363 protein-coding genes, 2 tRNA genes and 4 pseudogenes are annotated in these 385,172 nt (G+C 63.7%); 199 read left to right on the top strand and 170 right to left on the bottom strand.

All coding sequences use genetic code 11. The annotated features are described in order from the left end of the window. The 3 genes from LB533_RS17245 to LB533_RS17235 form a co-directional block, all read left to right on the top strand. Nucleotides 1–1,751: autotransporter domain-containing protein (locus LB533_RS17245; protein WP_224677804.1), on the top strand; the 1,751-nt coding region annotated here is incomplete at its 5' end. 238 nt (nucleotides 1,752–1,989) lie between these two features. Beyond that, nucleotides 1,990–2,592, top strand: coding sequence for an ANTAR domain-containing response regulator (locus LB533_RS17240; protein ID WP_140641498.1), 603 nt, complete (start codon nucleotides 1,990–1,992; stop codon nucleotides 2,590–2,592). A 2-nt stretch (nucleotides 2,593–2,594) separates the two neighbouring features. Next, entirely contained in the window at nucleotides 2,595–3,821 is a 1,227-nt protein-coding gene (locus tag LB533_RS17235) for a CmpA/NrtA family ABC transporter substrate-binding protein (protein WP_224677809.1), read from the top strand. A 108-nt stretch (nucleotides 3,822–3,929) separates the two neighbouring features. Here the strand turns inward: LB533_RS17235 and LB533_RS17230 are convergent, their stop codons facing one another. Continuing rightward, nucleotides 3,930–4,133 (bottom strand): hypothetical protein, encoded by a 204-nt coding sequence (locus LB533_RS17230; protein ID WP_140641502.1) that lies wholly within the window; start codon nucleotides 4,131–4,133, stop codon nucleotides 3,930–3,932. Between the two features lie 44 nt (nucleotides 4,134–4,177). Here LB533_RS17230 and LB533_RS17225 point away from each other — a divergent pair, with 44 nt between their 5' ends. From LB533_RS17225 to LB533_RS17200, 6 genes are all read left to right on the top strand, one after another. Then, nucleotides 4,178–4,357 carry a twin-arginine translocation signal domain-containing protein gene (locus LB533_RS17225; RefSeq protein ID WP_224677803.1) on the top strand — a complete coding sequence of 60 codons (180 nt, stop codon included), beginning with the start codon at nucleotides 4,178–4,180 and terminating at the stop codon, nucleotides 4,355–4,357. Between the two features lie 47 nt (nucleotides 4,358–4,404). Continuing rightward, on the top strand, nucleotides 4,405–5,700 hold the full coding sequence (locus LB533_RS17220) for an MFS transporter (protein WP_140641506.1): 1,296 nt from the start codon (nucleotides 4,405–4,407) through the stop codon (nucleotides 5,698–5,700). 19 nt (nucleotides 5,701–5,719) lie between these two features. Then, entirely contained in the window at nucleotides 5,720–8,170 is a 2,451-nt protein-coding gene (gene nirB / locus LB533_RS17215; RefSeq protein WP_224677802.1) for a nitrite reductase large subunit NirB, read from the top strand. A 4-nt stretch (nucleotides 8,171–8,174) separates the two neighbouring features. Next, on the top strand, nucleotides 8,175–8,498 hold the full coding sequence (gene nirD, locus LB533_RS17210) for a nitrite reductase small subunit NirD (protein WP_224677801.1): 324 nt from the start codon (nucleotides 8,175–8,177) through the stop codon (nucleotides 8,496–8,498). A gap of 2 nt (nucleotides 8,499–8,500) precedes the next feature. Beyond that, nucleotides 8,501–11,191: a nitrate reductase gene (locus LB533_RS17205; RefSeq protein ID WP_224677800.1), complete on the top strand. Its 2,691-nt coding sequence runs from the start codon at nucleotides 8,501–8,503 to the stop codon at nucleotides 11,189–11,191. A gap of 378 nt (nucleotides 11,192–11,569) precedes the next feature. After that, a complete protein-coding gene (locus LB533_RS17200) occupies nucleotides 11,570–12,424 on the top strand; it encodes a hypothetical protein (RefSeq protein ID WP_224677799.1) in 855 nt (284 codons plus the stop codon). 179 nt (nucleotides 12,425–12,603) lie between these two features. Here the strand turns inward: LB533_RS17200 and LB533_RS17195 are convergent, their stop codons facing one another. The 8 genes from LB533_RS17195 to LB533_RS17160 all read right to left on the bottom strand — a co-directional run bounded on the left by LB533_RS17195 (nucleotide 12,604) and on the right by LB533_RS17160 (nucleotide 25,334). Then, a complete protein-coding gene (locus tag LB533_RS17195) occupies nucleotides 12,604–14,118 on the bottom strand; it encodes an aldehyde dehydrogenase family protein (RefSeq protein ID WP_224677798.1) in 1,515 nt (504 codons plus the stop codon). A 171-nt stretch (nucleotides 14,119–14,289) separates the two neighbouring features. Further along, the gene (locus LB533_RS17190) at nucleotides 14,290–15,552 is read right to left on the bottom strand and encodes an RNA polymerase sigma factor (RefSeq protein ID WP_224677797.1); all 1,263 of its coding nucleotides are present in this window, start codon (nucleotides 15,550–15,552) and stop codon (nucleotides 14,290–14,292) included. Continuing rightward, nucleotides 15,549–15,923: a YciI family protein gene (locus LB533_RS17185; protein ID WP_140641520.1), complete on the bottom strand. Its 375-nt coding sequence runs from the start codon at nucleotides 15,921–15,923 to the stop codon at nucleotides 15,549–15,551. The genes LB533_RS17190 and LB533_RS17185 overlap by 4 nt, the downstream gene beginning before the upstream one ends. Nucleotides 15,924–16,007: 84 nt before the next feature. Further along, the gene (locus tag LB533_RS17180; protein WP_140641522.1) at nucleotides 16,008–17,111 is read right to left on the bottom strand and encodes a DNA topoisomerase IB; all 1,104 of its coding nucleotides are present in this window, start codon (nucleotides 17,109–17,111) and stop codon (nucleotides 16,008–16,010) included. Between the two features lie 130 nt (nucleotides 17,112–17,241). Then, the gene (locus LB533_RS17175; RefSeq protein ID WP_140641524.1) at nucleotides 17,242–18,126 is read right to left on the bottom strand and encodes a transglutaminase domain-containing protein; all 885 of its coding nucleotides are present in this window, start codon (nucleotides 18,124–18,126) and stop codon (nucleotides 17,242–17,244) included. 12 nt (nucleotides 18,127–18,138) lie between these two features. Then, nucleotides 18,139–20,550 carry a circularly permuted type 2 ATP-grasp protein gene (locus LB533_RS17170; protein ID WP_224677796.1) on the bottom strand — a complete coding sequence of 804 codons (2,412 nt, stop codon included), beginning with the start codon at nucleotides 20,548–20,550 and terminating at the stop codon, nucleotides 18,139–18,141. 6 nt (nucleotides 20,551–20,556) lie between these two features. Next, on the bottom strand, nucleotides 20,557–23,916 hold the full coding sequence (locus tag LB533_RS17165) for a DUF2126 domain-containing protein (protein ID WP_140641528.1): 3,360 nt from the start codon (nucleotides 23,914–23,916) through the stop codon (nucleotides 20,557–20,559). Between the two features lie 221 nt (nucleotides 23,917–24,137). Further along, nucleotides 24,138–25,334 carry an acyl-CoA dehydrogenase gene (locus LB533_RS17160; RefSeq protein ID WP_140641530.1) on the bottom strand — a complete coding sequence of 399 codons (1,197 nt, stop codon included), beginning with the start codon at nucleotides 25,332–25,334 and terminating at the stop codon, nucleotides 24,138–24,140. 105 nt (nucleotides 25,335–25,439) lie between these two features. Between LB533_RS17160 and LB533_RS17155 the strand changes: the two genes are divergently transcribed. Further along, nucleotides 25,440–26,351 (top strand): LysR family transcriptional regulator, encoded by a 912-nt coding sequence (locus LB533_RS17155; protein ID WP_224677795.1) that lies wholly within the window; start codon nucleotides 25,440–25,442, stop codon nucleotides 26,349–26,351. Here LB533_RS17155 and LB533_RS17150 read toward each other — a convergent pair whose 3' ends face one another. The 8 genes from LB533_RS17150 to LB533_RS17115 all read right to left on the bottom strand — a co-directional run bounded on the left by LB533_RS17150 (nucleotide 26,352) and on the right by LB533_RS17115 (nucleotide 36,964). Then, nucleotides 26,352–28,673: a Tex family protein gene (locus tag LB533_RS17150; RefSeq protein WP_140641754.1), complete on the bottom strand. Its 2,322-nt coding sequence runs from the start codon at nucleotides 28,671–28,673 to the stop codon at nucleotides 26,352–26,354. It lies immediately after the preceding gene. A gap of 121 nt (nucleotides 28,674–28,794) precedes the next feature. Beyond that, nucleotides 28,795–29,973, bottom strand: a complete 1,179-nt coding sequence (locus LB533_RS17145) for a serine hydrolase domain-containing protein (protein WP_224677794.1) — start codon at nucleotides 29,971–29,973, stop codon at nucleotides 28,795–28,797. 31 nt (nucleotides 29,974–30,004) lie between these two features. After that, complete coding sequence (locus LB533_RS17140) at nucleotides 30,005–31,201, bottom strand: serine hydrolase domain-containing protein (protein ID WP_140641536.1); 1,197 nt, start codon at nucleotides 31,199–31,201, stop codon at nucleotides 30,005–30,007. A gap of 64 nt (nucleotides 31,202–31,265) precedes the next feature. After that, nucleotides 31,266–32,300 carry an extracellular solute-binding protein gene (locus LB533_RS17135; protein ID WP_140641538.1) on the bottom strand — a complete coding sequence of 345 codons (1,035 nt, stop codon included), beginning with the start codon at nucleotides 32,298–32,300 and terminating at the stop codon, nucleotides 31,266–31,268. Between the two features lie 23 nt (nucleotides 32,301–32,323). After that, nucleotides 32,324–33,124 (bottom strand): ABC transporter permease, encoded by an 801-nt coding sequence (locus tag LB533_RS17130; protein ID WP_224677793.1) that lies wholly within the window; start codon nucleotides 33,122–33,124, stop codon nucleotides 32,324–32,326. After that, nucleotides 33,117–34,037 carry an ABC transporter permease gene (locus tag LB533_RS17125; RefSeq protein WP_140549687.1) on the bottom strand — a complete coding sequence of 307 codons (921 nt, stop codon included), beginning with the start codon at nucleotides 34,035–34,037 and terminating at the stop codon, nucleotides 33,117–33,119. Before LB533_RS17125 ends, LB533_RS17130 begins: the two co-directional genes overlap by 8 nt. Further along, the gene (locus tag LB533_RS17120; protein WP_140641544.1) at nucleotides 34,037–35,131 is read right to left on the bottom strand and encodes an ABC transporter ATP-binding protein; all 1,095 of its coding nucleotides are present in this window, start codon (nucleotides 35,129–35,131) and stop codon (nucleotides 34,037–34,039) included. The genes LB533_RS17125 and LB533_RS17120 overlap by 1 nt, the downstream gene beginning before the upstream one ends. 153 nt (nucleotides 35,132–35,284) lie before the next feature. Then, complete coding sequence (locus LB533_RS17115; RefSeq protein WP_140641546.1) at nucleotides 35,285–36,964, bottom strand: amidohydrolase; 1,680 nt, start codon at nucleotides 36,962–36,964, stop codon at nucleotides 35,285–35,287. Between the two features lie 243 nt (nucleotides 36,965–37,207). On the opposite strand from LB533_RS17115, the gene LB533_RS17110 reads away from it, so the two are divergent. From LB533_RS17110 to LB533_RS17095, 4 genes are all read left to right on the top strand, one after another. Then, the gene (locus LB533_RS17110; protein ID WP_140549684.1) at nucleotides 37,208–37,861 is read left to right on the top strand and encodes a TetR/AcrR family transcriptional regulator; all 654 of its coding nucleotides are present in this window, start codon (nucleotides 37,208–37,210) and stop codon (nucleotides 37,859–37,861) included. A gap of 22 nt (nucleotides 37,862–37,883) precedes the next feature. After that, nucleotides 37,884–38,915, top strand: coding sequence for a histone deacetylase family protein (locus LB533_RS17105; protein WP_224677792.1), 1,032 nt, complete (start codon nucleotides 37,884–37,886; stop codon nucleotides 38,913–38,915). Nucleotides 38,916–39,402: 487 nt separating this feature from the next. Then, entirely contained in the window at nucleotides 39,403–40,113 is a 711-nt protein-coding gene (locus tag LB533_RS17100) for a helix-turn-helix transcriptional regulator (RefSeq protein WP_140641550.1), read from the top strand. Then, a complete protein-coding gene (locus LB533_RS17095) occupies nucleotides 40,110–40,880 on the top strand; it encodes a helix-turn-helix transcriptional regulator (protein ID WP_140641552.1) in 771 nt (256 codons plus the stop codon). The genes LB533_RS17100 and LB533_RS17095 overlap by 4 nt, the downstream gene beginning before the upstream one ends. Here the strand turns inward: LB533_RS17095 and LB533_RS17090 are convergent, their stop codons facing one another. From LB533_RS17090 to motA, 6 genes are read right to left on the bottom strand one after another with little or no spacing between them, the layout of a single operon-like run. Further along, on the bottom strand, nucleotides 40,881–41,315 hold the full coding sequence (locus tag LB533_RS17090; RefSeq protein ID WP_140496202.1) for a hypothetical protein: 435 nt from the start codon (nucleotides 41,313–41,315) through the stop codon (nucleotides 40,881–40,883). It lies immediately after the preceding gene. Continuing rightward, on the bottom strand, nucleotides 41,312–42,394 hold the full coding sequence (gene flhB, locus LB533_RS17085; protein WP_140641554.1) for a flagellar biosynthesis protein FlhB: 1,083 nt from the start codon (nucleotides 42,392–42,394) through the stop codon (nucleotides 41,312–41,314). Before flhB ends, LB533_RS17090 begins: the two co-directional genes overlap by 4 nt. A 9-nt stretch (nucleotides 42,395–42,403) precedes the next feature. Further along, entirely contained in the window at nucleotides 42,404–43,417 is a 1,014-nt protein-coding gene (locus LB533_RS17080) for a flagellar motor switch protein FliG (RefSeq protein WP_224677791.1), read from the bottom strand. Between the two features lie 43 nt (nucleotides 43,418–43,460). Then, the gene (fliN, locus tag LB533_RS17075; RefSeq protein WP_140641558.1) at nucleotides 43,461–43,847 is read right to left on the bottom strand and encodes a flagellar motor switch protein FliN; all 387 of its coding nucleotides are present in this window, start codon (nucleotides 43,845–43,847) and stop codon (nucleotides 43,461–43,463) included. Nucleotides 43,848–43,864: 17 nt separating this feature from the next. Beyond that, the gene (locus LB533_RS17070) at nucleotides 43,865–44,812 is read right to left on the bottom strand and encodes a FliM/FliN family flagellar motor switch protein (protein WP_224677790.1); all 948 of its coding nucleotides are present in this window, start codon (nucleotides 44,810–44,812) and stop codon (nucleotides 43,865–43,867) included. Between the two features lie 32 nt (nucleotides 44,813–44,844). Beyond that, nucleotides 44,845–45,720 (bottom strand): flagellar motor stator protein MotA, encoded by an 876-nt coding sequence (gene motA / locus LB533_RS17065; RefSeq protein WP_140496207.1) that lies wholly within the window; start codon nucleotides 45,718–45,720, stop codon nucleotides 44,845–44,847. 157 nt (nucleotides 45,721–45,877) lie between these two features. Between motA and LB533_RS17060 the strand changes: the two genes are divergently transcribed. The 31 genes from LB533_RS17060 to LB533_RS16910 all read left to right on the top strand — a co-directional run bounded on the left by LB533_RS17060 (nucleotide 45,878) and on the right by LB533_RS16910 (nucleotide 74,466). Further along, nucleotides 45,878–47,689, top strand: a complete 1,812-nt coding sequence (locus tag LB533_RS17060; RefSeq protein WP_224677789.1) for a DUF1217 domain-containing protein — start codon at nucleotides 45,878–45,880, stop codon at nucleotides 47,687–47,689. Between the two features lie 2 nt (nucleotides 47,690–47,691). Beyond that, nucleotides 47,692–48,414 carry a flagellar basal-body rod protein FlgF gene (flgF, locus tag LB533_RS17055; RefSeq protein ID WP_140513633.1) on the top strand — a complete coding sequence of 241 codons (723 nt, stop codon included), beginning with the start codon at nucleotides 47,692–47,694 and terminating at the stop codon, nucleotides 48,412–48,414. Between the two features lies 1 nt (nucleotide 48,415). Next, nucleotides 48,416–49,813, top strand: coding sequence for a flagellar protein export ATPase FliI (fliI, locus tag LB533_RS17050; protein WP_224677788.1), 1,398 nt, complete (start codon nucleotides 48,416–48,418; stop codon nucleotides 49,811–49,813). Further along, on the top strand, nucleotides 49,794–50,453 hold the full coding sequence (locus tag LB533_RS17045; protein ID WP_140641566.1) for a hypothetical protein: 660 nt from the start codon (nucleotides 49,794–49,796) through the stop codon (nucleotides 50,451–50,453). The genes fliI and LB533_RS17045 overlap by 20 nt, the downstream gene beginning before the upstream one ends. Before the next feature lie 86 nt (nucleotides 50,454–50,539). After that, the gene (gene flgB, locus LB533_RS17040) at nucleotides 50,540–50,920 is read left to right on the top strand and encodes a flagellar basal body rod protein FlgB (protein WP_224677787.1); all 381 of its coding nucleotides are present in this window, start codon (nucleotides 50,540–50,542) and stop codon (nucleotides 50,918–50,920) included. Nucleotides 50,921–50,922: 2 nt separating this feature from the next. Beyond that, on the top strand, nucleotides 50,923–51,339 hold the full coding sequence (gene flgC, locus LB533_RS17035; protein WP_140496213.1) for a flagellar basal body rod protein FlgC: 417 nt from the start codon (nucleotides 50,923–50,925) through the stop codon (nucleotides 51,337–51,339). Further along, on the top strand, nucleotides 51,336–51,659 hold the full coding sequence (locus tag LB533_RS17030) for a flagellar hook-basal body complex protein FliE (RefSeq protein WP_181168599.1): 324 nt from the start codon (nucleotides 51,336–51,338) through the stop codon (nucleotides 51,657–51,659). The genes flgC and LB533_RS17030 overlap by 4 nt, the downstream gene beginning before the upstream one ends. 11 nt (nucleotides 51,660–51,670) lie before the next feature. Then, nucleotides 51,671–52,459 (top strand): flagellar basal-body rod protein FlgG, encoded by a 789-nt coding sequence (gene flgG / locus LB533_RS17025; protein ID WP_140513636.1) that lies wholly within the window; start codon nucleotides 51,671–51,673, stop codon nucleotides 52,457–52,459. 5 nt (nucleotides 52,460–52,464) lie between these two features. Then, a complete protein-coding gene (gene flgA / locus LB533_RS17020; protein WP_224677786.1) occupies nucleotides 52,465–52,989 on the top strand; it encodes a flagellar basal body P-ring formation chaperone FlgA in 525 nt (174 codons plus the stop codon). Then, nucleotides 52,986–54,227: a flagellar basal body P-ring protein FlgI gene (locus tag LB533_RS17015; protein ID WP_224677785.1), complete on the top strand. Its 1,242-nt coding sequence runs from the start codon at nucleotides 52,986–52,988 to the stop codon at nucleotides 54,225–54,227. Before flgA ends, LB533_RS17015 begins: the two co-directional genes overlap by 4 nt. Nucleotides 54,228–54,236: 9 nt before the next feature. Beyond that, the gene (locus tag LB533_RS17010) at nucleotides 54,237–54,809 is read left to right on the top strand and encodes a MotE family protein (protein ID WP_224677784.1); all 573 of its coding nucleotides are present in this window, start codon (nucleotides 54,237–54,239) and stop codon (nucleotides 54,807–54,809) included. Then, nucleotides 54,806–55,510: a flagellar basal body L-ring protein FlgH gene (flgH, locus tag LB533_RS17005; RefSeq protein WP_224677783.1), complete on the top strand. Its 705-nt coding sequence runs from the start codon at nucleotides 54,806–54,808 to the stop codon at nucleotides 55,508–55,510. The genes LB533_RS17010 and flgH overlap by 4 nt, the downstream gene beginning before the upstream one ends. Before the next feature lie 81 nt (nucleotides 55,511–55,591). Next, nucleotides 55,592–56,026 (top strand): flagellar basal body-associated FliL family protein, encoded by a 435-nt coding sequence (locus tag LB533_RS17000; protein WP_263487582.1) that lies wholly within the window; start codon nucleotides 55,592–55,594, stop codon nucleotides 56,024–56,026. After that, nucleotides 56,023–56,754, top strand: a complete 732-nt coding sequence (gene fliP, locus LB533_RS16995) for a flagellar type III secretion system pore protein FliP (RefSeq protein WP_140513640.1) — start codon at nucleotides 56,023–56,025, stop codon at nucleotides 56,752–56,754. Before LB533_RS17000 ends, fliP begins: the two co-directional genes overlap by 4 nt. A 212-nt stretch (nucleotides 56,755–56,966) precedes the next feature. After that, entirely contained in the window at nucleotides 56,967–57,965 is a 999-nt protein-coding gene (locus tag LB533_RS16990; protein ID WP_224677781.1) for a flagellin, read from the top strand. Nucleotides 57,966–58,228: 263 nt separating this feature from the next. Beyond that, nucleotides 58,229–59,293: a flagellin gene (locus LB533_RS16985; protein WP_140641582.1), complete on the top strand. Its 1,065-nt coding sequence runs from the start codon at nucleotides 58,229–58,231 to the stop codon at nucleotides 59,291–59,293. A gap of 124 nt (nucleotides 59,294–59,417) precedes the next feature. Further along, nucleotides 59,418–61,067, top strand: coding sequence for a flagellar basal-body MS-ring/collar protein FliF (gene fliF / locus LB533_RS16980; protein ID WP_140641584.1), 1,650 nt, complete (start codon nucleotides 59,418–59,420; stop codon nucleotides 61,065–61,067). Between the two features lie 3 nt (nucleotides 61,068–61,070). Continuing rightward, nucleotides 61,071–61,691, top strand: coding sequence for a hypothetical protein (locus LB533_RS16975; RefSeq protein ID WP_140641586.1), 621 nt, complete (start codon nucleotides 61,071–61,073; stop codon nucleotides 61,689–61,691). Next, complete coding sequence (locus LB533_RS16970) at nucleotides 61,688–63,028, top strand: MotB family protein (protein ID WP_140641588.1); 1,341 nt, start codon at nucleotides 61,688–61,690, stop codon at nucleotides 63,026–63,028. Before LB533_RS16975 ends, LB533_RS16970 begins: the two co-directional genes overlap by 4 nt. Beyond that, nucleotides 63,025–64,389, top strand: a complete 1,365-nt coding sequence (locus LB533_RS16965) for a chemotaxis protein MotC (RefSeq protein ID WP_224557038.1) — start codon at nucleotides 63,025–63,027, stop codon at nucleotides 64,387–64,389. Before LB533_RS16970 ends, LB533_RS16965 begins: the two co-directional genes overlap by 4 nt. Then, nucleotides 64,386–65,768: a flagellar hook-length control protein FliK gene (locus LB533_RS16960; protein WP_140641592.1), complete on the top strand. Its 1,383-nt coding sequence runs from the start codon at nucleotides 64,386–64,388 to the stop codon at nucleotides 65,766–65,768. The genes LB533_RS16965 and LB533_RS16960 overlap by 4 nt, the downstream gene beginning before the upstream one ends. Then, nucleotides 65,698–66,285: a transglycosylase SLT domain-containing protein gene (locus LB533_RS16955; protein WP_181169433.1), complete on the top strand. Its 588-nt coding sequence runs from the start codon at nucleotides 65,698–65,700 to the stop codon at nucleotides 66,283–66,285. Before LB533_RS16960 ends, LB533_RS16955 begins: the two co-directional genes overlap by 71 nt. A gap of 222 nt (nucleotides 66,286–66,507) precedes the next feature. After that, nucleotides 66,508–67,176 carry a response regulator transcription factor gene (locus tag LB533_RS16950; protein WP_140549660.1) on the top strand — a complete coding sequence of 223 codons (669 nt, stop codon included), beginning with the start codon at nucleotides 66,508–66,510 and terminating at the stop codon, nucleotides 67,174–67,176. Between the two features lie 79 nt (nucleotides 67,177–67,255). Continuing rightward, entirely contained in the window at nucleotides 67,256–68,512 is a 1,257-nt protein-coding gene (locus LB533_RS16945) for a flagellar hook protein FlgE (protein WP_140624290.1), read from the top strand. A gap of 28 nt (nucleotides 68,513–68,540) precedes the next feature. Continuing rightward, nucleotides 68,541–69,992, top strand: coding sequence for a flagellar hook-associated protein FlgK (flgK, locus tag LB533_RS16940; RefSeq protein WP_140641594.1), 1,452 nt, complete (start codon nucleotides 68,541–68,543; stop codon nucleotides 69,990–69,992). A gap of 3 nt (nucleotides 69,993–69,995) precedes the next feature. Further along, nucleotides 69,996–71,039, top strand: a complete 1,044-nt coding sequence (locus LB533_RS16935; protein ID WP_140496231.1) for a flagellar hook-associated family protein — start codon at nucleotides 69,996–69,998, stop codon at nucleotides 71,037–71,039. A 30-nt stretch (nucleotides 71,040–71,069) separates the two neighbouring features. Further along, nucleotides 71,070–71,417, top strand: coding sequence for a flagellar biosynthesis regulator FlaF (flaF, locus tag LB533_RS16930; RefSeq protein WP_140496232.1), 348 nt, complete (start codon nucleotides 71,070–71,072; stop codon nucleotides 71,415–71,417). Further along, nucleotides 71,414–71,854, top strand: coding sequence for a flagellar biosynthesis repressor FlbT (gene flbT / locus LB533_RS16925; protein ID WP_140496233.1), 441 nt, complete (start codon nucleotides 71,414–71,416; stop codon nucleotides 71,852–71,854). The genes flaF and flbT overlap by 4 nt, the downstream gene beginning before the upstream one ends. After that, nucleotides 71,854–72,261, top strand: a complete 408-nt coding sequence (gene flgD / locus LB533_RS16920; RefSeq protein ID WP_140496234.1) for a flagellar hook assembly protein FlgD — start codon at nucleotides 71,854–71,856, stop codon at nucleotides 72,259–72,261. The genes flbT and flgD overlap by 1 nt, the downstream gene beginning before the upstream one ends. Before the next feature lie 21 nt (nucleotides 72,262–72,282). Then, nucleotides 72,283–72,549, top strand: coding sequence for a flagellar biosynthesis protein FliQ (gene fliQ, locus LB533_RS16915; protein ID WP_140641596.1), 267 nt, complete (start codon nucleotides 72,283–72,285; stop codon nucleotides 72,547–72,549). Nucleotides 72,550–72,822: 273 nt separating this feature from the next. Continuing rightward, on the top strand, nucleotides 72,823–74,466 hold the full coding sequence (locus LB533_RS16910) for an MFS transporter (protein ID WP_140641598.1): 1,644 nt from the start codon (nucleotides 72,823–72,825) through the stop codon (nucleotides 74,464–74,466). A 178-nt stretch (nucleotides 74,467–74,644) separates the two neighbouring features. On the opposite strand, the gene LB533_RS16905 is transcribed toward LB533_RS16910, so the two are convergent. From LB533_RS16905 to LB533_RS16895, 3 genes are all read right to left on the bottom strand, one after another. Next, nucleotides 74,645–75,382 carry a DUF4336 domain-containing protein gene (locus tag LB533_RS16905; RefSeq protein WP_140641600.1) on the bottom strand — a complete coding sequence of 246 codons (738 nt, stop codon included), beginning with the start codon at nucleotides 75,380–75,382 and terminating at the stop codon, nucleotides 74,645–74,647. 96 nt (nucleotides 75,383–75,478) lie between these two features. Continuing rightward, entirely contained in the window at nucleotides 75,479–77,275 is a 1,797-nt protein-coding gene (locus LB533_RS16900) for a chloride channel protein (RefSeq protein ID WP_140641602.1), read from the bottom strand. 130 nt (nucleotides 77,276–77,405) lie between these two features. Continuing rightward, entirely contained in the window at nucleotides 77,406–77,705 is a 300-nt protein-coding gene (locus tag LB533_RS16895) for a putative quinol monooxygenase (RefSeq protein WP_140641604.1), read from the bottom strand. 115 nt (nucleotides 77,706–77,820) lie between these two features. Between LB533_RS16895 and flhA the strand changes: the two genes are divergently transcribed. The 3 genes from flhA to LB533_RS16880 are packed head-to-tail and all read left to right on the top strand — an operon-like array spanning nucleotide 77,821 to nucleotide 81,042. Then, on the top strand, nucleotides 77,821–79,908 hold the full coding sequence (gene flhA / locus LB533_RS16890; RefSeq protein WP_140641606.1) for a flagellar biosynthesis protein FlhA: 2,088 nt from the start codon (nucleotides 77,821–77,823) through the stop codon (nucleotides 79,906–79,908). Then, entirely contained in the window at nucleotides 79,905–80,657 is a 753-nt protein-coding gene (gene fliR, locus LB533_RS16885; RefSeq protein ID WP_224677780.1) for a flagellar biosynthetic protein FliR, read from the top strand. Before flhA ends, fliR begins: the two co-directional genes overlap by 4 nt. Before the next feature lies 1 nt (nucleotide 80,658). Next, nucleotides 80,659–81,042, top strand: a complete 384-nt coding sequence (locus LB533_RS16880) for a hypothetical protein (RefSeq protein WP_224557032.1) — start codon at nucleotides 80,659–80,661, stop codon at nucleotides 81,040–81,042. Between the two features lie 101 nt (nucleotides 81,043–81,143). Here LB533_RS16880 and LB533_RS16875 read toward each other — a convergent pair whose 3' ends face one another. Beyond that, nucleotides 81,144–82,040: an alpha/beta fold hydrolase gene (locus tag LB533_RS16875; protein ID WP_224677779.1), complete on the bottom strand. Its 897-nt coding sequence runs from the start codon at nucleotides 82,038–82,040 to the stop codon at nucleotides 81,144–81,146. 281 nt (nucleotides 82,041–82,321) lie between these two features. On the opposite strand from LB533_RS16875, the gene LB533_RS16870 reads away from it, so the two are divergent. From LB533_RS16870 to LB533_RS16855, 4 genes are all read left to right on the top strand, one after another. Continuing rightward, nucleotides 82,322–82,861 (top strand): rod-binding protein, encoded by a 540-nt coding sequence (locus tag LB533_RS16870; RefSeq protein WP_140641756.1) that lies wholly within the window; start codon nucleotides 82,322–82,324, stop codon nucleotides 82,859–82,861. Between the two features lie 13 nt (nucleotides 82,862–82,874). Then, nucleotides 82,875–83,300 (top strand): hypothetical protein, encoded by a 426-nt coding sequence (locus LB533_RS16865; RefSeq protein WP_140641612.1) that lies wholly within the window; start codon nucleotides 82,875–82,877, stop codon nucleotides 83,298–83,300. A gap of 30 nt (nucleotides 83,301–83,330) precedes the next feature. Continuing rightward, nucleotides 83,331–83,852 carry a hypothetical protein gene (locus LB533_RS16860; protein WP_140549633.1) on the top strand — a complete coding sequence of 174 codons (522 nt, stop codon included), beginning with the start codon at nucleotides 83,331–83,333 and terminating at the stop codon, nucleotides 83,850–83,852. 213 nt (nucleotides 83,853–84,065) lie between these two features. Further along, nucleotides 84,066–84,350, top strand: a complete 285-nt coding sequence (locus LB533_RS16855; RefSeq protein ID WP_140513660.1) for an SCP2 sterol-binding domain-containing protein — start codon at nucleotides 84,066–84,068, stop codon at nucleotides 84,348–84,350. An 83-nt stretch (nucleotides 84,351–84,433) separates the two neighbouring features. Here LB533_RS16855 and LB533_RS16850 read toward each other — a convergent pair whose 3' ends face one another. Then, complete coding sequence (locus tag LB533_RS16850; RefSeq protein ID WP_140641614.1) at nucleotides 84,434–85,033, bottom strand: GNAT family N-acetyltransferase; 600 nt, start codon at nucleotides 85,031–85,033, stop codon at nucleotides 84,434–84,436. A 96-nt stretch (nucleotides 85,034–85,129) separates the two neighbouring features. Continuing rightward, complete coding sequence (odc2, locus tag LB533_RS16845) at nucleotides 85,130–86,263, bottom strand: ornithine/lysine decarboxylase (protein ID WP_140513661.1); 1,134 nt, start codon at nucleotides 86,261–86,263, stop codon at nucleotides 85,130–85,132. 684 nt (nucleotides 86,264–86,947) lie between these two features. Between odc2 and LB533_RS16840 the strand changes: the two genes are divergently transcribed. The 3 genes from LB533_RS16840 to LB533_RS16830 all read left to right on the top strand — a co-directional run bounded on the left by LB533_RS16840 (nucleotide 86,948) and on the right by LB533_RS16830 (nucleotide 89,803). Then, a complete protein-coding gene (locus LB533_RS16840) occupies nucleotides 86,948–87,847 on the top strand; it encodes a LysR family transcriptional regulator (RefSeq protein WP_140641616.1) in 900 nt (299 codons plus the stop codon). A gap of 88 nt (nucleotides 87,848–87,935) precedes the next feature. Next, a complete protein-coding gene (locus tag LB533_RS16835) occupies nucleotides 87,936–88,604 on the top strand; it encodes a DUF1007 family protein (protein ID WP_140549629.1) in 669 nt (222 codons plus the stop codon). Next, nucleotides 88,601–89,803: a nickel/cobalt transporter gene (locus LB533_RS16830; RefSeq protein ID WP_140641618.1), complete on the top strand. Its 1,203-nt coding sequence runs from the start codon at nucleotides 88,601–88,603 to the stop codon at nucleotides 89,801–89,803. The genes LB533_RS16835 and LB533_RS16830 overlap by 4 nt, the downstream gene beginning before the upstream one ends. 149 nt (nucleotides 89,804–89,952) lie before the next feature. On the opposite strand, the gene denD is transcribed toward LB533_RS16830, so the two are convergent. Genes denD through LB533_RS16810 form a run of 4 tightly spaced genes read right to left on the bottom strand, consistent with a single transcriptional unit; the run spans nucleotide 89,953 to nucleotide 92,903 of the window. Beyond that, a complete protein-coding gene (gene denD / locus LB533_RS16825) occupies nucleotides 89,953–90,927 on the bottom strand; it encodes a D-erythronate dehydrogenase (protein ID WP_140641620.1) in 975 nt (324 codons plus the stop codon). 12 nt (nucleotides 90,928–90,939) lie between these two features. After that, the gene (locus tag LB533_RS16820; protein WP_140641622.1) at nucleotides 90,940–91,152 is read right to left on the bottom strand and encodes a SoxR reducing system RseC family protein; all 213 of its coding nucleotides are present in this window, start codon (nucleotides 91,150–91,152) and stop codon (nucleotides 90,940–90,942) included. A gap of 60 nt (nucleotides 91,153–91,212) precedes the next feature. Further along, nucleotides 91,213–92,205: a cation diffusion facilitator family transporter gene (locus tag LB533_RS16815; RefSeq protein ID WP_140641624.1), complete on the bottom strand. Its 993-nt coding sequence runs from the start codon at nucleotides 92,203–92,205 to the stop codon at nucleotides 91,213–91,215. Nucleotides 92,206–92,216: 11 nt separating this feature from the next. Next, the gene (locus LB533_RS16810; RefSeq protein ID WP_140641626.1) at nucleotides 92,217–92,903 is read right to left on the bottom strand and encodes a GNAT family N-acetyltransferase; all 687 of its coding nucleotides are present in this window, start codon (nucleotides 92,901–92,903) and stop codon (nucleotides 92,217–92,219) included. Between the two features lie 83 nt (nucleotides 92,904–92,986). Between LB533_RS16810 and LB533_RS16805 the strand changes: the two genes are divergently transcribed. Together LB533_RS16805 and LB533_RS16800 are read left to right on the top strand one after the other, a co-directional pair. After that, entirely contained in the window at nucleotides 92,987–94,171 is a 1,185-nt protein-coding gene (locus tag LB533_RS16805; protein ID WP_140641628.1) for a pyridoxal phosphate-dependent aminotransferase, read from the top strand. 165 nt (nucleotides 94,172–94,336) lie between these two features. Beyond that, complete coding sequence (locus LB533_RS16800; RefSeq protein WP_140641630.1) at nucleotides 94,337–94,711, top strand: YciI family protein; 375 nt, start codon at nucleotides 94,337–94,339, stop codon at nucleotides 94,709–94,711. On the opposite strand, the gene LB533_RS16795 is transcribed toward LB533_RS16800, so the two are convergent. The 3 genes from LB533_RS16795 to LB533_RS16785 form a co-directional block, all read right to left on the bottom strand. After that, on the bottom strand, nucleotides 94,712–95,464 hold the full coding sequence (locus LB533_RS16795) for an SDR family oxidoreductase (RefSeq protein WP_224677778.1): 753 nt from the start codon (nucleotides 95,462–95,464) through the stop codon (nucleotides 94,712–94,714). Nucleotides 95,465–95,943: 479 nt separating this feature from the next. After that, nucleotides 95,944–96,684 carry a tellurite resistance TerB family protein gene (locus LB533_RS16790; RefSeq protein ID WP_140549620.1) on the bottom strand — a complete coding sequence of 247 codons (741 nt, stop codon included), beginning with the start codon at nucleotides 96,682–96,684 and terminating at the stop codon, nucleotides 95,944–95,946. A gap of 114 nt (nucleotides 96,685–96,798) precedes the next feature. Then, nucleotides 96,799–97,728, bottom strand: coding sequence for a rhodanese-related sulfurtransferase (locus tag LB533_RS16785; protein WP_224677777.1), 930 nt, complete (start codon nucleotides 97,726–97,728; stop codon nucleotides 96,799–96,801). 187 nt (nucleotides 97,729–97,915) lie between these two features. On the opposite strand from LB533_RS16785, the gene LB533_RS16780 reads away from it, so the two are divergent. Continuing rightward, nucleotides 97,916–98,554: a 2-dehydro-3-deoxy-phosphogluconate aldolase gene (locus tag LB533_RS16780; RefSeq protein ID WP_140496266.1), complete on the top strand. Its 639-nt coding sequence runs from the start codon at nucleotides 97,916–97,918 to the stop codon at nucleotides 98,552–98,554. 12 nt (nucleotides 98,555–98,566) lie between these two features. Here the strand turns inward: LB533_RS16780 and LB533_RS16775 are convergent, their stop codons facing one another. Further along, entirely contained in the window at nucleotides 98,567–99,325 is a 759-nt protein-coding gene (locus LB533_RS16775; protein ID WP_224677776.1) for an SDR family oxidoreductase, read from the bottom strand. Between the two features lie 219 nt (nucleotides 99,326–99,544). On the opposite strand from LB533_RS16775, the gene LB533_RS16770 reads away from it, so the two are divergent. Next, nucleotides 99,545–100,438, top strand: a complete 894-nt coding sequence (locus tag LB533_RS16770; protein WP_224677775.1) for an AraC family transcriptional regulator — start codon at nucleotides 99,545–99,547, stop codon at nucleotides 100,436–100,438. An 80-nt stretch (nucleotides 100,439–100,518) separates the two neighbouring features. Here LB533_RS16770 and LB533_RS16765 read toward each other — a convergent pair whose 3' ends face one another. The 3 genes from LB533_RS16765 to LB533_RS16755 all read right to left on the bottom strand — a co-directional run bounded on the left by LB533_RS16765 (nucleotide 100,519) and on the right by LB533_RS16755 (nucleotide 104,720). After that, nucleotides 100,519–100,695, bottom strand: a complete 177-nt coding sequence (locus LB533_RS16765) for a hypothetical protein (RefSeq protein ID WP_140560312.1) — start codon at nucleotides 100,693–100,695, stop codon at nucleotides 100,519–100,521. Nucleotides 100,696–100,888: 193 nt separating this feature from the next. Then, nucleotides 100,889–102,715 (bottom strand): DUF882 domain-containing protein, encoded by a 1,827-nt coding sequence (locus LB533_RS16760; protein ID WP_224677774.1) that lies wholly within the window; start codon nucleotides 102,713–102,715, stop codon nucleotides 100,889–100,891. A gap of 469 nt (nucleotides 102,716–103,184) precedes the next feature. Next, nucleotides 103,185–104,720, bottom strand: coding sequence for a sigma-54-dependent transcriptional regulator (locus LB533_RS16755; protein WP_224677773.1), 1,536 nt, complete (start codon nucleotides 104,718–104,720; stop codon nucleotides 103,185–103,187). 162 nt (nucleotides 104,721–104,882) lie between these two features. On the opposite strand from LB533_RS16755, the gene LB533_RS16750 reads away from it, so the two are divergent. The 12 genes from LB533_RS16750 to LB533_RS16695 all read left to right on the top strand — a co-directional run bounded on the left by LB533_RS16750 (nucleotide 104,883) and on the right by LB533_RS16695 (nucleotide 119,075). Next, nucleotides 104,883–106,721, top strand: a complete 1,839-nt coding sequence (locus LB533_RS16750; protein ID WP_181169431.1) for a M3 family oligoendopeptidase — start codon at nucleotides 104,883–104,885, stop codon at nucleotides 106,719–106,721. A gap of 374 nt (nucleotides 106,722–107,095) precedes the next feature. Then, nucleotides 107,096–107,821, top strand: coding sequence for a proton-conducting membrane transporter (locus LB533_RS16745; RefSeq protein ID WP_224677772.1), 726 nt, complete (start codon nucleotides 107,096–107,098; stop codon nucleotides 107,819–107,821). Between the two features lie 188 nt (nucleotides 107,822–108,009). Next, nucleotides 108,010–109,173, top strand: a complete 1,164-nt coding sequence (locus LB533_RS16740; protein ID WP_411970894.1) for an aminodeoxychorismate synthase component I — start codon at nucleotides 108,010–108,012, stop codon at nucleotides 109,171–109,173. Beyond that, nucleotides 109,122–109,784 carry an aminotransferase class IV family protein gene (locus tag LB533_RS16735; RefSeq protein WP_224677771.1) on the top strand — a complete coding sequence of 221 codons (663 nt, stop codon included), beginning with the start codon at nucleotides 109,122–109,124 and terminating at the stop codon, nucleotides 109,782–109,784. Before LB533_RS16740 ends, LB533_RS16735 begins: the two co-directional genes overlap by 52 nt. A gap of 3 nt (nucleotides 109,785–109,787) precedes the next feature. Beyond that, nucleotides 109,788–110,711, top strand: coding sequence for a heme-dependent oxidative N-demethylase family protein (locus LB533_RS16730; RefSeq protein WP_224677770.1), 924 nt, complete (start codon nucleotides 109,788–109,790; stop codon nucleotides 110,709–110,711). 110 nt (nucleotides 110,712–110,821) lie between these two features. After that, a complete protein-coding gene (locus LB533_RS16725) occupies nucleotides 110,822–112,267 on the top strand; it encodes a homospermidine synthase (protein ID WP_140522394.1) in 1,446 nt (481 codons plus the stop codon). Nucleotides 112,268–112,452: 185 nt separating this feature from the next. Continuing rightward, on the top strand, nucleotides 112,453–112,830 hold the full coding sequence (locus LB533_RS16720) for a hypothetical protein (RefSeq protein ID WP_140641649.1): 378 nt from the start codon (nucleotides 112,453–112,455) through the stop codon (nucleotides 112,828–112,830). A 203-nt stretch (nucleotides 112,831–113,033) separates the two neighbouring features. After that, on the top strand, nucleotides 113,034–115,052 hold the full coding sequence (locus LB533_RS16715) for a bifunctional metallophosphatase/5'-nucleotidase (protein WP_224677769.1): 2,019 nt from the start codon (nucleotides 113,034–113,036) through the stop codon (nucleotides 115,050–115,052). Between the two features lie 132 nt (nucleotides 115,053–115,184). Further along, nucleotides 115,185–116,249, top strand: a complete 1,065-nt coding sequence (gene hemH, locus LB533_RS16710; RefSeq protein WP_224677768.1) for a ferrochelatase — start codon at nucleotides 115,185–115,187, stop codon at nucleotides 116,247–116,249. Nucleotides 116,250–116,304: 55 nt separating this feature from the next. Then, nucleotides 116,305–117,546 carry an NAD(P)/FAD-dependent oxidoreductase gene (locus LB533_RS16705; protein ID WP_224677767.1) on the top strand — a complete coding sequence of 414 codons (1,242 nt, stop codon included), beginning with the start codon at nucleotides 116,305–116,307 and terminating at the stop codon, nucleotides 117,544–117,546. Between the two features lie 89 nt (nucleotides 117,547–117,635). Further along, the gene (locus LB533_RS16700) at nucleotides 117,636–118,586 is read left to right on the top strand and encodes an SPFH domain-containing protein (protein ID WP_140641653.1); all 951 of its coding nucleotides are present in this window, start codon (nucleotides 117,636–117,638) and stop codon (nucleotides 118,584–118,586) included. A gap of 24 nt (nucleotides 118,587–118,610) precedes the next feature. After that, nucleotides 118,611–119,075 carry an NfeD family protein gene (locus LB533_RS16695; RefSeq protein WP_224677766.1) on the top strand — a complete coding sequence of 155 codons (465 nt, stop codon included), beginning with the start codon at nucleotides 118,611–118,613 and terminating at the stop codon, nucleotides 119,073–119,075. A gap of 18 nt (nucleotides 119,076–119,093) precedes the next feature. On the opposite strand, the gene LB533_RS16690 is transcribed toward LB533_RS16695, so the two are convergent. Further along, nucleotides 119,094–120,095, bottom strand: a complete 1,002-nt coding sequence (locus LB533_RS16690) for an SIS domain-containing protein (RefSeq protein WP_140641656.1) — start codon at nucleotides 120,093–120,095, stop codon at nucleotides 119,094–119,096. Between the two features lie 227 nt (nucleotides 120,096–120,322). Between LB533_RS16690 and LB533_RS16685 the strand changes: the two genes are divergently transcribed. Continuing rightward, nucleotides 120,323–122,110 (top strand): outer membrane beta-barrel protein, encoded by a 1,788-nt coding sequence (locus tag LB533_RS16685; RefSeq protein ID WP_224677807.1) that lies wholly within the window; start codon nucleotides 120,323–120,325, stop codon nucleotides 122,108–122,110. A gap of 53 nt (nucleotides 122,111–122,163) precedes the next feature. On the opposite strand, the gene galU is transcribed toward LB533_RS16685, so the two are convergent. Then, the gene (galU, locus tag LB533_RS16680) at nucleotides 122,164–123,078 is read right to left on the bottom strand and encodes a UTP--glucose-1-phosphate uridylyltransferase GalU (RefSeq protein WP_224659353.1); all 915 of its coding nucleotides are present in this window, start codon (nucleotides 123,076–123,078) and stop codon (nucleotides 122,164–122,166) included. Nucleotides 123,079–123,279: 201 nt separating this feature from the next. Here galU and LB533_RS16675 point away from each other — a divergent pair, with 201 nt between their 5' ends. Both LB533_RS16675 and LB533_RS16670 read left to right on the top strand, forming a co-directional pair. Next, nucleotides 123,280–124,503 (top strand): lytic murein transglycosylase, encoded by a 1,224-nt coding sequence (locus LB533_RS16675; RefSeq protein ID WP_140641658.1) that lies wholly within the window; start codon nucleotides 123,280–123,282, stop codon nucleotides 124,501–124,503. Nucleotides 124,504–124,593: 90 nt separating this feature from the next. Beyond that, nucleotides 124,594–125,814 carry a DUF459 domain-containing protein gene (locus LB533_RS16670; RefSeq protein WP_224677765.1) on the top strand — a complete coding sequence of 407 codons (1,221 nt, stop codon included), beginning with the start codon at nucleotides 124,594–124,596 and terminating at the stop codon, nucleotides 125,812–125,814. A gap of 140 nt (nucleotides 125,815–125,954) precedes the next feature. On the opposite strand, the gene LB533_RS16665 is transcribed toward LB533_RS16670, so the two are convergent. Continuing rightward, the gene (locus LB533_RS16665; protein ID WP_140522407.1) at nucleotides 125,955–127,409 is read right to left on the bottom strand and encodes a glutamate synthase subunit beta; all 1,455 of its coding nucleotides are present in this window, start codon (nucleotides 127,407–127,409) and stop codon (nucleotides 125,955–125,957) included. 142 nt (nucleotides 127,410–127,551) lie between these two features. Beyond that, the gene (gene gltB / locus LB533_RS16660) at nucleotides 127,552–132,276 is read right to left on the bottom strand and encodes a glutamate synthase large subunit (protein ID WP_224677764.1); all 4,725 of its coding nucleotides are present in this window, start codon (nucleotides 132,274–132,276) and stop codon (nucleotides 127,552–127,554) included. 473 nt (nucleotides 132,277–132,749) lie between these two features. Between gltB and LB533_RS16655 the strand changes: the two genes are divergently transcribed. Next, nucleotides 132,750–133,802, top strand: coding sequence for a threonine aldolase family protein (locus LB533_RS16655; RefSeq protein WP_224677763.1), 1,053 nt, complete (start codon nucleotides 132,750–132,752; stop codon nucleotides 133,800–133,802). Between the two features lie 73 nt (nucleotides 133,803–133,875). On the opposite strand, the gene LB533_RS16650 is transcribed toward LB533_RS16655, so the two are convergent. Continuing rightward, a complete protein-coding gene (locus LB533_RS16650; RefSeq protein WP_140496288.1) occupies nucleotides 133,876–134,343 on the bottom strand; it encodes an Hsp20 family protein in 468 nt (155 codons plus the stop codon). 470 nt (nucleotides 134,344–134,813) lie between these two features. Here LB533_RS16650 and LB533_RS16645 point away from each other — a divergent pair, with 470 nt between their 5' ends. After that, nucleotides 134,814–135,809, top strand: coding sequence for an alpha/beta fold hydrolase (locus LB533_RS16645; protein WP_224677762.1), 996 nt, complete (start codon nucleotides 134,814–134,816; stop codon nucleotides 135,807–135,809). 288 nt (nucleotides 135,810–136,097) lie between these two features. Then, complete coding sequence (locus LB533_RS16640) at nucleotides 136,098–136,541, top strand: hypothetical protein (RefSeq protein WP_140641664.1); 444 nt, start codon at nucleotides 136,098–136,100, stop codon at nucleotides 136,539–136,541. Nucleotides 136,542–136,575: 34 nt separating this feature from the next. Here LB533_RS16640 and hisN read toward each other — a convergent pair whose 3' ends face one another. Both hisN and LB533_RS16630 read right to left on the bottom strand, forming a co-directional pair. Beyond that, nucleotides 136,576–137,349: a histidinol-phosphatase gene (gene hisN, locus LB533_RS16635; RefSeq protein ID WP_140513691.1), complete on the bottom strand. Its 774-nt coding sequence runs from the start codon at nucleotides 137,347–137,349 to the stop codon at nucleotides 136,576–136,578. Between the two features lie 382 nt (nucleotides 137,350–137,731). Continuing rightward, nucleotides 137,732–138,673, bottom strand: a complete 942-nt coding sequence (locus tag LB533_RS16630) for an N-formylglutamate amidohydrolase (RefSeq protein WP_140641665.1) — start codon at nucleotides 138,671–138,673, stop codon at nucleotides 137,732–137,734. A 164-nt stretch (nucleotides 138,674–138,837) separates the two neighbouring features. Here LB533_RS16630 and cpdR point away from each other — a divergent pair, with 164 nt between their 5' ends. The 3 genes from cpdR to LB533_RS16615 all read left to right on the top strand — a co-directional run bounded on the left by cpdR (nucleotide 138,838) and on the right by LB533_RS16615 (nucleotide 139,787). After that, nucleotides 138,838–139,200 carry a cell cycle two-component system response regulator CpdR gene (gene cpdR, locus LB533_RS16625; protein WP_006199474.1) on the top strand — a complete coding sequence of 121 codons (363 nt, stop codon included), beginning with the start codon at nucleotides 138,838–138,840 and terminating at the stop codon, nucleotides 139,198–139,200. Between the two features lie 116 nt (nucleotides 139,201–139,316). Next, a tRNA-Val gene (locus LB533_RS16620) sits at nucleotides 139,317–139,391 on the top strand. A 147-nt stretch (nucleotides 139,392–139,538) separates the two neighbouring features. Next, complete coding sequence (locus LB533_RS16615) at nucleotides 139,539–139,787, top strand: hypothetical protein (protein ID WP_140641666.1); 249 nt, start codon at nucleotides 139,539–139,541, stop codon at nucleotides 139,785–139,787. 1,176 nt (nucleotides 139,788–140,963) lie between these two features. On the opposite strand, the gene LB533_RS16610 is transcribed toward LB533_RS16615, so the two are convergent. After that, nucleotides 140,964–141,290 (bottom strand): hypothetical protein, encoded by a 327-nt coding sequence (locus LB533_RS16610; RefSeq protein WP_224557028.1) that lies wholly within the window; start codon nucleotides 141,288–141,290, stop codon nucleotides 140,964–140,966. Nucleotides 141,291–141,493: 203 nt separating this feature from the next. Between LB533_RS16610 and LB533_RS16605 the strand changes: the two genes are divergently transcribed. Both LB533_RS16605 and LB533_RS16600 read left to right on the top strand, forming a co-directional pair. Next, nucleotides 141,494–141,781, top strand: coding sequence for a hypothetical protein (locus LB533_RS16605; RefSeq protein WP_210239909.1), 288 nt, complete (start codon nucleotides 141,494–141,496; stop codon nucleotides 141,779–141,781). Nucleotides 141,782–142,036: 255 nt separating this feature from the next. Further along, complete coding sequence (locus LB533_RS16600) at nucleotides 142,037–143,272, top strand: MFS transporter (protein WP_140641669.1); 1,236 nt, start codon at nucleotides 142,037–142,039, stop codon at nucleotides 143,270–143,272. Here LB533_RS16600 and LB533_RS16595 read toward each other — a convergent pair. From LB533_RS16595 to LB533_RS16530, 14 genes are all read right to left on the bottom strand, one after another. After that, nucleotides 143,259–144,104 carry an EamA family transporter gene (locus LB533_RS16595; protein ID WP_140641670.1) on the bottom strand — a complete coding sequence of 282 codons (846 nt, stop codon included), beginning with the start codon at nucleotides 144,102–144,104 and terminating at the stop codon, nucleotides 143,259–143,261. The genes LB533_RS16600 and LB533_RS16595 overlap by 14 nt on opposite strands. A 7-nt stretch (nucleotides 144,105–144,111) precedes the next feature. Beyond that, nucleotides 144,112–145,020, bottom strand: coding sequence for an endonuclease/exonuclease/phosphatase family protein (locus LB533_RS16590; protein WP_224677761.1), 909 nt, complete (start codon nucleotides 145,018–145,020; stop codon nucleotides 144,112–144,114). Nucleotides 145,021–145,123: 103 nt separating this feature from the next. Continuing rightward, on the bottom strand, nucleotides 145,124–146,674 hold the full coding sequence (locus LB533_RS16585) for a cation:proton antiporter (protein WP_224677760.1): 1,551 nt from the start codon (nucleotides 146,672–146,674) through the stop codon (nucleotides 145,124–145,126). Between the two features lie 128 nt (nucleotides 146,675–146,802). Continuing rightward, nucleotides 146,803–147,867, bottom strand: coding sequence for an ABC transporter ATP-binding protein (locus tag LB533_RS16580; protein WP_140496300.1), 1,065 nt, complete (start codon nucleotides 147,865–147,867; stop codon nucleotides 146,803–146,805). A 16-nt stretch (nucleotides 147,868–147,883) separates the two neighbouring features. Continuing rightward, entirely contained in the window at nucleotides 147,884–148,675 is a 792-nt protein-coding gene (locus tag LB533_RS16575; RefSeq protein WP_140496301.1) for an ABC transporter permease, read from the bottom strand. Continuing rightward, nucleotides 148,672–149,586, bottom strand: a complete 915-nt coding sequence (locus tag LB533_RS16570) for an ABC transporter permease (protein ID WP_140496302.1) — start codon at nucleotides 149,584–149,586, stop codon at nucleotides 148,672–148,674. The genes LB533_RS16575 and LB533_RS16570 overlap by 4 nt, the downstream gene beginning before the upstream one ends. Before the next feature lie 64 nt (nucleotides 149,587–149,650). Beyond that, on the bottom strand, nucleotides 149,651–150,757 hold the full coding sequence (locus tag LB533_RS16565; protein ID WP_224677759.1) for an ABC transporter substrate-binding protein: 1,107 nt from the start codon (nucleotides 150,755–150,757) through the stop codon (nucleotides 149,651–149,653). A gap of 240 nt (nucleotides 150,758–150,997) precedes the next feature. Then, on the bottom strand, nucleotides 150,998–152,170 hold the full coding sequence (locus LB533_RS16560; protein WP_224677758.1) for an iron-containing alcohol dehydrogenase: 1,173 nt from the start codon (nucleotides 152,168–152,170) through the stop codon (nucleotides 150,998–151,000). An 18-nt stretch (nucleotides 152,171–152,188) separates the two neighbouring features. Next, nucleotides 152,189–153,574, bottom strand: a complete 1,386-nt coding sequence (locus LB533_RS16555) for an aldehyde dehydrogenase family protein (protein ID WP_224677757.1) — start codon at nucleotides 153,572–153,574, stop codon at nucleotides 152,189–152,191. A 30-nt stretch (nucleotides 153,575–153,604) separates the two neighbouring features. Continuing rightward, on the bottom strand, nucleotides 153,605–154,009 hold the full coding sequence (locus LB533_RS16550; RefSeq protein WP_224518925.1) for a type II toxin-antitoxin system VapC family toxin: 405 nt from the start codon (nucleotides 154,007–154,009) through the stop codon (nucleotides 153,605–153,607). Nucleotides 154,010–154,017: 8 nt separating this feature from the next. Further along, nucleotides 154,018–154,470 carry a hypothetical protein gene (locus tag LB533_RS16545; protein WP_224677756.1) on the bottom strand — a complete coding sequence of 151 codons (453 nt, stop codon included), beginning with the start codon at nucleotides 154,468–154,470 and terminating at the stop codon, nucleotides 154,018–154,020. Between the two features lie 61 nt (nucleotides 154,471–154,531). Beyond that, nucleotides 154,532–155,902, bottom strand: coding sequence for a glutamine synthetase family protein (locus LB533_RS16540; protein WP_224677755.1), 1,371 nt, complete (start codon nucleotides 155,900–155,902; stop codon nucleotides 154,532–154,534). Between the two features lie 98 nt (nucleotides 155,903–156,000). Continuing rightward, nucleotides 156,001–157,557 carry an amino acid permease gene (locus LB533_RS16535; RefSeq protein ID WP_140496309.1) on the bottom strand — a complete coding sequence of 519 codons (1,557 nt, stop codon included), beginning with the start codon at nucleotides 157,555–157,557 and terminating at the stop codon, nucleotides 156,001–156,003. Nucleotides 157,558–157,576: 19 nt separating this feature from the next. Next, nucleotides 157,577–158,395: an N-formylglutamate amidohydrolase gene (locus tag LB533_RS16530; RefSeq protein ID WP_224677754.1), complete on the bottom strand. Its 819-nt coding sequence runs from the start codon at nucleotides 158,393–158,395 to the stop codon at nucleotides 157,577–157,579. A gap of 144 nt (nucleotides 158,396–158,539) precedes the next feature. Here LB533_RS16530 and LB533_RS16525 point away from each other — a divergent pair, with 144 nt between their 5' ends. From LB533_RS16525 to LB533_RS16515, 3 genes are all read left to right on the top strand, one after another. After that, nucleotides 158,540–159,364 (top strand): MurR/RpiR family transcriptional regulator, encoded by an 825-nt coding sequence (locus LB533_RS16525; protein WP_224677753.1) that lies wholly within the window; start codon nucleotides 158,540–158,542, stop codon nucleotides 159,362–159,364. A 279-nt stretch (nucleotides 159,365–159,643) separates the two neighbouring features. Next, nucleotides 159,644–160,801 (top strand): efflux RND transporter periplasmic adaptor subunit, encoded by a 1,158-nt coding sequence (locus LB533_RS16520; RefSeq protein WP_224677752.1) that lies wholly within the window; start codon nucleotides 159,644–159,646, stop codon nucleotides 160,799–160,801. Further along, nucleotides 160,798–163,929, top strand: coding sequence for an efflux RND transporter permease subunit (locus tag LB533_RS16515; protein ID WP_224677751.1), 3,132 nt, complete (start codon nucleotides 160,798–160,800; stop codon nucleotides 163,927–163,929). The genes LB533_RS16520 and LB533_RS16515 overlap by 4 nt, the downstream gene beginning before the upstream one ends. A 54-nt stretch (nucleotides 163,930–163,983) precedes the next feature. Here the strand turns inward: LB533_RS16515 and LB533_RS16510 are convergent, their stop codons facing one another. The 6 genes from LB533_RS16510 to LB533_RS16485 form a co-directional block, all read right to left on the bottom strand. Next, a complete protein-coding gene (locus LB533_RS16510; protein WP_140496314.1) occupies nucleotides 163,984–164,391 on the bottom strand; it encodes a GtrA family protein in 408 nt (135 codons plus the stop codon). Continuing rightward, nucleotides 164,388–165,209 carry a ChbG/HpnK family deacetylase gene (locus LB533_RS16505; protein ID WP_140641693.1) on the bottom strand — a complete coding sequence of 274 codons (822 nt, stop codon included), beginning with the start codon at nucleotides 165,207–165,209 and terminating at the stop codon, nucleotides 164,388–164,390. Before LB533_RS16505 ends, LB533_RS16510 begins: the two co-directional genes overlap by 4 nt. Beyond that, nucleotides 165,206–166,192: a glycosyltransferase family 2 protein gene (locus LB533_RS16500; protein ID WP_140641695.1), complete on the bottom strand. Its 987-nt coding sequence runs from the start codon at nucleotides 166,190–166,192 to the stop codon at nucleotides 165,206–165,208. The genes LB533_RS16505 and LB533_RS16500 overlap by 4 nt, the downstream gene beginning before the upstream one ends. Then, nucleotides 166,185–167,351 (bottom strand): glycosyltransferase family 87 protein, encoded by a 1,167-nt coding sequence (locus LB533_RS16495; protein WP_140641697.1) that lies wholly within the window; start codon nucleotides 167,349–167,351, stop codon nucleotides 166,185–166,187. Before LB533_RS16495 ends, LB533_RS16500 begins: the two co-directional genes overlap by 8 nt. Before the next feature lie 226 nt (nucleotides 167,352–167,577). Further along, nucleotides 167,578–168,615, bottom strand: coding sequence for a zinc-binding dehydrogenase (locus LB533_RS16490; RefSeq protein ID WP_224557024.1), 1,038 nt, complete (start codon nucleotides 168,613–168,615; stop codon nucleotides 167,578–167,580). A 30-nt stretch (nucleotides 168,616–168,645) separates the two neighbouring features. After that, a complete protein-coding gene (locus tag LB533_RS16485) occupies nucleotides 168,646–169,884 on the bottom strand; it encodes an acyl-CoA dehydrogenase family protein (RefSeq protein ID WP_140641701.1) in 1,239 nt (412 codons plus the stop codon). A gap of 120 nt (nucleotides 169,885–170,004) precedes the next feature. On the opposite strand from LB533_RS16485, the gene LB533_RS16480 reads away from it, so the two are divergent. Genes LB533_RS16480 through LB533_RS16470 form a run of 3 tightly spaced genes read left to right on the top strand, consistent with a single transcriptional unit; the run spans nucleotide 170,005 to nucleotide 172,373 of the window. Next, nucleotides 170,005–170,820 (top strand): SDR family oxidoreductase, encoded by an 816-nt coding sequence (locus tag LB533_RS16480; RefSeq protein WP_140641703.1) that lies wholly within the window; start codon nucleotides 170,005–170,007, stop codon nucleotides 170,818–170,820. A 24-nt stretch (nucleotides 170,821–170,844) separates the two neighbouring features. Further along, entirely contained in the window at nucleotides 170,845–171,345 is a 501-nt protein-coding gene (locus LB533_RS16475) for a MaoC family dehydratase (protein WP_263483366.1), read from the top strand. Next, nucleotides 171,342–172,373 (top strand): phosphotransferase family protein, encoded by a 1,032-nt coding sequence (locus tag LB533_RS16470; RefSeq protein ID WP_140641705.1) that lies wholly within the window; start codon nucleotides 171,342–171,344, stop codon nucleotides 172,371–172,373. Before LB533_RS16475 ends, LB533_RS16470 begins: the two co-directional genes overlap by 4 nt. A 115-nt stretch (nucleotides 172,374–172,488) precedes the next feature. Here the strand turns inward: LB533_RS16470 and LB533_RS16465 are convergent, their stop codons facing one another. Further along, nucleotides 172,489–173,190: a hypothetical protein gene (locus tag LB533_RS16465; RefSeq protein ID WP_140641707.1), complete on the bottom strand. Its 702-nt coding sequence runs from the start codon at nucleotides 173,188–173,190 to the stop codon at nucleotides 172,489–172,491. Nucleotides 173,191–173,413: 223 nt separating this feature from the next. On the opposite strand from LB533_RS16465, the gene LB533_RS16460 reads away from it, so the two are divergent. Together LB533_RS16460 and LB533_RS16455 are read left to right on the top strand one after the other, a co-directional pair. Then, nucleotides 173,414–174,058 (top strand): TetR/AcrR family transcriptional regulator, encoded by a 645-nt coding sequence (locus LB533_RS16460; protein ID WP_140641760.1) that lies wholly within the window; start codon nucleotides 173,414–173,416, stop codon nucleotides 174,056–174,058. Between the two features lie 195 nt (nucleotides 174,059–174,253). Further along, the gene (locus LB533_RS16455; protein ID WP_140641709.1) at nucleotides 174,254–174,502 is read left to right on the top strand and encodes a DUF680 domain-containing protein; all 249 of its coding nucleotides are present in this window, start codon (nucleotides 174,254–174,256) and stop codon (nucleotides 174,500–174,502) included. Nucleotides 174,503–174,547: 45 nt separating this feature from the next. Here LB533_RS16455 and LB533_RS16450 read toward each other — a convergent pair whose 3' ends face one another. The 7 genes from LB533_RS16450 to LB533_RS16420 all read right to left on the bottom strand — a co-directional run bounded on the left by LB533_RS16450 (nucleotide 174,548) and on the right by LB533_RS16420 (nucleotide 181,917). Continuing rightward, nucleotides 174,548–175,597 (bottom strand): Gfo/Idh/MocA family protein, encoded by a 1,050-nt coding sequence (locus LB533_RS16450; RefSeq protein ID WP_140641711.1) that lies wholly within the window; start codon nucleotides 175,595–175,597, stop codon nucleotides 174,548–174,550. A 13-nt stretch (nucleotides 175,598–175,610) separates the two neighbouring features. After that, entirely contained in the window at nucleotides 175,611–176,396 is a 786-nt protein-coding gene (locus LB533_RS16445; RefSeq protein ID WP_224677750.1) for a ThuA domain-containing protein, read from the bottom strand. Nucleotides 176,397–176,476: 80 nt separating this feature from the next. Beyond that, nucleotides 176,477–176,698: a hypothetical protein gene (locus tag LB533_RS16440; protein WP_140496327.1), complete on the bottom strand. Its 222-nt coding sequence runs from the start codon at nucleotides 176,696–176,698 to the stop codon at nucleotides 176,477–176,479. 57 nt (nucleotides 176,699–176,755) lie between these two features. Beyond that, nucleotides 176,756–177,340: a sarcosine oxidase subunit gamma gene (locus tag LB533_RS16435; protein WP_224677749.1), complete on the bottom strand. Its 585-nt coding sequence runs from the start codon at nucleotides 177,338–177,340 to the stop codon at nucleotides 176,756–176,758. Next, complete coding sequence (locus tag LB533_RS16430; RefSeq protein WP_224677748.1) at nucleotides 177,333–180,326, bottom strand: sarcosine oxidase subunit alpha; 2,994 nt, start codon at nucleotides 180,324–180,326, stop codon at nucleotides 177,333–177,335. The genes LB533_RS16435 and LB533_RS16430 overlap by 8 nt, the downstream gene beginning before the upstream one ends. Next, entirely contained in the window at nucleotides 180,323–180,634 is a 312-nt protein-coding gene (locus LB533_RS16425; RefSeq protein ID WP_224677747.1) for a sarcosine oxidase subunit delta, read from the bottom strand. The genes LB533_RS16430 and LB533_RS16425 overlap by 4 nt, the downstream gene beginning before the upstream one ends. Before the next feature lie 29 nt (nucleotides 180,635–180,663). Then, a complete protein-coding gene (locus tag LB533_RS16420; RefSeq protein WP_224677746.1) occupies nucleotides 180,664–181,917 on the bottom strand; it encodes a sarcosine oxidase subunit beta in 1,254 nt (417 codons plus the stop codon). A gap of 262 nt (nucleotides 181,918–182,179) precedes the next feature. On the opposite strand from LB533_RS16420, the gene LB533_RS16415 reads away from it, so the two are divergent. From LB533_RS16415 to LB533_RS16375, 9 genes are all read left to right on the top strand, one after another. After that, nucleotides 182,180–182,938: an SDR family oxidoreductase gene (locus tag LB533_RS16415; RefSeq protein WP_224677745.1), complete on the top strand. Its 759-nt coding sequence runs from the start codon at nucleotides 182,180–182,182 to the stop codon at nucleotides 182,936–182,938. A gap of 108 nt (nucleotides 182,939–183,046) precedes the next feature. Next, the gene (locus LB533_RS16410; protein WP_224677744.1) at nucleotides 183,047–183,433 is read left to right on the top strand and encodes an SET domain-containing protein; all 387 of its coding nucleotides are present in this window, start codon (nucleotides 183,047–183,049) and stop codon (nucleotides 183,431–183,433) included. A 179-nt stretch (nucleotides 183,434–183,612) separates the two neighbouring features. After that, a complete protein-coding gene (gene rpsU, locus LB533_RS16405) occupies nucleotides 183,613–183,879 on the top strand; it encodes a 30S ribosomal protein S21 (protein WP_010911429.1) in 267 nt (88 codons plus the stop codon). A 141-nt stretch (nucleotides 183,880–184,020) separates the two neighbouring features. Next, nucleotides 184,021–184,875, top strand: a complete 855-nt coding sequence (locus tag LB533_RS16400; protein WP_140641725.1) for a tetratricopeptide repeat protein — start codon at nucleotides 184,021–184,023, stop codon at nucleotides 184,873–184,875. A 209-nt stretch (nucleotides 184,876–185,084) separates the two neighbouring features. Further along, nucleotides 185,085–185,558 carry a DUF992 domain-containing protein gene (locus LB533_RS16395; protein ID WP_224677743.1) on the top strand — a complete coding sequence of 158 codons (474 nt, stop codon included), beginning with the start codon at nucleotides 185,085–185,087 and terminating at the stop codon, nucleotides 185,556–185,558. 407 nt (nucleotides 185,559–185,965) lie between these two features. After that, nucleotides 185,966–186,976 carry a hypothetical protein gene (locus tag LB533_RS16390; protein WP_224677742.1) on the top strand — a complete coding sequence of 337 codons (1,011 nt, stop codon included), beginning with the start codon at nucleotides 185,966–185,968 and terminating at the stop codon, nucleotides 186,974–186,976. A 9-nt stretch (nucleotides 186,977–186,985) separates the two neighbouring features. Then, entirely contained in the window at nucleotides 186,986–187,993 is a 1,008-nt protein-coding gene (locus LB533_RS16385) for a hypothetical protein (RefSeq protein WP_224677741.1), read from the top strand. Between the two features lie 95 nt (nucleotides 187,994–188,088). Further along, on the top strand, nucleotides 188,089–188,571 hold the full coding sequence (locus tag LB533_RS16380; RefSeq protein ID WP_224677740.1) for a DUF992 domain-containing protein: 483 nt from the start codon (nucleotides 188,089–188,091) through the stop codon (nucleotides 188,569–188,571). Between the two features lie 178 nt (nucleotides 188,572–188,749). Continuing rightward, nucleotides 188,750–190,186: an MFS transporter gene (locus LB533_RS16375; RefSeq protein WP_224677739.1), complete on the top strand. Its 1,437-nt coding sequence runs from the start codon at nucleotides 188,750–188,752 to the stop codon at nucleotides 190,184–190,186. A gap of 118 nt (nucleotides 190,187–190,304) precedes the next feature. On the opposite strand, the gene LB533_RS16370 is transcribed toward LB533_RS16375, so the two are convergent. The 8 genes from LB533_RS16370 to LB533_RS16335 form a co-directional block, all read right to left on the bottom strand. Then, complete coding sequence (locus LB533_RS16370; protein ID WP_140641735.1) at nucleotides 190,305–190,997, bottom strand: response regulator transcription factor; 693 nt, start codon at nucleotides 190,995–190,997, stop codon at nucleotides 190,305–190,307. Beyond that, complete coding sequence (locus LB533_RS16365) at nucleotides 190,994–193,720, bottom strand: sensor histidine kinase (RefSeq protein ID WP_224677738.1); 2,727 nt, start codon at nucleotides 193,718–193,720, stop codon at nucleotides 190,994–190,996. The genes LB533_RS16370 and LB533_RS16365 overlap by 4 nt, the downstream gene beginning before the upstream one ends. Nucleotides 193,721–193,773: 53 nt before the next feature. Then, nucleotides 193,774–194,343, bottom strand: coding sequence for a potassium-transporting ATPase subunit KdpC (kdpC, locus tag LB533_RS16360; protein WP_140641739.1), 570 nt, complete (start codon nucleotides 194,341–194,343; stop codon nucleotides 193,774–193,776). A 12-nt stretch (nucleotides 194,344–194,355) separates the two neighbouring features. After that, nucleotides 194,356–196,449 carry a potassium-transporting ATPase subunit KdpB gene (gene kdpB / locus LB533_RS16355; RefSeq protein ID WP_140641741.1) on the bottom strand — a complete coding sequence of 698 codons (2,094 nt, stop codon included), beginning with the start codon at nucleotides 196,447–196,449 and terminating at the stop codon, nucleotides 194,356–194,358. Continuing rightward, a complete protein-coding gene (locus tag LB533_RS16350) occupies nucleotides 196,446–196,676 on the bottom strand; it encodes a hypothetical protein (RefSeq protein ID WP_224557016.1) in 231 nt (76 codons plus the stop codon). Before LB533_RS16350 ends, kdpB begins: the two co-directional genes overlap by 4 nt. Before the next feature lie 12 nt (nucleotides 196,677–196,688). Further along, nucleotides 196,689–198,389, bottom strand: a complete 1,701-nt coding sequence (gene kdpA / locus LB533_RS16345) for a potassium-transporting ATPase subunit KdpA (RefSeq protein WP_140641743.1) — start codon at nucleotides 198,387–198,389, stop codon at nucleotides 196,689–196,691. A 22-nt stretch (nucleotides 198,390–198,411) separates the two neighbouring features. After that, nucleotides 198,412–198,501, bottom strand: coding sequence for a K(+)-transporting ATPase subunit F (gene kdpF, locus LB533_RS16340; RefSeq protein ID WP_140641745.1), 90 nt, complete (start codon nucleotides 198,499–198,501; stop codon nucleotides 198,412–198,414). Nucleotides 198,502–198,932: 431 nt separating this feature from the next. Then, entirely contained in the window at nucleotides 198,933–199,235 is a 303-nt protein-coding gene (locus tag LB533_RS16335; RefSeq protein WP_140641746.1) for a DUF982 domain-containing protein, read from the bottom strand. 354 nt (nucleotides 199,236–199,589) lie between these two features. On the opposite strand from LB533_RS16335, the gene LB533_RS16330 reads away from it, so the two are divergent. Continuing rightward, a complete protein-coding gene (locus LB533_RS16330; RefSeq protein ID WP_140641748.1) occupies nucleotides 199,590–199,757 on the top strand; it encodes an Arm DNA-binding domain-containing protein in 168 nt (55 codons plus the stop codon). Between the two features lie 276 nt (nucleotides 199,758–200,033). Here the strand turns inward: LB533_RS16330 and LB533_RS16325 are convergent. From LB533_RS16325 to LB533_RS16315, 3 genes and pseudogenes are all read right to left on the bottom strand, one after another. After that, nucleotides 200,034–200,387, bottom strand: a pseudogene (locus LB533_RS16325) (3-oxoadipyl-CoA thiolase); the annotation flags it as partial. A gap of 218 nt (nucleotides 200,388–200,605) precedes the next feature. After that, the gene (locus LB533_RS16320) at nucleotides 200,606–205,888 is read right to left on the bottom strand and encodes an autotransporter domain-containing protein (RefSeq protein WP_210239911.1); all 5,283 of its coding nucleotides are present in this window, start codon (nucleotides 205,886–205,888) and stop codon (nucleotides 200,606–200,608) included. Nucleotides 205,889–207,363: 1,475 nt separating this feature from the next. Next, a complete protein-coding gene (locus tag LB533_RS16315) occupies nucleotides 207,364–207,666 on the bottom strand; it encodes a DUF982 domain-containing protein (RefSeq protein WP_140640609.1) in 303 nt (100 codons plus the stop codon). Nucleotides 207,667–208,059: 393 nt separating this feature from the next. Here LB533_RS16315 and LB533_RS16310 point away from each other — a divergent pair, with 393 nt between their 5' ends. Further along, a complete protein-coding gene (locus LB533_RS16310) occupies nucleotides 208,060–209,391 on the top strand; it encodes a DUF6538 domain-containing protein (protein WP_224677737.1) in 1,332 nt (443 codons plus the stop codon). Here LB533_RS16310 and LB533_RS16305 read toward each other — a convergent pair. Both LB533_RS16305 and LB533_RS16300 read right to left on the bottom strand, forming a co-directional pair. Further along, nucleotides 209,383–210,444, bottom strand: coding sequence for a hypothetical protein (locus LB533_RS16305; protein ID WP_224677736.1), 1,062 nt, complete (start codon nucleotides 210,442–210,444; stop codon nucleotides 209,383–209,385). The two genes, LB533_RS16310 and LB533_RS16305, sit on opposite strands and share 9 nt — an antisense overlap. Continuing rightward, nucleotides 210,441–212,366 carry an AAA family ATPase gene (locus LB533_RS16300; RefSeq protein WP_224677735.1) on the bottom strand — a complete coding sequence of 642 codons (1,926 nt, stop codon included), beginning with the start codon at nucleotides 212,364–212,366 and terminating at the stop codon, nucleotides 210,441–210,443. The genes LB533_RS16305 and LB533_RS16300 overlap by 4 nt, the downstream gene beginning before the upstream one ends. 336 nt (nucleotides 212,367–212,702) lie before the next feature. Here LB533_RS16300 and LB533_RS16295 point away from each other — a divergent pair, with 336 nt between their 5' ends. Further along, on the top strand, nucleotides 212,703–213,269 hold the full coding sequence (locus tag LB533_RS16295; protein WP_224677734.1) for a recombinase family protein: 567 nt from the start codon (nucleotides 212,703–212,705) through the stop codon (nucleotides 213,267–213,269). 2 nt (nucleotides 213,270–213,271) lie between these two features. Here LB533_RS16295 and LB533_RS16290 read toward each other — a convergent pair whose 3' ends face one another. Further along, nucleotides 213,272–213,475: a hypothetical protein gene (locus tag LB533_RS16290; protein ID WP_224677733.1), complete on the bottom strand. Its 204-nt coding sequence runs from the start codon at nucleotides 213,473–213,475 to the stop codon at nucleotides 213,272–213,274. 96 nt (nucleotides 213,476–213,571) lie between these two features. On the opposite strand from LB533_RS16290, the gene LB533_RS16285 reads away from it, so the two are divergent. From LB533_RS16285 to LB533_RS16275, 3 genes are all read left to right on the top strand, one after another. Continuing rightward, complete coding sequence (locus LB533_RS16285) at nucleotides 213,572–213,934, top strand: KTSC domain-containing protein (protein ID WP_224677732.1); 363 nt, start codon at nucleotides 213,572–213,574, stop codon at nucleotides 213,932–213,934. A 608-nt stretch (nucleotides 213,935–214,542) separates the two neighbouring features. Beyond that, nucleotides 214,543–215,247 (top strand): SOS response-associated peptidase, encoded by a 705-nt coding sequence (locus tag LB533_RS16280; RefSeq protein ID WP_224677731.1) that lies wholly within the window; start codon nucleotides 214,543–214,545, stop codon nucleotides 215,245–215,247. A 1-nt stretch (nucleotide 215,248) separates the two neighbouring features. Further along, nucleotides 215,249–216,100 carry a HEPN domain-containing protein gene (locus LB533_RS16275; RefSeq protein ID WP_224677730.1) on the top strand — a complete coding sequence of 284 codons (852 nt, stop codon included), beginning with the start codon at nucleotides 215,249–215,251 and terminating at the stop codon, nucleotides 216,098–216,100. A gap of 4 nt (nucleotides 216,101–216,104) precedes the next feature. Here LB533_RS16275 and LB533_RS16270 read toward each other — a convergent pair whose 3' ends face one another. Continuing rightward, nucleotides 216,105–216,416 (bottom strand): hypothetical protein, encoded by a 312-nt coding sequence (locus LB533_RS16270; protein WP_224677729.1) that lies wholly within the window; start codon nucleotides 216,414–216,416, stop codon nucleotides 216,105–216,107. Between the two features lie 102 nt (nucleotides 216,417–216,518). Here LB533_RS16270 and LB533_RS16265 point away from each other — a divergent pair, with 102 nt between their 5' ends. The 3 genes from LB533_RS16265 (at nucleotide 216,519) to LB533_RS16255 (ending at nucleotide 217,492) form a co-directional block, all read left to right on the top strand. Continuing rightward, nucleotides 216,519–216,698 carry a hypothetical protein gene (locus tag LB533_RS16265; RefSeq protein WP_224677728.1) on the top strand — a complete coding sequence of 60 codons (180 nt, stop codon included), beginning with the start codon at nucleotides 216,519–216,521 and terminating at the stop codon, nucleotides 216,696–216,698. A gap of 220 nt (nucleotides 216,699–216,918) precedes the next feature. Continuing rightward, a complete protein-coding gene (locus LB533_RS16260) occupies nucleotides 216,919–217,239 on the top strand; it encodes a hypothetical protein (RefSeq protein ID WP_224677727.1) in 321 nt (106 codons plus the stop codon). After that, complete coding sequence (locus LB533_RS16255; protein WP_224677726.1) at nucleotides 217,229–217,492, top strand: hypothetical protein; 264 nt, start codon at nucleotides 217,229–217,231, stop codon at nucleotides 217,490–217,492. Before LB533_RS16260 ends, LB533_RS16255 begins: the two co-directional genes overlap by 11 nt. Nucleotide 217,493: 1 nt before the next feature. On the opposite strand, the gene LB533_RS16250 is transcribed toward LB533_RS16255, so the two are convergent. Next, nucleotides 217,494–218,042 (bottom strand): hypothetical protein, encoded by a 549-nt coding sequence (locus LB533_RS16250; RefSeq protein ID WP_224677725.1) that lies wholly within the window; start codon nucleotides 218,040–218,042, stop codon nucleotides 217,494–217,496. Nucleotides 218,043–218,515: 473 nt separating this feature from the next. Between LB533_RS16250 and LB533_RS16245 the strand changes: the two genes are divergently transcribed. The 7 genes from LB533_RS16245 to LB533_RS16215 all read left to right on the top strand — a co-directional run bounded on the left by LB533_RS16245 (nucleotide 218,516) and on the right by LB533_RS16215 (nucleotide 228,078). Next, nucleotides 218,516–219,028, top strand: a complete 513-nt coding sequence (locus LB533_RS16245) for a hypothetical protein (RefSeq protein WP_224677724.1) — start codon at nucleotides 218,516–218,518, stop codon at nucleotides 219,026–219,028. Between the two features lie 251 nt (nucleotides 219,029–219,279). Next, entirely contained in the window at nucleotides 219,280–219,771 is a 492-nt protein-coding gene (locus tag LB533_RS16240) for a hypothetical protein (protein ID WP_224677723.1), read from the top strand. 394 nt (nucleotides 219,772–220,165) lie between these two features. Continuing rightward, complete coding sequence (locus LB533_RS16235) at nucleotides 220,166–221,242, top strand: hypothetical protein (protein ID WP_224677722.1); 1,077 nt, start codon at nucleotides 220,166–220,168, stop codon at nucleotides 221,240–221,242. A 148-nt stretch (nucleotides 221,243–221,390) separates the two neighbouring features. Next, nucleotides 221,391–222,905, top strand: a complete 1,515-nt coding sequence (locus LB533_RS16230; RefSeq protein WP_224677721.1) for a type I restriction-modification system subunit M — start codon at nucleotides 221,391–221,393, stop codon at nucleotides 222,903–222,905. Further along, nucleotides 222,895–224,052: a restriction endonuclease subunit S gene (locus LB533_RS16225; RefSeq protein WP_224677720.1), complete on the top strand. Its 1,158-nt coding sequence runs from the start codon at nucleotides 222,895–222,897 to the stop codon at nucleotides 224,050–224,052. Before LB533_RS16230 ends, LB533_RS16225 begins: the two co-directional genes overlap by 11 nt. Next, nucleotides 224,049–227,348 carry a type I restriction endonuclease subunit R gene (locus LB533_RS16220; RefSeq protein WP_224677719.1) on the top strand — a complete coding sequence of 1,100 codons (3,300 nt, stop codon included), beginning with the start codon at nucleotides 224,049–224,051 and terminating at the stop codon, nucleotides 227,346–227,348. The genes LB533_RS16225 and LB533_RS16220 overlap by 4 nt, the downstream gene beginning before the upstream one ends. Then, the gene (locus LB533_RS16215; RefSeq protein WP_224677718.1) at nucleotides 227,335–228,078 is read left to right on the top strand and encodes a M48 family metallopeptidase; all 744 of its coding nucleotides are present in this window, start codon (nucleotides 227,335–227,337) and stop codon (nucleotides 228,076–228,078) included. Before LB533_RS16220 ends, LB533_RS16215 begins: the two co-directional genes overlap by 14 nt. Nucleotides 228,079–228,149: 71 nt before the next feature. Here the strand turns inward: LB533_RS16215 and LB533_RS16210 are convergent, their stop codons facing one another. Together LB533_RS16210 and LB533_RS16205 are read right to left on the bottom strand one after the other, a co-directional pair. Next, the gene (locus LB533_RS16210; RefSeq protein ID WP_224677717.1) at nucleotides 228,150–228,629 is read right to left on the bottom strand and encodes a hypothetical protein; all 480 of its coding nucleotides are present in this window, start codon (nucleotides 228,627–228,629) and stop codon (nucleotides 228,150–228,152) included. A 357-nt stretch (nucleotides 228,630–228,986) separates the two neighbouring features. Further along, nucleotides 228,987–229,076: transfer RNA gene (locus tag LB533_RS16205), tRNA-Ser, on the bottom strand. A gap of 370 nt (nucleotides 229,077–229,446) precedes the next feature. Between LB533_RS16205 and LB533_RS16200 the strand changes: the two genes are divergently transcribed. The 3 genes from LB533_RS16200 to LB533_RS16190 all read left to right on the top strand — a co-directional run bounded on the left by LB533_RS16200 (nucleotide 229,447) and on the right by LB533_RS16190 (nucleotide 231,822). Continuing rightward, entirely contained in the window at nucleotides 229,447–230,196 is a 750-nt protein-coding gene (locus LB533_RS16200) for a hypothetical protein (RefSeq protein ID WP_224677716.1), read from the top strand. Nucleotides 230,197–230,322: 126 nt separating this feature from the next. Then, nucleotides 230,323–230,640 carry a hypothetical protein gene (locus LB533_RS16195; protein WP_140513730.1) on the top strand — a complete coding sequence of 106 codons (318 nt, stop codon included), beginning with the start codon at nucleotides 230,323–230,325 and terminating at the stop codon, nucleotides 230,638–230,640. A gap of 192 nt (nucleotides 230,641–230,832) precedes the next feature. Next, nucleotides 230,833–231,822, top strand: coding sequence for a BMP family protein (locus LB533_RS16190; protein ID WP_140496350.1), 990 nt, complete (start codon nucleotides 230,833–230,835; stop codon nucleotides 231,820–231,822). A 123-nt stretch (nucleotides 231,823–231,945) separates the two neighbouring features. Here LB533_RS16190 and LB533_RS16185 read toward each other — a convergent pair whose 3' ends face one another. Beyond that, entirely contained in the window at nucleotides 231,946–232,353 is a 408-nt protein-coding gene (locus LB533_RS16185; RefSeq protein WP_140640607.1) for a hypothetical protein, read from the bottom strand. 18 nt (nucleotides 232,354–232,371) lie between these two features. Then, entirely contained in the window at nucleotides 232,372–232,581 is a 210-nt protein-coding gene (locus tag LB533_RS16180) for a SlyX family protein (protein ID WP_140513732.1), read from the bottom strand. Between the two features lie 215 nt (nucleotides 232,582–232,796). On the opposite strand from LB533_RS16180, the gene LB533_RS16175 reads away from it, so the two are divergent. The 6 genes from LB533_RS16175 (at nucleotide 232,797) to deoA (ending at nucleotide 239,020) form a co-directional block, all read left to right on the top strand. After that, nucleotides 232,797–234,329 carry an ABC transporter ATP-binding protein gene (locus LB533_RS16175; RefSeq protein ID WP_140640627.1) on the top strand — a complete coding sequence of 511 codons (1,533 nt, stop codon included), beginning with the start codon at nucleotides 232,797–232,799 and terminating at the stop codon, nucleotides 234,327–234,329. Next, the gene (locus LB533_RS16170; protein ID WP_140640605.1) at nucleotides 234,326–235,465 is read left to right on the top strand and encodes an ABC transporter permease; all 1,140 of its coding nucleotides are present in this window, start codon (nucleotides 234,326–234,328) and stop codon (nucleotides 235,463–235,465) included. Before LB533_RS16175 ends, LB533_RS16170 begins: the two co-directional genes overlap by 4 nt. Continuing rightward, nucleotides 235,465–236,436 carry an ABC transporter permease gene (locus LB533_RS16165; RefSeq protein ID WP_140640603.1) on the top strand — a complete coding sequence of 324 codons (972 nt, stop codon included), beginning with the start codon at nucleotides 235,465–235,467 and terminating at the stop codon, nucleotides 236,434–236,436. Before LB533_RS16170 ends, LB533_RS16165 begins: the two co-directional genes overlap by 1 nt. Before the next feature lie 69 nt (nucleotides 236,437–236,505). Continuing rightward, entirely contained in the window at nucleotides 236,506–236,898 is a 393-nt protein-coding gene (gene cdd, locus LB533_RS16160; RefSeq protein ID WP_140640601.1) for a cytidine deaminase, read from the top strand. Then, the gene (locus LB533_RS16155; protein ID WP_140640599.1) at nucleotides 236,895–237,701 is read left to right on the top strand and encodes a purine-nucleoside phosphorylase; all 807 of its coding nucleotides are present in this window, start codon (nucleotides 236,895–236,897) and stop codon (nucleotides 237,699–237,701) included. The genes cdd and LB533_RS16155 overlap by 4 nt, the downstream gene beginning before the upstream one ends. Then, the gene (gene deoA, locus LB533_RS16150; RefSeq protein WP_140640597.1) at nucleotides 237,701–239,020 is read left to right on the top strand and encodes a thymidine phosphorylase; all 1,320 of its coding nucleotides are present in this window, start codon (nucleotides 237,701–237,703) and stop codon (nucleotides 239,018–239,020) included. Before LB533_RS16155 ends, deoA begins: the two co-directional genes overlap by 1 nt. Before the next feature lie 45 nt (nucleotides 239,021–239,065). On the opposite strand, the gene LB533_RS16145 is transcribed toward deoA, so the two are convergent. From LB533_RS16145 to LB533_RS16135, 3 genes are all read right to left on the bottom strand, one after another. Continuing rightward, on the bottom strand, nucleotides 239,066–239,629 hold the full coding sequence (locus tag LB533_RS16145; RefSeq protein ID WP_140640595.1) for a TIGR02281 family clan AA aspartic protease: 564 nt from the start codon (nucleotides 239,627–239,629) through the stop codon (nucleotides 239,066–239,068). 187 nt (nucleotides 239,630–239,816) lie between these two features. Next, on the bottom strand, nucleotides 239,817–240,446 hold the full coding sequence (upp, locus tag LB533_RS16140) for a uracil phosphoribosyltransferase (protein ID WP_140496366.1): 630 nt from the start codon (nucleotides 240,444–240,446) through the stop codon (nucleotides 239,817–239,819). A gap of 130 nt (nucleotides 240,447–240,576) precedes the next feature. Further along, a complete protein-coding gene (locus LB533_RS16135) occupies nucleotides 240,577–241,551 on the bottom strand; it encodes an adenosine deaminase (protein ID WP_140640593.1) in 975 nt (324 codons plus the stop codon). Between the two features lie 133 nt (nucleotides 241,552–241,684). On the opposite strand from LB533_RS16135, the gene ubiE reads away from it, so the two are divergent. The 3 genes from ubiE to coaBC are packed head-to-tail and all read left to right on the top strand — an operon-like array spanning nucleotide 241,685 to nucleotide 245,584. After that, entirely contained in the window at nucleotides 241,685–242,461 is a 777-nt protein-coding gene (gene ubiE / locus LB533_RS16130) for a bifunctional demethylmenaquinone methyltransferase/2-methoxy-6-polyprenyl-1,4-benzoquinol methylase UbiE (RefSeq protein ID WP_224677715.1), read from the top strand. A 13-nt stretch (nucleotides 242,462–242,474) separates the two neighbouring features. Then, a complete protein-coding gene (gene ubiB, locus LB533_RS16125; RefSeq protein WP_224677714.1) occupies nucleotides 242,475–244,049 on the top strand; it encodes a 2-polyprenylphenol 6-hydroxylase in 1,575 nt (524 codons plus the stop codon). 56 nt (nucleotides 244,050–244,105) lie between these two features. After that, a complete protein-coding gene (coaBC, locus tag LB533_RS16120; RefSeq protein ID WP_224677713.1) occupies nucleotides 244,106–245,584 on the top strand; it encodes a bifunctional phosphopantothenoylcysteine decarboxylase/phosphopantothenate--cysteine ligase CoaBC in 1,479 nt (492 codons plus the stop codon). A 73-nt stretch (nucleotides 245,585–245,657) separates the two neighbouring features. On the opposite strand, the gene LB533_RS16115 is transcribed toward coaBC, so the two are convergent. Next, nucleotides 245,658–246,605 (bottom strand): invasion associated locus B family protein, encoded by a 948-nt coding sequence (locus LB533_RS16115; RefSeq protein WP_224677712.1) that lies wholly within the window; start codon nucleotides 246,603–246,605, stop codon nucleotides 245,658–245,660. Between LB533_RS16115 and LB533_RS16110 the strand changes: the two genes are divergently transcribed. Both LB533_RS16110 and LB533_RS16105 read left to right on the top strand, forming a co-directional pair. Then, the gene (locus tag LB533_RS16110; protein WP_224557047.1) at nucleotides 246,604–246,882 is read left to right on the top strand and encodes a hypothetical protein; all 279 of its coding nucleotides are present in this window, start codon (nucleotides 246,604–246,606) and stop codon (nucleotides 246,880–246,882) included. The two genes, LB533_RS16115 and LB533_RS16110, sit on opposite strands and share 2 nt — an antisense overlap. Before the next feature lie 123 nt (nucleotides 246,883–247,005). Further along, nucleotides 247,006–247,482, top strand: coding sequence for an NUDIX hydrolase (locus LB533_RS16105; protein ID WP_224677711.1), 477 nt, complete (start codon nucleotides 247,006–247,008; stop codon nucleotides 247,480–247,482). A gap of 5 nt (nucleotides 247,483–247,487) precedes the next feature. On the opposite strand, the gene LB533_RS16100 is transcribed toward LB533_RS16105, so the two are convergent. The 5 genes from LB533_RS16100 to LB533_RS16080 all read right to left on the bottom strand — a co-directional run bounded on the left by LB533_RS16100 (nucleotide 247,488) and on the right by LB533_RS16080 (nucleotide 252,707). After that, the gene (locus tag LB533_RS16100; RefSeq protein ID WP_224677710.1) at nucleotides 247,488–248,339 is read right to left on the bottom strand and encodes a citryl-CoA lyase; all 852 of its coding nucleotides are present in this window, start codon (nucleotides 248,337–248,339) and stop codon (nucleotides 247,488–247,490) included. After that, on the bottom strand, nucleotides 248,336–249,520 hold the full coding sequence (locus LB533_RS16095; protein ID WP_140640581.1) for a CaiB/BaiF CoA transferase family protein: 1,185 nt from the start codon (nucleotides 249,518–249,520) through the stop codon (nucleotides 248,336–248,338). The genes LB533_RS16100 and LB533_RS16095 overlap by 4 nt, the downstream gene beginning before the upstream one ends. 15 nt (nucleotides 249,521–249,535) lie before the next feature. Then, on the bottom strand, nucleotides 249,536–251,059 hold the full coding sequence (locus LB533_RS16090) for a tripartite tricarboxylate transporter permease (protein WP_224677709.1): 1,524 nt from the start codon (nucleotides 251,057–251,059) through the stop codon (nucleotides 249,536–249,538). Between the two features lie 4 nt (nucleotides 251,060–251,063). Next, nucleotides 251,064–251,600, bottom strand: coding sequence for a tripartite tricarboxylate transporter TctB family protein (locus LB533_RS16085; protein WP_224677708.1), 537 nt, complete (start codon nucleotides 251,598–251,600; stop codon nucleotides 251,064–251,066). A gap of 129 nt (nucleotides 251,601–251,729) precedes the next feature. Then, complete coding sequence (locus tag LB533_RS16080) at nucleotides 251,730–252,707, bottom strand: Bug family tripartite tricarboxylate transporter substrate binding protein (protein ID WP_140624402.1); 978 nt, start codon at nucleotides 252,705–252,707, stop codon at nucleotides 251,730–251,732. Nucleotides 252,708–252,890: 183 nt separating this feature from the next. Here LB533_RS16080 and LB533_RS16075 point away from each other — a divergent pair, with 183 nt between their 5' ends. Beyond that, nucleotides 252,891–253,739 carry an IclR family transcriptional regulator gene (locus LB533_RS16075; RefSeq protein WP_224677707.1) on the top strand — a complete coding sequence of 283 codons (849 nt, stop codon included), beginning with the start codon at nucleotides 252,891–252,893 and terminating at the stop codon, nucleotides 253,737–253,739. 112 nt (nucleotides 253,740–253,851) lie between these two features. Here the strand turns inward: LB533_RS16075 and LB533_RS16070 are convergent, their stop codons facing one another. Next, nucleotides 253,852–254,391, bottom strand: a complete 540-nt coding sequence (locus tag LB533_RS16070; protein ID WP_224677706.1) for a GNAT family N-acetyltransferase — start codon at nucleotides 254,389–254,391, stop codon at nucleotides 253,852–253,854. Nucleotides 254,392–254,699: 308 nt separating this feature from the next. On the opposite strand from LB533_RS16070, the gene LB533_RS16065 reads away from it, so the two are divergent. From LB533_RS16065 to LB533_RS16055, 3 genes are all read left to right on the top strand, one after another. Beyond that, nucleotides 254,700–255,677 (top strand): tripartite tricarboxylate transporter substrate-binding protein, encoded by a 978-nt coding sequence (locus LB533_RS16065; RefSeq protein ID WP_224677705.1) that lies wholly within the window; start codon nucleotides 254,700–254,702, stop codon nucleotides 255,675–255,677. 73 nt (nucleotides 255,678–255,750) lie between these two features. After that, nucleotides 255,751–256,224 carry a tripartite tricarboxylate transporter TctB family protein gene (locus tag LB533_RS16060; protein WP_224677704.1) on the top strand — a complete coding sequence of 158 codons (474 nt, stop codon included), beginning with the start codon at nucleotides 255,751–255,753 and terminating at the stop codon, nucleotides 256,222–256,224. Between the two features lie 10 nt (nucleotides 256,225–256,234). Next, complete coding sequence (locus tag LB533_RS16055; protein ID WP_140513750.1) at nucleotides 256,235–257,743, top strand: tripartite tricarboxylate transporter permease; 1,509 nt, start codon at nucleotides 256,235–256,237, stop codon at nucleotides 257,741–257,743. Between the two features lies 1 nt (nucleotide 257,744). On the opposite strand, the gene nth is transcribed toward LB533_RS16055, so the two are convergent. Beyond that, entirely contained in the window at nucleotides 257,745–258,548 is an 804-nt protein-coding gene (gene nth, locus LB533_RS16050; RefSeq protein WP_224677703.1) for an endonuclease III, read from the bottom strand. 22 nt (nucleotides 258,549–258,570) lie between these two features. Here nth and LB533_RS16045 point away from each other — a divergent pair, with 22 nt between their 5' ends. Beyond that, complete coding sequence (locus tag LB533_RS16045) at nucleotides 258,571–259,065, top strand: DUF2244 domain-containing protein (RefSeq protein ID WP_140640565.1); 495 nt, start codon at nucleotides 258,571–258,573, stop codon at nucleotides 259,063–259,065. 47 nt (nucleotides 259,066–259,112) lie between these two features. On the opposite strand, the gene LB533_RS16040 is transcribed toward LB533_RS16045, so the two are convergent. Beyond that, the gene (locus LB533_RS16040) at nucleotides 259,113–259,928 is read right to left on the bottom strand and encodes a class I SAM-dependent methyltransferase (RefSeq protein ID WP_140640563.1); all 816 of its coding nucleotides are present in this window, start codon (nucleotides 259,926–259,928) and stop codon (nucleotides 259,113–259,115) included. 113 nt (nucleotides 259,929–260,041) lie between these two features. Here LB533_RS16040 and LB533_RS16035 point away from each other — a divergent pair, with 113 nt between their 5' ends. From LB533_RS16035 to LB533_RS16020, 4 genes are all read left to right on the top strand, one after another. Then, the gene (locus tag LB533_RS16035) at nucleotides 260,042–260,920 is read left to right on the top strand and encodes a methylated-DNA--[protein]-cysteine S-methyltransferase (protein WP_140640561.1); all 879 of its coding nucleotides are present in this window, start codon (nucleotides 260,042–260,044) and stop codon (nucleotides 260,918–260,920) included. A 156-nt stretch (nucleotides 260,921–261,076) separates the two neighbouring features. Continuing rightward, nucleotides 261,077–261,982 carry a ribokinase gene (locus LB533_RS16030; RefSeq protein ID WP_140640560.1) on the top strand — a complete coding sequence of 302 codons (906 nt, stop codon included), beginning with the start codon at nucleotides 261,077–261,079 and terminating at the stop codon, nucleotides 261,980–261,982. Between the two features lie 10 nt (nucleotides 261,983–261,992). Then, nucleotides 261,993–263,438 carry an amidase gene (locus LB533_RS16025; protein ID WP_140640558.1) on the top strand — a complete coding sequence of 482 codons (1,446 nt, stop codon included), beginning with the start codon at nucleotides 261,993–261,995 and terminating at the stop codon, nucleotides 263,436–263,438. Nucleotides 263,439–263,549: 111 nt separating this feature from the next. Then, nucleotides 263,550–264,164 carry a LysE family translocator gene (locus tag LB533_RS16020; protein WP_140640556.1) on the top strand — a complete coding sequence of 205 codons (615 nt, stop codon included), beginning with the start codon at nucleotides 263,550–263,552 and terminating at the stop codon, nucleotides 264,162–264,164. Nucleotides 264,165–264,282: 118 nt separating this feature from the next. On the opposite strand, the gene LB533_RS16015 is transcribed toward LB533_RS16020, so the two are convergent. Next, complete coding sequence (locus LB533_RS16015; RefSeq protein ID WP_140640554.1) at nucleotides 264,283–265,224, bottom strand: nucleoside hydrolase; 942 nt, start codon at nucleotides 265,222–265,224, stop codon at nucleotides 264,283–264,285. A gap of 301 nt (nucleotides 265,225–265,525) precedes the next feature. Here LB533_RS16015 and LB533_RS16010 point away from each other — a divergent pair, with 301 nt between their 5' ends. Both LB533_RS16010 and LB533_RS16005 read left to right on the top strand, forming a co-directional pair. Then, nucleotides 265,526–265,951, top strand: a complete 426-nt coding sequence (locus LB533_RS16010; RefSeq protein ID WP_013893014.1) for an Hsp20 family protein — start codon at nucleotides 265,526–265,528, stop codon at nucleotides 265,949–265,951. A 76-nt stretch (nucleotides 265,952–266,027) separates the two neighbouring features. After that, complete coding sequence (locus tag LB533_RS16005) at nucleotides 266,028–266,297, top strand: DUF1150 family protein (protein WP_140500195.1); 270 nt, start codon at nucleotides 266,028–266,030, stop codon at nucleotides 266,295–266,297. 69 nt (nucleotides 266,298–266,366) lie between these two features. Here the strand turns inward: LB533_RS16005 and ptsN are convergent, their stop codons facing one another. The 6 genes from ptsN to lptC form a co-directional block, all read right to left on the bottom strand. After that, nucleotides 266,367–266,831 carry a PTS IIA-like nitrogen regulatory protein PtsN gene (gene ptsN / locus LB533_RS16000; protein WP_135898701.1) on the bottom strand — a complete coding sequence of 155 codons (465 nt, stop codon included), beginning with the start codon at nucleotides 266,829–266,831 and terminating at the stop codon, nucleotides 266,367–266,369. A gap of 80 nt (nucleotides 266,832–266,911) precedes the next feature. Continuing rightward, nucleotides 266,912–267,490 carry a ribosome hibernation-promoting factor, HPF/YfiA family gene (hpf, locus tag LB533_RS15995; RefSeq protein ID WP_140640552.1) on the bottom strand — a complete coding sequence of 193 codons (579 nt, stop codon included), beginning with the start codon at nucleotides 267,488–267,490 and terminating at the stop codon, nucleotides 266,912–266,914. 265 nt (nucleotides 267,491–267,755) lie between these two features. Beyond that, nucleotides 267,756–269,282 carry an RNA polymerase factor sigma-54 gene (gene rpoN, locus LB533_RS15990; protein ID WP_140640550.1) on the bottom strand — a complete coding sequence of 509 codons (1,527 nt, stop codon included), beginning with the start codon at nucleotides 269,280–269,282 and terminating at the stop codon, nucleotides 267,756–267,758. Between the two features lie 193 nt (nucleotides 269,283–269,475). Next, nucleotides 269,476–270,294: an LPS export ABC transporter ATP-binding protein gene (gene lptB / locus LB533_RS15985; protein ID WP_140500202.1), complete on the bottom strand. Its 819-nt coding sequence runs from the start codon at nucleotides 270,292–270,294 to the stop codon at nucleotides 269,476–269,478. Beyond that, nucleotides 270,294–270,878 (bottom strand): LptA/OstA family protein, encoded by a 585-nt coding sequence (locus LB533_RS15980; RefSeq protein WP_140566097.1) that lies wholly within the window; start codon nucleotides 270,876–270,878, stop codon nucleotides 270,294–270,296. The genes lptB and LB533_RS15980 overlap by 1 nt, the downstream gene beginning before the upstream one ends. Then, entirely contained in the window at nucleotides 270,865–271,578 is a 714-nt protein-coding gene (lptC, locus tag LB533_RS15975; protein ID WP_140640548.1) for an LPS export ABC transporter periplasmic protein LptC, read from the bottom strand. The genes LB533_RS15980 and lptC overlap by 14 nt, the downstream gene beginning before the upstream one ends. Nucleotides 271,579–271,961: 383 nt before the next feature. On the opposite strand from lptC, the gene sppA reads away from it, so the two are divergent. The 4 genes from sppA (at nucleotide 271,962) to LB533_RS15955 (ending at nucleotide 274,692) form a co-directional block, all read left to right on the top strand. Then, on the top strand, nucleotides 271,962–272,918 hold the full coding sequence (gene sppA / locus LB533_RS15970; protein WP_140640546.1) for a signal peptide peptidase SppA: 957 nt from the start codon (nucleotides 271,962–271,964) through the stop codon (nucleotides 272,916–272,918). An 80-nt stretch (nucleotides 272,919–272,998) separates the two neighbouring features. Beyond that, complete coding sequence (locus tag LB533_RS15965) at nucleotides 272,999–273,283, top strand: integration host factor subunit beta (RefSeq protein WP_006200394.1); 285 nt, start codon at nucleotides 272,999–273,001, stop codon at nucleotides 273,281–273,283. A 53-nt stretch (nucleotides 273,284–273,336) separates the two neighbouring features. Continuing rightward, entirely contained in the window at nucleotides 273,337–273,669 is a 333-nt protein-coding gene (locus LB533_RS15960) for a DUF1049 domain-containing protein (protein WP_224677702.1), read from the top strand. A gap of 57 nt (nucleotides 273,670–273,726) precedes the next feature. Then, a complete protein-coding gene (locus LB533_RS15955) occupies nucleotides 273,727–274,692 on the top strand; it encodes an ornithine cyclodeaminase family protein (protein WP_140640542.1) in 966 nt (321 codons plus the stop codon). Nucleotides 274,693–274,914: 222 nt separating this feature from the next. Here the strand turns inward: LB533_RS15955 and LB533_RS15945 are convergent. Next, nucleotides 274,915–275,226: pseudogene (locus LB533_RS15945) on the bottom strand (helix-turn-helix transcriptional regulator); the annotation flags it as partial. Between the two features lie 134 nt (nucleotides 275,227–275,360). Here LB533_RS15945 and LB533_RS15940 point away from each other — a divergent pair. The 6 genes from LB533_RS15940 (at nucleotide 275,361) to LB533_RS15915 (ending at nucleotide 282,316) form a co-directional block, all read left to right on the top strand. Next, the gene (locus LB533_RS15940; RefSeq protein ID WP_140640540.1) at nucleotides 275,361–276,434 is read left to right on the top strand and encodes a class I SAM-dependent rRNA methyltransferase; all 1,074 of its coding nucleotides are present in this window, start codon (nucleotides 275,361–275,363) and stop codon (nucleotides 276,432–276,434) included. Continuing rightward, nucleotides 276,434–277,294 carry a TrmH family RNA methyltransferase gene (locus LB533_RS15935; protein WP_140640538.1) on the top strand — a complete coding sequence of 287 codons (861 nt, stop codon included), beginning with the start codon at nucleotides 276,434–276,436 and terminating at the stop codon, nucleotides 277,292–277,294. Before LB533_RS15940 ends, LB533_RS15935 begins: the two co-directional genes overlap by 1 nt. A 13-nt stretch (nucleotides 277,295–277,307) precedes the next feature. Further along, complete coding sequence (gene lspA / locus LB533_RS15930; protein WP_140640536.1) at nucleotides 277,308–277,796, top strand: signal peptidase II; 489 nt, start codon at nucleotides 277,308–277,310, stop codon at nucleotides 277,794–277,796. A 62-nt stretch (nucleotides 277,797–277,858) separates the two neighbouring features. Then, complete coding sequence (locus tag LB533_RS15925) at nucleotides 277,859–278,851, top strand: MDR family oxidoreductase (protein ID WP_140640534.1); 993 nt, start codon at nucleotides 277,859–277,861, stop codon at nucleotides 278,849–278,851. 85 nt (nucleotides 278,852–278,936) lie between these two features. Beyond that, nucleotides 278,937–281,246, top strand: a complete 2,310-nt coding sequence (locus LB533_RS15920) for a PAS domain-containing hybrid sensor histidine kinase/response regulator (protein WP_140640532.1) — start codon at nucleotides 278,937–278,939, stop codon at nucleotides 281,244–281,246. A 182-nt stretch (nucleotides 281,247–281,428) separates the two neighbouring features. After that, a complete protein-coding gene (locus tag LB533_RS15915) occupies nucleotides 281,429–282,316 on the top strand; it encodes a GNAT family N-acetyltransferase (protein WP_140640530.1) in 888 nt (295 codons plus the stop codon). 97 nt (nucleotides 282,317–282,413) lie between these two features. Here the strand turns inward: LB533_RS15915 and LB533_RS15910 are convergent, their stop codons facing one another. Then, nucleotides 282,414–283,046, bottom strand: coding sequence for a trimeric intracellular cation channel family protein (locus LB533_RS15910; protein ID WP_140640528.1), 633 nt, complete (start codon nucleotides 283,044–283,046; stop codon nucleotides 282,414–282,416). 123 nt (nucleotides 283,047–283,169) lie between these two features. After that, on the bottom strand, nucleotides 283,170–283,805 hold the full coding sequence (gene grpE / locus LB533_RS15905; protein ID WP_140640526.1) for a nucleotide exchange factor GrpE: 636 nt from the start codon (nucleotides 283,803–283,805) through the stop codon (nucleotides 283,170–283,172). 310 nt (nucleotides 283,806–284,115) lie between these two features. On the opposite strand from grpE, the gene LB533_RS30010 reads away from it, so the two are divergent. Together LB533_RS30010 and LB533_RS15895 are read left to right on the top strand one after the other, a co-directional pair. Further along, nucleotides 284,116–284,241: a hypothetical protein gene (locus tag LB533_RS30010; RefSeq protein WP_318011226.1), complete on the top strand. Its 126-nt coding sequence runs from the start codon at nucleotides 284,116–284,118 to the stop codon at nucleotides 284,239–284,241. A gap of 132 nt (nucleotides 284,242–284,373) precedes the next feature. Then, nucleotides 284,374–285,396 (top strand): fatty acid desaturase, encoded by a 1,023-nt coding sequence (locus LB533_RS15895; protein WP_140640522.1) that lies wholly within the window; start codon nucleotides 284,374–284,376, stop codon nucleotides 285,394–285,396. 110 nt (nucleotides 285,397–285,506) lie between these two features. On the opposite strand, the gene LB533_RS15890 is transcribed toward LB533_RS15895, so the two are convergent. The 5 genes from LB533_RS15890 to cysG all read right to left on the bottom strand — a co-directional run bounded on the left by LB533_RS15890 (nucleotide 285,507) and on the right by cysG (nucleotide 290,397). Then, nucleotides 285,507–286,040, bottom strand: coding sequence for a DUF934 domain-containing protein (locus LB533_RS15890; RefSeq protein ID WP_140500236.1), 534 nt, complete (start codon nucleotides 286,038–286,040; stop codon nucleotides 285,507–285,509). A 163-nt stretch (nucleotides 286,041–286,203) separates the two neighbouring features. Continuing rightward, nucleotides 286,204–286,968, bottom strand: a complete 765-nt coding sequence (locus LB533_RS15885; RefSeq protein ID WP_140640520.1) for a phosphoadenylyl-sulfate reductase — start codon at nucleotides 286,966–286,968, stop codon at nucleotides 286,204–286,206. Continuing rightward, nucleotides 286,943–288,613 (bottom strand): nitrite/sulfite reductase, encoded by a 1,671-nt coding sequence (locus LB533_RS15880; protein ID WP_140640518.1) that lies wholly within the window; start codon nucleotides 288,611–288,613, stop codon nucleotides 286,943–286,945. The genes LB533_RS15885 and LB533_RS15880 overlap by 26 nt, the downstream gene beginning before the upstream one ends. Before the next feature lie 48 nt (nucleotides 288,614–288,661). Further along, nucleotides 288,662–288,955: a DUF2849 domain-containing protein gene (locus LB533_RS15875; protein WP_140640516.1), complete on the bottom strand. Its 294-nt coding sequence runs from the start codon at nucleotides 288,953–288,955 to the stop codon at nucleotides 288,662–288,664. After that, complete coding sequence (gene cysG, locus LB533_RS15870) at nucleotides 288,952–290,397, bottom strand: siroheme synthase CysG (RefSeq protein ID WP_140640514.1); 1,446 nt, start codon at nucleotides 290,395–290,397, stop codon at nucleotides 288,952–288,954. Before cysG ends, LB533_RS15875 begins: the two co-directional genes overlap by 4 nt. Nucleotides 290,398–290,829: 432 nt before the next feature. Here cysG and LB533_RS15865 point away from each other — a divergent pair, with 432 nt between their 5' ends. Together LB533_RS15865 and LB533_RS15860 are read left to right on the top strand one after the other, a co-directional pair. Next, nucleotides 290,830–291,279, top strand: coding sequence for a host attachment protein (locus tag LB533_RS15865; protein WP_140640512.1), 450 nt, complete (start codon nucleotides 290,830–290,832; stop codon nucleotides 291,277–291,279). A 214-nt stretch (nucleotides 291,280–291,493) separates the two neighbouring features. After that, on the top strand, nucleotides 291,494–293,278 hold the full coding sequence (locus LB533_RS15860) for a cation:proton antiporter (RefSeq protein ID WP_140640510.1): 1,785 nt from the start codon (nucleotides 291,494–291,496) through the stop codon (nucleotides 293,276–293,278). A 135-nt stretch (nucleotides 293,279–293,413) separates the two neighbouring features. Here the strand turns inward: LB533_RS15860 and LB533_RS15855 are convergent, their stop codons facing one another. Next, nucleotides 293,414–293,851 (bottom strand): VOC family protein, encoded by a 438-nt coding sequence (locus LB533_RS15855; RefSeq protein WP_140640508.1) that lies wholly within the window; start codon nucleotides 293,849–293,851, stop codon nucleotides 293,414–293,416. Nucleotides 293,852–293,941: 90 nt separating this feature from the next. Further along, nucleotides 293,942–294,751, bottom strand: coding sequence for an AraC family transcriptional regulator (locus LB533_RS15850; RefSeq protein ID WP_140640506.1), 810 nt, complete (start codon nucleotides 294,749–294,751; stop codon nucleotides 293,942–293,944). 140 nt (nucleotides 294,752–294,891) lie between these two features. Between LB533_RS15850 and LB533_RS15845 the strand changes: the two genes are divergently transcribed. Further along, nucleotides 294,892–295,812: a zinc-binding dehydrogenase gene (locus LB533_RS15845; RefSeq protein ID WP_140640504.1), complete on the top strand. Its 921-nt coding sequence runs from the start codon at nucleotides 294,892–294,894 to the stop codon at nucleotides 295,810–295,812. A gap of 27 nt (nucleotides 295,813–295,839) precedes the next feature. On the opposite strand, the gene LB533_RS15840 is transcribed toward LB533_RS15845, so the two are convergent. The 8 genes from LB533_RS15840 to LB533_RS15805 all read right to left on the bottom strand — a co-directional run bounded on the left by LB533_RS15840 (nucleotide 295,840) and on the right by LB533_RS15805 (nucleotide 303,348). Continuing rightward, complete coding sequence (locus LB533_RS15840) at nucleotides 295,840–296,592, bottom strand: SDR family NAD(P)-dependent oxidoreductase (protein ID WP_140500256.1); 753 nt, start codon at nucleotides 296,590–296,592, stop codon at nucleotides 295,840–295,842. Between the two features lie 50 nt (nucleotides 296,593–296,642). Beyond that, nucleotides 296,643–298,904, bottom strand: a complete 2,262-nt coding sequence (locus LB533_RS15835; RefSeq protein WP_140640502.1) for a transglycosylase domain-containing protein — start codon at nucleotides 298,902–298,904, stop codon at nucleotides 296,643–296,645. A gap of 217 nt (nucleotides 298,905–299,121) precedes the next feature. Further along, nucleotides 299,122–300,198, bottom strand: coding sequence for a type I restriction enzyme HsdR N-terminal domain-containing protein (locus LB533_RS15830; RefSeq protein ID WP_224677701.1), 1,077 nt, complete (start codon nucleotides 300,196–300,198; stop codon nucleotides 299,122–299,124). Between the two features lie 186 nt (nucleotides 300,199–300,384). Further along, nucleotides 300,385–300,531: a hypothetical protein gene (locus tag LB533_RS15825; protein ID WP_140640498.1), complete on the bottom strand. Its 147-nt coding sequence runs from the start codon at nucleotides 300,529–300,531 to the stop codon at nucleotides 300,385–300,387. A 23-nt stretch (nucleotides 300,532–300,554) separates the two neighbouring features. Next, entirely contained in the window at nucleotides 300,555–300,809 is a 255-nt protein-coding gene (locus LB533_RS15820; RefSeq protein WP_140549477.1) for a GlsB/YeaQ/YmgE family stress response membrane protein, read from the bottom strand. Between the two features lie 107 nt (nucleotides 300,810–300,916). After that, nucleotides 300,917–301,120, bottom strand: coding sequence for a hypothetical protein (locus LB533_RS15815; protein ID WP_140640496.1), 204 nt, complete (start codon nucleotides 301,118–301,120; stop codon nucleotides 300,917–300,919). 83 nt (nucleotides 301,121–301,203) lie between these two features. Then, nucleotides 301,204–301,824 (bottom strand): ribonuclease D, encoded by a 621-nt coding sequence (locus tag LB533_RS15810; RefSeq protein WP_140640494.1) that lies wholly within the window; start codon nucleotides 301,822–301,824, stop codon nucleotides 301,204–301,206. A gap of 141 nt (nucleotides 301,825–301,965) precedes the next feature. Continuing rightward, nucleotides 301,966–303,348 carry a M20/M25/M40 family metallo-hydrolase gene (locus LB533_RS15805; protein ID WP_140640492.1) on the bottom strand — a complete coding sequence of 461 codons (1,383 nt, stop codon included), beginning with the start codon at nucleotides 303,346–303,348 and terminating at the stop codon, nucleotides 301,966–301,968. 475 nt (nucleotides 303,349–303,823) lie between these two features. Between LB533_RS15805 and polA the strand changes: the two genes are divergently transcribed. Continuing rightward, nucleotides 303,824–306,775, top strand: coding sequence for a DNA polymerase I (gene polA, locus LB533_RS15800; protein WP_224677806.1), 2,952 nt, complete (start codon nucleotides 303,824–303,826; stop codon nucleotides 306,773–306,775). Nucleotides 306,776–306,823: 48 nt separating this feature from the next. Here polA and LB533_RS15795 read toward each other — a convergent pair whose 3' ends face one another. The 8 genes from LB533_RS15795 to LB533_RS15760 form a co-directional block, all read right to left on the bottom strand. After that, entirely contained in the window at nucleotides 306,824–307,228 is a 405-nt protein-coding gene (locus LB533_RS15795; protein WP_140549472.1) for a Fur family transcriptional regulator, read from the bottom strand. Between the two features lie 185 nt (nucleotides 307,229–307,413). Continuing rightward, nucleotides 307,414–308,460 (bottom strand): L-glyceraldehyde 3-phosphate reductase, encoded by a 1,047-nt coding sequence (mgrA, locus tag LB533_RS15790; protein ID WP_140640488.1) that lies wholly within the window; start codon nucleotides 308,458–308,460, stop codon nucleotides 307,414–307,416. A gap of 134 nt (nucleotides 308,461–308,594) precedes the next feature. Continuing rightward, nucleotides 308,595–309,737 carry a Gfo/Idh/MocA family protein gene (locus tag LB533_RS15785; RefSeq protein WP_224677700.1) on the bottom strand — a complete coding sequence of 381 codons (1,143 nt, stop codon included), beginning with the start codon at nucleotides 309,735–309,737 and terminating at the stop codon, nucleotides 308,595–308,597. 11 nt (nucleotides 309,738–309,748) lie between these two features. Continuing rightward, the gene (locus LB533_RS15780; RefSeq protein WP_224677699.1) at nucleotides 309,749–310,495 is read right to left on the bottom strand and encodes a sugar phosphate isomerase/epimerase family protein; all 747 of its coding nucleotides are present in this window, start codon (nucleotides 310,493–310,495) and stop codon (nucleotides 309,749–309,751) included. Between the two features lie 38 nt (nucleotides 310,496–310,533). After that, nucleotides 310,534–311,634 (bottom strand): ABC transporter ATP-binding protein, encoded by a 1,101-nt coding sequence (locus LB533_RS15775; RefSeq protein ID WP_181169394.1) that lies wholly within the window; start codon nucleotides 311,632–311,634, stop codon nucleotides 310,534–310,536. After that, the gene (locus LB533_RS15770; RefSeq protein WP_411970893.1) at nucleotides 311,634–312,569 is read right to left on the bottom strand and encodes a carbohydrate ABC transporter permease; all 936 of its coding nucleotides are present in this window, start codon (nucleotides 312,567–312,569) and stop codon (nucleotides 311,634–311,636) included. Before LB533_RS15770 ends, LB533_RS15775 begins: the two co-directional genes overlap by 1 nt. Beyond that, nucleotides 312,562–313,455 (bottom strand): carbohydrate ABC transporter permease, encoded by an 894-nt coding sequence (locus LB533_RS15765; protein ID WP_140500283.1) that lies wholly within the window; start codon nucleotides 313,453–313,455, stop codon nucleotides 312,562–312,564. Before LB533_RS15765 ends, LB533_RS15770 begins: the two co-directional genes overlap by 8 nt. Nucleotides 313,456–313,551: 96 nt before the next feature. Further along, on the bottom strand, nucleotides 313,552–314,790 hold the full coding sequence (locus tag LB533_RS15760) for an ABC transporter substrate-binding protein (protein WP_224557006.1): 1,239 nt from the start codon (nucleotides 314,788–314,790) through the stop codon (nucleotides 313,552–313,554). Between the two features lie 403 nt (nucleotides 314,791–315,193). On the opposite strand from LB533_RS15760, the gene LB533_RS15755 reads away from it, so the two are divergent. Next, nucleotides 315,194–316,237 carry a LacI family transcriptional regulator gene (locus LB533_RS15755; RefSeq protein ID WP_224677698.1) on the top strand — a complete coding sequence of 348 codons (1,044 nt, stop codon included), beginning with the start codon at nucleotides 315,194–315,196 and terminating at the stop codon, nucleotides 316,235–316,237. Between the two features lie 15 nt (nucleotides 316,238–316,252). Here LB533_RS15755 and gndA read toward each other — a convergent pair whose 3' ends face one another. From gndA to LB533_RS15725, 6 genes are all read right to left on the bottom strand, one after another. Then, nucleotides 316,253–317,701, bottom strand: a complete 1,449-nt coding sequence (gndA, locus tag LB533_RS15750; RefSeq protein WP_281407142.1) for an NADP-dependent phosphogluconate dehydrogenase — start codon at nucleotides 317,699–317,701, stop codon at nucleotides 316,253–316,255. A 115-nt stretch (nucleotides 317,702–317,816) separates the two neighbouring features. Continuing rightward, entirely contained in the window at nucleotides 317,817–319,454 is a 1,638-nt protein-coding gene (locus LB533_RS15745; RefSeq protein ID WP_224677697.1) for a copper resistance CopC/CopD family protein, read from the bottom strand. 52 nt (nucleotides 319,455–319,506) lie between these two features. Further along, the gene (locus LB533_RS15740) at nucleotides 319,507–320,025 is read right to left on the bottom strand and encodes a YcnI family protein (RefSeq protein WP_224677696.1); all 519 of its coding nucleotides are present in this window, start codon (nucleotides 320,023–320,025) and stop codon (nucleotides 319,507–319,509) included. A gap of 38 nt (nucleotides 320,026–320,063) precedes the next feature. Beyond that, nucleotides 320,064–320,606, bottom strand: a complete 543-nt coding sequence (locus LB533_RS15735; protein ID WP_224677695.1) for a copper chaperone PCu(A)C — start codon at nucleotides 320,604–320,606, stop codon at nucleotides 320,064–320,066. A 101-nt stretch (nucleotides 320,607–320,707) separates the two neighbouring features. Then, nucleotides 320,708–321,064, bottom strand: a complete 357-nt coding sequence (locus tag LB533_RS15730; protein ID WP_224677805.1) for a DUF2946 family protein — start codon at nucleotides 321,062–321,064, stop codon at nucleotides 320,708–320,710. A gap of 138 nt (nucleotides 321,065–321,202) precedes the next feature. Then, nucleotides 321,203–322,105: a GntR family transcriptional regulator gene (locus tag LB533_RS15725; protein WP_140500297.1), complete on the bottom strand. Its 903-nt coding sequence runs from the start codon at nucleotides 322,103–322,105 to the stop codon at nucleotides 321,203–321,205. Between the two features lie 255 nt (nucleotides 322,106–322,360). Between LB533_RS15725 and LB533_RS15720 the strand changes: the two genes are divergently transcribed. From LB533_RS15720 to LB533_RS15695, 6 genes and pseudogenes are all read left to right on the top strand, one after another. Continuing rightward, the gene (locus LB533_RS15720) at nucleotides 322,361–323,866 is read left to right on the top strand and encodes a UxaA family hydrolase (RefSeq protein WP_140558355.1); all 1,506 of its coding nucleotides are present in this window, start codon (nucleotides 322,361–322,363) and stop codon (nucleotides 323,864–323,866) included. A 112-nt stretch (nucleotides 323,867–323,978) separates the two neighbouring features. Beyond that, nucleotides 323,979–324,976 (top strand): annotated as a pseudogene (locus LB533_RS15715) (aldo/keto reductase). Nucleotides 324,977–325,310: 334 nt separating this feature from the next. Beyond that, nucleotides 325,311–326,306: an ABC transporter substrate-binding protein gene (locus LB533_RS15710; protein ID WP_224677694.1), complete on the top strand. Its 996-nt coding sequence runs from the start codon at nucleotides 325,311–325,313 to the stop codon at nucleotides 326,304–326,306. 63 nt (nucleotides 326,307–326,369) lie between these two features. Beyond that, complete coding sequence (locus tag LB533_RS15705; protein ID WP_140640469.1) at nucleotides 326,370–327,923, top strand: sugar ABC transporter ATP-binding protein; 1,554 nt, start codon at nucleotides 326,370–326,372, stop codon at nucleotides 327,921–327,923. Then, nucleotides 327,920–328,888 carry an ABC transporter permease gene (locus LB533_RS15700; protein WP_224557002.1) on the top strand — a complete coding sequence of 323 codons (969 nt, stop codon included), beginning with the start codon at nucleotides 327,920–327,922 and terminating at the stop codon, nucleotides 328,886–328,888. Before LB533_RS15705 ends, LB533_RS15700 begins: the two co-directional genes overlap by 4 nt. Before the next feature lie 63 nt (nucleotides 328,889–328,951). Then, nucleotides 328,952–329,968: a zinc-binding alcohol dehydrogenase family protein gene (locus tag LB533_RS15695; RefSeq protein WP_140640465.1), complete on the top strand. Its 1,017-nt coding sequence runs from the start codon at nucleotides 328,952–328,954 to the stop codon at nucleotides 329,966–329,968. A 16-nt stretch (nucleotides 329,969–329,984) separates the two neighbouring features. On the opposite strand, the gene phnF is transcribed toward LB533_RS15695, so the two are convergent. Then, nucleotides 329,985–330,734 carry a phosphonate metabolism transcriptional regulator PhnF gene (gene phnF / locus LB533_RS15690; RefSeq protein ID WP_140640463.1) on the bottom strand — a complete coding sequence of 250 codons (750 nt, stop codon included), beginning with the start codon at nucleotides 330,732–330,734 and terminating at the stop codon, nucleotides 329,985–329,987. Nucleotides 330,735–330,855: 121 nt separating this feature from the next. Between phnF and phnG the strand changes: the two genes are divergently transcribed. From phnG to phnE (LB533_RS15635), 11 genes are all read left to right on the top strand, one after another. After that, nucleotides 330,856–331,317 carry a phosphonate C-P lyase system protein PhnG gene (gene phnG, locus LB533_RS15685; RefSeq protein WP_140640461.1) on the top strand — a complete coding sequence of 154 codons (462 nt, stop codon included), beginning with the start codon at nucleotides 330,856–330,858 and terminating at the stop codon, nucleotides 331,315–331,317. After that, on the top strand, nucleotides 331,317–331,928 hold the full coding sequence (gene phnH / locus LB533_RS15680) for a phosphonate C-P lyase system protein PhnH (protein WP_140640459.1): 612 nt from the start codon (nucleotides 331,317–331,319) through the stop codon (nucleotides 331,926–331,928). The genes phnG and phnH overlap by 1 nt, the downstream gene beginning before the upstream one ends. A gap of 2 nt (nucleotides 331,929–331,930) precedes the next feature. Beyond that, on the top strand, nucleotides 331,931–333,043 hold the full coding sequence (locus tag LB533_RS15675; protein WP_224677693.1) for a carbon-phosphorus lyase complex subunit PhnI: 1,113 nt from the start codon (nucleotides 331,931–331,933) through the stop codon (nucleotides 333,041–333,043). Beyond that, nucleotides 333,040–333,933, top strand: coding sequence for an alpha-D-ribose 1-methylphosphonate 5-phosphate C-P-lyase PhnJ (locus tag LB533_RS15670; protein ID WP_140640455.1), 894 nt, complete (start codon nucleotides 333,040–333,042; stop codon nucleotides 333,931–333,933). Before LB533_RS15675 ends, LB533_RS15670 begins: the two co-directional genes overlap by 4 nt. Further along, nucleotides 333,930–334,706: a phosphonate C-P lyase system protein PhnK gene (phnK, locus tag LB533_RS15665; RefSeq protein WP_140640453.1), complete on the top strand. Its 777-nt coding sequence runs from the start codon at nucleotides 333,930–333,932 to the stop codon at nucleotides 334,704–334,706. The genes LB533_RS15670 and phnK overlap by 4 nt, the downstream gene beginning before the upstream one ends. Nucleotides 334,707–334,770: 64 nt before the next feature. Then, entirely contained in the window at nucleotides 334,771–335,478 is a 708-nt protein-coding gene (gene phnL, locus LB533_RS15660; protein ID WP_224677692.1) for a phosphonate C-P lyase system protein PhnL, read from the top strand. Further along, complete coding sequence (locus tag LB533_RS15655) at nucleotides 335,475–336,092, top strand: DapH/DapD/GlmU-related protein (RefSeq protein WP_224677691.1); 618 nt, start codon at nucleotides 335,475–335,477, stop codon at nucleotides 336,090–336,092. Before phnL ends, LB533_RS15655 begins: the two co-directional genes overlap by 4 nt. A gap of 255 nt (nucleotides 336,093–336,347) precedes the next feature. Continuing rightward, nucleotides 336,348–337,196 carry a phosphonate ABC transporter ATP-binding protein gene (gene phnC, locus LB533_RS15650; RefSeq protein WP_140640447.1) on the top strand — a complete coding sequence of 283 codons (849 nt, stop codon included), beginning with the start codon at nucleotides 336,348–336,350 and terminating at the stop codon, nucleotides 337,194–337,196. Between the two features lie 91 nt (nucleotides 337,197–337,287). Next, a complete protein-coding gene (phnD, locus tag LB533_RS15645; protein WP_224677690.1) occupies nucleotides 337,288–338,196 on the top strand; it encodes a phosphonate ABC transporter substrate-binding protein in 909 nt (302 codons plus the stop codon). Nucleotides 338,197–338,253: 57 nt separating this feature from the next. Then, nucleotides 338,254–339,210: a phosphonate ABC transporter, permease protein PhnE gene (phnE, locus tag LB533_RS15640; RefSeq protein ID WP_224677689.1), complete on the top strand. Its 957-nt coding sequence runs from the start codon at nucleotides 338,254–338,256 to the stop codon at nucleotides 339,208–339,210. Nucleotides 339,211–339,213: 3 nt separating this feature from the next. Continuing rightward, nucleotides 339,214–340,572 (top strand): phosphonate ABC transporter, permease protein PhnE, encoded by a 1,359-nt coding sequence (gene phnE / locus LB533_RS15635; RefSeq protein WP_224677688.1) that lies wholly within the window; start codon nucleotides 339,214–339,216, stop codon nucleotides 340,570–340,572. Nucleotides 340,573–340,813: 241 nt separating this feature from the next. Here phnE (LB533_RS15635) and LB533_RS15630 read toward each other — a convergent pair whose 3' ends face one another. The 3 genes from LB533_RS15630 to LB533_RS15620 are packed head-to-tail and all read right to left on the bottom strand — an operon-like array spanning nucleotide 340,814 to nucleotide 344,006. After that, on the bottom strand, nucleotides 340,814–341,665 hold the full coding sequence (locus tag LB533_RS15630; RefSeq protein ID WP_224677687.1) for a sugar phosphate isomerase/epimerase family protein: 852 nt from the start codon (nucleotides 341,663–341,665) through the stop codon (nucleotides 340,814–340,816). 40 nt (nucleotides 341,666–341,705) lie between these two features. Beyond that, nucleotides 341,706–342,893, bottom strand: a complete 1,188-nt coding sequence (locus tag LB533_RS15625) for a Gfo/Idh/MocA family protein (protein WP_224677686.1) — start codon at nucleotides 342,891–342,893, stop codon at nucleotides 341,706–341,708. Nucleotides 342,894–342,950: 57 nt separating this feature from the next. Beyond that, nucleotides 342,951–344,006: a sugar phosphate isomerase/epimerase family protein gene (locus LB533_RS15620; protein WP_224677685.1), complete on the bottom strand. Its 1,056-nt coding sequence runs from the start codon at nucleotides 344,004–344,006 to the stop codon at nucleotides 342,951–342,953. A 400-nt stretch (nucleotides 344,007–344,406) separates the two neighbouring features. Here LB533_RS15620 and LB533_RS15615 point away from each other — a divergent pair, with 400 nt between their 5' ends. Genes LB533_RS15615 through LB533_RS15595 form a run of 5 tightly spaced genes read left to right on the top strand, consistent with a single transcriptional unit; the run spans nucleotide 344,407 to nucleotide 348,665 of the window. Next, nucleotides 344,407–345,294, top strand: coding sequence for a sugar phosphate isomerase/epimerase family protein (locus LB533_RS15615; protein ID WP_140640433.1), 888 nt, complete (start codon nucleotides 344,407–344,409; stop codon nucleotides 345,292–345,294). Nucleotides 345,295–345,350: 56 nt separating this feature from the next. Continuing rightward, nucleotides 345,351–346,520, top strand: coding sequence for a mandelate racemase/muconate lactonizing enzyme family protein (locus LB533_RS15610; protein WP_140500381.1), 1,170 nt, complete (start codon nucleotides 345,351–345,353; stop codon nucleotides 346,518–346,520). Nucleotides 346,521–346,522: 2 nt separating this feature from the next. Continuing rightward, the gene (locus LB533_RS15605; protein WP_140640431.1) at nucleotides 346,523–347,239 is read left to right on the top strand and encodes a FadR/GntR family transcriptional regulator; all 717 of its coding nucleotides are present in this window, start codon (nucleotides 346,523–346,525) and stop codon (nucleotides 347,237–347,239) included. Between the two features lie 2 nt (nucleotides 347,240–347,241). Further along, the gene (locus LB533_RS15600) at nucleotides 347,242–348,234 is read left to right on the top strand and encodes a hydroxyacid dehydrogenase (protein WP_224677684.1); all 993 of its coding nucleotides are present in this window, start codon (nucleotides 347,242–347,244) and stop codon (nucleotides 348,232–348,234) included. Between the two features lie 41 nt (nucleotides 348,235–348,275). Further along, nucleotides 348,276–348,665, top strand: a complete 390-nt coding sequence (locus LB533_RS15595) for a hypothetical protein (protein WP_224677683.1) — start codon at nucleotides 348,276–348,278, stop codon at nucleotides 348,663–348,665. A gap of 18 nt (nucleotides 348,666–348,683) precedes the next feature. Here the strand turns inward: LB533_RS15595 and LB533_RS15590 are convergent, their stop codons facing one another. Further along, nucleotides 348,684–349,979, bottom strand: coding sequence for an amidase (locus LB533_RS15590; RefSeq protein ID WP_224677682.1), 1,296 nt, complete (start codon nucleotides 349,977–349,979; stop codon nucleotides 348,684–348,686). A 120-nt stretch (nucleotides 349,980–350,099) separates the two neighbouring features. Here LB533_RS15590 and LB533_RS15585 point away from each other — a divergent pair, with 120 nt between their 5' ends. Beyond that, the gene (locus LB533_RS15585; protein ID WP_224677681.1) at nucleotides 350,100–350,447 is read left to right on the top strand and encodes a GFA family protein; all 348 of its coding nucleotides are present in this window, start codon (nucleotides 350,100–350,102) and stop codon (nucleotides 350,445–350,447) included. 119 nt (nucleotides 350,448–350,566) lie between these two features. Here the strand turns inward: LB533_RS15585 and LB533_RS15580 are convergent, their stop codons facing one another. Further along, nucleotides 350,567–351,781, bottom strand: coding sequence for an MFS transporter (locus tag LB533_RS15580; RefSeq protein ID WP_140640421.1), 1,215 nt, complete (start codon nucleotides 351,779–351,781; stop codon nucleotides 350,567–350,569). Nucleotides 351,782–351,872: 91 nt separating this feature from the next. On the opposite strand from LB533_RS15580, the gene LB533_RS15575 reads away from it, so the two are divergent. The 3 genes from LB533_RS15575 (at nucleotide 351,873) to LB533_RS15565 (ending at nucleotide 354,523) form a co-directional block, all read left to right on the top strand. Next, nucleotides 351,873–352,859 (top strand): AraC family transcriptional regulator, encoded by a 987-nt coding sequence (locus LB533_RS15575; RefSeq protein ID WP_140640419.1) that lies wholly within the window; start codon nucleotides 351,873–351,875, stop codon nucleotides 352,857–352,859. 114 nt (nucleotides 352,860–352,973) lie between these two features. After that, nucleotides 352,974–353,945, top strand: coding sequence for an AraC family transcriptional regulator (locus LB533_RS15570; protein ID WP_224677680.1), 972 nt, complete (start codon nucleotides 352,974–352,976; stop codon nucleotides 353,943–353,945). Between the two features lie 146 nt (nucleotides 353,946–354,091). Then, entirely contained in the window at nucleotides 354,092–354,523 is a 432-nt protein-coding gene (locus tag LB533_RS15565) for a DUF4437 domain-containing protein (RefSeq protein ID WP_224677679.1), read from the top strand. Nucleotides 354,524–354,845: 322 nt separating this feature from the next. Here LB533_RS15565 and LB533_RS15560 read toward each other — a convergent pair whose 3' ends face one another. The 7 genes from LB533_RS15560 to LB533_RS15530 form a co-directional block, all read right to left on the bottom strand. Next, on the bottom strand, nucleotides 354,846–355,931 hold the full coding sequence (locus tag LB533_RS15560) for an ABC transporter ATP-binding protein (protein ID WP_140549435.1): 1,086 nt from the start codon (nucleotides 355,929–355,931) through the stop codon (nucleotides 354,846–354,848). After that, complete coding sequence (locus LB533_RS15555) at nucleotides 355,931–357,034, bottom strand: ABC transporter ATP-binding protein (protein ID WP_224677678.1); 1,104 nt, start codon at nucleotides 357,032–357,034, stop codon at nucleotides 355,931–355,933. The genes LB533_RS15560 and LB533_RS15555 overlap by 1 nt, the downstream gene beginning before the upstream one ends. Continuing rightward, entirely contained in the window at nucleotides 357,031–357,264 is a 234-nt protein-coding gene (locus LB533_RS15550; protein ID WP_224677677.1) for a hypothetical protein, read from the bottom strand. Before LB533_RS15550 ends, LB533_RS15555 begins: the two co-directional genes overlap by 4 nt. Beyond that, the gene (locus LB533_RS15545) at nucleotides 357,261–358,220 is read right to left on the bottom strand and encodes a carbohydrate ABC transporter permease (RefSeq protein ID WP_140500406.1); all 960 of its coding nucleotides are present in this window, start codon (nucleotides 358,218–358,220) and stop codon (nucleotides 357,261–357,263) included. The genes LB533_RS15550 and LB533_RS15545 overlap by 4 nt, the downstream gene beginning before the upstream one ends. A gap of 1 nt (nucleotide 358,221) precedes the next feature. Continuing rightward, nucleotides 358,222–359,127 (bottom strand): carbohydrate ABC transporter permease, encoded by a 906-nt coding sequence (locus LB533_RS15540; RefSeq protein WP_140500408.1) that lies wholly within the window; start codon nucleotides 359,125–359,127, stop codon nucleotides 358,222–358,224. A gap of 69 nt (nucleotides 359,128–359,196) precedes the next feature. Then, on the bottom strand, nucleotides 359,197–360,513 hold the full coding sequence (locus tag LB533_RS15535) for an ABC transporter substrate-binding protein (RefSeq protein WP_224677676.1): 1,317 nt from the start codon (nucleotides 360,511–360,513) through the stop codon (nucleotides 359,197–359,199). A gap of 357 nt (nucleotides 360,514–360,870) precedes the next feature. Beyond that, on the bottom strand, nucleotides 360,871–361,554 hold the full coding sequence (locus LB533_RS15530; protein ID WP_224677675.1) for a TetR/AcrR family transcriptional regulator: 684 nt from the start codon (nucleotides 361,552–361,554) through the stop codon (nucleotides 360,871–360,873). A 121-nt stretch (nucleotides 361,555–361,675) separates the two neighbouring features. Here LB533_RS15530 and LB533_RS15525 point away from each other — a divergent pair, with 121 nt between their 5' ends. The 4 genes from LB533_RS15525 to LB533_RS15510 are packed head-to-tail and all read left to right on the top strand — an operon-like array spanning nucleotide 361,676 to nucleotide 364,721. Further along, nucleotides 361,676–362,872 carry a Tm-1-like ATP-binding domain-containing protein gene (locus LB533_RS15525; protein ID WP_224677674.1) on the top strand — a complete coding sequence of 399 codons (1,197 nt, stop codon included), beginning with the start codon at nucleotides 361,676–361,678 and terminating at the stop codon, nucleotides 362,870–362,872. Nucleotides 362,873–362,882: 10 nt separating this feature from the next. Continuing rightward, nucleotides 362,883–363,752, top strand: coding sequence for a phosphoenolpyruvate hydrolase family protein (locus LB533_RS15520; protein WP_224677673.1), 870 nt, complete (start codon nucleotides 362,883–362,885; stop codon nucleotides 363,750–363,752). A gap of 2 nt (nucleotides 363,753–363,754) precedes the next feature. Beyond that, nucleotides 363,755–364,189, top strand: a complete 435-nt coding sequence (locus LB533_RS15515) for a cupin domain-containing protein (protein WP_224677672.1) — start codon at nucleotides 363,755–363,757, stop codon at nucleotides 364,187–364,189. Between the two features lie 19 nt (nucleotides 364,190–364,208). Then, nucleotides 364,209–364,721: a hypothetical protein gene (locus LB533_RS15510; RefSeq protein ID WP_224677671.1), complete on the top strand. Its 513-nt coding sequence runs from the start codon at nucleotides 364,209–364,211 to the stop codon at nucleotides 364,719–364,721. A gap of 123 nt (nucleotides 364,722–364,844) precedes the next feature. On the opposite strand, the gene LB533_RS15505 is transcribed toward LB533_RS15510, so the two are convergent. Further along, a complete protein-coding gene (locus tag LB533_RS15505) occupies nucleotides 364,845–366,032 on the bottom strand; it encodes a M24 family metallopeptidase (protein WP_224677670.1) in 1,188 nt (395 codons plus the stop codon). Between the two features lie 365 nt (nucleotides 366,033–366,397). On the opposite strand from LB533_RS15505, the gene LB533_RS15500 reads away from it, so the two are divergent. The 6 genes from LB533_RS15500 (at nucleotide 366,398) to LB533_RS15475 (ending at nucleotide 372,105) form a co-directional block, all read left to right on the top strand. Then, nucleotides 366,398–368,008, top strand: coding sequence for an ABC transporter substrate-binding protein (locus LB533_RS15500; RefSeq protein ID WP_224677669.1), 1,611 nt, complete (start codon nucleotides 366,398–366,400; stop codon nucleotides 368,006–368,008). Between the two features lie 138 nt (nucleotides 368,009–368,146). Beyond that, entirely contained in the window at nucleotides 368,147–369,133 is a 987-nt protein-coding gene (locus tag LB533_RS15495) for an ABC transporter permease (RefSeq protein ID WP_224677668.1), read from the top strand. After that, entirely contained in the window at nucleotides 369,130–369,960 is an 831-nt protein-coding gene (locus LB533_RS15490) for an ABC transporter permease (RefSeq protein ID WP_224677667.1), read from the top strand. The genes LB533_RS15495 and LB533_RS15490 overlap by 4 nt, the downstream gene beginning before the upstream one ends. Beyond that, complete coding sequence (locus tag LB533_RS15485) at nucleotides 369,957–370,814, top strand: ABC transporter ATP-binding protein (RefSeq protein WP_224677666.1); 858 nt, start codon at nucleotides 369,957–369,959, stop codon at nucleotides 370,812–370,814. Before LB533_RS15490 ends, LB533_RS15485 begins: the two co-directional genes overlap by 4 nt. After that, nucleotides 370,811–371,602, top strand: a complete 792-nt coding sequence (locus LB533_RS15480; protein ID WP_224677665.1) for an ATP-binding cassette domain-containing protein — start codon at nucleotides 370,811–370,813, stop codon at nucleotides 371,600–371,602. Before LB533_RS15485 ends, LB533_RS15480 begins: the two co-directional genes overlap by 4 nt. Further along, nucleotides 371,599–372,105: an L-2-amino-thiazoline-4-carboxylic acid hydrolase gene (locus LB533_RS15475; protein ID WP_224677664.1), complete on the top strand. Its 507-nt coding sequence runs from the start codon at nucleotides 371,599–371,601 to the stop codon at nucleotides 372,103–372,105. Before LB533_RS15480 ends, LB533_RS15475 begins: the two co-directional genes overlap by 4 nt. Before the next feature lie 12 nt (nucleotides 372,106–372,117). Here LB533_RS15475 and LB533_RS15470 read toward each other — a convergent pair whose 3' ends face one another. From LB533_RS15470 to LB533_RS15455, 4 genes are all read right to left on the bottom strand, one after another. After that, complete coding sequence (locus tag LB533_RS15470) at nucleotides 372,118–372,864, bottom strand: ATP-binding cassette domain-containing protein (RefSeq protein ID WP_140500435.1); 747 nt, start codon at nucleotides 372,862–372,864, stop codon at nucleotides 372,118–372,120. Next, nucleotides 372,857–373,918: an ABC transporter permease subunit gene (locus LB533_RS15465; RefSeq protein WP_224677663.1), complete on the bottom strand. Its 1,062-nt coding sequence runs from the start codon at nucleotides 373,916–373,918 to the stop codon at nucleotides 372,857–372,859. Before LB533_RS15465 ends, LB533_RS15470 begins: the two co-directional genes overlap by 8 nt. Nucleotides 373,919–374,018: 100 nt before the next feature. Next, entirely contained in the window at nucleotides 374,019–374,996 is a 978-nt protein-coding gene (locus LB533_RS15460; protein WP_224677662.1) for an ABC transporter substrate-binding protein, read from the bottom strand. 433 nt (nucleotides 374,997–375,429) lie between these two features. Continuing rightward, the gene (locus LB533_RS15455) at nucleotides 375,430–376,335 is read right to left on the bottom strand and encodes a sugar-binding transcriptional regulator (RefSeq protein WP_224677661.1); all 906 of its coding nucleotides are present in this window, start codon (nucleotides 376,333–376,335) and stop codon (nucleotides 375,430–375,432) included. A 284-nt stretch (nucleotides 376,336–376,619) separates the two neighbouring features. Between LB533_RS15455 and LB533_RS15450 the strand changes: the two genes are divergently transcribed. After that, the gene (locus tag LB533_RS15450) at nucleotides 376,620–377,528 is read left to right on the top strand and encodes a tagatose-bisphosphate aldolase (protein ID WP_224677660.1); all 909 of its coding nucleotides are present in this window, start codon (nucleotides 376,620–376,622) and stop codon (nucleotides 377,526–377,528) included. A 35-nt stretch (nucleotides 377,529–377,563) separates the two neighbouring features. After that, entirely contained in the window at nucleotides 377,564–379,018 is a 1,455-nt protein-coding gene (locus tag LB533_RS15445) for an ROK family protein (RefSeq protein ID WP_140640377.1), read from the top strand. Nucleotides 379,019–379,170: 152 nt separating this feature from the next. On the opposite strand, the gene LB533_RS15440 is transcribed toward LB533_RS15445, so the two are convergent. From LB533_RS15440 to LB533_RS15425, 4 genes are all read right to left on the bottom strand, one after another. Beyond that, nucleotides 379,171–379,467 (bottom strand): DUF982 domain-containing protein, encoded by a 297-nt coding sequence (locus LB533_RS15440; protein ID WP_140640375.1) that lies wholly within the window; start codon nucleotides 379,465–379,467, stop codon nucleotides 379,171–379,173. Between the two features lie 338 nt (nucleotides 379,468–379,805). Further along, entirely contained in the window at nucleotides 379,806–380,117 is a 312-nt protein-coding gene (locus LB533_RS15435) for a hypothetical protein (RefSeq protein ID WP_224677659.1), read from the bottom strand. Nucleotides 380,118–380,189: 72 nt separating this feature from the next. Next, nucleotides 380,190–381,821 (bottom strand): chaperonin GroEL, encoded by a 1,632-nt coding sequence (gene groL, locus LB533_RS15430; protein ID WP_140640373.1) that lies wholly within the window; start codon nucleotides 381,819–381,821, stop codon nucleotides 380,190–380,192. Nucleotides 381,822–381,877: 56 nt separating this feature from the next. Then, complete coding sequence (locus LB533_RS15425; RefSeq protein WP_140513826.1) at nucleotides 381,878–382,192, bottom strand: co-chaperone GroES; 315 nt, start codon at nucleotides 382,190–382,192, stop codon at nucleotides 381,878–381,880. 337 nt (nucleotides 382,193–382,529) lie between these two features. Between LB533_RS15425 and LB533_RS15420 the strand changes: the two genes are divergently transcribed. Together LB533_RS15420 and LB533_RS15415 are read left to right on the top strand one after the other, a co-directional pair. Continuing rightward, nucleotides 382,530–382,871, top strand: a complete 342-nt coding sequence (locus tag LB533_RS15420) for a hypothetical protein (protein ID WP_140640372.1) — start codon at nucleotides 382,530–382,532, stop codon at nucleotides 382,869–382,871. A gap of 23 nt (nucleotides 382,872–382,894) precedes the next feature. Then, nucleotides 382,895–383,152: pseudogene (locus tag LB533_RS15415) on the top strand (usg protein); the annotation flags it as partial. Between the two features lie 144 nt (nucleotides 383,153–383,296). Here the strand turns inward: LB533_RS15415 and LB533_RS15410 are convergent. Beyond that, on the bottom strand, nucleotides 383,297–383,614 hold the full coding sequence (locus LB533_RS15410; protein ID WP_140640370.1) for a DUF982 domain-containing protein: 318 nt from the start codon (nucleotides 383,612–383,614) through the stop codon (nucleotides 383,297–383,299). Between the two features lie 267 nt (nucleotides 383,615–383,881). Here LB533_RS15410 and LB533_RS15405 point away from each other — a divergent pair, with 267 nt between their 5' ends. Next, the gene (locus LB533_RS15405) at nucleotides 383,882–384,364 is read left to right on the top strand and encodes an Hsp20 family protein (RefSeq protein WP_140640368.1); all 483 of its coding nucleotides are present in this window, start codon (nucleotides 383,882–383,884) and stop codon (nucleotides 384,362–384,364) included. Nucleotides 384,365–384,442: 78 nt separating this feature from the next. Beyond that, nucleotides 384,443–384,949 carry an Hsp20/alpha crystallin family protein gene (locus LB533_RS15400; RefSeq protein WP_140640366.1) on the top strand — a complete coding sequence of 169 codons (507 nt, stop codon included), beginning with the start codon at nucleotides 384,443–384,445 and terminating at the stop codon, nucleotides 384,947–384,949. Nucleotides 384,950–385,172 lie beyond the last annotated feature (223 nt).

Here is a 385,172-nt window from a genome sequence, read left to right as displayed (position 1 = left end):
CCGGCACCTGCACCATCGACGCCGACCAGGCCGGCAACGCCGACTACCAGGCCGCCACCACGGTGTCGCGCAGCTTCGCCGTCACCCAGGGGACGAACGTCATCACGTTCAATACCTTGCCGAACCGGGCTCTCGGCAGCGGGAGCTTCAGCCTTTCAGCCACCGCAAGCTCGGGCCTGACCGTAACGTTCGTCTCCACGACGACGACGGTATGCAGTGTTTCCGGCGCGACGGTTTCGCTGCTTTCAGTCGGACAATGTACCGTCGAAGCTCGTCAGGCCGGCAATGGAAGCTACATGGCTGCGGTGCCTGTCGCCCAGAGTTTCTCGGTTGCCAAGGCCGCAACCACAGTCACGCTGCATGTTCCGGCGACCAATCTGTACGGCTATCCGCTAACCCTCAGCGCCACCGTCAACGGTGTCGCTCCGACTGGCTCCATTACTTTCCGTGACGGGGGTGCAACCCTTGCAACGGTTGTGCTGAGTGGCGGCACTGCCACATTCATCACGTCGGGCCTCTCTGCGGGGAGCCACGATCTCTCCGCCAGCTATAGCGGCGACGCAAGCAACCTGCCGACGATGTCCAGCGTCGTTTCGATCATGGTGAATTTGCGGCCCGACCCTTCCCAGGATCCTGATGTCATCGGGCTGATCAACGCCCAGGCTTCGGCCATGGAACGTTTCGGCCAGACGCAGATCGACAATATTCGGGATCGACTCACCAGATTGCACGGCGATGACGACGATAGCGGGCCAGTCGCTTTTGGCATGACCGTCAATCAGTCGGAGAGCAAGGCCGCCCAGCAATGGTTCGACGAGAACAAGGATGACGCGCAGGCCTATGCCGGGTCTCCGGACGAGACCAATGGCTCTGCTCAAGCGTTGGCCGTCATGCCCACAGGGTCGGTGCAGGAGTCGCCGCTTTTTCACCTGTGGACCACTGGCTCGGTGAGCTTCGGTTCCGTCACACCATCTGGAGGAACGGAGAATTCGTTCACGACTCCCGGCCTCACCGCCGGCATCGACACCCAGGTCATGAAACATCTGAAAGCCGGTATCGCCGTCGGTTACGCATCGGACAAGACCACGATCGGAGACGACGGCACCCGCAGCGACGGCAAGAGCATCTCGGTCGCGCTGTATGGCAGCTACAATTTCCTCCCGTCGACTTTCCTTGATGTCGTCGGCGGCTACGGCCACGCAAACTTTGATTCCGAGCGCTATTCGTCGGACGGCGACGTTTTGCTGAAAGGCGCGCGGGGCGGTGAGGAATGGTTTGGTTCCGCAGCGCTGTCCAGGGAATTCAAATCAGGCGCCTGGCTGGTCTCACCCTTCGGCCGTGTCGATGCCGTGCATTGGAAGCTGGACTCGTATGCCGAGACCGGGTCGTCAACCTGGGCGCTCAACTACGACAGCATGAACACGACTTCGGTTCGAACGGCACTCGGTCTGAACATGAGCTACGACGTACCGGTCGACTGGGGCAAGCTGTCGCTGGACGCCGATTTCGAAGATTCGTACCGGCTGTCCGGCGACTATAACCAGATCCTCAATTATGCCGATCTTACAACCGGACCCTTTTATTCGGTAACCGGCGAGGCGAACTCGACAAATCAGGTCACGACCGGACTTGGGTTGTCCGCGAAGGTGGGCACGGTCAATATGCGTGCGAAATATCAGCTTTCTTTCGGCAATGGCTGGAGGATCGAAAACCAGAACTTCATCGGCAGCGTTGGTTTCCCGCTCAACTGATCCTTGCCGCCGGCGGCGTTCTGAGCATTGTGTCACAAACTCCGAATTCTGGTTTGCATCAGCGTTCTGCGCACGGCTGAGCGGTCGAAAGGATTCCGGTCCTGCGAACCCGGTTGAACGCTTCGAAGTCGCGGGCGACAATATCCGCTGTGCAACTTGCGTTCCGACTCTCGGCGAATGTTGCGGTCGCCGGGCTATCCCGCATTGCACAATTCCTTCGCTTGGTCACAATGCGGACATGGTCCGAACCTCACTCGCCGTCCTGGTGATCGACGAAAATCGCATCCGCGCCTCGATCATCGAGGCGGGATTGCGCGAGGCCGGCCATGAGCGGGTCACCGTCATCCATGACGTGACCGGCATTGCGCGCCGCATCGCCCAGATCGAACCCGACGTCATCGTCATCGACCTCGAAAACCCCAATCGCGACATGCTGGAGAACATGTTCCAGCTGTCGCGCGCGGTGAAGCGGCCGATCGCCATGTTCGTCGACCGCTCGGACCAGGCCTCGATAGAGGCCGCGGTCGATGCCGGCGTGTCCGCCTATGTCGTCGATGGTCTCAGGCAGGAACGCGTCAAGCCGATCCTCGACATGGCCGTCAGCCGTTTCAACGCCTTTTCGCGCATGGCGCGCGAACTGGAGGAAGCGCGCAGCGAGCTCGAGAATCGCAAGGTCATCGACCGCGCCAAGGGCATATTGATGAAGTCGCGGGGTCTCAGCGAAGACGCGGCCTACACGCTGCTGCGCAAGACGGCGATGAACCAGAACCGCAAGATCAGCGACATCGCCCACAGCCTGGTAACGACCGCCGGACTGCTCGGGCCGCTGGAGGACGAATGAGCATGGCCGCTGCGCATCAGATCACCGCCGGCTTCATGCCCTTGTTCGACAGCGCGGTGCTGGTCGCGGCCGGCGAAATGGGTTTTGCCGCGCGCGAAGGCGTCGACCTCGTCCTCCACCGCGAGACCTCCTGGGCCAACATCCGCGACCGCATCGCGATCGGCCATTTCGACGTCGCGCATATGCTTGGGCCGATGCCGCTCGCCTGCAACCTCGGGCTCACGCCGCTGGCATCCGAGACGATCGTGCCCTTTTCGCTCGGTCTCGGCGGCAATTGCATCACCATGTCCAAAGCCGTCTGGGAAGGCATGGCCGCGCATGGCGCCGTATCGGATCTCGATCCGGCCCGCGCCGGCGCCGCACTTGGCGCGTTTATCCGCGAACGCGCGGCGGCCGGCCACGACCCGCTGCGCTTTGCCGTCGTGCATCCGCATTCCGGGCACAATTACGAACTGCGCTACTGGCTCGCCGCCTGCGGCATCGACCCCGACGGCGAGATCGAGATCGTCATCGTGCCGCCCCCCTTCATGGCCGACGCGCTGGCCGCCGGCCGCATTGACGGCTATTGCGTCGGCGAACCCTGGAACAGCGTCTCCGTCTCGGCCGGCACCGGCCACATCGTCACCGTCAAGGCGCTGCTGTGGCGCAACAGCCCCGAAAAGGTGATCGGCGCGCGCAAGGCCTGGGCCGAGGAAAACCCGGAGGCGCTGGCGGCGCTGCTGCGGGCCCTGCACCACTCCGCCCGCTGGTGCCAGGATCCGAAGAATCGGGGCGAACTGGCGGCGCTGATGGCGCAGCCCGGCTTCCTCGGCCAGAAGGCGGCTCTCCAGATGCCGGTCCTGACCGGACGTCTCCAGCTTGGCGGCGGCGCGGAAAGGAGCGTCGAAGACTTCTTCCTGCCTTTCGACAAGGCGGCCAACTTTCCCTGGAAGAGCCATGCGCTGTGGTTCTACACCCAGATGGTGCGCTGGGGCGATGTCGCGCACACGCCTGAAAACCTCACCGTTGCCCGCGACTGCTACCGGCCCGACCTCTATCGGGCGGCGCTGAAGCCGCTCGGCGTGGCGCTGCCCGGCGCCAATGCCAAGGTCGAGGGCGCGCTGAAGATCGCAACGCCCGTCGGCTCGGCGGGGGCAAGCCTGGTGCTCGGCCCCGACGGTTTCTTCGACAGCCGCATCTTCGACCCGGACCGGATCGACGCCTATATCGAGGCGCAGAAGCCGGCCTGATTATTTGCGCGCCATTCTTGTGCGTTGCACAAAAATTATGCGGAACGATCGCATAGCTGACCAATGTTTGACCTTATCGCTGGTCATCTGGATCTACGCATGATTCGGCTATTCAACTGAATTCATTCGAAATTCCTTTCCGAAGCGAAACTGGCACAGTTCCTGCTTTGAAATAAACGAGCCCTTCTCGGGCAACGAAACAGGCGTCCAATGGCGGGCGCCGCAGGCAAAGCTGCCGCTCAGGTTACGACGCGATCCGGATGCACCGGTCGCGCGGATCTGGCCGGCAGCTTTTTTGTTTTGGCCGAACACGCAATCGACGGCGCTCCTCCCAAAGCGCCCAACCGGAGACGACGATGACGAAACGGATCGGAACTGGAACAGCCCTCAAGGATTTCACGCGCCGCGACTTTCTTGCCAGCAGCGCGATGACGGCGGCGCTGTTCGTCGCCGCGCTCCTTCTGTTTCCCGCCAGCACCAAAACGGAAGGCAAGGGTCCGCAAATGATCCCGCCGGTCGCGACCTCGTCACGCTGACAGATGCCGCACCTCTGAACATCGCCACGAAAAAGGGCAGTCCCACCATGACCGCAAATCTCCCAGCCGCGCCCAGCCAGGATTCCCGGCAGGCGCTTGTGATGTCCACCATCGCCTTCACCGTCTGTTTCGCGGTGTGGACGATCTTTTCCATCATCGGCATCCGCATAAAGCAGGAGCTTGGGCTGAACGAGACGGAATTCGGCCTGCTCGTCGGCACGCCAATTCTCACCGGCTCGCTCGTGCGCATGGTGCTCGGCATCTGGACCGACCGCTATGGCGGCCGGCTGGTCTACACCGCGACCATGCTCGCGGCGGCGATCGCGACCTTCCTGCTCTCTTTTGCGCACACCTATGAGCAGATGCTGATCGCCGCGCTCGGCGTCGGGCTTGCCGGCGGCTCCTTTGCCGTCGGTGTCGCCTATGTCTCGCGCTTCTTCCCCGCCGGCAAGCAAGGGACGGCGCTCGGCATTTTCGGTGTCGGCAATGTCGGCGCCGCTGTCACCAAGTTCCTGGCGCCTTTCGTGCTCCTCTCCTGGGGCTGGCAGTCGGTCGCGCAGATCTGGGCGGCCGCGCTGGTCGTCATGGCCGTCGTTTTCTGGTTCACCACCGGCGACGATCCTGTCATCCGTGAGCGCCGCGCCGGCAAGGCAGCGCCCGCGAGAAGCTTCTGGCAGGAATTCGCGCCGCTCAAGAACCAGCAGGTCTGGCGCTTCGCCTTCTACTACTTCTTCGCCTTTGGTGCCTTCGTGGCGCTGTCGCTGTGGCTGCCGCGCTATCTGATCGGCGTCTATGGTTTCGGGCTTGCGACCGCCGGCATGATCGGCGCTGCCTATTCAATTCCCGCAAGCATCTTCCGTGCCTATGGCGGCATGCTCTCCGACCGGATCGGCGCCCGCACGGTGCTCTATTCGACCTTCGCCGTCAGTGCCGTCGCGACCCTCGTTCTGTCTCTCCCCTCGGCAGACTACGTCGTGCGCGGCATTAGCGGGCCGATCGCCTTCCATTTCGAGATCGGCCCGCTCGCCTTCATAGCCGTTGCCTGCGTGCTCGGCTTCTTCATGAGCCTCGGCAAGGCCGCGGTCTACAAGCACATCCCCGCCTATTATCCGCAGAATGTCGGTGCTGTCGGAGGCGTGGTGGGCATGATCGGCGGGCTCGGCGGCTTCATCCTTCCGATCGCCTTCGGCGCGCTCAACGACCTCACCGGCGTCTGGTCGAGCTGTTTCATGCTGCTCTTCCTGATCGTCGTCGCCTGCCTTGCTTGGATGCATGTCAGCGTCAGGCGCATGGGGCGCGCCGCATCGACCAAGGCGTCGATCCTTTCCTACGCCGCAGAGTGAGATTGGAGCGGATCAGGACATGACCGAGAAACTCGTCATCATCGGCAACGGCATGGCCCCCGGGCGCATGCTGGAGCACCTCCTGGAAAAGGCGCCCGGCCGCTACCAGGTCACCATCTTCAACGCCGAGCCCAGGGTCAATTACGACCGTATCATGCTGTCGCCGGTTCTCTCGGGCGAGAAGGCCTACGAGGAAATCATCATCCACGGCGACGGCTGGTACATCAAGCACGGCATCACCCTCTACAAGGGCCACAAGATCATCGCCATCGACCGGCAGGCGAAGACCGTCACCTCCGACCACGGCGTCATCGAGCCCTACGACAAGCTCGTCATCGCGACCGGCTCGGTGCCCTTCATCATTCCGGTGCCCGGCCACAATCTGCCCGGCGTGCTCACCTATCGCGACCTCGACGATGTCAGGGCGATGATGCTCGCGGCCCAGTCGCGCGCCAAGGCCGTGGTCATCGGCGGCGGCCTGCTCGGACTGGAGGCCGCCGCCGGCCTCAGCGCGCAGGGCATGGACGTGACCGTGCTGCATGTCATGCCGACATTGATGGAGCGCCAGCTCGATCCGGCCGCGGGCTACCTGCTGCAACGCGCCGTGGAGGAACGCGGCATCAAGGTCATCACCAAGGCCAACACCCAGGCGATATCAGGCAACGGCAAGGTCGAGCGGGTGGAACTCGCCGACGGCACCGTCATCCCGGCGACGCTGGTGGTCATGGCGGTGGGCATCCGGCCGAATGCGGCACTGGCCAAGGAAGCCGGCATTGCCGTCAACCGCGGCATCGTCGTCGACGCCGGCATGCGCAGCAACGATCCCGATATTTTCGCGCTTGGCGAATGCGCCGAGGTGAACGGCCAGGTCTACGGTCTGGTGGCGCCGCTCTACGAGATGGCCCGCGTCGCGGCCAGCCAGCTTGCCGGCGACGAGAGTGCCGCCTTCGTGCATTCGGACACACCGACCAAGCTCAAGGTCACCGGCATCGAGCTGTTCTCGCTCGGCGATTTCGCCGAGGGCGAGGACCGTCAGGAGATCGTGCTGCGCGACGCCGCCGCCGGCGTCTACAAGCGCCTGGTGCTCAAGGACGACCGCATCATCGGCACCGTGCTCTACGGCGAGACGGCGGACGGCGCCTGGTTCAACGACCTCAAGAAGAAGCAGACCGACATATCGCAAATGCGCGATACGTTGATCTTCGGCCAGTCCTACCAGGGGGGTGCCCCGCTGGACCCTATGGCGGCCGTTGCAGCCTTGCCGGATGATGCGGAAATCTGCGGCTGCAACGGCGTCTGCAAGGGCAAGATCACGGGCACGATCACGGCCAAGGGCCTGACCTCGCTCGACGAGGTGCGCGCCCACACCAAGGCGTCGGCCTCCTGCGGCTCCTGCACCGGCCTGGTCGAGAAGCTGATGGTGCTGACCATCGGCGACAAGTACAATCCCGCCGCCGTGCAGCCCATGTGCTCCTGCACCGCGCTCGCCCATGACGAGGTGCGCCGGCTGATCAAGGCCAAGGCGCTGAAGACCATTCCCGCCGTCATGCAGGAGCTGGAATGGAAGACCTCGTGCGGCTGCGCCAAATGCCGGCCGGCGCTCAACTACTATCTCGTCTGCGACTGGCCGGACGAATATGCGGACGATTATCAGTCGCGCTTCATCAACGAGCGCGTCCACGCCAACATCCAGAAGGACGGCACCTATTCGGTGGTGCCGCGCATGTGGGGCGGGGTGACCAATGCGGCCGAACTGCGCGCCATCGCAGATGTCGTCGACAAGTTCGAGATCCCCATGGTCAAGGTGACCGGCGGCCAGCGCATCGATATGCTCGGCATCCGCAAGGAGGACCTGCCGGCGGTATGGGCCGATCTCGGCCAGGCCGGCTTCGTCTCCGGCCATGCCTATGCCAAGGGACTGCGCACGGTGAAGACCTGTGTCGGTTCCGACTGGTGCCGTTTCGGCACGCAGGATTCGACGGGTCTCGGTGTCCGCATCGAGAAATTCATGTGGGGCTCGTGGACGCCGGCCAAGGTCAAGATGGCGGTGTCGGGCTGCCCCCGGAACTGCGCCGAGGCGACCTGCAAGGATGTCGGCGTGATCTGCGTCGATAGTGGCTACGAGATCCATTTCGCGGGTGCTGCCGGCCTCGACATCAAAGGGACCGAAGTGCTCGGCCTGGTCAGGACCGAGGACGAGGCGCTGGAGCATATCGTGGCACTGACGCAGATGTACCGCGAGCAGGCCCGCTATCTCGAACGCATCTACAAATGGGCCAAGCGCGTCGGCATCGCCGAGATCAAGCGCCAGATCATGGACGATGGCGACAAGCGCAAGGCCTTCTACGACCGCTTCGTCTTTTCCCAGAAATTCGCCCAGGTCGATCCGTGGTCGGAACGCGTGTCGGGCAAGGACAAGCACGAGTTCCGGCCGATGGCCTCGGTTGAGTTTGCACAGGCGGCGGAGTGACATCATGAACTGGATCGCCATCGGCACCATCTCCGACATCCCGCGCCGCGGCGCGCGTTGCGTCGCGACACCGCAAGGCAAGATCGCCGTCTTCCGCACCGCCGACGACCAGGTCTTCGCCATTGACGATCATTGCCCGCACAGAGGCGGGCCGCTGAGCCAGGGCATCGTGCACGGCGCGGCGGTCACCTGCCCCCTGCACAATTGGGTCATCTCGCTGGAAACCGGTAAGGCGCTCGGCGCCGACGAGGGCGCGGTGCGCACCATTCCGGTGAAGGTCGAGGGCGAGCGTTTGTTCATCGCGCTCGAAGCGCTGGCCGCCGCCTGACCATGGAGATCGACGAAGCGCGCGAGGTGAGGACCACCTGCCCCTATTGCGGGGTGGGCTGCGGCGTGCTGGCGAAGGTCGCCGCGGACGGCCAGGTGTCGGTCCGCGGCGATCCCGACCATCCGGCGAATTTCGGCCGGCTCTGCTCCAAAGGCTCTGCGCTGGCCGAGACCATCGGCCTCGACGGCAGGCTGCTCCAACCGGAAATCCACGGCCGCCGCGCCTCCTGGGACGAAGCGCTCGACCTCGTCGCCTCGACCTTCTCGCGCACCATCGCCGAGCATGGCCCCGATGCCGTCGCCTTCTACGTCTCGGGTCAGTTGCTGACCGAGGACTATTACGTCGCCAACAAGCTTATGAAGGGCTTCATCGGTTCGGCCAACATCGACACCAATTCGCGCCTCTGCATGGCCTCATCCGTCGCCGGCCACCGCCGTGCCTTCGGCTCCGACACCGTGCCGGGAACCTATGAGGATCTGGAACAGGCCGACCTCATCGTGCTGGTCGGCTCCAACCTCGCCTGGTGCCATCCGGTGCTTTACCAGCGCATCGCCGCCGCGCGGGAAAAGCGGCCGGAGATGAAGATCGTGCTGGTCGATCCGCGCCGCACCATGACCTCGGATATCGCCGACAAGCATCTGGCCATCGCGCCCGATGGCGACACCGCCCTGTTCACGGGTCTGCTCGCCTGGCTCGGCCAGCACAACGCACTGGACCGCGCCTACATCACGGCGCATACGACCGGCTTCGGACAAGCCCTTTTCGCCGCCTCGGCACCCGACCTTGCCGGCATCGCCGCCGCCACGGGCCTGAGCGAGGACGAGCTCAGCAGCTTCTACAGTCTGTTTGCGAGGACCGAAAAGACCGTCACCGTCTACAGCCAGGGCGTCAACCAGTCATCGTCGGGCACCGACAAGGTCAACGCCATCATCAACTGCCACCTCGCCACCGGCCGCATCGGCAAGCCGGGAGCAGGCCCGTTCTCGGTGACCGGCCAGCCCAACGCCATGGGCGGCCGCGAGGTCGGCGGCATGGCCAACATGCTGGCCGCCCACATGGAGATCGAAAACCCCAAGCATCGCGACCGCGTCCAGCGCTTCTGGCGCGCGCCTGACATCGCGCAAAAGCCCGGCCTGAAGGCGGTCGACATGTTCCGGGCGGTGGCTGACGGGCGCATCAAGGCACTGTGGATCATGGCCACCAATCCGGTCGATTCGATGCCGGATGCCGACGCCGTCGAAGCAGCGATCAAGGCCTGCCCGTTTGTGGTGGTGTCGGACGTGCAGGCCGACACAGACACGGTGCGCCATGCCCATGTCCGGCTGCCGGCAACGGCCTGGGGCGAGAAGGACGGCACCGTCACCAACTCCGAGCGCCGCATCTCGCGCCAGCGCGCGTTTCTGGCGGCGCCCGGCGAGGCGCGGCCGGATTGGTGGATCATTGCCGAGGTGGCCAGGCGCATGGGGTTTGCCGAGGCGTTCGCGTATGACGCGCCGGCCGGGATATTCACCGAGCATGCCGCGCTGTCTGGGTTCGAGAATGATGGCGAGCGGGATTTCGATATCGGTACTTACAGCGGGATTGATGCGGAGGATTATGAGGCGCTGGCGCCACTCCATTGGCCAGCGCCGAGCCCAGGCTTGGGCGTTCAGGCTGTCTATACCCAGCCAACCACCCGCTTCTTCGCAGACGGCAAATTTTACACCTCGGACCGGAAGGCCCGCTTCATCGCCATTCGCCCGACCGTGGAAACCCGCACCACCGCCGCCTTCCCGCTAATCCTCAACACCGGCCGTATCCGCGACCACTGGCACACCATGACGCGCACCGGCAAAAGCCCGCGTCTGTCGCAGCACATGGCCGAACCCTTCGTCGAAATCCACCCCGACGACGCAGCACGATACGGCATCGGCGACGCCGACATCGCGCGCGTTTCCAGCCCGCGCGGCGCCGTGCTCGTGCGCGCGCTGATCACGTCCCGCCAGCGCCGGGGCAGCATCTTCGCGCCGATGCACTGGACGGACCAGTTCACCGCCAAGGGCCGGCTCGACACGCTCACTGCGCCACTCACCGACCCGGTTTCCGGCCAGCCGGCACTGAAGCACGTTGCGGTACACATCGAGAAATTCGCCGCGATGGCGTTCGGCTTCGCCGTGACCCGACAAAGGCCCGAAGCGATAGCCGCCGATTATTGGGCCGTGGCCCGCTGCAGGGATGGCTGGCGGGTCGAGCTCGCCTTTGCCGGCGACGACATCGACTGGCCGGTTTTTGCCCAATCCCTGTTCGGCGCCTCGACCGATGCCGAAATACTCGCCTATCACGACCGCGATGCCGGCCAGCATCGCATCGCGGCCTTCAATGGCGCACAGCTCGCGGGCGCCCTGTTCGTCGCGCCCGGCCCGGTGGCCGTATCGCGCGGCTGGGCGACGCAGCAACTCGAAGAGGTCCATGCCAGCCAGCGCGACCGCTTCCGCATCGTCGCCGGCCGCTCCGGCGCCGAACGGCCCGATGCCGGCGCGACCGTCTGCTCCTGTTTCAACGTCGGAATCAACCAGATCACGGCGGCGGTGGCTTCCGGCTGCACGAACGTGGAAGCCATCGGTGCCGCGCTGAAGGCCGGCACCAATTGCGGCTCCTGCCGTTCAGAGATCCGCGCCATCATCCAGGCACATCGCGTTCAGGCGGCCGAGTAGGCGGCAGAACCCGCCATCGGCGCCTCCCGATGCGCATGCAGCCGGCGGACCCCGCGTCAGCCCATCATAGCCGGGCTGCAGGACGACACCCGGGCGTAGCTGCGGTTGTCCAGATCGCTGAACGCGCCGTGCTTGCCCGTGCGGGGTTGCCGCCGACGTCTTGCCGCCATCATTGGCTACAGAACTGGACTTTAGTCCGAGCCCCTCATCTGGACACAAATGCGCAAGGCTGAAAATGTCTAAATGCGTGTCGCCCAAAAGTGACCTCGGTTTTGGGAGAACGACATGCACAAAAAAAGCCAAAAGCGCGTCGCATGAATCCGCTTCGACGCGACCCGCTCTGGAGCGCGGGAATGTTGGCGAACCAGAAGGAGGTGGATGCTGGATATCGAGGACATAGCCGCTCATCCGGATCTGCACCGCCACGTCAAGGAGCAGTCGCTGGCGCTGATCCACATCTACGAAGCCAGCCCGCGGCTTGCTTCCATTTTTGCCACGCAGCAGCGCTGGCTGATGGGCCATGTCGGCCTTGCCATGCATTTCAGGCGCGACCCGGACGACCGCCGCAGCGCCTTGACGGTGTCGCGCTTCATCGAGTTCGTGCATCAGCACAAGGTCGCCAGCCGCAACACCGCCGACGCTTTCATCAAGGAGATGCTGCACTACCGCATCGCCGAATACGTAGCGGGCGGAGACGGGCGCACCCACCCGTTGCAGCCGACAGCGGACACGGTGCGGACATTCACCGGATGGGTGCACGCACATCTACGGACTCTTGACCGACTCGACGGCGCGGACCGGCTGGCGAAATACCTGGAGCGGCCCGATATGCTCGCCGCCCTGCAGCCCCTCGTGGCCGACGGCCTGCTTTCGTCCAAACCGGTGCGCGAACCCAACCAGACCTTTTCCCTGTTCATCTGGCTCAACAATGGCGGCATCGTCATGGATCGGCTCATGTCCGGCATCGACCCCGACCATGCCGGCCTAGACCGGATTCCGACCAGCGTGGTCTCGGTGGCGGAATTCGCCAGTTGGCTCAAACTGTCGCGCACCCACCTCGCCCGAAAACTACGCGATGCCGAGGCGCTCGGCAGCATCGGCTGGCTAGGCCAGCGCGGCAATTCCGTGATGTGGGTCTCGCACCGCTTCTTTCAGGAATACATGACCGTCCAGGCCGCCAAGCTGGCGATCGTGGATGCCGCCTTCGCAGCGTGTTTTTCCACCGACCACTGAGACTCGCCGCTGCCCAGACTATGAAGGCGGTCCGTGCCGCTGCGTATCCTCGAAACAAAAAAAGCCGCCTCGGCGGCGGGACGTCAGCACCATACGAAGAATGACAGCATAACTGCCTCAGCAGTGAACCACAGGTCGCAGAACGGCCCGGGTGCGCAAGGTCACCCGAGCCGGAACCCTCAGTCGATGTCGAAGGAGACACCCTGGGCGAGCGGCAGCGCCTTGGAATAATTCACCGTGTTGGTGGCGCGGCGCATATAGGCCTTCCACGCATCGGAGCCGCTCTCGCGGCCACCGCCGGTTTCCTTTTCACCGCCGAAGGCGCCGCCGATCTCGGCGCCCGACGTGCCGATATTGACATTGGCGATGCCGCAGTCCGATCCGTCGACGCCGAGAAAGCGCTCGGACTCCTGCAGGTCGCGGGTGAAGATCGACGACGACAGCCCCGCTCCCACCGCATTGTGCTCGTCGAGCACGGCGTCAAAATCGGAATACTTCATCACATAGAGGATCGGCGCGAACGTCTCTTCGGTCACCGGCGAGACTTGGCTGGGCATTTCGACCAGCGCCGGATGCACGTAATAGGCGTCCGGATGGCCATTCTCGACCCGCGTGCCGCCGGTCACCTTGCCGCCGTGGGCGGCAGCCTCCTTCAGCGCTTTCTGCATGGCCTCGTAGGCTGCCTTGTCGATCAGCGGCCCAACGAGGGCCGAGGTCTCCAGCGGATTGCCGACAGAGACGCTCTGATAGGCCTTCTTCAGCCGCGGTACCAAGGCGTCGTAGACGCTGTCATGCACGAACAGGCGCCGCAGCGTCGTGCAGCGCTGGCCCGCCGTGCCCATCGCACCAAAGGCAATTGCGCGCAACGCCATGTCGAGATCGGCGGTCGGGCAGACGATGCCGGCATTGTTGCCGCCGAGCTCCAGCACCGCGCGTGCAAAACGCTTGGCGAGGCGCGGCCCGACGTCGCGGCCCATGCGGGTCGAGCCGGTGGCGGAGACCAGCGGCACCTTGGGATGATCGACCAGTATCTCGCCGACGGCGCGGTCGCCGATCAGCACCGACGCGAGCCCTTCCGGCGCATCAGTGCCGAAGCGCTTGACGGCGCGCTTGAAGATCGCCTCGCAGGCAAGCGCCGTCAGCGGCGTCTTTTCGGAAGGTTTCCATACCACCGCGTCGCCGCAGACCAGCGCCAGCGCCGCATTCCACGACCACACCGCGACCGGGAAGTTGAAGGCGGAGATGACGCCGACCACGCCGAGCGGATGCCAGGTTTCCATCATGCGGTGTCCCGGACGCTCGGTGGCGATGGTCAGCCCGTACAATTGCCTGGAAAGACCGACGGCGAAGTCGCAAATGTCGATCATCTCCTGCACTTCGCCGAGCCCTTCCGAGGGGATCTTGCCGACCTCGATCGACACCAGCCGGCCAAGTTCGGCCTTGTGCGCGCGCAATTCCTCGCCGAGCAGCCGCACCAGCTCGCCGCGCTTCGGCCCCGGTACCAGGCGCCAGGCCTGGAACGCCTTGTGCGCGGCATCGATGGTCCTGGCCGCGTCGGCAGGCGAGATCGTGCTCAACGCCGCGATCTGCTCGCCCGTCACCGGGCTGCGCACGATCAGGTCGCCGCCGGCAAGCGCCTCCTTGGCAACACCCAGTTTCGCCAGAAGCTCGGCGGTTTCCTTCGCTATCGTCATGTCTGTCCCTTTCAGATCCCGCCATTCATGTGGCGTGGTCAAAGCATTGCGCCATGCGTTCCCTATGCGGTCAGGCGCAAGGAGGCGCTGTCTTGGCGTGCCAATAGCGGTTCCAGGGAAAAATCGCCACCCCGGCATGGTCCAAGCTCGGGCCAGACCATTGAACCAGGGTCAGCTTGCGGTGCGCGCTGCGCTGTCCTTCATCAGCCGGTCGATATGCATGCGTATATGGGCCGCTTCCGCCGCCGTGTTGGCAAGCGCGATGGCGCGGTCGAAGGCGACCCGCGCCTCCTCGCCCCGGTGGAGCTGCATCAAAAGCCCGCCCTTGAGGCCGAAGAAATGAAAATAGCCGGAAAGCCTCTGCTCCAGCGGCTCGATCATGGCAAGTGCCGCCTCCGGGCCACGCACCTTGGAGACTGCGACCGCACGGTTGAGGGTGACGATAGGCGACGGCTGCATCTGTTCGAGCAGGCCGTAGAGCAGGTCGATCTCCACCCAGTCCGTGTCCTCGGCCTTCTCGGCCCGCGCATGCAGCGCGGCAATCGCCGCCTGCACCTGGTAAGGGCCTGGCTTGCGGTGGCGCAGCGCCTTGTCGACCAGAGCCAGCCCTTCATCGATCATCTTGCGGCTCCACAGGCTACGGTCCTGGTCCTCGAGCAGAACGATCTCGCCGTCCGCATCGAAGCGGGCCGGTGCGCGCGCATGCTGGAGCAGCAGCAGCGCCGTCAGCCCCATGATCTCCGGCTCGGTCTGGAACAGCCTGAGCAGCAGCCGGGCCAGCCGGATCGCCTCTTCGCACAGCGGCGCGCGGGCCGGCGCCTCGCCGCTGTTGGTCGAATAGCCCTCGTTGAAGATCAGGTAGACCATGGCCGCGACCGCGGCGAGCCGCTCCGAGCGCTCCACCGCGCCCGGCGTCTCGAACGGCACGCCGGCGTCGGCGATACGTGCCTTGGCGCGGGTGATGCGCTGCTCCATGGCGCTTTCGCCGACCAGGAAGGCGCGTGCGATCTGCTTTACGGTGAGGCCCGAGACGATGCGCAGCGCCACCGCGATCTGCTGCGTTGCCGGCAGGTCGGGATGGCAGCAGATGAATAGCAGCCGCAATATGTCGTCGCGGTAGTGCGCGCCATCGAGCCGCTCGGCGATGTCGCTCTCTGCGTCCTCGAGATCGGAGATCTGGTCCTCTTCCGGCATCGGCGCCTGCTTGGCGCGCTTGCGCACCGCGTCGATGCCGCTGTTGCGTCCGACGAAGATCAGCCAGGCCGCCGGATCGCGCGGCGGACCGTTCTGCGGCCAGTTCTTCAGCGCCCTGAGGCAAGCGTCCTGGAAAGCTTCCTCCGCCGTATCGAGGTCGCGGAAATAGCGCAACAGCGCACCCATCGCCTGCGGGCGGGCGGCGCTGATCGCGGAGCTGATCCAGGCAAGTTCGGTCATACGGCGACCCTAGCGGGGTTGAAGATGGATACCGGCCGGATTTCGTAGGAGCCGCCGCTCGGATTGACCTCGGAAAGTTCGCGCGCGAACTCCACCGCCTCGTCGAGATCGGCGCATTCGAGCGTGTAGAAGCCGAGGAACTGTTCCTTGGTCTCGGCGAACGGCCCGTCGATGACGATCGATTCGCCCTTGACCTTCCTCAGCGTCGTCGCCGCCGTCGTCGGCAAAAGCCGCGCCACCGGGCCAAGCCGGCCGGCGTCCGCGTATTTCTGCTGGACATCGAGAATGTTGGCCATGACCTTGTCGTCCTGTTCCTTGCTCCAGGAGCAGACGACGTCTTCGGAAGCATAGCACAAGATCGCGTAGAGCATGGTTTGTCCTCTTCTGTGTCAAAGGACGAAACATTAGGACCGATCCCGACACGGCGTCGATAAAAAAATCGAGGCGCCGCGGATTCAGCGGCCGGTGGTCGCCGCGGGTCCGCTTTCGTGCGTCTTCAGCCATCGCAGCACGAGCGCTTCCTCATCATCGAGACCGTCTATCGACCGTTTGCGCTTGTTGGCTTCCGCCATCTCGGCAAGCAGCCGTCCCTGCAGCCAGGCTTCGAAGACTTGCGGATGGATATAGCATTGGCGGCAGACGGCGCGCGTGTTGCCCAGCCGCTCGGCGACCCTGTCGATGACGCTGTTCATCGCCCGTTTCTGCTGTGCCTGGCTGTCGGGCAGCACCGTTTGCGCAAACAGCGACGCGGCGTGGATGGTGCCGCCCCATGTACGGAAATGTTTCGAGCTGAATGCATCGCCGATGGCCTCCCTGATGTAGCGGTTGACGTCCTCGGAGCGCACCGGGTGTCTGCTGCCGTCCTCGTCGAGATACTGGAACAGCTTTTGGCCCGGCAGGTCCTGCGCGCCCCGCACGATTCGCGCGATGCGGCGATCGACCAGCTTCAATTTCCATTCCTTGCCCGATTTGCCCTTGAAGGCGAACCGCAGGCTCGATCCCTTGATGTCGACATGGCGGTCCCGCAATGTCGTCAGGCCGAAGCTCTTGTTGTCGCGGGCGTAAGCGGCGTTGCCCACGCGGATCATGGTGTTGTCGAGCAGCCAGACGATCGCGGCGACGACGCGTTCGAGCGGCAGGCCGTGGCGGCGCAGGTCGCTGTCGATCCTGTGCCGAAGCTCCGGCAGGCTTTCGGCGAAGGCGACAAGGCTCGAATATTTGGCGCTGTCGCGCTCCTCGGCCCAATGCGGATGGTAGCGATATTGCTTGCGCCCCCGCTGGTCCCTGCCGGTCGCCTGGATATGTCCGTCCGCCGCGGCCGAGATCCAAACATCCGTCCAGGCCGGCGGGATCACAATCGCCTCGATGCGCGCTCGGGTGGCATCCGAGACCGGCCCGCCATCAGGTCCCCTGTAGGAAAATCCCTTGCCCGATTTCAGCCGGCGGATACCGGGCTCGGTATCGCTGACATAAACCAGTGCGGCGTGCTCGGCAGAGATCTGAGCACCGTTCTTTGGTGCGGCGTCGCCGTCGATAGTCAATCCGGATTTCTGCAGCATGCTGGCCCCACGGAAACACCCGTAGATAAGCCTCTAGGCCGAGCACTGGTTCCACTCCTGTCCGAAAAGTCGGCGGCCACCCACGCCGGCGGCGGACCCTGCATGGGGCGTTGCGCAAGGAGGCCTGACGTCAGGCCTTCTCCAGCACCACCGAAATGACGTCGACGGCTTGCTCTCCGACCTGTCCGCCGGTGGTCTTGAGAACGCCGACGATCGGCGCGACATCCGAATAGTCGCGGCCATAGCCGACGGTGATGTGATCGTTGGAGGCCCGCATGCCGTTGGTCGGGTCGAACTCCTGCCAGCCGGCATCGCGCCCGCACCACACCTTGACCCATGCATGCATGGCGTCGGCGCCCTCCAGCCCGGGCTTGCCCTTGGGCGGAATGGTGCGCAGGAAGCCGCTGACGTAGCCGGCCGGTATGCCGAGCCCGCGCAGGCCGGCGATCATGATATGCGAGAAATCCTGGCACACGCCGCGCTTCAGCCGGAAGGCATCGCCTGCCCTGGTGCGGACGGTGGTCGCCTCGTTGTCATAGGTGAAATCGCGGTGGATGCGATTGCAGAGGTTCATCGCCGTACCGGCGGCCGAGCCGCCGACGCTGTCGCGCGCATAGGCGGTAATCGCCGCATCGATGCCGGCGTGACCGCTGGCGGCCAGGAAATGGTGGGGTGTATCAGGCGCCAGCGAGCGCACGGCGGCGATCTCCTGACGCAGCCGGCTAAGGTCGGGCGACACGTCGAGCCCAGGCTCGGGCCGCGACACCGCCACGCGCGCGCTCATCCTGATGTCGAGTGCGTCATGCGCGTCGCGGAAGGCGATCGACGTGACGTTGTTGCCGAAGAAATCGGAAAAATCCGAGCGTTCGTTGGGCGCCGGCGCGAAGGATAGCGACGCTGCGACGACGCGCTGCACGCCGTCGATGGTCGGCGGCAGCACGCGCACCTGGTGACGACCGCCGCCGGCGACGGCGGCGTAATCGTAATGAAGGTGAAGCCTGATGTCGTAGAGCATGCCGGAGTCGCCTTAACCGAAATAGGCCTTGGCGAGGCTGCTGTAGAGCCCGCCTATCTCGCCGGCGAGATCGTTCAGCGCCTTCACAGTCATGTCCGCCGGCTCCTTGATGGCGATGGCTGTGTTGAGCTGCAGGATCTCCTTGGCCGCAGGCGACATGTGCCCTTCGCCGCCGATCGCCGGCAGCAGTCCGATCTCGGCCTTCAGCCGTTCGAGCTGGAACAGGATGGAACGCGGATTGAGCGGATCGAGCGCCAGAAGGTCGATCACCGTGCGGCGGCCGGCTTGCACAGGGTACTGCCGCCGGTGCGTCATGACGCTGTCGCCGATCTCCAGCATCATGTCGAGCGAGCCGTCCGGCGCCTTGTCACTGGTCAGCCGGGCGAGCGTGCTGGCGATCTGTATGCCGCGCTCCAGCCGCCGGCCGATCTCAAGGAAGCGCCAGCCCGCAAAGCGGTACATGTTCTCGTGCAGCAGGCCGGAAAAACCGGCGAGCTTGCGCAGGATGACGGTCATGGCCCGTGTCGCATCATCCCCCGGCGCCACCGTCGTCGCGAACTGATGAATGGTCTTCGACAGGTCCTTGAGGGCCAACCAGCCATCCGGCGAGAAACGGTCGCGGATCTGGCCGGCGCTGTAGACGGCGCTGTCCAGCGTGCCGATCAGCCCCGATGGGATCGCTGTTTCGACATCGATGCCGAACGGTTCGAGATGATCCCTGATGTCGGCCAGCAACGGCATATCCGGATCGGAGGTTTCGGCGAGCCGCACATGATAGGCACGCAGGATGCGCACAGTGTCCTCGGAGCGTTCGATGTAGCGGCCGAGCCAGGTCAGGTTTTCCGCCGCGCGGCTGGGCAGGCTGCCCGGCTTGGTGCGGCTGAAGCTGTCGCCCTCTTGCGGCAGCAGCGTCTCGCGCTCCACCGGCCTGTCGCTCACCACCCAGACGTCGGCAGCCTGGCCGCCGCGCTGCATGGCGATCGCCGTCGGATCGAGCGACAGGCCGATGCGGGCGAACCCTCCCGGCATCACCGTCCAGCCCTCGGGCGTACGCGCCAGATAGACACGCAGGCTTGCTGGCCGCGGCTCCAGCCAGCCGCCGACATAGACGGGCGTCGTCGAAAGCGTTACCGCTTCCTGGCCAACGAAAGCGTCGCCGTCGCGTTCGATGCGCGCCACCAGTTCCGCCCGTTCTCCGGCCGACAGCGCCGCGCCGAGCTTGGTCTGGTCGTCGTCCTCGAAGGCCAGCCGCGTCGACAGCGCCGGCCCGATCACCATGCGGTCGATATTGGCGAGCACATGCGCTCGGTCGGAGGGCTGCCCACACCACCATGTCGCGACGGTGGGTAGCTTGAGTTCCTCGCCCCGCAATTCGCGCGCGATCTTGGGCAGGAAGGCAAGCAGCGCGCGCGTTTCCATCAGGCCCGAGCCGAGCGCATTGACGGTGGAGACGCTGCCTTGCCGGATCGCCTCGACCAGGCCCGGCGTGCCGATTTGCGACTCCGAGCGCAGTTCCAACGGATCGGCGAACGCCGCGTCCAGCCGCCGCCACAGCACGCTGATCGGCATCAGCCCGGAAACGGTGCGCACCATCAGCCGGCCCCCGGAAACGGTCAGGTCCTCGCCTTCGAGCAGCATGATGCCGAGATAGCGGGCGATATAGGCGTGTTCGTAATAGGTCTCGTTGAGCGGTCCAGGCGTCAATATGGCGACGCGGCCGTCGGCTTCCCTGGCCATACCGATCAGCGCATCGCGAAAGCGCCGGAAGAAGCCGGCAAGGCGATGCACATGCATCTCGCCATAGATATCGGACAGCGCGCGCGTCGTTGCGACCCGGTTCTCCAGCGCGAAACCGGCGCCGGATGGTGCCTGAGTGCGGTCGCCCAGCACCCACCAGCGGCCGTCCGGCCCGCGGCCGAGTTCGAAGGCGCAGAAATGCAGGAAATGACCGCCGGCCGGCATGGTGCCGACGACGGGCCGCAGATATTCGGGGCTCGCCGCGACCAGTCCGGCCGGCAGGATGCCTTTTTCCACCAGCCGGTTCGGCCCGTATATATCGGCGATTATCTCTTCGAACAGCTCGGCGCGCTGCACAAGGCCGGCGCTGATCGCCGCCCACTCGCCGTCCTCGATGAGCACCGGAACATGCGCCAGCGGCCATTCGCGCTCGTTGGCGCCGGCCTTGTCGTAGACGCGGTAGTAGACGCCGGCGTCGCGCAGATACTGGTCGGCGCGGGCAAAACGATGGGCGAGTTCTTCGGCGCCGAGATCGTCGAGCGCCTCGATGAAATGCTTCCAGGCCGGACGGGGATTGCCCGACGCGTCGACCATCTCGTCGACGACGCCGTCGATGGGCTGGTACTGCTCCAGCAGGCGATGGATCTGCGCCTTGCCTCGTACCTGCTTGTGATTCCCCTTTGCCATCGCTGATCAGAGTCTTGGCGGGCGCCGAAGGTCAAGCGTCATTGGGAAATCTTCCGTGGGTTGTTCTTCGCGCAGCACATAGGTCGACGGCGTGTGGCCGCGCGCCTCGAAGCGGGCCAGCCGGCGCGCCTCCGCCTCATTGCCGTTGACCGGGAAAGTGTCGTAGTTGCGCCCGCCGGGATGCGCGACATGGTAGACGCAGCCGCCGATCGCCCTGCCCGTCCAGCGGTCGTAGATGTCGAAAACCAGCGGCGTGTTGACCGGCAGCGCCGGATGCAGGCCCGAAGCCGGCTGCCAGGCCTTGAAGCGCACGCCGGCCACCGCGACCTCGCGGTTGTCCGTCACCTTCATCGGCACCATGCGGCCGTTGCAGACGATGGCATGGCGCTCCGGGTTGAGGCGCTCGGTCCTGACCTGCAGCCGCTCGACCGAGGAATCGACGAAGCGCACGGTGCCGCCGATGGCCCCCTGCTCGCCCATCACATGCCACGGCTCCAGCGCCTGCCGCAGTTCCAGCTTGACGCCCGCATATTGGACCTCGCCGCAGAAGGGAAAGCGGAATTCGAGCTGGGCGTCGAACCATTCGGGCCGGAACGAGAAACCGTTGAGCTTGAGGTCATCGAGAACGTCGAGAAAATCCGCCCAGACATGATGCGGCAGCATGAAGCGGTCGTGCAGCGACGTGCCCCAGCGCACGAAACGGCCGTCTAGTGGGTTCTTCCAGGCGCGAGCGATGATCGCCCTGACCAGCAGTTGCTGCGCCAGGCTCATGCGCGCATTGGGCGGCATCTCGAAGCCGCGGAATTCGACCAGCCCCAGCCGTCCGGTCGGTCCATCCGGGGAGAACAGCTTGTCGATGCAGATTTCGGAGCGGTGCGTGTTGCCGGTGACGTCGGTCAACAGGTTACGGAACAGTCGGTCGACCAACCACGGCAGGGGTGCATTGCCTTGGTCCGGATGCGTTACCTGTGCCATGGCGATTTCGAGCTCGTAAAGCGTATCGTGGCGCGCCTCGTCGAAGCGCGGCGCCTGGCTGGTCGGGCCGATGAACAGGCCTGAGAACAGGTAGGATAGCGAGGGGTGCCGCTGCCATTGCAGCACCAGGCTCTTCAGCAGGTCGGGCCGGCGTAGGAACGGGCTGTCATTGGGCGTCGCGCCGCCGACCACGACATGGTTGCCGCCGCCGGTCCCGGTGTGGCGGCCGTCGATCATGAACTTGTCGGCGCCAAGCCGGGTCTGCCGCGCTTCCTCGTAGATCGCGGTCGTCGTCGCCACGCAATCCTGCCAGTTCGAGGCGGGGTGGATATTCACCTCGATGACGCCGGGATCGGGCGCCACGCGGATGACGTTGAGGCGTGGATCGTGCGGCGGGCCGTAGCCTTCGATATGCACGGGCAAGCCGATCGCCCTTGCCGCGTTCTCGGCAGCGGCCACAAGTTCGAGATAGTCTTCTAGCGCCTCGACCGGCGGCATGAACACGCAGAGCCGCCCATCGCGCGGCTCCACCGAAAGCGCCGTGCGCACCGCGCCGCCGATCTCGGTGATCTCCTGCTCGACGCGGTCTTGCTGTGCGGTCGCCGCCGTGAACGACGCCGCCTGCTGCCGGCGCGCCATCTCGTCAGCGCCTTCCAGCTCGGCCGGAGCCGCACCCGGCACGATCGCGTCGCGCGTCGGCAGCGAACCGCGCGGCAGGGAGGGGTCAACTGGCACGATATAGGGAAACTGTTCTGGCGGCACATAGGGCAGCGTGCCCAGCGGCAGACGATAGCCGACCGGTGAATCGCCCGGCACCAGGAACAGGCGGCCGCGCCTCGTCTTCCACTTCTCCGAGCGCCAGCGCTGGCCCGACGCCTGGCTGTTCCAGCGCTGCACCGGCAGCACATAGCCCGACGGCTTGGTCAGCCCGCGTTCGAACACCGTCGCCATGCGGCTGCGCTCTTCGGGATCCTCCAGCCTCGAATTGGACGGATCGACATTCTCCGGCAGCTTGCCTTCCTTGAGCAGCCACTCGGCCGGATCCTCATAGGCTTCGCTGACCATGGACGTTTCGATGCCGAGCTCGCCGGCGATCGCGGTCAGCAGGCTCTCGGCCTGCTTCGGACCGATATCGGCTTCGCTCTTCTCCCGCGCGATCAGCGACGGGTCGCTCCACACCGGCTCCCCGTCGGTGCGCCAGTAAAGCGAGAAGGTCCAGCGCGGCAGGCTTTCGCCGGGATACCATTTGCCCTGGCCGTAATGCAGGAAGCCGCCCGGCGCGAAGCGCTCGCGCAAGCGGCGGATCAGTGCGTCCGCCTTTTCGCGCTTGGTTGGGCCGACGGCCGCCGTGTTCCATTCGGCGGACTCGAAATCGTCGATCGACACGAATGTCGGTTCGCCGCCCATGGTCAGCCGCACGTCGCCGGCATCGAGCGCGGCGTCGACGTTTTTGCCCAGCGCATCGAGCGCCTGCCAGCTTTCATCCGAGAACGGCTTGGTGATGCGCGGATGCTCCGCGATGCGGTCGACCCGCATCTCGAAGCCGAACTCGACATTGGCGAAGCTCGCCATGCCAGAAATAGGCGCCGCGTTGCGGAAATGCGGCGTGGCGGCAAGCGGCACATGGCTCTCGCCGGTGAGCAGGCCCGAAGTCGGGTCGAAACCGACCCAGCCGGCGCCGGGAAGATAGACCTCGCACCAGGCATGCAGGTCGGTGAAGTCCACTGATGTACCGGCCGGCCCATCGAGCGCGACGAGGTCGGGCTTAAGCTGGATCAGGTAGCCCGAGACGAAGCGTGCCGCGATGCCGAGATGCCTCAGGATCTGCACCAAGAGCCAGCTCGAATCGCGACAAGAGCCTTTGGCAGCGGCCAACGTTTCCTCGGGCGAGAACACGCCGGTCTCCATGCGCACGATATAGGCGATCTCGCGCTGCAGCCGGGCATTGAGGTCGACGAGAAAACTGACCGTGTTTTTCGGGCTGGTATCGATGGTTTTCAGGAACGCCGAGAGCAGCGGGCCCGCCGGTTCCGGTGTGCGATAGATGGCGAGGTCGTCGCGTGTCTCTTCCGGATATTCAAACGGGAAATTTTCCGCCGTCTCCTCGACGAAGAAATCGAACGGATTATAGACCGTCATGTCGGCGACGAGGTCGACCTCGATCTTCAATTCACTCACCGGCTCGGGAAAAACGAAACGGGCAAGGAAATTGCCGTAAGGGTCCTGCTGGAGATTGACGAAGTGGTTCGCCGGCTCGACCTTCAACGAATGGCTGAGCACCTTGGTGCGCGAATGCGGCGCCGGCTGCAACCTGATCACCTGCGGACCAAGCACCACCGGCCGGTCGTATTTGTAATGGGTCAGGTGATAGACGGCGGCCAGAATTGCCATGGAGCCCCGGAGATCGGCGTTTAGCTGGCCGAACCCTGACACATCTGGCCGTCATTCTCCAAGCGGATGTTGCGCTGCACCTAACTTAAATGGCTGTTGAACGGGGTCGACTGGGTCATTCGCTACCCTCCATTGGCGAAGCCTTCTTGTCCTTCGTCATCCTAGGGCGCAGCAAGGAGCGCAGCGACGCGGCGTAGACCCTAGGATGACGAAGCCGCGGATCAAAAGAACGCCTGGATCCCCGTCTGCGCCCGTCCGAGGATCAGCGCGTGCACGTCATGCGTGCCCTCATAGGTGTTGACCGTCTCCAGATTCTGCGCGTGGCGCATCACGTGATAGCCGATCTGGATACCGTTGCCGCCATGCATGTCGCGCGCCTGGCGGGCGATGTCGAGCGCCTTGCCGCAATTGTTGCGCTTGACGACCGAGATCATCTCCGGCGCCATCTTGCCTTCGTCGAGCAGCCGCCCGACGCGCAACGAGGCCTGCAGCCCAAGTGCGATCTCGGTCTGCATGTCGGCGAGCTTCTTTTGGTAGAGTTGCGTGCCGGCCAGCGGCTTGCCGAACTGCTTGCGGTCGAGGCCATACTGGCGCGCGCGATGCCAGCAATCTTCGGCCGCGCCCATCGAACCCCAGGAAATGCCGTAGCGGGCCCGGTTGAGGCAGCCGAACGGCCCCTTCAGCCCCGACACGTTGGGCAGCAGAGCATCCTCGCCGACCTCGACGCCTTCCATCACCACCTCGCCGGTGATCGACGCCCGCAGCGACAGCTTGCCGCCGATCTTCGGCGCCGAAAGCCCCTTCATGCCCTTTTCCAGCACGAAGCCACGGATCTCGTCCTTGCCGTTCTCGCCCTTCAGCTTCGCCCAGACGACGAACACGTCGGCGACGGGCGCATTGGAGATCCACATCTTGGAGCCGGTAAGCTTGTAGCCATTGGCGGTCTTCTCGGCGCGCGTCTTCATGCCGCCGGGGTCGGAACCGGCATCCGGCTCGGTCAGGCCGAAACAGCCGATCCACTCGCCGCTGGCGAGCTTGGGCAGGTACTTCCTGCGCTGTTCGTCCGAGCCGTAGGCGTAGATCGGGTACATGACCAGCGACGACTGCACCGACATCATCGAACGATAGCCGGAATCGACGCGCTCCACTTCGCGGGCGACCAGGCCGTAGGTGACATAGTTGGCGCCGAGGCCGCCGAATTCTTCCGGAATGTTGATGCCGAGCAGGCCGGCCTCGCCCATCTCCCGAAAAATCGCCGTGTCGAAGGTCTCGTTGAGATAGGCTTCCTCGATGCGCGGCGCGAGCTTGTCGGCGGCGAAGGCCGCCGCCCCGTCCCGGACCATGCGCTCGTCTTCCGAAAGCTGGTCCTCGATCAGGAACGGGTCTTCCCAGACGAATGCATTCTTGTCGGCGGCCATGGCGTCTCGATCCTCAAAAACGGGGTGAAGCCCGGCTTATCGGCCCACAGCCTGAAAAAATCAAACGAAATTGCTTCACCGATCAATGAGCGTTAGGAATGGATCATGAGTGTTCAACGCCGCCTTTTGCCCAACATCAGCGCGCTTGCCGCCTTCGAGGCGGTGGCCCGGCTTGGCAGTTTCACCGCCGCAGCCCAGGAGCTGGATTTGACCCAGGGCGCCGTTAGTCGGCAGATCAGGCTCCTTGAGGACCAGTTCGGCCGCCGGCTGTTCGAGCGCGACAGCCGCAATGTCCGGTTGTCGGCGGCGGGCGAAACCTACGCAGAAGCGGTGCGTTCGGCGCTTGGCCAATTGCGCGACGCAGCGCTTGGATTGATGAGCAATCGGCATAGCGGCATCCTGAACCTCGCAATCCTGCCGACCTTCGGCACGCGCTGGCTGATGCCGATGATCCCAGACTTCGTCGACAACAATCCCGACATCACCATCAACTTCGTCACCCGCGTCGGCCGCTTCGACTTCGCCAGAGAGCGGCTGGACGCCGCCATCCATTATGGTCTGCCGGACTGGCCCGAGGCAGACTCGACGCTGCTGGTGCGGGAGGTGGTGGCCCCGGTGGTGTCGCCCGAATTCCTCGCCGAGCGTTCCATCGCCACGCCGGCCGACATCGGCCGTCTGCCGCTGCTGCACATGGCGACGCGGCCTGGCGCCTGGACAGAATGGTTTGAGCATCAGGGCCTGAGCCCGCCGACCGGACCGGGTATGCAGTTCGAACAGTTCGGCACCGCCGTCCAGGCCTGCATGGCGGGTCTGGGCGTGGCTCTGCTGCCGCAAATCCTCATCTCAGGCGAGTTGCAGCGCGGCCAGCTGGTGCTCGCGCCCGGCCAGCCTATGCACAGCCGCAGCGCCTATTATCTCGTCGTCCCTCACGACAAGCGCGGCCATCCGCCGGTCGCGAGTTTTCGAGATTGGCTGACGAGCCAGGTTGAAAAGGACCCGGCTGTTCTGGCGTGGTAGCTACTTCCGCTTCAACGCATCCGCCAACGCCGCGCCGAACGCACCTTGCTGTGTCGGCCGCTCCGGCTGGCGCTGCGGCGCGGGCGAGCGTGGCGCCGGCTTGCCGCCGCCATTGTCGCGCGGGCCGCGCGATGCGCCGCCCTCGCTGCCATCCCTGCGCATGGAAAGCGCGATGCGCTTGCGCTTGATGTCGACGTCGACGACCCGCACCTTGACCACGTCGCCGGCCTTGACCACCTCATGCGCGTCCTTGATGAAACGGTCGGCCAGTTGCGAAACGTGCACCAGCCCGTCCTGGTGAACGCCGATGTCGACGAAGGCGCCGAAGGCGGCGACATTGGTGACGGTGCCTTCCAGCAGCATGCCGGGCTTCAGATCCTTGATGTCGTCGATGCCATCGGCGAAGGTTGCCGTCTTGAAGCCGGGGCGCGGATCGCGGCCGGGCTTTTCCAGCTCGGCCAAAATGTCGCGCACCGTCGGCAGGCCGAACCGCTCGTCCACGAAAACGCGCGGATCGAGCGCCTTCAGCGCCGCACTGTCGCCCATCAGCGAACGCACATCGCGCCCGCAGGCGGCGACGATCTTTTTGGCCACGCCGTAGGCTTCCGGATGCACGGCCGAGGCGTCGAGCGGCTCGGAGCCGTTCGGGATGCGCAGGAAGCCGGCGCATTGCTCGAACGCACGCGGCCCGAGGCGGGAGACCTTGAGCAAATCCTTGCGGCTGGCGAACGGGCCGGTGGCATCGCGATGCGCGACGATGGCGTCTGCGAGCGACGCCCCGAGCCCTGAAACCCGCGCCAGAAGCGGCGCCGAAGCCGTGTTGAGATCGACGCCAACCGCGTTGACGGCGTCCTCGACCACCGCCTCCAGCGAGCGGCCAAGCCGGTACTGGTCGACATCGTGCTGGTACTGGCCGACGCCGATCGATTTCGGTTCGATCTTGACCAGTTCGGCCAGCGGATCCTGCAGGCGGCGCGCGATCGACACAGCACCGCGCAATGACACGTCGAGGCCGAGGAATTCGGCCGCCGCCGTCGCCGAAGCCGAATAGACCGAAGCGCCGGCCTCGCTGACGATCACCTTGAGCGGCTTCGGCCCGCCGTCGGAAGGCATGTCGGACAGCATGTCGGCGACCAGCTTTTCCGTTTCGCGGCTGCCGGTGCCGTTGCCGATCGAGATCAGCTCGACCTTGTGCAGGCGAACGAGCTTGGTCAGCTCCGCCTGCGTGCCACGCACATCGTTCCTGGGCGGGAACGGATAGACCGTTGTCGTCGCCACCAGCTTGCCGGTGCCGTCGACCACCGCGACCTTGACGCCGGTGCGGATGCCAGGGTCGAGCCCCATCGTCGGCCGCGACCCGGCGGGGGCGGCGAGCAGCAGATCCTTCAAATTGCGGGCGAAGACGTGGATCGCCTCTTCCTCGGCCCGTTCGCGCAGGTCGCGCATCAGGTCAAGCGTCAGGTGCAGCGACAGTTTTATGCGCCAGGTCCAGCCCGCAACCTCCATCAGCCAGCGGTCGCCCGGCAGGCTGCCGCCGATCGCGTAGGCATTGGCGATCATCCGCTCTACCGGCTTCACCGGCGACGAGTCGTCCGCATCGACCTCGATATCGAGCGACAGCACCTCCTCGTTGCGGCCGCGCAGCATCGCCAGCGCGCGGTGGCTCGGCACGGTGGCCCAGCGCTCGACATGGTCGAAATAGTCGGAGAATTTCGCACCCGTCTCCTGCTTACCGTCGACCACCCTGGCGCGCATGAAAGCGTGCTCCTTCATGTAGGCGCGCAGCTTGCCGACCAGATCGGCATTCTCGGCGAACTGTTCCGACAGGATGTCGCGCGCGCCCTCAAGTGCCGCCTTGGCGTCCGCCACGTCCTCGGTCAGATAGGCCAGTGCGAGTTCCGCCGGCACCAGCGAGCGGTCGGCCAGGATGGCTTCCGCCAGTGGTCCCAGCCCACGCTCCCGGGCGATCTCCGCCTTGGTGCGGCGCTTGGGCTTGTAGGGCAGGTAGATGTCTTCCAGCTCGGCCTTGGTGACGGCGGCGGCGATCTTGGTTTCGAGCTCGTCGGTGAGCTTGCCCTGCTCCCGGATGGAGCCAAGGATTGTGTCGCGCCGGGCGTCTAGTTCGCGCAGATAGGCAAGACGCTCCGACAGCAGGCGCAGTTGCGTGTCGTCGAGCCCGCCTGTCACCTCCTTGCGGTAGCGCGCCACGAACGGCACGGTCGCGCCTTCATCGAGCAGCCCGATGGCAGCGGCAGCCTGTTCGGGCCGCGCTGTGATCTCGGTCGCGATAATGGCTGCGATGCGCTTGATGTCGGATGCCATGCCGTTCCTGCTCTTCTCGAAAAGAGCGGCGACCATAGGCGCAGATATCCGGTCCGCCAACCGTGACGTTTTCGCCGGCGACAGAGGTCCACAGGAAAGTGCGCACCGATGTTGCGGCCGCTCAGACCATCCGGCTCAGCGCTTCGAAGAACGCGACGATCTCGAGATCGAGCGGATCGTCGACCGGCTCGGGCTGCGACGACATCTTGGCGATCACCACTTCCTTTCGAGGATCGACATAGAGCCACTGGCCATGGATGCCGATGCCGCAATAGGCGCCGTTCTCATGTCCTGTCTGGTACCATTTGTTGCGGTAGCGGCCCTTGGGAAACAGCGGCAGCATGGCACCGCGCTGCCATGCTTCAGAGCTGCCGCCGGTTACCGTGGTGTCGCGCACCCAGACCTCTGGCACGATGCGGCGGCCATTCGCAGTGCCTCCTTGCCGCATCATCTCGCCGACGCGCGCCAGATCGCGCGGCGTCACCGAGATGCCGCCGGCGGTGCGCGCCGTGCCCTCCATGTCGACCGCCACCGAAGCTTCGCCGGCAGCACCCAGCGGCAGCCACAGTTTCTCGCGCATCAGGTCGGCGAAGCGCTGGCCGGACGCCCGTTCGAGCAGCAGGCCAAGCAGGTCGGAATTGGGCGACCGGTAGCGGAAGGTCTGGCCATGCGGCTCGGCGAGGCGCTGCAGGGTCAGGAGGAATTCACGCAGGCTTTCCGTGCCGCCGCCGGGGTTCCACAAGGTGGCCCGACGGTAACGAGCAAAGGCGCTTTCGGGATCGAGATAGGCTTCTTCGAAATCGAGGCTGACACTCATATCGAGCACATGCCGCACGGTAGCCTCCCCATAGGCCGAATCGCCGGCTTCCGGCATGTAGGCGGTCACCGGCGCTTCCGGATCGAACACGCCCTCGCCTTCCAATATGCCGGCGACGATCGCCGTCACCGACTTGCTGATCGAAAAGATGATGTGGCGGGCGCCGAAATCCATATGCGGCGCAAACCAGTCGCCGACGATCCTGCCGCCTTTCATGACGGTCAGCGCGTCCGTGTGCGAGCGGCTGAGAAAAGCCGCGACGGTTTCCGGCGTGCTCGCCAGCACGACCTTTTCATTGAGCAATCCGCCGAAATCCTCCGCCGGCGCCTCGTTGACCGGCAGGGCGGCGACGCGCGCGCTCGGCACCAGCTCGCCGACGTTCTGGAACGACCATCGGTTGAACGGGTTCTCGCGCCAATTGGCGAGCAGCACCTGGTTGCGGCGGAAGCCGTATTTGCCCTCGAACGTCGTCTTGCCGGTCATGGCATTTCCTTCCGGGTCGTTTCTTGGGGGTTCAGCTCAGCGCGGCGGCGATGGCATGCACGGCCTTCAGCGTCGCCATGGAGTAGGCGACATTGCTGAAATCCGGCCAGCTCGAAAGCTTGACCACGACCATCCGCGTATCCCAGTCGATGTGGATCATCTGCCCGAACACGCCCCGGCACATCAGCGCCTGCGAATGCGGATCCTCGATCCAGAACTGGTTGCGGTAGCTGCCCTCCGGCAGGCTCGGACTGAAGCCCGGCCCGTGGCTGCCGCTGCGCGTCGCCTCGATCCAGTCGGCCGGTATCACGCCGCCGCCATTGTCGAGGATCAGCTGGCCGAAGCGGGCATAATCGCGCAGAGTCGCGTTGAAGCCGCCATCGGCCAGCGCGTAGCCGGCGCTGTCGACGGTGAAGCAGGCGCTTTCATCGGCGCCGAGCTTTTGCCAGAGTTCTTCCGAAACCAACTGCGCCAGCCGCTTGCCGGTGACGCGCTCCATGATGAAGGCCAGCACATCGGTCTCGACCGAGCGGTACTCGAATGCCGCCCCATGTGGCCGGACAACGTCCTTCAAGCCCAGGATCAGCTCGAACATGTGCGTGGGCCAGCGAAAGTCCGGATCGCTCCCCGGCGGCACTGGCTTCCAGCCGGTGGCGACATCGACCTGGCCTATATCGGAATAGCGATCGGTGTACTCTTCGGAAAAACGCACCCCGCTCGTCATGTCGAGCACGTGCTGGACGTTGGCGCCGGCCCATCCGGTTGCCTTCAGCTCCGGCAGGTAGTCGGTGACCGGTTTTGCCGGATCGACCAGCCCGCGCCCGGCCAGTATGCCGAACACCGAGCCGGTGACCGACTTGGCCATGGACTGCGACAGATGCAGCGTGCGCTCGTCCATGCCGTTGAAGTAGCGCTCATAGGCGATCTTGCCGTCCTTGAGCACCAGGAAACCATCCGTATAGGTCTCGTCGAGGAGGCCCGCGAGCGTCGTCTTCCGTCCCGTGCTGTCCTCGACCGGCAGACCGTCGAGATCGACCTCGGCGCGTTCGAGGCGGTGACGATGGCCGCTGCCGCGCCAGACTTCGACGGTCGGCAGAATTTCCCTGATGTGCTGGAAGGCCCAGCGGTTCCAGGGCGGCCTGTCCCAGTCGAGCCTTGGTGGCACCTTGGCGGGCGGCGAGCCCTGCATGATCGGCGGCCGCAGATCGCTGTTGCGATAGGAGTCCATGAAAGCCATTCCCGGAAACGGAAAAGACCCGGCAGCATGTGCCGCCGGGTCCGTCACGCAGCGATTACTTCTGCAGTTCGGTCCAGATCTTGGTGTAAAGTTCCTGCGTCTCTGGTGCGCACATCTGCTGCAGTTCGCCAAGCGGCTTGGCGTCGGCCGGAATGACGACTTCCGGCGCGTCCTTCATGTCGGCAGGCATATACTTGTCCGAACCGGCGATGGCATTGGCGTAACGGTGGAAGGCCGAGAGGCCGGCCGCGTTTTCCGGATCCATGATGAAGTTCTGGAACAGCTTGGCGTTCTCGACGTTCTTGGCCTCTTTCAGGACGACGACGTTGTCGCTCCACAGGCCAAAGCCTTCCTTCGGATAATTGTAGTGAATGGCCGGGTTGGCGAGGCGCTGGCGCAAAGCCGAGCCGTTCCAGTCGCTGGTTGCCTTGAAGTCGCCGGCGCCCATCTTCTCGATGGTATTGTATTCCATCGCGATCCAGTTCGGCTTCGCCGCCACCAGGAGGTCGCGCACCTTCTTCAGGACCGCCTTGTCGTCGGTGCACTGCTGGCCCCCGACATATTTGATCGCGGCGAACATTACGTCGCCCATCTCCGGAACGACGTTGACCTTGCCCTTCAGCTCGTCCGGGGTGTTGAAGATGATGCCCCACGTGTTGGCCGGGCCCTTGTAGGCGTCGGTGTTGACGACGACGCCGATCGTGCCCCAGGCCCACGGAACCGTGTATTTGCGGCCCGGATCGAAGTCGGGATTGGCCCATTCCGGCGCCACGTTCTTGAAGTTCTCCATCTTGCCCGGATCGGTTTCCTGAACGAGGCCTTCCTTGATCCAGATCGGTACATAGGTCTGCGAAGGCACGGCAATGTCAAAACCGGTCCCGCCCTGGCGCACCTTGGCAAGCGCGGTATCGTTGGAATCGTAGTCGGTGATGGTCACCTTGACGTTGTATTTGGCTTCGAACTTCTTGATCACGTCGGGGCTGGTGTAGTTGCCCCAATTGTAGATGTTGAGCACGCCGTCGGCGCGGGCAAGGCCCGTCGAAGCGAGCAACGCCAACCCCATGGCGGACGCCGTTGTCTTCCAGTTCATCGTTTTAGCTCCCATTATCGGTTTCAGTCTCGTTTCCTGCTGACAAAGAAAAACAACGTGACGATCGCGACCGAAAGCAGCAGGAAGGCGGTCGATATCGCGTTGATCTCGGGTGTGATGCCACGGCGGATCTGGCCGAGCATGTAGGTGGGCAGCGTGTCCTGGCCGCCCGACTTGACGAATTCGGTGATGACGACGTCATCGAGCGAGATGACGAAAGCCAGCATCAGGCCAGCGAGGATGCCGGGCCACAAAAGCGGCAGCGTGATGCGGCGGAAGGTCTTCCACGGCGTCGCATAGAGGTCGGCGGCGGCGCGTTCCAGCGTCAGGTCCATATTCTCCAGCCGCGCCCGGATCGGCAGGTAGGCAAACGGGATGCAGAACGCCGTATGTGCGGCGATCAGGTAGCCAAGGCCGGAATAGCCGGTGAAGATCTTGATGCGCGAGAAGAAGATCAGCAGCGCCACACCGGTGACGATTTCGGGCACCATCAGCGGCTGGTTGATGGCCGCGTATTTGAAGGTCAGCCCGGGATAGGGCGGTGTGCGCGTGGTGGCGAGCGCGGCCATGGTGGCGAAGATGGTGGCAAGGGCCGCCGCTATGGCGCCGATCTGGAAGGAACGCAGCGTCGCATCGATGACCTGCGTGTTCTGCCAGGCCGACTGGAACCATTTGAGCGAAAACTCGCCCCATTCCGAGGTCGAGCTCGCCGCGTTGAACGCGTAGATGACCAGCACGATGATCGGCAGATAGAGCACGACGAAACAGGTCGCCGCGATCGCGGTGAAGCCCGGCTGGTGCTTGATCGAGAAATTGCTAGCCATGACGCACCCCCGACTTGCCGGCGTTGCGCACATAGGCCAGCAGCGCCACCATGACGATGATCATGACCGTGATCGACAGCGCCGAGCCAAGCGGCCAGTTGCGGCCCTGTCCGAACTGCAATTCGATCAGGTTGGACAGCATCATGTTCTTGCCGCCGCCAAGCACGCTCGGCGTCACATAGGCGCCAAGGGCCGGAATGAAGACCAGGATGGAGCCGGCGATGACCCCGGGTTTGACCAGCGGGAAAATGATCTTGCGCAGCACCTTGAAGCGCGTCGCGTAGAGATCGTAGCCAGCCTCGACCAGCCGGAAATCGAGTTTTTCCATGCTGGCATAGATCGGCAGCACCATCAGCGGCAGGTAGACATAGGCCATGCCGATCAGGATCGCCGTGTCGGTGTAGAGGATCTGGACCGGCGCCGAGACGATGCCGAGCTTTAGAAGAATGGTATTGACGATGCCTTCGTTGCGGATGATCTGCAGCACGGCGAAGGTACGGATCAGAAGGTTGGTCCAGAACGGAATGGTGATCAGGAACAGCCAGAGATCCCTGGTCTTCTCGCTGCGCGTCGCCATGAAATAGGCGGTCGGGAAGCCGAGCGCCAAAGTCGCCAGCGTCGTCACCACCGCGAGCTTGATCGAGCGCAGGAAAATGGTGACGTGGGCGGCCGCGAGCGACAGCGTGTCGTCGAAAATGTCGCGTTCCATGAACACCGACACCCAGGCTTCCGGCGAAAATTGCCACTTCACGTCGCCATAGGCGCCGGGCGTCAGGAACGAATAGACGAGCACGATCAGCAACGGGCCGGTCGCGGCGAGAAAAATGACCAGCAGCGCCGGCGCTGACAAAAGCCAGCGGTCGCGGACGTCGCGCCGCTCCGCTGCCTTGGCGACTTCTTCGGCGGTGGCCATCAGTCCCTCAGCACTTGCGCGGCGTCGTTGCCGATCAGGATGCCGACCTTGTCGCCGCGCTCGAAACCGCAGCCGGCGCTGCGCGTGTTCTGCTGGCGCACGGTGAAGGCCTCGCCGCTGTCGAGGCGGACATGGATGTGCGTGTCGGTGCCGAAATAGACGATGTTGTCGACCGTGCCCGACAGGTCGCCCTTGCTCTTGGTCAGCTTGGCATGCTCCGGCCTCACCACCACGGTGGCGTTGTCCTTCGGCTGGAAGCCTTCGGCGACGGTCGCCTCGATGGTGGTGCCGGATTTGAGCGTCGCGCGCGCCTTGCCGTTGCCGGTGCCCGATATGGCCGCGGTGAGAAAGTTGGTCTCGCCGATGAAGTCGGCGACGAAGCGTTCGGCAGGCTTGTCGTAGATATCCCAGGGCGAGCCGACTTGCAGGATCTTGCCCGACGACATCACCGCGATGCGGTCCGACATCGTCAGCGCCTCTTCCTGGTCATGGGTGACGAAGATGAAGGTGATTCCGGTCTCGTGCTGCAGCCGTTTCAACTCGATCTGCATCTCCTTGCGCAGCTTGTAGTCGAGCGCCGAGAGCGGCTCGTCGAGCAGCAGCACCTTCGGTTGCGGCGCGAGCGCCCGGGCCAGCGCCACGCGCTGCTGCTGGCCGCCGGAAATCTGGCCGGTGCGCCGGCCCGCCAGCGCCTCCATCTTGACCAGCTTCAGCATCTCGGCAACGCGCGCCTTGATCTGCGCCTTTGGCTTGCCCAGCATCTCCAGGCCGAAGCCGATATTGTCGGCCACCGTCATGTGAGGGAACAGCGCATAGGACTGGAAGACGGTGTTGACCGGTCGCTTGAAGGGCGGCAATGGCGCGATGTCCTGGCCGTAGAGCAGGATTTCACCGGCGGTTGGAAAGTCGAAGCCGGCGATCAGCCGCAGCAAGGTGGTCTTGCCGCAGCCGGATGGTCCCAGCAGTGTGAAGAACTCGTTCTCGCGGATGGATACCGAGACTGTGTCGAGGGCAGCGACCTGCCCCTCACCCGATCCGAAAATTTTGCTGACGTTTACTACTTCAATCGCATTCCGATCCGGTTTGTCCGGCACGATTACGCCTCACTGTTGACCCCGCTCTTGCTGGCGGAGCTTTTCCCCAGTTGGATGTGACCACACGGCCGGAGGGTTGGCAAGTCCGGCATTGAATCACAGTTCAGTCGGTCATTTCAGTCCGCCATTTCAGCAGGCAAGCCGCATGCCATGTCAGGCCTGGTAGGTGACTTTGCCGCCGCAGATCGTCGTTACCGGGCGCACCTTGTGCAGGTCGGCCGGCGCCGTTTTTTCGATGTCGGCCGACAAAACCACAAGATCGGCCATATAGCCTGGCTTCAGCGTGCCCTTGCGGTGCTCGGCGAATTCGGCATAGGCGCCCTCGACCGTGTAGGCGGCAAGCGATTCACGCAGCGAGAAGCTCTGGTCCGGATCGCTTGATGCCCATGGTTTGCGCATCACTGCCGCCTGGATGCCCAGGATCGGATCGATCGGCGACACCGGCCAGTCCGACGCGAAGACGACATGCGCGCCGGCATTCTTCAGGGTGCGCCAGGCATAGCTCAGCGGCCAGCGCGTCGGCCCGATGCGCGACACGGTCGGCTCCAGCGGAAAATCCATGGCGCCGGGCGGATGGGGCGGCTGCATCGAGGCGATGACGCCGAGTTCGGCGAAACGCGGCACATCAGATGCGGCGATGACCTCTATATGTTCGACACGATGCCGGCTGTCGCGCTTGCCATTGGCCTTTTGCGCCGCCTCGTAGCCGTCGAGCACGGCGCGCACGGCGCCATCGCCGATCGAGTGCACGGCGATCTGCAACCCGCGCCGGTCGATGGCAATGGCCAGATCGATGAACTGCTGCGGCGTGAACAGCGGCTCGCCGACCCAGTCGGGACGATCGGCATAGGGCTCGATCATGACAGCCGTCCAGGAATCGAGCACGCCGTCGTAGAAGACCTTGACCATGCCTGACGACAGCCATTCGCTGTTGTAGCGTTCAGCCATCGCGGACGCCTTGTCGAGCATGTCGAGCTTCATGAAATTCTTGTAGTGGAAGGGTATCTGCACCCGGCAGGGCAGCCCCTCCTCGGCCTCGATCTCGGCCAGCAGTTCGAGCTGGTAAAGATTGCCGTCCATGTTCTGGATCGAGGTGATGCCGTGGCGCGCGCACCAGGCGAGCCCGCGCCGCATGATGTCGCGGTCGGCGGCGCGTTCTTCCGCTGACGGCATCGGGTCCGGCTCGCCGCCCGTCGCCAGCCCGAGCCGCACCCGGCCCTCCCCGGCAAGATCGAGCACCGGGCCGAAAGCCTCGCCCTCGCGCAGTTCGCCATTGGCCAGGCCGTCGTCACCCATGACAATCTCGTTGCCCGGGCCAAGCGTGCGCCCACTCAGGATGCCTGCCATGTCCAGCGCCCTGGTGTTGGCCCACATCGTATGGTGATCGGGCGCGGCCATGACGAAGGGCCGGTCCGGCAGGATCGCATCGAGATGATGGCGCATCACTCGCTCGTCATCGAGCACGGTGTAGTCGACGCCCTGTCCCACCAGCATCTTGGCATCGGGGTGCGTCGATGCGTAGTCGCGGATCGCCCTTTGCAGCGCCTCAAAACCGTGGACGCCCGACAACTGGAGATGGGCAAGCTCGGCCGCGCCTGAAAACAGATGCATGTGGGCTTCGATGAAACCCGGGAGCACCGAACCGCCCCTGGCGTCGATGACCCTGGTGGCCGGGCCCTTGAACTCTTCGATGGAGGCACGGCTGCCGAGGGCGACGATGGCGCCGTTCTTGACGGCAACGGCGTCGGCGGCCGGGTTGTCATCGTCCATGGTCAACACACGACCATTGATGACGATCAGATCCGCCTTGTGACCCGCACCCGTGACAGACATCGCGACTCCGCGCTTTTGACTGAGACCGACAACCACTGCCCACGAGCTGCCGCTCCGCGGGAGGGGCGCTAGGAAAAGATGATGCCGGTGCGCTGTCTTCGAAATTCCCCTTGTTATCCCCAAGGCAGCGTGGATAAAAGAATGCGACTAATCATTCGCGTTTGTCAACATGCGGAATTTGCAATGTATTGTGGACAACACCCCGCCCCAATGTTGGGACCCGGGGAACGAGGACGTCAAGCCGTGAAGCGCAGTCTTGATCGCAAAACCAGGATAGCGCTCGAACCGCGCAAGCAGCCGCGGCAACAACGGTCGAGCAAGGTGGTAGACCGGATTCTCGACGCGGCGCTGACCTTGACACGCGAGCAAGGAACCAGGACGCCGACGACGCTCGCCATAGCGCAGCGCGCGGGCTTGTCCGTCGGTTCGGTCTACCAATACTTCCCCAACAAGGAAGCCATTCTCCTGGACCTCGCCCGGCGCTGGTTGTCATCCTTTCCCGAAGTGATCGCGAGACGCATCAGGGTCGACCCGCCCACCAACCGCGAGGAGTTTCGGCGGGAGGTACGCAAGCTTTTCACGGACACTTCCAGGCTTTATCTCGACAATGCCAGCCTGATGCCGGTGATCGAGGCGATTTCAGGTAACGCCGACCTGAGACCGATCCAGAACGAGTATGACGACCAGATCGTCGCACTCTACGCGGCATGGCTGCGGCACGTGAACCCGGCTCTCGAAGACAAGGTCGCCAGCCGGCTCGGCCTGCTGATGATGGAGGTCGGGCACGCTTGCCGTCTTGTCGGCCTGAAAAAGGATCGCCGGACATACGACCTTATCGAGGACGATGTCGAAAGCATGTGGCTCGCTCTGGTGACCCCCTATCTCAACCTTGACTGATTTCGCATTCGAGAGGAATTTCATGAAGACTGTCTATTCGCCGCTTCATGCCGGCCATGCCGGCCAGATGGAACTGGTCACATCGGCGATCGTGCCGGGGTTCGAAAAGCCCTCGCGAGCCGAATTCATCAAGGCGCGGGTCGAGAGCGAGAATCTCGGACCAATCATCGCGCCGGCCGAGCATGATCTTGCCGCCGCCAAGCGCATCCACAGGGCCGACTACGTCGATTTCCTGCCGACGGTCTGGCCGCAATGGATCGCCGAGGGCCACACAGGCACAGCCATGCCCTTCACCTGGCCGACGCGCGGCCTGCGCGGCGACGTGCCGCCCAAGCGAGTCGACGCCCTGCTCGGCTATTATTCCTTCGACGGCGGCGCCACCTTCGTCGAAGGCACATGGGCCGCGATCAAATCGTCCTACGACGTCGCGCTGACGGCAGCCGGCCTGGTCAAGGCCGGCGAAAGGTCTGCCTTCGCGCTCTGCCGTCCGCCCGGCCACCATGCCGGAGCCGGCTTCATGGGCGGCTATTGCTACATCAACAACGCGGCCGTTGCCGCGCAATGGTTCCGCGACCAGGGGGCCAGCCGCATCTCGATCCTCGATGTCGACTATCATCACGGCAACGGCACACAGGAGATTTTCTACGACCGCGCCGACGTGCAGGTCCTCAACCTGCACGGCGACCCGATGGTCGAATATCCGTTCTTCCTCGGCCATACCGATGAGCGTGGCGCCGGCGCGGGCGAAGGTTTCAACATCAACTATCCCATGCCGTTCGGCACCGGCTGGGACGCCTGGAGCGCCTCGCTGGAAGACGCCTGCGCCAGGCTCGCCGCCTACGCGCCAGACATCGTCATCGTCTCGCTCGGCGTCGACACGTTCGAGAAGGATCCGATCAGCCAGTTCAAGCTCAAGTCGTCGGACTATCCCATGATCGGCCGCCGCATCGCCAGGCTCGGCCTGCCGACGCTGTTCGTCATGGAAGGCGGCTACGCCGTCGAGGAAATCGGCATCAATGCCGTCGGCGTGCTGACCGGCTTCGAGGGCCGGTGACACCGGCTGCCCGAAGCGCGGCAGCTCTGAGGGAAACCACGAAAAAGGGCGGCGTCAGCCGCTCTTTGACATCCTCCAGCGACATCCGGCCCCTTGGTGGGCGCGACCGAAACAGCCCCGGCCGAGATGACCGGCTTGCACGGCTCGGGTATTTCCACGCACCGAAACGCGCGAAAATCGGCGCCTGAGTCGCGGCTTGAGTCCACTTGATTCGATTTTGTCAAATCGCGTTTGATGTCAGATTCATCTGGGGGTAGATTAGACCCGAATCAGCCGGTCCTCGGGGGGCGCGGCGACCACCCAAAGTCTCAAGTGCCGGAATTTTCTGGCGCCAGACGCGGACGGCTTCGCGTTCCCTGAATGGATTCCGTCTGATCGGGCGCGACCCCGCGCTTGTGTGTGTCTCGTAAATGTAACGCGTTTTCAGGTTCGGCGGCTGGCTCTCCAGCATCCGGACATCAGCATCGATTCCGGCCAAAAACAGCAAATGAGCAGTCCCGCCGCGCTTCTTCAATCCGACACATTGGGCTCGCGCCTGACGTCGCGCGGCGATCTCACCAGCTTTTTCATGGAGTTGACCGCCGAGATCGGTGCCGACAGTTATATGCTGGTCGCCATCGTCCACGATCAGGACCGCAACGACGCGCGCATCGTCTCGTCCAACTGGATTTTCGACGCCATCGAACTGATCGGCAAGCGGCTGATCGCTGGCCTTGCCCAAGGCGCGCTCACCGTTGCGCCGGGCATGCGTCCAAGGCCGCTAGTGTCGGCGCAGGCACCACAGGCCGAGGGGCTGGTCTCCGGCGAAGAGGCACGCCTGCTCGACGTGCTAGGCCATGCCGAGATCTATTCGCTCAGGCTGAATGTCGGCCGCCAACGCCTGTTCGCGCTGTTCTCGGCGGCAGCCGCCGGCCGGATCGACCAGCCGGCGCTGATGAAGGCGCAGTTGAAGTGCTGCTACGCGCTCTCGCATATTCCGCAACTGATCGCCGCCGCCGCCATGCAGGATCCGCTGTCGGACCGCGAGCGCGAATGCCTGTTCTGGGTCTCGGAAGGCAAGACCACGGACGAGGTTGCCCTCATCCTTGGCGTGTCCTCCAACACCGTCAACAGCTACATCACCCACGCCATCCAGAAATTCGCGGCCAGCAACCGCGCGATGGCTATCGCCACGGCGATCAGGAGCGGCATCATTTGAAACAGGCCGACGTCAAGCAGGCCGCCGAGGCCCTTTTCAACGACCAGCGCAATCCGTTCGGCGCCTTCTCGCTCGGCTCCGAAACGCATCACGCCGTGACCATTTCCGATGCTGTGCGGCGCTGCCGGTGGATCGCCGTCGACATCAATGCCTCGGCCTTCGGCCTGTTCTTCGTCAGCCCGTCGCTCGAGCGGGCGCGGCTGGTGCCGTGCTTCGATTCCGACTATCCCGGCATATCGGTGGCGACCAAGTTCATCTCGGGCGCCAATGGCGAGGAGATCGTGCGCCATAGCAGGATCTCGACCGAACCGCGCTGGTGGACGGATGACGGTGTGGCGGCCATGGGCGAGATGTTCGCCGGCCTTGCCTGGACCGAGCAGATGGCGCCGCTGGCGCCCGGCAGCAGCGGCATCGCCTTTCCCGTCCATGCCGATCGCGGCCAGTGCGGCCTCGTCGTCTTCCTCGGCTCGGAGATCGCCCTGCCGCAGGACGCGCTCTATGAAATCCACGCCCGTTGCTTTTCGCTGTTCGCCGCCGTCGCCCGCATGCGTCCGGGCGATGTCGGCAAGACGCGCGCGATCTCCAAGCGCGAGCTCGAATGCCTGAAACTGACCGCCAACGGCAACACCAGCGAGGAGATCGCGCGGCTCCTGAAACTGTCGGTGCATACCGCCAACCAGTATCTCACCCAGTCGACCCAGAAGCTCAACGCCGTCAACCGCAACCAGGCGGTCGCCAAGGCGCTGCGGCTCGGCCTGATCGAATAGTTAGAACGCCAGCGGCTCGACCTTGCGGATCCGCGCCTGTTCGACCACCGCCTCGAGCAGGGCGGTGTTGTGCTCGGGGTCCTCGCCGGGCTTTTCGAACGACACGTAGTTGACGGCGACCGAGGCGCCCTTTTCGCTCAGCGTCAGTTGGAAATAGACGGTGACGCCCGGTGGCCGAAGCTCGAGATCGAGCACGATGCGCGGGCTGCCGCTCCAGTCGACATGGGCCTCGCCGCCATGGCCGAGCCTCAGCGTGCCCGGCTTGAAGAACAGCTCCGCCGCGGAATCGACCAGATCCGACAGGCAGGCGAAATGCTCCAGCCGGATGAAGGCGATATAATCGGCGACATCGATCAGCCTGAGCTCCGCCACGACTTGCTCGATGGCGCTGGCGACGATGATCTCGCGGGAGTTGGCGTGCGGTTGGCGGTTCATGAAATCTGTCTGCGCTCAGCCTTTTTCGAATAGACGATCCGCACCAGTTCGGCGACGGCCTGGTAGAATTGCGACGGGATCACACTATCGACCGAAACTTGCTTGTACATGGAGCGGGCGAGCGCCACGTCCTCGAAGATCGGGATGTTGTGCTCGCGCGCGATTTCGCGGATCTTGAGCGCCACCAGATCCTGCCCCTTGGCCAGCACCAGCGGTGCCGAATCCTCGTCGCGCACATATTTAAGCGCGATCGAAAAGTGCGTCGGGTTGGCGATGATCAGCGTCGCGCGCGGCACCGCCGTCATCATCCGCTTGCGAGCGCGATCGCGCGCCAGCGAGCGCAGCCGCGACTTAACGATCGGGTCACCCTCGGACTGTTTGAACTCGTCCTTGACCTCCTGCTTGCTCATGCGCAGGTCCTGCTTCCAGTGGAAGCGCGACCAGACGATGTCGATCGCCGCGATCAGGCCCATGACGAAGACGATCGCCACCAGTATGTCGACCGCGATGCCCCGGATGACGAGGCCGAAGGCGACGGGATTGGTGATCATGCCGGCGAGCAGCTTGCGGTGATCCTCGGACAGCGTGAAGGCGAGCACGACGATGGCGAAGCCGACCTTGCCGAGCGCCTTCAGGAACTCGACCCAGCCCTGCACCCCGAACAGCCTGTTCCAGCCCTTGACCATCGAGATGCGCGACAGCTGCGGCCTGATGCGTTCGCCGACGAATTGCGGCATGTTCTGGAACACCGAGGCGCCGATGCCGGCGATGGTCAGGAGCACCAGCAGGCTGAGGACGGCACGGCCCACCTCCAGCATGACGATCTTGTAGAGCGCGATGACGTCGGTCTCGGTGTCCATCGGCCAGGCTTCCGGCTTCTCCAGGAACATCGACAGGAACATGCCGAGATCGACAATGGCATCCTTGGCGTAGAAGACGGTGAACACCAGTATGGCGACGAAGGAGGCCAGGAGCGCGGTCTCCCTCGAATGGGGCAGCTTGCCCTGTTCGATGGTGTCGCGGATCTTCTTTTCCGTCGCTTCTTCGGTTTTGGAATCCTTGTCGACCGCCTCTGCCATGATCCGGCCTTAGGCGGCGGCGTTCTGGGTCGCGGGAAGCTCGAACGCGCCTTCGCGCGCCAGCCGGATTGTCGTCGTCACGATCGTCTTGCGCGCCGCCATGATGTCGGCGAGGGGAACCCCGTCGGATCCTTGTCCGAGTTCGGCTTCGATCATGCGCCGCGAGCGCGCGCCGATCGCCGACAGCGCCGCTTCGGCAAGGATCGCCGAAGTGCCGCGCAGCGCCAGCGTGACCAGTTCGGTCGACAGCCCGTCGAATAGAAGCACGCGCGCTTTCTGGGTAAGCAGCGGCAAATCCTCGAAGGCGAACAGCCGAGCCCGGACGCCGTCGAGATCGGGCGTGCCGGCGGCCTCCAGATCCTGCATGACCTCCTCGAGCAGCGGCTTGTCCAATTCGTTGAGAACGCTGGCGACGCGCGCCTGTCCGGCCGATGTATCCTTGGTCGCGGTTTCCGCCAACACGCTGGTGCGCAGCCGGTTTTCGACGATCTTGCTGGCGGCGTCGGGAACATTGGCCATCGTCACCATGCGCTTGATGATCTCGCCGCGCGTCGGCTTGCTCAGCGTCAACAGCACGCTCGCCGCCGCCTGCGGCCCCAGCTTCGACAGCACCATGGCCGCAGTCTGCGGATGCTCACCGGCCAGGAAAGTACCAAGCCGCACCGGCTCGAGCTTCTCGAGCTCGGGCCAGATCGGCGGCGGACCTTCCGGCGCAACCTCGAATTTCTTGTCGCCCATGATCGCGCTCATCTCTTCGGGCGAGAGCGATTCGTTGAGGATGGTATCCATCCTGTCGGCGGAATCGAGCAGTCCCGCGCCTTCGGTGAACTCCGCCTCGAACTCGGCGACGATGCGCTCGAGATCGCCTTGAGGAATGGTCCTGAGCAGCCGGGCGCCTTCGATGAGCGCCTTCAATTCCTCCTGCTTGAAAAATTTCAAGAGGCGGCTGGCCGACGGCTTGCCCATCGCCACCAGTATCGCGGCCGCCTTCTGCGGACGCGTCAGGGAAAGGGACGTTGTCATGCCTTTCGCTCCCGCTGCCACCGGCAAGACCCGCGACGCATCTTCACGCGCCCTTCGTGCCGGCGATGATTTCGGTCAGCCTGATGCCGAAGCGCGACGGGTCGCTTTCGAGCACGGTGATCTCGCCGCGCGCTATTCTGCGGCCGTTGACCACCACGTCGACCGGTTCGCCGATGCGGCGGTTGAGTGCCACGGTGGAGCCCTTCTGCAGCCCCATCAGGTCGGACACCGGCATCTCGGTGCTGCCGAGGATGATCTGGACGTCGACGGGGATGTTCATGATGACGCTCGAATTGGCCGCGGACGCGGCCTTGAACGCGATATCGGGGCGCTGTTCCTCTTCATGCAGAACCCCGCGCAATTCCTCGATGGCGCGGTCGAGCTGCTCGTCCGGCTGGTCGATTTCGGCTTCTGCCTTGGTCTTGGCCATGCATCGTCTCCAAAAGCTCAGGCGTGCCCGGCACCAGCCGGCATGAGCCCGTCGATAAAATCCTGTCCGGCATCATAGGGATGCTTGATCCGGACGGTGTAATTCTGTCCCAGCTTGCCGAACTCGCATACGAACAGCGTCTTGCCGCGCGCGCCGAGACGCGCTTGCGACTGCGCCGTTTCCTCGAATTCGATGATCTGGCCAATTTCGAAATCGGCAAGATCGCCGAGCGTCAGTCGGGCCAGCGGCATGGTCGCCTCGAGCGCCACCGTGGAACGCATCACTTCTTCCGAAAAGCGCGCGCGCCAGTTGGCGCCCTGATCGTTCTCGCCGCCGGCGGCAGCGCTGTCCCGGCTGGCCAGCACGACACGCTGCGGCATCGTCACCGTAACGGTGCCGCTGTCGGCCGGCGTCGAGATGCCGAAGACGATGCGGATTGCAGCGCCATCGCGCAACACGTGCCGTTTGGCTTCGCTGCCCGATATCGCCCGCGGCACTGGCAGGCGCAGGTCGAGCGACCGTCGTCCCGATCCGTTCAATGCCTGCGCGACCTGCTGGAACACCATGGTCGAAACATCGATCTCGATCTGCGACAGATCACGCTCTATCGGCGATGCCGGCATCTCCGGGTCGCCGCCGAACAGCGTGCAAAGCGTGACCGCGATCGCCGGCGCATCGATCACCAGGGTCATGGCATCGGAGGACGTGGCTGACGCAACGATGGTCATGGCGAATGTCTCGCCGGCACGGGAGCGGGCCTCCGCGACGCGGCTGACGTCGACGCCCCTGAGATCGACGGTGACCGGAACTCCAAGCTCACTGGTCAGGCTCTTCTGCAGCAGCGGCGCGGCGCGTTCGGCCATCGCCCGACCGGTGCCGATGACCTGGGCGGCCTCGCCGCTGTCGCCGACCAGACGCTCGATGATCAGCGAGCGCGCTTGTGAGGGACTGCCGGGACTGGTCATGACAATGTCGGCACCGATCTGTCGCGCATCGCTCAGGCGGCCCTTTTCTCGGCGGAGCCGGTGTTCATCGTGCTCTGCTCGACGGCGTCGATGGTCGGCCGCTCATAGGACGAGATGGTCTTGCGGCCGAACTCGATCGCCACCTGCGGCAGGGCGCCGTTCATGTAGGCGAGCAACGTCTGCTTGACGATGATGTAGAGGCGGTTCTTCTTCTCGCGCACCGTCTTGATCTTGGTGGCGACGGGCCCGACCACCGCGTAAGACAGGAAGATGCCGAGGAAGGTGCCGACCAGCGCCGCGCCGATCAGGCCGCCAAGGATTTCCGGCGACTGGTCGAGCGCGCCCATCGCCTTGACCACGCCGAGCACGGCGGCGACGATGCCGAGCGCCGGCAAGCCGTCGCCGACCGCCACCAGCGCGTGGTAGGCTTTCATCTTGTCGGACTTGATGGTCTGGATTTCCTCATCCATCAGCGCCTCGATCTCGTGCGAACGGGCGTTGCCGATGATGATGATGCGGCAATAGTCGCAGATGAAATGCGTCAGGTCGTGGTTCTTCAGAACGGTGGGAAACGCCTGGAAGATCGCCGATTCCTCCGGATTGTCGATATGCGCCTCGACCTCGCTGCGCGACTTCGAGCGCAGTTCACGCATCAGGCTGTGCAGCACGCCGAGCGTTTCCAGATAATCCTGTTCCTTCGGCACGGCCTGCTTGAAGGCTTCGAGGATGCCCCTGCCGGTGTCCTTGACCGTCTTCATCGGATTGGCGACGAGGAAGGTGCCGAGCGCGGCGCCGCAGATGACCACCGCTTCCCAGGGCTGCATCAGCACATGCAGATGCCCGCCCATGGCCATGAAGCCGCCAAGGACGCAACCGAGCGTCACCACCAGTCCAATCAGAATGCCCACGAGAGGTCCTTCCGCATTTCAAGTCAGCTGCAAGGGATAGTCCCCGTGCCTTGTGTGAGGCTTGAATCGGAGCGGCATCGAGCCGATCGGCGCGATTCAGTTTCGCGCAAGGAAGTGAGTTTATTGTGCTGGCATAGCTTCGGCCGGAGGCGCGTCCTTGCTCAGTACCTATACCAGCTACCAGTTGATCACCAGGGACATCGACAAGTCGATCGACCGCATCGAAAAGCAGCCGACGGTCGATCGCGACACCAAATATTATCTGGACAACATCACCAAGGTGAAATCGATCGACGATTTCGTCAACAATGACCGTTTGTTCAAATATGCCATGAAGGCCTACGGCCTGGAGGACATGGCTTACGCCAAGGCGTTCATGGTCAAGGCGCTCAAGGAAGGCGTTTCCGACCCCGACAGTTTCGCCAACAAGCTGACCGACAAGCGCTACGCCGAATTTGTCAGCGCCTTCAACTTCGCCGCCAACGGCGCCAATACCACCGTTTACAACAAGGCGCAGCAGCTGGTGACCGGCAACTATGCGCTGCAAGTCCAGATCGGCGCCTCGCAGGCGGGCTTCTCTTACTATCAGAGCGAAACCGCCTATTATGTCACCAACATCTCCAAGGTTAAGTCGATCGACGACCTGATGGGCGACAGCCGTCTGCTGACATACGCGATGGCCGCATTCGGGCTCGACGCCGAAACCGAACCGGCCGCAACGGTCAGGGCGATGCTCGAAGGTGGCGTCAGCGATCCCAACAGTCCCGCCAACAAGCTGGCCGACAAGAGTTACGCCAACTTCGTCTCGGCGTTCGACTTCGTCCAGTATGGCGATCAGACGACCACGCGCGACAACGTCCAGCAGGCGGTGCCTAAGGGTTACATGGCCGGAGCCGGGCTGACGTTGGTCAAGCCGAGCGCGCAGTACGTCAAGGGCGAGGCCGATTACTACGCGGCAAACATTTCCAACGTGAAGTCGATTGACGATCTCATGGCGGACAAGCGCCTGCTTACATTCGCCATGGCGTCCTATGGACTGGATGCGTCGACCGAAACCCCGCGGCAGATCCGCGCCATGCTCGAGGGCGGCGTGAGCGATCCCAACAGCCCTGCAAACAAGCTGACCGATAAACGATACGCAAACTTCGTCACGGCCTTCGATTTTGCCCAATATGGCGATCAGACAACCACGCGCGACGCAGTGCTGAAAGATACGCCGAAAATCTACACGACAGGGTCGGCGCTTGGCCTGATCAAGCCGAATGCGGACTACATCAAGTCGGAGACCGCATATTACCTGGCCAACATCACGAACGTGAAGTCCATCGACGATCTGATGGCCAACAGCCGCTTGTACAATTATGCGCTCTCGGCCTACGCGCTCGATCCGGCGACAGAGAGCAAGGACCTCATCCGCAGCGTCCTGGCCGGTGGCGTCCGCGACCCCGACAGCGTCGCCAACAAGATGACCAACAAAGCCTATGCCGGGCTCGCCTCCGCCTTCAATTTCGAACAATACGGCGAAGCGGCCACCACGACCAATCCGGCACAGCAGCCGACCGTGGACAAATACATGCGCCAGACGCTGGAGGAGGATGCCGGCCAAACCAACGAGGGCGTACGGCTGGCGCTCTATTTCCAGCGCAAGGCGCCTGATATCACCAGCTGGTACGATGTGCTCGCCGACACCGCTCTTGCCAGCGTGGTGCGCACCGTGCTCGGCCTGCCGGATTCCTTCGCCACCGCCGACGTCGACAAGCAGGCGCAGCTGTTCGAGCAGAAGCTCGACATTTCTGATTTCTCCGACCCCGAAAAGCTCGGCAAGTTCCTGACCCGCTTCACCTCCATGTACGAGATCAACCACCCGACCTCGTCAGCCGTGTCGTCGATCAGCGTGCTCTTCGCCAAGCCGGTCACGGCGGGGATCTCCACCGACCTGATGATGGCCATGCAAAAGTTGAAGTTCTGACCATGCGGGACAGTCTCTACGTCGCCCTTTCCTCGCAGATCGCGCTCGAGCGCCGGCTCGACACGATCGCCGACAATGTCGCCAACGCCTCGACCGTCGGCTTTCGCGCCACCGGGGTGAAGTTCGAGGACGTGGTGTCCGGCACCGGGCCGAAATCCGTGTCCTTCGCCTCCTCGGGCAAGACCTATCTTTCCGGCGCCCATGGCTCCCTGACCGAGACCGGCAATCCGTTCGATTTCGCCATACAGGGCGACGCCTGGTTCGCCATCGAGACGCCGGTCGGCACCGTCATGACCCGCGATGGCCGCTTCTCGATGAACGAGAATGGTGAGCTGATGTCGGTCGAGGGCCATCCCGTGCTCGACGCCGGCGGCGCACCGATCCAGCTCGACCCCCGCAACGGCCCACCCAAGGCCGGAGCCGATGGCTCGTTGCGCCAGAATGATCAGCTGGTAGGCTCCATTGGCCTGTACAATTTCGATCCGGGCGAAAATTTCGTGCGCTACGGCAATTCCGGCATCGTGCCGGCGCGCACGCCCGAGCCGGTGACCGATCGCGCCGATATCGGCGTCGCCCAGGGCTTCGTCGAGGAATCCAACGTTAATCCGGTGCTGGAGATGACGCGGCTGATCATGGTCCAGCGCGCTTTCGAGAACACCGCCGCCCTGATGCGGCAGACCGATTCCTCTACCGACGAGGCGATCAAGACGCTCGGCTCGAAGTAGCATGTCTTTCGACCAGCCAACCCTGCGCGCACCCGAAAGACTGCCCCAGCCAACGCCGGAAGACCGGCTTGCCGCGCTGGAGCGGATATGGCGGCGCTTCAGCGATGCCGAGGGACTGCTCAAACGCGGCGGCCTCGTCAGCGAAGTCACATCGACGCATTACAAGGTGCGCGGCCTTTCGGATTTCGCCAGGCTGGGCGATCTTGTCGAACAGCGCGGCCATGCCGGCACGCGCCGCGGCGAGATCGTCAAGATCAGCCGCGACGAGATTGTCGTGGCCCCCTTCGAACGCAGTGCCGATGCCGGCATAGGCGACGCCGTTTTCCGTCGCGGTCCGCTCACCGTGGCGCCGCATGCCTCGTGGCGCGGCCGCACGATCGACGCACTCACCCGGGCGATCGACGGTGGCCCGCCATTGATCAGGGGCGACGGCATGTCCGGGGCCGCCACGCCCGGCGCCATGGCGCGCCAGCGCGTCGGCACCGCCTTCATGACCGGGGTCAAGGTCATCGACATTTTCACGCCGCTCTGTTTCGGCCAGCGCATGGGCGTCTTTGCCGGTTCCGGTGTCGGCAAGTCGACGCTGCTGGCCATGCTCGCCGGCGCAGACGCTTTCGACACCGTGGTCGTGGCGCTGATCGGCGAACGCGGCCGCGAGGTCCGCGAATTCCTCGAGGACACGATCGGCGACAGCATGGCCAAGACTGTCGCGGTTGTCGCCACCAGTGACGAAAGCGCCATGATGCGCCGGCGCGCGCCGGACACCGCGATGCACGTCGCCGAACATTTTCGCGACCAGGGCCACCGCGTGCTTCTGGTACTGGATTCGATCACCCGCTTTGCCCACGCCCTGCGCGAAGTAGCGACGGGAACGGGCGAGCCGCCGGTCGCGCGCGGCTATCCCGCTTCGGTTTTCACCGAGCTGCCCAAGCTGCTCGAACGCGCCGGGCCGGGAGTGGAGGGGAAAGGATCGATCACCGCGATCATTTCCGTGCTGGTCGACGGCGACGACCACAACGATCCGGTGGCCGATTCCGTGCGCGGCATCCTTGACGGCCATGTCGTGCTCGACCGCGCGATCGCCGAACAAGGCCGCTATCCGCCGGTCAATCCGCTGTCGTCCATATCACGCCTGGCCGGCAAGGCTTGGAGCGTCGAGCAGCGCGCGCTGGTGACGCGGCTGAAGTCGATGATCTCCCGCTTCGAGGACACGCGCGACATCCGCCTGCTCGGCGCCTACCAGGGCGGCGCCGACGCCGAACTCGACATGGCGGTGCGCCAGGTGCCCCTGATCTACGAGGCGCTGATGCAATCGCCGAAGGACCGCCCGTCCGCTGATCCATTCTCCGATCTCGCTCGCCATCTCAAGGGAAAGCAGAATGCCGAACAAGGGGACTGAGCTCCAGCATACCGAGCGCATCCTGCGTGAAATGATCGCGGAGGCGAAAGCCGAAGAAGAGATCGAAGCCAGCCGCAACTCGGCCATCGACGGGCTCTTCGCCGCGCCGCAATGGCCGCAGCCGCCCAAGGCCGCGTTTCCAAGGCTGGGCAAGAAGGCCGGCCGGCGCAGCGATTTCGTCATCGCCGCGCTCGGCATCACGCTCGGCCTGATCTGCGCGCTGTTCCCTTGGTATATCTTCTTCAATCAGGAACAGTTCGGCGTTCAGGCAATCAAGTTCGGCGGCACCGGCACCAATTCTGGACGCGAGGGCGGCGGCGTGGTTGCCGAGCGCAGCGCGCCGCTGACGGCCAAGGACGTTCCGAATGCCAATATCGACCTGCTTGCCACCGGAACCGTGCAGGATGATCCCAGCGCCGCCCCGGCGCCAGATGACCAGCCCTTTCCGGCCGACGTCACCAAATTCCGCATGGTCCACGTCGCCAATGGCCGCGCCATGATCGAGGACGACACCGGGCTGTGGATGGTCCAGCGTGGCTCGATCCTGCCGGATTCCAACAAGGTGTCGTCGATCGAGCAACGCAACGGCAAATGGGTGATGGTCACCAGCGCCAATCAGGTGATCGAGCTTTCCAGGTAAGTTCGCCGCGCATGCCGGTTGCGTCCGCCCGCAAGGTCCGCGCAAGACTGGCGGCCTAGTCTTTGGGCACACGCCCGGAGATTCCCATGGAGCCCGTTTCTCTTTTCGATCTCGCCGCCAAGCAAGCGCAATGGCTGGCCGTGCGTCAGTCGGCGGTCGCCGGCAACATCGCCAATGCCAACACGCCGGGCTATACGGCAAACGATGTCGAGCCGTTCGAGAAGGTGCTCGACCGCGCGGCGGTGTCGTTGCACACGACACAGGCCGGACACCTCGGCAGCGCCGCGACCAATGCCGGTTTCGCGATCAAGCCACAGGAAGACGACGGCGTCGTCATGCCGTCCAAGAACACCGTCGTGCTCGAGGACCAGCTTCTCAAGGCCGGTGAGGTGCGCCGCTCCTTCGAGCTCAACACGGCAATCGTCAAGGCATTCCATTCGATGATGATGATGGCGGTGAAGAGCTGACCATGGACGCGCTCACAGCAGCCCTCAAAGTAGCAGCCTCCGGCCTCGGCGCCCAGTCGGAGCGGCTGCGCGTGGTTTCCGAAAACCTCGCCAATGCCCAGTCGACCGGCACCACCCCCGGTTCCGACCCCTATCGCCGCAAGACCATCAGCTTCGTCTCCGAGCTCGACCGGACCACTGGCAGCTCAACGGTCGAAGTGAACTCGATCGACCGCGATCCCAGCGATTTTCCTGTGGAATTCCAGCCCGGCAACGAGGCCGCCGACGACAAGGGCTACGTCAAGATGCCCAACGTCAACGTGCTGATCGAAATGGCCGATATGACCGAGGCCAACCGCTCCTACGAGGCTAACCTGCAAGTCGTGAAGCAGGCGCGCGATCTCATTTCAATGACCATCGACCTGATGAGGAACCAATGATCGTGAACGGCATCGGCGCGCTCAACCTGAAGCCTGGACTTGGCGACACGGCGACTGAGCTGCTTCAGGGCGGCGTTGCGCCCGCGACCGCAGGCAACCTCGGCACCTCCTTCGCCGAAGCGCTAAGCCAGGCGGCCACAAAGACCGTCAACACGCTGCAGAACGCCGAGCAGGTTTCGGTCCAGGCGCTCAAGGGCGACGCCGACACCCGCCAGGTCGTCGATGCCGTGATGAGCGCCCAGCAGGCGCTGCAGACTGCCGTCGCCATCCGCGACAAGGTCGTCTCGGCCTATCTCGAAGTCAGCCGCATGGGCATCTGAGGAGTTCGGCCATGAAAGCACTCGCCATCGCCGCCACCGGCATGAACGCCCAGCAGACCAATCTGGAAGTCATCGCCAACAATATCGCCAACATCAACACCACCGGCTACAAGCGGGCGCGGGCCGAATTCTCCGACCTGCTCTACCAGGTCGACCGCACGCAAGGCGTGCCCAACCGCTCCAACGCTTCGCTGGTGCCGGAGGGCGTCTCGATCGGCCTCGGCGTCAAGACCACCGCCGTGCGCAACGTCCATACCCAGGGCGAACTGACCAGCACCGGCAACAGTTTCGACATGGCGCTCACCGGCAGGGGCTGGTTCCAGATCGAAGGCGCCGATGGCGGCACGCTCTACACCCGCGCCGGCGCCTTCAACACCAACGCCACAGGCCAGCTGGTGACGGTGGACGGCGCCAGCGTCATTCCAGCGATCAACGTCCCGGTCGACGCCGTCGAGGTCATTGTCAACAAGACGGGCCAGGTCTTCGCCCGCATCGACGGCCAGACCGACCTGCAGAATCTCGGCCAGCTCCAGATCGTCAACTTCGCCAACGAAGCGGGACTGGCGCCGCTCGGCGACAACCTGTTCCAGGAAACGACCGCTTCTGGCCCGGCCAATGCCGGCGTGCCCGGCGATCCAGGCTTCGCCACCATCCAGCAAGGCTATCTCGAGGCCTCCAACGTCGACCCGGTCAAGGAAATCACCGAACTGATCTCGGCGCAGCGTGCTTATGAGATGAACTCCAAGGTCATCCAGGCCGCCGACGACATGGCCTCGGTCGTCTCCAAGAACATCAGGTAACGACAATGGCCGCTCCGGTCTCCTGCTCCGCGTTCCGCCGCACCGCGCTCGTCCTTGCGCTGGTGACCGGCGGCATGCCGGCTTTCGCGCAGGACGCGGCCAACCGGTCGGCAACGCAGATCGCCAGCAGCCAGCCTGCCGGCGAGGTCGTGCTGATCCCAAACCGGGTCATTTATCCCGGCGAGACCATCGAGCTTGCGGCCCTCAAGCAGGTGACCCTCATCCCCGGCAAGCACAAGCCCGACGCGGTGGCGACCCTTGCCGAGGAACTCCAGGGCAAGATCGCCAAGCGCACGCTGCTGCCCGGCCGCTACATCCCCGCCGCCGCGATTCGCGACGCCTGGCTGGTCGAGCAGGGCGCTGCCGTGCAGGTTTTCTTCATCGCCGGCGGACTGACGATATCGGCCACCGCCGTGACCTTGCAGCCAGGCTCGGCCGGCGATCTCATCAAGGTTCGCAACAGCGACAGCGGCAAGATTCTCTCCGGCAGGGTGATGGCTGACGGAACCATCCAGGTCAGCGCTTCATGACGCGTCCGCTTATTCTCCTGCTTGCGGCCGCGCTCGGCCTGCAGCCTGCCTTGGCCGACGGCCTCACGCCCAAGGCCAAGCGCGAACTCGCCGCCAGGAATGGCGGCGTGTACGACGATCCTGAATATGATCCGGCCACCACCACGCGCATGTTCCGCGTCTCGCCCGGGCCAAGCTCGCTGCCGCCGGGCCAAGTCGCCTCGCGCATCAAGGACATCGCGCAGCTGCAGAGTTCGCGCGACAACCAGCTCGTCGGCTACGGCCTGGTCATCGGCCTCGCCGGATCGGGCGACAGCTTGCGCAACTCGCCGTTCACCGAACAGTCGATCCGCGCCATGCTGGAGAATCTCGGCATCGCCACCGAAGGCGGCAGCGCGCGTGCCAAGAACGTCGCCGCCGTCATCGTAACCGCCAACATGCCGCCCTACGTGCAGTCGGGCGCGCGCATCGACATCGACGTTTCCTCGATGGGTGACGCTACCTCGCTCGCCGGCGGCACGCTGATCATGACGCCGCTGAAGGCGGCGGACGGCGAAATCTATGCTGTCGGCCAGGGCGCGGTCATCGTGTCGGGCTTTACCGCCCAAGGTCAGGCCGAGCAGTTGACGCAAGGCGTCCCGACCGCGGGCCGCGTGCCGAACGGCGCCATCATCGAGCGTGCCGTGAAGGCCGAGTTCGATGACCAGCCGATACTGACGCTGCAGTTGCGCAATCCCGATTTCTCGACCGCCATTCGCATCGCCGACGCGATCAATGACTACACCAGCCAGCGCTTCGGCATGCGTGTGGCGGCCGAGCGCGATTCCCGCACCGTCCAGATCAGACGGCCGAAAAGCGTCTCGGCGGCCCGCTTCTACGCCGAGATCGAGAACCTCGTGGTCGAATCCGATACGCCGGCCCGCGTCGTCATCGACGAGCGCACCGGCACCATAGTCATCGGCAACGACGTCAAGATCTCACGCGTGGCCATCAGCCACGGCACGCTGACGGTGCGCATCACCGAAGCGCCGCGCGTCGTGCAGCCCGAACCCTTCTCCAAGGGCGAAACCGCCGTCGAGCCGTTCACCGCCATCGACGCCAGCCGGCCCGACGCGCGCGTCGCCGTGCTCGACGGCCCCGACCTGCAAACCCTTGTTTCCGGCCTCAACCGCCTCGGCGTGAAGCCCGACGGCATCATTGCCATCCTGCAAGGCATCAAGTCGGCCGGCGCCCTGCAAGCCGACCTGGTTCTCCAATAGGCGATGCAGATGATCTCCTTCCCCTCATTCCATCAAGGATGGCGCCCCGCCGCGATCCTGTTCGCGGCCTGCGCTCTGACGGCCTTTTCCAGCGGCGTGCATGCCGAAGAAGCCGTCCGCCAGGTCCTGCCGGGGGCGCCGCCCGCACCCGCGCCGCAGCTGTTGGCCCGGGAGAAGGCTCCCGACCAAAGCGAGATCGAGCGCTTCTGCTCTAACATAGCCGACGCCGCCCGCGACCGCCGCTACGTCTTGCAGGCGGAGGAGTTGAAACAGCTCCAGGCCGGCATCGACCAACGCATGAAGGCACTGGACGACAAGCGGGCCGAATACGAGACCTGGCTGAAGCGGCGCGAGGTGTTCCTGGCCCGGGCCGAGGACAGCGTCGTCAAGATCTATGCCGGCATGAAGCCCGACGCGGCGGCCGAGCGCCTGGCCATCGTCAATGCCGATCTCGCCGCGGCCATCCTGATGAAGCTCGATTCGCGCAAGGCCGGCGTCATCCTCAACGAAATGGACCAGAAGGCGGCGGCGACGCTCACCGGCATCATGGCCAGCGCAGCCCGAAGGGTAGATCCGTCATGATCCGCAGAACGCTTATCCTGTGCGCGGTCGCAGCTTTGTCCGGCTGCGGCACCAATCTCAAGGAGATCGGCAGGGAGCCTTCACTGTCGCCGGTCGGTTCCGGCATCGGCAATGAAGGAGCTTCGCCCTACAGCTATCCCGAGCCGCCTGCGGCGCCGGTCAAGAAATTCTCGCTGTGGGACGATCGCCAGAGCCGGCTGTTCACCGATCCCAGGGCGTTGCGCGAAGGCGACATTCTCACCGTCAGGATCAAGCTCAACGACAAGGCCAACTTCAAGAACCAGAACGACAGGAGCCGCACCGCCTCGCGCAAGCTGGGTTACGACGTCACGCTCGGATGGGAAGACAAGAGCACGAGCGGCAAGGGCGACGCCGGCCTGAACTCCAGCACCGAAACCAATGCGGACGGCGAGATCAAGCGCTCGGAGAACCTGGAACTCAACGTTGCTGCCGTCGTCACCGAAGTCCTGCCCAATGGCAATTTGATGATCAGGGGCTCGCAGGAAGTACGTGTCAATTATGAGCTCAGGGTGCTCACCATCGCCGGCATGGTGCGCCCCTCGGATATCGGCGCGGAAAACACCATCTCCTATGAACGCATCGCCGAGGCGCGCATCTCCTATGGCGGCCGTGGCCGCGTCAGCGAGGTCCAGCAGCCGGCCTACGGCCAGCAGATCCTCGACCAGGTTCTTCCGTTCTAGGGCATTGGAGACCGCAGCACCGTGGCCAGCGTCGAACAGGTTCCGTCTCGCAAGGGTCCTTCCCTTGCCGTCCAGGGCGCCATGCTGCTCCTGGTGACGGCTGCCGCCATCGGCATGGGCTGGTTGTCCGGCGGCTATCTCAAAGGTGTGGGGGCACCGGCATCGGTACCCGTCGCGCCGGAGAACGAGGGCAAGGTGCCCAAGGCCGCCGACGTGAAAGAGCCCGGCACGGGACCGTCACTCGTCGCGCTGGCGCCGATCACCACCAACATCGCCTCGCCCGCCGAGACCTGGATCAGGATGGAGGTGTCGGTGGTCTACGACGCGCCGCAGCCGCCGGCAATGTCGGATAAGATCCATCAGGATCTTCTGGCCTTCGTGCGCACCTTGAAGATGCACCAGATCGAAGGCGCCAGCGGCTATCAGCACCTGAAGGCCGATATCGAGGAGCGCGCCTCGATCCGCAGCCAGGGGCATGCCAAGCAGGTACTCATCAGGACGTTGCTGCTCGAATGAAGAAATTTCTTCTTGCCGCGGCGCTGCTCGGCGCCGCCACATCGATTGCAACGGCCCAGCAACTGGACCTCGGCGGCATCGGCAAGGCCGACGGCACCACCGTCGGCTACATCATCCAGATGTTCGGCCTGCTCACCGTGCTGTCGGTGGCGCCGGGCCTGCTGATCATGGTGACGAGCTTCACCCGTTTCGTCATCGCCTTCTCGATCCTGCGCGCCGGCATCGGCCTGCAGTCGACGCCGGCGAACCTTATCCTCATTTCGCTGTCGCTGTTCATGACCTTCTATGTCATGGCGCCGACCTTCGACCAGGCCTGGAATACCGGCGTCAAGCCGCTGATGGACAACCAGATCAGCCAAACCGAGGCCTTCGAGAAGATATCCGATCCCTTCCGCACCTTCATGCTGCACAATGTGCGCGACAAGGACTTCGACCTGTTCGCCGACCTCGCCCGCGAACGCGGCCAGACCGTTGCGAAGGAAACCGTCGACCTGCGCATCCTGGTGCCCGCCTTCATGATCTCCGAGATCAGGCGCGGCTTCGAGATCGGCTTCCTGATCGTGCTGCCGTTCCTGGTCATCGACCTGATCGTCGCCACCATCACCATGGCGATGGGCATGATGATGTTGCCGCCGACGGTGGTATCGTTGCCGTTCAAGATCCTGTTCTTCGTCCTGATCGACGGCTGGAACCTGCTTGTCGGCAGCCTGGTGCGCTCCTTCAACTGATCGCGCCGGCGCCGGCCGCACCCTCCCGTTTTTTTTCGACAATATTTTCGATTAACCGTCCGGTTTAGTCCTTTGGTAGGGACTTGCCGCCATATTCCCCGCAGATGGCGGGTGATCGGGTCTCAGACAGATCATTGGCATGATGCCGCTCCGTCATACCGGCCAATCCGGTATGTCAAAAAACACCTGTAAAAAGTAAGGTACGAGTAGACATGGCCAGTATCATGACCAATGCCTCGGCGCTGACCGCGCTGCAGAGCTTGAACGCCACCAACAAAAATCTCGAAACCACCCAGGCCCGCATCTCGACGGGCTATCGCGTTTCCCAGGCTTCGGACAACGCCGCTTACTGGTCGATCGCCACCACGATGCGTTCCGACAACCAGCAGATGTCGACCGTTTCGGACGCGCTCGGCCTCGGCGCCTCGAAGGTCGATACCGCTTACACCGGCATGAACAGCGCGATCGACACCATCAACCAGATCAAGACCAAGCTGACCGCCTCTTACGGCCAGACGGATGCCGACAAGGAAAAGACCCAGACCGAAATCGCCGCCCTTCAGAAGCAGCTGAAGGCCTATGCCGACGGCGCCAGCTTCTCCGGCACCAACATGCTGTCCGTGGACAGCGGCACGGGCACGTCCGTGGCGGACGTCAAGATCGTTTCGGCCTTCAACCGTGACGCTTCCGGCGCGGTATCGATCTCGACGATCGACGTCAACGTGGAAAGCACTAAGCTCTACGAGGCCGGCACCACCGCCGGCACGGCGAAGGGCATTCTCGATGCCGACCGTCTCGGTACCGACGGCAGCGTCGTCGCCACCGCGTCGAACCCTGTGGCGGGCGTCGCTTCCGCGGCCACCGACACCTATTCCGTCGCCACGCTGAAGGTTTTCGACTCGACCACCGGCAAGGGTTTCAGCGACTCGCAGATCGCCGACCAGATGAAGGTGGTTGACGCCGCGCTCAAGGACATGACGAACGCCGCCACCACGCTCGGCGCCGCCAAGAGCAGTATCGACCTGCAGAAGACCTTCACGCAGAGCCTGATGGACTCCATCGACCGCGGCGTCGGCCAGCTCGTCGATGCCGACATGAACAAGGAATCGACCCGCCTCCAGGCCCTGCAGGTTCAGCAGCAGCTCGGCATCCAGGCGCTGTCGATCGCCAACGGCTCGTCGCAGTCGATCCTGTCGCTCTTCCGCGGCTGATCGCCTTCACCATCCACGAACAGCACCAAAAATCGGGCCGCGCCAAAAGCGCGGCCCGATTTGCGTTTGCTCCAGCCCCGCGCAATCCTCGTTCCTTAACTGTCGAAAGCTGACTTTTAACAGGGCGTTAACCATATCGCGCTAGCTATGGTTAACCAATAGCTTACGACAGGTTGTCGAATCGGCCCGACCGGCACGATCGCAGCCGATGGGCAGGCCGACCAGGCCTGTGGGCATGCCGGCTTAGAGAAGGAGCGAGTTTCTTGGCGAGCATCATGACGAACGCTGCGGCGTTGACTGCACTTCAAAGCCTCAACGCCACCAACAAGTCGCTCGAGCAGACACAGGCCCGCGTCTCGACGGGCTATCGCGTCTCCGAGGCCTCCGACAACGCCGCCTACTGGTCGATCGCCACCACCATGCGATCCGACAACCAGGCGCTCTCGACCGTGCAGGATGCGCTCGGCCTCGGCGCCTCGAAGGTCGACACCGCCTATACCGGCATGAACAATGTGCTGGACACGATCGGCAAGATCAAAACCAAGCTGCTTTCGACCGTCGGCCAGACGGATGCCGCCAAGGCAAAGACGCAGACCGAAATCACGGCGCTTCAGGCGCAGATGAAATCCTTTGCCGACGCCGCCACCTTCTCCGGTTCGAATTTCCTGTCGGTGATCTCCAAGCAGGTGTCGGCCGCCAATGACGGCGTCCAGCCCGACTCCAAGATCGTGTCCTCGTTCAACCGCACCTCGTCCGGCGCCGTCCAACTCGGGACGATCGACATCGATGTCGAGAGCACCAAGCTTTTCGATTCCGGTCTCGCCGGCGACGTCAAGAACCAGGGCATTCTCGACCGCAAGACATCGGTCTATTCGACCGCGGCCGCGCAGACCCTGTATGACACCGCCTATGCGGCATCGATCGCGGGTGGATCAACGGATATCGCAGCCAACACCGCCGGCCAGACCGCGGCGGGGGCGGTTGCCAAGGTCGACAACATTTCCGCCTACAATCTCGACATCACTGCGGCGGGCGTAACCGACGACATCATCACCCAGATGATCACCAAGATCGACAACGTCATGAGCCAGCTGACCGATTCCGCCACCATCCTCGGTTCGGCCAAGAGCTCGATCGATCTCCAGAAGACCTTCACGCAGAGCCTGATGGACTCCATCGACCGCGGTGTCGGCCAGCTCGTCGACGCCGACATGAACAAGGAATCGACCCGCCTCCAGGCGCTCCAGGTGCAGCAGCAGCTCGGCATCCAGTCGCTGTCGATCGCCAACAGTTCCTCGCAGTCGATCCTGTCGCTGTTCAAGAGCTGACCGCCCGCTCGACGTCTTCACCTCAAGGTTGACGGGCCGCGCGCCGAGCGCGGCCCGATTTCATTTTCGCACAAGCTTCGAGGGCTATTGTTCCAGCGGACAGTCATGCTGGGAGTAGTCGACCGTGCCGGAACAGATCCAGAGCATCATCGCGAATCTCCGCGGGTTTGGCGTGAAGCGCCTCGCCATGCTGGCGGGCATCGCCGCATTGGTGATGAGCGTCATCGGTGTCGCTTCCGTCTATCTCAACCGTCCGGCCTACGACACGCTCTATGTCGGGCTCGACCGCGCCGACGTGAACCAGATCGGCCTCGTGCTGGGCGAGGCCGGCATCGGCTTCGACGTCGGCTCCGACGGGACCTCGGTCCTGGTCCCGGCCGGCACCACCGCGCAGGCGCGCATGCTCTTGGCCGAAAAGGGCCTGCCGACCAGCGCCAATGCCGGCTACGAACTGTTCGACAATGTCGGCTCGCTCGGCCTGACCTCCTTCATGCAGCAGATCACGCGTGTGCGCGCGCTGGAGGGCGAGATATCGCGCACCATCCAGTCGATCGCGGGCGTCAAGGCTGCGCGCGTCCATATCGTCATGTCCGAGCGTGCCAATTTCCGCCGCGACGAGCAGCAGCCCTCCGCGTCGGTCGTCATCCGTTACGCCGGCATCGACGCCGAGAAAAGCGCCATGTCGATCCGCCATCTCGTCGCCGCCGCCGTTCCCGGCCTGTCGGCCGACAAGGTGACGGTGCTCGATTCCAACGGCAATCTGCTGGCGGCGGGAGATGATCCCTCCAACACAAGTGCCGCCCGCACGCTTGGCGTCGAGCAGACCGTCGAGGCGCAGATCGGCGACAACATCCGGCGCGCCCTCACCCCTTATCTCGGCCCGGACAATTTCCGCGCCAGCGTCAAGGCCGACGTCAACACCGATACCCGCCAGACGGAGGAGACGATCTTCGATCCGGAGTCGCGCGTCGAGCGTTCGGTGCAGTCGGTGCGCGCCAACGAGAACAACAACCAGAAGCAGGCCTCCACTCCGGCGAGCGTCGAGCAGAACCTGCCCGAGACGCAGACGACCGCCACCGAGGGTCCGCAATCCTCCTCGCAGAACGACCGCAGGGAAGAGATCACCAACTACGAGATCAACTCCAAGAAGATCGCCACCGTCTCCAACGGCTACAGCGTCACCAAGATGTCTATCGCCGTGGTGGTCAACCAGGATCGGCTGAAGGCGATCCTGGGCAAGGACGCCACACCCGAACAGATCGCCAAGCGCGTCGCCGACATCCAGAAGATGGTGACCTCTGCCACCGGCTTCGACGACAAGCGCGGCGATGTCATCGACGTCTCGGCGGTCGAGTTCATCGACGGGCTCGACGGCGAGGCGGTCCCGCAGGCCGGAATGCTCGATTCCGTCGGCCAGCATGTCGGCACGCTGATCAATGCCGGCGCCTTCATCGTCGTGGTGTTCCTGGTGGCCTTCTTCGGCCTGCGCCCGATGGCGGCGGCCCTGACAGCAAAGGCGACGCCGGCCATAGCGGGTCCCAATTTCGACGAGGTCCAGCGCTCGCTGCCGACGCCGGAGGGCACGGCTTCCGCCGAAGCCGGTTCGGCGGTCGGCACCTTGCCGGGCGTGCGGGCCGGTTCCACGCCGCTCGACGACCTGCGCCAGAAGATCAGGCCCGCACCGCAGGAGCGGCTTGCCCGCATGGTCGACCTCAACGAGGAGCGCACAGCGCAGATCCTGCGCAAATGGGCGGCCCAGGAAGTTGCGGTGTAGTCCATGCCTTCCCTAGCCCTTTTCGATCTCCTGCCGGATTTCGGCACGCGCCCGCAACGTGTCAGCCAACCGAAGGCCGCCGCCGAGCACGAACCGGAAGCAGCCGCGCCGCAAGCCGATATCGGCACGCTGATCGCCGAAGCGGTCGCCCAGGCGGAGGTAGCGCTTGGCGAACGGCTTGCGGCTGCCCACGAAGCAGCGATGGACGCTGAACGCCGGGCGAATGCCGAGGAAGCGAAGGCCTTTCTCGAGAGCTTCGGCGGCGATGTCGGCGAGGCGGTCTCGCTGCGCATCGATGCCATGGAGGCGCGCGTGACGGACCTCGTCGCCGCCACGGTTGCCCGCATCATCGGCGGCATCGTCAGTGACGACCTGCAAAAGCGCTCGCTTGAAGCGCTTGCCGGTGCGGTCCGCGAAGCGGTCGGCGATGGCGAAGCGGTGCGCATAGTCGTTCGCGGACCGCTTTCCCTGTTCGAAGCGCTGAAGGCATCGCTCGGAGCGCGCGCCGCCAATCTCGACTTCATCGAAGCTCCCGGCTTCGATCTCACGGTCTCCATCGACGAAGCGGTGTTCGAGACGCGCATGGCCGAATGGGCGGCAACGCTCTCCCAGGTGTTGGCATGAGCGTCGCCGATGCCGATCAGGGCAGGCACGAGATCATCATCGTGCGTCGCGGCCATGACGACCACGAGGAAGGCCATCACGGTGGCGTCTGGAAGATCGCCTTCGCCGACTTCATGACGGCCATGATGTGCTTCTTCCTGGTCATGTGGCTGATCAACGCCGCCAACGAACAGACCAAGGCGGCGGTCGCCAGCTATTTCAACCCGGTGAAGCTGGTCGACCGCACGTCGAGCCGCAAGGGCCTGGAAGATCTCGGCGACGGTCCCCGCGCCATCGGGCTGACCGCCGACAATCCGGAAGAGGCGGCCACCAAGGCCGGACAGGACGGAACCGGCGGCGCGGGTTCATCCGATCCCAAAAAGGAAAAGCAGGAGCCACAGCAGTCGGAGCAGTCCGACGAACACCTGTTCGCGGATCCCTACGCGGTGCTTTCGGAAATCGCCACCAACACCGGCGTCATGCAGAACGTCAGCCAGAAGGGCGATGGCGGCGCGCAAAGTGCCGGCCCGGCAACGGGCGCTTCCGGCGGCGCCTCCTATCGCGATCCGTTCGAGCCTGATTTTTGGTCTCAGCAGGTCGCCTCGCCAGGCGCCGAGGCCAGCGCGCAGCGCGCCAGGATCGAAGGTGATCCGGTGAAACCCGGTGACAAGGCCGCCGAGGCGCAGGTCGCCAAGGTCAAGGCCGTGCCGCCTGCGCCGCCGGTCATCGCGGCGCCGCTTGAACCTCTGGCAAAGGACGGCAAACCCATATCGGCAATCGCCGAGGCGGGTGATGCGAAAGCCGGCGCTGCCGGGCTCGCGGACGCCAAGGTTGCCGCCGCCCAGGCCGCCCAGGCCGCCAAGCCCGACACCGGCGAAAAGGCGCCGGGTGCAGCCGCGCTCAAAGCTGCGGCCGATGTCAGGCAGCAACTGGCCGATGCCTTCAAACCTGGCGACAAGTTGCATGATGGGGTTTCCGTCGAAGCCACCGACAAGGGCGTCGTCATCTCGATCACCGACCAGCTCGACTTCGGTATGTTCGAGGTCGGCTCGGCGATGCCGCGCCGTGAACTGGTGCTGGCGATGGAAAAGATCGGCCGCATCGTCAACAGCCAGAAGGGCACGATCAGCATCAATGGCCACACCGACGCGCGGCCGTTCCGCAGCGCCGGCTACGACAATTGGCGGCTGTCGACGGCGCGCGCGCATTCGGCGTACTACATGCTGGTGCGCGGTGGCGTCGACGAACGCCGCATCACCGAGGTCGCCGGCTTCGCCGACCGCCAGCCGAAGGACCCCGCCGATCCGCTGTCGGCCGTGAACCGCCGCATCGAGATATTGATGGCGACCGGCGGATGAGGCGGGCGGTCTTCACCAGCCGCTTGATGGGCCTTTTGCTGTTGGCCGGCCAGCCTACGGCCGCCCTCGCCCAGGATCCGTTGCAGCCCTACCAGCTGGTGCGCTCGCTGCAGCTTATTCAAGACCGTATCGCCGTCGGCGACCACGCCGCGCTACCGATGCAGTCCAAGCTGCTGGAGATGATCGATACGCGCCTGCGCGAGGCGGACAAGGACGATTTCAAGGATCCGAAGAATTTTCGCGCGTTGCTGGTCTACGGCATGAGCGGCGGCAACCCGGTGACCGTCGAGGCGGCCGTATCGCGCGCCGCCGCCGATGCGCGGGACCTAGCCCTTGCCAGGGGCGTCATCGATTACCTGAACGGCCGCCCCGGCGAGGCCATCGAAGCCTTGAAGCCTGTCGATCCGATGGCGGAGCCCAGCGACCTGGGCGCCTTCCTTGCCCTGGTCAAGGGTTCGCTGCTCGCCGGCGACCAGCCGGCCGCGGCGCTGGTGTTGCTCGACGAGGCGAAACTGCTCGGCCCCGGGACGCTGGTCGAGGAGGCGGCATTGCGGCGCTCGGTCGGCATTGCGGTCGCGCAGCGCGACGCGGCGCGCTTTGCGCTTGCCTCCACACAATATGTCGAGCGCTATCTCTATTCGCCCTATGCCAGCCAGTTCGCCGACTCCTTCGTCTCGGGCGTGATTGAGCTGCACATGTCGATCAGCCAGGACAAATTGGCCGATATCACCTCGATGATGGATCCCGAGCGCGAGAAGGTCATTTATCTTCGCATCGCACGCCGCGCCGCGATCGATGGCCTGAACGAATTGTCCGCCTTCGCCTCGGCGCGGGCCGAGCAAGGCCGCGACGGCAACACCAATCAGGGCGATCCGCGTGCCCTGCTCTACTCAAGCCTGTCCACCGTGACATCGAGTACCATCGAGGACGTGCGCGCCAAGCTGGGCAAGATCGACCGCAGCCGGTTGTCGGACGGTGACCGCGCGCTGCTCGACGCCGCCGAGGCCATCGCCGGCGAAGTGGTGGCGCCGCCCGCTTCCCTTCCGACCGCCAGACCGGCGCCTGCCGAGGCCATGCCATCGCACGAGCCCGAGCCTGCCGCCGCGCAGGCCGCCGACGCCGCCGGATTGCCGCCCGTCGAGGGTGCTGTCTCCGAACAGCCGGCCGTCGCGCCATCCGGCGATGCAGTGGCAGCTGCGCCGAACGCGCCGGCTCCGGACGATGCGGCAACTGTCCTGCCGGCATCGGCGCCGGCGGCCGCGGCCAGCACCGACACGTCAGACCCGACCGATGCCGCCATGGTCAAAACTCGTCGACAGCTCGACCTGATCGACCAGATGCTTGGAGCCGCTCCGAAATGACCCCCAGCCTCGGTCCGGCGCTGCCGGGAATCACCACCGCGCGCACGACGGCGGAACAGCCGGCGGCGACCGGGAAGAATGACGACACGGATTTCGGCAAGATGCTGGACGACAAGGCCGGCCCGGCCCACCCGGACAAGCATCCGGCAGCCGGGGCCGGATCGCGCGATGAGCGCTGGAGCAGGCTTGCCGCCGGCACTGCCGGGCAGAAGGACGAGCCACTGCCGGCTGGCAAGGCAAGGATCCCATCCAGCGGAATGCCGGCCGCGAAAACAGCCAGGGACGACAAGACCGCCGAGCCGGACAAGGACACCGCGGACAAGGACGCCGATGGCGCAGCGGCCGAGACAGGTACGATGCGGCTCAAGGACCATCTGCCGTTGCTGATCGCGTTCCATGACCTGCGCCATTTCTCGACATCGGCCAGGCCGGCCGATACGAGCGAAACCGGGCAGGAACCGGCGCTCGACGGGCAGCTCCTGCCGAAAGCCGACCGGCCGAAATCCGCCGCCGGGCATGACGATCCCGAGCCGATGTCGAAGCCCGAGCGGGCATCGCTCGTCGATGGGTCACTGACCAAGCTCGATGGCCAGTCCATCCGCGAAGCCGCCGGCACGCCGAAACGCGACAATGCGATCGCGGCCGGGCCGCTGCCCGAGACAGCGCCGGCCGAAGTGCCGGACGTGGATCCGAAGCAGGCGGCACCACAGCTGAAGTCCATCGCCGATGTGCAGTCCTCCTTGCGGTCCGGGCCCGGAAAACAACTGTCGGCGGCAGGGCGCATCGACGTGGTCTCCGAGCGCAGCTTCCCTGCCCCGCCGCAGGCGCCGATGAGCCAGGCGGCCCTCAACGTGATTGGCGCCATAACAGCCGATGGCGGCCCGAAAACGGCACTTTCGACAAGCTCCGCAACCGCGCAACTGACAGGCCCTGTTGCCGCCGCGACACATGTGTTGAAGATCGAACTTCATCCGGCCGAGCTTGGCATGGTCACCGCCAATCTTCGCCTCTCCGGAGAACAACTTTCGATTGAGTTGAAGCCTCAAACACATGACGCCTACCACCGGCTGTCCTCGGATAGCGATGCCATCGTCAAGTCCCTGCGCGGACTCGGCTTTGAGGTTGACAAGGTCATGGTATTGCAACCTTCGGTAGCGGTCCCCGCAACGACCCGCACTGATGCAACCGCATCCTTGCAGACGGCAGTGGGCCGCGACCAGTCGTCCTTTCAACCCGGGAATTCCGGCGGCGGCAACAGCGGCGCCGGCGGCCAGCAACCGGGCCAGCAATCCGCGGGAAGGCACAATGATGACGCGCAAACACACGGCCGCCCCGCTTCGCCTTCTCGCGAGCGCGCTGGCGGCGATATCTTTATCTAGTCTCGCGGGTGCCGCCGCTGCCGCCACCAATGCTTGCGAACCGGAGATCCTACGCGCCGCCGACCGCTATGGCGTGCCGGCCGGCATCCTCTATGCCGTCGGCTTGACCGAGACCGGCAAGAAGGGCAGCTTGCAGCCGAACGCATTGAATATAGAAGGAAAAGCGGTCTTCCCGACAAGCCGCGCCGAAGCTCTTGCCGCTTTCGCCAATGCCCGACGCGAAGGCAAGATGCTGATCGATCTCGGCTGCATGCAAATCAATCACCACTACCACGGCGCGCATTTCCGCAGCGTCGAGGACATGCTCGATCCGCGTCAGAATGTCGATTATGCAGCGCGTTTCCTGGCCAGCCTTCATGCCCGTCACGTGACCTGGTCGATGGCCGTCGCCCGCTATCATGCCGGGCCCGACAACGACCCGGCGCAGAAGGTCTATGTCTGCCGCGTGATATCAAACATGGTGGCCACCGGCTTCGGCAAATGGACCGGCAACGCCCGCACGTTCTGCAACCCATGAGCGTATTCTTGCATCTCATGCAATCAGTCGCAAAGTCTCGGCGTTGCGCTTCGACTTGGCCGGGACTTGGAGCACGAAGCATATCTCACCCCACGCTAATGCAACCGATGCGATTCCGGACTCCCAAGAAACTAGTTACAAGAAATGATGGTTGTTCAGGATTCCTGCCAGCGGATACGGCTTTCCCCACGGGGCAGATGAGCTGATTCGGAGGCGGGGCCGATGATCGTTATCGTTGACGAGCGAGAGCTCGTGACAGACGGATACAATTCACTTTTTGACCGCGAGGGCATCGCCTGCGCCGGCTTCGCTTCCGGCGAATTCGGCGAGTGGGTGAACTCGGCCGCCGATGCCGATCTGCGCTCGGTCCGGGCCTTCCTCATCGGCGACTGCCGCGAAGGCGCGATCTCTCCGCGCCAGATCCGCGACCGCACCGGAGCCCCGGTGATTGCTCTCAGCGAGCAGCATTCGCTGGAAAACACGTTGCGGCTGTTCGAGAGCGGTGTCGATGACGTCATCCGCAAGCCGGTCCATATCCGCGAGATCCTGGCTCGCATAACAGCCATCCGCCGCCGCGCCAACGAGGATGCCGCCTTTACCGAGATCGGCGCCATGCGCATCTTCATGGATGGCCGCGACCCTGAAATCGATGGCCAGCCGCTTCCCTTGCCGCGCCGTGAGCGCCGCATCCTCGAATATCTGGCAAGCAATCGCGGCCGCCGCGTCACCAAGACCCAAGTATTCAACGCCATCTACGGCATCTTCGACGAAGAGGTCGAGGAGAACGTGGTGGAAAGTCACATCAGCAAGCTGCGCAAGAAGCTGCGCGAGAAGCTGGGCACCGATCCGATCGATTCCAAGCGCTTCCTCGGCTACCGGCTGGTGTTCTGATGCGCCGCCGCGCCAGCCTCGCGCAAGACAGGACGCGTAGCCTCGCTGCCAGTGGCATGGACATTGCGGAGACATTTCGATGAGCCTCTACGGGATGATGCGGACCGGCGTTTCCGGCATGAACGCGCAGGCCAACCGTCTGTCGACGACAGCCGACAACATCGCCAATTCCGATACCACCGGCTACAAGCGGTCCTCCGCCGAATTTTCAACGCTGGTCATGCCCTCGACGGGCGGCGCCTATAATTCCGGCGGCATCACCACCACGATCCGGCAGGCGGTCAGCGATCCCGGCGTGCTCCAATACACCACCTCTGTCTCCGATCTTGCCGTCAGCGGCGACGGCTTCTTTGTCGTCCAGGACCCGAGCGGTACGCCTTTCCTGACCCGCGCCGGCGCCTTCGTTCCCGATGGACAGGGCAGGCTGGTCAACTCGGCCGGCTTCCAGCTGATGGCCTACAGCTACGAAAATGGCGTGCCGGCGGCGACGGTGAACGGTTTTGAAGGATTGGTCCCGGTCGTCATCTCCGACCAGGGAATGACCGCGACCCCGAGCACCGAGGGTCTCTACAGCGGCAACCTGCCCGCAGGCGCGACGCCAGTCGCGGCCGGCAACCTGCCCACCACCAACGCCGCAGGCGCGCAGTACACCTCGAAGTCCTCGATGGTCGCCTATGACAATCTCGGCAACAAGAAGCTGCTCGACGTCTATTTCACCAACACCGGCGCCGGCACCTGGCAGGTGTCGGTCTTCGACCAGTCGAAGGCGACCGCCGGAACGTCATTCCCCTACGCCGGCGGCGCGCTGGGCTCGGCCAACCTGACCTTCGACACGACCACGGGCAAGCTCACCGGCGCCGTCGACAGCGTCTCGCTCACCGTGCCCAACGGCAGCGCCTTTTCGCTGGATCTGTCGGCATTGACCCAGCTCGGCACCGGCTTCACGGTTTCGGACGCCCAGGTCAACGGCAACGCGCCGAGCACCATCGACAAGGTGCAGATCAGCAAGGACGGCACCATCTACGCCCAGTACAAGGACGGCTCCACCAAGCCGCTCTACAAGATTCCGCTGGCCGATGTGCAGAGTCCCGACCAGCTCACCGCGCTGCCCGGCAATGTGTACTCGCAGGGCACCGAATCCGGCGCGGTCCGCGTCGGCTTTGCCAATGAAGGCAAGCTCGGCTCCATCATCTCCGGCGCGCTCGAGAATTCGAACGTCGATATCGCCGAGGAACTGACCAACATGATCGCGGCGCAACGCAGCTACACCGCCAATTCGAAAGTCTTCCAGACGGGTTCCGACCTGATGGACGTCCTTGTCAACCTGAAGAGATAAAACCGGGCAACGCCCGTGAAAGACCCGCATGTCGCTTTCCACCGCATTGAGCATCGCCCAATCCGCGCTTATGAACACCGCTCGGCAAACCAGCGTTGTCTCGCGCAACGTCGCCGACGCTTCCAATCCGGACTATACGCGCCGCATCGCCGTCGTCACCAGCACGGCGCCGGGCGCGCGCTCGGTTGATATCCAGCGCGTAGCCAACGACCTGCTCTTCCGCCAGAATCTCAGCGCCCTGTCGGCGTACAGCGGCCAGAACGCGCTCTATAGCGGCCTGGATCAGCTGGATGTTTCGGTCAATGGCGTCGACAATGCGTCCTCTCCCTCGACCGCGATCGGCAATTTGCAGCAGGCGCTGCAGCTCTATGCCACCTCGCCGTCCAACCAGAATCTCGGCTCCAGCGTTATCGACGCGGCCAAGCAGGTCGTGCGCTCCCTGAACGAAGGTTCGAGGGCCATTCAGGACTTTCGCACCCAGACCGACGGCCAGATCGCCACCGCGGTAGACGATCTCAACTCGCTGCTCAGCCAGTTCCAGGATGCCAACCAGGCTGTCATATCAGGCACGCGCTCCGGCACCGACGTTTCCGATGCGCTGGACCAGCGCGACGCGCTTTTGAAGAAGATCTCGGACTATGTTCCGGTCTCGACCTTCACGCGCGGCGACAATGACATGGTCATCACCACGGGTGACGGCACGACGCTGTTCGAAACCATCCCGCGCACGGTCAGCTTCGCCCCGTCCTCCGGCTACAGCGCCGGTACCGTCGGCAATGCCATCTACATCGATAACGTGCCGATCTCGGCGGGAACCGGCGGCAACACCAGCGCCAGCGGCAAGCTTGCCGGTTTGCTGCAATTGCGCGATGGCGTCGCCTCGACCATGCAGAGTCAGCTCGACGAGACCGCGCGCGGCCTGATCACGGCCTTTGCCGAGACCGCGCCGTCAATGCCCGACGCCGCCGGACTGTTTACCTGGTCAGGCGCGCCGGCGGTGCCGGCCGCTGGCACGCTGGTCAATGGCCTTGCCGGCACGATCAGCGTCAATGCCGCCATGGATCCAAGCGCCGGCGGCAATCCGGCACTGCTGCGCGACGGCGGCGCCAACGGCGCGGCTTATGTCGTCAACACTGGCGGGGCCTCTTATTCCAGCCTTCTGGTCGCCTATGGCGACCGGCTCGATCAGCCGATGACATTCGACCCCGCCGCCGGGATTTCGGCGACGTCGAGCGTTGCCGACTATGCCGCCAATTCGATCGGTTGGCTCCAAAGCGTGCGCCAGCAGGCTTCGACCGCAGCCGACGCCAAGCAAGCCCTGGCGTCGCGCAGCGCCGAGGCGCTGTCCAACGCGACCGGCGTCAATGTCGACCAGGAAATGTCGCTGCTTCTCGATCTCGAACACACCTATCAGGCATCGGCCCGAATGATGAAAACCGTCGACGACATGTTGGCGGCTCTGCTCAGCGCGGTGGGATAATCCATGACCTCAGTCTCTTCGGCCGCTCTCTCGAACGCCATGCGCTATCAGCAGATGCGCATGCAGGCCGAGCTCGTCAAAGCCACGAAGGAGTCCTCGACCGGCAGGGTCGCCGATGTCGGCCTGGCGCTGGGCGGACGCACCGCCCAGTCCGTCACCTTCTCGCGCGATCTCGACCGGCTCAATGTCATTATCGATTCCAACGGCCTGGTGGCCGCCCGGCTCTCCTCGACGCAGACCTCGCTCGGCCAGCTCTCCAGCGTCGCGCAGACCTTGCTGTCGAGCCTGACCACCTCAACGTCGGGCGATTCTTCCGCCAACCTCACCCAGTCGGCCGGCAAGACGGCCGTCCAGCAGCTCGCCTCGATCCTCAACACCAGCGTGAACGGCGAGTATCTGTTTGCCGGCACCAACACCGACGTCAAGCCGATCAACGATTTCACCGCGGCCGGATCGCCCGCCAAGGCCGCCTTCGACGCCTCCTTCGTCGCCAATTTCGGTTTCACGCCGGATGACCCCGCCGCGGCAAACATTACCGCGGCCCAGATGGACGATTTCATCACCAACGACGTCGAGCCGCAGTTCTTCGGTTCGGGCTGGCAGGCCAACTGGTCGAACGCCACCGACCAGCAGATCGTCAGCCGCATCGCGCTCAACGAAACCACCGCGACCTCGACCAGCGCCAACAGCGACGGCATCAAGAAGCTCGCCATGGCGGCGGCCATGGTCTCCAGCCTGATGTCGACCAACATCAGCCAGGCGGCGAAGGACACCATCGTCGGCCGCTCGCAGTCGCTGGTTGGCGAAGCGCTGAGCGGCATCGGCCAGGTTCAGTCCGAAACCGGCATCGTCCAGAAGCGCGTGTCCGACGCCGTCGACCGGATGAAGACGCAGGTCGACCTGTTCGAGCGCCACATCCTCGATCTCGAAGCGGTCGACCCGGCCGAAGCCGCGACCCGCGTCGCGGACCTGACGCAGCACATCGAGACCTCCTTCGCATTGACGGCGCGGCTCCAGCAGCTCAGCCTGTTGAATTACCTGACCTGACAACTCTGAACCGGAACGGTAGAGCCAACGATGTACCAATTCTCCTACGCCGACATCCAGAGCACCTCTGTCGCCGACGCGAAGGACCGTGAACGGGAGCTGCTGACCCGCTCGATCGACATGCTGGCGGCGGCCGCCGCCCTTGGCCCGGCTTCGATGGAGGCAGTGGAGGCGCTGCATTTCACCAACCGCGTCTGGACCGCCTTTGTCGAGGATCTCGGCTCCAACGACAACGCGCTTCCCAAGGAACTGCGCGCCAACCTGATTTCGATCGGCCTTTGGCTGCTGCGCGAGGCGGAAGACATCCGCCAGGGCCGCACCCAGAATTTCGAGGGACTGATCGAGGTATCCCAGATCATCCGCGACGGCATTCAATGACCAATACGCTGAAGATATCGCTGAAGCCGAACGAGAAGATCTACATCAACGGTGCGGTCATCCGCGTCGACCGCAAGGTCACCGTCGAACTGATGAACGACGTGCAGTTCCTGCTCGAAAGCCATGTGATCCAGGCCGATGACGCGTCGACGCCGCTCAAGCAGCTGTATTTCATCCTGCAGGTGATGCTGATGAATCCGGCTGGCGCCGGCGAGGCGCGCGAAATGTTCCGCCGCTCCCTGCCGCTGCTGCTTGCAAGTTTCGAGGACGCCGAGATCGGCAGTGCGCTGAAACAGATCGACCGCATGGTCGGCGAGGATCACATCTACGAGGCACTAAAGGCGATCCGGTCGCTCTATCCGCTCGAACGCCGCGCGCTTGGCGGCAATGACGACGTTCCGGGCGCCTCGCGTCCGCTGGCTGTGGGAGCACGCTGATGACCGTGGACATGACGACGACGATACCGGTTGGCGCCAATCAGGCCAGCCAGCAGACCTCCAAGACCGCTGTCGACTACCAGTCCTTCCTGAAGCTTCTGATCGCCGAGATGAAGAACCAGGATCCGACCAAGCCGATGGATTCGACACAGTACGTCGCCCAGCTCGCCACCTTCTCGCAGGTCGAGCAGTCTGTGCAGACCAATACCAAGCTGGACCAGATCATGCAGTCCTCGGCGCTGTCGCAGGCCGATGCGCTGATCGGGCGCTCGATAACGTCCGCCGACGGCAACACGACAGGCACCGTCGCGTCCGTGCGCCTTGCCAGCAGCGGCCTCATCGCCGTGCTGGGCAACGGCACCGAGATCGCGGTCGGCCCCGGCGTCTCGGTCAAGGCGGCAAGCTGACGGCTCCGGCGGGCCGATCCCATGAACGAGGCCGACGCGCTCGACATCGTCCAGTACGCGGTGTGGACAGTGCTGACCGCATCCGCGCCGGTGGTGCTGGTCGCCATGGCGGTGGGTATCGGCATCGCCTTGATCCAGGCCCTGACGCAGATCCAGGAGATCACCTTGACGTTCGTGCCGAAGATCGTCGCCATCATGCTCGTGGCGGCGCTGACCGGTCCCTTCATCGGCAGCCAGATATCGGCCTTCACCAACGTCGTCTTCGAGCGCATTGAAAACGGATTCTAGCCGCTGCTTGCGGCGAGCCGGCCCGTTCTGTCCCGACGACTTACCGGCAGCAGCCTGCTGTCGCCATGCGGACCGTGTACGGCATAGGGTTGCATCCGCGGCGCGGCGTCGAAGCAACGCCGCACGGCTGCGTGGTCCTCCTCTATCCCCTTGTTGGACCATGATCTTTTTTTCAAGACGTTCGCTCTTTGCGGCACGATGCCATAGTTTCGGCAAACCATCCGGGGAAACGGATCACCGCAACGATCGGCAAGCCATGGCAGGGCCTTTCCTATGATTGACGAAAAGCCGGAGAGCGAGAGCGTTTCGGCGCTGGCGCCGTTCCGGCACGGCATCTTCCGCGCCGTGTGGTCGGCCAGCCTCGTGTCGAATTTCGGCGGCCTCATCCAGGGCGTCGGCGCCGCCTGGATGATGACCACGATCGCCACCTCGCCCTATCAGGTCGCGCTGGTCCAGGCCTCGACCACCTTGCCGATCATGCTGTTCGCGCTCGTCGCCGGCGCCATCGCCGACAGCTTCGACCGGCGCAAGGTTATGCTGGTCGCCCAGATCTTCATGCTGGTCGTCTCGGTGCTTCTGACCCTATTCACCTATTCCGGCTTGATGACGCCGTGGACGCTGCTTGCCTTCACCTTCCTGATCGACAGCGGCACGGCGCTGAACAGCCCGTCCTGGCAAGCCTCCGTCGGTGACATCGTGCCCCGCAACAAAGTGCCGGCCGCCGTCGCACTGAACTCGATGGGCTTCAACCTGACCCGCAGCGTCGGTCCGGCGATCGGCGGCATCATCGTCGCCGCAGCCGGGGCGGCGGCCGCCTTCGCGGCCAACGCGGTGAGCTATATCGGTCTCATCGTCGTGCTGGCGCGCTGGAAGCCGCAGGTGCAGCCGTCGACGCTGCCACGCGAATCGCTTGGCGCGGCCATGGGCGCGGGCCTGCGCTATGTCGCCATGTCGCCCAATATCGGCAAGGTGCTGGTCAGGGGCTCCGCCTTCGGCTTCAGCGCCGGCGCCGTGCTGGCGCTCCTGCCGCTGGTGGCGCGCGACGTCGTCAAGGGCGATGCCTTGACCTATGGCATCATGCTGGGCGCGTTCGGCATCGGCGCGGTCGGCGGCGCGCTGATCAGCGTGCGGCTGCGCCAGCTTTTGTCCAGCGAGACCATGGTGCGCTCGGCCTTCGCCGGCTTCGCCGTCTGCGCCTTCAATGCCGCCGTCAGCCACAATGCCTGGCAGACATCGCTCGGCCTGCTGGTCGGCGGCGCGTGCTGGGTGATCGCGCTTTCGCACTTCAACGTCACCGTGCAGATGGCAACGCCCCGCTGGGTCGTCGGCCGGGTGCTGTCGGTCTATCAGACCGCGACCTTCGGCGGCATCGCGCTCGGCAGCTGGATCTGGGGCATCGTCGCCGACGCGCATGGCGCCGGGACAGCGCTGATCGCGGCGGCCATCGCCATGCTGGCTGGCGGCGCGATCGGCCTCGTGCTGCCGTTGCCGCAGCAGCAGGTGCTGAACCTCGATCCGCTCAACCGCTTCAAGGAGCCGCATCTCGCGCTCGACCTGAAGCCGCGCAGCGGCCCCATCGCCATCATGATCGAATACATCATCCGCGAGGAGGACGTGCCGGAGTTCCTGGCCACCATGGCCGAGCGCGGCCGCATCCGCCGCCGCGACGGTGCCCGCAACTGGACCCTGGCGCGCGATCTCGAAAATCCGGCGATCTGGATCGAGCACTACCACACGCCGACCTGGCTCGAATATGTCAGGCACAACGGCCGCATCACCCAAGCCGACGCCATGGTCGGCGAGCGCCTGCGGGCACTGCACAGCGGCGACGAGCCGCCGCGGGTGCGCCGCGTGATCGAGCGCCCGACCACCGCAGGCACAGCGCTGGTCATGGCAAAGGGGCCGATCGAGCATTAGAGCAATTCCAGGAAAAGTGTATACGGTTTTCCCGGGAAAAGCGCGTAGCGCTTTCCCTTGGGAATTGCGTCAAAACAAAGAGTTAGAGTGGTTCTCCGTTCCGTGAAACGGCGAACCGCTCAAGGAGTGCAGGAAAGCGCGAAGACGTTTTCGTCCGGGCTTGCATCAAGACAAAGCGTTAGAGCGGACCCAGCCAGCGAAACGCGCGCTTCAGCTCGGCGACGCCATCGCGTTCATACCAACGGCCGTGCGCCATGATCACGCGTTCCGGATTCCATCCTATCATCTTTTCGACCGCCGCCTTGAGCTGCACCCTGGGGAAGGTCAATCGCAAATCGCGCGGCGTCTTGCCATCCGGATCAACGACACCAGCCGCCCTGGCAAGCCAGCGCCATGGCCAGCCAAGCTTCCGCAGTTCGAAGTTCTCGATCAGGTCTGTCAGGATCAATGTTCGGCTGACGGAATGGAAGAACACCATCTCTGTCATGAAGCTGCCTTTCACCGGCAGCGACTTGAGGTCATCGTCCCACGGGTAGCCCCTCTCGGCACCAAGCTCGTTCGCCTCGAAATCGATCCTGTCGCCCGCCTGCTCGCGAATTCCCGGTGCCAGCCAGATACCCGCATCCGCAAAGGCCCTGCGCCACATCGGAATCCACCAATAGTGGATCCGGTTCGGCCCGATGATGTAGCGGACCTTGCCCAATCCCGCGATCTCGGCCTCGATGCTCTCTGTCAGCAAGGTGGGTGAATGGACGAACAAATCGCCGCCGTTGACGCGGATGATGGTCATCCGCGTCGGAAACAGCATTTTCGGCCAAGGCATGCCGAAGCGGATGACCGGGCCATCCACGATCCAGATGTCCTTCGAAACCAGCTTTAACGTGTTGAGCGGCGGATATGGTGTGCCGTCGGCCATGGTCTGCTGATGTAGGATGGAGAACAAGCTTGGCCACGGCAGCTTCGCCTTGCACGAGCTCAGCCGGGCCGGCTCGGCAGCCTACCTTCGCCCGACCTACCCTTCGCCCGACAAGTCCCGGCGCGCTTTTTCAAGCTCCTCGGCATAGCGCCGCATCAGATGGCCCTCGGTCAGCAGTCCGAGCACGATATGGTCGGTGAAATCCTCGACCACGGCCAGCTCCTCGGCGCCTGCCCGCTGGAAGGTCTCGGCGGCCGACTGCACGTTCATGCTCGGCACCAGGACGGCATCCTTGTATTGCGCCAGATCGCGCACCGCCGTCTCGCCGTCGGACAGGTCGCTGTGCAGTTCGGCAACGATCAGCACGCCGACATACTGGTCACCCGCGTCGACGGCGATGACGCGCTGGGCCGAACCCAGCGGTACCTGCTTGCGGAAGGCCCCAAGCGTCGTGTCGGCATTGATGGTCTTGATGTCCTTGCGCATCATCGAACCGACCGTCAGGCTGCGCATCCAGCCGACGTCATGGGCGCTGCGGATCGTCTCGCCGCGCAGATGAAAGCGCCACGTCGAGAAGGAGTAGCCGAAGGTTTCGCGCACCAGGATCGCCGCCATGATCGAGGCCGCCAGGACGACGCCGGTTAGCGTCAGGTCGCGGGTCGATTCCAGCGCCAGGAACGTCATCGTCAGCGGCCCGCCGACGACGCCGACCGCCAGCGATGTCATGCCGACAACGGCAGCGACGGCGGGATCGATGCCGGTCGACGGCGAGATGAAAGCCATCACATCGGCGAATGCCTTGCCGAGCAGGGCGCCAAGAAACAGCGAAGCAAAGAACAGTCCACCGCGAAACCCCGAACCCAGCGAGATCGCGGAAGCCGCCAGCTTCAGCACGAAGACGCTGGCCACCACGCTCAGCCCATAGTTCATGGCGAATTCGCGATGCAGCGCGCCGTGGCCGCTCGACAGCACCTGGGGCGTGACCAGCCCGAGCAGGCCGACGATGACGCCGCCGATGACGGGACGCAGCGAGGCGTCGACCGACAGTTTGGCAAAGGCGCGTTCGACCAGCGTCACCAGATGCATGATGGCGATCGAGGCGGCCCCGCCAAGCAGCCCAAGCAGCAGGAAGGGCACGTACTGGCTGGCCGTGAGTGCCGGCAGGCCCGCAAGCTCCAGCGGGAACGGCACGCCGCCGAACATCTCGGCGGTGAGCGAGGCGGAGATCGCCGCGGTCATGACAGGCACCACATTGGCGACCGAATAGATGCCGATGACCAGTTCGAAACCATAGAAAGCGCCGGTCAGCGGCGCATCGAAAGCCGCCGCGATGGCGCCGGCGGCGCCGCAGCCGACCAGGATGCGGACATCGTTGCGGCGTAGCTTGAACAGCCGCGCCAGCCGCGAAGCCAGGCCGGAACCGACCTGCGTATAGCCGGCTTCCAGCCCCACAGAGGCGCCGAAACCGCTGGAGATCATGGTCTGGCCGGCGATGATGAACGTATCGGTCAGCGACATGCGACCGCCATAGAGCGCGTTGGCTTCGATCGGGTCGACAGGTGTGCGGAATCTCCGCTTTCTCAGCCAGATCACCGTCAGCCCGAGCAGGATGCCGCCGATCGCCGGGATCAGGGCCTGCATGGGGTGGGCGAGCGAGAACATGCCGGAAAGCCGGCCGCCGGGCTGTACGCCGAACAACAGGCCGTGCAGGTCCTGCACGATCTGGCTCATCGCGGTGACCAGTATGCCCGCCATGACGCCGACGATGCCGGCAAGGACGACAACCGCGATGCCTCGCGCTTCGAGCAGCGGGATCGAATTGATGAGCACCGCGCGCAGCCGGCGAGCGTAGACTTGCGGTTGATTCCTGGGCGATTGGTTTTTGGTAAGCACCGGAGCGGCTCGCCGACATCAGCAAGGCATTGAAAACACTGCCGTGCTGATACGCCGAGCGGCACCGCATGGCAACCACAATGACGGCGCCTGCGCGCCATTTGGGAGGGCCCCGTCCGGCCGCCGATGGTCAGGTCGGCTTCGGGTCGCCGGCCTCGTAGAGCACGAGATTGCGCTCGCCGATGCCGAGCGCCGGCCAGCTTGCGCGCCAGTCCACAAGGTGTGGCGCGGCGAAATGCGCGTCGAGCGCCGCCCTGTCACTCCAGACTTCCGTGACCCGGATCAACCCGGCATCGAGGACATCCTGCGCATAGGAGTATGCGAGGCAACCGGGCTCGGCACGGCTGGCAACAACCATGCGTTCCATCGCTGGTCTTGCGTGTTCGAGCTTGTCGGGTGGCAGACGAACCGTGCCAATGATCAGCAGCACGAGATTTCCTTTCGATGGTTGGGCAGACTCACTCTCCCACCCTCGCGCAAGCTTGGCCAGCTACCCTCGCCGGGCTGTCGCATGCTCGGCAGCCTCACGGTTTTCGAGGACCAGAATGGCGATAAGCGAAAGCATCCAGCCCGACGCCGTGGCCAAGAACGGCCGCGACGTCTTCTTCGCGCTGGGCATCGTCATCATCCTGGCCGTGCTGTTCCTGCCGATCCCGGCCTTTCTCATCGACGTCGGCCTTGCCTTCTCGATCGCCCTTTCGGTGCTGATCCTGATGGTGGCGCTGTGGATCCAGCGGCCGCTCGACTTCTCCTCGTTTCCGACCGTGCTGCTGATCGCCACCATGCTGCGGCTATCGCTCAACATCGCCACCACGCGCATGATCCTGTCGCACGGCAATGAAGGCACGCACGCCGCCGGCTACGTCATTGCCGGCTTCTCCAAACTGGTGATGGCCAGCGATTTCGTCATCGGCCTCATCGTCTTCATGATCCTGATCGTGGTGAACTTCATCGTCATCACCAAGGGCGCCACCCGCATCGCCGAGGTCGGCGCCCGCTTTACCCTCGACGCCATCCCCGGCAAGCAGATGTCGATCGACGCCGATCTCTCTGCCGGCATGATCGACGACAAGACAGCGCAGTTGCGCCGCCGCGAGCTGGAAGAGGAATCCTCCTTCTTCGGCTCGATGGACGGCGCCTCGAAATTCGTCCGCGGCGACGCCATCGCCGGCCTCATCATCACCGCCATCAACATCGTCGGCGGCATCGCCATCGGCTATATCAGGCACGGCATGGGCATGGGCGAGGCCGCCGACGTGTTCATCAAGCTGTCGGTCGGCGACGGTCTGGTCACCCAGATCCCGGCGCTCATCGTCTCGCTCGCCGCCGGCCTGCTGGTTTCCAAGGGCGGTACGCGCGGTTCGACGAACCAGGCCGTGTTCGGCCAGCTCGGCGCGCATCCGCGCGCGCTCTATGTGGCGGCGGCGCTGCTGGTGCTGCTCGGCCTGATGCCCGGCCTGCCCTTCTTCCCCTTCTTCGCGCTCGCCGGCGGCATGGCCGGCCTCGGCTATGTCATTCCGATGCGCCACAACCGGGCCATGGCCGAGGCCGAGGCGCTGAAGAACCAGGAGAAGGCGACCAAGGCCGAGGAAGAGAAGAACTCGGTCAAGGCCTCGCTGGCCACCGCCGAGATCGAACTTCTGATCGGCAAGCAGCTTTCGACCCGGCTGCTGGTCTCGCATCAGGAGCTGGTCTTCCGCATGGCCAAGATGCGCAAGAAGTTCGCCCAGCAATATGGCTTCGTCGTGCCCGAAGTGCGCGTCGCCGACGATTTCGCCATCCCGCCGAAAAGTTATCAGATCAAGGTGCATGGAACGGTGGTCGCCGAATATTCTATGCGTGTCGGGGAGATCATGGTGCTGCTCGGCAACCGCGACGTTCCCGAAATTCCGGGCGAAGAGATCCGCGAGCCGGCCTTCGGCATGCGCGCCTATTCCGTCATGGAAACATTCGCCGAGGATCTGAAGCGCGAGAACTACACCTTCGCCGACAATATGTCGGTGCTGCTCACCCACCTCTCCGAGGTCATCCGCAACAACCTGCCGCAGCTTCTGTCCTACAAGGACATGAAGGCGCTGCTGGAGCGCCAGGATCAGGAATACCGCAAGCTCGCCGACGAGATCTGCACCACGCACATCTCCTATCCCGGCCTGCAGGCAGTGCTGAAGCTGCTGCTCGCCGAGCGTGTCTCCATCCGCAACCTGCACCTTATCATCGAAGCCATCGCCGAGATCGCACCGCATGTGCGCCGCACCGAGCAGATCGTCGAGCATGTCCGCATCCGCATGGCGCAGCAGATCTGCGGCGATCTTTCGGAGGGCGGCGTGCTCAAGGTGTTGCGTCTCGGCAACCGCTGGGACCTCGCCTTCCATCAGAGCCTCAAGCGCGACGCCAAGGGCGAGGTACGCGAGTTCGATATCGATCCGCGCCAGCTGGAAGAATTCGGCCAGGACGCCACCAAGGCGATCAAGAAATTCCTCGAAGCCGGCGAGCGTTTCGTCCTCGTCACCGCGCCCGACGCACGCCCTTATGTGCGCATGATCATCGAGCGGCTGTTCACCACGCTGCCGGTGCTCTCGCATGTCGAAATCGCCAAGGGCGTCGAGATCAGGGTGCTCGGGACGATATCGTGAGCGTTCTCTCGCAAGCGGTCGTCATCGCGGCGTTCCTCGCCTTCTGCCGCATCGGCGCCTGCTTCATGCTGATGCCTGGCCTGTCCAGCGCCCGCATCCCGGTGCAGGTCAGGCTGTTCGTGGCGGTCGCCGCGACCGGCGGCCTGCTCGCCTTCCTGTGGGACAAGATCTTTCCCTTCGTCGATCCGCGTCCGCAGATCCTGGTGCCGATGATCGTCTCCGAACTCCTGGTCGGCGGCCTGATCGGCGCCATGACCAGGCTCTACATGGAAGCCCTGCGCTTCATGGGGTCGGCCATCGCCATGCTGATCGGCTATGGCGGCTCGGGCGGGCCAGCGATCGAGGAGCCTGAACCGCAGGCGGCGCTCGCCGCCATGATCTCGTTCTCGGCGCTGCTGCTGTTGTTCGTCTTCGACTTCGACCATGAGATCATACGCGCGCTGGTGACGTCGTATACGGTCGCGCCGGTCAACGTCTTCTTCAACCCGCAGGCGGCACTGCTCGATGTCGCCGACACCGTGTCGGACACCTTCTTCCTGGTCATCCGCCTCGGCAGCCCTTTCGTCGCCTATGCCATTCTCGTCAATCTGACCATCGGCTTCGTCAACAAGCTGACGCCGCAGATCCCGATCTACTTCATCTCCCAGCCCTTCGTCATCGCCGGCGGCATGCTCATCTTCTATTTCGCCGTCGGCTCCATGCTGTCGCTGTTCGTCGACGGCTTTGTCGACCTGACGCTGGCGAGGTGACATGAGCACGCGCAAGGACCGCCTGAAGAAGCTGGTCAAGGTGCAGGAACAGTTGAAGGCGCTGCACGAGACGCGCCACGCCACCCTCCTCGCTGCCGCAAATGCCGCCGAAGCCGAGGCCAAGGCACTGGTCGAGCATTTCGATAAGGACAATTCCCTCTCCGGCCTTTTCCCCGATCTCTACCACCGCCGCATCGCACAGGCCGTCGTGCGCCAGGAGGCGAACCTCGAAAGCGCCAGGCAGGAAGCCGGCCTCGTCGCGTCGGCAACCGCGCGCACCAACATGGTCGAGCGCGCCTACAAGGACGTTCGCAATCGCGACGAACGTGAACGCTCAGACCGCGAACGGCTGGATTTGATCGCGCAGAAGCGGACTGACGGGTAGCCGGCAAGGTTCTGCTATCGACCCCAAGCGGACGCAGCAATCGCTCAGATGCTCGACTAAGATGGCGCGGACGGCGCGTGGTTGGCCCTGTCACCATATGCTTAGCCGGCGTCATCAGTCGCTCGCGTTCCTTTGCGTTCCCTTTGGCTGCCCTTGATGAAGTCGAGCATGAGCGAGACGGCCGGTGCCGCGTGCGTCTCGAGTAGGAAATGGCCGGCGTCGAAAATATGGGCTTCCATCCTCGGCAGAGCCTGCATCCATGACAGGACCTCGGTCAGGTCGAAGAATGCATCGTGCCGTCCCCAGAGCATCAAGGCGGGCGGCTGCCGGCGCGCGAGATATTCGCCGATGGCGTCGAACCGGGCGGCATAGTTCCCATAGTCGGCGATGAGCGCCCGCTGTGTGTCCAGCCGGCCGGGAAGTTGCATCATCCGCCAATCCTCCTCCCAGACTTCGGCCGGGATCCGCTTGGCCACATCAGGCGGGATCTTGGCGATGTACTGATCGCGCGTGCCTTCGTATGTCAGGTGTGCGGTCGCCGCCGCCTCGTTTTCCGGGTCCGGCCGCGACCAGTAGGCCTGGGTTGCCGCGTATTCCGGCCCGAACCCCGTTCGATGAGCGTTGGCGTTCTGAACGATGAGGCCCAGAACTTCTTCCGGCGCCTGCATGGCGATGTGGAATCCCACTGGCGCTCCGAAATCATGGAGGTAGATATAGCGCGGCCCGATCGCGAGTTGGTCGAGCAACTCCAGGATTGCCCGGCCGAAGGCGGGAAACGACGCCGAGGGTAGGACGTCGGACTCTCCAAAGCCAGGCAGATCGGGCGCGATCACATAGGCGGCCTGCGACAAAGCGGGTATGACCTCCCGAAATGTCCGGGCGGAACTCGGAAATCCGTGCAACAGCAATATTGCGGGCTTGGACGCCTCGCCTGCCGTGATGACCGACAACTCCGTGCCGCCAGACAGGCGAAGTCGTTGCCGGGTCGCCGCGTGCATGTGAGGGCTCCTCTCCTCGATCGTCTGACCTCCCGCAATGTCTGCGCAGACGTCACATCGATAGGTGGTGCAACCGGCTGGGCAGGCAACCCCAGCCACGCCGGTGCGATCATCGGTCCGGAACGTCCGCTCCTGGCGCCTGGCAGATCGATGACGCACGCCTGTCTTCCACCTCCCCTCCCCTTCGCAAGCCTGCCACAAGCTTGTTGAGGCATGGTCTCTCAAGGAAACCCGGCAAAAGGCGGACTTTCTTGGCGATTTCTCCACCCAGCGACATCGTTATGGATGTCGCCCGAGCCGCGGAACCGGCAGACATCGAGGCTGCCCGCGCCGCGCTGACGAAGCGGGCGGGCGGCGCTGCCGGCACGTTCTCGGTCGACACCGCCGCGTCGGTCGATGCCGGCTCGATCCTGTCGCGCGCCAGCGCCGAGCATGCGGCCGGAGCCGATCCGGCGAAAAAATTCAAGAAATTCGAAGCCATGGTGCTCCAGACCTTCATCCAGAACATGATGCCCAAGGATACCGAGGGCGTGTACGGCACGGGCCTGGCCGGCGACATGTGGAAATCGCAGCTCGCCGAGCGCGTCGCCGACGTCATGGCCGAGCGCGGCGGCATCGGCATCGCCAAGTCGCTGCTCGCCGACCATTACCTCGAAGGCAAGCGCAAGGTGCCGATCGGCCCGGTCTCCGGCGGGCCTGAAAAGACCGAGATCGACCGGCAGAGCCGTCTGTCCACCTCGCTCGTCCAGGAACTGCAGCGCAAGGCCGCCAGGTCCATGACCGGCGATGAAACGACCACAAAGACAGACATCAAGATCTAGACTGGGAAACGCCATGGCCGACTTTTCGGAATTCACCGCCAACCTGCCGGCGCGCACGGCCACATCGGAAGCCCCGGTCGCACTCGCGCGGCCCGGAAACCTTGCCGCCATCATCGGCCGCATCGAGGAAGTCGTCGAGCAAGAAACGGCCGGGCTGCGCAGCGACACCGGCTACGACCTCAAGGCATCGAACGCGCGCAAGAGCCGCTATCTCTATGAACTGACCCGTGCCATGCGCGGCGGCAGCGAAGCCGAGTTCCTCGAACAGCACCGCGAAGGTCTTGTCCGGCTTCGGCAGAAGCTGGCGAAGAACGAGGCGGCGCTCCTGGCGCATCTGAGCGCCGTCAACGAGGTCGCAGGTCTGTTGCGCACCGCGATCCAGCGCGCCGAAACCGACGGCACTTATTCCGCCGGCGAGTTCGGCCGGGCGCGCGGTTAGCGCGCGATGCTCGCCGGCTCGGGTGCCTGAATGGTCAAGGTCATCGCCATCGCGGTCTGGATCTGCGTCGCCACGCTCGGCGCGGTGTTCTATTCGTTCCAGGCCGCCGGCGAACGCGGCGTCGGCGAAAAGCCGAAGCCGATGCTGGGCGGGCTGGACTACGTCAAGACCGAGGTCATCTCGGTGCCGCTGATCCGCAACGCCAGGATCGACGGTTATTTCCTGACCAAGTTGGTCTACACGGTCGAACCCGAGCAGATTAAGAAACTGTCGATCCCGGCCGAGGCGCTGATCACCGACCAGGTCTATTCCTATCTCTATTCCAACCCGCAGATCGACTTCACCAAGAAGGAGACGCTCGACCTCGACGCCTTCCGCGCCGCGATCCGCGATACCGTCAACACACGCGTCGGCGCCACACTGGTGCATGAGGTTCTGGTCGACCAGGTCAATTTCCTGAGCAAGGATGAGATTCGCGACAACTGGCTGCGCCGCCGGCAGGAGGCCGGCGCCACGGCATCCGAGATGACCAAGGCCTTCAAGTCGCATTGAGCCGTGGGGATACACTGACCAGGCACGGTGACCGGTTCCTCGCCCGGTGCGGCGATCGGAACCAGGCCCTGCAATCCGCGTTGACGTAAACGTCAATCCAAAGCTATATGCGGCAGCGACCGTGGCCGCGAAGATGCATGGCCCTCGGGCGGATCATGCCGTGGCGCGACAGATGCAACCGAACAGGCAGATGCAACCAGACAGGAGAACAGCGTGAGCGTTCAGGAGATTGCCGACAAGATCAGGTCGCGCGTGGCCAGCAGCGGGTTCGATCGTTCCGTGAAGTTCGACACCGGCAGCGATGGCGTCATCGTCATCGACGGTGCCGATGTCTCGACCACCGATGGCCCCGCCGACTGCACCATCAAGCTCTCGCTCGACGATCTGGACTCGCTGATATCGGGCGATCTCAACCCGACCATGGCCTTCATGACCGGCAAGATAAAGGTCGAAGGCGACATGTCTGTCGCCATGGCGCTCAGCCAGTTGATCGGCTGAGATAGAAGACCGCCGAGATTGTTCTCGGAACGAAAACGCCGCCGTTTCGGGCGGCGTTTTTCGTTCGTTCGGGGCTCAGCGTCTCAGGCCGCCAGCGTCGGCGCCTTCAGCTTGCGCCCCGCGGCCTTCAGCGTGCCATGGACGCCGGCGAGCGCGCCCTCCACCAGTTCCACCGCGAGCAGCCTATGCCGCTCATACGGGCCCGGCATGGCCAGCGAACCGGTCTTTGCGGCCGAGAAGCCGAAGCGGCCGTAATAGGGCGCGTCGCCGACCAGCAGGATCGCGGCGTGGCCGAGACGCGCGGCTTCGGCGACCGCATGGCGCATCAGCGCCGAGCCGATGCCGGCACTCTTGAGCGAAGGGGCGACCGCCAGAGGCCCAAGCAACAGTGCTGCCGGACCGCCCTCGCCCAGCGTGACGTCCCAGAGCCGCACGGTGCCCATCACGGCGCCCGATGCGTCGCGCGCGACGAAAGCCAGGCCTTCCGAGGGCCGCCGGCCCCGCCGCAGCTTCTCCGACGACTTCGTCTTGCGCTTCGGCCCCATGGCGGCATCGAGCAACGCCTCGCGCGCCACGATGTCATCAGGCGTTTCGGCAACGATGGCGAAAGCACGGGCACTCTCCTCCCTCGAGGGGGAGATGTCGCGCGCAGCGCCTTCGACAACGAAATTTGCAATATCCATTTCCGCGATCCCTTCACGAGCGGAGACTGTTCCACAGGCGAGCCCGGATGGGCGACAAACGCCCACCTGGGATGATCCGACGGTTCTTTCGAACCGTCAGATCACGTAGGATCGGAGAGGCTCGAAGCCGTTGAAGGCGACCGCCGAATAGGTGGTCGTGTAGGCCCCGGTGCCTTCGATCAGCACCTCGTCGCCGATGGTCAGCGACAGAGGCAGCGGATAGGGCGTCTTCTCATACATCACGTCGGCCGAATCGCAGGTCGGGCCGGCGAGCACGCAAGGCGCGGTCTCCGTGCCGTCATGCGCGGTCACTAGGGGATAGCGGATCGCCTCGTCCATCGTCTCGGCCAGGCCGCCGAATTTGCCGATATCGAGGAACACCCAGCGCACATTGTCGTTGTCCGCCTTCTTCGAGATCAGCACGACTTCCGACTTGATGACGCCGGCATTGCCGACCATGCCGCGGCCCGGCTCGATGATGGTCTCGGGAATGGCGTTGCCGAAATGCTTGCGCAGCGCCGAGAAGATGGCCTGGCCGTAAGCCTGGGCCGCCGGCACGTCGCGCAGATAGCGTGTCGGAAAGCCGCCGCCCATATTGACCATCTTCAAGACGATGCCTTCCTCGGCGAGCGTCGAAAACACGGTCTTGGCGTCGGCCAGCGCGCGGTCCCAGGCCGTCAGGTCAGTCTGCTGCGAGCCGACATGGAACGACACGCCATAGGCGTCGAGCCCGAGCGCCTTGGCATGGCGCAGCACGTCGACGGCCATCGCCGGCACGCAGCCGAACTTGCGCGACAGCGGCCATTCGGCGCCCTCGCCATCGGTCAGCACGCGGCAGAACACGCGGGCGCCTGGAGCGGCGCGGGCGATCTTCTCGACCTCCTCGACGCAGTCGACGGCGAACAGCTTGATGCCGAGCTGGTAGGCGCGCGCGATGTCGCGCTCCTTCTTGATGGTGTTGCCGAAGGAGATGCGGTCCGCCGGCGCACCGGCGTCCATCGCCATCTCGACTTCGGCAACGGAAGCGGTGTCGAAGGACGAGCCCATCGCAGCAAGGAGGCGCAGGATTTCCGGCGCCGGGTTTGCTTTCACCGCATAGTAGATCCTGGAATCGGGCAGCGCCTTCTCGAAGGCGCGGAAATTGTCGCGCACGACATCGAGGTCGACGACGAGGCAAGGACCGGTCGGACGTCGGGTGGCGAGGAAGTCGAGGATGCGCTGCGTGGCCATCGGGTTTCTCCATCACGCCTTTCGGCGCGCACAAGGGTGCGGACGCGGGCTGTCGGCCTCGCGAACACGCGGTGGACAAAGGCGGGACGGAAATCCATGGAACCAGCCGGTGGAGACCCCGGAACCATGAAACGCCGTCTCGCGGCGATGAACCTTGGCCTTGCCCGGCTTCGGTTCGCTTTGTCTGCCTTGGCTTGGATTGGGAGAACCCCGTTCCGCACTGCCGGCAATGATGGTGTGCCTCTTCAGTAACCCCGGTCTTTGGACAACCGGCAGAGAACCAGAAAGGCCCGCACCGTCGTTGCTTCAAGGTGTCCTCGGTCTGGCGGTTGGCCGCTAAACCGACTGGAGGGGTTAGCTCCAGTTACCTTACCGATTTCCCTCACCATTCAGAGGATCGGCGGACACCCACAGGCACGTGCGACTTTGGGCAAGCGCGATATAGGGGCAGAGAGATTCACAATCAATAAAAATCGTATCGCAGGTTGTAAAAATTCCGGCATCGAACAATGTTGGTTTCACCGTATCCGGATATCGAACGATGACAGGCACGCACGGCCCTTTCGACGCCCTTCTGCACCCCCGCAAGATACCGGTGGTCCGGCCTGTCGCTGGCCCTTCCGGCGGCGACATTGCCCTGATACGGCTCGGCCGAAACTCGACGCCGCACGAAAGGCCTGATTCATGGACACACTGACCCGCATGCGCGCCTTCATCGACGTGGTCGAGGCCGAGGGCTTTTCGGCGGCGGCGCGCAAGATCGGCCGCTCCAAGGCGCTGCTGTCGAAATATGTGCGCGAGCTGGAGGACGAGCTCGGCGCGCTGCTGCTCAACCGCACCACCCGCCAGTTCTCGATGACCGAGGCCGGCCATACCTATTATCGTCGCGCCTCCGAGATCGTGCGCGAGGTCGACAGCCTTGCCGATGCCGTGCGCGAATCCTCCGGCGACGTGCGCGGCAGGATCAAATTGTCTGCGCCGCGCACCTTCGCCGACGCGCCGATCGGCCAGTCGCTGATCGACTTTGCCAAGCAATATCCCGACATCGTGCTCGACATCCAGCTGGACGACCGCTTCGTCGATCTCGTCGAGGAAGGCTTCGATCTCGCGGTGCGCATCTCGCGCCTGGAGAACTCCTCGCTGATCGCCAGGCGTCTGGCGCCGTTTTCGACACGGCTGTGCGCATCTCCCGAACTCATCGCAAAACATGGCATGCCGGTGCGCGCGCAGGACCTCGGCCGCATGCCCTGCATCGTCGACACCAATGGCCGCGGCCTGAACAACTGGCAATTCAAGGGAGATGGCGAGGAAACGGTAAGCGTCTCGGTCTCCGGCCCGATCGAAGTCAACAGCCCGATGGCGGCGCGGGCTGCTGCCCTGTCGGGGTTGGGATTTGCCATCCTGCCGGATTTCATCGCCGTGCCGGATATTGCGAGCGGCCGGCTGGTAACGGTGCTGGATGACCGCACCCTGTCGGGTGCCGGCATTTTCGCCGTCTATCCGCACCGGCGCTATTTGCCCGCCAAGGTGCGTGTCTTCGTCGATTTCCTGGTCCAGTGGTTCAGGACGCGCGAAACCGCATGACCGGCTTCAATTGCGGCGCGGTCCCATTTTCGCCCCCTTTCTGGTAACTGTCGACTTCTCTCCGAAGCCAAGGGAATCGCGACCGCGAATGCATCTGAAACGGCACGCAATCATGCTGGCTTCGGCCTTGGCGGCGACGTTGGCCGCCGTTGGACCGGCCGAGGTGCATCCGCACGTTTTCGCCGAGGCCCGCCTCGACGTGATCCTCTCCCCGGATCACCAAAGCGTGAAAGCGCTGCGCCATCTCTGGCGCTTCGACGATCTGTTTTCCAGTACCGTCATGATGGAGTTCGACAAGAATTCCGACCTGAAGCTTGACGATAAGGAACTGAAGGAGGTCGCCGAAACGGTCCACGCCTCGCTGGCCGAGTTCAACTACTTCCAGCTGGTCACGCAGGACGGCAAGGACGTGCCGATGACGCCGCCGCCGCATCTGATGGCCAATTTCGACAACGACCAGCTGATCATCCTGTTCGAGTCCGAACCGAAGGCGCCGATCAAGCTCGCCGGCAAGATCGATATCGGCGTCTACGATCCGACCTTCTACACGGCGATCGATTTCACCGAGGACGCCAACATCACGGTCGAGGGCCTGCCCCCGAACTGCACCGACAAAGTGGTCCGCCCCGACCCGGATGAGGCCATCAAGGAAAACCAGAAGACCCTGACGGACGCCTTCTTCAACGACCCGACAGGCACCGACATGAGCAAGATCTTCGCCACCAAGCTCGAACTGACCTGTCAGCCAGAAGGATGAATGCAGTGAAACCCTCCCTGCGTTTGGCATTCGGCCTGTTGGCCCTCGCCTTTGCCGCAATGCATTTCGCCGGCACGGCTCATGCCCAGAGCTCGCTCGGCATTGGCGTCAACGATGGCATGGCGCCGACCACCGGCCCGTTCGCCCACGTCCTGATGTGGATCAATCTCAGGCAGCAGGAATTCTACCGCGCGCTCGCCACGGCGATGAAGGCGATGCGGCAGGACAACAGCAAGCTCTGGGTGCTCATCGGCCTGTCCTTCGCCTACGGCATTTTCCACGCCGCCGGCCCCGGCCACGGCAAGGCGGTGATCTCGTCCTACATGGTCGCCAACGAAGTGGCGCTGCGGCGTGGCATCCTGTTGTCGTTTGTCTCGGCCCTGCTGCAGGGCCTGACCGCTGTCGCGGTCATGGCGGTCGCCTATTTCGTCCTGCGCGGCACCGCCGTCTCGATGACCGATGCGGCCTGGTTCATGGAGATCATGAGCTTCGTCTTCGTCACCCTGTTCGGCGCCTGGCTGCTGTGGCGCAAGCTCGGCCCTTCCATCCTGCGCCTGTTCGGCAGAGGTCCCGCCTACAGCCTGTCGGCGGCTCACGCCGGGCATTCTCACGCAAGCCATTCGCATGCCGGCCTTACAGGTCACACGGGCTCGTCGCATGCCGCTCACAGCCATTCGGCGCACGCGCTGCATGGGCATGATCGTCACGATCACGGGCATGGCCATTCGCACGATCATCATGATCACGGCACGCATGATCATCACCACGATCATGGCGCGCACGATCATGCGCATCACGATCACGCTGCGGGCGAGGTCTGCGAAACCTGCGGCCATTCGCATGCGCCCGATCCGGCCCTGCTGTCGGGCGACCGCTTCGACTGGCGCACCGCCTGGACGGCGGTGGCCGCGGTCGGCATCCGCCCCTGTTCCGGCGCGTTGATCGTGCTCAGCTTCGCCCTGCTCAACGGCCTGTGGCTCGGCGGCCTGCTGTCGGTGCTGGCGATGTCGATCGGCACCGCCATAACCGTCTCGGCGCTGGCGACGATCGCGGTGACCGCAAAGAACTGGGCGGTGTATTTCGCCGGCGACGGCCGCATGGGCAACCGCATCCATTCGATCGTCGAGATCGGCGGTGCCGCCTTCGTGTTCCTGTTCGGACTGCTGCTGCTGTCGGCGAGCCTGACGGGTGGCGTTTGACCCGGAAGTAGCGCCCCAAGGTGTGTTGAGATTCAGGTCAGGCCGTGCCGAGAACGGTTGATATCGAGAACCGGAGCGGAGCGTAATTAAAGTACGTGAGCACCGGAAGCGCAGCTATCAGCCGTTGGCAGCCCGGCATCACCTGAATATCAATCCACCTTGCCGCCGAGTTCATCCTCGATATGCGTGCGGATAATCTCGTCGAAACTCTTCTCGGCGTTGAAGCCGAGTTCCCTTGACCGCCGCGCCTCGAACCGCGTCGGCCAGCCCTTGACGATCGCCCAGATCGTCTCGTCCGGCTCCTCGCGGATCAGGCTCACCGCCTTCGGCCCGGCGATGCGTTCCAGCGCCTCGATCTGCTCGCCGACGGTGACGGCGACGCCTGGCATCGTCAGGTTGCGGCGCGGTCCCACAGTGGCGCCGTCGATCCCGGCCGCATGGATCAGGAAATTCACCGCCGATCGCGGGCTGGCGTGGGTATGGACGACGGTGCGCGGCACCGGCAGGATCGCCTCCTGACCGTTCAGCGGCTCGCGGATGATGCCGGAGAAGAAGCCGGAGGCCGCCTTGTTCGGCTTGCCCGGCCGTACGCAGATGGTCGGCAGCCGGATGCCGATGCCGTCGAAGAAGCCGCGCCTGGAATAGTCGGCCAGCAGCGCCTCGCTCATCTGCTTTTGCGTGCCGTAGGAGGTCAGCGGCGTCGTGTGGAATTCATCGGGAATGACGTCCGGGAACGGCGCGCCGAACACCGCGATCGACGAGGTGAACACGACACGCGGCGCAAACCCCGCCAGGCGGATGGCATCGAACAAGGCGCGCGTGCCGTCGAGATTGACGCGGTAGCCGAGATCGAAATTGGCTTCCGCCTCGCCCGACACGATGCCGGCGAGATGGAACACGACGTCGGGCCGCGACGCGACCAGCCTCTCGGCGGCGCCCGCCTCGGCGAGATCGCCGGTATGGCTGTGGATGCTGACGCCATCGATGGCCGGCGCCTGTGGCGGTACGATGTCGTGCAGGTCGAGCGCGGTGATCTTCTGGCCGCGCAGCCTGCCGTCCTTTGCCAGCCGTGCAATGAGCTTGCGGCCGACCATGCCGGCGGCGCCCGTGATCAGAATGCGCATGTCTGATATCCCTTATTTGCCCTGATTTTTGTTCTGGCTGCGCGCGCGCAGCCAGAACACCAAGAAAAAAGCCAGCACGAACGCAGTGCCGAAGATGCCGGCGAGCGCGGTCGACAGGTCGCCGAGGGCCAGCATGATGTTTGGCAGGAAATAGACGGCGATGCCGAACAGCAGCATGATCGACAGCGCCGCGATGGCGGCGTTCTTGGTATCGCGATCCATTATGCTGTCCCGGGGTGGCCAGGGGTCGTCGAGCTCGGATTCAAGGCGCTTGGGTTCCCTGCGTCAGTGATGGTGGCCATGATGCAAAGCCGCGTCATGCCCCTGGTGGTGATCATGGTCATGGTCATGATCGTGCTCGTCGTCGGCGCACTGGCCGAATTCAGGTTCCACCGTGGCATGGCTGATGCCATGCTCCGACGCAAGCCGCTTTTTGATCGCGCTGACCGCCCTGTGCGCGTCCACGCCCTCGTCGAGGCAGGCATGCAGCGTCGCCATGCTGCTGGTGCCGTCGATCGACCAGATATGCATGTGGTGCACCTCGCGCACCCCCTGGACCGTCGTCGCGATGTCGCTGGCGATCAGGTCCCGGTCGAGGCTCGGCGGCACCCCTTCGAGCAGGACGTGGGCGGCCGCGCGCATCAGCGACCAGGCCGTGGACAGGATCAGCAGCGAGACCAGCACCGACAGGATCGGATCGATCGGGGTCCAGCCGGTCGCCAGAATGACGATCGCCGCCACGATTGCCGCGGCCGAGCCGAGCAGGTCGCCGAGCACATGCAGGATGGCGCCGCGCATGTTGAGGCTTTCGCGGTCGCCGCCATGCAGCACCAGGAAAGAGCCGATGTTGACCAGCAGGCCGAGGATCGCCACCACCAGCATCGGCCCGCCCAGCACCGGCGCCGGCGTCTGCAGGCGCTCCCACGCCTCGTAGACGATCCACAGCGCGATGACGAAGATGGCAATGCCGTTGGTATAGGCCACCAGCGTCTTGACCCGGCCGAAGCCATAGGTCAGGCGGACGGTCGCCGGCCGGTCCGCAAGATGAAACGCATACCAGGCCAGGCCGAGCGCAATGGCGTCGGCAAGCATGTGGCCGGCATCGGCCAGCAGCGCCAGAGAGCCGGTGAAGAGACCGCCAAGCGCCTCGGCCACCATGAAGCCTGCCGTCAGGCAGGCCGCGATCAGAACGCGCTTCTTGTCGGTCGAGCCATGACTATGCCCGCTGTGGCCGGGCCCGCTGTGGTCGTGCCGGCTGTCGTCGTGACTGTGCGCCAATGATAAAACTCCTAGGCGCCAACTTCCGCGCGAAAATCCTCGAGCCGTCGTTTCTGCTGGCCGGCACCGTCGAAATTGGCCGGATCGAGCCACGCCTCGTAGGCTTTGCGCAAGGCCGGCCATTCCTTGTCGATGATCGAATACCATGCGGTGTCGCGGTTTTCACCCTTGACGATCAGGTGCTGGCGGAAAACGCCCTCGAACTTGAAGCCGAACCGTTCCGCGGCGCGCTTCGACGGCTCGTTGCGGTTGTTGCATTTCCATTCGTAGCGGCGATAGCCGAGCTCGTCGAAGACGTATTTCATGAACAGGAACTGCGCTTCCGTCGCCGCCGGCTTGCGCGCGATGAGCGGCCCCCAGTAGATGTTGCCGATCTCGATGACGCCATAGGCCGGATCGATGCGCATCAAGGTCTGGCGTCCGGCGATTTTGCCACTCGCTTTGTCGATGACGGCGAAGAACAGCGGATCCCCGCTCGCCTCCACCTTGTCCAGCCATGGCTGGAAAGCGGCGCGGGTTTCCGGCGGATAGTCGGGCAGCCAGGCGAAGCGGCCATCGACGTCGGCCACGGAAGACGCTTCATAGAGGCCGTCGCCATGCTTCGCGGCGCTCAGCGGCTCAAGCCTGACATAGCGGCCCTCCAGCACCTTGCGCTCCGGGCGCGGACGCGGTTGCCAGTCCTTGAGATTTTCCGACACCGAAAGCTCCAATCCGTTTGACTTTTGCGGGCCGAAGCTCACAAAAACGCAACCGCATAGCAAGAACCACACGGACGGGAAAAATGCTCCACACGATTTCGGCCTTCGATCGTCTCGGCGAGGAAAACGCCTTCGCCGTGCTCGCAAGGGCCACGGCACTCGCCCAGCAAGGCCGCGACATCGTCAATCTCGGCATCGGCCAGCCCGACTTCAAGACGCCGCAGCACATTGTCGAGGCGGCGATCAAGGCGCTGCGCGACGGCCACCACGGCTACACGCCGGCGAACGGCCTGTTGGCGACGCGCGAGGCGGTGGTGCGCCGCACGCTGACCACGACCGGGGTCGAGGTATCGCCCGAGGCGGTGATGATCCTGCCCGGCGGCAAGCCGACCATGTTCGCCGCCATCCTGATGTTCGGCGAACCCGGCGCCGAGATCCTCTATCCCGATCCCGGTTTTCCCATCTACCGCTCGATGATCGAGTTCACCGGCGCGGCACCCATTCCCGTACCGATGCGCGAGGAGAACGGCTTTGCCTTCTCGGCCGATGAGACGCTGGCGCTGATCACCTCGAAGACGCGGCTCCTGATCCTCAACTCGCCGGCCAACCCGACCGGCGGCGTCACGCCGCGCGCCGAGATCGAGAAACTGGTCAAGGGCCTCGAGGCTCATCCGCAGGTGGCCATCCTCTCCGACGAGATCTACGACGTGATGACCTATGACGGCGAAAAACACTGCTCGCTGCTCGGGTTTCCCGAAATCCGCGACCGGCTGATCGTGCTCAACGGCTGGTCGAAGACCTGGGCGATGACCGGCTGGCGCATGGGCTGGTCGATCTGGCCGAACGGCGACAAGGGCGCCCATCTCTACGACAAGGTGCGCAAGCTGGCGGTCAATTGCTGGTCCTGCGTCAACGCGCCGAGCCAGTTTGCCGGCATCGCGGCCATCGACGGCCCGCAGGACGACGTCGACAACATGATGCGCGCCTTCGACCGCCGCAGGAAGATCGTGGTCGAGGGACTGAACGCCCTGCCAAACATATCCTGTATCACGCCCAAGGGCGCCTTCTATGCCTTCCCCAACGTGTCGAAGACCGGCTGGAAGGCGAAGCAACTGGCCTCGGCCCTGCTCGACGACGCCGGCGTGGCACTGATCGGCGGCCCCGATTTCGGCATTCTCGGCGAGGGCTATGTCAGGCTCTCCTACGCCAATTCCGAGGAGAACATTTTACGCGCGCTGGACAGGATCGGAGCGTTCCTGGGGAAGTGAGGCTTAGCTCGGACCTTCGGCCGGTTCACATAGCTTGCCGTGATCGAACGCAGCTCCTCGCTGTCATGAGCCGTCGGGATGCGCGTGGCCGGAGGCTGGGCGAGCATGTCGGGAACGGCTACTGTCGTACCCTTGCAACCAGGATCGAAGAAGGGGTCGCGCCAGATGTTTTACGCCATCCTCGCCTACCATGCGGAAGCAGCGATCGCGGATCTGACGCCTGAGCAGGACGCGGCACTGATGGCCGACCTGCTCGAGGTCAACGACCGGCTTTACCAGCAGGGCATGCTTGGTCCCTCGGCGCGGCTTGGAGCGACCCAGTCGGCCTGCACTTTGCGCGGACCCGGCGACGGGATCGTCATCGACGGCCCCTTCGCCGAGACCAAGGAACAGCTTCTCGGCCTGTACGTCGTCGATTGCGCCAAGCGCGATGACGCGATCGCCATCGCGCGCGATCTGCGCCGGGTCAACCCGACCGCCGTCTACGAGATCCGCCCGATCGCGCTCTATCTGCCCGGCGTGGCGCTGACGGGCGCCTAATCAGCCTCTGCCCACGAACGGCATCTTGGTCGCCATCACGGTCATGAACAGCACATTGGCCTCGAGCGGCAGGCTGGCCATGTGGACGACGGCGTCGGCCACGTGCTGGACGTCCATCACCGCTTCGGCGGCAATGGAGCCGTTGGCCTGTGGCACGCCGACCGTCATCGGTTGCGCCATGTCGGTCAGCGCATTGCCGATGTCGATCTGGCCGCAGGCGATGTCGTAAGGGCGGCCGTCGAGCGCCAGCGTCTTGGTCAGCCCGGTGATGGCATGCTTGGTCGCGGTATAGGGCACCGATCCCGGGCGCGGCGCGTAGGCCGAGATGGAGCCGTTGTTGATGATGCGGCCGCCCATCGGTTTCTGCTTGCGCATGGCGCGGAAGGCCGCGCGGGCGCACAGGAACGAACCGGTGAGGTTTACGCCCACAATATCGTTCCACACCTCGACCGGGATCTCGTCGATCGGCGCTGACTTGTAGCCCATGCCGGCATTGTTGAAGAGCAGGTCGACGCGGCCGAACGCCTCCGCCACCGTCTCGAACAAATCGTCGACCTCGCCGGGCTTGCTGATATCGCAGGCGACAGCCAGTGCCTTGGCATCCGTTTGCCCGGCCGCGGCGATCGCCGCGTCCAGCAGCGCCTTCCGGCGTCCGCAGAACACGGTGTTCCAGCCGGCTTTGAGCAGCGCGGTGGCGACGCTCTTGCCGATGCCTGTCCCGGCGCCGGTGACGATGGCGGTTTTTTCGGTCATGGCAGATATCCTCCGGCTGCGCCGCATTGCTCGACTGATTTTCAGGTGGGACAAAAGGCATCGCAAATGACGGCGGCGATGGCAAGCGGGACGCTGGTGTCCAGGGCAACGAATCCGAGCCGACAGGTCTCTTCGGAGCCTTTGACGACGCGCTGTCGAGGGAGCATTCGAACGGAAAACCCCGCCTGTGCGGCGGGTCCCTGGCGCAACTCAGCACCATAACCAAATATCTACCATAGTTGCCTACACCCAGTCAAGGAAAAAATTCCTATCAAGGGTTCGGAGCCTGGCCGGGTGCCGAAAAGTGCAATTCGTTGTTGGGAGAAGCCCGGAGGGCCGACAAAAAGGGCGGTCATTGGCGACCGCCCTGATCTGGACCGGACTTGGGAGGAGGAAAGCCGATCCGACTGTCTAGAATCATGCGCTTCCTGGGTTAACGAGAGGTTAACGCCACCAAGGCCCGCCTGTTCCGTTTTGACCTACCAGCGTGGATTGGGTGAGGTCCCGGCCTTGGCAGCCGGCACCTTGACCGCCGAAACCGTCGCCTCGACATGGTCGATCAGCGCATCCGGCAGGCCGAGCCGGCCCGCGAGCAGATCGAGATAGCCGCGCTCGGCACGTGTGTCGGGATCGATTGTGAGGCGCGACGCCGTGTAGAGCTCAAGCTTCTGCGCGTCGGTCTTGGCGCCGGCCACCAGCGTGTCGAGGTCGAGCGGGCTCTCCAGCTCCGCCATCAGGAATTTTTCCGCATCGGAACCGATTCCCGCGAGGCTCAGCTTGCCGGCGATCTTCTTGCGCTCCTCATCGTCGACATGGCCGTCGGCCTTGGCCGCCGAGATCATCGCCCGCACCAGGGTCAGCGTGAATTCGTCCTCGCCCTGCGGCGCTTGCGACGGGTGGAAGGCAGTGTCCTTCGGCGGCGGCAGCAATTCCGGTTCGCCGGCCGCCGGCGCCTGCTCGGGTGCATTGCCGGCCTTGTAGTTCTGGTAGGCCTTGTAGGCGAGGCCACCGATCGCTGCCAACCCGCCGAGCTTGACGGCGGCACCGGTGACCTGGCGCCCGGCGCCGGTTCCAAGCAGCACCGCGGCCAGCGCGCCCGCCGCAAGAGGATTGTCCTTGGCCATCTGCACCGCCTGTCCCGCCTTGTCGCGGACCGTGCCGCCGGTGCCGGGAATTTGCGAGCCGAGCAGATCGTCGAGAAGCTTCTTGGGATCGAACATCAATGCCTCCAGGATTGCCCGGCCGAACGGGCAGGTTTCGAATGCCGAAGACGTAGGTCCGAAACCTGGCATTGCAATGACGGACGTCGCTTTGTCCCGGCCCAGGCGCCTTGATCAGGATCCGATATGCGGTCCCCTGCCCCGCGCCTGCGCCAGCTCGACCTGCCGCTGGCGCTCGGCGTAGCGCTTGCGGTCGGCGTCCGAACGAGCGTCGAAACAATGCGGGCAAGAGACGCCGGCAGCAAATTTCGGCGATGTCAGCTCATCTAAGGTCAGCGGATGGCGGCAGGCGCGGCACAGCTCGGCGTCGCCCTCGGAGAGGCCGTGCGACACCGAAACCCGTTCGTCGAAGACGAAGCACTCGCCTTGCCAGAGGCTGTCTTCGGCCGGCACCTCTTCGAGATATTTCAGGATGCCGCCCTTGAGATGGAATACCTCCTCGAGGCCGAGCGACCTGACATAGGCCGTCGCCTTTTCGCAGCGTATGCCGCCAGTGCAGAACATGGCGACCTTGCGGCCTTCCAGCTCCGCGCGGTGCTCTTCCACCCAGGCCGGGAATTCGCGAAAGCTCGCGGTCGCCGGATCGATGGCGCCCTTGAAGGTGCCGATCGACACTTCGTAGGCGTTGCGCGTGTCGATGACGATCGTGTCGGGTTGGGAAATCAGCGCGTTCCAGTCGGCCGGCGCGACATAGGTGCCGGCACTCTTCGCCCGGTCGATGTCTTCGACACCCATGGTGACGATCTCGCGCTTCAGCCGCACCTTCATGCGGTGGAAGGGCGTTTGCGCGGCGCTGCTGTATTTCACCTCGAGGCCGGACAGCCCGTCGATGGCTTCGAGATGGTCGATCAGTTCGGCAATCGCCGCATCGCTGCCGGCGACAGTGCCGTTGATGCCTTCATGCGCCAGAAGCAGCGTACCCCTGATGCCGCGTCCACAGCAGAAGGCGGCCAGCGGCGCCCGCAGCGCCTGGAAGGCGTCGAGCCGCGCAAATTTGTAGAGCGCGGCGACGCGGACAGGCTGGGATGGCTCGGACGGTGTCATTGCCAGAGCAACTAGACGCTCGTAAAAGCCGTTTCAAGGTGAAACGGGTTTGACGGCCTGTCATGGCCCTGTTCCGGAAGTGCCCGTAAGCTGCCCGGCGTGCGTGACATCACGACACGCCCGGTTGCGTGGACAGGAAAATATCAGTCTGCTAATCGGTTGAATTGACGACGATATGGAGAAGAAGATGCCCAGCAAGACCGAAAAACTCCTGTCGCTGCTCAACGGTCAGCCGGTCATCCCGGTGCTGAAGATCGCTGAAGTTGCCAATGCCGTGCCCTTGGCCCGCGCTTTGGCGCGCGGCGGCCTGCCGGCGATCGAGATCACGCTCAGGACCGCGGATGCGCTGGAAGCGATCCGCCGCGTGGCCGGCGAGGTCGAGGAAGCCATCGTCGGTGCGGGCACCATTCTGGATGCGCGCCAGTTCGACGAGGCGGCCGCCGCCGGCTCGCAATTCATCGTCAGCCCGGGCATAACCCGCGAGCTTCTGGCAGGCGCCGCCGACAGCGAGGTTCCGTTGCTGCCCGGCGCCATCACCCCCGGCGAGATCATGGCCGCGCGCGAAGCAGGCTTGCGCTTCCTGAAGTTCTTCCCGGCCGAGCAGTCCGGCGGCATCGCCTCGCTGAAGGCCTTCGCCTCGCCGCTCGCCGACGTGAAATTCTGCCCGACCGGCGGTATCACCGGCAAGAACGCGGCCGACTATCTCAGCCTGCCCAATGTCATCTGCGTCGGCGGCTCCTGGGTCGCCCCCGACGACATGGTCAAGGCCGGCAGGTGGGACGAGATCGAAGCTCTCGCACGCGCCGCGAGCAAGCTCGCCGGATAAGCGGTTTCGCGTTCACCAGCGCAGCGGGCCATTCTCGTCGAAATAGCCGGCGGTCGGACCATCGGCATCCAGCGTCGCCAGGCGCACGATGATCTCGGCTGCCTGCTGCACCGTGCGACCGCCCCTGTGCCCATTGAGATCGGTCGCGGTGTAGCCGGGAGCAGCCGCATTCACCTTGATCCCGCGCGGCGCGAGCTCCCTGGCGAACGCCACCGTGATGGCGTTGAGCGCCGTCTTGGAGCTGCCGTAGCCCATTATGTTGGGTGACTGGGTTTCGCCTGTTGCGTCCTGCGCGCGTGCGATCGAGCCGATATAGCTGCTCACCATGACGATGCGGCCGGCGGGCGATGCCAGCAAGAGCGGCAGGAATGCCTGGGTGACGCGGACCGGGCCGAAGACGTTGACCTCATAGGTGGCCTTAATGTCGGCGACATTTTCCCGGCTCGGCGGCAGCTCATAGCGCCCGTCGGGACCGAGCGCGTCGACATAGGCGGGAGCGATGCCGGCATTGTTGACCAGCACGTCGAGGCTGGCTGCCCGCGCCGCGACGGTCCTGGCGGCGGCCGCCACGCTTTCGTCATCGGCAACGTCGAGTTCGAGCCACTCGACGTCGAGCCCTTCGCTGCGCAGCGTCTGTGCCGCCGCGGAGCCGCGTGCGGCGTCGCGGGCGCCGAGCCAGACCTTGAATCCCGTTGCCGCCAGGCGCCGTGCGGTCTCCAGGCCGATGCCCTTGTTGGCGCCGGTCACCAGCGCGCGCTTCGATGTCGTCATGTCCAAATCTCCTTTGTGGAGGCCTGATGCCTGTCGCCTGGAAGTGGCCCGGTCTGGGAGAACGACATGCATAAAACAAAGGCCCAAGACGCGTCGCCAAACGCGACGCGCCTTAGAGATGGCGGATTGCAGCCCGCCTCGCGCGCCGAAAACTCTCTTGCTCTTGCCTGATCCTCTCACCTGGTTGCGCGGCCCACGCGGATCGGCAATGCTGAAACGATGAGAGAAGCGTTGCTGGAATTGATCGCCATCGCCGCCCGCCATGCGCATGGACGGCGGACAAGGACGGCGATCCCTCGCGTTACGATCGGCCGCAGCGAGGTCCCGACGCCGCCGATGCCCGAGCTTTGTCAGCCGACGGCGCTGTTCGTGCTGCAAGGCACGAAATCGGTGCTGATCGGCGAGCGTACGCTTCGTTATCAAGCCGGCAGCTATTTCGTCTACGCGGTCGAGACACCCGCCACCAGCCAGCTGATCGAGGCGAGCACCGCGCATCCCTATGTGGCCCTCGGCTTCGCCCTCGATGTCAAGGCGATCGCAGCCCTGCTCATCGAGCACGAGCCGGCCGTCGGTGGCGACGATTTCAAGACCTACCTGGCCAATGACGACCTGCTCGACGCGTGGCGCCGGATGCTGCGGCTGCTCGACAGGCCCGCCGAGATTCCCGTGCTCGCTCCCCTGCTCGAGCGCGAGATATTGTTTCGCCTGTTGCAAGGCCCGCAAGGCGCGAAGTTGCGCCATCTCGCCGGCGCCGACAGCCGCTTGTCACAGATCCGCCGGGCGACCGCGTGGATCCGCGCTCACTATGACGAGCCGATCGAGGTGCGGCGGTTGGCCGAGCTCGCCAATATGAGCAGCGCTGCGTTTCATCGCCACTTCAAGGCGGCGACGGCGATGAGCCCGATCCAGTACCAGAAGCAGGTCCGCCTGCTGGAGGCCCGCCACCTGCTGCTGGCCCAGCCGGGAAACGCCGCGCGGGTTGCCTTTACCGTGGGCTATGAAAGCGCTTCACAGTTCAGCCGGGAATATGCGCGTCAGTTCGGGTTGCCGCCTGCACGCGATGCCGCGCGGCTTCTGGCGCGGGGCGAAGCGGCCGCGCTGGACATCGACTGAACCGTCCCGGCGGCACGAAAAAGCCCGGCCGGCTTGCGCCGATCGGGCTAGTTTGGTGCCATGGCAGTCAGCCTTGGCGGTCAGTTGCAGACCCTGACCTTCTCGACCACCTTGTGGTGATGCTTCCAATGCGTGACCACCTTGGTCCGGCAGTGATGCTTGCCATTTTTGATGATCACGGTTTCGGCTTGCGAGGGAGCAATAGCCGCCGATGCCGCCACCAGCGCCAGGACGGATGCCAATAGAATCTTCTTCATGAATATCCCCAGGTTGGAACGCAGCCATTCTAGCCCGGAAATAGGCAGCTTTTACGTTTTCACGAGAAGTTCAGGCGCCCGTGATCCCGCAGGGCCGGCTTCATGCATGCCGGTTGTTCCCGCACACAGCCGGTGACAACAAAAAAGCCGCGCCGGTTACCCAGCGCGGCTTTCGGAATGCCCGGTCTTTACGCTACTTCGTCTGGAAGCGCGCGACGGACAGGAATTTTACGGCATTGCCGGTGAAACGGTTGGCATCCGCCATCTGGTCGCCCTGCTGGAAGCCGGCTGTGTAGACCTCGCTCGGCGGCGTGTGGACCACATTGTAGGCGTAGCCCGGCGCCGTCGTGGCGCTCGAAACCGTGGCGACATTCTCGCCGCTGGTCAGCGCCCAGCGGGCGGCCTGCGGCGCGGCGGCGACCACGATGGCCTTGGGACCGGGTTTCAGGTCGCGGGCGGTGGCTCTGGCCTCCTTGCGGGTCGTCTTCACGCCGGCGCCGATCGCGGCGACCGGATCGGAACCGGCGGCGCGGGCAACGACGGCCTCGCGCGGCGATGCGGCATCGACGCCGGACGGGTCGTTGAACGCCGAACGAGGCTCGGACAACGACGCAACCCGATAATAGTCAGCCTGCACGGGAGGCGCCTCGGCCTCGTCGAGCACGGCCTTGACCGCATCGGGCTTGACCGCATCGGGCTTGGCCGCATCGATATTGGTCATATCCGGCCGCGCGCTCGGCAGCACCGAGAAGGCATCGGTCGCGGTCTTGCTACGCTCGGCCGTCTCGGCCAGCGCCATCAGCACATCCTTGCTGGGCGCAGGCGCCAGCACTGCCGGCAACGTGTGTTCGGGGCGCCATGTCGGCAAAGGTATGTTGTTGGCGGCAACCCGCGCTGCATCGGCCGTAACCGCCGAGGGATCAGCCTTGCCGAAAGGCATATTCGCCGGCGTCTGCACGGTTGCCACGGTCTGTTCGGTGCTGGCCGTCGCATCCGCCATGCCGAAGGGAACATTCTCAGGCGGCTGCGCCCCGACATCGACTTTCGGCCGCGGCGCGAAATCGGGCAGCGGGATGCTGCGTGCCGGCAACGCCGCGATGATCGTCTCGGGGGTATCCTTTTCCGGCTCCGGAGCCTGCTCCTCGGCGACCTGCGGAATCTCGGCGCGCTTGGCGTTCTCGGGCGCCACGATCGCGATCCCCGGCAGGGTGCCGCTCTTGGCGGTGCTCGCCGGTGCCGGCTTCACGCTTCTCGGCTTGGGCGCCGGCTCTGCCGATGCGACATCGGCGCTGTCGTCGGCCTCGTCGTCGCCACCGCCGAAGAAGGCAGCCAGCAGACCACCGGACCTTTTCGAACCGCCGCCGGCGCTGGCCAGTTCGATGGCGGCGCCGCCGGAACCCTTGCGTGCCTTGTATGAGGCAAGCGCCTGCTCAAAGCCGGGCAGCGGCCGGCCGTCGCTCGGCACGTGCAGCGTCTTGCCGTTCGGGAACAGGCTCACCAGTTCCTGTCGGCTGATACCGGGCCAATGGCGCACATTGCCGACATCCATGTGGACGAACGGCGAACCGGATCTCGGATAGTAGCCGACGCCGCCGCCCTGCATCTTGAGCCCGATATTGCGCAGCTTCTTCAGCGGCACGCCCGGAATGTAGAAGTCCATCGCCTTGCCGAGCATGTGCTGGCTCTTCTCGGCGACACCCTTGCTGCGGCTGCGCAGCATCGAGTTCGTCGACGGCGAGCGATAGCCGCAAACCACCTGGATATAGTCGGTGGCGCCGCTTTCCCGATAGGCTTCCCAGACCAGGTCCAGCAGGCGCGGGTCCATCTTGGTCGGCTCGTTGCGGCGCCAGTCGCGCAGGATGATGTTGATCTTCCTCAGCCCGGCCTGATCGTAACGGCCGTTGCGCTTGTAGACGATCTCCGCCTTCTCATGCGTGTGGAGGTGGTAGAGCTTCAGCGAACGGACTTCGGCCCTGGCGCCGGTTGCGGCAGCGGCAAGAAAACCAAATGCGACAATCATGGCCGCCAGCCACTTCGGCCAGACGCTCAAATGATAGTGCCGCCCGTTTGTGTGTCGTTCGATTCTGTTCAAATCAAAAGGCCTTGCAGGCTGCCGTTTGTCCCCGGATTTGCCCAAACGGACGTGTCGTTGTCACATCCGAATATCGATCCTAATGGTTAATCATCGCTTATTGAAGCCGAAATGCGGTAACACCGTGGCGATATCCCGCCAAAAATTGTCCACAAGGTTTCTTGGTAAACCGCTGGTTTAGATCATGATTCCTCGTTTGGCCGAAACACGATCTGTTACCGTTAGCCTTAATGCGTGAACGGGACCGTCGGGGACGTCGCCATCGGCGCGCCACACTCCGGTCCAGTCAATGCACCGGCGACATGATGGCAGCGCAAGCTGGTCCCGGCCTTGCGTGACCGCACTCGGGCCGACCGCTCTCAGGTCGGACATCGGGCGGCTGTGCGCGATGGCGCTCTCAGGAAGCGAGCTGGTCGAGCCTGCCGGTTTCCGGATCGATGCCGTATTCCTTGAGCTTGCGGTAAAGCGTCGAGCGGCCGATGCCGAGGCGGCGGGCGACTTCGCTCATCTGGCCGTTGTAGTGATCGATGGCGAGCTTGATCATCTCCAGTTCGACATCCGCCAGCGCGCGCACATTGCCGCGCTCGTCGAGCGCGCGCAGCGTGCCGAAGCGTGGCTGAAGCCGCATCGGCGATTCGGGTTCGGCAGCCGAAACGCCCTCGCCGGCCAGCGCCGGCTCATCGCGCGGTTCTACTGCCAAAGCCGGGCCGGTCGGCGCGATGTCCACATCGAGACGGACCGTGCCCTCCACCTGGGCGCGGATTTGCGGGAAATCCTCGACGCCGAGCACATCGCCTTCGCACAGCACCGAGGCGCGGAAGACGGCATTTTCCAGCTGCCGGATGTTGCCGGGCCAGTCATAGGCCTGGAGCACGGCGAGCGCCGCCGCCGAAATGCCCCGCAGGCGATGGCGCGGGTCTGCCGGAGCCACCTTCTCCATGAAATGTGCGACCAGATCGGGAATGTCGTCGCGGCGGTCGCGCAATGGCGGCACATAGATCGGATAGACGTTGAGCCGGTAGAACAGGTCCTCGCGGAACTTGCCGTCCTTGACCTGCTGCAGGAGATTGCGGTGCGTCGCCGAAATCAACCTGATGTCGACCCGGACCGTGGCGCGGCCGCCGACCGGATCGACCTCGCCATCCTGGACGGCGCGCAGCAGCTTGACCTGCACGTCGAGCGGCAGGTCGCCGATCTCGTCCAGAAACAGCGTGCCCGAATGCGCTTCGACGAATTTGCCGGTGTGCTTCTCCGTGGCTCCGGTGAACGAGCCCTTCTCATGGCCGAACAGGATCGATTCGACCAGATTGTCGGGAATGGCGCCGCAATTGACGGTGACGAAAGGTTTCGAGCGGCGGTCGCCGCTGCCCTGTATGGCGCGCGCCACCAGTTCCTTGCCGACGCCGGATTCGCCCTCGATCAGGATCGGGATGTTGGATGCCGCCGCTTTCTGGCCGAGGCGGATCACCTTGTCCATGGCGGGACTGTGCGTGATCATGTCCCTGAAGGTCAGCAGCCCGCCGCGCCGGCGAGACGTGCGCTTGACCTCGCCTTCGACAGCCTCGACCTTGAGCGCGTTGGCGATCGAGGCCTGCAGCCTGTCGGGAGAGGCCGGTTTGACGACGAAATCGAAGGCGCCGTGGCGCATCGCCGAAACCACGGTCTCGATGCCGCCCTGGGCGGTCTGCACGATGACGGGGATGGTGATGCCGCGCTCGCGCATCGCCTTGAGCACGCCGATGCCATCGAGATCGGGCATGACCAGATCGAGGATGACCACCGACACGCCGCGGGCGCCGGGCCCGTCGAGGGCGTCGAGGCCGGCAGCGCCCCCGTCGACGACGATTGCGGTGTGGCCGAACCGCGTCACCGCCGCATCGAGCAGCCGGCGCTGCACGGGATCGTCATCGACTATGAGTATGGAACCTGTCATGACTGTCTTGAGCCGCCCGCCTGATATCCCCATGGACCATCTTGGCACAGGGTTCTAAATAAGGTTTCAAAAAACCCGGTGAACGAATTCCTTAGGATTTGACCGGCTTCTCCGTTCTCCTGGCCCAGGGCCGGCCACTTGATTTAAAAGAAGGTATTGTCGATGCGCGTGATGTTTGATCGGCGGCCTGCGGCGCCAGCTTCCGGTCAGGGCGCTGCCGAGCTTGGCGATCTGCCGGAATGGAATCTTGCCGACCTCTATGCGGGCATGGAGGCGCCGGAGCTGAAGCGCGACATCGCGAAAGCCGCCGCCGATGCAGTCGCCTTCGAGAGCCGCTGGAAGGGCACGCTGTCCGCCGAGGCCGAGCGCGGCAGCGCAGGGAGGCTGGGCGAAGCGCTTGTCGCCTATGAGGCCTTGGAAGAGCTGATCGGCCGCATCGTCTCCTATGCCGGCCTCATCTACGCCGGCAACACCGCCGATCCGCAGCGCGCCAAGCTCTATGGCGACATCCAGGAGAAGATGACCGACGCCAGCGCGCATCTTCTGTTCTTCGCGCTCGAACTGAACCTGATCGACGACGCGGCGATCGAGGGCGCGCTCGCCGCCGACCCCGCCTTCGGTCATTACCGGCCCTGGGTGCTCGATCTGCGCCTGGACAAGCCATATCAGCTCGAGGATCGCGTCGAGCAGCTTTTCCACGAGAAGTCGATCACCGGGCGCAGTGCCTGGAACCGGCTGTTCGACGAGACGATGACGGACTTGCGCTTCGACGTCGACGGCGAGGAGCTGACGCTGGAACCGGCCCTGAACCGATTGCAGGATGCCGACGGCGAGGTGCGACGCCGCGCCTCCGAGGCGCTCGCCCAGACCTTCCGGAGGAATTTGCGCACCTTCACGCTGGTCACCAACACGCTGGCCAAGGACAAGGAAATCTCGGACCGCTGGCGCGGCTTCGAGGACATCGCCGATTCACGCCATCTCGCCAACCGCGTCGAGCGCGGTGTGGTCGATGCGCTGGCTTCGGCGGTGCGCGAGTCCTATCCGCGCCTGTCACACCGCTATTACCGGATGAAGGCCCGCTGGCTGGGCATGGAGGTGATGAACCACTGGGACCGCAACGCGCCGCTGCCGGAGACGCCGCAGGCCGTGATCGGCTGGGACGAGGCCAGGAACACGGTGCTGTCCGCCTATCAGCGCTTCTCGCCCGAGATGGCCGAGATCGCGCGGACTTTCTTTGACCGCAACTGGATCGACGCGCCGGTGCGCCCAGGCAAATCCCCGGGCGCCTTCGCCCATCCGACCGTGCCTTCGGCGCACCCCTACGTGCTGCTCAACTACATGGGCAAGCCGCGCGACGTGATGACGCTGGCGCATGAGCTTGGCCATGGCGTGCACCAGGTACTGGCCGGCGGCCAGGGCGCGCTGATGGCCTCGACGCCGCTGACGCTGGCCGAGACGGCGTCCGTTTTCGGTGAGATGCTGACCTTCCGCTCGTTGCTCGAGCAGACCACCGACAGGCGCGAGCGCAAGGCCATGCTCGCCCAGAAGGTCGAGGACATGATCAACACGGTCGTGCGCCAGATCGCCTTCTACGAGTTCGAGCGCAAGGTGCATGCGGAGCGCCGCAACGGCGAACTGACATCCGACAGGCTCGGCCAATTCTGGCTGGAGGTGCAGGCGGAAAGTCTGGGGCCGGCGATAAAGCTGCGCGACGGCTACGAAGTGTTCTGGACCTACATCCCGCACTTCATCCATTCACCCTTTTACGTCTACGCCTATGCGTTCGGCGACTGTCTGGTGAACTCGCTCTACGCGGTCTACCAGAACGCCGAGCGCGGCTTCCAGGACAAATATTTCGAGATGCTGCGCGCCGGTGGCACCAAGCATCATTCGCAGCTTCTGGCGCCTTTCGGCCTCGATGCCACCGATCCCGCCTTCTGGCAGATCGGGCTTGGCGTGATCAGCGGCCTGATCGACGAGCTGGAAGCGCTCGACAACTGAGGCGTCTTGTGTACGCCGTCCCCACCCGCTCAGAACAGTTTAGCCGGAATGCATATTGGGACCACACTATTCTTGGTCTGAATATCTGTTCTTGAATAACTCTCTTTCGTAGTTTTCCCATAGCTTTCCGTAAGCTCTATGATAGCCTCCCCGCCAAGCTCAGCCGGAGCATGCGGGTCGGGCGGGGAAGTCTCAGCCGACCGCGGCGTTCCGGTGCACGCGACGACGGCCATTGGCCATGGCTTGCAAAGCCGATGCCGACGGCTCGACTGAAGCCGGCTGTTCCGCAGGCGGCGGAACCATCATCGAGTAGTCCTTCGCCGAAGGTCATTAAGTCCAATGCCGCGGCAGACGGATCTGACTGGAGAGAGACAATGGGCACTTTTTTCTACATGCTCGTGGCGTTCCTTGTGGGTGTGCTGGTTGGCTGGTTCATCTGGGGACGCTTGCGCGGTGAGCTCGACAGCTTGCGCGGCGACCTCGACCGCACACGCAGCGAGCGCGACCGGCTGCGGGCCGACAGCGATCGCCTGACCGGCGAGTTGGATGCCGGTAGGCGCACCCGCGCCGACCTCGAGCGCCGGCTGCGCGAGGCCTCGACCGGCTCCGGCCCGGCAAAGGCGGCGGCGCCGGCGCCGGCCGCATTGATGTCGACGCCCACCCCTGCCAAATCCGCTCCGGCGGCCAAGCCGGCGCCCAGGAAGCCGGCTGCGGCCAAGGCCGCTTCAAGCGCCGCGAAGACCGGCGCGCCGAAGGCCGCTGCCGCCAAGGCCTCTCCCAAGGCCAGCGCGGCGCCCAGGAAGGCGGCACCGGCGAAGTCCGCGCCGGCCAAAGCGGCTTCCGGCAAACCCGACAATCTGCGTCGGCTGATCGGTATCGGCCCGGTCAACGAGAAGCTGCTCAGGGCACAAGGCGTCACCAGCTTTGCCCAGATCGCCGCCTGGACAGCCGCTGATATCAAGCGGATCGAGGACGTCATGAATTTCGACGGCCGTATCGCGCGCGAGCGCTGGATCGAACAGGCCAAGCTGCTCGCCGCCGGCAACGAGGCGGAGTTCGCCAGGCAGTTTCCGTCGGCCGGAACCGCCAGCAACACCTGAGCGACAGGGCAGATCCGACGATTGCGGCCGGCGGCGCGAACGATGCGCCGCCGGTTTGCTTTTGGCCGCAAGGTCTGCCCACGGATCAGGCCGGAGGTTGGGCCAGAAGTCGGCTTTAAGTGGCAAGGTGCCGCTCCCTCGATTGCGCGCGGCTGGCCCCCCATATAGAGCCATCATTGGCTTCATCGATCCACGCGCCGAGTTCCATGCCCCTGCCCGCCGCAATTTTCCGCAATGACGAAAGCGCGCGCCAGCTCGTTTTCGACCGACCGGACGACATCATCACGGCGCACGAGGCCCGGGATTTCTCGGCCGCGCTCCAGGCGGCCCAGGCCGCGCATGACGCCGGCAAATGGCTTGCCGGCTACTTCTCGTACGAGGCGGGCTACCTGCTGGAGCCGAAACTGGTTCCGTTGCTGCCGGCAGGGCGCCGCGCTCCGCTGGTCTGCCTGGGCGTCTTCGACGCGCCGGTGCAGGAGCCCGTGCCGCCCGGCAAGGCGGCGGCGACCAACGGCCCGATCTTCGATGCAAGGGCGGCATGGTCGTTCGAGGATTACGAGAAGCGGTTCTCGCGGCTGCACCGGCACATCAGGCAAGGCGACTGCTACCAGGGCAACCTGACCTTTCCGGTGCATGCGCAATGGTCGGGCGATCCGCTCGCCGCCTTCGACGCGCTGACCGAACGCCAGCCGGTGAAATATGGCGCGCTGGTTTCGCTTGGCGATCCGGTCGTGCTGTCGCGCTCACCCGAACTGTTCTTCGAGATCGACGCGCTGGGCATGGTCGAGACCCATCCGATGAAGGGCACGGCGCCGCGTGGTGCGACGGAAGCCGACGACGAACGCCAGAAAACCTTCCTGCGCAATGACGAGAAGAACCAGGCCGAGAACCGGATGATCGTCGACCTGCTTCGCAACGACATCTCGCTGATCAGCGAGGTCGGCACGCTGGAAGTGCCCGAGCTGTTCCGCATCGAGACCTATCCGACCGTTCACCAGATGGTGAGCGACGTCAGGGCGAAGCTGCTGCCGGGCCTCACGATCCGCCAGATCTTTGCCGCGCTGTTTCCCTGCGGTTCCATTACCGGCGCGCCGAAAATCCGCGCCATGGAGATCCTGCATGACCTTGAAGGCACGCCCCGCGATGTCTATTGCGGCGCCATCGGCTGGATCGCGCCCGGCGGCACGATGCGCTTTTCCGTGGCGATCCGCACCATCTCGCTCTTTCCCGGCGGCGAGGCCGTCTACAATGTCGGCGGCGGCATCGTCTTCGATTCAACCGCGCAGGAGGAGTATCAGGAGTGTCTCTTGAAAGCCCGCTTCGCGACGGGAACGCCGCCGGTTTCGAATTGATCGAGACCATGCGCTGGGAGCCGGCCACGGGCTTCCTGCGCTTGGAGCGGCATCTGGCGCGCCTCTATGGTTCGGCGGCCGAACTCGGTTTTGCCTGCGACCCGCAAAGGATCGGCGACGTGTTGGGCAAGGCTGTCGATGGCGCGCGCAACGCCTTGCGCACCCGCCTGGCTTTGGCGCGCAGTGGCGACCCGGCCGCCTCGGTCCAGCCCTATGAGCCGCTCGCCGCCGATAAGGTTTGGACGCTGCGGCTGGCGCGCACGAGGCTCGATTCGCACGACATGCTGCTGCGCCACAAGACCAGCCGGCGGCAGGTCTACATGCATGCCCGCGCCGAATATCTCATCACCCAGGCCGACGAAGTGCTGTTGGCCAACGAGCGCGGCGAGATGTGCGAAGGCACCATCACCAATCTCTTCGCCGATTTCGGCGAAGACATGCTTTTGACGCCCCGCCTCGATTGCGGGCTGCTGCCTGGCGTATTGCGCGGCGCGCTTCTGGATGAAGGCCGCGCCCGCGAGGCGATCTACAGCTTTGACGACTTGAAATCCGCCAGGGCGCTCTATGTCGGCAATTCACTGCGCGGCTTGATCCCGGCAAAGCTGATCTGAAGCATGACATCCCTGCCCACCCACACGCCCTATGATGGCTCGTCCAAGCTGTTCACCATCGGGCTGAAGCCGCTTGCCCTGGCCGACTGGATCGAAGTCGACGAACACCTCCTGCCGTTCCTCGCCGAGAAGCGCCGCCTCTATGCCGAAATGCCCGGCAAGGTGTTCGTCGAGGAAGACGGCACGCGCGATGCCCAGCGCGAAGTGCTCGACCTGCTCGAAGCGCACTTGCCGCGGGTATTTCCCGAAACCCATCGGCGTGCCAGTGGCGGGGTCGAGGTGATCGGCGCCGGCGGCAATCCCGGGGGCGACTTCGCCAAGGCGCCGCTTGTCGCGGCCTCGCTGCTCGTCCAGGAAGACCTGATCCTGATGCGCCGCGGCGACGACGGCTGGCGGCTCGCCGCCGGCTCGCTCTGCTTTCCCTCGTCATGGTCGCTGCTCGAAAAATTCGGCAAGCCGTTGCAGCAGATCCATGCGCCTGTGCCGGGTTTTGGCCCGGGCACGCGCCCGGCCGAGCTGATCAACCGCATGTTCGACGGCCTCCAGGGTCAGGCCGTGGAGCGCTACAACTGGTCGATTCAATCGGGCGGTGCGCTCTACCACCCGCTGTCCAATGTCGAGCGCATCGAGCGCGCCGCCAGCCGCCCCTCGCGATTTGCCGATGGCGACGTCAATGCCCACGCCTTCATCCGCGTCGAGCGGCAGACGCTTCGAAAACTGCCCGTCTCGGGCGACATCCTGTTCACCATCCGCATTCATCTCGACCCGCTGGCGGCGTTGGCGCATCACCCCGACCGGGCCACGTTGGCTCCGGCTTTCGCTGCCCAGCTCGAAGCGCTCGACATCGCCCAGCTCGATTACAAGGGCTTGACATCAGACCGCGATCGGCTGGTCGGCGTCCTTAACCAAATGGCGAACGCCGCCTGACCGGCGGTTGGCGCTTTTCACTGGTTTATGACAATGATCTGTGATGTAGCGCATGCCCGTTGGGCGAGAATGCCCGGGTTTTGCACCTGTCTGAAGGAGTGCTCGATAAAATGGCGAATGAAAACTGGCCCGTTTACGGTGAGATCACCGGCCCTGTGGTGATGATCGGCTTCGGTTCGATCGGACGGGGCACGCTGCCGCTGATCGAGCGCCATTTCAAGTTCGACAAATCGCGCATGACGGTCATCGACCCGCTCGGCACCGACCGCGCGCTGCTCGACGAGCGTGGCATCACCTTCATGCAGGATGCTGTTACCGAGAAGAACTACAAGAAGCTCCTGACCCCGCTTCTGACCAATGGCGGCGGCCAGGGTTTTTGCGTCAACCTGTCGGTCGACACCGGCTCGGTGGATCTGATGCGGCTCTGCCGCAAGCTCGGCGTGCTCTACATCGACACGGTCGTCGAGCCATGGCTCGGTTTCTACTTCGATGCCGAGGCCGACAATGCCAGCCGCACCAACTATGCGTTGCGCGAGTCGCTGCTGAAGGAAAAGCACGACAAGCCCGGCGGCGCGACGGCGGTCTCCACCTGCGGCGCCAATCCGGGCATGGTCTCATGGTTCGTCAAGCAGGCATTGGTCAACCTGGCCACCGATCTCGGCCTCGAGTTTTCGGAACCCGCGCAGGAAGACCGCGAGGGCTGGGCGAAGCTCATGAGGAAGGCCGGCGTCAAGGGCATCCACATCGCCGAGCGCGACACCCAGCGCACCAAGAAGCCGAAGCCGATGGACGTGTTCTGGAACACCTGGTCGGTCGAGGGCTTTATCTCCGAGGGTTTGCAGCCCGCCGAACTCGGCTGGGGCACGCATGAGAAATGGATGCCCAAGAACGGCAAGAAACACAAACATGGCTCCAAGGCCGCAATCTATCTGGAGCAGCCCGGCGCCAACACGCGCGTGCGCTCGTGGTGCCCGACGCCAGGTGCGCAATACGGCTTCCTGGTGACCCACAACGAGGCGATCTCGATCGCCGACTTCTTCACCGTGCGGTCCAAAAAGGGCAAGGTTCAGTACCGCCCGACCTGCCACTACGCCTATCATCCCTGCAACGACGCGGTGCTGTCGCTGCATGAAATGTTCGGCGCCGCCGGCAAGGCGCAACCGGTACACCATGTGCTCGACGAAAACGAACTGGTCGACGGCGTCGACGAGCTCGGCGTGCTGCTCTACGGCCATGACAAGAACGCCTACTGGTACGGCTCGCAATTGTCGCTCGCCGAAGCGCGCAAGCTGGCGCCCTACCAGAACGCCACCGGCATGCAGGTCACCTCGGCGGTTCTGGCCGGCATGGTCTGGGCGCTGGAGAACCCCGAAGCCGGCATCGTCGAGGCCGACGAGATGAACTACAAGCGCTGTCTGGACGTACAGTCGCAATATCTCGGACCGGTGAAAGGCTATTATACCGACTGGACGCCGCTCGATAATCGGCCCGGCCTGTTTCCGGAGGACCTCGACCGGAACGACCCGTGGCAATTCCGCAACATCCTGGTGCGATAGCGTCGCGCCACGCATGCCTCACTGCCTTGCAATCGCCCGGAAATCGGGCGATTGAAGGATGCGGACGGGAGCAAGCCGCGTCCATCTGGACGCATGAACTGCGCTCTTGAAACTTGGATGCATGCACCGTGCTTTCCGAAGTCGTTTTCCGATTTCGGGCCGACGGGCGAGGAGAGGATTTTTACATGACCATTGCGCGCACGATTCTTTCGATGAGTGTTGCGGCGGCCACGATGGTGGGGCTGGCCGCTTGTGCAACCAGCGGTCCCGACGAGCCGTCGATAGGGGCCGCGCCGAAGGGCGTCGAAGGCTCCTGGATCGATGCCAAGGGCACCGGTCTTTCGACCTTTGCCGGCGGAACCTTCACCACAGTGGCGACCGACACCGGCCAGAAGCTGTCCGACGGCACCTATACGATGACCGGCGCGACATCGGTCGAGATCCACGGAACCTCGCTGATCCGGCAGACGCCGGTGAGCTTCAATTGCCTACTGGTGTCGACCAGCCAGCTCAACTGCACCAGCGGCTCCGGCCAGAATTTCGTACTGACCCGGCGCGCCTGAACCGCCAGGCATTCAGACCTCCAAGGACGGCGGCCAATGGCCGCCGTCCTTTTTTGTGCCCCGCAGAGATCAACGGGGTTTTGCCCCGATTTCCCCTTGCATGCTCCGGAACGCGATGGGAACATGGCTGAAAAAGCCGGCTGTTATAGACCGGTCAAGCAAGAGCGCTAAACGGCTCTGATCAGCCTATCCGGGAGACGAAGATGAAGAAGCTTGCCGCCATTGCCGCCCTTTCCGCGTCGACGCTGGGCCTGTCGGCCGGCGCATCTTTTGCCGACTACACGCTGAATATCCTGCACATCAACGATTGGCACAGCCGCATCGAAAGCAACAACAAATACGAATCCACCTGCTCGGCGGACGAGGAGACAAAGGGCGAATGCGTCGGCGGCGCCGGCCGGCTGGTCACGGCGATCGCGCAGGAGCGCAAGAAGCTGGAAGGCCAGAACGTGCTGTTGCTCAGCGCCGGCGACAATTTCCAGGGTTCGCTGTTCTACACGACTTACAAGGGCAAGGCCGAAGGCGAGTTCCTCAACGACATGAAGTTCGATGCCATGGCGCTCGGCAATCATGAATTCGACGACGGCGAAACGGCATTGGCGCCGTTCCTCGACATGATCAAGTTCCCCGTGCTCGGCGCCAATGTGAAAGCCAACGCGCAGTCCAAGCTCGGTGACCGCGTCAAGCCGTCCATCGTCGTCGAGGTCGGCGGCCAGAAGATCGGCATCATCGGCGCCGTCACCAACGATACGCCCGAACTCGCCACTCCCGGCCCCAACATCGCCATCGAGGACGACGTCAAGTCGATCACGGCCGCGGTCGAGAAGCTGAAGGGAGAGGGCGTCAACAAGATCATTGCCGTGACCCATATCGGCTACAACAGGGAGCGCGACGTCATAGCGAAGATCCCGGGCGTCGACGTGGTCGTCGGCGGCCACAGCCATACGCTTTTGTCCAACACCGATCCGAAGGCGGCAGGCCCCTATCCGACCATGGTCGACAATCCGGACGGCTACAAGGTACCGGTCGTGCAGGCGGCGTCCTATTCGAAATATCTCGGCGAGTTCAAGGTGGTGTTCGACGACAATGGCGTCGTCAAGTCGGCGAGCGGCGACCCGATCCTCCTCGACAAGTCGATCACGCCCGATCCCGCCGTGCTCGCCCGTATCAAGGAGCTCGGCGCGCCGATCGAAGCGCTTAAGAACAAGGAAGTGGCCGAGACGACCGACGTCATCGACGGCAGCCGCGAGAGCTGCCGCGCCCGCGAATGCGCGATGGGCAATCTCGTCTCCGACGCCATCCTCGACCGCGTCAAGGGACAGGGCGTCGAGATCGTCATCTCCAATGGCGGCGGCCTGCGCGCCTCGATCGACAAGGGCACCGTCACCATGGGCGAGGTGCTGACCGTGCTGCCCTTCCAGAACACGCTTGCGACCTTCCAGATCTCGGGCAAGGACCTGGTCGCCGGGCTCGAAAGCGGCCTCAGCCAGGTCGAGGATGGCGCCGGCCGCTTCCCGCAGGTCGCCGGCCTGAAATACGCCTTCGACAAATCGGCGGCGCCCAATGCCGGCCGCGTCAAGTCTGTCGAGGTGATGGAGAACGGCGCCTGGACGCCGCTCAATCCCGACAAGGACTATCTGGTCGCCACCAACAACTATGTCCGCCAGGGCGGCGACGGCTACAAGGTTTTCGCCGAAAAGGCCAAGAACGCCTATGATTACGGCCCCGGCCTTGAACAGGTGGTCGCCGACTATCTCGGCGCGCACCGGCCCTACACGCCCAAGCTCGACGGCCGCATCACCGAGATCGCCGCGACGACAGCGGCCGCACCTGCGGCGGAGCCCGCCAAGCCAGCCGAAGCAATGCCCGACCTGCCTGCCAACTCCGGCGATATCGCCAAGACGCCGCCGGCCGTGCCGACCGAGGCGGCGCCTGCGCCTGCACCGGCAACGCCTGCCGCTCCGGCAACGCCAGCACCTGCGGAACCGGCAAAGCCTGCCGAAGCCGCCCCGGCGGCACCCGCGCCGGCTGAGCCGGCAAAGCCCGCCGAGGCCGCACCGGCCGAAACCAGCCATGTCATCGTCGTCGGCGATACCTATTGGGACCTGGCAAAGAAGGCCTATGGCGACGGCACCAGGTGGAAAGTAATTTCCGAAGCCAACAAGGGCTACGAGCCGCGCCGGCTTCCGGTCGGCGCGACCTTGACCATCCCGCCGAGGTAATCGTCTTCGCCTTGCGCGCAGGGACACCCGCCCAAAACAGGGCGGGTGTCCTGTTTTTGAGTGGTGCGGCCAGACGCTGCATTGAAAAGCAGCGCGGCATCGCTACTTTCGCGCCGTGTTCGGAGACCCGCAATGCCGCCTTCCACCCCTGTCGACGCCAAGCCCGCGAGAACCGTGGGACCGAGACCGGTCGGACATTCTCCGGCCAAGGCGGGCAAGATCGGCGTCATGCTGGTCAATCTCGGCACGCCGGACGGCACCGATTTCAGGCCGATGTGGCGCTATCTCCGTGAATTCCTGTCCGACCCGCGCGTCATCGAACTCAACAAGGCGATCTGGTATCCGATCCTTTACGGCCTCGTGCTGACCACGCGACCGAAGAAGTCGGGCGCCAACTATGCCAGGATCTGGAATCGGGAGAACAACGAGTCGCCGCTGCGCACCTATACCCGCGCCCAGGCCGAAAAGCTGACCGTGGCATTGCGCGACCTGCCCGACGTCATCGTCGGCTGGGCGATGCGCTACGGCAATCCCTCGACCGCGAGCGTCGCCGAAAGCCTGGTCGCGCAGGGCTGCGACCGCATCCTGACCTTTCCGCTCTATCCGCAATATTCGGCCACCACCACGGCGACTGCCAATGACCAGTTGTTCCGGGCGCTGATGAAGATGCGCGCGGCGCCGGCCGTCCGCAGCGTGCCGCCCTACTATGCCGAACCGGTCTATATCGAGGCGCTCGCCCGTTCGATCGAACGGCATCTGGCGAGCCTCGACTTCGAACCGGAGGTGGTCATCACCTCCTACCACGGCATCCCGAAACCCTATTCCGACAGAGGCGATCCTTACCGCGAGCATTGCCTCGAGACGACACGGCTGCTGCGCGAGAGGCTCGGCTGGGACGAGAAGAAGCTGATCACCACCTTCCAGTCGCGCTTCGGCGCACAGGAATGGCTGCAGCCCTACACCGACAAGACGGTGGAGAAACTGGCCAGGGATGGCGTCAAATCGATCGCCATCGTCAATCCGGGCTTTTCGGTCGACTGCATCGAAACGCTGGACGAGATCGGCCGCGAGGCGGCGGAAACCTTCCATCATGCCGGCGGCGGGAGATTCGCGCACATCCCCTGCCTCAACGACAGTCCAGAAGGCATGGCGGTGATTGAGGCGATGGTGCGGCGCGAACTGTCCGGCTGGATCTGAACCCGGGAACAATGGACGTTCCGGGGCGTTGAGGCGCGCCTTCCGGAGACCATCGATGCCCCGCAAGCTCGACCTCAGAAGCGGCCGGCCAGTCTGGTCCGCCTATCGGGCACCCGCTGTCCCGACAACCGCTCTGGCCCGTGACGCCAAGGCGGATGTGCTGGTGATAGGCATGGGCATCAGCGGCGCCATGATCGCGGAAGCGCTGACGGCGGACGGCCGTTCCGTGATCTGCATCGACCGGCGCGGCCCGCTGAGAGGGTCTACGTCGGCGACCACCGCCCTGGTGCAGTTCGAGATCGACCAGCCGCTGACGGCGCTCGCCAGGATGATCGGCAAGGCTTCGGCGGAGCAGGCCTGGCGGCGCTCGCGCCTGGCTGTTTCCAACCTTGCCGGCCGCATAGCCGAGCTCTCCATCAACTGCCGCCTGAGCCGCGCCCCCTCGCTCTATCTGGCCGGCACCGCGCTCGGCCCATCGCAACTGCGTGACGAAGCCGAGGCGCGTCGACAGGCTGGCATCGCCGCGACCTATCTCGCCCCGGCGCCACTGGCCGCGCGATTCGGCATCGAGCGCGACGGCGCCATCCTCAGCCATGGCAACATCGCGCTCGATCCGCGCAAACTGACCGCCGGATTGCTGCTGAAGGCGCTGGAGCGCAGGGCGCGCCTCTACGCCCCGGTCGAGGCGACCACGATCGAAGACAGCGCCAAGGAGGTCGTCGTCGCCACCAGGGGCGGCCCCACAATCACCGCGCAGCACGTCCTGCTCGCGACCGGCTACGAGTTGACCGACATCGTGCCGGCGGCGGCCCACCGGGTCATCTCGACATGGGCCATCGCCACACGCCCGCAGCCGCGCAAGATCTGGCCGGACGCCGCCCTCATCTGGGAAGCATCGGACCCCTATCTCTATGCAAGGGCGACAGCCGACGGCAGGGTGATCGGCGGCGAAGACGAGGATTTCATCGACGAGGAACGGCGTGACGCGTTGATCGCCGGCAAGAGCCTGAGACTGGCCAGGAAGCTCGGCCGCCTGTTCCCGGATCTCGACACCAGGCCCGATTTTGCCTGGACCGGCGCCTTCGGCACAACGACCACCGGCCTGCCCTATATCGGCGCGATCCCCGGGCATCCGCGCATCCAGGCCGTGATGGGCTATGGCGGCAACGGCATCGCCTTCTCGCAAATCGCTTCCGAAATCGTTTCGGCCGCCATCGCCGGATCGCAAGATTCGGACGCAAGCCTGTTCGCCTTCAGCCATCGGCAGCAGCGACACAAACAATCCCTCATCACCTGATTGTAACGTTGTTGAAACACACTTAACTGTTTGCTGAGGCCGGCTGCGGGAGAATGGCTCCCATGGCTTGCCTTTTGAGGGAGAGCCAAATGGATTTCAGTGGTTTCGATATCGCGATTATTGTTCTGGTCGCCCTTGTCGTGCTGGTGCTGTTCAAAGGCATAAAGACGATCCCGCAAGGCTACAATTATACGGTCGAGCGCTTCGGCCGTTACACGAAAACGCTGTCGCCAGGCCTCAACCTCATCGTGCCGTTCATCGATCGCATCGGCGCCAAGATGAACATGATGGAGCAGGTGCTCGACGTTCCGAGCCAGGAGATCATCACCCGCGACAATGCCATCGTCGGCGTCGACGGCATTGCCTTCTTCCAGATCCTCAACGCGGCGCAGGCGGCCTACCAGGTTTCCGGCCTGCAGAACGCCATCCTCAACCTGACCATGACCAACATCCGCACCGTGATGGGTTCGATGGACCTCGACGAGTTGTTGTCGAACCGCGACGCCATCAACGAGCGCCTGCTGCGCGTGGTCGACGAAGCGGCTCATCCCTGGGGCATCAAGATCACCCGCGTCGAGATCAAGGATATCAATCCGCCGGCCAACCTGATCGAATCGATGGGCCGGCAGATGACGGCCGAACGCAACAAACGCGCGCAGATCCTTGCCGCCGAGGGCCTCAAGCAGTCGCAGATCCTCGAGGCCGAGGGCCGCAAGGAAGCCGCCTTCCGCGATGCCGAGGCACGCGAGCGCTCCGCCGAAGCGGAAGCCCGCGCCACGCAAGTGGTGTCGGAAGCGATCTCCAAGGGAGATGTGCAGGCGCTCAACTACTTCGTCGCCCAGAAATACACCGAAGCGCTGGGCAAGATCGGTTCGGCCACCAACAGCAAGATCGTGCTGATGCCCTTCGAGGCGTCGTCGCTGATCGGCTCGCTGGGCGGCATCGGCGAGATCGCCAGGGAAGTGTTCAAGGGCGACGGGCCGGCCGGCACGCAACGGCAGGTCTCACGACCTCCGGTCGTCAGGCCGAGCGACAATTAATGTCTTTGTGAGTGGATCAAAACCATGATCGACCGCATCGTTTCCGAACTCGGCCCGTGGAACTGGATGGTTCTGGGCTTCGTGCTTTTGGCGATGGAAATCATCGCACCGGGCATCTTCATGCTGTGGACCGGCATCGCCGCGCTGATCGTCGGCGCGGTATCGCTGCTGGTCTGGGATGCGGCCATCTGGACCTGGCAGGTCCAGGTGCTCGCCTTCCTCGCGCTGTCGCTGGTCTCGGCATTGGTCGGCAAGAAACTCATCGGTGGACGCGACGAACCGACCGACCAGCCGCTGCTCAACCGTCGTGGCGCGCAGATGATCGGCAGGATGGCGACGCTGGCCGAACCGATCCGCGACGGCCGCGGCCGCATCAGGCTCGGCGACACGCTGTGGCGCGTCTCCGGCCCTGACCTGCCGGCCGGCACCCAGGTGCGCGTCACCGGCGCCGCCGACACCGATCTCGAACTGACCGTCGAGCGAGTGTGAAACCGGCTCCGCGCTAGTCTACGCGGCGCCGATGCGCAAAAGATCGTGGAGATGAACGAGCCCGACCGGCTTCTTGCCTTCCACCACCATCAGGCTGGTGATGGCTGAATTGTTGATCGTCTGCAGCGCGGTCGCCACCAGCGTGTCCGGCGCCGCGGTCTTGGGGGATCTCGTCATCACCTCATCGACGGTCATCGCCGTCAGGTTGCTGCCTATGTGACGCCTGATGTCGCCATCGGTGACGATGCCGATCAACGCGCCGTCGGCGGCGGTGACCGCTACGCAGCCGAAGCCCTTGCGCGACAACTCCAGGATCGCGTCCTGCATGCCGGTGCCCGAAACGACCAACGGCAACCTCTCGCCGACATGCATGATCTCGCGGATCTGCATCAGGTTGGCGCCGAGCTGGCCGCCGGGATGAAAGGTGCGGAAATGGTCGGGCGTGAAACCCCGCGCCTCGAGCAGGGCGATCGCCAGTGCGTCCCCCATCACCAGTTGCAGCAGTGCCGATGTCGTCGGCGCCAGCCCGTGCGGGCAGGCTTCCGGCGCTCGCGGCAGCAAAAGCACGACATCGGCGGCGCGCGCCAGCGCCGATGTCTCACCGGACGTGATTGCAATGAGCGGGATTGAGAAGCGCCTGGAATAGGCGACGATGCCCATCATCTCCTTGCTTTCGCCCGACCATGACATGGCGATGATGGCATCGTCCCTGGCGATCATGCCGAGATCGCCGTGATTGGCTTCAGCGGGGTGAACGAAAAAGGCCGGCGTTCCGGTCGAGGCCAAGGTCGCGGCGATCTTCGAGCCGATATGGCCGCTTTTGCCGACGCCGGTGACGATGACCCGGCCTTCGATCCGCGAGATCATGTCGACCGCTTCGGCAAACGGCTTCGCCAGCCCGTTTTCGAGCGCCTCGGCCAGGGCCGCCACTCCCGCCTGTTCGGTCGCCACCGTTCTTAGCGCCGAAGCGATAGAGGCCTGTCTGTCCAACGGCTTCTTGTCGAGGGATCGCGCATCCATGGCCGATGCGATTAGCGCTTTGTGCCGCGCCTGTCCAACGGAAATGCCTCTCCTGACCGTCTCGGACAGCAGTCCGGATGAACGAAGCGCAAGCCCACGAATGTCGAGGCCTGGAACAATGAGCGCTTGGAACAGCAATCGCCCTCCGCCTCAACCCTCCGTTAACCATCCCCATTTACGGTTCGGTAAGTATGGCGCGCGCTCGCGCCGCGCAAGCAGTGGTGGCGATGTCCGGGGCCCAGTCAGAAAAGACGAGAAGGCGAAAGAGCAAGGCTGCCTGCGCCTTGCTGCTGGCGACCAGCATCTTCGGGCTGCTGCGCCCGACCCTGTCCTTCGCCCAGGAAACGGAATTGCGCGGCGAGGTCTCGGAATCGGCGATCTTGTCCGACCAGCAGCGCAAGGCGAGACTGGCCGCCATAGCCGGCCAGGGTCAACAGCAGCCGGCCAACGCCGCCGGGCAGGACGACACCCCCTCGCGCACCTATCTGCCCGCCAGCGCCGGCGCTGTTCCCGACGATAGCGATGCCGCCTCGCCCGCCGGGAGCATCTTCGATCCGCCGACGGCAGGTGACGACGCGACCGCCGGCAATCCGCCGCCGCCCAAGCCACGCCTGCCATCGGCCACCAGGCGGGCCAATGCGGACAAGGCCGCCGACAAGGCGAAGACAAAGAAAAAGAACACCACCGCGACGACCGACGCGACCACGACCGCCAGCACGGCGACGGCCGACGATGCCGACGCCATCGGCACCGGCACCGGCACCGACCAGGAGACTGCCAACCGCCGCGCCGTCACCATTGACAGCGTCGACCGACAGAAGCTCGATCCGGGCGCCGAACGCACGGCTTCCATCGAAGGACAGAAGACGAAAGCCGAGGACGATCCGTTCGCCGCACCAGGCGTCAAATGGGGCTCTTTCGTCATAAGGCCGACGCTGGAACAAGGCCTGACCGCCACCTCGAACGGCGATTCCAGCAGTGCCGGCAAATCGGCGCTGCTGTCCGAGACGGCGCTGCGCTTTTCCGCTGCCTCCGACTGGCGCGAAAACTCCGCGACCATTGACGGTTATGGCCTCTTCCGCGAAACCGTCTCGGGCTACCCGGTTCACAATGAGCAAGGCCGCATCGAGGGCCAGCTCAATGTCGACCTCGACAACGAGCAGCGCGCCGTCGCCAAGCTCGGTTACGAGGCCGTGCCGGAATCGGCCTCGTCGCCCGACGCCATTGCAGGCGTCAGCAAGCAGCCGCTGCGCCAGACCATCGACGGCAGCCTCGGCATCGAAAAGGATGTCGGCAAGGCGCAATACACCTTAACCGGCGCGGTCTCGCACGACTTCTACGGCGACGCCAAGCTTTCTGACGACACCTCGCTGTCGCAGAAGGATCGCAACTCCACGCTTTATACGGCGACCTTGCGCACCGGCTACGAAATCTCCCCTGCCCTTACGCCTTTCACCGAAATCGAGCTCGGGCGCAGGGCCTATGACCAACGCTTCGACAACGAAGGCTTCGAGCGTTCATCGACGCGGCTCGGTGCCCGCGCCGGCCTCGAGCTCGACATGGGCGAGAAGCTCGCCGGCGAGTTCTCGGCCGGCTGGCTCCGGGAAGCGATCGACGACGACCGCCTGGGGGCGATTGCGGGTGCCACCGTGGATGCCGACCTGAAATGGTCGCCCGAACGCGGCACCACGATCGGCCTGACCGGGCGGACCACGGTCGAGCCCACGACCACCGCAGGTGAAAGCGGCGACATTCTCTATTCCGGCCGCCTCACGGCCGAACGCCAGATCCGCGCCAACCTGACCGGCAATGCCGCGCTGGGCCTGGACTGGCGCGATTATATCGGCATAGACGGCCATGACAGGGTGCTGAGCGCTGAAGCCGGGCTGACATGGTGGCTGAACCGCTATGCCGGCCTCACCACCCGTGCCAGGACCGAGAAGCTCACCAGCAACCTGCCTGGCCGCGACTACACCGCCAACAGCATCTATCTCGGCTTGAAGGTGCAGCGGTAAAGCCCGGCCACCGTGCCAAGCGCCGTGCCTCCAGACGTCGGCGAGTCAGCCCCTTATAGCGCCGCCCCGAGGCGCTCCGAAGGCGCCATCTCGTCGAGAAGCCTGCGGATGACGCCGGCCATGCTCTGGTTCATGTCGTTGCGCCAGAGCGCGAAGGCCACATTGGCCTCGACGAACCCTTCCGGCGATCCGCAATCGAAGGTGCGGCCCTGAAAATGGTAGCCGTAGAAGGGCTGCTGCTTCTCCAGCTTCAGCATTGCGTCCGTGAGCTGGATCTCGTTTCCGGCGCCCTTCTCCTGGCCTTCGAGGATTTTGAAAATCTCGGGCTGCAATATGTAGCGGCCATTGATGTAGAGATTGGAGGGCGCGGTGCCGGTCTTCGGCTTTTCCACCATCTCGGTGATGCGGAAGCCATGATGGGTGGCTTCGCCCCGGCCGACGATGCCGTATTTATGGGTCTCGGCGGGATCGCATTCCTGAACCGCGATGATGTTGTTGCCGGTCTCGGCATAGAGGTCGACCATGTCCCTCATGCAGCTCTTTTCCGACTGCATGATCATGTCGGGCAACAACAGCGCGAACGGTTCGTCGCCGACCAGTTCGCGCGCGCACCAGACGGCATGGCCAAGTCCGAGCGGCACCTGCTGGCGGGTGAAGCTGGTCTGTCCCGGCGCAGGCTGCAGCCGTTGCAACCTGGCGAGCTGGTCGTCCTTGCCGCGCTGGGCGAGCGTATCATAGAGTTCGAATTGGATATCGAAATGATCCTCGATGACCGCCTTGTTGCGGCCGGTGACGAAGATGAAATGCTCGATGCCCGCCTCGCGCGCCTCGTCCACCACGTATTGGATGACGGGCCGGTCGACGACGGTAAGCATTTCCTTGGGGACGGCCTTGGTGGCCGGGAGAAACCGCGTGCCGAGACCTGCGACTGGGAAAACTGCCTTGCGAACTCTCTTCATGCCTTCAATTATCCGTTTGCAGGCCGGCTCCGCAATCCCGCGCCGCGACATTTTCACGCCGGAATTGAGGATTATCGGGCGGATGAAGGGAAACTTCCACCGGTAGAAGCATCGAGGCGCCTTTTCGTTCCAGGGGCGGCCTATGGTAAACCAATTCCTAACCTGGTTCGGCGATGAATGGTCTTTCCCAAGACGGAGAAGGAGGAAAAGATGTCCGTTCGCAATGCCGCAAAGCGTTTCACCAGCGTCATGACGGCCGCCAGCCTCTCGCTCGCCATGCTGATGCCTGCCGGCCCGGCCTTCGCCGATGCCGGTTTCCGGCAATGGGTCGCCGGCTTCCGCGCCACCGCGGTGCAGGGGGGCGTTTCCGGCGCCGTCTATGACCGGGCCTTCAGGGGCATCGACGAACCCGATCCGGTTGTACTGGAAAAAGCCCGAACCCAGCCGGAATTCACCGCGCCCGCCTGGGATTATTTCGACAACCGCGTCCACGACCAGTCGGTCGCGGTCGGCCAGCAGATGGCCAGGAAATGGAAGCCGTGGCTGGACAGGATCGAGGCCAGGTTCGGCGTTGACCGCAACGTCCTGCTGGCCATCTGGTCGATGGAATCCAACTATGGCGAGATCCTCAAGCGCGACGACATCATGCGCAATGTCGTCCGCTCGCTGGCGACCCTGGCCTATGGCGATCGGAAGCGGTCGAAATATGCCCGCACGCAACTGGTCGCCGCACTGAAGATCCTCCAGACCGGCGACATCGACGAGAGCCACCTCACGGGATCCTGGGCGGGCGCCATGGGCCAGACCCAGTTCATCCCGACCAGCTACCAGCACTATGCCGTGGACATGGACGGCAACGGCAAGCGCGACATCTGGAATTCCATTCCCGATGCCCTGGCGACATCAGCCAATCTGCTCAAGAAGAATGGCTGGCAGGCAGGCAAGACCTGGGGCTACGAGGTGGCCTTGCCGGCCGGCAAGCTGCCCGCAGGTTCCAGGACGCTGGCGCAATGGCAGGCGCTCGGCGTGGTCAGGGCCAGCGGCAAGCCGTTCAGGAATCTCAGCGACAAGGCGACGTTGAAAGTGCCGGATGGCCGCGGCGGCCCCGCTTTCCTGATGATCAGGAATTTCTCGGTCATCAAGGCCTACAACAATGCCGACAAATACGCGCTTGCCGTTGGCCTTCTTGCCGACGAGATCGCCGGCTCTAACGGCCTCGTACAGGACTGGAAACGGCCTTTCACCAAGCTGACGTTCGAGGAACGGCAGGAATTGCAGAAGCGGCTTTCCCAGCACGGCCTTTATGATGGCAAATTCGACGGCAAGATCGGCGACGGGTCGAAGTCGGCCATCATGGCCTATCAGGCAAAGGTCGGCTTGACCCAGGACGGCTATCCGAGCATGGAAGTGCTCAAATGGCTCAGGCAAAAATAGGGCCTGTCATGAACTGGAGCAATTCCAGGAAAAGTGTGAACGGTTTTCCGTCCGGAGTTGCCTCAAAACAAAGAGTCTAGGGAGGAGCGATTGGCTTGGGCTGCGCGCATCGGGACGTTCGTTCCCCGCATGCTGGTGCTGTTCCTGGCCGTCGCCGTGCTCGCCATCGCCATGGCAGGCGCCTTCCATGCGCCCGCCATGGCGCAGGAGCAGCAAAGCCGCGGCTGGTCATTGCGTGACCTTCTGTTCCCGCGCCGCAGCGAGCGGATCGAGCCGCCGCTGGACATCCAGAAACCAAGGCCCAGGCCCAAGACAAAAAAGCCGCGCGCGCCGCGTCCGCCCGCGGAACCGGAAACCCCGATCGCCGAGAAGGCGCCGGACGCCCGTGCCGTCCTGGTGGTCGGCGATTTCATGGCGGCCGGGCTCGCCGAAGGTCTCGACACCGCCTTTGCCGAGAATACCGGCGTCAGGATCGTCGTTCGCTCCAATGGCTCGTCGGGCTTCGTGCGCGATGATTTCTACAATTGGCCGGAACAGATCAAATCATTGATAGAGACCGAAAAGCCCGCCGCCGTGGTCGTGATGCTCGGTTCCAACGACCGCCAGCCGATGAAGGTGGGGGATGTGCGCGAGCAGCCCCGTTCCGAGGCTTGGACCAAGGAATACGAGCGTCGCACCGAAGCGTTCGGCAAGGCCATCGCCACGGCCAAGGTGCCTTTCCTGTGGGTCGGCATGCCGGCGTTCAGGGTTTCGAAGATGACATCCGACATGCTCGCCTTCAACGACATCTATCGCCAGGCGGCCGAAAGCCATGGCGGCGAATTCGTCGATATCTGGGACGGATTCGTCGACGAGAACGGCGCCTTCGTCACCAGTGGCCCCGACATCAACGGCCAGCCCGTGCGGCTGCGCTCCGATGACGGCATCAACATGTCGAAGGCCGGCAAGCGCAAGCTCGCCTTCTATACCGAAAAGCCGCTGATGAAGGTCCTGGGCCTGGCCGCGCCGGGAAGCGTCGCCCCGACCGCTGCTCCTGCCGGCGCGCCGGTCGAGGCGCCGGCGCCGGCCGCCGCTCCCATCGTCATTGACCGCACCGCGCCGATGCTGCTCAGCGATCCCGCGCTCGACGGCGGCACGGAACTGCTCGGCGCCGGACCGCCCGCGAAGGCCAACCCGGGCCTGCCCGGCGAAAAACTGGTGGTCGAGGGCAAGGCGCCGGTGGCTTCGCCCGGCCGCGCCGACGATTTCGCCTGGCCGCCCAAGACAAATCCAGCGGCCGCGGCTGGCACGACGACGGCCATCACTCCTTAGCAGCGCGGAGAGCCGAGACCCTTTCGGAACTCGCTCCTGCGAGTCATATGATCGGAGCGGAAGGTACTTTTGGGTACCTGAGCACCGGAAGCGCAGAAAACGCCTTCAGATGGCCGCAGGAGGAGAGTTTCCCAACGGGCTCAGCGGGGCAGGACGCTCGAACCCATTAATGCCTCGTCGATCGAACGCGCTGCCTGGCGACCCTCGCGGATCGCCCAGACCACCAGCGACTGGCCCCGGCGCACGTCACCCGCGGCATAGAGCCTGTCGACGCTGGTCCGGTAGTCGCGGTCATTGGCCTCGACATTGCGGGAGCGCCGGCTGTCGGTGACGATCTTCATCTCCCCTTCGAGCTCCGACACCACGCCGGCCATGGCCGGCCCGGCAAAGCCGATGGCGATGAAGGCGAGATCGGCGCGGATGACGAACTCGGTGCCGACGATCGGCCGGCGCTTGTCGTCGACCTCGCAGCATTTGACACCGGTCAGCTGGCCTTCCTCGCCGATGAATTCGAGTGTCGCCACCTGGAATTCGCGCTCGGCGCCCTCGGCCTGCGAGGAGGAGGTGCGCATCTTGGTCGCCCAGTAGGGCCAGACGGCGAGCTTGTCTTCCTTCTCCGGCGGCTGCGGACGGATGTCGAGCTGCGTGACGCGCACGGCGCCTTGGCGGAAGGCGGTGCCGACGCAGTCGGAAGCGGTGTCGCCGCCGCCGACGACGACGACATGCTGGCCGCTGGCGATGATCGGGTGCGACGGCCACGCCACCGACTGGATCGGCTCGCCGCCGACACGCCGGTTCTGCTGCACCAGATACGGCATCGCGTCATAGACGCCGCCGAGATCGTCGCCGGGGATGTTGGCCGCGCGCGGGGTCTCGGATCCGCCGCAATAGAGCACCGCGTCATGCTCGGCGAGCAGTTCGGCCACGGGCTTGTCGATGCCGACATTGACGCCGCAATGGAAGGTCACGCCTTCGCCCTGCATCTGCTCGATGCGGCGATCGATATAGTGCTTCTCGATTTTGAAGTCGGGAATGCCGTAGCGCATCAGCCCGCCTGGCCGGCTCTCGCGCTCGTAGACATGGACATCATGGCCGGCGCGGCCGAGCTGCTGGGCGGCGGCCATGCCGGCTGGGCCGGAGCCGATGACGGCGACGCGCTTGCCCGTCTTCCTCTCCGGCGGATAGGGCCTGATATGGCCGGTCTCGTAGGCCTTGTCGGCGATCGCCTGCTCGACCGTCTTGATGGCCACCGGAATGTCCTCGAGGTTCAGCGTGCAGGCTTCCTCGCAAGGCGCGGGGCAGATGCGGCCGGTGAATTCGGGGAAATTGTTGGTCGAATGCAGGTTGCGGATCGCATTGTCCCAGTCCCTGTTATAGACGAGGTCGTTCCAGTCCGGGATCTGGTTGTGGATCGGGCAGCCGGTCGGCCCGTGACAGAACGGAATGCCGCAATCCATGCAGCGCGCGGCCTGTTTCTCGACCTCCTTGTCCGACATCGGCAGCGTAAACTCGCGGAAATGCCGGATGCGGTCGGAGGCCGGCTGATACTTGTGCACCTGCCGGTCGATCTCGAGAAAGCCTGTTACCTTGCCCATAGTCCAGTTCCTGCTGTCCAGATGGTGCGGTTTTCGCCGCACCCGTTAACCTCTTCAGGCAGCCGTGGCAACCTTCCGCAAGAGGTCAAATTGTCAGTGACATGGAGCCGGGAAGCCTGGGCTTCCCGGCCTTTGCGAAGATCTATTCGGCCGCCACGCTCATGCGCATGCGTTCCATCTCGATCAGCGCGCGGCGGTATTCGACCGGCATGATCTTACGGAATTTCGGCCGGAACCCCGCCCAATTGTCGAGGATCTCGCGGCCGCGCACCGAACCCGTATAGTGCACGTGGTTCGAGATCAGCTGATAGAGCCGCTCCTCGTCATGGCTGGTCATGTCACCCGAGACGTCGACGCGGCCCTTGTGGTCGAGGTCACCGCCATGGTGCAGCAGCTTTTCCATCAGGTCGTCTTCTTCCGGCACCGGCTCCAGCTCGACCATGGCCATGTTGCAGCGCTCGGCGAAATCGCCCGCCTCGTCCAGCACATAGGCAACGCCGCCCGACATGCCGGCGGCGAAGTTACGGCCGGTCTTGCCGATGACGACGACGATGCCGCCGGTCATGTATTCGCAGCCATGGTCGCCGACGCCCTCGACGACGGTGACGACGCCCGAATTGCGCACCGCGAAGCGCTCGCCGGCGACACCGGCGAAATAGGCCTCGCCTTCGGTAGCGCCATAGAGCACCGTGTTGCCGACGATGATGGACTCGGCCGCGACGATCTTGGCTTCATCCGGCGGCCGGATGACGATGCGGCCGCCCGACAGGCCCTTGCCGACATAGTCGTTGCCGGCGCCGACCAGCTCGAAGGAGACGCCGCGGGCCAGGAAGGCGCCGAAGGACTGGCCGGCCGTGCCGGTCAGCTTCACCTGGATCGTATCCTCGCGCAGGCCCTTGTGCTTGAAGCGCTTGGCCACCTCGCCCGACAGCATGGCGCCCGCCGAACGATCGACATTGCGGATGTCGACCTCGATCTTGACCGGCTGCTTGGCCTCCAGTGCCGGCTTGGCCAGCTCGATCAGCTTGCGGTCGAGCACGTCGTCGATCGGGTGCTTCTGCCGCTCGGTCCAGTGCACCGCCTCATGGGGCGCATCCGGCTTGTAGAACATCTTCGAGAAGTCGAGCCCGCGCGCCTTCCAATGCTGGATCACGTCGCGCTTTTCCAGGAGATCGGCGTCGCCGATGATCTGGTCGATATGGGTGAAGCCCATTTCGGCAAGCAGCCCGCGCACCTCTTCAGCGACATAGAAGAAGAAGTTGATGACGTGCTCGGGCGTGCCCTTGAAGCGCTTGCGCAGCACCGGATCCTGCGTCGCCACGCCGACCGGGCAGGTGTTGAGATGGCATTTGCGCATCATGATGCAGCCGGCCGCGATCAGTGGCGCGGTCGAGAAGCCGAACTCGTCGGCGCCGAGCAGCGCGCCGATGATGACGTCGCGGCCCGTGCGCAATCCGCCATCGACCTGCAGCGCCACGCGCGACCTGAGACCGTTGAGCACCAGGGTCTGGTGCGTCTCGGCAAGGCCCATCTCCCACGGGCTGCCCGCATGCTTGAGCGACGTCAGCGGCGAGGCACCCGTGCCGCCATCGTAGCCCGAGATGGTGATGTGGTCGGCGCGTGCCTTGGCGACACCCGCCGCGACCGTGCCGACGCCGACTTCCGACACCAGCTTGACCGAAATGTCGGCCACCGGGTTGACGTTCTTCAAATCGTAGATCAGCTGCGCCAGATCCTCGATCGAATAGATGTCGTGATGCGGCGGCGGCGAAATCAGGCCGACGCCCGGCGTCGAGTGCCGGACCTTGGCGATGGTGGCGTCGACCTTGTGGCCGGGCAACTGCCCGCCCTCGCCGGGCTTGGCGCCTTGCGCCACCTTGATCTGCATGACATCGGAGTTGACGAGATATTCGGCCGTCACGCCGAACCGCCCGGAAGCGATCTGCTTGATCGCCGAACGTTCGGGGTTCTTGCCGCCGCCGGGCAGCGGCAGATAGCGGTCCGCCTCTTCGCCGCCCTCGCCGGTGTTCGACTTGCCGCCGATGGCGTTCATGGCGCGCGCCAGCGTCGTGTGCGCTTCCCTGGAGATCGAGCCGAACGACATCGCGCCGGTCGAGAAACGCTTGACGATCTCGGCCGCGGGCATGACGTCGTCGAGCGCGACCTTCTTGCGGCCGGTTTCGGCGGCCATCTTGATCTTGAACAGGCCGCGAATGGTCTGCGCGCGCGCCGTCTCGCTGTCGATCTGCGCGGAATACTCCTTGAAGGTGTCCCAGGAACCCTGACGCACGGCATGCTGCAAGGTGGCGACGGCGTCGGGCGACCACATATGCGCCTCGCCGCGCATGCGGAAGAGATATTCGCCGCCGACGTCCAGGCTGTTGCGCAGCACCGGATCGTTGCCGAAACCATCCGTATGGCGCCTGAACGTCTCCTCGGCGATCTCGTCCAGCCCGACGCCTTCGATCAGCGTGGCGGTGCCGGTGAAATACTTCTCCACGAAATCGGTCTTCAACCCGATGGCGTCGAAGATCTGCGCGCCGCAATAGGACTGGTAGGTCGAGATGCCCATCTTCGACATCACCTTGAGGATGCCCTTGCCGATCGACTTGATGTAGCGAGAGACGACTTCGTAGGCGTCGACCTCTTCAGGCAGTTCGCCGCGCTTGTGCATGTCGAGCAGCGTGTCGAAGGCGAGATAGGGATTGATCGCTTCGGCGCCGTAGCCGGCGAGGCAGCAGAAATGATGCACTTCACGCGGCTCGCCGGATTCCACGACGAGCCCGACCGACGTGCGCAGCCCCTTGCGGATCAGATGGTGATGCACCGCGGCCGTCGCCAGAAGCGCGGGAATGGCGATGCGGTCCGGTCCGAGCTGGCGATCGGACAGGATGATGATGTTGTAGCCGCCGGCGACCGCCGCTTCCGCCCGCTCGCAGAGGCGATCGATGGCGCCCTGCATGCCGGCCGCGCCCTCGATCGAGGCATAGGTGATGTCGATCGTCTTGGTGTCGAACCGGTCTTCGGTATGGCCGATGGAGCGGATCTTTTCGAGATCGCCATTGGTCAGGATCGGCTGGCGTACTTCCAGCCGCTTGCGGCGCGAACTGCCGACCAGGTCGAAAATGTTGGGCCGCGGCCCGATGAAGGACACCAGGCTCATCACCAGCTCCTCACGGATCGGGTCGATCGGCGGGTTGGTGACCTGGGCGAAGTTCTGCTTGAAATAGGTGTAGAGCAGCTTTGATCTGTCCGACATCGCCGAGATCGGCGTGTCGGTGCCCATCGAACCGACGGCTTCCTGGCCTGTGGTGGCCATCGGCGACATCAAGAGCTTGGTGTCTTCCTGGGTGTAGCCGAACGCCTGCTGGCGGTCGAGCAGGCTGACATCCTTGCGCAGCGCGCGCGGCTCGACCGGCTTCAGGTCCTCCAGGATGAGCTGCGTGTTGGCGAGCCAGGTCTTGTAGGGATGCCTGGTGGCGATCTCCGACTTGATCTCCTCGTCGGAAACGATGCGGCCCTTGGCGAGATCGATCAAAAGCATGCGGCCGGGCTGCAGCCGCCACTTCTGGACGATCTTTTCCTCCGGCACCGGCAGCGCGCCGGCCTCGGAGGCCATGATGACCCGGTCGTCGTCGGTGACGATGTAGCGCGCCGGGCGCAAGCCGTTACGGTCGAGCGTGGCGCCGATCTGGCGCCCGTCGGTGAAGGCGACCGCGGCCGGCCCGTCCCACGGCTCCATCAGCGCCGCGTGGTATTCGTAGAAAGCCTTGCGGTCGGCGTCCATGAGCTTGTTGCCAGCCCAGGCTTCCGGGATCAGCATCATCATGGCGTGGCTGAGACTGTACCCGCCTTGGAACAGGAACTCGAGCGCATTGTCGAAACATGCGGTGTCGGACTGGCCCTCATAGGAGATCGGCCAGAGCTTGGAGATGTTGTTACCGAACAGCTCGGAATCGACCGACGCCTGGCGCGCCGCCATCCAGTTGTTGTTGCCGCGCACGGTGTTGATCTCGCCATTGTGCGCGACCATGCGATAGGGATGCGCCAGCTTCCACGACGGGAAGGTGTTGGTGGAGAAGCGCTGGTGGACGAGGATCAGCGCCGTTTCGAAGCGCGGATCGGACAGATCCTTGTAATAGGCTCCGACCTGATAGGCCAGGAACATGCCCTTGTAGACGATGGTGCGCGCCGACAGCGACACGCAGTAGGCGCCGATGTCCTTGTTGTCGTTCTCGGCGTAGATGCGGCCCGATATGACCTTGCGCAGCAGATAGAGCCTGGCTTCGTACTCCTCGTCGTCGGGAATGTCGGCCGTGCGGCCGATGAAGACCTGCCGGTGGAACGGCTCGGATGCCACGATATCCGGGGCCTTGGAGAGCGACGAATTGTCGACCGGCACGTCACGGAAGCCGAGCAGCGGCAGCCCCTCGGACTGCGCCGATTCGGCAATGATGTCCTCGACATGGGCGCGCAGCGCAGCATCCTGCGGCATGAACCAATGGCCGACGCCATACTGCCCCGCCGGCGGCAGCTCGACGCCCTGCGCGGCCATCTCCTCGCGGAAGAAGCCGTCGGGAATCTGCACCAGAACGCCCGCGCCGTCGCCCATCAGCGGGTCGGCGCCGACGGCGCCGCGATGCGTCAGGTTTTCGAGCATGGAAAGCCCGTCCTCGACGATCGTGTGCGACCTCGCGCCCTTCATGTTGACGATGAAGCCCACACCGCAGGCATCGTGCTCGTTGCGCGGATCGTAAAGGCCCTGGGCGGTCAAACCGGTGCGGCGGGTATTGGTCAGGGTTTTGACGGCTGCCGCTTTCGTCTGCGCGGCCTTGCCGTTCGTCGCAGCGTGCGTCAATTCCGTCATCGTCCTGTCCTCCATTCCGCGTCCTTGCGGGCGCTGGTTTGCCTCGGGAAGCGCATTGCTTCCCCTTCATCCTTACTGCACGTCTTGCGAAATCCTTGCCGAACCATGCGGCTCACCGCGCGGTTCGCATCCGGTATCGTACAGGCCAGAGCACGGCCGTCCACCTGTCGCTCGCGGCAAAAGCCGGAGAGGCTTAGAATACGCCAATCCAGCCTGTTTTGCGCGACAAAATAAGACAGCACTACTGTCCTAAATTTTTATGGCAGAAAAGCCGGGCGCATACAAGACCGATTCACAAAAAACTTCGGCGTTCAGCGACACAAAGTTTCGTGAGATGTCCCCCAAACGCAAGCTTCGGTCCCTGCCGGTTTTCGGCAGCTCGCTGGCTTTACCCGTTTTCTGGCGTCTGGCCCTTGCGAGCCAACCATGAAACCGGTCAAGGTTGCAGCGATTTTCCCAGCACAGGCAGATGCATGTTCTTCGCTTCCGACAATTGGGCAGGCGCCCACTCCAACATCGCCTCCGGCCTCTCGGCCCACGCCGGCGGCTTTTCCACTGCCTATGGCGAGGGCGCGCTCGACCAAGCCGTCTCCCAGCGCTTCAGCGAAATCTTCGAACGCGAGGTGGCGGTGTTCTTCGTGGCCACCGGCACCGCCGCCAATTCGCTGGCGCTGACCGCCTACAACAAGCCCGGCGGCATTTCCTTCGCTCATCGCGAATCGCATGTCATCGAAGATGAGTGCGGCGCGCCGGAATATTTCTCCGGCGGCTCGCGGCTGCATGCCGTCGACGGCGCGCTGGGCCGGATCGATCCGTACAATCTGGAAACGGCGATCGGCCGTTTCGCCGGCGAGGTGGTCCATTGGGGCCGGCCGATGACGGTCTCGATCACCCAGTCGACGGAGGTCGGCACCGTCTACGGCCTGCATGACATCGCCGCGATCTCGGCCATCGCCCGGCAACATTCCGTGCCATTGCATATGGACGGCGCCCGCTTTGCCAATGCACTGGTCGCGCTCGACACGACGCCGGCCGAAATGACCTGGAAAAGCGGCGTCGACATCCTGTCTTTCGGCGGCACCAAGAACGGATGCTGGTGCGCCGAGGCGATCGTGCTGTTCGATCTCGACCGAGCCCGGGAATTGGCCTTCCTGCGCAAGCGCGCGGCCCAGCTGTTTTCCAAATCGCGCTTTATCGCGGCACAGTTCGAGGCCTATTTCCGCGACGGCCTGTGGCTCGACACCGCCAGGCATGCCAATGCCATGGCTGCCCGCCTTGCCGCGGCGATCGAGGATTCCCAAACGGTGAAACTGGCCTGGCTGCCGCAAGCGAACGAGGTATTCGCGATCATGAAAAAAGCCGAAGCGGACAGGTTGCAGGCGGCGGGGGCTGTTTTCTACGACTGGCATAGGCCGCATGGCTTCGAAGGCCATATCGGCGAGGACGAATTGCTCTATCGCTTCGTCACCAGTTTTGCGACGACGTCAGAGGAAGTCGACCGCTTTGGCCAGTTGATCGCAGGATAATTGCCATTCCCGGCAAATAAAAAGAAGCGGCGCCTTCCGGCGCCGCTTCCCGTCTCGGGAGGAGACTTAGGGATTACGCAGCGGTCTTGGCCTCGATCTGCTTGGCTTTGGCCGGAGCCGAAGTGATCGCGATCTTGCGCGGCTTCAACTCCTCGGGGATGTTGCGCTTCAGGTCGACGAAGAGCAGGCCGTTCTTCAGCGTGGCGCCCACGACCTCGACGTGGTCGGCAAGCTGGAATCGGCGCTCGAAGGCCCTGGAGGCAATGCCGCGATAGAGCAGTTCGGAACCCTCGCCGGTGCCCTCATCCTTGCGCTCGCCTTTCACGGTCAGCACATTGCGGTGGGCCTCGATCGAGATCTCCTCGTCCGAGAAGCCGGCGACAGCCATCGAGATGCGGTAGGCATCCTCACCGGTGCGCTCGATATTATAGGGCGGATAGGTCTGCGCGCCATCAGGCTGCGCAAGCGAATCAAGCATGGTGAAGAGACGGTCGAAGCCGACGGTCGAACGATAGAGCGGGGAAAAATCAACGTGACGCATGGTGTGTTCTCCTGTTGAGCAACAAGGTTTGCGTTTGGCCGGTGCGAAACCCGTGAGCGGCGTTCCGGTTTGACCAGCGACCCCGACATTGGCGGCCGCAATCCACATTTGGGGACCGGGCAAAGCCATTTCAAGATTTTGCCTCCCGGTAAAAATCGAGGATGAACGGCAGATGAACCGGCGCTTTTGCGCGCGTTCAGACAGCCGCCGCTAGACTGCTCTCGACATCAAGGACAAGCGGCGCCGGATTTGCATGAACCGGGCGCCGCGACGAGGCCGAACCGGGTGCAACGTCCCTTCCTCCCGGATCGACAGGGGCCGGAAGCGCGCTCAGAGCGGCTTCCGGCCTTCCCTGTTGCCGATCCGACGCCTCCCGGAATTCCTTTGCTTTTGGCCCATGGACGGCTATCAACCTTGGCGAGGCCGGCCACGACAGGCAGGCATGCGAGACGCCGAGCACGAAGCGCCGAATGACGGATCCCCTCCACGAAACGCCCCCTTTTCCCGAAACTCCCCTTTTTCATGAAACTGAGGGCAATCCGCGACCGGAAAACGCCACCGGCGGCTTTTTCACCGCACGCGACGGCAAGAAGATACGCTATGGCCTGTTCGCCGCGGTCGCCCGCCCGATGAAGGGCACCGTGGTGCTGCTGTCCGGCCGCAACGAGTGCATCGAGAAATATTTCGAAACCATCCGCGATCTTGCGGCGCGCGGTTTTGGCGTCGCCACGCTGGACTGGCGCGGCCAAGGCGGCTCCGACCGGCTGATCCGCGATCGCCAGCGCGGCTATATCAGGTCCTTTCGCGACTACACCGCCGACCTTGAACAATTCTTCGAGGAGATCGTGCTGCCGGACTGCCGCGGGCCGTACTACATCCTTGCCCATTCGGCCGGCGCCGTGATCACGCTGCTTGCTTCGCCCTCCATGGTCAACCGCGTGCGGCGCATGGTGCTGATCGCGCCGTTCTTCACCTTGCCCGACCTGCCGGTCTCGATCCGGACGGTCCGCCGCGTCTGTTCGCTGTTTTGTGCCCTGGGCCTTGGCCGACTTTACGCTGCCTGGGGGCCGCGGCCGAAGGTGACCGCTCCCTTCGACACGAACAAAGTGACGACGGATCCGGAGCGCTATCGGCGCAACACCAGGATCTACGAGGATCACCCGCAACTGGCACTGGGCGGCCCGACGATCCGCTGGCTGAGGGCGGCTGCCGAAGCCGCGGAAGCGGTAAGCGATCCCGAATTCATGGCCGGCATCCGGGTCCCCCTGCTGGTCATCGCCGCCGGTAGCGATCAGGTCGTCTCGACCAAGGCCGTGGAAGCCTATGCCAGGCGTCTGCGCCTCGGCTCGCTGCTCATGATCGACGGCGCGCGTCACGAGATCCTGCAGGAGGCCGACATCTACCGCGAGCAATTCCTCGCCGCCTTCGACGCATTCATTCCCGGCAGCGACGACCCGACGGCCTGATGGCGCGTATTGCCGAGCCGGCGCCGGTTCATGCCTGGCGGGCGAAACTCCATGATCCCGATTGGTAACCCCCGCTATCCGCTGACAACGCCCATTCCCGGCACGCCCGCGTCTTGCACGATCAATGTCGGACGATGATCGCGCCGACGCCTCGGCAGTTTTAACGGCTACGCATGCTTCTCAATTCGGCCGTTCGGCCGGAGGCAGCTCGACGCCTGGTTCCCGTTCAGGCGCCGGGCGCTAATTACCGTCCGCAGAGGTCAGTCGACGGGATCGGGAGGAGCGGTCATGAACGCATCGGACACGCTGCCACGCCAGGGCCATCGCCTGCTGCAGCTCGGCATCGCCCTCCTGCTGTTTTCGTCATTCGAAGGGTTCGCCATCCCATACCTCGCCGCACCGCGGCTCGGATTGTCGGTTCACACGCTCAGCGCCTTGCAGGGCGTCCTGCTGCTGGTCTTGGGTCTCGTCTGGTCCAGGCTCAATCTCGGCGTCGCGATGTCGCGGATTGCGTTCTGGTTCCTGATCTATTCAGCCTTGGCCATCCTGGCGGCCTATGTGATGGCCAGCCTCTGGGGGGCCGGCAACGAGACGATGCCGCTGGCCGCAGGAGCCGCCCATGGCAGCGCCTTTCAGGAATACGCGATCAAAAGCATCGCCTATTCGTCCGCGCCGACCGGTCTCATCGCTTTCGCGCTCATTCTATGGGGCCTGCGTCTCTCAGACGCCTAGAGCCTTTGCACCAATCGGACAGGGCACCGGATGCTCAGCCGCGCAGGGCCGCCATCGCCGCCGCATGAAGCTCGGGCGTCGCCGCCGCCAATATGTCGCCGCCATTCTCGGCCGGCCCGCCATCGAAGGTGGTGACCACGCCGCCCGCCTTCTCGATGATGGGGATCAGCGCCACGATGTCATAGGGCTTCAGTCCGGGATCGGCGACGATGTCGACGCTTCCCGCGGCGACCATGGCGAAGGCGTAGCAGTCGGTGCCGTACCGGGCGAGTTGCACCTGCCTCTCGAACTGGTCGTAGCGCAGGCGCGCCTCGCCCTTGAACAGCGCCGGCGTGGTGGTGAACAGCGTTGCTTCAGCAAGGCTCGTCGTCTTGCGTGTGACCAGTTTGCGCGGCCCGCCCGGCCCCTCATAGTGGGAGCCGGAGGCGTTGGCGTAGAAGAGCTCGCCGGTGAAGGGCTGCGACATCAATCCGGCAACAGCATCGCCCTCCACCGTCAATCCGACCAGCGTCCCCCACACCGGAAGGCCGGAGATGAAGGCGCGCGTGCCGTCGATCGGATCGATTACCCAGACATGCCTGCTGGAAATATTCTCGCTTCCATGTTCCTCGCCGAGAATGCCATGGTCCGGATATTGCGCCGATATCAGCGCCCGGATGGCACGCTCGGCTTCGCGGTCGGCTTCGGTGACAGGATCGAAGCTACCCTTTTCCTTGTTGGCGACCGCACCCTGGCTGCGGAAGCGCGGCAAGGTTTCCGCCGCCGCCGCCTGCGCGATGCGGCGCATGAAATCGATGCTGATGTCCAACTGATTCTCCCGCATTGCAGCATGCCCGAGCCCACGTGTGCCGCCAGTTCCGCGCCAAGACAAGGGTGTTCAAGGATTTTCGCCGCGCCGACTGTTGCCAGAATAACACGCCAGCGCCACCGAAACGCAATTTCCACATCACTCTGAATTAAAAAGGCCGGTAGGTCGCTTGACATTTGTGCAGCGCACCATACCCTTGATCTCGGACAGGGTTTCCTGTCCATGCCCTCCTTGGGCGTTTCCTCCCTAGACTTCGACCGTATCGTGCAAACGATGCGGTCTTTTTTTCGCCGCCAATTCCAATCCCCACCAATCCCGATCCATGTCGCCCGAGATTATGCGGCGGCTGGGGGATGGCGCCAAATAATGAAACAGGCTCTGTTCACTCCGCGGCCAGCGGCAGATCCATGAAATGGTGGTCGGGCATGGCCATCAGGTCGGCCGAAAATCGCGCCAGGTCGTCGGCCAGTGCGTCGAAGCCCGCCGCTTTCTCGAATGTCCGCTCGTTCATATAGAGCCCGCGATTGACCTCGATCTGCAGCGCATGGAGATGGCGCGCCGGGCGACCGTAGTGTTCGGTGATGAAGCCGCCGGCATAGGGTTTGTTGTGGGCGACTGTATAGCCCATGGCGTTGAGCAGGCCGATTGCGGTCTCGGTCAATGCCGCGGTGGCTGAGATGCCGAAGCGGTCCCCGATGATGAAATCGGGCCGCAGGCCGCTGTCGCCGACACGGATGCTCGCCGGCATCGAGTGACAGTCGATCAGCACGGCAAAGCCGAAACGCGCGTGGGTTCGCGTCAACAGCCGTTTCAGCGTCTCATGATAGGGTTTGTAGACGGCCTCTATGCGGGCAACAGCTTCGGCCAGCGGCAGGCGGCCGGAGTAGATGTCGAGGCCTTCACCGACCAGCTTCGGAACGGTGCCGAGCCCGCCGGCCACGCGCGCGGAACGGATGTTGCAGAAGGACGGCACCGGCTCGGCGAACATGCGCGGATCGAGTTCCCACGGCTCGCGGTTGACGTCGAGATAGGCACGCGGGAAATTTGCCGCGAGCATCGGCGCGCCAAGCGCCACCGCGCCGCCGAACAGCTCGTCGACATAGCAGTCCTCGGACCGGCGAATGGCGTTGCGGTCCAGCCTTGCCATGGCGAGGAAGCGCTCCGGATAATGGCGCCCACTGTGGGGTGAGTTGAAGAGGAAGGGGACGCGCTGCTCGGCGCCCGACCGGATTTCGAAGGGGGGAACGACCGAAAAATCCTCGGCTGCCGTCTTCAATTTGAACGAACCCGAAAACACCAATGCATCATCGGATGAAAGTGCCATCTTGAGGGGCGCATGTCCAGCATTTCGGCGCCGGCGCCGCCTTTCCGAATGCGGATTATGCCGCGCCTCGTTCACTTGATGTTTACCCTCACCTCCTCATATACAGGATGGTTAACGGCCCTGCCTTTCGGCAGAGTCCGGGCGGGTGATTCGGACGGGATACCATGGCACGCATTCTTCTGGCGGAAGACGACGACGATATGCGTCGCTTCCTCGTCAAGGCGCTGGAGCGCGCCGGTTACCAGGTCAGCGATTTCGACAACGGCGCCAGTGCCTATGAGCGGCTGCGCGAGGAACCGTTCTCGCTGCTTTTGACCGATATCGTCATGCCGGAGATGGACGGCATCGAGCTGGCCCGCCGCGCCACCGAGATCGATCCCGACCTCAAGGTCATGTTCATCACCGGTTTCGCCGCCGTTGCGCTGAACCCGGATTCCAAGGCGCCGAAAGACGCCAAGGTGCTGTCGAAGCCGTTCCATCTGCGCGACCTCGTCAACGAGGTCGAGAAGATGCTGCAGGCGGCCTGAGCCGTTTTTGCCCAAGGCATCGACGACTATCGGCCGGTGCGGCAAAACGGAGCCTTCTTTCCCCTTTCCTGCTATTGACGCGCCGGATCAAAAATGGTGTATGCGCGGCTTCGGATGGGCGTGTAGCTCAGCGGGAGAGCACTGCATTGACATTGCAGGGGTCACAGGTTCAATCCCTGTCACGCCCACCATCCTTTCAATAACTTAGCTAATCCCTTGTGTCTCTTGGCACAGAAACGGGGCTCGAAGAGGGTGCGACTGGTGCTCTAGGCCAATCGCGCGTAGGCTTGCTGTGGCAACTACCGGAAAGGGATTGCTTCGATGCGTGAGCGTGGTGCATGACTGAGCTTGTCGGCCCGCATGGTCTTCTCACATACGTTCTCGCCTATGCAACGTTTGTGCCGGCTTTGGCATTCATTGGTCTGATCGGATATGTCGTCCTGAAAGACTTGCCGATTATGGACCGACAGGGCCGCTATATGAGTTCGTTCTTCCAAAATCGAAAGAGAGAATGGAAGGTGATTCTCTCCCTTTGGCTTGTCACTGCCGCGCTATTGATTGGCGCTGCCGTATCGTCGAAACTCTAAACCTCGGCCGCGTTCTTCTGAAAGTCGACGTGGTGGCCGTAGGCCTTATCTTGGCTGACATCCCGAGCGCGCCGGCTGCTTCCCAGGCATCCACGCCCTTGAACATCATCCAGGTTGCGCGTGTGTGGCGTAGAACATGCGGGGTGATCGCTGTCCGGTGACGGCCGGATCTAGCCAAGCGTTTCCGATGGCCATGTCCCAGGCGGTGCGCACGGAGGCTACGCCTCGACCGATGTAGCTGACGACATGCAGATAGACCGCCACAGGTTCGCCGGCCTGCCTGGCGGCTTCATCCCGAGCATTGTCGTCGATGAGCTTCCAGCGTCTCAGATGGGCCCTAATCCGCTTGCCAAGCCGCACCGGCGGTTGACGCTTGTTCGTTTCAGCAACGCCCTCCCCTCGCCGATGCATGACACCGCGCTGGCTACATTGCAGGGGTCACAAGTTCAATCCCTGTCACGCCCACCACCCTTTCAAAGACTTAGCTTCTTGTGCCGATTGGCACAGAAACGGCACGAAACGCCCACTGAGCGCCTGAATAGTGCCCTTCAGTATTCCGATGGGGGCCGATCCGTGACAGCTTGTGTGTTGCGCCCGATATGATGGGCGTCAGGAAAGCCGAACGGAACACCCAGCGCCGTGAGAGGTTAGGCGGCACGCTTCCCTCCGCCCTCCGTCGGCTCAATAGTCTCCGCTCGCGTCGAAGCGGGCTTTCTGCGTTTTGGGCATCTACCTCCAATTGCCGACCGAATCGCTCTTTCGGGTGACTTTCTTAAAGGAGTGAACTGTTCAAATCTGGAGTCTCTCTAAGCGGGAGGAACGGATGGGCAGCGATTTCGAGGCCGCACGACGACACCTGAAGCGCGCGCGTCAGTGCCTTCATGGGGATGATCAAGTGAGCAGAGAGACGGTTGAGAAAATCGATGAGATGATCATAGCCCTGGCCGCGGAGGAGTGCTCTTCGTTTGGCTTCCTCTTCCCCTTCGGCCATCGAACGACGCGGAACTCTGAGGCCGCCTCGTCCAAGGTATAGCTCTGCCTGCTGAAGGCAACACTCACGGTCCGTCGAAGGCCCCGCTGGCTCCGGCCGGCCGGCTCTTCGAACTTGCCGGAGGCGGTTTCGTCTCGCTGGGTGAAAAGGCCGGAGCCGACAACCGCTCCGGCCCTGTTCCGTCGTCAGTCATTGCAGCTGTCGTCGGCCTTTGCCGCCGCGGTCTTGTCGCCATGCTGCTGCGCCTCGATATCCTGCTGCGATGTTGCGAGATTCTTGTCACCGCCGCCTTCCGCCCCTGCCAACGGCATTGTGCTGCCATCCTTGGCGGCCGGTTTGCCGGCACTGTCCTTGGCCTTCGGAGTCTCCAAGGGCGCGTGAGTGCCATCTTTCGAAATACCGGCGGTCTGTTGGGTGTCGGCGCCGGTGTTGGCAGCCGATTTGTCCGGACATGCCGCGATTGCAGAGCCCGCAGAAAACGACACCGCAAGCGCGATTACCAATGAAGCCATTTTCATCATGCTCGTCCTTCTGTTTGAGTGCCCTGTGGGTGAAACTAACGGCGCTTTTCTTTGTTCCGGACCGCGTCGTGTGTCGTCATCGACGCACCGCAACCGGCACGCTGATGCCACGGCGACAGCGCCAGAAACTCCACGGAACCGTTCGCCGACTCCCTTGTTATGCGGCGGAAGGGATACTCACCAGGAGATGAATGATGAAACGACTTCTTCTCGCTTCCGCCGTAATGATTCTTTCCGGCGGCCTTGCCCTGGCGCAATCGAGCAATACGACGTCGGGCGGATCCTCCTCCACGACGACAACGATGCCGACGGATCAGAACACGGACTCGACCACGACCAAGTCGACCAACTCCAACTCCGCGAAGGATTGCGCACCGGGCCAACAGACAGGCAGCGCCAAGGAGGCAGCTCCCGGTCAGCAGGATACGAGCGCCAAGTCCGCGGCCCCTGGCCAGATGAAAACGACGACGGAAGGTTGCTGACCGCATTGCCGCTGATGTCTCGACCCGCAACCTCGGCTTCCAGGTGCTTCGCGTCAGCTGGAAACCACCTGCTGGGCTGATGAAACTTCGGCCCGTCGGCTCCGGCGGCGGGCTTTTTGTTTGCCCGTGCAATGATCCGGAAATGCAGCCGTGGACTCGGTGATCCCCTACGCAAACGTGACCCGGTTCTCTGAAAAGTGACTGACGGTTGTTCGCCTGGACGCGATAACGTTCCTCGACATCAGGAGGAACGCCGTGAAGCTCAATTCGCAGCAGAAGAAAACCGTCCTTGCCTCTTTCCTGGGCTGGACGCTCGACGCTTTCGATTTCTTCCTTCTGACATTCCTGCTCACCGATATTGCGTCTGAATTCCAGACCGACGTCCCGGCGGTGTCAAAGGCGCTCTTCCTGACGCTTGCGACGCGCTTCATTGGCGCGTTCTTCTTCGGCATGCTGGCAGACAAATTCGGCCGCAAGCCCATCCTGATGCTCAACATCGTCAGCTATTCCGTGATCGGCGCTTTGGCCGCCTTCTCGCCCAATCTCGGCATATTCCTGGCGCTGCGCGCCCTGTTCGGCATCGCCATGGGCGGCGAATGGGGACTTGGCTCCTCGCTTGCCATGGAATCCATTCCGCCCAGCGCCCGCGGCATGGTCTCGGGCATCCTGCAATGCGGCTATCCGGCCGGCTATCTCCTGGCGGCGATCGTCTATGGCCTGCTCTACCAGCAGACGATCGCCGGCTACACGATCGGCTGGCGCGCCATGTTCCTGCTCAGTTTCATCCCGGCCCTGATCGTCCTTTTCATCCGCTCGCATGTTCCGGAATCGCCGGCCTTCGTCGAGGCGCGGAAGACCGCGAGGCCCGGCATGCTGGAGACGCTGCAAAAGCACTGGGGCGTCGCCCTCTATGCGGTCGTGCTGATGATGTTCTTCAACTTCTTCAGCCACGGCACGCAGGATCTCTACCCGACATTCCTCAAGAAGCAGCATGGCTTCGACCCGCACACGGTGAGCTGGATCACCATCGTCGCCAACATTGGCGCCATCGTCGGCGGCCTGGCGTTCGGCGCGCTGTCCGAGAAGATCGGCCGCGTCAATGCGATCACGCTCGCTTGCCTGATCGCCTTGCCGTCCATCCCGCTATGGGCCTACAGCTCGACGCCCTTCATGCTGGCCATCGGCGCCTTCGTCATGCAGGTCGCCGTCCAGGGGGCCTGGGGCGTCATTCCGGTGCACCTCAACGAGCTCTCGCCCGGCGCGGTGCGCGCGACCCTGCCCGGCTTCATCTACCAGGCCGGCAATCTCGCGGCCTCCTATGGCGGTCCCTATCAGGCGGGCATAGCTGAGGCTCCCGGAGGCAGCTACGGCTACGCGCTGGCGCTGTTCGCCGGCGTGGTCGCCGTCTGCATCATCATCGTCATCCGCTTCAGTCCGGAACGGCGCGGCCAGGTGATGACCGTGCTGGACCACGACGTCAGCCGAGTCTGAGCGCCACGACGCCGGCGACGATGCTGAGCGCGGCGGCGCCGCGCCAGCCCGTCATCTTCTCGCCGAGCGCGAACACCGAGATCACCATGGCGAACAGGATGGAGGTCTCGCGCAGCGACGCCACCGAGGCGATCGGCGCCTTGGTCATCGCCCACATGACGATCCAGTAGGCAGCGCCGCTCAGCACGCCGGTGAACAGCCCCGCTTTCCAGTCCCGCGCCAGCACCGGCAAGGCCCGCGGTCCACGGAAGATCAGGCACAGCACCAGCGCTCCAAGCGCATCGCACACGAACAGCCAGGCGGCATAGCTCTGCGCCGTGGTCGCCAGCCGCGCCCCGCTGCCGTCGGACAGCGTGTAGCTGGCGATGAAGATCGAGGTCCCCAGCGCAAAGCCGACCGCGCGCAGGTTCAATCGTTCCAGATGCGCGCCGCCGCGAAACGACATCACCAGCGTGCCGGCCGACAGCAAAAGGATACCCAGAATGGCGAGCGGCGCCGGCACTTCGGCGACCACGAACATACCGCCAAGCGCCGCCAGCAAGGGCGCGGTGCCGCGCGCCAGAGGATAGGTCTGGGCGAAGTCGCCGGCCTGGTAGGCGCCGATCAGGAAGGTCCGGTAGCCCATGTGGAAGACGACGGAGGCGATGATATAGGGCCAGACTTGCGCCTTCGGCACCTCGACGAAGGGCAGCACCAGCAGTGCGGCGGCGCCCATACCGAGCGTCATAAGCGTGATCGACAGGAAGCGGTCGAGATGGACCTTCACCAGCGCGTTCCAGATCGCGTGCATGGCGGCCGCGGCAAGCACCGCGAAGAAGACGAAAAGCGTCATTTGGGGCTCATCCGCCTCCTGGGCCGGCGGGCGTTTCGAGATCGATGTCGATCCTGACGGGAAAATGATCGGAAGCCACTTCGCCAATTTCCGAGCTGACGGAGCGCACCCGCCCGGCAAACAGGCCGCCGACGAAGCAATGATCGAGCCGGCGTTTTGCCAACCTGCCGTCGATGATCTTCTCGTGCGTGTGGAAGTCATCCGCCGGTTCAATCGCCACGGCAGCGGCATCGACGAACCCGTCCAGATAGGCGGCACCGCGATGATAGGGCGTACTGCCGACGATGCGGTGGTATTCGGCGCTGCCCGGCTCCATGTTGAAATCGCCCATCCAGATCGCCGCCAGCGGGTTCTCCGGCTCGGGCCCGCCATTGCTCCAGTTGCGCGCCGGCTCGTCGTCGGCCCCGCTCCATGGCCCGCCATCGGAGGGCGCCCGGCGATGCTCGGCGAGCAGATAGTCGATCTGCTCCAGCCGTTCTTCAGCCGCGATATGGGCGAGATGCAATGAAAGCACCCGCACCGGACCCGCCGGCGTGCGGATCATGCATTCGAGCGCCGCGTTGCGGGTGTTGAGCGGTCGCAGCGTGCGGCGCATCGGCAGCGCATGCAGTCGCGACCAGACGATCGGCAGCTTCGACAGCACCATGGTGCCGAACTGCCGGCGCCGGTTGATGATGCGGCCGTCACGCTGTTCGCTGGCATCCATGTCGAAGGCCGGGCCGTAAACCCAGTGATAATCCGGCAGCAGGCGCGAAAGCAGCTCCGGCTGGTCGTCGAAATTGCTGCGCTGCCAGTGCCGCTCGACCTCCTGCAATGCGATGATATCGGCGCCGGCAACAATGCGCGCGGCGCGGGCCGGATCGTAGAGGCCGTCGCTGCCGAACCCGTATTGGATATTGTAGCTGACCAGCTTCATTGCTTATCCGGCTCAGTTTGGTGACGGCAGTAGCGTTTCGACGGCGACCTTGCAATGGACCGCCGCGGCGGCCCGGCTGGGCCACGACGCAAAATCCCCTCGCCTACGTCGTCAGCGGCTGGAACCGTCCCGCCGGGGAAGCCGCCAGCTCCGACCAGTCGATTTCTTCCTCCAGGCGGTGATAGGCCTCGTCACCGATCGTCCCGTTGCGGCGAAGTTCTTCCAGCGCGTCGCGCTGGCGCTTGATGGCATAGAGCCGCAGCCGGTCGTACTCGGTTGCTGCCTGCGCGTCGTCGGGGTTCTTGGCGATCTTGCGCTGGGCGGCATACTGCTCGCGCACCGCCGCGGCCGCCGTCGAGGTCTTGCCGCTCAATATGTCGAGTGCCGCTTGCATGATGGCGACACGGGCCTGCGCGACCTCACGGTCTATGGTCTCGTCCGGTTCGAGACGAAGCAGGCGCAGCAACGGCTTCAGGCTCATGCCTTGCAGGACAAGCGTGCCCAGCACGACGCAAAAGGCGGTGAGCACGATCGGATCGCGGCCGGGAAAGTCCGCCGGCAATGCGAAGGCAGCCGCCAGCGTCACCAGGCCGCGCATGCCGCACCAGCCGATCAGCACCCCGCTGCGAAACGACGGCACCTCTTGCCGCTGCTCCGCATTGCCGAAGCGGGCAAGCCATCGGATCAGGGCGCCGCAGCCCAGCACCCAGGCAAGGCGGGAAACGATGACGACGGCGAGGACAGTCCCTGCAAACAGGAACGCCTCGGACTGTCCCTGCTCGGCCAGGCGACCGACGATCAGACGCGCCTGCAGGCCCATCAGCACGAAAGCAAGCACGTTGAGCACGAACACCGCCGTCTCCCAGACGGAATAGGAGCTGACGCGCTTTCTGGCCGACATGCGCCGCGGTGCGGTGCGCGCGATGGTCATGGCATAGACCACGATGGTGATGATGGCCGAGAGCCCCAGCCTGTCAGCCAGGATCCAGACGCCGAACGTCCCGGTGAACTGCACGACGGTGCCGCTCGCCGCATCTTCGATACGTCCAAGCACCGCCTGGGACAGGCGGCCGAGCAGATAGCCCGCGGCCAGGCTGCCGATGGTCGACAGCAGGACCATCGGAACGGCACTGCCCAAAAGAACGGGACCGGCGGCGGCAGCGATCGCGATGCGGTAGATCAAAAGCGCGGTGGCGTCATTGAGCAGGCTTTCGCCCTGAAGGATGGCCGTGATGCGGTGCGGCACCTTGAACTGCCCGAGCACGGCGCTCGCGGCAACCGCGTCCGGCGGCGCCACGATGGCGCCGAGGGCTATGGCGGCGGCGATCGGCAGGCCGGCCATTTTCCAGCCGACCAGGGCCACGACGGCGGTCGTGAAAACGACCGCGCCAAGCGCCAGCAGCACAAGCGGCAGCCTGTAGCGGTTAAGATCGCGCAGCGATGTGTCGAAGGCCGCGTCGAGCAGCACCGGCGCAATGAACAGCGCAAGCGCCAGTTCCGGATCGATCTCGATCGTGGGCGCGCCGGGCAGGAAGCCAAGGCCGGCGCCCGCCAGCGCCAGCAAGGCGGGGTAAGGAACCTGCAGGCGCCGCGACAGCGCCGTCAGCGCGACGGCGATCAGCAGGAGGATAAGGGTGAGCTCAAACAGCGCCATGGCTCATCGTAGCGGCGAAGCAGAGCTCTTGGCAGTGGCAAAGCGGCAAGATGCTGTTGATTGTCCAATAGGAGTGCATCGTCCGGCATCTGGACCGGTGACCGGATCGGCAGGGCGCTCCGGCCGCGTCAGTGCAGCACCAGCAGGTCACCCGACGAGAAGGAAATCTCCGCCTTCTCTCCGACGGCCGGCGGTGGCGTCGTCGAACTGTTGAACGTGTCGAGCGAGACGGTGTTGCCGCCGATGCCGACCCGGACCCGGATCACCGAGCCGAGAAAGTGCACTTCGGAGATCTCGCCGGACAGGCTTGAATCGCGACCGGGCTGGCGGCCGAGCGAGATGGCTTCCGGCCGCAGCGCCAATGACAGCGTGTCGCCGGACTTCGAGCCGTTGAGCCTGCCCTTGAGCGAGACTTCCTCGGTGTTGACACGAACCTTGCCCGACGCCGCGTCGGTGACGGTGCCTTCCAGCACGTTCAGCGTACCGACGAAATTGGCGACGAACTTGGTTGCCGGCCGGTTGTAGATCTCAAACGGCGTGCCGACCTGCTCGGCCTTGCCGCCATACATTACCGCGATGCGGTCGGAGATCGACAGCGCCTCTTCCTGGTCATGGGTGACGAAGATGGTGGTGATGCCGAGCTTCTTCTGGATCGAGCGGATTTCCTCGCGCAGCGAGACGCGCACCTTGGCATCAAGCGCCGACAGCGGCTCGTCGAGCAGCAAGAGCTTCGGCTTCGGTGCGATGGCGCGGGCCAGCGCGATGCGCTGCTGCTGCCCGCCCGAGAGCTGATAAGGATAGCGGTCGGCCATCTGCGGCAGCTTGATGATGCCGAGCATTTCGGCGACACGGGCGTCGATATCCGCCCTGGACATGCCGGCGACTTTCAGTCCGAAGCCGATGTTCTGCGCCACGGTCAGGTTCGGGAACAGCGCATAGGCCTGGAACACCATGCCGACATTGCGCTGGTTCGGCTTCAGCCTGGTGATGTCCTTGCTGCCGACGACGATCTTGCCGGCCGACGGCTCCTCGAAGCCGGCGACCATGCGCAGCACGGTCGTCTTGCCGCAGCCTGACGGGCCGAGGAAGGAGACGAACTCGCCCGGTTCGACGTCGAGATTGAAATCCTCGACAACGGTGGTGGCGCCGAAGGATTTTCGCACATGCTGGATGGAGAGGAATGGCTCGGCCATGGCTTTTTCTTTCGGGTCAGTTCGGACGATTAGCCGATTTCGGCGCGAAGCGCGACAGGATCTGGATCAGCGACATGCAGCCCCAGGTGATGACGAAGGCGATGATGGCAAGGGCCGCCGGCTCATAGGCGCGGTTGGCCCCGACATTCTGCAGGTACGGGCCGAAAGCCGGCCGGTTCAGCAGGCTCGCCATCGTGAACTCACCGATGACGATGGCGAATGTCAGGAAGGCGCCGGACAACACCGCAATCAGCACATTGGGAAGGATGACGCGGGTGATGATCGTGCCCCAGCCGGCCCCGAGGATCTGGGCTGCTTCCGTCAACGTCCGCACGTCGATGGTTCTGAGCCCCGTATCGACGGCACGATACATATAGGGCAGCGCCAACGTCGCGTAGCCGATGACCAGCAAGGCATTGGTTCCCATATCAGACCCGAGGAACGGCAAGGGTGAATTCGAGCCATACATTCTGATATAGCCGAAGACGATGACGATGGCCGGAATGACCAACGGCAAAAGCGTGATGAACTCGACGATCGGCCTGAGCTGCGGCAGCCGCAATCGGATCCAATAGGCTGCCGGCACCACGATCAGCACACCCAGAATGATGGTGAAGATGGCGGCGACCACCGAATACAGGAAGGTCGCCTGGAAACGCGCGTCGCCGAGCACGATCCGATAGGCGTCGAAGGAATAGGCGCCGCGCCGCATGCGCATGGAAAATTCCACTGTCGCGATCAGCGGGATGAAGAAATAGGCCGCGCCGAGGATGAAGACCACCCAGGCCCAGAATTTGCCCGACTTCATTTCAGCCACCTCTCGGAACGGGTCCGGAACCAGATGTAGAAGACATTGGCCAGGCCGGTGATGACGATCATGCCGAAGGCGATCGCGTAGCCGAGATGGGCATTGTGCAGCACGTCGCCGCGGATTTGCGCGTAGAGCAGGATCGGCACGATGTTGAGCGACGAGCCGGTCAGCGCATAGGCGGTGGCGATCGCCCCGAAGGCGTTGGCGAAAAGCAGGATCACGGTGCCGAGAAAGCTCGGCCAGATCACCGGGATGACCACGATCCGCCAATATTGCGCGGTGGTCGCGCCAAGCGTGGCGGCAGCTTCACCCCATTCCTTCTTCAAACCGTCGATCGCCGGCGTGATGATGACCACCATCAGCGGTATCTGGAAATAGACATAGGTCAGCGTCAGGCCCCAGAAGGACAGGATGTTGAAGCCGTGGGCATAGATGTTGAGGCCGAACACGGTGTTCAGGATCACCGTGGCAAGACCGAGCCGGCCGAGGGTCGCCAGGAAGGCGAAGGCCAGCGGCACGCCGGCGAAATTGGAGGCAACGCCGGAAAAGGTCAGGGTGGCCGAGCGTATCCAGTCCGGCAGCCCGCCGCGCACGATGGCGATGGCGATGGCCAGGCCCGCGAAAGCGCCGATCAGCGCCGAGGCCAGGCTTACCTTGATCGATATCCAGTAAGCGGCAACGATCGACGGCTGCGCCAGCGCCACGATGTTTTCGAGCGTGAATTCGCCGGCATCATTCTGGAACGCGCCCAGCATCAGATAGAGCGTGGGCAAAATCAGGAACATGATGGCGAAGATGAAGAACGGTGCGACGCCGAGCCATTGCGTCGGCAACCGCAACGCGCGTGCCTCCGCGGGCGGCGCGGTCTTGCCTGCGGCATCGTGATTGGAAAGCGAGAGATCGGTCATGCGCCGGCTACCCTCTTCGAGGGGAAAACCGGGCGGCGCGAGGCCGCCCGGTGGATTTCAACTGTTACTTGACGTTGGCACCGACAACGGAGTCCCAGTTCTTGGTGACGGCTTCCTTGGCCTTGCCCTGCTCGTCCAGCGTCGGGAACACCGCCGAAGCATAGGCTTCCGCCGGCGGCAGCTTGGCCAGGACGTCCGCCGGGATCTTGCCGTTCTTGGCGAGATCGTTGAAGCGGATCGGGTGGCAATAGCCCTTGAGCCAGCCGATCTGGCCTTCGTCGGAATAGAGGTATTCCATCCAGAGCTTGGCTGCGTTCGGATGCGGCGCATAGGCGCTGATCGCCTGGACGTAGACGCCGGCGACGACGCCGGTCTTCGGCACGACGACGTCGACCGGGGGGTTGCCCTTCAGCGTGTCACGGCCGGCGAGAGCGTTGTAGTCCCAGTTGATCAGGATTGGGGTCTGGCCCTGGGCGAGTGTCGCCGGCTTGCCGATGACCGGTACGAAGTTGCCGGCGGCATTGAGCTTCTTGAAGAAGTCGAGGCCGGCGGTACCCGCGGCTTCGCCAGCCGCGGCGCCACTCGAAAGGCCAGCGGCGTAGACCGCCTGGATGGCCTGGTTCGAAGCGCGCGGATCACCCGCCAGAGCCACCGAATTGGCGAATTCCGGCTTCAGCAGATCGGCCCAGTCAGCAGGCGATTCCTTGACCAGATCCTTGTTCACCATCATCGCCAGAACGCCGTAGTAGTCACCGTACCAGGCGCCGTCGGCATCCTTGGCGCTGTCGGGGATCGAGTCCCAGGTCGACACCTTGTAAGGCATCAGCAGGCCATCGGCCTTGGCGGTCGGGCCGAAGGACAGGCCGACGTCGATGACGTCGGGCGCCTGCGGGCCCTTATTGTCCTTGTTGGCCTTGATCGCCTCGACCTCGTCGCCCGAACCGGCGTCGGGATTGAGCTCGTTGATGGTGATTTCCGGATATTTCGTCTTGAACCCGGCGATGACGTCGCCGTAGCCGCACCAGTCATGCGGCAGCGCGATGGTGGTGAGCTGGCCTTCCGCCTTCGCGGCCTTGACGAGATCGTCCAGCGGAGCCGCGGACGAAATCACCGTCGACGCAAACAGCGCCGCGGCCGAAAGGGAAAGCACTTTCCCCGTGAATTTGAACATGTGTTCTCTCCGTTGAACTGACGCCGTTGGACGCCTGCGATGCGGTATCGTTTTCGTGTGACAGCCAGATGAAAGCTTTATGAAACCCCACCGCTGGCAGCACGAAAGTTAACTCCTTTTAATCGACGGTAGCAATTAGCCCCCACTTAATTTTCCGGCTAATTACTTTTTGCTTCGCACTTCACCCTTTCCCCTTGGTTGCCCCTGATTTTCCAGATCAATTTTACCCTGAAAGCGGTATCACACCGTGCCGGCGATTGCATTTTCGAGCAGCGTCAGCGCTGCTTTCTTGGTCAGCTTGACCGGGTTGCCGCCGGCTGTCGGATCGACCACCGCCATATCGGCGATCAAGGCCTTGCGCTTCTTGTCCATGTCGAGCCCCTTGATCAGGCCCGGCAGCGCATGCGGCACCTTCAATTCCTTGCGAAGCTTTATGACAGCCTTGGCGAAGCCATCGAAGCCGCCCCTTATGCCGCAATAGGCGGCGAGCCGCCCGATGCGGTCCTCGATCGCCGCGCGGTTGAAGGCGAGCACATAGGGCATGAACACCGCATTGGTCATGCCGTGATGGGTGTCGTAGAGCGCCCCAATGGGATGCGACAGCGAATGGATCGCCCCCAGCCCCTTCTGGAAGGCTGCCGCGCCCATCGCCGCGGCGCTCATCATGTTGGCTCGGGCGACCAGATCCCTGCCGTTGGCATAGGCCTTTGGCAGGTTCTCGAAGACAAGCCTGATGCCTTCCACGGCGATGCCGTCTGCCATCGGATGGTAGCCAGGCGCGCAATAAGCCTCGAGGCAATGGGCCAGCGCGTCCATGCCGGTGCCCGCGGTGATGAAGCCCGGCATGCCGATCGACAGCTCCGGATCGGCAATGACGATCGCCGGCAGCAGCTTCGGATGGAAGATGACCTTCTTGGTGTGGGTCGCCTCGTTGGTGATGACGCCGGCGCGGCCGACTTCGGAGCCGGTGCCGGCCGTGGTCGGCACCGCTATGATCGGCGCGATCGCATCCGAGTTGGCGCGTGTCCACCAGTCGCCGACGTCCTCGAAATCCCAGACCGGCCGCGTCTGTCCCGCCTGGAAGGCGATCAGTTTGCCGAGGTCGAGCGCCGAGCCGCCGCCGAAGGCAATGACGCCGTCATGCTTGCCCTTACTGAACACCGCGATGCCAGCGGTGAGATTGGAATCGACTGGATTCGGCTTCACCTCGGAGAAAACGCCGTAGGGCACTTTTGCGTCATCGAGGATTTTCAGCGTCGAAGCGACGAGCGGCAGTTTCGCCAGCCCCGGATCGGTGACGAATAGCGGCCGCTTGATGCCGGTGGCGGCGAGCACCTCGGGCAATTCCTTGATGCGCCCGGCGCCGAAGCGGACGGTGGTGGGGTAGTTCCATTTGGAGATCAGCTTGGACATGTTTGTCTTTCAAAAAAATCAGATGGCTTCGCGCAGGTGGAAGGATTTCGGCCGGGTCAGGTTGTCGTAGCCGATGGCTGACAAGCCGGCCCCCTTGCCGGTGTCCTTGACGCCGGTCCAGACCAGCGCCGGGTCGAGGTAGTCGCAGCGGTTCATGAATACGGTACCGGTCTCGACGCGGTCGCCGATCGCCACCGCATGCTCGGTGTCGCGCGTCCAGATCGAGGCGGTCAGGCCGTAGGGGCTGTCGTTCATCAGCGCGATCGCCTCCTCGTCGTTGCGCACCTTCATGATGCCGACGATCGGGCCAAAACTTTCCTCGCGCATGACGCTCATCTGGTGGTCGACGCCGGTCAGCACCTCCGGCGCCAGATAGGGCGAGCCGGTCTTGTCCTGAGCCACCTTCATGTTGATATGCGCCTTGGCGCCCTTGCGCCGCGCCTCGGCCTTCTGCTCACGGATCAGGTCGGCGAAACGCGCCTGCGCCATCGGCCCCATCGTCGTCGCCTGTTCGAGCGGGTTGCCGACGACATAGTTCTTCGTCTCGGCGATGAAGGCTTCGACGAACTCGTCATAGACCCTTTCATGCACATAGACGCGTTCGATGCCGCAGCAGCACTGGCCGGAATTGTAGAAGGCGCCATCGACCAGATTGGCGACCGCATGGTCCATCTTGGCGTCGGGCAAGACATAGGCCGGATCCTTGCCCCCAAGCTCCAACCCGAGCGTCATGAAGGTGCCCGCCGCCGCCTTTTCGATGGCGCGGCCGCCGCCGACCGAGCCGGTGAAATTGACGTGGTCGATCTTGCCCGAGCCGAGCAATCTCTCTGTCTGGGCATGGTTCAGCACGATGTTCTGGAACACGCCCTTGGGTAGGCCTGCTCTGTCGAAAGCCTGCTGGAAACGCTCGCCGACCAGCAGCGTCTGCGCGGCATGTTTGAGGATGACGGTGTTGCCGGCCATCAGCGCCGGCACGATGGTGTTGACCGCGGTGAGGTAAGGGTAGTTCCAGGGCGCGATCACCATGACCACGCCGAGCGGATCCTTCTTCACATAGCGGCGGAACCCGTCCTTCGGATTGGAAGCCGGGACCGATTTCAGCGCCGCCTTGGCGATCTCGACCATATAGCTGGTGCGTTCCTTGACGCCGCCGAACTCGCCGCCATAGCGCACCGGACGCCCCATCTGCCAGGCAATCTCCGGCACGATTTCGTCGGTCATGGCGACCAACGCCTCGAGCATCGCCAGCATGTACTTGCCGCGCTCGACGATCGGAGTCTGCGCCCACTTTTCCTGCGCTGCCTTGGCACGCTCGACAGCGGCATTGACCGCCTGGTCGGTGGCGATCGGACGCTCGGCATAGACCGAACCATCGATAGGGGATTTGAGTTTCACGATTTCCAAGAAGATGTCTCCATATCGAAAGGCAAAGCGTCAGCAGGCAAGGGCGCGAACATGCCCCGCTCTCGCATAATCCAGTATCGACTGATCGCGCGTCACGAGCGTCAGATCGAACGCCCGTGCCGTCGCGATCAATATTCTATCTGCCGGATCGCCGTGAAGCGATCCGGGCAAGAAGGACGATTCAATCAATAAGCCCGGCGAAAGAGCCTCTACCTTGATGCCCGGCGTGGCGATCACTTCCCCAAAAATGCTTGTTGGCGACTTTGCTGCCGCCAATCGGCCCTTGGCGCTCAGCAGGCCCAATTCCCAGGCCGAAATGGGGGAAACCCGGATCTTCTCGTCAACAGCCGCGGCGGTATTGATCGCAGTCTTGGCTTCCGGCCTGATCGGCTCGTTCAGCGCTATCCATATGATCGCGCACGTGTCGAGCAGCAACCTATGCGTCACGGCTGCACATCAGGCTCAAAAGCCGGCCTAGTGTAATCATGTCCTGGGCAAAGCGTAACCTTGCCTGTCCATATGCCGAAAAGCGGATGGTCGATATTTTCTCGTGGAAGTTCGTAGCTAGCCTGCGCTGGCTCCGCCATTCCCGGAGGAGTCTTGTCCATGGTAGCCATGTCCGGCTTTCGATAGCCCTCGGGCCATCCCTCCAGTTTAAAATCCACGCGTTCGTTCGCAAGGTCGACATGGGACGCCCGATAGTTTGCGCGCATCCAGGCGCGTGCCTGGCTGTGCCCGTTCGGGCTGTTAGCCCACCATTCCTGCCGCTGTCGCGCCGACGGCGGCAAGCGGCCGCCTATTATTTGCTCGATGTCCGCGAAGCTCATGGACATACGGCCTTGGCCCGAGAACAGAAGATGCTCGAAAAGCGGATGGTATTTGGTTCCTTCGGTCATCGCACAAATCTAGTTCAATCCGCGTTTCCGATCAAGGTAAGGGTAGTAACTTACTATCTTTCTAGTATCGCTCGAACCCCCGATGCAGTTCCCAATCCGTAATGCGGCGGTCGTATTCCAACTGCTCCCATTTGGCGGTGTGGACGTAGTGTTCGAGCACGTCCTCGCCGAGCGCCTGTTTCAGCATCTTGGACTTGGCCAGCGTGTCGGTGGCGTCGCGCAGCGTCTTCGGGATCTCCGGCAGGCGCGAGGCCTGATAGGCGTCGCCGACGAAGGGCTTCTGCAGCTCGAGCTTCTCGTCGATGCCGGCAAGGCCGGCGGCGATCAACGCCGCGAAGGCGAGATAGGGGTTCAAGTCGGCGCCGCCGATGCGGCACTCCATGCGGATGCCCTTGGTGCCCTCGCCGCACAGGCGGAAGCCGGCGGTGCGGTTGTCCTCGCTCCACATGATCTTGGTCGGCGCGAAGGTGCCGGCCTGGAAGCGCTTGTAGGAATTGATGTAGGGCGCCAGGAACCAGGTGAACTCCTTGGCGTATTTGAGTTGGCCCGCCGCCCACTGCTGGCCGAGGCTCGACAGCGTCCAGTCGGCTTGTCTGTCGAAGAAAAGCGGCGTCTTGCCGTCGGCGCTCCACAGCGAATTGTGGATGTGGCTGGAATTGCCGGCGAGCCCGTAATTGTACTTGGCCATGAAGGAAATCGCCTTGCCTTCGGATTCGGCGATCTCCTTGGCGCCGTTCTTCAGGATGACGTGGCGATCGGCCATGTCGAGCGCCTCGGCATAGCGCACATTGATCTCTTCCTGGCCCGGCCCCCACTCGCCCTTCGAGTTCTCGATCGGGATGCCTGCCGCTTCCATCTCGTTGCGAAGCCGTCGCATGACGCCTTCTTCCTTGGTGGTGATGCCGATCTGATAATCGCCGATATAGGGCGAGGCGGTGTCGAGGCCCTGCCAGTGCTTCATGCGGGCGGAATCGTAGGTCTCGCTGAAGAGGTAGAATTCGAGCTCGGAGGCGAAATAGCCGATATAGCCGCGCTCCGTCAGCCGCTTGACCTGCTTCTTCAGGATGGCGCGCGGGGAATGCGGCAGGTCGTCATGGGTGTGGTGGTCGAGCACGTCGCAGATAACGAGCGCTGTCTTTTCCAGCCACGGAATGCGCCGCAGCGTCGCGAGGTCGGGCTTCATGACGAAATCGCCATAGCCCTTCGACCAGCTTGCCGCCTTGTAGCCGGGCACCGGCTCCATATCGATGTCGGCGGCCAGGAGATAGTTGCAGCCATGCGTCTCGTCATGCGCGGAATCGACGAAGTACTGGGCCAGGAACCGTTTTCCCGCCAGCCGCCCCTGCATATCGACGATGCAGGCCAGCACCGTGTCGATCTCCCCGCCGGAAACCGCTTTCCTCAACTGATCGAACGTGAAATTTCCGGCCATTCCTTTGGCGCTCCAGTGCTTGTCATTTCGGGCTGTCGATTTCGAAGGGTCGAAGCCATAGCCGGCGATGCGCCGGCCATGGCTGTGAGATGCTGGCCTCAGTGGCCGGTTTCGCCGACGGCCTGCTCAGCCGCCTTGATCGCCGCCTGGCGCGCCGCGATGATGTCGCCGAGCGGCGGACCCTGGAAGCGGTTGCGTTCGAAGGCAAACCAGACGATCGCGGTCAGGATGAAGAAGCCGACGGTGATGTAGAGCGCCCAGTCGTTCGGCGGCTGGATGCCGATGACGAAGATCAGGATCATCGACACGATCGACAGGACCGCAAACAGCATGAACACGCCGCGCCCCATGTTCCACGGGCCCATCTTGTCCCACTTGGGCGTGCCCCAGGCCAGCATGCCGAGCACGATCGGCACGGTGAAGGATAGGAACAGGAAGATGACGGTGCAGGAGACCACGATGGTGTAGGCCGAGGTGCCGGCAACCGAAACCAGTGTCGAGCCCCAGACGAACAGCACCGACAGGATCGATGCCGTCCAGATCGCCGCCACCGGCGTGCGGTAGGTCGGACTGACCTTGGCCAGTGCCGACGAACCCGGCAGGCCGCCGTCACGCGAGAAGGCGAAGATCATGCGCGAGGCTGAGGTGACGGTGGCGAGGCCGCACAGCAGCTGAGCGATGAACACGACGAGATAGACGAACTCCTTGAGGCCAGGGCTGACGCGCTGGTCGAAAGCCCAGAAGAACACGTTCCAGCCTTGCTTGGCGGCATCGTCCATATTCGGGATCATCAGCACGAAGGCGGCCAGGAACAGATAGCCGAATACGGCCGACCAGATCACCGACATGACCATGGCGCGCGGCACCGAGCTGGCCGCCTTGATGGTCTCCTCGGACGTATGCGCCGAGGCGTCGTAGCCGGTGATGGTGTAGATCGGCAGCAGGAGGCCGAGCGCGAACACCCAGGCGTTCGAAACCGACGGCCAGACGCCGCCTCCGGCATCGCCGGAGTAGTTATGGAAGGTGAACAGCCGGCTGAAATCCCAGGTTTCGGCGGAGAGCAGGCAGACCACCGCGATCAGGATCGAGCCGAAGAAGATGAGGTAGCCCGAGAAGTCGGTGAGCTTGGCCGTCAGCTTGATGCCGAGATGGTTGATCAGCGCCTGGGCGCCGGTGATGATGACCAGAAAGATCATCTGGTTGGTCAGCGTGCCTTCGATGCCGAGCGCCGGTCCGAAGGCGCCGATGAAGAACGTCCAGGTGCCGACATTGATGGCGCCGAGCACGGTGATCAGGCCGAGAAGGTTGAGCCAGGCCGTGACCCAGCCGGTGCCGCGGTTGCCCAGGATCGAACCCCAATGATAGAGCCCGCCGGCCGTCGGATAGGCCGAGCTGATCTGCGACATGGCGACGGCGAACGTCAACGAGACGAAGCAGCCGACCAGCCAGCCTATGCCGATGCCGATGCCGCCGGCGCCCGACGTTGCCTGCGCCAGCGAATTGATGCCGCCCGACAGGATGCAGATGATGGAGAAGGAAACGGCGAAATTCGAAAAGCGGCTGAGGCGCCGCTCCAGTTCCTGGGCGTAGCCCATGCTGTGGAGGACCTTGACGTCCTCCGCCTTGTCAACTTCGGTATATCCAGGTGCTGCCATTTTTAGTCCCCTTGCGTTCTCAGCTGGCCGATTGAACTGACTTTCCCACTGCGTGTTCCCTGGCGCCCCTGGTCTCCTCGGGCTCCAGATCCGAAAAGATGCCTGTGAGCAAATCCGCCCATTTCCGCTGCCCGGTCTCGCCGGAGATTTCATCGTTGCGGATTTCGATCATCGCGCAGGGCAGCCCGCGCGGGCGCGCATGGCGTTCCAGCGTAAAATAGACGCGGTCGGCCGGCGAATAGGGTTCGTTGACGCCGACGGTGATGCCGGCAAGCCGCCGCAGCGCCGATATCAGCGGCGCCGCCAGCCGGCGGTCGTCATCGTGAATGATGCCGATATGCCAGGGCCGGTCGCGGCCTTTGTAGACCGGCGTGAAGGAATGCACCGATACTAGCCGCGTCTCCTGGCCGCGCGCCAGCCTGTCTCCGACAATATGCTCGATGGCGCTATGGAACGGCTGCCATGACAGGGCGACCCGCGCCGCGCGCTGCTTTTCCGACAGGCCGGTGTTGCCCGGTATGGCCGTGGTTTCGCTGACCGGCGGCACCAGGTCCGGCGCGTCAAGCGGCCGGTTGCAGTCGATGACGAGACGCGAAATGCAGGTTTCGACCAGCGTCGCATCGAGCGCCTGCGCCATACGCAGCGCAACCGGCAGCGCGCCGGGATCCCAGGCGATGTGGCGCGACAGGTCCTCGGCGGTGAGGCCGAGCGTGCCGAATTCGGGGGGCAGGAAATTGGAGGCGTGGTCGCAGGTGAGCACGAAGGGGCTCGATCCGCCCGGGTTGGTCACCCTTACGGCATCAGGCGGTGCAAGGCTGGCGGGCCGTGCTTTCTCCATAGTCTGCGGTCCCCGGGGAGCGCTGTATCGTATGTTACGTATTTTGCCTCATTGCGTCCCCATGGATGATTTCATACAGTTTGTCCGGCTTTGTCAAATGCGATTTGGGGAAAACACCGTCGGCCGGGCCATGGGTGGGAAAAGATGATTTCCAGTATTGCCGAATTGATCGCCGACCGCATCGGCACGATGCCGACCGGCGAGCGGCGCGCGGCCCAGGCGCTGATAGCGAGCTATCCGATGATCGGTCTGAAGACTGTCGCCGAATTCTCGTCCGCGGCCGGCGTGTCTTCGCCGACGATCCTGCGTTTCGTTGCAAGGCTCGGCTTCCAGAACTATCCGGAGTTCCAATCGAGCCTGCAGGACGAACTGGCGGCGCAATTGCAGTCCCCTGCGACCCGCACGCTCAATCCGCCCTTGCCCGGCGGCACGGCGTCGCCGATGCTGGAGGCAACGCTCGACAACATGCGCGAGACGTTCCGGCACCTGTCCGACCAGCAGCTTGCCGACATCGCGTCCCGCCTCGCCGAACGTCGCGGCAAGACATTCCTGATCGGCGGCCGCTTCACCGACCCGCTGGCGCGCTACATGGCCGCCCACCTCGCCATCATCCAGCCTGACGTCATTCACCTCGCCGGTCAGGAAAGCATGTGGCGCGACAGGCTGATCGACATGGGCAAGCGCGACGTGCTGGTCATTTTCGACATCAGGCGCTACCAGGACAGCCTCATCCGTTTCGCCGAGAAGGCGCATCAGCGTGGCGTGCAGATCGTGCTGTTTACCGACCAGTGGCTGTCGCCGATCGCCCGCTTCGCCCGCCACGTCATCGCCGGGCGAACCGCCGTGCCTTCGGCATGGGACTCCTCGGCGGCGCTCTTCGTCGTCGCCGAAACGCTGATCGGCGCCGTCACAAGGCAACTTGAGGCCGACGGCGCCCGGCGCATCCGCGAGATGGAAGGCCTGCGTTGATGCAGCCCGGGACAAGCCTGAAACGATTTCGGTCCGAAACTGGCGTCGGGGCCGCATAACCGGCGTTGTAATCTCGAAAGTCCGGCTCGAAGTGAACTAAAAAATCAGAACGGCACGGACACCGGCAACGTTACGCATATTTAATGTGCGCGGACACTGAAGAATTGTCATAAAGGCACGATATCGGGGGCTTGCTTCTTGCCTTAGAATAGCCCCGCTGCGTCTGCTTATTTCGGGAAACCGGTGGACGGAAGGATTGTTTTGCCAACCGGAGTGCCGATGGCCGCCTGGAAACAGATACTTTTCGCCCTTGTGGTGCTGGTGGTGGCGGCTGCCGCCTGGCTGCGCTTTTTTCCAGGCGCGCCGGACGTGCTGGCGCGCTGGGGAATAGACTGGGCCTACGCGGCAACGTCTCCGGCTGAAAAAACCGGCGCCGGCACGAAATCCGCTGGCGGCGAGCGAGCCCGTCAGGTCAACGTCGTCGTCGTGCCCGCTATTTCCGCGACCATAAACGATCGGCTCCAGGCCATAGGCACCGGCCGCGCCAATGCGTCGGTGACGGTCAATCCCTACTCCTCCGGCCGTCTCGCCGAATTGCTTGTTTCGTCTGGCACCCATGTCGACAAGGGACAGGTCATCGCGACCCTCGATTCCGAGACCGAAGTGATCGCCCAGGACCGTGCCCGGCTCGCGCTTCAGGACGCCCAGGCCAAGCTCGACCGGGTCAGGTCTCTGCGCGCCTCCAATGCGGCGACACCGGTCGCCGTTGCCGATGCCGAAGTGGTGCTGGCCGGTGCCAAGCTGGCTCTACAGGATGCGGAACTCGCACTGCACCGCCGGTCTGTTCTCGCCCCGATCTCCGGCACGGTCGGCATCCTGCCGATCTCCGCCGGCAATTACGTGACCAACCAGTCGGCGATCGCCACGCTCGACGACCGTTCCTCGATCCTTGTCGATTTCCTGGTGCCGGAACGCTTCGCGGCCGCCGTCAAGATCGGCGCGCAATTGTCGGCGACGCCGATCGCCAACCCCGGCAACAGCTATACCGGCACGGTTTCGGCCATCGACAACCACATCGACGAGAACAGCCGTACGCTTCTGGTCAAGGCGACGATCGCCAACCCGGCCGATTCGCTGCGCGCCGGCATGTCGTTCGCCATCACCATGAAATTCCCCGGCGAGACCTATCCCGCCGTCAGCCCGCTGGCGATCCTATGGGGCTCGGACGGCGCTTACGTCTGGGCGGTCGAGAACGGCAAGGCCAAGCGGGTGCCGGTGCGCATCATCCAGCGCAACACCGAAACCGTCTTGATCGACGCGGAGCTGGACAGTGGCGATATGGTGGTGACCGAAGGCACCCAGAGCGTCAGCGAGGGCGGCGAAGTCCGCATCGCCCGTGGAGAGCAGCGCGCTGCGAACGCGGCCGAAGGCTCATGACCGGAGCCGTCAACGCCGCCAGCGAGACCGGCTTTACCGCCCTGTTCATCCGCAGGCCGGTCATGGCCTTGGTGCTGAATGTCCTCATCGCGGTCGCCGGCCTCGCCGCCTTCTATGGCGTCGAGATCCGCGAACTGCCTGATGTCGACCGCGCGGTCGTCACCGTTTCCACCACTTTCGAAGGCGCGGCGGCCGAAACGGTCGATCGCGAACTGACCGACACGATCGAGGGAGCTGTTGCCCGCGTTTCCGGCGTCAAGTCGATCTCGTCGACCTCGTCCTTCGGCTCGAGCCGCGTCACCATCGAATTCAACGACGGCGTCGACCTCAATGTCGGGGCCTCGGATGTGCGGGACGCCGTCGGCCGCGTCGCCAACCAGATGCCGGAGACGGCCGATCCGCCGCGCATCGTCAAGGCCGACGCCAACTCCGATCCCGTGATGCGCCTAGCCGTCACCTCCGACACCATGTCGGTGCAGGACATGACCGTCGTGGTCCAGGACCAGATCGAGGATGAACTGGCCGCCGTTCCAGGCGTCGCGGACGTCCAGGTCTATGGCGACCGCGACAAGATCTTCCGCATCGACGTCGACCAGAACAAGCTCGCCAGCCTGGGCTTCACCGTCGCCGACCTCAGGACCGCCCTTGCCTCGGTCGCCTTCGATTCACCCGCCGGCTCGATCACCACGACCGATCAGGACCTGATCGTTCGCACCACGGCCGATGTGACGACGCCGGAAGAATTCGAGAACATCATCATTGGCGGCACGACGCGCATCCGCGATGTCGCCACCGTCACGCTCGGCCCCGACATCGGCCAGACCACGTTGCGTTCGGACGGCAAGACCGGCATCGGCATCGGCATCATCCGCCAGGCGGAATCGAACACGCTGGATATCTCCACCGGCGTCAAGGCCGCCGTCGAGAAATTGCAGGCAAACCTGCCGGAAGGCATGTCGATCAAGGTCACCAGCGACGACGCGGTGTTCGTCAATGGCGCCGTGCACGAGGTGGAGATCGCGCTCGCGCTTTCCGTCTCCATCGTTCTGGTCGTCATTTATGCCTTTCTTCTCGACTGGCGCGCCACGCTCATTCCGGGCCTGTCGATGCCCGTCGCCATGATCGGCACCATTGCGGCGATCTATCTCGCTGGTTTCTCGATCAACATCCTGACGCTGCTGGCCCTGGTGCTGGCGACGGGGCTTGTCGTCGATGATGCGATCGTCGTTTTGGAAAACATCGTGCGGCGACGCAATCAAGGCATGGGGCCACGTGCCGCCGCAGTGCTCGGCGCACAGGAGGTGTTCTTCGCCGTCATCGCCACCACCCTGACGCTGGTTGCCGTCTTCGTGCCGATCTCCTTCCTGCCGGGCCAGACCGGCGGCCTGTTCCGCGAATTCGGCTTCGTGCTCGCCATGTCGGTGCTGTTGTCCTGCGTGGTCGCGCTGACGCTTTGCCCCATGCTTGCCTCGCGCATGCTGTCCACTGCTGCCCACCACCACGAGGGAGGCAACGGCGTCGGCGCACGCATCGGCGGCGCGCTGAACGCGGCCTACCGGCGCAGCCTGCATGTCTGCCTCGACGCCCCGTGGATCGTGGTGCTGGTAGCGCTGCTGTTCGCCGGCACCGCATTCGCACTGTTCGGCACCATCCGCCAGGAATTGACGCCGACCGAGGATCGCGCGGTCGTGCTGCTTCGCATCAGCGCCCCGCAAGGGGTCAGCCTCGATTACACGACGCAGCAGATGCAGAAGATCGAAAAACTGATCCAGCCGCTGCGTGATTCCGGCGAAATCGTCAGCACTTTCGAGAGCGCCGGCCAGAACGGCGCCTATAATTCAGGCTTCATGGTGATGACGCTGGCGCCCTGGGACGAGCGCAGCCGCAGCCAGCAGGAGATCATGGCCGAGATCAGCCAGCTCACCCGCCAGGTGCCCAGCGTGCGCATCTTCCCGGTGCAGCCCAACAGCCTCGGCATCCGTGGCGCCGGCAACGGCCTGCAGTTCGCGCTGGTCGGCAACGACCGCAAGGCGCTCGGCGACGCGGCCGTCAAGATCATCGCCGAGATGCAGAAGGATCCGCGTTTCCAGACACCCCGTCTTTCCATCGACCCGACCCAGCCGCAGCTCTCCGTCGCCATCGACCGCGAGCGCGCCTCCGATCTCGGCATCGACATCACCGGGCTGGCCGACACCATGCAGGCCATGCTCGACGGCAACGACGTCGTCGATGTCTACATCGCCGACCGCAGCTACGGGGTGAAGCTGGTTTCGACCACCAACCCGATCAACGATCCGACCGACCTGGAGAACGTCTTCCTGAAGACGGCTGACGGCCGTTTCGTGCCGATGTCGACCATCGCCACGCTGGCCGAGCGTGCCGTGCCGCCCTCGCTGTCGCGCGAGCAGCAGCAGCCGTCGGTGGCGATCACGTCCAACCTCGGCGGCGATTTCGCGCTCGGCTCGGCCCTTACGCGCGCCGAGGAGATCGCAACGCCGCTTCTGCCGCCGGGCAGCCGCATCGTGCCATTGGCCGAAGCGGCGACGCTGGGTGAGACCAACAGCGCCATGGTCACCATCTTCGGTTTTGCCCTGGTCATCATCCTGCTGGTGCTTGCCGCGCAATTCGAGAGCTTCGTCAGCGCCGTCATCATTATGGCGACAGTGCCGCTCGGCCTCGCCTGCGCCATCTTCGCGCTTCTGCTCTCGGGCACCAGCCTCAACGCCTACAGCCAGATAGGCCTGGTGCTGCTGGTCGGCGTCATGGCCAAGAACGGCATCCTGATCGTCGAATTCGCAAACCAGCTGCGCGATCGCGGACTGGGCGTGCGCGAGGCGATCGAACAGGCCTCGACCATTCGCTTGCGCCCGGTGATGATGACCATGATCTGCACCGTGCTCGGCGGCGTGCCGCTGGTGCTGGCGGCGGGCGCCGGCGCCGAGGCCCGTATCGCGCTCGGCTGGGTGATCGTCGGCGGACTGGGGCTGGCCACCGTCTCGACGCTGTTCCTGACCCCCGTCGCCTATCTCTTGCTCGGCCGCTTCGTCACGCCGAAGACCCACGAGGAGGCGCGGCTGAAGCGCGAACTTGAGGAAGCCGCCTACACCGATGTCGAGCCGGCTGAATAGGGAATTTCAGGAGGCCGTGTAGCGAGTCCGGAATTTTCGTGGGGAAACAGCCTGCTATTTCAAAAGACGGCCCTCGATCGACCAGCGCGCGGCGAGGAAATTCAGCACCGCCGCCACAACCACCCCGCCGATCTTTGCCGGCCACACGCCGACGACGCCGGCGAACAATGCGATCGCGAGGCTGGAGACACCGAGCGAAATCAGCGCGCCGAGCGAGGCGAAGCGAAGAAAGGCATGATGCAGCCGGATGGCCGGATCGCGCTCGAACGACCAGAAGCCGTTGGCCGCGAAGGAGAAGGTGACGGCAATGAACCAGGACGCAACGTTGGCGGGCAGCGGCGGCACGTGCAGCTTGAGCAGCAGAAAGAAGCCGGCAAGGTCGATGGCCGTGTTCACCAGGCCGACAATGGCGAAGCGGATAATCTTGTTGCCGGTCGAACGCCGGGACTGATCGGCACTCATGCCATGCCGTCCATGATGCCGACACGCGCGCGAGCCAGGTTTGCGCCGAAATGATCGGAGGCGAGAACCGCGAATTCGACTTCGCGCACATCTTGCATCGGGTCGCGTGCACGCAACGTCTCGTCGACATGCCCGGGATGGCACATGAACAGTCCCTCTTCCGGCAGGCTTTCAACGGCGGTTTGCAGGGCGGGCGCGAACTTTTCCGGCTGCCGCCAGTCATAGATGCCGGCGAGCGGCGCCCTCACGGTGAAGCCGGCGCGCCGCATGGATCGGTTGAAACCAGTTGCCATGGCGGCGATCGCCGCAATTTTCGATGCCGCCGCTCCGCTGCCGGCCAGCGCCGGCGCCCCGCGCAGCCACGGTCCGCCGGCATCTCCGGCGAAACGCCCCCGCAGCCATTTGCGCACGACAGGCAGGAAATGCACATGCTGGTGGCCGTCGATGAAATCGGGCCGGCGCCCGAGCGCCTCGACGAAGCGGCCAAATTGGGCGTCGAGCTCTGCATGGACGTCGCAGGTCTCGATGCCGCCGCGCAGGATCGGCAATGCCAGCGAGCGGAGCGGCGGCAGCCGGCCTTCCGGCGCCAGGCTCGACGGGCCGGTCACGGCCGGCTGGTCCGTCAAGGTCAGATGCAGGCCGACGGCGACCCGGCCGCACAGCGGCTTGATGCGTTCCGCCTCCCCCGGCCATTCCGCGAAACCGGTCATGCAACCGGTGCCCGTAAGCCGCCCGCGATCGAGCAGGTCGAGGATCGCCGCCGAGACGCCGGGCGCCAGGCCGTAATCGTCGGCGATCAGGCGGATGCCGCGCATCATGCCCCGGGAACGCCCGGCGCCGACCTGGCGGGAACATCGCTGCGCACGATATCGCGCACGATGTAGACCGGGCGGTCCTTGCTTTCGCTGAGCGTGACCCAGACATATTCGCCGATCAGCCCGAGAAGTGTCAGGTTGAGGCCGCCGAGCAGCACCACGGCGACCAGCAGGCTCGGATAGCCTGGAACGGCAATGCCGTAGAACAGCACCTCGAAGAGCACTTTCGCGCCGTAGACCGCGCCGGCAAACGCCGCAAGCAGTCCGCTGAGGCTGATCAGGCGCAGCGGAATCACCGAAAAGGACGTAAACCCCTCTAGCGAAAAGGCGATCAGGTTGAGCCGGCTCCATTTCGACTTGCCGCCGGCGCGGTTTTCCGGCGAATAGGATATGGCCTTCTGGCGGAAGCCGGCCCAGGCGAACAGGCCCTTGTTGAAGCGCCTTTTGTCGCGCAGGCTGGTCAATGCGCGCGCCACGGTGCCGCGCATGACGCGAAAGTCGCCTGCATTCTCGGGAATATCGAACCGCTGGCTGCTGTTGATCAGGCTGTAGAACAGTTTCGCCAACTGGCTGCGCCGCCAGCTTGCCCCGCGCCGGTCGTTCTGCGCGTAGACGACATCGACGTCCGGATTCTCAGCCAGCTCGACGATCATCTTCAGGCTGGTCTCCAGGGAGTGTTGCAGATCCGCGTCCATGACAAGCACCATGTCGCCCCGCGAGTGGTCGAGGCCGGCGAGCACGGCGACCTCCTTGCCGAAATTGCGGCTGAGGCGCACGATTTCCCATGATCCCGAAAGCGCATGCGAAAACCGGCCGGCGCTATCGTCCCGGCTGCCGTCGTCGACCAGGATCTTGTGGACCTGCATGCCGAAGCGGCTCGACACCGCCGCCTCGAGCGCGTCGAGCAATGCCGCGAAAGCCGTTGCCGATTGCGCCTCGTTGAAGAACGGCGCCACGATATCGAGTGTCGGGCGCATCTCAGCCATGGGCGACAGGCTCCGCATTCACCAATTTTTGTCGCGCCTTGGCCCAGAACCACCGTATCAGGAAGCAGGCGATGAAAGTGACCGTGATCGGCCGAAACCAGGGATAGAGAAAGTCATGCATGTGGCGCTCGACACCGGTCAAACCTGTCAGGAATAAAGTCATGGACAGCACGCAGGCCAGGACGCCACCTTTTTCTTCGCGCCACAACAGCGCAATGGCAAGGCCGGCGGGCACCGCAATCATGGCATAGGTGTTGGGCTCGACGCGCGGGTTGAAGACGCACATGTAGAAGGCCGCCGTCAGGAAGATGGCGAGTCCGGCCGGCCCTTGTTCGAGCTTGCGGTCGAACCAGAGCACGATCGAGAGCGTCAGCAGGCCGATCACGACGCGCACCGCCGTGGCAACCGAGTCCGGAACGGGCAGCCCCATCTCGATAAAGGGCGCAGTGAAATCGGTAGGAACAAAATGGCTGGTCTTGTCGACGGCCATCGACGTCAGCATGCGGGCGAAATCGCCATACTGCTCGTTCAGGTAGCCGGCGGGAGCGAAAGCGTAGGGTATGGCGAGCACGAACAGCACCGCCAGCACAAGGGCCGGTATCAGCCGCGGGCGCAACGCCCCCGCCAACAGCAGCATGATGATCGCGGTCGGCTTGGCCGTGATGGCAAGCGAGGCCCAGAGAAAGGTCTCCGCACGCCGTCCTTCCAGTGCCGAGAGGGTCAAGAGCCAGCAGGCGCCGGTCAGCAGGATTGTCGCCTGCCCGTTGCGGATGGCGCCCAGCGTCATCGGCAAAGCGAGGAAGAGGCCGAAGGAAAGCAGCCAGGTCTGCTCCTGTCCGCCCAGCTTGCGCACCTGCCGCGCCGCGGCAAGGGTGAGAACGGCGAAACCGAGGGCATGCCAGGCCAGCCCGCCAAGATGCGGCCCCAGAGTCAAGAACGGAATATAGAGCGCGGCGAAGGCGGGCGTGTAAAGGTATCCCATCTCGGACTCGAGGTCGTAGAGCGGCCGGCCGGCCAGAAACTCCACGCTGCCATATCTGTAGGCGTGCAACACGGTGCGCGCGTCGGGCGACCACAGGACCAGGCCAAGCACGACCGCGAATGCTCCGATCCACAGGCTAAGCCCCAGACGGTCGAAAACCGGCTTGGAAATCCTCATCAAGCACCCCACACCAATCCGGAACAGGCCCGGTCCAGCACTGTCCCAGCGTTCATTGGCGGCGGCATATCACGGACAAAGCGGGGTGGCATAGGGGGATCGAACGGTGTGGCCGCCGATGACATTGAACGATCGCAGCCAACAAACCACCCCCTTTCCGGCCCTCGAAGGCTATCGCAGCTATGCTGGATGGACCGGAATGCAGCTCAACCGCACACCCCCTGCTTTATGGCCGAATGAACACCTTGCCATTGGGGCTGGCCAGTTCCGCCGGCACGCGCGCCATCGCCTCGGCCAGCGGCACCACAGCCGTCACGTCGGTCGTCCAGCGCCCGTCGGAAAAGCGCTTCTGCGCCTCGAGGATCGCAGGACCGCGGCGATCCTTATGCTGCCGCATCCATTCGCTCAGCCAGAAGCCCTCTATGTGCTTGTGCTGGAAAATCAGCTGGCCGGGTTCGCGGATGATCGTGGCCTCGGGATCGAGCCGGCCATAGATGATCCAGCGCGAGCGCTTCGGCATGGCGTTGAAGATGGCCGAGGCCAGTGGCCCGGTCACCGCATCGAGGAAGATGCGCGGCTGTTCGGCCTTTATCACCTCGCGCAGCGAGGCTTCGAAATCGGGCGACTTCTCGTTGAGTACATGGGCGGCGCCGATTTCCTTCAGCAGCGCGATCTGCTCGTCGCGGCGCACGGTGACGATAGGCCGGAATCCTTCCTCACTGGCCAGCCCGATGATCAGCTTGCAGAGCTGGCTGGCGCCCGCGGTCATGATGAAGGCCTTTTCGCCTTCTCGGCTGACGATGTCGAACATCGCGAGCGCGGTGAGCGGATTGACGATCATGGCAGCCCCGTCCTCGTCGCGCACGGTGTCGAGGAGGGGAATGCAGGCGGCGGCTTCGGCAACGGAATAGTCAGCCCATGAGCCCCAATTGGAGAGCCCGGTGGCGAAGGCAACGCGCTTGCCGACGAGGCTCTTGGGATAGGGCTCGTCGCCGCCGGCAACGACCACGCCGACGCCCTCGAAGCCGGCCGGCCGGCCCTTGACCCGCGGCTGGCCGTACTGGCCCTTGATGAAGGCGACATCGGACGGATTGATCGACGCAAGGCTGACCTTGATCAGCACTTGCGTCGGCCCAGGCGCCGGCACTGCGATACTGCCTGGCTGGATATAGGGCTCCATCGCCTCCAGCGTGCTGCCGCTCGGCGTCCTGGTGTAGCCGTCGCTGACCAGCAGCAGCGCCTTCATTTCGGACGGGATGCTCATCGGCTGTCTCCCCGCTCGGACCGGGCCATCTCAGACCTTCTCCTGCGTGTATTTCTTAAGCTCCGCCCGCGCCACCTGGCGGCGATGCACGGCATCCGGCCCGTCGGCGAGGCGCAGGGTTCTCAGATGCGTCCACGAGCGCGCCAGCGGCGTGTCCTGGCTGATGCCTTGCGCGCCGAACATCTGCACCGCTTCGTCGGTGACCTTCAGCGCCACGCGTGGCGCGACCACCTTGATCTGGCTGATCCAGGGCGCGGCGGCGCGCGCGTCGCCCTGGTCGATCATCCACGCCGCCTTGAGGCAGAGCAGGCGGGCCATCTCGATCTCCATCCGGCATTCGGCGATGATATCGAAATTGGCGCCGAGTTTCGCCAATGACTGGCCGAACGCTTCGCGGCGGACCGAACGCTGGCACAGCAGCTCCAGTGCCATCTCGGCCTGGCCGATGGCCCGCATGCAGTGATGGATGCGGCCGGGGCCGAGGCGGCCTTGCGCTATCTCGAAACCCCTGCCCTCGCCGAGGATCAGGTTCGACGCCGGCACCAGCACATTGTCGAAGCGAAGGTGCATGTGGCCATGCGGCGCGTCGTCGTCGCCATAGACCTGCATCGGGCGCAGCTTGCTGACACCCTTGGTGTCCGCCGGCACAAGGATCATCGAATGCCGCCTGTGCTTCGGCTCCCCATCGGAGGTCTTCACCATGACGATATAGATGGCGCAGCGGGGATCGCCGGCACCAGAGGCCCACCATTTCTCGCCGTTCAGCACATAGCTGTCGCCGCGCCGTTCGCAGCGCATCGAAATGTTGGTGGCATCCGACGAGGCGACGTCCGGCTCGGTCATCAGATAGGCCGAGCGGATCTTTCCGTCGAGAAGCGGCTCCAGCCAAGCCTTCTTGTGCTCCGTCGAGCCGTAGCGCTCCAGCACCTCCATGTTGCCGGTATCGGGCGCCGAGCAGTTGAAGGTCTCGGCGCCGAGATGCGCCTTGCCCATCTCCTCGGCCAGATAGGCGTATTCGACGGTGGAAAGACCATAGCCGCGTTCCGAGCCGGTCAGCCAGAAATTCCAAAGGCCGCGCTCTCTTGCGGTCGTCTTCAACCCTTCGAGGATCTCGGTCTGGCGCCGCGTGTATGTCCAGCGGTCGCCCGCCTTGCCGACTTCACCGAGGAATTCCTTGTCGAGCGGCATGATCTCGTCGCGCACCATGGCCGCGACGCGCGCGTGGATCGGCTTCAGCCGCTCCGTCATGCCGAGATTCATCTCCGTCATCGGTCGCTAACCCTTCATTCAGGCCGGGCATTTTGTCAGTGGCAAGGATGACCGTACTTCGGATAGCCTTGTCAACGCGAACGCTTTCCCCGATCCGCCGATGAAAGGCGCAGGAGTTCGATGGGCTATCTCGACGATCTTTTTTCGGTGGCCGGCAAGACCGCGCTGGTCACGGGCGCGGCGACCGGCATCGGCCGCATGGCGGCGACGGGCCTCGTCAAGGCCGGCGCAACGGTGATGATCGCCTCGCGCAAGGGTGAGGACTGCATCAAGGTCGCCGAGGAATTGAACGGGTTTGGCGCGCCGGGCCGGGCGGAAGGCTTTGCCGGAGACGTTTCCAGCGAGGCCGGCATTGCCGCTTTGGTCGGCGAGGTCAAGGCGCGGGCCGACCGGCTGCATATCCTGGTCAACAATGCCGGCGTGTCCTGGGGGGCGCCGCTGGAGAGCTTCCCCTATCATGCCTGGGCCAAGGTGTTCGGCGTCAACGTCACCGCGGTCTTCCACCTGACCCGCGAACTGCTGCCGCTGCTCGAAGCCGCGGCCAGCGACGAGGATCCGGCCCGGGTGATTAATCTGGGCTCGGTGATGGGCACGCAGCCGCTGGCCGACGACGCCTACTCCTACACCGTCTCCAAAGCGGCCGTTCATCACCTCACGCGCACCCTGGCGCTGGAATTCGCCGGCCGCCGCATCACCGTCAACGCCTTTGCCCCTGGCCCTTTCCAGAGCCGGATGACGGCGTTTGCTACCGCCACGGAGGAACAGGCCAGGCATGTCGGCAGCCACGTTCCGATCGGCCGTATCGGCGCCCCGGATGACATTGCCGGCGCAACGCTCTATTTGTGCAGCCGTGCAGGCAGCTATGTCACCGGCGCCATCCTGCCGATTGACGGCGGACAGTCGGTGCAGCATGGGCTGACCCTGTTCAAGGAATGACATTTCCGGCCGGGGAAGCCGGGGATGAAACTGGAGGACATCCGCGTGGAACCGATCAGTCTCGATGTGCTTCTGGCCAGCGTCGGCAAGGAGGTGGGCGTCTCGCCGTGGCGGGTGGTCACGCAGCGCATGATCGACCAGTTCGCAGACGCCACCGACGACCACCAGTTCATCCATTGCGATCCGGAGCGGGCCAAGCGCGAGACGCCGTTCGGCGGCACCATCGCGCATGGCTTCTTGTCGCTGTCGCTGCTCTCCGCGATGACGTTCGAGACCATGCCGCCGCTGGAAAACGGCAAGATGGGCGTCAACCACGGCTTCGATTCGCTGCGCTTCCTGGCGCCGGTAAAGACCGGCGCGCGCATCCGCACCCGTTTCGTGCTGGCCGATGTCAAGGTCAGGCCCTCGGGCTGGGTGCAGACCGCGCATGACGTGACGATCGAGATCGAAGGCTCGAAGAAACCGGCGCTCACCGCCCGCTGGCTGACGCTGACTCTGATCGAACGCCAGCCCGAGACCGCATGAACGATCCGAACGCGCTCGACCAGGCAGCGCTTTCGCCCTATCTCGAGGCGCGGATCCCCGGTTTTGCCGGGCTTTCCTCGATCAAAAAATTCAAATCCGGCCAATCCAACCCGACCTATTTGTTGGCGGCGGCCAGCGGCCGCTACGTGCTGCGCGCCAAGCCGCCGGGACAGTTGCTGAAATCGGCACACCAGGTCGACCGTGAATTCAGGGTGATGAGCGCCCTTTCCGGCACCGCCGTGCCGGTGCCGCGGATGCTGCATCTCTCGGCCGAGAACTCGCCGATCGGCCGCATGTTCTACGTCATGGATTTCATCGACGGCCGCATCTTCTGGGATCCGGCACTGCCGGAAGCGCGCGACAATGGCGAGCGCGCTGCCATCTACGATGCCATGAACGCCACGCTTGCCGCCCTGCACGATGTCGATATCGGGGCCGTGGGTCTCGGCGACTTCGGCCGGCCAGGCAATTATTTCGAGCGCCAGCTGGCGCGCTGGACCAGCCAGTACCGCGCCTCGGAGACCGGTGCCATTGCCGATATGGACCGGCTGATCGACTGGCTGGAAACGCACATGCCCGCCGACGACGGCCGTGTCTCGCTGGTGCATGGCGACTACCGGCTGGACAACCTGATATTCGCGCCGGACCGGCCGAAGGTGATGGCGGTGCTCGACTGGGAACTTTCAACATCAGGCCACCCATTTGCCGATATCGCCTACCAGTGCATGCAATGGCGCCTGCCGCATAGCTCGGGCTTTCGCGGTCTGGGCGGGATCGACCGCGCCGCGCTCGGACTGCCCTTGGAAGAAGACTATGTCGCCACCTATTGCCGGCGGCGTGGGCTTGCCGGCATCGGCAACTGGACCTTCTTCCTGGCCTTCTCCTTCTTCCGGCTGGCCGCTATCTGCCAGGGCGTCTACAAGCGCGCCCTGGATGGCAATGCCTCGAATCCCGAAAAGGCAAGGACCTATGGCGAGGCGGTGAAACTGCTTTCGCATCTCGCCGCGAAACTGATCGACCGAAACTGATCGACGAGGAGTGATCGATGGACCGCTTCGACGGAGCATCGGCGCCGTTTAGAGCAATTCCGCTCGCGCTTGGAGCAATTCCAGGGAAAGTCCGGAATTGCGTAAAACAAAGAGTCTAGCGAGCTTTGACAGAGATAAACTTCATGTGCCGGCTGACCTGCAGGGCGACGTAGACAACCAGTGCGCAACCGATCGGAAACACGATTTCGTTGAGGCCGACAGCGATTGCCTGGGGCAAAGCAAGCGCCAGCTCGTTTGCGGCAGCAGTTTCTATGGTCAACGCCGTAATGCCGCCGCCAAACACGGCTCCAATCGAAGCTCCCGCCAGCATGAAATGGAACGGGCGAGGTTTTGCTTTCGCCGCCAGCCAAGCCAATATCCAGCCGAGCAAACCGTATTCGATCGCGCGTAACACGCCCAGCGTGGTGAGCGAAAGGATCGCAGGCTTTGCGGCCACATCGAGCGCGCTTACCATCACCTTTTGCGTGCCCTTGGCGATGCCCATTGCCAATGGCGCTGACATCGCTCCGATCAAGCCGCCGAGCAAGGCCTGCACCTTGGCCATCGCCGTGCCGAGGCTGACACCCGCACAGACGAAGAATGACCATGTGACGCCTTGGGCCAGTTCGATCAGAACTTGTGTGGTGGCTGGATGCGAACCGGCTGTGAACCTGGCGGTCAGGATGAGCGCCTCCATGGCAAAGCCGAGCGCGATCGCGAGCCATGCGACGAGGACGACACGCCTGAGCGCCAGCCTGGCACCGTTCGAAAGGGGATGCGCGTCCGGCAGAGCGGACGAAAGCTCGGTCGTTGCCATATCGGCCTCACAAAAATAAATTCCTTGCAGAGCCGCTAATTAGTTTTCGTGTGTAACGATCCGATGCTGTGCGATTGGACAAGAGGTAATCGATCGGTGATGAGTCGACCGCAAGATAGCCGCAAACGGGCATGGCCACTTCCGTGGAACCTCTGATACTCCTTGTCCGTTGCCGTACAGCGTATATAATTTGCTCAGCCCCAACCAGCAGAGGCAGGCGACATTGCCGGTGAGCGCCCAGACACGCCGCGAGAAACAAAAAGCCGAACAGCGTTCCGAACTTGTCGAGGCCGCGCACAAGCTCGTGCAGGAGGAAGGCTATGAAGGCCTGACCATCCGCAAGCTGGCCAAACGCGTCGGTTATGCGCCGATGTCTGTCTATTCATACTTCGCCGACAAGCAGGACATACTGTTTGCGCTAGCCGAAGATGCGTTCGAAACGCTTGCCCGACGCATCGAGGAGCATCCTTCCGATGATCCGATCGAGGCTCTGCAAGCGGTAATGACGGAATACGCCGCCTTCGGGCTTGGCAATCCCAACGAATATCGCACTGTCTTCATGACCGAAAAGACCAGGCTGCCGGAAGGCAGGAGCTACGGGGACATGGAGGAAGGCAACCCGGCGATGAAGGTGCTGATCAGCAGGGTCGAGGCCTGTGTCGCCGCCGGCAAGTTGCACGGCGATCCGCGCGCCATCGCCACCATGCTGTGGGCGGTCGGCCATGGCACCATTTCACTGCTGATCACTTTTCCCTTCTATCCTTTCGGCGATCCGCAGGCTTTCGTGAAACGGATGTGCGATTTCACCCTTGCCACGCTCAGCACGCAGAACGTGCCCCCGCTGACCGAGACGCCGGTCAACTGCTGAACGATATCTCCTGGCGTTTCGACGCTTCATCGCCGCTCCGCGTTTTACGTGCCAAGCGGGGCGGATTTCTTGGTTAACAAAAAATTTCCGTACGCGTACGATTCTGGCTTGAACTTCGCGATCGGTGGGCGTATTTGTACGGAATACCGTACATGTACGGAAATAAATTCGCCCATCGAACCCCGGAAAGCGACAATGAAAAAGACCCTCCTCACCCTCGCCGCCGTGCTGGCACTTTCGGGCTCGGCCCTTGCCGCCAACACCACCCACCCGGTCAAGCACGTGCCCGCCGCGACCTGCGTCGACACCAAGGCCAATGTGAAGCTCGATTGCGGATCGACCGGCTCGCTCGAGAAAAAGGGCGTCACGGAAAATAGCGCTGAAGGCAAGAGGCCGCGCCTCGGCATCAGCATCAATCCCTGGATCGTGCCGAGCGCATTCTGATAGCGACAACACACGCTTGGCCGGTGCAGTCGGCCAGATGTGATTTCAGGCGATCGTGACCGGTAGCCTGGCCGACGAACTCTTGAAGGCCGCGTCGATCAGCCTCTGCATGTCGGCGGCGCGACGGAAGGATGGATCGCCGTTCCTTCCCGTATCGAGCGCTTCGGCAAAACGCAGCGCGTTGCGCTTCGCATCCGGCAGCGCCAGTGTCCGCCAACGTTGCTGGTCGATGTCCTCGCCCAGGCAGGCCGACAGGCGCGAAACCTTGCCGTCGGTCTCGACCTTGATGGCGCCCCTGGTGCCATGCATGGCCAGCGACAGGTCGTTGGTGTGGCCGGTCATGTAGCGGCTGGCGACGATCGTCGCGAGCGCTCCGGATTTGAACCGCGCCGTCATTGCGACACTGTCGTTGGCATCAAGCACATAATCGCCGATCCGATCGCCTTCGGCCTTGGGAAACGTCACCAGGTCGGCGTGCAGGGTGGCGATGTCCTGGTCGGCGCCATAGCTCGCGAAATCCAGAATGTGGATACCGACATCGCCGAGCACGCCCGTCGAGCCGTGCCGGTTGGACAGGCGCCACAGCCATTTGTCCTCGACCCGCCAGTCACCCCATGACTTGCTGACCAGCCAGCTCTGTTTATAGCTCGCCTCGACATGGCGCAATGCGCCGATCTCGCCGGCCTGCACCATGCGTCGCGCTTGCTGGATCGCCGGCGAGTTGCGGTAGGTCAGGTTGACCATGTTGACGACCCCGGCCGCCTCGGCCGCTTCCGTCATCGCAAGCGCGTCGGCATGGTTCGGCGCCAGCGGCTTTTCGCAAAAAACGTGTTTTCCCTGGGCAAGCAGCGCCAGCGTCGTGGCCTTGTGCACGCCGTCCGGCGTCGCGTTGATGGCCGCATCGAACGCGCTCCAGCCGATCGCCGCTTCCAGGCTCTCGAAAGAATGGCTGATCTTGTTGGCGGCGGCGAACGTCGCCGCCCGGCCCGGCACCTGGTCGACGCAGGCGACGATTGTGCAGCCTGGAATCCTGGCGAACTCCTCGACATGATGTCCGGCAATGCCACCGGTGCCGAGCAGAAGGAGGCGGTGCATCTTCAACTCACGCCTAACTCAGGCCCTTGTCGCCGTCGGCATGCAGGCGCAGGCCCTTCTGGACGATCTTCTCCTTGGCCTGGTCTGTCGGCACGTTCGGCGCACTGACGATGCCGGACCATGCGGGTGCGGGATTGTGCGCCCAATGCACGGCGTTGCGCAGCACCTGTTGCACGCCTTCATTGTGGTAGATCGGGTAGGTCTCGTGGCCGGGCGAGAAATAGAAGATCCGTCCGGCGCCGCGCTGATAGGTCAGCCCCGAGCGGAAGACTTCGCCGCCTTCGTACCAGGAGACGAACACTGTCTCCAGCGGCTCCGGCACCGCGAAGGGCTCGCCATACATCTCCGTCTCGCCGATCTCCAGGCACTCGCCGATGCCTTGCGCGATCGGATGGCCGCGGTTGATGGCCCAGACGCGCTCGCGCTCGCCCGCCTCGCGCCATTTCAGCGAACAAGGCGTGCCCATCAGCCGCTTGAAGATCTTCGAATAGTGTCCGGAATGGAGCACGATCAGACCCATGCCTTCCCAGACCCGTTTCTGTACGCGCTCAACGATCTCGTCCTTGACCTCGCCATGGGCGGCATGGCCCCACCAGAGCAGGACATCGGTGGCAGCCAGCCGGCTTTCGCTCAGGCCGTGCTCCGGCTCCTGCAAGGTGGCGGTGGTCGCCTTGATGCCCTTATCCTGGTTGAGCGCGGCTGCGATGGTCCCATGCATGCCCAAGGGATAAAGGCCGCGCACGGCGGCATTGGTCTGCTCATGGACATTCTCGCCCCAGACGACCGCTTTTACCGGCATTTTACGATCTCCCAAAGCGCTTTGAATATCCCACTTGGCGCCGTCTTGGGAAGATGGCTCCTCAACCGAAACTGGGGAAATCAGCGGGGTTTGCGTCCGGGAACGGTCTTGGCTTTGCCCGGCCTTGCGGGGGCGCCGGGGATAGCCGTCCCCGTGATCGACACAGGATCGCTGGCCGGGAACGTATCCTCGAGGCCTTCCTCGAGTTCCTCTTCGGCGTCGGCGCCGTGATGCCGCTCATGCTCCAGGGAGCGCACGGCCGAGCTTTTCCCGGGCGACTTCGGCGTGGACTTCGATGGCATCGGCATTCTCCCTCGACCTGTTGTCGCAAACGGACGCGGGCGACAAACGTTCCGGGGTCAGGCCGCCGCGTCGCGTGCTCCCTCGGAGAGGAAAGTAAAGACATAATCCGAGAAGGAACGCCAGCACTCGACCCGGAAAGCGTCTTGCGCCGTGCGCAGCAGAACGATCTCGGCCTTGCCGAGAATGGTACGCGAGGCGGCACCCACCGGGAAGGCTTCGAGCGATAGATCCTGCGGGCAGCCCGAATTGATTGCCGCGGCCGCGGCCGGACCGGCGACCGATATCGCGACGTTGCGATGCGAGATGCCGACAGCGGAATGCAAGGCGGAAATCTTTGCACAATCGGCGAGCGGGTCTTTGCCGGCCTCGTCGATGATCATCCATTCATCCGGTCCAAGCCACAGCGCGGTGCGCCCGCCTTTCGACACGGACGTCTTCGGCTTTTTCGGCAAGATCACGCCGAGCGCCTTCGACAAGGCGGCAAGCGAAGCCTCCGGCGCGCGCAGTGAGATACGCTCGGCAGGCGCCAGCACCTCTACCTTGGCGCCGGCGGCGGAAATAGCGCGCCCGGCCAGCGCCGGACGGCGCTCGGCCGCCGGCGATGCGGCCGGAGCCGTCTTTTTCGCGACTGCCTTAGCCATTGAGGCGGCCTCCCGTTTCGTCGAAGAACACCATGCCGGAAACCTCCACTTCGATCGTCCCGCTCGGCATCGGTACGTAGAGCGTGTCGCCCATGCGTGCGCGGCCGCCGGCGACCAGCGCCAGAGCGATCGAGCGGCCGCAATTCTGCGACCAATAGCTCGACGTGACATGGCCGATCATCTTCATCGGGATCGCCTGCCTGGGATCCTCGACGATCTGCGCGCCTTCCTCCAGCACCACCTTGGGATCGTTGGTCTTGAGGCCGACCAACTGCTTGCGGCCCTTGGCGACCAGGTCCGGCCGCGTCAGGCCGCGAATGCCGACGAAGTCAGCCTTCTTCTTGCCGACCGCCCAGTCGAGGCCGGCATCGTTGGGCGTCACCGTGCCGTCGGTGTCCTGGCCGACGATGATGTAGCCCTTCTCGGCGCGCAGCACGTGCATTGCCTCGGTGCCGTAGGCCGTGGCGCCATGCTTCTGGCCCTCGGCCCACAGCGCTTCCCACACGGCCTGACCGTAATCGGCCGGCACATTGACCTCGAAGCCGCGCTCGCCGGTGAACGACATGCGGAACAACCTTGTCGGCACGCCGCATATCTTGCCCTCGCGCACCGACATATGCGGCAGCGCCTCGTCCGACATGTCGATGCCTTCGACCAGCGGCGCGATGATGTCGCGCGATTTCGGCCCCTGTACGGCGATGACAGCCCATTGCTCGGTGATCGAGGTCAGCCAGACATTGAGATGCGGGAACTCGGTCTGGAGATAGTCCTCCATGTGGTTCATGACGCGCGGCGCGCCGCCCGTCGTCGTCGTTACATGGAAACGGTCTGGCGCCAGCCTGCCGACGACACCATCATCATAGATGAAGCCGTCCTCGCGCAGCATGATGCCGTAACGGCAACGGCCGGGCTCCAGCTTTTCCCAGGGATTGGTGTAGAGCAGTTCCATGAATTTGGCCGCATCGGGGCCGACCACTTCGATCTTGCCGAGCGTCGAGGCGTCGAACAGGCCCGCCGTGTTTCGAACGGCGACGCACTCGCGGTCGACCGCCGCATGCATGTCCTCGCCACCCCTGGGGAAATACCAGGCGCGCTTCCACTGCCCGACATCTTCGAACACGGCGCCGTGGGCTTCAGCCCAGGGATGGATCGCCGTCTTGCGCGTCGGATCGAACAGCGGACCGCGCGCATGGCTGACGATGGCGCCGAAGGTCACCGGCGTGTAGGGGGCGCGGAACGTAGTGAGGCCCACCTCGGGGATTGGCTTGCCAAGCGTCTCGGCGGCAATCGCCAGGCCGTGCATGTTCGAGGTCTTGCCCTGGTCGGTCGCCATGCCGTTGGTGGTGAAGCGCTTAACATGCTCGATCGAGCGCATGCCCTCATGCACCGCCTGGCGGATGTCCTTGGCGGTGACGTCGTTCTGGAAATCGACGAAGGCCTTCACCGTCGTATCCGGACCGGCGCCGGGGGCGGCACCCAGCATGCCACGCGACCAGCTTTCCGAGGCGTCTACTTTTGGCTTTGTACCCTTGGCGGTCTTTGCGCCGGCGTCCTTTGCCGCCTTGGCCCCTGCTGCATAGGCCTCGTCGAGGGTCGCCGACAGGCCGTCCGTGCCGTTGCAGGCGCCGACAGAGATGCAGTCCTGCGCATAGGTGCCGGGCACGAAGCGCTTGGTTTCGTCGTTGAAGGCGACCTTGCCGCGCGACTGCGAAAACAGGTGCACCGACGGCGTCCAGCCGGCCGACATCAGGATCGCATCGACCGCGATAGTGCGCTCGCCGCCACCATTCTTCGGCTGCACCGTCATCGACGAGACGCGCAGCTTGCCGCCGGCGCGGATCACCGCGCGGCCGAAATTGATCTCGATGCCGAGCGTCCTTGCTTCATCGATCACCGGCCCGGTCGGATTGTCGCGCAGATCGACGATAGCCGCGATGTTGACGCCGGCCTTCTTCAGGTCGATCGCCGCAGCGTAAGCGGAATCATTGGCGGTGTAGACGCCGACGTTTTTTCCGACCGCGACCCCATAGTGATTGAGATAGGTGCGCGCGGCCGAGGCCAGCATGATGCCCGGCCGGTCGTTGTTGGCGAACACCATGTGGCGCTCGATGGCCCCGGACGCCAGCACCACGCGCCTGGCGCGCACCTGCCACAGCCGCTCGCGCGGCAGGTCGTGGCCTGGATTTTGCAGATGGTCGCTGACCCGCTCGGCCAGGCCGACGAAGTTCTGTGCGTAATAGCCGAACGCGGTCGTGCGCGACAGCACGCGGACGTTGTCCATGCCTTTCAGCCTGGCGATCGCCGCCTGCGCCCAGGCAAAGCCGCCCTGGCCGTCGATTTTCGCGCCGCTCTCGAAGCGCAGGCTGCCGCCGAATTCGGCCTGCTCATCGGCCAGAATGACACGCACGCCGGTTTCAGCCGCTGCCAATGCCGCCGCGATGCCGGCCGCGCCGCCGCCCAGCACCAGCACGTCGCAATGAGCGTAACGCGACGAATAATGATCGGGGTCCGGCCTGTCGGGGGACACGCCAAGCCCGGCGGCTTCGCGGATCTTGGGTTCGTAGAGGCTCTTCCAGGCCGCCTTCGGCCACATGAAGGTCTTGTAGTAGAAGCCAGCCGAAAACAGCGGCGACGCCAGATCGTTGACCGCACTGACGTCGAAGGACAGCGACGGCCAGCGGTTCTGCGAGTTGGCGGCGAGCCCGTCATAGAGTTCCTGCACGGTCGCGCGCACATTCGGCGTCTTGCGCGCGTCGTCTCGCACGATCTGCACCAGCGCGTTGGGCTCCTCCGCCCCGGCCGACAGCACGCCCCGCGGCCGGTGATATTTGAACGAACGGCCGACCAGGTGCACGCCGTTGGCCAGCAGCGCCGAAGCCAGCGTATCGCCTTCGATGCCGATGAAGGACTGACCGTCGAAGCTGAAGCGGGCGGTCTTGGCCTGGCTCAGGCGGCCGGCGCTCGGTATGCGGAACGCGCCGCTCATTTGGCAACCACTTCGCTGGAGTTTTTGGGCAGCTTGGAAGGCTTCGGCTCGCCGGCCTTGTAGGTCATGACGAACTTGTCGGTGACGGTGTCGCGCACGGCGTTGAAGAAGCGCGCACAGCCATGCATGTGCCGCCAGCGCTCGTAGATGATGCCCTTGGGATTCGAGCGGATGAAGAAGAATTTTTCGAAATCGTCGTCGCTCTCGCCTGACATGTTGGCCGAGCGCGAGATATGCGCCTCGCCGGCGTTGCGGAACTCGAGTTCCGGACGCTCTTCCTCGCAATAGGGGCAGCGGATGAGAAGCATTCTTGTTCGTTCCTACAGCTCAGTCATCGTCAGTGCGCCACCGCCGCCGCCGCCGCCTCGTCGATGAGCCGGCCGGTGCGGAAACGCTCAATGGTGAAGGGCGCGTTGATCGGATGCGGATCGTCCCGGGCGATGGTGTGGGCAAAGACATGGCCGGAGCCGGGTGTCGCCTTGAAGCCGCCCGTGCCCCAGCCGCAATTGACGTAGAGGCCGGGCACCGGCGTCTTGGCCAGGATCGGCGAGCGGTCGGGCGTGACGTCGACGATGCCGCCCCAGGAGCGCAGCATCTTCATGCGCGTGAAGATCGGGAACATCTCGCAGATAGCGTCGAGCGTATGCTGCAATATGTGCAGGCCGCCGGTCTGCGAGTAGGAGACGTACTGGTCGGTGCCGGCGCCGATCACCAGTTCGCCCTTGTCTGACTGCGAGATATAGGCATGCACCGTGTTCGACATCACCACGCAGGGAACGACCGGCTTGACCGGCTCCGATACCAGCGCCTGCAGCGGGTAGCTTTCCAGCGGCATGCGCACGCCGGCCATGTTCATGATGACCGAGGAGTGGCCGGCGGCGACCACGCCGATCTTCTTGGCGCCGATGAAGCCGCGCGTCGTCTCGACGCCGGTCACCGCGCCGTTGGCCGCACGCTTGACGCCAGTGACCTCGCAATTCTGGATGATGTGCACGCCCCGCGCCGAGGCGCCGCGCGCATACCCCCAGGCGACTGCGTCATGGCGCGCCGTGCCGCCGCGCCGCTGCAGGGCGGCACCGACGACCGGGTAGCGCGCATCCCTGGAAATGTTGAGCGGCGGGCAGAATTCCTTCGCCTGCTCCGGCGTCAGCCATTCATTGTCGATGCCGTTCAGCCGGTTGGCGTGGACATGGCGTTTCAGCACCTGGATGTCGTGCACATTGTGCGCCAGCATCATGACGCCGCGTGCCGAATACATGACGTTGTAGTTGAGCTCCTGGCTGAGCCCGTCCCACAATTTCAGCGCATGGTCGTAGATACCGGCGCTCTCGTCATAGAGATAGTTGGAGCGGATGATGGTGGTGTTGCGGCCGGTATTGCCGCCGCCGAGCCATCCCTTCTCCAGCACCGCGACATTGGTGATGCCGTGCACGGTGGCGAGATAGTAAGCGGTGGCCAGGCCATGGCCGCCGGCGCCCACGATGACGACGTCGTATTCCTTCTTCGGCTCCGGCGAGGACCATTGCTCCTCCCAGCCCTTGTGGCCGCGCATGGCCTCACGCGCGATGGCGAATACAGAGTATTTCTTCACGTTCCAGCCTCGCGCCAAAGTCTCGCGGATTTGCGGCCGGGCTAGCAATTTCCCCGGCGCGCGAGGTGTATCACTAGCGAAACAGCGCTGCCACCCTTGCGCTGTTTGCGACGGCTCTTGCCGTTTTGCGCCGCAACCGGCCGCGGCGTGCGAGGCTAGGGAAAATCGGCAGGTTTGCAGCTTTCGGGTGGCTGCGGCCATGCTCATTTGCGACGACGCATCCGACCGCCGGCAAGGCCGGCATGAAGAAGGACGCAAAGACATGTTCGCACTCACCAACAAGATCGCCATCGTCACCGGTGCCAGTTCCGGCATCGGCCGCGCCACCGCGACGCTCTTCGCCGGACAGGGTGCCAAGCTCGTCGTTGCCGCCCGCCGACAAGCCGAGCTCGATGCGCTGGTCGCCGAGATCGAGGACGCCGACGGCACGGCAGTCGCCCTTGCCGGCGACGTCAGGGAAGAAGCCTATGCAAAAGCCCTCGTCGATCTTGCGGCCGAAAAATTCGGCGGCCTCGACATCGCCTTCAACAATGTCGGTGCCGTCGGCCAGATGGGGCCGGTTTCCGAGCTGTCGCTGGAGGGCTGGCGTGAGACGCTCGACACCAATCTCACCAGCGCGTTTCTCGGCGCGAAATACCAGGTGCCGGCCATGGTCGCGCGCGGCGGCGGCTCGCTGATCTTCACCTCGACCTTCGTCGGCCACACGGTCGGCATGCCCGGCATGACCAGCTATGCCGCAAGCAAGGCGGGCCTGATCGGGCTGACGCAGGTGCTTGCCGCCGAATACGGCTCGAAAGGTGTTCGGGTCAACGCGCTGCTGCCGGGCGGCACCGACACGCCGGCGGCAACCTTCAAGACACCGGAATCGCGGGCCTTTGTGGCAAGCCTGCATGCCTTGAAGCGTGTCGCGGAGCCGGAGGAGATCGCCCGCTCGGCGCTTTATCTTGCCTCCGACGCATCGAGCTTCACCACCGGAACCGCACTGTTCGCCGACGGCGGCGTGTCGATCAACCGGACGTGAATGGTTTCGCGCCGGCATCCGGATCAACAGGCCACGATGTCGCAATCCGGGCTTGCATTTGGGCTCGAATTGACGATTCCGTTCTCTCCTGGAAAACGGGCCGGAACCATGCTGCTGATCAAAACCTATGTCGCCCAGAGCACAATCGAGGGCGTCGGCGTGTTCGCCGCCGAGCCGATCAGGAAAGGCGCCTCGATCTGGCGGCTCGACCCGGATTTCGACCGGCTGATCCCGCTGGCAAAATACCAGGCGGCACCCTCGCATCTCAGGGAACTGCTCGACCGCTACGCCTATCCCAGTCCCGACCGGCCCGGCTTCATGGTCTATGAGGTCGACAATGGCCGCTTCATGAACCATTCGGCGACGCCGAACACAGACTTTTCGCAATATGGCGGGGCAACCGCGACCCGCGACATAGCGAAGGGCGAAGAGATAACCTGCGACTATGGCGAATTCTTCGAGGATTTTGAGCGATTGCATCTGGCCACCGCGTAATTGGCTGCCTATCTTGCGAGCGCCCGCTGGGCGATTTGGCCGCCTCCCTTCATTTCGGCTGTGGACAGCGGGGCGTGATTCTGCTATCAGCCGCCACAATTCGTGGTGTAAATCGCCGCGGAGGCTAGTGGCTATGGCCGCTTGCCTATTGATATCAAACCCGAAAGACAGGATTGCCCGTGCAGGTACTCGTCCGCGACAACAATGTTGATCAGGCGCTTCGCGCTCTCAAGAAGAAGATGCAGCGCGAAGGCATCTTCCGCGAAATGAAGATGCGCGGTCACTACGAGAAGCCTTCCGAGAAGCGCGCCCGTGAAAAGGCCGAAGCCGTACGCCGCGCCCGCAAGCTGGCCCGCAAGCGCGCACAGCGCGAAGGCCTGCTGCCGATGACGCCGCGTCCGGTGGCTGCCGGCGGTGCAGCCGGTGCAGCGCGTCCGCCGCGCTGACCAGCGCCAATATTTCGTCCTTTTCGAAGGATACCAGAGGTGGCGCGATGCGGAATCGCCGCCACCTTTTTATTTTGATATGACCCGGCCCGGAGGGGGGATCCGGACCTGAATGACGCGGCAAGTGAGGACAGGGCAGACATGAACGCAATCAGCGTGGAGAGCAAAACCACATTTCGTGGCTTTGCCCTGGCGACAGCCCTGCTTTCCGGATTGATGCTTGCCGGCTGCCAGACCTCAGGCCCGACCGGCGAGTTCAACAACATCGACAAGGCGCAAGGGTCGAGCGAGAATATCTCCTCGCTGTCGGCGGTGATTCAGCGCAATCCGCAGGATCCTGAAGGGTACAATGTGCGCGGCTCGGCCTATGGCCGGGGCGGCCAATACCAGGCGGCGCTCAAGGATTTCAACCAGGCCATCCAGCTCAATCCGAATTTCTACCAGGCCTATTCGAACCGCGCGCTCATCCAGCGCTTCCTCGGCAATCAGGAAGCAGCGTTGGCGGACTACAACCGCTCGATCCAGATCAACGGCAACTACGATGCCGCCTATATCGGCCGCGGCAATCTCTACCGCAAGGCCGGCCGCACCCAGGAAGCCTTCAACGATTTCCAGAAGGCGATCCAGCTCGACACGACCGATGCCCGCGCCTATCACAATCGGGGCCTGATCTATCAGAGCCAAGGCCAGCACAAATTCGCCATCGAGGATTTCTCGACCGCCATCTCGCTGGCCCCGGACGCCGCCGAGCCATACAACGGCCGCGGCCTTTCCTACCTCGCCACCAATGACGAGGACAATGCCTTCTCCGATTTCAACATGGCCATCAAGCTCGACGGCAAGAACGCCGAAGCCTGGTCCAACCAGGCGCTGATCTACGAGCGGCGCGGCGACAAGGCCAAGGCGCAGAAATCCTACCGCGAAGCGGTGCGCCTCGACCCAACCTACCAGCCGGCCAAGGATGGCTTGTCGCGTGTCGGCGCCAGCGCCAGCTGACGTCGGTTTCAGCAAATCCGGCTAACCATTACGGGTTGTTTGCGTGGCCGAAAGGACACGCGGCCCTGAAGATCGCCATCGATCCGGCAACCCTGCGTTAACCCCCGCGGCAAGCCGCCGACCCATGCCTTGTTCGCGTCAAGTTTTCAGCGGAACGGTCTGACCATCAAAGCCGTTAGTTCGATGCAATTTGCGAAAGGACCCTCCCCATGATCAAGAAACTCGTCTGCGCCGCGGCCCTTGCCACGACCATGCTCGCTGCCCCGGCCAGCGCCGGTAAGCTGCAGCTTGGCACGCTCGACTGCACCATCGATGGCGGCACCGCCTATATCGTGACGTCCAACAAGGGCGTGTCCTGCGTCTTCCGGCCCTATCATCACGGACCGTCCGAGATCTACACCGGCGTCATCTCCAAGCTCGGCGTCGATCTTGGCCAGACGCACCAGGGCCAGCTCGTCTGGGCCGTGTTTGCCGCGACCCGTGACCGCGACGCGGGCGATCTTGCCGGCAGCTACTACGGCGTCAACGCCGAGGCGAGCGTCGTGACCGGCGGCGGCGCCAACCTGATGGTCGGCGGCTTCGACAGTGCCTTCATGCTGGAGCCGCTCAGCGTCCAGGCACAGACCGGCGTGAACCTGGCGGTTGCCGTCACCTCGCTGGAGCTGATCCACTCGTTGAAGTGACTGTACGCCGATCTTCTCGGCGCGGACAGCAACCGCGCGGTGATCAGGTAGCGCGCGGCGGATTCGGTTTTCGCCGCGCGCTTTGCATTTGTTGTCGCCATGCCAAGATAGCAACTCGCGATTATGAAGATGGAAGACTTGTTCCTTTTGTGCTACCAACCGGAAATGTTGGTGGCCCTGCGTGAAAACGCGCGCGAGCTCCGGCAGATGTAAAGACATCGTCGAATGCAATTTTGTTGCAGCCGCCGGAGGCCGTGATGGATTTCATCGAGCAGTTATTCGGATTTTCGCCCGATGGCGGGTCGGGATCCTTCGAACTTCTTCTGATACTCGCACCATTCTTGATTGCCGCTGTCTGGTTTTTCATGCGTCGACAACGACGTTGACGAAGTGGCCTCAGACCGGCCATGAACCCGCTCCCCAAAATACTGGATTTCCTGAACGCATTCGCCGACGCCTTCACCGACTGGCCATCGAACTTGCGCCAGATCGCTGCCCGGATCTGCGCCCTCGCCAAACTGCTCTGCGAAAGAATGAAGCTCCCCGATCGGCTGGACCGAAGCGGGCCGCAACGGTGCGTCAAGATCAGCGACCCCGCTTACAAGCGGCCGGATCCCCTGATCTATGCCCAATATTATTTGATGGCCCAGGGCCTCGCCATCACCTGGGACAACCCTGACATCGAGATCCGAAGCGGCGGCAATCCTGTCGCGCCGCATATGCTGGCGCCCGACACCGAATACGAAATCGTCGCCCGTATCTGGAACAACTCGACCGAAGCCCCGGTCGTCGATCTGCCGGTGAAATTCTCCTATCTGAGTTTCGGCATCGGCACGGTGTCGCATTGGATCGATGAGACAAGGACCGATCTCGGCGTCAAGGGCGGAGCCAATCACCCGGCTTTCGCGTCGGTCAAATGGCGAACTCCGGCGGTGCCTGGTCACTATTGCATCCAGGTCCTGCTCGACTGGCTCGACGATGTGAACCCGAACAACAACCTTGGCCAGGATAACACCACCGTCGGTGTCGCCCATTCGCCCGCAAGATTTGAGTTTCGCCTGCGCAACGGCGAGCGAGAGCGGATGGGATTTCGCCTTGAGGCCGACGCCTATTCCCTTCCTGAATTGCCGGTCTGTGAGCCGCGCCCTCGCCCGAGGCCGCGTCGCCGGCCCTTGCGCACCTTCCCCGGCACGATCGCGGCGGTGCCTGCCGGCCACAGCCGTCAATCGCATCCTCTACCCGCGGGCTGGCTCGTCACGTTCGAGCCAACGCAAGCGGATCTCGCCCCGGGCGAAGAAATCTCCGTGACGGTCGACATCGAACCGCCAGCCGTTTTCACCGGCCGCAAGGCAATCAACGTTCATGCTTTCTCGGCGCGCGGTCTCGCCGGCGGCGTGACGCTCTATGTGGAGCGATAGGGGATCGCCATGGCTTATCGGCACTACACCAAATGCATATCGGTCGGAAATCACCAGGGCAAACAATACGGGCAGATGATCATCGCAGCGGCCGTGGTCGCTTTGCCACTGATCCTGTTGGGCGCCATCCCCGGACCGGCCGTCATGCTCGTGGCGCTTGCGGCCATACTGGCCTATTGCCGCTGGTGGCTCTACGACCGGCTGATCTGTCTCGGTGGCGACGAATGCGCGGTCGGCTGGCTGCTCAAGATCGATCCGCCGGAGGAGAAGTCGGGACTGGATCGCTTCGACACCGACTACAGTCTCAATCTGGTCCCGGGCAATGTGGTCGAATTCACCAACCAGGCAACGGCCGAAAAGATCGCGCCGTTTGGACGCCTGATCGCCAACACGCCTGCGATCCAGGGCGCGGGCCTCGACTGGAAAGGACTGGAAGCGCGGCAATGGGCCAATGATGACCCGACCGCGGTGCTGCATTGCGAGTTCGAAGGGGCCGGCGTCTACGACCTCATGATAGCCTGCCTTGCCGCAATTCCCGTCGCCACGGCCGCGGCGGTTGCTTGCGCCATTCCCTTCTTCGGCTGGATCGCCTGCGCGGTCCTGTCGCTCATCGCCGCGGCCATCGTCATTGTCGGCGGCATAGTCGGCCTGCTCGACACAGCCAATCCGACGGACCTCGACGAGAATCTCGGCGATCTTCATGTCAACGATCCGACGCGCCGCGGCGCGGACATCCTGTTCGTCAAGGGAACGTGGGTTTACGATTCGGCACATGACGGCTGGAACGAAATCCATCCGATCAAGCACTGCCAGAAGATCGGCACCTGGAACGGCAGCTGGAACGAATCCCCGGTTCCCGACGGCAGTCCCGTCCGCTGGTGTGAAGCGGTCGAGACGGCAGGATCGCCACTGACCGTCGCGTCCCAGCAGGAGCCTCAAAACCAGTGGACGATACATCCCGTCATAGACGGTTGCCGGCCAAAGTCCGACGATGACCGGCCGGACCCCGTGCACTAACCTGGCACGCCGTGCCGGCACCATCTTCCCTTCGCCGGAGAAGCAGTGTCATCTGTTTTGCCGCAATGATGCTTGCAGCAACCGTACGAGGGCCCATGACGCGCAAAATGATCCTTGCAGCCATCATTGGCATGGCCAGCCCCGCCGTGGCTCAGGCGCAGGACCGGGGCATCGAGCTCGGCACGCTTGAATGCGCCATATCAGGCGGCACCGGCTTCATCTTCGGCTCGAGCAAGGATCTGAGCTGCACCTTCACCCCTGCCGACAAGACTTTCGCGCCGGAAGCCTATTTCGGCGCGGTCAACAAATATGGCCTCGACATCGGCACGACCAAGCAGGCGGTGATGCGATGGCTGGTGCTGACGCCGCTGAAGAACATCTACGCGCCGGGCGCATTGGCCGGCGACTATGTCGGCGCCAGCGCCGAGGTGACGGCAACCGTCGGCGCCGGTGCCAATCTGCTGGTTGGCGGCTTCTCGCAGTCCTTCACCTTGCAGCCGCTCAGCCTGCAGACCCAGACCGGCATCAATTTCGCCATCGGTGTCAGCCAGTTCCAGCTGCGCAGCACGGAGAACTGATCGGCCGGCGATGGCGGCCGGCCAGGGATGCGGGCATCACGTACATGTCCAAAAAAATCGCTTGAGCTCAAGCTTGGTTGAGGTTCTACAAACCCCTCCAACCGTGGTCCTGCCGGACCCCGAGCTGGCTCCTGGCGCCATGCGTTTGCATCGGGATATGAAAATTCGAGGGACCGAAGTGACCGACATCAGCACAAAAAGGGTCGACTGGCGCGCATTGTGGGCGAGCGGCGACCTCGCGCGCTTCTGTTTCATCAGCCTCGGCATCCTGCTGCACGCCACCAACGAGACGATGGTGGCGACCGTCATGCCCGCCATGATCGGCGAACTGGCGGGCGTGCAGCTCGTCGGCTGGTCGCTGGCGATCTATGAACTGGGCGCCATCGTCGCCGGTGCCGCGGCCGGACGGCTGGTCAGCTATGTGGCGCTGCGCACCAACATGATGGTCGCGGCCCTGCTCTACGCGGCCGGCGCGTTGATCTGCGCCACCGCGCCCTCGATGCAATTGTTCCTGGCCGGGCGCCTGATCGAGGGCCTGGGCGGCGGCGCGCTTGTGTCGCTGGCTTTCGTCTCGGTGGAGCGCCTGTTCCCGCGGGCCATCTGGCCGCAGCTTTTCGGTATCATGTCGGCGATCTGGGGCGTCGCCGCCTTCAGCGGGCCGATGCTTGGCGCTGTTATGACAGAGCTTCTGTCATGGCGCTGGGCCTTCGGCATCTTCGTGTTCGGCGGTGCTGCGATGGCGCTGGCGAGCTTCGTCGTACTTGACACGCCGGAAGCGGCGAGGCCTAGCGCCGGCGCCGGCAAGGCACCACCCTTCCCGTTCGTCGCTCTTGGCTGCCTCGCCGTCGCCGTCGTGCTGATCGCCTCGGCGGGCGTCGACATCGCCCTTCTGCGCTCATCGCTGCTGATGGTGCTCGGCCTGGTCGGCCTTGTGCTGTTCTTCCGTGTCGATGCGCTGAAACCGAAATCGCGGCTCTTCCCCTCGCAGCTGTTCTCGTGGCGCACGCCGGTCGGCAGCGGCATGACCATGGTCGCCGCCTTCTCGGTGGCGACCTGTTCCTTTGCCATCTACGGCCCGCTGCTTCTGACCACGCTGCACCACATTCCGCTCCTGACCACCGGCTACATCATCGCCGCCGAATCGATCGCCTGGTCGATCCTGTCGATCCTTGTCGCCAACGCGCCACAGGAGCGTGAGAGATCGATCATCGTCATCGGCGCCCTGATGATCGCAACCGGCCTCGCTGGTTTCGCCTACGCCATCCCGGCAGGCTCGATCCCGCTGATCCTGGTATGCGCCCTTTTGCAGGGTGGCGGCTTCGGCGTTGCCTGGCCGTTCCTGACGCGCGTCATCGTGGCCTCCGCGCCGGGAGATGAGCAGACCATCGCCTCGGCCGCGGTGCCGACCATGCAGCGTATCGGCTATGCGGTGGGTGCCGCCCTTGCCGGCATCGTCGCCAATGCCAGCGGCTTTTCGCAAGGCCTGAACCAGGACGCGGCGGCTGACGTGGCGACCTGGCTGTTCCTCGCCTTCGTGCCGCTCGGCATTATTGGCTGCCTCGCCGCCCTGCGCACATCGACGACCGCGAACCGGCTGCCGGAAGCTGTCGGCTAAAGCGCGTCGCGTCGAAACGAACTCATGCGACGCGCTTTAGCCCTTTGTTTATGCATGTCGTTAAGCCAAAACCGAGGTTCACTTTTGGGCGACATGCATTAATCAGTCCAGGCGACGCTCATTCGACCTCGCGCAGGCGGTAGCCGACGCCGGTCTCGGTGGTGATGTAGCGCGGCTGGTCCGGCGTCTTCTCGATCTTCTGCCGCAACTGCCGGACATAGACCCTGAGATACTGCACGTCGGTCGAATCGTTCCACACCTGCTTCAGCAGGAACTGGTGCGTGAGAACCTTGCCCGCATACTGCACGAGAATGCGCAGAATGTCGTATTCCTTGGGCGACAGCTTTACCTCCTTGCCCCCGACCTTGACGATGCGCTTGACCAGGTCGACGCTGAGATCACCGGTTTGGAATACAGGCCTCTCGCCCTGCTGCTGGAATCTGTGCCGCAGTGCCACGCGGATTCGCGCCACCAGCTCGTTCATTCCGAACGGCTTGGTGATGTAGTCGTCGGCGCCGAGTTCGAGCGCACCGACGATGCCGGCCTCGTCGGTGCGGCTGGAGAGAATGACCACCGGCATGTCGAAGCCGTCGTCGCGCCATTTGCGCAGCAGTTCATGGCCGCTCATGCCGGGCAGGCCAAGGTCGAGCAGCACGAGATCCGGTTTTTCCTGCACCATCAGCTCGATAGCCGCCTTGGCGTTCGGTGCCTCGCTGACCGCGTAGCCCTGGCTGGCGAGGCCGACCCGGAGCAACTTGCGGATCGGCGGCTCGTCATCGACGACCAGTATCCTGACGCTCGAATTGGTCATCGAGGCTGATCCGCGCTGGAGCCGATACGATTGCCGGACAGTTCCGCCGCCACCGGCATCCTGATGGTGAAGGCAGCACCCGAACGGTCGGTCCGGTTGGCGGCCGAGATCGTGCCGCCCATTGCCTCGATGAAGCCGCGGCAGATCGACAGGCCGAGCCCGGTGCCGGCGCGCACCTGGTCGCCCTTGCGCACCCGGTAGAAAGTGTCGAACACGCGCTCAATATCCTGCGGAGGGATGCCCAATCCCTCATCCATGATCTGAAGCACGACGGAGCCGATGTCGGTCCAGCCCTGCAGGCGGATCGTCGAGCCGGGCGGCGAATATTTGGATGCATTGTCGAGCAGGTTGAACAGGACCTGCTCGAACAGCACTGGGTCGAGCTTCAACATCGGCAGGTCGGGCGGAATGTCGACCTCGATCTTGTGCTCGCTGGTGATCTTGCGGGCGCGGTCGAGCGCGGTGCCGACGACGTCGCCGACATAATGCAGCGCATAGTTCGGCTCCATCGCACCGGATTCGATCTTGGTCATATCGAGCAGATTGGCGATGAAGCGGTTCAGCCGCTCGGCTTCGTCGACCACCGTCGACAACAGCTCCGTCTGGTCCTGCTCGGGTAGGTCAGGCGCGAATTCCCTGAGCGTCCCGGCCGCCCCCATGATGGCGGCGAGCGGCGTCTTCAGATCATGGGAGATGGAGGTCAGCAGCGCCGAGCGCAGCCTGTCGGCTTCGGCCGCGAGCTTGGCACGATCGACGTCGGCGACGAGCTGGATGCGCTCGATGGCGACCGCTGCCTGGTCGCCCAGCGCGTCGAGCAGCCGCTGCTGCTCGGGCGTCAGCAGCGGACCCTGCTTGTCGTTGTCGAGGCCGACCACGCCGACTGCCGTGCGCCCGGTGCGCAGCGGCAGATAGAGCCGCTTCGCACCGGGCAGCGTATCGGCGCCGCGGCCGGCGGCGCGATCGTGCTCCCAGGCCCAGCGGGCGGCGGCGATGTCGGCCTCGGCCAGCGTGTCGTCGGGCGGATAGCCCGCCTTGACGGTGATGGCGCCGTTTTCGGGCAAAAGCAGCACGACCCGCAATTTCAGCATCGAGGCGATCTGGAAGGCCGTGACCCACAGAACGTCGTCGAGCGTGCCGGCGCCGGCAAGCTTCTTGGAAAACAGATAGATATCCTCCGTTGCCCGCGCCCGTGAGCGGGCGGCGGCGGCCTGGCGCTGCACGCGCGCCGTCAGGTTGCTGGCGATGACGGCAACGACAAGGAAGACGGCAAACGCAACGATGCTCTCGGGATCCCTGATCGTCAGCGTGTAGCGCGGCTCGAGGAAGAAGTAGTTGAAGGCAAGGGCGCTCAGAAAACAGGCGTACAGCGCAGGCCATAGTCCGAACGTCACCGCCGATGTCAGCACCGCCAGCAAGAGCACGATCGCCAGATTGCGCACGTCGAGGAACTGATCGAGAACCGTGCCGACGGCCAGCGAGCCCGCGACATAGGCCGTGGCGAACAGATATGGCCATATCTGGAACGGCCGCTGCTCGGCCGCCGTCCGGACCTTTCTCGATGCTGCGTCGGTATCGCGCTCGGTTCCCGAAATGACATGGACGCTGATGTCGCCGGCATTGCGGATCAAATCATAGGTGAGCGAGCCCTCGATCAATTCCCGCCAGCGCGACCGGGTCGGCCTTCCGACCACGATATGGGTGAAATTGTTCGCCGTCGCATGGCGCACGATGTCTTGCGCGACGTTCTGGCCCGGAATGGTCGTCACCTCGGCGCCGAGTTGCTCGGCGAGGCGCAGATGGGTCGCCAGCCGGTCCTTCTCTTCCTCCGACATGGCGGCCGAACGGGGCGTGTCGACATGAAGCGCCGTCCATGGGGCGCGGAGCCGGTCGGCCAGCCTGCGCGCATAGCGCACGCGCGCCGCCCCGCCCGGACGCGCGTCCAGGCAAACGAGCACCCTTTCCCCCGCCGCCCATGGGCCCTGGATGGCATGGGACTGCATGTGGTTGAGCAGTTGTTCATCGACACGCTGGGCGGTGCGGCGCAGCGCCAGCTCGCGCAGCGCCGTAAGATTGCCGGGCGAGAAATAGTTCTCGATGGCGCGTTGGGCGGTATTGGGGAAATAGACCTTGCCTTCCTCCAGCCGTTTGATCAGGTCGTCGGGCGTCAGATCGATGATCTCGACGTCGTCGGCCTGGTCGATGATGGAATCGGGAACCGTTTCGCGCACCCTGACCCGCGTGATCTGGGCGACGACGTCGTTCAGGCTTTCGACATGCTGGATGTTGAGCGTCGTGTAGACGTCGATGCCGCGCGCCAGGATTTCCTGCACGTCGAGATAGCGCTTGGGGTGGCGGCTGCCGGGCGCGTTTGTGTGGGCGAGTTCGTCGACCAGGACCAGAGCCGGGCGGCGTGCCAGGATGGCGTCTATGTCCATCTCGTCGAGGGTACGCCCCTTGTATTCGACCGGACGGCGGGGAATGACCTCGTAGCCCTCTACGAGGGCCAGCGTTTCCTTGCGGCCGTGCGTCTCGACGACGCCGATCACCACGTCGATGCCGTCGGCCAGCCTGGCGCGTCCCGACATCAGCATTTCGTAGGTTTTGCCGACGCCCGGTGCCGCGCCCAGGAAGATGCGCAGACGGCCGCGGCCCTCGCGCTCGGCATGCTCGAGCAGCGCGTCGGGGGAAGGTCTGTTTTCGACGTTGCTTCTGTCGTCCGGCATCGGCATCCAGTTTGAACGGCGCAGGGGACGGTGTCGATCCCCGGGGCTGTTCTTCATTGCTTGGCTATGTCGTCCAATGCGAGGTTAAGGGCCAGCACATTGACCACCGGCTCGCCCAGGACGCTGAGCTCCCGGTCCTCGACATGGCTGTCGACGAGCGCCTTGACCTTGGCTTCATCGATGCCCCTTGCCTTGGCGACACGTGGAATCTGGAAATAACCATCGTCGGGGCTGATGTCGGGATCGAGCCCGCTGCCCGATGTCGTGACGAGGCCTATCGGAACCGGCGCATTGGGGTTTTCGGCTTTCAGCTTCCCAGCGTCTCCCTTGATGCGGTCGATCAGCTTGGGGTTGGTCGGGCCGAGATTCGAGCCGCCGGAAGCACCGGCGTCATAGCCGTTGCCGGCGGCCGAGGGCCGGCCGTGGAAATAGCGGTCGCTGGCGAAGGCCTGGCCGATCAGCTCCGAGCCGATCACCTTGCCATCCCTCTCGATCAGGCTGCCATTGGCCTGCTTCGGGAACAGCGCCTGGGCGATGCCGGTCATGCCGAGGGGATAGATGAGCCCGGTCAGCACGGTGAAGAAGACGACCATGACGATCGCGGGTCTGATTTGCTTGAGCATCGGAATGATCCCTTATGCAAGGCCGAGGACCGTGACGGCCATGTCGATTATCTTGATGCCGACGAACGGCACGATGATGCCGCCGAGGCCGTAGACGAGCAGGTTGCGGCTGAGCAGCGCCCCGGCGCCGATCGCCCGGTATTTGACGCCGCGCAGCGACAGCGGGATCAGCGCGATGATGATCAGCGCATTGAAGATGATGGCCGACAGGATGGCGCTCTGCGGCGTCGCCAGATGCATGATGTTGAGCGCCTGCAGCGGACCTGTGGTCTGGCCGGGCGCGACGTAGAACACGGCGAACATGGCCGGGATGATGGCGAAGTACTTGGCGACATCGTTGGCGATGGAGAAGGTGGTCAGCGAGCCGCGCGTCATCAGCAGCGCCTTGCCGATCTCGACGATCTCGATCAGCTTGGTCGGATCGGAGTCCAAGTCCACCATGTTGCCTGCTTCCCGCGCGGCCACCGTGCCGGTGTTCATGGCGACGCCGACGTCGGCCTGGGCTAGGGCCGGTGCGTCGTTGGTGCCGTCGCCGCACATGGCGACCAGCTTGCCCTTGGCCTGCTCGTCGCGGATCAGCTTCAGCTTGTCCTCCGGCGTCGCCTGGGCAAGGAAGTCGTCGACGCCGGCTTCGGCCGCGATGGCCGCTGCCGTCATCGGATTGTCCCCTGTGATCATCACCGTGCGTATGCCCATGCTGCGCAGCTCGGCGAAGCGCTCGCGGATGCCGCCCTTGACGATGTCCTTGAGGTGCACGATGCCGAGCAGGCGTCCGTCGCGCTCGACCGTAAGCGGCGTGCCGCCCGATTTGGCGACCTCGTCGGCGATCGCCTGGAGATCCCTGATCGTATCGCTGTTCGGGCGCGTCGCGTGGCTGGCGACAGTCGACTGGTTGACATGGGCGAGCACTGAATCGACCGCGCCCTTGCGTACCGAGGAGCCGTCTAAATCGACGCCGCTCATGCGGGTTTGCGCGGTGAAAGGCACGAAGGTGGCGTGCAGTGTCGCCATGTCGCGGGCGCGAAGGGCGTATTTCTCCTTGGCCAGCACGACGATCGAGCGGCCCTCCGGCGTTTCGTCGGCGAGCGAGGCAAGCTGCGCTGCGTCGGCCAGTTCCTGCTCGGTGACACCCTTCACCGGCCGGAATTCGGTCGCCTGGCGGTTGCCGAGCGTGATCGTGCCGGTCTTGTCGAGTAAAAGTGTGTCGACGTCGCCGGCCGCTTCGACGGCGCGGCCGGACATGGCGAGCACATTGAAGCGCACCAGACGGTCCATGCCGGCGATGCCGATGGCCGACAAAAGCGCGCCGATAGTGGTCGGGATCAAGGTCACGAACAAAGCGACGAGCACCGTGACCGGGATATAGCCGCCCGAATAGGAAGCGAAGCTCGGGATGGTAGCGGTGGCCAGCACGAAGATCAGCGTCATGCCGACGAGCAGAATGTTGAGCGCGATCTCGTTCGGCGTCTTCTGGCGCTCGGCGCCCTCGACCAGCGAGATCATGCGGTCGAGAAAGGTGTGGCCGGCGGCGGCGGTGATGCGCACGCGGATCCAGTCCGAGAGCACCTGCGTGCCGCCGGTGACCGCGGAGCGGTCGCCGCCGGATTCGCGAATGACAGGCGCCGATTCGCCCGTGATCGCCGCCTCGTTGACCGAAGCCACGCCTTCGATCACCTCGCCGTCGGAGGGGATGATGTCGCCGGCCTCGACCAGCACCGCGTCGCCCACTTTCAGGCTGGTGCCGGGCACCAGCTTGAATTTCGTCCGGTCCTCGCCGGCGAGGAGCTTGGCCTGGGTCTCGGTGCGCGCCTTGCGCAGCGAATCGGCCTGCGCCTTGCCGCGGCCTTCGGCGACGGCTTCGGCGAAGTTGGCGAACAGCACGGTGAACCACAGCCAGATGATGATCTGGATGGTGAAGCCGAGATTGCCGCCGCCGCTGACGAGGTCCTTGACGAAAAGCACTGATGTCAGCGCCGAGACGACGGCAACGACGAACATTACCGGGTTCCTGGCCAATGTGCGTGGGTTCAGCTTTCTAAAGGCTCCGCCGATGGCGGGCCACAGGATGCGGGCATCCATGATGCTCGCTGATTTCGACTGGCTCATTTTGAAGCTCCAGCTTCGGTGTTGTTGGACGGCACCGAACGGTCGGAGGCCGAAACAAGATGCAGAAGCCCGTAGGCCAGCAACCACAGAACGATCATGACGGCGGCGATGCCGAGGAATGTCGACATGGTGGGGAAAGGAGGAGGCCGTTCCTCCTTTCCGTTGTGGGCGGGATGGCGATCGTTGCGATGCCTGTTATTGAACCAGGACATTTCCGTTTCAGCCACGACACTTCCGTCTCAGAATGTCTGCCAGTGGATGGCGGCCAGATGCTCGACGATCGGTCCGACGGCGAGTGCCGGGAAGAAGGTCAGGCCGCCGACGATGACGATGACGCCGACCAGCAGTCCGACGAACAGCGGGCCGTCGGTCGGGAACGTGCCAGCCGAGGCGGGCACGGTCTTCTTCACCGCCAGCGAGCCGGCGATGGCGAGCGCCGGGATGATGACCAGGAAGCGGCCCATGAGCATGCCGAGGCCCAGCGTGATGTTGTACCAAGGCGTGTTGCCGGTGAGGCCGCCGAAGGCTGAGCCGTTGTTCGCCGCCGCCGACGTATAGGCGTAGAGTATCTCGGAGAAGCCGTGCGGACCGCCATTGGCGATCGATGCCACGGCGCTCGGCAGGACCACCGCAATGGCCGTGAAGATCAGCATCGCCAGCGGCAGGCACAGGATCGCCAGCATCGCCATCTTGACCTCCTTGGCCTCGATCTTCTTGCCGAGATATTCGGGCGTGCGCCCGACCATCAGACCGGCGACGAAGACGGCGATCAGGATGAACATCAGGATTCCGTAGAAGCCGGCGCCGACGCCGCCGACGATGACTTCGCCGAGCTGCATGTTGATGAGCGGGATCATGCCGCCGAGCGCGGTGAAACTGTCATGCATGGCATTGACCGCGCCGCAGGAAGCCGCCGTGGTGATGACCGCGAACAGCGCCGAAAGCGCGATGCCGAAGCGGGTTTCCTTGCCTTCCATGTTGCCGCCGTCGATGCCCAGCGCATGGAGCAGCGGATTGCCCGCGGCTTCCGCCCAGTAGCAGACGGCGACCCCGGCGATGAACAGCACGCCCATGGCGGCCAGGATCGCCCAGCCCTGGCGCTGGTTACCGACCATGCGGCCGAAGACATTGGTGAGCGCCGCGCCGATGGCGAAGATCGACAGCATCTGGATCAGGTTGGAGATGGCGCCCGGATTCTCGAAGGGATGCGCGGCATTGGCGTTGAAAAAGCCGCCGCCGTTGGTGCCGAGCATTTTGATGGCGATCTGCGAGGCGACCGGCCCGACGGCTATGGTCTGCTGCGCGCCTTCCAGCGTGGTGGCGTCGACATAGGCTCCCAGCGTCTGCGGCATTCCGAGCCAGACATAGACCATGGTGAGCACGACGCAGAGCGGCAAAAGCACGTAGAGCGTGGCACGGGTCATATCGACCCAGAAATTCCCGATCGACTTGCCGGAAGCGCGGGCAAAGCCGCGGATCAGCGCCATGGCGATGGCGATGCCGGTGGCCGCCGACAGGAAGTTCTGCACGGTGAGGCCGGCCATCTGCACGAGATAGGACATCGTGCTCTCGCCGCCGTAGTTCTGCCAGTTGGTGTTGGTCATGAAGCTGGCCGCGGTGTTGAAGGCGAGCCCCGATTCGACCGCGCTCATGCCGGCCGGGTTGTAGGGCAGGCCGCCTTGCAGGCGCTGGAGGAAATAGAGCGACAGGAAACCGGCAAGGTTGAACAACAGCATGGCGGCGGCATAGCCCGTCCAGTGCTGCTCCTGGTCGCCGGTTCCAGCCAGGCGATAAAGGCCCCGCTCGACGGGGCCGAGCACCGGCGACAGCAAGCTGCGGTCGCCGGTGAATACGCGATGCATGTAGCCGCCCAGCGGCTTCACGAGCAAAACCAGGATCCCGCAATAGAGAAGGATCTGTATCCATCCGTTGATAGTCATGATTTGGCTTTCCGTGCGCCGGTCAGAAGCGTTCCGGGCGGATCAGGGCGTATGTCAGATAGGCGAGCAGGAACAACGTCACGCCGCCACCGAGGATGTAATCGATAAGCATGGTCCGATCTTCCGCTCAAATTCTGTCGCAGGCTTTGACGTAAGCGAAGGACAGGGCGAAAAACAAAGCCCCTATCCCGAGAACGACGATGTCCATTGTGAATTTTTCCTTATGAACCTTGTACTGCGAATCTTGTGTTGAATGGCCCGCAATACCGCGAAGACGACCGGCGTAATTTCATGGCACGACGCTTCAAATTTGGTCAGGCGAATATGGACCCGACCGCCATAAAGGTTCGAGACGGTGCGGGTGGGAAAGAAATAGGAATTTTATAAAGGTTTTCGGGCGATGGCCCGCAAGCCATCGCCTTCGACAATTGCCGGCGCTGTCAACCGCCGAGGCCGCATAGTCCGGGAAGGAAAAGCCCGGCTGGGAGGCCAGGCCGGCCTTTTGGAGGTGGCGCGGATCAGGTCACCGCGACGTCACGATGATCAGGCGGCGTAGCCGCCGCGGCCGCGCGCAACGACGCGTGCCCCCAGGGCCGGATCGATCTCGGGCCAAAGGATACCGGCGGCTTCCGCAAATTCGACCAGCGCTCGACGCGCCTGCTCGATGGTGATGTAACCAGGAATGGCAAGGGCGCATGCCTTCACCGCATTGCGATAGAGCGGGCCGCGGCGGGAGGTCGTCCACTCGGTGAGGAAATCGTGCATTTCGGCGAGCGAAGCGATCTCGCGCCTGAAACCGAGGCCGACGGTCAGCGCGACCGGTGAGTGAAACAGCTTGTCGTGCATGAAGCGGGCTCCTGGTTTGTCGCAGTGCTTTGAAAATCCTGGCGGGATCGACTAATGAGACGCCGGGAAAGCATTAGGAAGCAGGAGGTTCCGGAACAACCAGGCTGAATGTTCCGCAATTGATCTATCCGAATTTTTTGAAAGCCGCCGTTGCGAGCTTTGTCCTGCAAAGCTCGAAAGAGCGAAGCAGGATGGCGGAGAGAGCGACAGCCATTATTGCGATCTCAAGTTGTCTCAACAAGTGCAAACCATATAGACATATCAACGTGTTAATCTGAAATGGCTGTCTCGCGCCGTTGCAATTCGCATCATCCAATGCCAATATTTTTGGCGGGTAAGATGATGGGTTTAGAAATGCCGAAGATCGTGAAGGAGCTTTCAGCACTAACCGTCAAGAACTTGAAACACCCCGGATCGATCAAACCGGTCAACGCTCTGTTTGCCGTTGGCGGTGTTGCCGGGCTCATGCTCCAAATCACGCCGGGCGGCGGGCGATCATGGCTATTGCGATGTCCCAAGTAGTCTCATAAACACGCGCAATTCGGGCGGAGGCGCAACCCAGAAAGTTCGAAAAGCTTCCAAGAAGCCCAGCCATGTCTAGCGGCGGGCATGCGGCAGCCGGTCTTCCTCCTCTCTTCTTCCTGCCTTTGGCTTACTCATCACCCTTGGCCTTCCGTTCAGCATTCCAGTCCTCCTCGCGCGGCGAAAGACGCTCGAAGCCGCAGCCAGCCCCGCCGGCGAGCGCGTCAAGGCGATCGGCGTAAACCTCGCCTTAGGGATTGTTGTCGATCGCCGCGATCAGAACCACACCTTGCCGAAATCGTCGGCGACGTTCTGGCTGGTCCGCGGCATGGTGTCGGTTCCGTGGAGTTTCTCCATGAGGGGGTTGACGAAGCGCCAGCCGATCGTCGTGTCGTGGATCTCGGCATTACGCGAAAATGCGGCCTCGGCTTTCGGCGCCACGAAGGGCGCGCGCGACATGCTTTCCACGCCGCCAGCGACCATCAGCTCGGCCTTCGCCCGCACTGATCGCGCGGGCGGCGGTGATGACGGCATCCATGCGGAGCCGCAAAGCCGGTTGATGGTAGTTCCTGGAACATCGACCGGCAGGCCCGCGAGCAGGGACGACATGCGCGCCACGTTGCGGTTGTCCTCGCCGGCCTGATTGGCGCAAGGCGTCTCACTGCGACCTCATCCCGGATTGGCGACACAACCGGCGAGGTTGCCTATTATAATCCGCGTCCTTCACTCACGAGCAGTTCGAAATCATTGCAGCCTGAGCCGTTCCACATATGGGCTTCCCTTGTGTGGCCCTGTTTCCGATTTGCGACAGAATGCTTTCGGAAATAGGCATGGTTGGCTGGCCTTCCCTAGAACTGAACCTTGAAGGTCGCATTGAATCCGTTCTGATTTGCGCCACCTGCGAACTGGCCTTGATAGGCGATGCCCAGCGTTGTGTTGGGGGAGAGATTGAGATCGAGTCCGGCCTCGACGAAGGCGGCGTCTTTGGCGATGGGGATGCCTGCGATCGAGAAGGCGTCGGAGCCGGCGAAGCCGAAGGACGACAGCGGCGCGGTGTCGCCATAGGCATGGAGCCAGCCCAGCATGCCGCGCGCGGTCGCCTCGACGGTGCCGAGCGTGAGGCTGGTCGAGGCACGAAGGCCGAGCGTGGTAAAGGTGACGTCGGTATCGGAGGAGGCGCTGGTCAGCGCCGCCGCCCCACCCTTCTCGGTGAAGCCGTCGGTGTGCAGGTTGACATAGGCGAGGTTGGCGAAGGGCTCGAGACCGATCGCGCCCGCCTTGATGTCGTAGGCTACTTCGCCGAACACCTGCGCGGTGCCGGCGCTATAATCACCCGACAGGCTGTCGGCGAAGCCCGGGAAGGCGACGGAACGGGCGGTCTCGATGTCGTGCCAAGTGTAAGCTGCACCGGCTCTTACCCCCAATGCTCCCCATTGCCCGCCGCCATAGAGGCCGAGATGCCAGTTGGTGCTGTCGCCGGAAGAGGCTCGGCCCCCGACGTCGAACGAGGTGTGGCTGTAGCCGCCCATGACGCCGGCGCGCCAGTTGTCGCCGAGGCCCGCATCGATGCCGGTGAGGAAGCCGCCGGTGGAGGCGCTAAGCGCCGCCGCATTGCCATCGCCGTCGAGATCGGTCCAAGCCCCGAAAGCCCTGCCCCAGGCGGCGGTGCCGGGCGTATCGGCGGCGGCCAGCCTGTTGCCGTCTTCTCCATAGGCAAGCACCGGCGTGATCTCGGAACCGACGGCTGCGAAGGCTGAGCGGATGCGGTCGGTGGCGGCATCGCGCACGAAGTGGCTGTCGTCGATCAGCACGCTCTTCACGCTCGCATGCACCTCGCCCGAAAGCTGGTCGAAGGCATTGCCGGCCTGGGACGCGCTGAGGCCGGCAATGGCGTCATAGATGGCATTGCCGGAGCCGACAGACTCTGCCCCCGTGCCGGTCGCGCATTCGTTCGCCGTCATGCCGGCCATGCAGAAGTCGACGTCGTTGCGTACCAGTCGCAGATTGACGCTGTCGGCATCGTAGCTGAGCGCCGGGTTGAGGAACGCGAAATCGGAGGTCACGTCGCCGAAGGTGCCCGTCAGCCCGCCATCGGCGGTGAGGATCGTATAAAGGGAGGACGGCTTGTAGGTTCCGCCGAGCCCGATATGGGCAACCGAGGCGCCATTGAGCGTGGCTTGGCCGGTGGCGTGAATCAGGTCGCTGTCGGTGCCGGCCGGATCGACTTCCACCTCATAGGTGGAGCCGGCGGCGAAGGTAATATCGCCGGCGACGTTTATCGTGCCGATCGAGTTGCCGGGCGCGATGGTGGCGCCGCTGCCGAGCGTCACAGAGCCCAACGTGCCATGGCCGCCGAGCAACGCGCCGGTCAGCACATCGACCGCGCCGCCAAGCACGGCATCCCCATGCGCCCTGTCCGAACCGACGATCAGCGATCCTTCCGCAACCGTGGTGGTGCCGGTGAAGCCCGAGCCGTCGCCGTCATAGGCAAGAATGGCCGATCCTTGCTTGATGAAGGCGCCAGCACCTGAAAACGCACCGGCGTAGGCGGCATTGCTCGTCTGGTCGAAGGTAAGGGTGCCCGCGGCGGCAATATCGACATCGCCGCTGAGAAGCTGTGCCTGCGTCGACAGACCACCGCCCATGATCGAGACCAGACCCGCAAAGGCCGAGCTGTCGCCGGTCAGCGTCAGCTCTGCATCGCCTTCCTTGACGAAGGCGCCCGTGCCGCTCAGCACGCCGGCGAAGGTCGCGTCCACAGCCTGATCGGTGGTCAGCGTCTTGTCGCCCAGCGAAAGCACGCCGCCCGTGCCGGAAAGGCCCTGCACGGTGGTGCCGCCGGCCGCCAGAGCCGCAATGTCGAATATGCCGCCGTCGACGACGAGCGACCGGCTTGCGAGCGAGCCGGTGCCGGCAAGGGCAAGCACGCCGCCTTCCACCGTCACGCTGCCGCCGGCGCCGTCATTGCTGTCGCCAGTCATGGTGAGGCTGCCATTGCCCTCTTTCACGAAGACGCCGCCGCCGCTGATCGTACCGGCATAGACGGCATCCGCGGCCTGGCTCACGACAAGCGTCTTGCCGCCCAGCGCGATGCTACCGCCGGCGCCAGAGAGCGTGTTGACGCCGGTCGCATCGGCGGCGATGCCGGCGATGTCGAAGCTGCCGCCATTGAGCGACAGGCTGGAACTCGCCGCGACCGAGCCGTCGCCATCCAGTGCCAGCGTGCCCGCCTCGACCACCGTCGCACCGGCATAGGAGCTCGCCGCGCCGAGCCGCAGCGCGCCCGCGCCGGCCTTGGTCAGGCCTCCGTCGCCTTCGATCCTCGCGCCGATCCGGAACTGGTTGCCGGCATCGACGATGTCGATCGTGCCGCCGGCGGCGCCCAGCGTCACCGCACGGGCCGTCGCGTCGAAGGTGGTGCCGGTCACCTGCAACGTACCGCCATTGAACGTGAGCGCGCCGTTGTAGTCCCCAAGATTGGCATCCGCCGAAGCAGAAAGCACGCCGGCGTCGATCTCGGTGTCGCCCGAATAGGTGTTGGTCCCGCCAAGCACCAGTGTGCCGGCGCCGGTTTTCCTCAGCCCGTCGGTGCCGGCGACCTCGTTGTCTATCGTCGCGATCCAGTTCTCCGAACCCGCGCCGCCGTCGCCGACCCTGATCTCCACCGGAGCCGGATGACCGGCATCCGCCACCAGCGTCAATGCATCGCCAACCAAATGATAGCCGTCCGAGGTGAATTGCATGCCTGATGCCACGACGTTCCCGTCGATGCCGTCCACCGAGACGAGGCCGGCCTCACCGCCGAAAATGGCGAAGCCCGGCTGCGGGCTCATCGCTCCCGTTATCGAGCCGTTTTCATCCGTCCATACCGGTGACGTGGTCGACCAGGTGCCGTCGCCGCCTCCGCGCTGGCTGCCCGATGCCAGGCCGTTGGCATTCCAGAAATTCAGCGTCGCTCCGCCGACATTGAGCAGGTTGATCTGCTTCTGTCCGAGCAGCGTCTGCAACTGAAACTGCGAGCCGCCTGGAATAGAGCCGAAAGTAATCCCGCCATTGGTCTCCGACAACGTGCCGCTATAATCGAAAATACGGTAGACGCCAGGTCCCATCGTCCCGGTATCCGTGACGTCCAGCTCGACGCCATTGAGCGAGAGATTGCCGTTGACGCTTACGCTGTCGCCCACTCCCGGCGCGCCGAACTCGAAGTCCAGCTTCGTCCCTTGTGCCATCACCAGGTCGCCATTGACGGTCAGCGTCCCGATCGAGGCGCCGGGCGCCAGCGTGCCACCGCTCAGCACTGTCGTCGTGCCGACCGAACCATGCCCGCCAAGCGTCGCGCCATCGGCAACGGTGATGTCGCCCGCCAGATTGGCGCCGCTTCCCGAGACACTGCCGACCACAAATTCGCCAGCCTCGACGCGCGTCTGACCCTGGAAGGCCGAGCCATCGCCGTCGAAGACTAGGCTGCCGCTTCCGCGCTGTACGAGAGTTCCCGAGCCGCTCAAGGCACCGGCAAAGCTCACCGCATCGCTGCGATTGAATGCCAACACACCATCATCGACGACGTCGGCCTGAAGGGTGCCGGCCGTTCCGCCGGCGCCGACGGTAAGCGTGGTGCCGGTGGACAGATTAGCAACCGTATCCGCCGTGACCGATCCAGTGATGGATGCACCCACTCCGACGTTCAGATCGAGCGTATCCACATGGACGGTGCCTGCGAAGGTCAGCGCCGTGCTGTTCGCGATGCTCAAAGCGCGCGCGGATATGTCCTCGACCGTATTGATCGCGTTGCCGGCCTGGCTCAGGGTCACGTCGTTGCTGCCTGCATCGGCGCTTATCATGTTAGCGACGATCACGCCCGCCGTCTGGCTGATGTTTCCGATGGCATGCAGCGCGAGGTCTTCAGTCGCGATGACATTGTCGTCGAAGATGAGGCCGCCTGTTGCGTCCAGATCGATGGATCGCGCGGACAGCTCGCCAGGAACAAAGGCGCCCTTGAGGATGATCGTACCACCCGTGGAGAGACCGGTCGTGGGCAAGGTGAGGACGCCGCCGCTGGTCAGCGTGATGTCACCGAGAGGGGCGGCCGACAGCGACGAGACATTCAGGTCGCCTGATGCGGTAACGTCGACATTGGCGCTCTGAATCTGCAAAGCGCCGCCAAAGGCGTTGCTCGCATTGGTGAGGGTAAGATCGCCATCGGTCTGGAAGATGCTGGCGCCGGTGATCGAGAACGCGCCGGACTGCGTGATACTGGTTGCCACATCGAGATAGAGCGACCCGGCGTTTACCCCGCCGATTGAGAGCGTGTTCGAGTGCACAACCACTGAACTCAACGCCTGCAATCCACCAAGCGCGCCGCCAAAGTTTACATTGCCCGTCACCGCATCCACCTCGAGCGCATGGCTGCCGTCGATGGATCGGTCGAAGGTGATGGAATTGCTCGTACTCGAGAATGTCGTGTCGGCGCCGATCTGGACGGGGCCGGCATAGTGCTGCAGGCCGCTGGTGCCGATGACGCCACCGGACGTAACCACGCCGCCCGAGTTGGCGAGATCGAGCGAGCCCATGAGGTTGACGCCGTGCAGCGTCAACGCACCGGTGCCGGAAGCCGAGACGTCCCCTGTGCCGGTGATGCTCGACCCCATGTCGAGCGACGCCGATGCCAGGTCGAGCAGAAGCTGCGCGCCACCGCCATCCAGCCTGGCTCCGTCGATGGTGACCGTGGTGTCCGGATCGATCGTCGCGGAAGCACCGGAGCCCACCTCGACGGCGCCAAGCACCGTCGATCCGGATTGTAGGTTGAGCGTGTTGTTCGTCCCGTTGAACAGCACCGAGGATGCGCGGCCGTTTGTGTCCGTGCCGCCCGAAAGCATGCCGTAGTTGGTGATGTTGGCCGCACCCTGCGTGATGATGCCGACGCCCGCCGCGCCGCCGCCAGTGCCGCTACCACCTCGGATCGTGCCATGGTTGTCTACGTTGAGGCCGATACCCATGGCCCGGATGCCCGCGCCAGAATCGCCGTCGTCTCCCTTAGCGAAGGTGCCATAGCCGCCCGCGCCGCCGGCGCCGCCTGCAACAAGGCCGGTGGCATCGATGACGACCGCGGCATCTTGGCCAAGCAGCAGCACGCCGTCACCGCCGCCGCCACCGCCACCGCCCCAAGTGGGGGGGTAGCGGCTATGTTTTCGCCGCCATTGCCGCCTGCGCCACCTGTGACGGAAGATCCACCGGTTATCGTTAGCTGATGGTTGCCGCTCGCCGTACCCACGATGAGCCCAGCGCCGCCGCCGCCCCCGCCGCCGCCGCCGGTGGCTTGTGTGGGCGCGCCACCGTTGCCGCCTCCGCCGCCTACATAAGAGATCCCACCGGACGTGAAGACGCCCCCTGGGATAAATTCAGCCGCCCTGCCGCCGCCGCCGCCGCTCGCTATGTGTTCGTCCAGGGAGCCATCCGTACCACGTCCTCCGGTCACGACACTGCCGGCCAGCGTGCCCAGGTTACCGCCCTGTCCGCCCGCAGGGCCGCTGGAACCATCTGAATCAGTGCCAGTGGCGCCAGCGCCGCCGTGGCCATCGGATGCCGGCAGCCCGTAAACAGGCGCGCGCCCTTGCGAGAGGTCCTGTGACGCCCCACCCTGCCCATTGCCTTCGCCGCCATTGGAAGCACGGTCAGGCCCCCCAGCTCCGCCCGCCGCACCGCAGGCGGTGCCTGCCACGGGAGAACAAACCACCTGCGCCATGGCAGGCGAAGCGATGCCGACGAATAATCCGGCAGCGACCAGAGCGCGCAAAAGCGGATTCGACTGCGAGGCCGACAAGCACCTGGCTTGCTCGCCGATCGAAGACGGCCGTTCCCAGGCGGCTCCTGTCGGGTAGCCGGGGTGACCGGTGAACGACGGTTTCCTGGCCGGCGAAATGCCGTTGCTGCTCATCGCGGTCGTTTGCCGCAACATGAACCCTCTACCCCTGCCAATTGGATAAAGAATATGAGACACCAGCAGTCCCCCTCCACCGTCGAGGCCGCCACCCCGAACTGGCGTTTCGCATTGGTTAGCAGTGGGCACCGTTCAGACCAACCGCCACGGGCACTCTATTACAGGTTGAGGAAGATAGAGTAAATGCGTGTGCACGATACGCTAGCGCAGAGCTAAAAACTCACACCACCGGCGTCCCCCTGCGGTCCAAAACGCTGGCGGAGGAGATTTTCGCACCGACGCGCAAGCGGATGCAGCACGGCTCCATCTGAAAGGTCGAATCGGCGGCCTTCTGGCTCTTTTCTTTGGAGTTTTTGTACGTCTGCCGGTGCCCGAGACTCTTCGCGCAAACGGGTCGCTCTCCTTTGAGAGTCTCAGAACAGACAAGCTGTTGCCGTTGCGGCTGTTGGCAGGGTCCGATGGAATTTCAGATCAGCCAATTCCAGTGTGATGTCCGGAATTATCTGTCGTCGTCCGGTCTTCGGGCGATGGCCCGCAAGCCATCGCCTTCGACGATTGCCGGCGCTATCACTGCCGAGGCCGCATAGTCCGCGAAGGAAAAGCCCGGCTGGGAGACCAGGCCGGGCCTTTGGAGGTGGCGCGGATCAGGTCACCGCGACGCCACGATGATCAGGCGGCGTAGCCGCCGCGGCCGCGCGCAACGACGCGTGCCCCCAGGGCCGGATCGACCTCGGGCCAAAGGATACCGGCGGCTTCCGCAAATTCGACCAGCGCTCGACGCGCCTGCTCGATGGTGATGTAACCGGGGATGGCGAGGGCGCATGCCTTCACCGCATTGCGATAGAGCGGGCCGCGGCGGGAGGTCGTCCACTCGGTGAGGAAATCGTGCATTTCGGCGAGCGAGGCAATTTCACGCTTGAAGCCGAGGCCGACGGTCAACGCGACCGGTGAGTGAAACAGCTTGTCGTGCATGAAGCGGGCTCCTGGTTGTCACAGTGCTTTGAAAATCCTGGCGGGATCGACTAATGAGACGCCGGGAAACGCGGTATGGGGCGGGAAGTTCCAGAGCGGAGAGACGCATTTTTAGGCATGCGCGGGTGGTGGCTTGCCGGGCGCATGGAACAACACAACAAAAACCGCCGCCGCTGATCGCGGTTCGACCCGGGCGCATTCCACTCCAAGGTATCGGCGTGAGACATCTGCCCTCGCCGAAGGCGGAACAAATTCAATCGATCAAGCCAATCGGCGAAAACTGGCGGAGAGAGCGGGACACTCTCCTCCATGGCTCGCAACGCCTTGCATCCCTTGACTTCTGGCGTTCTAGGACTCACCTGTGGGGCACCAGCGTGGGGCACCGGGTGCGAAATGGCAAACCAACGGCAATATCTCGAATGGCACGGGCAGCAGTGGCGGGTCCGCGTCAAGGTGCCGGCTCGGGTCCGGGATTTGATCGGGAGAGGCAAGCTCACGTATCCTCTTCACACTGCCGATCTCAAGGAAGCAGATGCCCGCAAGTGGCCCATCGTATCCCGCCTCAAGGGAGCCATCGCGGCAGCCGAGAAGGTCTTGGCGACGAATGACCCGGTGGAGGCGGAGGCTCTCCGGCATAGGCTCACTAAGGACGACGAGGGCACGGAATATGCGATCAGATTGCGGGCTCATGAACTTGAAGAGACCAAGGGCCTGGATACGGCCAAAGCCTTCTTCGCGCTCGCCAGCGGACAAGTCACCCCGCTTGACCACCATGCAGCTGAGTTCCTCAAACACCAAAGCTACCGGCTCAAGTCTGAGGGTGACTTTCGGAGAGTGTTAGGATGGCTGGGAGATTGGCTTCGGGATAGCCGGCTGCCAGTCGCTCTTGAAGCCGTTAGACGTGTGGATGCTGGCAAGTTCCTCTCTGAGTCGCTGCTCGTCGGAAGAAGCCGCCAGAAGGCCACCGCCTATCTGGGCTTCATTAGGCAATACTGGACATGGCTTCTCGACAAGGGGCATCTACCGGCCAGTGAGAACCCCTGGGCAGGCCAAAGGATTCCAGCAGTGCGCCGCCAATCACGCGAAGCGGAGACTGATAGGGGCAAGCGTCCGTTCGCTGATGCGGAGATGACCAAGCTACTCAATGGCAACGGCGGACCACTGCTTAATGACCTGATGCCTGTCGGAGCGCTAAGCGGAATGCGCATCGAGGAGATTTGCCAGCTCCGCGTTTCGGATTGCCGAGATGAGATGTTCAGCGTTTGGGCAGGGAAGACGGATAGCGCCCGCCGTACCGTCCCGATCCACAGTGGCCTTAAGGAGATCGTAGAGCGGCGCACGGCGGGCAAGAAGGACAGCGACTATTTGTTCGACGACTTGCCGCCGACCCCAAAGTCACGAGAGACGCGCTCCGATCCGGCCGCCAAGCAGTTCACACGGTATCGCCGCAAGGTGGGCGTGGATGAGCGTCCGAACGACAAGCCGAAGAGCAATGTGGACTTCCACTCGTTCCGCCGCTGGTTCATTCGAAAGGCGCGTGACGCCAGGCTTGCCGGAGCAGAGGGCTTTGACGAGTGGACTATCACGTGGGTGGTCGGACATACGGACAGCGACCGCGCGAAGAGCCTTGACCTAAGCCAGCACGGTTATGCGGGGCAGGACCCGGAGAAGGCGAAGAGGGCGCTTGTGGAGGCCGTGAAGTTGCCGATATCGAATTCAAAATAAAGCTTCAAATGTGTGCTTTGGATTCCCCTCGACAATAACCTCTTCATGCTTTGGGCCAACATTTGCGAATTCAATTCCCCCGTTCGTTCGCTCCCAAAACATGAGCCGCAGGCCTACCCCTCCTTTTGTTAGATGAACCCGTCGGGCCTCTGCGCTGTCCACCCGTCGGTTCTTCTGAAAGTCACGCTCAAATAGAAGGGTGTTGTCCGCAACGACTGTGGCACAACGATCGAGAGTGGTGTGGGCGTGCTTGTGATTGCCGAGAGCTTCGACCTTTGCGAGCGAGGAATAAAAACTTTCTCCGACGGAGAATTTTCGTCCAACACCCAACGGCAAGTCGTCTATCTCAACTCCAAGTTTTTCAGCTGCCCTCAAAGCAATAGGCAGGGCAAGCTCTGCACCTTGCTCAGCCATGACCCAAGCTGAGTCGGCCAATAGACCGTTCAGGAAGTCTTTTGGTGACGCTGCAACATTAATCTGCTCATCCACATTCGTTAAATCCTCTGGAGGCGCCCGATGCAAGAAAGTCGCCTCGATCTCTGAGCCGGCAAAATCGAGAACTGCTCCCTGAACTTCGTAACCCTGGACGATCGCCACGATTCCCTTTGCATCCGGAGCCAAATGGAGGAAGACACCGACCGCGCAAGCCAGTTTGTGAGCACTGGCAAGGAGCACTTCGGAGATATTTTCCAGAGCTTCCGTTGGGGAGCAATCGGCTGTGCATTGATCAACTCGAATGCCAATTGCATCGCTAAGACTTACGGAACGACTGAGAATTCTGAAGATCCTTTTATTCAAATCTCTTGCAGAAAATACGTGTGAAATGTCATACATCTCCAGCAATGCTTGTATGTTATGGAGCGCGGGAAAGCAATTTGCAAGTGTAAGGTCGTCAATAGCATTGTCGCTTACCACTATGTTTATACAATTTTGGGTCGCAGTCCTGCTAGCCCAATCTTCAAGACGTCCGAAAAGCGAGTTGAAACCTTCTATGGTGTCTATACTGTTCGGAACTGCGAATATTGAGAGATCCAAAAACGCTATCGGCTTCATTTGATTTCCGACTTGGCCGAGGAGTGAATTTCGCTCTTCCTCTTTTGTTGTGCCGCCCTTAATATCGCTTCCGTTTCGTTCTCAGACTGATCGAAAAAGTCTTCGGGCCAATCCAGGATAGCCCCATATTTGGATAGCTTTACCTGCGTACAAACAGTTTGATTATTGACCTTCTGGGTGAAATAGATTTTTACCCGTGAGTTAAGCTCTTCGCCGGGCGCCTGTGCAATTCTCAATCGGAACCGCTCTACGAGATACTCACTGTGAGTCTCAAGGAGGCACTGCTTTCCGAGAAGGCTAAGCGAAAAAAAGAAATCAGCCAGCCTGGCCTGAACCTTAGGATGAAGGTGTAGTTCGGGCTGCTCAAAGATCAACAAACATGGGGCTTCCGAGAGCAGCGACATCACCACTATAGGCAGCAGCTGACTTACTCCTACCCCGACGTTCGTCAGATCATGGTTGCGGCTGCCTTTGTCTACGCTCACCTGCAGTTGGTGGCCTATTTTGCCGAGGTCGGTCGTGTTAACGGCCTCAGCAACGCCCAGGTACGAAAGCCAGTCTTGGGCTGCCTGTAACAGAGGAACAGTAACCCTCTCTGCGCCGATTAGCATGCTGGCATCAGAACTTTGGAAACACTCAACTAGCGTCTCCCGGTGCAGATCGAGCACTGCGGCCGTATGTTCCCCTTTATAGCCCACGTCCTTTGGGTTAATTAATGCCTCCAAAGGATAGATGGGGCGCGGCTCGTCGCGTAGAGGTCCTAAATAGTGGATGCTGGATTGGAAAAAGTTCTGGATGTATTCGGATGAAACCACGAACTCATGTGCATATCCAAAATCAAAGCCAATTTCAGATAGGCCACTGCTCTGCTTGAGCAGCATTTGCTGAATCTCTTCCTGTTTTTCAATGAGTGATGTCCGCACGGCCTGACGCGAACGCGGGCTATGCCGATAAATTGCATCCAATCGCCTAGCAAATTCTTTGGCCGTTACCCTCGTACCTCGGATGCTAGACGCGATCTCTGCTATCGAAGCACCCCTTAGTGAAAGTGTTGGTAAACTGGCACCGGCCTCGTGTGTCGCTGTTATATGATCCAATATTAGGTCTACAACATTTGGAGGAAGGACGTAATCCCCAATCTCCGGCTCCGTATATCGAATATGCGAATTTGGTGTTACGATGTATTCAGCCACCTTATGTGAGAAGTATTTTCTCTGATTGTACGAAAACCCAAATCTGAATGGCAGAAAGTGTTTCAGATCGGCTCCAGCGATACTGCCTTCGGGCCGCCCTTCAATAATATTCTCTCTAGTTTCTGCATCAATGCGTTTGACCGAATAGCGCAAATGATCGGCGTACTGGCTTGCGATGTCGTCTATCTTCTGAACAGCTTGGGCCTTTTTATTAAGATTCACGAATGAATTCCTGACACCTCCTTCACGGTTTATTTCGACTCTGAACGACAGAGAAGTCAGCGTTGGTTGTAATTGCGAGAGTTCCGCAGAAGGGTTGGCGCGATTGTTCTTGCGACGTTTCCGATCGGCAAGGCCGAACGCCAGATGTATTGTTGCTCGTGTTGGGTTCTGGTCGCCGGGATAGAACATAAAAGGACTTTGGACTCCCCCGGGGGAAAACCGATACGACTGGAGATCGTCCAATACCCAACCAAGTTGTATGTCGGGAGCTGCGGTTGACGCATTCTTGATGTCGTCGAACCTGCCCAGTTTAAGCAGCGGCCCATTCAGGCCAATCGGTCTGGTCGCCGGCGCGTATTGTAGCGTCTGCTTAACGAGCAAGATGCTTTGTATGATCGAACTTTTGCCGCTACTATTGGCGCCGGCCAATATCGTGATGGGAGCAAGCGGAATCGTTGTAGTGCCACTGAAGGATTTAAAATTCCCTATGGTCCATTCTTTGAGCATAGCCCCTCCCGCAGGCATTCTTGCATTTAGCTCTGCCGAAGATCAACTAGGCATCCCCCTCGGCAGCCGACGAAATTTGTGGGTCTCGCATCTGAGATGGCTTATCGTACGGGTGGTTAAGCATTTCCCCCCCTCCCCTTTGGCGCCTTATCGTTGAATCGTATTGGCGAGCGTTCTGTGGCCTTGCGGGTAGTTGAATGCGTGTCTCACTAGGGCAAGCCCGTGTGAGTCCCCGAAATTATGGTCCAGTGAGTCTCACATGAGTAGTCTCTTGACAAAATGTATCGCAGTCTCACATAATGGTCTCATACGGTCATCTAAAATGGAGACTCCGAAATGCCAGCCAGTACGCTCGTGGGCTACGCCCGCACCTCCACCACCGACCAGAAGGCAGGGCTTGAGGCCCAGCTCCGAGATCTCGACGCGGCGGGATGCACGAAGGTCTTCCGTGAGGAGCTTTCCTCTGTGGCTGACACGCGGCCCCAACTTCAAGCAGCGCTGGACTGGGTGAGAGAGGGGGATACGTTCCTCGTCACCAAGCTAGATCGTCTCGCTCGCTCTGTGGCCGACCTCGTGACAATCACCGAAGCGTTGCGGGCGAAAGGTGTGGGCCTCCGCATCCTTGCAATGAACCTTGACACCTCCACCCCGACCGGGAAGCTCATGCTAAACCTGTTGGGCTCCATCGCGGAGTTTGAGCGGGAACTGATGCTGGAGCGGCAGCGCGAAGGCATCGCCAAGGCCAAGGCCGAAGGGAAGTATGTTGGCCGCCAGCCTACCGCCCGCCGTCAAGCCGGCGAGGTGTTGCGCCTCAGGTCGGAAGGCAAGTCCGCTGGTGACATCATGGCAGCGTTGGGCATTAGCCGGGCGAGCGTCTTCCGGATACTTGCCGAGAACGAATGAGCTTAGTGGAGCGGCTCGGCTTTGGTCGGTGAGCTTTGCGTTGTGCCGTTGGGGAAGACGCTAGGCACCCCAACCTGCAATCCACCGGTCCCACAAAACAGAACTAGAACCGCCAGAGCGAATGCGGCCAATAGCGTCCCGATCACCGCGAGCGGGCCGTTAGCCTTGATCTTGGCGAACCAAATTGAAACTTCCAAATCGCTCATGTCTGGTGTGCTCCTTTGGGGAGGCAGCGTATCATCGTTGGCGTAGGTGTTACGGTTTAAGCCTATCTCGGGCGGCTCATCTGGGGAGTGGGTGGTATGGTGGTTTTGCTGAAACAAGCTCGATTGCTTTCGTGCTGGGTGCTGCTGTTGGTGTCAGTCAGCCCCCTATACGCGGAGACAGTTGAGGTGAAATATCGGGGCCCTGTGGACCTCGCCAAATTTGAATGCTCGGGCGAATTGGACAGCAGCGTGGTCAAGCGCGTCTGCTACAATGCCGAGCACTCCTATATGCTCATCCGCCTCAAGCAGACTTGGTATCACTACTGCGAGATTGACCAGGGCACGGTCTCCGCGCTGCTGGCCGCAGAGTCCAAGGGGCGCTTCTACAATTCGAGCATCAAGGACTCGGGGACAGACAGCAAGTTTAGCTGCCGGGACAAGCCTGTGCCGGACTTGTAAGCACTCCGCGCAGCTGGGGCCTCTATTGACATTGCTCTAATGTAGCTCTCCTATCTCACCCTTGGGGGAGTAGAATGCATGGGCGGGCTTAGCGTCACTGCTCTTGGTTTTTGCTTGCTGGTGGTTGCTTCCTGCACTACCGGCCCGGCGCAAGCGCCCCCTGAAAGCACAGTCCTAAACGTCTTCCCCGGCCCGCCACCTCCGCCTCCCTATCAGCCTGTCCCTGCGGATAGCCCCGTTGAGCGGGTGGCACTTCCCTCGGACCAAGCAGCAGCGGCCACATCGGGGGCAGCAAGCCCGTCCAGCAGCGATGCCGCTCAGGTTGCCGTGATGCCGCCTCAGCCGAGCACACAGGCCCAGACCTATCAGCCCCCTACTTACCAACCGCAGCCCACCTATCACCCGACCTATCAACCATCGATCCCATCGGCTGGCCTCTGTGCAGAAAACGGGAGCTGCTACGGCGATATCAGCAACCTTACCGGCAAGCCGAAGACCGTGGCGGTGCGGGGCTACTATCGGAAGAACGGCACATATGTCAGGGGACACTACCGCAGCCACTAAGTCAGCGTTGCTCGTGGGGTGTGACCTAGTGCACACTCGCCGCCATGTGCAATCTCTACAACATCACCACCAGCCAAGACGCCATCCGCGAGTGGACCCGCGCCATGCGGGACAGCCTGGGCAACCTTGAGCCCTCGCTAGATGTCTATCCCAACATGCCGGGTGCAGTGGTCCGCAACGCACCCGATGGTCAGCGGGAGCTTGCGAAGCTGCTATGGGGCATGCCTACGCCGGCTGAGCGGGTGGAGGGCAAGGCGGACTATGGCACCACCAACATCCGCAATCCGCAGTATGGCCATTGGCAGCAATACGTTGGCGTGGAGAACCGCTGCGTGGTGCCCGTCACGAGCTTTGCGGAGCCGAGCCCCACGCCCGGCGATAAGGACCCAGAGACAGGCATACAGCGGAACTACTGGTTTGCCCGGGGCGAGGACAGGCCTCTGTTCTTCTTTGCGGGCATGTGGACGCGCTGGCAAGGTGTCCGCAGAGTCAAGGACGGGCCGGGCGACTTTGAGCTTTACGGCTTCATGACGACTGCACCCAACGCCCTCATCAAGCCGATCCATGAAAAGGCCATGCCGGTGATCCTCATCACTCGTGAGGAAGTGGAAACCTGGCTCACAGCCCCGTGGACCGAAGCGCGGCACATGCAGCGGACAGCGCCGGACGATGCCTTGGTCATTGTCGAGAAGCCGGCCACACAGATCAAGTTCCCACAGCAGGCTCCGGCTCAGGGGTCACTGTTCTAACATGGTCGGGATAGTTGCGGGGGCTGATAGCACGACTATCACGATTTTTGGTCACGGCATCACGGTGCCGGAGCGGTTCGAGCTGTCCGCCGGGATATGGCTAGGTCCTTCGTTAACGCGGCTCGATGTTTCAGCCGCCGCGAGTGGCAGCGGTCGCTTTTCGGACTATGCCGCCGCCCTCCAAGGAGACGAAATAGCAACCTTCGAAATGGTGGTTGAAGAAGCGGCTGGTGGCGAAGAGCTCGTTGTGAAAGGATGGAACGCGCTTTGGTTGTTCCACTTGCTAAGCGTCGCTTGCGGCTCTCCATGCCTCAGCCTTTACTCCGTATGTGATGGCAATGAGCCCAAGTATTCTGCGGCCAGCCGGACACCTTTTGTAAGGCCGGTGCCCGAAATCCATCCCGCTACCTCAAGGCAACTGAACTGGGCCAAGGAGCACCTGGAGAGTTTCGAAAGTCTGGCCAAAATTCCTGAGTTCGAGTCGGCGATGAAGTGCTTTGGCAATGCCCACTATCTGCCAGATCACGACATTCGGATCATGTTGCTTTGGGCGGGCATTGAAGGATTGCTTTCAGTCGATGCGGAACTCAGCCGAAGACTGGCTCTCTACGCTGCAATTCTGATGGACGGCACCCCTGACCAGAAAGCCGCTTATTTCGATGAGGTGAAAAAGGCTTATGCTATCCGCTCGCAAGCAGTGCACGGTGCAAAAGCCAAGCCGGATAAGCTGGTGGTGGGCTACAGTCTTGCCAGTCGCATCTTGGCCGGGCTGCTGAAGCGCTGTGTGGAGGTCGGAAGGGTTCCCTCGCCGGCAGAACTTGATCGGCTAGCCGTTGGGGCAACCATAGCGTAAGGGCTCAGTCATCTCGCCAGATTACCCGGCGCACCATGCGGGTCGCCACAAGCCGCCTCACGCGTATCTTAATGCCCTGCCCAGCGCTGGGCAGCAGAATGTCCACGTCGAACTCCCGCCGCTTGCACCGCTCACAGCGCATATGCCGCTCCACATCCCAGAACGGAATGTCTCCAATGAGCTTGAGCAGGTCGCCCGGCAGGTAGTGCCGCGTGATGTTGCAATTGATGCAGCGGACGCGGATGAGCTGCCCAATGTCATGGGCACGGCTGAGCGTCTGGACGACGCGGCGGGTTCGGCTGCTGGGCTCCGGCATCGCCAACCCATAGGAAGCTATTCCTCAAAGAGTCAATTCACCCATTGACATTTTCGTTCCCTTTTTGTTCACTGCGACCATGGAAAATTAGGAGTCAATGAGATGGACCACATTGTCAGGCTCGACAGCCGCCAAGAGGCTGCGCTCCAAGTCGCCGCCGAGAAGTTCGTGGCTACACACCAGGGCGACGTGATGAAGGCTCTCAAGGAGATGATCGTGCTTAACGGCCACCTTCAGGAAAGGCTTGATGCGCTCACTGCGCCGCGCCGCGCAGCCCGCTAGGAGACACGGCAAATGGCCACGATGTATCTAGGTCCCAATCCAAAGCGGAACTGCATGCCGAAGCGGAGAAGCTGATGGCCCGCTACGAGAGCCCCCTTGAGACCGTGAAGGCGCTTATGGCCTACAACTGTGAGCTAGAAACCCAAATCCTCGCCCTCGCCCATCGGCATCCGGGACTGGTGGCAATTAGCTTTGACCCTACTCCCCCTGTGCTTGGTTGATGCACGACCTTATCGCTTTCATTGGCAGCAACGCGGCGCTGGTCATCGCCTACCCGGCAGCCTTCGCTACTTTTGCCGTGTTGTTTGGAGGCGGTGGGTTTGCTGTTGGGCGCTATTTCTTGACCGAGCGCATCGCCAATCTGGAGAGCCGAATAGCCAGACGCGACGAGGAGATTTTGGACCTCAAGGCCAAGCAGAAGGCGCCAGAGCAAGGGGACCCATTGGTGCCCCTGTTCCAGATGACTGAGGTGCTGCCACCCCCGCCGCTCAACTTCAACCAGCTCTTGCTCCAGCGGAAAGAAAACCTGCATGTCAGATAGCTTGGTGCCGCAACAGAAAGCCCCGAAGCTAATCGTCGTCACCGCCTTTGATCGCGATGAGACGGGCGACCTTCAGCCTGTCTTTGGGCCTGCCGAGCAGCAGACTGGGGCGCGGGCGATAAGGACCGCGAAGGGCCTCGCGACGAAGCATGCAGGTGTCATTGCATGGTCGCGTGATGCCAACCCCTCGCTTGGCGAATATGGCGAGCCGACGACGCTCTTTGTCGGTGGCGACGTGCCGGACGTGGAGTAGGCTAGTAAGGCTTTCCGTCCGGGCCAAGGTGGTATCGAGGGTCATCGCCCCCGTTCAATCTGGTAGCACTCGCTACGCATATCGCGGAGGTTAGGCAGGCGCGAAGGACGGTAAGTCTGAGGGCTTCTAGATCGGATGTCGCTTCGTTGTACTGGTGGGCTAACCATCCTAGGCCTAGACCCGAGGCGAGGATTATCGGGTAGCCGTATCGCCTTGCGGCGAGTTCCAATCGTTCCTTGCGGTGCTTACCGTTCTTCCCGTCGAAGCTTAGGTTGATTGCCAAGCCTGTGCCCAAGAAGCCAGTGACCGCGAGCATGAGGAGCCATTTCGACTTTGATTGGGAGGCGGGCAGATAGCTCCCGAGCCAGACCATTGCCGCAGCCGCCGCAAGGGAACCACTGCCGATTATGAGCAGGAAGGCGAGCCGCTCAAAGAACCCTCGCGTCGCGTCTGTCGTGCCATCAGTCCTAAATGATGCGAGGAGGCGCTGCCGCTCTGCGTCGTCTCTGGCATGAGAATAGAGCTTCTGCTTGCTCTCTTCCGTCAACATGTTCCCCCGGCTCCCACCTAGAGGCATTGGCCTGCGGTGCGCCCCCGCAAGCAGCCTCCTCATGACCCCTGATCGGGGAGTTGGAAAACCGAGTTCCGGTTCCTGCGGCCTTTAGTTCCGGAGAACCTGGACATACGCCACAGGCTCCCCGACCAAAAAAGTCGAGGATCGGCACCGATGTGTTCGGCACCATGTCTGAACTCAGGGTTTCCACACCCCGGAACGCCGCGTGAGCGCTCGCGCGGCACAATGAGTCAGCCGCCAAGAAATTGCAATAAGTGAGTGATCAACGCGCTGCCAGATCGATCGCGGCGAGCGGAGAGAAGACTTAGTGAGGTAGGACACTGGCGGATTGGGCTTTGTAACGCAATATAAGCGCCCGTTGCGGCATTTCGGTCACAATTGGCTGTTCCCTCGACAAAGCAAACGGCTTAGTTGGACTGTTGGTCGTAAACAGAAAATTGGAACCATCAATGACCAACATTGCATCCCGCCCGCTGCGGCTTTTCGTAGCCACGAGCACACTTGAAAGTCCTGGCCCCTTCAAAGACGACCAGCAGTTCGCCTACGCCTGGGCACTGGTGGACGAAGCCGGCAAAGCAATAGCCAGTGACCGCAATCCTTTTGGCGACGGGGGCAGAGGCGATCACACAAAAGGAGTGTTCCCCGCCATCCGGTCCGGCCTCTCCTTTGCAGCGGAAGGCGCGCTAGTCGAAGTCATCACGGGGCTCAAGTATGTCCGAGACCTGCTCAACTCGCCTTCCTCAGAGAGAAGGCTCAAGGGTTACAGGAGGTCGGATAAGAAACCGCTGGCCGACAAGGCCGAGCTCATCGCCCTCGATGGCGGCTTGGAAGAAAGGGGCATCTCAATTTCGGGCCGAGGCCCTAGCGGTGATGATGAAGAGGTCTTGCTCGCGAAACTACAAACTTGGGCGCACGAAAAGGCAAGAAACAGCGGGCTCACCCCGAGCGATTGGAACCTATGATGCCGGCGGCTGCACACTTGAACCTTTCGACCGCGTCTCTTGCAAGATGCAGCATCCCTGGTTGTAGCCGGCCAACAGCTTCAGCGGCGGGCGAAGGGCGGGCTGAACTCCATTGCCGATATCACGTACAGCATAAGGCTCGTCACGGCTCTCACTGGTGCAAAACCTATCGTGCAGCTGACCTCAGACCATACGTCTTCGCTGCGAATATGTGGCTTGCGGAATGCCCCCAGCATAGTGCCGCCGCTGCCATGCAGGAACTGGCCCACACGCTTGCAGGCGCGGGACGTGTTGACTCCGCTACCAACTTGCGCGGCCAGTCGGCAAGCTACAGGGCACGCGTTGCATTCGCCCGGTTGCGAGATGCCGGCATTGAGCCCCGCCGCTTGTTTGCCATCTATTTGGGCGTAAGCGCTTTGATTGAAGATGACCTTGGGTCCCATCGCACCAAGGAATTCAGAATCGTGCAGGCTGCCAAGGCGGCTCACCGGCTTGCGAGTGGAACGCACAAAAGCTGGGAGATATTCAATCCGCTGGGGCCAGACATTCATACGGAGCTTCACGCTTACCCAAGATCCTCAGGGCTGGTGCTGCGGAAGATCGGAGAGAAACTGGAGAAGGCCGGAGAGTTTGTGGCTGGCGAGGCGGTGCAGGAAATCATAGCCATCAAGACCAAACGCTTCGGCGAGCACCCATCTCACTTTCCGGGGTGGCGACCTGCCTGGGCTAAGAGCGAAGGCTAGGGGATGGTGCGCAAAAGGCAAATAATCGGGTGACTTGGTAGCGGCATCGGGGTGCTCACATGTTCATCGGGAAGCGGCGGGCAAAGAAAAAGCTTAAGTCCCCCCATTCCCCTTGTGGTGCGCCTTGGTGGTGGGGCCTCTAAGCTCTCGTCCATTTTCCAGCCCCTTCAACCAATGATGACGCAGAGCCAACGCTTTGAGTTTCCCCGCTAGGCCCCTGCATCTGATGGATGATCCTTTCTCCCCCACCGACCATTGGTTTGATCCTTGGGCCACCTGCGAGGGTCCTCACCTCAAGGCCCTCTCAGAGGCCATCGCAAGGCTCGTGGTCCAAGCCCCCACCAAGAGGCATCAAGCCCGCATTAGGCAGCCCAAGCAGGTGCAGGTGGAGAGGGTGACCAACATCGTGTCCTGCCTAGTGGCCAACCTTGCGGTGATGCATCAAGGTCACTCTGAGCACAGGCGCCTAGCCATCCCGCTAAGGCATGACGCCCTGTCCCGCTATCACCGCAAGGGCTTCGGGCAACTCTCCTATGTCGTCGATGAGATGGCCATGATGGGCCTAGTGGTCAAGCATGCAGCCCACATCAAGAAGCGTAGGACAGGCATAGTGGCCACCGGGGAGCTGCTTGAGGCTCTGCTTGGGGCAAAGGCTGAGGAGGTGGGGAGAGCACAGGGGGAGGAGACCCTATGGCTCACCGCAAGGACAGGCCGTAATGCCATCGGCAAGAAGCTCCCCTTCGAGCTGGTGGACTATGAGGACACCGAAGAGACGCACCGACTTCGGGGGGAGATGGATCAGGTCAACACCTTCCTCGCCACCCAGCGGATAGAGCTTCAAGGCCAACGCCAAACAGCCTTCAAACTCACCCGGCGCTTCACCCTTCGCAACGTCACCGACCCGCACACCTTCAACCTGCATGGCAGGCTCTATGGTGGCTTCTGGGAATCCATGCCGAAGGGCCTGCGGGATGACCTCCGCATCAATGGGGAGCCTATTGCCGACCTTGACTATGCCTCCATGTTCCCCAGGCTTGCCTATGCGCGGGTCGGGGCGCAGCCGCCTGAGGGGGACCTCTACGCCATCCCCGGACTGGAGGAGCATCGTGCCGGCGTGAAGGCGGGCTTCGCGGCCATGCTGTCGTCTTCGAACGAGATGACCCGCCTGCCGAGTGACGTGAAGGATGCCTTGCCGGTGGGCTGGACGGGGAGGAGATTGGCGGAGGCTATTGGTGCAAAGCATCCAGGCTTGGTGCCGCTCTTCGGGCGGGACATCGCGATGGACTTGATGTTCACGGAGAGCCGCATCTTGGTTGCCGTCCTGCTGCGATTGGCGAGGATAGGGATAGCTGCCCTGCCGATGCATGACGGAATCATGGTGCCGTGTCAGAGGTCGGCCCAAGGAATGGCGGCCATGGGGGCCGCAGCAATAGACATTACTGGAACGGCAATCCCTGTCATCAAGAGGTAGCCCAGGCCGCTCCGAACACTCTGCGCCGAAGACGGTCTTCAAATCGACGCGCCGCCAGCAGCGCTTAATTCTCTCGGATTAACGATAGGGACTTCAGGCTCGCCCCGACCGGTGCTAGTTGGAGCGGTTGGAAATTTCGGGAGGCATCATGGCGGCGGGTCGCGTCACACAGGCGGAAATCAACAAGGCGGCGTGGGCGGCCTGCGACACATTTAGGGGCACGGTCGACGCATCGGTCTACAAGGACTACGTGCTCACCATGCTGTTCCTGAAATACATCTCCGATGTGTGGAAGGATCACTACGACTCCTACCGCAAGGAACATGGCGACCATCCCGATCTCATCGAGGCGCTGATGAAGAACGAGCAGTTCGTGCTGCCCAAGGGTGCGGGCTTCTATGATCTCCATGGCGACCGCCACAAGGCCGGCAATGGCGAGCGCATCGACAAGGCCCTTCACGCCATCGAAGAGGCGAACGGCAACAAGCTGCGTGACGTGTTCCAGGACATCTCCTTCAACGCCAACAAGCTCGGCGACGAGGAGCAGAAGAACGATATCCTGCGCATGCTCCTGGAGGACTTCGCCAAGGACAGCCTGGACCTGCGGCCGAGCCGGGTCGGCAGCCTCGACATCATCGGTGGCGCTTACGAATACCTCATCTCCCGTTTCGCGGCGTCGGCAGGCAAGAAGGCGGGCGAGTTCTACACCCCGGCCGAAGTTTCCACCTTAATGGCGCGGCTGGTCGAGCCCCAGGAAGGCGACGACATCTGCGATCCGACATGCGGCTCGGGATCGCTCTTGATGAAATGCGGTCAGGAGATCACCCGGCACACCGGCTCCAGGAAATACGCGCTCTACGGCCAGGAAGCGATCGGCTCGACCTGGGCGCTGGCCAAGATGAACATGTTCCTGCATGGCGAGACCAATCACCAGATCGAATGGGGCGACACTATTGGCAACCCGAAGCTGCGCACGGCGGAAGACAAGCTGCGCCACTTCGATGTGGTCGTTGCCAATCCGCCTTTCAGCCTCGACAAATGGGGATCTGAAAAAGCCGCCACCGACCGCTTCGGCCGCTTCCGCCGTGGCCTGCCGCCGAAGACCAAGGGCGACTACGCCTTTATCCTGCACATGATCGAGACCATGAAACCGCGCACCGGCCGCATGGCTGTTGTCGTACCTCATGGCGTCCTCTTCAGGGGTGCGAGCGAAGGCGAAATCCGCCGCAAGCTGATCGAGGAGAACCTTCTGGATACGGTCATCGGCCTGCCCGAAAAGCTGTTCTTCGGCACCGGTATTCCCGCCGCCATCCTTATTTTCCGGAAGAAGAAGACCGACGACACGGTGCTATTTATCGACGCGAGCCGCGACTATGAAGCGGACAGCAACCAAAACCGCTTAGGCGAGGAGCAGTTGCTTAGGATTTTTGCCGCCTTTGATGACCGCGTTTCTATCGGCAAATACGCCTATCTGGCGACCGCGCAGGAGATCGCTGACAACGACTTTAATCTCAACATCCCGCGCTACGTCGCCACTTTCGAGGACGAGGAAGAGATCGATCTGATGGAGGTGAGAGCGCAGCGGCTGAATCTAATGGCGGAGATGGCCGAGATTGAGAACAAGATGAACAGTTACCTGAAAGAACTCGGGTATGTTGCCTGAGGGATGGCTTGCCACCAAACTCGGCGACCTAGTTAAGATATGGGGCGGCGTTGCACCTGCGGCACTGGAACTACGGAACGAGGGCCCGATTCCGTATCTGAAGGTGGAGGACCTAAACAATTCGTCCAAATACCAAAGTCTCAGTCGCACATATGTGGCCCGCGCACGGCGACTTGTTCCAGCCGATTCAATCCTCTTTCCCAAGAGGGGCGCAGCGATTTCCGGCAATAAGGTTCGGATAGCAAGAGTGCCTCATTTGATTGATTCGAACATGATGGCGCTAGCGGCTGATCCTAAGAAGATGTATTTTGAATATTTATATTACCTGATATTGAATATCGGACTTTTCAGGATAGCTGATACGTCTACGATTCCCCAGATAAATAATAAGCACATCGAGCCTTACTCTGTTATTCTTCCTCCGCTTGCCGAACAGAAGAAGATTGCTGATATACTCTCGACCTGGGACGCCGCCATGGAGAACGCTGAGAAGTTGCTCCTCAACGCGGAAGCGCACAAGCGTGCTCTAATGCAGAAGTTACTTACGGGCAGACGGCGACTAAAGGCCTTTGAGGGGCGAGAATGGAAGCATTTGAAACTAGGTAGCCTCTTCCAGGAAAGGCTAGAGCGTGGCGGAGATGCGCTACCGCTGCTGTCGATAACCGGGTCTCGCGGCGTAGTACCACAAGAAGAAACCGATCGACGGGATACTTCTCGGGAAGATAAGTCTAGCTACAAGAAAATCTGCGTTGGTGACATCGGGTACAATACCATGAGGATGTGGCAAGGGGTATCTGCCTGGTCAGGTCTGGAAGGCCTGGTGAGTCCCGCATACACAATTCTGGTGCCAGGACCGCACATTGATCCGCTATTTGCCTCTTATCTCTTCAAACTGCCCGCCCAGGTACATTGGTTTCGGCGGTACTCTCAGGGGCTGACCTCTGATACTTGGAACCTAAAATACAAACAGTTTGCGGAAGTGCCGGCATACGTCCCCAACCTGGAAGAGCAGCGAGAAATAGGGAAAATCATCAGCATGGCGGAGCAAGCGGTACTGCTGCACACCACGTCACTTGAGGTCCTGGGTTCAGAGAAACGCGCCCTAATGCAGCAACTTCTTTCAGGCAAGCGGCGGGTGACGATATGAACGCCCCCGAGCGTCCACGGACCGACGAGGAAACACAGGCCAAGGTCCCGGCGCTCGCCCTCCTGCTGAAGCTCGGCTGGTCCTATTTGTCACCGTCGGACTGCCTGAGCATGCGCGGCAGCGAACGTGTGGTGTTGCTCGAAGCCGTGCTGCGAGACTATCTCGCTGCCTGGCGCTTTGACTATCGCGCTGGGAGTCACGCGCTCTCCGCCGGCGCGATCGCCCAAGTCCTGAAGGCGCTCAACGATACGGGTTTGAACGAAGGCCTGACCCCGGCCAACGAGCGGGTCTGGAAACATCTCACCCTTGGCGTCACCATCTCCGAGTTCATGCCGGACGGGCATAAGCATTCCGTCACGGTGCCGCTGCTCGACTTTACCGGCCTTTCGAGAAACCGCCTCCACGTCACCGAAGAACTTTCCGTCGAGCGGGAGGGCGGGCATGGCCGCTTCCGGCCTGACATCGTGCTCTATGTCAACGGCGTGCCGCTGGCCGTCATTGAGGCCAAGCGCCCGACCGGAAGCCATGCTGAAAAGCTGATGCTGGCCGAAGGCGTCTCGCAGCATTTGCGCAATCAGAAGCTTGACGGCATCCCCACGCTCTACGCCTACACGCAACTTCTTTTGTCCATTTCCGGCCAGGACGGCAAATACGCCACTACCGAGACTCCAGCCAAATTCTGGTCCCGGTGGCGCGAGGAAGAGATTCCCGCCGCCGACATCGACACGATAGTGAACGCCAGGCTGACGGCGCAGCAGCACTCCGACCTCTTCGCCGAGCGCCCGCCCCATGTCCGCGCCTTCTTCGATGGCCTCTGGTCGAAGCCTGTCGCCGCGACCGGTCAGGATCGGCTCATAATCTCCCTGTTGCGGTCCGATCGCATTCTGGAGTTCGTCCGCTACTTCCTCCTCTTCGATCGAAAGCTGGGCAAGATCGCCGCCCGCTACCCCCAGGTCTTCGGCATTAAGTCGATGCTGGAGCGCATGGAGAAGCGCAACCGGGACGGCGGGCGCGAGGGCGGCGTCATCTGGCACACCACCGGGTCGGGCAAATCCTTCACCATGGTTTTCCTGCTGAAGCCGCTGCTGATCCACGACGCGCTTGCTCGCTGCCGCATTATCGTCATCACCGACCGGGTCGACCTGGAGCGTCAGCTCTCGACCACCTTCATGGCGGGTGGCGCATTCGGCTCGGCGGTGGCGACAAAGAAGGACGGCGAGAACGCCAAGGCGTCATCCGGCCGCGACCTGGCGCAACGCATCGGCTCCGGCACCGAGCGCATCATGTTCACTCTGCTGCAAAAGTTCAATTCGGCGACACGCTTCAAGGAGTGTCACAACGCGTCCGAAGATCTCATCGTGCTGGTCGATGAAGGACATCGCAGCCATGGCGGCGAGAACCATGAGCGGATGCGCAAGGCACTGCCCAACGCCGCCTTCATTGCCTTCACCGGGACGCCGCTGCTGAAGGACGACAAGACGCGGAACAAGTTCGGGCCGATCCTTCACGCCTACACCATGCAACGGGCGGTGGAGGACGGCACTGTCACACCGCTTCTCTATGAGGAGCGCCGGCCGGTTGTCGACGTGAACGCCGAGGCGATCGACAAATGGTTCGACAAGATCACCGCCGGGCTTTCCGACAAGCAGCAATCCGACCTGAAGAAGAAGTTCGCCACCCGTGGCAGCGTCTATCGCGCCGGCAACCGCATCGACCTCATCGCCTGGGACATCGCCACGCACTTCTCACAGAACTTCAAGGAGCTTGGCACCGGGCTGAAGGCGCAACTGGCGACCGACTCCAAGCTCTCCGCAATCCGCTACAAGCAGGCGCTCGATACCACGGGCCTTGTCACCAGCGCCGTCATCATCTCGCCGCCCGACACCCGCGAAGGCCATGAGGACACCGACGAGGCGAAGACCCCGGAAGTCCAGAAGTGGTGGGCCGCCAATGTGGGCAACGATGCGGAGGGATATGAGCGGCGCGTCATCGAGGATTTTGGCACACCGGGCAAGCCCGACATCCTCATAGTCGTCGACAAGCTGCTGACCGGCTTCGACGAACCGCGCAACGCAGTGCTCTACATCGACAAATATCTCAAGGAGCATAATCTGCTCCAGGCCATCGCGCGTGTAAACCGGCTGCACGAGGCCAAGCAGTTCGGTTTCCTGATCGACTATCGAGGCATCCTGAAGGAACTCGATACGTCCTTGAAGGACTATCAGGACCTGGCCGAGCGCACCCAGAGCGGCTACGACATTGAGGACATCGAAGGCACTTTCGCCAGCATCTCGACGGAATACAAGCGCCTGCCGGGCCTCCATGCCTCGTTGTGGGCAATCTTCGCCGGCGTCAAGAACAAGGGCGACCGCGAGCAGTTTCGTCTGGTGTTGACCCCGGATTCGGTCCTTGGTGAGAGCGGTGTGAATTATGATCGGAACCAGAAGGTACGCGAGGATTTCTATGCCGCGCTAACCGAGTTCGGCATGTGCCTGAAGCTTGCCCTGTCATCCCGCGCCTTCTTCGAGGACGGCTCCTTCAGCGAGGCGACGATTGCTGGCTACAAGAAGGACCTGAAGTTCTTCACAGAGCTGCGCATCCAGGCCAAGCAGGACGCCATGGAGACGGTCGACTTCTCGGCTTACGAGGAGCAGATACGCAAGCTGGTCGATAAGCAGGTCGTCGGCGTCGAGATCAAGGAATCGGAAGGCGTCATCGACCTCACCGGCTTCACCGACAACAAGCAGGCAGGTTATGACGCCGGCTGGAGCGACGACAAGACCCGCGCCGAAACCGATGTCATCAAGACGCGACTGACGAAGACCATCGAGCAGACACTCGCCGATGATCCCTATGCCCAGACCGTGTTTTCGGACCTGTTGCGACAGGCGATCAAGGAGGCGGAATCTCTCTTCGACCACCCGCACAAGCAATACATTCTGTTCAAGGAGCTGGAGGAGAAGGCGAGGATGCGGGCCAACCCCCATGTCCCCGACCGCTTCCCGGACAATCCCCATGCGCAGGCCTATTTCGGTCTCTTCCCGATGGTCCTTGGCGAGGTCGCGGCGCGGGATCGTGGCGAGGATTGGCTTGTCGCCGAGGCCTTTCATATCGACGGGATTGTAAGCAACTCGGTAGCGACATTCTCGATCAATCCGGCCAACATCGAGGCCGACATCAGGAACAGGCTCCTGCCGCGCTATTTCAAGGCGCTGGAAGGGCTGGATAAGGCGCAGGCGCTGGTAGACCGCATTGTCGAGATCGTTCGCCTGGGAGCCTCGCGTGGCACTCTCTGAGCGGAATCTTTCGACGCTGCGCTATGGCGACGCAAACATCGCCTACTCAGTGAGCATCAATCCCGCCCGCCGCGAGCGCATTGCCATCCATGTCCATGCGGATGGTGCTGTCGAGGTGGAAGCCCCCGAGGACGCCAGCGAGGAGGCCATCCGCAAGGCCGTCATGAAGCGTGCCCGCTGGGTCCTCCGGCACGTCACTGATGCCAAGAAACGCTTCGAGCATGTCCTGCCCCGGCAATATGTCAGTGGCGAACAGGCGCTTTACCTAGGCCGCCGTTACGTGCTGAAGGTGACGCAGGTGCCCAAGGCCGAGCGGTCCATCAAACTGAAGCGCGGCCTCCTCATCATCGCAACGGGCAATACCGACAAGTCGGCGCTCCGGGCTCGCATCCGGGCTTGGTATCGCGTCAAGGCGCGAGACTATTTCGCCGGCCGCATCGAGGCGATTTCGAAGGCGCTGCCCTGGGTCCAGGAGCCGCCACCCTTCCGACTGCTCGACATGAAGCGGCAATGGGGAAGCTGCGCAACGGGCGGTTCGGTCATGCTCAATCCGTTCCTGGTCAAGGCTCCGCGCGAGGCGATCGACTACGTCATCACGCACGAGCTTTGCCACCTCAGGGAACACAACCACAGCCCCGAGTTCTTCCGCCTTCTCACGCGCTCAATGCCCGGCTGGGAGGCGATCAAGTCACGGCTGGACCACAGCGCCGAGATCATCCTCAACGACTGAGGGCTTGGGGTTGGGACGAGAGTTTGGGACGTGGCCCAGAGCAAAGGGCGGCACCGTAGGCGTTCGTGGGACTATTCCTTCGGGGGCTCGACGCGTTCGCCATCCAACACCGAGTATGTCACACCACTTTCCACTTTTTGCGATCGTTGAAGTTCCTCAAAAAGGTATCGAGCAAACATAGCGCCGCCGCCCAGAACCACCCAAAGTGGAACCCCAACCGCGCCGCCGAGGGCCGCAATCCCTGCATTTACTCCGCCAAACATCGCTACTCCGACAGCGGCCGCACTGAGCCCCAACCGTTGCGCGGCCGTGCGCTTATCCCAGCCATGTTTCTTGGTCTCGAAGGCGATGATCTTCAGGACAGGCCAGATCGCCTTGCTCTTGATTGTCGCGGAGATTGCGGCCCGCCCTTTCTCGTAAGCGGACAAGTCTGATTGGCGAAGATCCAATAGCTTTACCACAAGGGTCTGTAGGGCGTGATGCTGGTTGGGGGTGGCGTTTTCCGCAATCCGAACGGCGAGCTGCTTCTGGCGGTCCTGCTTTTCGAGCATGATGTGTTTCCCCGGTTCCCTTCAGAAGTCATAGCAGACCGCAACGGATAATCGGGACTACTTTCAAGAGGGGCTTCCTTGCAGGAGAAGGCCCAAGGATCATCGGTCACCGCTTTCCGCGATGAGAGCGGCGTCGAGGAGCCAGCAGCAAAGGACACGAGGGTAGCATCAGATTGAGATCCGCCGGCGTGCTACTATCGGCATAGGAACCTAGTGCCGCACGAGGGCCCACTTCGACTGCACAGAGGCAATCATGCCCGATGTAGTCAATATTGGGGCACCCACCTGGGGCACCGCCCTTTTGGCCACCCAGAGAAAAGTCAACAATATCAGATTATTAGATTGACAACAAGAGACTGGCGGAGAGAGCGGGATTCGAACCCGCGTTACGGTTTCCCGTAAACACACTTTCCAGGCGTGCGCCTTCAACCACTCGGCCACCTCTCCGTCCTTGCCTTTCGCGTCGGCCGGTTTCGCCGCGCGGGTTGGGGAGATGCTCTCCCTTTGGGGCTGCGGAACTTCCCGCACCGGGCGCCGCCAACCAGCGGACGCCCTGCCCGCACCTGAGCCGTCAAAGCAACAGGCGCGGGGCTCATCTAGTCGATCCGGCGCCGAATGCCAAGCCATAACGGCGGTCAATTCGCTTTGCCGGCCACACGGCGTTCATGGGGGCCGCCGGCACATCCGATCGGAGGCCCGCCACTTCAATCGCTGCTTGATGATGTGCACGGGCAAGGCTGCGAGGCCAGCCGCGCTTGACTTCGTCCCGAGCGGCCTGTCGAGTGTCCGAAAGGCTTTGCGGGGGCATCGTCGCAACATGGCGTCGAGCAGCGGAATTCCGGGCGGTAAGCCTGACAATGGGCAGCCACCGGCCGAGGGAAAGGTCCCGGCCCGACATCCGGACAGCGGACTTTCCTACGTCCCGGTGGGCTGGCTCGTTATCGTCATGGCCCTGTCGGTCTATTGGCTGGCGTCGGCCTTGTGGCTGGTGGGGAGTTCAGGCCTGCCGGACGCCGTTTTCTATTTCCTCTTCAGCGGGCTCGTCGCCGACGTCATCACCATCCTATGGGGACTTTACCTGCTCGGCCTCGCCTTCGGCCGGTCGGCGCGCTTCCCCAGCCACTTCACCATCTGGCAGGCCGCCACGATCATATGGCTGCTGGCAAGTCACGCTTATGCACTCGTCGTGCCGGGCTTCGTCTTCTCCGCCAGAAGCCTAGCCAGCACCGCCGCCGAGATCGCCATCGGCCTGCTTTGCATCTACCTGTTGCGCCGCGGCTCCGGCGCCGAGACCGTTTATGCCAAGCCGCGAGCCGAAGCGCCGTCGGTCTTCGTTTCCATTGTCGCCGCGCTGCTCGGCATCATCCTCGGCGCGGTCGTCGGCGCGGTGGGCGGTTTCCTGGCCGGTTCGCTCATCGCCGATGTCACCGACGTGAGTTGCTTCGAGGGTGCGTGCGGCTACTTCGCCGCCTTCATCGGCCTGGTCGGGCTGGTGGTCGGCGCCATTGCCGGCGGCATTCTCGCCGTCTGGCTCGCCAACCGGCGCAAGCGCAGGCCGGCCGGGTAGGCTGCGTCGGCCGCGATTCAATTCGCGTGCCGTGATTGCGAATGGGGCCTGCGCGCTCTATTTCTCGTTCGGAACACCGCCGGTGATCCTCGGGAGTTTGGGGATCGGCCAGGGGAAGGGTCTTTGATGTTTCGCTTTGTCTTTCGTCTCGCGGCCATGGTCGCGCTGTCGATTTCGGTCATCATGGCGGTGCTTGACACGACGCGCACGGTCGCCGCCTCGGCACTGGTGCTGACCCCGCTCAATGCAAGCTGGCTGGCCGTGTCGCCCGACACGCGCGCCGCCTTTGAAAGCTTCGTTCGCGCCAAGGCCGGCCCGCTGCTATGGGACGGCGCCATCGCCTGGGTGCTCAACCAGCCGGGCTTTGCCGTGTTTGCGGTGCTTGCCTTGCTGCTCTACGCCATCGGCTACAGGCGGCAGCGGCGCACGGGACAATTTGCCTGAAGGGCACCGGCATCACACCCGCCATGCTTTTCCAAAAGGTCAAAATTCCACGTGAATTTTGTTTCGGGCCGTGCCAGATTGCCGCTGAGCGGGAGGGGAATATACACTCCTGGCTGACGTCGCGCGCATGCCGGAGAACCGGGCAGGCGGGCGGGGCGTAACGGAAAAAATAACCGACAGGGTGTGGATCACATGAAACGTATCGTTCTCGGCCTTCTGGCCGCAACTGCAATGGTTCTTCCGGCTTTCGCCGCGGATGTGCAGCCGGCCATCCTTTATGATCTCGGCGGCAAGTTCGACAAATCCTTCAACGAGGCGGCCTACCATGGCGCCGAAAAGTTCAAGACCGAGACCGGCGTTCCCTATGTCGAGTTCGAGGTCTCCAACGCTTCGCAACGCGAGCAGGCGTTGCGCCGCTTCGCCGAGGACGGCCATAACCCGATCGTCATGGCCGGCTTCGCCTGGGAGGATGCGCTGAAGAAGGTCGCGACCGAATATCCCGATCTCAACTTCGCCATCATCGACGATGCCGTCGACCTGCCCAATGTCCGCTCGCTCGTATTCAAGGAGAATGAAGGCTCCTATCTCGTCGGCATCATGGCGGCGATGGCCTCCAAGACGAAGAAGGTGAGCTTCGTCGGCGGCATGGACATTCCGCTGATCCGCAAGTTCGAATGCGGCTATGTCGGCGGCGCCAAATCGGCAGGCGCGACCGACGTCATCCAGAACATGACCGGCGACACGCCGGCCGCCTGGAACGACCCGGCCAAGGGCGGCGAGATCGCCAAGACGCAGATCGACCAGGGTTCCGACGTGGTCTATGCGGCCGCCGGCGGCACCGGCGTCGGTGTGCTGCAGGCGGCGGCTGATGCCGGCAAGCTCGGCATCGGTGTCGATTCCAACCAGAACGGCCTCCAGCCCGGCAAGGTTCTGACCTCGATGTTGAAGCGCGTGGACGTTGCCGTCTACACCGCCTTCATGGACGGCAAGAACGGCACCTTCAAGGGTGGCGTCGAAAATCTCGGCCTCAAGGAAGGCGGCGTCGACTACGCCATGGACGACAACAACAAGGCGTTGGTGACCGACGAGATGAAGGCGGCGGTCGAGAAGGCCAAGGCCGACATCATCGCCGGCAAGGTCGAGGTACACGACTACACCGCCGACAACGCCTGCCCGTATTGATCGGTAAGCACTAAGTTTCGAACCGCCGGGTGAAAGTCCGGCGGTTTGTTTTTGAGGCCGGAGGTCGGGCCCGGTCGCATAGGACAGTGCCAGTGGGGAGCGCCCGTGAGATTGTCGTGGACGTCAGGGCAGAAGCGCCCCGCCCGTCGACCAAGCCCCCACGAGGTAGCCAAGGGCAAAGACCGCGATCAGCAAGATGGCGATGACCGCGCCGCGCCGGCCGCCGAGCGCGTGCACGCCCACGCCGTAGGGCTGGCGCCCCAGCTTGCGGATCACCACCGAAGGTTTCGCCTCGTCATCGCCGGGCGGGCGCATCTGCGGCAGTTCGGCGATGCGCTGCGAGATTAGCCGCCAGCGATCGTCGCCGGAAGGTTCGGCGCGGTCGAAAAGATGCATGCGCTCGGCAAGCTGGACCACGGCATCCCGAAAGGCGGGGTCGATCTCCAGATCGCGCTCTGCCCGTTCGCGCTCTGCATCGTTCATCAGGCCAAGCACGTAGTCGCCGGCCCTTGCAATGCGGTCGCTGGCCATCGCTCCCGCTTCCCTTCCCTACCAGTGCGGCGGTTTGGTCACCGGCACGTCGGGTGCCGCCTGTTCCTCCAGCGCCAGGAAGCGGTCGGTCAGCGCGTCGAGCTTGCGCTGCATGCGTTCGATCACCTTCCACTGCTCGGCGATCTGGCCTGACAGTTCCTCGATGGTCTTCTCCTGCTCGGCGGAGCGGATCTCCAGCGTCGTCAGCCGGTCGGCGGGCATGGTCATGCGAAGTCCTCAGGCGTTGCGTCGCAGCGTCAAACCGGATTGCCCATATTAGCGAATATGAGAGCTTCGGCCACGTTCGAAATTGACAAGCGCGCCGGGATTTGTCGAGAGTGGACGCTGCTCCGGCCAATTGGCACGGGCGGAGCGTCATGCTAGGCATTTTGACCAAGCGATAAAAAAATAAGAGTGGGACAGGCTGCATGGCGCATGCCGCGATCGAACTGGCTGCAATCGAACTGATCGGCATCAACAAGAGTTTTGGCGCCGTGCGCGCCAACCGCGACATCAACCTGGAAATCGCGCGCGGCACCATCCACGGCATCGTCGGCGAGAACGGCGCCGGCAAGTCGACGCTGATGTCGATTCTGTATGGCTTCTACCAGGCCGACAGCGGCGAGATCCGCGTCGGCGGCAAGCCGGCATCGATAAGCACGCCCAACGATGCGATCGCGCTCGGCATCGGCATGGTGCACCAGCATTTCATGCTGGTCGACAATTTCTCGGTCCTGGAGAACGTCATCCTCGGCGCCGAAAGCGACGCCTTGCTGAAGAAAAGCATCGCCAAGGCGCGTTCCGAACTGCAGCGGCTGGAGCGTGAATACGGCCTCGAAGTCGATCCCGACGCTATCATCGAGGAATTGCCGGTCGGCCTGCAGCAGCGCGTCGAGATCCTGAAGGCGCTCTATCGCGGCGCCGAGATCCTGATCCTCGACGAGCCGACCGGTGTGCTGACGCCGGCCGAGGCCGACCACCTCTTCCGCATCCTCAAGCAATTGAAGGAGCAGGGAAAGACGGTGGTGCTGATCACCCACAAATTGCGCGAGATCATGGCCATCACCGACACGGTTTCGGTGATGCGCCAGGGCACGATGGTGGCAACCAGGGAAACGAAGAAGACCACCGTCGCGGAACTGGCCGAGCTGATGGTCGGGCGCCGCGTGCTCTTGCGGGTGGAGAAGGGCGAAGCGGAAGCCGGCGCGGTAAAACTCGCGGTCAAGAACCTGACGGTCAAGGATTCCCGCGGCGTCACCATGGTCGACGACATCTCCTTCGACCTGCGCGCCGGCGAGATCGTCGGCATCGCCGGTGTCGCCGGCAACGGCCAGTCCGAACTGCTCGAGGCGATCTCCGGCATCAGGCACGCCGTTTCCGGTTCGGTGATGCTCGAGGGCAAGCCGATCGATCTCACCGGCAAGGCGGATCCCGGCGAACTGCGCGACCGCGGCCTGGCCCATGTGCCTGAGGATCGCCATCATGTCGGGCTGGTGCTGGCCTTCGAGGAGAACGAGAATTCCATCCTCGGTTATCATGACGATCCCCGCTACCTCAGAGGGCCCTTCCTCAACATCGACGCCATCGTTGCCGATGCCAAGGACAAGATCGAGAAATACGACATCCGCCCCGGCAATCCTCGGCTGAAGACCGCCAACTTCTCCGGCGGCAACCAGCAGAAGATCGTGCTCGCGCGGGAAATCGAACAGGACCCTGGCGTTCTCATCGTCGGCCAGCCGACGCGCGGCGTCGACGTCGGCGCCATCGAATTCATCCACAAGCGCCTGATCGCCATGCGCGACCAGGGCAAGGCCGTGCTGGTCGTGTCGGTCGAGCTCGATGAGATCCGCTCGCTCTCCGACCGCATCCTGGTGATGTTTGCCGGCCGCATTGTCGGCGAGCGCGGGCCGGAGGCGAGCGAGGGCGAGCTCGGCCTGCTGATGGCGGGTGTTGAGCGCCAGGAGGCGGCGCAATGAGCACGCCCTATGCCAAATTGCCGGCCTGGGCCGACTATGGGCTGATCCCGCTGATCAATCTGTCGGTGGCCTTCATCGTCGCCGGCTTCGTCGTGCTTCTGGTCGGCGAGAACCCGTTCCGTGCCGCCGTCATCCTGGTCGAGGGCGCCTTCGGCAAGGGAACAGGCATCGCCTTCACCCTCTTCTATGCCACCACCTTCATCTTCACCGGGCTTTCGGTGGCGGTGGCAGCGCATTGCGGCCTGTTCAACATCGGCACCGAGGGGCAGGCCTACATCGCCGGCCTCGGCATCGCCATCGTCTGTCTTTCCTTCGACAGCGTGCTGCCATGGTGGCTGACATTTCCGCTGGCCATCGTGGCTTCGGCGGCCGTGGGCGCCTTGTGGGCGCTGATCCCCGCCTATCTGCAGGCCAGGCGCGGCTCGCACATCGTCATCACCACCATCATGTTCAACTTCATCGCCGCTTCGATCATGGTTTACCTGCTGGTCGGCCCGTTGAAACCGGCAGCCTCGCAGGCGCCGCAGACGCGCAACTTCCTGGCGGGCGCGGAATTGCCGAAACTCAACTGGGTCATCGAGCTGTTCGGCGCCAAGATCCGCTCGGCACCGCTCAACATCTCCTTCCTGCTGGCGCTGGTCATGGCCTTCCTGGTCTGGCTACTGATCTGGCGCACCAAGCTCGGCTATGAGATGCGCACCTACGGCCACAGCCCAAAGGCGGCGCGCTATGCCGGCATTTCGGAAACCCGCATCATCATCACTGCCATGATGATCTCGGGCGCGCTTGCCGGCATGATGGCGCTCAATCCGGTGATGGGCGACCAGCACAATGTCGCGATCGATTTTGTCTCAGGCGCCGGCTTCGTCGGCATCGCGGTGGCATTGATGGGCCGCCTGCACCCTGTCGGCATCGTGCTGGCGGCAATCTTGTTCGGCATGCTCTACCAGGGCGGCGCCGAACTTGCCTTCGAGATGCCCGCGATCAGCCGCGACATGATCGTCATCATTCAAGGGTTGGTCATCTTGTTCGCCGGCGCGCTCGAGCACATGTTCAGGCCTTACATCCAGGCACTGTTTGCCTCCTTCAATCCGAGATCCGTCGGCATGGAAGCGGTCAAGGGAAAGGGCGCCTGATGGACCTCCTCAACGCCATCGTCCAGGTTCTGGACTCGACCATCCGCCTGTCGGTACCGCTGCTGCTTGCCTGTCTCGCCGGCCTCTACTCGGAGCGGGCTGGCATTTTCGACATAGGCCTCGAAGGCAAGATGCTGGTCGGCGCCTTCGCGGGCGCCGCCGCCGCGTCGGTCTTCCACTCGGCCCTTCTCGGTCTCGGCATGGCCATCCTGATCTCGGTTGCCTTCGCCATGGTGCACGGCTTTGCCTCGATCACCCATCGCGGCAACCAGATCGTTTCGGGCGTTGCGATCAACTTCATCGCCGCCGGTTCGACCATTATCCTGGGCCAGGCCTGGTTCCAGCAGGGCGGGCGCACGCCGGCGCTGCAACCGGGCGAGCGGTTCGACGCGATTGTCTGGCCGGGCGCTGCCGCAGTCAGGGATGTGCCGATCTTGGGACCGATTTATTCGGAACTGATCTCCGGCCACTCGATACTGGTCTATCTCGCCTTCGCGATGGTGCCGTTCACCTGGTGGGTGCTGTTTCGCACGCGCTTCGGCCTCAGGTTGCGCGCGGTCGGCGAAAACCCGGCCGCCGTGGACACCGCCGGCATCTCGGTCGCCTGGCTGCGCTACAGGGCGCTGATCTGCACCGGCATCCTTACCGGCGTCGCCGGCGCCTACCTTTCGATGGTGCAGAATGGCGGCTTCGTGAAGGACATGACCGCCGGCAAGGGCTACATCGCGCTGGCCGCATTGATCTTTGCCAAGTGGAAGCCGGTCAACGCCATGTTCGCCTGCCTGCTGTTCGGCTTCCTCGACGCCCTGTCGATCCGCCTGCAAGGCTCGCCGCTGCCGCTCATCGGCAAGGTGCCGGTGCAGTTCATGCAGGCTCTGCCCTATATTCTCACCGTCATCCTGCTCGCCGGTTTCATCGGCAAGGCGATCCCGCCGCGCGCCGGCGGCGTGCCCTATGTCAAGGAACGCTGAGGATCGAGGCGCGGCCCGGCGCAAAAGAAGCGCCGGCTTTTGGACAAGTTCATCGGAGAGAACACTGAAATGTCGCATGAATTGTTCGAAGCGGCGAAGGCTGCCATGGCCAAGGCCTATGCCCCCTATTCGAAATTTCCGGTCGGTGCGGCACTTCGTACCGAAGACGGGCGCGTCTTCACAGGCGCCAATATCGAGGTCGCCTCCTATCCGGAAGGCTGGTGCGCCGAGACGACGGCGCTCGGCCATTACATCATGGGCGGCGGCGGCAAGATCGTGGAGATCGCCGTCATTGCCGAGCGCATGGCCAAATGCTCGCCTTGCGGCGGCTGCCGGCAGCGGCTGGCCGAATTCTGCCGTCCGGAAACGAAACTCTATCTCTGCGACAATGCGGGCGTCGCCGAAACCGTGGCCATGGGCGACATGCTGCCTTACGGCTTTCGCGGCGACATGCTGAAATGAAGGAAGCGCTCGACCATCTGATCGAACGGCTGGACGGCCTGGCGCCGACCACGGCGCTGGTGCTGGGGTCTGGCCTGGGAGGGCTGGTCAGCCAGGTTGAGAACCCGATCCGTGTCTCCTATGCCGACCTGCCCGGCTTTCCCCGAAGCGGCGTTTCCGGCCATGCCGGAGAGGTGGTAGCCGGGCTGGTTGCCGGCACGCCGGTGCTGATGCTGTCGGGCCGCGCCCACTATTACGAGCACGGCAACGCGGCGGCCATGCGGCCCGTGCTGGAGGTGCTTGCCGGCACTGGCATCACCAAGCTGATCCTCACCAATGCCGCCGGCTCGGTCGATCCGGAGATGGGGCCGGGTTCGGTGATGGTGATATCGGACCACATCAATTTCTCGGGCACCAACCCGCTCATCGGCGAGCCGAGCGACCGCCGTTTCGTCGGCCTGACCGAAGCCTACGATGCCGGCATCCGCACGGCGATCGAACAGGCGGCGAAGGCGACCGGCACGGCGCTGCACAAGGGCGTCTACATGTGGTTCTCCGGCCCGTGCTTCGAAACGCCGGCCGAGATCCGCATGGCGCGCATCATGGGCGCCAACGCCGTCGGCATGTCGACCGTGCCGGAAGTCATTCTTGCCCGCTTCCTTGGCCTGCGTGTCGCCGCCTGCTCGATCATCACCAATCTTGCCGCCGGCATGACCGGAGCCGAGCTTTCGCACCAGGAGACCAAGGATATGGCCCCGGTCGGCGGCGCGCGGCTGGCGACGATCCTGAAGCGTGTGTTCCGCGACGGGCTGTTGGAGAACTGATGCTTCCGCAGGAAATCATCCGCCACAAGCGTGACGGCCACAGGCTGCCGGCGCGCGAAATCGCCGACTTCATCGCCGGCGTAACCGATGGCGCCGTCACCGACGGCCAGGTCGCGGCTTTCGCCATGGCGGTGTTCTTCAACGGCATGAGCCGCGACGAGGCCGTGGCGCTGACATTGGCCATGCGCGATTCCGGCGACGTGCTCGACTGGTCGGACCTGCCCGGCCCGGTCACGGACAAACATTCGACAGGCGGCGTCGGCGACAACGTCTCGCTGATGCTGGCGCCCATCGTCGCTGCCTGCGGCGCTTATGTGCCGATGATATCGGGCCGCGGCCTCGGCCATACCGGCGGCACGCTGGACAAGATGGATTCCATTCCCGGCTACGCCAGCCAGCCCGACATCGCGCTGTTTCGCAGGGCCGTGCTGGAAGCGGGATGTGCCATCATCGGCCAGACCGCGGACCTCGCGCCGGCCGACCGCCGGCTCTATGCCATCCGTGACGTGACCGGAACCGTGGAGTCGGTGCCGCTGATCACCGCCTCGATCCTGTCGAAGAAACTGGCGGCGGGCCTGGGCTCGCTGGTGCTCGATGTCAAGGTCGGCAATGGCGCCTTCATGGAGAAGTCGCGCGACGCGACGGCGCTCGCCAACAGCCTGGTCGAAGTCGCAAGCGGCGCCGGACTGAAAGTTTCGGCGTTGGTCACCGGCATGAACGAACCGCTGGCCTCGGCCGCGGGCAATGCGGTCGAGGTGCGCAACGCCGTCGATTTCCTGACCGGCCGCCTTCGCGACCGGCGCCTGGAGGACGTAACGCTGGCGCTCGCCGCCGAAATGCTGCAGGCGGCTGGTCTGGTGCCGTCCAACCAGGACGGCATGCGGCGCGCCACCGAAACGCTTGCCAGCGGCCGCGCCGCCGCCACCTTCGCGCGCATGGTGACGGTGCTCGGCGGCCCCGCCGATTTCATCGACAAGCCGGAAAGGTATTTGCCCGTTGCGCCAACGGAACACGCGGTGAGAGCGACCGCGGACGGCTTCGTTACCGGCATTGCCACGCGCGATATCGGCCTTGCCGTGGTCGGGCTGGGCGGCGGCCGCACCCGGCCCGACGACAAGGTCGACCCGGCGGTCGGCATCACCAGGCTGTTGCCGGTCGGCGCCGAGGTTCGAGCTGGCGAGCCGCTGGCGCTGGTCCATGCCCGCTCGGTGTCCGACGCCGAAGCTGCGGCGGCAACGGTGCTTTCGGCCTATGCGATCGGCGCTTCCAAGCCGCCTGCCGACAAGTCGGTCATCCGGCGCATCCTGCCGCGTGGCTAAAGCAACTCCAGGAAAGTGTGTACGGTTCCGACCGGCGATGCCCGCTCATTGGACAAGAAGCAGTGTGCCGTTTTCGGCCTGGTATTTGCCCAGCCGATTGAGAAAGCTCATGCCGATCAAATTGGTGCGCAGCGCCTTGTCATCGAGCACGATGGCCTGCACGTCGTTGACGGTGATGCCGCCGATCTGCAGACGGTCGATCATCACCACCGCCGCGTTGATCGTGCCGTTAGCCGTGTTGACCTCATGACTGAAGTCCGACGGGTTCAGCGACAATCCGATCCTGCGCGCCGTCGAGGTGTTGACGGCGACCAGTGTCGCTCCGGTATCGATCATGCCGTCGATCTGGCGTCCGTTCAGTTTGAAGGCCGACGAGAAATGCCCTCGCGCGTCAGCCGTGACGACAACCTTGCGGCCCATCGGCAACGGCGCCACCGGCTTGTCGGAAGCCGCTGCCAAGGCGACTTCCGGACGGGCGTCGCCCGCCGGCTTGGCCGTCATCGCCTTTTTCAGCAGGCTTTCGAACATCTGCGGATTCGACTGATAGACAATCGGGATGGATGCCGATGTACCGGCAAGGACGCTGAGGATAAGTAGCTTGCGCAGCATGGATCGGCCCCGGCGCATGACCCCGAAAATCGGGATCGATTTTCGGAAAGGATCACGCGCAAATCAAAGTGCTGCGGCGTCCGACAGGACGCGCGGCGCTGTCGTGAAGGCCGATCCTTAACACCGGGATGGTGTTTGCCGTTTTAACGCCGCTCGAAACCGCGCCGTTGCGTAAACTTTCGGTAAATCACTTTGTCCCGTACATGCGGTCGCCGGCGTCGCCGAGGCCGGGCATGATGTAGCCCTTCTCGTTGAGCTGGCGATCTATGGAAGCCGTGAAGACGGGAACGTCGGGGTGTGCCTTCGTGAAGCGCTCGATGCCTTCGGGCGCCGCCAGCAGGCACAGAAAGCGGATGTTGGTGGCGCCGCGCCCCTTCAACTTGTCGATCGCCGCGATCGCGGAATTGGCGGTGGCCAGCATCGGATCGACGACGATGACCAGCCGGTCGGCGAGATCGCTCGGCGCCTTGAAGAAATATTCGACCGCTTCCAGCGTCTCATGGTCGCGGTAGAGGCCGATATGGGCGACGCGGGCCGCCGGCACCAGATCGAGCAGGCCTTCGAGCAAGCCGTTGCCGGCGCGTAGCACGGAGGCGAAGACCAGCTTCTTGCCTTCCAGCGTCGGCGCCTCCATCGTTTCGATCGGCGTTTCGATGGTCGTCGTCGTGAGTTCGAGATTGCGCGTCACCTCATAGCCGAGCAGCAGCGAGATCTCGCGCAGCAGCCGCCGGAAACCGGCCGTCGAGGTCTCCTTCTTGCGCATGATGCTCAGCTTGTGCTGGACAAGCGGGTGGTCGACGACGGTGACGCCCTTCATGATGTGCTCCGACGTGGTTCGTGGTGAGTAGCCAATAGTGAGTAGTGAATAGTGAGCCGATTTGCGAGTCCCGATGCTCGCTCGGCCCAACTGCCCACTGCTGGCCAGTCACTGTTCACCCTGCCTTCATTCACCTGGCCTTCGCATCCAGCCGGCTGAGCAGCGTCGCCTTGGTCTTCCTGTCGACGAAAGCCGCCTCGATGGCCGTTCGGGTGACGGCGGCCAGCGCCTTCTCGTTCATCGAGAAATATTCCGCCGCGATGTCGTATTCGCGTTTCAGCGAGGTCCAGAAATAGGGCGGGTCATCCGAGTTGAGCGTCACCTTGCAGCCGGCCGCGAGCAGGGCGGAGAATGGGTGAGCAGCAAAACTGTCGAACACTTTCAGCGCAATGTTGGAGCCGGGACAGCATTCCAGCACCACCCCCTCCTCGGCGATGCGCCGGACAAGATCGGGATTCTCGATGGCGCGCACGCCATGGCCGATGCGCGACGGGCGGATGTGATCGAGCGCCGCCTGGACCGTCTCCCACCCCGTCAGTTCGCCTGCATGGACGGTAATCCCGAGCCCGGCCTCGCGGGCGATTTCGAATGCCCTGACGTAGTCCTCCATCTCGCCGACCCTCTCGTCGCCGGCGACACCGAAGCCGGTCACCAGCGGATGTCCGCAGCGCGCGGCGAAGCGCGCTGCCTGCTCTATGGACTCGACGCCGGCATGGCGCACGCCGGTGACGATCATGCGGCCCTCGATGCCGGTCTTGGCCTTGGCGCGGGCCATGCCTTCGCCGAGCGCGTCAGTATAGGCCTTGGGCGACAGGCCCGCCTTCGTGGCATGATCCGGCGAGGTGAAGACCTCCGAATAGATGGCGCCGTCCCGCGCCAGGCTGGTCAGATAATGATCGGCCAGTCGCGCATAGTCTTCCTCGGTCCGGAACAGGTCGGAGGCGAAATCATAGGCGGCGAGAAAGGAGGTGAAATCGTGCCAGACGAAAGAGCCGTTCTGGATATAGGGCGAGGTGTCCTTGCCGTATTTCTGCGCCTGGCGGATGACGAGTTCCGGTGCCGCTGCCCCTTCGATGTGGCAGTGCAGTTCCGCTTTCAAAGGCATTCAAACATCCCGTCGGTCAGTCCAGGTCTCGAAACCCGCCACCTGGAAGCGCGGCCGAACACCGCGCCTTAAACAATAGCGCCCGCACCATCGATCGGCTATGGTCCCGCCGGTTTTATGACGGATCAAAAAAATGTCAGTTGAGAGAACCACGGCCGCCGGCGGCATGGAAACCTTCTATGGTTTCAAGCGTGTAGGGGCAGGCGACAAGCAGCCCCTGGTCAACGATGTTTTCCACAAGGTCGCCAACCGCTACGACCTTATGAACGACCTGATGTCGGGCGGCCTGCACCGGCTGTGGAAGGATGCCATGGTAACCTGGCTCAATCCGCCGAAGCGGCCGGGCTGGCGCGTGCTCGATGTCGCCGGCGGCACCGGCGACATCGCCTTTCGCGTCGTCGATGCCAGCCATGGGCATGCTCATGCCACCGTGCTCGACATCAACGGCTCGATGCTCGCCGTCGGTCGCGACAGGGCGCAAAAAAAAGGCATGTCCGGCAACACCGACTTCGTCGAAGCCAACGCCGAGGAACTGCCCTTCGCGGACGCCACCTTCGACGCCTACACCATCGCTTTCGGCATCCGCAACGTGCCCAGGATCGACGTCGCGCTCGGCGAAGCATTCCGCGTGCTGAAGCCGGGCGGGCGACTCCTGTGCCTGGAATTTTCCGAGGTCGAGATGCCGTTGCTCGACAAGGTCTATGAGGCCTGGTCGTTCAAGGCCATTCCGAAGATCGGCAAGGCCGTCACCGGCGACGGCGAGCCTTATTCCTATCTCGTCGAGTCGATCGCGAAATTCCCCAACCAGGCGAATTTTGCTTCCATGATAACCCGCGCGGGCTTCGATCGGGTCTCGTTCCGCAACTATTCCGGCGGCATCGCCGCGCTTCATTCGGGCTGGAAGCTTTGAGGCAGGCCCGGGCATGAGCACCGTCAGCGCTGGATTTCGGCTCATGCGGGCCGGCTGGGTGCTTGTACGCGAGGGCGTCGTCGCCGCTTTGCCTGGCGAGGAACTGTCCGGCCTGCCGAAATTGGGCTGGCGGCTGGCGCGGCTGTTTACCCGCCGCCGCGCGCTCGCCTATGAGCGCAGCGACCGGCTGGCCAAGGCGGTGGTCCGGCTTGGGCCGTCCTATGTCAAGCTTGGCCAGTTTCTGGCGACACGACCCGACGTCGTCGGCAACGACATGGCGCTCGATCTCGCCATGCTCCAGGACAAGATGCACACCTTCCCGACGGCCGAGGCGGTGGCGGCCATCGAGGGCTCGCTCGGGCGCAAGCTCGGCGACCTCTACACGCAGTTCGGCGACCCGGTCGCCGCGGCCTCCATCGCCCAGGTCCATGCCGCTGAAACGGTCGATGGCGGCGTCGCCAGGAAGGTAGCGGTCAAGGTGATCCGGCCTGGCGTGCGCCGCCGCTTCTTCCAGGATCTCGAAAGCTATTTCCTCGCCGCCCGCCTGCAGGAGAGATACATCCCCTCCTCACGCCGGCTGCGGCCTGTGGAGGTGACCGAGACGCTGGCGCAGACCACCAAGATCGAGATGGACCTGCGCCTCGAGGCGGCCGCGCTTTCGGAACTTGGTCAAGGCACCAGGGAGGATCCGGGCTTTCGCGTCCCTTCCGTCGACTGGGAACGCACCGGCCGCGACGTGCTGACCATGGAATGGGTCGACGGCATCAAGATGAACGACATCGCCGGACTCGCCGCCGCGGGACACGATCTGAGGGCAATCGCGGCCAACCTGATCCAGTCGTTCTTGCGCCATACGCTGCGCGACGGCTTCTTCCACGCCGACATGCATCCGGGCAACCTGTTCGTCGAGGCTGATGGCACGATCGTCGCCGTCGATCTCGGCATTGCCGGCAGGCTCGGCAAGAAGGAGCGCCGGTTCCTCGCCGAAATCCTCTACGGCTTCATCACGCGCGACTATCTGCGCGTCGCCGAGGTTCATTTCGAGGCCGGCTACGTGCCGCGCCAGCACAATGTCGCGGCCTTCGCCCAGGCGATCCGTGCCATCGGCGAGCCGATCCATGGCCAGCCCGCCGAGACCATCTCCATGGCCAAGCTTCTGACGCTGCTGTTCGAGGTGACCGAACTCTTCGACATGGCGACGCGGCCCGAACTGATCCTCCTGCAGAAAACCATGGTGGTGGTCGAGGGCGTAGCGCGCACGCTCGATCCGGCCTTCAACATGTGGAAGACCGCCGAACCTGTGGTCAGCGGCTGGATATCAGGAAATCTCGGGCCAAGCGGCCTGCTGGCCGACGCCCGCGATGGCGGCAAGGCGATGCTGACGCTGATCCGCCAAGCCCCCGAATTGGCAGCGCGCACCGAGCGGCTGTCGCGCGAAATCGACCTGATGGCCGAGCATGGCCTGCGCTTCGACGAGGCGACTGCCCGCGCCATCGGCAAGGCCGAAGCACGCTATACCCGCTCCGGCCGCGTCGCGCTGTGGGTGATCGCGCTGACGCTGGTCTATATAGCCTGGAAGCTGTTTTGATCGCTTGCAATGCTAGCAGCATCATTGCTAGCATTGCAAGCGACCGAGGAGTGAAAATGGGCACGATCACTGTCCGCAATCTTGCCAACGACGTGAAGCAGAAGCTGCGAGAGCGGGCTGCGGCGCGCGGTGTGTCGATGGAAGAAGAGGCGCGTGAGGTGCTCGCCAAAAGCGTTCTATCCGTGGAAGCAGATGCTGCGTCCGACGGTAAAACCCTTTATGCGGCTATCCGAGATTTGGTCGAACCGCACGGCGGTTTCGCAATTGATTTGCCCCAACGGGGTCAATCCTTGGGAAGCCGCATGAGCCTCTCCGGCAAGCGCATCCTGCTCATCATCGGCGGCGGCATCGCCGCCTACAAGGCGCTCGACCTCATCCGCCGGCTGCGCAAGCGGGGCGCTGCGGTGCGGACAGTGATGACATCGGCGGCGCAGGAGTTCGTCACCACGCTCTCGGTCGGCGCGCTTTCGGCAGACCATGTCTTCACCGACCTGTTCGACCGCAATGACGAGCACGATGTCGGCCATATCAGGCTGTCGCGCGAGGCCGATCTGCTGGTTGTGGCGCCCGCCACCGCCGATCTGATGGCCAAGCTCGCCAACGGCCACGCCAATGATCTTGCCTCCACCGTGCTCCTGGCCACCGACAAGCCGGTGTTGATGGCGCCGGCCATGAACCCCAGAATGTGGGCGCATCCGGCGACGCGGCGCAACCGTGCGGCGCTGCACAAGGATGGCATCACCTTCGTTGGCCCCGCCAAAGGCGAGATGGCCGAGAGCAACGAGGCTGGCGAAGGCCGCATGGCCGAGCCGCTGGAGATCGTCGCCGCGATCGAAGCGCTGCTCGATGTCGCTCCCAAGCCGCTGGCCGGCAAGAGGATCATCGTCACATCGGGCCCGACGCATGAGCCGATCGACCCGGTGCGCTACATCGCCAACCGATCGTCGGGAAAGCAGGGCCATGCCATAGCGGCGGCATTGGCCAGGCTCGGCGCCGAGGTGAGGCTGGTCTCCGGTCCCGTCAGCATCGCCGATCCGGCTGGTGTGAAGACCATCCATGTCGAGCGGGCGCAGGAGATGCGCGATGCCGTGCAACAGCTTCTACCGGCCGATGCGGCGGTATTCGTCGCCGCCGTCGCCGATTGGCGCACCGACAGCCCAGCCGGCGAGAAGATCAAGAAAGCGCCGGGCGAAGGCCCGCCGGTGCTGCGCATGATCGAGAACCCCGACATCCTTGCGGGCGTCGGGCATCACAAGCAGCGGCCGACGCTGGTGGTCGGCTTCGCAGCCGAGACGCAAGACCTTTTGCGCAACGCCGAAGCCAAGCTGAGGAAGAAGGGCGCCGACTTCATTGTCGCCAATGACGTGTCGCACGAAAGCGGCATCGGTCCATCCGGTGTGATGGGCGGCGACCGCAACCGTGTTCGCATCGTCTCGAAGACCGGCGTCGAGGAATGGCCCGAGATGAGCAAGGACGAAGTGGCGACCCGGCTCGCCACCCTGATCGCAGAACGGCTGAAGACGACCGCAGCGTGACGAGCTGGACCGTCGGAATCCCGCAAAAACAAAGGCTTAGCGCAGGCTAGCGATTCTATGGAACCCTGAACCGCTAGTCGGCAAGTAGCTCCGCGGTCCGCGCAAGCGCACTGCCGAAGCCATTGAGCGGAATGGAGAAGCTGACCGCTTGGCCCGTATCCGCCGCGAAGGCATCGATCTTCAAGGTGGTGCCCGCCTTGAGCATGGGGATTGCGTTGGCATCGAACGCCACCGGCACCAGACAGCCGACGGCCTGGCAGGTGTTGAACTGCAAGCTGCCATCCAGTTTCTGGTCGTCGATCGTCAGGCTGACGCCCTTGGCGAGCGCCAGGCCGAACGGCAAGGCGAGCGTGCCGGTCGCGTCTTCGCCCGTCCTGCTCGACAGCTCTATCGCCAGCAGACGCTGGTTGCTTTGCTTGTTGAACTGCTGGTGTGACAGGCTGCATGCCTTGGCAGCGCCCGATATCTGGCAGTTGACCGCCCAGTCGCCATGGGTTTCGGAGAGGGCCGATGCGCCGCCGGGCAACTGTGGCTGGTTGGCGGCGGGCGCGGCCGCCGCTTTGTCGCCTTTTGTCTGCGCCGCCGCGGCCGGCAGACCGGCAATGCAGGCAGCCCCCAGCATCGCCGCCAGATACGCATGCTTCCTCATAAGGACCCCTTTTGCCCGGCTCCACCCCTGAGCCAGCTGGATGCTGACCCTGAGGGACGCACTGTCGGCGTTCTGTTTGACCGTTTCCTCGAAGGCGCCGTTACATCCGATAGACATGCCGACGCCGTTGACGCCATGGAATTCGAGGCCGGCGTCAACCCGATAGAGCGGTGAATCGACCGCTTCCGTCAAGTGCGATGCCGGGTTGCGGGGGCAGATTCTCCTCCGCCGCGAAGGGGGTGCGATCACGCGATTTCCTGTTAATCGACACTCTGGCGTAGCATGAGAGGACAAACGCACTATATGTAGAGTGAAGTTTTGTTTGTGCGGGAATAAGCAGATGTTGGCGCTTCGGCCATCGACGGTTTTCATGACGGCGGCATTGGCAGCCTCGACGCTGGCGGGCATCTGTCTGCCTGCTTCCGCGCAGGTGCTCATTCCCTCCGTCGACAACAACGCGTTGATCCAGCAGAACGATCTGCAGGCCTTGCAAAATCGTGTCCAGCGGCAGCAGTTTCAGCAGCAGCAGCAACAGAATCGGGCTCAGGACCGGGTGATCGTGCAACAGCCGCCGCCCATCGTGCCGCGGGTCAGGCCGAACTGCCAGACGCAGATAATCGGCAACACCGCCGTAAGCACCTGCCGCTGAGGCGGGCTTCCCTTTTATTTAGCCGACTTACATGGTAGGGGCGTTCAGGTGCCCCTGCGGCAGTTTGGGTTTTGCAACGACACCGCGTCACGGTATGGGCACTGCACCGACTGGATTTTACGAATGGCAGCCACCAAGAAAAAGGCCGTGCGCAAGGCCAAGAAGGGCGAGACGATCCGCCAGGTCGCGGCTATCCCTTTTCGGCTGGACCAGCGCGGCGACATCGAGGTGATGCTGGTCACCTCGCGCACCACCAGGCGCTTCATCGTACCCAAGGGCTGGCCGATGAAAGGCAAGAGCGGACGCAAGGCGGCCACCATCGAGGCGCAGGAAGAAGCGGGCGTAATCGGCAAGACCCTGAAGCAGCCGGCGGGCACCTATTCCTATTGGAAGCGGTTGGCTAACCGTTTCGTCCGCGTCGATGTCATCGTCTATCTGTTGGAAGTAACGCAAGAGCTTGCCGACTGGCAGGAAGCCAAACGGCGGCAACGGGCCTGGCTGGCGCCGGCCGATGCGGCCATGCTCATCGACGAACCCGAACTTTCGACGCTGGTAAGGACCTTGAAGCTTCCCCAGCCCGCACAAATCGGCCCCGCGTAAAGGCCTCACGCCCCGGCGCCGTTCTCTTCGGGGGGCGATCGCACCGGCGTACCGGTATAGGCCCACAGCCATTCGCGTGGCAGCGGACCTTTGTTCCGCTCGGCTTGCTGCGATTGTTCCCAGGCATGCGCCAGGATGCCGACCGAGCGCGACAGCACGAAAAGCCCGCGCGTCAGCGGTGGCGGAAAGCCGAGCTCGCCGTAAATGACGGCGGTCGCGCCATCGATGTTGAGCGGTATCTTTTTGCCCTTGCGTCGCGCGACCTCCGCCTCGATCGCCTCGGCGATGTCGGCGAAGCGGCCATTGATCACGCCGCGCGCGGCAAACTCCCGAGTCAGTTCCATCAGGCGCGGCGCGCGCGGGTCGACCGGATGGAAGCGATGGCCCAGCCCCGGCACGTAGCCCTTTTCCCCGGCAAAGAACCGGTCAAGCCGCCCCGAGACAGCCTCTTTCAGCGTCGTACCGCCATCGAGCGCCGCGGCAATGTCGCCATAGAAGGCAAGCGCCTGCTCGCCGGCGCCGCCATGCACGTCGCCAAGCACGTTGATGGCCGACGCCATGGCGCTGTTGATGCCGACACCGCAGGTCGCCGCCATGCGGGCGATGGCGATCGACGGCGCCTGCGGCCCGTGGTCGACTGCGGCGCCCAGGGCAATGCCGAGCAGCGCGGCCTCTTCCTCGCTGGGCAATTCGCCACGCAGCATGAGCCAGATGACAGCCGGGAAACTGACGCGGCCGATCAGGTCCTGGATTTCATAGCCGCGCAGCCGGATGACGCCCGGCCGCATTTCGATGATGCCAGTCTGCCACCACTCCTCGCCGCGCTCGCGGCCGGTTTTCTCGTCCGTCCCGCTCATGTCAGTGCCTTTGCCTTGGCTCGCGGCGACAGGCCGGCGAACACCTCGTCCATATGCTCGCCCAGGGCCGGCGGCGGCAGCGTCGGCAAGGGCGCGGCACCATCGACCGTGAAGCCGCCGCGCAGAACCGTCAGCGGCCTCTCCATGTCAGCCACGCCGTCGAAATCCCTGGTCATCTGGCGCTCGAGCACCTGCGGTTCGGCCAGCACTTGCGGGATCGTCAGCACCCTGCCCGCCGGCACCCCGGCGCGGTTCAGTTTTTCTTCCCACGCAGCCGCCGGGCCATTCGCCAGCGCTTCCTCGATCTCGATCTTCAGCGCCGCACGGTTCCTCTTGCGCGTCTCGCGCTCGGCAAAGCGCGGATCCGACGCCAACTCCGGCCGCTCGATAAGCCGGCAAAGCGTTACGAACTGCTCCTGCTTGTTGGCGGCGATGTTGAGCAGGCCGTCGCCGGTGCGAAAGGCGCCCGACGGTGCCGCCGTCATGTTCTCATTGCCCATCGGCATGGGATCGACCCCGGCCGTCAGATAGTTTGAAACCGGCCAGCCAAGCGCCGACAATGTGCATTCAAGCATCGATACGTCGAGGAAGGCGCCCTCGCCGCTCGTCTTCTGCCTCACCAGCGCCGAGACGATGGCGAAGGCCCCGACCAGTCCGCCCAGCGTGTCGGCGACGGGATAGCCGACACGCAAGGGTGCCGTCTCCGGCGTGCCGGTGATGCTCATAATGCCCGAAAGGCCCTGGATGATTTGGTCATAAGCCGGATTGTCGCGCATCGGCCCGGTCTGGCCAAAGCCCGAGATCGCGCAGTAGACAAGGCTGGGGCGGACCGCCTTCAGCGCCTCGTAACCGAGGCCAAGCCGGTCCATGACGCCGGGGCGGAAGTTCTCCACCAGCGCATCGGCGCTGGCGACCAGGTCCAGGAAGCGTTCGCGCTCGGCTTCCTTCTTGAGATCGAGCACGACGGAGCGTTTGCCGGCATTCTGCGCCAGGAACGAAGCGCCCATGCCGGCCTGGTTGAGTTCCGGCGAACCGCCGAGCTGGCGCGCCAGGTCGCCGCCTTGCGGCGCCTCGACCTTGATCACGTCGGCGCCGAGCAGCGCCAACTGGTAAGCGCAATAGGGCCCGGCCAGGACGTTGGTCAGGTCGAGCACGCGGATACCGGAAAGCAGGTCTGTCATGTCACTTCAAATCGATCAGGCATCGCCCGGCACATGCTCCGGCCCGCGCAATCGGCGGCGTTCGATGTAGGCCCAGATATGCGGCCCGACCAGGCCGATGAAGGCCAGCGTCAGCAGGGTCAGCGACAGCGGGTGCTTGTAGAACACCGACCAGTCGCCGTTCGAGATCGTCATGGCACGGCGGAACTGGGTTTCGGCGAGCGGTCCCAGGATCATGCCGATGATGACGGGCGCAGTCGGGAAATCGAAGCGCCGCATCAGGAAGCCGGCCGCGCCCAGGAGATAGAGGATGGCGAGGTCGATCGGCGATTGCGAGATGCCGTAGGTGCCGACGGTGGCGAAAACCAGGATGCCGGCATAGAGCTGCGGTGCCGGGATCTTCAACAGCCGCACCCAAAGCCCGATCAGCGGCAGATTGAGGATGACGAGAATGATGTTGGCGATGAACAGGCTGGCGATCAGTCCCCAGACCAGATTGCCTTGTGTCGTCAGAAGCAGAGGGCCTGGATTGATGCCGTAGCTCTGGAAGGCCGAAAGCATGATCGCCGCCGTCGCCGAGGTCGGCAGGCCGAGCGTCAGCATCGGCACCAGCACGCCGGCGGCCGAGGCATTGTTGGCGGCCTCCGGACCGGCGACGCCCTCGATGGCGCCAACCGTGCCGAATTCCTGCTTGTGTCTCGAAAGCTTCTTTTCGATGGCATAGGACAGGAAGGTCGGGATCTCGGCGCCGCCGGCAGGCATGGCGCCGATCGGGAAGCCTATCGCGGCGCCGCGCAGCCAGGCCTTCCATGAGCGCCCCCATTCGGCCGCCGTCATGTAGAGCGAGCCCTTCAGCGGCACGATCTCGTCCTTCCCGGCATAACGGCGCGAGGCCATGTAGAGCGTCTCGCCGACGGCGAACAGGCCGACGGCGGCGATGATGACGTCGACGCCGTCGAGCAGTTCGGTCATGCCGAACGTGAAGCGCGGCTGGCCGGTCTGCAGGTCGACCCCGATCATGCCGATAACAAAGCCGGCGAACAGGCTGGTCAAGCCGCGCACCGAGGACGAGCCGAGCACCGCCGAAACCGTGATGAAGGCCAGTACCATCAGGGAGAAATACTCGGCCGGGCCGAAGGCCAGCGCGAACCTGACCACGATAGGCGCCAGGAAGGCGACGCCCAGCGTGCCGAGCGTGCCGGCGACGAAGGAGCCGATCGCCGAGGTGGCAAGTGCTGCGCCGCCGCGCCCGGACCGGGCCATCTTGTTGCCTTCCAGCGCGGTGACGATCGTGGCGCTTTCGCCTGGCGTGTTGAGCAGGATCGACGTCGTCGAGCCGCCATACATGGCGCCGTAATAGATGCCGGCAAACAGGATGAAGGAAGCCTCCGGCGCAACCTGATAGGTAATCGGCAGAAGCAGCGCGATGGTCAGTGCCGGACCGAGGCCGGGCAGCACGCCGATGGCAGTGCCAAGCGTGGTGCCGAGCAGGCACCACAGAAGATTGACCGGGGTGAAGGCGACGGCGAAACCGTGTGCGAGATGGCCTAGCGTTTCCATGGCGTCAGCCTCCCAGCGTGCTGGTGAACGCATCGATCACCGTATTCAGCTGGTTCTCGATGAAACCGGCGCCGATATTGACGCCGAGCGCCTTGGCGAAGCCGAAATAGGCGGCCAGCGCCAGCACGAGGCCAGTGAGCGCATCGCGCAGCGTATGCCGGCTGCCGAAGCCGTAGCAGACCAGAACGAACATGATGACGGATGCCGCGGTGAAGCCGAGCGGCTGGATCAGGAGCAGGTTGGCGATGAGACCGATGACGACGACGCCCATCGCCTTCCAGTCGGTCGGCGTCTCCCTTTCCTCCTCCGGCTGCCAGCCGCCGCGCAGTGCGGCGACGATGAGCAGGAGCGAAAGAACCACCAGGCCGAACATGGTGAGATAGGGAAAAACGGTCGGGCCGACCTTGGAGTAGAGCGGCGACACCGGGATCGCCAGCGTCTGCCAGGCGACCGCCCCGGCACAGGCCAGAAGCCCGATGCCGATCAGCAGTTCGGGTACGGCAAGGCGCGAGGACGCAGCCTGCTGGTCGCTGGTGCTCATGAATGTCCTCCCAAGACAGCCGGCATCTCACAGCCGGCTTTTATCCTATCTTCATTCCCGGTGATCGCATGTCCATGCGAACGGCGGGAGGAAAAAGGGCGGACCATGGACCGCCCCCTTCAGGGGAAATCAGGCGAGGCCGAGATCCTTGAGGATGGCTTCGATGCGAGCCGTATCCTCGGCAAGGAACTTCGCATAATCGTCGCCGGTGAGCAGGATGGGCGTCCAGTTGCGGTTCTTGCATTCGGTGGCCCAGGCATCGCTCTTGGCCATGGTCTCGACCAGCGTGATCATCGCCGCCTTATCGGTATCGGAGACGCCGGGGGGTGCGAAGACGCCACGCCAGTTGAACAGTTCGACATCGATGCCGGCTTCCTTCAGCGTCGGCGCATCGATGCCCTCCTGCCGCTTGTCGGCGGAAATGGCGAGCAGCCTCAGTGCCCCGGCCTTGACCTGTTCGGAGAACTCGCCAAAGCCGGAAATGCCCGCCGCCACCTGGTTGCCGAGCAGCGCCGACAGGGCCTCGCCGCCGCCGGCGAACGGCACATAGGACAGGTTTGTCGCCGGCACGCCAGCCGTCTTGGCGATCAGCCCGAACAGGATATGGTCCGAACCGCCGGCCGAACCGCCGGCGACGGGAACCTTCGTCGGATCCTCTTTAAGCGCGGCGACGAAATCCGCGGCCGTCTTGAACGGCGAGGCCGCCGGTACCACCAGCGCTTCGAACTCGCCGGTGAGCCGGGCGATCGGCGTGACCTGCGTCAAATTATTGGCAGCCTTGTTGGCGATGATGGCGCCGACCATGACCATGCCGCCAACCATCAGCGAATTGCCCTTGCCGTTCCATTGACTGATGAATTGCGGCAGCCCGACCGTGCCGCCGGCGCCGCCGACATTGGTGATCTGCGAGCCGGAGATCAGCTTCTCGCTGCGCAGCACCTGGTCCATCGTGCGCGCAGTCTGGTCCCAGCCGCCACCGGGCGCCGCCGGCACGAAAATCTGGATCTGCGGCGTGCCTTGGGCAAGGGCGGGAGAAAGACGCGACGCCACCAGCCCGGCGGCCCCCGCGGCAGCGGTGCTCATCAAAAATCTGCGTCTGTTCAGCATGGGATTCCTCCAAATCACGACACCTCCTCCGGTGCCCGCCAAAAACGCGCCTGAAACCAGACCCGTGCTTGAGTTCAAGCAGACTTTACCGCGTTCCGTCAACAGGAACGATATTCTGCTGGACAGAATGCTCGAGCTGCGCGACACAATCGCGCCGCTCGACTTTTGTTCGACTGGGGACCAATGAATTCGGCAGGCAAACCAGCTGGCATCGAAATCCGGAGTACGTCAGCCGACGGTGTTGCCGCGCTTGACCGGGCCATTGCCATCCTCGATGCATTCACCACGGCGGACCGCTCGCTCAGCCTTTCCGAGATCGCGGCCCGAACCGGCCTCTACAAGAGCACCATTCTGCGCCTGGCCAATTCGCTTTTGCGCGGACAATTGCTCGAGCGCCTGGACGACGGCCGTTACCGCATCGGACCGGCCAGCTTCCGGCTCGGCGCGCTCTATCAGCGGTCGGTCGTGGCGGTCGACATCCTACTGCCGATCATGCGCGACCTCTGCGAGCTAAGCTGGGAAAGCGTTGCGTTCTATGTCCGCTCGGGAGACGTGCGCACCTGTCTCTACCGGGTCGAGTCCAAGCATCCTATCCGCTATACGATCCGCGAGGGTGACGTCCTGCCGTTGCTGGTGGGCTCCGGCGGGCGTGTGCTGGCGGCGTTTTCCGGACAGCCGGGCGAACCCTACGAAACCATCCGCAAGACCTGCAACTGCCTCGCCATCGGCGACCGCGACCCCCAGACGGCGGGCCTGTCGGCGCCGGTGTTCGGGCCGGGGCGGGTTTTGCTCGGCGCCTTGACCCTGGCCGGCCCGAGCACACGCGTCGACGCGCCCTTCCTGCGGCGCATGCGGCGGCCGCTGCTCGAGGCGGCGGCCCGCGCCACCCGCGCCTTCGGCGAGGATGCCTCGATGCTCGATGAAGCGGCTCGCGAAGCCGCGGTGCAAACGGATAATACCAGTCCCGGCGCGGTTATCAGGAGCAGACGGCGTTCTCGGATCATTTCGACGCCCTTGCGGAGCGACCGCTAATGCATGCCGCCCAAAGGGACCTCGGTTTCTGGAGAACGACATAAAACAAGAACGCTAAGCGCAGCGCAGGAGTCCGTTTCCACGCGACGCGCTTTAGACACTTGCCGAGTGCTCAGGCCAACCGCTCCAGCAGGATGGTCGGGGTTTCGTGATAGACGGTCCGCGCCACCGCCCGGTAGCCGCACTTCGTCGCCACGTTCAAGGAAGCGGTGTTTTCGGGGTCGATGATGCAGACGGTTTTGCCACGTCCGAAGGTCTCGTCGCCCCAGCCAAGCACGCGGCTGACGATCTCGGTGGCGAGGCCAGCGCCGTGGGCGGCCGGAGCGAGCGCCCACCCGGCCTCCGGAATGCCCTCTATCGGCGGCTCCATATCGCGCTTGAGGTCGTGAAAGCCGGCCTCGCCGACGAAACGGCCCGTCGCCTTATCCTCGATCGCCCAGAAACCGTAGCCGAGCAGCGACCAGAGCCCGGCGTGACGCAGGAAGCGCATCCAGCTCTCTTCCCGAGTGCGCGGTCTGCCGCCGATGAAGCGGGTGACGACCGGATCGGCCCACATGGCGACATAGGCGTCGAAATCCTCCAGCCGGTGCGCTCGCAGGATGGCGCGCGTCGTTTCGATAACCGGAACGCCGCTTGTGTCGTGATGGTTCATGGGTCGCCCTCGCTCAAACCTGCAAAGCACCTAGCAAATCACCCGCCGCGAACAAGGGCCAGGCCAGAACGGGTCATCTTCCAGACAGACGGCGCGCGCTTGGCGTGCCCGATCCAGCCGGGACAGCCATTCCTCCGATGGTCCGGCCGCGCCGCATGGACCGCCAGCCAGAACGGTTGCGGATATCAGCACTTTGCCATTTGAGTACGATTGCAATCTGTTAGCCTGCCCTAGTTGTACCCGTGCAGCCGGTGTCGAGGAGAACTCCGCGCAGCGGTTGAAGATTTAAGCTCTGGGAGGAAATCACGATGAGAAGATTTGTCGCCGCTCTGGCTGCCGCCGTGGCCGTCACGCTTTATCCGCTCGCCGCAGGCGCGCAAACCTATCCCGAACGCACCATCACCGTCGTGGTGCCGTTTGCGGCCGGCGGCCCGACCGACACGGTCACACGTCTCGTCGCGGAAGCCATGTCCAAGGATCTCGGCCAGCAGGTCATCGTCGAGAATGTCGGCGGCGCCGGCGGCACGCTGGGCGCGGGCCGCGTCGCCAAGGCCGAGCCGGATGGTTACACCCTGCTCCTCCATCACATCGGCATGGCCACCAGTGCCACACTCTACCGAAAGCTCGCCTACGACACGCTGAACGCCTTCGAATATGTCGGCCTCGTCACCGAGGTGCCAATGACCATCGTTGGCCGCAAGGACCTCGAGCCGGCCGATTTGAAGGGATTGGTCGAGTACGCCAAGGCCAACAAGGATAGCGTCACCGTAGCCAATGCCGGCATAGGTGCTGCCTCGCATCTCTGCGGCATGCTGTTCATGAGCGCTATCAAGACGCCGCTGGTCACCGTCCCCTACAAGGGCACCGGCCCGGCCATGACCGATCTCCTCGGCGGCCAGGTCGACATCATGTGCGACCAGACGACCAACACCACCAAGCAGATCCAGGGCGGTACGATCAAGGCCTACGCCGTCACCTCGCCGGAGCGCCTCGATGTGCTGCCCGATGTCCCGACGACGACGGAAGCCGGCCTTCCCGAAGTGCAGGTCAGCATCTGGCACGGCCTTTATGCCCCCAAGGGCACTCCGGCGGAGATCACCGAAAGGCTGTCGAAATCCCTGCAGGTCGCGCTGAAGAACGAGAACGTCGCCGCCCGCTTCGCCGAGCTCGGCACCAGGCCGTCGCCCGAGGCCGACGCGACGCCGGCCGCGCTGAAGGCCAAGCTGGAAAGCGAGATCACGCGCTGGAAGCCGATCATCGAAGCCGCCGGCCAGTACGCCGACTGAGGTTTGAACGGGGCGCCGCCCGCGCCCCGTTTTCGCTTCGGTATCGTCGCGCCCGCAGCCTGGGAGGAACGTCATGAAGGCTTTCGCAATCGACAGGACGAACGGCATATGCGCTGCGCTGTTCATCGGTTTCGGCGCATTTTTCGCGTTGCAGTCGCTCGGCCTGGAAATCGGCACCGCCTTCCGCATGGGGCCGGGCTATTTCCCGCTGGTGCTGGCGATCGTGCTGATCCTGCTTGGCCTCGTCATCCTCGTCCAGGCGATGCGATTCGAGGGCGATCCGATCGGCCACATTGCATGGCGCGGCTTGCTGTTCATCCTTCCCGCTCCGATCTTCTTCGGCCTGACGGTGCGCGGACTCGGCTTCATTCCGTCAATCTTCCTGACGGCGCTGATCGCATCGTTCGCCAGCGGCCGCATGAAACCACTGACCGCGTTCGTGCTGTCGGCCGGCCTAACCCTGTTTGCATTCTTCGTCTTCAGCTACGCACTCGGCCTTCCGTTCCGGCGCTTCGGGCCATGGCTCACTCCGTGGCTGCCATTGTGAGGAGATGAGCATGGAGCTCCTCGACAATCTGGCGCTCGGCTTTTCGACCGCTTCATCGCTGACGAACCTTGGTTTCTGCCTGATCGGCGTCCTTCTGGGCACGCTGATCGGCGTCCTGCCCGGGATTGGCGCCACCGCGACCATCGCCATGCTCTTGCCGATTACCTTTCAGATCGGCGACCCGGTTTCCTCCCTCATCATGCTCGCCGGCATCTATTACGGCGCGCAATATGGCGGCTCGACCACAGCCATTCTCATCAACATGCCCGGCGAATCGTCGTCGGCCGTTACCGCGATCGACGGCTACCAGATGGCCAGGAACGGCCGCGCCGGCGCGGCACTCGCGATTGCGGCGATCGGTTCGTTCTTCGCCGGCACCGTCTCGACCTTCCTCGTCGCCATCTTCGCCCCGCCGCTGACCTCGATTGCGCTGGAATTCGGCGCGGCCGAATATTTTTCGCTGATGGTCGTCGGCCTTGTCTCGTCGGTCGCGCTTGCCCATGGTTCGATCGTCAAGGCGCTGGCGATGGTCGTGCTCGGTCTGTTGCTCGGCATTGTCGGCACCGATATCTACACCGGCACGCCGCGCTTCACGCTCGGCATCCCCGAATATGCCGACGGGCTGAATTTCGTCGCCGTTGCGGTCGGCGTCTTCGGCATCGCCGAGATCCTGCGCAACCTCGAGAACGAGCATGAGCGCTCGGTGATGATCCGAAAGGTTTCAGGGCTCATGCCCACCCGCGACGACTTCAGGCGCATGGCGGCGCCCATCGTGCGCGGAACGATCATCGGTTCAGCGCTCGGCATCCTGCCGGGAGGCGGCGCGATCCTCGCGGCCTTTGCCTCCTACACGGTCGAAAAGCGCGTATCGAAAAATCCGGAAGAATTCGGCAAGGGCGCGATCGCAGGTGTCGCCGGACCGGAATCGGCCAACAATGCCGGCGCGCAGACCTCCTTCATCCCCATGCTGACGCTCGGCATTCCAGCCAATCCGGTCATGGCACTGATGATCGGCGCGATGATCATCCAGGGCATCGTGCCCGGCCCGAATGTCGCGACCGAACAGCCGGCGCTTTTCTGGGGCATCATCGCCTCCATGTGGATCGGCAACCTGATGCTGATCGTCCTGAACCTGCCGCTGATCGGGCTCTGGGTGAAGCTGCTCACGATCCCCTATTACGTGCTTTTCCCGATCATCATGGCGTTCTGCTCGATCGGCGTTTACAGCGTCAACACCAATGTCTACGACCTCTACGCCGTCGCCTTTTTCGGCTTCCTCGGCTATCTCCTGACCAAACTGCGCTGCGAACCCGCGCCCCTGCTGCTCGGCTTCGTGCTTGGCCCCCTGCTCGAGGAAAATCTCCGCCGGGCCATGATTCTGTCGCGTGGGGATCCCAGCGCCTTCGTGACGAGACCGATCAGCGCCGGCCTGCTCCTCATCGCGCTCGCCGTGCTCGTCATCGTTTTCCTGCCCGCGGTCAAGAAGAAGCGCGAAGAGGTTTTTGTGGAGGAGAGTTAACTTATTGAATTCCGCTAGCTTCCTCGATCGGTGCGATCTCGACCAGCGGCGCCGGCACGCTGGTCGTCTTTTCCTGCGCCTTGCAGAGATCGGCGATGACACAGGCCGGGCAATCCGGCTTGCGCGCCTTGCAGACATAGCGGCCATGCAGGATCAGCCAGTGATGCGCGTGGCGCATATATTCGTCGGGAATGATCTTCAACAGCCCCTGCTCGACCTGTTCGGGCGTCCTGCCGGGCGCCAGTCCTATGCGGTTGCCGATGCGGAAGATGTGCGTGTCCACGGCCATCGTGTGCTGGCCGAAGGCCATGTTGAGCACGACATTGGCGGTCTTGCGCCCGACCCCCGGCAATTTGACCAGTTCGTCCCGGCTGTCCGGCACCTCGCCACCATGATCTCGAATCAGCGCCTGCGACAGCGCGATGACATTCTTGGCCTTGTTGCGCCACAGACCGATGGTCCTGATATAGTCGCCCACCCTTGCCTCACCCAGATCCAGCATTTTGTGCGGCGTATCGGCGACTTTGAACAGCGCCCGCGTCGCCTTGTTGACGCCGGCGTCGGTCGCCTGCGCCGACAGCACGACGGCCACCAGCAGCGTAAAGGCGTTGACATGTTCGAGTTCGCCCTTCGGCTCCGGCCGCTGGACGGCAAAGCGTCGGAAAATCTCGTGCACCTCAGCCGGGCTGTAGAGCGGCCTGGATCGGACGGGCCTCGGACGCGGCTTGGCGTTCGGGCCGTCGCGCCGTCCAGGCAGTGGTTTCTTTTCGGATTGTGCGGGTACTTTGGACTTGGGGCTTGCCATTTCCTTCCTATAATATCCAGATATGGACGACACAAACGCCTCGTTCCAGGCGGACGAACCCTTCTTCAGCGCCTTGCTGACCCCGCATCGGTCGCTGGGCAAGACCGGCTTCGCCGTGCTGATGGGCGCTCTGCTGTTCGGCTGGCTGGTGACCGGGGCTTTTTTTCTGTCGCGCGGCGCCTGGCCGGTTTTCGGCTTCTTCGGTCTGGACGTGGTCGCCGTCTATATCGCCTTCCGCATCAATTATCGCGCCGCCCGCGCCCGCGAGGAGGTGTCGATCTCGCGCACCAGCCTCAATATCCGCAAAACCGCGCCGTCGGGAAAATCGGAAGCGCACCGCTTCAACCCGTTCTGGGCACGCTTTTCGGTCGCCCGTCACGCCGAAATCGGCATCACCCGGATGGCGGTCGAGGCGCAGGGACAAAACGTGCCGATCGGCAGCTTTCTCGACCCCGATTCCCGCGAAAGCTTCGCCACCGCCTTTTCACGTGCGCTCGCCACCGCCAAGGCGCGCTAGCCGAAACGATTTGCGTCCAGCCCGCTTCGAACAAGTGGTACGACGACTTAGAAGCGATAGCGCAAAAGCCTGCCGATCTTGCGCAGTGCGGGGATGTGTTTCCAAAGCCGAACGAACAGCTGCGCGGACCAACTCATGCGGGCGGCATGTTCAGGTCTATAGGCCGGAATGTCTTCGATGAATCGCAGCTTCGGGACAGCCAGCTCCAGTTCGTGCGGATCCTCGATCGCCCAGTGGACCTCGGCGCCGGTCGCCTTGATCGCCGGATTGAGGCGCAGCAGCTTCAGGCCGAAACCGCTGTAAGCGTCGAAAATCAGGTCGCCGCCGGCAAGATGTATGACCAGGCGCGAGAACAGGCGGAATCCTTCCTCGGCCGGAAGATAGGGCGTCAGCCCCTCCGCCACCACGATGGCCGGTCGGTTGCGGGGCACTTCAGCCAGCCAGTCCGGTTCAGTCACCGACGAAGCGATGAGACGGTAGCGGTCGCGCGGCGGATAAAGCTTGCGCCTGAGTTCAATGACTTCCGGATAGTCGACATCGAACCAGTCAACGCCTGGTGGGGGATCGACCCGGAAGATGCGCGTGTCGAGCCCGCACCCCAGATGCAGCACGATGGCCCCAGGATTTCTGGCCAGAAACTCCTCGACGCGGACGTCCAGCGTCTTTGCCCTGATCGCCAGGCCGATGCCGAGATTTCTGTCGACCTTGAGCCTTGAGAAATCATAGTCGATCTTGCGCACCGCCTCGTCGGCGAAACGATCCCCAAGCAGCGAATGGGGCATCCGGCTTTCCAGCGCCTTACCGTAGAGCGTCATCAGCAAGGTTTCTTTCGCGCCGGCGAGATTTACCTTTTCGCCCGCCATGACGACTCCTGGGCTCAAAACCAGAGTTTATCTGGGTATGCGCCGCAAGAAGGCAAGTTTCGGGTGGCGATCGGCGTCCCAAGGGCTGATATTCCGGCTCAAGGAGAAGTCCCATGAGCACACAGACAGCGGTCCTCAAGAAGGACATCACGCCCGAAGGCAACGACTACGAAATCGTGCGCCGCGCCATCGAGAAGATCAGCCTCGACTATCGCGACCAGCCTTCTCTCGAGGAGCTTGCCGAGGAGGTCGGCGAGACGCCGACCGGCCTGCAGAAGCTGTTCACACGCTGGGCCGGCCTGTCGCCCAAGGCATTCCTGCAGGCGGTGACGCTGGACCATGCCCGCAGGCTGCTCGATTCCGGCATGCCGCTGCTCGAAACCTCATTCGAGCTCGGCATGTCCGGCCCCGGCCGGCTGCACGACCTGTTCGTCACCCATGAGGCGATGTCGCCGGGCGACTACAAGACGCGCGGCGCCGGGCTCACCATCCGCTATGGCTATCATGCCTCGCCATTCGGCACCGCCCTGATCATGGCCACCGACCGCGGGCTTGCCGGCCTCGCCTTCAGCGATCCGGGCGAGGAGCGCGCCGCTTTCGCCGATATGTCCAGCCGCTGGCCGAATGCCGTCTATGTCGAGGACATGGCCGCGACCGGCCCCTACGCCGCGCGCATCTTCGACCCGACGCTGTGGCGCCCCGACCAGCCGCTGCATGTCGTGATGATCGGCACCGACTTCCAGGTTCGCGTCTGGGAGGCCTTGCTCCAGATCCCGATGGGCAAGGCTCGCACCTATTCCTCGATCGCCGCCAGCATCGGCGCGCCGAGCGCCAGCCGCGCCGTCGGCGCCGCCAACGGCGCCAACCCGCTCTCCTTCGTGGTGCCTTGCCACCGCGCCATCGGCAAGTCCGGCGACCTCACCGGCTACCACTGGGGCCTGACCCGCAAGCGCGCGATCCTGGGCTGGGAAGCTGGGCAGATTTCGTCCTGAAGGCCCCGGACAAGGCAACATCGGCTAAGGCCTTCGCCAGCATCGCCCTGCCGCCCCGCGCAAATGGCGCAGCGTCCTGAGGCCTGTCCCAACAGCATCCTCTGGAAAGCCGTGATCTTACAGGATAGCCTCCCTCGCATTCATCAGGAGGCATCCTTGATCATCGTCGTCGGCTCGATCAATCTGGACCTTATCGCCAATGTCGACCGCTTGCCGAGCCCTGGGGAGACGGTGAGCGGCTCCGGTTTCGCCACCGCGCCCGGTGGCAAGGGCGCCAACCAGGCGTTGGCCGCCGCGCGCGCCGGCGCCAAGGTGCGTATGGTGGGAGCCGTCGGCAAGGATAATTTCGCCGGCGAGGCCCTGGCCCTGCTGCGCCAGGCCAAGGTGGACCTGTCTGGCGTGAGCGAAACTTTTGCCTCGACCGGCACCGCGCTGATCATGGTCGGCGACGACGGCGAGAACATCATCGCCGTGGTGCCAGGCGCCAATGCTTCCGTGGTGCCCGGAGACCTCTCCAAGACCTTTCTGAAAAAGGGCGATGTCGTGCTTCTGCAACACGAGATCCCGCTCGCGACGATCGATGCCGCGCTCGACCAGGCAAGGGGAGCCGACGCCGTCACCGTGCTCAACACGGCGCCCTTCCATCGCGACGCAGCCGGCTTGCTCGGCAAGGCCGACTATGTCGTCGCCAATGAGACCGAGTTCGACCTCTATGGCGAGGTGCTGTCGCTGAGCGGGCGCGACCGCGCGGCACGGATGCGCGACTTTGCCGGGAAAACCGGCCGCACCATCGTGGTCACGCTCGGAGGCGACGGCGTGATGGCGGCGACCCCGACCGATTCCCTGACCGTTCCCGCATTGAAGATCACCCCGGTCGACACCGTTGGTGCCGGCGACACATTTTGCGGCTATTTCGCCGCCGGCCTATCCTCGGGCCTGCCTCTCGAGCAGGCGCTCGCCCGGGCCGGCGCGGCCGGCTCGCTGGCATGCCTGAAGCCGGGCGCCCAGCCGGCAATCCCGTTGGCCGCCGATGTCGACCAGGCACTCCTGAAATCCCGTTGAGATAGCCAGAATGCGCCCCCAGACGAAACATGCCGCGCCACCGGCCGGCGACATCTGTCGCCTGTCCGCCGTCGAACTGGCCGACGCGATCCGGCAAAGGAAACTTTCGGCACGTGAGGTGGTGACGGCATTCCTCGACCGCATCGAAGTCGTCAACCCGCTCGTCAACGCCATCGTTTCCTTGCGCGATCGTAGCGATCTCCTGCGCGAGGCCGATGCAGCCGATGCCCATCCGGACCGCGCCGGTGCCGGTGCGCTTTTCGGCCTGCCGATCGCGGTCAAGGATCTCGCAATGACGAGCGGCCTGCGCACCTCCTTCGGCTCGCCGATCTTTGCCGAGTTCGTGCCGCAGGAGGACGATTTCTTCGTCGAGCGCATGCGCAGGGCCGGCGCCATCATCATCGGCAAGACCAACGTTCCCGAATTCGGCCTCGGCTCCAACACCTACAATCCCGTGTTCGGGCCGACGCTGAACGCCTTTGATCCTGATCTGAGCGCCGGCGGCTCGAGCGGCGGCGCCGCGGTGGCGCTGGCGCTCGACATGGTGCCCGTCGCTGACGGTAGCGACTTCGGCGGCTCGTTGCGCAATCCAGCCGCCTGGAACAATGTCTATGGTTTCCGGCCATCGCAGGGGCTCGTCCCCGGCGGCCCGGACGTCGAGGTCTTTCATGCCCAGATGGGCGTCGACGGGCCGATGGGACGCAATGTCGGCGACATGGCGCTGCTGCTCGACGTGCAGGCGGGCTATCATCCGCACGCACCCTTGTCCTATGAGAAACAAGGCTCTTTCCTCGAAGGGTTGCGGATGCCCGCCGCGGGCGGCCGTGTCGCCTGGCTCGGCGATCTGGGCGGCCACCTGCCCATGGAGCCGGGCATTCTCGAGCTCTGCCAGGCCGCCCTCGACCGCTTCGGGGAAGCATCCTTCAAGGCCGAGGCACTGGTGCCGGACTTCGATTTCGAAGCGCTGTGGCAGGCCTTCGTGATCTTACGCCAGGCCAGCAGCGGCTGTGCGCTGAAAGTGCACTATGATGATCCTGCCAGGCGCGCCCTGTTGAAGCCCGAAGCCGTCTGGGAGGTGGAGAACGCGCAACTCCTGACGGCGCCTCGGATTCGCGCCGCCTCGGTCGTCCGCACGTCCTGGCACCGGACGCTGCTGTCGCTGTTCGACCGCTTCGACCTTATTGCATTGCCGACCGCGCAGGTCTTTCCGTTCGACGCCGGCACGCATTGGCCGCGCGATGTCGCCGGCCACGCCATGGACAGCTATCATCGCTGGATGCAGGTCTCGGCGCCCGCCACCATGGGCGGCTGCCCGGCCGTCAGCGTGCCGGTCGGCTTCGACGCCAGAGGCCGTCCGATGGGCATGCAACTGATCGGCCGGCCGCGCGGCGACATGGCCGTCCTGAAGGCGGCGGCGGCCTATGAGGCGACGCTGCGGTGGCCGTCCGGCGCCTGAATCCGGTGAATCTGCGTATCGCGCGCCTTCATGTGCCGGCTTGCACCGGCATCGCCGTCATGCATTGATTGTAGGGCGCCGCGCAGGCGGCATTCTGCCCGAGGGAAAATCATGTCGCTGGAACTCTATGCCGCCTATGTCCTTGCGTGCGTCGTCATCATCCTGGTGCCTGGGCCGACGGTCACGCTGATCATCGCCAACAGCATCCGCCATGGCTCCCGCGCCGGCCTCGCCAATGTCGCCGGCACGCAGGCCGGCCTGGCCGTCATGATCGCCATCGTCGGCATCGGCCTCAACACGCTGATATCGGGCATGGGGCACTGGTTCGAATGGGTGCGGCTCATCGGCGCCGCCTACTTGATCTGGATGGGCGTGCAGATGTTCCGGTCCAAGGGCAAGCTGAATGCCGACGGAACAGCGCGGAAGCCGCGTGGCGGGTTTTTCCTGCAGGGCCTGCTGGTGGCGCTCAGCAACCCCAAGACGCTGATCTTCTTCGGCGCCTTCTTTCCGCAGTTCATTGCGCCGCAAGGCAATTATTCGCTGCAGATCGCCGTCATGGGCCTCACCGCCATGATCTTCGCCGCCGTGTCGGATTCGACTTATGCGCTGGCCGCCGGCCGCGCCGGTCGCATGCTGTCCGCCGGCCGCGTCAAGCTCCTGTCCAGGATCAGCGGCAGCTTCATGGTCGGCGGCGGCCTGTGGCTGGCTTTTTCGCGGTCAAAGTAGGGCTCCTCCCTCGCAGTTACGGGGCAGCCCGGGGCCGCCCCGCAGAATGTTGGCCCCTGCGTCGCCTCTCATCCGCCTGCCGGCGCCTTCTTCCCGTGGAACGGGGAGAAGGGAGCTTTTAAAGCCGCCCGAGCCTTTCCACCAGCAGCGCGAAGAAGCCGTCATGGTCGATGTCGCGCATCACCTTGGCGTTCTTTTCCCGCTTGGTGACGCCCCACCAGTCGATCACGGTCATGCCCATGGTCAGTTCCGAGCTGGTTTCCACGCTGACATTGCAGTTGCGGCCCCCGAACAGCTCCGGTTTCAACAGGTAGGCGATGACGCAGGGGTCATGCAGTGGCCCGCCATCGGTGCCGTATTTCTCCTCGTCGAAACGCTCGAAAAACTCCAGCATCTCGGCCGTCGCGGTACCGACCTTGGTGCCGAGCTTGCGAAAGGCCTGGGTGCGCTTGGCGGTGGTCAGCGCCTTGTGGGTGACGTCGAGCGGCATCAACACGATCGGAATGCCGGATTTCAACACCACCTCGGCCGCGTGCGGATCGACATAGATGTTGAATTCGGCCGCCGGCGTGACGTTGCCGCCTTCGAAGAAGCCGCCGCCCATCAGGACGATTTCCTTGATGCGCGGCGCGATCCTCGGCTCGCGGATCAGCGCCAGCGCGATGTTGGTGAGCGGCCCGAGCGCGCACAGGGTTATGCTGCCGCTCTCCTCCTTCATCAGCGTCTCGACGATGAAATCGACGGCGTACTTCTCCTGCAGCTTCATCGTCGGTTCGGGCAATTGCGGCCCGTTGAGGCCGGTTTGGCCATGCACCGCCTCGGCCGTGACCAGTTCACGCGCCAAGGGACGGACGGCGCCGGCATAGACCTTGATGTCGGGTCGGCCGGCCAGTTCGCAGATCTTGCGGGCGTTCTTCTCGGTAAGCTTCAGCTGCACGTTGCCGGCGACGGCGGATATGCCGACGATCTCCAGCTCGGGGCTGCCAAGCGCCAGCAATATGGCGACGGCATCGTCCTGGCCAGGATCCGTGTCGATGATGATCTTGCGTGTTTGGGGCATTTCAATTCCTTGTTTGGCCATGAGCTCATGCGTCCGAGCGAGCATGCGAAACGCACCGAACCGGCCTTGAGCTGCCGAACCGCTCCGCCCGGGGGACGAATCCCGGCGCAGCGCTTCTCCTTGCATCTCACTGCCGTTTCAAGCGCCATGTCGATCATTCTTGTGAGTCCACGACGTGGTCTTTTTGGGCGGGTGTTTTGATGGCTTGAACTTGGTCGTGGGGCGGACCATATCAAGACCATCGGGAAAAATGCCATCTGGGTTTTTCCAGTTTATGTCGCTCTTGAGAGGACAATGTAACATGAGCCGAATGACGCCTTTCTCCAGCCCGCTTCTCCTGGGTTTCGACGCCATGGAAAAGACGCTGGAGCGCCTGGCGAAATCCGGTGACAGCTATCCTCCTTATAACATCGAGCGGCTCAGCGGCGCCGACGGCAAGGCCGAAAGGCTGCGCATCACGCTCGCTGTCGCCGGTTTCGCCGAAAGCGATCTCGATGTCACCACGGAGGAAAACCAGTTGGTCGTGCGCGGTCGTCAGACCGACGATACCGAGCGCGAATTTCTTCATCGCGGCATCGCCGCACGCCAATTCCAGCGCTGCTTCGTGCTGGCCGACGGCATGCGGGTGATCGCGGCGGAGCTGAAGAACGGCCTTTTGTCGATCGATCTCGATCGGCCCGAGTCCGAGCGGCTGGTACGGAAAATAAACATATCGGTGAAAGACTGATCTTTGCCGATGGCTCTCATGCGGGATGGCCTACTGCCCAGGACCAGGGCGGCGTCTCGCGCCAAGGAGGCTTGAAATGACCAGAACTGACCAAAATCCTACCCAAAATCCCACCATGACCAGCGGTGAATTCGCCCATCTCGGCGAGGGCTCGGTCGCTTATCTGCGCAAGGTCACGAGCGAGGAACTGCTCGGCCGTTTCCCGGGCATTGGCGAAATCGCGCCCGGCATGGAATTGTGGGCGCTGTTTGCCGCCAATGGCCAGCCGATCCTGCTTTCGGATGCCCGCGACCGCGCGCTGGCCGGCGCCATGGAAAACGACCTGACCACGGTCGCCATCCATTAAAGCGATTTCCCGCTGAAAACGAACGGGGCCGCCCGTGGCGGCCCTCGATCGTCGTTTATCCAGAAAACGTCAGGCCGCGTGCGAGGCCTGGGTGTCCGACAAAAGCGCGTGGATCGCCACGGCGTCGCGCGTTCCCCTGATCTTGGCCACCGTATCGGCATCGCGCAGCACCCGCGCGATGCGCGACAGCGCCTTCAGATGATCGGCGCCCGCCCCTTCAGGGGCCAGCAACAGGAACACCAGGTCGACCGGCTGGTCGTCGAGCGCCTCGAAATCGACCGGCGTCTCCAGGCGGGCGAACACGCCGGCGATGCGCTTCACGCCGGCCAGCTTGCCGTGCGGAATGGCGATGCCGTTGCCGACCCCGGTCGAGCCGAGCCGCTCGCGCTGCAGGATGGTGTCGAACACCTCCCGCTCCGGAATGCCGGAAATCGCGGCCGCCCTCTCCGACAGCAATTGCAGAAGCTGCTTCTTGGAGTTCGCCTTCAACGCCGGCAATATCGCCGGAACGTTGATGAGATCGCTCAGATCCATACTTGAAAATCCCTTGTTCGCCTGCCGTCACCAGTCCCCACCCTCGTGCGGCCGGTCTTATCCCTGTGCGACCTCGGTCGTCACGCTTGTGCGACCTTGGTCGTGGACGGGTCGATCCAGCCGATGTTCCCATCCGGCCGGCGATAGACGATGTTGACGTGATCGTTTCCGGCGTTGCGGAAGACGAAGACCGGACTGTCCTTGGTGTCGAGTTCGATGACCGCTGACGCCACCGACATGGTCTTCAGCGTCATGGTCGATTCGGCGACGATGGCCGGCGCAAAATCCTCCGGAATGTCCTCGTCGTCATCGGCAAGCGGCGCCATCACCGTGTAGGCGATATCGGTGAGCTCGCCATTGCCCGAATTGTGCGATTTCAGCCGGCGCTTGTAGCGCCGAAGCCGGGTTTCCAGACGATCCGCCGCGGCCTCGAAGGCCAGCGTCGGGTCCTGGGCGTCGCCGGTCGCCTGCAGCGAAGCGCCGGAATCCAGCCGGATCATGCAATCCGCCGAATAGCGCGAGCCCGATTTGATGACGGTGACATGTCCGGCAAAGCCGCGGTCGAAATATTTGCCGATCGCCTCGCCGACACGATCGTTGATGCGCGTACGGAACGCATCGCCGATATCCATGTGTTTTCCCGATATGCGCAGATTCATCTGAAAACTGACCTTCCTTGCTCAGGCTTCAAACTGGCCGGAGTTTATACTCGTGGTCCGTGCGCACAAGCTTTGCGGCGTCACTCGCGCCGATTTAAATCCAAACTTTCCGGTTGATCACAAGCCGCCTTCTTGACCATCCCTAGGCCATTGTCGTGACGGACCATCCGCTAGCGGGCGTCGAGCCCGTCTCATGCGGGCGGGCTTCTAGCCACTTCACCGCAGCTTGTCAATGAAGCGCGAAGGCTGTGGAAAATCGCCGAACCTAGCGCCCGGCGCTGGCAAGGGCCCGCTTCTCGCGCCGGCGCTGCACCGAGGACGGGATATTCATGCCTTCCCTGTATTTGGCGACCGTGCGCCTGGCGATATCGACGCCGCTTTCGCGCAACATGTCGACGATCGCGTCGTCGGACAGGACGTCGACGGTTTTTTCCTCGTCGATCAATTGCTTGATGCGGTCGCGCACCGCTTCCGACGAATGCGCCTCGCCACCGCCCGACGCGGCTATCGAGGCGGTGAAGAAATAGCGCAGTTCGAACACGCCGCGCGGCGTCAGCATGTACTTGTTCGCGGTAACCCGGCTGACGGTCGATTCGTGCATGCCTATCGCGTCGGCCACCGTGCGCAGGTTGAGCGGCTTCAGCTGGCGCACGCCATGGACGAAGAAGGCATCCTGCTGGCGCACGATCTCCGATGCCACCTTGAGAATGGTCTTTGCCCGCTGATCGAGGCTGCGCGTCAGCCAATTGGCATTCTGCAGGCACTCGGCCAGGAAATCCTTTTCGGCCTGGTTCTTGGCGTGCGGCGAAACCTGGGCGAAATAGATGTGGTCGACCAGCACGCGCGGCAGCGTTTCGGCGTTGAGCTCCACCGTCCAGCTGCCGTCATTGGCCGCGCGCACCTCGACATCGGCAATGACGGCGTCGCTGGCGCCGCCCGAAAATGCCATGCCCGGCCGGGGATCGAGCGCCCGGATCTCGGCCAGCATGTCGAGCAGGTCCTCTTCGTCGACGCCGCAGATCCGCTTCAGCGTGTGGAAATCGCGGCGCGCCAGGAGTTCGAGGTTGGCAATCAGCGCCTTCATCGCCGGATCGAGCCTGTCGCGCACGGCAAGTTGCAGCGACAGGCATTCGGCAAGGTCGCGGGCGAACAGGCCGGCGGGCTCGAAGGTCTGGCATACCGACAGCACCTTGGCCACGGAGTCGGCGCTGCTACCAAGGCGCGAGGCTATCTCAGCCATATCGGCGCGCATATAGCCGGTCTCGTCGAGGCCATCTGCGAGTTCGCCGGCGATCAGGCGCGCCGCCGGATCGGCGAAAGCGAGCGCAATCTGCTCGCTGACATGATCGCGCAGCGTGATCGCGGTCGCCGCCATATCGCCGGCGTCGAAGCCATCGGACGAGGAAGTGCCGCCATTGCCGGTCGCCGATTTCCACTGCGCCGTGAGGTCTGGTCCGAGCCGCTCGCTGGTGCCCGGGTCGTCCGGGAACAGATTCTCCAGCGATGTGTCGAGCTTTTCCGAGATCGCCTCGGCGCTCCATCCCGCTTCGGTCTCGAACCAGTCGCCATCGGCGGCCGTTTCCGGGGCCGCCTCGGTCCTCGGCACCTGGTCACTGGCGGCGTCGTCCTGCGGCTCGGCGCGCTCCAGCAACGGATTGCGCTCGATCTCCTCGTCGATGAAGTGCTCGAGTTCGGCATGGGTGAACTGCAGCAGCCGGATCGACTGCATCAGTTGCGGCGTCATCACCAGCGACTGCGACTGTCGTAGCTGTAGTTTCGCCGCCAACGCCATGGTTCGGTTTCAAACGCCTCGTCTGCATCCGGACTGCCGGAAGGAATTTTCGCGGACCGATAGAAACTGGCCCGGCTTTTGCCTGTCAAGGCAAACGCTAGCAAAACCCGCTTACCGGAGCGTTATCCCGGAGCAAAATCGCGAGAAAACAGCCCCTGACAGGCAAAAATCGCGTCAGGAAACAATTTCGCGCTCAGAGCGTGAATCCCTCGCCCAGATAGAGCCGCCGCACATCGGGATTTGCGACCACTTCGTCGGCCCGGCCATGAGTGAGCACCTGGCCGGCATGGATGATGTAGGCACGGTCGATCAGGCCGAGCGTCTCGCGCACATTGTGATCGGTGATGAGCACGCCGATGCCCCGCGCCGTCAGATGACGCACCAATTGCTGGATGTCGGCGACGGCGATCGGATCGATACCGGCGAAAGGCTCGTCGAGCAGCATGTAGGCCGGGCGCGTGGCCAGCGCACGCGCGATCTCCAGGCGCCGACGTTCGCCGCCGGAAAGCGACATAGACGGCGCCTTGCGCAGATGGCTGATGTGGAACTCCTCGAGCAGTTCGTCGAGGCTGCGCTCGCGCTCCTTGCGGCTCTTTTCGACCACTTCCAGCACGGCGCGAATGTTCTGCTCGACGCTGAGGCCGCGGAAGATCGAGGCCTCCTGCGGCAGATAGCCGATGCCCAGACGCGCACGCCGGTACATCGGCATGGAGGTGACATCGAAGCCGTCTATCTCGATCGTGCCCTCGTCCACCGGCACCAGGCCGGTGACCATGTAGAAACAGGTGGTCTTGCCGGCACCGTTGGGACCGAGCAGCCCGACCGCCTCGCCGGCACGCACCCCGAGCGTGACGCCGCTGACGACCTTGCGACCCTTGTAGCTCTTGGTCAGGCCCTTGGCGATCAAGGTTCCCTTGAACTTCGCCTTATCGGCGGTGACCGTGGCCGGAGCCGAAACCTTGCCGGCGGCCCGCCCCGGAAGACGCGCCGTCAGCGACGACAGGCTGGCCATCAGGGGTTCGTCGCTCCCGATTTCGGCGGTGGCGTCATCGACATGATGACACGTCCGCCGCAGCCGTCGACATTGGCGAGGCCGGTCTTCATCTGCACGGTGAGCTTGCAGCCCTTGAGGACATTGGGGCCTTGCGACAGCACCACTTCCTTGCCGGACAGGACCAGCACCTGCGTCTTCATGTCGAAGGTGCCATTGTCGCCGGTCGCGATCTGGTCATTCGACTTGATGTAGACTTTTCCGCTGACTTCAAGGTGGTCGATATTGGCGGAGCCGGTCATCGCCGCTCCCGCTGCTTCCGTCCCCTTTGCGGCCGCGTTCGGGTCCTTGACGTAGTAGACCATCATCTTGCCGGACTTGAGCAGGGTCGGTCCCTGCACGACCGTGACGTTGCCGGTGAACACGGCTACGTTGTCCGCCTGCCGGACCTCCAGCTTGTCGCTCTCGATCTGGATGGGCTTGTCGCCCGATAATTTGAGCCCGGACGCGCTCTCGGCGCTGGATTGCGCCAGCGCCGGCGCAAGCCCCAGCAAAAGCAGCGCCGAAGCTGCGGCGGCAAGCCGTGTCGAACTAATGAGCCACATTCGCTTCTTCGCCCTTTGCCTCTGCCGCCTTCAGATTGGCGGGATCGATATTGACGCGCACTTTGTTCTCGAACACCAGAACCTTGCCATTGTCCTGCACCGACAAGGAATTCGCGCTGATCTGCGACCCGTCACGGCTGACGTCCACGGGATCATCCGTCTTCATAGTGCCTTTGCCCATGTCGAGGAAGACCGATTTGAACCTGGCCTGAAGGCCGTCGGTCGTGGCGATCGTGACGTCGCTGGTCAGGTGCATCGTATTGCCTTCGCGATCGTAGGTACCATGCGTGGCCTTGATCGCAGCGACATTGTCGGCCGCGATCGGCACCTTGGCGTCGATGCCGTCGAGTTCGATGATGCCTTGCGTGCTGACGTCCTGTATGGCGCGCAATGCCGTCATGGAATAGGGCAATTTCTGCTTCGTGAAGCCGTTGAGCTTGGGGTTTGCCATCACCAGCTTGCCGTTGGAAAAGGCGGTGCCTTCCGCCTGGACCGCGACGGACACCGGTGCGGCGAGGTAGGAATAGACCGGGAAGGCGATGGCGATCAACGCCGCCAGCACCGGCACGGCGAATTTGAGCACGCGCACGCGGCGCGAATGCCGCCGTGCGCGATCGAACGCGTCCCCCCTCGCCGGGCCGTCCGCCGGGGGAGGCAACTCCGTCTCGGTGCTGCTCGCTTCACTCGTTCGCGCTAACATAACTGCTTTCTTCTAAAACCCCTGCCCGCCGGGCAACACCGCCTATAGGTGGGACGTCGGCGCTTTCAAGCAAGCACAAGCCGACGAAAACCGCGAAAATGTGACAGTTGCGGTCGTGCAGATCAGAACGGATCGACACCGGCAGCCCTGCTTCATAGCAGAAATAGACGTCTGGCGTACATTTTTCGTTACCACCGGCTCTCCCCTTTACCTGCCGTTCGTTTCACGGACCAATCACGAAACCGACGTCTTGGCGGACGCTGACGCGCACTTGCCTCGCGTGCGCCGCGCGCGGATTGCCGCGTCATGCGCAGACGGAACTGCTTCCAGACCGGGACGTCATGGTCTAAAAGCATCTCTTTCCATCGACCGTGAGGCTGACCATGGCATTGAGAGCCGACGACCTGATCGACCGCCGCCGCTTGCGGCGTAAGCTGACTTTCTGGCGCGTTGCGGCCATCGCCATCGTTGCGCTCGGCATCGTTGCGATCTCGGCCTGGTTCTATCGCGATGATTTCAGCGGCTCGGCCGTCGATCATATCGCCAAGGTCAGGATCGAAGGCACCATCACCGAGGACGACGAGTTGATCAAGCGGCTGGAAACCATCCGCAAATCGTCAAGAGTAAAAGGCGTGATCCTCGCCATCGATTCCCCCGGCGGTACGACGGTCGGCGGTGAATCGATCTATGAGGAGGTGCGCAAGCTCGCCGCCGACAAGCCTGTCGCGGCCGAGGTCGGCACGCTCGCCGCGTCGGCCGGCTACATGATCGCGAGCGCCACCGATCACATCGTCGCCCGCAAGACCTCGATCGTCGGCTCGATCGGCGTGCTGATCCAGTATCCTGATGTCAGCGGCCTGATGGACAAGCTCGGCGTCAAGCTGGAGGAAGTGAAATCCTCGCCGCTCAAGGCCTCGCCCTCGCCTTTCAAGCCGACCAACGACGACGAGCGCGCCATGGTCCGCAAGCTCATCCTCGACAGCTACGACTGGTTCGTCGGCATCGTCGCCGAACGCCGTAAGATGACCCGCGAGCAAGCGCTGGCGCTCGCCGACGGATCGATCTTCACCGGTCGCCAAGGGGTCGCCAACGGCCTGATCGACGCCGTTGGCGGCGAGACCGAGGCGATCGACTGGCTGGCGACCAAGGGCGTCGACTCGAAACTCAACGTGGTCGAATGGAAGAACACGGAGCGGCGCGGCGGCTTCCTGTTGTCCAAAGCGATGGTGAGAACGATCGCCGGCGCGCTCGGCCTGCCGGACTACAGCGGCGATATCATCCATGAACTTGGCGCCGACCGCTTGTTTCTTGACGGTCTCGTTTCCGTCTGGCACCCTTGAGATGCCGTTTGGGGTGGATGAAAAAGCAAACAAAATCATCCTCATAATTTCGACCGCACCGATTTCAGGGGACCCGTCCGATGATCAAGTCCGAACTTGTGCAGATTATTGCCACGCGCAATCCGCATCTTTTCCTGCGCGACGTTGAAAACATCGTCGGTGCGATTTTCGACGAGATCACCGACGCGCTCGCCGAAGGCAACCGGGTCGAATTGCGTGGCTTCGGTGCCTTTTCGGTGAAAAATCGCCCCGCCCGCACCGGCCGCAACCCGCGCACCGGTGAATCCGTCGAGGTCGAGGAGAAATGGGTGCCTTTCTTCAAGACCGGCAAGGAACTGCGCGAAAGGCTGAATGGCGGAAAGTAGGCGCGACGCCAGACCGGCCCTTCCCGGGACGCCGGTTTCCGACGGAAAACATCATGCTCAATCGCTTCATGCTCATCGTGGTCTTCGTGCCCCTGGCGGTCATCCTGATCGCGCTGGCCGTCGCCAATCGCGAACTCGTCGCCTTCACGCTGGATCCGTTCAATCCCGGCAATCCGGCGCTGACGCTCACTTTGCCGCTGTTCATCTTCCTGTTCCTGGCCCTCGCCGTCGGCATGGTCGTCGGCAGCCTGGCGACCTGGGTCAAGCAGGGACGCTACCGCAAGCTGGCGCGCCAGCGCGGCGTCGAGGCCGAGAACCTGCGCCAGGCGATCAGCCGCACCCCGTCGACACCGCAGGGACCGGTGCTGCCGAAGCCGACCAACTGACCGCCGCACGGCGCTGTGGGCCCTCTCGGGCCGGCGATTTTCTTCACGGAGTTTCCCATGCTGACCATTTCGGCCGCAGAGGTCGACCAGGCGTTGACCTTCCCAGGGCTGGTGGACACGCTGCGCGTGGCTTTCCGTGACGGCGCGGTGCAACCCGTCCGGCATCATCACACGGTCGAACGGCCGGACGGTGCGGCCTCGACCTTGCTGCTGATGCCGGCCTGGACCGATTTCAACGCAGCCGGCATCTCGGCCGGGGGGCATATCGGCGTCAAGATCGTTACCGTCTCGCCCGACAACAATGCCATCGGCAAACCGGCAGTGATGGGGGTCTATCTCCTGCTCAACGGCGCCACCGGCGAACCGGAGGCCCTGATCGACGGCCAGCGGCTGACGCAATGGCGCACGGCCTGCGCCTCGGCGCTCGCCGCATCCTATCTGGCGCGCGAAGACGCTTCCCGGCTGCTGGTGATCGGGGCCGGTGCGCTGTCGCCATTCCTCGCCAAGGCGCATTGCGCCGTGCGGCCGATCAGGACCATCCGCATTTGGAATCGCACCTTGAACAACGCCGAGAAGGTCGCCGCCGGACTGCGCGCCGAGGGCTTCGCGGCGAGCGTAGCGACCGATCTCGATGCCGAGCTCGGCCAGGCCGACATCGTCTCGTCGGCGACGATCGCGACCGATCCGCTGATCAAGGGCGCCCGCCTGAAGCCGGGAAGCCATGTCGACATGGTCGGCGGCTTCACCCCGACAATGCGCGAAAGCGACGACGAGGCGATAAGGCGCGCCCGCGTCTATGTCGACACCCGCGCCGGCGCCACCAAGGAGGCCGGCGACATCGTCATACCGCTCGCTTCGGGCGTGCTGAAACCGGAAGCCGTCATAGCCGACTTGCACGAGCTGGCGCGCGGCCAGAAGCAAGGGCGCCGGAGCGCCGACGAGATCACGCTGTTCAAGTCGGTCGGCGCCGCGCTCGAGGACCTTGCCGCCGGCATCGCCGTCTACAAGGCGCTCAGGACCTAGTTTACTGTCTCGGCTGGTTTAGCGCCCATTGCTTCGGCGATTACGGAGAAATCGGCCCCGCTTACCGAGAACAGGCCGAAGCGCAGTTGATACCCCCAATTCGGCTTGCCGGCCGTGAAGTCCAGCCTGTCGAGCAATGGCTTGATCGGCGCTTCCCCGGCCGCCGCCCAGTCGACGTCGCGGCGAAAGGGCGTGAAGCCGCCGCCCATGTCGCCTTGGTAGGGCAAGCGCGTTGACGGCCGCTGCCGAAAGCCGCGAATCCGGTTGCTTGGCGACCCAGCGCGAACCGAGCACAATCACCTCGATCTCCTCGTCGCTGAACATCAACGGCGGCAACATGAAGCCGGGCTTCAGCACATAGCCGAGCCCTGCCTCGCCCTCGATCGGCGCCCCCTGGCCCTGCAACGTCGCGATGTCGCGGTAAAGCGTGCGAATTGAAATCCCGAGCTCGTCAGCGAGCGACTGCACGCTCACCGGCATGCGATGCCGGCGCAATGTCTGGATCAGGTCGAGCAGGCGTTCGGAGCGGGACATATCGAAGATTTGCCTGTTTCTTTGACATTGGTCCATCGCAAGCCGACATGACCAGGCGACGCCCGCGCGGCGGACTTGGTTGCGAAGCCGGTTGCCCTATGTCAAAAGCGGCCACGCCTCGGAGATGCTCCTGCTTGAAATCTTTTCGCGACAAACGCCGCGACAGCCGTCTGCCCGCAAAAAGCGGTGCACAACAGGCGCGTCCGCATGAAGGTCGTGGAACGGCCAGGCCGCATGAGCGGCCCGAGGCCAGGGCCGACGAGCGCCCCGAACCGAAATCGGCGCCCCGCATCCTGGCCCGTCGCGACGGCGCTCTTCCGGCCGAACAGCTTCCGCTGATCCTCGAAGTGGCACCCAATGCAGACTATGCGCTGCTCGACAGCGGCGCCGGCCAGAAGCTCGAACAATACGGTCCTTATCGGATCGTCCGCCCCGAGGGCCAGGCGATCTGGCAAAAGGCGCTGCCGGCAAGGGAATGGGACCGCGCCGACGCTGTCTTCACCGGCGATACCGACGAGGAAGGCATTGGCCGCTGGCGCTTCCCCGGGACGCCGCTCGGCGAGACCTGGCCGATGAAGCACGACGGCATCGATTATCTCGGCCGCTTCACCTCGTTTCGCCACGTCGGCGTGTTTCCCGAGCAGGCCTCGCACTGGGATCACATGGCCGGACTGATCGCGGCGGCCAGGCGGCCGGTCAAGGTGCTCAACCTGTTCGGTTATACCGGCCTTGCCTCGCTGGTGGCGGCGCGCGCCGGCGCCGAGGTCACCCATGTCGATGCCTCGAAAAAGGCGATCGGCTGGGCCCGCGAAAACCAGGAGATGGCCGGGCTTGGCAACAAGCCAATCCGCTGGATCGTCGAAGACGCGGTGAAATTCGCCGAGCGCGAGGAGCGCCGCGGCAGCCGCTATGACATCGTTCTGTTCGACCCGCCCGCCTATGGCCGCGGCCCCAAGGGCGAGGTCTGGCAGTTGTTCGAGGACCTGCCGGCATTGACCGATCTCTGCCGATCGATCCTGACCCCGAAACCGCTAGCCGTGGTGCTGACCGCTTATTCGATCCGCGCCTCCTTCTTCGCCATCCATGCCCTCATGCGCGACACCTTTGCCGGCATGGGCGGCAGGGTTGAATCGGGCGAATTGATCATCCGCGAAAAATCGGCGGGCCGCGCGCTGTCGACCTCGCTGTTCTCGCGCTGGGTGGCCTGATGAGTGGATATGACGGCGCCCGTCCGGTCGGGCAGGTAAAAGAGGTCACCAGCCTCGCCAATCCGCTGGTCAAGGACATCAAGGCGCTGGCCTTGAAAAAATTCCGCGACCAGCAGAACGCCTTCATGGCCGAGGGATTGAAGCTGGTCATCGATGCGCTCGACCTCGGCTGGCAGATCAGGACCCTGGTCTTCGCCAAGGCCGGACGCGGCAACGCGGCGGTTGAGAAGGTCGCTGCGCGTACGGTTGCATCAGGCGGCACCGTGCTCGAAGTCTCGGAAAAAGTGCTTGTCGCTATAACCCGCCGCGACAATCCGCAAATGGTGATCGGCGTTTTCTCGCAGAAACTCCTGGCGCTGAAGGATATTCGCGCCGACAATGGCGATGTCTGGGTGGCGCTCGACCGGGTGCGCGATCCCGGCAATCTCGGCACCGTCATCCGCACGGTGGACGCCGTCGGCGCCAAGGGCGTGATCCTGGTCGGAGACACCACCGATCCCTTTTCGGTGGAGACGGTGCGCGCCACCATGGGCTCGATCTTCGCCGTTCCGGTGGCCAAGGCGACGACCGAGGCATTTCTCGCCTGGCGCGGCGGGTTTTCTGGCCTCGTCGCCGGCACGCACCTCAAAGGCGCGGTCGACTACCGCTCGGTCGATTTTTCCCGGGGGCCGGTGCTGCTGATGATGGGCAATGAACAGCAAGGCCTGCCCGAAAGCCTGGCGGCGAGTTGCGACAGGCTGCTCAGGATTCCGCAGGCAGGCCGTGCCGATTCGCTCAATCTTGCCGTCGCCACCGGCGTCATGCTGTTCGAGATCCGCCGCGGCGCGCTGAAACTGGACCCGATGATGGATCCACAATGAGGGTTGCCCAATCGTGAAATCATGGTCTCCCTATGCGCTGCTGGTCATCGCGGCCATCGCGCTCGACCAGTGGATAAAACATTTGGTCGAGATCGGCCTTCCCTTCCAGGAAAAGCTCGATCTCCTGCCCTTCCTGGCGCTGTTTCGCACCTATAACACCGGCATCGCCTTCTCGATGTTCTCATCCTTTGGCGATACCGGCCTGGTGGTCATCGCCGTGCTCGTCGTCGCCTTCGTGCTCTATCTGGCCACGCACACGCCTGCGGGCCATGTGGTTGCCCGCACCGGCTTTGCCCTGATCATCGGTGGCGCGTTCGGCAATCTGATCGACCGCGCCGTCTACGGCCACGTCATCGACTACATCCTGTTCCACACTCCGGTCTGGTCCTTCGCCGTGTTCAATCTCGCCGACGCCTTCATTTCGGTCGGCGCCGCGCTGGTCGTGCTTGACGAAGTTTTGGGCTGGCGGCGCCAGCCCAAGCCGCAGGGTCCCGACGCCTGAGCGATTGACCCGGCGCGGCCGCCGCAGCAGAGTCCCAACGTCGATAGATCGAGGAGAGAAAAATGCCCGAGACCTTCAAAGCCATCCTCGTTTCGCGCGACGCCGACAAGAAACAGTCGGTGGCGGTGACCGACCTCACCGAAGCCGATCTCATGGACGGCGACGTCACCGTCGCCGTCGAAGCGACGACGGTGAACTACAAGGATGGGCTCGCAATATCAGGCAAGGCGCCGGTCATTCGCCGCTGGCCCCTGGTGCCAGGCATCGATTTCGCCGGAACGGTCCTATCCTCTTCCCATCCCGACTGGCGCAAGGGAGACAAGGTCATCCTGAACGGCTGGGGCGTCGGCGAGACCCATTTTGGCGCCTATGCCGGGCGCGCCCGCGTCAACGGCGACTGGCTGGTGCCGCTTCCCGACGGCATCAGCGCGCATGACGCGATGGCGGTCGGCACCGCCGGCTATACCGCCATGCTGTGCGTCATGGCACTGGAGCGGCACGGCATCATGCCCGATCGCGGGCCCGTGGTGGTGACGGGCGCGGCCGGCGGCGTCGGTTCGGTCGCGGTCTCCATCCTGTCCAGCCTGGGCTATCACGTCATTGCCTCGACCGGGCGCAATGCCGAAAGCCCGTATCTCATCGATCTCGGCGCCGCGGAGGTGATATCGCGCGACGAACTCAGCCAGCCGACCAAGCCGCTCGCCAAGGAGCGTTGGGCGGGCGGCATCGATTCCGTCGGCAGCCACACACTGGCCAATGTGCTCTCGATGACCTCCTATGGCGGTGCCGTCGCGGCCTGCGGCCTGGCCGGCGGCATGGACCTGCCCTCGAGCGTGGCACCTTTCATCCTGCGCGGCGTTTCGCTGCTCGGCATCGATTCGGTGATGGCGCCGAAGCCGGTGCGGCTCGAGGCTTGGCGCCGCATCGGCACCGACCTCGACCTGCGCAAGCTCGCCAGCCTGTCCAAGACCATCGGCTTCGACGACATCATCGGCGCCGCGCGCGACATCGTCAACGGCAAGATCCGCGGCCGCGTCGTCGTCGACATGCAGTGAGTTCGCGGGGGTAAAACAACCTATCCGCTAAAATTCGAACGATCCCCCGCAGGCTTCCATAATTTCTGTCCGGTAGGATTTTCGCATGGTCGCGGAATCCGGCATCCAGGAAGCGGAGACTGGCGAAGACGTCGATGCGGTACCCCCGCCGGCGTCGGCGCGGCGGTTCGTCGCCGCACCGCCGCTGGCGCCTGAGCCGCAACAGGCCCCACATGAGCCGCGATTGGCTAGCCGCGAAGGCTTGCCGCTGCTGACCTTCGTGGCCGTCGTCATGCTGGCGGGGCTGACGCACCTGACCGGCGCGCCGATCTTCATCAGCCTCGCTTTGCTGGTGACCGGGCTTGCCGGCTTCGGCCTGCACCTACGCGCCAGAAGGAGCGAATACCACACCGCCGCGCTGCTTGATGAAACCACGGCTCGCAGCCGTGCCGAGATCGAGACACTGGCCGACCGCATGTGGGAGATGCAGGAGAGCGAAGAGCGCTTTCGCGGCCTGATCGACGCGCTTGGCGATCTCGTCATCCATCGCGACCGCGACGGCCATATCGTCTATGCCAACAAGGTGTTCGCCGATCTCGTCGAGATCGATCAGCGCGACCTCGCCGGCAAAACTCTGGCGGAACTCGGCATCGAGGTCGGTATCGTTCCCGACGCCGCGTTTTCCGACCATGAGTGCCTGAGTTCCACCGACGTCGCCATCCGCACGCCGGGCGGTTCGCGCTGGTTCTCGTGGATCGAACTGTCGGTGCGCGACAAGGACAGCGGTGCTGTCTCGCATCGCGCCATCGCCCGCGACATCACCGCCCGCAAACGTGCCGAATCCTCGCTGATCACCGCGCGCGAGCGGGCCGAATACGCAAGCCAGGCCAAATCGCGCTTCCTCGCCACCGTCAGCCATGAAATCCGCACGCCGATGAACGGCATCATGGGCATGGCCAGGCTGTTGGCCGATACCAGCCTGTCGCCGGAGCAGCAGACCTATGTCGGCGCGATCTCGACCTCGGCCAGCGCCCTGCTGGCCCTCATCGAGGACCTGCTCGACTATTCCAAGATCGAGGCCGGACGTTTCGACCCGGAACCGCAGCCGATGTCGGTGCGCGAGATCGCCGACAACATTGTTGAGCTCCTCGCCGCGCGGGCCTTCGCCAAGGATATCGGCCTCGGCTGTCATGTCGAACCCGACGTGCCGCAATTGATCACCGCCGATCCGGGCCGGGTCAGGCAGGTGCTGCTCAACCTGATCGGCAACGCCATCAAGTTCACTGACAGCGGCGGCGTGCTGGTGAGCATCGCGCGCGCCCGCACCGAAACCACCGACCGCATATGCTTCACCATCGCCGATACCGGGCCAGGCCTGCATGAAAACGACATGGAGCGCATTTTCGAGGAGTTCGAACAGGCCGACGGCACCTCGACGCGCGCGCATGGCGGGGCTGGCCTCGGTCTTGCCATCTCCAAGCGCCTGGTGACCGCCATGGGCGGCACGATTTCCGTCTCAAGCCGGCTGGGTCAGGGTTCGGAATTCGTCTTCGATATCCCGGCCATATCCGCGAGCGAGCCACCGCCGGGCCGGACGGACGCACTTCAGGGCAGGCGCGCGGTGATCCTGTCGAGAAACATCGTCGAAGCCGACGCCATCGCCCGCAGCATCCGCGCCAATGGCGGCGCGGTCGACATCGCCACCACCGTGGCGCAGGCGGCAGCGTTCTCCGGCGGTTGCGACGTGCTGCTGGTCGACGCGGCCATGGAAGAGGGCGACGGAAGACTGCTCAAGCGGCTGCGCCAAAGCGGCTTTTCCGATTGCGAAGCCATCACGCTGATCGCCCCGACCGACCGCGGCATGCTCGGCGAGTTCCGCGCCAGCGGCTACGCGACCTTCCTCGCCAGACCGGTGCGAGGCGGAACACTTTTGCGTGTGCTTCTGAGCAGTCATGCGCCGGCGCTTGCCCCGACACGGCCGGAAAAGCCCCACCCGCCGGCGCTTCGCGCCGCCAGTGACCGCCAGCATGGCCTGTCGGTGCTGATCGCCGAGGACAATGACATCAACGCCATGCTCGCTCGCGCCACGCTGCTGAAGGCCGGTCATCGCGTCAAGGTTGTCGGCAACGGCAAGGCAGCGGTCGAGGCCGTTACCGGTGCCGGACACAAACACCGCTTCGACGTGGTGCTGATGGACCTGCACATGCCGGTGATGGATGGGATGGACGCCATCGCCGCCATCCGCCGCCATGAGGAGGAGACGGCCGCGCCGCCCGTGCCCATCATGGTGCTGTCGGCCGATAGCCAGGAAAAGACCCGCCATGCAGTGCTCGCCCACGGCGCCAGCGGCTTTGTCACCAAGCCGCTCGACCCCGATGCGCTGGTCGACGCCATCGAGGGGCAGGTCGCCGCCTGAGCCTTTTTTCCATCGATCTCCTGCCGAGCGCCGCCACCTTGCCCTGCACAACGTAGCCGGTTGACCGTATTCGCCAGCCGACGAAGTATTGCCCGCGAGGCCGTATCACGGTACTGTCACAATCCTGTTGCACCTACACCGTATCCCCGTGCCAAGAGGGATGGCTCGAAGGAGAATCACTCGTGCATACAGTTATGCCGGAATGTGACACTCGGCCGAACGCCGGCGGCGCCTTGCTTGCCGGGCGCAACGTCGATTCCGTCACAAAGGGCGCACCGCTCGGCCGTATCGGCAACCTCGAAGTGCGGCTGGCCCGCAACGAGGCCGAGATCGCGGCCGCGCAGGAAGTGCGCTACCGGGTATTCTACGACGAGCTTGGCGCCAGGAAGAACCTGTTTCAGGTGCAGGACCGCCGTGATGCCGACCGCTTCGATCCGCACTGCGATCATCTGCTCGTCTTCGATACCTCGCTTTCCGGCCCCGAACATCGCCGCATCGTCGGCACCTACCGGCTGCTGCGGCAAGAAATCGCTGCTGCCGCCGGCGGCTTTTATTCCGAAGGCGAATTCGAGCTGACCAAGCTCATCGCCCGTCACCCGGGGCAGCGCTTTCTCGAGCTCGGCCGCTCCTGCGTCCTGCCGGAATACCGTTCGAAGCGCACCATCGAGGCGTTGTGGCAAGGCATCTGGGCGTATATCAACCACTATGGCATCGGCGTGATGACCGGCTGTGCGTCCTTCCACGGCACCGTCCCGGCGGCCCATGCCGAGGCACTCACCTATCTGGCGCATCACTGCCGCACGAATTCGGCTTGGGACGTGCGCGCCGTCGCCGGGCGCTATTGTTCCATGGATCTGATGCCGATCGAGGCGGTCAATGCCAAGGCGGCGATCGCGGCGATGCCGCCCTTGGTCAAGGGATATCTCAGGGTCGGCGCCCGCATCGGCGACGGCTGCGTCATCGATCGTGAATTCTCGACGGTCGATGTGTTCGTGGTGATGCCGGTCAAGGAGATCGGCGCCCGCTACGTCAATTATTACGGCGGGGAAGCGCAACGCTTCGCGGCGTGAACAATAGTGAGTAGTGAGTAGTGAGTAGTGAGTAGTGAGTAGTGAAGACATCATAATTCACACCTACTGACTATTTCCCTACAGACTGCTCCCTACTTCACGAAATATCCTCTGGCCGTCTGCCGGGCCGGCTCTTGTAGGACGCAAACGACCAGCCGAATTTGAGCGCGCCGCCGCGCACGGCGAATGCCGCAGCGAAGCCGGCCAGGCCTGAGACGATCTGCGGCAGTCCGGCGACATCGCCCAATGTGAAGATTGACGCGCCAACCAGGGCGGCCGTGACATAGATTTCCGGCCTCAGCAGCACCGAAGGCTCCCCTGCCAGCACGTCGCGCAGGATGCCGCCGAATGTGGCGGTCAGCACGCCGGTGACGACGGAAACGACCGGCGAACCGGTGATGGCCAACCCCTTGGCCGCACCCATCACCGAAAAAGCGGCCAGCCCGACGGCGTCGAGCCAGAGCAGCCACTTCCAGCGGGATTCGACACGGTGTGCGCTGAAAAAGACCAGCACCGCAACCGCCGCGCAGATCAGTACATGGCTGGAATTGGCGATCCAGAAAACCGGCAGGTTAAGGATGACGTCGCGAAGAGTGCCGCCGCCGATGCCGGTGACGCACGCCAGGAAAAGGAAGCCGATAATATCGAGCTGCTTGCGCGACGCGGCAAGCGCACCCGTCGCCGCGAAGACAGCAACGCCGGCATAGTCGAGAAGCGCGATGGGGTTCAAGGGCGGGACCAAGAGAGTAAGGCAGTAGGGGAGTAGGGGAGTATGTTTAGCACGAAGCCGCACTGTTGGTACGACCCCTTACTGCCTTAATTCCCCTACTGCCCTACTCCCCTACTCCCCTAACTACGCATCCTTCTCCGCCTGCTCGTTCACGGGGCCCGGCTCGACCGGCGCTTCGCCGGCGGCGAGTTTCGGGCCGCCCTTGGCGACGCCGACCATGGCCGGGCGCAGCACCCGCTCCCCGATCGAATAGCCCGGCTGCACGACCTGCACCACCGTGTTGGCCGGCACATCGGGATTGGGCACTTCGAACATGGCCTGGTGGAAATTGGGATCGAACTTCTCGCCTTCCGGCGCGAGCTTCTTGACGCCATGCCGCTCCAGTGCGGACAGCATGGCACGCTCGGTGAGATCGACGCCCTCGATCAGTGCCTTGAAACCCGCATCGCCGGACGCCTTGGCCTCGGCGGGAATCGCGTCCAGCGCGCGGCGCAGATTGTCCGAAACCGACAGCATGTCGCGGGCGAAGTTCGCGACCGCATAGGTACGCGCGTCATGCACGTCGCGCGCGGTGCGGCGGCGCAAATTTTCCATCTCGGCCGCGACGCGAAGCGCCCGGTCCTTCAGCTCTTCATTCTCCTTCAGCAGCCGCACAACCGCTTCATAATCGCCATCGATGCCGCCTTCCGTGCGCTCGGCATCGGCTTCGGTCGCCTCGATTTCGTCGGGCGCGCGTTCGTCTTTTGCCTGGTCGCTCATGCCGTTTCCCGTCATCTCGAATAGTGTGGATTTTGAGCCCGATATCGAGGTTTAGTGGGCAAAAATCAAGGGGTAAGCGATGGAAGGCCAGCCGCTCGAACTGCATGGCGGCCAGCGCTATGTCTCGATTTTAATTCAAACTTTACCATAGCTATCGCCTTTCCTTGCCCCGATGTCGTGATCGGGGAACCATTTGCTGGCTGGAGGATTTTCGAACCGACACAGGATTTTTGAAATGACACTCCGCGACAAAGGCGAAAAGAGAGATCGGATCGCCGCCGAAATCCGGCGCCAGCTGGGGACCGCGGCGATGAGACGCTTTCTGCATGCGCTGCCGGCCTTTCGCGCCGAGAAAGACATTCCTGACCGCTTCCGCGACCTGCTCGATCGTCTCGACGGCATGGACAGCGGGATGGCTGGCGGCGGACGTCAGTAGGCGCGCCGGCGAAATTTCGGATGGTACCGGCCCAATGGCCGGACGGGCCCTCGCCCATCGCGACAATTACACGCGGTAATTTTGCGTGAGTGCAGCCTTGCGGGAGCGGGCCGGCTCCGTCTATGGTCCCTGATGAACATGATTTCCCCCGAGACTGCCGCCAATAGCAAGCGCGCCTGGTTGAAGATATTGTCGCGCTATAAGAAGCCGGACAGGCGGCGCAGCGCCGTCGAACTGGCGATCACCCTGATCCCTTTCGCAGCGCTCTGGGCGCTGTCCTCGATCGCCTTTGCCTATGGCCATTGGTGGGGGCTGGTGCTGATCTTGCCGGCGGCAGGCTTCCTGGTGCGGATTTTCATGATCCAGCACGATTGCGGGCACGGATCCTTCTTCGCCAACCGCACCGCCGACGACTGGATAGGCCGCGTCCTGGGCGTGCTTACGCTGACGCCTTATGATTGCTGGCGGAGTGCTCATGCCACCCATCATGCCAGCGCGGGTAATCTCGACGAGCGCGGCGTTGGCGATATTAAGACATTGACGGTCGCGGAGTACCGGCGGATGTCCTGGAGAGGTCGCCTCGCCTATCGTCTCTATCGTCATCCCCTGGTCATGTTCGGACTGGGACCGATATGGCTCTTCATCTTCGAGCAAAGGCTGCCGATCGGGATGATGCGCGGTGGCCTGAAGCCCTGGGTATCCTCAATGGCCACCAACCTCGCCATCGTGCTGGCGGCGTCGATCTTGATATGGTTCGTCGGTATTGGCGCTTTCCTGGTGGTCCACCTACCGATCGTCATCCTCGCCGGATCGGCCGGCATCTGGCTGTTCTATGTCCAGCACCAGTTCGAGGAGACCGAATGGGCGAAGGACGATGAATGGGAGTTCCAGCGCGCCGCCTTGCACGGATCCTCCTACTATGACCTGCCGCCGGTGCTGAACTGGTTCACCGGCAACATCGGTGTCCACCATGTCCATCACCTCTCCGCGAAGGTGCCAGGCTATCGTCTGCAGGAAGTGCTACGCGATTATCCGGAATTGCGCGGCATAGGCCGCATCACCCTTCTTGAGAGCCTGCGCTGCGTCAAGCTGGCGCTGTGGGATGAAAACAGCGGGAAACTGGTATCGTTTCGTCAGGCACGGACGGCGGCGTAGCCATTTTCTGTCTGGCTCTGCTACTCCCCGATCCGCCGACCGGCGGCCATCCCGCCGTCGTGACGGGAGAGGACAGGCGGCATAAACCTGCCGCTGGGAATATCGTGATGTCAGCCGGCACGCAGCCGACGCCAAGAGTATTTTGGTCCCTTGGGCTTCGGCACGGCGGCAGGCTGGTAGTAGAGTCCCAATCCGCCGGTGCGGCCTTCGTCCAGCCGCTTCAAGAGCACGGGATTGGAAATCTCGAATTCATCGAAGCCGAGCCGCAGCATATGCGGCAGCTGGTCGACCAGCACCTGGCCGGTGGCGCGCACGGCACCTTCGAAATGATGTCGGCTGCGCAGCAATTCGCCCTTTGAGAAGGAGCGGCCATCGCTGAACGACGGAAAGGCCAGCGCCACCAGCGACAGCTGGTCGAGCAGGCCGGCGATCCTTTCGAGCTGATCGCCGGGTTGCAGCACGACACCGATCCTTTCCTTGGCCGACCGGCGCACCTCCGGATCGAGATCGAGAAACGCCTGCAGCGGCAGGATGAAACGGCCATTGCCGGACAGTGCTTCCGCGCCTTCGGCATGAGCCCACTCATCCTCCCGAAAACCCGTCGGGGTCCAGAGGCGGGTCTCCGGTATCGTCGGTTCAGTCATAGGAATTTCCTAAAAATTCAAAGAAGCTCAATGGTGTGTTGAGATTCAGGTCAGGCTGGGTCGAAAACGGTAGCTTCCGAGAGCCGGGGCGGAGCGTACTTGTAGTACGTGAGCCCCCGAAACCGCCGTTTGCAGGCTGGCCTCACCTGAATATCAGCATACCCTATAGCGATGCGTCGGTCAGCGACTTCTCCAGTCCCGACAGGTGAATGCCGCACTCGGTCTTGGCATGACCGGCCCAGCGACCGCTGCGCGCGTCCTCGCCCGGCTGCACCGGTTGCGTGCACGGGAAGCAGCCGATCGACAGATAGCCATAGGCGACCAGCGGATTTTCGCGCAGCGCATGCGCGCGCATGTAGTCCGCCTGGTCCGACGTCGTCCAGTGCGCCAGCGGATTGATGCGGATACGTGGGCCGACCGCCTCGAACACCGGAAGTGCTGCGCGCGTCGAAGCCTGGAAGCGTTTGCGGCCGGTGAACCAGGCGCGGAAAGGCGCCACGCCCCGCGCCAGCGGCTCGACCTTGCGCACGTTGCAGCACGCATCGGTATCGCTCTGGTGCAGATTGCCGGTCGGATCGATCCGTTCGAGTGCTGCTTCCTCGGGCTTGATCACCTGGATGTTGGTCAGCCCGAAATCGGCGCCTAGCGCATCGCGATAGTCGAGCGTCTCCTCGAAATGCTTGCCCGTATCGAGAAAGATGACCGGCAGCGTCCGGTCGATCTCGGCGATCATGTGCAGCAGCACCGCCGAGTCCGCCCCGAAAGACGACACCGCGGCAATCTCGTCGCGGAACAGTTCGTTGGCCGCGCGTTCGATGATCTCGAGCGGCTTCAGATGACCATAGAGCGCGTCAAGCCCCGCCGCTTTGGCGGCGATGCCGTCATCGACGTCGAGTATGGGGTCAAGCGGCCTTGGCTTCGCCAGCATAGAGCGCCTCCTTGAACGGCGCGGGACCGACACGGCGGTAGGCGTCGATGAATTTCTCTTGTGGATTGAGCCGAAGGCCGAGATAGGTTTCGACGATCTGCTCGATGGCGTCGGTGATCTCTTCCGACGAGAAGCCGCGGCCGATGATCTCGCCTACCGAAGTGTTCTCGTCGGCCGAACCACCAAGCGTCACCTGGTACAGCTCGGTGCCTTTCTTTTCGACTCCGAGAATGCCGATATGTCCGACATGGTGGTGGCCGCAGGCATTGATGCAGCCGGAGATCTTCAGCTTCAACTCGCCGATCTCGCGCTGCCGCTCCAGCGAGGCGAAGCGACGCGAGATCTCCTGCGCGATCGGAATCGAACGCGCCGTGGCGAGCGCACAATAGTCGAGGCCCGGGCACGAGATGATGTCCGATATCAGGTTGGAATTGGCGGTCGCCAGGCCGATATCGACCAGCGCGTCATAGACCGCCTTCAGGTCGGCGCGCGCCACATGCGGCAGGATCAGGTTCTGCTCGTGGCTGACGCGCAACTCGTCGTATCCATACTTCTCGGCGATATCGGCAATCGCTTCCATCTGGCTGTCGGTCGCATCGCCCGGCACTTCGCCGATACCCTTCAGCGAGATGGTCACCGCCGCATAGTCGGGGTGGCGATGCGTCACCACGTTCTGGTCGAGCCAATCCGAGAAGCCCTTGGAATCGAGGCGTGCCAGCTTTACAGCCTCGTCGCCATCCGGCCGTGCGGTCAGCGCTGGCGGCGCGAAATAGGCGTCGATGGCGCGGATGTCTGCTTCCGGCAGCTTCAACTCGGCGTCCTTCAATTGCTGCCATTCCGCTTCGACCTGGCGCGTGATCTCCTCGACGCCGGTCTCGTGGACCAGGATCTTGATGCGCGCCTTGAACTTGTTGTCGCGGCGGCCATGTAGGTTGTAAACGCGCAGGATCGCCGTGCAGTAGGACAGAAGGTCGGCTTCCGGCAGGAAATCGCGGATCTTCCTGGCGACCATCGGCGTACGGCCCTGGCCGCCGCCGACATAGACGGCGAAGCCGAGCTCGCCGGCCGCGTTCTTCTTCAGGTGCAGGCCGATATCATGGGTCTGGATGGCGGCGCGGTCGCGCTCCGCGCCGGTTACCGCGATCTTGAACTTGCGCGGCAGGTAGGAAAACTCCGGATGAACCGATGACCACTGGCGCAGGATTTCCGCGTAGGGACGCGGATCGGCGACCTCGTCGGCGGCCGCACCCGCGAAATGGTCCGCGGTGACGTTGCGGATACAATTGCCGCTGGTCTGGATGGCGTGCATCTCGACACTCGCCAGATCGGCCAGGATCGCAGGAATGTCGGACAGCGCCGGCCAGTTGAACTGGATGTTCTGGCGCGTGGTGAAATGGCCGTAGCCCTTGTCGTATTTGCGCGCGATATGGCCGAGCATGCGCAACTGCTTGCTGTTCAGCGTGCCATAGGGCACCGCGATGCGCAGCATATAGGCGTGCAATTGCAGATAGACGCCGTTCATCAGCCTGAGCGGCCGGAACTGATCCTCGGTGATCTCGCCGGCGAGCCGGCGCTGGACCTGGTCGCTGAACTCGGCGACGCGGGCCTGGACAAAATCGTGATCGAACTCATCGTAGCGGTACATGCTTCGTCTTTCAGGGCGCGTCCGCCCGTGTTCACTTCTGGTCTGGGCTTACGCCGCCCGGGAGGCCTGCTTGCCGAGATCGCCACGAATGGTGGGGCCGGCGGCGCGGATCTTCTCGCGCAACCGCACCGGCTCGACAACGCCGTTGACGATTTCGGCATCTATGAGGTTGACGTCGAGGACTTCGTTGTCGGCGTGGGCCTTGGCACCGATCGCTTCCAGGCGATCCTCGGCCGCCTTGTCATGGGCAAGGTCGGCATGGTCCGCCCTCTCGGCCCAGCCGCCGTCTGCGTACCAGACGGCGATGCCGTCGGCGAGCCGGTTGGCGGTCAGTATCTTCATTGCTGAACTCCCTCGGCGGCAACTATCGGCGCGCCTTCATGCCTGTGTGCCGCGAGCGGTTCGGACCGTTCGAAATTGGCGCCGGCGACCGCATCGCCGATGATGGTCATGACCGGACCCGAGAGATCGGCGCGCGCTTCCAGCGACGGCAGGTCGGCAAGCGTGCCATGGAAACGGCGGCGATTGCCGAGGCTGGCATTCTCGACCACGGCTACCGCCGTATCCGGCGAAAGCCCGGCCTCGATCAGCCGGCCGGCAACCTCCGCGGCCACCGAGCGGCCCATATAGACAGCAACGGTGGCACCCGAAATGGCAAGCTTGGCCCAATCGGGCAGCGAATTGCCCTTGAGATCATGACCGGTGGTGAACACCATCGAGGAGGAAACCCCGCGCAGCGTCAGCGGCAGTTCGAAATCGGCGGCGGCGGCGAAAGCAGCGGTGACGCCCGGAACCACCTCATAGGCCACGCCCGCATCACGCAGCGCCGCCATCTCCTCGCCGGCCCGGCCGAACACCAGGGGATCGCCCGACTTCAGCCGCACCACACGCTTGCCTTCGCGGCCAAGCTCGACCAGCAACGCGTTGATCTCGGCCTGGCTCTTGGTGTGACAGCCCTTGCGTTTGCCGACCGCCAGCCGCTCGGCGTCGCGTCGGCCCATGGCGACGACAGCCTCCGGCACCAGCGCATCGTGGACGATGACATCGGCCTCCATCAGCAGCCGATGCGCGCGCAGCGTCAAAAGGTCCTCGGCACCGGGGCCCGCGCCAACCAGGGCGATATGGCCTGAAGCGGATGCATCCGAAAGCAGAAGATCGGCGGCTGCGTCATGCGCCTGCGAAAGCTCGCCAGCTTCGACGGCGCGCGCCGGCGCACCGCCGAAGAACTCGCTCCAGAACCGGCGGCGGGAATTGCCCCTGGGCAGGCTTTCAGCGGCGGCCCGGAAGGACGCGGCGAGAGCCGCCAGCCTGCCCAACGAAGGCGACAGCATGCGGTCGATGCGGGCACGCAGCATCTGCGCCAGCACCGGCCCAGCGCCTTCCGTGCCGATGGCGATCGCGACCGGTGCGCGATTGACGAGCGCCGGGGTGAAAAAATCGCAAAGCTCCGGCCGGTCCACCGCATTGACGGGGATGCCGAGCCGGCGCGCATCTCGGACGACGCGCCGGTCGAGCGCCTCATCGCCGCTGGCGGCGAACACCATCACCGAGCCTTCCAGCCGGCTCGCCTCATAGGCCGCGATGTGGGTGGCGCCGCTCTGCGCGATGAAGCCGAGCATGTCCGGTGAGGCGCTCTCCGCAACGATGCGCAGCGCAGCGCTGGACTGCCCAAGCAATCGTGCCTTGGCCAAAGCTTCGTCGCCGCCGCCGACGATCGTTACGGCTTCGTCTTCGACCCGTACGAAGACGGGGAAGGCATTGAGCTTGGGGGCGGGCTGCGGCATGGATACGAACGGAATCCTGATCTGGTCTTCACTTCTACGCGTGGGCGCGAAAAAGCTGAAGAAACCCACTCGCGCATCACCTCCCGGGATGCAATCGCTTTTTCTAAAGGGCTGCGGCCAAGAGAAAAATATTCCACCTTGCTGCGGAGACCGGCGTCAAGCCGCTGGTCGCGGGCCTTGATTTCTCCTCTTTTTGGGCCGAACGCGCTTCATGACGAAACAGTTTTTTCTAAATTCTACTAATTTAGTAGATTAAAGCTGCCCGGCGGTCGTGCGCGCGTCTCCGCCCCGACGGAGCGCCTGTATGACCTGGCTTTTTGGCTGGAACATTACCGGATCGAGGCGCGTTCCTTCCGCATGCGCAATGCAAAATCATATCTGGCCGCGGCGTGAAGCCAAGCGTGGCGGCAGCGAAGGAAGGAGCCCGGCGTCATGAGCGCGATCAAGTTGAAGCACGGCATCTGGATCATGGTAGCCGACGGAGAAAAAGCGCTCTTCCTCAGAAATGCAGGTGACACCAAATTTCCGAACCTCGAAGTGGTGCAGGAAATGAGACAGGACAACCCGCCAACGCGCGAGCAAGGCAGCGACAGTCCCGGCCGCTACAATGACGGTCCCTCTGTCCACCGCAGCGCGGTTGAGGAGACGGATTGGCATCGGATCGGCAAGGAGCGCTTTGCCGACGAACTCGCCGAACGGCTCTACAAGCTGGCTCATCAAGGCTCTTTTGATGAAATCATCCTCATCGCGCCGCCGCTCGTGCTCGGCGCGATGCGCAAGGCCTTGCACAAGGAAGTCAGCGACAAGGTCAGCGCGGAAATTCCCAAGACGCTGACCAACCACGCGGTATTCGAGATCGAGGCTCTGTTGCGGGCAGCTTGATCGTTGGCTATCGAGCGCCGCCATTGCGGCGCAGGATTTCGGCTGATCTCGAATTCCGGCTTGCTTGCCCACCGGCGAGGTATTTGTCGCGTCACCGGCAATTCCCGGTTTGTGGGGTTGCATGGCCGACACTCAATCCACCATATTGCAAACAAGCGGCGGCTTCGGGCGGCGCATATCCTGCATCGCTGGCTTGAAAGGCGCTCCATAGACAATGCCGCATGACACTCCCCTTATCGCCACCATCGTAGCCGGTCTGGGGCTCGCTTTCGTCTTCGGCGCTCTCGCCAACCGCTTCCGCATTCCGCCGCTGGTCGGCTATCTCGTGGCCGGCGTGCTGGTCGGGCCGAACACGCCCGGTTTCGTCGCTGACGCCGGCCTTGCCAATGAGCTCGCCGAAATCGGCGTCATTCTGTTGATGTTCGGCGTCGGCCTGCATTTTTCGCTGAAGGATCTCCTGTCGGTCCGCGCCATCGCCGTGCCCGGCGCCATCGTCCAGATCGGCTTTGCCACGGCACTCGGCGCGGGGCTTTCCTGGATGCTCGGCTGGTCGGCGGGAGCAGGGCTGGTCTTCGGCCTGGCGCTGTCGGTGGCCTCGACCGTGGTGCTGCTGCGCGCCCTGCAGGAGCGTCGACTGATCGAGACCGAGCGCGGTCGCATTGCCGTCGGCTGGCTGATCGTCGAGGACCTGGCCATGGTGCTGGCGCTGGTGCTTTTGCCAGCGCTTGCCGGCGTGCTTGGCGGCCAGGAGCAGGCGGATGCCCATGCGAGCGGCCTGTTGTCCCTGCCCGCGAGCTACGGAATCTGGGGCGTCGTCGGCATCACGCTGGCCAAGGTCGCAGCCTTCGTCATCGTCATGCTGGTGGTCGGCCGTCGCGTCATTCCCTGGATCCTGCACTATGTCGCCCATACCGGCTCGCGCGAGCTGTTTCGGCTTTCGGTGCTGGCGATAGCGCTTGGCGTCGCTTTCGGCGCGGCCAAGCTGTTCGGCGTCTCGCTGGCACTGGGCGCTTTCTTCGCCGGCATGATCATGAGTGAATCCGAACTCAGCCACCGCGCTGCGGAGGAATCGCTTCCGCTGCGCGATGCCTTCTCGGTGCTGTTCTTCGTCTCGGTCGGCATGCTGTTCGACCCGTTCAGCCTGTTCAGCAACGGCTTGCCGATCCTGGCGACGCTCGCCATCATCGTCGTCGGCAAGTCGCTGGCGGCCTTCCTCATCGTCGTCGCCTTCGGTTATCCCCTGGCGACGGCGCTGATGATTTCGGCGAGCCTTGCCCAGATCGGCGAGTTCTCCTTCATCCTGGCCGAACTCGGCGTCGGGCTGAAACTGCTGCCCGAACAGGGGCGCGACCTCATCCTGGCGGGCGCCATCCTGTCGATCGTGCTCAACCCGGTGATGTTCCTGGTCATCGACTGGATGAAGCCATGGCTCGAGGCCCGCGCCGCCAGGACGGCGCCGCCTGTGGAGCCCAAACCGGTCGGCCCGGCGACGGCGCCCGGCCAGGTGGCTTCAGTCGCCTCGGCGGCGAAGCAGGAAGATGGACCGCCGCCAAGAACAGCCCTCAGCGGCCACGCGATCCTGATCGGCTACGGCCGTGTCGGCAGTCTCGTCGGCGCTGCGTTGAAGGAAGCCGCCCTGCCCTTCCTGGTGGTCGAGGATGCCGACAAGACACTGGTGAAGCTCAAGGCCGAGGGCATCGAGACCGTGGCCGGCAACGCCGCCAATGCCGAAGTGTTTGCAGCCGCCAATCCCGAAGGCGCAAAACGGCTGATCCTGGCCATCCCCAATGCCTTCGAGGCCGGTCAGATCGTGCTGCGTGCGCGCGCCGCCAACCCCGCCATCAACGTCGTCGCCCGCGCCCATTCCGATGCCGAGGTCGAGCATCTCAAGGGGCTCGGCGCCGATACGGTGATCATGGGCGAACGCGAGATCGCGCGCGGCATCGTGGAAGAGGTGCTTGGTGACAAGCCGCGGGCGGCTGAACCGTCCGCCGCCTGAGCCGATCCTGCACGGACCCCATCCGTACCTAGCGAGAACGCGGCCGACCGTGGAGGTCTGGACCTTGGACAGGTGGGCGGCCTTGGACGCGCCCGCTGACATCGGTCACTCCTGTCATTTGTCTTCGTATCGCACTCAACCGAGTTCTTGGGCGAGTCCGATGAGCAACCCCTCAGGCCCACGGATGTAGCAGAGCCGATACACGTCTTTATACTGGACTACTTCGCCTACGAGCTGCGCGCCGCGCGTGCGGAGCCTCTCAAGCGTCTCGTCTATGTCGTCCACGGTGAACATGACGCGGAGGTAGCCTAGGGCGTTGACCGGGGCGTTCCGGTGATCGGCGACGACAGGCGGCATGAGGAAGCGGGAGAGCTCGAGCCGGCTGTGGCCGTCCGATGTACGCATCATGGCAATCTCGACATGCTGATCGCCCAGTCCGGTGACACGGCCGGCCCATTCTCCTTCGATCGTGGCCCGTCCTTCAAGCTCGAGGCCGAGTTCGCGAAAGAAATCAATCGCCTCTCCGAGGTCTTCGACGACGATTCCTACGTTGTCCATCCGCTTGAGCGCCATGTTTCAGTCTCCAAGGTGTCGTTCGAATCTACAAGGCGTCGCCTGGTCTAACAATGGATGCTCGAGGTGCTCCGCCTGCAGCCAGGTTGATCACGCCACAAAGGCAGAGCCGCCATTTTGCGCGACGCTGCCGAGGTATTTTGCCGGCGGCTTGCCAAGCGCCTTCTTGAACATGGTGATGAAGGCGGTGACGGAATCATAGCCGAGATCGCCGGAGACCTGCTGCACGCTCGCACCGGAGGCCAGTTCCCTGATTGCGACGATCAGATGCAACTGCTGGCGCCAGCGTCCGAAGCTTAAGCCGGTCTCCTTCACGACGAGACGGGCGAGACTGCTCTCGCTGAGCGCAACCCGGCTGGCCCATTCCGACAATGTGCTGCGGTCGGCGGGGTCCTGCGCCAACGCTTCGGCGATCCGCCTCAATCGCGGCTCGGATGGGATTGGCAGATGCAGCCGCTGGACAGGCATGCGCGGCAGCTCGGCAAGCAGCGTCCTGATCAAAAGCGCATCCCGCGCTTCATCATCCCCCAGGCCATCGGACAGTTCGATGATCAGTTCGCGCAGCAGCGGCGAGACCGAAAGGGTGCAGCACCGGTCCGGCAATTCGGTGGCTCCCGGCTCGATATAGACGAAGAAGATCCGGGCGTTGGCGGTCGCGATATTGCTGTGCTCCATGTCGCCGGGAATCCACACCCCGCAATGCGGCGGCACCATCCACATGCCGCTCGGGACGCGGCATGTGACGCCACCGCCGAGCGCGAAGACGAGTTGGCCTTTGCGATGCCGATGGGAGGGTACTTCGGCCCTGGTTTCGGTAACGTCGACGCGCACGGCGATTGCCGGTGCGAGGACGTCATCCACATTGAAATCGAGCCATGGGTAGCGAAGAGGTTGTCTCATGATTGACGGCTTTTAGCGATTAAACGCCATGATAGCTAAATTCCTCAAGTTGGGAAGTCGATAGGTTCCAGCTTGCCCATGCACCGGTTGATCAGGATGCCACCGCGCTTTGCGCCCACAACCAGCAGGAAGGTACGTCCATGCGCGCCCTAGTCATGTCTTCCGACAGCCCCACCGGACTGACGCTTGCCGAGGTCGAGGACCCTCGGCCTCTCGCAAACGAGGCGCTTGTGTCGGTCCATGCAACTTCGTTGAATCGCGGCGAATTGCGCCTGCTCACCATACGCCCGGACGGCTGGATACCCGGCCAGGACATCGTCGGGATCGTCGAACGGCCAGCGGCCGACGGCTCCGGGCCACCCGTGGGCGCCCGGGTCGCGGCTCTGGTGGACCAGGCGGGCTGGGCCGAACGCGTCGCGGTTTCGACCGACCGCCTCGCCGTCCTGCCGGATGACGTCAGTTTCGTTTCCGCGGCCACGCTTCCGGTCGCGGGCACCACAGCGCTCAGGACTTTGCGCCATGGCGGCGACCTTGCCGGCCAGCGGGTCCTGATCACCGGCGCAAGCGGTGCGGTCGGCCGTTTCCAGATCCAGATCGCGCGCGAACAGGGCGCGAGCGTGACCGCGGTCGCGGCCGCCCGGCATGGCGAGGATCTCCGCCGCCTGGGTGCCGGGCAGGTCGTCGAGGCGATCGAACTGGCTGAGGGGCCGTTTTCCCTGATCACCGAGTCGGTCGGCGGCCAAAGCCTTGCCCACGCGATCGAACGCGTCGCGCCTGGCGGGACGATCGTCATGTTCGGCTCGAGCAGTGGCGAACTCACGCCAATTGGCTTCCGCCAGTTCGTTCCGGGTCACGAGGGGGCGAGGCTTCAGACTTTCGCCTACTACACGTCTGGCGCGGGCATTGGCTCGGACATCGCCTCGCTGCTCGCTCTCGTTGCGGCCGGCCGGCTGGAAACCCGCGTCGCCCTGACCATGCCATGGACCGACATCGCCCAAGCCCTGGACGCGCTGCGACAGCGCAGCTTCAGCGGCAAGGCCGTTCTCACCATGACCGGATGAACGATCCCTAGCCTGAGACCAGTCCGCTCACACGTGCTGGCCGCCATTGATGTGGATTTCCGAGCCGGTCACATAAGACGCCTGCCCGGAGCACAGGAAGAAGATGATGTCGGCGACCTCGGCCGTGGTACCCAGCCGCCTGAGCGGAATGGTCTCGACGATCTTGTCCGTGCCCGGCGAGAGAATCGCGGTATCGATTTCGCCCGGCGCAATGGCGTTGACGCGGATGCCGTGCGGGCCGAAATCATGCGCCATCTCGCGCGTCAGCGAGCCGAGCGCCGCCTTCGATGTCGCATAGGCGGTGCCGGCGAAGGGATGCACCCGGGTGCCGGCGATCGAGGTGACGTTGACGATCGACCCTTTCGCCGATGCCAGTTCCTTGAACAGGCCGCGCGCCAGCATGATCGGCGCGAAGAAATTGACCTGGAACACGTCGCGCCAGACATGCATCGGCGTGTCGATGGAGTTCATGCGGCTGTTGCCGTCCTTGAGCTTCGGCGAAATGCCGGCATTGTTGACCAGCGCGTGCAGCTGGCCGCCATGCGCCTCGAGCCGGTGGCGGATTTCGGAGACGGCGATGCCGACATCCTCCTGGTCGGCGAGATCGACCTTGATGTGGTCCTCAGGCCCGGCCGGCCACGGGCAATCCTCGGCAAATGCCTGGCGCGAGCAGGTGATGACGCGCCAACCCTCGCGCGAGAAACGCTTGACCGTGGCATGGCCGATGCCACGGCTGGCGCCGGTCAGCACAATGGTCTTCCTGGTGTCGATCTCTGCCATGTCGGGAGGTGTAGCCGAACGGTGTGGCGCTGGCGAGAGGCGAGTTGCCGCTAGCCGCCGCCGAGAATGTCGAGGATCGAGGTCTGCCGCTTCTTGAGCGGACCGCCGACACTGCCCGGCGGCACCGGATGTCCGACCGACGCGGTGGTTCCGGAGTCGCCCGGCATATCGAAACCGTCGGCGTCGACCGTCTGGGCCGGGCGGGGCGCGCGGACCGGCGCTGGCTGCGCCGCGACGGCAGCGGGCGACTGGCCGACAGGCGCTTGCGGCTTCGGAGCCGGCTGCGTCGCCTCGGCCGACGGGATTTCGTCCGGCACGATCCTATCGGCCGGCGTCGACTTCCAGGTGCCAGGCAGCGGCCGCACGGGCACGCCCTCATGCGCGGCGACCATGAACTCGTGCCATGCCTGCGCCGGCAGCGCGCCGCCGGTGACCTTCTTCATCGGGCTGCCGTCGTCATTGCCGAACCATACGCCGGTGGTGAGATTGGCGGTGTAGCCGACGAACCAGGCGTCGCGCGAATTCTGGCTGGTGCCGGTCTTGCCGGCCGACGGCCAGGTAAAGGCCGCCTTCCTGGCCGTGCCGATCTCCACCGTCCCGGTCATCATCGAGTTCATCATGCCGACGATCTCGGGCTTCACCACGCGTGGCGCGCTGCCGCTGCCGGCGTCGTACAGCACCTTGCCGTCGGCTGATGTCACGCGGCGGATGAAATGGATATCCGGCTTGTAGCCGCCATTGGCGAAAGGCACATAGGCCGAGGTCAGCTCCAGCGGCGTCACCTCGGACGTGCCGAGCGCGATCGAGGTGTTGGCTTGCAAATCGGACTGGATGCCCATGCGATGCGCCGCCTCGACCACTGCGTCCGGTCCGACCTCCATGGTCAGCTGGGCCGCCACCGAGTTCAGCGACTTCGCCAGCGCGGTGGCCAGCGTCACCTTGCCGAAATACTTGCCGCCGTAATTGTCGGGTGTCCATTTGCCGATCTTGATCGGCGCATCGTTACGCACGCTGTCGGGCGTGCGGCCGGCCTCGAGGGCGGCCATGTAGACGAACGGCTTGAACGCCGAACCGGGCTGCCGGCGCGCTTCCGAGGCGCGGTCGAACTGGCTGGTCGAATAATCGTAGCCGCCGACCATGGCGCGCACCGCACCTGAATCGTCGATCGACACCAGCGCGCCCTGGGTGACGTTGAGCTTCTTGCCGCTTTCGTCGATCAGCCGGCGGATCGATTGTTCCGCGAGCTTCTGCAGGTTCAGGTCGACGGTGGAATCGATGACGATGTCGCCGCGCACGTCGCCGATCAGATCGGGCAGTTCTTCCATGATGGTGTCGGCGACGTAGTTTTCCGAGCCTGTCCAGTAGGACGGCGCGCGCGTCGCCGGCGCGCTCATCGCCGTGGTCAGCTCCTTGGCGCTGATCTTGCCCTCGTCGCGCATGGCGGCGAGCACCAGCTGCGCGCGTTCCTCGGCGGCCTTGGGATCGCGTGCCGGCGACAGCCGCGACGGCGCCTTCAGGAGACCGGCAAGCAGCGCCGCCTCCGACAAGGTGACGTCGCGCGCGCTCTTGCCGAAATAACGGCGCGAGGCCGCTTCGACGCCATAGGCGCCGGAGCCGAAATAGACCCGGTTGAGGTACATTTCGAGGATCTGGTCCTTGGTGTGCTTGTGCTCCAGCCACAGCGCCAGCAGCACCTCCTGCACTTTGCGCTCCAGCGTGCGGTCCGGCGTCAGGAACAGGTTCTTGGCCAGTTGCTGCGTCAGCGTCGAACCGCCTTGCGAGAAATGCCCGCCGGCGAGGTTGGCGACCATGGCGCGCGACAGGCCGATCGGGTCGACCCCGAAATGCGAATAGAAGCGGCGATCCTCGATGGCGATGACCGCCTCGGGGATGTAGGGCGACATTTCGTGCAGGCCGACCGCCTCGCCGCCGCTCATGCCGCGATTGCCGAGCAGTTGGCCATCGGCGGAGACGATCTTGATATTGGGCGCGCGATCGGGGATCGACCAGGTTGTTGCCGCCGGCATTTTGGCGCCGTAGTAGACGACGACGCCGGCCACGGCGATGCCGCCCCAGATGGCCAGCACGAAGCACCAGTAGACCAGCCGGCCGAGCACGCCGAACAGGCCGCGCCGGCTTCGGCCGCGCCTGGCACGCGACGACTTTGCCTTCGGCGATTTGCGTTTGGCGGAGGCTTTGCGGTTGCTGGGCACGACGCGGTCCTCCTCGCTCACCGAAAGACCTGTCTGGGATCTCGCTTGTGGCGGTCCCTCGAAACTGGGTTCGATGCGGCTGTCTCTGCGGTTCGCCATGCGCTGCGCTTGATATCCCGATGCCTATGGCGTTCGGGTTGCAGAGTAGATGCGGCGGTTTAAAGGCGGGTTAAGTCACCCGCTTCTGCGCAAATGCCATATCGGGTGGCGAGAGCTCTCCCACGCAGTGCCTGTCACATTGCACGCCCACATTCGGCAGACTTGTCGAACCACGACCCTCGGCATAGTTTTTTCAGAGCGGCCCCCTGTACTATCTCTACGAAATAACTGTCGGCGCCAAAATATGTACAGGAGCCGTGTATTCCTTCGCGGTAGCCCTCAGGCGATCTGAATAATCATAGATCTCGTCAAGTGTGTCGATCTTGACTTTATTCTCTTTTTCACCATCAAAGAGTCCAAGATACCTTATGGAGCGATTGAACCACAACCGCGCGAGTGGTTTACGATTGTTATTATCGATCAAGATGCCGCAATAGCTTTTCTGATCCCTCATCACTACACGGGCAGGCTTCAAGGTGTCTCGCACGATCGCTCTTATGATCATGAACCCCTCGCGCTCCTCCTCCGTTGTAACGACCTCCTCGGTCTCTTCTCCCTCGACGCCGATCTCGGAAACTTCCGTTTCCGCTAACGCCGTTGACAATCTTGACTGAACAGACTCCCTCACAATTTCACGAAACGCGGCCTTCACCATAGGTGTGAACTGTTCTTTCACCTGGCTCGTAAAGCGACCCTGATAGAGTCCCCCCGTCACCATCCGAACAAAGTCCTCGGGAGGGTTCTCCATGACGTTCGCGATCTCTTTCTTGATCGCAGACGTGTATTTCAGCCTATGTGCCGACTGAAGAATCCCGTCGATATTGAATTCAGCTTTGGCGAATTTTTTTAGCTCGGTAACGAGCTGCCCCTGCATGTCGGACAAGTCGAAGGTGAGGAACGGTCGATCATCGAGGCGATTGGGCGCAACCAAATCGGTATGAAAATGGAACGTTCGACCGTTTGTGAGAATTGCAAATTTTGCGTTCGTCACTGAAAAGTAGCGATAGAGCTGAGCTAAATGCACCTTTTCAAGCGCCATAGATATAGGTTTGCATTCAATAAGTATCCGGATCTCTCCGTCTAACTTGATTGCATAGTCGACTTTTTCCCCTTTTTTCCCAACAGCATCTGCGCAAAATTCAGGGATTACCTCGTCCGGATTGAACACATCATAATCGAGGGCAGATAAGAATGGCAGGATAATTGCCGTTTTAAGTGCTTCCTCTGTGAGCATTGCGCTCGAATGGGTCCTGATCCGGTCCGCCACTACACGCAGTTTTTCTTCAACGCTCATTGTCCCCTCCCAAATATTCAAGGAGGATCACGCAAAAATAATAAAGACGCAAGATGGCAAACGATCGAGCTTTAGACGGGCTGTCGCTACGGGCTCAGATTTTGCCATGCATTTTTTGAAACCGAGGCCAGGAACAACTAGGGGTGTTCCGGCGGCCCTCCCGTGACAGCATGGCGAGGGCTTCGTTCAGTTCTGCTGGATCGAGATGCCCTTGTCGTCGATCTTGAGCTCCACGCCTTTCGGCTTGGTCTGTTCGCGATAGACAAAGATGCCGAGCGCGATGACCACGACGACGAGCGCGCCAATGACGAGATAGAGCGGATTCTGTTTCATGGCGCGCTCCTCTGTGCCGGGCCTTAGGCTCGCTTCAGGACCCTGACCAGCACCAGCAGGATGATGGCGCCGATGGTGGCGTGGATGATCGAGGCGAGAATGCCGCCACCGATGGAGAAACCGATCCGCGGGAAAAGCCAGCCGGCGATGAACGCGCCGATGATGCCGACGATGATGTTGCCGATCAGGCCGAAGCCGAAACCGGAGACGATGAGACCGGCGAGCCAGCCGGCGACGGCACCGATGATGATGAAGACGAGCAGGCTTTCGACACCCATAGGGACTTCCTCCAAGCAAGAGGGCGAGCGCGGAGCGGAGGCTCCGAATCGGCCTCAATCAACGGCTTCACGCTATGCGAAAGCGGCCGGCCTCGCCAGCGGCCTGGTCATGGGTCGCCGTCGTCGCTCGCGGCGGGCCGCCAGCTGGTCGGCTCGACCTTCTTCTGCGTGCTGCTGTCGATGTAGACCCACCAGCCGCCGTCTCGGTATTGGGCGATGGATTCGTTGAGCACGCCGTCGCTGTCCTTCCAGGTCACGGTGACCTTGGAACCGTCGGTGGGCGCGGTCGATATGGGCTTCCTGTCGGCCATGTCATCCCTCTTTTCGAGCCGACGGAACGCGACGGCCGGCATCTGTCCCGGACGGCCATCGGCGGCAGGGCGCCGCGACGCCGTCAGCTATGAGCGAAAATATCCTCTTCGTCCCAGCCCATGAGGTCAAGCTTGGCGCGTGTCGGCAGGAAGCGGAAACAGGCGTCGGCCTCCTTCGTGCGATCCTCGCGCGCAAGCCGCGACGCCAGCACGTCGCGCAGCCGGTGCAGATAGAGCACGTCGGACGCGGCGTATTCGAGTTGTTCGGGCGACAGCGTTTCAGCCGCCCAGTCGGACGATTGCTGCGCCTTGGACAGGCCGACGCCCAGAAGCTCGAAGCAGATGTCCTTCAGCCCATGCCGGTCGGTGTAGGTGCGGGTCAGCCGCGAGGCGATCTTGGTGCAGAACACCGGCTCGGGCATCACCCCGAACGCATGGTAGAGCACGGCAAGGTCGAAGCGCCCATAGTGGAACAGCTTGGTCACGCTGTGGTTTCCCAAGAGCTTCACAAGGTTCGGCGCTTCCTTTTGGCCCGGCGCGATCTGGATGACGTCGGCGCTGCCGTCGCCCGGCGAGATCTGCACCACGCACAGCCGGTCGCGGTGCGGGTTCAGGCCCAGCGTTTCCGTATCGATGGCAACCGCTCCGACATTGTAGCGGGACAGGTCGGGCAGATCGTGTCTGTGGAAACGGATGTCGCTCATCGTCTTCTCCGGTCGCGCCTTGCACGCATCCCAGAAGCGGACGCGCGCGCTCCAGCACGTTGCGCTGGCAACCCGTCCTTGCCGTGATCGGCGGAAAAATCAACATAAACTTGATTTCCCCGCCTTTCGTGATTTCCCGGCTCAGCGCGTCAGCGCGTCCAGGATGCGCGCCCAGGAGCGCTGGCCCTTGTGGAAGGAACTCAACTCATACTTTTCGTTGGGCGAGTGGATGCGGTCGTCGTCGAGGCCGAAACCGACCAGCAGCGATTCCATGCCTAGATAGGTCTGGAAGTCGCCAACCACGGGGATCGAGCCGCCGCTGCCGATCGTCACCGCCGGCTTCGGCCATTCGTCCGACAGCGCCGTCTTGGCCTTGGCCAGGAACGGCGAGTCGTAGGAGAGCTGGATCGCCGGCGAGCCGCCATGCGAGTGGAATTCGACCGAACAGTCGGCCGGAATGCGCTCCTTGACGAATTGCTGGAAGGCGGCGCGGATCTTCCCGGGATCCTGCTTGTGGACGAGGCGGAAAGATACTTTCGCAGAGGCCTGCGCCGCGATCACCGTCTTGAAGCCCTTGCCGGTGTAGCCGCCGGTGATGCCGTTGAACTCGGCCGTCGGCCGTGCCCAGGTGAGTTCCAGCAGCGAGCGGCCGTTTTCGCCCGACGGGATCGACAGGCCGACGGGGCCAAGGAACGTCTCGGCCGTTTCGCCCAGCGTTTCCCATGATTTCAGGATCTGCGATGGCGTTTCCTCGACGCCGTCATAGAAGCCCGGGATGGTGATATGGCCGTCCTTGTCGTGAATGTCGGCCAGCACCTTGGCCAGGATGCGGATCGGGTTGGCGGCGGCGCCGCCATAGAGGCCGGAATGCAGGTCGCGGTCGGCGGCCTTGACGGTGATCTCCTCGCCCACCAGCCCGCGCAGCCCCACGCAGATAGACGGCGTATCGCGGTCCCACATGCTGGTATCGCAAACCAGCGCGAAGTCGGCCTTGAGTTCATCGGCATTGGCTTCGAGGAACGGCTTCAGCGACGGCGAGCCCGACTCCTCCTCGCCCTCGAACAGGATGGTGATACGGCATGGCAGATTGCCATGCACCTGCTTCCAGGCCCGGCAAGCCTCGACGAAGGTCATCAACTGACCCTTGTCGTCGGCCGATCCGCGCCCGGTGATCACCTTGTGGCCGGGTCCGATCTCCTTGATCGCCGGCGCAAACGGGTCGTTTTCCCAAAGGTCGATCGGATCGACCGGCTGTACGTCATAGTGGCCGTAGAACAGCACATGCGGCGAACCGGCCGGCCCGTCATGATGCGCAACCACCATCGGGTGGCCTGGCGTATCGCGCACGCTGGCGTCGAAGCCGATCACCTTGAGTTCTCCCATCAGCCATTCGGCCGCCTTGCGGCAGTCGGCGGCATAGGCCGGATCGGTGGAGACCGACTTGATCCGGAGCAGGCCGAACAGGCGCTCCAGGCTCTGGTCGAGATTCTTGTCGAGACGGTCGAGGACGGGGGAAACTGACATTTGGCAAGCCTTTCGATTCAGTGCCGGAACCGTAAAGGCAGAGCGGACAAACGAAAAGCCCGGGACCATTGGACCACGGGCTCCAAGCGCGTGTTCGAACAAAAAAGACCGCCGTGGTGGAGGGGGAACCACGGCGGCCCTTCTACTCGAAACGATGCGGCAGCCCGGAGAGGGGGGATAGGCTGCCGCAGGTGTCCGGGATAGGCGGGGGACGGGCCTTGCTCCGGACGTCGGCGAAAATTGCCGATGACATTTATCTGTGTCATCGAACGTGGCGATTCAAGGGCACGAATATTACACTTTTGTAACATGGCCGTGAGCAGCCGTTGGACAGGCGGAGCCAGGCAGTCCTGCGTGCGAAAATAATGCCGATTTCACCTCTTTCCAACCAACCTGTCGCCTGCCTGTCAGGGTGTTGCTGGAAGCGGTGCCTTTGGCATGGACCAAGCCGCCGCGCCGCGCTATCCCTGCCGGCATGAAAAAAGGCGATCATCTCTTTCTTGTCGACGGCTCCGGCTACATCTTCCGTGCCTATCACGCGCTGCCGCCGCTGACCCGCAAGTCCGACGGCCTGCCGGTCGGCGCCGTGTCCGGCTTCTGCAACATGTTGTGGAAGTTGATGCAGGATGCCCGCAACACCGATGTCGGCATCGTGCCGACGCATTTCGCGGTCATTTTCGACTATTCGTCGAAGACGTTCCGCAACGATCTCTATCCGGAGTACAAGGCCAACCGTTCGGCGCCGCCGGAAGACCTGATCCCGCAATTCGGCCTCATCCGCCAGGCGACCAGGGCGTTCAACCTGCCCTGCCTCGATATGGAAGGGTTCGAGGCCGACGACCTCATCGCCACCTATTGCCGGCTGGCTTGCGAGGCCGGCGGCGACACCACCATCATCTCCTCCGACAAGGACCTGATGCAGTTGGTCGGCCCGACGGTGAGCATGTACGATCCGATGAAGGATCGCCAGATCGGCATTCCCGAGGTCATCGAGAAATGGGGCGTGCCGCCGGAGAAGATGATCGACCTGCAGGCATTGACCGGCGATTCCGTTGACAATGTTCCCGGCGTGCCGGGCATCGGACCGAAGACCGCGGCGCAATTGCTCGAACAGTTCGGCGATCTCGACGGGTTGCTTGACCGCGCCGGCGAGATCAAGCAGGAGAAACGACGCGAATCCATCATCGCCAATGCCGACAAGGCGCGCATCTCGCGCCAGCTGGTGACGTTGAAGAACGATGTGCCGGTGGCCGAGGGGCTGGACGAATTCGTCCTGCACGCGCCGGACGGACCGAAACTGATCGGCTTCCTCAAGACCATGGAATTCTCCTCGCTGACCCGCCGCGTGGCGGAAACGACGGGAACCGAGGCAAGCGACGTGCAGGCGGTCGCGGTGACGGTCGAACGCGCCGACTCCGCGCATGGACCTGATGTCGGCGCCGGCGCGCCGGTCGCCCCCAGCGCCGAGGCGGAGCAGGACGGCGAGACGGTCCCGGCCGCAGGCGGCGGCACGAAGGAAGGCAACACCCCCTCGCTTTTGTCGGCGCTTCGCCTGGAGGCCGCCACCGCCCGCAAGATCGACATTTCGGCCTATCAGTGCGTCCGCGACATCGCCAGCCTGAAGGCCTGGGTCGCCGAGGCGCTGGAGACCGGCATCGTCGCCTTCGATGCCCGCGCGACGTCGCCCGATCCGATGCAGGCCGAACTGATCGGCTTGTCGCTGGCGACGGCGCCGGGTCGCGCCGCCTATGTGCCGTTCGCCCACAGGAGCGGAAATGGCGACCTGCTCGGCGGTGGTCCGATCGACAACCAGATCCCGCTGCGGGAGGCGCTGGCCGTGCTGAAACCGCTGCTCGAGGACAAGTCTGTCCTCAAGATCGCGCAGAACCTGAAATACGATCTCGTCATCATGAGCCGCTACGGCATCGACGTCGGCCCCTTCGACGATACCATGCTGATCTCCTACGTGCTCGATGCCGGCACCTCGCATGGCCACGGCATGGACGCGCTTGCCGAGAAATGGCTGGGCCATAGTCCGCTTCAGCTCAAGGACGTGACCGGCTCCGGGAAAAATTCCGTCGGCTTCGACCAGGTCGACATCGACAAGGCGACCGCCCATGCGGCCGAGGACGCCGATGTGACGCTCAGGCTCTGGCAGGTGCTGAAGCCGCGGCTCGCCGCCAAGGGCCTGGTGTCTGTCTATGAGCGGCTGGAACGGCCGCTGGTGCCGGTGCTGGCGCGCATGGAACAGCGCGGCATCTCGGTCGACCGGCAGATCCTGTCGCGGCTGTCGGGCGAACTGGCGCAGGGCGCGGCCCGGCTCGAGGAAGAAATCTACCAGCTCGTCGGCGAGCGCATCAACATCGGCTCGCCCAAGCAGCTCGGCGATATCCTGTTCGGCCGCATGGGCCTGCCCGGCGGCTCCAAGACCAAGACCGGCCAATGGTCGACCTCGGCGCAGCTTCTGGAAGACCTCGCCGCCGAAGGCCACGAACTGCCGCGCAAGATCGTTGACTGGCGCCAGCTGACCAAGCTGAAATCGACCTACACCGATGCGCTGCCGGGCTTCGTCAATCCGGACACCAAGCGGGTCCACACCTCCTATGCGCTGGCCGCGACGACAACGGGGCGGCTATCGTCCTCCGAACCGAACCTGCAGAACATCCCGGTGCGCACCGCCGAGGGGCGCAGGATCAGAACGGCCTTCATCGCCGACAGGGGCAACCGCCTGGTTTCGGCCGACTACAGCCAGATCGAATTGCGCGTGCTCGCCCATGTCGCCGAAATCCCGCAATTGCGGCAGGCCTTCGCCGACGGCGCCGACATCCACGCCATCACCGCTTCGGAAATGTTCAACGTGCCCGTGGAGGGCATGCCTTCGGAGGTGCGCCGCCGCGCCAAGGCGATCAACTTCGGCATCATCTACGGCATCTCGGCCTTCGGCCTCGCCAACCAGCTGTCGATTCCGCGCGAGGAGGCCAGCAACTACATCAAGAAGTATTTCGAGCGCTTCCCCGGCATCCGAGACTATATCGAAGAGACCAAGGCTTATGCCCGCGAGCACGGTTTCGTCGAAACCATCTTCGGCCGCCGCATCCACTACCCCGAGATCCGGTCCTCCAATCCCTCGATCCGCGCCTTCAACGAGCGCGCCTCGATCAACGCGCGCCTGCAAGGCACCGCCGCCGACATCATCCGCCGCGCCATGGTGCGCATGGACGAGGCGCTGGAGAAGGCCAGGCTTTCGGCCCGCATGCTCTTGCAGGTGCATGACGAACTGATCTTCGAGACGATCGAGGCGGAAGTCGAGGCGACGATTCCCGTCGTGCGCCATGTCATGGAGAATGCTGCCATGCCGGCGGTGTCGATGTCGGTGCCGCTGCATGTCGATGCGCGCGCCGCTGACAATTGGGACGAGGCGCATTAGCGTGGACTTGGTCGTCGTGGAGCGAATATCTCGGATTGCGAGAACGCGTTAGGCAGCTTCCGACAAGCACTTGGCACAGGTCCCACGGAACTCGATCACCGCCTTCTTGGCGGCAAAACCTGAGGAGCGCACCCATTCGTCCAGCCGGTGGCCGACATCATGGTCGGACATTTCGGTCACCTGGCCACATGTGTCGCAGATGGCGAAAGCGGTCATCGAATGGCTGTGGTCATGCGGCTCGACGCAGGCGACGAAGGAATTGAGGCTTTCCAGCCGATGGACGAAGCCGGACTTCACCAGCGTGTCGAGTGCGCGGTAGACTTGCAGAGGTGCGCGGAAACCCCGCTCCCGCAGCTGGTCGAGCAAGGTGTAGGCGCTGAGCGGCCCGCTGGCGGCCTCGAGTTTCTCGAGCACGCACAGCTGGTTCTTCGTCAGCACATCCCTTGCCGCCATGATCCGTTTCCGACCTGTCTTGCGTCACATGCGGGTCGTTTCAACACGCAAACGGCCCGCTGCCCATTCAGATAGCGACGAACCGCCGTCTTTGCTACTCTTCTGTTGAACCGCGCTGACGCGACATTGCGCAAACGACAACGGCGGGAGGGCTCCTGCCGTTGTCGTTTTGCCGGCTTCCATGCCTACTTCCTTGGCGGGCCGTTGCGCTCGGCCGAGGCGGCCCACAGATTGATGTCGGACTCGCGCGCGTAATTGTCGATCTCGGCAAGCTCGGCGTCGCTGAAATCGGGCGCCTCCAGCGCGCCGACGCAGTCCTCCACCTGCTCCGGCCGGCTGGCGCCGATCAACGCCGATGTCACCTTGCCTTTGCGCAACACCCACGCCAGCGCCATCTGCGCCAGCGTCTGGCCGCGGCGGCCCGCGATCGCGTTCAAAGCCTGTATGTTGGCTATGGTCTTGTCGTTGATGAAGGCCGGCCGCAGCGACTTGCCCTGGGAGGCACGGCTGCCCTGGGGGATGCCGCCGAGATATTTGTCGGTCAGCATGCCCTGTGCCAGCGGCGAGAACACGATCGAGCCGACGCCCAGCCCATCGAGCGTATCGAGCAGTCCGTCATCCTCGACCCAGCGGTTGAGCATCGAATAGCTCGGCTGATGGATTACGCAAGGCGTGCCGAGCCGCTTCAGTATATCGGCCGCCTCGCGCGTGCGCTGCGAATTGTAGGACGAAATGCCGACATAGAGCGCCTTGCCCGAGCGCACCGCATGGTCGAGCGCACCCATCGTTTCCTCCAGCGGCGTATCCGGATCGAAGCGGTGCGAATAGAAGATGTCGACATAGTCGAGCCCCATCCGCTTCAGGCTCTGGTCGAGGCTGGCCAGCAAATATTTGCGTCCGCCCCATTGGCCATAGGGGCCCTCCCACATCTCGTAGCCGGCCTTGGTCGAAATGATGAGTTCGTCGCGATAGGCGGCGAAGTCGGTGCGCAGTATCTCGCCGAAAGCAATCTCGGCCGAGCCGGGCGGCGGCCCATAATTGTTGGCGAGGTCGAAATGCGTGATGCCGAGGTCGAAAGCCTTGCGCACGATCGCCTGCTTGGTCCTGTGCGGCGTGTCGTTGCCGAAATTGTGCCACAGCCCCAGCGAGATCGCCGGCAGTTTCAGGCCGGACCGGCCGCAGCGGTTATAGACCATTTTTTCATAGCGGTTTTCGGCGGCGACATAGGGCATGGGGAAAATCCTCGAAGTTGGATGGATTGGGCACTGTCATCGCGAACGCGACGCGTAGGCCCAGCGCCCCAACCCTTACCCTCTCCCGGCGAAAACGGGGAGAGGGTTCATCACAATTATCGATAATCTGGGATCTAGCTCTTCTTCGCCATCAGCGCCTTGGCTTCCTTGATGCCGAGCGCGGCTGGACGTTCGCAGGTGGTCTGCATGGCGACGAATTTGCCGGTTTCGCCCGAGCGCAGGATCCCCGTCATGACGTCGACGGCGTGCAGCGCCAGCTCCATCGAGCAGCGGTGCGGCCTTGCCTCAGAGATCGCGATTGCCATGTCGGCCAGGCCTGCGGTGCGATAATTGGCCATCATGCCCTGCGAATGCATCTCATTGGGCACGCCGAACGGATGCTGCCATTTCGGCAGCTTCTTCACGGGCTTGGCCGCCTCGGTGAAGCGCACGTCGCCACCGAAGAAGTTCGGATCCGGCACGAACACGCTGCCCATCTCGCCATAGAGCTCCATCGGCGCATGGCCGTGGCTCCAGACGTCCCAGCTGGTGTTGAGCGTGATCACGGCTCCGTTCTCGAACTCCAGCAGGCCGTGGATGGTGGTCGGCGTGTTGACCGGGATCCTTTCGCCCGCGCGCGGTTTCGAACTGATCGTGCGCTCCTTGGCCGGGGTTGTGGCGAAGGCCGCCACCTGTTTCACCGGTCCGATCAGCTGGATCAGATTGGTGATGTAATACGGCCCGATGTCGAGCACCGGGCCGGCGCCCGGCTGGAAGAAGAAGTCCGGATTGGGGTGCCAGTGCTCCATGCCGTGCCCCATGACATGGCAGGTGCCGCTGGTAATCCTGCCGAGCTTGCCGGTGTCGATCAGGTTGCGCACCAGCTGATGCGCGCCGCCGAAGAAGGTGTCGGGTGCCGAGCCGATGCGAAGTCCCTTCTTCTCCGCCCGCTTCTTCAGGTCGAGCCCTTCCTTGACCGAAAGCACGAACGGCTTTTCCGAATAGACATGCTTGCCCGCATCGAGCACCTGTTTCGACACTTCGTAGTGCACGGCCGGAATGGTCAGGTTGACGACGATATCGATGTCGTCGGCCTTGAGCAGGTCCTCGACCGTCTCGGCGCGCAGCTTGAACTCCTTCGCCCGCGCTTTCGCGGCGTCCATGTTGATATCGGCGCAAGCCCGCATCTTGATGCCGCGAAACAGCGGCGCCAGCGAGAAATATGCCTTCGAGATGTTGCCGCAGCCGATGACGCCGACGCCAAGTTTGTTTGCCATGATGCTTGTTCCTAATAGGCCTTTACGGTTGCGATCGAACGGCGGGCGAAGCGCTCGATGTCATTGGGGTTGTCCTGTTCCATGACGAAGTATTTGGCCGCGCTCTTGGCCCGCAGCGTCTTGATCAGGCCAGCCCAGTCGATCGTGCCGTGGCCGACATCGGACCAACCGTCCTCGTCCAGCCCTTCGCCCGGTTTCGCCATGTCCTTGACATGAACCGCCACGATGCGCTTGCCGTGCTTTTCGATCCAGGGCAGCGGATCGGCGCCGCCGCGCACCACCCACGCGACGTCCATCTCCCAGCCGATGTCGGGCGCGGAAGCCAGGATGTGATCCTGCGGCAGCGAGCCGTCCGCGAGCGCCTTGAACTCGAAATCATGATTGTGCCAGGCAAAGCCGTAGCCGGCCTTCTTCGCCGTCTCGCCGACCTTGGCCAGACGTTCGCCGAAGCCGCGCCAGCCGGAAGCGTCCGACGGTCTGGCATCGGGCATGAGGTAGGGGCAGATCAAAAGCTCGATGCCGAGCGCTTCGGCTATCCTGCGCACGCCGTCGAAATCCTTCTCCAGCGCATCGATGGAGAAATGCCCGGTCGGCATGGCAAGGCCGTTTTTGTCGAGTTCGGCCCGGAAGGCCTTGGGATCGTCATAGACGCCGCCGAAGCCTTCGACCTCTGTGTAGCCGAGCTTGCCGAGCATCTCGAGCACGCCTTCCCAGGGCTGGAAATTGCGCGCACTGTAAAGTTGGAATGACCAGTTCATCGTCTTTGTCCGTTCTGCTTGGGGATGGTTATCGGGCGTTAGATGCGGCTGCCGGTTTGGGCGTCGAAGAGCGAGGCGCGCATCGGGTCGAAGCCCACCGTCACCGCCTCATCGTTCTTGGGCGTGCGTTCCGAGGTGACCCGGACGCTGAAATTCTGCTGCGCAAGTTTCAGCCACACCAACGTGTCGGAGCCCATCGGTTCGACCACCTGGACATTGGCCGCCGTCGAGAACGGCCAGCCCGTGCCGCTGTTCAGGCTGACATGCTCGGGCCTGATGCCGAACACGGCAGGGCCGGCGTCCGGTTGCTTGTCGAATTGATAGGTGCCGAGCGGAACCTTGAGATTATCGGCCACGAAAAACCAGTCGCCGGCGTCTTTCTCGAGCCTGCCGTCGATGAAGTTCATCGCCGGCGAACCGAGGAAGCCGGCGACGAAGCGGTTGACCGGTTTGTTATAGATGGTCTGGGGCGCGTCGAGCTGCTGGATGACGCCGCCGCGCATGACCGCGATACGGTCGGCCAGCGTCATCGCCTCGATCTGGTCATGCGTGACGTAGATCATGGTATTCTGCAACTTGCGGTGCAAAAGCTTGATCTCGACGCGCAGTTCGGAGCGCAGCTTGGCGTCCAGGTTCGACAGCGGCTCGTCGAACAGGAACACGTCGACGTCGCGCACCAGCGCGCGCCCGATCGCCACGCGCTGACGCTGGCCGCCGGAGAGCGCCGCGGGCTTGCGCTGCAACAGCGGCTCGATCTGCAGGATCTCGGCGGCGCGCGCGATGCGCTTCGCGATCTCGTCCTTGGGCACGCCGGCGACGCGCAGCCCGAAGGACAAATTCTTTTCCACCGTCATCTGAGGATAGAGCGCGTAGGACTGGAACACCATGCCGATGCCGCGGTCCTTGGGCTCTTCCCAGGTGACGTTCTTGCCCTTGATGAAGATGCGGCCGTCGGAAATGTCGAGCAGTCCGGCGATGCAGTTGAGCAAGGTCGACTTGCCGCAGCCAGAGGGTCCGAGCAGCACGATGAACTCGCCCTCGGCGACGTCGAGGTTGAGCGTCTGCAGCACCGAGACCAAGCCGAAGTTCAGCGACAGGTCCTGGATCGAAACGCTGGTGCCGTTTGCCGCCATCGACATCACCCTTTCACCGCGCCGGCGGCAATGCCGCGCACGAACAATTTGCCGGAAATGAAGTAGACGATCAGCGGCACCAGTCCGGTCAGGATGGTGGCGGCCATGTTGACGTTGTATTCCTTCACCCCCTGCACCGAGTTGACGATGTTGTTGAGCTGCACCGTCATCGGATAGGTGTCGGGGCGCGTATAGACGACGCCGAACAGGAAGTCGTTCCAGATGCCGGTCACCTGCAGGATGACGGCGACGACGAAGATCGGCAGCGACATCGGCAGCATGATGCGCAGATAGATGCCCCAGAAGCCGGCGCCGTCGACGCGCGCCGCCCGGAACAGCTCCTCCGGCATGGAGGTGAAATAGTTGCGGAACAAGAGCGTCAGGATCGGCATGCCGAAAATGGAATGCACGATCACCAGGCCGCTCAGGCTGCCATAGAGGCCGATCTCGCGCAGGATGATGACGATCGGATAGATCATCACCTGATAGGGGATGAAGGCGCCGACGATCAGGATGACGAAGAACGTGTCGGCGCCCTTGAAGCGCCAGTTGGCCAGCGCGTAGCCGTTCACCGAGGCGATGGCGATCGACAGGATCACCGAGGGGACGGTGATGCGCACCGAGTTCCAGAAGCCGCGAGAGAGACCGTCGCAGTTGAGACCGGTGCAGGCCTGAGACCATGCCTTGACCCACGGCTCGAACGTGATCTCGACCGGCGGCGAGAAGATGTTGCCGAGACGAATTTCCGGCATGCCCTTGAGCGAGGTGACAACCATCACATAGAGCGGCAGCAGGTAATAGAGCGCCACCACGATGAGCGTACCGTACAGGAAGATGTTGCGGCGCGAGAACATGTGCCGGGGCTTCGGTCCGCTCGGTCCCGAGGCATCGGCGCGGATGGCGGCGTGGGACGCGGCCAGGGAGACGGCATGATCAGACACGCTTGCGGCCTCCGAATTCGAGATAGGCCCACGGCACGATGACGATCATCACCGACAAGAGCATCATGGTCGAGGCGGCAAAACCCTGGCCGAGGTTCTGGGCGAAGAACATGTAGTCGTAGACGTATTTGGCTGGCACTTCAGAGGAAATGCCCGGCCCGCCGCTGGTCTGCGCGACGACGAGGTCGTAGACCTTGACGATGCCCGACGCGATGATCACCAGCGTGGTGATGAAGACCGGCCGCATCATCGGGATGATGATGAAGAGATAGGTCTTCCAGGTGGGAATGCCGTCCACCCGAGCGGCCTTCCAGATGTCCTCGTCGATGCCGCGCAGGCCCGCCAGCATCAGGCACATGATCAGCCCGGTGCCTTGCCATAGCGCGGCGATCAATATGCCGTAGATAACGATGCTCGAATTGTAGAGCGGATCGAAATTGAAGCTTGTCCAGCCGAGGTCGCGGACCACGCCCTGAATGCCGAAATCGGGATTGAGCAGCCATTGCCAGACGAGGCCGGTGACGATGAAGGAAAGCGCGAAGGGATAGAGAAAGATGGTGCGGAACGTGTCCTCGAAACGGATCTTCTGGTCGAGCAGTGCCGCAAGCAGGAAGCCGATTACCAGCGAGAAGACGAGCGACAGCACGCCGTAGATCAAGAGATTCTCGATCGAGACCAGCCAGCGCGGCGTCGCCCACAGCCGGTAGTACTGGTCGAGCCCGACGAAATGCAGCCGCGGCAGAAGCTTCGAATTGGTGAAGGAATAAAGCACCGTCCAGGCTGTGCCGCCGACAAACACCACCAGCGCGGTGAGGATCATCGGGATCGAGGCAACCTTCGCATTGAGGTTGCGGAAGAGTTGGCTCGGGCGTTCGCTCTTGCTCATCGGTGCAGCCATGCTGGATCGGGAAAGGGCGACAAGGTCAGTACGCCTCGTTCCCGGCCCTGAGGGATGGCCGGGAGCGGGGCGGCTTGCCGGGGGTCAATCGGCCGAGGCGATGATGTCGGCGAAGCGCTTCTGCGCTTCTTCAAGCGTCATGTCGGGCTTGGCGAAGAACTCCGAGAACAGGTCCTCCTTCTGTTTCTGGCTGTCCTGCGAGAGCAGTTGGTCCGTCCAGGGAATGACGGCGCCCTTGGCCAGGATGTCGAGTCCCTTCTTCATGCAATCGTTGGCGGCGTTGAGGTCGACGTCGCCGCGCACCGGCAGCGAGCCTTTCTTGAGGTTGAAGGCGACCTGGGTCTTGGGATCGAGCAAGGTCTCGGCCAGCACTTCCTGAGCCTTGGACTTCTCGGCGTCCTTGAGCAGCGGGAAATAGAAGGCGTCGCCGCCGGTGGCGATGACCTCGTTCAGGCCAAGCCCGGGAAGGCAGGTATAGTCCTTGCCGGCTGTCTTGCCGGCGACCTGGAATTCGCCTTGCGCCCAGTCGCCCATGATCTGGCCGCCGGCCTTGCCGGTGATGACCATGTTGGTCGCCTGGTTCCAGTCCTGGACATTGGTGTTCTTGGCCATCTTGCGCGCATCGTCGGCCGCCTTGAAGACCTTGGCGACTTCAGGACCGGCGGCGAACGTCGCATCCTTGTCCTTGTAAACCTTGAGGAAAGTGTCGGTGCCGCCCACCGCGGCGAGCAGCACGTCGAAGGCGCCCGACGCTTGCCAGGCCTGCCCGCCGACCGCGAGCGGGACAATTCCGGCCTTTTCCAGCGCCGGGGCGGCGGCGACATATTCGTTCCAGTTCTTCGGCACCGGCACGCCGGCCTTCTCGAAGGCCGCGTTCGACAGCCACAACCACTGCCAGGAGTGAATGTTGACCGGCACGCAATAGATCTTGCCGTCGATGGTGCAACCGTCGAGCAGGCTCTTCGGCCGCACGACCTCGGTCCACTTGCCCTTGGTGGCGACATCGGTGAGGTCGCGCATCAGACCTGCCTGCACCAGCTCTTCCGCTTGCCGGCCGTGATTGAACTGGGTGGCGCCCATCGGGTCGCCGCCGGTGATGCGGCTGATCATGATCGGCCGCGCCGTGCCGCCGGACCCGGCGATGGCGCCGTCGACCCAGTGGTTGCCGGTTGCGTCGAAGGCTTTGGCGAGTTCGGCGACCGCCGCCGCCTCGCCGCCGGATGTCCACCAATGGGTGACTTCCAGATCGGTTGCGGCCGCCGGCCCGGCAAAATTCAACGCCACCGTCGCCGCAAGCGCGGCGGTCAGGAATTTGTATCGCATTTCGGTTTCCTCCCAGAATCTGAAACGTTACAGATTTTCGATACGGCAATTGCAAGACATGCGCAACCCTTCCCTTGAAAGTCAGCTCGATATTTTTCGAGCTGCGAACAAAATCCTTTCGCGGCGGTACCCATTGTGCAGCGCAAAACGCAAAATCGCACATGACAAGGCAGAAAGCTCGCAAGAAGCTTGCTCCCAATGCCTTTCCTGCTGATTCCCAATGCTTTTCGACGGCGAGCCCGTGCGAGCTTTCGACCTCGGCCACGGCCTGGACGCACACCGGTCGTGACAAGCTGTAACGTTTCAGTATAGGCTTGTTCAGCTCAGGAGACGCGCCATGGGAGCGACGGCGGCGATTGCCGGCCTGCCCGGCGGCTGTTAAGCGCCTGACGGGGCGGGACGAATGGACAGACGGCGCACGGACAGCGATGACGAGACGTCGGCCAGGGAACGGCCGACGCTGAAGACGCTTGCCTTCATGACCGGGCTCGGCGTCACCACCGTGTCGCGGGCACTGAAGGACGCGCCGGAGATCGGCGCCGAGACCAGGCGCCGCGTCCAGCTCGTGGCCAAGCAGATCGGTTACCGGCCGAACCGCGCCGGCGTGCGCCTGCGAACCGGCAAGACCAACGTCATCAGCCTCGTGCTCAACACCGAGCACGAGATCATGAGCTTTGTCTCAGACATCATCTACGGCGTCACCGAAGTCATCGCCGATACGCCCTACCATCTGATCGTCACGCCCTACTCGCGCTCGCAGGATCCGCTGGACCCGGTGCGTTATCTGGTGGAGACCGGCTCCGCCGACGGCGTCATCATTTCGCGCACCCAGCCCAACGATCCAAGGGCCCGCTACCTGCTGGAGCGCGGCATCCCCTTTGCAACGCACGGCCGCACCGATATGGGGCTCGTGCACCCCTATCATGATTTCGACAATTACGCCTTCGCGGCCGAAGCGGTGCGCCATCTGGCCGGCTTGGGCCGGCGTCGGCTGGCCCTGGTGACGCCGCCGGTAGGCCTGACCTATCACGGCCACACCGTGAACGGCTTTGCCGACGCGCTGAGCGAAGTCGGCGCCTCGGAGGTGCCGTTCAACACCGTTTCGATCGACCACTCGATCGAGCAGATCAGGATGAGGACCGCGCAGCTGATGCGGCGCGACATCAGGCCGGACGGCATCGTCAGCAGCGCCGCGGCCGCCACACTCGCCATTGTTGCTGGCATCGAGGACGCCGGGTTGAAGCTCGGCCGCGACATCGACGTTGTGTCGAAACAGTCGTCGGAACTGCTGCATCTGTTCCGCCGGGAACTGCTGATCGTCAACGAGAACTTCCGGCTGGCCGGCTCCGAACTCGCCCGCGCCGTACTCGGCTGGATCGGCGGCGCGGCGCCCGGCTCGCTGCAGTCGCTCAGCGCTCCGGGCGGGGTTATGGCCTATCGCGGCTGATTTGAAGCCGAGCCGTCAGCCGGCCGCGCCGCTCCCCCAGGGTCCATGGAAGGCGCCCTTGTCGTCGATGCGCTCGAAGCCGTGCGCACCGAAGAAGTCGCGCTGTGCCTGGATCAGGTTCGAGGTGCCACGGCCCTGGCGATAGCTGTCGAAATAGGCAAGGGCCGAAGACAGCGCCGGCACCGGCGATCCGGCTTCGGAAGCCCTGGCCACGACGCGCCGCAGTGACGGATGCGCCTCCTGCATCATGGTGATGAAGGCCGGCGCCATCAGCAGATTGGTCGAAGCGCCGCCGCTGCCGAAGGCTTCGGCCATGGTGTCGAGCATCTGCGATCGGATGATGCAGCCGGCACGCCAGATCTTGGCGATGGTCGGCATCGGCAGGTTCCAGTTGAACTCCTTCGAAGCGCCGCTCATCACGGCGAAGCCTTGCGCGTAGGCTGATATCTTACCGGCGAACAGTGCCAATTCCAGGTCCTTGAGCAGGTCCGCCTTGTCGCCCGAAATCCTGGTGACGCCGATGTTGCCATAGGCTTTTTCCGCCGCAAGCCGCTCGTCCTTGATCGACGACAGGACGCGTGCCGCCACCGCCGCCTCGATGGCGGTCGCCGGAATGCCGAGTTGCTGTGCTTCGATAACCGACCATTTGCCGGTGCCCTTCTGGCCGGCGCGGTCGAGGATGATGTCGACCACCGGTTTGCCGGTCTTGGGATCATCTGACGCCAGCACCTTGGCGGTGATCTCGATCAAATAGGAGTTGAGCCGGCCCTTGTTCCAGCCGGCGAATACGGCGCCGATCTCCTTCGGCCCCATGCCCAGGCCGTCGCGCAGGATGCCGTAGATCTCGCCGATCATCTGCATGTCGGCATATTCGATGCCGTTGTGGATGGTCTTGACGAAATGGCCGGCGCCGTCGGTGCCGAGCCAGGCCGCGCATGGCTCGTCCTTGAACTTGGCGGAGATTGCCGTCAGCACCTTCTCGACGCGCTTCCAGGACTCTTCCGTGCCGCCGACCATGATCGACGGCCCGTGGCGCGCACCCTCCTCGCCGCCGGACACGCCCATGCCGATGAAGGTGAGGCCGGAGCCCGCCAGCTCGGAAAAGCGCCGCATCGTGTCGCGGAAATTGGCGTTGCCGGCATCGATGACGATGTCGTTATGGGACAGCACGCCGCGCAAGGCGGCGATCTGTTCATCGACCGGCTTGCCGGCCAGCACCATGATGATGATCGGACGCGGCGGCCGGATCGCGGCGGCGAGTTCTTCCAGGCTGTAGCAGGGGACAACCATATCCCTGAGCGCGCCGGCATTCTCGACAAAGGCATCCGTACGCGCCTTGGTGCGATTGAAAACGGCGATGCGGTGCCCGTGCTCGGCGATGTTGAGCGCCAGGTTGGAGCCCATCGTGCCAAGGCCGATCAGGCCGATTTCGGCTTTTTCCATGTTTCTTCCCTGCTTTCGGATCTTGTTTGTTCGAGCCCGCGATTGCCGGGGTTTCGCCAAGATGCATTCTGCCGGGGATGATTGACGGGCCTTCAGGCTCGCGTCAACCGCCTCGCCGAATTGTGTTGGAGAGCCATCACGGCCTGATGTCTACCGGCGCCTCGATCTTCACCATCTCGAAGTCGGAGACCAGTATGTCGATGCGCGCCGTCCACCGGCCAGGGACCGGGATGACGAGATCGTCGACACGCCAGCTGCCGTCGCCGGGCTTTGTCGCCGCCCGCTTCAGCGGCTCGATGCCGGAGTCCGGCTTCGACAGCACCAGCGTCACCTCCTTGGCGTCGAGCGGCCCGAAATCGCCGGTCATGATGATCATCGAGGCGGCGACCGGCCCGACATGGCCGGGCGTGATGCTGAGGTCGGCCATCGCCTTCAGCGCGTGGATATGAACCGACACCGGCTGCGCCGCGGCAATCGCCAGCGCCCGTGGCGGCGGCGTGAAGCGCCAGCCGGCGGCAACTCCGAAGATGGCGAGCACGATCAGCATTTCGACGCCGATCGAACGGGTGAGCCTGCGCCGCACTTCCGTCGCCCCCGCCTCGGCCATTGCCGTCAATTTCCAGCGGTTGACGGCGGCGAGCGTGAACAGGAAGACCAGCAGCGCGAGCTTGACCAGCAGCAGCCGGCCATAGGCGGTATTGACCAGCGCTGCGGGTGTTTGCACCTGGATGACGGCCAGCACCACGCCGGCGGCGGCAAGCAAGGCCACCACCGGCATGATAGCGGCGGAGAACCGGCGAAGGAACGTGACGGCTTCGGCACCCTGCCGTTTCAGCGCGAGCCCCAGCGGCGCCAGCGCACCGGCCCAGAAGGCAATTCCGGCGCCGTGCAGGAACACCATCGGCCGCGTCAGCCATTGCGGCTCGGCAGCACTTGCGTGGCCGCTGGCGGCGAGCGCGAGACCCGTTCCGGCCAGGCCGGCGAGCGCGAGGGGCCTGGCGGCCGCGTGCGGCCCCGCCAGCGACAAAAGACCGAGCCCCAGCGCGATCAGCGCGATCAACACCGTCCAGCCGAAGCTGGTGCCGAGACCGGCGGTCCAGATGGCCGGCTGCGCCATATGCGAGAGCGGCGCGCCGAGCGCATCCAGCCCTTGAAAGCCAAGCGACAGGGGTGCCGCGACCAGCCCGCACAGGATTGCGGCGGCGACGAAGCGCTGTCCGGTGCGGCCACCCCGCGCCAGCCAGGCGAGAGCGAAGGCGCCGCCGACGCCGAGGAACAGGCCGATATAGAGGCAGACCTTGCCGATCCAGATCGCCGAGCGCAACTGCCAGTCGACGGCTTCGGAAACAGCCGGCGGCTGGCTCGCCGCGCCGATGGAAAACAGCAGAGAGCCGCCGACCGGATGACCGTCGGCGGAAATGACTCGCCAGCTCAGCACATGCGTGCCCGATCCAAGTGCCTGCGGATCGTCGATCACGACGGTCTGGTCGCTGAGGCGGAAGGACGTCAGCGGAACGGGCGTGCCGTCGGGCTTCACCAGCGTCAGCACCAGCGGCGAGACCGGTTCGCTGAAGGTCAGCGCGAATTGCGCCGGGGCCTGCGCCAGCACGGCGCCATCGGCCGGATCGGTCTTGATCAGCGCGGCGTGGGCGAAAGCCTGATTTGTCGCCGCCATGGCAATCAGCAGCACGGCCACGACCAGCAGCCCAGTAGAAACCCGGCCGATGAGCTTGCCGGCCGCGCGAACCGTCCTGGAAGGGGATATCACCGTCATGTCATTGCCATGAAATGCAGCGCGCTCCTGACATGGAGCGCGCCGCGAGAGCTTACTTTTTCGGCGTGAGCTTGATGCCGGGCGCGGGGTTCTCCAGGGCGTCCTCGTCCTGCCCGGCCACCGGGATTTCGATCCAGCGGTCGGCGGCGCCATCGCACTCCTGCACCACCGGGAAATAGAGTTTCTGACCCGCCGCGAGGTCTGCCGTCAGCATCGCACGGAAGACGAACTCGTCGTAAAATTCGTCCGGCAGATTGCCGCCGCTCCAATCGACCTCCTTGACGCCGTCGGCCACCGCCTGGCCGTAGAGCTGGTAGGATTTCTCGTACTTGCCCTTCTTGGTCTGCAGCGTCCAGCCGGGCTTCGGCATCGGCTTCACCGCGATCACCCCTTCCGGGATCTGCACGCGCACGGCGGTCGTCGCCTTGCCCTCACAGCCATGCGGCACCCGTAGGATGGCCTTGTAGGTCGAACCGACCGCCGCTTCCTGGGTTTCGAGCGTGACATGCGCGAAGGCGGCACCGGTCCCCAGCGCGAGGAGCGCGCCGGCCGACAGAAGATACTTGTTCATGATAGTCCTTCTGGATTCAATATTCGTGGATGGCGCGGTCAATTGGCGTGGTCGTCCATGCCGCCGCCCATGCCTTCGACAGCGAACTCGACATTGACGGCGCCAGCCTTTTCGAACGTCAGCGTGGCGGCGAATTCTTCGCCCTGCTTGGGTTGCCGCTTCAGGCCGACGAACATCAGGTGATAGCCGCCAGGCGCCAGCGCCACCTTGCCGCCGGCCGGGATTTCCAGCCCCCCCACCACCGGCCGCATGGTCATGACGCCGTCCTTGACGCCCATTTCATGCAGCTCTGCCTTTTCGGAGACGTCGGAGGAAATCGACAGCAGCCGGTCGGGTGCATTGCCCTTGTTGGTGATGGTGAAATAGCCGCCGGCCACCTTGGCGCCTGTAGGTGTCGCGCGCGACCAGGGATGCTCGATTTCGAGATCGCCGGCCTTGAATTCATGCGCGCAGACGGCCTGGGCACCGAAGAACAAAACCACAAACGCCAGCACGGCAAGGCCGACACGTTCGTTGAAACGGCGCAGGAATTTGGTGCGGCCGCCCGAAGGAGGCGCCGCGATATGAAAGGCTTGGGACATGGTTTGCTCCATGAATAGGAATCGCGCCGATGGCCGGTCGCGAAAGATCCGTTCTTTGGATGGAAGCACCGGCGGAAGGTTCCGCCGAGCGTAGAGCAGGCTCAGGCCGACAGCGGCGGCGCGCGCGGGTTCGACGGCGAGCGCTGGCGCGCGAAATCGAGATGCGTGGCCGCCGGAAAGATGAAAACGACGGCTTCGAACGAAAGCGAGGCCAGCGCAAGCCCGGCATCGGGTGGCGGCGCAAAGGCCGCTGAGACCATGCCGCAGCCCAACATGCAGCATGCCGGCAGATGCGACGGATGCGGGCCGCCATCGGGAAGCTGGGCAGTGCCCTCGTGGGTACAGATGACGTTGCCGAAGGCGTCGATTTGCGAGGCGGCTGGTCCGGTGGCGAAGGCGAATGCGCTCAGGGTCGACTGAAGCAGCAGCAGGTAGGCCGCGACAAGCGCGACCGGAATGCTCCACCGTCTCCCCTTTTTGGTCAAATGACTTGCCTGTTCAAACCATCTGCATCTTCAAGCGATCACCGGAAGATGTCTACCACGGCAGCAAGAGACGGAAAATCGGCAAATCGGTGCTGCGGCAACGGGGCGCGATCAGGGCCTCTGTGGGTGTCGGCTCTCGGGGATCGAGGTCAGCAGCGTCTGGCGCGCCGACTTCAAATGCTTGCGGCAGGCAGCATCGACCTTGCCCAGGTCGCGTGATTTGAGCGCAGCGATATAGGCCAGATGCTCGCCGATCGCGATTTCGTTGCGCTCGCGCTCCTGCGCCTTGTTCCACTGGTAGTGGTAGTGGAAGATCATGGCGATGACATCATAGAAATCGACGATGAAGCGGTTGTGCGAGGCGCGGTGGATCAGCCGATGGAAGCGCTCGTCGAGCTCCGAGAACTCGTTGAAACGCGTGGCGATGTCACGGGCCAGACCGCGGTGTTCCTCTTCGAGATTGTCGAGATCGGCCCACACCGCGCTATCCTGCGGCAGTGCGGTGAATGCCGATGCCGAGCGCAGCTCGAACATCTCGCGGATTTCCGTCAACTCCAGCGCGAAGGCGCGAGTGAAACCCTTCAGCACCCAATGGCTATTGCGGCGCTTCTCGATCAGGCCGAAGCGGGAGAAGCGGATCAGGAACTCGCGCACGCTGGTGGTGCCGACGCCGATCTCGCGCGCCAGTTCGAGCTCGTTGATCTGCATGCCGGCCTCGGCGCCGCCGGCGAGCAGCCTGCGCATGAACGACCGCTCGATGATCTCGGCCAGCGTGTCGGTCTCTTCCTCGGGAAAGAAATCATCGGGGCGCGTTTCGCGCAGCACCGTCTTGGCGCGCTTGTTCCAGGCGATCAGCCCGGTTTCTTCCATGCGCGCAAGGATGCTGCGCACGGTGGTGCGGCTGACGCCGAGCAGCGTACCCAGTTCCGGTTCCGAAGGCAGGCTGCGCGTCTCGTCGAGCAGCCTGAGGCACCTGTTGTAGGCATCCTTGTAGACGTTGTTGCTCTTCGACATGCCCTGACCCATCGCTGGCCGGCGCTTGCGGCGGCCGGCTTGAAGCGCAAATATGACGTTCCCGTCACCCTTGAAAGCGGAATCGCTTTGCCGGGGGCTCGCTTACCGGTTGCAGCGCCGCTAGTCATCCAGGGGCACAGGAACTGCCGGGGAAAAAACAATTGACGCAAAACTGTTTTTTCACGATAAAAGACATTAACTCTTAACAAGCGCGTGTCAATCCGCGCGCCGCCCAGGATCACCCAGGAAACGCCCGTGAACGCCTCCAACTCCATTCTTCTGTCCCCAGCCGACAATGTCGCGGTCGCCAACGGTCGCATCGAGACCGGCACCGCGCTGCCCGGCGGAGCGCTTGCCGCCGCCGTGATCGAGCCCGGCCACAAGGTGGCGATCAAGCCGATTCCCGCCGGGTCCGCCGTGGTCAAATATGCCCAGGCGATCGGCCGCGCCACGCAGGACATCGCGCCCGGCGAGCATGTCCATTCGCACAATCTGGTGTTCGAGGCCGGCCGCCTGCCGGTGGTGCCGCCAAGCGAGGCCGAGCACGCGACCGAGGCCGACCGCGCCCGCACCTTCATGGGCTATCGCCGCGCCGACGGCCGCGCCGGCACCCGCAACTTCATCGGCATCATCGCCAGCGTCAACTGTTCGGCGACCGTCTGTCACGCCATCGCCGACGCGGCCAACCGCACGCTGCTGCCAAAATATCCCGGCATTGACGGCTTCGTCCCGATCGTTCACGGCCAGGGCTGCGGCATGAGCGCCACCGGCGACGGAATGATGGTGCTGCACCGCACATTGGCCGGCTATGCCCGCCATCCCAATTTCGGCGGTGTGCTGATGGTTGGGCTCGGCTGCGAGGTCAACCAGCTCACGCTGTACGGCCAGAAGGGTGCGGCCGCCGGCAAGCGCCATTTCAACATCCAGGACGCCGGCGGGTCGCGCAAATCGGTCGAGAAAGCCATGGGCGTACTCGCCGAGATCGCCGAGGAAGTCGGCGAGCTCAAGCGTGAACCGATCCCCGTGAGCGAGATCGTCGTCGGCCTGCAATGCGGCGGCTCCGACGGCATGTCGGGCATCACCGCCAATCCGGCACTGGGCGCAGCCGTCGACATCCTTGCCGGCGTCGGCGGCATCGGCATCCTCTCCGAGACGACGGAAATCTACGGCGCCGAACATCTGCTCGCCTATCGCGCCGCGACGCCCGAGATCGCCAAGAAGCTCGATGGCTACGTCAAGTGGTGGGAGGACCACGTCGCCAAGCACGGCGCCTCGATCGACAACAACCCCTCGCCCGGCAACAAGCGCGGCGGCCTCACCACCATCCTGGAGAAGTCGCTGGGCGCGGTCGCCAAGGGCGGCCAGACGCCGCTCAACGGCGTCTTCGGCTATGCCGAAAAGGTCACCGGCAGCGGGCTGGTGTTCATGGACACGCCCGGCTACGACCCGGTGTCCGCCACCGGCCAGGTGGCGGGCGGCGCCAACATCATCGTCTTCACCACCGGCCGCGGCTCCTGCTTCGGCTGCCGGCCGACGCCATCGATCAAGGTCGCCACCAACTCGACCATGTATCATCAGATGGAAGAGGACATGGACGTCAATTGCGGCGTCATCGCCTCCGGCGAAAAGACCATCGCCGGCATGGGCCGCGAGATCTTCGAACTGATCGTCGAGACGGCTTCCGGCCGCAAGACCAAGAGCGAGGATTTCGGTTACGGCGACAACGAGTTCGTGCCCTGGCACCTCGGCGCGACGCTCTAGCTCTTTGAATTCGCGCAGTCCGGAAAGTGGCCGCGAACTTTTCTGGAATGCTGCGGCTTGAGGTCTTGGAATCCGCCGCGCCGGACGATGGCGGGCAATGGGGAGGTTGTGCATGGAAAAACGCCGCATCGGCCAGACGGCGCTCGAGGTCACCGAAGTAAGCTTCGGCGGTGCCGCGATCGGTGGGCTCTACCGCGCCTGTTCGCGCGAGGCGGCAATGGAGACGCTGCAAGGCGCCTGGGATGCGGCTTGCGTTATTTCGACACCGCGCCCTTTTACGGCTTCGGCCTGTCGGAACGACGTTTCGGCGACTTCCTGCGCTATAAGCCGCGCGATTCCTATGTGCTGTCGACCAAGGTCGGGCGCCTGTTCCGGCCCGTTCCGGAGAACCAGGTCCCCGATCACTCCTACGTCGATCCGCTGCCCTTCGCGCTCGACTACGACTATTCCTATGACGGCATCATGCGCTCGGTCGACTTCAGCTACGCCCGGCTTGGTCTAAACAGGATAGACATCCTGTTTGTGCACGACATCGGCGTGTACACGCATGGCGTCGAGAAGACCAAAATGCACTTTCGTCAGTTGATGGACGGTGGGCTCAAGGCGCTCGAGGAACTGAAAACCTCCGGCGTCATTTCCGCCTACGGGCTCGGCGTCAACGAAGTCCGGATATGTCTCGACGTGATGCGTCGTGCGCCGCTCGATTGTATCCTGCTCGCCAGCCGCTATTCCTTGCTCGATCGCAGCGCCGAAGCCGAATTTTTGCCGCTCTGCCGCGCCCGACAGACTTCGCTGGTCATCGGCGGTGTATTCAATTCCGGCATATTGGCGACCGGACCGGTGCAGGGCGCCCATTTCGACTACAAGCCCGCCAGCGGTGACGTGCTCGACCGCGTCGGCGCGATGGAGCGGATCGCCGCCGAAGGTGGTTACCCGCTCGCCGCCGCCGCGTTCCAGTTCCCCCTCCAGGAATCCTCGGTCGCCACCGTGCTGACCGGCACCGCCAAGCTGGCGAACCTGACCCGCAATCTCGAACTGCTCGATGTCGACGTGCCTCGGGCGGACTACGCCAGATACCGCCCCTACACCGTGGTGCAGGAATTGGCATGAAGCTGCCGGTCCACCCGGGCGAAGGCATGCGATCGCGGACTTCACGATCCCGCGACCCGGGTAGGGAACAGACATTCCATGTTGACTAATGCATGGAATTAATATTCCATGCATTAGTCAACGAAACGGAAGCGTCGGCAGCGCGGGGAAGAGCAAGGCGCCAGTGCGATCATAACCGCCAGGCCCGGAGGATGGCACAAACACCGCTTGCATCGACCGGATCGATGCACTATCAAAATAGTGTAACTGTTTTTTATTGATAAAGTTCTGTTTGGCCACGCCTATCCGAACCGAGCTTCCGTATCGTTCACCGGGCGACCTAGGGAGGAATTCCATGAAATTCGTGACCAGCATTCTCAATCGCCGCGCAGTCATGGCGCTGGCGGCCGCGTCGATGTTTGCCGGCGTCATGCACTCGGCGCCGGTTTCGGCGGCGGACGTGACCATTCCGATCATCGTCAAGGACACCACGTCGTTCTACTGGCAGATCGTCCTGGCCGGGGCCCGCAAGGCCGGCAAGGATCTCGGCGTCAACGTGCCGGAGCTCGGCGCCCAGGCAGAAACTGACGTCAACGGCCAGATCTCGATCCTCGAAAACGCCGTCGCCAGCAATCCGGCGGCGATCGTCATCTCGCCGACCGAGTTCAAGGCGCTCGGCAAGCCGATCGACGAAGCCGCAGCCAAGGTCAAGGTTATCGGCATCGATTCCGGCGCCGACTCCAAGGCCTTCACCTCCTTCCTGACCACCGACAACGTCCAGGGCGGCCGCGTTGCCGCTGACGGCCTCGCAGCGGCCATCGGCGAAGCCAATGGCGGCAAGATCGAGGGCGACGTTGCCCTGATCACCAACACGCCTGGCGCCGGCTCGCTCGAACAGCGCAAGCAGGGCTTCATCGAACAGCTCAAGGCGAAATATCCGGGCCTGAAGCTGGTTGCCGACAAATATGCCGACGGCCAGGCCACCACCGGTCTCAACATCGCCACCGACCTGATCACCGCCAATCCGAACCTCAAGGGCATCTTCGCTTCCAACCTGATCATGGCGCAGGGCGTCGGGCAGGCTGTCGCCGAAAACAGCCTCGGCGGCAAGCTGGCGCTGGTTGGCTTCGACAGCGACGAGAAGCTGATCAAGTTCCTCAACGATGGCGTCATTTCCGCCCTCGTCGTCCAGGATCCCTACCGGATGGGCTATGACGGCATCAAGACCGCACTTGCCGCCTCCAAGGGCGAAAAGGTCGAGACCAATGTCGACACCGGCGCCAACCTGGTCACCAAGGCCAACATGAAGGATCCCAAGATCGACGCGCTGCTCAACCCGAAGCTCAACTGAGCATCGGCCACGCGCAACTGTTTCCGGGGCCTCTGCGCCCCGGAAACAACAGGGAGGATTGCCATGACGCCGACCGCGCAGGAACTGCATCCGGCCCCCGTACTGGAGCCCGGCAGGACGATCCTCGAGCTGCAGGGTCTGGAAAAGCGCTATCCCGGCACGCATGCGCTGAAGCCGGTGACCCTGGCCTTCAAGGCGGGCGAGATCCACGCCATCGTCGGCGAGAACGGTGCCGGCAAATCGACCCTGATCAAACTCCTGACCGGCGTCATTCCGCGCACCTCCGGAGAGGTTGTGTGGGAAGGCAAGCCGGCTGCCCTGGCGACGCCGCACGAAGCCATGGCACTCGGCATCAACGCCGTGCACCAGGAAGTCGTGCTCTGCCGTCACCTGACCGTCGCCGCCAATATGTTCCTCGGCGAGGAGAACTCGCGTTTCGGCATCCTCCAGCAGCGAGCCATGGTCAGGGAAGCGCAGAAGATCATCGACGGTCTCGGCTTCGACCTGCCGGCGCATGTCGTGCTCGGCGATCTGACCATCGGCCAGCAGCAGTTGATCGCCGCCGCCCGCGCCACCGTGCGCGGCACCAAATTCCTGATTTTCGACGAACCGACCGCCTATCTCACCCGCAAGGAGGCCGACCAGCTGTTCACGCTGATCCGCCGCCTGAAGGGTGAAGGCGTCACCATCATCTACATCAGCCATCGCATGGAGGAGGTGTTCGAGCTCGCCGACCGCGTCTCGGTGCTCCGTGACGGCACGCTGGTCGGAACCCGCAACATCGCCGAGACCAACGAGCCGGAACTGGTCAAGCTGATGATCAACCGCTCGATCGAGCAAATCTACCACAAGGAGCATTTCACGCCGGGCGCCGTCATCGCCGAGGCGCGGAACCTGTCCGGCAAGGGTTTCGAGGACGTCTCGCTGTCGGTGCGCGCGGGCGAGATCGTCGGGCTCTACGGCCTGATCGGAGCCGGGCGCAGCGAATTCGTCACCACCCTCTACGGCCGCCACCGCAAATCGGCCGGCCAGGTGCTTTGGGAAGGCAAGGAGGTGCAGGTCAACTCCGAGCACGACGCCATCAAGCTCGGCATGGCGCTGGCACCGGAAAGCCGCCGCGACCAGGGCCTGTGCCTCAACCTGCCGGTTGCATTGAACCTCAATTTGCCGATCTACAAGCGTATATCGAAAAATCTGCTGATCTCGTCTGCGCAGGAGAAGGCCGAGGCGGACCGGCAGATCGCCGACCTCAGGATCAAGACGCCGACGCGCGGCGCGCTGGCCTCCAGCCTGTCGGGCGGCAACCAGCAGAAGATCGTCATCGGCAAGTGGCTGGCGCACGGCGCCAAACTGTTCATCTTCGACGAGCCGACGGTCGGCGTCGATGTGGGCACCAAGGCCGAGATCTACCGGCTGTTCAGTGTGCTGTTGTCCAAGGGCGCGGGCATCATCCTGATCTCGTCCTATCTGCCTGAGGTGTACGAACTGGCCGACACGCTGCATGTGTTCCGGCGCGGCAAGCTGGTGGCAACGCATGGTTTCCGCACCGCCGATCACGAGGACATTCTGAGCCAGGCCCTGGCCGAGAAACAAGAAAAGACGGGAGGACAGACATGAGCACCGAGGCGATCCCTGCCGAAAAGCCGAAGCGCAACTACAATGCCCTGTTCGGGCTGACGCTGCTTGGCCTGCTGCTTCTGATGTGGGTCATCCTGGCGGTCGCCACGCCGTCCTTCGCTTCGGCGCTCAACATCACCAACCTGCTGCGCCAGGGTTCTCTGATCGCCATCCTGGCCGTCGGCCAGACCTTCGTCATCATCACCGGCGGCATCGACCTTTCCGTCGGCGCCATCGTCGGCTTCGCCACCGTCATCGTCGCGCTGCTGATCAATGCCGGCTGGCCGGTCTGGATCGCAGTACTGGCGACGCTGCTGGTCGGCGTCGCCATTGGCCTGTTCCACGGTTTCGGCATCGTCAGGATGGGCCTGCCGCCCTTCATCATCACGCTGGCGACCATGACCTCGCTGCGCGGCATCGGTCTCCTGATGACCAATGGCAATTCGATATCGATCAACAGCGACACGTTCCAGGCGTTTTCGCGCGGCTCGCTGCTGGGGATCCCCTATCTGTTCTGGATGGTGATCGTGGTTGCCCTGCCCTCCTACGTCTTCCTGCATCACACGCGATGGGGACGCTATCTCTTCTCCGTCGGCTCGAACGCGGAAGCCGCGCGCCTCTCCGGCGTCAACGTGCCGCGCACGATCTACATGGCCTATGTGCTGTCCGGCCTGTGCGCGGCCTTCGTCGGCGTGCTGCTCGCGTCCCGCATCGGCATCGGCAATCCGACGCAGGGCGACACCTACGAGCTGCAAGCCATCGCCTCGTCGGTGATCGGCGGCACGTCGCTGTTCGGCGCCATCGGTTCGGTGCACGGGCCGCTAATCGGCTCGTTCATCCTCTCCACCATCAACAACGGCGCCAACCTGCTCAACGTCAACACGTTCTGGCAGCGCGTCATCACCGGCATGTTGATCATCGTCATCGTCTATTTCGACGGCCTGCGCCGCCGAGGTGGCAAGTAAAATCGATCGCCGGCCGGGTCGGAAGATCGGCCGGCGATTCCATGAAACCGACTGGATTGAAGCATGAAAGCCGTTGTCTGCCGTTCGCCCGGCGACCTTGTCGTGGAAGACCGTCCCGCGGTTGGCTCGCCGCCTCCCGGCTGGGCGCGGGTGGCGGTCAGCCATGTCGGCATCTGCGGTACCGACTACCACATCTTCGAGGGCAAGCATCCCTTCCTCGCCTACCCCCGCATCATGGGCCATGAAGTGTCGGGGACCATCGTCGAGGCGGGCGAAGGCGTTGGTCTTGCCACGGGCGAGCCGGTCATCATCAATCCCTATCTGGCGTGCGGCAAATGCATCGCCTGCCGGCACGGTAAGCCCAATTGCTGTGTCCGGATCGAAGTGCTCGGCGTGCATCGCGACGGCGCCATGTGCGAACAGATCCTTGTCCCGGAACAAAACCTCTATCCAGCCAACGGCCTGTCGTTGGCCGATGCCGCGGCCGTCGAATTCCTGGCCATCGGCGCCCATGCGGTGCGGCGCTCGCGTGCCGATCCCGGCGCACGGACGCTCGTCATCGGCGCCGGACCGATCGGGCTCGGCACCGCCATCTTCGCCCGCATCGCCGGGCTCGACGTGACGCTGCTCGATATGAGCAGCGAGAGGCTTGGCTTCGCCGCCAATGAACTCGGCCTCAAGACCCTCGACGGGTCACGCGGCGCGGCATCCGATCTGGTCAGCGAAGCGACGTCAGGCGAAGGCTTCGACGTCGTCTTCGACGCCACCGGCAACACCGCCTCGGTGCAGTCGGCCTTCGCTCATGTCGCGCATGGCGGGACATTGGTGCTGGTCAGCGTCGTCAAGGACGACATCGCCTTTTCCGACCCCGAATTCCACAAGCGCGAGATGACGCTTGTCGGCAGCCGCAATGCCTTGCGGGCCGACTTCGACCACGTCGCGGCCTCGATCCGCGATGGCGCGGTGCCGCTGGCCAAGCTCGTCACCCACCGCACCACGCTTGCCGACACGCCACGTGACCTCGCCCGCTGGGCGCATGAGAAATCCGGCCTGATCAAGGCCGTGATAGAGATCGGATAGACACCCGTTCCGCGACTCACAATGCCGACAGTTTCAGCTCCACCCGCTCCGCCGGGAAGCGCGCCTCTGCGAATTGGATCGGCCGGCCGTCCGGCGTGATGTTGACGGCCACCGTGACCAGCACGATGCCGCCCGGCTGCAGATCTAGGTCGGCAAGGTCGGAAGCATCGGCGTGACGCGCCGACAGCACCGTCGATTGCCTGAGATAATCGTCTATGCCGAAACGCTTGAGCGATGCGGTGATCGACCCGGTCTCGGCCATGGCGGTGTCGATGCCGGCGAAGCGCCTGGCATCGAACCAGCCGGAAGCACGCGACACCGGCTGCCCGTCGGCCTCGCCACGCGTCTCCAGGCGAATGACATCCGATCCCCTGGCAACCCCCAGGGCTTCGGCGACGCGCCGGCTGGCCGGCTCGACCGATGAGGCCAGCAGCACGATATGCCGCTCTGACGCCTGGCCCTGCAAGCCGGTCGAAAATCGCGTGCGCGCACCGATCGGATAGGACAGCCGCCTGCGGGACAGCACGAAAGTGCCGCGCCCCTGCTCGGCCCGCAGTACCCCGTCCTGCACGAGCGCCGCGATGGCGCTGCGCACCGTGTGGCGGTTGACGCCATAGCGCTCGGCCAGCGCCACCTCCGGCGGCAGCGCGGCGTTCTCGGCGAAATCGCCGGCGGCGATCGATTGCAGGATTCGGTCGGCGATCTGGCGCCACAATGAGACGCCGCTGCGCCGCTCGATACCGTCAGCCACGTGTTGTCCGTTCACGGTTTCGCCCTTGGCCGGCCCCTGTCACGCACCCGTCATGGACTCGCGTTAGGTAATGGGTATAATTCGTATAGTTGTCTATATCAATAGACAAATTGGAAGCAAGACAAGGATGTTGCTCATGCGAGGACAAGAAGCCCGCGACCAGGCCGAACGCAAGGCGGCCATGGCAACCCTGGCGCAGTCCAGCGGCGACGACATCGTTCGCCTCTGGAATGAATCGGGCCTGCCTAGCAAGGCCGAACTGCTGCGCGGGCCCGAGACCGGCCTGGTCACCATGCGCGGCCGCATCGGCGGCGGCGGCGCGCCCTTCAATGTCGGCGAAGCCACCGTGACCCGCGCCACCGTGCGCCTGCCGTCCGGACAGGTCGGCCATTGCTATGCGCTCGGACGCGACAAGCAGAAGGCGAAGCTGGCGGCCATCGCCGACGCGCTGTGGCAGGACCCCGCTCACCGGCAGGCCGTCGAAACGGGCCTTCTCGCGCCGCTGCGGGCGGCCCTGACCACGGTACGAGAAAAGCGCCGCGCCGAAACGGCGGCGACGAAGGTGGATTTCTTCACCATGGTTCGCGGAGAAGACTGATGGATATCGCAGCGCAATCGATCGAGGGTGGGTTCGCCGATCCGGTGTTCAACGCCCAGACGGTGTTTCGCACCGTCATGGACGCAATGGCGCGGCCGGGCACCGTGCAGCCCCTGCCGGTCCTGGCCCGCCCGCCCGCGCCGCTTTCGGCGACATCGGGCGCGGTTGCGCTGGCACTGTGCGACAATGACACGCCGCTCTGGCTCGATCCGGCCCTGCACGCCTCGGCGGCGGTCATGTCCTGGCTCGGCTTTCACAGCGGTGCGCCCCTGGCCAACACCCCGGCCGACGCGCATTTCGCTTTGATCGCCTCGCCGGCCGAGATGATGGCGCTCGACGGTTTCTCGCAAGGCACGCAGGACTATCCCGACCGCTCGACCACATTGATCCTGCAGGTCGGCGATCTCACGTCAGGCACGCCGCTGCTGCTCGAAGGTCCCGGCATCGAGAAGACGGCAGCGATCGCGCCGGCACTGATGCCGCGTCATTTCATCGAGCAGTGGAAGCAGAATATCAGGCGCTTTCCGCGCGGCGTCGACATCATCCTGGCGGCACATGACAGCCTCGCCTGCCTGCCGCGCACCACCCGCATCAAGACGATGGAGGCTTGACCATGTATGTCGCGGTAAAAGGCGGCGAAGCGGCAATCGCCAACGCTCACAGCCTGCTCGCCGACCGTCGGCGCGGTGATCGCTCGGTGCCGGCGCTGCGTCTCGACCAGATCGTCGAACAGCTGGCGCTCGGCGTCGACCGGGTGATGAGCGAAGGCTCGCTCTACGACCGCGAACTCGCCGCACTCGCCATGGTGCAGGCGCGTGGCGACATGATCGAGGCGATCTTCCTAGTGCGGGCCTACCGCACCACGCTGCCGCGCTTTGGCTATACAAATGCCATCGACACCGCCACCATGCTGGTCGAACGTCGCGTTTCGGCGACCTACAAGGACCTGCCCGGCGGCCAGTTGCTTGGGCCCACCTTCGACTACACGCACCGGCTGCTCGATCCCGAGCTTGCCGCCGGCGACGATGTCCCCGCGCCCTTGCAGCGCGAGACGGAAGCGCAGGCAATGCCGCGCGTCTCGGCGATCCTCGCTCGCGAAGGGCTGATCGAGCCGGACGGAAACATGCCGCAGGACCATGCACCCGGCGACATCACCCGCGAGCCGCTGGAGTTCCCGATGGCCCGCGACATCCGCCTGCAGGCGCTGTCGCGCGGCGACGAGGGGTTTCTGCTGGCGCTCGGCTATTCCACGCAGCGCGGTTATGCCCGCAACCATCCCTTTGTCGGCGAGATCCGCATCGGCGAGGTCGACCTGGAACTCGACGTGCCCGAACTGCCTTTCGCGGCGCCGCTCGGCACGGTGCGCGTCACCGAATGCCAGATGGTCAATCAGTTCAAGGGCTCGGCCAAGGCGCCGCCGCAATTCACCCGCGGCTATGGCCTGGTCTTCGGCCAGAGCGAGCGCAAGGCGATGGCCATGGCACTCTGCGACCGCGCTCTTCGTGCGAGCGAACTGGGCGAGGACATTGTCGCCGCCGCCCAGGACGAGGAATTCGTCATCTCGCACTCCGACAACGTCCAGGCGACCGGCTTCGTCGAACATTTGAAGCTGCCGCATTATGTCGACTTCCAGGCCGAACTCGACCTCGTGCGCCGGATGCGCGCCGAGTACGATGCCCGCGAAAACGGCGGCAAGGTTGAAGACAAGAGAGAGGCCGCGGAATGAGCGCGCAACCGACCGACATCGCCAGTTACAACTTCGCCTATCTCGACGAGCAGACCAAGCGGATGATCCGCCGTGCGATCCTCAAGGGCATCGCCATTCCCGGCTATCAGGTGCCGTTCGCTTCCCGCGAAATGCCGATGCCCTATGGCTGGGGCACCGGCGGCGTCCAGGTTACCGCTTCGATCATCGGCCCCGACGATGTGCTGAAGGTCATCGATCAGGGCGCCGACGACACTACCAATGCGGTCTCGATCCGCGCCTTCTTCAAGAAGGTCGCCAATGTGGCGGTTACGACCGACACCGCCAGCGCCAGCATCATCCAGACCCGCCACCGCATTCCCGAACATCCGCTGGCTGCGGGCCAGGTGCTGGTCTACCAGGTGCCGATCCCCGAGCCCCTGCGCTTCCTCGAGCCGCGCGAGACCGAAACACGCAAGATGCATGCGCTGGAGGAATACGGCCTCATGCATGTGAAGCTCTATGAGGATATCGCCAAGCACGGCCGCATCGCGACCACCTATGCCTATCCGGTGAAGGTCGAGGGCCGCTATGTGATGGACCCGTCGCCGACGCCGAAATTCGACAATCCCAAGATGCACCGCTCGCCGGCCTTGCAGCTGTTCGGCGCCGGCCGCGAGAAGCGCATCTACGCGGTACCGCCCTTCACCGACGTCGTCAGTCTCGACTTCGAGGATCATCCGTTCGAGGTGCAGACCTTCGATCAGCCCTGCGCGCTGTGCGGCGCCGAGAACGTCTATCTCGACGAGGTCATTCTCGACGACCATGGCGGCCACATGTTTGTCTGCTCCGACACCGACCATTGCGAGAAGCGCCGCGAAGAAGGCCATCGCGGCCATCTCGCCCCAGAAACCATGGAGCCGGCGCAATGACCGACGAACCCTTGCTGCGCGTCTCCGCGCTCTCGAAATTCTACGGCTCGCGCGTCGGCTGCGACAACGTCACCTTCGACCTGTGGCCAGGCGAAGTCCTGGCTGTCGTGGGTGAGTCCGGCTCCGGCAAGACGACATTGCTCAACTGCCTGTCGACGCGGCTGCTGCCCTCCTCCGGCACCGCCAGCTACCGCATGCGCGGCGGCCAGTTCCGCGAGCTCTACCGCATGAGCGAGGCCGAGCGCCGCTTCCTGATGCGCACCGACTGGGGCTTTGTCCACCAGAATCCGGCCGACGGCTTGCGCATGACGGTGTCGGCGGGCGCCAATGTCGGCGAACGCTTGATGGCGGTGGGCGACCGCCACTACGGCAAGATCCGCGCCACCGCCGTCGACTGGCTGTCACGCGTCGAGATCGAGGAAGATCGTATCGATGACGAGCCGCGCGCCTTTTCAGGCGGCATGCGCCAGCGCCTGCAGATTGCCCGCAACCTCGTCACCGGCCCGCGGCTGGTGTTCATGGATGAGCCGACAGGCGGCCTTGACGTCTCGGTGCAGGCGCGCCTGCTCGACCTGCTGCGCGGCCTCGTCACCGATCTCGGCCTCGCCGCCATCGTCGTCACCCACGACCTCGCGGTGGCGCGGCTTTTGTCGCAGCGCATGATGGTGATGAAGGACGGCCGCGTCGTCGAAAGCGGCCTCACCGACCGCGTGCTCGATGACCCGCGCGCGCCGTACACGCAATTGCTTGTTTCTTCGATTTTACAGGTCTGACGATGGCGCCAAGTCACCCCCCTCTGTCCTGCCCGCAAACGAATGACGATTGGAGTCCCTTCTGATGCCGACGCCTCTCGTTGTCTCCGATGTCGCCAAGAGCTTCACCATGCATCTGCGCGACGGCATCAAACTGCCTGTCGTCGCCGGTGTCTCCTTTTCGATCCGCGCCGGCGAATGCGCCGTGCTCGGCGGTCCGTCCGGCGCCGGCAAGAGTTCGATCCTGAAGATGCTCTATGGCAATTACGCTGTCGATGAGGGCCAGATCATCGTCACGCACGAAGGCGGACTTATCGACCTTGCCAGCGCGAGTCCGCGCACCGTGCTTGCCATACGTCGCCACACGATTGGTTATGTCAGCCAGTTCCTGCGCACCGTGCCGCGCGTATCGGCGCTCGACGTCGTCGCCGAGCCGCTGGTGGAGCGCGGCGAGGATCGCGAGGCAGCAAGAAGCAAGGCGCGCGCCTTGCTGGCGCGGCTCAACCTGCCGGAAAAACTCTGGGCATTGCCGCCGGCGACCTTCTCCGGCGGCGAGCAGCAGCGCGTCAACATCGCGCGCGGCTTCATCACCGAACATCCGATCCTGCTGCTCGACGAGCCGACCGCTTCACTCGACGCAAGGAATCGCGATGTGGTGATCGAACTCATCGCCGCCAAGAAAACGGCCGGCGTCGCCCTGCTCGGCATCTTCCACGACCATGATGTGCGCGAAGCGGTGGCCGACCGCATCATCGACGTCACCGCCTTCGCCCCGGGAAAGCTCGCCGCATGAGCAGGAAATTGTCGGAGACGCCGCTGGTTCATCCGACGGCGGAGGTGCAGAATTCGACGCTCGGCCGCTGGACCGAGATCGCCGACCGCAGCCGGGTTTCGGAAAGCGAACTCGGCGACTATTCCTACATGATGCAGGACTGCGCCGTCTGGTGTGCGACGATCGGCAAGTTCTCCAACATCGCGGCAAACGTGCGCATCAACGCCACCAACCACCCGACCTGGCGGCCGACGCTGCACCACTTCACCTACCGCGCATCGGACTATTGGGACGATGCCGAACACGAGAGCGAATTTTTCGCTGAGCGCCGCGCCAGGCGCGTCACAATCGGCCACGATACGTGGCTCGGCCATGGCTCGACAATCCTGCCCGGCATCACCGTCGGCGATGGCGCCGCCGTCGGCGCCGGAGCGGTGGTATCGAAAGATGTCGCGCCCTACACCATCGTCGCCGGCGTGCCGGCAAAGCCGATCCGCGAGCGCTTCGACCGCCGCACCGCCGAGCGCTACCAGGCGCTTGCCTGGTGGGATTGGGACCATGCAAGGCTGCGCGCCGCCCTCGACGATTTCCGTCAGCTCGAAGCCGAAGCTTTCCTGGAAAAATACGACGGATGACGGTGGTGAATGGAACAGGGCTGCTCACTATTCGCATCCCTTAGGGTTCGGACAGGAGGCCGTCTTCTCAAGCCGCCTGCCTTCTGCAGCTTCAGGGACATGGAGCATTTCGAGCAACTGATGGTCCTGGCCTGATCGCGCACGAAACGGCTGTGGGTGGTAACAAAACTGACATCAATCCGACACCGCAGGTTCATGGCGCTGCGCTAGCGAGGGTCAACAAGACCTTCAACCGCGACTGGACGGGAACGCACCATGTCAGCCACGCTCGAAATCCGCGGCGTCACCCGACGATTTGGCAAGAACACCGCCGTCAACGATGTCAGCATCTCGATCCCGCAGGGTCAGATGGTCGGCGTCATCGGCCGTTCCGGCGCCGGCAAGTCGACCCTTCTGCGTATGATCAACCGCCTCATCGATCCCAGCCATGGATCGATTTTCTTTGACGGCGCCGAGGTCTCGCAATTGCGCGGCTCGCCGTTGCGGCGCTGGCAGCGCGACTGCGCCATGATCTTCCAGCAATTCAACCTTGTGCCGCGCCTCGACGTGCTGACCAATGTGCTGCTCGGCCGGCTGAACCATCGTCCGACCCTGTCGAACCTTTTCGGCATGTTCTCGCGCGCCGAATGTGCGCAGGCGGTAGCCGCCCTCGAGCGGCTCGATATCGCCCGTACCGCGCTGCAGCCCGCCGGCACCTTATCGGGCGGCCAGCAGCAACGTGTCGCCATTGCCCGCGCCATGATGCAGCAGCCCCGGGTGATCCTGGCCGACGAGCCGATCGCTTCGCTCGACCCGCTCAATGCCAAGGTGGTGATGGATTCGCTGCAGGACATCAATTTGCGCGAGGGCATCACCGTGGTCACCAACCTGCACACGCTGGACACCGCCCGCACCTATTGCAACCGCATCATCGGCATGGCCGCGGGCAAGGTCGTATTCGACGGGCCGCCGGAGGAGCTTAACCGCGAGGCCGTCCGCCTCGTCTATGGCGCCGACAGCAATGGCGGCGAAATCTCCGAGGCCATCACCTCCACCAGCGTTGCCTTCAAGCAAAAGATCGCCGCATCCGCCGGACCGCTCGAACCCGCATTCCCGGGTTACTGAGAGCGACCTGGATCGCCAGCCCGCGTCAGGGCACCCGTCAAAATCACCAACGCCGCCGGCGCGGGGCCGGAACCTACAGGAGAGAAATCAGATGTTCAGGAAAATGGTTTTTGGCGCCGTTTCGGTGCTCGCAATGGCCACCGGCGCGGCGCATGCCGCCGATATGAAGGAATTCCGCGTCGGTATCCTCGGCGGCGAGAACGAAACCGACCGCCTGCGCAACTACCAGTGCCTGGCCGATCACCTGAAGGCCGAATTCGGCTTTGAGAAGGTCTCGCTGTTTCCGGCCGCCGACTATGACGGTGTGATCCAGGGCCTTCTCGGCGGCACGCTCGACTTCGCCGAACTCGGCGCTTCCGGCTATGCCAGCGTCGTCCTCAAGGACCCGAAGGCGGTGACCCCGATCCTCACCACGCAGCAGACCGACGGTGCCACCGGCTATTATTCGATTGGCCTGGCGCTGAAATCCTCGGGAATTACCGACATCAAGTCGGCCAAGGGCAAGAAGCTCGGCTACGCCGATCCGGACTCGACCTCCGGCTATCTGATCCCCCTGACGCAGATCCCGAAGGACACCGGCGCCTCGAACGAAACCTTCTTCGCCTCGACGCAGTTCAATGGCGGCCACGAGAACAACGTGCTCGCCGTGCGTGACGGCAAGGTCGACGTGGCGGTGGACGATTCCTCCGGCATCGGCGACTTCAAGGACGGCTACACCTCTGGCACCTTCCACAAGGAAGTCGCCAAGGGCGCTGTCGACCCCCAGGACTTCGTCGAAGTCTGGCGCTCGGGTCTGATCCCGAACGGCCCGCTGGTCGTGCGCACGGCGCTCGGCGAGGAGATGACGGCCAAGCTCGCCGCCTTCTTCACCGATCTGCCCAAGAAGGACAAGGCCTGCTTCGAAGGCGTCGAAGGCGGCGATTTTACCGGCTACGTTCCGGTGAAGGCGGATTTCTATAACGTCATCGTCGAAGCCCGTAAGGCAGCCATCGGCGGCTAACGGCAAAATCAAGAAGGGCGGCGTCGAGAAAACGCCGCCCTTCTTGCATGTGTGATCATGACCCTTTCCGTGACAGCTCCTTCCGGCGCCACTCACCAGATGGCCGACGCCTGGCGTCGCCAGACCTCCTTGCGCCGGCTCTACACCGCCATCGGCGTCGGCCTGTTGTTGGTCGCACTCGGCGGCACCATGTGGTTCGCCGACGAGGCCAATGCCGGGCACTTCTTCGACCGGCTGCCGCATATTCTGGATTTCCTGAGCTGGCTCGTCCCCAAGGACTGGAACGACGTCTGGCGGGCGCTGTTCGACATCGCCTCCCCGCATGACACCGGCACCCAGGAATTCAACTTCCCGCTCGACCGCGCCTATGTCTGGGGCGGTTTCTACATCCCCGAATATTTCGAGCTGATGCTGACCACGCTTAACGTGGCGTTGGTCTCGACATTTATCGGTTTCGTCTTTGCCGTGCCGTTCTCCTTCATCGCGGCGCGCAACCTGACGCCGCACCCGCTGCTGCGGCTCGTCGTCAAGCGCTTCATGGAACTGCTGCGCGCCTTTCCCGAGATCGTCATCGCCGGCCTGTTCGCGGCCATCGTCTCGATCGGCCCGATCGCCGCCATCATCGCAATCGGCCTGCACTCGATCGGCGCGCTGGGCAAGCTGTTCTACGAGATCAACGAGAACATCGACATGCGCGCCGAGGAAGGCCTGCGGGCAGTCGGCGCCAACTGGTTCGAACGGGTGCGCTTTGCCGGCCTGCCGCAGGTGCTGCCCAATTTCATGTCCTACACGCTGCTTAGGATCGAGATCAACGTGCGCATCTCCACCATCATGGGCGCCGTCGGCGGCGGCGGCATCGGCGAGGAGCTGAAGCTATCGATCTCGCGCGGCTTCGGCGCCAAGACGATAGCCTTGGTGCTGCTCCTGTTCACGACCATCTTCATCGTCGACCAGTTCTCCGCCTGGCTACGCCGCAAGCTGGTCGGCGAACAAGCCTTTGTGATGAGCGCCTGATCCATGACCGCCGCCGAAATTCAGTCGATCGAGGACCGCTTCCCGCACGTGTTCCGCCGGCCGTTCCGCAAGCGCTTCGGGCCGCTGCTGCTGCTCGGCGGCACCTTGCTCTACCTGCTCTATGCGCTGTGGTTCTTCAATCTGCCGCAGGTCATGAGGGAATCGCATTGGGAGCGGCTGCCGCTTTTCCTGACCCAATGGATCAGCTACGACGTGCAGCCGATCTTCCGCCTCGACGAGCCTGAGATAATTGCCAAATACCCTCGATTTTCGGCACTCGGCCCCAATCCCGACCCGGATTGGGTCAGGACCAACGCCGACGGTTCGGTGACGGTCCTGATCGACGGCACGGCGAAGTCGGTCACCTTCGACAAGACACGAGCGACGATCGTCGCCGCTGGCAAGAGCGTGCCGGTGGCGCTGGACAGCGGCAAGCCGCTGGTCTCGGGACCTGTTCCCGACTGGGTCACCGTCCATGAGGATGAGGTCGTCGCCGACATGGGTTTCGCCGGCGAAGTCCGCGTTGCTCCCGACCGCGTCAGGATCCGCAAGCGCTTTCTCGGTTGGGCGAACTTCGTCTTCGACACACACTCGCCCTTCTTCGGAAAATCGCCCGGCGAAGTGATATCGCTGATCACATCGGGGCCCGAGCTGAAACCGGGCACCTCCAATCTGGCGCTCGCCGGCGACAACATCTGGAACAATGCGCAGTGGCAGCATGGCGATGTCTGGACAAAGCTGTTGCAGACCATCGTCATGGCCTTTCTCGGCACGGCGCTCGGCGGCATCGTCGCCTTCCCGCTCGCCTTCTTCGCCGCCCGTAACATCACTCCCAACCGGCTGTTAAACCAATTGCTCAAGCGCTTCTTCGACTTCATGCGCTCCATCGACATGCTGATCTGGGCGCTGTTCTTCACACGCGCCTTCGGCCCCGGTCCGCTGGCCGGCAGCGCCGCGATCTTCTTCACCGAGATCGGCACCCTCGGCAAAACCTATTCCGAGGCGCTGGAGAACATCGACAACAAGCCGCGCGAGGGTGTGGTGTCGACGGGCGCCAACGGCCTTCTGGTGCAGCGCTACGGCGTGCTGCCGGAAGTGGTGCCGGTGTTCATCAGCCAGACGCTCTATCAGTGGGAATCCAACACAAGAGGCGCGACCATTATCGGCGCCGTCGGCGCCGGCGGCATCGGCCTGAAACTGTGGGAAGCGATGCGCACCAACTCCAACTGGGCCAACGTCTTCTACATGGTGCTGCTGACGCTGGTCGTGGTCTTCATCTTCGACAACATTTCCAATTTCCTGCGCCGCAGGCTGAGCCGGACGATTCACGACTACAACAGGTTGCAGGCTGGGGACGGGTGATCGATCTGACCGGGTGACTGACAACAGCCCATCGCATCTTGGTCATCCACGGGCGGAGTAAGGAGCGAAGCGACGCGGCGCAGACCCGAGGATCCATGCCGTGACGTTCGCCGTAGAATTCAGCGATTCAGAATAACCGCATATTGCCCACCGTCGGCGTGCTCAAAGGTCACGGCATGGATCCTCGGGTCTCCGCGTCCGCTTCGCTCCCGCTCCGCCCGTGGATGACGAAGTGAGCGGTTTAAGCCGCCTTCCTCCACCCGTTTCGAATATGCTTATAGCCATCCCGATAGACCGCTTCCGGACTCTCGGAAAAATCGCGCCACACCTTGGTCGCCGCCGCAAGATCCTTCAGCGAACGTCCAAACGCCTCGATCGTCAACCAGTCGTCGTAGCCGCTCTTGCGGATGGCCGAGAATGTTTCCTTCCAGGGGATGTTGCCGCGCCCCGGCACGCCGCGATCGTTCTCCGATATATGGATGTGCACGACATTCCGGCGATGCTTCGTATAGGCGCCGATCGGGTCGGCCTCCTCAATATTGGCGTGGAAGGTGTCGTACATCGCCTTGATGTGCGGCCGGTCGATGGCATCGATATGCTCCGACAGGTCGGCCATCGTGTTGAGGAGATAGCATTCGAAGCGGTTGAGCGCCTCGAGCCCGATGGTGACGTTCCTCTTGCCTGCATGATCGCCGATGGCGCGCTGCGAGGCGACGGAGCGTTTCTTCTCGGCCGCAGTCGGGCCGGCCCCGGAAAAGGCGCCGAGCGTCGAATGCAGCGGGCCGCTCAAAGTTCGGGCGCCCAGGGCATCCGCGCAATCGATCGCCCATTTCATGTAGTCGACACCGGCCTTGCGCGTTGCCGCATCCGGCGAGATCAGGTTCATTGCGGGATCGCCCATCGCCGAGACCGCGGTCCGCTCCAGCCCTATGCGATCGAGCAGCTCGCCCAATTTCTTGTAGTCGTCCGGCATGCCGGCAAAGATCGGTATCTCGACGCCGTCGAAGCCGGTGGCCTTGATGTCGCGAAGCAATGGCTCGTGCTTCTTCGATACGGCCGTCGTCCACAAGAACATGCACATGCCGATTTTCATCGACGCCCCTCTCCCAAATGATCCCCCCGCGAGATCAAATTTAAAGCTTCGTCCACGCTCCGTTCTTCTTCGACGATTTCACGCAGGCCTCGATGAAGGCCATGCCCTCGACGCCGTCCTGAATGGTCGGGAACACGACGTCCTTGCCCGGCTTGCCACCCTTCCTGCGCGCGGCGCGGATGGCGCGTGCGGCCTCCTGGTAGATGTTGGCGAAGCCTTCGAGATAGCCTTCGGGATGGCCTGAGGGAACGCGGCTGACACGGCCCGCCACCGGCAGCGCGCCGGCGCCGTTGCGGGTGATCAACTGCTTGGGCTGGCCGAACGGCGTGTACCAGAGATAGTTCGGATCCGCCTGCACCCATTCCAGCCCGCCCTTCGAGCCGTAGATGCGCAGCTTCAGCCCGTTCTCATGGCCGGGCGCCACCTGGCTCGCCCACAACATGCCCTTGGCCGGGTGCGTCTTGCCAACCGGTTTGAAGCGCAACATGACGTTGACATTGTCATCGAGCAGCCGTCCCGGCACGAAGGCGTCGAGGTCGGCCGAGAGCGAATCGAGCTCAAGGCCGGAGACGAAACGGGCGAGATTGTAGGCATGGGTGCCGATGTCGCCGAGCGCACCGCCGGCGCCGGCCTGTTTGGGGTCGGAACGCCACGCCGCCTGTTTTTGACCGGTGGCTGCAAGGTCCTCCGTCAGCCAATCCTGCGGATATTCCGACTGCACGATGCGGATGTCGCCGAGCACGCCCTTGGCCACCATCTCGCGTGCCTGGCGGATCATCGGATAGGCGGTGTAATTATGGGTCAGCACGAACACCTTGCCGGTCTTCTCGACGATCGCCGCGAGCTTCTTTGCCTCGGCCAGCGTCGTCGCCAGCGGCTTGTCGCAGATGACATGGATGCCGGCTTCGAGGAACGCCCTGGCCGCCGGCACATGCACATTGTTCGGCGTGACGATGGCCACCGCCTCGATGCCGTCCGGGCGCTTGGCCTCGGCCTTGGCCATCTCGGCATAGGACGCGTAGCTGCGCGCAGGGTCGAGCCCGAGCTCGGCGGCAGAGGCCTTGGCGCGCGCCGGATCGGACGACAGCGCGCCGGCGACCAGCACGAACTCATTGTCCATGCGCGCCGCGATCCGGTGCACCGCGCCGATGAATGCGCCTTGCCCGCCGCCGACCATGCCATAGCGGATCGGGCCGCCTCCCGCTTCCGACTTCGATGCACCGACCATGTCGTCTCCCTCGTGTCTGAGATACCCCTCCCCCTCGAGGGAGAGGGAAAACCCGCGCTAGATTCCCATCATGGCGCGCAGCACCTTCTTATCCGTGGCACCGCCGGCGAAATCGTCGAACGCCTTCTCCGTCACCCGGATGATGTGGTGCTGGATGAAGGGAGCGCCCTCGGCCGCGCCGTCCTCCGGATGCTTCAGGCAGCACTCCCACTCCAGCACCGCCCAGGAATCATAGTTGTACTGCGTCAGCTTGGAGAAGATGCCGCCGAAATCCACTTGTCCGTCGCCAAGCGAGCGGAAGCGGCCGGCGCGGTTCGTCCAGCTCTGGTAGCCGGAATAGACGCCTTGCCGCCCGGTCGGGTTGAACTCGGCGTCCTTCACGTGGAAGGCCTTGATGCGCTCGTGATAGATGTCGATGAATTCGAGATAGTCGAGCTGCTGCAACAGGAAGTGCGACGGATCGTAATTGATGTTGCAGCGCCTGTGGCCACCAACCGCGTCGAGGAACATCTCGAACGTCGCCCCGTCGAACACATCCTCGCCGGGATGGATTTCGTAGCCGATGTCGACGCCATTGTCCTCGTAGACATCGAGGATCGGCTTCCAGCGCTTCCCTAGTTCTGCGAACGCCTCTTCGATCAATCCGGCCGGCCGCTGTGGCCAGGGATAGAGATAGGGGAAGGCCAACGCGCCGCTGAAGCTCACCGAGACGTCGAGCCCGAGATTGCGCGACGCCTTGGCCCCGAACTGCATCTGTTCGACCGCCCATTGTTGCCGCGCTTTGGGGTTGTTGTGCACCGAAGCCGGCGCAAAGCCGTCGAACTGCGCGTCATAGGCCGGATGTACCGCCACCAATTGCCCCTGCAGATGCGTCGACAGTTCGGTGATCTCGACGCCGGCGTCGGCACAGATGCCCTTCACCTCGTCGCAATAGGCCTTGGAAGACGCAGCCTTCTGGAGATCGAACAAGCGCGCGTCCCAGGTCGGGATCTGCACGCCTTTATAGCCGAGGCCAGCCGCCCATTTTGTGATCGATGCAAGCGAATTGAACGGCGCTGCATCGCCCGCGAACTGCGCCAGGAACAGTCCAGGGCCCTTCATCGTCGTCGGCATCGGCATCCTCCCTCATTGTTGTCGCGACCGAGCATAGCGCCGATTGAAGACAGGGCCAGCCACTTTGGCCTGTTCTCAACGGTCACTTGCGTGCATTTGTCATTCTGGTATTACCAAACGTGGCGATTTGGTCAAGCCTTGCCACTCACACTCAGAGCCCTCCGCCGTGCCACGGGAGGGCGGCATAGTCCAATATAATCAATGGGGTAATCCAGTCATTAGGTTGCCATCGCACAGTTCTTGCCGCGCGTGGGAAATTGCTGTAGACCTCGTCTTGGGCCCAATTGGTCGAACCAGTTTGCGAAGAAATGCTGGAACGCCTTGGGGAGGAACCGTCCGTCACATCCGGTGACGGCATGTTGCAGGCGAACCATTAAGGACGATCCGGGAAGGACAGACCATGCATCTTTCGACGCACAACTGGATGCGCGCGGAACCGTTGGAGACGACGCTCAAGCGCATCAAGAAATTCGGCTATGAGTCGATCGAGATTTCCGGCGAGCCCGACCAGTACAAGCCCAGGGAGACGCGCGCGCTTCTCAAGGAGCACGGCATACGCTGCTGGGGCGCAGTGACCTTGATGCTGGGCGAACGCAACCTTGCCGCCCGGGACCAGGGCCAGCGCGAGCGCTCCGTGCAATACGTCAAGGACGTGTTGACCATGGTCAGCGAACTCGACGGCGAGATCATCACGCTGGTTCCCGCGACCGTCGGCAAGGTCGTGCCGGACGGCACCGAGGAAGAGGAATGGAAGTGGGTGGTCGATGCCACCAGGGAGTGCTTCGCCCACGCCAAGAAGGTCGGCGTCAAGATCGCGGTCGAGCCGCTCAACCGTTTCGAGACCTACCTGTTCAATCGCGGCGCCCAGGCCCTGGCGCTGGCCGACGCCGTCAGCCCGGAATGTGGCGTCTGCCTGGACGCCTACCACATCCATATGGAGGAATTTAACGTCTACGACGCGATCCGTAAGGTCGGAAAGCGCCTGTTCGACTTCCATGTCGCCGACAACAACCGCTTCGCCGCAGGCCTCGGCCAGATCGACTGGCCGAAGATCGTCGCGACCTTGCGGGAGGTCGGCTATGACGGGGCGCTGACCAACGAGTTCGTCGCGCCTGTCGACCGCACCCCGGCCGCACCCTACCCCGACATGGTCGAACGCCACCCGGTCGACATCTCGCCCGAGCAGCTCAAATTCATCCAGGATCATGGCTCCAGCGTGCTGACGGAAAAATTCTACACCGACCAGATGCGGATCACTGCCGAAACGCTGCTGCCGCTGATCAAGTAGCCGATCCGATTGGGAATGAGCCCTCCCGCCATCCGGCGGCAGGGCCGGGGAAGACCATGCGCATCAAAAGCGTCCAGGCCTGGTGGATTCGCATACCGATCGAGGCGGCCAAGCAGCACCGCAGCGATTTCGGTCAGGTGACGACCTTCGACGCCGCCATCCTGCGCATCGAAACCGATGACGGGCTGGTCGGCTGGGGCGAAGGCAAGAACGCCGCCGGCAGCGCCGGCAGCTATGGTGCGCTCGTCCACATGCTGAACCGCGAGGTCGGGCCGCAGCTCGTCGGCCGCGATCCGGCCGATATCGGCATCATCTGGGAAATGCTCTACAACGGCGTGCGCCACGACAGCGCGGCGCGCGCCGGCCATGCCATGCCGCAGTTGGCGCGGCGCGGGATGAGCGTGGCCGCCATCAGCGCGGTCGACATCGCGCTCTGGGACATCCTGGGCAAATCCCTCGGGCAGCCGGTCTGGCGGCTGATCGGCGGCCGCAAGCTCGATCGCATGCCAGCCTACGCCTCCGGCGGCTGGGCGTCCGCCGACGCTATCGGCGACCAACTCAAATCCTATGTCGCCAGGGGCGGCTTCAAGGCGCTGAAGATGCGCATCGGCGCCATGGACGGCGCCGCGCATGTGTCGGCTGCTCGCGTTCGCGCCGCCCGTGAGGCGCTCGGCCCCGACGTCGAGTTGATGGTCGACGCCCATGGCACCTATACGGTGGCGGAGGCGAAGCGCTTCATCCATCTCGCCGGCGATCTCGACCTTGCCTGGTTCGAGGAGCCGGTGATCGCCGACGACAAGTCCGGCCTTGCCGAAGTCCGTGCCTCCGGCGCCATACCGATCGCCACCGGCGAAAGCGATGCGACCCGCTATGCCTTCCGCGACCTCGCCGTGCTCAAGGCCGCCGACATCTTCCAGCCCGATCCCGCCTTCTGCGGCGGCATCAGCGAGGCCATGAAGATCGGCACCATTGCCAGCGCCTTCAACCTGCGCTTTGCGCCGCATCTATGGGCCGGCGCGCCATGCTTCTTCGCCGGGCTGCATGTCTGCGCCGCCTCGCCGTCGAGCTTCACAGTCGAATACTCGCTCGGCGCCAATCCGATGATCCACGACCTTGTCGAAGAGACTGTCGAAGCAAGGGACGGTATGATAGCGATCCCCGAAAAGCCCGGATTGGGGTTCACCATTTCGGAGCGGTTCCTGGAGGCGCACGCGCAACGCAATTGACGATGAAAGAAAACAACCTTCTCGCGGAGCTTGCCGCCTATCTGTTCTCCCATTCCGACAAGGAGACGGGCCGAACCCCGTCGGAACGCGAACTGGCGGAGCATTTCGCCGTCAGCCGCGGCCAGATCCGTGAAGCGCTCGCCATTCTCGAGGCCATGCGCATCGTCGAGCGCAGGGCCAAGTCCGGCATCTATATCGACACCAAGCAGGCCAGCGTCGAGGCGCTGGCGCTGTTCGCGCGCGCCGGCCTGCCGCTCGATCCCTTGCAGATCTACGAGACGGTCGAATTGCGCAAGATCCATGAGATCAAGGCGGCCGAGCTTGCATGCTCGCGTGCTACCGAGGAGAATTTCGAGCGCCTGCGCGAAATCCTGAAGGCCTCGGAAGAACGCATTGCGGCAGGCGAAGGCCTCGCCAAGGAGGATCGCGAGTTCCATCTCGAGATCGTGCGCGCCACCAAGAACGGCGTCTTCCACAACATCTGCAGCGTTTACTATTTGATGGGCGAGCAGCGCCTGCCGATCTACTTCAACGATCCGGAGCGCAGCGTGCGCTCGCATGCCGAACACATCCAGATCTACGAGGCGCTTCTGCGGCGCGACGGCAATCTCGCCCAGGCGCTGATGAGCGCCCATCTGCAAGGCGCGGAAAGCTACTGGAAGGGCCTGATCGAAGGCCTCGAGGCGGCGCCGCAAAGCCCGACGCTCGAACAGGCCTGATCGTGGCTCAGACCGTCCCAAAGATCCTGTCGACCCATACACTGCACCCGCGCGCCTCGGCTAAACTGGCAGGCGCCGGCCAGCTTGTGATCGCTTCGGCGCTCGATGCCGCCACCTTGGCCCGGGAAGCGAAAGATGCCGACATCGTTATCGTGCGCGCGCCGCTGCCGCCGGCGCTGTTCGAGGGCGCCTGGAAACTGAGGGCAGCGATCCGCCATGGCGCCGGGCTCGACATGATCCCGATGGAAGCAGCGACTGCGGCAGGTGTGCTGGTCGCCAACGTGCCGGCGGTCAACGCACGCTCGGTGGCCGAGCATGTGATGTTTGCAGCCCTCGCCCTGCTTCGGCAGTTCCGTGTCGTCGACCGCGACCTGCGCGCCAAGGGCTGGCTTGCCGGTCGCGAGCACGCCAATTCCAACGTCGAGCTCGCCGGCAAGACGGTCGGCATCGTCGGTCTCGGCGCCGTCGGACAGGCCGTTGGCCATATCGCCGCGCATGGATTCGACCTGAAAGTGGTGGCAACGACGCGCAGCATGCAGCCGGCACCGGACAAGGTCGGCTTCCTGTCGATCGACGCACTGGTCGAGCAGAGCGATATCATCGTCCTGTGCTGTCCGCTGACGCCGGAAACGCGCGGGCTGATCAGCCGCGAACGCATATCGCGAATGAAACCCAACGCGCTGCTGATCAACGTGTCGCGCGGACCGGTCGTCGATGACGACGCGCTGATCGAGGCCTTGCGGGAGCGCCGCATCGGCGGTGCCGCGCTCGACGTGTTCTCGACGCAGCCGCTGCCATCGGATCATCCCTATTTCAGCTTCGACAATGTCGTCATCACCCCGCATATGGCCGGCATCACCGAGGAATCGATGATGCGCATGGGCGTTGGCGCGGCCGGCGAGGCCCTTTTGGTGCTGGCAGGCAAATTGCCGGTCAATTTGCGCAACCCGGAAGTGGTCGGGCACTATCGGCGACGGTTTCCCGCCGACAGCTAGACCATCGCCGTTTCGCCCCAATTCTTCGCGACGCTGAAGCCATGTCCGTTCTCCGCCTCGCATTCCTTTGCCTTGCCACCACTTCAGCGGGCCTGCTGCCCTCGCTCGCCGCGGCCGAAAGCAGCTATGTCTATTGCGACAACGGGCTGCGCTGCTTCAAGGCTCCCTGCCCATCGAACAGCGCGCTCGATCTCGCCACCGGCAAGATCATCAAGGGCGTGTCGATCGACACCGGCGGAGTGCCGACGAAGGACAAGGCGATGATCGAGGCGTCGGATGCGCTCTCTGCCGGCAGGATTGTCGTCAGGGGATCGATCGAGCGACGCACCCAGACCATCACGGGCAAGCAGTACAGCCTGCCGTGGCTGGTCGCGACGGCCGTCGAGCGCGCCGCCAAGGACAGCGAACGCAAGCACTGCTCAGCACACTGACATTCGGTTCAGTCCCGATCAGCCGCCCAGCAGCCTCTCCACTTCGGCGGCGATGCTCAACAGACGGTGGTCATGGCCGTGGCGCGCCACCAGCATCAAGCCGGCCGGCAGCGCCATGCCTGGCATCGGCAGCGAGATCGCGCAGAGATCGAACTGGTTGGCTACCTGCGTGTTGCGCAGCAGCAGACCCTCCGTGCGATCGCGCAACTCGGCATCTTGCGCCAGGGACACGATGGTCGGCGCCGTCACCGGCGTGGTTGGCAGAGCCAGCACATCGACCGATGCCAGGCGCTCATCCATGGCGGCGGCCAACGCGGCACGGCGACGCAGCGCCCTGATATAGACCGGGGTCGGCAGCATTGCCGCCCGCGACAGGGGTCCGCTCACATGCTGGTCAACCGGCACCGGAGCGCCTGCCGCCAGCCAGTCTGCATGCACTTCGGCCCCTTCCATCGCGGCGATCGAACCGCGTTTTGTGACGGCGCGAAGGTCCGCGATCATATCGTCGATCGAAAGGTCCGCGATCCGTGCGCCGGCCTGCTCGATCTTGCCGAGGCAGCGCTCGAACGCTGCCGCCACCGCATCTTCAGTCTCTCCGAAAAGCACGCCGCACGGGAGACCGATGCGCAGCCCCGCAAGGGCGAGTGGCGCCGGCACCGCGAGTTCCTCGCCCGCCATCACCGCATCGGCCGCGGCACATTGCGCCACGGTGCGCGCGAGCGGGCCGACCGAGTCCAGCGTGGCCGACAGCGGAAAGGCGCCGGTGAGCGGCACCCGCCGCGCCGTCGGCTTGAAGCCGACCACGCCGTTGAGTGCCGCCGGAATACGGATCGATCCGCCGGTATCGGAACCGATGGAGATTTCGCTCGTCCCCTCGCCGACGGAAACGCCGGCGCCGGAGGAAGAGCCGCCGGGAATACGGTCGGCATCGGCCGCGTTGCCGGGCGTGCCGTAGTGCTGGTTGTCGCCGATGGCGGTAAAGGCGAACTCGGTCATGTTGGTCTTGCCGATGATCACCGCGCCGGCTTGCCGCAGCCGGCGCACAATCATGGCGTCGCCAATTGCGGGCGCAGCATCCTTGAGCAGCAGCGATCCGGCCGTGGTCGCCTCGCCGCAGACATCGAACAGGTCCTTGATCGAAACGATCGTTCCGTCGAGCGGTCCGAGCCTCACGCCGGCCCTTCGCCGCGCGTCGGCGGCATCGGCTGCGGCTCGCGCGGCTTCGGCATAGAGTTTCGTGAACACACGTTCTTCACCGGCACGGGCGGCCAGGCGCGCAAGGATAGTTTCCAGGTGATCGCGGACGGATTGCATCTTCGGTGTCGGACTCCGGACCTCTGGGACGTCTTAAGCTTAGCAGCCGGCGCGTGGCGTACCGAGACTTAACCCGGTGCGGGCGGTTTTGCACCCCTGGCGGACGCAAGGAAGAAAACGATGCTCTACAAAGGCAGCTGTCATTGCGGCAAGGTCGCCTTCGAGTTCGAGGCGGAACTGACCGGAGCCGTGCGGTGCAATTGCTCGATCTGCGCGCGCAAAGGGGCCTTGCTGTGCGCCGTTCCGCATCGGGCGCTGCGGGTACTGGCCTGGGGCGACGAGATCGGCACCTACACATTCGGCAACCACGCCATCGCGCACCGCTTCTGTCGCACCTGCGGCATCCATCCTTTCGCCGAGGATGTGCGCGAGGGGAGTGAACGCAGCGCCTATATCAACATCAACTGTGTCACCGATGTCGATCCTTCCGCCTTGTCGATCTTCGACTTCGATGGGCGTTCGGCCTGAATTTCGCCAGCAGCCTGCCGCGTCTGCCTGTCTGGGACGCCGCCATCGCAACGGCAACGGCCCGAGAACCTTAATGATTCTCGGGCGTTGCCCAGGTCAGGGATGATTGTCGGGAGAGCCTACCCGGCGCGTTTTGGGCCGAGCAGGAACACCACGACGGCGGCCAGCAAAGTCGCCGCGCCGCAATAGGCGAAGGCACTGGCGACGCCGGCATGGTCGACCAGCAGGCCGCCGAAGACGGCGCCGAGCGCAATCGCCACCTGGAAGGTCGCGACCATCAGGCCGCCGGCGCTCTCGGCCTGATCGGGCGCGGCCCGCACCAGCCAAGTCTGCAACCCGACCGGCACCGCGCCGAAGGCAAAGCCCCAGGCCGCGACGGCGGCGGCGGCGACCGCCGGCGAAGCGCCGAAGACCAGCATCGAAGCGGCGGCCGCTGCGATCAGCAGGGGCGCCAGCGCGACGGCGGCCTTGAGATTGCGTTCGGCCAGGATGCCGCCGGCGATATTGCCGAAGAAGCCGCCTATGCCGTAGGCCAGGAGCACCAGCGAGATTGTCTCGATGCCGAGCATCGGGATCTTCTCGAGGAAGGGGCGCACATAGGTGAAGCCGGCAAAGTGCCCCGAAGCGACCAGCAGCACGACCAGCAGCGCCACCCTGATCGACGGGCGCTCCAGCACCTCGAGCAAAGTGCGGAAACTTGCCACGCCCATCGGCGGCAGCTTCGGAATGGTGGCCACCTGCACCAGCAACGCCAGCGCGGCGACGACCGTGGCGATCATGAAAGCCGTGCGCCAGCCCCAGATATCGCCGACATAGGCGCCGACAGGGGCGGCGGTGACGGTGGCCAACGAAACGCCGGTCAGGATGATCGACATGGCGCGTGGCATCAGCCGCATCGGCACCAGCCGCAAAGCCATGGCCGCCGACATCGCCCAGAAGCCGCCCAGCGCAACGCCGAGCACGACGCGGGCAAGCAGAAGCATGGACAGCGACGAGGCAAAGGCAGCCAAAAGGTTCGAGGCGATGAGGAATGCCGTCAGCATCCACATCACCAGCCTGCGGTCCATGCGCCGTGTTATGATCGCCATTGTCGGAGCGGCAATGGCGCCGACGATCGCGGTCGCGGTGACCGCCTGTCCCGCAACGCCTTCGCTGACGCCGAGATCGCTCGCCATCGGCGTCAACAGGCTGGCGGGCAGGAATTCCGCAGTGACGAGACCGAAAACACCAAGCGCCAGCGAAACAACGGCGCCCCATGCCGGCTCCGTTCGTTCCTCCTGATCGACAGTGTTCAATAGGGCGGCGTCGACGACGCCTGTCGCGGGTTCGGCCATGGTCAGTCTCCGATGAAGTTGCAGTGCAACATTTGGCTGCACTGCAACATAGGGAGTGACGGCCTGGAGTTTCCATGCTAGAAACACCATTATGTTTGACCGTTCGTCCAAAACTTCGACCACTGGCGATCCGCTGACCGACATATTGCGCGGGCTGCGTCTCGACGGCGTCGACTACGCCCGTTGCGAAATGCGGGAGCCTTGGGGCATCCAGTTTCCGGCCCAGGCAGCGGCGCGATTCCACTTCATCGGCCGCAAGGGCTGCTGGCTGATGCAGCCCTCGGGCGAGTGGGTAGAGCTCAAGGTGGGCGACGCGGCACTGCTGCCGCGTGGCGCAGCGCATGTGCTGGCAAGCGAACCGGGCACCAAGGCTTGGCCGATCCAGGGCTACGCTGCCGAAGAAGTCTGCAAGGACGTCTATTGCATGTCCAACGAGGCCATGTGCCCCGATGGTCGCTGTCCGGGCACGCTGCTTTTTTTCGGCAGCATGTACTTCAACATCGATGGCCTGCATCCCCTGCTCGGCATGATGCCTGACGTCATGCGCGCGCATGAACTCGAAGCTTATGAGCCGGGTATTCCGCATCTCCTGGACTCGATGGCGCGTGAAGTGACGATGGAGCGCGTCGGCTCCGGCGGCATTCTGGCGCGGCTCGCCGACGTCCTTGCCGCCACCGTGATCCGCTCATGGGTCGAGCGCGGCTGCGGCGATTCAAGCGGTTGGATCGCGGCGGTCAGGGACCCGGACATCGGGCGCGTTCTGGCCGCCATCCATCTCGAACCGGACCGCGACTGGACCGTCGAGGCGCTTGCCAGGATGATGGGCGCCTCGCGATCGGGCTTTGCCGAGCGTTTTGCCACCATTGTCGGCGAGACGCCAGCCAGGTACGTCACCCAGGTGCGCATGCACCAGGCCCGGCAATGGCTGGTGCGCGATCGCCAGAAGATTTCCGTCGTCGCCACACGCCTGGGCTATGAGTCGGACGCCGCCTTCAGCCGGGCCTTCAAGCGCGTCATCGGCTCGGCTCCCAGCCACCTGCGTGCCGAGGAACATGCAGAGATCCGCCAGGCCGGCTGAAGCGCAAGACCGTGACTTCAGGCTGTAGCAATTCCGTCCCGAATTGCGCGAAGGCAAAAAAGAGATAAAGCAGTTCAGCGTTCCGTGGGACGCTGAACTGCTGTAGGAATTGGCATGGAGTTGACCTCGCCCAACGACACTGTGCCGGGCCCGGGGGATGCGTTGACCGAGATGTTGCGCGCGCTGCGGCTCGAGGGCGTCGACTATGGCCGCTGCGAACTGGGCGCGCCGTGGGCCGTGCTCTTTCCGGTGCAGAAGGCGGCGCGGTTTCATTTCATCGGCCGTGCCGGATGCTGGCTGCTTTCGCCAGTAGGCGAATGGATGGAACTGAAAGCCGGCGATGCATTGCTGTTGCCGCAGGGCGCCGAGCATATCCTCGCCAGCGCACCCGGCGTGCAAGCCGAACCGCTCGAAAGCTACAGCGTCGAGCCCCTGCAGGACAATGTCTACGCCGTCTCGAACGGCGGCCATGGTGCAAAAACCCTGCTGTTCTGCGGCAGCATGCACTTCAACCACGATGGCTCGCATCCACTGCTGTCCATGATGCCGGAGATGCTGCGCGCGAAGGAACTGATGGCCGGCGAGCCAGGCATCCCGCATTTGCTGGAAGCCATGGCCGACGAGGCGACGAGGAACCGGGCCGGCTCCGGCATCATGCTGGCGCGGCTGGCCGATGTATTGGCCGCAGCCATCATCCGCTCGTGGGTGGAGAACAGCGCCGGTGATATCACGGGTTGGATGGCGGCGATCAAGGATCGAGACATCGGCCGCGTGCTGGTCGCCATTCATCGGCAGCCTGACAGGAACTGGACCGTCGAAGCGCTGGCCCGCGAGATGGGCGCCTCACGGTCGGCTTTTGCCGAACGTTTCACGGCCGTCGTCGGAGAGACGCCGGCAAAATATGTCGCCGGCGTGCGCATGCATCAGGCTAGGCGGTGGCTCCTGGAAGATGGGATGCGGGTTTCGGTGATCGCCGCCAGATTGGGCTATGATTCGGAAGCGTCGTTCAGCCGGGCCTTCAAGCGCATCGTCGGCAGCCCGCCCAGCCATTTGCGCGCCGCGGGCGGCGACTCGGGAAAAGGCTAAATCAACGCTGTTTGCAGTGGCGCTTTCCGGCCTGGATGAATTGCCAAGTGTTCCGGACAGAATGTCATTCCCGGTCTGGCCATTTGCAATAGCTTGTCATCCAACAGACGAGCGCCGGCGGCAAGTCGGCCCGAAGAGGAGAAGCGATGCCAAACCACCTGAAAATCCTGACGCTGGCCGCAATGCTCATTATCCCCGGCCGTGCCTTCGCCCTTGAGGACAGCTATCTGCCGGCCAACAAGATTCCCTATGTTTCTGAGGCGCCGGACCAACCGCAGCGTCTCGGACCGCTATGGGGAGAAAGGGCCAAGGGCCCCGCGGGTACCTTGCTGAAAGTCCCGGGCAACTGGCGCGCTCCTGTTCACGCGCACACCGCCGATTATCGCGCCGTGGTGATCCAGGGCCTATGGGCGCACTGGCAGATGGAAGGCGGCGAGGCGAGCAAGGTCGAGTTGCCTCCCGGATCCTACTGGACCCAGAAGGCCAATGAGATGCATGACGACGCCTGCCTCTCGGACACGGAGTGCGTGATCCTGCTGATCAACACCGAGCCCTATGAGACCTACCTGCCGAAGTAGAGGGACGGCTGTCCAACCGGCTTTGCCGCGGGGCTCCGAACTCGGGCAACAAAGACCTGACGACAGCCAGTCCCGCTGTGGCAGTTTCCCATGATAGGAATTTTTTCTTGACTGGGTGAAGGCAACTATGGTAGATATTTGGTTATGGTGCTGAGTTGCGCCAGGGACCCGCCGCTCAGGCGGGTTTTCCGTTCAAGGCTTCATCAACAGCGCACCCGACGAAGGCTCCGGAGAGACCCGTTAACCCGGATTGCTTGCCCTGCCGCAAGGCGGTTTTTTGTTTAGGGCGCTGTCCGGAACATCGCATTCGCGATAATTCGCCTCATCCGGCGTGACGCAAACTCACGCCGCTGCCCTTGTCGAACAGCACCACCTTGTCCGGATTCCAGGCAAAGCGCACCGGCTGCTCGATCGCGACATCGGTCCTCGCCGGCACCGTGGCGCGCAGCGTGGTCTCGCCCACGCGCAGCGTCAGGATCTTTTCCACGCCATGGTTTTCGACGTCGTGGACGCGCGCCTCGACCGGCGCACCGCTCTCGAGATAGACATCCTCGGGGCGGATGCCGAAGACGAGCGGGCGACCGTCGGTCGCCGCACTCGCCCTCGCTCCCCCCGAAAGCGGCAATTCGAAATTCAGCGGCGCCATCACCGCACGATCGTTGACCAGCCTGCCGTCGATGAGGTTCATCGGCGGCGAGCCCACGAAGCTCGCCACATAGGTGTCGCGCGGATTGTTGTAGATCTCGTGCGGCGTGCCGGTCTGGACGATGCGGCCATGGTTGAGCACGCCCACCTTGTCGCCCATAGACATCGCCTCGATCTGGTCGTGGGTGACGAACAGGAAGGTGGCGCCGAGCTGCATCTGCAGGTTCTTCAGTTCCGTGCGCAGCGCCTCGCGCAGTTTGGCGTCGAGCGCCGACAGCGGCTCGTCCATCAGGAACACGCGCGGCTTGCGCACGATGGCCCGGCCGATCGAGACGCGCTGCATCTCGCCGCCCGAAAGCCGGTCGGTCTTGCGGTCGAGCAGATGCTCGATCCTGAGCGTCCGCGCCGCGCGGTCGACGCGGTCCTTGATCTCGGCGTCGGGCAGCCGCCGGATCTTCGGCTTCAGCGGGAATTCGAGGTTTTCGCGCACCGTATAGCGCGGGTAGAGTGAATATTGCTGTAGCACCAGCGCCACGTCGCGCTCGGCGGCGCCCCAGTCGGCAACATCGATGCCGTCGATGAAGACCTGGCCCTCGCTCGGCTTTTCCAGTCCGGCGATCAGCCGCAGCGTCGTTGTCTTGCCCGCGCCCGTCTCGCCGAGCAGGACGAAGAACTCGCCATCGGCGATGTCGAGGTCGAGTCCGGTCAGCGCGGTGTGATTGCCGAACGTCTTGGAGATATTCTTGAGCTGGATATGGGCCATCAGAGTCTCACTCCGAGCGACTTGCCGCTCGCCGCGTCGAAGAAATGCGCCTGTGTCGGATCGATCCTGGCGAATACCCTCTCGCCGGGACCTGAAATGAAGCCGCTCTTGGTGCGGGCGCGCAGCATCTTGGAGCCGACTTTCAGGTCGACGATGTCGAACGAGCCGAGCGGCTCGACGATCTGCGTCTCGACCGGCATGAAACCCTCCGCCGCCTCGCGGCGGATGAGGACGCCTTCCGGCCTGATGCCGAGTGCCAGCCGGCCGCCCGCATGGCCGTTGAGCTTCGAGAGGAGCGCGCGCGGGAACTCGAAGCCGGTTGGCGCATCGCCCACCGTCACCGAGGCCGACGAGGCTTTTTCGGCCACCGCCGCGTCGGCCACGTTCATCACCGGACTGCCGACGAATTGTGCCACGAACAGGTTGGCCGGGTGCGAATAGACCTCGTCGGGCGAGCCGACCTGCTGCAGCACCCCCTCATGCATGATGACGATGCGGTCGGCGAGGCTCATCGCCTCGATCTGGTCATGGGTGACATAGATGGTGGTCGAGCCCTGCTTGATGTGCAGCCGCTTGATCTCGGCCCGCATCTCCTCGCGCAGCTTGGCGTCGAGCGCGCCGATCGGCTCGTCCATCAGCATCGCCTTCGGCCGCCGCACCAGCGCCCGGCCGATCGCCACGCGCTGCATGTCGCCGCCCGACAGCGCCGACGGTTTCTTGCCGAGCAGGTCCGTGATTTGCAGCGTCTTGGCGACCGAGCGAACTTCCTGGTCGATTTCGCTCTTGCTCTTTCGCGTGGCGCGCAGGGGAAAGGCGATGTTCTCGTAGACGCTCATATGCGGGTACAGCGAGAACGACTGGAAGACCATGGCGATGTCGCGGTCGGCGGCCTTCAGATGCTGGATGGGCTTGCCATCGATGAGGATGTCGCCTTCGTCGATCGTCTCCAGCCCGGCAATGGCGCGCAGCGTCGTCGTCTTGCCGCAGCCCGACTGGCCGAGCAGCACGATGAACTCGTTGTCTTCGATCTTGAGGTTGAGGTCCTTGATGACCTGGACGGCGCCGAAGAACTTCTGGACGCCGCGAAGCTCGATCTGGGTCAATGCTGCGCTCCCGGATTTCGCTGCGGATCGCCTGACTGGCCGGTCCCGGCTTCCTCTTGCGGTGCGATCTTGGAGGTGATGTTGAAGCCGATCAGGCCGATCAGGATGATGGTCAGCCCGTAGCTGTGCAGCAGCATGTTCCAGGGCTGGCATAGCGCAACGATGCCGAGCACCATCAGCACCTGGCTGCCCGGCTCCAGATATTTCTGGTTGATGGCGCGAAAGCTCATTTGCGGATCGCTCCGAAGGACATGCCGCGCAACAGGTGATTACGAAGCAGGAAGGTGAAGATGGCGACGGGAAGCAGGAACAGGAACGTGCCGGCGGCGATCACCGTCCAGTCCGGCAGGCCGGAGCCGACCTGGCTCGGGATGAAGGGAGGCGCGGTCTGGGCGCGGCGGTTGGTCATGATCAGCGCGAAGGCATATTCGTTCCACGCGGTGATGAAGCAGAACACGGCCGTGGCGGCGATGCCGGTTGCGGCCTCGGGCAGCACGATCTTGAAGAAGGCTTCCATGCGCGTATAGCCGTCGACGAGCGCCGCTTCCTCGTACTCCTTCGGGATCTCGTCCATGAAACCCTTCATCAGCCAAACCGAGAAGGACAGGTTGAAGGCGGTGTAGAGGATGATCAGCCCGATATGGGAATCATTGAGGCCGACCGCCCGGTACATCAGGAACATCGGGATCGCCACCACCACGGGCGGCAGCATGCGGGTCGACAGGATGAAGAACAAAAGGTCCGCCTCGCCCTTGACCCTGAAGCGCGAGAAGCCATAGGCGGTGAACGTGCCCATGCCGACCGCCAGCACCGTCGAGGTGATCGCGACGATCAGCGAGTTCATGAAGCGGTTCGGATAGCCCGACCATTGCACCTGGCCCTTGCCGTCGCGCACGATCTTTTCGCCGCCGTCGAAGACGACGCGTTCCCACCAGGGCGCCGCCGCATACTCTTCCGGCGAAGGCGGGCTGCGCAATTGCGAGCGCTTGGTGAACAGCTTCACGAAGGGCGATATCTCCGGCTGGAACACGACCGTCGGCGGGATGGTGGTGGCAAGGTTGCGCGGCTTGAACGCCGTCGAGGCGATCCAGTAGATCGGCGCCAGGAAGATCACTGTCGCCACCAGCACGGCGACGATTGCGACGCGGTTGAGGGCGATCTCGGAAGAAGTGCGGACGGCGGCCATCTCAGCGCTCCTTCACTTTGTTGAGATATTTGACGTAGATGTTGGTGATGGCCAGCACCATGATCAGCACGATGTAGGCGAGCGCGCAGGAGCGCCCGGTCTGCCATTCCTGGAACGCCATCTTGTAGAGCCGGATCGAGATCAGTTCAGCCGTCGGCTGGGTGGTCAGGATATAGGCCAGATCGAAGGTCTTGAACGCTTCCATGGTGCGGAAGATGACGGCGATCATCAGGATCGGCGCAACCAGCGGCAAGGTGATGCGGAAGAAGGTGTAGAACGGACCGGCGCGATCGATCGCGGCGGCTTCGTAGAGGTGCTTCGGCACCGCCGAGAGGCCGGCCAGCGACAGCAGCATGACGAAGGGCGACCACATCCAGATGTCGGTCAGCGCCACCGCGTAGAGTGCCATCTTGGGGTCGGCCAGCCACTCGAAATTGCCAAGCCCAAGCGCATAGTTGATGACGCCCCATGACGGGTCGTAGAGCAGTTTCCAGAACAGGCCAACGACGGCCATCGATAGCATCATGGGCAGCAGCAGCAGCGTCGTCAGCAGGCCCTTCAGCGGGATATCGCGGTTGAGCAGCATCGCCACGCCGAAGCCGACCAGCAACTGTCCGGCGACCGAGATGATCACGTATTTGGCGGTGATGGCGAAGTTGGACCAGACATAGGGGTCGCTGAGCAGGTCGCGGTAGTTCTGCAACCCGACGAAATTCGCCGGCGCGTTGGTCGAGGCGCGGAAATCGGTGAAGGAATAGCCGAGCGAGTAGATCAGCGGAAAGATGTTGAAGACGATCAGGAACAGGATCGTCGGGATGATGAAAAGGTTACGGATCGAAATATCGCTAAGGCCACGCGCGGCCGCGCGTGAAGATCTGTCCAGCGTGGTGATCATCGTGGTCGCCAAGACCCTGCTCCCGCTTGAAGAAAAAGAAACGGAGGAGGCATGAGCGCCCCCTCCGTGGGACATGAACGATTATTGGCCGCGGCCGTATTTCTTGAAGGTCGCGTTCCAGTCGGCGGCCAGTGCGTCGAGCGTTTCCTTGGCGGTGCCTTCGCCGCCGATCATGTAGGGATAGACGCGCTGGTTGAGCTGCTGGAGCAGTTCGGCATATTCCGGCACCGCCCAGAAATCCTTCACCTTGAACATGGTCTCGTAGAAGGCCTTGTTGTAGGGCGTCGCATTCTGGAACTCTTCCGACTTGAGCACGGCCGCGCTGCAGGTGTAGCCGCCGAGTGCCGCCCACTTCTTCTGGGTCTCGTCCTTGATGAACCATTCGAGGAACTTCATCGCCTCGTCCTGCTTCTGCGAGTAGGAGACGACGGAGATGCCCTGGCCGCCGAGTGCGGCGAACTGGTCGCCGTTCGGCCCGGGAGGATTAGCGAAGAAGCCGGTGTTCTTGGCGTTCGGGTTTGACGCCTCGTTGATCAGCGAGGGGAAGAACGCGAAGTAGTTCATGCTCATCGCGGCCAGGTTTTCGGTGATCGCCTGGTTGTCCTCGACGAAGAACGACTTGGCCCAGCCCGGAGGCGTGAACTTGTAGAGTTCCTTATAGGCGTCGAGCGCCGCGACGGCCTTGTCGGAGTTGATGAAACCATCGACCTTGTAGGTCGAATAATCACCCAGTTCGCCGCCATAGGAGAACAGCACGTTCTCGAAGCCCATCGCCATCGCGTCATAGGAATTGTCGGTGTAGATGGCGACGCCGTATCTCTTCTGGTCCGGCCGATGGAAGAATTCGGCGATGTCGCGCAGCGCCTTGAAATCCTTCGGCACGTCGAGGTCGTAGCCGTATTTGGCCTTGAAGGCTTCCTTCTCCTTGGGATCCTCGAACCAGTCCTTGCGATAGGACCAGCCGACGGCGTCGCCTTCGAGCGGAATGGCCCAGTACTTGCCGCTATTCCCGGGATATTCGGCGTAGTACTTCACCGTCGCCGGCGCCATCACCTCGCCGAGCTTGTGCTTGTTGAAGAAGTCCGTGAGGTCGACATAGTGGCCACCGGTCGAGCCGGCGCCCAGCCACTGCGAGTCGCCGACGACCAGGTCGTAGGCGTCGCCATGGGCGTTGAATTCGGTGAAGGCCTTGGTCTGGAAGTCGGCCCAGGGCGTGGTTTCCACCGTGATCTTGACGCCGGTTTCCTTCTCGTACTCGTTGCCGAGTTCCTGGAGGTAGTTGGCCGGATCCCATTCTGCCCAGAAGATGGTGAGCGATTTGTCCTGGGCGTAGACGGATGTTCCGCAGGCGAGTGTCAAGCCGATACCAGCAAGCAAGCTGGTCACTATCTTGCGCATGATGTTTCCTCCCTTGTGCGCATTCTACCGTATCAAGCGAGCCGGCAAACGGGGCCGGCCCTGGTAGTTCCTCCCTTGGTCGCGCCTTCCGGTTTGGAGCCTCCTCGCCCGTCCGGAAATGGATCGCAGCCCTCACTTTCGATCCGCTTTTCTCCTTTGATCTGGTATTACCAATTTTGAAGCTCCGTCAAGCCCTTTCTTGAGCAATGGTGACAGCTCGAAGTCTCGAATTCCAGTCTTATCTGCCTGTTTTTCCTAAATTTTCCTACTCATTGATAGACATCTGCCTTGTTCATGCTTCAGCATTCCGGTTAATATCGGCAGCCGGCATGCAAATCTGGTAGAACCAGATACCTGCTATTTCGTGACCCTCGTTGGTTCGATCGCTTGTGCTTCGGACACTGATTCTGCGATCGCCGCGCGCACCAGGGCGACCGCCGCCCACTGGGCGACGGACATCGTCCGGCGACCGTCCAGTCCCCAGATGTCCTTCAGCACGATAAGCACCTCGACGCCGAAGATCAGCGACAGCGCCTGCGCCAGCCGCTTGAGGTCGCGCGGCGGCAGCCGGCCCTTGAGCGGAGCGAGCGCGTCCTGAAGCAATTCGACGCGGTGGCCGCGCTTGAAGGCGGGTTCGCCGCCCAAAGTACCGGCCTGGCGCCGCGCCCACTGATCGAGCGACAGTTTCAATGCCGCCTTGAATGTCGCCTCGAAAGCCTCGATGCGCGGCATGGCCGTGTCGAAGAGCTCGGCAACGCGGCGCTCGGCATCGGCAGAAGTGGATTTCCAGGTGAGGATCGGCCCGAGCCCCTCGTCGACCACTGCCTGCACCAGTGCCGCCTGGCTCGGAAAATACCGATAGGCGGTGGCGCGGGACACCTGCGCCGCCTCGGCAACCTCGCTGACCGAAGGTGTTGCGCCTGCCTGCATCAGCCTCGTCGCCGTCTCCAGCATCAGCCGTTTCGTGCGCGCGCGTGGTCCACGTTCGGGTCCCCCGGCGGTGTCGTCGCTTGTTGCGGCGTGTTGACGTGAGACATCCATGTCAATATGATACGCGCGTCTCAAAAAATTGCAATGACCTCCTCGTTTTTGGAATGGCTAGGTTGACGCTCTGTAGAGCACTGAGCCTTTGGGTGACTTGGACCGGCAGAGGGAGGCATCGATGAAACGCATTTATGTGGTGGGCACCGCGGACACCAAGGGTGAGGAACTCGCCTTCCTGGCCGACGCGATCGCCGCCACGGGTGCCGCTGTCTGCCGGGTCGACGTCGGAACGCGCGGCGCGAGCGTGCCGGTCGACATTGCCGCTGAGGATGTGGCAGGCCACCATCCCGGCGGGCGAGACGCGGTGCTCGCCGGCAATGACCGCGGCGCGGCGGTCGCCGCCATGGGCATCGCCTTCGCTCGCTTTGCCCAATCGCGAAACGACGTTGCTGCCATGATCGGCATCGGCGGCGGCGGCGGCACGTCGATCATCAGCGCAGGCATGCGCACGCTGCCGCTCGGCCTGCCCAAGATCATGGTTTCGACGCTCGCTTCCGGCGACACCGCGCCCTATGTCGACATCTCGGACATCATCATGATGCCATCGGTGACCGACATGGCCGGGCTAAACCAGCTCTCGCGTGTCGTTCTGCACAATGCGGCCCAGGCGATATCGGGCATGGCCGCCGGACCGCCGCCGCCGCCCGAGGGCAAGCCGTCGATCGGCCTCACCATGTTCGGGGTCACCACGCCGTGCGTGACGGCAATCGCCGATCAGCTCCGTTCGACCTATGACTGTATGGTGTTTCACGCCACCGGTACCGGCGGCCGCAGCATGGAGAAACTGGCCGACAGCGGCTTGCTATCCGGCCTCATCGACATCACCACCACGGAGGTCTGCGATCTCCTGTTCGGCGGCGTGCTGCCGGCGACGGAGGATCGTTTCGGTGCCGTTGCCCGCACCGGCCTGCCTTATGTCGGCTCGGTCGGCGCGCTCGACATGGTCAATTTCTGGGCGCCTTCGACCATTCCGGACCATTGTCGCGGGCGGCTGTTCTACGAGCACAACCCGAACGTCACGCTGATGCGCACGACGGCGCAGGAATGCCGCAAGATCGGCGAGTGGATCGGCACAAGGCTCGCCCGCTGCGAGGGGCCCGTGCATTTCCTTATCCCGGAGAAAGGCGTCTCCGCGCTCGACATCGAAGGCGGCGCCTTCTTCGACCCCCAAGCCGATGCCGCCCTGTTCGAAGCCATCGAGCGCACGATCAAGCCGAACGCGACGCGCCGGCTGACGCGCCTGCCGCTGCACATCAATGATCCCCGATTCGCCAAGGCCGCGGTCGCGGCTTTCCTCGAAATCGCCAGACAGTGAGATCCAAGACATGCCGGCAATACCGCGCAAGGACATACTGAAGAAATTCAGGGGAATGATCGACAAGGGCGTGCCGATCGTCGGCGGCGGCGCCGGCACCGGCCTCTCGGCCAAGGCCGAAGAGGCCGGCGGCATCGACCTCATCATCATCTATAATTCCGGCCGCTACCGCATGGCCGGTCGCGGTTCGGCCGCGGGCCTGCTCGCCTATGGCAATGCCAATGAGATCGTCAAGGAGATGGCCTACGAGGTGCTGCCGGTGGTCAGGAAAACGCCGGTGCTGGCCGGCGTCAACGGCACCGATCCGTTCGTCATCATGCCGCTGCTGCTCTCCGAACTGAAGACGATGGGTTTTTCCGGGGTGCAGAATTTCCCCACCATCGGCCTGTTCGACGGCAGCATGCGACAGAGCTTCGAGGAGACCGGCATGGGTTTTGGGCTCGAGGTCGACATGATCGCCGAAGCCCGCAAGCTCGATCTTCTCACCACGCCCTATGTCTTCAACCCGGACGAGGCGCGCGCCATGACCAGGGCCGGCGCCGATATCGTCGTGGCTCATATGGGGGTAACGACAGGGGGCTCGATCGGCGCCACCTCTGCGAAGTCGCTCGACGATTGCGTGGTCGCCATCGACGCGATCGCCGAAGCGGCCCGTTCGGTGCGCAAGGATGTCATCCTGCTTTGCCATGGTGGGCCGATCTCGATGCCGGACGACGCGCGCTACATCCTCGAACGCTGCAAGGGGCTGCACGGCTTCTATGGCGCGAGCTCGATGGAGCGATTGCCGGCGGAAGCGGCGATCGCCCGGCAGACCGCCGATTTCAAGGCCGTCACGCTTGGCGGCCTGAAGACGACCACGAGGAAAAAGAAGGGATCATGAGAATGACCGACAAGAGCAAGATGTTCGTGTATCCGAAGGATGTCAGCGCTTTCGGGTTCGACTGGGGAAAATTGTCGCTGACCGTCGCTCCGGAAGTGAACGGCGCGACCCGTTTTTCCGGCGGCGTCGTCGACCTGCCCTCCGGCAAGGGCCATACCCGTCATAACCATCCGGGCGCGGAGGAAATCATCTTCGTCATCTCCGGTCATGGCGAGCAGATGGTCGAGGACGAGCAAGGCAATCCGGTGGTCGAGAAGGTGGGCCCCGGCTGCACCATCTACGTGCCCGAGAGCCGCTTCCACTCGACGCTCAACACCGGCGACGGGCCGATGCAGCTGTTCGTCGTCTATTCACCGGCAGGGCCGGAATTGGGATTGCGCGAACTGCCGGATTTCAGGTTGCTGCCGGCCGGGAATTCCCCTCGCTCGCGACTTTGAGGCGCCCTTCCGATATGCTATGTTCCAGCATGCCTCCTTGAGAGAGAATGATCGTGCGATGACGCGTTTCAGTCCCCAGGAATTCGTGGAAAAGCTCGCAACGGGCAGCCTGCCGGACGGCAACCCGGCCATGACGGTCGGCGGTATTGTCAAGGCCAACGACGCCGATCCGTCAACGCTTCTCTTTTCGACCGATTTGTCCTGCGAATCCTGGATAGCCGTGCCGCTGAGCTTGATCCAGACGGTCGAGCAGGTACGGACGGTCACCTGCAAAGACCACAAGCATCCGCTGGTCAAGATCGCTTTTACACCGCCCTCGCCGGATCAACGTGACATCAATGCCCTGCTTATGATCATGGCCGGGCTTCAGAGCCAACTTTCCTGGTTCCATCGCAACGCCAAGTCCGGCAGTCCGTGGGCGTCAACGTTTACATCCGATTGCGCCGTCGTCTCCGCATCCGAGGGGCTTACCATATGCTGCACCCAGACGATCGACGGAAGGTTGGAAGTCGTCTGCACAGGAATGGTTTGATGCATGTCGCGCAAAAGTGATTTCTGTTTAGCGGCAACGACAAAGCACCGCGCATGAATTCGTTTCGACGCGACGCGCTTTAGAGACAATCGAGACCGGCACGCTCATTTGCAACGTGGCAGGTTACATGCCACCTCGGTTCCATCCCCGACCCCGATCCCCGAACATCACATAGCCGGTATCGGTAACCGCCACCGTATCCTCCAGCTTGATGAAGCCGCGCGTCGGGTGAAGCATGGTCGTCTCTACCGACAGCACCATGTTCCTCTCCAGCGGCTTGGCCGCGTAGGTGCCTTCATAGGTCACCGGATGGTTGGTCATCAGGAACGGCGCCTCATGCGTGATCAGGCCCATGCCGTGAGCGAAGAAATCCGTGTAGGGCGCTACCTTGGATTTTTTCAGCACGCCTTCGGCATGGGAAATCATGTCGCCGCCCAGCGTACCCGCCTTCACCTTCGAGAACGCCGCCTGCTGCACCGCCTCGACCTCGGCTAGGAGATCTACCAGCTCGGCATCCGGTTCGCCCAGAATGCCCATCCGGCAGAGGTCGCCGATATAGCCATGATAATTGCCGCCGGAATCGATCGACAGCACTTCGCCCTTCTTCCACGCCTGCGACGAGGCGGCGCGGTTGTGGCTGGAGCCCAGCGTCAGCAGGCAATATTCGAAATGCGCGCCGCGATTGGTTTCCTCGCGCCGAAGCTGTTCGATCATCTCGCTCTTGGTCGTGCCTTCGCGCGCCCATTGGATGGTGGCCAGCATGGAATCGGTGATCAGCTCGGAAGCGATACGCAGTTTCTCCAGTTCGGCCTCGGTCTTGATGGCGCGCATGCGCTCCAGCATGTCGGTGGCATCGATCAGCTTGGCGTCGGGGAGCGCTTTGCGGATCAGGGCATAGGCGTCCGACGGCAGGAAACCCGGCTCGATGCCGATGCGAGCGTCGCCCTTGCCGATCTTGCGCACATGCTCGACGGCGAGATTGGCGGCATCGAGCGTGCCCCAGCAGGCGGCATGCAGCGTCGGCGTCCAGAACGGGTGGTTCTGGTGTTCGCCCCCCTCCATGCGGTTGCCGATATAGGCGGCGTGCTCCGGGCCGCCTTTTTCGTAGATCACGATAGGCAAATAGCGGCTGTGGCCGATCGCATCCATGGCGGCGAAGAAGATGAACTTGTAGCCGCCGAGCAGATATTGGGTGTTGTGCTTGGATGTCGCGAGCAGGACGTCGATATCAGCCTCTTCCATCAGGCTATCGACCCTGGCGTGGTCGAATGGGATGTCGCCGACGGCGTTCTTGCCCGGAGCTATGTTCATTGTCTCTCTCCCTGAATTCAGGCGCCGGTCGGCTGGACTGCCGGCTGCCTGATCCCGATCTCCCGGCTTCGGGGCCAAATCTGCACCATTTTGGTGTATCTGGTCCAGCCAGAAACAGGTCGCCCAAACTGAGTGGCCGTCGCTGATGCCGATAATGTGAGGCGCATTGCATCATCTGGTCTTACCAGGCCAGGTGTACCGACCACCGTTCCATAACTGGTCCAGCGAACAAAAATTTCAAAGCCACGCCACGATGTGCCAATTCCGTCTCTGGCGAAACCCTCGGCAAGGCCCATAATCAAACGTGCATGGAAACGCCCGAAGGGTCTCCGTGGAAGGATATGAGATAGAGGGGGAATAGGGTGATGTCGGAGTTCAGGATTTCACGCCGCACGGTGCTTGCCGGCTCTGCCATGCTTCTGGCCTCCACCGCGATGCCGACCCCGAGTTGGGCGCAGACGCCGAAGAAAGGTGGACGCCTGGTGCTCGCCGCAGATTCCGAGCCGCGCAACCTCAACCCGGCCATCGTCGCCTCCAACGGTGTCTTCTTCATCTCCAGCAAGATCGTCGAAACACTGGCCGAAGCGTCCTTCGACGGCAAGGACGGGCTTGCACCACGCCTGGCGGTCAGTTGGGAAGGCGCCGCCGATGGGCTGTCGGCGACCTTCAAACTGCGCGAAGGGGTCAAATGGCATGACGGCAAGCCGTTCACCTCGGCCGACGTCGCCTTCTCGGCGCTGCAGATCTGGAAGCCGCTGCAGAATCTCGGCCGCACCGTGTTCAAGGATCTTGCCGCGGTCGATACACCTGACGAATTGACCGCCGTGTTCAAATTCGCCAAGCCGACGCCCTTCCAGCTGATCCGCAACGCTCTGCCGGCGCTGAGCAGCGTGGCGCCGAAGCACATTTACGAAGTCGGCAAGATCGAGGACAACCCGGCCAACAACGCGCCTATCGGCACCGGGCCGTTCAAGTTCGGCGAATACAAGGCCGGCCAGTACTACCGGCTGACGAAGAACACGGATTATTGGGGCAAGGACGAGCCCTATCTCGATGAGGTCATCTACCAGGTGCTGCCCGACCGCACTTCGGCGGCGAGCGCGCTGGAGGCCGGAGAGATCCAGCTCGCCGCCTTCTCCGCCGTGCCGCTGGCCGATCTTGACCGCATCTCGAAAGTGCCGGGCCTGAAAGTGATCACCAAAGGCTATGAGGGGCTGACCTACCAGCTCGTCGTCGAGATCAATCATCGCCGCAAGGAGCTCGCCGACCTCAAGGTGCGCCAGGCCATCGCGCATGCCATCGACAAGGATTTCGTCGTCAAGACGGTGTTCCTCGGCTATGCCGCCACCGCCACCGGGCCGGTGCCGAAGAACGATCCGCAGTTCTATACCGCCGATGTGCCAACCTATGCCTTCGACGTCGCCAAGGCCAATGCGCTGCTCGAAGAGGCCGGGTACAAGAAGGGCGCCGACGGCAAGCGTTTTTCACTGAAACTGTTGCCGGCGCCCTATTTCAACGAGACCAAGCAGTTTGGCGACTATCTGCGCCAGGCGCTCGCCGCCATCGGCGTCGACGCCGAGCTCGTCAACAACGATTCCGCCGCGCACATCAAGGCCGTCTACACCGACCACGCCTTCGACCTCGCCGTCGGCCCGCCGGTGTTCCGCGGCGACCCGGCGATCTCCACCACCATCCTGGTGCAGAGCGGCATTCCGGACGGCGTGCCGTTCTCCAATCAGGGCGGCTACAAGAACGATGCGCTCGATGCGCTCATCGCCAAGGCGTCCGAGACGCTCGATACATCGGCCCGCACCGACCTCTACAAGGAATTCCAGAAAGAGGTGGCCGCCGACCTGCCGCTGATCAACGTCGCCGAATGGAGCTTCATCAGCGTCGCCCGCGACACTGTCGGCAACATCGCCAACAATCCGCGCTGGGCGGTATCGAACTGGGCGGACACCTATCTGGAATCGTGACAATATTTCGCGGATGAACGTTCGCGAAATCATCGTAGGCGTTGAGTTCTACGAGGCCCCCCTCTGTCCGGCAGGACAGAGGGGGGCGCTCAAGCGCGACATTTTGTTCAGTCGTCTCACCACCTCTTCGACGCCGCCATGAACCGCGCCCTCACGCTCCTCCGTCGCCGCCTCGTCGGCAGCGTCTTCGTGCTTTTGATCGTCGTCGTCGGCACGTTCCTGTTGCTCGAAGCCGCCCCGGGCGACGCGGTCGATGCCTATATCGTCTCGACCGGCGGCGATGCCGGCATGATCGAGCTGTTGCGCCATCGCTGGGGCCTCGACCAGTCGGAGCTGACGCGGCTCGCCAACTATCTTTGGGCGCTGCTGCATCTCGATCTCGGCCAGTCCGTCACCTTTTCGCGGCCGATCCGCGACGTGATCCTCGAGCGCCTGCCGACCACGCTGTGGTTGATGGGCAGCGCCACCGCGCTTTCCTTCGGCCTCGGCTCGGCGCTGGGCATCTATGCCGGCGCCAGGCCGGGCAGTTTTCGCGACCGTTTTCTCTCCATCGGTTCGCTGGCGCTCTACGCGGTGCCGGGTTTCTGGCTTGGCCTGGTGCTGATCGTCGTCTTCGCGGTCGACCTGCGCTGGCTGCCAATCGGCGGCATCGAGACCATCGCGTCCGGCAAGGCCGGTCTCGACCGCGCAGCCGACATCGCCATCCATCTCGTCCTGCCGGTCTGCGCCCTCGGCTTCATCTACCTGGCGCTCTATTTGCGGATGATGCGCGCCGGCATGGCCGAGGTCTGGCGGCAGGATTTTGTGCTGGCCGCCCGGGCCAGGGGCTTGTCGCGCCCCCGCATCGTGCTTGCCCATGTCGCCCGCAACGCGCTGTTGCCATTGGTCACGATGCTCGGCCTGCAGTCGGCGCAGATGCTGGGCGGCAGCGTCGTCATCGAGAGTGTTTTTGCTGTGCCCGGTCTCGGTCGGCTGGCGCAGGAAGCGGTGGCCGCGCGCGACACGCCCTTGCTGCTCGGCATCATTCTCGTCAGCGCCGTCCTGGTCATCGTCATCAATCTTCTCGTCGATATCGCCTATGCCTTTCTCGACCCGCGCGTCGGTGCCGGCGAGGTCGGCACATGAGCACGCTTCGCCGCTTTCTGCGCACGCCGGAGGCGGTCGCCGGCGCCATCCTCCTGGCGGCATTGTGCGCCATGGCGCTGTCGGCGCCGCTGCTGTTTCCGGGCGACCCGCAAGCCATCGCCGGCCCGGCGCTGCTGCCGCCCTTCCAGGACTGGTCGCTGCCGCTCGGCACGGACCGCCTCGGCCGTGACGTGCTGGCCGAGCTTTTCCATGGTGCTCGCACGTCGCTGGCCGTCGGCGTGGCGGCCGCCGCTGCCGCTCTTGCGATTGGCGCTGTGGTTGGCACGCTGGCCGGCTTTGCCGGCAGCCTGACCGACGAGGTGCTGATGCGCGTCACCGATGCCTTCCAGACCGTGCCGGGCTTTCTGCTGGCGCTAGCCTTCGTCAGCGTGGTCGGCCCTTCGCTCGGCGTCGTCGTGGCGGCAATAGCGCTCGGCACCTGGACAGGGCCCGCGCGGGTCGCCCGCGCGGAAGTGCTGTCGATCCGTGAGCGCGACTACGTCGCCGGCGCGCGCGTCATCGGCATGCATCCGCTGGAAATCGCCTTTCGCGAGGTACTGCCCAATGCCTTGCCGCCGGTGCTGGCGCTGTCCTCGGTGATCGTGGCAGCGGCGATCCTCACCGAGGCGGCTTTGTCCTTCCTCGGCCTTGGCGACCCCAATCGGGTCACCTGGGGCGGCATGATAGCAGAGGGCCGAGCGGTGCTGCGCACCGCGCCCTTCCTGTCGATCGTACCCGGCATAGCACTGGTTCTGACGGTGCTCGGTGTTTACCTCGCCGGCGAAGGCATCATCGAGACCACGGCGGTCAGAAGAGGCCTGTCGTGACCGCGCTGGCTTCGATCCACCACCTCGCGGTGACCTATCGCCGCGACGAGGGCGAGGTGGTGGCGCTGAGAGACATCAGCCTCGACATCATGGCTGGCGAGCGGCTGGCCGTCATCGGCGAAAGCGGCTCGGGCAAAAGCACGCTGGCTTTGGCGATTGCGGGATTGTTGCCGACGAGCGCCAGGATTGACGGACGTATCGATTGGGTTTTGCGACCGTCGAGGTTGGGTGCCAAGGCGCCCCTCATAGAACGCAGCGTCCAAAAGACCACTTCCAAACCAGGCGCCACACCCCTCCTCGGCCGCGATATCGGCTTCATCTTTCAGGACCCGTCCGCCAGCCTCGATCCTGTCATGACTGTCGGCAAACAGATCGCCGAAGTCTCCCGCACCCACCTCGGTCTCACATGGTCTCTGGCATACGCCAAGGCGAAGGACCTGCTCGAACGCGTCCGCCTGCCTGACCCGGACTCCGCCCTGCGCGCCTATCCGCACCAGCTGTCCGGTGGCCAGAAGCAGCGTGTGGCTATTGCAGCCGCGATCGCAGCCGGTCCGAGACTTTTGATCGCCGACGAGGCGACCAGCGCGCTCGACACCATCGTGCAGGCCGAGATCGTCGCACTGATCCGGCGGCTGGCGACAGAAGACGGCATGACGCTGCTGTTCATCAGTCACGACATTGCGCTGGCCGCCGAGCTGGCGGACCGCATTGCCGTGTTCCGGCATGGCGAATTGATCGAACTTGGCGCCATGCAAGAGATCGTCAGTGCGCCAACTGAAGCCTACACGCGCGCGCTGCTCGACGCCCATATCGGCCTCGACGCCGAACCGCTGCACCACGGTATGATCGCATGAGCGCCCCGGTGCTGGCGGTTTCCAACCTTACCAGGCATTACCGCCGTGGCGGCAAGACGGTTACCGCGGTCGACGATGTTTCTTTCGAAATCAGGCCCGGCGAGACGCTGGCGCTGGCCGGACTCTCCGGCAGCGGCAAGTCGACGATCGCGCGGCTGGTGTTGCGGCTGATCGAGCCGGATGCCGGCCGGATCGAGTTCGAAGGCCATGACTTCTTGGCTCTGGGCGGCGCCGGCTTGCGTGCGCGTCGCGCTCGCTTGCAGATGGTGTTCCAGGATCCGCTTGCCGCGTTCAACCCGCGCGCCACGGTGGCGCGCGTGCTTGACGATCCCTTGCGCATCCACGGCGTCGCCTCCCGTTCCGAGCGCCCGCGCCGCATCGCCGCCCTGCTGGAGCGCGTCGGCCTTACGGCGCAGCTTGCCTCGCGCGCCATCCACGAAATCTCGGGCGGCCAGCGGCAGCGGGTGGCGATTGCCCGCGCCATGGCCACGAAACCCTCGCTGATCGTGCTCGACGAAGCGGTGTCGGCGCTCGATGTCTCGGTGCGCGGACAGATCCTTGATCTTTTGCTCGACCTGCAACGCCAGGAACGGATCGCCTATCTCTTTATTTCGCATGATCTCGGCGTCGTCAGGGCCGTCGCCCATCGCGTCATCCTTCTCGACGGCGGGCGGATTGCTGAGAGCGGCGATGCCCGCGCCGTCATCGATGCGCCGCGATCGGCTATCGGCAAGGCGCTCGTGGCAGCCACACCAAAGCTCAGAAGAACCACGCAGGAAGCATCATGATCGACCCCGAAGCCAGAGCCGAGAAACTGTCGTGCGAACTCGATTCCGCATTCCGCAACCGGGCCGACCTCTATCGCCTGTTCCTGGATGAGTTGACCGCTGAGCTGGGCGCCGAAAGAGCCGAGGCGATAATGACCCGGACCATCGAGCAGCGCGGCAAGGAAGTGGCCGCAGCCGCCTTCGCCGCATTCGGTCCCAGCGACGCGCGGTCAATAGGCGAAGCTTTCCTGTCGGTCAGCCCGGATGACGGCCGGATGTATCCGACCGATGTCGAACGAGGGCCCGACCGCATCGCTTTCAAGGTGAAACGCTGCCCTCTCAAGGACGCCTGGGTCGACGCCGGCGTCGGCGAGGAAAAACTCGCCACGCTCTGCCGCATCGCCGGCGCCTTCGACCGTGGCCTGTTCGAGGCGACCGGCGTGCGTTTCGACAATGTCACCTGGACGCCCGGCCACGGCAGCGGCTGCTGCCATATCACGCTGACCAACCGCGATGCCGGATAGCAATTGACGGCCTTAGCCGCCGACCATCAGCCTGACGACCTCATCATGGTTGGTCTCGGAGATCTTGCGCTCGCCGGCCTGGATCCCGCGCCGCAGCACGACGATGCGATCGGAAACGGCGAAGATGTCCTGCAGATTGTGTGAGATGAAGATCACGCCGCGTCCTTGCGCCTTGAGCTGGTGGATGAGCGAAATCACCTTGCGCTGCTCCGGCACGCCGAGCGCGGCCGTCGGTTCATCCATGATCAGGATCTGCGCATCCCAGTAGACGGCGCGGCCGATGGCCACGGCCTGCCGCTGGCCGCCGGAGAAATTGCTGACCGGCGCGTTCAGTCGGCTGACGTGGAAGTCCAGCCGCTTCATCGTCTCCCTGGCGGCCTCGGCCATGGCCTTGCGGTCGAGCACCGGCAGGAAGCCGAACGCCTTACGCATGGGCTCGCGGCCGAGAAAGATGTTGGCGCCGATCGACAGATTATCGGCCAGCGCGAGGTCCTGGTAGATCGTCTCGATGCCCTTTTCGCGCGCCTCCTGCGGCGTGGCGAAAGCCACCGGCTGCCCCCTGAGCAGGATTTCTCCGCCCGTCGGCTGGAACACGCCCGAGATCGCCTTGATCAGCGTCGTCTTGCCGGCGCCATTGTCGCCGGCAAGCGCCACCACTTCGCCCGGCCGCACGGCCATGGAGAAATCATTGAGCGCCCGCACGGCACCGAAATGCTTGGAAAGGTTCCGGACTTCGAGGAGGGGCTCGGTGCTATTCATCCTGACGGGCTCCACTGAACCGGCGCTGCGCCTGGTCGATGAGAACGGAAATGATAATGACGACGCCAACGGCGATGAACTGCCAGAACGGCTCGACATTGACGAACACCAGCCCGTACTGAATGACCGCGATCACCAGCGCGCCGGCGACAGTGCCGAAGATGGTGCCGGAGCCGCCGAACAGGCTGGCGCCGCCGATCACCACCGCCGCGACGCTGTCGAGCAGCAGCGGTTCGCCGGCCTGCGCGGCACCGGCGGTGAAGCGCGCCGCATAGAGCGCGCCGCCAAGCCCGGCGCACATTGCCGACAGCATATAGAGCCGCAGGATGTGGCCCCTGATGTCGATGCCGGCGCGGCGCGCGGCCTGGACATTGGCGCCAATGGCGTAATTGTGCTGGCCGAACCGGGTCTGGCTGAGCAGATAGTGCATCACGACGACGAAGACAGCGGCGATCATAACCAGATAGGGCACGCCATAGAACTTGCCGTTGCCGAGCAGTGCGAACCAGGAGTTCTGTACCGGCACCGTCGTGCCGCCGGCAAGCAGGAAGGCGACACCGCGGGCGACGCCGAACATGCCGAGCGTGCCGATGAAGGGCGGGACCCTGAGCCGCGAGATGAGCAAGCCGTTGATGACGCCGGGCACGCCGGCCACGATCACCGCGGCAAGGATGCCGGCCAGCATGGCCAGCGGCAACGGAATGGCGGCGCCTGCCATGTTGGTGGCATGCGCGGCGATGACCGCCGCAAGGCCCATGATGAAGCCCAGCGACAGGTCGATGCCGCCTGATATGATGACGAAGGTCTGCCCGGTCGCCAAAAGCAGCGGCGCCACTGCGAAGATCGCGATGGATTGAAGATTGAACGGATTGAGCACGAAAGTGGCGCCGAAGGCGCTTCGCGACCAGATTTCGAAACAGATGATCAGGCCGGCGAGAAACAGCCAGGCGCGCCCCTCGGCGATGCGTGCGATCCAGCTCCTGGCCGGATCGCCGTGGTCGGCCTGGGGGGCGACATGCTTCTCGGCTGGCTGTGCTGGTGATGTCGAGGTCATGAGTACTCCGCGGCGCGGCTGCTTCAAACAGGTCCCGCCTCTGGCGGGGACCGGCACGGGCTCCTCCCGGCGGACCGGGAAGAGCCAAGCTGGTCCGGACTTACTCGGAGTAGAGATACTTCGAGATGTTCGGATCGGCGATGTTGGACTTGTCCATGATCGTGAAGCCGGTGCCGATCGTGACCGGGATGGACTGGCCGGTCAGATGGGCATAGGCCGAGACGACGCCGAAATAGCCGATCTCCGCGGGATGCTGGGCGATCGCCACATCCACAAGACCGGTGTTGATGTTGTCGACGATGCTGGTCGGAGCATCGAACGCAACCACTTTGACGGTGCCCGTCTGCCCTGCCTGCTTGACGCCATTGGCGGCGCCCAGCGCCGAGAACAGATTGGCGCCGAACACGCCGACGAGGTCGGGGTTGCGCGCGAACACCGCCTGCAGCTGCGAGGCCGCCTTGTTGGCATCGTCATCATTGAACTGGGTCTCGAGAACGGTGATACCGGGATGGTTGGCCATCTCCTTCTTGAAGCCCTCCTCGCGCTGGTCGGTGGTCGAGATGCCGGGCTTGACGTTGGAGACATAGACCTTGCCCTTGTCGCCGACTGCCTTGGCAAGCGCCCGCGCCGCGATCTCGCCGCCCAGCACATTGTCCGAGGCGATGTAGGCCAGCGGGAAATCGGCGTCACCCGCGCCGGTCTGATAGGCGCCGGTGCCGATGAACGTATCCACGGTGATGACCGGAATGCCTGCGTCATTGGCCTTGCGCAGCGGCTCGACCAACTGGAACTTGTCGGTCGGCGCGATCAGGATCGCGTCCGGCTTCTTGGCGATGACCGCGTCGAGCACCGGCACCTGGGTGACCGGATTGAACTCAGGAGCGCCCTGGAAGACCAGGTTCACGCCAAGCGCGTCGGCTGCGGCCTGGGCACCCTTGCGCATGGTGATGTAGAAACCGTCGGTGGTCAGGCCCGGAACGAGCGCGATGGTGTATTTCTTGTCTTGAGCCTGCGCGGGCGCGATAAGCACCGTCGCGCTGACGGCGAGAGCCGCGAGCGCGGCAACGATCTTCTTCATGACATCCTCCTCATTGTGTTGGCAGATCTGCCGTTGCAAGTGACATCGAATGGCCGTCATCCGCTTGGGACAAGACGGCCGGAAACGCCTGTTTGCCTTTCGCGGGCAGCTCCTCCCAAGCGCCCTCCAGTCGATATGTCAGCCGGTCTAGCCGACCGGTACGATAGCCGTGGTCACTTCCTCGCCCTCCGCGAGGTCAGAGAACCACAGCACCCGGCATGCATCGCACGCCAAGGTCCACAAACTTGTAACACTTTGCAGAAATAAATTGCAACTCGGTTTTTCCGGGTAGCAGCGCCGGATCTTCACGCAACATCTGACCGCTCCACAAAGTCCCGGCGAACTATTGCCTCGACTTCTCGGCGGCACAACCGATTTCGTAAAATCGCTCTTGCGAACTGGTAAGCGGCGACGTCATGTTGAGCGATCGGCATTATCGCGGCGGCAGGGCAGCGAGGATGGCTTGCGCCGTCTTCGTATCCGTTATCACGGCGTTGATCAGCCGGGCGCGAGCGGCGCCGATGATGGCCGTCGCCTTTTCCGGCGACGCCGCGACACCGATCACCAGCGGTACGGCGCTGAGCTGCGCCGGCGACATGGCAATCATCCGGCCCTCTCCTTCCCAGGCGATCAGCGCGCCTTCGGCATCGAAATAATGCCGAAGGACATCGCCAGCCGCATGGACCAGCGCCTGCTCGCTCGGCGTGGCTGCGCTCGCCTCGGGTGCATTGATGGCATGCGGCAGGCCGATGCCGACGATCGCGACATCGGTCCTATCCCACAGCGCGACGGCATCGCTGATGGCGGCATCACCAAGGAAGACCTCACGCAATTCGCTGGAAGGCAGGTAGGGCGCATGAATGAAGTGCGGCGTGCCGCCGAATTCCTCGGCGGCGAGGCGGACGAATTCGTTGACCTGAAAATGCGCCGCGTGCTGCTGCATGCCGCCGGTGGCGGCAACGGTCAGCACGCCCGGAATGCGAGGCAGGCCGGCGCGGAGTACCTCGCGTACAGCGCGTCCCCAGCCGATGGCGATCACGGAGCCGGCCCCCAATTGCGCCTGCTTGAGCAGACCGCCGAGCGGACCGGCCAGCGCCGTCAGTGCGCCTGCGGCCGGCGTCTCGACCACTGCCGCGTCACGGAGGCCCAGCCTGTCGATCAGTTGCCCGGTAATCTCTTCCGGTGCCGCCAGATCGAGAACCTCGATACGGACTATCCCTTCCGCCCGCGCCCGCTGCAAGAGGCGCGAAATGGTCGCGGTGGAGACGCCAAGTTGCCGCGCGATGTCGACCTGCGACATCTCCGCCTCGTAATGCAGTTTGGCGACCGTGTGCAGCATCGTGCGCGATGCGGTCGCGTCCTGAATGGGAGGGACAGCCAGCTTGCAATTCCTTTCAGCAACGTGTTACACACGTATACGCCGATGGGAGTTATCGCGCAAATCCGGCGAACTCGCAACTTGAGGCCGTTCCTGCCCAGGCGCCGGCAAGGTGTGCTTTTCCGGGCAATCGACGGCGCATCAAGACGGCAATTCTCCCCTGCCGGCAGGCGGGCAAACTGAACATTCTTGTTTCCACGGGATCCGCGCCCTCGGCCAGAGAGCGCCAACATCGGACAGAGACCATGACAAAGATGACCACCGCGGAGCTGCGCGGCTATCAGCAGATATGCGGCAAGGACGGGGCCATGCTGGCCATCGCCTGCGACCAGCGTGGCGGCATGCGCACCTTGCTGGCGTCGGATCCGGCCGAACAGGCCAGGATCACCAACGACATGCTCGGTGACACCAAGGCCGACATTACGCGCTACCTTGCAAGTGCTGCGTCCTGCGTGCTGCTCGACCCGCTTTGCGCGGTGCCGCGGGTCGTCGAGGAAGGCGTGCTGAATCGCGATACCGCGCTGCTTATCGGCCTCGACGCCTCGGGCTTCGACGTCTCGCCTGAAGGCTATCGCCTGTCGCGCCTTGTCCCCGGCATCGATGCGCGCCGCGTGCGCGAGCTGGGCGGCACGGGCGGCAAGATCATGGTGTATCTACGGGCCGACAAGCCCGAAGCGAATGAGCACAACATCGCCATCCTGCGTCAATGCATCGCCGATTTCGGGCAGGAAGACTTGCTGCTCGTCGTCGAATTCCTGACTTATCAACTCGAAGGCGAAAGCCCCCAAGATTATGCGGCGAAGACCCCGTGGCTCGTCGAGGAAGGCACAAGGATCTCGCTGGAGTGCGGGGCAAAGGTTCTGAAACTTCCCTATCCCGGAACGGCGGAAGCCTGCGCCAACATCACGAGAATGGCTGGCGAGGTGCCGTGGGCGGTGCTTTCGGCCGGCGTCGACCACGCCACCTTCCTAGGCCAGGTCGAGATTGCCATGCAGAACGGCGCCTCCGGCGTCATCGCCGGCCGCTCGCTGTGGAAGGACTGCATCTCGCTCGATCGTGACATTCAACGCGAAAGGCTTAAGACCATCGCGGTGCCGCGATTGCGTGAGATCCAGTCGGTAATCGGGCATCACCGGCGCAAGGCCGCCGCCTGATATCCGCGTTGGATCACCGGCACGTGCAGGACGTCATGCCTCTCAGCATAGGGATAGATATAGGCGGCACCAATCTGCGGGCCGCGCGCATTTCCGGCACCGGTGAAATCCTCGAACGCCTGTCCGAAAAGAGCGCGCCAGATCCGCAGCTTGTGCTCTCGCGGATCGCCGGGATGGTGCGCCGGCTCGATACATCTGAGGTTTCAGCCATCGGCATCGGTGTTCCCGGTCGCGTCGACGCGCATCGCCGCGCGGTCCTGTCCGGCGGCTACGTCAATCTGGCCTCCGTCTCGCTGGCGCAGTGCCTGGAGGACATGGCCGGCAAGCCCGTCGTCATCGACAATGACTGCAACATGGCACTGGTCGCCGAGATGGCGCTCGGCGCCGGCCGGGGTCACGACGACATCGCCATGTTCACCATCGGCACCGGCATTGGCGGCGCCGTCGCTCAAGATCGGCGGATCTTGCGTGGCCGGGCAACGGCCGGGCAGCTCGGCCACATCACCGTCGACGTCAATGGCGAGATATGCGCCTGCGGCCGGCGCGGCTGTGTCGAGACCACCAGTTCGGGCACCGCGCTCGGCCGTCATATTGCGCGGGCCGGCTTGCGTCCCGATCTTTCGGTCGACCAGCTCTTTGCCCGCGACGCCGCCGGAGACATCCAGGCGCGCGCTATACTGGAAGCCTGGGCAACGCCCTTGCGTGCCGCCATCGATACCAGCGTCGCCCTGTTCGACCCCGATCTCGTCCTGCTCGGCGGCGGTCTTGGCCGGGCGGCACACAAGGCGCTCGGCCGCGCGCCGGCCCTGGCGCCGTGGTATCAATGCCCGGTCGAGCCGGCGCAGCTCGGCGACGAGGCCGGCGTGATCGGCGCGGGATTGCAGGCGCTGGCCGGAACAGACACGGCGACCGCGCCGATTTTAGGCCGGTCTTTTGTCCAAACCGGCGGCGCCAGGCGCGCCGTGCTGGTCAACGGCATCCCGGCCAGCGGCAAGAGCACGGTCTCGCGCGGCTTAGCCGACTGCATGGGATGGCCGTTGCTTGCGCTCGATACGATCAAGAATCCGTTTCTCGAAGCGCTCGGCGGCGGCGACCGCGCCTTCAACCGCACGCTCGGCCGCGCCAGCTATCAGGCGATCTGGTCAGTCGTCGGCGAAGCCCCAGCGGGCTCCACATTCATTGTCGACGCCTGGTTCGGTTTCCAGCCGCGCGAGCTGCTTGAGGATCATCTCCGGAATGCCGGTGTCGAACAGACTTTCGAAATCTGGTGCCACGCGCCGGGCGAGGTTTTGGCCGAACGCTATGGCGCCCGGCTCGGCCAGCGTCTCCCGGGTCATCCCGGCGCTGCCTATATTCCTGAACTGATCGAACTCGCTGGGCGCGCCGAACCGCTGCGGCGCGGCCCGCTCTTCGACGTAGACACGACGAAACCGATCGACTTCGATGCCATTACGGCATGGCTGCGAGCGATGATGACGGGCGACGTTTAGAACGTTGGTGGACAAGAAGCAGCGGGCTCGCCAACTCGAAAGCCGTTTCGCTTTCGAGCTGGCCAGGCCTGCCTAGTCAATAACCGACGGTGAAGCGCTGCGGGCGCGACCGTGGTCGCTGGGGCGCCCACCGACAGGTGGCGAACAGATCCTCAATTCGTTCGCACGGTGCGGCCGCTGGGCGCGGTACTCACAGGCGAGATCATATTCGGCACCAGAATGTCATTGCGGCGCGCGAAGGCGATCAAGGTCGCCCGCACGGTTTCCGCATCGATCTCGCCGGCAATACCGGCTTTGCAAGCGTTGAGGGCGACGGCATGGGCGCCGTTCCGGCTGGCAACGGGCCAGTCCTGCAACACGGCATATGCTTCCATCGCAGTCTCGATCGTCACCGGAAGCCCCATTCCGACCAAGATCGTCACGGGTTCTTCAAAGCGCATCTGTGCCATGATTTAAACCTCCATTCGACGGCAAACGAACCGAAGCATGTCGGGCAGCCTGGTGCGCGAAGACAGGTCGGCGCGGATAGGGCGGATGCGCCGGTGTCGTCGGATTTCCGGCAGCCGCGAGCCTGATCTCGGCTGGCTCGACCGGGCTGGGCTTGAGCACTGGCGAGCCCCGGCCGGGCGCCGGTAGCGCCCTATGCGCCTTGGCGAGCGCCTCGAGCCAGGCAAGGACGGAAAGCGGCGGAAGCGCCCGCCCATCGAGCCAGGCGGCGACCTGGCTTTGCGGGCAACCAAGCTCGTCGACGAGGTCTGCCGCTTTCCACCTCAACGTTTTCAGGCATTCACGCAATTGGCCCACGATCATGTCGGTCCTCTTCCCAACCGGACATCGGTCCATCGTTCGCTGTGGTGCTCCGATGATCGCGTCCTCCATCCCTGGTTGAGCCGCCGGAGCCTTCCGAGGCTGCCGACACATGCTGCGCGGCCAGGAACATCAGCGTCGACGACGCCGTACGGCGGCTCCAGCCTGCGGACTCGGCCATGTCGAGAACGCGCATCAACAATGGCCCCAGCACGCTCCTGCATTCTGCCTCGTAGGCGAGAAATTCGTTTGCCGGATGCGTGGGCGCCGAAACGGAACCGATGCCGGTCATAGTGGTCTCTCTCCAAACTTTCCCCGGGAAGCGCCCCCCCCCCCAGGGGGGGGCGGGCGGCCTCCCAGCGTCCTAGAAGTCCATGCCCGCGCCGGCGGGCATGGCAGGGGTCGCGGCCTCCTTCTTTGGCTTCTCGGCCACCATCGCCTCTGTGGTGACCAGCAGGCCAGCAACGGAAGCGGCATCCTGAAGCGCGGTGCGCACGACTTTTGCCGGATCGATGACGCCTTGGCCGTAGAGATCGCCGAACTCGTTGGTCTGGGCGTTCCAGCCCCAGCCGAACTCGCTCTTCTCACGCAGCTTGCCGACGATGATCGAGCCCTCGGCGCCGGCGTTCTCCGCGATCTGGCGCACCGGGGTCTCGATCGCACGCCGCACGATCTCGACACCGGTCCTCTGGTCGGCATTGTCCATCGGCAAGGCATCGAGCGCCTTGGCAGCCCGGAGCAGCGCGACGCCGCCGCCGGGGAGTACGCCTTCCTCGACCGCCGCACGGGTCGCATGCAGCGCGTCGTCGACACGGTCCTTGCGCTCCTTCACCTCGACTTCCGTCGAACCGCCGACACGGATGACGGCCACACCACCGGCGAGCTTCGCCAGCCGCTCCTGCAGTTTCTCGCGGTCGTAGTCGGAGGTGGTCTCCTCGATCTGCGCTTTGATCTGGGCGATGCGGCCCTGGATCTCTTCCTTGCGGCCAACGCCGTCGACGATGGTGGTGTTTTCTTTTTCGATCACCACTTTCTTGGCGCGGCCCAGCATCTGCAGCGTGACATTTTCGAGCTTGATGCCGAGATCCTCGCTGATCGCCGTGCCGCCGGTGAGGATGGCGATATCCTCCAGCATCGCCTTGCGGCGATCGCCGAAGCCAGGCGCCTTGACGGCCGCAACCTTCAGGCCGCCGCGCAATTTGTTCACGACCAGCGTGGCGAGCGCCTCGCCCTCGACGTCCTCGGCGATGATCAGCAGCGGCTTGCCCGACTGCACGACTGCCTCGAGGACGGGGAGCATGGCTTGCAGGTTGGACAGTTTCTTCTCGTGGATCAGCACATAGGGCTCTTCGAGCTCGACGCGCATCTTGTCCTGGTTGGTGATGAAGTACGGGCTGAGATAGCCGCGGTCGAACTGCATGCCTTCGACCACCTCCAGTTCGGTCTCGGCGGTCTTGGCCTCCTCCACCGTGATGACACCTTCATTGCCGACCTTCTCCATCGCCTCGGCGAGGAACCGGCCGATCTCGGGATCGCCATTAGCCGAGATCGTGCCGACCTGGGCGATCTCATCGTTTTTCGTCACCTTGCGGGCGTTGGCCTTCAGTTCGGCGACGACCGCTTCAACGGCCTTGTCAATGCCGCGTTTCAAATCCATCGGGTTCATGCCCGATGCCACGGCCTTGGCGCCTTCCTTGACGATGGCTTGGGCAAGAACAGTCGCGGTCGTGGTGCCGTCGCCGGCGATGTCGTTGGTTTTCGAAGCGACTTCGCGCACCATCTGCGCGCCCATGTTCTCGAACTTGTCTTCCAGTTCGATCTCCTTGGCCACCGTCACACCATCCTTGGTGATGCGCGGCGCGCCGAAGGATTTGTCGATAACGACGTTGCGGCCTTTGGGACCGAGCGTCACCTTCACCGCATTGGCCAGAATGTCGACGCCGCGCAGCATCTTCTCGCGGGCTTCGGTATGGAATTTCACTTCCTTGGCAGCCATTGGATCACTCCTTCAATTAGGCAGCTTTCGTTGACTGGTAACTTGGCAAGAAGCCGTCAGGCGGCCTTCTTCACGGTCGCGGTCTGCTCGATCACGCCCATCACATCGCTTTCCTTCATGATGATCAGGTCTTGGCCGCCGAGCTTGATCTCGGTGCCGGACCATTTGCCGAACAGAATGCGGTCACCCACCTTGACGTCGAGCGGCTGTAGCTGCCCGGCTTCGTTGCGGGCGCCGGGGCCGGCGGCGATCACCTCGCCTTCCTGCGGCTTTTCCTTGGCTGTGTCGGGAATGATAATGCCGCCAGCCGTCTTTTCCTCGGCTTCAATGCGGCGGACCAGGATACGGTCGTGCAATGGGCGGAACGTCATGTCGTTCTCCTTCAAGGACAAACAGTTTTTGAGGTTCCTCCGCGCCGGACCGGCAATATCGGCCCGGCACGAGGTGCCGCGACCCTTGTTCAGGCATCGCGCGCGCATATCGAGCTAGTTTTGGAATTTTCCGGTTTCAAGAGGTTCGCGCAAAAATTTTGGCACTCGTCGCATGAGAGTGACAACGCGTTGTTATCATGCAGGAATTCTCGCCATGTCGACGATTTCACCGCTTGAATTTTGGCAAAGAGCCAACAAGATTATCCTGGCCGGCGCTGCCGAAGCACAGCCGGAAACTGGATGCTATCGAGGAGTTTTTGCAGACGGAGGACAATCGATGGACCGACAGAAATTTTCGCCGATCATGCCTTCCCTGACTGATACGCCCGACACCTCGCTTGACCGGCTGCTTTCGCCGGCGAGGCACTTCAAACATCCTGACGAGGTATTGGAAAACGACGCGCTCGACCTCTGGGAAAAGCGGGCGATCCTGTCGTCTTGGGCCTCGGATGCCTGCGCGGTGGAGTCGATGCCGGAACTGCGCCTGCCGCCGGGAGTCGCGCGGCCGGTTTCCTTCGACCGTATCATGGAGGCCTTGTGCAAGCTCGACATCGACGTGTCGGCGCCGCGGTCCACGCCGGACGAATTCCGGCACGACTTCGCCAGGATGAATGCATAGGTCGTAAGCGAAAGGAGAAACATATGGTGACTGCGGTCAGCAGAGAATTCCGCCTGCAGATGGATGGCTACGGCCTGACCACGGCCGAGATTCACTATCGTATGCCTGACTACCCCAACCTGCTGCAGCTCTATGTCTGGCAGGAATACGACCTCGCTCCCGATTTCCCGGAGCTGAAGGGCTTCCTTGGCTATTGGGAAAGCGAACTGGACGGCGCGCTGCATTCCGTGCGCGTCGCACATCATCGTCTAATCACACCGTCGGAATGGCGCGCCGTTGACGCATCGTTGTCATCCATTGAGCGGAGCGCATTGAGCGGATCAAAAAAACCTGAAGCGCGTCGCCTGCAACGCGGCGCGCTCAAAGGCCCGATTGAGCATACCTAAAGTCAGAGCTTCCCAGCAGGATGAGTGGTGGAATTCATGTCATCCTGCTCTGACAGCCATCGGCCGGGCCGCCCTTGACATCGTCGCGGAACGGAATTGCTGGGGCGAAGCGGAGCGGCCCCTCGTCAGACCGGCTCGCTTGGCCGCCTTCAAGAAAGCCTTGTAGGCAGCACGCCCGCTGCGCCAGCCATCCAGCGCATCACGGCATGCACGACCTGCGGCGCGCCAGCTTGGTCCGCGCGCCCATTTCGGCCATTGTTGATCCAGGCATTCCAGAGCCTCGAAGCTGCTGGCGACCTTGCGTGGGGCATCCGATAATTCGAGGGTAATCGGCTGAGGAAACCGAATATCGTTCATCACCTCCTCCGTCTTTTGACGTCTTTTTGCGAGTAAGCAATCGGATGGCGTCACCGGCGACCGTCCATCCGTGATCAAGATGGTCAGCCGTTCAGGCCGCGTCAAGGGCCGCCGGAATTTCGACGAGACGTTCGATCAGGCCTCTTGACGCCACGCCCGTCAGTTCCCAGATCGATTCCGCCGGCGCCGGAAGGGCTGGCAGGTCAAGGAGTGCCGCATCCTTGGCACTCCTCGTACCCATGTTGCTCAGCGAAGGAGGATGTGGCTATGAGAACCGCTTTCGACTTTTCACCACTCTATCGGTCGAGCATAGGCTTCGACCGTATTTTCGACCTGCTGGAGAATGCCAGCCGCACGGCGAACGTCGACAACTGGCCGCCCTACGACATCTCCAGGACCGGTGACGACGCCTACCGCATCACCATGGCGGTGGCCGGCTTCAGTCAAGACGAATTGAGCATCGTGCATGAGCCCAACATGCTCGTCATCGCCGGCGAGCGTGCCGGAGAGGACAATGGCGAATACCTGCATCGCGGCATCGCCGGACGACCGTTTGAGCGACGCTTCGAACTTGCCGACCATGTGAAGGTGACCGGCGCCGGCCTCGTCAACGGTCTCCTGAGCGTCGATCTCCAGCGTGAGATTCCCGAAGAGATGAAACCGCGCAAGATCGAGATCGGCACCAGCATGGCCAGAGCCAAGGAAAAATCCGCGGCAAAGCCCGTGCAAGTGGAAAAACAGGCCGCGTGAGGCAATTCGGGTCAAGGCTTCCACCCCCGGACGCCGGTCGTCCGGTGGGTGGAGACGCAAGCAAAGAGGAGAAAGACAATGAGCGTACGTGATCTCATTCCTTTTGGCCGGGAACGAGGCCAGGTGCCCAGCCTTTTGCGCGATGGCGAACGTGATCCGTTCATGTCGTTGCACCGCGAGGTGAACCGTCTTTTCGACGATGTTTTCCGCGGTTTCGGCTCCGGTCTGCCGTCCTTGTCTTCCGTTGCCGCGGACGGCGGACGCTGGCCAAGCGTCGAGATCTCCGACACTGGAAAGGAGGTCCGTGTCACGGCCGAAGTGCCCGGCATGGAGGAAAAAGACATCGAGGTCCTGCTCGATGACGACGTGCTGACTCTGAAGGGCGAAAAGCGGTCCGAGACCGAGGACAAGGAGCGCCAGTTCTCCGAGCGCTATTACGGCCGTTTCGAGCGCCGCATTCCGCTCGGCGTCGAGGTAGAGCAAGACAATGTCGAAGCGCGCTTCAGGAACGGCGTCCTGACGGTTACATTGCCGAAGACCGCGAAAGCGCAAGCGCAGGCAAAGCGGATCGAGATCAAGAGTTGAACCACCTATGCCGGCGGTGGGACAAACCCACCCGCCGGTTCAGGTCGAGATGGCAGTGTTGACGGCTTACACGGCGGACGCGATTGCTTTGCCGGCTGGATTATCTTCGGCGAAAGGTCTGTCTTTTGTGCGGTGGCCCGGTTTGCCTGGCTCCGTGACGCTTTGGCTTGGCTTGTATGGTTCTGGCGGGCGGATTGTGTTTGGTGTTGCGGGATTTGGTTTT

The organism is Mesorhizobium sp. BR1-1-13 (assembly GCF_020165515.1).
GTDB lineage: Bacteria > Pseudomonadota > Alphaproteobacteria > Rhizobiales > Rhizobiaceae > Mesorhizobium.
Note: the sequence above shows the minus strand (reverse complement) of the source record. Positions and strands in the feature narration are given on the sequence as shown.

Bases quoted from the DNA above. Each gene is read 5' to 3' on its own strand.
- LB533_RS17240 (WP_140641498.1), top strand. From the start codon at position 1,990: ATGGTCCGAACCTCACTCGCCGTCCTGGTGATCGACGAAAATCGCATC.
- LB533_RS17235 (WP_224677809.1), top strand. From the start codon at position 2,595: ATGGCCGCTGCGCATCAGATCACCGCCGGCTTCATGCCCTTGTTCGAC.
- LB533_RS17225 (WP_224677803.1), top strand. From the start codon at position 4,178: ATGACGAAACGGATCGGAACTGGAACAGCCCTCAAGGATTTCACGCGC.
- LB533_RS17220 (WP_140641506.1), top strand. From the start codon at position 4,405: ATGACCGCAAATCTCCCAGCCGCGCCCAGCCAGGATTCCCGGCAGGCG.
- nirB (WP_224677802.1), top strand. From the start codon at position 5,720: ATGACCGAGAAACTCGTCATCATCGGCAACGGCATGGCCCCCGGGCGC.
- nirD (WP_224677801.1), top strand. From the start codon at position 8,175: ATGAACTGGATCGCCATCGGCACCATCTCCGACATCCCGCGCCGCGGC.
- LB533_RS17205 (WP_224677800.1), top strand. From the start codon at position 8,501: ATGGAGATCGACGAAGCGCGCGAGGTGAGGACCACCTGCCCCTATTGC.
- LB533_RS17200 (WP_224677799.1), top strand. From the start codon at position 11,570: ATGCTGGATATCGAGGACATAGCCGCTCATCCGGATCTGCACCGCCAC.
- LB533_RS17195 (WP_224677798.1), bottom strand. From the start codon at position 14,118: ATGACGATAGCGAAGGAAACCGCCGAGCTTCTGGCGAAACTGGGTGTT.
- LB533_RS17190 (WP_224677797.1), bottom strand. From the start codon at position 15,552: ATGACCGAACTTGCCTGGATCAGCTCCGCGATCAGCGCCGCCCGCCCG.
- LB533_RS17185 (WP_140641520.1), bottom strand. From the start codon at position 15,923: ATGCTCTACGCGATCTTGTGCTATGCTTCCGAAGACGTCGTCTGCTCC.
- LB533_RS17180 (WP_140641522.1), bottom strand. From the start codon at position 17,111: ATGCTGCAGAAATCCGGATTGACTATCGACGGCGACGCCGCACCAAAG.
- LB533_RS17175 (WP_140641524.1), bottom strand. From the start codon at position 18,126: ATGCTCTACGACATCAGGCTTCACCTTCATTACGATTACGCCGCCGTC.
- LB533_RS17170 (WP_224677796.1), bottom strand. From the start codon at position 20,550: ATGGCAAAGGGGAATCACAAGCAGGTACGAGGCAAGGCGCAGATCCAT.
- LB533_RS17165 (WP_140641528.1), bottom strand. From the start codon at position 23,916: ATGGCAATTCTGGCCGCCGTCTATCACCTGACCCATTACAAATACGAC.
- LB533_RS17160 (WP_140641530.1), bottom strand. From the start codon at position 25,334: ATGGCCGCCGACAAGAATGCATTCGTCTGGGAAGACCCGTTCCTGATC.
- LB533_RS17155 (WP_224677795.1), top strand. From the start codon at position 25,440: ATGAGTGTTCAACGCCGCCTTTTGCCCAACATCAGCGCGCTTGCCGCC.
- LB533_RS17150 (WP_140641754.1), bottom strand. From the start codon at position 28,673: ATGGCATCCGACATCAAGCGCATCGCAGCCATTATCGCGACCGAGATC.
- LB533_RS17145 (WP_224677794.1), bottom strand. From the start codon at position 29,973: ATGACCGGCAAGACGACGTTCGAGGGCAAATACGGCTTCCGCCGCAAC.
- LB533_RS17140 (WP_140641536.1), bottom strand. From the start codon at position 31,201: ATGGACTCCTATCGCAACAGCGATCTGCGGCCGCCGATCATGCAGGGC.
- LB533_RS17135 (WP_140641538.1), bottom strand. From the start codon at position 32,300: ATGAACTGGAAGACAACGGCGTCCGCCATGGGGTTGGCGTTGCTCGCT.
- LB533_RS17130 (WP_224677793.1), bottom strand. From the start codon at position 33,124: ATGGCTAGCAATTTCTCGATCAAGCACCAGCCGGGCTTCACCGCGATC.
- LB533_RS17125 (WP_140549687.1), bottom strand. From the start codon at position 34,037: ATGGCCACCGCCGAAGAAGTCGCCAAGGCAGCGGAGCGGCGCGACGTC.
- LB533_RS17115 (WP_140641546.1), bottom strand. From the start codon at position 36,964: ATGTCTGTCACGGGTGCGGGTCACAAGGCGGATCTGATCGTCATCAAT.
- LB533_RS17105 (WP_224677792.1), top strand. From the start codon at position 37,884: ATGAAGACTGTCTATTCGCCGCTTCATGCCGGCCATGCCGGCCAGATG.
- LB533_RS17100 (WP_140641550.1), top strand. From the start codon at position 39,403: ATGAGCAGTCCCGCCGCGCTTCTTCAATCCGACACATTGGGCTCGCGC.
- LB533_RS17090 (WP_140496202.1), bottom strand. From the start codon at position 41,315: ATGAACCGCCAACCGCACGCCAACTCCCGCGAGATCATCGTCGCCAGC.
- flhB (WP_140641554.1), bottom strand. From the start codon at position 42,394: ATGGCAGAGGCGGTCGACAAGGATTCCAAAACCGAAGAAGCGACGGAA.
- LB533_RS17080 (WP_224677791.1), bottom strand. From the start codon at position 43,417: ATGACAACGTCCCTTTCCCTGACGCGTCCGCAGAAGGCGGCCGCGATA.
- fliN (WP_140641558.1), bottom strand. From the start codon at position 43,847: ATGGCCAAGACCAAGGCAGAAGCCGAAATCGACCAGCCGGACGAGCAG.
- LB533_RS17070 (WP_224677790.1), bottom strand. From the start codon at position 44,812: ATGACCAGTCCCGGCAGTCCCTCACAAGCGCGCTCGCTGATCATCGAG.
- flgF (WP_140513633.1), top strand. From the start codon at position 47,692: ATGCGGGACAGTCTCTACGTCGCCCTTTCCTCGCAGATCGCGCTCGAG.
- fliI (WP_224677788.1), top strand. From the start codon at position 48,416: ATGTCTTTCGACCAGCCAACCCTGCGCGCACCCGAAAGACTGCCCCAG.
- LB533_RS17045 (WP_140641566.1), top strand. From the start codon at position 49,794: ATGCCGAACAAGGGGACTGAGCTCCAGCATACCGAGCGCATCCTGCGT.
- flgB (WP_224677787.1), top strand. From the start codon at position 50,540: ATGGAGCCCGTTTCTCTTTTCGATCTCGCCGCCAAGCAAGCGCAATGG.
- flgC (WP_140496213.1), top strand. From the start codon at position 50,923: ATGGACGCGCTCACAGCAGCCCTCAAAGTAGCAGCCTCCGGCCTCGGC.
- LB533_RS17030 (WP_181168599.1), top strand. From the start codon at position 51,336: ATGATCGTGAACGGCATCGGCGCGCTCAACCTGAAGCCTGGACTTGGC.
- flgG (WP_140513636.1), top strand. From the start codon at position 51,671: ATGAAAGCACTCGCCATCGCCGCCACCGGCATGAACGCCCAGCAGACC.
- flgA (WP_224677786.1), top strand. From the start codon at position 52,465: ATGGCCGCTCCGGTCTCCTGCTCCGCGTTCCGCCGCACCGCGCTCGTC.
- LB533_RS17015 (WP_224677785.1), top strand. From the start codon at position 52,986: ATGACGCGTCCGCTTATTCTCCTGCTTGCGGCCGCGCTCGGCCTGCAG.
- LB533_RS17010 (WP_224677784.1), top strand. From the start codon at position 54,237: ATGATCTCCTTCCCCTCATTCCATCAAGGATGGCGCCCCGCCGCGATC.
- flgH (WP_224677783.1), top strand. From the start codon at position 54,806: ATGATCCGCAGAACGCTTATCCTGTGCGCGGTCGCAGCTTTGTCCGGC.
- LB533_RS17000 (WP_263487582.1), top strand. From the start codon at position 55,592: ATGCTGCTCCTGGTGACGGCTGCCGCCATCGGCATGGGCTGGTTGTCC.
- fliP (WP_140513640.1), top strand. From the start codon at position 56,023: ATGAAGAAATTTCTTCTTGCCGCGGCGCTGCTCGGCGCCGCCACATCG.
- LB533_RS16990 (WP_224677781.1), top strand. From the start codon at position 56,967: ATGGCCAGTATCATGACCAATGCCTCGGCGCTGACCGCGCTGCAGAGC.
- LB533_RS16975 (WP_140641586.1), top strand. From the start codon at position 61,071: ATGCCTTCCCTAGCCCTTTTCGATCTCCTGCCGGATTTCGGCACGCGC.
- LB533_RS16970 (WP_140641588.1), top strand. From the start codon at position 61,688: ATGAGCGTCGCCGATGCCGATCAGGGCAGGCACGAGATCATCATCGTG.
- LB533_RS16965 (WP_224557038.1), top strand. From the start codon at position 63,025: ATGAGGCGGGCGGTCTTCACCAGCCGCTTGATGGGCCTTTTGCTGTTG.
- LB533_RS16960 (WP_140641592.1), top strand. From the start codon at position 64,386: ATGACCCCCAGCCTCGGTCCGGCGCTGCCGGGAATCACCACCGCGCGC.
- LB533_RS16955 (WP_181169433.1), top strand. From the start codon at position 65,698: ATGACGCGCAAACACACGGCCGCCCCGCTTCGCCTTCTCGCGAGCGCG.
- LB533_RS16950 (WP_140549660.1), top strand. From the start codon at position 66,508: ATGATCGTTATCGTTGACGAGCGAGAGCTCGTGACAGACGGATACAAT.
- LB533_RS16945 (WP_140624290.1), top strand. From the start codon at position 67,256: ATGAGCCTCTACGGGATGATGCGGACCGGCGTTTCCGGCATGAACGCG.
- flgK (WP_140641594.1), top strand. From the start codon at position 68,541: ATGTCGCTTTCCACCGCATTGAGCATCGCCCAATCCGCGCTTATGAAC.
- LB533_RS16935 (WP_140496231.1), top strand. From the start codon at position 69,996: ATGACCTCAGTCTCTTCGGCCGCTCTCTCGAACGCCATGCGCTATCAG.
- flaF (WP_140496232.1), top strand. From the start codon at position 71,070: ATGTACCAATTCTCCTACGCCGACATCCAGAGCACCTCTGTCGCCGAC.
- flbT (WP_140496233.1), top strand. From the start codon at position 71,414: ATGACCAATACGCTGAAGATATCGCTGAAGCCGAACGAGAAGATCTAC.
- flgD (WP_140496234.1), top strand. From the start codon at position 71,854: ATGACCGTGGACATGACGACGACGATACCGGTTGGCGCCAATCAGGCC.
- fliQ (WP_140641596.1), top strand. From the start codon at position 72,283: ATGAACGAGGCCGACGCGCTCGACATCGTCCAGTACGCGGTGTGGACA.
- LB533_RS16910 (WP_140641598.1), top strand. From the start codon at position 72,823: ATGATTGACGAAAAGCCGGAGAGCGAGAGCGTTTCGGCGCTGGCGCCG.
- LB533_RS16905 (WP_140641600.1), bottom strand. From the start codon at position 75,382: ATGGCCGACGGCACACCATATCCGCCGCTCAACACGTTAAAGCTGGTT.
- flhA (WP_140641606.1), top strand. From the start codon at position 77,821: ATGGCGATAAGCGAAAGCATCCAGCCCGACGCCGTGGCCAAGAACGGC.
- LB533_RS16880 (WP_224557032.1), top strand. From the start codon at position 80,659: ATGAGCACGCGCAAGGACCGCCTGAAGAAGCTGGTCAAGGTGCAGGAA.
- LB533_RS16875 (WP_224677779.1), bottom strand. From the start codon at position 82,040: ATGCACGCGGCGACCCGGCAACGACTTCGCCTGTCTGGCGGCACGGAG.
- LB533_RS16870 (WP_140641756.1), top strand. From the start codon at position 82,322: ATGGATGTCGCCCGAGCCGCGGAACCGGCAGACATCGAGGCTGCCCGC.
- LB533_RS16865 (WP_140641612.1), top strand. From the start codon at position 82,875: ATGGCCGACTTTTCGGAATTCACCGCCAACCTGCCGGCGCGCACGGCC.
- LB533_RS16860 (WP_140549633.1), top strand. From the start codon at position 83,331: ATGGTCAAGGTCATCGCCATCGCGGTCTGGATCTGCGTCGCCACGCTC.
- LB533_RS16850 (WP_140641614.1), bottom strand. From the start codon at position 85,033: ATGGATATTGCAAATTTCGTTGTCGAAGGCGCTGCGCGCGACATCTCC.
- odc2 (WP_140513661.1), bottom strand. From the start codon at position 86,263: ATGGCCACGCAGCGCATCCTCGACTTCCTCGCCACCCGACGTCCGACC.
- LB533_RS16840 (WP_140641616.1), top strand. From the start codon at position 86,948: ATGGACACACTGACCCGCATGCGCGCCTTCATCGACGTGGTCGAGGCC.
- LB533_RS16835 (WP_140549629.1), top strand. From the start codon at position 87,936: ATGCATCTGAAACGGCACGCAATCATGCTGGCTTCGGCCTTGGCGGCG.
- LB533_RS16830 (WP_140641618.1), top strand. From the start codon at position 88,601: ATGAATGCAGTGAAACCCTCCCTGCGTTTGGCATTCGGCCTGTTGGCC.
- denD (WP_140641620.1), bottom strand. From the start codon at position 90,927: ATGCGCATTCTGATCACGGGCGCCGCCGGCATGGTCGGCCGCAAGCTC.
- LB533_RS16805 (WP_140641628.1), top strand. From the start codon at position 92,987: ATGCTCCACACGATTTCGGCCTTCGATCGTCTCGGCGAGGAAAACGCC.
- LB533_RS16800 (WP_140641630.1), top strand. From the start codon at position 94,337: ATGTTTTACGCCATCCTCGCCTACCATGCGGAAGCAGCGATCGCGGAT.
- LB533_RS16795 (WP_224677778.1), bottom strand. From the start codon at position 95,464: ATGACCGAAAAAACCGCCATCGTCACCGGCGCCGGGACAGGCATCGGC.
- LB533_RS16790 (WP_140549620.1), bottom strand. From the start codon at position 96,684: ATGTTCGATCCCAAGAAGCTTCTCGACGATCTGCTCGGCTCGCAAATT.
- LB533_RS16785 (WP_224677777.1), bottom strand. From the start codon at position 97,728: ATGACACCGTCCGAGCCATCCCAGCCTGTCCGCGTCGCCGCGCTCTAC.
- LB533_RS16780 (WP_140496266.1), top strand. From the start codon at position 97,916: ATGCCCAGCAAGACCGAAAAACTCCTGTCGCTGCTCAACGGTCAGCCG.
- LB533_RS16775 (WP_224677776.1), bottom strand. From the start codon at position 99,325: ATGACGACATCGAAGCGCGCGCTGGTGACCGGCGCCAACAAGGGCATC.
- LB533_RS16770 (WP_224677775.1), top strand. From the start codon at position 99,545: ATGAGAGAAGCGTTGCTGGAATTGATCGCCATCGCCGCCCGCCATGCG.
- LB533_RS16765 (WP_140560312.1), bottom strand. From the start codon at position 100,695: ATGAAGAAGATTCTATTGGCATCCGTCCTGGCGCTGGTGGCGGCATCG.
- LB533_RS16760 (WP_224677774.1), bottom strand. From the start codon at position 102,715: ATGATTGTCGCATTTGGTTTTCTTGCCGCTGCCGCAACCGGCGCCAGG.
- LB533_RS16755 (WP_224677773.1), bottom strand. From the start codon at position 104,720: ATGACAGGTTCCATACTCATAGTCGATGACGATCCCGTGCAGCGCCGG.
- LB533_RS16750 (WP_181169431.1), top strand. From the start codon at position 104,883: ATGCGCGTGATGTTTGATCGGCGGCCTGCGGCGCCAGCTTCCGGTCAG.
- LB533_RS16745 (WP_224677772.1), top strand. From the start codon at position 107,096: ATGGGCACTTTTTTCTACATGCTCGTGGCGTTCCTTGTGGGTGTGCTG.
- LB533_RS16730 (WP_224677770.1), top strand. From the start codon at position 109,788: ATGACATCCCTGCCCACCCACACGCCCTATGATGGCTCGTCCAAGCTG.
- LB533_RS16725 (WP_140522394.1), top strand. From the start codon at position 110,822: ATGGCGAATGAAAACTGGCCCGTTTACGGTGAGATCACCGGCCCTGTG.
- LB533_RS16720 (WP_140641649.1), top strand. From the start codon at position 112,453: ATGACCATTGCGCGCACGATTCTTTCGATGAGTGTTGCGGCGGCCACG.
- LB533_RS16715 (WP_224677769.1), top strand. From the start codon at position 113,034: ATGAAGAAGCTTGCCGCCATTGCCGCCCTTTCCGCGTCGACGCTGGGC.
- hemH (WP_224677768.1), top strand. From the start codon at position 115,185: ATGCCGCCTTCCACCCCTGTCGACGCCAAGCCCGCGAGAACCGTGGGA.
- LB533_RS16705 (WP_224677767.1), top strand. From the start codon at position 116,305: ATGCCCCGCAAGCTCGACCTCAGAAGCGGCCGGCCAGTCTGGTCCGCC.
- LB533_RS16700 (WP_140641653.1), top strand. From the start codon at position 117,636: ATGGATTTCAGTGGTTTCGATATCGCGATTATTGTTCTGGTCGCCCTT.
- LB533_RS16695 (WP_224677766.1), top strand. From the start codon at position 118,611: ATGATCGACCGCATCGTTTCCGAACTCGGCCCGTGGAACTGGATGGTT.
- LB533_RS16690 (WP_140641656.1), bottom strand. From the start codon at position 120,095: ATGGATGCGCGATCCCTCGACAAGAAGCCGTTGGACAGACAGGCCTCT.
- LB533_RS16685 (WP_224677807.1), top strand. From the start codon at position 120,323: ATGTCCGGGGCCCAGTCAGAAAAGACGAGAAGGCGAAAGAGCAAGGCT.
- LB533_RS16675 (WP_140641658.1), top strand. From the start codon at position 123,280: ATGTCCGTTCGCAATGCCGCAAAGCGTTTCACCAGCGTCATGACGGCC.
- LB533_RS16665 (WP_140522407.1), bottom strand. From the start codon at position 127,409: ATGGGCAAGGTAACAGGCTTTCTCGAGATCGACCGGCAGGTGCACAAG.
- gltB (WP_224677764.1), bottom strand. From the start codon at position 132,276: ATGACGGAATTGACGCACGCTGCGACGAACGGCAAGGCCGCGCAGACG.
- LB533_RS16655 (WP_224677763.1), top strand. From the start codon at position 132,750: ATGTTCTTCGCTTCCGACAATTGGGCAGGCGCCCACTCCAACATCGCC.
- LB533_RS16650 (WP_140496288.1), bottom strand. From the start codon at position 134,343: ATGCGTCACGTTGATTTTTCCCCGCTCTATCGTTCGACCGTCGGCTTC.
- LB533_RS16645 (WP_224677762.1), top strand. From the start codon at position 134,814: ATGACGGATCCCCTCCACGAAACGCCCCCTTTTCCCGAAACTCCCCTT.
- LB533_RS16640 (WP_140641664.1), top strand. From the start codon at position 136,098: ATGAACGCATCGGACACGCTGCCACGCCAGGGCCATCGCCTGCTGCAG.
- LB533_RS16630 (WP_140641665.1), bottom strand. From the start codon at position 138,673: ATGGCACTTTCATCCGATGATGCATTGGTGTTTTCGGGTTCGTTCAAA.
- cpdR (WP_006199474.1), top strand. From the start codon at position 138,838: ATGGCACGCATTCTTCTGGCGGAAGACGACGACGATATGCGTCGCTTC.
- LB533_RS16615 (WP_140641666.1), top strand. From the start codon at position 139,539: ATGACTGAGCTTGTCGGCCCGCATGGTCTTCTCACATACGTTCTCGCC.
- LB533_RS16610 (WP_224557028.1), bottom strand. From the start codon at position 141,290: ATGGCTTCATTGGTAATCGCGCTTGCGGTGTCGTTTTCTGCGGGCTCT.
- LB533_RS16605 (WP_210239909.1), top strand. From the start codon at position 141,494: ATGAAACGACTTCTTCTCGCTTCCGCCGTAATGATTCTTTCCGGCGGC.
- LB533_RS16595 (WP_140641670.1), bottom strand. From the start codon at position 144,104: ATGACGCTTTTCGTCTTCTTCGCGGTGCTTGCCGCGGCCGCCATGCAC.
- LB533_RS16590 (WP_224677761.1), bottom strand. From the start codon at position 145,020: ATGAAGCTGGTCAGCTACAATATCCAATACGGGTTCGGCAGCGACGGC.
- LB533_RS16585 (WP_224677760.1), bottom strand. From the start codon at position 146,674: ATGGCGCTGTTTGAGCTCACCCTTATCCTCCTGCTGATCGCCGTCGCG.
- LB533_RS16580 (WP_140496300.1), bottom strand. From the start codon at position 147,867: ATGGCCGAGCCATTCCTCTCCATCCAGCATGTGCGAAAATCCTTCGGC.
- LB533_RS16575 (WP_140496301.1), bottom strand. From the start codon at position 148,675: ATGAAGTCGGGCAAATTCTGGGCCTGGGTGGTCTTCATCCTCGGCGCG.
- LB533_RS16570 (WP_140496302.1), bottom strand. From the start codon at position 149,586: ATGACCGATCTCTCGCTTTCCAATCACGATGCCGCAGGCAAGACCGCG.
- LB533_RS16565 (WP_224677759.1), bottom strand. From the start codon at position 150,757: ATGTTCAAATTCACGGGGAAAGTGCTTTCCCTTTCGGCCGCGGCGCTG.
- LB533_RS16560 (WP_224677758.1), bottom strand. From the start codon at position 152,170: ATGTCCAAGCTGATCTCCAAATGGAACTACCCCACCACCGTCCGCTTC.
- LB533_RS16545 (WP_224677756.1), bottom strand. From the start codon at position 154,470: ATGACCGAAGGAACCAAATACCATCCGCTTTTCGAGCATCTTCTGTTC.
- LB533_RS16540 (WP_224677755.1), bottom strand. From the start codon at position 155,902: ATGGCCGGAAATTTCACGTTCGATCAGTTGAGGAAAGCGGTTTCCGGC.
- LB533_RS16535 (WP_140496309.1), bottom strand. From the start codon at position 157,557: ATGGCAGCACCTGGATATACCGAAGTTGACAAGGCGGAGGACGTCAAG.
- LB533_RS16530 (WP_224677754.1), bottom strand. From the start codon at position 158,395: ATGGAGAAAGCACGGCCCGCCAGCCTTGCACCGCCTGATGCCGTAAGG.
- LB533_RS16525 (WP_224677753.1), top strand. From the start codon at position 158,540: ATGATTTCCAGTATTGCCGAATTGATCGCCGACCGCATCGGCACGATG.
- LB533_RS16520 (WP_224677752.1), top strand. From the start codon at position 159,644: ATGGCCGCCTGGAAACAGATACTTTTCGCCCTTGTGGTGCTGGTGGTG.
- LB533_RS16515 (WP_224677751.1), top strand. From the start codon at position 160,798: ATGACCGGAGCCGTCAACGCCGCCAGCGAGACCGGCTTTACCGCCCTG.
- LB533_RS16510 (WP_140496314.1), bottom strand. From the start codon at position 164,391: ATGAGTGCCGATCAGTCCCGGCGTTCGACCGGCAACAAGATTATCCGC.
- LB533_RS16505 (WP_140641693.1), bottom strand. From the start codon at position 165,209: ATGATGCGCGGCATCCGCCTGATCGCCGACGATTACGGCCTGGCGCCC.
- LB533_RS16500 (WP_140641695.1), bottom strand. From the start codon at position 166,192: ATGGCTGAGATGCGCCCGACACTCGATATCGTGGCGCCGTTCTTCAAC.
- LB533_RS16495 (WP_140641697.1), bottom strand. From the start codon at position 167,351: ATGAGGATTTCCAAGCCGGTTTTCGACCGTCTGGGGCTTAGCCTGTGG.
- LB533_RS16490 (WP_224557024.1), bottom strand. From the start codon at position 168,615: ATGAGCATCCCGTCCGAAATGAAGGCGCTGCTGCTGGTCAGCGACGGC.
- LB533_RS16485 (WP_140641701.1), bottom strand. From the start codon at position 169,884: ATGACGGAGATGAATCTCGGCATGACGGAGCGGCTGAAGCCGATCCAC.
- LB533_RS16480 (WP_140641703.1), top strand. From the start codon at position 170,005: ATGGGCTATCTCGACGATCTTTTTTCGGTGGCCGGCAAGACCGCGCTG.
- LB533_RS16475 (WP_263483366.1), top strand. From the start codon at position 170,845: ATGAAACTGGAGGACATCCGCGTGGAACCGATCAGTCTCGATGTGCTT.
- LB533_RS16470 (WP_140641705.1), top strand. From the start codon at position 171,342: ATGAACGATCCGAACGCGCTCGACCAGGCAGCGCTTTCGCCCTATCTC.
- LB533_RS16465 (WP_140641707.1), bottom strand. From the start codon at position 173,190: ATGGCAACGACCGAGCTTTCGTCCGCTCTGCCGGACGCGCATCCCCTT.
- LB533_RS16455 (WP_140641709.1), top strand. From the start codon at position 174,254: ATGAAAAAGACCCTCCTCACCCTCGCCGCCGTGCTGGCACTTTCGGGC.
- LB533_RS16450 (WP_140641711.1), bottom strand. From the start codon at position 175,597: ATGCACCGCCTCCTTCTGCTCGGCACCGGTGGCATTGCCGGACATCAT.
- LB533_RS16445 (WP_224677750.1), bottom strand. From the start codon at position 176,396: ATGCCGGTAAAAGCGGTCGTCTGGGGCGAGAATGTCCATGAGCAGACC.
- LB533_RS16440 (WP_140496327.1), bottom strand. From the start codon at position 176,698: ATGCCATCGAAGTCCACGCCGAAGTCGCCCGGGAAAAGCTCGGCCGTG.
- LB533_RS16435 (WP_224677749.1), bottom strand. From the start codon at position 177,340: ATGGCTAAGGCAGTCGCGAAAAAGACGGCTCCGGCCGCATCGCCGGCG.
- LB533_RS16430 (WP_224677748.1), bottom strand. From the start codon at position 180,326: ATGAGCGGCGCGTTCCGCATACCGAGCGCCGGCCGCCTGAGCCAGGCC.
- LB533_RS16425 (WP_224677747.1), bottom strand. From the start codon at position 180,634: ATGCTTCTCATCCGCTGCCCCTATTGCGAGGAAGAGCGTCCGGAACTC.
- LB533_RS16415 (WP_224677745.1), top strand. From the start codon at position 182,180: ATGTTCGCACTCACCAACAAGATCGCCATCGTCACCGGTGCCAGTTCC.
- LB533_RS16410 (WP_224677744.1), top strand. From the start codon at position 183,047: ATGCTGCTGATCAAAACCTATGTCGCCCAGAGCACAATCGAGGGCGTC.
- LB533_RS16400 (WP_140641725.1), top strand. From the start codon at position 184,021: ATGAACGCAATCAGCGTGGAGAGCAAAACCACATTTCGTGGCTTTGCC.
- LB533_RS16395 (WP_224677743.1), top strand. From the start codon at position 185,085: ATGATCAAGAAACTCGTCTGCGCCGCGGCCCTTGCCACGACCATGCTC.
- LB533_RS16390 (WP_224677742.1), top strand. From the start codon at position 185,966: ATGAACCCGCTCCCCAAAATACTGGATTTCCTGAACGCATTCGCCGAC.
- LB533_RS16385 (WP_224677741.1), top strand. From the start codon at position 186,986: ATGGCTTATCGGCACTACACCAAATGCATATCGGTCGGAAATCACCAG.
- LB533_RS16380 (WP_224677740.1), top strand. From the start codon at position 188,089: ATGACGCGCAAAATGATCCTTGCAGCCATCATTGGCATGGCCAGCCCC.
- LB533_RS16370 (WP_140641735.1), bottom strand. From the start codon at position 190,997: ATGACCAATTCGAGCGTCAGGATACTGGTCGTCGATGACGAGCCGCCG.
- LB533_RS16365 (WP_224677738.1), bottom strand. From the start codon at position 193,720: ATGCCGGACGACAGAAGCAACGTCGAAAACAGACCTTCCCCCGACGCG.
- kdpC (WP_140641739.1), bottom strand. From the start codon at position 194,343: ATGCTCAAGCAAATCAGACCCGCGATCGTCATGGTCGTCTTCTTCACC.
- kdpB (WP_140641741.1), bottom strand. From the start codon at position 196,449: ATGAGCCAGTCGAAATCAGCGAGCATCATGGATGCCCGCATCCTGTGG.
- kdpA (WP_140641743.1), bottom strand. From the start codon at position 198,389: ATGACTATCAACGGATGGATACAGATCCTTCTCTATTGCGGGATCCTG.
- kdpF (WP_140641745.1), bottom strand. From the start codon at position 198,501: ATGCTTATCGATTACATCCTCGGTGGCGGCGTGACGTTGTTCCTGCTC.
- LB533_RS16335 (WP_140641746.1), bottom strand. From the start codon at position 199,235: ATGCACGACAAGCTGTTTCACTCACCGGTCGCGCTGACCGTCGGCCTC.
- LB533_RS16330 (WP_140641748.1), top strand. From the start codon at position 199,590: ATGCCGAAGATCGTGAAGGAGCTTTCAGCACTAACCGTCAAGAACTTG.
- LB533_RS16315 (WP_140640609.1), bottom strand. From the start codon at position 207,666: ATGCACGACAAGCTGTTTCACTCACCGGTCGCGTTGACCGTCGGCCTC.
- LB533_RS16310 (WP_224677737.1), top strand. From the start codon at position 208,060: ATGGCAAACCAACGGCAATATCTCGAATGGCACGGGCAGCAGTGGCGG.
- LB533_RS16305 (WP_224677736.1), bottom strand. From the start codon at position 210,444: ATGAAGCCGATAGCGTTTTTGGATCTCTCAATATTCGCAGTTCCGAAC.
- LB533_RS16300 (WP_224677735.1), bottom strand. From the start codon at position 212,366: ATGCTCAAAGAATGGACCATAGGGAATTTTAAATCCTTCAGTGGCACT.
- LB533_RS16295 (WP_224677734.1), top strand. From the start codon at position 212,703: ATGCCAGCCAGTACGCTCGTGGGCTACGCCCGCACCTCCACCACCGAC.
- LB533_RS16290 (WP_224677733.1), bottom strand. From the start codon at position 213,475: ATGAGCGATTTGGAAGTTTCAATTTGGTTCGCCAAGATCAAGGCTAAC.
- LB533_RS16285 (WP_224677732.1), top strand. From the start codon at position 213,572: ATGGTGGTTTTGCTGAAACAAGCTCGATTGCTTTCGTGCTGGGTGCTG.
- LB533_RS16280 (WP_224677731.1), top strand. From the start codon at position 214,543: ATGTGCAATCTCTACAACATCACCACCAGCCAAGACGCCATCCGCGAG.
- LB533_RS16275 (WP_224677730.1), top strand. From the start codon at position 215,249: ATGGTCGGGATAGTTGCGGGGGCTGATAGCACGACTATCACGATTTTT.
- LB533_RS16270 (WP_224677729.1), bottom strand. From the start codon at position 216,416: ATGCCGGAGCCCAGCAGCCGAACCCGCCGCGTCGTCCAGACGCTCAGC.
- LB533_RS16265 (WP_224677728.1), top strand. From the start codon at position 216,519: ATGGACCACATTGTCAGGCTCGACAGCCGCCAAGAGGCTGCGCTCCAA.
- LB533_RS16260 (WP_224677727.1), top strand. From the start codon at position 216,919: ATGCACGACCTTATCGCTTTCATTGGCAGCAACGCGGCGCTGGTCATC.
- LB533_RS16255 (WP_224677726.1), top strand. From the start codon at position 217,229: ATGTCAGATAGCTTGGTGCCGCAACAGAAAGCCCCGAAGCTAATCGTC.
- LB533_RS16250 (WP_224677725.1), bottom strand. From the start codon at position 218,042: ATGTTGACGGAAGAGAGCAAGCAGAAGCTCTATTCTCATGCCAGAGAC.
- LB533_RS16245 (WP_224677724.1), top strand. From the start codon at position 218,516: ATGACCAACATTGCATCCCGCCCGCTGCGGCTTTTCGTAGCCACGAGC.
- LB533_RS16240 (WP_224677723.1), top strand. From the start codon at position 219,280: ATGCAGGAACTGGCCCACACGCTTGCAGGCGCGGGACGTGTTGACTCC.
- LB533_RS16230 (WP_224677721.1), top strand. From the start codon at position 221,391: ATGGCGGCGGGTCGCGTCACACAGGCGGAAATCAACAAGGCGGCGTGG.
- LB533_RS16225 (WP_224677720.1), top strand. From the start codon at position 222,895: ATGTTGCCTGAGGGATGGCTTGCCACCAAACTCGGCGACCTAGTTAAG.
- LB533_RS16220 (WP_224677719.1), top strand. From the start codon at position 224,049: ATGAACGCCCCCGAGCGTCCACGGACCGACGAGGAAACACAGGCCAAG.
- LB533_RS16210 (WP_224677717.1), bottom strand. From the start codon at position 228,629: ATGCTCGAAAAGCAGGACCGCCAGAAGCAGCTCGCCGTTCGGATTGCG.
- LB533_RS16200 (WP_224677716.1), top strand. From the start codon at position 229,447: ATGGCGTCGAGCAGCGGAATTCCGGGCGGTAAGCCTGACAATGGGCAG.
- LB533_RS16195 (WP_140513730.1), top strand. From the start codon at position 230,323: ATGTTTCGCTTTGTCTTTCGTCTCGCGGCCATGGTCGCGCTGTCGATT.
- LB533_RS16190 (WP_140496350.1), top strand. From the start codon at position 230,833: ATGAAACGTATCGTTCTCGGCCTTCTGGCCGCAACTGCAATGGTTCTT.
- LB533_RS16185 (WP_140640607.1), bottom strand. From the start codon at position 232,353: ATGGCCAGCGACCGCATTGCAAGGGCCGGCGACTACGTGCTTGGCCTG.
- LB533_RS16180 (WP_140513732.1), bottom strand. From the start codon at position 232,581: ATGACCATGCCCGCCGACCGGCTGACGACGCTGGAGATCCGCTCCGCC.
- LB533_RS16170 (WP_140640605.1), top strand. From the start codon at position 234,326: ATGAGCACGCCCTATGCCAAATTGCCGGCCTGGGCCGACTATGGGCTG.
- LB533_RS16165 (WP_140640603.1), top strand. From the start codon at position 235,465: ATGGACCTCCTCAACGCCATCGTCCAGGTTCTGGACTCGACCATCCGC.
- cdd (WP_140640601.1), top strand. From the start codon at position 236,506: ATGTCGCATGAATTGTTCGAAGCGGCGAAGGCTGCCATGGCCAAGGCC.
- LB533_RS16155 (WP_140640599.1), top strand. From the start codon at position 236,895: ATGAAGGAAGCGCTCGACCATCTGATCGAACGGCTGGACGGCCTGGCG.
- deoA (WP_140640597.1), top strand. From the start codon at position 237,701: ATGCTTCCGCAGGAAATCATCCGCCACAAGCGTGACGGCCACAGGCTG.
- LB533_RS16145 (WP_140640595.1), bottom strand. From the start codon at position 239,629: ATGCTGCGCAAGCTACTTATCCTCAGCGTCCTTGCCGGTACATCGGCA.
- upp (WP_140496366.1), bottom strand. From the start codon at position 240,446: ATGAAGGGCGTCACCGTCGTCGACCACCCGCTTGTCCAGCACAAGCTG.
- LB533_RS16135 (WP_140640593.1), bottom strand. From the start codon at position 241,551: ATGCCTTTGAAAGCGGAACTGCACTGCCACATCGAAGGGGCAGCGGCA.
- ubiE (WP_224677715.1), top strand. From the start codon at position 241,685: ATGTCAGTTGAGAGAACCACGGCCGCCGGCGGCATGGAAACCTTCTAT.
- ubiB (WP_224677714.1), top strand. From the start codon at position 242,475: ATGAGCACCGTCAGCGCTGGATTTCGGCTCATGCGGGCCGGCTGGGTG.
- coaBC (WP_224677713.1), top strand. From the start codon at position 244,106: ATGGGCACGATCACTGTCCGCAATCTTGCCAACGACGTGAAGCAGAAG.
- LB533_RS16110 (WP_224557047.1), top strand. From the start codon at position 246,604: ATGACGGCGGCATTGGCAGCCTCGACGCTGGCGGGCATCTGTCTGCCT.
- LB533_RS16115 (WP_224677712.1), bottom strand. From the start codon at position 246,605: ATGAAAACCGTCGATGGCCGAAGCGCCAACATCTGCTTATTCCCGCAC.
- LB533_RS16105 (WP_224677711.1), top strand. From the start codon at position 247,006: ATGGCAGCCACCAAGAAAAAGGCCGTGCGCAAGGCCAAGAAGGGCGAG.
- LB533_RS16100 (WP_224677710.1), bottom strand. From the start codon at position 248,339: ATGAGCGGGACGGACGAGAAAACCGGCCGCGAGCGCGGCGAGGAGTGG.
- LB533_RS16095 (WP_140640581.1), bottom strand. From the start codon at position 249,520: ATGACAGACCTGCTTTCCGGTATCCGCGTGCTCGACCTGACCAACGTC.
- LB533_RS16090 (WP_224677709.1), bottom strand. From the start codon at position 251,059: ATGGAAACGCTAGGCCATCTCGCACACGGTTTCGCCGTCGCCTTCACC.
- LB533_RS16085 (WP_224677708.1), bottom strand. From the start codon at position 251,600: ATGAGCACCAGCGACCAGCAGGCTGCGTCCTCGCGCCTTGCCGTACCC.
- LB533_RS16080 (WP_140624402.1), bottom strand. From the start codon at position 252,707: ATGCTGAACAGACGCAGATTTTTGATGAGCACCGCTGCCGCGGGGGCC.
- LB533_RS16075 (WP_224677707.1), top strand. From the start codon at position 252,891: ATGAATTCGGCAGGCAAACCAGCTGGCATCGAAATCCGGAGTACGTCA.
- LB533_RS16070 (WP_224677706.1), bottom strand. From the start codon at position 254,391: ATGAACCATCACGACACAAGCGGCGTTCCGGTTATCGAAACGACGCGC.
- LB533_RS16065 (WP_224677705.1), top strand. From the start codon at position 254,700: ATGAGAAGATTTGTCGCCGCTCTGGCTGCCGCCGTGGCCGTCACGCTT.
- LB533_RS16060 (WP_224677704.1), top strand. From the start codon at position 255,751: ATGAAGGCTTTCGCAATCGACAGGACGAACGGCATATGCGCTGCGCTG.
- LB533_RS16055 (WP_140513750.1), top strand. From the start codon at position 256,235: ATGGAGCTCCTCGACAATCTGGCGCTCGGCTTTTCGACCGCTTCATCG.
- nth (WP_224677703.1), bottom strand. From the start codon at position 258,548: ATGGCAAGCCCCAAGTCCAAAGTACCCGCACAATCCGAAAAGAAACCA.
- LB533_RS16045 (WP_140640565.1), top strand. From the start codon at position 258,571: ATGGACGACACAAACGCCTCGTTCCAGGCGGACGAACCCTTCTTCAGC.
- LB533_RS16040 (WP_140640563.1), bottom strand. From the start codon at position 259,928: ATGGCGGGCGAAAAGGTAAATCTCGCCGGCGCGAAAGAAACCTTGCTG.
- LB533_RS16035 (WP_140640561.1), top strand. From the start codon at position 260,042: ATGAGCACACAGACAGCGGTCCTCAAGAAGGACATCACGCCCGAAGGC.
- LB533_RS16025 (WP_140640558.1), top strand. From the start codon at position 261,993: ATGCGCCCCCAGACGAAACATGCCGCGCCACCGGCCGGCGACATCTGT.
- LB533_RS16020 (WP_140640556.1), top strand. From the start codon at position 263,550: ATGTCGCTGGAACTCTATGCCGCCTATGTCCTTGCGTGCGTCGTCATC.
- LB533_RS16015 (WP_140640554.1), bottom strand. From the start codon at position 265,224: ATGCCCCAAACACGCAAGATCATCATCGACACGGATCCTGGCCAGGAC.
- LB533_RS16010 (WP_013893014.1), top strand. From the start codon at position 265,526: ATGAGCCGAATGACGCCTTTCTCCAGCCCGCTTCTCCTGGGTTTCGAC.
- LB533_RS16005 (WP_140500195.1), top strand. From the start codon at position 266,028: ATGACCAGAACTGACCAAAATCCTACCCAAAATCCCACCATGACCAGC.
- ptsN (WP_135898701.1), bottom strand. From the start codon at position 266,831: ATGGATCTGAGCGATCTCATCAACGTTCCGGCGATATTGCCGGCGTTG.
- hpf (WP_140640552.1), bottom strand. From the start codon at position 267,490: ATGAATCTGCGCATATCGGGAAAACACATGGATATCGGCGATGCGTTC.
- rpoN (WP_140640550.1), bottom strand. From the start codon at position 269,282: ATGGCGTTGGCGGCGAAACTACAGCTACGACAGTCGCAGTCGCTGGTG.
- lptB (WP_140500202.1), bottom strand. From the start codon at position 270,294: ATGGCCAGCCTGTCGTCGCTGACGGCGCGTCTTCCGGGGCGGGCCGCC.
- LB533_RS15980 (WP_140566097.1), bottom strand. From the start codon at position 270,878: ATGTGGCTCATTAGTTCGACACGGCTTGCCGCCGCAGCTTCGGCGCTG.
- lptC (WP_140640548.1), bottom strand. From the start codon at position 271,578: ATGTTAGCGCGAACGAGTGAAGCGAGCAGCACCGAGACGGAGTTGCCT.
- sppA (WP_140640546.1), top strand. From the start codon at position 271,962: ATGGCATTGAGAGCCGACGACCTGATCGACCGCCGCCGCTTGCGGCGT.
- LB533_RS15965 (WP_006200394.1), top strand. From the start codon at position 272,999: ATGATCAAGTCCGAACTTGTGCAGATTATTGCCACGCGCAATCCGCAT.
- LB533_RS15960 (WP_224677702.1), top strand. From the start codon at position 273,337: ATGCTCAATCGCTTCATGCTCATCGTGGTCTTCGTGCCCCTGGCGGTC.
- LB533_RS15955 (WP_140640542.1), top strand. From the start codon at position 273,727: ATGCTGACCATTTCGGCCGCAGAGGTCGACCAGGCGTTGACCTTCCCA.
- LB533_RS15935 (WP_140640538.1), top strand. From the start codon at position 276,434: ATGAGTGGATATGACGGCGCCCGTCCGGTCGGGCAGGTAAAAGAGGTC.
- LB533_RS15925 (WP_140640534.1), top strand. From the start codon at position 277,859: ATGCCCGAGACCTTCAAAGCCATCCTCGTTTCGCGCGACGCCGACAAG.
- LB533_RS15920 (WP_140640532.1), top strand. From the start codon at position 278,937: ATGGTCGCGGAATCCGGCATCCAGGAAGCGGAGACTGGCGAAGACGTC.
- grpE (WP_140640526.1), bottom strand. From the start codon at position 283,805: ATGAGCGACCAGGCAAAAGACGAACGCGCGCCCGACGAAATCGAGGCG.
- LB533_RS30010 (WP_318011226.1), top strand. From the start codon at position 284,116: ATGAGACGCTTTCTGCATGCGCTGCCGGCCTTTCGCGCCGAGAAAGAC.
- LB533_RS15895 (WP_140640522.1), top strand. From the start codon at position 284,374: ATGAACATGATTTCCCCCGAGACTGCCGCCAATAGCAAGCGCGCCTGG.
- LB533_RS15890 (WP_140500236.1), bottom strand. From the start codon at position 286,040: ATGACTGAACCGACGATACCGGAGACCCGCCTCTGGACCCCGACGGGT.
- LB533_RS15885 (WP_140640520.1), bottom strand. From the start codon at position 286,968: ATGCTGGCGAAGCCAAGGCCGCTTGACCCCATACTCGACGTCGATGAC.
- LB533_RS15880 (WP_140640518.1), bottom strand. From the start codon at position 288,613: ATGTACCGCTACGATGAGTTCGATCACGATTTTGTCCAGGCCCGCGTC.
- LB533_RS15875 (WP_140640516.1), bottom strand. From the start codon at position 288,955: ATGAAGATACTGACCGCCAACCGGCTCGCCGACGGCATCGCCGTCTGG.
- cysG (WP_140640514.1), bottom strand. From the start codon at position 290,397: ATGCCGCAGCCCGCCCCCAAGCTCAATGCCTTCCCCGTCTTCGTACGG.
- LB533_RS15865 (WP_140640512.1), top strand. From the start codon at position 290,830: ATGAGCGCGATCAAGTTGAAGCACGGCATCTGGATCATGGTAGCCGAC.
- LB533_RS15860 (WP_140640510.1), top strand. From the start codon at position 291,494: ATGCCGCATGACACTCCCCTTATCGCCACCATCGTAGCCGGTCTGGGG.
- LB533_RS15855 (WP_140640508.1), bottom strand. From the start codon at position 293,851: ATGGCGCTCAAGCGGATGGACAACGTAGGAATCGTCGTCGAAGACCTC.
- LB533_RS15850 (WP_140640506.1), bottom strand. From the start codon at position 294,751: ATGAGACAACCTCTTCGCTACCCATGGCTCGATTTCAATGTGGATGAC.
- LB533_RS15845 (WP_140640504.1), top strand. From the start codon at position 294,892: ATGCGCGCCCTAGTCATGTCTTCCGACAGCCCCACCGGACTGACGCTT.
- LB533_RS15840 (WP_140500256.1), bottom strand. From the start codon at position 296,592: ATGGCAGAGATCGACACCAGGAAGACCATTGTGCTGACCGGCGCCAGC.
- LB533_RS15835 (WP_140640502.1), bottom strand. From the start codon at position 298,904: ATGGCGAACCGCAGAGACAGCCGCATCGAACCCAGTTTCGAGGGACCG.
- LB533_RS15830 (WP_224677701.1), bottom strand. From the start codon at position 300,198: ATGAGCGTTGAAGAAAAACTGCGTGTAGTGGCGGACCGGATCAGGACC.
- LB533_RS15825 (WP_140640498.1), bottom strand. From the start codon at position 300,531: ATGAAACAGAATCCGCTCTATCTCGTCATTGGCGCGCTCGTCGTCGTG.
- LB533_RS15820 (WP_140549477.1), bottom strand. From the start codon at position 300,809: ATGGGTGTCGAAAGCCTGCTCGTCTTCATCATCATCGGTGCCGTCGCC.
- LB533_RS15815 (WP_140640496.1), bottom strand. From the start codon at position 301,120: ATGGCCGACAGGAAGCCCATATCGACCGCGCCCACCGACGGTTCCAAG.
- LB533_RS15810 (WP_140640494.1), bottom strand. From the start codon at position 301,824: ATGAGCGACATCCGTTTCCACAGACACGATCTGCCCGACCTGTCCCGC.
- LB533_RS15805 (WP_140640492.1), bottom strand. From the start codon at position 303,348: ATGTCAGTTTCCCCCGTCCTCGACCGTCTCGACAAGAATCTCGACCAG.
- polA (WP_224677806.1), top strand. From the start codon at position 303,824: ATGAAAAAAGGCGATCATCTCTTTCTTGTCGACGGCTCCGGCTACATC.
- LB533_RS15795 (WP_140549472.1), bottom strand. From the start codon at position 307,228: ATGGCGGCAAGGGATGTGCTGACGAAGAACCAGCTGTGCGTGCTCGAG.
- mgrA (WP_140640488.1), bottom strand. From the start codon at position 308,460: ATGCCCTATGTCGCCGCCGAAAACCGCTATGAAAAAATGGTCTATAAC.
- LB533_RS15785 (WP_224677700.1), bottom strand. From the start codon at position 309,737: ATGGCAAACAAACTTGGCGTCGGCGTCATCGGCTGCGGCAACATCTCG.
- LB533_RS15780 (WP_224677699.1), bottom strand. From the start codon at position 310,495: ATGAACTGGTCATTCCAACTTTACAGTGCGCGCAATTTCCAGCCCTGG.
- LB533_RS15775 (WP_181169394.1), bottom strand. From the start codon at position 311,634: ATGTCGATGGCGGCAAACGGCACCAGCGTTTCGATCCAGGACCTGTCG.
- LB533_RS15765 (WP_140500283.1), bottom strand. From the start codon at position 313,455: ATGAGCAAGAGCGAACGCCCGAGCCAACTCTTCCGCAACCTCAATGCG.
- LB533_RS15760 (WP_224557006.1), bottom strand. From the start codon at position 314,790: ATGCGATACAAATTCCTGACCGCCGCGCTTGCGGCGACGGTGGCGTTG.
- LB533_RS15755 (WP_224677698.1), top strand. From the start codon at position 315,194: ATGGACAGACGGCGCACGGACAGCGATGACGAGACGTCGGCCAGGGAA.
- LB533_RS15745 (WP_224677697.1), bottom strand. From the start codon at position 319,454: ATGACGGTGATATCCCCTTCCAGGACGGTTCGCGCGGCCGGCAAGCTC.
- LB533_RS15740 (WP_224677696.1), bottom strand. From the start codon at position 320,025: ATGAACAAGTATCTTCTGTCGGCCGGCGCGCTCCTCGCGCTGGGGACC.
- LB533_RS15735 (WP_224677695.1), bottom strand. From the start codon at position 320,606: ATGTCCCAAGCCTTTCATATCGCGGCGCCTCCTTCGGGCGGCCGCACC.
- LB533_RS15725 (WP_140500297.1), bottom strand. From the start codon at position 322,105: ATGTCGAAGAGCAACAACGTCTACAAGGATGCCTACAACAGGTGCCTC.
- LB533_RS15710 (WP_224677694.1), top strand. From the start codon at position 325,311: ATGAAATTCGTGACCAGCATTCTCAATCGCCGCGCAGTCATGGCGCTG.
- LB533_RS15705 (WP_140640469.1), top strand. From the start codon at position 326,370: ATGACGCCGACCGCGCAGGAACTGCATCCGGCCCCCGTACTGGAGCCC.
- LB533_RS15700 (WP_224557002.1), top strand. From the start codon at position 327,920: ATGAGCACCGAGGCGATCCCTGCCGAAAAGCCGAAGCGCAACTACAAT.
- LB533_RS15695 (WP_140640465.1), top strand. From the start codon at position 328,952: ATGAAAGCCGTTGTCTGCCGTTCGCCCGGCGACCTTGTCGTGGAAGAC.
- phnG (WP_140640461.1), top strand. From the start codon at position 330,856: ATGCGAGGACAAGAAGCCCGCGACCAGGCCGAACGCAAGGCGGCCATG.
- phnH (WP_140640459.1), top strand. From the start codon at position 331,317: ATGGATATCGCAGCGCAATCGATCGAGGGTGGGTTCGCCGATCCGGTG.
- LB533_RS15675 (WP_224677693.1), top strand. From the start codon at position 331,931: ATGTATGTCGCGGTAAAAGGCGGCGAAGCGGCAATCGCCAACGCTCAC.
- LB533_RS15670 (WP_140640455.1), top strand. From the start codon at position 333,040: ATGAGCGCGCAACCGACCGACATCGCCAGTTACAACTTCGCCTATCTC.
- phnK (WP_140640453.1), top strand. From the start codon at position 333,930: ATGACCGACGAACCCTTGCTGCGCGTCTCCGCGCTCTCGAAATTCTAC.
- phnL (WP_224677692.1), top strand. From the start codon at position 334,771: ATGCCGACGCCTCTCGTTGTCTCCGATGTCGCCAAGAGCTTCACCATG.
- LB533_RS15655 (WP_224677691.1), top strand. From the start codon at position 335,475: ATGAGCAGGAAATTGTCGGAGACGCCGCTGGTTCATCCGACGGCGGAG.
- phnC (WP_140640447.1), top strand. From the start codon at position 336,348: ATGTCAGCCACGCTCGAAATCCGCGGCGTCACCCGACGATTTGGCAAG.
- phnD (WP_224677690.1), top strand. From the start codon at position 337,288: ATGTTCAGGAAAATGGTTTTTGGCGCCGTTTCGGTGCTCGCAATGGCC.
- phnE (WP_224677689.1), top strand. From the start codon at position 338,254: ATGACCCTTTCCGTGACAGCTCCTTCCGGCGCCACTCACCAGATGGCC.
- phnE (WP_224677688.1), top strand. From the start codon at position 339,214: ATGACCGCCGCCGAAATTCAGTCGATCGAGGACCGCTTCCCGCACGTG.
- LB533_RS15630 (WP_224677687.1), bottom strand. From the start codon at position 341,665: ATGAAAATCGGCATGTGCATGTTCTTGTGGACGACGGCCGTATCGAAG.
- LB533_RS15625 (WP_224677686.1), bottom strand. From the start codon at position 342,893: ATGGTCGGTGCATCGAAGTCGGAAGCGGGAGGCGGCCCGATCCGCTAT.
- LB533_RS15620 (WP_224677685.1), bottom strand. From the start codon at position 344,006: ATGCCGACGACGATGAAGGGCCCTGGACTGTTCCTGGCGCAGTTCGCG.
- LB533_RS15615 (WP_140640433.1), top strand. From the start codon at position 344,407: ATGCATCTTTCGACGCACAACTGGATGCGCGCGGAACCGTTGGAGACG.
- LB533_RS15610 (WP_140500381.1), top strand. From the start codon at position 345,351: ATGCGCATCAAAAGCGTCCAGGCCTGGTGGATTCGCATACCGATCGAG.
- LB533_RS15605 (WP_140640431.1), top strand. From the start codon at position 346,523: ATGAAAGAAAACAACCTTCTCGCGGAGCTTGCCGCCTATCTGTTCTCC.
- LB533_RS15595 (WP_224677683.1), top strand. From the start codon at position 348,276: ATGTCCGTTCTCCGCCTCGCATTCCTTTGCCTTGCCACCACTTCAGCG.
- LB533_RS15590 (WP_224677682.1), bottom strand. From the start codon at position 349,979: ATGCAATCCGTCCGCGATCACCTGGAAACTATCCTTGCGCGCCTGGCC.
- LB533_RS15585 (WP_224677681.1), top strand. From the start codon at position 350,100: ATGCTCTACAAAGGCAGCTGTCATTGCGGCAAGGTCGCCTTCGAGTTC.
- LB533_RS15580 (WP_140640421.1), bottom strand. From the start codon at position 351,781: ATGGCCGAACCCGCGACAGGCGTCGTCGACGCCGCCCTATTGAACACT.
- LB533_RS15575 (WP_140640419.1), top strand. From the start codon at position 351,873: ATGTTTGACCGTTCGTCCAAAACTTCGACCACTGGCGATCCGCTGACC.
- LB533_RS15570 (WP_224677680.1), top strand. From the start codon at position 352,974: ATGGAGTTGACCTCGCCCAACGACACTGTGCCGGGCCCGGGGGATGCG.
- LB533_RS15565 (WP_224677679.1), top strand. From the start codon at position 354,092: ATGCCAAACCACCTGAAAATCCTGACGCTGGCCGCAATGCTCATTATC.
- LB533_RS15560 (WP_140549435.1), bottom strand. From the start codon at position 355,931: ATGGCCCATATCCAGCTCAAGAATATCTCCAAGACGTTCGGCAATCAC.
- LB533_RS15550 (WP_224677677.1), bottom strand. From the start codon at position 357,264: ATGAGCTTTCGCGCCATCAACCAGAAATATCTGGAGCCGGGCAGCCAG.
- LB533_RS15545 (WP_140500406.1), bottom strand. From the start codon at position 358,220: ATGGCCGCCGTCCGCACTTCTTCCGAGATCGCCCTCAACCGCGTCGCA.
- LB533_RS15535 (WP_224677676.1), bottom strand. From the start codon at position 360,513: ATGCGCAAGATAGTGACCAGCTTGCTTGCTGGTATCGGCTTGACACTC.
- LB533_RS15530 (WP_224677675.1), bottom strand. From the start codon at position 361,554: ATGGATGTCTCACGTCAACACGCCGCAACAAGCGACGACACCGCCGGG.
- LB533_RS15525 (WP_224677674.1), top strand. From the start codon at position 361,676: ATGAAACGCATTTATGTGGTGGGCACCGCGGACACCAAGGGTGAGGAA.
- LB533_RS15520 (WP_224677673.1), top strand. From the start codon at position 362,883: ATGCCGGCAATACCGCGCAAGGACATACTGAAGAAATTCAGGGGAATG.
- LB533_RS15515 (WP_224677672.1), top strand. From the start codon at position 363,755: ATGACCGACAAGAGCAAGATGTTCGTGTATCCGAAGGATGTCAGCGCT.
- LB533_RS15510 (WP_224677671.1), top strand. From the start codon at position 364,209: ATGTTCCAGCATGCCTCCTTGAGAGAGAATGATCGTGCGATGACGCGT.
- LB533_RS15505 (WP_224677670.1), bottom strand. From the start codon at position 366,032: ATGAACATAGCTCCGGGCAAGAACGCCGTCGGCGACATCCCATTCGAC.
- LB533_RS15500 (WP_224677669.1), top strand. From the start codon at position 366,398: ATGTCGGAGTTCAGGATTTCACGCCGCACGGTGCTTGCCGGCTCTGCC.
- LB533_RS15495 (WP_224677668.1), top strand. From the start codon at position 368,147: ATGAACCGCGCCCTCACGCTCCTCCGTCGCCGCCTCGTCGGCAGCGTC.
- LB533_RS15490 (WP_224677667.1), top strand. From the start codon at position 369,130: ATGAGCACGCTTCGCCGCTTTCTGCGCACGCCGGAGGCGGTCGCCGGC.
- LB533_RS15480 (WP_224677665.1), top strand. From the start codon at position 370,811: ATGAGCGCCCCGGTGCTGGCGGTTTCCAACCTTACCAGGCATTACCGC.
- LB533_RS15475 (WP_224677664.1), top strand. From the start codon at position 371,599: ATGATCGACCCCGAAGCCAGAGCCGAGAAACTGTCGTGCGAACTCGAT.
- LB533_RS15470 (WP_140500435.1), bottom strand. From the start codon at position 372,864: ATGAATAGCACCGAGCCCCTCCTCGAAGTCCGGAACCTTTCCAAGCAT.
- LB533_RS15465 (WP_224677663.1), bottom strand. From the start codon at position 373,918: ATGACCTCGACATCACCAGCACAGCCAGCCGAGAAGCATGTCGCCCCC.
- LB533_RS15460 (WP_224677662.1), bottom strand. From the start codon at position 374,996: ATGAAGAAGATCGTTGCCGCGCTCGCGGCTCTCGCCGTCAGCGCGACG.
- LB533_RS15455 (WP_224677661.1), bottom strand. From the start codon at position 376,335: ATGCTGCACACGGTCGCCAAACTGCATTACGAGGCGGAGATGTCGCAG.
- LB533_RS15450 (WP_224677660.1), top strand. From the start codon at position 376,620: ATGACAAAGATGACCACCGCGGAGCTGCGCGGCTATCAGCAGATATGC.
- LB533_RS15445 (WP_140640377.1), top strand. From the start codon at position 377,564: ATGCCTCTCAGCATAGGGATAGATATAGGCGGCACCAATCTGCGGGCC.
- LB533_RS15440 (WP_140640375.1), bottom strand. From the start codon at position 379,467: ATGGCACAGATGCGCTTTGAAGAACCCGTGACGATCTTGGTCGGAATG.
- LB533_RS15435 (WP_224677659.1), bottom strand. From the start codon at position 380,117: ATGACCGGCATCGGTTCCGTTTCGGCGCCCACGCATCCGGCAAACGAA.
- groL (WP_140640373.1), bottom strand. From the start codon at position 381,821: ATGGCTGCCAAGGAAGTGAAATTCCATACCGAAGCCCGCGAGAAGATG.
- LB533_RS15425 (WP_140513826.1), bottom strand. From the start codon at position 382,192: ATGACGTTCCGCCCATTGCACGACCGTATCCTGGTCCGCCGCATTGAA.
- LB533_RS15420 (WP_140640372.1), top strand. From the start codon at position 382,530: ATGGACCGACAGAAATTTTCGCCGATCATGCCTTCCCTGACTGATACG.
- LB533_RS15410 (WP_140640370.1), bottom strand. From the start codon at position 383,614: ATGAACGATATTCGGTTTCCTCAGCCGATTACCCTCGAATTATCGGAT.
- LB533_RS15405 (WP_140640368.1), top strand. From the start codon at position 383,882: ATGAGAACCGCTTTCGACTTTTCACCACTCTATCGGTCGAGCATAGGC.
- LB533_RS15400 (WP_140640366.1), top strand. From the start codon at position 384,443: ATGAGCGTACGTGATCTCATTCCTTTTGGCCGGGAACGAGGCCAGGTG.